374 protein-coding genes, 3 tRNA genes, 1 pseudogene and 1 riboswitch are annotated in these 376,233 nt (G+C 67.5%); of the genes and pseudogenes, 208 read left to right on the top strand and 170 right to left on the bottom strand.

Going from position 1 to position 376,233, the window contains the following annotated elements:
* Window positions 1–1,816, bottom strand: a 1,816-nt coding sequence (gene leuA, locus ABQE89_RS01890) for a 2-isopropylmalate synthase (protein WP_448413536.1), incomplete at its 3' end; no start/stop codon positions are given.
* A 199-nt stretch (window positions 1,817–2,015) separates the two neighbouring features.
* Between leuA and ABQE89_RS01885 the strand changes: the two genes are divergently transcribed.
* The 6 genes from ABQE89_RS01885 (at window position 2,016) to ABQE89_RS01860 (ending at window position 7,620) form a co-directional block, all read left to right on the top strand.
* On the top strand, window positions 2,016–2,459 hold the full coding sequence (locus ABQE89_RS01885; RefSeq protein ID WP_448413534.1) for a hypothetical protein: 444 nt from the start codon (window positions 2,016–2,018) through the stop codon (window positions 2,457–2,459).
* Between the two features lie 31 nt (window positions 2,460–2,490).
* On the top strand, window positions 2,491–3,474 hold the full coding sequence (locus tag ABQE89_RS01880; protein WP_448413532.1) for a bile salt hydrolase: 984 nt from the start codon (window positions 2,491–2,493) through the stop codon (window positions 3,472–3,474).
* A gap of 84 nt (window positions 3,475–3,558) precedes the next feature.
* On the top strand, window positions 3,559–4,824 hold the full coding sequence (locus ABQE89_RS01875) for an aspartate kinase (RefSeq protein ID WP_448413531.1): 1,266 nt from the start codon (window positions 3,559–3,561) through the stop codon (window positions 4,822–4,824).
* 2 nt (window positions 4,825–4,826) lie between these two features.
* Window positions 4,827–5,873: an aspartate-semialdehyde dehydrogenase gene (locus ABQE89_RS01870; RefSeq protein ID WP_448413529.1), complete on the top strand. Its 1,047-nt coding sequence runs from the start codon at window positions 4,827–4,829 to the stop codon at window positions 5,871–5,873.
* Between the two features lie 30 nt (window positions 5,874–5,903).
* Complete coding sequence (locus ABQE89_RS01865; RefSeq protein ID WP_448413579.1) at window positions 5,904–7,013, top strand: DUF4185 domain-containing protein; 1,110 nt, start codon at window positions 5,904–5,906, stop codon at window positions 7,011–7,013.
* Between the two features lie 229 nt (window positions 7,014–7,242).
* Entirely contained in the window at window positions 7,243–7,620 is a 378-nt protein-coding gene (locus tag ABQE89_RS01860) for a hypothetical protein (RefSeq protein ID WP_448413527.1), read from the top strand.
* Between the two features lie 66 nt (window positions 7,621–7,686).
* Here the strand turns inward: ABQE89_RS01860 and ABQE89_RS01855 are convergent, their stop codons facing one another.
* Complete coding sequence (locus tag ABQE89_RS01855; RefSeq protein WP_448413525.1) at window positions 7,687–8,904, bottom strand: oxygenase MpaB family protein; 1,218 nt, start codon at window positions 8,902–8,904, stop codon at window positions 7,687–7,689.
* A 135-nt stretch (window positions 8,905–9,039) separates the two neighbouring features.
* On the opposite strand from ABQE89_RS01855, the gene ABQE89_RS01850 reads away from it, so the two are divergent.
* The 9 genes from ABQE89_RS01850 to egtE all read left to right on the top strand — a co-directional run bounded on the left by ABQE89_RS01850 (window position 9,040) and on the right by egtE (window position 17,523).
* Window positions 9,040–9,336 carry a hypothetical protein gene (locus tag ABQE89_RS01850; protein ID WP_448413523.1) on the top strand — a complete coding sequence of 99 codons (297 nt, stop codon included), beginning with the start codon at window positions 9,040–9,042 and terminating at the stop codon, window positions 9,334–9,336.
* 88 nt (window positions 9,337–9,424) lie between these two features.
* Window positions 9,425–10,870, top strand: coding sequence for a catalase (locus tag ABQE89_RS01845; protein WP_448413521.1), 1,446 nt, complete (start codon window positions 9,425–9,427; stop codon window positions 10,868–10,870).
* 64 nt (window positions 10,871–10,934) lie between these two features.
* Window positions 10,935–11,363 carry an organic hydroperoxide resistance protein gene (locus ABQE89_RS01840; RefSeq protein WP_448413519.1) on the top strand — a complete coding sequence of 143 codons (429 nt, stop codon included), beginning with the start codon at window positions 10,935–10,937 and terminating at the stop codon, window positions 11,361–11,363.
* A 3-nt stretch (window positions 11,364–11,366) separates the two neighbouring features.
* Window positions 11,367–12,029, top strand: a complete 663-nt coding sequence (locus ABQE89_RS01835; protein ID WP_448413517.1) for a sensor domain-containing protein — start codon at window positions 11,367–11,369, stop codon at window positions 12,027–12,029.
* A gap of 122 nt (window positions 12,030–12,151) precedes the next feature.
* The gene (gene egtA, locus ABQE89_RS01830) at window positions 12,152–13,438 is read left to right on the top strand and encodes an ergothioneine biosynthesis glutamate--cysteine ligase EgtA (RefSeq protein ID WP_448413515.1); all 1,287 of its coding nucleotides are present in this window, start codon (window positions 12,152–12,154) and stop codon (window positions 13,436–13,438) included.
* On the top strand, window positions 13,435–14,733 hold the full coding sequence (gene egtB / locus ABQE89_RS01825) for an ergothioneine biosynthesis protein EgtB (RefSeq protein WP_448413513.1): 1,299 nt from the start codon (window positions 13,435–13,437) through the stop codon (window positions 14,731–14,733). Before egtA ends, egtB begins: the two co-directional genes overlap by 4 nt.
* Complete coding sequence (gene egtC / locus ABQE89_RS01820; protein ID WP_448413511.1) at window positions 14,733–15,437, top strand: ergothioneine biosynthesis protein EgtC; 705 nt, start codon at window positions 14,733–14,735, stop codon at window positions 15,435–15,437. The genes egtB and egtC overlap by 1 nt, the downstream gene beginning before the upstream one ends.
* Window positions 15,434–16,399, top strand: coding sequence for an L-histidine N(alpha)-methyltransferase (gene egtD, locus ABQE89_RS01815; protein WP_448413509.1), 966 nt, complete (start codon window positions 15,434–15,436; stop codon window positions 16,397–16,399). Before egtC ends, egtD begins: the two co-directional genes overlap by 4 nt.
* Window positions 16,396–17,523: an ergothioneine biosynthesis PLP-dependent enzyme EgtE gene (gene egtE, locus ABQE89_RS01810; protein WP_448413507.1), complete on the top strand. Its 1,128-nt coding sequence runs from the start codon at window positions 16,396–16,398 to the stop codon at window positions 17,521–17,523. The genes egtD and egtE overlap by 4 nt, the downstream gene beginning before the upstream one ends.
* Here egtE and ABQE89_RS01805 read toward each other — a convergent pair.
* Both ABQE89_RS01805 and ABQE89_RS01800 read right to left on the bottom strand, forming a co-directional pair.
* Window positions 17,520–18,200: a class I SAM-dependent methyltransferase gene (locus ABQE89_RS01805; RefSeq protein ID WP_448413504.1), complete on the bottom strand. Its 681-nt coding sequence runs from the start codon at window positions 18,198–18,200 to the stop codon at window positions 17,520–17,522. The genes egtE and ABQE89_RS01805 overlap by 4 nt on opposite strands.
* Before the next feature lie 5 nt (window positions 18,201–18,205).
* Window positions 18,206–19,696 carry a glutamate-cysteine ligase family protein gene (locus ABQE89_RS01800; protein WP_448413502.1) on the bottom strand — a complete coding sequence of 497 codons (1,491 nt, stop codon included), beginning with the start codon at window positions 19,694–19,696 and terminating at the stop codon, window positions 18,206–18,208.
* A gap of 122 nt (window positions 19,697–19,818) precedes the next feature.
* On the opposite strand from ABQE89_RS01800, the gene ABQE89_RS01795 reads away from it, so the two are divergent.
* Both ABQE89_RS01795 and ABQE89_RS01790 read left to right on the top strand, forming a co-directional pair.
* Complete coding sequence (locus ABQE89_RS01795) at window positions 19,819–19,980, top strand: hypothetical protein (RefSeq protein WP_448413501.1); 162 nt, start codon at window positions 19,819–19,821, stop codon at window positions 19,978–19,980.
* A gap of 10 nt (window positions 19,981–19,990) precedes the next feature.
* Window positions 19,991–21,157, top strand: coding sequence for an acyltransferase family protein (locus ABQE89_RS01790; RefSeq protein ID WP_448413499.1), 1,167 nt, complete (start codon window positions 19,991–19,993; stop codon window positions 21,155–21,157).
* Here the strand turns inward: ABQE89_RS01790 and ABQE89_RS01785 are convergent.
* Complete coding sequence (locus ABQE89_RS01785) at window positions 21,141–21,899, bottom strand: class I SAM-dependent methyltransferase (RefSeq protein WP_448413497.1); 759 nt, start codon at window positions 21,897–21,899, stop codon at window positions 21,141–21,143. The genes ABQE89_RS01790 and ABQE89_RS01785 overlap by 17 nt on opposite strands.
* A gap of 39 nt (window positions 21,900–21,938) precedes the next feature.
* Here ABQE89_RS01785 and glpK point away from each other — a divergent pair, with 39 nt between their 5' ends.
* A complete protein-coding gene (gene glpK / locus ABQE89_RS01780) occupies window positions 21,939–23,465 on the top strand; it encodes a glycerol kinase GlpK (RefSeq protein ID WP_448413577.1) in 1,527 nt (508 codons plus the stop codon).
* A 58-nt stretch (window positions 23,466–23,523) separates the two neighbouring features.
* On the opposite strand, the gene ABQE89_RS01775 is transcribed toward glpK, so the two are convergent.
* Window positions 23,524–23,904, bottom strand: a complete 381-nt coding sequence (locus tag ABQE89_RS01775) for a hypothetical protein (protein WP_448413495.1) — start codon at window positions 23,902–23,904, stop codon at window positions 23,524–23,526.
* 73 nt (window positions 23,905–23,977) lie between these two features.
* Window positions 23,978–24,532 (bottom strand): PadR family transcriptional regulator, encoded by a 555-nt coding sequence (locus ABQE89_RS01770; protein ID WP_448413492.1) that lies wholly within the window; start codon window positions 24,530–24,532, stop codon window positions 23,978–23,980.
* Between the two features lie 79 nt (window positions 24,533–24,611).
* Between ABQE89_RS01770 and ABQE89_RS01765 the strand changes: the two genes are divergently transcribed.
* Window positions 24,612–25,955 carry a carotenoid oxygenase family protein gene (locus ABQE89_RS01765; RefSeq protein ID WP_448413490.1) on the top strand — a complete coding sequence of 448 codons (1,344 nt, stop codon included), beginning with the start codon at window positions 24,612–24,614 and terminating at the stop codon, window positions 25,953–25,955.
* On the opposite strand, the gene ABQE89_RS01760 is transcribed toward ABQE89_RS01765, so the two are convergent.
* Window positions 25,952–26,797 (bottom strand): RDD family protein, encoded by an 846-nt coding sequence (locus ABQE89_RS01760; RefSeq protein ID WP_448413488.1) that lies wholly within the window; start codon window positions 26,795–26,797, stop codon window positions 25,952–25,954. The genes ABQE89_RS01765 and ABQE89_RS01760 overlap by 4 nt on opposite strands.
* Before the next feature lie 28 nt (window positions 26,798–26,825).
* Here ABQE89_RS01760 and ABQE89_RS01755 point away from each other — a divergent pair, with 28 nt between their 5' ends.
* The gene (locus tag ABQE89_RS01755) at window positions 26,826–27,818 is read left to right on the top strand and encodes a stage II sporulation protein M (protein WP_448413486.1); all 993 of its coding nucleotides are present in this window, start codon (window positions 26,826–26,828) and stop codon (window positions 27,816–27,818) included.
* Here ABQE89_RS01755 and ABQE89_RS01750 read toward each other — a convergent pair.
* Genes ABQE89_RS01750 through ABQE89_RS01730 form a run of 5 tightly spaced genes read right to left on the bottom strand, consistent with a single transcriptional unit; the run spans window position 27,815 to window position 32,993 of the window.
* Window positions 27,815–29,137: a DUF58 domain-containing protein gene (locus ABQE89_RS01750; RefSeq protein ID WP_448413484.1), complete on the bottom strand. Its 1,323-nt coding sequence runs from the start codon at window positions 29,135–29,137 to the stop codon at window positions 27,815–27,817. The genes ABQE89_RS01755 and ABQE89_RS01750 overlap by 4 nt on opposite strands.
* Window positions 29,137–30,108 carry an AAA family ATPase gene (locus ABQE89_RS01745; protein WP_448413482.1) on the bottom strand — a complete coding sequence of 324 codons (972 nt, stop codon included), beginning with the start codon at window positions 30,106–30,108 and terminating at the stop codon, window positions 29,137–29,139. The genes ABQE89_RS01750 and ABQE89_RS01745 overlap by 1 nt, the downstream gene beginning before the upstream one ends.
* Window positions 30,105–31,247: a DUF4350 domain-containing protein gene (locus ABQE89_RS01740; protein ID WP_448413480.1), complete on the bottom strand. Its 1,143-nt coding sequence runs from the start codon at window positions 31,245–31,247 to the stop codon at window positions 30,105–30,107. Before ABQE89_RS01740 ends, ABQE89_RS01745 begins: the two co-directional genes overlap by 4 nt.
* Complete coding sequence (locus ABQE89_RS01735; RefSeq protein WP_448413478.1) at window positions 31,244–31,897, bottom strand: DUF4129 domain-containing protein; 654 nt, start codon at window positions 31,895–31,897, stop codon at window positions 31,244–31,246. The genes ABQE89_RS01740 and ABQE89_RS01735 overlap by 4 nt, the downstream gene beginning before the upstream one ends.
* A gap of 1 nt (window position 31,898) precedes the next feature.
* Entirely contained in the window at window positions 31,899–32,993 is a 1,095-nt protein-coding gene (locus ABQE89_RS01730) for a DUF7847 domain-containing protein (RefSeq protein WP_448413476.1), read from the bottom strand.
* 81 nt (window positions 32,994–33,074) lie between these two features.
* On the opposite strand from ABQE89_RS01730, the gene ABQE89_RS01725 reads away from it, so the two are divergent.
* From ABQE89_RS01725 to ABQE89_RS01715, 3 genes are all read left to right on the top strand, one after another.
* A complete protein-coding gene (locus tag ABQE89_RS01725) occupies window positions 33,075–33,539 on the top strand; it encodes a GatB/YqeY domain-containing protein (protein WP_448413474.1) in 465 nt (154 codons plus the stop codon).
* A gap of 37 nt (window positions 33,540–33,576) precedes the next feature.
* The gene (locus ABQE89_RS01720) at window positions 33,577–34,563 is read left to right on the top strand and encodes an LLM class F420-dependent oxidoreductase (protein WP_448413472.1); all 987 of its coding nucleotides are present in this window, start codon (window positions 33,577–33,579) and stop codon (window positions 34,561–34,563) included.
* Window positions 34,564–34,646: 83 nt separating this feature from the next.
* The gene (locus tag ABQE89_RS01715; protein ID WP_448413470.1) at window positions 34,647–35,540 is read left to right on the top strand and encodes a manganese catalase family protein; all 894 of its coding nucleotides are present in this window, start codon (window positions 34,647–34,649) and stop codon (window positions 35,538–35,540) included.
* Between the two features lie 51 nt (window positions 35,541–35,591).
* Here the strand turns inward: ABQE89_RS01715 and ABQE89_RS01710 are convergent, their stop codons facing one another.
* Window positions 35,592–36,176: a hemerythrin domain-containing protein gene (locus ABQE89_RS01710; protein ID WP_448413468.1), complete on the bottom strand. Its 585-nt coding sequence runs from the start codon at window positions 36,174–36,176 to the stop codon at window positions 35,592–35,594.
* 99 nt (window positions 36,177–36,275) lie between these two features.
* Between ABQE89_RS01710 and ABQE89_RS01705 the strand changes: the two genes are divergently transcribed.
* On the top strand, window positions 36,276–36,428 hold the full coding sequence (locus ABQE89_RS01705; protein ID WP_448413466.1) for a hypothetical protein: 153 nt from the start codon (window positions 36,276–36,278) through the stop codon (window positions 36,426–36,428).
* On the opposite strand, the gene ABQE89_RS01700 is transcribed toward ABQE89_RS01705, so the two are convergent.
* Window positions 36,425–37,141 (bottom strand): phosphodiesterase, encoded by a 717-nt coding sequence (locus tag ABQE89_RS01700; RefSeq protein WP_448413463.1) that lies wholly within the window; start codon window positions 37,139–37,141, stop codon window positions 36,425–36,427. The two genes, ABQE89_RS01705 and ABQE89_RS01700, sit on opposite strands and share 4 nt — an antisense overlap.
* Window positions 37,142–37,237: 96 nt before the next feature.
* Between ABQE89_RS01700 and ABQE89_RS01695 the strand changes: the two genes are divergently transcribed.
* A complete protein-coding gene (locus ABQE89_RS01695) occupies window positions 37,238–37,942 on the top strand; it encodes a HemK2/MTQ2 family protein methyltransferase (protein WP_448413461.1) in 705 nt (234 codons plus the stop codon).
* Window positions 37,939–38,157, top strand: coding sequence for a CDGSH iron-sulfur domain-containing protein (locus tag ABQE89_RS01690; protein WP_448413459.1), 219 nt, complete (start codon window positions 37,939–37,941; stop codon window positions 38,155–38,157). The genes ABQE89_RS01695 and ABQE89_RS01690 overlap by 4 nt, the downstream gene beginning before the upstream one ends.
* On the opposite strand, the gene ABQE89_RS01685 is transcribed toward ABQE89_RS01690, so the two are convergent.
* Window positions 38,137–39,180 (bottom strand): iron-containing redox enzyme family protein, encoded by a 1,044-nt coding sequence (locus ABQE89_RS01685; protein ID WP_448413457.1) that lies wholly within the window; start codon window positions 39,178–39,180, stop codon window positions 38,137–38,139. The two genes, ABQE89_RS01690 and ABQE89_RS01685, sit on opposite strands and share 21 nt — an antisense overlap.
* Before the next feature lie 178 nt (window positions 39,181–39,358).
* Between ABQE89_RS01685 and ABQE89_RS01680 the strand changes: the two genes are divergently transcribed.
* Window positions 39,359–39,598 carry a hypothetical protein gene (locus tag ABQE89_RS01680; protein ID WP_448413455.1) on the top strand — a complete coding sequence of 80 codons (240 nt, stop codon included), beginning with the start codon at window positions 39,359–39,361 and terminating at the stop codon, window positions 39,596–39,598.
* 199 nt (window positions 39,599–39,797) lie between these two features.
* Here the strand turns inward: ABQE89_RS01680 and ABQE89_RS01675 are convergent, their stop codons facing one another.
* The 13 genes from ABQE89_RS01675 to ABQE89_RS01615 all read right to left on the bottom strand — a co-directional run bounded on the left by ABQE89_RS01675 (window position 39,798) and on the right by ABQE89_RS01615 (window position 47,326).
* Entirely contained in the window at window positions 39,798–40,106 is a 309-nt protein-coding gene (locus ABQE89_RS01675; RefSeq protein ID WP_448413453.1) for a GIY-YIG nuclease family protein, read from the bottom strand.
* Between the two features lie 81 nt (window positions 40,107–40,187).
* Window positions 40,188–40,892, bottom strand: a complete 705-nt coding sequence (locus tag ABQE89_RS01670; RefSeq protein ID WP_448413451.1) for an SPW repeat domain-containing protein — start codon at window positions 40,890–40,892, stop codon at window positions 40,188–40,190.
* 86 nt (window positions 40,893–40,978) lie between these two features.
* Window positions 40,979–41,263, bottom strand: coding sequence for a hypothetical protein (locus tag ABQE89_RS01665; RefSeq protein WP_448413449.1), 285 nt, complete (start codon window positions 41,261–41,263; stop codon window positions 40,979–40,981).
* Window positions 41,260–41,607 (bottom strand): P27 family phage terminase small subunit, encoded by a 348-nt coding sequence (locus ABQE89_RS01660; RefSeq protein WP_448413447.1) that lies wholly within the window; start codon window positions 41,605–41,607, stop codon window positions 41,260–41,262. Before ABQE89_RS01660 ends, ABQE89_RS01665 begins: the two co-directional genes overlap by 4 nt.
* Window positions 41,608–41,719: 112 nt before the next feature.
* Window positions 41,720–42,199, bottom strand: a complete 480-nt coding sequence (locus tag ABQE89_RS01655; RefSeq protein ID WP_448413445.1) for an HNH endonuclease — start codon at window positions 42,197–42,199, stop codon at window positions 41,720–41,722.
* A 201-nt stretch (window positions 42,200–42,400) separates the two neighbouring features.
* Entirely contained in the window at window positions 42,401–43,156 is a 756-nt protein-coding gene (locus tag ABQE89_RS01650; protein WP_448413443.1) for a hypothetical protein, read from the bottom strand.
* Between the two features lie 15 nt (window positions 43,157–43,171).
* Window positions 43,172–43,399, bottom strand: a complete 228-nt coding sequence (locus tag ABQE89_RS01645; RefSeq protein WP_448413441.1) for a hypothetical protein — start codon at window positions 43,397–43,399, stop codon at window positions 43,172–43,174.
* The gene (locus ABQE89_RS01640) at window positions 43,396–43,761 is read right to left on the bottom strand and encodes a helix-turn-helix domain-containing protein (protein WP_448413439.1); all 366 of its coding nucleotides are present in this window, start codon (window positions 43,759–43,761) and stop codon (window positions 43,396–43,398) included. The genes ABQE89_RS01645 and ABQE89_RS01640 overlap by 4 nt, the downstream gene beginning before the upstream one ends.
* Window positions 43,758–44,051 (bottom strand): NUMOD4 domain-containing protein, encoded by a 294-nt coding sequence (locus tag ABQE89_RS01635; RefSeq protein WP_448413437.1) that lies wholly within the window; start codon window positions 44,049–44,051, stop codon window positions 43,758–43,760. The genes ABQE89_RS01640 and ABQE89_RS01635 overlap by 4 nt, the downstream gene beginning before the upstream one ends.
* Window positions 44,051–44,392: a hypothetical protein gene (locus ABQE89_RS01630; protein WP_448413435.1), complete on the bottom strand. Its 342-nt coding sequence runs from the start codon at window positions 44,390–44,392 to the stop codon at window positions 44,051–44,053. The genes ABQE89_RS01635 and ABQE89_RS01630 overlap by 1 nt, the downstream gene beginning before the upstream one ends.
* Before the next feature lie 104 nt (window positions 44,393–44,496).
* Window positions 44,497–46,041, bottom strand: a complete 1,545-nt coding sequence (locus ABQE89_RS01625; protein ID WP_448413433.1) for a YfjI family protein — start codon at window positions 46,039–46,041, stop codon at window positions 44,497–44,499.
* The gene (locus ABQE89_RS01620; RefSeq protein ID WP_448413431.1) at window positions 46,038–47,030 is read right to left on the bottom strand and encodes a bifunctional DNA primase/polymerase; all 993 of its coding nucleotides are present in this window, start codon (window positions 47,028–47,030) and stop codon (window positions 46,038–46,040) included. Before ABQE89_RS01620 ends, ABQE89_RS01625 begins: the two co-directional genes overlap by 4 nt.
* Window positions 47,031–47,116: 86 nt before the next feature.
* The gene (locus ABQE89_RS01615; protein ID WP_448413428.1) at window positions 47,117–47,326 is read right to left on the bottom strand and encodes a helix-turn-helix transcriptional regulator; all 210 of its coding nucleotides are present in this window, start codon (window positions 47,324–47,326) and stop codon (window positions 47,117–47,119) included.
* A gap of 96 nt (window positions 47,327–47,422) precedes the next feature.
* Here ABQE89_RS01615 and ABQE89_RS01610 point away from each other — a divergent pair, with 96 nt between their 5' ends.
* Both ABQE89_RS01610 and ABQE89_RS01605 read left to right on the top strand, forming a co-directional pair.
* Window positions 47,423–48,034 carry a helix-turn-helix domain-containing protein gene (locus tag ABQE89_RS01610; protein ID WP_448413426.1) on the top strand — a complete coding sequence of 204 codons (612 nt, stop codon included), beginning with the start codon at window positions 47,423–47,425 and terminating at the stop codon, window positions 48,032–48,034.
* Window positions 48,012–49,244, top strand: coding sequence for a tyrosine-type recombinase/integrase (locus tag ABQE89_RS01605; RefSeq protein ID WP_448413424.1), 1,233 nt, complete (start codon window positions 48,012–48,014; stop codon window positions 49,242–49,244). Before ABQE89_RS01610 ends, ABQE89_RS01605 begins: the two co-directional genes overlap by 23 nt.
* A gap of 51 nt (window positions 49,245–49,295) precedes the next feature.
* Here ABQE89_RS01605 and ABQE89_RS01600 read toward each other — a convergent pair.
* From ABQE89_RS01600 to ponA2, 4 genes are all read right to left on the bottom strand, one after another.
* Window positions 49,296–49,369: transfer RNA gene (locus ABQE89_RS01600), tRNA-Pro, on the bottom strand.
* Window positions 49,370–49,600: 231 nt separating this feature from the next.
* Entirely contained in the window at window positions 49,601–50,707 is a 1,107-nt protein-coding gene (locus tag ABQE89_RS01595) for an L-cysteine desulfhydrase Cds1 (RefSeq protein ID WP_448413422.1), read from the bottom strand.
* Entirely contained in the window at window positions 50,704–51,663 is a 960-nt protein-coding gene (locus ABQE89_RS01590) for a metallophosphoesterase (RefSeq protein ID WP_448413420.1), read from the bottom strand. Before ABQE89_RS01590 ends, ABQE89_RS01595 begins: the two co-directional genes overlap by 4 nt.
* Window positions 51,664–51,737: 74 nt before the next feature.
* Window positions 51,738–54,248, bottom strand: a complete 2,511-nt coding sequence (gene ponA2 / locus ABQE89_RS01585; RefSeq protein ID WP_448413418.1) for a transglycosylase/D,D-transpeptidase PonA2 — start codon at window positions 54,246–54,248, stop codon at window positions 51,738–51,740.
* A gap of 306 nt (window positions 54,249–54,554) precedes the next feature.
* Here ponA2 and ABQE89_RS01580 point away from each other — a divergent pair, with 306 nt between their 5' ends.
* A complete protein-coding gene (locus tag ABQE89_RS01580) occupies window positions 54,555–54,908 on the top strand; it encodes a WhiB family transcriptional regulator (RefSeq protein ID WP_448413575.1) in 354 nt (117 codons plus the stop codon).
* A gap of 5 nt (window positions 54,909–54,913) precedes the next feature.
* Here ABQE89_RS01580 and ABQE89_RS01575 read toward each other — a convergent pair whose 3' ends face one another.
* Both ABQE89_RS01575 and ABQE89_RS01570 read right to left on the bottom strand, forming a co-directional pair.
* Window positions 54,914–56,044 (bottom strand): ATPase BagB, encoded by a 1,131-nt coding sequence (locus ABQE89_RS01575; protein ID WP_448413416.1) that lies wholly within the window; start codon window positions 56,042–56,044, stop codon window positions 54,914–54,916.
* Window positions 56,041–57,060 carry an ATPase BagA gene (locus ABQE89_RS01570; RefSeq protein WP_448413414.1) on the bottom strand — a complete coding sequence of 340 codons (1,020 nt, stop codon included), beginning with the start codon at window positions 57,058–57,060 and terminating at the stop codon, window positions 56,041–56,043. Before ABQE89_RS01570 ends, ABQE89_RS01575 begins: the two co-directional genes overlap by 4 nt.
* An 87-nt stretch (window positions 57,061–57,147) precedes the next feature.
* Between ABQE89_RS01570 and ABQE89_RS01565 the strand changes: the two genes are divergently transcribed.
* From ABQE89_RS01565 to ABQE89_RS01555, 3 genes are read left to right on the top strand one after another with little or no spacing between them, the layout of a single operon-like run.
* On the top strand, window positions 57,148–57,309 hold the full coding sequence (locus tag ABQE89_RS01565) for a Sp36 family protein (RefSeq protein ID WP_109747120.1): 162 nt from the start codon (window positions 57,148–57,150) through the stop codon (window positions 57,307–57,309).
* Window positions 57,306–57,761: a RidA family protein gene (locus ABQE89_RS01560; protein WP_448413412.1), complete on the top strand. Its 456-nt coding sequence runs from the start codon at window positions 57,306–57,308 to the stop codon at window positions 57,759–57,761. Before ABQE89_RS01565 ends, ABQE89_RS01560 begins: the two co-directional genes overlap by 4 nt.
* Window positions 57,758–58,534 carry an MBL fold metallo-hydrolase gene (locus ABQE89_RS01555; protein ID WP_448413410.1) on the top strand — a complete coding sequence of 259 codons (777 nt, stop codon included), beginning with the start codon at window positions 57,758–57,760 and terminating at the stop codon, window positions 58,532–58,534. The genes ABQE89_RS01560 and ABQE89_RS01555 overlap by 4 nt, the downstream gene beginning before the upstream one ends.
* A 48-nt stretch (window positions 58,535–58,582) precedes the next feature.
* Here the strand turns inward: ABQE89_RS01555 and crp are convergent, their stop codons facing one another.
* Window positions 58,583–59,257, bottom strand: a complete 675-nt coding sequence (gene crp / locus ABQE89_RS01550) for a cAMP-activated global transcriptional regulator CRP (protein WP_448413408.1) — start codon at window positions 59,255–59,257, stop codon at window positions 58,583–58,585.
* 101 nt (window positions 59,258–59,358) lie between these two features.
* Entirely contained in the window at window positions 59,359–59,652 is a 294-nt protein-coding gene (locus tag ABQE89_RS01545) for a hypothetical protein (RefSeq protein WP_448413573.1), read from the bottom strand.
* Between the two features lie 144 nt (window positions 59,653–59,796).
* On the opposite strand from ABQE89_RS01545, the gene nth reads away from it, so the two are divergent.
* Genes nth through marP form a run of 4 tightly spaced genes read left to right on the top strand, consistent with a single transcriptional unit; the run spans window position 59,797 to window position 63,208 of the window.
* Complete coding sequence (gene nth, locus ABQE89_RS01540) at window positions 59,797–60,588, top strand: endonuclease III (RefSeq protein WP_448413406.1); 792 nt, start codon at window positions 59,797–59,799, stop codon at window positions 60,586–60,588.
* Between the two features lie 15 nt (window positions 60,589–60,603).
* Window positions 60,604–61,251, top strand: a complete 648-nt coding sequence (locus ABQE89_RS01535; protein ID WP_448413404.1) for a TlpA family protein disulfide reductase — start codon at window positions 60,604–60,606, stop codon at window positions 61,249–61,251.
* A complete protein-coding gene (locus tag ABQE89_RS01530; protein ID WP_448413401.1) occupies window positions 61,248–62,024 on the top strand; it encodes an NUDIX hydrolase in 777 nt (258 codons plus the stop codon). Before ABQE89_RS01535 ends, ABQE89_RS01530 begins: the two co-directional genes overlap by 4 nt.
* Complete coding sequence (gene marP / locus ABQE89_RS01525; protein ID WP_448413399.1) at window positions 62,021–63,208, top strand: acid resistance serine protease MarP; 1,188 nt, start codon at window positions 62,021–62,023, stop codon at window positions 63,206–63,208. Before ABQE89_RS01530 ends, marP begins: the two co-directional genes overlap by 4 nt.
* Here the strand turns inward: marP and ABQE89_RS01520 are convergent, their stop codons facing one another.
* Both ABQE89_RS01520 and ABQE89_RS01515 read right to left on the bottom strand, forming a co-directional pair.
* The gene (locus ABQE89_RS01520; RefSeq protein ID WP_448413397.1) at window positions 63,209–64,162 is read right to left on the bottom strand and encodes an alpha/beta fold hydrolase; all 954 of its coding nucleotides are present in this window, start codon (window positions 64,160–64,162) and stop codon (window positions 63,209–63,211) included.
* A 28-nt stretch (window positions 64,163–64,190) separates the two neighbouring features.
* Window positions 64,191–64,709 (bottom strand): phage holin family protein, encoded by a 519-nt coding sequence (locus ABQE89_RS01515; protein WP_448413572.1) that lies wholly within the window; start codon window positions 64,707–64,709, stop codon window positions 64,191–64,193.
* 109 nt (window positions 64,710–64,818) lie between these two features.
* On the opposite strand from ABQE89_RS01515, the gene ABQE89_RS01510 reads away from it, so the two are divergent.
* The gene (locus ABQE89_RS01510; protein WP_448413395.1) at window positions 64,819–65,577 is read left to right on the top strand and encodes a chymotrypsin family serine protease; all 759 of its coding nucleotides are present in this window, start codon (window positions 64,819–64,821) and stop codon (window positions 65,575–65,577) included.
* On the opposite strand, the gene acs is transcribed toward ABQE89_RS01510, so the two are convergent.
* A complete protein-coding gene (acs, locus tag ABQE89_RS01505) occupies window positions 65,574–67,556 on the bottom strand; it encodes an acetate--CoA ligase (RefSeq protein ID WP_448413393.1) in 1,983 nt (660 codons plus the stop codon). The two genes, ABQE89_RS01510 and acs, sit on opposite strands and share 4 nt — an antisense overlap.
* Before the next feature lie 116 nt (window positions 67,557–67,672).
* Between acs and ABQE89_RS01500 the strand changes: the two genes are divergently transcribed.
* Window positions 67,673–68,425: a Fic family protein gene (locus ABQE89_RS01500; protein ID WP_448413570.1), complete on the top strand. Its 753-nt coding sequence runs from the start codon at window positions 67,673–67,675 to the stop codon at window positions 68,423–68,425.
* Between the two features lie 435 nt (window positions 68,426–68,860).
* On the opposite strand, the gene ABQE89_RS01495 is transcribed toward ABQE89_RS01500, so the two are convergent.
* Complete coding sequence (locus ABQE89_RS01495) at window positions 68,861–69,718, bottom strand: HAD-IB family hydrolase (protein WP_448413391.1); 858 nt, start codon at window positions 69,716–69,718, stop codon at window positions 68,861–68,863.
* 437 nt (window positions 69,719–70,155) lie between these two features.
* On the opposite strand from ABQE89_RS01495, the gene ssd reads away from it, so the two are divergent.
* From ssd to ABQE89_RS01460, 7 genes are read left to right on the top strand one after another with little or no spacing between them, the layout of a single operon-like run.
* Complete coding sequence (gene ssd, locus ABQE89_RS01490) at window positions 70,156–71,241, top strand: septum site-determining protein Ssd (RefSeq protein ID WP_448413389.1); 1,086 nt, start codon at window positions 70,156–70,158, stop codon at window positions 71,239–71,241.
* A complete protein-coding gene (locus ABQE89_RS01485; protein WP_448413387.1) occupies window positions 71,238–72,398 on the top strand; it encodes a TadA family conjugal transfer-associated ATPase in 1,161 nt (386 codons plus the stop codon). The genes ssd and ABQE89_RS01485 overlap by 4 nt, the downstream gene beginning before the upstream one ends.
* Window positions 72,398–73,177 (top strand): type II secretion system F family protein, encoded by a 780-nt coding sequence (locus ABQE89_RS01480; RefSeq protein ID WP_448413385.1) that lies wholly within the window; start codon window positions 72,398–72,400, stop codon window positions 73,175–73,177. Before ABQE89_RS01485 ends, ABQE89_RS01480 begins: the two co-directional genes overlap by 1 nt.
* Complete coding sequence (locus ABQE89_RS01475; RefSeq protein WP_448413383.1) at window positions 73,174–73,752, top strand: type II secretion system F family protein; 579 nt, start codon at window positions 73,174–73,176, stop codon at window positions 73,750–73,752. Before ABQE89_RS01480 ends, ABQE89_RS01475 begins: the two co-directional genes overlap by 4 nt.
* Before the next feature lie 32 nt (window positions 73,753–73,784).
* Window positions 73,785–73,976, top strand: a complete 192-nt coding sequence (locus ABQE89_RS01470) for a DUF4244 domain-containing protein (protein WP_448413381.1) — start codon at window positions 73,785–73,787, stop codon at window positions 73,974–73,976.
* Window positions 73,977–74,017: 41 nt separating this feature from the next.
* Window positions 74,018–74,299, top strand: a complete 282-nt coding sequence (locus tag ABQE89_RS01465) for a TadE family type IV pilus minor pilin (protein ID WP_448413568.1) — start codon at window positions 74,018–74,020, stop codon at window positions 74,297–74,299.
* On the top strand, window positions 74,202–74,639 hold the full coding sequence (locus ABQE89_RS01460; protein ID WP_448413566.1) for an Rv3654c family TadE-like protein: 438 nt from the start codon (window positions 74,202–74,204) through the stop codon (window positions 74,637–74,639). The genes ABQE89_RS01465 and ABQE89_RS01460 overlap by 98 nt, the downstream gene beginning before the upstream one ends.
* Here the strand turns inward: ABQE89_RS01460 and ABQE89_RS01455 are convergent.
* The gene (locus ABQE89_RS01455; RefSeq protein ID WP_448413379.1) at window positions 74,628–75,641 is read right to left on the bottom strand and encodes a PAS domain-containing protein; all 1,014 of its coding nucleotides are present in this window, start codon (window positions 75,639–75,641) and stop codon (window positions 74,628–74,630) included. The genes ABQE89_RS01460 and ABQE89_RS01455 overlap by 12 nt on opposite strands.
* Window positions 75,638–77,986 carry a DNA 3'-5' helicase SftH gene (locus tag ABQE89_RS01450; protein ID WP_448413377.1) on the bottom strand — a complete coding sequence of 783 codons (2,349 nt, stop codon included), beginning with the start codon at window positions 77,984–77,986 and terminating at the stop codon, window positions 75,638–75,640. Before ABQE89_RS01450 ends, ABQE89_RS01455 begins: the two co-directional genes overlap by 4 nt.
* 279 nt (window positions 77,987–78,265) lie before the next feature.
* On the opposite strand from ABQE89_RS01450, the gene ABQE89_RS01445 reads away from it, so the two are divergent.
* From ABQE89_RS01445 to topA, 3 genes are all read left to right on the top strand, one after another.
* Window positions 78,266–78,469, top strand: coding sequence for a cold-shock protein (locus tag ABQE89_RS01445; RefSeq protein ID WP_006243848.1), 204 nt, complete (start codon window positions 78,266–78,268; stop codon window positions 78,467–78,469).
* A 123-nt stretch (window positions 78,470–78,592) separates the two neighbouring features.
* Window positions 78,593–79,183 (top strand): hypothetical protein, encoded by a 591-nt coding sequence (locus ABQE89_RS01440; protein ID WP_448413375.1) that lies wholly within the window; start codon window positions 78,593–78,595, stop codon window positions 79,181–79,183.
* A 123-nt stretch (window positions 79,184–79,306) separates the two neighbouring features.
* Complete coding sequence (gene topA / locus ABQE89_RS01435; protein WP_448413373.1) at window positions 79,307–82,111, top strand: type I DNA topoisomerase; 2,805 nt, start codon at window positions 79,307–79,309, stop codon at window positions 82,109–82,111.
* On the opposite strand, the gene ABQE89_RS01430 is transcribed toward topA, so the two are convergent.
* Window positions 82,108–83,700 carry an adenylate/guanylate cyclase domain-containing protein gene (locus ABQE89_RS01430; protein ID WP_448413371.1) on the bottom strand — a complete coding sequence of 531 codons (1,593 nt, stop codon included), beginning with the start codon at window positions 83,698–83,700 and terminating at the stop codon, window positions 82,108–82,110. The genes topA and ABQE89_RS01430 overlap by 4 nt on opposite strands.
* An 82-nt stretch (window positions 83,701–83,782) precedes the next feature.
* Between ABQE89_RS01430 and ABQE89_RS01425 the strand changes: the two genes are divergently transcribed.
* A complete protein-coding gene (locus tag ABQE89_RS01425) occupies window positions 83,783–85,003 on the top strand; it encodes a DNA polymerase III subunit delta' (protein ID WP_448413368.1) in 1,221 nt (406 codons plus the stop codon).
* A 56-nt stretch (window positions 85,004–85,059) separates the two neighbouring features.
* Window positions 85,060–85,135: transfer RNA gene (locus tag ABQE89_RS01420), tRNA-Thr, on the top strand.
* An 11-nt stretch (window positions 85,136–85,146) separates the two neighbouring features.
* On the opposite strand, the gene ABQE89_RS01415 is transcribed toward ABQE89_RS01420, so the two are convergent.
* Together ABQE89_RS01415 and ABQE89_RS01410 are read right to left on the bottom strand one after the other, a co-directional pair.
* Window positions 85,147–87,375, bottom strand: a complete 2,229-nt coding sequence (locus ABQE89_RS01415) for a TPR repeat domain-containing protein (protein WP_448413366.1) — start codon at window positions 87,373–87,375, stop codon at window positions 85,147–85,149.
* A gap of 25 nt (window positions 87,376–87,400) precedes the next feature.
* Complete coding sequence (locus tag ABQE89_RS01410) at window positions 87,401–89,164, bottom strand: hypothetical protein (protein ID WP_448413364.1); 1,764 nt, start codon at window positions 89,162–89,164, stop codon at window positions 87,401–87,403.
* Between the two features lie 56 nt (window positions 89,165–89,220).
* On the opposite strand from ABQE89_RS01410, the gene ABQE89_RS01405 reads away from it, so the two are divergent.
* The 3 genes from ABQE89_RS01405 to ABQE89_RS01395 are packed head-to-tail and all read left to right on the top strand — an operon-like array spanning window position 89,221 to window position 92,590.
* A complete protein-coding gene (locus ABQE89_RS01405) occupies window positions 89,221–90,162 on the top strand; it encodes a GDP-mannose 4,6-dehydratase (RefSeq protein WP_448413362.1) in 942 nt (313 codons plus the stop codon).
* Window positions 90,163–90,207: 45 nt separating this feature from the next.
* Window positions 90,208–91,989: an N-acyl-D-amino-acid deacylase family protein gene (locus ABQE89_RS01400; RefSeq protein WP_448413360.1), complete on the top strand. Its 1,782-nt coding sequence runs from the start codon at window positions 90,208–90,210 to the stop codon at window positions 91,987–91,989.
* A 1-nt stretch (window position 91,990) separates the two neighbouring features.
* The gene (locus ABQE89_RS01395) at window positions 91,991–92,590 is read left to right on the top strand and encodes a TetR/AcrR family transcriptional regulator (protein ID WP_448413358.1); all 600 of its coding nucleotides are present in this window, start codon (window positions 91,991–91,993) and stop codon (window positions 92,588–92,590) included.
* A gap of 7 nt (window positions 92,591–92,597) precedes the next feature.
* Here the strand turns inward: ABQE89_RS01395 and ABQE89_RS01390 are convergent, their stop codons facing one another.
* Complete coding sequence (locus ABQE89_RS01390; protein WP_448413356.1) at window positions 92,598–93,839, bottom strand: hypothetical protein; 1,242 nt, start codon at window positions 93,837–93,839, stop codon at window positions 92,598–92,600.
* A gap of 264 nt (window positions 93,840–94,103) precedes the next feature.
* On the opposite strand from ABQE89_RS01390, the gene ABQE89_RS01385 reads away from it, so the two are divergent.
* Window positions 94,104–95,120: a TerC family protein gene (locus ABQE89_RS01385; RefSeq protein WP_448413564.1), complete on the top strand. Its 1,017-nt coding sequence runs from the start codon at window positions 94,104–94,106 to the stop codon at window positions 95,118–95,120.
* 18 nt (window positions 95,121–95,138) lie between these two features.
* Here ABQE89_RS01385 and ABQE89_RS01380 read toward each other — a convergent pair whose 3' ends face one another.
* Window positions 95,139–95,627 (bottom strand): inorganic diphosphatase, encoded by a 489-nt coding sequence (locus tag ABQE89_RS01380; RefSeq protein WP_448413354.1) that lies wholly within the window; start codon window positions 95,625–95,627, stop codon window positions 95,139–95,141.
* A gap of 100 nt (window positions 95,628–95,727) precedes the next feature.
* Here ABQE89_RS01380 and dacB point away from each other — a divergent pair, with 100 nt between their 5' ends.
* The 5 genes from dacB (at window position 95,728) to ABQE89_RS01355 (ending at window position 102,024) form a co-directional block, all read left to right on the top strand.
* Complete coding sequence (gene dacB, locus ABQE89_RS01375) at window positions 95,728–97,107, top strand: D-alanyl-D-alanine carboxypeptidase/D-alanyl-D-alanine endopeptidase (RefSeq protein ID WP_448413352.1); 1,380 nt, start codon at window positions 95,728–95,730, stop codon at window positions 97,105–97,107.
* On the top strand, window positions 97,104–98,171 hold the full coding sequence (locus ABQE89_RS01370; protein WP_448413349.1) for an Rv3626c family coenzyme F420 biosynthesis-associated protein: 1,068 nt from the start codon (window positions 97,104–97,106) through the stop codon (window positions 98,169–98,171). Before dacB ends, ABQE89_RS01370 begins: the two co-directional genes overlap by 4 nt.
* Window positions 98,150–99,112 (top strand): tRNA lysidine(34) synthetase TilS, encoded by a 963-nt coding sequence (gene tilS, locus ABQE89_RS01365; RefSeq protein ID WP_448413347.1) that lies wholly within the window; start codon window positions 98,150–98,152, stop codon window positions 99,110–99,112. The genes ABQE89_RS01370 and tilS overlap by 22 nt, the downstream gene beginning before the upstream one ends.
* Before the next feature lie 13 nt (window positions 99,113–99,125).
* Window positions 99,126–99,713: a hypoxanthine phosphoribosyltransferase gene (hpt, locus tag ABQE89_RS01360; RefSeq protein WP_448413345.1), complete on the top strand. Its 588-nt coding sequence runs from the start codon at window positions 99,126–99,128 to the stop codon at window positions 99,711–99,713.
* A 94-nt stretch (window positions 99,714–99,807) separates the two neighbouring features.
* Window positions 99,808–102,024, top strand: coding sequence for a molybdopterin-dependent oxidoreductase (locus ABQE89_RS01355; RefSeq protein ID WP_448413343.1), 2,217 nt, complete (start codon window positions 99,808–99,810; stop codon window positions 102,022–102,024).
* 10 nt (window positions 102,025–102,034) lie between these two features.
* On the opposite strand, the gene ABQE89_RS01350 is transcribed toward ABQE89_RS01355, so the two are convergent.
* Together ABQE89_RS01350 and ABQE89_RS01345 are read right to left on the bottom strand one after the other, a co-directional pair.
* Entirely contained in the window at window positions 102,035–102,778 is a 744-nt protein-coding gene (locus ABQE89_RS01350) for an SIMPL domain-containing protein (protein ID WP_448413340.1), read from the bottom strand.
* Between the two features lie 76 nt (window positions 102,779–102,854).
* Window positions 102,855–103,820, bottom strand: a complete 966-nt coding sequence (locus ABQE89_RS01345; protein WP_448413338.1) for an alpha/beta fold hydrolase — start codon at window positions 103,818–103,820, stop codon at window positions 102,855–102,857.
* A 125-nt stretch (window positions 103,821–103,945) separates the two neighbouring features.
* Here ABQE89_RS01345 and ftsH point away from each other — a divergent pair, with 125 nt between their 5' ends.
* From ftsH to ABQE89_RS01290, 11 genes are all read left to right on the top strand, one after another.
* The gene (gene ftsH, locus ABQE89_RS01340) at window positions 103,946–106,279 is read left to right on the top strand and encodes an ATP-dependent zinc metalloprotease FtsH (RefSeq protein WP_448413336.1); all 2,334 of its coding nucleotides are present in this window, start codon (window positions 103,946–103,948) and stop codon (window positions 106,277–106,279) included.
* A 45-nt stretch (window positions 106,280–106,324) separates the two neighbouring features.
* Window positions 106,325–106,906: a GTP cyclohydrolase I FolE gene (gene folE / locus ABQE89_RS01335; RefSeq protein ID WP_448413334.1), complete on the top strand. Its 582-nt coding sequence runs from the start codon at window positions 106,325–106,327 to the stop codon at window positions 106,904–106,906.
* A gap of 20 nt (window positions 106,907–106,926) precedes the next feature.
* The gene (gene folP, locus ABQE89_RS01330; protein WP_448413562.1) at window positions 106,927–107,724 is read left to right on the top strand and encodes a dihydropteroate synthase; all 798 of its coding nucleotides are present in this window, start codon (window positions 106,927–106,929) and stop codon (window positions 107,722–107,724) included.
* A complete protein-coding gene (folB, locus tag ABQE89_RS01325; protein ID WP_448413332.1) occupies window positions 107,717–108,097 on the top strand; it encodes a dihydroneopterin aldolase in 381 nt (126 codons plus the stop codon). Before folP ends, folB begins: the two co-directional genes overlap by 8 nt.
* Entirely contained in the window at window positions 108,094–108,606 is a 513-nt protein-coding gene (folK, locus tag ABQE89_RS01320; RefSeq protein ID WP_448413330.1) for a 2-amino-4-hydroxy-6-hydroxymethyldihydropteridine diphosphokinase, read from the top strand. The genes folB and folK overlap by 4 nt, the downstream gene beginning before the upstream one ends.
* Window positions 108,606–109,091, top strand: a complete 486-nt coding sequence (locus tag ABQE89_RS01315; protein WP_448413327.1) for a DUF3180 domain-containing protein — start codon at window positions 108,606–108,608, stop codon at window positions 109,089–109,091. The genes folK and ABQE89_RS01315 overlap by 1 nt, the downstream gene beginning before the upstream one ends.
* A 77-nt stretch (window positions 109,092–109,168) precedes the next feature.
* Window positions 109,169–110,302: a DUF6779 domain-containing protein gene (locus ABQE89_RS01310; RefSeq protein WP_448413325.1), complete on the top strand. Its 1,134-nt coding sequence runs from the start codon at window positions 109,169–109,171 to the stop codon at window positions 110,300–110,302.
* A gap of 79 nt (window positions 110,303–110,381) precedes the next feature.
* The gene (locus ABQE89_RS01305) at window positions 110,382–111,305 is read left to right on the top strand and encodes a Rossmann-like and DUF2520 domain-containing protein (protein ID WP_448413323.1); all 924 of its coding nucleotides are present in this window, start codon (window positions 110,382–110,384) and stop codon (window positions 111,303–111,305) included.
* Window positions 111,302–112,234 carry a pantoate--beta-alanine ligase gene (gene panC / locus ABQE89_RS01300; RefSeq protein ID WP_448413321.1) on the top strand — a complete coding sequence of 311 codons (933 nt, stop codon included), beginning with the start codon at window positions 111,302–111,304 and terminating at the stop codon, window positions 112,232–112,234. Before ABQE89_RS01305 ends, panC begins: the two co-directional genes overlap by 4 nt.
* Window positions 112,234–112,650, top strand: a complete 417-nt coding sequence (gene panD, locus ABQE89_RS01295) for an aspartate 1-decarboxylase (protein ID WP_448413319.1) — start codon at window positions 112,234–112,236, stop codon at window positions 112,648–112,650. The genes panC and panD overlap by 1 nt, the downstream gene beginning before the upstream one ends.
* Window positions 112,651–112,654: 4 nt before the next feature.
* Complete coding sequence (locus ABQE89_RS01290; protein WP_448413316.1) at window positions 112,655–113,452, top strand: type III pantothenate kinase; 798 nt, start codon at window positions 112,655–112,657, stop codon at window positions 113,450–113,452.
* Here ABQE89_RS01290 and ABQE89_RS01285 read toward each other — a convergent pair.
* Complete coding sequence (locus ABQE89_RS01285; protein WP_448413314.1) at window positions 113,449–114,687, bottom strand: alanine racemase; 1,239 nt, start codon at window positions 114,685–114,687, stop codon at window positions 113,449–113,451. The two genes, ABQE89_RS01290 and ABQE89_RS01285, sit on opposite strands and share 4 nt — an antisense overlap.
* Before the next feature lie 23 nt (window positions 114,688–114,710).
* Here ABQE89_RS01285 and lysS point away from each other — a divergent pair, with 23 nt between their 5' ends.
* From lysS to ABQE89_RS01255, 6 genes are all read left to right on the top strand, one after another.
* The gene (lysS, locus tag ABQE89_RS01280; protein ID WP_448413312.1) at window positions 114,711–116,234 is read left to right on the top strand and encodes a lysine--tRNA ligase; all 1,524 of its coding nucleotides are present in this window, start codon (window positions 114,711–114,713) and stop codon (window positions 116,232–116,234) included.
* 114 nt (window positions 116,235–116,348) lie between these two features.
* Window positions 116,349–116,690, top strand: coding sequence for a histone-like nucleoid-structuring protein Lsr2 (lsr2, locus tag ABQE89_RS01275; protein WP_448413310.1), 342 nt, complete (start codon window positions 116,349–116,351; stop codon window positions 116,688–116,690).
* Between the two features lie 249 nt (window positions 116,691–116,939).
* The gene (gene clpC1, locus ABQE89_RS01270; RefSeq protein WP_448413308.1) at window positions 116,940–119,489 is read left to right on the top strand and encodes an ATP-dependent protease ATP-binding subunit ClpC; all 2,550 of its coding nucleotides are present in this window, start codon (window positions 116,940–116,942) and stop codon (window positions 119,487–119,489) included.
* 102 nt (window positions 119,490–119,591) lie between these two features.
* Window positions 119,592–119,685, top strand: a riboswitch (cobalamin riboswitch).
* A gap of 12 nt (window positions 119,686–119,697) precedes the next feature.
* Complete coding sequence (locus ABQE89_RS01265; RefSeq protein WP_448413306.1) at window positions 119,698–119,913, top strand: CbtB domain-containing protein; 216 nt, start codon at window positions 119,698–119,700, stop codon at window positions 119,911–119,913.
* A 22-nt stretch (window positions 119,914–119,935) separates the two neighbouring features.
* Window positions 119,936–120,745, top strand: a complete 810-nt coding sequence (locus tag ABQE89_RS01260; protein ID WP_448413303.1) for a CbtA family protein — start codon at window positions 119,936–119,938, stop codon at window positions 120,743–120,745.
* Entirely contained in the window at window positions 120,742–121,293 is a 552-nt protein-coding gene (locus tag ABQE89_RS01255) for a histidine phosphatase family protein (RefSeq protein WP_448413301.1), read from the top strand. Before ABQE89_RS01260 ends, ABQE89_RS01255 begins: the two co-directional genes overlap by 4 nt.
* On the opposite strand, the gene ABQE89_RS01250 is transcribed toward ABQE89_RS01255, so the two are convergent.
* A complete protein-coding gene (locus ABQE89_RS01250) occupies window positions 121,294–122,670 on the bottom strand; it encodes a serine hydrolase (RefSeq protein ID WP_448413299.1) in 1,377 nt (458 codons plus the stop codon).
* Entirely contained in the window at window positions 122,651–122,974 is a 324-nt protein-coding gene (mhuD, locus tag ABQE89_RS01245; protein WP_448413297.1) for a mycobilin-forming heme oxygenase MhuD, read from the bottom strand. The genes ABQE89_RS01250 and mhuD overlap by 20 nt, the downstream gene beginning before the upstream one ends.
* Window positions 122,975–123,014: 40 nt before the next feature.
* On the opposite strand from mhuD, the gene ABQE89_RS01240 reads away from it, so the two are divergent.
* A complete protein-coding gene (locus tag ABQE89_RS01240) occupies window positions 123,015–123,776 on the top strand; it encodes an alpha/beta fold hydrolase (protein WP_448413295.1) in 762 nt (253 codons plus the stop codon).
* Here ABQE89_RS01240 and ABQE89_RS01235 read toward each other — a convergent pair.
* Window positions 123,750–123,974 (bottom strand): hypothetical protein, encoded by a 225-nt coding sequence (locus ABQE89_RS01235; protein WP_448413293.1) that lies wholly within the window; start codon window positions 123,972–123,974, stop codon window positions 123,750–123,752. The genes ABQE89_RS01240 and ABQE89_RS01235 overlap by 27 nt on opposite strands.
* Window positions 123,975–124,044: 70 nt before the next feature.
* Between ABQE89_RS01235 and ABQE89_RS01230 the strand changes: the two genes are divergently transcribed.
* Complete coding sequence (locus ABQE89_RS01230; protein WP_448413291.1) at window positions 124,045–125,028, top strand: helix-turn-helix domain-containing protein; 984 nt, start codon at window positions 124,045–124,047, stop codon at window positions 125,026–125,028.
* Here ABQE89_RS01230 and ABQE89_RS01225 read toward each other — a convergent pair whose 3' ends face one another.
* Window positions 125,029–125,901, bottom strand: coding sequence for an iron-sulfur binding domain-containing protein (locus ABQE89_RS01225; RefSeq protein WP_448413289.1), 873 nt, complete (start codon window positions 125,899–125,901; stop codon window positions 125,029–125,031).
* Here ABQE89_RS01225 and ABQE89_RS01220 point away from each other — a divergent pair.
* Window positions 125,900–126,520, top strand: a complete 621-nt coding sequence (locus ABQE89_RS01220) for a carbonic anhydrase (RefSeq protein WP_448413287.1) — start codon at window positions 125,900–125,902, stop codon at window positions 126,518–126,520. The genes ABQE89_RS01225 and ABQE89_RS01220 overlap by 2 nt on opposite strands.
* 57 nt (window positions 126,521–126,577) lie before the next feature.
* Entirely contained in the window at window positions 126,578–127,348 is a 771-nt protein-coding gene (locus ABQE89_RS01215) for a hypothetical protein (RefSeq protein WP_448413285.1), read from the top strand.
* Between the two features lie 4 nt (window positions 127,349–127,352).
* Here ABQE89_RS01215 and disA read toward each other — a convergent pair whose 3' ends face one another.
* The 3 genes from disA to ABQE89_RS01200 form a co-directional block, all read right to left on the bottom strand.
* On the bottom strand, window positions 127,353–128,471 hold the full coding sequence (gene disA / locus ABQE89_RS01210; protein WP_448413283.1) for a DNA integrity scanning diadenylate cyclase DisA: 1,119 nt from the start codon (window positions 128,469–128,471) through the stop codon (window positions 127,353–127,355).
* Between the two features lie 20 nt (window positions 128,472–128,491).
* Window positions 128,492–129,880, bottom strand: coding sequence for a DNA repair protein RadA (radA, locus tag ABQE89_RS01205; RefSeq protein ID WP_448413281.1), 1,389 nt, complete (start codon window positions 129,878–129,880; stop codon window positions 128,492–128,494).
* Window positions 129,881–129,948: 68 nt separating this feature from the next.
* Window positions 129,949–130,521, bottom strand: a complete 573-nt coding sequence (locus ABQE89_RS01200; RefSeq protein WP_448413279.1) for a copper chaperone PCu(A)C domain-containing protein — start codon at window positions 130,519–130,521, stop codon at window positions 129,949–129,951.
* 272 nt (window positions 130,522–130,793) lie between these two features.
* On the opposite strand from ABQE89_RS01200, the gene carD reads away from it, so the two are divergent.
* Genes carD through rlmB form a run of 4 tightly spaced genes read left to right on the top strand, consistent with a single transcriptional unit; the run spans window position 130,794 to window position 134,195 of the window.
* Complete coding sequence (carD, locus tag ABQE89_RS01195) at window positions 130,794–131,282, top strand: RNA polymerase-binding transcription factor CarD (protein WP_003888533.1); 489 nt, start codon at window positions 130,794–130,796, stop codon at window positions 131,280–131,282.
* A gap of 5 nt (window positions 131,283–131,287) precedes the next feature.
* On the top strand, window positions 131,288–131,788 hold the full coding sequence (ispF, locus tag ABQE89_RS01190; protein ID WP_448413277.1) for a 2-C-methyl-D-erythritol 2,4-cyclodiphosphate synthase: 501 nt from the start codon (window positions 131,288–131,290) through the stop codon (window positions 131,786–131,788).
* A gap of 11 nt (window positions 131,789–131,799) precedes the next feature.
* Window positions 131,800–133,248: a cysteine--tRNA ligase gene (cysS, locus tag ABQE89_RS01185; RefSeq protein ID WP_448413275.1), complete on the top strand. Its 1,449-nt coding sequence runs from the start codon at window positions 131,800–131,802 to the stop codon at window positions 133,246–133,248.
* 2 nt (window positions 133,249–133,250) lie between these two features.
* Window positions 133,251–134,195, top strand: a complete 945-nt coding sequence (rlmB, locus tag ABQE89_RS01180) for a 23S rRNA (guanosine(2251)-2'-O)-methyltransferase RlmB (RefSeq protein WP_448413273.1) — start codon at window positions 133,251–133,253, stop codon at window positions 134,193–134,195.
* Between the two features lie 20 nt (window positions 134,196–134,215).
* On the opposite strand, the gene ABQE89_RS01175 is transcribed toward rlmB, so the two are convergent.
* From ABQE89_RS01175 to bluB, 3 genes are read right to left on the bottom strand one after another with little or no spacing between them, the layout of a single operon-like run.
* Entirely contained in the window at window positions 134,216–135,136 is a 921-nt protein-coding gene (locus ABQE89_RS01175) for an MBL fold metallo-hydrolase (RefSeq protein WP_448413271.1), read from the bottom strand.
* Between the two features lie 27 nt (window positions 135,137–135,163).
* Window positions 135,164–135,919, bottom strand: coding sequence for a LamB/YcsF family protein (locus tag ABQE89_RS01170; RefSeq protein ID WP_448413560.1), 756 nt, complete (start codon window positions 135,917–135,919; stop codon window positions 135,164–135,166).
* The gene (bluB, locus tag ABQE89_RS01165) at window positions 135,916–136,590 is read right to left on the bottom strand and encodes a 5,6-dimethylbenzimidazole synthase (RefSeq protein ID WP_448413269.1); all 675 of its coding nucleotides are present in this window, start codon (window positions 136,588–136,590) and stop codon (window positions 135,916–135,918) included. Before bluB ends, ABQE89_RS01170 begins: the two co-directional genes overlap by 4 nt.
* A 30-nt stretch (window positions 136,591–136,620) precedes the next feature.
* Between bluB and ABQE89_RS01160 the strand changes: the two genes are divergently transcribed.
* A complete protein-coding gene (locus ABQE89_RS01160) occupies window positions 136,621–137,430 on the top strand; it encodes a sulfurtransferase (protein ID WP_448413267.1) in 810 nt (269 codons plus the stop codon).
* Window positions 137,431–137,434: 4 nt separating this feature from the next.
* Here the strand turns inward: ABQE89_RS01160 and ABQE89_RS01155 are convergent, their stop codons facing one another.
* Genes ABQE89_RS01155 through ABQE89_RS01145 form a run of 3 tightly spaced genes read right to left on the bottom strand, consistent with a single transcriptional unit; the run spans window position 137,435 to window position 140,030 of the window.
* Window positions 137,435–138,292, bottom strand: coding sequence for a metal ABC transporter permease (locus ABQE89_RS01155; protein ID WP_448413265.1), 858 nt, complete (start codon window positions 138,290–138,292; stop codon window positions 137,435–137,437).
* Complete coding sequence (locus ABQE89_RS01150; RefSeq protein ID WP_448413263.1) at window positions 138,285–139,109, bottom strand: metal ABC transporter ATP-binding protein; 825 nt, start codon at window positions 139,107–139,109, stop codon at window positions 138,285–138,287. Before ABQE89_RS01150 ends, ABQE89_RS01155 begins: the two co-directional genes overlap by 8 nt.
* A gap of 9 nt (window positions 139,110–139,118) precedes the next feature.
* The gene (locus tag ABQE89_RS01145) at window positions 139,119–140,030 is read right to left on the bottom strand and encodes a metal ABC transporter solute-binding protein, Zn/Mn family (RefSeq protein ID WP_448413261.1); all 912 of its coding nucleotides are present in this window, start codon (window positions 140,028–140,030) and stop codon (window positions 139,119–139,121) included.
* A 90-nt stretch (window positions 140,031–140,120) separates the two neighbouring features.
* On the opposite strand from ABQE89_RS01145, the gene ABQE89_RS01140 reads away from it, so the two are divergent.
* Entirely contained in the window at window positions 140,121–141,221 is a 1,101-nt protein-coding gene (locus ABQE89_RS01140) for an Rv3575c family transcriptional regulator (RefSeq protein WP_448413259.1), read from the top strand.
* On the opposite strand, the gene otsB is transcribed toward ABQE89_RS01140, so the two are convergent.
* Window positions 141,218–141,985, bottom strand: a complete 768-nt coding sequence (otsB, locus tag ABQE89_RS01135) for a trehalose-phosphatase (RefSeq protein ID WP_448413257.1) — start codon at window positions 141,983–141,985, stop codon at window positions 141,218–141,220. The genes ABQE89_RS01140 and otsB overlap by 4 nt on opposite strands.
* Before the next feature lie 3 nt (window positions 141,986–141,988).
* Window positions 141,989–142,600 carry a cholesterol catabolism transcriptional regulator KstR gene (kstR, locus tag ABQE89_RS01130; protein WP_448413558.1) on the bottom strand — a complete coding sequence of 204 codons (612 nt, stop codon included), beginning with the start codon at window positions 142,598–142,600 and terminating at the stop codon, window positions 141,989–141,991.
* 189 nt (window positions 142,601–142,789) lie between these two features.
* Between kstR and ABQE89_RS01125 the strand changes: the two genes are divergently transcribed.
* The gene (locus ABQE89_RS01125; protein ID WP_448413255.1) at window positions 142,790–144,913 is read left to right on the top strand and encodes an acyl-CoA dehydrogenase family protein; all 2,124 of its coding nucleotides are present in this window, start codon (window positions 142,790–142,792) and stop codon (window positions 144,911–144,913) included.
* Window positions 144,914–144,917: 4 nt separating this feature from the next.
* On the opposite strand, the gene ABQE89_RS01120 is transcribed toward ABQE89_RS01125, so the two are convergent.
* Both ABQE89_RS01120 and ABQE89_RS01115 read right to left on the bottom strand, forming a co-directional pair.
* Window positions 144,918–145,454, bottom strand: a complete 537-nt coding sequence (locus ABQE89_RS01120) for a hypothetical protein (protein WP_448413253.1) — start codon at window positions 145,452–145,454, stop codon at window positions 144,918–144,920.
* 38 nt (window positions 145,455–145,492) lie between these two features.
* The gene (locus tag ABQE89_RS01115; protein WP_448413251.1) at window positions 145,493–146,563 is read right to left on the bottom strand and encodes a 2Fe-2S iron-sulfur cluster-binding protein; all 1,071 of its coding nucleotides are present in this window, start codon (window positions 146,561–146,563) and stop codon (window positions 145,493–145,495) included.
* Window positions 146,564–146,742: 179 nt separating this feature from the next.
* Between ABQE89_RS01115 and hsaA the strand changes: the two genes are divergently transcribed.
* Genes hsaA through hsaB form a run of 4 tightly spaced genes read left to right on the top strand, consistent with a single transcriptional unit; the run spans window position 146,743 to window position 150,322 of the window.
* Window positions 146,743–147,927, top strand: coding sequence for a 3-hydroxy-9,10-secoandrosta-1,3,5(10)-triene-9,17-dione monooxygenase oxygenase subunit (hsaA, locus tag ABQE89_RS01110; RefSeq protein WP_448413249.1), 1,185 nt, complete (start codon window positions 146,743–146,745; stop codon window positions 147,925–147,927).
* A gap of 12 nt (window positions 147,928–147,939) precedes the next feature.
* Complete coding sequence (gene hsaD / locus ABQE89_RS01105; protein ID WP_448413247.1) at window positions 147,940–148,854, top strand: 4,5:9,10-diseco-3-hydroxy-5,9,17-trioxoandrosta-1(10),2-diene-4-oate hydrolase; 915 nt, start codon at window positions 147,940–147,942, stop codon at window positions 148,852–148,854.
* A complete protein-coding gene (gene hsaC / locus ABQE89_RS01100; protein ID WP_448413245.1) occupies window positions 148,851–149,756 on the top strand; it encodes an iron-dependent extradiol dioxygenase HsaC in 906 nt (301 codons plus the stop codon). The genes hsaD and hsaC overlap by 4 nt, the downstream gene beginning before the upstream one ends.
* Window positions 149,753–150,322, top strand: coding sequence for a 3-hydroxy-9,10-secoandrosta-1,3,5(10)-triene-9,17-dione monooxygenase reductase subunit (gene hsaB / locus ABQE89_RS01095; protein ID WP_448413243.1), 570 nt, complete (start codon window positions 149,753–149,755; stop codon window positions 150,320–150,322). Before hsaC ends, hsaB begins: the two co-directional genes overlap by 4 nt.
* On the opposite strand, the gene ABQE89_RS01090 is transcribed toward hsaB, so the two are convergent.
* Window positions 150,319–150,582: a fibronectin-binding protein gene (locus tag ABQE89_RS01090; RefSeq protein ID WP_448413241.1), complete on the bottom strand. Its 264-nt coding sequence runs from the start codon at window positions 150,580–150,582 to the stop codon at window positions 150,319–150,321. The two genes, hsaB and ABQE89_RS01090, sit on opposite strands and share 4 nt — an antisense overlap.
* A gap of 22 nt (window positions 150,583–150,604) precedes the next feature.
* Window positions 150,605–151,558: a LysR family transcriptional regulator gene (locus ABQE89_RS01085; protein WP_448413556.1), complete on the bottom strand. Its 954-nt coding sequence runs from the start codon at window positions 151,556–151,558 to the stop codon at window positions 150,605–150,607.
* 35 nt (window positions 151,559–151,593) lie between these two features.
* On the opposite strand from ABQE89_RS01085, the gene ABQE89_RS01080 reads away from it, so the two are divergent.
* The 3 genes from ABQE89_RS01080 to ABQE89_RS01070 are packed head-to-tail and all read left to right on the top strand — an operon-like array spanning window position 151,594 to window position 155,581.
* The gene (locus tag ABQE89_RS01080) at window positions 151,594–152,940 is read left to right on the top strand and encodes an MFS transporter (RefSeq protein ID WP_448413239.1); all 1,347 of its coding nucleotides are present in this window, start codon (window positions 151,594–151,596) and stop codon (window positions 152,938–152,940) included.
* On the top strand, window positions 152,937–153,683 hold the full coding sequence (locus ABQE89_RS01075) for a 3-hydroxybutyrate dehydrogenase (protein WP_448413237.1): 747 nt from the start codon (window positions 152,937–152,939) through the stop codon (window positions 153,681–153,683). The genes ABQE89_RS01080 and ABQE89_RS01075 overlap by 4 nt, the downstream gene beginning before the upstream one ends.
* Entirely contained in the window at window positions 153,680–155,581 is a 1,902-nt protein-coding gene (locus ABQE89_RS01070; protein WP_448413235.1) for an acetoacetate--CoA ligase, read from the top strand. The genes ABQE89_RS01075 and ABQE89_RS01070 overlap by 4 nt, the downstream gene beginning before the upstream one ends.
* Here the strand turns inward: ABQE89_RS01070 and ABQE89_RS01065 are convergent.
* From ABQE89_RS01065 to fadD3, 6 genes are read right to left on the bottom strand one after another with little or no spacing between them, the layout of a single operon-like run.
* On the bottom strand, window positions 155,562–156,842 hold the full coding sequence (locus ABQE89_RS01065; RefSeq protein WP_448413233.1) for an HNH endonuclease: 1,281 nt from the start codon (window positions 156,840–156,842) through the stop codon (window positions 155,562–155,564). The two genes, ABQE89_RS01070 and ABQE89_RS01065, sit on opposite strands and share 20 nt — an antisense overlap.
* Window positions 156,843–156,879: 37 nt before the next feature.
* On the bottom strand, window positions 156,880–158,037 hold the full coding sequence (locus tag ABQE89_RS01060; protein ID WP_448413231.1) for a pyridoxal phosphate-dependent aminotransferase: 1,158 nt from the start codon (window positions 158,035–158,037) through the stop codon (window positions 156,880–156,882).
* Between the two features lie 9 nt (window positions 158,038–158,046).
* The gene (gene ipdE2 / locus ABQE89_RS01055; RefSeq protein WP_448413229.1) at window positions 158,047–158,988 is read right to left on the bottom strand and encodes an acyl-CoA dehydrogenase IpdE2; all 942 of its coding nucleotides are present in this window, start codon (window positions 158,986–158,988) and stop codon (window positions 158,047–158,049) included.
* Window positions 158,985–159,941 carry an acyl-CoA dehydrogenase family protein gene (locus ABQE89_RS01050; RefSeq protein WP_448413227.1) on the bottom strand — a complete coding sequence of 319 codons (957 nt, stop codon included), beginning with the start codon at window positions 159,939–159,941 and terminating at the stop codon, window positions 158,985–158,987. Before ABQE89_RS01050 ends, ipdE2 begins: the two co-directional genes overlap by 4 nt.
* Window positions 159,938–161,071 carry an acyl-CoA dehydrogenase family protein gene (locus ABQE89_RS01045; RefSeq protein ID WP_448413225.1) on the bottom strand — a complete coding sequence of 378 codons (1,134 nt, stop codon included), beginning with the start codon at window positions 161,069–161,071 and terminating at the stop codon, window positions 159,938–159,940. The genes ABQE89_RS01050 and ABQE89_RS01045 overlap by 4 nt, the downstream gene beginning before the upstream one ends.
* Window positions 161,071–162,615, bottom strand: a complete 1,545-nt coding sequence (fadD3, locus tag ABQE89_RS01040; protein WP_448413223.1) for a 3-((3aS,4S,7aS)-7a-methyl-1,5-dioxo-octahydro-1H-inden-4-yl)propanoate--CoA ligase FadD3 — start codon at window positions 162,613–162,615, stop codon at window positions 161,071–161,073. Before fadD3 ends, ABQE89_RS01045 begins: the two co-directional genes overlap by 1 nt.
* A gap of 47 nt (window positions 162,616–162,662) precedes the next feature.
* Between fadD3 and ipdE1 the strand changes: the two genes are divergently transcribed.
* The 8 genes from ipdE1 to ABQE89_RS01000 all read left to right on the top strand — a co-directional run bounded on the left by ipdE1 (window position 162,663) and on the right by ABQE89_RS01000 (window position 170,819).
* Window positions 162,663–163,811 (top strand): acyl-CoA dehydrogenase IpdE1, encoded by a 1,149-nt coding sequence (gene ipdE1 / locus ABQE89_RS01035; RefSeq protein ID WP_448413221.1) that lies wholly within the window; start codon window positions 162,663–162,665, stop codon window positions 163,809–163,811.
* Window positions 163,808–164,602: a (5R,7aS)-5-hydroxy-7a-methyl-1-oxo-2,3,5,6,7,7a-hexahydro-1H-indene-carboxyl-CoA reductase gene (gene ipdF, locus ABQE89_RS01030; protein WP_448413219.1), complete on the top strand. Its 795-nt coding sequence runs from the start codon at window positions 163,808–163,810 to the stop codon at window positions 164,600–164,602. The genes ipdE1 and ipdF overlap by 4 nt, the downstream gene beginning before the upstream one ends.
* Window positions 164,599–165,192 (top strand): TetR family transcriptional regulator KstR2, encoded by a 594-nt coding sequence (gene kstR2 / locus ABQE89_RS01025; protein WP_448413217.1) that lies wholly within the window; start codon window positions 164,599–164,601, stop codon window positions 165,190–165,192. Before ipdF ends, kstR2 begins: the two co-directional genes overlap by 4 nt.
* 1 nt (window position 165,193) lies before the next feature.
* Window positions 165,194–166,372 (top strand): steroid 3-ketoacyl-CoA thiolase FadA6, encoded by a 1,179-nt coding sequence (gene fadA6 / locus ABQE89_RS01020; RefSeq protein ID WP_448413215.1) that lies wholly within the window; start codon window positions 165,194–165,196, stop codon window positions 166,370–166,372.
* Window positions 166,373–166,488: 116 nt separating this feature from the next.
* A complete protein-coding gene (locus ABQE89_RS01015; protein WP_448413213.1) occupies window positions 166,489–167,664 on the top strand; it encodes an NDMA-dependent alcohol dehydrogenase in 1,176 nt (391 codons plus the stop codon).
* Complete coding sequence (locus tag ABQE89_RS01010; RefSeq protein WP_448413211.1) at window positions 167,661–168,893, top strand: cytochrome P450; 1,233 nt, start codon at window positions 167,661–167,663, stop codon at window positions 168,891–168,893. The genes ABQE89_RS01015 and ABQE89_RS01010 overlap by 4 nt, the downstream gene beginning before the upstream one ends.
* A 9-nt stretch (window positions 168,894–168,902) precedes the next feature.
* The gene (locus ABQE89_RS01005) at window positions 168,903–170,357 is read left to right on the top strand and encodes an aldehyde dehydrogenase family protein (RefSeq protein WP_448413554.1); all 1,455 of its coding nucleotides are present in this window, start codon (window positions 168,903–168,905) and stop codon (window positions 170,355–170,357) included.
* Between the two features lie 12 nt (window positions 170,358–170,369).
* A complete protein-coding gene (locus ABQE89_RS01000) occupies window positions 170,370–170,819 on the top strand; it encodes a nuclear transport factor 2 family protein (RefSeq protein ID WP_448413208.1) in 450 nt (149 codons plus the stop codon).
* Here the strand turns inward: ABQE89_RS01000 and ABQE89_RS00995 are convergent.
* Both ABQE89_RS00995 and ABQE89_RS00990 read right to left on the bottom strand, forming a co-directional pair.
* Window positions 170,814–171,977, bottom strand: coding sequence for an Rv3169 family protein (locus ABQE89_RS00995; protein ID WP_448413206.1), 1,164 nt, complete (start codon window positions 171,975–171,977; stop codon window positions 170,814–170,816). The two genes, ABQE89_RS01000 and ABQE89_RS00995, sit on opposite strands and share 6 nt — an antisense overlap.
* A complete protein-coding gene (locus ABQE89_RS00990; protein ID WP_448413204.1) occupies window positions 171,974–173,056 on the bottom strand; it encodes a phosphotransferase family protein in 1,083 nt (360 codons plus the stop codon). Before ABQE89_RS00990 ends, ABQE89_RS00995 begins: the two co-directional genes overlap by 4 nt.
* A 107-nt stretch (window positions 173,057–173,163) precedes the next feature.
* Between ABQE89_RS00990 and ABQE89_RS00985 the strand changes: the two genes are divergently transcribed.
* A complete protein-coding gene (locus ABQE89_RS00985; RefSeq protein ID WP_448413202.1) occupies window positions 173,164–174,312 on the top strand; it encodes an epoxide hydrolase family protein in 1,149 nt (382 codons plus the stop codon).
* On the opposite strand, the gene ABQE89_RS00980 is transcribed toward ABQE89_RS00985, so the two are convergent.
* The 8 genes from ABQE89_RS00980 to echA20 form a co-directional block, all read right to left on the bottom strand.
* On the bottom strand, window positions 174,303–174,938 hold the full coding sequence (locus ABQE89_RS00980; protein WP_448413200.1) for a TetR/AcrR family transcriptional regulator: 636 nt from the start codon (window positions 174,936–174,938) through the stop codon (window positions 174,303–174,305). The two genes, ABQE89_RS00985 and ABQE89_RS00980, sit on opposite strands and share 10 nt — an antisense overlap.
* Before the next feature lie 73 nt (window positions 174,939–175,011).
* Window positions 175,012–176,127, bottom strand: a complete 1,116-nt coding sequence (locus tag ABQE89_RS00975) for an NDMA-dependent alcohol dehydrogenase (RefSeq protein ID WP_448413198.1) — start codon at window positions 176,125–176,127, stop codon at window positions 175,012–175,014.
* 57 nt (window positions 176,128–176,184) lie between these two features.
* Window positions 176,185–176,910, bottom strand: a complete 726-nt coding sequence (locus ABQE89_RS00970; protein ID WP_448413196.1) for a hypothetical protein — start codon at window positions 176,908–176,910, stop codon at window positions 176,185–176,187.
* The gene (locus ABQE89_RS00965) at window positions 176,907–177,560 is read right to left on the bottom strand and encodes a SatD family protein (RefSeq protein ID WP_448413194.1); all 654 of its coding nucleotides are present in this window, start codon (window positions 177,558–177,560) and stop codon (window positions 176,907–176,909) included. Before ABQE89_RS00965 ends, ABQE89_RS00970 begins: the two co-directional genes overlap by 4 nt.
* Window positions 177,561–177,603: 43 nt before the next feature.
* A complete protein-coding gene (gene ipdC, locus ABQE89_RS00960; protein ID WP_448413192.1) occupies window positions 177,604–178,674 on the bottom strand; it encodes a (3aS,4S,5R,7aS)-5-hydroxy-7a-methyl-1-oxo-octahydro-1H-indene-4-carboxyl-CoA dehydrogenase in 1,071 nt (356 codons plus the stop codon).
* A complete protein-coding gene (gene ipdB, locus ABQE89_RS00955; protein WP_448413190.1) occupies window positions 178,671–179,417 on the bottom strand; it encodes a cholesterol ring-cleaving hydrolase subunit IpdB in 747 nt (248 codons plus the stop codon). The genes ipdC and ipdB overlap by 4 nt, the downstream gene beginning before the upstream one ends.
* The gene (ipdA, locus tag ABQE89_RS00950) at window positions 179,414–180,304 is read right to left on the bottom strand and encodes a cholesterol ring-cleaving hydrolase subunit IpdA (RefSeq protein ID WP_448413188.1); all 891 of its coding nucleotides are present in this window, start codon (window positions 180,302–180,304) and stop codon (window positions 179,414–179,416) included. Before ipdA ends, ipdB begins: the two co-directional genes overlap by 4 nt.
* Window positions 180,301–181,056, bottom strand: coding sequence for a (7aS)-7a-methyl-1,5-dioxo-2,3,5,6,7,7a-hexahydro-1H-indene-carboxyl-CoA hydrolase (echA20, locus tag ABQE89_RS00945; protein WP_448413186.1), 756 nt, complete (start codon window positions 181,054–181,056; stop codon window positions 180,301–180,303). The genes ipdA and echA20 overlap by 4 nt, the downstream gene beginning before the upstream one ends.
* 53 nt (window positions 181,057–181,109) lie before the next feature.
* Between echA20 and ABQE89_RS00940 the strand changes: the two genes are divergently transcribed.
* Entirely contained in the window at window positions 181,110–181,886 is a 777-nt protein-coding gene (locus ABQE89_RS00940; protein WP_448413184.1) for an SDR family oxidoreductase, read from the top strand.
* A gap of 14 nt (window positions 181,887–181,900) precedes the next feature.
* Entirely contained in the window at window positions 181,901–182,806 is a 906-nt protein-coding gene (locus tag ABQE89_RS00935; RefSeq protein WP_448413182.1) for an SDR family oxidoreductase, read from the top strand.
* Between the two features lie 2 nt (window positions 182,807–182,808).
* On the opposite strand, the gene ABQE89_RS00930 is transcribed toward ABQE89_RS00935, so the two are convergent.
* The 7 genes from ABQE89_RS00930 to ABQE89_RS00900 form a co-directional block, all read right to left on the bottom strand.
* Entirely contained in the window at window positions 182,809–183,966 is a 1,158-nt protein-coding gene (locus ABQE89_RS00930) for a histidine phosphatase family protein (protein WP_448413180.1), read from the bottom strand.
* A gap of 91 nt (window positions 183,967–184,057) precedes the next feature.
* Window positions 184,058–184,501 carry a nitroreductase family deazaflavin-dependent oxidoreductase gene (locus ABQE89_RS00925; protein ID WP_448413178.1) on the bottom strand — a complete coding sequence of 148 codons (444 nt, stop codon included), beginning with the start codon at window positions 184,499–184,501 and terminating at the stop codon, window positions 184,058–184,060.
* A 64-nt stretch (window positions 184,502–184,565) separates the two neighbouring features.
* Window positions 184,566–185,024, bottom strand: a complete 459-nt coding sequence (locus ABQE89_RS00920) for a nitroreductase family deazaflavin-dependent oxidoreductase (protein WP_448413176.1) — start codon at window positions 185,022–185,024, stop codon at window positions 184,566–184,568.
* 16 nt (window positions 185,025–185,040) lie between these two features.
* On the bottom strand, window positions 185,041–185,628 hold the full coding sequence (locus tag ABQE89_RS00915) for a hypothetical protein (RefSeq protein ID WP_448413174.1): 588 nt from the start codon (window positions 185,626–185,628) through the stop codon (window positions 185,041–185,043).
* Between the two features lie 113 nt (window positions 185,629–185,741).
* A complete protein-coding gene (locus ABQE89_RS00910) occupies window positions 185,742–186,908 on the bottom strand; it encodes a hypothetical protein (protein ID WP_448413172.1) in 1,167 nt (388 codons plus the stop codon).
* Between the two features lie 110 nt (window positions 186,909–187,018).
* Window positions 187,019–188,200 (bottom strand): hypothetical protein, encoded by a 1,182-nt coding sequence (locus ABQE89_RS00905; RefSeq protein ID WP_448413170.1) that lies wholly within the window; start codon window positions 188,198–188,200, stop codon window positions 187,019–187,021.
* A gap of 93 nt (window positions 188,201–188,293) precedes the next feature.
* Window positions 188,294–189,472, bottom strand: coding sequence for a hypothetical protein (locus ABQE89_RS00900; protein ID WP_448413168.1), 1,179 nt, complete (start codon window positions 189,470–189,472; stop codon window positions 188,294–188,296).
* Window positions 189,473–190,683: 1,211 nt separating this feature from the next.
* Here ABQE89_RS00900 and ABQE89_RS00895 point away from each other — a divergent pair.
* Entirely contained in the window at window positions 190,684–191,085 is a 402-nt protein-coding gene (locus ABQE89_RS00895) for a DUF8021 domain-containing protein (RefSeq protein WP_448413166.1), read from the top strand.
* Window positions 191,086–191,112: 27 nt separating this feature from the next.
* Here ABQE89_RS00895 and ABQE89_RS00890 read toward each other — a convergent pair whose 3' ends face one another.
* Entirely contained in the window at window positions 191,113–192,276 is a 1,164-nt protein-coding gene (locus ABQE89_RS00890) for a steroid 3-ketoacyl-CoA thiolase (RefSeq protein WP_448413164.1), read from the bottom strand.
* Window positions 192,277–192,404: 128 nt separating this feature from the next.
* On the opposite strand from ABQE89_RS00890, the gene ABQE89_RS00885 reads away from it, so the two are divergent.
* From ABQE89_RS00885 to ABQE89_RS00860, 6 genes are read left to right on the top strand one after another with little or no spacing between them, the layout of a single operon-like run.
* Complete coding sequence (locus ABQE89_RS00885) at window positions 192,405–193,655, top strand: cytochrome P450 (RefSeq protein ID WP_448413162.1); 1,251 nt, start codon at window positions 192,405–192,407, stop codon at window positions 193,653–193,655.
* Window positions 193,656–193,678: 23 nt separating this feature from the next.
* The gene (locus ABQE89_RS00880; protein ID WP_448413160.1) at window positions 193,679–194,686 is read left to right on the top strand and encodes an acyl-CoA dehydrogenase family protein; all 1,008 of its coding nucleotides are present in this window, start codon (window positions 193,679–193,681) and stop codon (window positions 194,684–194,686) included.
* Window positions 194,677–195,840 (top strand): acyl-CoA dehydrogenase FadE29, encoded by a 1,164-nt coding sequence (fadE29, locus tag ABQE89_RS00875; protein WP_448413158.1) that lies wholly within the window; start codon window positions 194,677–194,679, stop codon window positions 195,838–195,840. The genes ABQE89_RS00880 and fadE29 overlap by 10 nt, the downstream gene beginning before the upstream one ends.
* Window positions 195,837–196,805 carry a bifunctional MaoC family dehydratase N-terminal/OB-fold nucleic acid binding domain-containing protein gene (locus ABQE89_RS00870; protein WP_448413156.1) on the top strand — a complete coding sequence of 323 codons (969 nt, stop codon included), beginning with the start codon at window positions 195,837–195,839 and terminating at the stop codon, window positions 196,803–196,805. Before fadE29 ends, ABQE89_RS00870 begins: the two co-directional genes overlap by 4 nt.
* Window positions 196,802–197,209: a MaoC family dehydratase gene (locus ABQE89_RS00865; RefSeq protein ID WP_448413154.1), complete on the top strand. Its 408-nt coding sequence runs from the start codon at window positions 196,802–196,804 to the stop codon at window positions 197,207–197,209. The genes ABQE89_RS00870 and ABQE89_RS00865 overlap by 4 nt, the downstream gene beginning before the upstream one ends.
* Window positions 197,209–198,375: a 17-hydroxy-3-oxo-4-pregnene-20-carboxyl-CoA lyase gene (locus ABQE89_RS00860; RefSeq protein ID WP_448413152.1), complete on the top strand. Its 1,167-nt coding sequence runs from the start codon at window positions 197,209–197,211 to the stop codon at window positions 198,373–198,375. Before ABQE89_RS00865 ends, ABQE89_RS00860 begins: the two co-directional genes overlap by 1 nt.
* 12 nt (window positions 198,376–198,387) lie before the next feature.
* Here ABQE89_RS00860 and ABQE89_RS00855 read toward each other — a convergent pair whose 3' ends face one another.
* The gene (locus tag ABQE89_RS00855; protein WP_448413150.1) at window positions 198,388–198,930 is read right to left on the bottom strand and encodes a hypothetical protein; all 543 of its coding nucleotides are present in this window, start codon (window positions 198,928–198,930) and stop codon (window positions 198,388–198,390) included.
* 529 nt (window positions 198,931–199,459) lie between these two features.
* Between ABQE89_RS00855 and ABQE89_RS00850 the strand changes: the two genes are divergently transcribed.
* Window positions 199,460–200,893, top strand: coding sequence for a hypothetical protein (locus tag ABQE89_RS00850; RefSeq protein ID WP_448413552.1), 1,434 nt, complete (start codon window positions 199,460–199,462; stop codon window positions 200,891–200,893).
* A gap of 307 nt (window positions 200,894–201,200) precedes the next feature.
* Window positions 201,201–201,782 carry a hypothetical protein gene (locus ABQE89_RS00845; protein WP_448413148.1) on the top strand — a complete coding sequence of 194 codons (582 nt, stop codon included), beginning with the start codon at window positions 201,201–201,203 and terminating at the stop codon, window positions 201,780–201,782.
* A gap of 27 nt (window positions 201,783–201,809) precedes the next feature.
* On the opposite strand, the gene ABQE89_RS00840 is transcribed toward ABQE89_RS00845, so the two are convergent.
* The 3 genes from ABQE89_RS00840 to kstD all read right to left on the bottom strand — a co-directional run bounded on the left by ABQE89_RS00840 (window position 201,810) and on the right by kstD (window position 205,333).
* Window positions 201,810–202,577, bottom strand: coding sequence for an MPT63 family protein (locus tag ABQE89_RS00840; RefSeq protein ID WP_448413146.1), 768 nt, complete (start codon window positions 202,575–202,577; stop codon window positions 201,810–201,812).
* Between the two features lie 211 nt (window positions 202,578–202,788).
* On the bottom strand, window positions 202,789–203,649 hold the full coding sequence (locus ABQE89_RS00835) for an enoyl-CoA hydratase ChsH3 (protein WP_448413144.1): 861 nt from the start codon (window positions 203,647–203,649) through the stop codon (window positions 202,789–202,791).
* Window position 203,650: 1 nt separating this feature from the next.
* The gene (gene kstD / locus ABQE89_RS00830) at window positions 203,651–205,333 is read right to left on the bottom strand and encodes a 3-oxosteroid 1-dehydrogenase (RefSeq protein ID WP_448413142.1); all 1,683 of its coding nucleotides are present in this window, start codon (window positions 205,331–205,333) and stop codon (window positions 203,651–203,653) included.
* A gap of 73 nt (window positions 205,334–205,406) precedes the next feature.
* On the opposite strand from kstD, the gene ABQE89_RS00825 reads away from it, so the two are divergent.
* The 6 genes from ABQE89_RS00825 to ABQE89_RS00800 all read left to right on the top strand — a co-directional run bounded on the left by ABQE89_RS00825 (window position 205,407) and on the right by ABQE89_RS00800 (window position 211,573).
* Window positions 205,407–206,192, top strand: coding sequence for a 2-keto-4-pentenoate hydratase (locus ABQE89_RS00825; protein WP_448413140.1), 786 nt, complete (start codon window positions 205,407–205,409; stop codon window positions 206,190–206,192).
* Window positions 206,193–206,206: 14 nt separating this feature from the next.
* Window positions 206,207–207,127, top strand: a complete 921-nt coding sequence (locus ABQE89_RS00820; RefSeq protein ID WP_448413138.1) for an acetaldehyde dehydrogenase (acetylating) — start codon at window positions 206,207–206,209, stop codon at window positions 207,125–207,127.
* Window positions 207,124–208,182 (top strand): 4-hydroxy-2-oxovalerate aldolase, encoded by a 1,059-nt coding sequence (dmpG, locus tag ABQE89_RS00815; RefSeq protein WP_448413136.1) that lies wholly within the window; start codon window positions 207,124–207,126, stop codon window positions 208,180–208,182. The genes ABQE89_RS00820 and dmpG overlap by 4 nt, the downstream gene beginning before the upstream one ends.
* Window positions 208,183–208,249: 67 nt before the next feature.
* Complete coding sequence (trhA, locus tag ABQE89_RS00810) at window positions 208,250–208,978, top strand: PAQR family membrane homeostasis protein TrhA (protein ID WP_448413133.1); 729 nt, start codon at window positions 208,250–208,252, stop codon at window positions 208,976–208,978.
* 15 nt (window positions 208,979–208,993) lie between these two features.
* Window positions 208,994–211,081 carry a RecQ family ATP-dependent DNA helicase gene (locus ABQE89_RS00805; protein WP_448413131.1) on the top strand — a complete coding sequence of 696 codons (2,088 nt, stop codon included), beginning with the start codon at window positions 208,994–208,996 and terminating at the stop codon, window positions 211,079–211,081.
* Between the two features lie 84 nt (window positions 211,082–211,165).
* Window positions 211,166–211,573 (top strand): hemophore-related protein, encoded by a 408-nt coding sequence (locus ABQE89_RS00800; RefSeq protein ID WP_448413129.1) that lies wholly within the window; start codon window positions 211,166–211,168, stop codon window positions 211,571–211,573.
* An 85-nt stretch (window positions 211,574–211,658) separates the two neighbouring features.
* Here ABQE89_RS00800 and ABQE89_RS00795 read toward each other — a convergent pair whose 3' ends face one another.
* Window positions 211,659–212,573 carry an IclR family transcriptional regulator gene (locus ABQE89_RS00795; RefSeq protein WP_448413127.1) on the bottom strand — a complete coding sequence of 305 codons (915 nt, stop codon included), beginning with the start codon at window positions 212,571–212,573 and terminating at the stop codon, window positions 211,659–211,661.
* Window positions 212,574–212,657: 84 nt separating this feature from the next.
* Between ABQE89_RS00795 and ABQE89_RS00790 the strand changes: the two genes are divergently transcribed.
* From ABQE89_RS00790 to ABQE89_RS00780, 3 genes are read left to right on the top strand one after another with little or no spacing between them, the layout of a single operon-like run.
* Window positions 212,658–213,785 carry a hypothetical protein gene (locus ABQE89_RS00790; protein WP_448413125.1) on the top strand — a complete coding sequence of 376 codons (1,128 nt, stop codon included), beginning with the start codon at window positions 212,658–212,660 and terminating at the stop codon, window positions 213,783–213,785.
* On the top strand, window positions 213,786–214,568 hold the full coding sequence (locus ABQE89_RS00785) for an SDR family oxidoreductase (RefSeq protein ID WP_448413123.1): 783 nt from the start codon (window positions 213,786–213,788) through the stop codon (window positions 214,566–214,568). It abuts the gene before it with no gap.
* Entirely contained in the window at window positions 214,565–215,707 is a 1,143-nt protein-coding gene (locus ABQE89_RS00780) for a sulfotransferase family protein (RefSeq protein WP_448413121.1), read from the top strand. Before ABQE89_RS00785 ends, ABQE89_RS00780 begins: the two co-directional genes overlap by 4 nt.
* A 10-nt stretch (window positions 215,708–215,717) precedes the next feature.
* Here ABQE89_RS00780 and ABQE89_RS00775 read toward each other — a convergent pair whose 3' ends face one another.
* The 9 genes from ABQE89_RS00775 to ABQE89_RS00735 form a co-directional block, all read right to left on the bottom strand.
* A complete protein-coding gene (locus tag ABQE89_RS00775; protein WP_448413119.1) occupies window positions 215,718–216,368 on the bottom strand; it encodes a sensor domain-containing protein in 651 nt (216 codons plus the stop codon).
* A 20-nt stretch (window positions 216,369–216,388) separates the two neighbouring features.
* Window positions 216,389–216,811, bottom strand: coding sequence for a hypothetical protein (locus ABQE89_RS00770; protein ID WP_448413550.1), 423 nt, complete (start codon window positions 216,809–216,811; stop codon window positions 216,389–216,391).
* A 44-nt stretch (window positions 216,812–216,855) separates the two neighbouring features.
* A complete protein-coding gene (locus tag ABQE89_RS00765) occupies window positions 216,856–218,010 on the bottom strand; it encodes a 3-ketosteroid-9-alpha-monooxygenase, oxygenase component (protein ID WP_448413117.1) in 1,155 nt (384 codons plus the stop codon).
* Between the two features lie 84 nt (window positions 218,011–218,094).
* Window positions 218,095–218,727, bottom strand: coding sequence for a hypothetical protein (locus tag ABQE89_RS00760; RefSeq protein ID WP_448413115.1), 633 nt, complete (start codon window positions 218,725–218,727; stop codon window positions 218,095–218,097).
* Window positions 218,728–218,746: 19 nt separating this feature from the next.
* Window positions 218,747–219,163 (bottom strand): nuclear transport factor 2 family protein, encoded by a 417-nt coding sequence (locus ABQE89_RS00755; RefSeq protein ID WP_448413113.1) that lies wholly within the window; start codon window positions 219,161–219,163, stop codon window positions 218,747–218,749.
* 3 nt (window positions 219,164–219,166) lie between these two features.
* The gene (locus ABQE89_RS00750) at window positions 219,167–220,021 is read right to left on the bottom strand and encodes a TIGR03619 family F420-dependent LLM class oxidoreductase (protein ID WP_448413548.1); all 855 of its coding nucleotides are present in this window, start codon (window positions 220,019–220,021) and stop codon (window positions 219,167–219,169) included.
* Between the two features lie 20 nt (window positions 220,022–220,041).
* Window positions 220,042–221,211 (bottom strand): thiolase family protein, encoded by a 1,170-nt coding sequence (locus ABQE89_RS00745; RefSeq protein ID WP_448413111.1) that lies wholly within the window; start codon window positions 221,209–221,211, stop codon window positions 220,042–220,044.
* A complete protein-coding gene (locus ABQE89_RS00740; RefSeq protein WP_448413109.1) occupies window positions 221,211–222,278 on the bottom strand; it encodes a thiolase family protein in 1,068 nt (355 codons plus the stop codon). The genes ABQE89_RS00745 and ABQE89_RS00740 overlap by 1 nt, the downstream gene beginning before the upstream one ends.
* Before the next feature lie 9 nt (window positions 222,279–222,287).
* The gene (locus ABQE89_RS00735) at window positions 222,288–223,292 is read right to left on the bottom strand and encodes a Zn-ribbon domain-containing OB-fold protein (protein ID WP_448413107.1); all 1,005 of its coding nucleotides are present in this window, start codon (window positions 223,290–223,292) and stop codon (window positions 222,288–222,290) included.
* A 49-nt stretch (window positions 223,293–223,341) separates the two neighbouring features.
* Between ABQE89_RS00735 and ABQE89_RS00730 the strand changes: the two genes are divergently transcribed.
* From ABQE89_RS00730 to ABQE89_RS00720, 3 genes are read left to right on the top strand one after another with little or no spacing between them, the layout of a single operon-like run.
* A complete protein-coding gene (locus tag ABQE89_RS00730) occupies window positions 223,342–224,373 on the top strand; it encodes an LLM class F420-dependent oxidoreductase (RefSeq protein WP_448413105.1) in 1,032 nt (343 codons plus the stop codon).
* 54 nt (window positions 224,374–224,427) lie between these two features.
* Window positions 224,428–225,159: an acetoacetate decarboxylase family protein gene (locus ABQE89_RS00725; RefSeq protein ID WP_448413103.1), complete on the top strand. Its 732-nt coding sequence runs from the start codon at window positions 224,428–224,430 to the stop codon at window positions 225,157–225,159.
* On the top strand, window positions 225,156–226,361 hold the full coding sequence (locus ABQE89_RS00720; RefSeq protein WP_448413101.1) for a cytochrome P450: 1,206 nt from the start codon (window positions 225,156–225,158) through the stop codon (window positions 226,359–226,361). Before ABQE89_RS00725 ends, ABQE89_RS00720 begins: the two co-directional genes overlap by 4 nt.
* A gap of 29 nt (window positions 226,362–226,390) precedes the next feature.
* Here the strand turns inward: ABQE89_RS00720 and ABQE89_RS00715 are convergent, their stop codons facing one another.
* On the bottom strand, window positions 226,391–227,191 hold the full coding sequence (locus tag ABQE89_RS00715) for a crotonase/enoyl-CoA hydratase family protein (RefSeq protein WP_448413099.1): 801 nt from the start codon (window positions 227,189–227,191) through the stop codon (window positions 226,391–226,393).
* A gap of 68 nt (window positions 227,192–227,259) precedes the next feature.
* Between ABQE89_RS00715 and ABQE89_RS00710 the strand changes: the two genes are divergently transcribed.
* Entirely contained in the window at window positions 227,260–228,912 is a 1,653-nt protein-coding gene (locus ABQE89_RS00710; RefSeq protein WP_448413097.1) for a medium/long-chain-fatty-acid--CoA/3-oxocholest-4-en-26-oate--CoA ligase, read from the top strand.
* Window positions 228,912–230,033, top strand: coding sequence for an NAD(P)H-dependent flavin oxidoreductase (locus ABQE89_RS00705; RefSeq protein WP_448413095.1), 1,122 nt, complete (start codon window positions 228,912–228,914; stop codon window positions 230,031–230,033). The genes ABQE89_RS00710 and ABQE89_RS00705 overlap by 1 nt, the downstream gene beginning before the upstream one ends.
* A 73-nt stretch (window positions 230,034–230,106) precedes the next feature.
* Here ABQE89_RS00705 and ABQE89_RS00700 read toward each other — a convergent pair whose 3' ends face one another.
* From ABQE89_RS00700 to ABQE89_RS00685, 4 genes are read right to left on the bottom strand one after another with little or no spacing between them, the layout of a single operon-like run.
* Window positions 230,107–230,805 (bottom strand): envelope biogenesis lipoprotein LpqN, encoded by a 699-nt coding sequence (locus tag ABQE89_RS00700; protein WP_448413093.1) that lies wholly within the window; start codon window positions 230,803–230,805, stop codon window positions 230,107–230,109.
* 33 nt (window positions 230,806–230,838) lie between these two features.
* The gene (fadD17, locus tag ABQE89_RS00695; RefSeq protein WP_448413091.1) at window positions 230,839–232,338 is read right to left on the bottom strand and encodes a long-chain-fatty-acid--CoA ligase FadD17; all 1,500 of its coding nucleotides are present in this window, start codon (window positions 232,336–232,338) and stop codon (window positions 230,839–230,841) included.
* 2 nt (window positions 232,339–232,340) lie between these two features.
* Complete coding sequence (locus ABQE89_RS00690) at window positions 232,341–233,438, bottom strand: acyl-CoA dehydrogenase family protein (RefSeq protein WP_448413089.1); 1,098 nt, start codon at window positions 233,436–233,438, stop codon at window positions 232,341–232,343.
* 17 nt (window positions 233,439–233,455) lie between these two features.
* Window positions 233,456–234,637, bottom strand: coding sequence for an acyl-CoA dehydrogenase family protein (locus ABQE89_RS00685; protein WP_448413087.1), 1,182 nt, complete (start codon window positions 234,635–234,637; stop codon window positions 233,456–233,458).
* Window positions 234,638–234,776: 139 nt separating this feature from the next.
* Here ABQE89_RS00685 and ABQE89_RS00680 point away from each other — a divergent pair, with 139 nt between their 5' ends.
* From ABQE89_RS00680 to ABQE89_RS00625, 12 genes are all read left to right on the top strand, one after another.
* Window positions 234,777–234,968, top strand: a complete 192-nt coding sequence (locus ABQE89_RS00680) for a ferredoxin (RefSeq protein WP_448413085.1) — start codon at window positions 234,777–234,779, stop codon at window positions 234,966–234,968.
* A 13-nt stretch (window positions 234,969–234,981) separates the two neighbouring features.
* Complete coding sequence (locus tag ABQE89_RS00675; protein WP_448413083.1) at window positions 234,982–235,893, top strand: 3-oxoacyl-ACP reductase; 912 nt, start codon at window positions 234,982–234,984, stop codon at window positions 235,891–235,893.
* A gap of 282 nt (window positions 235,894–236,175) precedes the next feature.
* Window positions 236,176–236,940: an MlaE family ABC transporter permease gene (locus tag ABQE89_RS00670; RefSeq protein ID WP_448413081.1), complete on the top strand. Its 765-nt coding sequence runs from the start codon at window positions 236,176–236,178 to the stop codon at window positions 236,938–236,940.
* Window positions 236,937–237,779 carry an MlaE family ABC transporter permease gene (locus ABQE89_RS00665; protein WP_448413079.1) on the top strand — a complete coding sequence of 281 codons (843 nt, stop codon included), beginning with the start codon at window positions 236,937–236,939 and terminating at the stop codon, window positions 237,777–237,779. The genes ABQE89_RS00670 and ABQE89_RS00665 overlap by 4 nt, the downstream gene beginning before the upstream one ends.
* A 10-nt stretch (window positions 237,780–237,789) precedes the next feature.
* Entirely contained in the window at window positions 237,790–238,989 is a 1,200-nt protein-coding gene (locus tag ABQE89_RS00660) for an MCE family protein (RefSeq protein WP_448413077.1), read from the top strand.
* 1 nt (window position 238,990) lies between these two features.
* Window positions 238,991–240,028 carry an MCE family protein gene (locus ABQE89_RS00655; protein WP_448413075.1) on the top strand — a complete coding sequence of 346 codons (1,038 nt, stop codon included), beginning with the start codon at window positions 238,991–238,993 and terminating at the stop codon, window positions 240,026–240,028.
* Complete coding sequence (locus ABQE89_RS00650; protein WP_448413073.1) at window positions 240,018–241,079, top strand: virulence factor Mce family protein; 1,062 nt, start codon at window positions 240,018–240,020, stop codon at window positions 241,077–241,079. Before ABQE89_RS00655 ends, ABQE89_RS00650 begins: the two co-directional genes overlap by 11 nt.
* Window positions 241,076–242,428, top strand: coding sequence for an MCE family protein (locus tag ABQE89_RS00645; RefSeq protein WP_448413071.1), 1,353 nt, complete (start codon window positions 241,076–241,078; stop codon window positions 242,426–242,428). Before ABQE89_RS00650 ends, ABQE89_RS00645 begins: the two co-directional genes overlap by 4 nt.
* Entirely contained in the window at window positions 242,425–243,585 is a 1,161-nt protein-coding gene (locus ABQE89_RS00640; protein WP_448413069.1) for an MCE family protein, read from the top strand. Before ABQE89_RS00645 ends, ABQE89_RS00640 begins: the two co-directional genes overlap by 4 nt.
* Window positions 243,586–245,301, top strand: coding sequence for a virulence factor Mce family protein (locus tag ABQE89_RS00635; RefSeq protein ID WP_448413067.1), 1,716 nt, complete (start codon window positions 243,586–243,588; stop codon window positions 245,299–245,301). It begins immediately after the preceding gene.
* The gene (locus ABQE89_RS00630) at window positions 245,302–245,994 is read left to right on the top strand and encodes an Rv1363c family protein (protein ID WP_448413065.1); all 693 of its coding nucleotides are present in this window, start codon (window positions 245,302–245,304) and stop codon (window positions 245,992–245,994) included. It abuts the gene before it with no gap.
* Complete coding sequence (locus tag ABQE89_RS00625) at window positions 245,994–246,488, top strand: Rv1363c family protein (protein ID WP_448413063.1); 495 nt, start codon at window positions 245,994–245,996, stop codon at window positions 246,486–246,488. The genes ABQE89_RS00630 and ABQE89_RS00625 overlap by 1 nt, the downstream gene beginning before the upstream one ends.
* Here the strand turns inward: ABQE89_RS00625 and ABQE89_RS00620 are convergent.
* The 4 genes from ABQE89_RS00620 to ABQE89_RS00605 form a co-directional block, all read right to left on the bottom strand.
* On the bottom strand, window positions 246,475–247,938 hold the full coding sequence (locus ABQE89_RS00620) for an alpha,alpha-trehalose-phosphate synthase (UDP-forming) (RefSeq protein ID WP_448413061.1): 1,464 nt from the start codon (window positions 247,936–247,938) through the stop codon (window positions 246,475–246,477). The genes ABQE89_RS00625 and ABQE89_RS00620 overlap by 14 nt on opposite strands.
* On the bottom strand, window positions 247,939–248,103 hold the full coding sequence (locus ABQE89_RS00615; RefSeq protein ID WP_448413060.1) for a hypothetical protein: 165 nt from the start codon (window positions 248,101–248,103) through the stop codon (window positions 247,939–247,941). It lies immediately after the preceding gene.
* Between the two features lie 49 nt (window positions 248,104–248,152).
* On the bottom strand, window positions 248,153–248,521 hold the full coding sequence (locus ABQE89_RS00610) for an intersectin-EH binding protein Ibp1 (RefSeq protein ID WP_448413058.1): 369 nt from the start codon (window positions 248,519–248,521) through the stop codon (window positions 248,153–248,155).
* A 107-nt stretch (window positions 248,522–248,628) separates the two neighbouring features.
* Window positions 248,629–248,979, bottom strand: coding sequence for an intersectin-EH binding protein Ibp1 (locus ABQE89_RS00605; protein WP_448413057.1), 351 nt, complete (start codon window positions 248,977–248,979; stop codon window positions 248,629–248,631).
* Window positions 248,980–249,092: 113 nt separating this feature from the next.
* Here ABQE89_RS00605 and ABQE89_RS00600 point away from each other — a divergent pair, with 113 nt between their 5' ends.
* Both ABQE89_RS00600 and ABQE89_RS00595 read left to right on the top strand, forming a co-directional pair.
* Complete coding sequence (locus ABQE89_RS00600) at window positions 249,093–249,983, top strand: enoyl-CoA hydratase (protein ID WP_448413055.1); 891 nt, start codon at window positions 249,093–249,095, stop codon at window positions 249,981–249,983.
* An 11-nt stretch (window positions 249,984–249,994) separates the two neighbouring features.
* A complete protein-coding gene (locus ABQE89_RS00595; protein ID WP_448413053.1) occupies window positions 249,995–250,828 on the top strand; it encodes an SDR family oxidoreductase in 834 nt (277 codons plus the stop codon).
* On the opposite strand, the gene ABQE89_RS00590 is transcribed toward ABQE89_RS00595, so the two are convergent.
* The 6 genes from ABQE89_RS00590 to ABQE89_RS00565 form a co-directional block, all read right to left on the bottom strand.
* Window positions 250,822–251,313 carry a DUF732 domain-containing protein gene (locus ABQE89_RS00590; RefSeq protein WP_448413051.1) on the bottom strand — a complete coding sequence of 164 codons (492 nt, stop codon included), beginning with the start codon at window positions 251,311–251,313 and terminating at the stop codon, window positions 250,822–250,824. The two genes, ABQE89_RS00595 and ABQE89_RS00590, sit on opposite strands and share 7 nt — an antisense overlap.
* Window positions 251,314–251,366: 53 nt before the next feature.
* A complete protein-coding gene (locus tag ABQE89_RS00585; protein WP_448413049.1) occupies window positions 251,367–251,837 on the bottom strand; it encodes a (2Fe-2S)-binding protein in 471 nt (156 codons plus the stop codon).
* A complete protein-coding gene (locus ABQE89_RS00580) occupies window positions 251,830–252,705 on the bottom strand; it encodes an FAD binding domain-containing protein (RefSeq protein ID WP_448413047.1) in 876 nt (291 codons plus the stop codon). Before ABQE89_RS00580 ends, ABQE89_RS00585 begins: the two co-directional genes overlap by 8 nt.
* On the bottom strand, window positions 252,702–253,409 hold the full coding sequence (locus ABQE89_RS00575; protein WP_448413045.1) for an SRPBCC family protein: 708 nt from the start codon (window positions 253,407–253,409) through the stop codon (window positions 252,702–252,704). Before ABQE89_RS00575 ends, ABQE89_RS00580 begins: the two co-directional genes overlap by 4 nt.
* Window positions 253,409–255,703: a xanthine dehydrogenase family protein molybdopterin-binding subunit gene (locus ABQE89_RS00570; protein ID WP_448413043.1), complete on the bottom strand. Its 2,295-nt coding sequence runs from the start codon at window positions 255,701–255,703 to the stop codon at window positions 253,409–253,411. Before ABQE89_RS00570 ends, ABQE89_RS00575 begins: the two co-directional genes overlap by 1 nt.
* 98 nt (window positions 255,704–255,801) lie before the next feature.
* Window positions 255,802–256,923 carry an XdhC family protein gene (locus ABQE89_RS00565; RefSeq protein ID WP_448413041.1) on the bottom strand — a complete coding sequence of 374 codons (1,122 nt, stop codon included), beginning with the start codon at window positions 256,921–256,923 and terminating at the stop codon, window positions 255,802–255,804.
* 117 nt (window positions 256,924–257,040) lie between these two features.
* On the opposite strand from ABQE89_RS00565, the gene ABQE89_RS00560 reads away from it, so the two are divergent.
* From ABQE89_RS00560 to ABQE89_RS00540, 5 genes are all read left to right on the top strand, one after another.
* Window positions 257,041–257,616 (top strand): M15 family metallopeptidase, encoded by a 576-nt coding sequence (locus ABQE89_RS00560; protein WP_448413546.1) that lies wholly within the window; start codon window positions 257,041–257,043, stop codon window positions 257,614–257,616.
* A 229-nt stretch (window positions 257,617–257,845) separates the two neighbouring features.
* Complete coding sequence (locus ABQE89_RS00555; RefSeq protein WP_448413039.1) at window positions 257,846–258,337, top strand: MarR family winged helix-turn-helix transcriptional regulator; 492 nt, start codon at window positions 257,846–257,848, stop codon at window positions 258,335–258,337.
* A gap of 391 nt (window positions 258,338–258,728) precedes the next feature.
* Window positions 258,729–259,958, top strand: a complete 1,230-nt coding sequence (locus ABQE89_RS00550; protein ID WP_448413037.1) for a hypothetical protein — start codon at window positions 258,729–258,731, stop codon at window positions 259,956–259,958.
* A gap of 75 nt (window positions 259,959–260,033) precedes the next feature.
* Window positions 260,034–261,062, top strand: coding sequence for an NADP-dependent oxidoreductase (locus tag ABQE89_RS00545; RefSeq protein WP_448413035.1), 1,029 nt, complete (start codon window positions 260,034–260,036; stop codon window positions 261,060–261,062).
* A gap of 32 nt (window positions 261,063–261,094) precedes the next feature.
* Window positions 261,095–261,796 (top strand): cutinase family protein, encoded by a 702-nt coding sequence (locus tag ABQE89_RS00540; protein WP_448413033.1) that lies wholly within the window; start codon window positions 261,095–261,097, stop codon window positions 261,794–261,796.
* On the opposite strand, the gene ABQE89_RS00535 is transcribed toward ABQE89_RS00540, so the two are convergent.
* From ABQE89_RS00535 to ABQE89_RS00525, 3 genes are all read right to left on the bottom strand, one after another.
* Window positions 261,775–262,668, bottom strand: a complete 894-nt coding sequence (locus ABQE89_RS00535; RefSeq protein WP_448413544.1) for a hypothetical protein — start codon at window positions 262,666–262,668, stop codon at window positions 261,775–261,777. The genes ABQE89_RS00540 and ABQE89_RS00535 overlap by 22 nt on opposite strands.
* Window positions 262,668–263,051, bottom strand: coding sequence for a cupin domain-containing protein (locus ABQE89_RS00530; protein ID WP_448413031.1), 384 nt, complete (start codon window positions 263,049–263,051; stop codon window positions 262,668–262,670). Before ABQE89_RS00530 ends, ABQE89_RS00535 begins: the two co-directional genes overlap by 1 nt.
* Before the next feature lie 76 nt (window positions 263,052–263,127).
* Window positions 263,128–264,687: a phytoene desaturase family protein gene (locus ABQE89_RS00525; protein ID WP_448413029.1), complete on the bottom strand. Its 1,560-nt coding sequence runs from the start codon at window positions 264,685–264,687 to the stop codon at window positions 263,128–263,130.
* An 82-nt stretch (window positions 264,688–264,769) separates the two neighbouring features.
* On the opposite strand from ABQE89_RS00525, the gene ABQE89_RS00520 reads away from it, so the two are divergent.
* Complete coding sequence (locus ABQE89_RS00520; protein WP_448413027.1) at window positions 264,770–265,369, top strand: TetR family transcriptional regulator; 600 nt, start codon at window positions 264,770–264,772, stop codon at window positions 265,367–265,369.
* Window position 265,370: 1 nt separating this feature from the next.
* On the opposite strand, the gene ABQE89_RS00515 is transcribed toward ABQE89_RS00520, so the two are convergent.
* Entirely contained in the window at window positions 265,371–266,156 is a 786-nt protein-coding gene (locus ABQE89_RS00515; protein WP_448413025.1) for an ANTAR domain-containing protein, read from the bottom strand.
* A 266-nt stretch (window positions 266,157–266,422) separates the two neighbouring features.
* Between ABQE89_RS00515 and ABQE89_RS00510 the strand changes: the two genes are divergently transcribed.
* Window positions 266,423–267,208 carry a SigB/SigF/SigG family RNA polymerase sigma factor gene (locus tag ABQE89_RS00510; protein ID WP_448413023.1) on the top strand — a complete coding sequence of 262 codons (786 nt, stop codon included), beginning with the start codon at window positions 266,423–266,425 and terminating at the stop codon, window positions 267,206–267,208.
* A gap of 1 nt (window position 267,209) precedes the next feature.
* Here the strand turns inward: ABQE89_RS00510 and ABQE89_RS00505 are convergent.
* The 13 genes from ABQE89_RS00505 to ABQE89_RS00445 all read right to left on the bottom strand — a co-directional run bounded on the left by ABQE89_RS00505 (window position 267,210) and on the right by ABQE89_RS00445 (window position 277,303).
* Window positions 267,210–267,284 (bottom strand) — tRNA-Thr (locus tag ABQE89_RS00505).
* A gap of 24 nt (window positions 267,285–267,308) precedes the next feature.
* Complete coding sequence (locus ABQE89_RS00500) at window positions 267,309–268,139, bottom strand: hypothetical protein (protein WP_448413021.1); 831 nt, start codon at window positions 268,137–268,139, stop codon at window positions 267,309–267,311.
* A 13-nt stretch (window positions 268,140–268,152) separates the two neighbouring features.
* Window positions 268,153–268,557, bottom strand: coding sequence for an HIT family protein (locus ABQE89_RS00495; RefSeq protein ID WP_448413019.1), 405 nt, complete (start codon window positions 268,555–268,557; stop codon window positions 268,153–268,155).
* 21 nt (window positions 268,558–268,578) lie between these two features.
* Window positions 268,579–270,015, bottom strand: a complete 1,437-nt coding sequence (locus ABQE89_RS00490; RefSeq protein WP_448413017.1) for an HNH endonuclease signature motif containing protein — start codon at window positions 270,013–270,015, stop codon at window positions 268,579–268,581.
* A gap of 32 nt (window positions 270,016–270,047) precedes the next feature.
* A complete protein-coding gene (locus tag ABQE89_RS00485) occupies window positions 270,048–270,920 on the bottom strand; it encodes an SDR family NAD(P)-dependent oxidoreductase (RefSeq protein ID WP_448413542.1) in 873 nt (290 codons plus the stop codon).
* Entirely contained in the window at window positions 270,916–271,350 is a 435-nt protein-coding gene (locus tag ABQE89_RS00480; RefSeq protein WP_448413015.1) for a nuclear transport factor 2 family protein, read from the bottom strand. The genes ABQE89_RS00485 and ABQE89_RS00480 overlap by 5 nt, the downstream gene beginning before the upstream one ends.
* Before the next feature lie 5 nt (window positions 271,351–271,355).
* Window positions 271,356–272,483 (bottom strand): NDMA-dependent alcohol dehydrogenase, encoded by a 1,128-nt coding sequence (locus tag ABQE89_RS00475; RefSeq protein WP_448413013.1) that lies wholly within the window; start codon window positions 272,481–272,483, stop codon window positions 271,356–271,358.
* Between the two features lie 89 nt (window positions 272,484–272,572).
* Entirely contained in the window at window positions 272,573–273,112 is a 540-nt protein-coding gene (locus tag ABQE89_RS00470; RefSeq protein ID WP_448413011.1) for a nuclear transport factor 2 family protein, read from the bottom strand.
* 13 nt (window positions 273,113–273,125) lie between these two features.
* Window positions 273,126–273,329, bottom strand: coding sequence for a ferredoxin Fdx (locus ABQE89_RS00465; RefSeq protein ID WP_448413010.1), 204 nt, complete (start codon window positions 273,327–273,329; stop codon window positions 273,126–273,128).
* Between the two features lie 10 nt (window positions 273,330–273,339).
* Window positions 273,340–274,689: a lanosterol 14-alpha demethylase gene (locus ABQE89_RS00460; RefSeq protein WP_448413008.1), complete on the bottom strand. Its 1,350-nt coding sequence runs from the start codon at window positions 274,687–274,689 to the stop codon at window positions 273,340–273,342.
* Entirely contained in the window at window positions 274,686–275,513 is an 828-nt protein-coding gene (locus ABQE89_RS00455; RefSeq protein ID WP_448413006.1) for an SDR family oxidoreductase, read from the bottom strand. The genes ABQE89_RS00460 and ABQE89_RS00455 overlap by 4 nt, the downstream gene beginning before the upstream one ends.
* Window positions 275,514–276,722, bottom strand: a complete 1,209-nt coding sequence (locus ABQE89_RS00450) for a cytochrome P450 (RefSeq protein WP_448413004.1) — start codon at window positions 276,720–276,722, stop codon at window positions 275,514–275,516.
* Window positions 276,719–277,303, bottom strand: coding sequence for a TetR family transcriptional regulator (locus ABQE89_RS00445; protein WP_448413002.1), 585 nt, complete (start codon window positions 277,301–277,303; stop codon window positions 276,719–276,721). The genes ABQE89_RS00450 and ABQE89_RS00445 overlap by 4 nt, the downstream gene beginning before the upstream one ends.
* Window positions 277,304–277,443: 140 nt before the next feature.
* Between ABQE89_RS00445 and ABQE89_RS00440 the strand changes: the two genes are divergently transcribed.
* From ABQE89_RS00440 to ABQE89_RS00420, 5 genes are read left to right on the top strand one after another with little or no spacing between them, the layout of a single operon-like run.
* Window positions 277,444–278,910: an aldehyde dehydrogenase gene (locus tag ABQE89_RS00440; RefSeq protein ID WP_448413000.1), complete on the top strand. Its 1,467-nt coding sequence runs from the start codon at window positions 277,444–277,446 to the stop codon at window positions 278,908–278,910.
* Window positions 278,911–278,942: 32 nt separating this feature from the next.
* A complete protein-coding gene (locus tag ABQE89_RS00435; protein ID WP_448412998.1) occupies window positions 278,943–279,695 on the top strand; it encodes an SDR family oxidoreductase in 753 nt (250 codons plus the stop codon).
* The gene (locus tag ABQE89_RS00430) at window positions 279,692–280,543 is read left to right on the top strand and encodes an NAD(P)-dependent oxidoreductase (RefSeq protein WP_448412996.1); all 852 of its coding nucleotides are present in this window, start codon (window positions 279,692–279,694) and stop codon (window positions 280,541–280,543) included. The genes ABQE89_RS00435 and ABQE89_RS00430 overlap by 4 nt, the downstream gene beginning before the upstream one ends.
* Window positions 280,544–280,548: 5 nt before the next feature.
* The gene (locus ABQE89_RS00425) at window positions 280,549–280,992 is read left to right on the top strand and encodes a carboxymuconolactone decarboxylase family protein (RefSeq protein WP_448412994.1); all 444 of its coding nucleotides are present in this window, start codon (window positions 280,549–280,551) and stop codon (window positions 280,990–280,992) included.
* Window positions 280,982–282,208: a hypothetical protein gene (locus ABQE89_RS00420; protein WP_448412992.1), complete on the top strand. Its 1,227-nt coding sequence runs from the start codon at window positions 280,982–280,984 to the stop codon at window positions 282,206–282,208. The genes ABQE89_RS00425 and ABQE89_RS00420 overlap by 11 nt, the downstream gene beginning before the upstream one ends.
* Here the strand turns inward: ABQE89_RS00420 and ABQE89_RS00415 are convergent.
* Together ABQE89_RS00415 and ABQE89_RS00410 are read right to left on the bottom strand one after the other, a co-directional pair.
* Window positions 282,147–282,803: a TetR/AcrR family transcriptional regulator gene (locus ABQE89_RS00415; protein ID WP_448412990.1), complete on the bottom strand. Its 657-nt coding sequence runs from the start codon at window positions 282,801–282,803 to the stop codon at window positions 282,147–282,149. The two genes, ABQE89_RS00420 and ABQE89_RS00415, sit on opposite strands and share 62 nt — an antisense overlap.
* Window positions 282,803–284,032 (bottom strand): cytochrome P450, encoded by a 1,230-nt coding sequence (locus tag ABQE89_RS00410; RefSeq protein WP_448412988.1) that lies wholly within the window; start codon window positions 284,030–284,032, stop codon window positions 282,803–282,805. Before ABQE89_RS00410 ends, ABQE89_RS00415 begins: the two co-directional genes overlap by 1 nt.
* 63 nt (window positions 284,033–284,095) lie before the next feature.
* Between ABQE89_RS00410 and purD the strand changes: the two genes are divergently transcribed.
* A complete protein-coding gene (purD, locus tag ABQE89_RS00405) occupies window positions 284,096–285,364 on the top strand; it encodes a phosphoribosylamine--glycine ligase (protein WP_448412986.1) in 1,269 nt (422 codons plus the stop codon).
* A 5-nt stretch (window positions 285,365–285,369) separates the two neighbouring features.
* Here purD and ABQE89_RS00400 read toward each other — a convergent pair whose 3' ends face one another.
* Window positions 285,370–286,194, bottom strand: coding sequence for an alpha/beta hydrolase (locus tag ABQE89_RS00400; protein ID WP_448412984.1), 825 nt, complete (start codon window positions 286,192–286,194; stop codon window positions 285,370–285,372).
* Window positions 286,195–286,251: 57 nt separating this feature from the next.
* Here ABQE89_RS00400 and ABQE89_RS00395 point away from each other — a divergent pair, with 57 nt between their 5' ends.
* Window positions 286,252–286,881: a TetR/AcrR family transcriptional regulator gene (locus ABQE89_RS00395; RefSeq protein WP_448412982.1), complete on the top strand. Its 630-nt coding sequence runs from the start codon at window positions 286,252–286,254 to the stop codon at window positions 286,879–286,881.
* A gap of 12 nt (window positions 286,882–286,893) precedes the next feature.
* Window positions 286,894–288,318, top strand: coding sequence for an APC family permease (locus tag ABQE89_RS00390; protein WP_448412980.1), 1,425 nt, complete (start codon window positions 286,894–286,896; stop codon window positions 288,316–288,318).
* On the opposite strand, the gene ABQE89_RS00385 is transcribed toward ABQE89_RS00390, so the two are convergent.
* Window positions 288,315–289,049 (bottom strand): DUF429 domain-containing protein, encoded by a 735-nt coding sequence (locus ABQE89_RS00385; protein ID WP_448412978.1) that lies wholly within the window; start codon window positions 289,047–289,049, stop codon window positions 288,315–288,317. The genes ABQE89_RS00390 and ABQE89_RS00385 overlap by 4 nt on opposite strands.
* A 40-nt stretch (window positions 289,050–289,089) precedes the next feature.
* On the opposite strand from ABQE89_RS00385, the gene purB reads away from it, so the two are divergent.
* From purB to ABQE89_RS00365, 4 genes are read left to right on the top strand one after another with little or no spacing between them, the layout of a single operon-like run.
* A complete protein-coding gene (purB, locus tag ABQE89_RS00380; RefSeq protein WP_448412976.1) occupies window positions 289,090–290,508 on the top strand; it encodes an adenylosuccinate lyase in 1,419 nt (472 codons plus the stop codon).
* A complete protein-coding gene (locus ABQE89_RS00375; RefSeq protein ID WP_448412974.1) occupies window positions 290,505–291,731 on the top strand; it encodes a cytochrome P450 in 1,227 nt (408 codons plus the stop codon). The genes purB and ABQE89_RS00375 overlap by 4 nt, the downstream gene beginning before the upstream one ends.
* Window positions 291,732–291,754: 23 nt before the next feature.
* A complete protein-coding gene (locus ABQE89_RS00370) occupies window positions 291,755–292,678 on the top strand; it encodes a tellurite resistance/C4-dicarboxylate transporter family protein (RefSeq protein WP_448413540.1) in 924 nt (307 codons plus the stop codon).
* The gene (locus ABQE89_RS00365) at window positions 292,665–293,225 is read left to right on the top strand and encodes a DUF1707 SHOCT-like domain-containing protein (RefSeq protein ID WP_448412972.1); all 561 of its coding nucleotides are present in this window, start codon (window positions 292,665–292,667) and stop codon (window positions 293,223–293,225) included. The genes ABQE89_RS00370 and ABQE89_RS00365 overlap by 14 nt, the downstream gene beginning before the upstream one ends.
* Here ABQE89_RS00365 and ABQE89_RS00360 read toward each other — a convergent pair.
* Both ABQE89_RS00360 and ABQE89_RS00355 read right to left on the bottom strand, forming a co-directional pair.
* Window positions 293,209–294,039, bottom strand: a pseudogene (locus tag ABQE89_RS00360) (type IV toxin-antitoxin system AbiEi family antitoxin domain-containing protein); the annotation flags it as partial. The gene ABQE89_RS00365 and the pseudogene ABQE89_RS00360 sit on opposite strands and share 17 nt — an antisense overlap.
* 81 nt (window positions 294,040–294,120) lie before the next feature.
* Window positions 294,121–294,747 (bottom strand): hypothetical protein, encoded by a 627-nt coding sequence (locus ABQE89_RS00355; protein ID WP_448412970.1) that lies wholly within the window; start codon window positions 294,745–294,747, stop codon window positions 294,121–294,123.
* A 29-nt stretch (window positions 294,748–294,776) separates the two neighbouring features.
* Here ABQE89_RS00355 and ABQE89_RS00350 point away from each other — a divergent pair, with 29 nt between their 5' ends.
* Together ABQE89_RS00350 and ABQE89_RS00345 are read left to right on the top strand one after the other, a co-directional pair.
* Window positions 294,777–295,673 (top strand): phosphoribosylaminoimidazolesuccinocarboxamide synthase, encoded by an 897-nt coding sequence (locus tag ABQE89_RS00350; RefSeq protein WP_448412968.1) that lies wholly within the window; start codon window positions 294,777–294,779, stop codon window positions 295,671–295,673.
* Window positions 295,670–297,784 (top strand): S9 family peptidase, encoded by a 2,115-nt coding sequence (locus ABQE89_RS00345; RefSeq protein ID WP_448412966.1) that lies wholly within the window; start codon window positions 295,670–295,672, stop codon window positions 297,782–297,784. Before ABQE89_RS00350 ends, ABQE89_RS00345 begins: the two co-directional genes overlap by 4 nt.
* On the opposite strand, the gene ABQE89_RS00340 is transcribed toward ABQE89_RS00345, so the two are convergent.
* Window positions 297,734–298,192: a DoxX family protein gene (locus tag ABQE89_RS00340; protein ID WP_448412964.1), complete on the bottom strand. Its 459-nt coding sequence runs from the start codon at window positions 298,190–298,192 to the stop codon at window positions 297,734–297,736. The two genes, ABQE89_RS00345 and ABQE89_RS00340, sit on opposite strands and share 51 nt — an antisense overlap.
* Window positions 298,193–298,276: 84 nt before the next feature.
* On the opposite strand from ABQE89_RS00340, the gene ABQE89_RS00335 reads away from it, so the two are divergent.
* From ABQE89_RS00335 to ABQE89_RS00325, 3 genes are read left to right on the top strand one after another with little or no spacing between them, the layout of a single operon-like run.
* Window positions 298,277–298,834: a TetR/AcrR family transcriptional regulator gene (locus ABQE89_RS00335; RefSeq protein ID WP_448412962.1), complete on the top strand. Its 558-nt coding sequence runs from the start codon at window positions 298,277–298,279 to the stop codon at window positions 298,832–298,834.
* 10 nt (window positions 298,835–298,844) lie between these two features.
* Window positions 298,845–299,342 (top strand): glutathione peroxidase, encoded by a 498-nt coding sequence (locus tag ABQE89_RS00330; RefSeq protein WP_448412960.1) that lies wholly within the window; start codon window positions 298,845–298,847, stop codon window positions 299,340–299,342.
* 33 nt (window positions 299,343–299,375) lie between these two features.
* The gene (locus ABQE89_RS00325; protein ID WP_448412958.1) at window positions 299,376–301,016 is read left to right on the top strand and encodes an FAD-binding dehydrogenase; all 1,641 of its coding nucleotides are present in this window, start codon (window positions 299,376–299,378) and stop codon (window positions 301,014–301,016) included.
* Here the strand turns inward: ABQE89_RS00325 and ABQE89_RS00320 are convergent.
* Window positions 301,009–301,665, bottom strand: coding sequence for an MBL fold metallo-hydrolase (locus tag ABQE89_RS00320; protein WP_448412956.1), 657 nt, complete (start codon window positions 301,663–301,665; stop codon window positions 301,009–301,011). The genes ABQE89_RS00325 and ABQE89_RS00320 overlap by 8 nt on opposite strands.
* Before the next feature lie 44 nt (window positions 301,666–301,709).
* Here ABQE89_RS00320 and ABQE89_RS00315 point away from each other — a divergent pair, with 44 nt between their 5' ends.
* Genes ABQE89_RS00315 through purQ form a run of 3 tightly spaced genes read left to right on the top strand, consistent with a single transcriptional unit; the run spans window position 301,710 to window position 303,321 of the window.
* Entirely contained in the window at window positions 301,710–302,375 is a 666-nt protein-coding gene (locus ABQE89_RS00315) for an ATPase (RefSeq protein ID WP_448412954.1), read from the top strand.
* A 35-nt stretch (window positions 302,376–302,410) separates the two neighbouring features.
* A complete protein-coding gene (gene purS / locus ABQE89_RS00310; RefSeq protein ID WP_448412952.1) occupies window positions 302,411–302,650 on the top strand; it encodes a phosphoribosylformylglycinamidine synthase subunit PurS in 240 nt (79 codons plus the stop codon).
* Window positions 302,647–303,321 carry a phosphoribosylformylglycinamidine synthase subunit PurQ gene (gene purQ / locus ABQE89_RS00305; RefSeq protein WP_448412950.1) on the top strand — a complete coding sequence of 225 codons (675 nt, stop codon included), beginning with the start codon at window positions 302,647–302,649 and terminating at the stop codon, window positions 303,319–303,321. The genes purS and purQ overlap by 4 nt, the downstream gene beginning before the upstream one ends.
* On the opposite strand, the gene ABQE89_RS00300 is transcribed toward purQ, so the two are convergent.
* Window positions 303,322–304,122 carry a family 1 encapsulin nanocompartment shell protein gene (locus ABQE89_RS00300; RefSeq protein ID WP_448412948.1) on the bottom strand — a complete coding sequence of 267 codons (801 nt, stop codon included), beginning with the start codon at window positions 304,120–304,122 and terminating at the stop codon, window positions 303,322–303,324.
* Window positions 304,122–305,111, bottom strand: coding sequence for a Dyp-type peroxidase (locus tag ABQE89_RS00295; protein WP_448412946.1), 990 nt, complete (start codon window positions 305,109–305,111; stop codon window positions 304,122–304,124). Before ABQE89_RS00295 ends, ABQE89_RS00300 begins: the two co-directional genes overlap by 1 nt.
* Before the next feature lie 42 nt (window positions 305,112–305,153).
* Between ABQE89_RS00295 and ABQE89_RS00290 the strand changes: the two genes are divergently transcribed.
* On the top strand, window positions 305,154–306,428 hold the full coding sequence (locus ABQE89_RS00290) for a M18 family aminopeptidase (protein ID WP_448412944.1): 1,275 nt from the start codon (window positions 305,154–305,156) through the stop codon (window positions 306,426–306,428).
* Here ABQE89_RS00290 and ABQE89_RS00285 read toward each other — a convergent pair.
* A complete protein-coding gene (locus tag ABQE89_RS00285; protein ID WP_448412942.1) occupies window positions 306,413–306,808 on the bottom strand; it encodes a nuclear transport factor 2 family protein in 396 nt (131 codons plus the stop codon). The two genes, ABQE89_RS00290 and ABQE89_RS00285, sit on opposite strands and share 16 nt — an antisense overlap.
* Before the next feature lie 68 nt (window positions 306,809–306,876).
* Here ABQE89_RS00285 and ABQE89_RS00280 point away from each other — a divergent pair, with 68 nt between their 5' ends.
* The 4 genes from ABQE89_RS00280 to ABQE89_RS00265 are packed head-to-tail and all read left to right on the top strand — an operon-like array spanning window position 306,877 to window position 311,888.
* Window positions 306,877–307,221: a VOC family protein gene (locus ABQE89_RS00280; protein ID WP_448412940.1), complete on the top strand. Its 345-nt coding sequence runs from the start codon at window positions 306,877–306,879 to the stop codon at window positions 307,219–307,221.
* A 22-nt stretch (window positions 307,222–307,243) separates the two neighbouring features.
* On the top strand, window positions 307,244–309,541 hold the full coding sequence (gene purL, locus ABQE89_RS00275) for a phosphoribosylformylglycinamidine synthase subunit PurL (RefSeq protein ID WP_448412938.1): 2,298 nt from the start codon (window positions 307,244–307,246) through the stop codon (window positions 309,539–309,541).
* A complete protein-coding gene (locus ABQE89_RS00270; RefSeq protein WP_448412936.1) occupies window positions 309,538–311,262 on the top strand; it encodes an alpha/beta hydrolase in 1,725 nt (574 codons plus the stop codon). Before purL ends, ABQE89_RS00270 begins: the two co-directional genes overlap by 4 nt.
* The gene (locus tag ABQE89_RS00265; protein WP_448412933.1) at window positions 311,262–311,888 is read left to right on the top strand and encodes an Rv0804 family intramembrane glutamic endopeptidase; all 627 of its coding nucleotides are present in this window, start codon (window positions 311,262–311,264) and stop codon (window positions 311,886–311,888) included. Before ABQE89_RS00270 ends, ABQE89_RS00265 begins: the two co-directional genes overlap by 1 nt.
* Here the strand turns inward: ABQE89_RS00265 and ABQE89_RS00260 are convergent.
* Window positions 311,878–313,083 carry an MCE family protein gene (locus ABQE89_RS00260; RefSeq protein ID WP_448412932.1) on the bottom strand — a complete coding sequence of 402 codons (1,206 nt, stop codon included), beginning with the start codon at window positions 313,081–313,083 and terminating at the stop codon, window positions 311,878–311,880. The two genes, ABQE89_RS00265 and ABQE89_RS00260, sit on opposite strands and share 11 nt — an antisense overlap.
* A gap of 18 nt (window positions 313,084–313,101) precedes the next feature.
* Between ABQE89_RS00260 and ABQE89_RS00255 the strand changes: the two genes are divergently transcribed.
* Complete coding sequence (locus tag ABQE89_RS00255) at window positions 313,102–313,491, top strand: sterol carrier family protein (protein WP_448412929.1); 390 nt, start codon at window positions 313,102–313,104, stop codon at window positions 313,489–313,491.
* Here ABQE89_RS00255 and ABQE89_RS00250 read toward each other — a convergent pair.
* From ABQE89_RS00250 to ABQE89_RS00215, 8 genes are all read right to left on the bottom strand, one after another.
* The gene (locus tag ABQE89_RS00250) at window positions 313,488–315,278 is read right to left on the bottom strand and encodes an ABC transporter ATP-binding protein (RefSeq protein WP_448412927.1); all 1,791 of its coding nucleotides are present in this window, start codon (window positions 315,276–315,278) and stop codon (window positions 313,488–313,490) included. The two genes, ABQE89_RS00255 and ABQE89_RS00250, sit on opposite strands and share 4 nt — an antisense overlap.
* A 165-nt stretch (window positions 315,279–315,443) precedes the next feature.
* Entirely contained in the window at window positions 315,444–316,343 is a 900-nt protein-coding gene (locus ABQE89_RS00245) for a TlpA family protein disulfide reductase (protein ID WP_448412925.1), read from the bottom strand.
* Between the two features lie 13 nt (window positions 316,344–316,356).
* Window positions 316,357–316,647 carry a hypothetical protein gene (locus ABQE89_RS00240; protein ID WP_448412923.1) on the bottom strand — a complete coding sequence of 97 codons (291 nt, stop codon included), beginning with the start codon at window positions 316,645–316,647 and terminating at the stop codon, window positions 316,357–316,359.
* A 189-nt stretch (window positions 316,648–316,836) separates the two neighbouring features.
* Window positions 316,837–317,538, bottom strand: coding sequence for a Crp/Fnr family transcriptional regulator (locus tag ABQE89_RS00235; RefSeq protein ID WP_448412921.1), 702 nt, complete (start codon window positions 317,536–317,538; stop codon window positions 316,837–316,839).
* Window positions 317,539–317,597: 59 nt separating this feature from the next.
* Window positions 317,598–318,476, bottom strand: a complete 879-nt coding sequence (locus tag ABQE89_RS00230; protein ID WP_448412919.1) for a S8 family serine peptidase — start codon at window positions 318,474–318,476, stop codon at window positions 317,598–317,600.
* Window positions 318,470–319,354, bottom strand: a complete 885-nt coding sequence (locus ABQE89_RS00225; protein WP_448412917.1) for a GAF domain-containing protein — start codon at window positions 319,352–319,354, stop codon at window positions 318,470–318,472. Before ABQE89_RS00225 ends, ABQE89_RS00230 begins: the two co-directional genes overlap by 7 nt.
* Window positions 319,355–319,445: 91 nt before the next feature.
* Entirely contained in the window at window positions 319,446–319,574 is a 129-nt protein-coding gene (locus tag ABQE89_RS00220; RefSeq protein WP_448412915.1) for a hypothetical protein, read from the bottom strand.
* Between the two features lie 415 nt (window positions 319,575–319,989).
* Complete coding sequence (locus tag ABQE89_RS00215) at window positions 319,990–324,198, bottom strand: nSTAND1 domain-containing NTPase (RefSeq protein ID WP_448412913.1); 4,209 nt, start codon at window positions 324,196–324,198, stop codon at window positions 319,990–319,992.
* Window positions 324,199–324,370: 172 nt separating this feature from the next.
* On the opposite strand from ABQE89_RS00215, the gene ABQE89_RS00210 reads away from it, so the two are divergent.
* Window positions 324,371–326,779: a RyR domain-containing protein gene (locus ABQE89_RS00210; RefSeq protein ID WP_448412911.1), complete on the top strand. Its 2,409-nt coding sequence runs from the start codon at window positions 324,371–324,373 to the stop codon at window positions 326,777–326,779.
* Window positions 326,766–329,840 carry a type 2 lanthipeptide synthetase LanM family protein gene (locus ABQE89_RS00205; protein WP_448412909.1) on the top strand — a complete coding sequence of 1,025 codons (3,075 nt, stop codon included), beginning with the start codon at window positions 326,766–326,768 and terminating at the stop codon, window positions 329,838–329,840. The genes ABQE89_RS00210 and ABQE89_RS00205 overlap by 14 nt, the downstream gene beginning before the upstream one ends.
* Here the strand turns inward: ABQE89_RS00205 and ABQE89_RS00200 are convergent.
* Entirely contained in the window at window positions 329,827–331,557 is a 1,731-nt protein-coding gene (locus ABQE89_RS00200) for an ABC transporter ATP-binding protein (protein ID WP_448412907.1), read from the bottom strand. The genes ABQE89_RS00205 and ABQE89_RS00200 overlap by 14 nt on opposite strands.
* Window positions 331,558–331,758: 201 nt before the next feature.
* Between ABQE89_RS00200 and ABQE89_RS00195 the strand changes: the two genes are divergently transcribed.
* From ABQE89_RS00195 to purF, 3 genes are all read left to right on the top strand, one after another.
* A complete protein-coding gene (locus ABQE89_RS00195; protein ID WP_448412905.1) occupies window positions 331,759–333,294 on the top strand; it encodes a sensor domain-containing protein in 1,536 nt (511 codons plus the stop codon).
* Between the two features lie 47 nt (window positions 333,295–333,341).
* On the top strand, window positions 333,342–334,760 hold the full coding sequence (locus ABQE89_RS00190; protein WP_448412903.1) for a sensor domain-containing protein: 1,419 nt from the start codon (window positions 333,342–333,344) through the stop codon (window positions 334,758–334,760).
* 106 nt (window positions 334,761–334,866) lie between these two features.
* Entirely contained in the window at window positions 334,867–336,399 is a 1,533-nt protein-coding gene (gene purF, locus ABQE89_RS00185) for an amidophosphoribosyltransferase (protein WP_448412901.1), read from the top strand.
* Here the strand turns inward: purF and ABQE89_RS00180 are convergent, their stop codons facing one another.
* Both ABQE89_RS00180 and ABQE89_RS00175 read right to left on the bottom strand, forming a co-directional pair.
* Window positions 336,400–337,359 (bottom strand): NAD(P)H-binding protein, encoded by a 960-nt coding sequence (locus ABQE89_RS00180; protein ID WP_448412899.1) that lies wholly within the window; start codon window positions 337,357–337,359, stop codon window positions 336,400–336,402.
* Window positions 337,360–337,384: 25 nt separating this feature from the next.
* Window positions 337,385–337,816: a cupin domain-containing protein gene (locus tag ABQE89_RS00175; RefSeq protein ID WP_448412897.1), complete on the bottom strand. Its 432-nt coding sequence runs from the start codon at window positions 337,814–337,816 to the stop codon at window positions 337,385–337,387.
* A gap of 45 nt (window positions 337,817–337,861) precedes the next feature.
* Here ABQE89_RS00175 and ABQE89_RS00170 point away from each other — a divergent pair, with 45 nt between their 5' ends.
* Both ABQE89_RS00170 and purM read left to right on the top strand, forming a co-directional pair.
* Window positions 337,862–339,340 (top strand): class I adenylate-forming enzyme family protein, encoded by a 1,479-nt coding sequence (locus tag ABQE89_RS00170; protein ID WP_448412895.1) that lies wholly within the window; start codon window positions 337,862–337,864, stop codon window positions 339,338–339,340.
* A 35-nt stretch (window positions 339,341–339,375) separates the two neighbouring features.
* Complete coding sequence (gene purM / locus ABQE89_RS00165) at window positions 339,376–340,449, top strand: phosphoribosylformylglycinamidine cyclo-ligase (RefSeq protein ID WP_448412893.1); 1,074 nt, start codon at window positions 339,376–339,378, stop codon at window positions 340,447–340,449.
* Window positions 340,450–340,476: 27 nt separating this feature from the next.
* Here the strand turns inward: purM and ABQE89_RS00160 are convergent, their stop codons facing one another.
* Both ABQE89_RS00160 and ygfZ read right to left on the bottom strand, forming a co-directional pair.
* Window positions 340,477–340,641, bottom strand: coding sequence for a DUF3073 domain-containing protein (locus ABQE89_RS00160; protein WP_448412891.1), 165 nt, complete (start codon window positions 340,639–340,641; stop codon window positions 340,477–340,479).
* Between the two features lie 118 nt (window positions 340,642–340,759).
* The gene (gene ygfZ / locus ABQE89_RS00155) at window positions 340,760–341,833 is read right to left on the bottom strand and encodes a CAF17-like 4Fe-4S cluster assembly/insertion protein YgfZ (protein ID WP_448412889.1); all 1,074 of its coding nucleotides are present in this window, start codon (window positions 341,831–341,833) and stop codon (window positions 340,760–340,762) included.
* Between the two features lie 51 nt (window positions 341,834–341,884).
* Here ygfZ and ABQE89_RS00150 point away from each other — a divergent pair, with 51 nt between their 5' ends.
* The 12 genes from ABQE89_RS00150 to ABQE89_RS00095 all read left to right on the top strand — a co-directional run bounded on the left by ABQE89_RS00150 (window position 341,885) and on the right by ABQE89_RS00095 (window position 356,295).
* Window positions 341,885–342,754, top strand: a complete 870-nt coding sequence (locus ABQE89_RS00150; protein ID WP_448412887.1) for an aminodeoxychorismate lyase — start codon at window positions 341,885–341,887, stop codon at window positions 342,752–342,754.
* 292 nt (window positions 342,755–343,046) lie between these two features.
* Complete coding sequence (locus tag ABQE89_RS00145) at window positions 343,047–343,895, top strand: ABC transporter substrate-binding protein (protein WP_448412885.1); 849 nt, start codon at window positions 343,047–343,049, stop codon at window positions 343,893–343,895.
* Between the two features lie 1,521 nt (window positions 343,896–345,416).
* The gene (locus ABQE89_RS00140; protein WP_448412883.1) at window positions 345,417–346,262 is read left to right on the top strand and encodes an MlaE family ABC transporter permease; all 846 of its coding nucleotides are present in this window, start codon (window positions 345,417–345,419) and stop codon (window positions 346,260–346,262) included.
* Window positions 346,259–347,119, top strand: coding sequence for an ABC transporter permease (locus tag ABQE89_RS00135; RefSeq protein WP_448412881.1), 861 nt, complete (start codon window positions 346,259–346,261; stop codon window positions 347,117–347,119). The genes ABQE89_RS00140 and ABQE89_RS00135 overlap by 4 nt, the downstream gene beginning before the upstream one ends.
* 118 nt (window positions 347,120–347,237) lie before the next feature.
* The gene (locus tag ABQE89_RS00130; RefSeq protein ID WP_448412879.1) at window positions 347,238–348,683 is read left to right on the top strand and encodes an MCE family protein; all 1,446 of its coding nucleotides are present in this window, start codon (window positions 347,238–347,240) and stop codon (window positions 348,681–348,683) included.
* A gap of 38 nt (window positions 348,684–348,721) precedes the next feature.
* Window positions 348,722–349,750 carry an MCE family protein gene (locus tag ABQE89_RS00125; RefSeq protein WP_448412877.1) on the top strand — a complete coding sequence of 343 codons (1,029 nt, stop codon included), beginning with the start codon at window positions 348,722–348,724 and terminating at the stop codon, window positions 349,748–349,750.
* Window positions 349,747–351,075, top strand: coding sequence for an MCE family protein (locus ABQE89_RS00120; RefSeq protein ID WP_448412875.1), 1,329 nt, complete (start codon window positions 349,747–349,749; stop codon window positions 351,073–351,075). Before ABQE89_RS00125 ends, ABQE89_RS00120 begins: the two co-directional genes overlap by 4 nt.
* Window positions 351,072–352,382, top strand: coding sequence for an MCE family protein (locus ABQE89_RS00115; protein WP_448412873.1), 1,311 nt, complete (start codon window positions 351,072–351,074; stop codon window positions 352,380–352,382). The genes ABQE89_RS00120 and ABQE89_RS00115 overlap by 4 nt, the downstream gene beginning before the upstream one ends.
* Window positions 352,379–353,509 carry an MCE family protein gene (locus ABQE89_RS00110; RefSeq protein ID WP_448412871.1) on the top strand — a complete coding sequence of 377 codons (1,131 nt, stop codon included), beginning with the start codon at window positions 352,379–352,381 and terminating at the stop codon, window positions 353,507–353,509. Before ABQE89_RS00115 ends, ABQE89_RS00110 begins: the two co-directional genes overlap by 4 nt.
* A gap of 1 nt (window position 353,510) precedes the next feature.
* Complete coding sequence (locus ABQE89_RS00105; protein ID WP_448412869.1) at window positions 353,511–354,962, top strand: MCE family protein; 1,452 nt, start codon at window positions 353,511–353,513, stop codon at window positions 354,960–354,962.
* Entirely contained in the window at window positions 354,926–355,555 is a 630-nt protein-coding gene (locus ABQE89_RS00100; protein ID WP_448412867.1) for an Rv1363c family protein, read from the top strand. The genes ABQE89_RS00105 and ABQE89_RS00100 overlap by 37 nt, the downstream gene beginning before the upstream one ends.
* 62 nt (window positions 355,556–355,617) lie before the next feature.
* Complete coding sequence (locus tag ABQE89_RS00095) at window positions 355,618–356,295, top strand: Rv1363c family protein (protein ID WP_448412865.1); 678 nt, start codon at window positions 355,618–355,620, stop codon at window positions 356,293–356,295.
* A 91-nt stretch (window positions 356,296–356,386) separates the two neighbouring features.
* On the opposite strand, the gene ABQE89_RS00090 is transcribed toward ABQE89_RS00095, so the two are convergent.
* Both ABQE89_RS00090 and ABQE89_RS00085 read right to left on the bottom strand, forming a co-directional pair.
* Complete coding sequence (locus ABQE89_RS00090) at window positions 356,387–357,169, bottom strand: enoyl-CoA hydratase-related protein (protein WP_448412863.1); 783 nt, start codon at window positions 357,167–357,169, stop codon at window positions 356,387–356,389.
* 105 nt (window positions 357,170–357,274) lie between these two features.
* Window positions 357,275–357,457: a ferredoxin gene (locus tag ABQE89_RS00085; protein WP_448412861.1), complete on the bottom strand. Its 183-nt coding sequence runs from the start codon at window positions 357,455–357,457 to the stop codon at window positions 357,275–357,277.
* A gap of 833 nt (window positions 357,458–358,290) precedes the next feature.
* On the opposite strand from ABQE89_RS00085, the gene ABQE89_RS00080 reads away from it, so the two are divergent.
* The 4 genes from ABQE89_RS00080 to ABQE89_RS00065 all read left to right on the top strand — a co-directional run bounded on the left by ABQE89_RS00080 (window position 358,291) and on the right by ABQE89_RS00065 (window position 362,311).
* Entirely contained in the window at window positions 358,291–359,244 is a 954-nt protein-coding gene (locus ABQE89_RS00080) for a metal-dependent hydrolase (RefSeq protein ID WP_448412859.1), read from the top strand.
* 98 nt (window positions 359,245–359,342) lie between these two features.
* Window positions 359,343–360,437, top strand: coding sequence for a spirocyclase AveC family protein (locus tag ABQE89_RS00075; protein WP_448412857.1), 1,095 nt, complete (start codon window positions 359,343–359,345; stop codon window positions 360,435–360,437).
* A gap of 62 nt (window positions 360,438–360,499) precedes the next feature.
* Window positions 360,500–361,585, top strand: coding sequence for a zinc-binding dehydrogenase (locus ABQE89_RS00070; RefSeq protein WP_448412855.1), 1,086 nt, complete (start codon window positions 360,500–360,502; stop codon window positions 361,583–361,585).
* A 168-nt stretch (window positions 361,586–361,753) separates the two neighbouring features.
* A complete protein-coding gene (locus ABQE89_RS00065; protein WP_448413538.1) occupies window positions 361,754–362,311 on the top strand; it encodes an enoyl-CoA hydratase-related protein in 558 nt (185 codons plus the stop codon).
* A gap of 231 nt (window positions 362,312–362,542) precedes the next feature.
* On the opposite strand, the gene ABQE89_RS00060 is transcribed toward ABQE89_RS00065, so the two are convergent.
* Window positions 362,543–362,914, bottom strand: a complete 372-nt coding sequence (locus ABQE89_RS00060) for an acyl-CoA dehydrogenase family protein (RefSeq protein WP_448412853.1) — start codon at window positions 362,912–362,914, stop codon at window positions 362,543–362,545.
* Window positions 362,915–363,029: 115 nt separating this feature from the next.
* On the opposite strand from ABQE89_RS00060, the gene istA reads away from it, so the two are divergent.
* The 4 genes from istA to ABQE89_RS00040 all read left to right on the top strand — a co-directional run bounded on the left by istA (window position 363,030) and on the right by ABQE89_RS00040 (window position 366,535).
* On the top strand, window positions 363,030–364,580 hold the full coding sequence (gene istA / locus ABQE89_RS00055; RefSeq protein ID WP_448412851.1) for an IS21 family transposase: 1,551 nt from the start codon (window positions 363,030–363,032) through the stop codon (window positions 364,578–364,580).
* Entirely contained in the window at window positions 364,577–365,161 is a 585-nt protein-coding gene (locus ABQE89_RS00050; protein ID WP_448412849.1) for an ATP-binding protein, read from the top strand. The genes istA and ABQE89_RS00050 overlap by 4 nt, the downstream gene beginning before the upstream one ends.
* On the top strand, window positions 365,085–365,390 hold the full coding sequence (locus tag ABQE89_RS00045; RefSeq protein WP_448412847.1) for an ATP-binding protein: 306 nt from the start codon (window positions 365,085–365,087) through the stop codon (window positions 365,388–365,390). The genes ABQE89_RS00050 and ABQE89_RS00045 overlap by 77 nt, the downstream gene beginning before the upstream one ends.
* A gap of 683 nt (window positions 365,391–366,073) precedes the next feature.
* Entirely contained in the window at window positions 366,074–366,535 is a 462-nt protein-coding gene (locus ABQE89_RS00040; RefSeq protein ID WP_448412845.1) for a MarR family winged helix-turn-helix transcriptional regulator, read from the top strand.
* A 47-nt stretch (window positions 366,536–366,582) separates the two neighbouring features.
* On the opposite strand, the gene ABQE89_RS00035 is transcribed toward ABQE89_RS00040, so the two are convergent.
* On the bottom strand, window positions 366,583–368,208 hold the full coding sequence (locus ABQE89_RS00035; protein ID WP_448412843.1) for an AMP-binding protein: 1,626 nt from the start codon (window positions 368,206–368,208) through the stop codon (window positions 366,583–366,585).
* A 429-nt stretch (window positions 368,209–368,637) separates the two neighbouring features.
* On the opposite strand from ABQE89_RS00035, the gene ABQE89_RS00030 reads away from it, so the two are divergent.
* The 5 genes from ABQE89_RS00030 (at window position 368,638) to ABQE89_RS00010 (ending at window position 373,931) form a co-directional block, all read left to right on the top strand.
* Window positions 368,638–369,252, top strand: coding sequence for a TetR/AcrR family transcriptional regulator (locus ABQE89_RS00030; protein ID WP_448412841.1), 615 nt, complete (start codon window positions 368,638–368,640; stop codon window positions 369,250–369,252).
* A gap of 289 nt (window positions 369,253–369,541) precedes the next feature.
* A complete protein-coding gene (locus tag ABQE89_RS00025) occupies window positions 369,542–370,753 on the top strand; it encodes an acyl-CoA dehydrogenase family protein (protein ID WP_448412839.1) in 1,212 nt (403 codons plus the stop codon).
* Between the two features lie 242 nt (window positions 370,754–370,995).
* Window positions 370,996–372,171 carry an acetyl-CoA C-acyltransferase gene (locus tag ABQE89_RS00020; RefSeq protein ID WP_448412837.1) on the top strand — a complete coding sequence of 392 codons (1,176 nt, stop codon included), beginning with the start codon at window positions 370,996–370,998 and terminating at the stop codon, window positions 372,169–372,171.
* 225 nt (window positions 372,172–372,396) lie between these two features.
* Window positions 372,397–373,167 (top strand): SDR family NAD(P)-dependent oxidoreductase, encoded by a 771-nt coding sequence (locus ABQE89_RS00015; protein ID WP_448412835.1) that lies wholly within the window; start codon window positions 372,397–372,399, stop codon window positions 373,165–373,167.
* Window positions 373,164–373,931 carry an enoyl-CoA hydratase-related protein gene (locus tag ABQE89_RS00010; protein ID WP_448412833.1) on the top strand — a complete coding sequence of 256 codons (768 nt, stop codon included), beginning with the start codon at window positions 373,164–373,166 and terminating at the stop codon, window positions 373,929–373,931. The genes ABQE89_RS00015 and ABQE89_RS00010 overlap by 4 nt, the downstream gene beginning before the upstream one ends.
* A 320-nt stretch (window positions 373,932–374,251) precedes the next feature.
* Here the strand turns inward: ABQE89_RS00010 and ABQE89_RS00005 are convergent, their stop codons facing one another.
* Window positions 374,252–375,364: a CaiB/BaiF CoA transferase family protein gene (locus ABQE89_RS00005; protein ID WP_448412831.1), complete on the bottom strand. Its 1,113-nt coding sequence runs from the start codon at window positions 375,362–375,364 to the stop codon at window positions 374,252–374,254.
* Window positions 375,365–376,233 lie beyond the last annotated feature (869 nt).

Here is a 376,233-nt window from a genome sequence, read left to right as displayed (position 1 = left end):
TGAGTGACGCGCGGTTGACCGCCGACACCACGGCGCGCAGCGAGGCGGTGGTGATCGACGTCGCGATGCCGACACCCCATACGGTCTTGCCGTTGATCGACGCCTCGACGTACGCGGCGGCCTTGGCCTCCTCGCCCGCCGACATCGCGTGCTCGGAGTAGTCCAGCACCGATACGTCGATACCGATCGCACCCAGCGCGTCGACGAACGCTGCCAACGGACCGTTGCCCGCGCCGACGATCTCGTGTTCGACGCCGTCGAGCAGCACGACCGCCTCGATGGTGTCGGTGCCGCCGTCGACCTCTGCGGCCGTCACCTTCTGCCGGATCCGTTCCAGCGGACGTACCGGCGCGAGGTACTCCTCGAAGAAGACGTCCCACATCTCCTTCGGCGATACCTCGCCGCCCTCGCCGTCGGTGATCTTCTGGATCGCCTGGGAGAACTCGATCTGCAGGCGCCGCGGCAACGCCAGGCCGTGGTCGGCCTTCATGATGTAGGCCACCCCGCCCTTGCCGGACTGCGAGTTCACCCGGATGACGGCCTCGTAGGTGCGGCCGACGTCGCGCGGATCGATCGGCAGGTAGGGCACCTGCCACAGGATGTCGTCGACGTCCTCGCCGGCGGCGTCGGCGTCGAACTTCATCGCGTCCAGGCCCTTGTTGATCGCGTCCTGGTGGCTGCCGGAGAACGCGGTGTAGACCAGATCGCCGCCGTACGGATGGCGTTCGGGCACCGGCAACTGATTGCAGTACTCGACGGTGCGGCGGATCTCGTCGATGTTGGAGAAGTCGATCTGCGGGTCGACGCCGCGGGAGAACAGGTTGAGCCCCAGCGTCACCAGGCACACGTTTCCGGTGCGCTCGCCGTTGCCGAACAGGCAGCCCTCGATGCGGTCGGCGCCGGCCTGATAGCCCAATTCGGCTGCGGCGACGGCAGTTCCGCGATCGTTGTGCGGGTGCAGGCTCAAGATGATGCTGTCCCGACGGTTCAGGTTGCGGTTCATCCACTCGATGGAGTCGGCGTAGACGTTGGGGGTGGCCATCTCCACCGTGGCGGGCAGGTTGACGATCAGCGGCCAGTCCGGTGTCGGTTGGATGACCTCGGCGACGGCGTCGCAGACGTCCTTGGCGTATTCGAGTTCGGTGCCGGTGTAGGACTCCGGCGAGTACTCGTACCGCCACTGCGTCTGCGGAAACTTGACGGCTTCCTGCAGACACAGGCGGGCGGCCTCGGTGGCGATGGCCTTGACGGCCTCGCGGTCGGCCTTGAACACCACGCGGCGCTGCAGGATCGACGTCGAGTTGTAGAAGTGCACGATCGCCCGGGGTGCGCCCGCGCACGCCTCGAACGTCTTCTCGATCAGTTCCGGCCGGCACTGGGTGAGCACCTGGATGGTGACGTCGTCGGGGATCGCGCCGTCGGTGATGATCTCGCGCACGAAGTCGTAGTCGGTCTGGCTGGCCGACGGGAAACCGACCTCGATCTCCTTGTAGCCCATGCGCACCAACAGGTCGAACATGCGGCGCTTGCGGGCCGGGCTCATCGGGTCGATCAACGCCTGGTTGCCGTCGCGCAGGTCGACCGCGCACCACATCGGTGCACGCTCGATGACCTTGTCGGGCCAGGTGCGGTCGGGCAGGGTGACCGCCTCCACCTCGTCGGCGAAGGGGCGGTAGCGCCGCACCGGCATGGCCGAACCCCGCTGGGTGTTCCAGCCGGGCTGGCCGGGGCTGGGTGGGCCGGATGGCTTGGTGATGGTTCGTACAGACGCGAACGCGTCAGGCGCGTCCGAGGAGGGTGTGGAATAAGTGGTCACGGTGTTGCTCCGGGAGTTGGACGGGACTCGACCGGCGCAACGCGAACACCCGCGACGGGAAGCCGGTCTGGATCAGACCCCGTCGCGGCGTCCGAGAAGGAGCACCCGCTGCACCGGACCACTGTACCAAGCGGGCCGGGTCGGCCGAAACCCGCGCCGACATGCGGCGAGGGTGGAGGCGGACCGTAGAGTTCCTGCGATGAGGCTCGATCGGCGGTGGTGGCTGGCCATCGGCGTGGCCGTCGTGGCAGTGGTGGCGCTCGGCTACAGCATTCTGCGTCAACCACCCGAGGAGTGCGGCCCGGTTCAAGACCTCCTGGACTTCAACCGCTCGCAGGGCGAACTCATCGGGTCCAAGGGCGGCGACGGGCTGGTGAGCGAGGCCGAGGAGACCGCCTACCGCGAGTGGGCCGACGGTCTGGCCGAGCGCGCCCACCAGGTCGACAACCCCGATCTGGCCGGCACCAGCGCGCAGGTCGCCGACCTCGCCGATCAGTTCGTTGACAAGCTGCACCGATTGCGTGCCGAGACGCAGGCGCGTGCGCCCGGCGCGCCGGCGCCGCCGGTGCTCTACGAGATGTCGGCGCTCAACGACCAGATTTCGCACAAGCTCGCGGAGCTCGCCGACGCCTGCTCGGGCTGATCGGACGTGAGCAGCGCCTAAGGTTGCTGTCGTGTGTACGCGAGTGGTGTATCTGGGCACCGGTGAACGCATCGTCACCGGGCGGTCCATGGATTGGAAATACGAGATCGAAACGAACCTGTGGGCGCTGCCGCGCGGGGTGGCTCGCAGCGGCCAGGCCGGGCCGGACTCGGTCGAGTGGACGTCGAAGTATGGCAGCGTGGTGGCGACCGGCTACGACATCTGCACCACCGACGGGGTGAACGAGGCCGGTCTCGCAGCCAATGTGCTGTGGCTGGCCGAATCGCAGTATCCGGCCGAAACCGCAGGCGGCCCAGCGCTTTCCCTGGCGCTGTGGGGTCAATACGTGTTGGACAACTTCGCGTCGGTGGCCGAGGCCGTCGCCGCCATGCGCGCGACACCGCTGCGGATCGCCACCACCCAGGTGCCCGGACAGGACCGGTTGGCCACGCTGCACCTGGCGATGTCGGATGCCAGTGGCGACAGCGCGATCGTCGAGTACATCGACGGCGAGCAGGTCATCCACCACGACAAGCAGTACCAGGTGATGACCAACTCGCCGATCTTCTCCAAGCAACTCGCGATCGCCGAGTACTGGAAGGAGATCGGCGGGACGGTGATGCTGCCCGGCACCAACCGCGCCGCCGACCGCTTCGTGCGCGCGTCGTTCTACATCGACGCCGTGCCCAAGACCGACGATCCGCTGTTGGCCGCCGCGGCGGTGTTCAGCGTGGTGCGCAACGCGTCGGTGCCGTGGGGCATCTCCACCTCCGACGAGCCCAACATCTCCACTACGCGCTGGCGCACCGTCATCGACCACACGGCCCGCCGCTATTTCTTCGAGTCGGCGCTGTCGCCGAACACGTTCTGGGTGGAGCTACACAACCTGGACTTCTCCGAGGGCGCGCCCACCCTGCGCCTGCCGCTGGGCGAGGGCGAGAAGACGATCTACGCCGGCGATGCCAGCGGGTCGTTCGAGAAGGCCGAACCGTTCCCGTTCCTCGGGGTTACGTAGGTCGCCGACCGGCGGATCAAATGACGTGCACCGAACCCTTATCCTGGGTGAGGTCCCCCATCCAGCAGTCGAAAGGCTTGGTCAGTGGCGCTCGTCGTGCAGAAGTACGGCGGATCCTCGGTGTCGGACGCCGAGCGGATCCGTCGCGTCGCCGAGCGCATCGTCGACACCAGGAAGCAGGGCCACGACGTCGTCGTGGTGGTGTCGGCCATGGGCGACACCACCGATGACCTGCTCGATCTCGCCCGGCAGGTGTGCCCCGCACCGCCTGCGCGCGAGATGGACATGCTGCTGACCGCGGGCGAGCGGATATCGAACGCGCTGGTCGCGATGGCCATCGACTCGCTGGGCGCGCAGGCGCGGTCGTTTACCGGATCGCAGGCCGGGGTGATCACCACCGGCACCCACGGCAACGCCAAGATCATCGACGTCACGCCGGGCCGGGTGCGCGACGCGCTCGACCAGGGTCTGATCGTGCTGGTCGCCGGGTTCCAGGGCGTCAGCCAGGACAGCAAGGACGTCACCACGCTGGGCCGCGGCGGGTCCGACACCACCGCGGTGGCATTGGCCGCCGCGCTGGGCGCCGACGTCTGCGAGATCTACAGCGACGTCGACGGCATCTTCACCGCCGACCCGCGCATCGTGCCCAACGCCCGGCATTTGGACAACGTCACGTTCGAGGAGATGCTGGAGATGGCGGCGGCAGGCGCCAAGGTGCTGATGCTGCGCTGTGTTGAGTACGCCCGCCGTTACGACGTGCCCATCCACGTGCGCTCGTCGTACTCGGACAAACCCGGCACGATGGTGACCGGATCGATAGAGGACATTCCCATGGAAGACGCCATCCTGACCGGAGTCGCCCACGACCGCAGCGAGGCGCGGGTGACCATCGTCGGCATCCCCGACATCCCCGGCTACGCCGCCAAGGTGTTCCGCGCGATCGCCGATGCCGACGTCAACATCGACATGGTGTTGCAGAACGCGTCCAAGGTGGAGGACGGCAAGACCGACATCACGTTCACCTGCCCGCGCGAGCGCGGGCCCGCCGCGGTGGAGAAGCTCACCGCGGTGCAGAATGAGATCGGGTTCACCCGGGTGCTCTACGACGACCTCATCGGCAAGGTGTCGCTGATCGGCGCGGGCATGCGCAGCCATCCCGGCGTGACCGCGAAGTTCTGCGAGGCGCTGGCCGAGGTCGGCGTGAACATCGACCTGATCTCCACCTCCGAGATCCGGATTTCGGTGCTGATCAAGGACACCGAGGTGGACAAGGCGGTGGCCGCGTTGCACGAGGCGTTCGAACTCGGCGGCGACGAAGACGCCGTGGTCTACGCGGGGACGGGACGGTAACCATGGTTTCGCTCGGTGTGGTCGGCGCGACCGGCCAGGTCGGTCAGGTGATGCGCACGTTGCTGGAGCAGAGGAATTTTCCCGCCACCAGCGTGCGGTTCTTCGCGTCGGCGCGTTCGCAGGGCCGCAAGCTGCCGTTCCGCGGCCAGGAGATCGAGGTGGAGGACGCGGCGACCGCCGACCCGGCCGGGTTGGACATCGCGCTGTTCTCGGCGGGTGGGGCGATGTCGCGGGTGCAGGCGCCGCGGTTCGCCGCCGCCGGCGCGGTGGTGATCGACAACTCGTCGGCCTGGCGCAAGGACCCCGAGGTTCCGCTGGTGGTCAGCGAGGTCAACTTCGAGAGAGATGTCGCCAACCGCGCTCAAGCCCTTCCGAAGGGCATCATCGCCAACCCGAACTGCACGACGATGGCCGCGATGCCGGTGCTCAAGCCGCTGCACGACGAGGCGGGCCTGGTGCGGATGATCGCGTCCACGTATCAGGCGGTGTCCGGCAGCGGGCTGGCCGGTGTGGAGGAGCTCTACACCCAGACCGACGCGGTGGTCGGCGACAGCAGGCAGTTGGTGGCCGACGGCGGTGCGGTGGACTTCCCGGCGCCAAGCACCTACGTCGCCCCGATCGCGTTCAACGTGGTGCCACTGGCGGGTGCGCTCGTCGACGACGGATCCGGCGAGACCGACGAGGACCAGAAGCTGCGCCACGAGACCCGCAAGATCCTCGGCATCCCGGACCTCGCGGTCAGCGGGACGTGTGTGCGGGTGCCGGTGTACACGGGACACTCGTTGTCGATCAACGTCGAATTTGCCCAGCCGCTCACGGCGGACCGGGCCCGTGAGCTGTTGGCGTCCGCGCCGGGGGTGAAGGTCGCTGATGTGCCGACGCCGCTGGCCGCCGCCGGGGCCGACGAATCGTTGGTCGGCCGCATCCGTCAGGACCCCGGGGTGCCGGAGAACAAGGGCCTAGCGTTATTCGTGGCTGGGGACAACCTGCGAAAAGGCGCGGCGCTGAACACAATTCAGATCGCCGAACTGCTGGTCGCCCAACTGTAGACCTTGCGTCGAAACGGTATTCCAGCAGGCATTCTGTCGATCTTTCTCTGCTGGAATGCCGTTTCGGCGGGGCTCGCCTTCGCCGACCCGCCCGCGCCGAGACCCAGCCCTGTGCTGCCGCCGCTGGCGCCCGGTCAGGTGTTGCGCATCGGGCCGACCGCCGGAACCGGCACGCCCACCCGTGATTACGGCATCGGCGCGACGGACCTCTGTGAGTTCATGGAGTTCCCCAGTGGCGTGCTGCAGGTCTGCGGGGACAGCTTCGCCGGCCAGGGCGTGGGATACGGGGGCTGGTATTCGCCGATCGCGCTGCACGTCGACATCGATTCGGTCAACGACGGCGGGGGTGTGCGCTACGCCGGCGTCATGGGGGTCGACGAGCCGCTGCTGGCCGAACCCACCCCGCCGGGCGCGTCGCAGTTGCCCGCGGGCGTCGTGCAGATCAACCGGACGAACTATCTGATGGTCACCACGGTCCGCGACCTGGACCCGCAAACCTCGCGGTTGGTGAAAGCCGATCCCGCACAAGGTAACTGGCCGACGATCCCGGGCTCGCAGCGTGACGCGTCCTACGAAGAGTTCCGCCAGTCGCAGATCAGCGGCTACTACGATCCGATCCCGAAGCCGGATTCCGAGACCGGCTGGGTGTACATCGTGGCCAACAACTTCGACCGCAGCGGCCCGGTGGTGCTCTACCGCGTCACACGCGAGGACTTCACCGACCGCGGCGCCTGGCAGGGGTGGTCGTCGACACTGGGGTGGGGGCACCCGCCGACACCCTTGTGGCCGGACCGAGTCGGGGAGATGAGCATCCGCCTGATCGACGGCAAGGCGGTGCTGTCGTACTTCAACGCCACCACCGGCAACATGGAGGTGCGCGTCGCCGACGAGCCGACCGCGCTGGGCTCCGCGCCGGTGACGACGGTCGTCGTCGCGACCGACTGGCCGGAGCCCGCCGAACAGCTCGGCCCGCCGGAGAACAACCGGCTGGCCCAACCGTACGGCGGCTACATCTCACCGGGTTCCACGCTCGACGAGGTGCGGGTGTTCGTCAGCCAGTGGAACACCACGCCGCGCGGCGGCACGCCGTACCGGGTGATCCAGTTCGCGGTCAACCCGCTGCGAAGCAACCACAGTTAATTGTTAACTGATTTGCTGACGGAGGCCCGGCGTCGGCGGTGCACGCCGCTAGTTTTGCGTGAATCCGCTCAACCTGTAGTTGACATACGCCTGCGCTCAGTCGTCGAGAATACTTGCAGGCACAACTAGCTGCGGCCGCCGTAATGGTAGCTGTACTGTACAGATCACCCGATCTCGGGTTATAGTTCGCCGTCCGTACGGGTCGGGGTGTGAAGGAAGATGCTGGAACATGACTGAGCATTCAGTAGCGCGCTACCGGCGGGCACGGATGGCCGTGATTGCGGCATTGGCGGCCGGAGGGCTGTTGCTGGCGGGTCCTGCAGCGACTGCGATTGCCGAGGACGACAGTGGCAGCGCCACCGAAAGCGGCACGTCCTCGGGGCCCAAGTTGAACCTGGGTCCGGGTCCGAAGCTGAATCTCGGCCCAGGTCCGAAGCTGAACCTCGGCCCAGGTCCGAAGCTGAACCTCGGCCCAGGTCCGAAGCTGAATTTGGGTCCGGGTCCGAAGCTGAACCTCGGGCCTGCGCCCAAGTTCGATCTGGGCCCGGCGCCCAAGCTGAACCTCGGCAAGCTGCCGACGTTCTGCTTCTTCGACTGCAACGGCTGAATCCGCGGGCGAACACGCTGAGGTACCAGCAGGACGGACCGACGTCAGCGACGGTCCGTCCTGGCCTCAGGCCACGCTGACGTGCTCGGCGGATTCGCCGATGGTGGCGCCGTCGTCGCCGATGATCGTGCGCATCAACGCCTGTTGCTCGCGGTCGCCGCGCGACGCCGCCCGGGCGATCCCGCCGGGGAGCGCCACCGCCGCCACGCTGCGCGCCAGGTTCACCGGCAGGCGCAGCAGCGGATACCACGGCGGAACGTAGGCGGGCAGACCCAGGGCGCGCATGGTGCGTGGCCCCAGGAAACCGCTGGCGACCGACAGATGCTGGGCGCGCGCGATGCGACGGCGCAGCCTCGCCATCCGGTCGTAGTGCCAGATCAGCGGGTCGTCGGCCATCGGCATCGCCAACTGCTTGGACGACTCGTCGGGTTCGGCGAGCGCGCCGAGGGTGTGGTAGAGCACCCGGATGCTGTCGCGGAAGTCGCGCGGCAGCCATTCGTCCTCGACGCCCATCAGCCAACCGACGTAGCGGGTCAGGTGCGCGACGGCGGCATAGTCCTTGGGCCGCAGCAGAACTCCCATGCCGGCCACGCCCACCGACGGGGCGACGAGCGCGCCGACGAGTGTCGCGGCCATATCCGTCTGGTTGACCGGCACCCCCCATTCGTCGGCCCTCCAGTCCGGCAGCGCGCCGACATGCCTGCGCACCAGCGAGTGGATGAACCGAACCCGAAGCGTGGCCTGATATCCGGCGCCGAGCATTTCCAGGCCGTCTTCGCAGATGACGTCCATCGCCCACTGCATAGTCTCGGCGAACCGCTTGTTGGAGCCCTTCTCCAGCGCGCCGGTACGCAGCAGGGTCTTGTTGAACCCCGAGAACTGATAGCCGCCGAGCAGCGAGACGTCGCGTGCCACATACATCCCGTCGGCGCCGCCGCGCCGCAGCGCGCGCTGGCCTCTGCGCAGCGTCGTCGGATCGACCCACTCGGGAAGGGCCTCGACTCGGTCGAAGAAGTCCCGCAACGGCTGCGGCGCATCGGGCACCGAGGCGATGCCCTCGGCGAGTGCCCGGTCGAACAGCGGTCGGGTCTGCTTGAGTCCCACCCCGGACATCCACTCCACGAGTCGGTCCATCGGTTCGTCGCCCACGGTCAACCGCTCGCCCAGCCGTCGCCACTGCTGGGGCGTGGGCGCGCCGATGCCCAGCGCGAGCGCCATCGCGCGGATCGCGGCGGGGACCGGGCGAGCCCGCTGCGGATGGCGCGTCGGGATGGCCGTGTCCATGGGCCTCTGTCCTCCAACCAATTCTGACAACGCGTGTAGTCAGAAGTTAGGCCGCAGCAGCGCCGTTGTCAATGCACAGCGGATTCACAGGAAGATCATCACCGGCAATCTGTTATCGCACGCAAGATGGTCACCATGAGCGAATCAACACCCGAGCCACAGCCCTCACCTGCCGAACCCGCGCGGCGGTCGCGGCTGTCCACCGTCGCCGCCTGGGTCGGAATCGTCGCGGGCATCGTCTTCATCGTGGCGGTCATCTTCTTCGGCGGCTTCGTCCTCGGCTCCCACTCCAGCGACCATCACCGCGGTGGTCACCACGGCGACCGGGAGTTCGGGCACTTCCACCGCGGCGGCCCGCCGCCGATGTTCCCGATGGGCCCGCGCGGCGAGTTCGAGCGCCCCGGCGCGACGACGGCGCCGGCCCGCCCCTGAGCGACACGTTTGGAACCACGCTCGATCGGGGGACTCACCGGACAGGCGGCGGAACCCCTAATCCCTGCCCGAGGAGAGATGAACCCAGATGACCGAGAACTACACGACCAACGACGCCGGCAACCCTGTGCCCAGTCTCGAGAACTCGCTCACGGTCGGCCCGGACGGTCCGATCCTGCTGCAGGACCACTACCTGATCGAGCAGATGGCCAACTTCAACCGGGAACGCATACCGGAACGCCAGCCGCACGCGAAGGGCGGTGGCGCGTTCGGTCAATTCGAGGTGACCCACGACCTCAGCCAGTACACCGACGCGGCGTTCCTGCAACCCGGAACCAAGACCGAGATGATCGCGCGGTTCTCCACGGTGGCCGGCGAGCGCGGCAGCCCGGACACCTGGCGGGATCCGCGCGGCTTCGCGTTGAAGTTCTACACCGATGACGGCATCTTCGACCTCGTCTGCAACAACACCCCGGTGTTCTTCATGCGGGACCCGATGAAGTTTCAGCACTTCATCCGCAGCCAGAAGCGCCTGCAGGCCAACAATTTGCGGGATCACCACATGCAGTGGGACTTCTGGTCGCTGTCACCCGAAAGCGCCCACCAGGTCACCTGGTTGATGGGTGACCGCGGCATCCCGAAGACCTGGCGGCACATGAACGGCTACTCCAGCCACACCTACAGCTGGCTCAACGCCGCCGGTGAGTTGTTCTGGGTGAAGTACCACTTCAAGACCGACCAGGGCATCGAGTTCCTCACCCAGGAGGACGCCGACCGCCTCGCCGGGGAAGACAGCGACTACCACCAGCGCGACCTGTACACCTCGATCCAGGGCGGCGACTTCCCGAGTTGGACGCTGTTCGTGCAGATCATGCCGTTCGAGGAGGCCAAGACCTACCGGTTCAACCCGTTCGATCTGACCAAGGTGTGGCCGCACGGCGACTACCCGCTGCACCAGGTCGGCACGATGACGCTGAACCGCAACGTCGTCGATTACCACACCGAGATGGAGCAAGTGGCGTTCGAGCCGAACAACCTCGTGCCCGGCACCGGTCTCAGCCCGGACAAGATGCTGCTCGCCCGCGGGTTCTCCTACGCCGACGCGCACCGCGCGCGGCTCGGGGTCAACTACAAGCAGATCCCGGTCAACGAGCCCAGAAACGACGTGCGCGCGTACTCCAAGGACGGTGCGATGCGCATCCACAACGTCACCGACCCGGTGTACGCGCCGAACTCGATGGGCGGCCCGGCGGCCGATGCCAAGCGGGCCGCCGAGGTGCGCTGGGCATCCGACGGCGAGATGGTGCGCACGGCTTACACCCTGCGGCCCGACGATGACGACTGGGGGCAGGCCGGCACGCTGGTGCGTGAGGTGCTCGACGACGACGCGCGGGAACGCCTGGCACACAACATCATCGGGCATGTGTCCGACGGTGTGCGTGAACCGGTGCTGTCGCGGGTCTTCGAGTATTGGAGCCGCATCGACCCCGATCTGGGCAAGCGAGTCGAGGAGGGGGTGCGGTCCAAGCCGTAAAGCGCCGGAGGCTAGCACCCAGAGGCGGTCTTGTCGGAAAAAACGCGAGTGGCATGATCGGACCATGAGCATCGAAGTCGTTTTCACCCAGGAATCAACTGCTACCGGTGGCGGCCGCGAAGGCCACGTCAAGTCCTCGACCGGCAAGATCGACTTGGCCACCAACCATCCGGAGGAAATGGGCGGCAGCGGTAAGGGCACCAACCCCGAGGAACTGTTCTCGGCTGCCTACGCCGCCTGTTTCCTGGGTGCGCTGCGCCTCGTGGCCAAGAACAACGACATCAACCTCGACGACGCGACCGAAATCACCGCGCAGGTCGGCTTCGGCAAGGACCCGGCCGGCGGCTTCGGCATCAACGCCCACCTGACCGGCTACATCCCCGGCCTCGAGCAGAGCGCCGCCGAGGACCTGATGAACAAGGCCCACGAGGTGTGCCCGTACTCCAAGGCCACCCGCGGCAACATCGACGTCAAGCTGTCGGCGAAGGTCTAGCGGGTGCGGATCGCCGCCCTTGCCGGCGTCGGTCTGACCGCGGGTCTGTCGTTCGGTCTCACCCTGGCGGCGCCCGCAGGCCAAGCAGTGGCCCGGCCGTCTGATCCGGGCGTGGTGAACTACGCCGTGCTGCCCAAGGGGTCGGTGGGCAACATCGTCGGCGCCCCAATGAGATTCGAGTGGACGTTCACCGCGCCGCTGCAATCGTTCTACGTCGACAACCCGGCGTGCAACAACTGGGCGGACATCGGCCTGCCCGATGTCTACGCCGATCCCGATCTGGCCTCGTTCAACGGGGCGGTGGCGCAGACGTCGCCGTCGGACACGACGCATTTCGTCAAGCAGGCGGCCGGCGTCTACGCCACCGTCGACGCCGCGGACCGGGCCTTCCGCCGCGTGGTGGACCGCACGGCCGGATGCAACGGCCAGACCACCGCGATGCATCTGGACACCCTCACCACCCAGGTGTGGACCTTCACCGGCGGACCCGCGACCGCGACCGATGCCGACTGGGTCAAACAGGAGGCGGGCAGCGACCGACGCTGCTTCAACACCACCCGCAAGCGGGAAAATGTTTTGCTTCAGGCGAAAGTCTGTCAATCCGGCAACGGTGGTCCCGCGGTGAACGTGCTGGCCGGAGCCATGCAGAACACCCTCGGCCAATAACTCCGCGTCATCTTTCGTGCGGCGTCATCAACGCGTCACGAAAAAGACACGGAATTTGTCGGTGTGCTCACCGAAGATGGGGAACGGCGCCGCTCGTCGAATACCCGGAAGAGGTGGCTGAGATGGCTTTCACCATCACGCCGGAGGTGGATGACGCACGTTCGGCCGCTCCCGCGTCGGCCGAACTGGCCAGCGCTCACGACGCGGCCGAGCACATCCACGGCAGCTGCCTGAGCGACGGGCCCGTCGGCCGGGTGGGGCTGGAGATCGAGGCGCACTGCTTCGACCCCGCCGATCCGATGCGCCGCCCTGACTGGTCGGAGCTCTCGGACATCATCGCGGGGCTGACCGCCCTGCCGGGCGGCAGCGCGGTCACCGTCGAACCCGGCGGCGCGGTCGAACTGTCCGGGCCGCCGCTGGCGGGACCGCTGCCGGCGATCGCCGCGATGACCGCCGACCGGGCGGTGCTGTGCCGGGCTTTCGCCGACGCGGGCCTGGGCCTGGTGCTGCTGGGCGCCGATCCGCTGCGGCCGGCCAGACGGGTCAACCCCGGCGCCCGGTACCGGGCGATGGAGACGTTCTTCACGGCAAGTCGCACCGGCACCGCGGGTGCGGCGATGATGACGGCGACGGCGTCGGTGCAGATCAACCTGGATGCCGGGCCGCGGCGGGGCTGGGCGGACCGGGTGCGGCTGGCGCACGCGCTCGGGCCGACGATGGTCGCGGTGTCGGCGAACTCGCCGCTGCTGGCCGGGAAGTTCGCCGGCTGGCGTTCGGCGCGGCAGCGGGTGTGGAGCCGGCTGGACTCGGCGCGCTGCGGCCCGGTGCTCGGCGTCAGCGGCGACGATCCGGCCAGCGACTGGTCCCGGTATGCGCTCAAGGCGCCGGTCATGCTCGTCAACACGCCCGACCCGCTGCCGGTGACAAGTTGGGTGCCGTTCGCCGACTGGGCCGAGGGGCGGGTGCTGCTCGGCGACCGCAGGCCCACCGCCGCCGACCTGGATTACCACCTGACCACCTTGTTTCCGCCGGTGCGGCCGCGACGCTGGCTGGAGATCCGCTACCTCGACAGCACGCCCGACGCGGTGTGGCCCGCGGTGGTGTTCATGCTCACCACACTGCTCGACGATCCGAGGGCCGCCGAGATCGCCGCCGAAGCCACCGAACCGGTGGCCACCGCGTGGGACCGCGCAGCGCAGGTCGGCCTCGGTGACCGCAGGCTGCACACGGCCGCCCTCCGGTGTGTGCACGCCGCCGCCGACCGGGCGCCCGTCGAACTGACGGAATCGATGCAGCGGTTGGTGCGTTCGATCGAGCGGGGAAGGTGTCCGGCCGACGATTTCGCCGACCGGGCCGTCGATCACGGGATCGCATCCGCGGTCACCGAACTGGCGCAAGGGCAGACGTGAGGGCAGGCGAACATCTCGCGCGTGAATTGTGCAGGGCCCGCGACCGCACGCTTGCGCTGGTCGACTTCGACGACGTCGAACTCACGCGGCAGTACGACCCGCTGATGAGCCCGCTGGTGTGGGATCTCGCCCACATCGGTCAGCAGGAGGAGCTGTGGCTGCTCCGCGGCGGTGATCCGCAGCGGCCCGGCATGCTGGCGCCCGACGTCGAACGGCTCTACGACGCGTTCGAAAACTCCCGCGCCAGCCGGGCCAGCCTGCCGCTGCTGCCGCCCACCGACGCCCGCGCCTACTGCCGCACCGTGCGCGACAAGGTCTTCGACGCGCTGGACTCGCTGCCCGCCGACGACGACGGGTTCACCTACGGTCTGGTGATCAGCCACGAGAATCAGCACGACGAAACCATGCTGCAGGCGCTGAATCTGCGCACCGGTCCGCCGCTGCTCGACCGCGGAACCCCGCTTCCGGCGGGGCGGTGTGGCGTCGCGGGCACCTCGGTGCTCGTCGAGGCGGGCGAGTTCGTGCTCGGCGTGGACGCGGCCACCGAACCGCACTCGCTGGACAACGAGCGGCCCGCCCACATCGTCGACGTGCCGGCGTTCCGCATCGGCCGCGTCCCGGTCACCAACGGCGAGTGGCGCCAGTTCGTCGACGACGGCGGCTACGATCAGCCGCGCTGGTGGTCCGAACGCGGCTGGGCGCATCGGCAGCAGGCGGCGCTGCGGGCGCCGCAGTTCTGGAATTCCGCCGCGCTGGAAGGCACCCGCACCAGGTTCGGCCACGTCGAAGACATCCCGGCCGACGAGCCCGTTCAGCACGTCACGTTCTTCGAGGCCGAGGCGTACGCGGCCTGGGCGGGCGCCCGGCTGCCGACGGAGGTGGAATGGGAGAAGGCCTGCGCGTGGGATCCCGCGGTCGGTGCGCGGCGCCGGTATCCGTGGGGGAACTCGCAACCCACCGCGCACCTGGCCAATCTCGGCGGCGACGCGCTGCGCCCCGCGCCGGTCGGCGCCTACCCGGCGGGCGCGTCGGCCTACGGTGCCGAACAGATGCTCGGCGACGTGTGGGAGTGGACCACCTCGCCGCTTCGGCCGTGGCCGGGCTTCACCCCGATGATCTACCAGCGGTATTCGCAGCCGTTCTTCGAAGGTGTCGGGGCCGGCGACTACAAGGTGCTGCGCGGCGGGTCGTGGGCAGTCGCGCCGAGCATCCTGCGGCCCAGCTTCCGCAACTGGGATCACCCGATCCGGCGCCAGATCTTCGCCGGTGTGCGGCTGGCATGGGATGCCGACTGATGTGCAGGCACCTGGGCTGGCTCGGCGCACCCGTCTCGGTGGCCTCGCTGATGCTGGATCCGCCGAACGGGCTTCTGGTGCAGTCGTATTCACCTCGACGACAAAAACACGGGTTGATGAACGCCGACGGCTGGGGCGTCGGCTTCTTCGACGGGAGCGTCGCCCGCCGGTGGCGCAGCGCCGCCCCGCTGTGGGGTGACGGATCGTTCGCGTCGGTGGCGCCCGCGTTGCGTAGTGGGTGCGTGGTGGCGGCGGTGCGCTCGGCCAGCGTCGGCATGCCGATCGAGGCGACGGCGTCGGCTCCGTTCACCGACGGTCGGTGGCTGCTGTCGCACAACGGCCTCGTCGACCGGGCGGCGTTACCGTTGTCCACGTCGGCGTTTCGGCGTGCGGAATCGACCAACGACAGCGCACTGCTGGCGGCGCTGATCTTCGAGCGCGGGTTGGACAGGCTCGGGCAGACGGTTCTCGAGGTCGCCGCCACCGACCCCGAGGCGCGATTGAACATCCTGGCCGCCAACGGGTCTGCCCTGCTGGCCACCACGTGGGGAGACACCCTGTCGGTGCTGTCACGCCCCGACGGTGTGGTGCTGGCCAGCGAACCCTACGACGACGACCCGCACTGGCAGGAGATCCCGGATCGGCACCTGGTCGAGGTCGAGGGTTCTCGTGTCCGCAAGACTCCCCTGAAAGGGCCCACATGACGATCTCGCTGGCGAACTATCTGCCCGCCGACTTCGCCGCCGACGCGCTGCGCCGCGATGTCCGCGACGGTCTGCAGTCTTCCCCGAAGTCGTTGCCACCCAAGTGGTTCTACGATTCGGTGGGCAGCGATCTGTTCGATCAGATCACCCGGCTGCCCGAGTACTATCCCACCCGCACCGAGGCGCGCATCCTGCGGGCGCGCTCGGCCGAGATCGCCGCGGCCTCGGGCGCGGACACGCTGGTCGAGCTCGGCAGCGGCACCTCCGAGAAGACCCGCATGCTGCTCGACGCGTTGCGCGACGCCGGGGCGCTTCGCCGCTTCATCCCGTTCGACGTGGACGACAGCGTGCTGCGCAGCGCTGCCTCGGCCATCGGCACGGAGTACCCGGACATCGAGATCGAGGCGGTGTGCGGTGATTTCGAGGAACACCTCGGCAAGATCCCGCGCACCGGGCGGCGGTTGATCGCGTTTCTCGGCTCCACGATCGGCAACCTGACCCCCGGACCGCGCGCCGAGTTCCTGGCCGAGCTGTCGTCGACCATGCAGGCCGGCGACACGCTGCTGCTGGGCACCGACCTGGTCAAGGACACCGACAGGTTGGTGCGCGCCTACGACGACAGCGCCGGGGTCACCGCTCGGTTCAACCGCAACGTACTGGCCGTCGTCAACCGCGAACTCGACGCCGACTTCGACCTCGACGCGTTCGAGCACGTCGCCAGGTGGAACGCCGACGAGGAGCGCATCGAGATGTGGCTGCGCGCGAAATCGCCGCAGCGGGTGTACATCACCGTCCTCGACATGACCGTCGAGTTCGGTGCCGGCGAGGAACTGCTGACCGAGGTGTCGTGCAAGTTCCGGCGCGCCGGGGTGGCCGCCGAACTGGCCGCCGCGGGCCTGCACTGCACGCACTGGTGGACCGACGACGCCGGCGACTTCGGCCTGTCCTTGTCGACGAAATGAGTCTCGCCGAGCGGTGGCGCGCGGCCAGGCCCAAGGTCGCCGGCCTGCATCTGGACAGCGCGGCGTGTTCGCGGCAGAGCTTCGCGGTCATCGACGCCGCCGCCCGCCACGCCCACCACGAGGCCGAAGTCGGCGGATATGTGGCCGCCGAGGCCGCATCGGCGGTGCTGGACGCGGGCCGGGCCGCAGTCGGCGCGCTGACCGGGCTGTCGGACGGCGACGTGGTGTTCACCACCGGTGCCAACCATGCGCTCGACACGCTGCTTTCGGCCTGGGCCGGTGAGCGCACCGTGGCATGCCTGCCCGGCGAATTCGGGCCGAATCTGGCCATCATGGCCGCCAACGGTTTCGACGTGCGGGTGCTGCCGGTGGACGGTGACGGCCGCCTCGCCGTGGACGCCGCCGCCGCGCAACTGGCGGCCGACCGGCCGGCGCTGGTGCATTTCACCGCGCTCGCCAGCCACCGCGGGGTGGCCCAGCCGACGGTCGCGCTGTCGGGTGTGTGCCGAAATCTGGAGCTGCCGCTGGTGATCGACGCCGCCCAGGCACTTGGGCACCTCGACTGTGCGGTCGCGCCCGACGCGATCTACAGCACGTCGCGCAAGTGGATCGCCGGCCCGCGCGGGGTCGGCTTCCTCGCCCTGCGCGCGGAGTTCGCCGAGCGGTTACGCCCGCGGATACCGCCGCCGGAGTGGAACCTGCCGTTGTCGGTGCCGCAGCGCCTCGAGCACGGCGAAGCGAATATCGCTGCGCGCGTGGGCTATTCGATCGCACTGGGCGAGTATCTGGCCGTCGGGCCGCAGCCGGTGCGTACCCGGCTTGCCGAGGTGGGCCTGCTGTCGCGGCGGGTGCTTGCCGAACAAGCCCGCTGGCGGGTGGTCGAAGCCCCGGAGGAGCCGACGGCGATCACCACGCTGGAACCACTCGACGACACCGACCCGCAGCGGGTGCGGGCGTGGCTGATCAGCGAGCGCGGCATCGTCACCACCTGCGCCGAAACGCAGCGCGCCCCGTTCGAACTGACCAGACCGGTGCTGCGGATCTCACCGCACGTCGACACCACCGCCGAGGATCTCGCGCAGTTCGCCGAGGCGCTGGCGGAGGCCACCGATGTCGTCGGCTAACCGGGTTTGTGCGCGCTGAGCAGAAACGCCGGGAACTTCATCCGGCCCTTCGGGTCGGTGTCGTGTGCGGGCGCCTCGAACGGGGCGTCGGGGATCTGCATGGGGTTGGCGTGGATGAACGCCGGCCGGATCTCGTCGACCTGCCAGTGCGCGGACACCGCGTCGCGCAACTCGTCCTCGTCGAGTTCGTGGGGCTTGACCTCCAGCTCGGCGGGGAAGGCGCCCTTGGCGAACACCAACATGTAGAAGACGGCGCCGGGCGCGGCTGCGCGGTGCACCGCCCGCAGGTAGGGCTCGCGGCTCTCGATCGGCAGCGAATGGAACAGCGTGGAATCCACGACGGTGTTGAACCTGCCGTCGTATCCGGTGAAGGAGGTGATGTCGTCGACGACGAAGGTGGCGCCGGTCAGCCCGCGCTCGCGCGCGGCGTCGGAGGCGGCCGCCACGGCCGTGGCGGCCACGTCGATGCCCACCACGGTGTAGCCGTCGGCGGCCAGCGCCAGGGACAGCTCGGCGTGCCCGCAACCGGCGTCGAGCACGTCGCTGCGGAATTTGCCTGCCCGGTGCAGTGCGGCCAGTTCGGGCTGCGGCTCGCCGATGTTCCACGGCGGCGGGCCGGAGAACGGGCCGGCGCCGCTGTAGGTGTCCTCCCAGTCGGGCAACCCCTCAGATGTCATGGCAATCAACCTAGTCCGTCCCAGGTATGCACGGGCTCGTTGCTGTGCATCCGCTCGCAGTACAGCCGCAGCATCTCGGCCAGCGCCTCCGGTCGCGCCATTCCGCGCTTCTGCAGCGCGTGCACGGTGTCGACCTGCCAGGTGGCGCCGGTGCGGCCGGTCTTCGCGCGGCCCTCGATCACGCCGAGGTAGCGGTCACGCACCTCGGCCGCCACCTCCCAGCGGCGCAGGCCCTCGTCGGCCATCGGCAGCAACTGCCGCAGCAACAACTCGTCGGGCGTCACCGACCCCAGGCCGGGCCAGTACAGCCGGGCGTCCATCCCGGCGCGGGCTGCTTCGACGAAATTATGTTGTGCCGCAGCGAAACTCATCTTCGTCCACAGCGGCCGGTCATCCTCGGACATGGTACGCAGCACGCCGTAGTAGAAGGCGGCGTTGGCCATCATGTCCAGCACGGTGGGCCCGGCGGGCAGCACCCGGTTCTCCACCCGCAGGTGCGGTCTGGCGACCCCGTCCTGCTCCACCACGTCGTACACCGGGCGGTTCCACCGGTAGATGGTGCCGTTGTGCAACCGCAACTCCGAGAGCCGCGGTGTGCGGCCCGCGGCCAGTTCGGCGGCCGGATCCTCGTCGGACAACTCCGGCAACAGGGACGGGAAGTAGCGGACGTTCTCCTCGAACAGGTCGAAGATCGAGGTGATCCAGCGTTCCCCGAACCACACCCGCGGCCGCACCCCCTGCGACTTGAGCTCCTCGGGGCGGGTGTCGGTGGCCTGCGCGAACAACTCGATGCGGGTTTCTGCCCACAGTTGGTGACCGAAGAAGTACGGCGAGTTGGCGCCGACGGCCAGTTGCGGACCGGCCAGCACCTGCGCGGCGTTCCAGTTGTCGGCGAAGTCGGCGGGGGAGACCTGCAGGTGCAACTGCATGCTGGTGCACGCCGACTCCGGCGCGATCGTCTCGGTCTGCAGGCTCAGCCGCTCCGGCCCGGTGATGTCGATCAGGATGTCCTCGCCGCGCGCGGTGAAGATGGAATCGTTGAGCGCCTGATAGCGGGCCGACTCGCTCATCCACCGACCGGTGAGGTGTTCGGGCATCAGCGTGGGCAGGATCCCGATCATCACGATGTGAGCATCGCGCTGGTTGGCCTTGGCCTCGGCGGCGTTGAGGCTGGCGCGCACCTCGTTCTCCAGTTCCAGGGCGGCACGGCCGGGCAGCCGCCGCGGCGGCACGTTGAATTCGATGTTGTAGGCGCCCAGTTCGGTTTGATAGGCGGGGTCGGCGATGGCCTGCAGCACCTGCTGGTTGCTCATCGCGGGCTGATAGGCGGAGTCGACGAGGTTGCACTCGATCTCCATGCCGGTCAGCGGCCGCTCGAACTCGAAACTGGACTGGTTGAGCATGGTTTCGAAGACGTCGAGGCACTGCTGCACCTTGCGCCGGTACTGGCGGCGGTGCGCATGGGACGCTTCGGTGCGCTTCAGCTCTTCGCCCACACCGCCGATGCAACATCGTCGGTGCCACTTGCGCAAGATAATCGCCGACTTGGTTCCAGCCGAACGGGTGATGACCGGGGGCGCACCGGTTTGGGTCGGTGCGCCCCGGGTATGTCGATCTTGTGACCCGCCTGAGCCAAGCCTTCGTCGCGGTGCTCGTCGAGCACCCCAGGGTGTACGACGTGCTGGACGCGCTGATCGGTCTCGCGATGGACCGGGCACCGGTGTCGGGCGCGCAGGCCGGCGGTCTCGATATCGAACGCGGAGTGACCGCGACCGGTTGATACTGACCCGGTGGCCGACGGGTGGTGGAGAGCGTCACCGGAGGACGTGGACACCGGCGGTCTCGAGCAGGTCGCGACCACGGACCGGGTGCCCTCGCTCACCGGGGTGCGGGCGGTGGCCGCGCTGCTGGTCATGGCCACCCACGCCGCCTACGGCACCGGCGCCTACAACCGCGGCTACCTCGGTCTGATGTTCGCGCGCATGGAGATCGGCGTCGCGATCTTCTTCGTGCTCTCCGGGTTCTTGTTGTTCGACGCGTGGGTCAGGGCCGCCGCCTGGCGGGCCGCCCCGCCCAGCCTGCGTCGGTATGCCCGGAGCCGGGTTCGTCGCATCATGCCCGCCTATCTCGTCACGGTGCTGCTGGCCTATGTCGTCTACGAATTTCGTGACATCACACCCAATCCCGGCCACACCTGGGGTGGTCTGATCCGCAATCTCACGCTGACGCAGATCTACGGGGCGAACTACATCACCGCCCAAGTGCACCAGGGGCTGACCCAGATGTGGAGTCTGGCCGTCGAAGTGGCGTTCTACGCCGCGCTGCCGGTGCTCGCGTACCTGCTGCTGGTGGTGCTGTGTCGGCGCAGATGGCGGCCCCGCCTGTTGCTGGCGGGCCTGGCCGCGCTGGGCGCGGTCAGTCCGGTGTGGGTGGTGCTGTTGCACTCCACCGACTGGTTGCCCACCGGTGCCGGGCTGTGGCTTCCGCACTATCTGGTCTGGTTCGTCGGCGGCATGATTCTTGCGGTGTTGTCCGCCACCGGGTTTCGGTGTTATGCCGCCGCCACGCTGCCGGTGGCCGTCGGCGGCTATCTCGTGGTGTCCACCCCGATCGCCGGAACGGTGGACACCCCGGCGCTGTCCATGGCCGAAGGGGTGGCCAAGGTGCTGTTCTACGGGGCGGTCGCCACCTTGGTGGTCGCCCCGCTGGCCGGCGCCGACACCGGCTGGTACTCGCGGCTGCTGGGCAGCAGGCCGATGGTGTGGTTGGGCGAGATCTCCTACGAGATCTTCCTGGTGCACGTGATCGTGATGGAGATCGCGATGGCCTCGGTGCTGCGCTGGCCCGTCTACACGGGCTCGGTGGCGGGCCTGTTCGTGGTGACCTTGATGCTGACGATCCCGGTGGCGTGGCTGCTGCACCGGTTGACCCGCCCGCGAATCACCGTGCGGCGATGACCACCTGCGGGCTCAACAGTCCGCCGCGCAGTTCCACCTCGATCGCCGGGTCGGCGTGCGCGGCCAACGCGCGCAACGCCGACGGGCTGTAGGTGCGCAGCGAGCTGATGACGCCGTCGTGCAGGAACGGGACGAGCGGCGCCAACGGCAGCATCGTCGCGAGACGCACCAGATGCAACGGCGACGGTGGCCGCGGCAGGTCAATGATGACCAGCTTGTCGGCGACCCTGGTGCCCTCGGCGATCGCACGCGCCGCGTTCGCCGGGGACAAGTGGTGAAACGACAGCGCGAACACCGCGAGGTCGAATTGGCCGTCGGACGCGTCGATCGCGGTGGCGTCGATATGCCGGACACGCGCGCGCGGATGCTCGCCGAGATCGCCGCCGGCCATCGATTCGACCGAGGCGATCTCCACGTCGCTGACCGTCAGTTCGGCGGTGGGATGCCAGTCGAGCAACCTGCGCGACAGTCCGCCGTGTCCCGCCCCGAGTTCGAGGATTCTCGGGTCGGCGACGTCGGCGACCTCGGCGAGCACGATCTCGGCGAACCTGTCGGTGTTGCCGAACCGTTCGCCGGTCCACTCCAGCGCGCGCAGCACGCTGCGCTTGACGTGGTTGTCGACGTCATCGCGGTCCAGGTATTCGAGCCGGTCGGTCTGCAACAGCCGGTCCAGGCACGATGCGTCCGGGCCGCCGCGCGGCATGCGGTCGATGTCGACGATCGGGCGGGTCATGTAGACCATGATGGACGACAGACCGCCGTGGAGGAGGGGAGTGACAGGTTGGCCGACAACCGCGAATTCGTCGCCGCGATCGATCAGGGCACGACGAGCACCCGCTGCATGATCTTCGACCACGACGGCGTCGAGGTGGGCCGTCACCAACTCGAGCACGAGCAGATCCTGCCCAGCGCCGGGTGGGTCGAACACAATCCCGTGGAGATCTGGGAACGCACCGCGGCGGTCATCATGTCGGCGCTGAACAACACGAACCTGTCTGCCACCGACCTGGCCGCGCTGGGCATCACCAACCAGCGCGAGACGACGCTGGTGTGGAACCGCAAGACGGGCCGGCCGTATTACAACGCGATCGTGTGGCAGGACACCCGCACCGACCGCATCGCCTCGGCCCTGGACCGTGACGGCCGCGGCGACGTCATCCGGCGCAAGGCGGGCCTACCCCCGGCGACCTACTTCTCCGGCGGCAAGCTGCAGTGGATCCTGGAGAACGTCGACGGTGTGCGCCGCGACGCCGAGAACGGCGACGCCATCTTCGGCACACCGGACGTCTGGGTGCTGTGGAACCTCACCGGCGGCGCGCGTGGCGGGGTGCACGACATCGACGTCACCAACGCCAGCCGCACCATGCTGATGAACCTCGAGACGCTGGACTGGGACGACGAACTGTTGTCGTTCTTCGACATTCCGCGCCAGATGCTGCCGCAGATCAAGCCGTCGTCGCATGCGGAGTCGTTCGGCATCACCCGCGACGACGGCCCGGTCGCCGGGCAGGTGCCGATCACCGGCATCCTCGGTGACCAGCAGGCGGCAATGGTGGGGCAGGTGTGCCTGGCCGCCGGTGAGGCCAAGAACACCTACGGCACAGGCAATTTCCTGCTCCTCAACACCGGCGAGAAGATCGTCCGCTCGCAGAACGGTTTGCTGACCACCGTCTGCTATCAGTTCGATGACTCCAAACCCGTTTACGCCCTTGAGGGTTCGATCGCCGTCACCGGTTCGGCCGTGCAGTGGCTGCGCGACCAGTTGGGCATCATCAGCGGCGCCGCCCAAAGTGAGGCGCTGGCCCGACAGGTCCCCGACAACGGCGGGGTGTACTTCGTGCCCGCCTTCTCCGGGCTGTTCGCGCCGTACTGGCGTTCCGACGCGCGCGGCGCGATCGTCGGGCTGTCGCGGTACAACACCAACGCGCATCTGGCCCGCGCCACACTCGAGGCGATCTGCTATCAGAGCCGCGACGTCGTCGACGCTATGGAAGCCGACTCCGGTGTGCACATGGAGGTGCTCAAGGTCGACGGGGGGATCACCGCCAACGACCTGTGCATGCAGATCCAGGCCGACGTGCTCGGCGTCGAGGTGGTCAAGCCCGTCGTCGCCGAGACCACGGCGCTGGGCGCCGCCTACGCCGCGGGCTTGGCCGTCGGGTTCTGGGATGGTCCCGACGACCTGCGGGCCAACTGGCAGGAGGACAAGCGCTGGACGCCGGCGTGGAGTGAGGACCAGCGCCAGGCCGGGTACGCCGGCTGGCAGAAGGCCGTGCAGCGCACGCTGGACTGGGTCGACGTCGAGTGATTTGCGTGCGTTTTGTCGCGCTGCGTGCGCGCTCCTAAACGCACACAAATCGCCGAACTCAGTAGACGGGGTTGAAGAAGTCGACACCGCCGACGGGGCACTCGACCTTCGCCTTCCACGTCGTTCCGGTCTGGATGCCCGGGAACCACAGCCGGTGACTCTGGTTGGCCTGCAGGTAGAACGGAACCTTGTACACCGGCAGCGGTTTGACGCTCGTCCATCCGAACCACGGTTCGGCACTGTAGAAGCACAGGCCCTGGCTGCCGGTCGACTGGATCTCGACCGTGACACCCACCGCGTCACTGGCGGTGTTGATGGTGGTCGCGGCCTGCGCGGCGCCCGTGCCGAGAATCAGCACGGCGGGCGCGGCCACCGCGGCGGCGGCCGCTGACAGCGCGGCGGCGATCGACTTCTTGCGGATATCGGTGGTGGTGCTCATGACTTGCTCCTTTTGCTCGTTGCGGCTCGGGTGAGTCGCTTTCACAGGTAGGAGCGGTCGAGGTCGGGAGCTGTCACACTTTTTCGCGAGAATTCTTGGCGGTGCGGCCCTGTGCTGCGCGCGCGTCGATCTCGTCGACCACCCATCGCGCCCACTCGGCGGTCATCGCGTTGGTCCGCAGCCCGTACTCGAGGGCCGCGCGCCCGTACGACAGCGACTCGTCCCACTCGATGGAGTCACGCAACTCCTCCAGTCGCGCGTGTTCGGCCTCGGCGCGCTCGGCCATCGTCACCATGTGCGCGCGCGCGTGTTCGTGGGGCAGCTGGCCGAGCAGAAACACCCGCAGCAGGCTGGCGCTTCGAAACGGTTGATCGTCCTGAGGTTCGGCGACCCACCGCCGCAGTTCCTCGCGACCCGCCCCGGTGATGCGGTACTCCTTGCGGCCGCGCGGTCCGATGTCGGACACCTCGATCAGGCCGGCATCGGCAAGCCGGTTCAGCTCGCCGTACAGCTGGCTCTGGGTCGCGGGCCAGACGTTGCCCAGCGACCTCTCGAACTCCTTGAGGAGGTCATAACCGCTGCCGGGTTGCCGGGCCAGCAGGCCCAACGCCGCAATTCGCAAGCTCACGGCACGCATTCTATATCCCACCATTGACATGTCATATCTGACATGTCAGGGTAGGCACCTCAGACGTGAGGAGGGTCAGATGTCCCAGGATTCGCAGACCTCGGCGCTGTTCGGCGCCGGAGAGTTCTTTCGCACCGGCAATTACGCACCCGTCGCGGACGAACTGACCGAGTCCGACCTACCGGTCGAGGGCGCGATACCGGCCGAACTCGACGGCTGGTATCTGCGCAACGGGCCCAATCCCCGTCAGCCGCAGGCTCACTGGTTCACCGGCGACGGCATGATCCACGGGGTGCGGCTGGAAGGCGGACGGGCGAAGTGGTATCGCAATCGCTGGGTGCGCACCGACAGCTTCGAGTCGGATCTTCCGCTCTACAACGCCGACGGCACCCGAAACCTTCGGTCCAGTGTGGCAAACACCAACGTCGTCAACCACGCCGGTAAGACGCTGGCGCTGGTCGAGTCGTCGCTGCCCTACGAGATCACCAACGATCTGCAGACGGTGGGCGCCCACGACTTCGACGGCAAGTTGGTGAATTCGATGACGGCGCACCCGAAGATCTGCCCGACGACCGGCGAACTCCACTTCTTCGGCTACGGCAGCATCTTCGCGCCGCACGTCACCTACCACCGTGCCGACGCGAACGGAGAACTGACGGTCAACCGGCCGCTGGATGTGCCGGCGTTGACGATGATGCACGACTTCGCGGTGACCGCCGACCACGTGGTGTTTCTGGACCTGCCGATCGTGTTCGACCTCGACATCGCGATCAAGGGCGACGGTGACATGCCCTACCGGTGGGATGACGACTACGGTGCGCGGCTGGGCGTTCTGCGTCGCGACGACCCGTTCGGCGAGGTGCGCTGGTTCGACATCGACCCCTGCTATGTGTTCCATGTGGTCAACGCATACGACAGCGCGGACTCCATCGTGTTGCAGGCCGTGCGCTACTCCGAGCTGTGGCGTGACACAGGCGGTTTCGAAGCCGACGGGGCGCTGTGGAGTTGGTCGATCGACCTGCGGCGTGGCACGGTGACCGAACGTCAAATGGACGACCGGGCGGTGGAGTTCCCGCGCATCGACGACCGGCTGGCCACATTGCCCGCGCGCTACGCCGTCACGGTCGGCGAGGGTGCGTTGTTGCGCTACGACCTCGGCACCGGCGACGCGGTGCGCCACGGCTTCGGTTCGGCCGAATCGCCGGGCGGCCCGGGCGAGGCGGTGTTCGCCCCGTCGACGTCGGACCCCGCCGGCGAGAGCAGCGGCTGGTATCTCGCGTACGTCTACGACCCGGTGCGCGACGGCAGCGACCTGGTGATCATCGACGCCTCAGACTTCGCGGGCCCGCCGGTGGCCAGAATCGGTTTGCCCCAACGGGTTCCGTACGGCTTCCACGGAAACTGGTTGCCCAGCGCGGGCTAACCCGGCGGGGTGAACCCGCCGGTGTGCGGCGTCGACGGTTGGTGCGCGGGCGCAGCAGGCCACGACGTCGGGGGTGGTGGCGGCGCGACCGGCGGCTGCAGTTTGGCCAGTTCCCTGCGGTGGCGCTCGGCCAGCACGGCGGCCAACACCAGCTGTGGCGGTGCGCCGGGCGGCGGAGGCGGTGCGATCTGTGCGACGACGTCGCCGGTGATCCGGTAGGCCATCTGATCACGCAGCACAGGATCCAGTTGCGGTGCGCGGGCGAGAAACTGGCGCGCGAGCTCGGCCTGCTCGGAACGCAGCCCGGACAGCTGCAGCGACGAGGCCCACCAGGCCAGCTGTGGGGGCATCGGCGGCGGCGGTGACATCCGCGGGGCCCGCTCGCTGATCACCACGGTGCCGGCGAACACGTCGCCGATGCGTTTTCCCTTGGCGGACAACAGGCTGCAGATCACTGCGGGGCCACCGGTGAAGATGTAGATCTCGATGACCGCGGCCATCGCCCGGAACAGGGCCTGCCGGAACCGCTCCGGACCGCCGTCGTCGGAGACCACCCGCAGCCCCATCGCCATCTTGCCCAGGGTCCGGCCGCGCGTCGCCGTCTCGAATACGACGGGATAGCCCACCAACGTCAGCACGGTGAAGATGATCAGCACCGCCGCGGAGAACGACGCGTCGAGTTGGAGCAGCGTGGCCGCCCACAGCAGCACTCCGACGACGTAGGCGATGAGCACCACGGAGATGTCGATGATCGCCGAGACCGCCCGCACCGGTAACTGGGCGATCTGCACGTCGAGGACCACCGCATCCCCGGTCACAACGGGTTCTTGCTGGCGGACCATGATTGTCACGCTACTAGAATCCGCAGGTGTGGATGTCGACGCGTTCGTGCTCGCGCACCGCCCCACGTGGGACCGACTCGAGCAGTTGGTCAAGCGGCGTCGGCAGTTGACCGGTGCGGAGGTCGACGAACTGGTCGACCTCTATCAGCGGGTGTCCACGCATCTGTCGATCCTGCGGTCGGCCTCCACCGATCCGGTGCTGACCGGTCGGCTCTCGGGCTTGGTGGCGCGGGCCAGATCGGCGGTCACCGGCGCACACGCCCCACTGTGGCGTGAGTTCGTCCGGTTCGTGACGGTGTCGTTTCCGGTGGTCGCCTACCGGTCCTGGCGGTGGTGGCTGGGCACCGCGATCGCGTTCTTCTTGGTCACCGCGTTGATCGCCGGTTGGGTGGCGGGCAACCCCGAGGTGCAGGCCACGATCAAGACGCCGAGCGAGATCGAACAACTGGTCAACCATGACTTCGCCTCGTACTACAGCGAGAACCCGGCGGGCTCGTTCGCGCTGCAGGTCTGGGTGAACAACTTCTGGGTGGCGTTTCAGTGCATCGGGTTTGCGATCCTGCTCGGCATCCCGATCCCGTGGGTGTTGTTCCAGAACGCCGCGAACCTCGGCGTGATCGCGGGGCTGATGTTCGACGCAGGCAAGGGCGACATCTTCCTCGGGCTGCTCACCCCGCACGGCTTGTTGGAACTGACCGCGGTGTTTCTGGCCGCCGCGGTGGGGATGCGGCTGGGTTGGACGGTGATCTCGCCCGGCGACCGGCCGCGGCTGCAGGTGCTGGCAGAGCAGGGCCGGGCGGTGGTCGCGGTGGCCGTCGGCCTGGTGGCGGTGCTGCTGGTGTGCGGGCTGATCGAGGCGCTGGTGACGCCCTCGCCGCTACCGACGGCGGTGCGCGTCGCGATCGGGTTGGCGGCCGAAATCGGTTTTCTCGGCTACGTTCTGCACTTCGGCCGCCGGGCGGCGCGGGCGGGTGAGACCGGCGACGTCGCCGACGCGCCGGACGTGGTGCCGACCCGTTAGAGCCTGCCGCCGGCCTTCATCGCCAGATAATGGTCGGCCAACGCCGGAGCCAGCTCGTCGGGCGGGGCGTCCACGACATCGACACCACCGGTGCGCAACCGCGCCGCGATCGAGCGCCGCTCGTTGCGCGCACGTTCGGCCGCGGCGGCGTCGTAGACCTGCGCCGGGTCGGCGCGCCCGGCCGCGAGCCGGTCCACCCGCGGATCGGCGACCGCAGCCAGCAACACCTGATGCTTGCCCGACAGTTGCGGCAGCACGGGCAGCAGCCCCTCGTCGAGCGCCGACGCGTTGAGATCGGTGAGCAGCACCACCAGCGCGCGGCGCCGGACACGGCGCTGCACGGCCGCGACCATCGCCGTGGCGTCAGATTCGATCAGCGCGGGTTCCAGCGGCGCCATCACGTCGACCAGTTGGGCCAGCAACTCGGTGCGCGAGGCGTTGAACACCGCGGCCCGGGTGACCCGGTCGTGGGCGAGGAAGTCGACGTGGTCGCCGGCCCGCGATGCCAGCGCGGCCAGCAGCAGCGCGGCGTCCATCGACCAGTCCAGCCGGGGCCAGCCGTTGGGGTCGGTGGCGGTGGGGTCGACGCCGATGCGGCCCGCCGACGTCCGGCCGGTGTCGAGCACGATCACCACCCGACGGTCCCGCTCCGGGCGCCACGTCCGCACCACCACATCGGCGCGGCGGGCCGTCGCGCGCCAGTCGATCGACCTGACGTCGTCGCCTACGACGTACTCGCGCAGCGAGTCGAACTCCGTGCCCGCACCGCGCACGAGCACCGGCGTATTGCCCTCGAGCTCGCGGAGTTTGGCCAGCCGCGACGGTAAGTGCTTGCGGGACAGGAACGGCGGAAGGATGCGGACTTCCCACGGCACCTGATGAGAGTTCTGCCGGCCCGCCAATCCCAACGGTCCGAGCGAGCGCGCGGTGACCATCGCCGAGCGCTGATCGCCACGGCGCACCGGACGCAACTGCGTGACGATCTTGGTTTGCCGCCCCGCGCCGAGGTCGACTCTGTGCGTGCGCGGTTCGGCTCGCGCGCTTGGCGCCCAGGCGTCTCGCACCACACCCCGGAACCGGCGAGCGCCCGCGTTCTCGACCACCAGCACGGCGTCGACGGGCTGTCCCAACCTCGCCGCAACGTCACCGGAACGGTCGAATCGCAACCGCCGCGTACTCGCGGCCAGAACCGCATCTGCGGTGATCGCCACCGCCAGTGCCGCCAGCCAGACGGTGAACGCGGTTGCCGGCCAGGGTGATACCGCGATCGGTAACACACCGATCAGGGCGAGCAGGCCGACACGACCGGTGAGGACCACTAGCGGGGCACCGGCACCGCGGCCAGGATGCCATCGAGGATGGCATCGGGGCTGGCGCCCTCGAGTTCGGCCTCGGGCCGAAGCATCACCCGGTGTCGCAGCGTGGGGCGCGCCATCGCCTTGACGTCGTCGGGGGTGACGTAATTGCGCCCCGACAGCCACGCCCAGGACCGCGACGTGGCGAGCAACGCGGTGGCTCCGCGCGGGGACACACCCAGCTGTAGTGACGGGGAACGCCTTGTGGCGCCGACGATGTCGACGATGTAGCCGAGGACCTCCTCGGCGACCAGCACCTTCTGCACCGCTTCGCGTCCGGCTGTCAGCTCGCCGGCGCCGGCCACCGGCCGCACCTCGGACAGGTCGCGCGGGTCGAACCCGCGGGCGTGGCGACTCAGGATCGCGATCTCCTGGTCGCGCGGCGGCAGTGGGACATTGAGCTTGAGCAGGAACCGGTCCAGTTGCGCCTCGGGCAGCTGATAGGTGCCCTCGTACTCGATCGGGTTCTGCGTGGCGGCGACGATGAACGGGTCGGGCAGCATCCGCGCCTCGCCTTCGACGCTCACCTGTCGTTCCTCCATGGCTTCCAACAACGCGGCCTGCGTCTTGGGCGGGGTGCGGTTGATCTCGTCGGCGAGCAACAGGTTGGTGAACACCGGACCGGCGCGGAACTCGAATTCCGCTGTGCGGGCGTCGTAGATCAGCGAACCCGTGACATCCCCGGGCATCAGGTCCGGGGTGAACTGCAGACGCTTGAAGTCGAGTTGCAGGGCGGCGGCCAGGGTGCGCACCAGCAGGGTCTTGGCGACCCCCGGCACGCCCTCGAGTAGGACGTGGCCGCGGCAGAGCAGTGCGATCACCAGACCGCTCACCACCGCGTCCTGTCCGACCACGGCCTTGGCGATCTCGGTGCGCACTGCCTGCAGCGCCGCGCGCGCCTGCTCGGGAGTGGGCGCTGAGGTGGGCTCAGTCACGACTGTGCGACCTGCCTTTCGATGTTGTCGAGTTCATGTGCGAGGTTGACCAAGTCGTCGTCGGTGGACGGCGGCGGTCCGAACAATGTGTGCGCCACCGCCTGGGTGGGCGCGGTGCAGTGCGTGGCGACCGCGCCTACCACGGTGGCCGGGGTGGCGTCGGGGCCCAGGCCCAGCCGCGGCCGCATCCGTTGCAGCGCTGCGGTGCGCAGCGCCTCGGCGGCGCGGTCACGCGACCGATGCGACCGGTACAGCCGGCCCCGGCCCTCCACAGTCTCGGACGCCCGGACCACGACCGGAAGCCGTTCGGCGACCAGCGGACCGATGCGCCTGCCCTTCCACAGCGCCAACAGCATCACCGTCACGACGAGTTGCAACACGATCCAGGACACCCGGTCGGGGATGAGTTCGTCGATGGAGGCCGCGCCGTCGGATGCGGCTTCGGTGAATTGCGGTGCGTACCAGATCATCCGCGGATGAGTGCCGGTGAGGTTCATGGCAAGGGCGGCGTTGCCCTCGTCGAGAAGCGCACCGTTGGTCATGAACTCGGCGGTCCCGACCACCGTCATCTCGCGGCCGTCGTCGAGGTAGCGGACCAACGCTCCGCCGTAACATCGGGTGACCGGTGTGTCGCCGGCCGCCTCGAAGGCCTGGGTCAACCCGAGTTGGACCGATCCCGCGCGGTTGGCCTCCCGCAGGTCGCAGTCGGGTTCGGCGTCGCTGAACATCGCCGACTCCGCGACACGTAGTGCCGGGGCGAGTTTTTCCCGTGTCCGCGACGTCGGCTCGACCAGCAGCCGATCGCCCGGGAGGTCGGCGAGGCGTTGAAGTATCGCCTCGTCGAACAGGTGGTAGGTCTGCACGACCACCGTCAACGTGTCGGGCCGCGCGGCACGTTCGACCGCGGCGATGTCGGTGGCCTCGACGACTTCCACGCCGTGCTCTCGCAGCAGGGTCACCAGGGCGTGCGCCCCGTCGGCGGAGGTAGCCGTCGGGTCCATCCGTGCGCCGGGCCGCGGCGCGGTCAGATAGGTGATCACCGCGGCCATCGCGACGACGACCGCGATCGCCAGCACCACGTATCGCGAACCGCGAAGTCGCTGACCGACGGTCGGTTCCACGGCCGAATCGACGCTCACCTCAACTCCGCCCAGCCGTCGGTCGCCGGAGCGGATGGGGAGGCGGCCATGGCGGCCGCGGGGTGTGCCCGGACGTGGTCGTCGAGATCGGCGATCATCCGGTAAGAACCCTCGGTGCCGGGGCGTTGTCCGTACGTCACGTCATTGAAAGCGACTGCGGCCGTAGTGAACTCCTCGGCGACGGTAGGCAGTTTCCGGCCCGCTTCGCGGGCCAGTTCGGTGGCCGTGCGGCCCGGAACCGGATCGAGCACCGCGGTTTCCTCGAGTTCGCGCGCCACCGCTCGCAGCCGGTGGCGAATCGCCGCCGCCCAGTCACCGGAGGCGGCGAACTGTTCGGCGGTGGCCCGGTGCTCGGCGGCGCTGAGCGCACGCGTGTCGAAAAGTGCGTAGCGGCCGTCCCGGCTGGTGCGCATGGTGTTGCGCGCGATCCGGGCGGCCACCACGATCGCGGCCGCGAGCAGGAGCAGCAGAACGGTGATGGTGAACCAGCCACCAGGGACCGAGGCGCCCTCCCTGGCGAGCCGATAAAGCAGCTTGTCGATCAGTTCGACAAGGTAGTCGGTCCAGGAACCCTTGGGATAGATGGGCTTTGCGAGTTCGGCCTGCGCGGCATCACGTGCGGCGTCGCGGCCGATGTCGATCGTGGTCATGTCATGCCGGGCGGGTCAGCCAGAGGTGGTCGGTGGAATCCGGCGGTGCGCCGTGACCGAATGCGACGCCGGTCTGCAGCACCAGGTCGAACGCCTCGGTGCGGATGCGCATGTCGGTGTACTGCAGCACGACGACGCCCGCGGTGAACGGCGCCGTGATGATCTGGCCGATCGCGCTCCCGACGGCCAGCATCACCAGCGACAGCAGCGTGATGACCGCCGACGACCCCGCCACCAGCAGGATCTGTCCGCCGACGCTGAACGGGATCGCCACCGCGGTGGCGATCACCTGGGCGACGATGAACGCGAGCAGTCGGATGCCGAACACTCGCCAGAAGTCTCGTCTGACCAGCTTGAACGATCGTTGGATGGCCGTCAGGACGCCGACGCGTTCCAGCACGATGGCCGCCGGCGCGAAGGTCAACATGGTGGCGAGGTAGACCAGCAGCGCGATCAGGACGAACACCAGTGGAATGCCGAGCACCGCGGCGGCGGCACCGCCCGCCGCGACCGCGATCCAGACCACCAGACCCACGCCCGCGGCGAACAGCAGGACACCGCCGACCGCTTCGAGCAGCGAGAACCCGATCAGCGCCCACAGCCGGCCCCGAAGGCGTTGCCACGCATCGCTGATCGTGATCGGGGCGCCGAACACCGCCCTGCCGACCACGACGGTGAGCAGGCCGCTGAGGATGATCGACGACAGGGCCGTGGCGAAGGCGCCGGCCAGGCTCGATGCCGTCGACCCGAGCACCAGGCCGGGCGGCAGTTCGTCGCCGGTCAACGACGGTTCCAACTGTCCGGCCACCGCGAGCGGGCCGACCGAAAGGACCAGCGCCAGCAGTTGTGCGCACACCACGACGATCGTGGTGAGGCCAAGGGTGGCCTTCGGATTGGCCCGGATGTAGCCGACGGCGCCGTTGAAGATGTCGGTCAGGCTCAGCGGACGAAGCGGGATGACGCCGGGTTTGAGCGCCGCGATGGGCCCAGGTCCGTACCCCGGCGGGGGTCCGTACCAGGGCGGCGGGCCGTAGGCCGGCGGGTAGTACGACGACGGCGGGCCCGCGGGTACCGGCCCGCCGACGTCGTTGCTCATGGCCACCATCCTGTCGATGACCGCCGAAATTGACAACGTTGCGCCCAGCGTCGCAGATCACGGCGGGCGTAGGTTTACGTCATGTCCGAACTCAAAGACCGGCTGCGCGCTGACCTGACCGCCGCGATGAAATCGCAGGACAAACTGCGCACCGCGACGCTGCGGATGCTGCTCGCGGCGATCAGCACCGAGGAGGTGTCGGGCAAACAGTCCCGCGAGTTGTCCGACGCCGAAGTTCTCAAGGTGCTCACCAGAGAGGCCAGGAAGCGCGCGGAATCCGCGGAGATCTACACCCAGCACGGCCGCGGGGAACTGGCGGCCACCGAGCACGCCGAGGCGCGGGTCATCGACGAGTATCTGCCCACCCCGCTCACCGAGGCCGAAGTCGCCGACGTGGTCGACACCGCGATCGCTCAGGTGGCCGAACAGATCGGCGAGCGACCAGGCATCAAGCAGATGGGCCAGGTGATGAAGGCTGCGACCGCGATCGCGGCTGGCAAGGCCGACGGCGCGCGCCTCTCGGCGGCGGTCAAGGCCCGGCTGTAGTCGTTTTCGCCGGTGAGCACCCGGGTATGCAGAAGCCATGACGCGCTTCGGCTACACCCTGATGACCGAGCAGAGTGGACCTAAAGACCTTGTCCGCTACGCCGTTTCGGCAGAGCAGGCGGGGTTCGACTTCGAGGTGTCGTCCGACCACTACTTTCCGTGGCTGTCCGCGCAGGGCCACGCACCCTATGCGTGGTCGGTGCTGGGTGCGGTCGCCCACGCCACCGAACGGGTGGAGTTGTTCACCTACGTCACCTGCCCGACCATGCGCTACCACCCCGCAGTCGTCGCGCAGAAGGCCGCCACCATGCAGATCCTCGCCGACGGCCGGTTCACGCTGGGCCTGGGCAGCGGCGAAAACCTCAACGAGCACGTGGTCGGCAAGCGCTGGCCGACCGTGGCACGACGCCAGGAGATGCTGCGTGAGGCGATCCAGATCATCCGCGAGTTGTTCACCGGTGAGATCGTCGACTGGAAAGGTGAGCACTTCGAGGTGGACTCCGCGCGACTGTGGGACCTGCCCGACATCCCGGTGGCCATCGCGGCGGCGGTCTCCGGCGAGCGGTCCGTCGAGATGTTCGCGCCGCTGGCCGATCACCTGATCGCCGTGGAGCCGAACAGCGACCTCGTCGACGCGTGGCATCAGGCCAGGCGCGCCACCGGACTGCCGGGCGAGGTGCGGGTGGTCGGACAGATCCCGATCTGCTGGGATCCCGACCGCGATGCGGCGGTACGGCGCGCCCACGATCAGTTCCGTTGGTTCGCGGGTGGCTGGGCGGTCAACTCGGATCTGCCGACCACCGCTGGATTCGACGGCGCCACCCAATACGTGCGACCAGAGGATGTGGCCGAAACCATCGCGTGCGGGCCGGATTTGGACGCCATCGTGGATGCGGTCGGCAAGTACTGGGAGGCCGGGTTCACCGATATCGCGATGGTGCAGATCGGTGACGAGAACCAGGAGCTGTTCCTCAACGAGGCGGCGGGTCCGCTGCTGGAGAAGTTGCGGTCGGTATCAGCCTGATCAGTGTTGATCGGTGCGTTTGGCGGGTACGGCCCCGGGTATGCCGCCCTGACCACCCACACAATCAGCCCTGGGAGGCAATAGTGTTCATTCACAACAAGGACCTTCAATTCGAGGTACGCGTCGAGAAGCCAGACCCCCGGTTCGCCACGCTGCTGCAGGAGCAGTTCGGCGGCGCCAACGGCGAACTCAAGGCCGCCATGCAGTACTTCACGCAGGCTTTCGTGCTGCGCCAGAAGAATCCGAAGATGTACGACCTGTTCATGGACATCGCGACCGAGGAGTTCAGCCACCTCGAAATGGTCGGGTCGATGATCACGATGTTGCTCGACGGCCTCAACGACGATCTCAAGATGGCCAACGAACGCTGCGACTGGATGCCCGCCATCGCCAGCCGCGACGGGCGTGAGGACATCATCCACAGCGTCGCGGTCAATCCGCTGTTCTTCGCGCTCAGCGGGGGCGGGCCCGACGTGAAGGACTCCGCGGGAACACCGTGGCAGGGCACCTTCGTCAACGCCAACGGCGACCCCACCGTGGATCTGCGCAGCAACCTGGCCGCCGAATCACGGGCGAAGATCGTCTACGAGTACCTCAAGCAGTTCACCGACGATCCCGGTGTGCAGGACACGCTGACGTTCCTGATGACCCGGGAGGTCGCGCACTTCCAGCAGTTCACCGCCGCACTCAACGAGTTGCCGGTGAACTTCCCGCCCGGGCAGTTGCCCGGCGACGACCGCTTCCAGAACGTGGCGTTCAACATGTCCAACGGCGCGGGATCGGTACGCGGACCGTGGAACGAGGGTCAGGGCCCGTGGCCCGAAGGCATGAAGTGGGATTACGTCGAGAAGCCCGAACAGCAGTGGCTCGGCACCAAGAAGCGGGAGAACAAGGGCGCCCAGCGGTCCCCGGACGGCCAGCCGGCCGTTAAGGGCGAAAAGCCGTTCACCCACGAGCAGCACACCGCCACAACGTGATCCGAAACCCGGAGGCCGGCGCCTTCTCCGGACGTCGGCCCTTCGGGGTGGCTATGTCATCTGGGGGTCGGGCGGGTTGTCGGCCTCGCGGCCGCTGATCACGTCGCGGACGTGGTCGAGCAGTGCGGCACCGGCCCCCATCGTCTTCTGCACCAGGGAGTGCGACGGGGTGTCCGGGTGCGGGCGCGTCGGGGCCACCTTCTTGGCCGCCTCGAGCTTGTCGCCGAGCTTCTCGGAATCCTCCCGGCTGATCGCGGCCTCGAATTTGGGCCAGACGACATTCTGCTCGTAATGGATGTGCTCGCGGCTCACCTTGACGAACTCTGCGAGCGCGTCGTGATAGTCCGGTTCGCCGGGTGAGCCGTCCTCGAGCCGTTGCAGCAGTTCCTTGCTGGCCTGTTCCTGGGCGATCGCCTCGTCGGCCAGCGCGTCGCCGTCTTCGAGGGCGTCTCGTACCGCGGGCCAGAAGAACTGCTCCTCGATCGCCTCGTGCTGGGACTCGGCGATCACCAGGTTTGTCACCATGGTGGCCAGGCCGCTGCTGTGGGCGCCACGTCCGGTGGGAGCGCCGTCGAGCACTTCGAGCATGCCCAGCACGCTCTTGTGGTCCTCACGCAGAAACGTCAACGCGTCCATCGCCCGTGCCCTTTCAGTCGTCGTCTTCTTTTCGGCAGTCCGCTGCGCATACCCCGGGCCGGCCGGTTGAAACGGTGCGCCCGCGGGTAGATCGTTGGGATGCCACGAGGAAAAGCGATCTACGACAACGAAGGTGAGTCCGACGCCGACAAGCCGCGCCCCGGCCCGACCGATCAGGGCCGCGACGGCGGGATGGCGACCAGGGAGAACGCCCCCGACGTCGCCGAGCCCACCGAGGAGCCGACGGCCTAGTCGGCCTCGTCGCCGGCGCGGCCCTGGCGGCTGCGCAAATAGGCGGCCCGCCGAAACTCGCGCAGCCACCGCGGCGCCAACTCGACGTCGTCGTGGCTGTGCAACACCGGATCGAACGCGATGTCCTGACGGCTGGGGTCGACGAAGCGCAGCGTCAGTCGCGCCAGCGGCAGAAACTCCCCGGAGCCCGCGGCCTGCTCGACGTCGAAGACGACGCCTCGGGATGCGATCTGTTCGGCGATGCCCTCGACGGACAACCCGGCGGCGTCGACCTCCGATACCAGCCGGGCGCGCACCCACCATGAGGTGCCGCGATAGCGCAACGGCATGAGGCTGGACAGGCTCAGATCGGACCACGAGGCCACCGGCGCCAGCAGGAAGCGGTTGTCGGCGATCGTCGACGCCAACAGGACATCCCACGGCCCACACGAGCTCAGATCCTGTGGCGGCGGAATGCGCCACGCCAGACCCGCCACATCGGGGACCGCGCCCGGTAGGCCCACGCCCTTGGAGACCCGCGCGATGACATCGCAGGAGGTCATCGGCAAACCCTCGTCGGGGGGCGCCACCCGGTCGAGGACACCCTCCGCGAGCACACCCGCGGGATGGAACAGGCGACGATGCCGAACGGCGGCGCCGAAACGGACGGGCAGAGCCGCGATGTCGGAGATGTCGGAGACGTGCACGCCCACGGAATGCCCACCGGACTGCATCGCAAAACGACAACAGGCGGTTTCGGGGCGCCGAATTGGGGGCATTAATTCACGGCAGTGCTGCGACGGCGCAGCCAAACCTGTCGAAAGGCCGACGTGACAAGCGCATATACCGCCGACCCGAATCCCGTCATCTCCGAACAGGGCGTCTATACCCCACAGGAAGACTCGCAGTTCCTCATCGAGGTGCTGGAGAAAACCGGCCTGGCGCATGGGCGCCGGGTCGCCGATCTGTGCACCGGCAGCGGTGTGGTGGCGATGGCCGCCTGCGCGCAGGACGCCGCCGAGGTCACCGCGTTCGACATCTGCCCGCGGGCGGTGCGGTGTGCGCGCCGCAACGCCGTCGCCGGCGGGTTCGACGCGACGGTGCATCTGGGCTCGTGGGCGCGCGCGGTGGAGTTCGGCCCCTACGACCTGGTGTTGTGCAATCCGCCCTATGTGCCACACGATCCCACCGCCCCCAACGGGGGAGCCTCGCCGCTGCCGTCGACGATCGGCCCGGCGCGTGCTTGGGACGCCGGTTACGACGGGCGGATGGTGCTGGACCCGCTGTGCGAGGCGGTGTCGGATCTGCTGGCGCCCGGCGGCACCCTGTTGCTCGTGCAGTCGGAGTTCGCCGTCCCGCGACAGACCCTGGCCGCGTTGGCCAGCGCCGGTCTGGACGCTGAAGTCGTTGCCTACCAATGGATCCCGTTCGGACCGGTGATGTCGGCGCGCGCGGAGTGGCTGGAGGAGACCGGACGTCTGGAACCGGGCCGCCGCGAGGAGGAACTGCTGGTGATCCGGGCGGACAAGCCATGAACGACAACGACGCGCGGGTGGTCCGGGTGGTTCCGTCCGGTCCGGTGATGGTGCAGGGCCCTGTCCGCATCGAGATGCCCGACGGCAGCGTGGTGGAATCCGACCGGTTCATGGTCGCGATCTGCGCGTGCCGGCGCTCCAAGAACTATCCGTTGTGCGACACCAGCCACCGTTGCAAGCGGCGCGGCGAGCCGTCAGTCAAGCGGCCTGCGTAGCGACGAGACACCTTCTGTCCAGCACTTCATCAGGTGGTCGGCGAGGCGGTTCTCGACGACGTCGCGCGCCCTGATCCCGAACACCACGTCTGGGTCCAGGTGCGGTTCCCGCGTGAGCAGATCACCGACGACGTCGACGCGCACCACCTGTTCGTGCACCGCGTCGGCCTCGACGTGCTCGCGGTAGAACGCCGCGCACGGTTCGGGCGCGCCCATCCGCTCGAGCGCCTCGACGAGGCGGCGCGATCCCGGCGAGGACGTGATCTCGGTCGAGGCGAAGTGCCCGATCGTGGCGCCGCGCAGTTCCCGGTGCAGTCCGAACAGCGACATCAGGTTGACCGAGGCCAACGCTTCGGCGGGCACGTCGTCGAGGTAACGCAGATAGGTGGCGTCCAAGCCGGCGGCCTGCATCAGATCGGCGAACAGCTGCTGGTGAACGTGTTCGCCCCGGCCACCGCCGAATTCGTCGAACTCCACGGCGACGAACGCCGCCTTGGCGTGCCCGGTCAGCCGGGGGATCGCCCAGGCGTGCGGATCGCCCTCCTTGAGGTGATAGAGCGAGCGCTGCACGAAGTACTCGCGCATCTGCTCCCAGTCGCCCTTGTCGCGCAGGTAGTACGACGGGCCTTCGCCGTCGACGGGTTCGACCGAGATCGCGGCCATCTCGGCGGCGGCGGTGTCGTTCGGACCGATGTAGGCGACGTCGCGACGGACTGCGTCGAGAAAGACCTCTTCGAGGCGGCCGCGAAGGTGCAGCAGCGACGGGTTCCACTCCCAGCGGGGGCTGACCCCGGCGAAGCCACGGTAGTGCAGTTCGTAGCAGACGTAGAGGGCGAGCTGCAGGTCGAGGCCGTACGGATCGGCCTCACACAGCGAGACGTCGATGCGCCGCACGTGCATGGCGGGGCGGCCGCGCTGCAGGGTGTCCAGGACCGTCACGCTCAGCGGGCCGACGGGGCGGGGCAGCGCGGGATCCACCCAAGGCGACGAAGCGGGGGACGGCAGTGAAGAAGACAGTGTCACGGGCAGATAGTTCCCCGCCGGGATGCGGGTCAAACCGCCAGGCTGTGCCGGGTAGGCCTTGAAACTTACGACACCGAAAATTATATTCTCCATATCCGCCTGCGTTCGGCGGCGGTGGTTTAGATTTACGCTTCATGGGCAAGTCGGCTTACAGCGCGGTAGGTCGAGGGGGGTTTACATGGTGTACGAACTGGTAGTGATCTATCTGGGCGGGTGGTTCATCGTCACGATCGGGCTGTGTGCGGTGGGCAGGCATCTGGCCGACCGTCGTGCGCCCACCGCGCATCCTTTCGGGCTGAGCTTCTTCGCCGCCGCGCTGTGGCCGGTGCTGCTGCTCGGGATGATGGAGCTGACGTCGGCCGCCGTCTACGCGAGGACCCGGTCTCGGCCCGAACCCAGCGCCGAGGTGCTCGTCTAAAAGTTTTAGGGGGAAGAATCAGCCGGCTGAAACGCCGGCTGATTTCTTTTTCACTGTCGGGGTGGCGGGATTCGAACCCACGACCTCTTCGTCCCGAACTCTACGTCCTGGGCGTTTACAGATACCGACGTTGTTGGCGTTGTTGAAATATGCAGGTCAACGGTGTTGGGGCCGTTGGTGGTGCTGATGGTTGTAGACGCTACTGCGGACGAACTGCGGACGGCACAAATCTGGGCGTCAAGTTGTAGCCGACCGAGGGATCGTTCGCCCGGTGCTCCAAGATCAGCTTGACCTCCATCGCGCGCACCTCGGCGTCGGTGGCCGTGTCCGACTCCCAGAGGATTTCCTTGCGCGCGGTCAGGTCGAGGCGATGCTCAGCGAGGTCGGCGGCGATGCGCTCCTTGGCGCTTGGGCTCCCGAAGTAGGTAATCGATCCGGTGAGGTCCATGCCGACATAGATCTTCCCGTTCGGGTACGTGATCTTGTAGACCTGCTTAGGCCGCGGCATGCTGCAAAAGCGTAGCGACCGGCACCAACGCCGCCGACAACTTCTTAGATGCAGAGAAGTAGGACGTTTTCCAGAGCAGCGTCAGCGGTATCGTCTGCGGTACCGCTCAGCCGAATCGTCGCGGACGGCGGTTGCGAAGTCTAGGCGCTCATCTTGCAGGTAGCCCACCACGCCAAGCGCGGTGGCGAGGGCACCAGCCACCCAGGCCGTCCATGCGAGGTTGTCCCCGGTGAACCCAGCCACCCAGGGCGACAAGAACAGTGCGAATCCCGTGATGGCGAGTGTCAGGAAGTTGTGGGTGGGCTCCGAGGCGAGCAACGACCAAACGGCGACCACGGCGATCATCCCACCCAGACCGATGGTGACTGCGGTTCCTGCTGCCGTCGAGTGGAACGCGATACCCAGAACTACGCTGGCGAGACCGATGATCAGCGCCAGCCGCCCAATCCAGTAACTCCAAGGGTGTCGCAGCCGTTGGCTGTCTCCCAACTCGGTGATGCCGTACTCGGTCGGCATCCGGTCATGCAACCAGGCGAAGCCACCGAGAATTATCGCGAGGCCGCCAGCCACCCAGCACGTCCAGGAGGCCCCCCGGTCGTAGTTGTAGGCGTTGCCCACGAACGGAACAGTGAACATCGCCAGGCCGACGACGACCAAGCCCCAATGATCGGGGGTCCGATTGTGAGCGAGGACGGACAGCGCCCCGAAGAAGGCGATGAATGCGCCGAAGCCGAAGGCGAATCCCTCCCCGACCTGAGTCGAACTGAACGCGAGCGCCGACACCACGGCGCAGACGCCGATGGCAACTGCGGCCCAGCCGATCCAGGTCTTCGAATTCACAAATAATACTTAACACCGTTGTCATCAGAACTCTAGGGCCTTACGGGGGTACCTCTCGCCGTGCTCGCGGTCGGCACGTCGCCGACGGCATCGAACGGCTCATCGGGTGTGTTGAACGCTTCCTCGATCGGCGGCAGTTCGTACTGCTCGAACCAGACACGCCGCGCAGCAAGGTGCCGTTGATACGCGGCCGGCGCGTCGTCGTGGGCGTCCTCACCGGGCTCAAGCCACATGCCGAGATCGAAGATTTGCAGGTGCTCGGGCATGTCGGCGACCGGCTTACTCGGGGCCGGCGGCGGGGCCTTGCGCCAGCTCACGAGTTCACCGCATACACGCCACGAACACCCGCACGGCGCTGATCCGGCCGCCCTGTGTCCTCGCTGGGCAGCCGCAGCGCAGCGGCCAGGCGGGCGACCGCGAGGCGGCCTTGCCTCAGCTCAGCCACGGCGGGATTGAGTTTCGTGCCACCGGATGAGCTCGGGATCATCACACCATCAGCCTTGACCGCGGCGGCCAGGGCGTCGACGAGGTCAATCTGGCGGCACAACTCGACCAGCACCTGAACCTCGGCCGGATCAAAGCCGAACTGGTCGACTATCTCGCGCCACAGCTTGCGGCCACCAGAACCGAGCCCGCCGGGCATACGGGGCTTATCAGCCACCAGGAACCTCCTTGGTTTCCGTCGTTTCAGCTCTCAAGGGAAAGACGTGTCGCAATGCCGTCGAGGGCGATGCGGCGGGGGTCGAGTCCCCTCCCCAGGGTGTTTGGGCTGGTCATGGGGTCCATTTGCGGCGGGTGATGAACGCGGCGCGGCTGCCGGGCGGGAAGTGTGTGCCGTTGCAGCGTTTGCAGGGGCCGAGTGTGCAGCCTTCGGGCAGCTTGAACGGATCGGTGTTGGCTGATGGTCGGCGGGGCTGGACTGGTGTCGTCGTGGTCCTGGTCCTCGTCGACGGCTGGCGGGCGTTGAATGGGTTAGCGCCGGCATCAATGGCGTCTTGGTCGATGTTGTTGGATCGGGCGCGGTTGCAGCGCCTATGGCTACTACGCGCATTCTCTAACGTCTTGCGGCCGCCGTGACTGATTGGCAACACGTGGTCGACCTCGAAACTGTCGGGGTGACCGGCGGGCAACGTGTAGTCGATGGGCTGACCGCAGAAGCAGTCCTCGGCGCGGCGCTTGAGTATGTTCCTGATCTGCCTGTCGGCGTGTTGGTATTGGCGTCGGCCGTGCCGGTCGTATCGGGCTTTCGTCACTGCGCTGCTGTCCTGTCGGTGAGGTGTACTTCAACTGCAGAAGTTCTGGTTCTCCCACTGCAGAAGGTGGTGCCTGCGCCGCCGGGCTCGATCACCGGAGAGTGAGGTCGAGCCCGGCGGGCGGCGCGACAGGCAGGCTCCCCGATCGGGAGAAAGGAGTTAAAACCGGCCGGTCCTGCCGGCCTGCCGCTGCTCATTGGGTTAGACCGCAACGAACCCCATGCCGTGCTCGCGTTCACGTTTCTGCTGGGCCTTGCGCTCGTGCTCGGCGACGAGCGGGGCCAGGGCTTCGAGCTGCTCGTCGATGTTGGGGAACCACAGCCGGCCGCCGCGCTTGAGGCCGTCCAACAGCACCTCGGTGGGTGTGGTGCCGTGACCATGGGCGACTGCCTGCGGGTTGCGCCACCGGGACACGTCGAGGCCGTACGGGCGAACGTCGACACCTTCTGGTGTCAGCGCCAAGTCCCTGATCTGGTACAGCTCTGAGAGTGTCTGCCCGGTGATGCTGGCGTCGGCCAGGAGCCGGGCGTCGTCGGTGCGGCCCTCCCTGATGAGGGTGTCGAGCGGTGCGCCGTCGAGCGCGTTGATCTGTTCGAGGCGGTCGATGCAGTCGTGGGCGTGCCCGGCGAGTTGGGCGTGAATGTTGTCGCGGTCGTCGAGGATCGCCCGCAGCACCTGCACGGCGGCGGCGAGCCGGGCTTGCTCGAACGCGGTGCGGATGCGGTGGGAGCCGAGGTCGTCGAGGACCAGGGCATCGAGCTGCTCGCGCGTTGCGCCGGCCACGATCGCGTCGCGCAGTGCCTGCGGGTGTGGCTCGGGCGGTTTCTCGGCCTCGATGCGGTCGAGGTTGTTGACGGCGTCAAGCACCTGGGCGTCGAGCTGCACGTCGAACCCGTCGAGGTCGGCGAGTAGCTTGCGGGCGCGGAATGGTGCACCGTCGAGGCGGTTCCATGCCATTAGTGTTGTCTCCGTTCAGTTCTGGCGTGAGCCGTTGCCGTACTGCCTGAGCGCGGCCGCAGCGGATTCCTTGGTGGCCTTGCCCTTTCGGTCAGCACCTCGGGCGCGCCGCAATGCCCTGGCGGCGCGTTCCTTCGGGTCCGTGGACTCTGGCGGCGGCCTGAGTCGGGCGAGCAGCACGTCCACGTCTTGTTCGGACATGTCCGCGATCGCCTGCTCAGCGGCCGGGTCGAGCTGTGTCATGCATCAATCTCCTTGTGGGGTTTCATGTCTCGAATCGTGCGAACCGGGAACCACCAGCGTCCGTTGATCTGACGGCCGTCGAGGCTGCGTCGGCGACGCCACACAGCGCGCGGGCTGATCCCGAGAAGCTCTGCGGCCTGTCCGCTTCCGATCCATGCTTCTGATTCTCCCGAAAGGTCTACGCGCGACTGGCATGTAGATTCCTCGACACCTGTTGTGTGGTGGATGGTTTCGAGGCGGCGTAGCAGCGCGAGGATCAAGGCCGGGACGGGGCGGCCGGCGGCTGCGTGTCCACGCCGGTAGGCGTCGACGGCGTGCAGCGCGGCGCGTACCTCGTCACGGTTCAGCTCGACGGCGGTCACGATGCTGCCTCGGCGGCTTGCTGCTCGGGCGTCGCGCGGGCCGGGCTGATTGTCCTGCTGTCGATGTAGAAGGTTGCGCGGCGTTCTCCATCGGCGAGGGTGACTTGGCGGCGCGGGGTGCGGCGGCGGCCGCGCTCAGTGTGGGTGACGGGGCGCAGGATGCGGCCGCCGCGCCAGCCGTTGGCGTACCGGCGCACTGACCGGACACGGCCCCGGCCGTCGACCTGATACAGGCCCTCCCAGCCGGGAATGTCGGCCCATCCGTCGCTGTTCTCGGTCTCCGTGTTCATCACGATGCCCTCATTGGGTGCACCAGCGTCGGCCACGAGCGCCGATATAAGCCGCCACGTACGTCGACCCTCGTCCTGACACCACTGGCGGCAGCGCCGGCCACAGACGAAAGCATCGCCTGCTCTTGCGGTGTCGGTGGCCTCGTGAAGGTCGGGACGCCGATCCAGTGGGCGCGGTCGCGGTCTCGGCGTTCCTGTAGGCGTTCGATGCGGCTGCGGGGGTCGAGCAGTCCTGCGATGCCGACGCGGGCGAGGTGCGCGGCGCGGGACAACGGCGGCGGGGCGTCGTGGTCCCGGTCCTCGACGACGCCGAGCGAGGAGGAGAACTGAGTGTCAGTCATGCGTGGGGTGTTCCTTCGGTTGAGTGGCTGACAGAACTGACAGAACTGACAGAACCTCGAGGACGGCATTGAGTTCTGTCAGTTCTGTCAGTTCTGTCATGGCGTCATGCGGTCGTGTCGATGACGCGGTAACGAGGTGACGGTGGCCGACCACCGGCGGCCCGGTCCTGCTCCTGATCCAGCGGGATGAGGTAGCCGTGCTCGACGAGCCGGTCGACGGCCGCTAGAACGTCCTGCTTCGTCTTGAGGCGCTGCGCGGCGCGCTGCATGTCACGCAACGACACCTCGGCCGCCCCGATCGCCTGCACGCGGTCGAGTAGATAGCGGGCGTCGCGGGTCACCGGATCGGCGCCCATTTCGGCGAACGTGTTGATCGCGCTCGCCTTGAAGTAGTCGCCGATGCGGGCGGCCGCCAACACGGTCTCGGCCGTGACGGCCTTGCGGTAGCCATGCTCGGGGCCGTGCTCGGCCAGGTGCAGAATCCCGGCGATGCGGGCGACAGCGCCCACGTATTTGGCTCCCCAATCGGCCAGGGCGGCGAGTTCCCCGTTACCGGCGAGGGTGGGCTCCACGGCGGTCTCGATCGCCTGCACGGCCACTTGAGCCTTGTCGGTGAGGGTGAGCACTGCGGGGTCACCGGACCAGCCGACCAGCCCGCGCGCCAGTGCCTCGACGACGTTGCCGTAGGCGTTCTTCGTGTCGTCGCTGACGGGTGGCGGCGCGATCTGGCGGTGTCCGACCATCGACACCGGCGCGGAGTACAGGAACCGGGCGAGTAGGCCCCGGCCGCGAAACTCCGCGTTGCTGGCGATCGCCGTCAACACTTGCGGCTGAATCATCAGGCCAAGCGTCAACGCCGGCCGCGGAACGTACTCGGGCGGGCGGCCTTTACGGTCCACCTTCATCGGGTCGCCGGCGTGACCCTTGAGCCACAAGTCCATGTTGATCGTCTTGCTGTACCGCCCGGCGATCATGTCGAAGATGCCGCCCTCGGCGCTGACGATCGCAAGGCGGCCGCCGTGGTCGGCGAGCAGCGAACCGGCGGCCTCGGGTGTCACGTCGTCGGCGACGAGCCGGGGAATCGGTGGGACGGTGATGGATTCGGCCAACTGCGCGGCGCTGATCGCGTCGGCGATCGCCTTGTCTTTGTCGTCGGCGATCGACGCCTGCGCGCGGGCCCGCTCGGCGTCCTTCACGGCGATTTGCTTGCGGGTGTCAGCTTCGAGCAGCGCGCCGGCCCCGGCCTCGGCCAACGCGGCCTCGACGTTGAGGATTGGCCGCAGCATCGAAAGTTGAACGGATGACTTGCGTTCGCCGGGCCCGGCGATCGTCGCGGTGTACAGGTTCAGCGGTTCGCGCCAGCCGGGCCGCACCTCGATCTCGGCGTGGCCGCCGGTGCACGCTGACAGCGCCGACAGTGCGCTCGTGCCGGCCATCGCGGGATCGGTTTGGGTTGCCTCGGCGACAGCGCGCACCATGTCGGCGATCGGCGCGGGCATCGAGTCGATCGGGAACGGTGGCAGCTCGACCACGCGCGCCAACGGAATCGGGCCGTCGTCGGTGCCGGGCTGGTGCCCGTTGACGCCGTGGTGCTCGGCCTCGTCGAGGGCCGGCGCTGGCGAGATTTCGTTGAACTGCGGAATCGTCATGGTGTGGTGCTTGCCTTTCCGGCGAGTTGGCGGGCTGCGGTGCTCATGTCGCCGTGATGGTTGAGAATTGCATAAGCGTGAAACTTGCTGTGCCCGTGTCGGTCTCCCGTTTCGGTCACATCGAACGGGGTATTCGGCGAGTAGACGTAGAGCCGGCCGCCTCGGACGGACGCCGATGTGGCGCTGGTCGCGGTCGGATGTAGCCAACGCGAGTTGTCGCTGTCACCGTCGCCGCCGACGAGCCGCCAACCGTGCGGTTCGAGAACCTCAGGCCATGTGGTGTTCGCGTTGAACTTCTCGACGATCGACGAGCCAGTGTTAAAGAATCCGCGCGGCCTCGTGGTCCTGGTCCTCGACGACGGGACCGGCTGCGGTGGCTGAGGTGTCAGTGCTCGCGTGAGCCAGCCGGGCATCGGGCGGATGCGGCCCTTGACGATCGTGTACGGCTTGCCGCTGACGGGGTGAATCGACGGTGGCAGCACGACATAGCCGGTCTCGTGGGTCTTTACGTCGATGCCGGCGAGCAGCTTGCTCGACAGCTTCACGCCGGGCGGCTTGGCGAACCAGTAGTGGCGGCCGCCGTCGCCGCGTCCACTGACCGAGCCGAACACCTCCGGCAACGGGCCGTGACGGCGCTCAAGCTCGGCGAGGGCCTTGTCGCCGCCGTGACGCGGGTCAATGTCGACGACGACTACGTTCTCGGGTACGCGGCCGCCGATGTTCAAACCGCGGAACCGTCCCGACCACCACGAGACCACCGTGGCTAGGTCTGTGGTGGCGTCGAGGAATCCATGCCGCAGTACGGGACTCTTGTCGGGCTTGACCGGCATCACCGGGACGCCGCGCAGCGCCCACAGGACTGCCCAAGTGCCTATGTCGGTGGCGTCGACCACGTGGGCGTTGAGCATTTTGATCGAAGTGGCCTCGGCGATGAGCAGCGCGGCGTGTTCGAAAGCGCCGCCGTCGGGGGCGGGCGCTAGGCTGGGCATTCTGGTTTCTCCTGTTCTCGTTCAACAGGCGGGGCGGGGTTGATATGCGAAGCGCCGGGATGCTGGTCCCGGCGCTTCCGCGTTCTCTAACTGGCCTGCTGGTGAGCGGCACCGCCTCGTCCGGTGGCCTGCTCCTGGGCAGTGATCCAGCGTTCGACTTCATCCCGGCGGTACACGACGCGGCGGCCAAGCGTGAAGCTGGCCGGGCCGGTGTCGGCGTGTCTCCAATAGCGCAGGGTCGCGGCTGGAATGCCTGTCTGTTCGGAAACAGCCCTGGTGTCTAGGTACTCGCACATGGCGCAACAACCTCCCGTTGTTGATTGGTTACAACAAAAAAGAGTACAACATGAACGTGTTGTCGAGACACAACGCAGCGTTGTAGCGTTGGCGGTATGGAGGATGAGGTCGAGTTCGACAAGCTCGTGGGCTCAAACGTGCAGAAGTACCGGAGAGCGAAAGGTATGTCTCAGTCCGAGCTAGCTGCGGAGATGAGCGAGGGCGGCGAGCACGTACATCAGCAGACGATTCAGAAGATCGAGAAGGGCACTCGGCCGCTCAAGTATTCAGAAGCGGTGCGGATATGTCGCGCGTTGTGGATCGGCATTGCGCAGTTGTCGGACGGGGCGGGACGCGCGGCGGCCAATGCTCGTTACCTCGAACGGTTCGCAGTTCTTAACCAGATGTCGGCCGAGCTGGGCGATTTTGCGCGTCGTCTAGTTCCGGTATTGGTCGACCTCGCCGAGCTGGTCGCGTTGGAGAGTGGCGACAGCGAGGCGACGGGTCATGTCCGCAATTCAGCCGAGACGTGGCTTCGGGAGAACTGGGGGAAGAATCTCAACAACCAGATACTTGAGGAACTACGGGTACACCCCGATTTGGCTGAGCTTCCAGAGGAACTTAATGCCTCTACGTATGGCGAAGTCCTGAAACGCTTTTCGGCGGTCACGTGGGAGCGGGAACGCCCCGCAGATGTTGGAGCTGATGACGATGCCTCAGAGGCGTAACCGCCGGGCCGGCGTCGAGGACCGCTGGACAAAAACCGTTCGAGATGCCGAAGGCAACGCACAGACGGTACCCAGCGCCACCCACGGCAAGGGCAAGCGTTGGCGCGCAAGGTATGTCGACAGCGACGGCCGCGAGGTCTGCAAGGGTTTCGCCCGCAAGGTCGACGCTCAGAAGTGGCTGGACAACGTCACGTCAACCATCGTCACCGGCACTTATGTAGCGCCCGGCGCGGGCGCGGCGACGGTCGGCGCGATGCACAAGCAATGGCTCGGCACCTTCGGCCACTTGAAGGCGACGACGGTCGCGGCCCGCCGGTCGGCCTGGTCGACCCACGTACGCGATGCCTGGGAATCGGTTCCGGTCGGCGAAGTTCAGACATCCGCCGTGAGGGCATGGGTGGCCGACCTGGCGTCCGACGGTGCCGCCGCTCCAACGATCGAGACTGCGCTCGGTGTGCTCCGCATGGTCCTGGGCCTCGCGGTGGAGGACCGGCGCATACCGCGAAACCCGTGCGACGGTGTGAAAGCACCACCACGCCAGCACAACCAACGGGCCTACCTGACCCACCAGCAGGTCGACGAGCTCGTCTCGGCAATGGCGCGCGACGGGCTCGTGGTCCGGTTCCTTGCCTACACCGGTTTGCGATACGGGGAAATGGCGGCCCTAACCGTCGCAGACTTCGACATGCTGCGGCGGCGGTTGAACGTGCGCCGGTCGGTGAGCGAGGTAGAGGGCAAGTTGGTGTGGGGGACGCCGAAAACCCACGAGCGCCGATCGGTGCCGTTCCCGCGGTTCCTGGCCGACGATCTTGCTCAGCGGATGGAGGGGAAGCGGCGAGACGATCTGGTGTTCACCGCACCGGGCGGCGGGGTGCTCAGAATCAACACATTCCGAACCCGAGTGTTCGACGTTGCCGTGAACAAGCTGCGCGCACTCGACGACGACGGGAATCCCACAACGGAATGGCCGCGACCAACACTCAACGACCTACGGCACACCGCGGCCTCGCTCGGAATCAGCGCCGGGGCCAATGTGAAGGCGGTGCAGACGATGCTCGGGCACAAGTCCGCGGCGCTCACGCTGGACACGTACGCCGATCTGTTTCCTGACGATCTCGAAGCGGTTGCGGACGCCCTCGACGCTGCCGTGCGGAAGCTGCGCGAATCTGCTGCGGACGCACTGCGGACGGATGCCGTTTCGGACTCCTGACGTGACAAGGCCCTGACCGCGTATCTGCTAGTCAGGGCCTTGTTTTCGCAGTCGGGGTGGCGGGATTCGAACCCACGACCTCTTCGTCCCGAACGAAGCGCGCTACCAAGCTGCGCCACACCCCGCATGAAGCCACGACAGCGTATCGCACCGGCGGGTGGCGAAGCCAAACGCCGTGACACGGCGCGGGATGGTCTGAGGTGTCGGTGGCGTTATGCACACTGACGGCAGTAACCGCAACAGTGAGGCATCAAAATGACTGGGCTCGGAGCGTCCATCTACCTCGGCTTCTTCGCCTTGGCTGTGCTCTGGCTGTTCCTGACCTCTGACGGGCCGCTGACCGGTGAGCACGACGATCAGGGCCAGCGCCCCGACCGCTCGAACTCGGCCAGGGTGCCGGTGAATTCCGAGGGGTCGAGTTCCTGGCTGGTCAGCCACTCGTCGCAGAAGTAGGTGTCGGTGTAGCGGTCGCCGCTGTCGGCGATCAGGGTCACCACCGACCCGCTGCGACGCTGCGCGATCATCTCGGCCAGTAGGCCGAACGCGCCCCACAGATTCGTTCCGGTGGACGGTCCGACCCGGCGTCCCAGCACCTCGCTGGCATGCCAGGCGGCCGCCACCGACGCGCTGTCGGGCACCATCACCATCCGGTCGACGACGTCGGGCAGAAACGACGGCTCCACCCGCGGACGCCCGATGCCCTCGATGCGCGACGACACGTCGGTGACGATGTCGCTGCGGCGCTGCGCGTAGGCCGGAAAGAACGCCGAGTTCTCCGGGTCCACGACACACAACCGGGTCGCGTGCCGGCGGTAGCGGATGAACCGGCCGATGGTGGCGCTGGTGCCGCCGGTGCCCGCACCGACCACGATCCACTCGGGCACGGGGTGGGTCTCGTCGCGCATCTGCTCGAAGATCGACTCGGCGATGTTGTTGTTACCGCGCCAGTCGGTGGCGCACTCGGCGTTGGTGAACTGGTCGAGATAATGACCGCCCGTCTCGGCGGCCAGCCGCTCGGCCTCCGCGTACACCTCGGCGGATTCGTCCACGAAATGACAACGGCCGCCTTGGGATTCGATCAGTGCGATCTTCGATGGACTTGTCGACGACGGCATCACCGCGATGAACGGCAACCCCAGCATCGCCGCGAAGTACGCCTCGGACACCGCCGTCGACCCGGACGACGCCTCGATGACGGTGGTGTTTTCCTCGATCCGGCCGTTGCACAGCCCGTAGAGGAACAGCGACCGCGCCAGCCGGTGCTTGAGGCTGCCGGTGATGTGGGTGGTCTCGTCCTTGAGGTACAGCTGCACGTCGACCCCGTGCGACCAGCCGCCGGGCAGCGGGTAGCGCAGCAGGTGAGTGTCAGCGCTGCGGCGGGCGTCGGCCTCGATCAGCCGGACCGCGTTGTCCACCCACGAGCGTGGCTGGCTACGCGTGACGGTGGAGGCCTTCTCGGTCACCGCACGGAGACGCTCGGGTGGGACTGGCCCTCCCGGATGCCGGCGTCGTGGCCGCCGATCGGCGCCGCCACCAGCGTCAGCAACGTGGCCTCGGGGCGGCAGCAGAATCGCACCGGCGCATACGGCGAGGTGCCGATGCCGGCCGAGACGTGCAACTGCATCCGCGCGCCCCACCGCGACGGGCCCTTGACCCGGGAGCGGTCGATTTCGCAGTTGGTGACCAGCGCGCCGTAGAAGGGCAGGCACAGCTGGCCCCCGTGGGTATGGCCGGCCATCACCAGCTGATAGCCGTCGGCGGCGAACCGGTCGAGGACGCGCGGCTCCGGCGAGTGCGTCAGACCCAGGCTCAGATCGGCTGCGGCGGTGGGCGGTCCGGAGATGGTGTCGTAGCGGTTCCGCGACAGGTGTGGGTCGTCCACACCGGCCACGGCCAGGCGCAGCCCGCCGACCTCGAGTTCGCGGCGGGTGTGGGTCATGTCCAGCCAGCCACGTTCGGTGAAGGCCGCCCGCAGGTCCTGCCAGGGCAGCGGTTCACCGTGGATCCGGTGTCCGGGCTTGGTCAGGTAGTTCAGCGGGTTCTTGGGCCGCGGAGCGAAGTAGTCGTTGCTGCCGAACACGAAGACACCGGGCAGCGCCAGCAGGTCGCCGAGCGCCTGCACCACCGCGGGCACGGCCTTCGGATGCGACAGGTTGTCGCCGGTGTTGACCACCAGGTCGGGTTCCCAGCGGGCCAGTTCGCGCAGCCAGTTCTGCTTACGGCGCTGCGTGGGCCGCATGTGGATGTCGCTGATGTGCAGCACCTTCAACGGGGAGGAGCCCGGCGAGAGCACCGGCATCGTCAGTTCGCGCACCACGAACGCGTTGCGTTCGATCAGCGACGCATAACCGACCCCGGCCGCGAGCGAGCCGGCGGCGATGGCCGCGGAGTGCTTGAGGACCGACGAACGCGCAGACATAGAGCAAAGCCTACTGCCAGTCAACTCGATCCCGCGATCTCACCGCGGTCACCGTGGGCAACCGCACACCGGCATCACGGCGGCGGGGGCGGCGGCGGTGCGGGAGGTGGCGGCGCGCCGGGGGGCGGCGCGGGTGGCGGCGGTGGGCCCAGCACCGGCACGGTGATCGGCGGTAGGCCGGGAATCTGCACGACGGTCTCGCCGACGGGCACGGGCAGTCCCGGGATGGGCGAGCCGGCCGGCGGCGGTGGTGGGGCCGGTGGAATGCCGTTGGAGACCTGGATCGTGATGATCGACCCCGGGACGGTCTGGCCCGTAGGGGAGGTGCCGACGACCGCGCCGGAGGGCGCCGAACTGTTCACCGGGGTGGTCTCGTTGGCCACCTCGAACCCGGCGTCACGCAGTCGCTGCCGTGCCGTGTCCACCTTCAGGCCCGACACGCTGGGCACCTTGGAGCCCGGCGCACCGTCGACGTAGCGCGGATCGGTGGGTGGCAGCGTGACGTCGCCGAAGTTGGTGGCGATCGGCTTCATCGCGGTGAACCAGGTCCGGGCCGGCTCGTTGCCGCCGAACAGGTTGCCCTCACTGCCGCACTGGCGCAGCGGATACGAGCACAGTGAGCCCGGCGCGGTGGAGTCGTCGTAGATGTAGTTGGCGGCCGCGTACTGGTTGGTGAAGCCCACGAAGCTCGCCGACCGGCTGGCCTCGGTCGTCCCGGTCTTACCGGACATCGGCAGGTCGCCCCAGCCCGCCGCACCCGCGGCCCCGGCCGCGGTGCCCGCGCCGGTGTCGTCCTTGCTCATCGCGTTGGCCAGCGTGTTGGCCAATCCCTCGGGCACGGCCTGCTCGCAGGTCTCGGTGGTCACCGAGACGGGCTCGCCGTCGCGGTCGATGACCTCGGCGATCGGGTTGGGCGGGCACCACACGCCACCCGAGGCCAGCGTGGCCGCGACGTTGGACAGCTCCAGTGCGTTGACCTCGATCGGGCCCAGCGTGAACGAGCCGAGATTCTGGCGTTTGACGAAGTCCGCGAGGCTTTCGTTGCTCTCCGGGTCGTAGTCGCGCGCGGTGCCGGGCAGGGCGTAGGACCGCAGTCCCAGCCGGACCGCCATGTCGACGGTGCGCTGCACGCCGACCTGCGAGATCAGCTTGGCGAAGGCGGTGTTGGGCGAGGTGGCCAGCGCGTCGGTGACGTTCATGCTGCCGCGGTAGTTGCCCGAGTTCTGCACACACCAGGTGGCCGGCGGGCAGCCACGCGCGCCGCCGCTGCCCAGCCCCTTGGCCTGGAAGCGGGCCGGGGCGTCCAGTTGGGCGTTGATGCCCATGCCCATGTCCATCGCGGCGGCCACGGTGAAGATCTTGAACACCGAGCCGGCGCCGTCGCCGACCAGGGAGAACGGCTGCGGCTGCATGGTCTCGCCGGCCTCGGTGTTCAACCCGTAGGTCCGGTTGCTGGCCATCGCGAGCACCGGATGGGACTCCTTGCCCGGTTTGATCACGCTCATCACGCTGGCCACCCCGTCGAGATCGGCGTCGGCGAACTGGTTGATCGCGTTCTTCACCGGAATCTGCACATCGGGGTCGAGCGTGGTGCGGATCAGGTAGCCGCCCCTGGCTACCTGCTCCTTGCTGATACCCGCCCGGGCCAGGTACTCCAGCGCGTAGTCGCAGAAGAACGCGCGGTCTCCGGCGGCGATGCATCCGCGCGGCAGTTCCTTGGGTTGCGGCAGGATGCCCAGCGGCTTCTCCTTGGCCGCGCGCAGCGCCTCGGCTTCGTCGGGGATGTTCTCGATCATGGTGTCCAGCACGAGGTTGCGTCGTGCCAGGGCGCCCTCGGGGTTGGTGTAGGGGTTCAGCGTGCTGGTGGACTGGACCATGCCGGCCAGCAGCGCGGCCTGCTCCCAGTTCAACTCCGAGGCATCGACGCCGAAGTACGTCTGGGCGGCATCCTGCACGCCGAACGCGCCGTTGCCGAACGACACCAGGTTCAGATATCGGGTGAGGATCTCGGGTTTGGTGAACGTCTTGTCGAGGGTGAGCGCCATCCGGATTTCGCGCAGTTTGCGCGCCGGCGTGGTTTCGATCGCGGCGCGCCGTTCGGCGTCGGTCTGCGCGACCACCAGCAATTGGTAGTTCTTCACGTACTGCTGCTCGAGGGTCGACCCGCCGCGGGTGTCGAGGTTGCCCGACAGGTAACCCGACAGGCCGGTCAGCGTGCCCTGCCAGTCCACCCCGTTGTGCTCGGCGAAGCGCTTGTCCTCGATCGAGACGATCGCCAGCTTCATCGTGTTGGCGATCTTGTCGCTGGGCACCTCGAACCGGCGCTGCGAGTACAGCCAGGCGATGACGTTGCCCTTGGCGTCGACCATCGTCGACACCTGCGGCACCTCGCCCTCCACCAACTGCGCCGAACCGTTGGCGACCACGTCGGAAGCCCGGTTGGAGATCAGGCCGAAGCCGCCCACCACCGGAAACAGCAGCGCCGCGACGAGCACGGCGGCCAGCAGGCAGCACCAGGCAAGCTTGATGACCGTGACCGTCGGCGGAGGTGCAGGCGGAGGTCGGTCAGGCGGGCGCTCCGTCATGCGTACAGAGTAACGAGCGAACTCCCGGCGCAAACTGGCAGTTCCAGACGCTCGGTTGCCAGGCCCGGGGGCGAGGCTTCGACCTGCGCCGGACCTGCACCGCCGTCAATTTCTGGGTCTGACGGCACGGTCGTCCCAAAAAAGGCCGTTCGCACGTATTGCGCAAACACGTCGTGACCACCTAAGTTATCCACACGGTGCGATACAGATCACACTGACCCCCCGCACTGTGGCGTATATCGCATGCGCGGTTTACGCCGGAGGAGTACGCCGCGGTTGGTGCGGCTGGGAACGAAGGGATCGCTGGTGTCAGGTACGAGACCCGCTTCGCGCAGGACATTGACCTCTTCTGCTCACGGTGTTGTTCATGGTGCGGAGGCGGAAGCCCGCATCGCCTGGGTGTCCCAGGCCCGCTGCCGTCAGGCCGATCCCGACGAACTGTTCGTACGCGGCGCCGCGCAGCGCAAGGCCGCGGTGATCTGCCGGCATTGCCCGGTGATTCTGGAATGCGGTGCCGACGCACTCGACAACCGCGTCGAGTTCGGCGTGTGGGGCGGCATGACCGAACGTCAGCGCCGTGCGCTGCTCAAGCAGCACCCCGAGGTGGTTTCCTGGGCCGACTTCTTCGCCGCCCAGCGCAAACACCGCAACGCGGTCTGATCCGGTTATACCGAGGAGGTCTCGCCGGTGATCTGATCTGCGATGGCGCGCAGCGCCTCCAGGTCGGAGACGTCGAAGGGCAGCGACGGCACCCCCACGATCGACACGTGCGGATTGGCGCCGGTGAACCGTGACAACAACCTGACCTCGCGCTTGGCCGTCATCGCCCGGTCGGCGTGAATCCGCAGCACCGCCGCGGTCAACGAACCCGGCGCGGTCGCCTCGATCTCGTCGGCCGCCTCGGCGGCCTTGTCGGCATGCAGGTCACACAGCGTGGGGTGGGTGCGGTTGAGGATCAGGCCCGCCAGCGGCATGCGCTCCTCGGACAGTCGATCGACGAAGAACGACGCCTCCCGCAGCGCGTCGGGTTCGGCGGCCGACACCACCACGAACTGGGTGCCGCGGCGCTTGAGCAATTCGTAGGTGCGGTCCGCCTTCTCCCGGAACCCACCGAAGGTCGCATCGAGTGATTGCACGAAACTGGCTGCGTCACCGAGCATCTGGGAACCGAGCACGGTCGACAGCGCCTTCATCGCCAGACCGACCGCCCCGGTCACCAAGCGCCCGAAGCCGCGGCTGGGCGCCAGCAGCAGCCGCCACAGCCGGCTGTCCATGAAGCTGCCGAGCCGTTTGGGCGCGTCGAGGAAGTCCAGCGCGTTGCGTGACGGAGGAGTGTCGACCACGACGAGGTCCCATTTGTCTTGCGCCAGAAGCTGTCCCAGCTTCTCCATCGCCATGTATTCCTGTGTGCCCGCGAGCGAGGTGGCGACGGTCTGATAGAACTGGTTGTCCAGAATCGCGTCCGCCCGACCGGGACCGGAGTACTGGATCACCATCTCGTCGAAGGTGCGGCGCATGTCGAGCATCATCGCGTGCAGCTCACCGCGAACCTCCGGGGCCAGCGGCACCCGTTGCGGTGTGTTGCCGAGGTCGCTGATGCCGAGGGCCTGAGCCAGTCGCTTGGCCGGGTCGATCGTCAGGACCACGACGGTGCGCCCGTATTCGGCCGCGCGCAACGCCATCGCGGCCGCGGTGGTGGTCTTGCCGACACCGCCTGCGCCGCAGCACACCACCACTCGGTTGGAGGTGTCGGCCAGTACGGCGCCCATGTCGAGGGCCGGTGGTGTGGTGCTCATCGGACCCCCTGGCGTTCCAGTTCTTCGGCAAGTTCGTACAGGCTGCCCAGATCCACCCCGTCGGCGATCTGGGGCAACTCCAGCCGTGCCACGTCCAGCTCGTCCAACTGCTCGGCGCTCTCGGTGCGGGCACGAATCCGGGTGGCGTGTTGGATGGTCTCGGTGAGCAGACCGGCGAAATCACTGTCGGACAACGTGATTCCGACCTCGGCAAGACCGGCCCGTACCGCGTCGGCGTCGATGTCGCCCTCGGCGGCCTTGGCCAGATCCTCCGGCGACAGGTATGCGGGGATGTTGCGGTTGACGATGACGCTGCCGATCGGCAGGTCCAGTTCGCGCAACTCGTCGATAGCCTCCAACGTCTCCTGGACCGGCAGCGCCTCGAGCAGGGTGACCAGATGGATGGTGGTCAGGTCCGAGTGCAACACCTTGACCACGCTTTCGGCCTGGGAGTGCACCGGGCCGCCCTTGGCCAACTCCGAGACCGCCTTGGTCACGTCGAGGAACCGGGCGATCCGCCCGGTCGGCGGTGAGTCGACGACGATCGCGTCGTAGACCGGTTGCTTGCCCTTCTCCGCGCGGGTGACGATTTCGCGGATCTTGCCGGTGAGCAGCACGTCGCGCAGGCCCGGCGCGATGGTGGTGGCGAACTCGACGGCGCCGATCCGGCGCATCGCACGGCCCGCGAGGCCCAGGTTGTAGAACATGTCGAGGTATTCGAGGAAGGCCGCCTCGGTGTCGATGGCCAGCGCGTTGACCTGTCCACCACCGTCGGCGGTCGCGATCTTGACCTCTTCATAGGGCAGCGGCGGCACGTCGAAGAGTTGGGCGATGCCTTGGCGCCCTTCGACTTCCACCAACAGCACTTTGCGGCCACCAGCAGCCAGGGCCAGCGCCAACGAAGCGGCGACGGTGGACTTTCCGGTGCCGCCTTTGCCGGTGACGAAGTGCAGGCGTGCCTTCGTCAGGCGCGACGGCCAGCCGAGCGTGATTCGGCCGCTAGGGGTGGTAGCCACCAGAGCATGCTAACCAAGCCCGGTTGCGCGCCTTGCGTCCGCAAGCGCGCACCGCTGCCCGGGGGCCCGCCGGATAAGCTCGGCCCCATGACCGAACCGACCCGCTGGGAGTACTCCACCGTTCCGTTGTTGACGCACGCGACCAAACAGATCCTCGACCAGTGGGGCGAGGACGGCTGGGAACTGGTGTCCGTGCTGCCGGGGCCGACGGGGGAGCAGCACGTCGCCTATCTGAAACGGCCGAAGTGAGCACTTCGGCCAGACTCGCCGAACTGGGCATCGAGCTGCCGGAGCTGGTGCCGCCGCTGGCCGCCTATGTGCCCGCGGTACGCACCGGGAACCTGGTGTTCACGGCGGGTCAGCTGCCGATGGCGGCGGGCAGCCTGGCGCGGACCGGCAAGATCGGCGCCGACGTCACGCCCGAGGACGGCAAGGCGCTGGCCCGGTTGTGTGCGCTCAACGCGCTGGCCGCCGTGCACGCGCTGGTCGGCATCGACACGGTGACCCGGGTGGTCAAGGTGGTCGGCTTCGTCGCCTCCGCGCCCGGGTTCAACGGGCAACCCGGCATCGTCAACGGTGCCTCGGAGCTGCTCGGCGAGGTGTTCGGCGAGGCCGGTGCGCACGCCCGCTCGGCGGTCGGGGTGTCCGAGTTGCCGCTGGACGCACCGGTGGAGGTGGAGCTGGTGGTGGAGATCGCGTGACGCTCGAGCACCCGGCGTATGGGCAGTTGCGCCCGGTGACCGACACCGCGTCGGTGCTGCTCTGCGACAACCCCGGCCCGCTGACGCTGGAGGGGACCAACACCTGGGTGCTGAGCGGACCCGGCAGCGACGAGATGGTGATCGTCGACCCGGGACCCGACGACGACGAACACATCGCGAAGATCGCCGAACTCGGCAAGATCCCGCTGGTGCTGATCAGCCACAAACACGAAGACCACACCGACGCCATCGACAAGGTCGTCGAGCGCACCGGCGCGGTGGTGCGCTCGGTGGGCAGCGGCTTTCTGCGCGGTCTCGGCGGCCCGCTGACCGACGGTGAGGTGATCGACGCCGCCGGGCTGCGCATCACGGTGATGGCGACGCCGGGCCACACCGCCGATTCGGTGTCCTTCCTGCTCGACGACGCGGTGCTGACCGCCGACACCGTGCTGGGCCGCGGCACCACCGTCATCGACAAGGAAGACGGCAGCCTGCGCGACTATCTCGATTCACTACAGCGGCTGCGTGCTCTCGGCGGCCGAATGGTGCTCCCGGGCCACGGCCCGCACCTCGCGGACCTGGCGGCCGTCAGCGATATGTACCTGGCGCACCGCCAGCAGCGACTCGATCAGGTCCGCGACGCCGTGCAATCGCTCGGCGAGGACGCGACCGCGCGCCAGATCGTCGAGCACGTCTACACCGACGTCGACGAAAAGCTATGGGACGCAGCCGAATGGAGCGTGCAGGCCCAGCTGGACTACCTAAGCAGCTAGCGATTTCGGCGTGGCTGGTTGCGCCCGGCGCGACCCAGCACGCCGAAATCACCGGGCGCGGCGGGCCAGGCGCTCGGAGTCGGAGATCAGAACGCTCTTGCCCTCCAGCCGGATCCAGCCGCGATGGGCGAAATCGGCGAGCGCCTTGTTGACGGTCTCGCGCGACGCGCCGACCAGCTGAGCGATCTCCTCCTGCGTCAGGTCGTGCGTCACGCGCAGCGCGCCGCCCTCCTGCGTGCCGAACCGCTGAGCGAGCTGCAGCAGCTGCTTGGCCACCCGGCCGGGCACGTCGGTGAAGATCAGGTCGGCCAGGTTGTTGTTGGTCCGACGCAACCGGCGGGCCAGTACCCGCAGCAGTTGCTCGGCGATCTCGGGCCGGTCGGATATCCAGGCCCGCAGCGCGTCGCGGTCCATCGACACCGCACGCACGTCGGTGATCGTCGTCGCGCTCGACGTGCGGGGGCCCGGGTCGAAGATCGACAACTCACCGAACATGTCCGAGGGCCCCATGATGGTCAGCAGGTTCTCCCGGCCGTCCGGAGAGCGCCTGCCGATCTTCACCTTGCCGGCCACGATGATGTACAGCCGGTCGCCGGGTTCACCTTCGGCGAAAATGGTGTGCCCGCGCGGAAAATCGACAGGCTGCAATTGCTTGGTCAGCGCGGTGACGGCGCTGGGTTCGACCCCCTGGAAGATTCCGGCCCTCGCCAGGATCTCGTCCACGTTGCCCCTCTTAAGCTCTTGGGTGATATGACATGCGCAAGCTGACCTCTTACTGGTAAGCGAGATCAGTCTAGAGGTATCTCAGACGCGACCAGCCCACGCTACACACGATTCGCGTGGCGAGTCGGCCGAAACTCAGTATTCGTCTGATGCCGGACGCTCAGGCGTGCTGGCAAACCCGTGCTAGATCGGTCGGTGCTGACCGTGCGCGAACTCTTGTGCCGCTCGGCCAAGCGTTGCTGAAGGCCGTCCAGGGCGGGGCTCATCCCGTCGCGCGCCAGCTTGGAGACGTCGGCGGCCTCCGCCTGGTTCAGGAAGCCGGCGACGTCGGTGACCGACACCGTGTCGCGGCTGAGGCTGGCTTCGAGTCGCTGCAACCCGAAGGCCGCCAACATCAGCAACCCCGGAATGAGCGCGACGAGCAACCACGACACAAGGCTGAAGTAAACACGGCGAAGGTCTCAGCGAGATCACGAATCGCCACCGGTCCGCAGCCGCCGTGCCCACCGGCGTCACAGACCGTGGCTACGCTGAGTGCCGTGACCGTGGGTGACACCTCGGCGGAGCAGCCCGCCCCAGCCAAACCGGCCAAGCGCGCCCGCAAATGGGACAACGAGACGCGCCTGGGTCTCGTCCGCCGCGCGCGCCGGATGAACCGCACCCTGGCGCAAGCTTTTCCGCACGTCTATTGCGAGCTGGACTTCACCAACCCGCTGGAGTTGACGGTCGCGACCATCCTGTCGGCGCAAAGCACCGACAAGCGGGTGAACCTGACGACGCCTGCGCTGTTCAAGAAATACCGCACCGCGCGCGACTACGCGCAGGCCGACCGCGCCGAACTCGAGGAACTCATCCGCCCGACCGGCTTCTACCGCAACAAGACGACTGCGCTGATCCGGCTCGGGCAGGAACTCGTCGAGCGGTTCGACGGCGAGGTGCCCGCGACGATGGAGGAGCTCGTCACGCTGCCCGGGGTCGGCCGCAAGACCGCCAACGTCATCCTCGGAAACGCGTTCGGCGTGCCGGGCATCACCGTCGACACCCACTTCGGCAGGTTGGTCAGGCGTTGGCGCTGGACCGCCGAGGAGGATCCGGTCAAGGTCGAGCACGCGGTCGGCGAGCTCATCGAGCGCCGCGAGTGGACCGACCTGAGCCACCGGGTGATCTTCCACGGCCGGCGGGTCTGCCACGCCCGCAAACCCGCCTGCGGTGTCTGCGTGCTCGCCAACGACTGCCCGTCGTTCGGCCTCGGACCCACCGATCCGTTGCTGGCCGCGCCGCTGGTCAAGGGTCCCGAACGGGAGCACCTGCTGGCGCTGGCCGGTCTGTAAGGGTCGCCCGCACCCATGAGCGTCTCGACCCGGTGGACCGTCGCGGTGCTGGTCGTACTCACCGCGCTCGGGGTGGCGTTGTGGCTGGAGCTCGGCGATGACGGGTCGGCGCCCGGATCCGCCGAGCAGACCTCCGCACGGGATCGCCGCGACGCCGACACCGCCGAGGCGCTGGCCGGGCCGCGGGCGCGCGCGGAACTCCAGCCCTGCCCACCGGCCGGGGCCGGAGCGGGTCCCGAGGCCCTGCGGGGCATCGTGCTGGAATGCGCGGGCGACGGGTCGCGGGTCGACGTCGCCGAGGCGCTGGCGGGCCGGACGGTGGTGCTCAACCTGTGGGCCTACTGGTGTGGTCCGTGCACCCAGGAACTGCCCGCCATGGCCGAATACCAGCGACGGGTCGGCCACGACGTGACCGTGCTGACAGTGCATCAGGACGAGAACGAGACCGCGGCGCTGCTGCGGCTTTCCGAGCTGGGGGTGCACCTGCCGACGTTGCAGGACGGGCGCAGGCAGATCGCGGCCGCATTGCAGGTGCCCAACGTGATGCCCGCGACGGTGGTCCTGCGCGCGGACGGTAGCGTTGCCGAAATCCTGCCGAGGTCGTTCACCACCGCTGAGGAGATCGCCGCAGCGGTGGAGCCACAGTTAGGAGAGCCGGGGTGAGCTGGGCCAGCCAGGGCAGCCATCGGCTGGCCCCCGACGTGGCCCCGCCCTGGCTCAAACCCCTCGTCGACAACGTCGATCACGTGCCGCAGGTGTATCGGCGACGGGTGCCTCCCGAGATGCTGGCTCTGATGGCGGCGGCCGGGGATTCGACAAAACCCCGGCGCGATGCCGCGGTGCTGGTGTTGTTCTCCGGCCCGCCCGACGCGCCACCGGGGGCGCTGCCCGACGACGCCGACCTGTTGGTCACCGTCCGGGCCTCCACGCTGCGCCACCACGCAGGTCAGGCCGCCTTCCCCGGCGGCGCGGCCGACCCCGACGACCAGGGGCCGGTGCACACCGCGTTGCGCGAGGCCACCGAGGAGACCGGTATCGAGACGACCCGGCTGCATCCGCTCAGCACGCTTGAGCAGATGTTCATCCCGCCGTCCGGTTTTCACGTGGTGCCGGTGCTGGCGTACGCCGCCGACCCTGGCCCCGTCGCCGTCGTCGACCCCTCCGAGACCGCACACGTCACCCGTGTCCCGGTGCGGGCGTTCACCAATCCGGAGAACCGGATCATGGTGTACCGCAAGGACAATGGCCGACGCTACGCGGGGCCGGCGTTCCTGCTCAACGAGATGCTGGTGTGGGGTTTCACCGGCCAGGTGATCGCGGCGATGCTCGGCGTCGCCGGGTGGGCGGTGCCGTGGGACACCGACGACATCCGCGAACTCGAGGACGCAATGGCGCTCGTCGGCGGGGCTTCCGACTACGGTGAAACCCAATCATGACTTCGTCGCAGTGGCTCGACCTCGCCGTCATCGCGGTCGCCTTCGTGGCTGCCATCTCGGGGTGGCGCTCGGGTGCGCTGGGTTCGCTGCTGTCGTTCGTCGGCGTGGTGCTCGGCGCGGTGGCCGGGGTGCTGCTGGCCCCGCACGTGGTGGTGCACATCGACGGGCCCCGCACCAAGCTGTTCGTCACGCTGTTTCTGATCCTCGCGCTGGTGGTCGTCGGCGAGATCGCCGGCGTGGTGCTGGGCCGCGCGGTGCGCGGCGCGATCCGCAACCCCGCCATGCGGGCCTTCGACTCGACGGTCGGGGTGGCGCTGCAGATCGTCGCCGTGCTGGTGGCCGCCTGGATGCTGACCTATCCGCTGCAATCGTCCGACCAGCCGGACCTGGCCGCGGCGGTGCGCGGTTCCAAGGTGCTCAAAGAGGTCAACGACGCCGCGCCGAGCTGGTTGCGGTCGGTGCCCGCGCGGCTTTCGGCGCTGCTCGACACCTCCGGCCTGCCCGACGTGCTCCAGCCGTTCGGCCGTACGCCGATCGTGGCCGTCGACGTCCCCAACGCAGCGTTGGCCGCCGACCCCGTGGTGGCCGCGACGCGCCCCAGCGTGGTCAAGATCCGCGGTGTCGCGCCGGGCTGCCACAAGGTGCTCGAGGGCAGCGGTTTCGTCGTGGCTCCCAACCGGGTGATGTCGAACGCCCACGTGGTGGCCGGTGCGGAGAGTGCGACCGTGGAGGTCGACGGGCAGAGCTACGACGCGATCGTGGTGTCCTACGACCCCCAGGCCGACATCTCGATCCTCGACGTGCCGAACCTGCCTTCGGCGCCGCTGACCTTCACCGACGCGCCCGCCGAGACCGGCACCGACGCCGTGGTCATGGGCTATCCCGGTGGTGGGGATTTCGTGGCCACCCCGGCGCGGATCCGCGAGATCATCGAGCTCAACGGGCCGGACATCTATCGGACCTCCACCGTGACACGTGAGGTCTACACGATCAGAGGCAGTGTGCGCCAAGGAAATTCGGGTGGTCCGATGATTGACCCGAGTGGCCGGGTGCTGGGCGTGGTCTTCGGCGCGGCGGTCGACGACGCCGACACCGGGTTCGTGCTGACCGCCGACGAGGTCCGCCGCCAGCTGATGCAGGTGGGCAACTCCGAGCGCGTGCCGACCGGAGCCTGCGTCACCTGATCAGCGGCCGTAGACCTCCGCAAGGAACCGGGTCAGCTGCTCGTTGACCACGCCGGGTGCCTCCTCGTGGCCGAAATGCCCTGCGCCATCGATGGATACGAAGCGGCCGTGCGGGGCATAGCGCTGGGTGCGATCGACCGGGTCGGCCAGCACGTACGGATCGGCGTCGCCGCGCAGATGCAGGACGGGCACGTTGAACGGCCGATTCATCGATTGCATGAACCGGCGGCCCTCGCCGCGGAACTGGCTGCGCACCGCCCAGCGCTGATACTCCAGCGCCGAATGGGCCGCCGAGGGAATCTGGATGGCTCGTCGCAGGTGTCCGATGGTCTCGGAGAAGTCTTCGGAGCCAACCCATTTGCGGCCGGCCCGGCTGCGCACCAGGCGTTCCAGTTCGGCGGCGTTGCGACGGGTCAACACGCGTTCGGGCCACATCGGCAGCTGATAGCGCAACAGCCACGGCAGCAGCGCCAGCCCCTGATCGCGCCGGGTCAGCGCCGAGGCGCGCAGCGCGGCCGGATGCGGGGAGCTGACCACGGCGATGGCTCGGACCGCGCGTCGATGCAACACCGCGGTGGCCCAGCACACCAGCCCGCCGTCGGCGTGGCCGACCAGTGTCGCGGTCTGGTGGCCCAGCGCGCGCACCAGGCCGGCGGTGTCACCGGCCAGGGTCCAGCCGTCGTATCCGCGCGGGGGTTTGTCGCTGCCGCCGTAGCCCCGCAGGTCCACGGCCACCACCCGGGCGCCGGTCAGGCCACGCAGTTGGTGGCGCCACGACCACCAGAACGAGCCGAACCCGTGCAGCAAGATGACCAAGGGCAGCTCGGCCACCGCGGCGTCCGCGCCGGTCCGGTTCGCTTCCACGACATGGAAGCGAATCCCGTTGGCGTGCACCTCCAGATGGCGCCACGGGCCGTCGATGCGCACCACCGATGGACTGGGCGGCAAAGTCATGTCATCGCCGGCGCGGCCCCGCGCGCCACTACCAGCCCGACGGGTCCGAGGTCGGCGCCGGCTTACCGTCGGTCGGCACCAGCGCCTTCTCGGGCTTGTCATGACCCGGCGTCAACGCCTCCCGGGTCTCCTTGACCGACTCGATGGTCTGCTGCGGGCCTCGGATGCGGCGCACCTTGAGGTAGCCGAGCAGGGCGAACACCGCGGTGACCACGACCATGATGCCGAACACGATCAAAAACGCCGCCCACCGCCAGATCCAGGTGTCGAGTAGTTCGGCGAGAAAGAAGAAAAAGAAGAACGTCGAGTAGAACAGCACCACCAACGCCAGGACGAAGAAGACGCTGCCGGTGAGCCCCTTCTTCACGTCGCGGGTGATCTCCGCCTTGGCCAACTCGACCTCGGCGCGCACCAGAGTCGACACCTGTGCGGTGGCGTCCTTGACGAGGTCACCCAGGGACGGATCGGGCTTCGGCGCGTGCGGATCGACCAGCGGAATCGAGGTCACGGTGGTCGGCACGCCATTCCTGCGATCGCTCACGGACAGTTCCTCCACGCTCGTCGATGTCGCTCGTCAATGTCGTTTCAATGTCGTTGCGGTTCATGTTGCCATGTGGCGTGCGCCTAAACGATCCCCGGCCGACGATAGACTGAGCATGTTCTTTGACCGCGGGTCGGGCACGTCGACGGGAGTTGTTCAGTTGAGAACCATCGCCCGATGCCTGCAGGTTCTCGCAGCAGTCGCCGGGGCGGCCGTCTTGTCGTTGCCCACCGCCGCGCCGGCGCCGGCGGCCGACCCGGTGGTGCTCGGCGGTGGGTCGGGGCTGATCGTCAACGGCGAGACGATGTGCACGCTGACCGCGATCGGTAACGACAACCGCGGCAACCTGATCGGCTTCACCTCCGCACACTGCGGTGGTCCGGGCGCACAGGTCGCCGCGGAGGGGGCCGAGGCCGCGGGGGTGGTCGGCACGATGGTCGCTGGCAACGACGCCCTGGACTACGCGGTGATCCAGTTCGATCCGCAGAAGGTCCGGCCGACCAACAACGTCAACGGATTTCAGATCGACGGCCTCGGGGCCGACCCCAGCGTCGGCGACATCGCGTGCAAGCTGGGCCGCACCACCGGATATTCGTGCGGTGTGACATGGGGCCGCGGCGAGGAACCGGGCACCATCGTCAACCAGGTGTGCGGGCAGCCTGGCGACTCCGGGGCACCCGTCACCGTCAACAACCGGCTGATCGGGATGATCCACGGTGCGTTCTCGGAGACCCTGCCGACGTGCATCATCAAGTACATCCCGCTGCACACGCCGGCCGTGACCGTCTCGATCAACGCCGTGCTCGCCGACATCACCGCCAAGAACCGTCCGGGCTCGGGCTTCGTCCCGGTCGGCGCGGGGCCGACCGCTTAGGCCTCGGGGGGCCCGGAGGTGGCTGCCCTGCTGGCGCGGATGGCCTCGAACACGTTGGGGTCCACCAACGTCGACGTGTCGCCGAGCTCGCGTCCTTCGGCGACGTCGCGCAGCAGGCGGCGCATGATCTTTCCGCTGCGGGTCTTGGGCAGTTCGGGCACCACGTGGATGTCGCGGGGTTTGGCGATCGGGGAGATCTCGCGGGAGACCTCGGCGCGCAGTTCGTCGACCATGTCGTCGCTCTGCTTGTTCGCCGCGGCCGCCTCCAGGATCACGAAGGCGCAGATCGCCTGACCGGTCTGCGCATCGCTGGCGCCGACCACTGCGGCCTCGGCGACATGCGCGTGGCCGACGAGGGCCGATTCCACCTCGGCGGTCGAAATGCGGTGCCCGGACACGTTCATCACGTCATCGATGCGGCCCAGCACCCAGATGTCGCCGTCGGCGTCGTAGCGGGCGCCGTCACCGGCGAAGTACCACCCCTGGGATTCGAACCGCTTCCAGTAGGTGTCCTTGTAGCGTTCCGGGTCCTTCCAGATGCCGCGCAGCATCGCCGGCCAGGGCTGGTCGAGGACCAGATAGCCGGTGACCGGGTCGCCGTCGGGCGGGCTGGGCGGAATGCGGTCGCCGTCGTCGTCTACGATCTGGGCCGAGATCCCCGGCAGCGGAGTCATCGCCGCGCCCGGCTTGGCCGCGGTCACCCCGGGCAGCGGGGAGATCATGATGGCCCCGGTCTCGGTCTGCCACCAGGTGTCCACCACCGGTGTCCGGTCGCCGCCGATCACCTTGCGATACCAGCGCCAAGCCTCCGGGTTGATCGGCTCGCCGACCGATCCGAGCAGGCGCAGGCTGGACAGATCGTGGGCGTCGGGAATCTGGCGACCCCACTTCATGAACGTGCGGATCAACGTCGGGGCCGTGTAATAGACCGTCACGCCGTACTTTTCGATGATCTCGAAGTGCCGATGCTCGTTGGGTGAGTTCGGGGTGCCCTCGTAGACCACCTGGGTGGCGCCGTTGGCCAATGGGCCGAACACGATGTAACTGTGGCCGGTGACCCACCCGATGTCGGCGGTGCACCAGTAGACGTCGGTCTCCGGTTTGGAGTCGAAGACGTAGTAGTGGGTGTAGGCCGCCTGGGTCAGAAAGCCGCCGGTGGTGTGGATGATGCCCTTGGGCTTGCCGGTGGTACCCGACGTGTAGAGCAGAAACAGCGGGTGCTCGGAGTCGAAGGCCTCGGGCGTGTGCTCGCTCGACGCGCGGTCGACGATGTCGTGCCACCACAGGTCGCGGCCCTCGGTCCAGGGCACATCGATACCGGTGCGCTCCACCACCACGACGTGCTGCACCGACGGCTGGCCCTGCACCGCCTGATCGGCGCCCTCCTTCAACGAGACCGCCTTACCGCGGCGGTACTGCCCGTCGGTGGTGATGACCAACTTGGCCTCGGCGTCGCCGATGCGGGCGGCCAGCGCCGACGCCGAGAAGCCGGCGAAGACCACCGAATGCAGCACGCCCAGTCGCGCGCAGGCCAGCATCGCGATGATCGCCTCGGGGACCATCGGCATGTAGATGGCGACGCGGTCGCCGGCGGTCAATCCCAGTTCGGTGAACGCGTTGGCGGCCTTACAGACCTCGTCCTTGAGCTGCGCGTAGGTCAGCGCGTGCGAGTCGTCGACGGGTTCGCCCTCCCAGTACAGCGCGACCCGGTCGCCGTTTCCGGCCTCGACGTGGCGGTCCACGCAGTTGTAGGCCACGTTGAGCTTGCCGCCGACAAACCACTTGGCGAACGGCGCGTCCGACCAGTCCAGCACCTCGGTGAACGGGGTCTGCCAAGACAGTCGGTTGGCCTGTTCGCCCCAGAACGCCAGGCGATCCTGCTCTGCCTCGCGATACATCTCCTCGGTCGCGTTGGAGCTCGCCGCGAACTCCTCGGACGGGGGGTAGACGGACGGAACTTCGGTGTGGGTCTCGGACATACCTGTGAGCCTAATCACCGGCCGGTGTCCGTGACCGCGGGATGCCGCCCCGGCGTTGTGGGGCGCGTGCGTGCCGAGATCGGATGCCGGGCTAGCCTGCAGCCGTGACCGGTGGTGTGGAAAGCGGTGTCGATCCGCTGTCTCCGTTGGCGCGCCTGCCCGGGGTCGCGGAAGCCAGTGAGGAGGCCCGCGAAGCGCTCGGCCGCGCGCACCGACACCGGGCGAACCTGCGGGGCTGGCCGACGACGGCCGCGGAGGCCGCGGTCCGGGCGGCGCGTGCGTCGTCGGTGCTCGACGGCGGCGCGTTGCAGCTGGCCGACGACGGCACGCCGGACCCGGTGCTGGCCGGCGCGTTGCGGGTCGCCGACGCGATGGAGGGCGGAACGACGTCGTTGATTGGGGTGTGGCGGCGGGCTCCGCTGCAGGCCATCGCCCGATTGCACGCGCTGGCGGCCGCCGACATCGCCGAGGACGACGGGCTCGGGCGGCCGCGCGCGGATGCCGACGTGGGGCGGCGGCTTGCGCTGCTGGCCGACATCGTCACCGGCGGCACGGGCGTGCCCGCGCCGGTGCTGGCCGCGGTGGTGCACGGTGAACTGCTCACGCTGGCGCCGTTCGGCACGGCCGACGGCGTGGTGGCGCGGGCGGCATCACGGTTGGTGACGATCACCAGCGGGCTCGACCCGCACGGGCTCGGGGTGCCGGAGGTGTACTGGATGCGTCGCTCGGGTGACTATCAGGCCGCGGCGCGGGGGTTCGCCTCGGGCACCGCCGAAGGGCTGACGGCCTGGCTGCTGCTGCAGTGCCGCGGACTGCACGAGGGCGCCCGGGAGGCGCTGTCGATCGCGCAGGGGTTCCTCGACCAGTAGGCCGGTAACACTCGGTTACACAAATGAAGCGGGCGACGTTCCGAATGGATCGGCTCGTCGCCCGCTAGCACGGACTCCGGTTACCAGGCGTGCTCCGGTGGGCTGCGTGGGTTGGCCTCGGCGTCTTGTCGATGCGCTACGACTGCAACCCCACCCAAAGGGTTGTCGGTGGGACAGACTCCCGTCGTCCGCTTCTCGCAATTACGCAGGCCCGCAACACTTCTGCCTATATGGCGGCTTGTGCTCCGCGTGGGTACCGGGACCCGTGCTGGGAGACCTGGTTCGGGAGTCCGAGCCTTCTCTTCCGACTCGGCCTTGGCCTCGCCTTGTCTCCGTGACTCCTTTGTACCCCGTGACCGCGGTCACATCAAGGCCCAACTTCGCCGCGTTGACGGATCGTTACCGCCGGTGGTGGCGACCGCCCGAAGACCGGGCTCAGAAAGCGAAGCGGCGCAGCAGTGAGTAGGTCAACGCACCGGCGGCCAACGCGCTCACCCCGACCGCTGCGGTGGTGGCGACCGCGGCCCCCGACGGCGCCGGAATCCGGTCGCGCAGTGAGACCGGTTTGGTGAAGGTGAGCACCGGCCACCCCCGCGCCGCGGCCTCCTTGCGCAGGGCGCGGTCCGGGTTCACCACCGTCGGATGACCGACGATTTCGAGCATCGGCAGGTCGGTGATCGAGTCGGAGTACGCGTAGCAGTGCTCGAGCGCATAGCCCTCGCGCGCGGCGAGTTGGCGGATCGCCTCGACCTTGCCCTCGCCGTAGCAGTAGAACGCGATCTCTCCGGTGTACTTACCGTCCTCGACGACCATGCGGGTGGCCATCGCATGGGTGGCGCCCACCGCTCGCGCGATCGGGGCCACGATCTCCTCGCCGGATGCCGAGACCACCACCACGTCGCGGCCGCACAGTTTGTGGTCGGCGATCAACTCCGCGGCCTCGGCGAACACCAATGGGTCGACGATGTCGTGCAGGGTCTCGCCGACGATGGACTTGATCTGTTCGACGTCCCATCCGGCGCACATGTTGGTGATGTAGGACCGCATGCGGTCCATCTGGTCGTGATCGGCGCCGGACATCAGAAAAAGGAACTGGGCGTAAGACGACTTCAAAACGGTCCGTCTGCTGATCAACCCCTGATCAAAAAAGGGTTTGCTGAAAGCGAGGGTGCTCGACTTTGCGATGACGGTCTTGTCGAGGTCGAAGAACGCGGCGGTACGAGGGGGTCCACCGGCCGGCGTGCCCGTGTCCGGTGCGCTCGACCCCGCCGCCCACTGGTCCGATGCGGTCACAACGCCAGCATAGGGGCCTCGGAGTGACATTTCGCGAGAGAGTGTACAAAATGGCAGTTCAAGACAGGTGCCGGTGGCCGCACCTTTGCGCCGACCAGCTGCTTTTCTTGGCAAGCAGGACTTGCCCGCGCCCCAACTGGCGTGTGTATAGTGGGCATCACTCGGCTTAGGCCGAGTGTGGATCAGCCCGACCCCCCGGGGCTGATACACGACGACCTCCGCCTCCTCCCCCCCTGGCGGGGGTCGTCTCTTTTTCGTCGCCATTTCGCATACCGGATACGGCAGTTGCGCTGTCAAAAGTTGCGGAACGTGATTCTCTTTTTTCGGTTATCTGCCGTTTTCGTAGCCTGTTTTGCGGCTGTCCCCAGCGCCGAATTCATCCACAGACTTGCCAACGGTCGTGGTCAGGTGTCGGGCTCTGACCGCAAGGTGGGCTGATGACCACCCCGCCCGAGACCACGAGCGCGGTCCTTGCGCTCGTCGCCGACCCGGTGCTGCGCGCCGACGTCGATCGGATCTGCGCCGCCGCGCGACTGCCCGTCGTCCATGCCACCGAACCGTCGGGTCCGCGGGCGTGGACGGGTGCCGTCGCGGTGATTCTCGACGGCCCCGCCGCGCGCCGCAGCGCCGGTCGCGCGCTGCCGCGGCGCGCCTGGGTGGTCCTGGTGGGTCACGCCGAACCCGACGACACCGACTGGCAGTCCGCGATCGCGGTCGGAGCGCAGCGGGTGCTGGTCCTGCCCGGACAGGACGGCGAGTTGATGTCGGAACTGTCCGGCGCCGCGGAGGCGGCCGTCGAGCGGGGCAGGCGCGGCGCAGTGGTGGCCGTCGTTGGTGGCCGTGGTGGTGCGGGCGCCTCGGTGTTCGCGACGGCGTTGGCGCGCATCGCATCCGAGGTCGGTGACACGGTCCTGGTGGACGCGGACCCATGGGGTGGCGGCATCGATCTGGTGCTGGGCAGCGAGGCCGACTCGGGGCTGCGCTGGCCCGATCTGCAGCTACGGGGCGGGCGGTTGACCTATCCGGCGCTGCGCGACGCGCTTCCGCGCTACCGCGGAATCAGCGTGCTCTCGGGCAGCCGAGACGGCGGCGACATCGACGCGGCGCCTCTGGGCGCGGTGGTCGACGCCGGTAGTCGCGGCGGCGCGACGGTGGTGTGTGACCTGCCGCGGCGGTCCACGCCGGCGGCCGTGACCGCGATAGAGACGGCGGATCTCGTCGTCGTCATCGCGCCCGCGGATGTGCGGTCCTGCGCGGCGGCGGCCGCGGCGGCGCGGTGGGTGGCGGCGGTGAACCCGAACACCGGCCTGGTCGTGCGGGGCCCGGCGCCGGGTGGGCTGCGCTGCGGTGAGGTCGCCGGCACCGTCGGTCTACCGTTGCTCGCGGCGATGCGGCCGCAACCGGGCGTGGCGGAGGCTCTGGAGCGCGGCGGTCTTCGGATGCGGCGCAGGTCGCCGCTGGCCGTCGCGGCGCGTGAGGTGCTGGCGGTGCTGCGTCGGCATCAGGCGGTGGTCCCGACGTGAGCGCCTCGCTGATCGATCGGGTCCGCGAACGGCTGGCGGCCGAGCCGGTGCCGCTGCGGCCCGATGTGGTGGCCGAGGCGATCCGGGCCGAATCGGGTGGATTGCTCGGGGACACCGAAGTGCTCAGCAGCATGCGGGTGTTGCAGACCGAACTGACCGGAGCCGGGGTCCTCGAACCTCTGCTGCGCGCGCCGGACACCACCGACGTGCTGGTCACCGCGCCGGACGCGGTGTGGGTCGATGACGGAAACGGGCTGCGGCGCAGCAGGATTCGGTTTGCGGACGAGGCCGCGGTGCGAAGGCTGGCACAACGGTTGGCGCTTTCGGCCGGCCGCCGCCTCGATGAGGCGCAACCCTGGGTGGACGGCCAGCTCACCGGGCTGGGCACAGGCCAGTTCACCGTCCGTCTGCACGCGGTGCTGCCACCGGTCGCCCGGGACGGCACTTGTCTGTCGCTGCGGGTGTTACGGCCGGCCGGCCAGGACCTCGCCGCGCTCATCCGTGCCGGCACCATCGCCGCGCCCGCGGCGGCGATGCTCGACAAGGTGATCGGCGCGCGGCTGGCCTTCCTGGTCTCCGGTGGTACAGGCGCGGGCAAGACCACACTGCTGGCCGCTGCGCTGGGCGCCGTGGACCCGGGTGAGCGCATCGTATGCGTGGAGGATGCGGCTGAACTGGAACCTGCCCACCCGCATCTGGTGAAGCTCGTCGCGCGGTGTGCCAACGTCGAGGGGGTCGGCGAGGTGACGGTGCGTGACCTGGTCAAGCAGGCGCTGCGGATGAGGCCGGACCGGATCGTCGTCGGTGAGGTGCGCGGGCCGGAGGTCGTCGATTTGCTCGCCGCGCTGAACACCGGCCACGACGGCGGCGCGGGCACCGTGCACGCCAACAGCCCGGCCGACGTGCCCGCGCGACTGGAGGCGCTCGCCGCCGCCGGCGGGTTGAACCGCGCCGCGCTGCACAGCCAACTCGCTGCCGCGGTGCAGGTGCTGCTGCACGTCGGCCGCGGCAGCGACGGCCGGCGCAGGCTGAGCGAGGTCGCCGTGCTCGAACCCGACGACGGGCGCGTGCGCGCGACCTCGGCCTGGCATGCCGACCGCGGATTCGGTTGTGGTGCCGAGTTGTTGGACAAGCTCGTGAGAGCCCGGACGCAGTGATGGCCGCCGTGGCGCTGCTGCTGGCGCTGGCGTTGGTGATCGCGCCCGGTCCGTCGCTGCACAGGGTTCACACGCGCAGGCACACCCGTGGCCGCCGTGCACTGATGCCGTTGATCCTCGTCGCTGCCGCGGTGGGGGCGGGGGTGCTCGCGGCGCCGGGCGTCGGTGCGGCGACCGTGATCGTCGGCGTGACGCTTCACGTGCGGAGACGACGGCGACAGCACCGGCGCGACCGCACGGCCGAAGCCGACGCCCTGCAGGGCGCGCTGGATGTGCTCGTCGGCGAACTGCGCGTCGGCGCGCACCCGGTGGCCGCGTTCGGCGCCGCGGCGGGCGAGGTCGACGGCGCGGTGGGCGCATCGCTGCGAACCGTCGCGGCGCGGGCACGGATGGGGGCCGACGTCGCGGCCGGTATGCGCAGCATCGCGGCCTCCTCGACGCGGCCCGAGCACTGGGAGCGCCTTGCGGTGTGTTGGCATCTCGCGCAGGCGCACGGCCTGGCGATCGCGACGCTGATGCAGACCGCGCAGCGCGATATCGCCGAGCGCGAACGGTTCAGTGCCCGGGTGGACGCGGGTATGGCGGGGGCGCGCACCACCGCTGCCGTGCTCGCGGGTCTGCCCGTGGTCGGGATCGGGCTGGGACAGGCGATCGGAGCGGATCCCGTCGGATTTCTGCTCGCCGGCGGTGTGGGCGGCGTGCTGTTGGTCGTCGGAGTCCTGCTTGCGTGCGCGGGCCTGCTGTGGTCGGACCGCATCACCGCCGGAGCGCTCAAATGAGCCTCGCGGCAGTGTTTCTGGCCGTCGCGCTGGTGCTTGGCGCCGATCCGCGGCGAAAAAGGGCCCGCCTTGGTCTGCGGGTGACCGAACCGCGGCGGCCGCGGCCCACCGGCCCCGACGATCCGCTCGCCGCCGCATCCACGTTCGACGCGCTGGCCGCGTGTCTGCGCTCGGGCATGGCGGTGTCCGCCGCGGCCGCCGCGACCGCGCTGTCAGCGCCGCCTCACCTGGCCCGGCTGCTGACGCGCGCGGCCGATCTGCTCGCGCTGGGCGCCGAACCCGCCACGGCGTGGTCGGGTCCGGAACGAAGCCTGGATCCGCACACCGAAGCGCTGCTGCGGTTGGCCCGCCGCTCGGCGGCCTCGGGCGCCGCGCTGGCCGAGGGCGTCGCCGATCTGGCCGTCGGTTGCCGCGACGACGCGGCGGATGCGGCCCGCGCCGCCGCGGAGCGGGCCTCGGTGTTGATCGCCGGGCCGCTCGGGCTGTGCTATCTGCCCGCGTTCTTGTGCCTGGGCATCGTTCCGGTGGTTGCGGGGCTGGCGGGTGACGTGCTGACGTCGGGGATGTTGGGGTAGTCCGAGGAGGAGGAAAACCATTGGGGGGAAATATGATTCGCAGACTACAGGCGCGGCTCACGCTGCTGGTGGTGGACGAGGACGGCATGTCAACGGTCGAGTACGCGATCGGCACGATAGCGGCCGCCGCGTTCGGCGCCATCTTGTACACGGTGGTGACCGGGGACTCGATTGTCAGCGCACTGACCAACATCATCAGCCGCGCGCTGAACACCAATGTGTAAGTGACGAGCGCGGATTCGCCACCGTCGAGGCGGCGTTCGGGATCGCCGCGCTGGTGGTGGTGTTGCTGTGGTGTCTGGCCGGGCTCACCGCGGTGTCGACGCAAGTGCGTTGCATCGATGCGGCGCGGGAGGCCGCGCGCCTGGCCGCGCGCGGGAAGGAGGGGGCGGCGGCGGTACGGGCCATTGCGCCCGAGGGCGCCGCGGTGCAGGTGCGCCGCGACGGCGATTTCGTGGTGGTTATCGTCACCGCGGACGCGCCGCTGCTGCCATGGGTCAGCCTGGCCGCCCGGTCGGCGGCAATGGTGGAGGTCGGCGTGCCGTGAGCAGGGGTCGGCGGCGCTGGTGGCCGTCGCGATGATCGCGGTGCTGATCACGCTCACCGTCGCCGGTCTCTACGTCGGTTCGGCGGCGATCGCCCGGCATCGTGCCCAGGCCGCGGCCGACCTGGCTGCGGTGGCGGCGGCGGCTCGCCTCGCGCACGGTGCCGCCGCGGCGTGCGCACATGCCGCCGCGGTGGCACAAAAGACCCAGACATCGGCCACCGGTTGCGCGGTGGACGAACTCGACGTCGTCGTCACCGTCGAAGCGGCGGTCACCCTCGGCAGGTTCGCGCTCGGGCCCGCACGTGCCATCGCCAGGGCGGGACCGGTCTCAGTCCCCTAGGTCGGCCATCTCCTCGGCGGTGGGCCGGCGGATGGTCGCCAGGCCGGCGAACACGTCGTCGGAGATCTCGACCCTGCTGACGGTCACGTGCGCGGGCGCCCATTCGCCGCCCTGGGTCACCATGCGCAGCACGCCCACGGCCGTCCCGGACGCGAATTCGGTTGCCATCCTGGCCAACTGGACACGGTCGGCGGGATGAACCAGGCGTTCACCGGCCAGGCTGACGCGCCAGTCGAAGAACGGTACCGGGTCGTCGAGCCACTTCAGCAGCGTCCAGTTGGCCGGGTCGACGAGTGCCCGGTGCACGCCGGGCTGCGCCAGCCCGTCGAGGATCCGCTGCGCGAGGTGATCGCCCGGTTCGACGCTGTCCTCGCGGTCGCTGCGCCAGTTCATCGCGCGGCACAACAGGCGTTCGCTCCCGTCGTCCTCGCCTTCGGCCAGCGTCCGCGTCACAAAGCCGATGGTGATCGGCTCCCCGCGGTAGTCGGTGACATCCCATGTGCTGCACAGTGTTTCACCGGGCTGGCGTCGAAGTACCATGGCCAGCACCCTGGCTTCGCGCGAATTGAGCTCGCGTCTGGGCAGGTCGTCGGCCAACGTGCGGCCGGGGGGCGGCGTCTTTTCCGGATCCCATCCGCTGTTGGCCAGCGACTCGTCGGTGCCGTGCGCGGTGCCGTTGGTCAGGTCCCAGATGAGCGGACCGGGCACCGGACGCGCGGGTGGCTCCATGTCGGGCGGCCCGATCCACAGATGCACGCCGTGGATGCGGCCGTCGGTCATCTGGACGACCTCGGTGCTGATCACGCGGTCGTTCTTCGGGGTGATGCTGCTCAGGCCCTGGCCTGCCCGCACGGTCTCGCCGATGGCCGTCTGCACCGCCATCAGGTGCGGGTGGCGGCGCAGATACACGCTGATCGGGATCAGGTTCTCGGTCTGAGTACCTTGGGCGACCACGGCGGGCTCGCTGCCGAGAGTTTCCACGAGCAGCCAGTCGTGGCTCATGGTGGCATCTTAACGGTGGCCGGGGATGCTGCGAGTGCCTCCAGCACCAGGCGCAGCACCCGCACCGCACCCGGTTTGTCCAGCGGATCGTTGCCGTTGCCGCACTTCGGTGACTGCACACACGACGGACATCCCATCGGGCATTCACACGCCTCGATCGCCGCAGCCGTCGCCGCCCACCAGGTCTGCATGGCCCGGAAGCCGCGGTCGGCGAAACCCGCGCCGCCGGGGTAGCCGTCGTAGACGAAGATCGTCGGCAGACCGTGCACCGGGCCGACGGCCGTGGAAACCCCGCCGATGTCGCCGCGATCGCAACTGGCCACCAACGGCAGCAAGCCGATCGCGGCGTGTTCGGCGGCATGCAACGCGCCGGGTACCCGCAGCGGGTCGATACCGTTGCGCTCCAACTCCTCCGGAGTGATCGTGCACATCACCGCCATGGTCTCCAGCGTGCGCGGTGGCATGTCCAGTTCGACGAAGTCGATCACCTCACCGCTGACCTGGCGGCGCAGATAACCGATCACCGTGTTGGTCACCGACACCGGCACCAGCCCGGTCGTCACCGGGCCGTGGCTGTTTCGCTCGCCCTGGCCGGTCACCGTGATGTCGGTCAGTTCGCGGGCGAACGTCGTGTAGCCGGGATCCTCGGCGTGCACGAACGCCACCCCGTCCTCGAAGTCGAGCGAGTCGACGACGTAGCTCTCGCCCTGGTGCAGGTAGACCGCACCGGGATGCACCGACGCGGGCGCCTGACCGACGCCGGTGTTGCCCAGCATCCGGCCGGTGCCGGCTTCCAGGATCGCGATCTGGCCACCGGAGGCGCCCCGGATGTCCACCGCCGGATGCGGATCCACACCGGGGGCCGGGTAGAAGCCGTTGGCCCGCCGACGCAGCAACCCGTCGTCGACCAGCGACTCCGCGGCCTGTTCGGCATTCCACATCCGCACCTCGGCCTCGGTCAGCGGAAGTTCGGTGGCCGCGCAGAGCAGTTGCGGCGCAAGCACATGCGGATTGGACGGGTCGATGACCACCCGCTCGATCGGCTTGTCCAGCAGTGCCCGGGGATGGTGCACCAGATAGGTGTCCAGCGGATCGTCGCGGGCGATCAACACGATCAGCGCGCCCTGGCCCCGTCGACCCGACCGGCCCGCCTGCTGCCAGAACGACGCCACGGTACCGGGGAAGCCCGCCAGCACCACGGCGTCCAGCCCTGCGATGTCCACCCCCAACTCCAACGCGTTGGTGGTGGCCAGTCCGCGTAGTTCACCCTCTGCCAGTGCGCGTTCCAACGCGCGACGGTCCTCGGCCAGATAGCCGGCGCGGTAGGACGCCACCTTGTCGGCGAGTTCGGGGGCGATCTCGCCCAGTCGGTCCCGCGCGCCGAGCGCGGTCAGTTCCGCGCCGCGCCGGGACCGCACGAACGTCAGTGTGCGGGCGCCCTCGGCGATCAGGTTGCCCATCACCTTGGCGGCCTCGGCCCCGGCCGAACGTCGTACCGGAGCGCCGTTTTCGCCCACCAGGTCGTCTCGCAGCGCCGGCTCCCACAACGCCACCGTGCGCGCGCCCTGCGGAGAGCCGTCCTCGGTGACCTCGACGACGGTCTGCCCGATCAACTCCGATGCCGTCGCCGCCGGCGACGCCGTGGTGGCGCTGGCGAAGATGACCGTCGGCATCGACCGGGTCGCCGAATAGCGCGCGCACAGCCGCATCAGCCGGCGCAGCACCATCGCCACGTTGGACCCGAAGATGCCGCGGTAGTAATGGCATTCGTCGACAACGAGGTAGCGCAGGTTGCGCAGGAACACCGCCCAGCGGGCGTGGTTGCGCAACAGCGACAGGTGGATCATGTCGGGATTGGAGAAGATCCAGCGCGAGCGCTCACGGGCGAAGCGGCGCACGTCGGCGTGGCTGTCGCCGTCGTAGGCACTCGGCGCGACATCGCGCAGCGCAGGCACGGCCGCGGTCAACGCCGTCACGGCGCGCAGTTGGTCATGGCCCAGCGCCTTGGTCGGCGACAGATACAGCGCCCTGGCCCGGGGATCGTCGTTCAGTGTCGTCAAAATCGGAAGTTGGTACGCCAGCGACTTGCCGGAGGCCGTTCCGGTGGCGAGCACGACGTGGCGGCCGTGGTGTGCGAGGTCGGCCGCGACGACCTGATGCGACCACGGCGCCTCGATGCCGTGATCACGGAACGCCCGCACCACATCTGGGTCGGCCCACGCCGGCCAGGGCAGTGGCCGCCCGGTGCGGGCAGGCAGATCCGCGACGTGGCGCAGCGGGTCGGCCCCGGCCGGGCCGACGCCGTCGACCACGCAGGCCAGCAGTTCGCGGCCGAAATCCGCCATTTCCTGCCCTCCTGACACCACTCGTTAGCTGGATTGTTGCCCACTTGCTCGCGACTCCACTGTCGCCGCGGCCCCGAACATGATCTACTTAGCCCGGTCGCAGCTTCTGTGTTCGTGTATTAGCACTCGCAGGATCGACGTTGCGATCGCGGTTCCTGCGAGGGTTGTAGGTCGGGTCGAGTTCCGGCGACACCGCGAAGGTATGGCGGTCGGAACGGGCCCGGTGTACCGAAACACGGTGGACCGCACCCGGTGAATAAGAGAAGGAAACAACAGGAAATGCCACAGGGAACTGTGAAGTGGTTCAACGCGGAGAAGGGCTTCGGATTCATTGCCCCGGAGGACGGCTCCGCTGATGTCTTCGTCCACTACACGGAAATTCAGGGGTCGGGCTTCCGCACCCTGGAGGAGAACCAGAAGGTCGAGTTTGAGGTTGGCCAGAGCCCGAAGGGGCCGCAGGCCACGGGTGTTCGGGCGGTCTGACCTACCGAATTCGAAAACGACCCCGCGCACTACCCGACAGAGGGTGGCGCGGGGTGTTTCGTTTCGGGCGCCCCGCGGGGCGGCACCCCTTCAGTCGCGCGACGCTGCCCTACTGTCGTTTGCGTGAGCCAGCTGTCGTTCTTCTCGGCAGAATCGGTGCCGCCCGCGGTTGCCGACCTGACCGGGATCCTGGCCGCGCCGGGGCAGGTGGTGCTCGTCGGCAGCGGCGGCGACAAGGCCGCGCGACTGTCGGTGGTCGTGGACCGGCCCTGGCGGGCCCAGGCGCTCGCCGAGATGATCTCCGAGGCCGGCCTGGAGCCCGAGATCGCCCGCACCGACGAGGACACGCCGCTGGTGCGTACCGCGCTGGACTCACGTCTGGTCGGCATCGCCACCGAATGGACGCGCGGCGCGGTCAAGACCGTCCCGCCGAACTGGCTACCCGGCCCGCGCGAGCTGCGGGCGTGGACGATAGCGGCGGGCACCCCCGAGGACGGCCGGTACCTGCTGGGCCTGGACCCGCACGCCCCGGACACCCATTCGCCGCTGGCGTCGGCGATGATGCGCGTCGGGATCGCCCCGACGTTGATCGGCACCCGCGGGGCCCGTCCCGCGCTGCGGGTGAGCGGGCGACGACGGCTATCGCGCCTGGTAGAGAACGTGGGGGAACCCCCGGGAGACGTCGAGGCGTTCGAACAATGGCCACGCGTATGACCCGCCGCGCGAGGGGGGCCAGTTTGCGTCGGCCCGCGCGGGGTGCCAAATTGTCAGTTGCCGACAGGTCGGCGTGTCATATCCGGCGCTGCAGGCAACAGTAGAAGTGGAGCGAATACACAGGTGGCAGATGCGGACCGCAACGGCGGTCGAAACGGGGGCGTGCGCCGACTCGTCATAGTCGAGTCGCCCACCAAAGCGCGCAAAATCGCCGGCTACCTGGGCCCGGATTACATCGTCGAGTCGTCCCGGGGGCACATCCGTGATCTGCCGCGCAACGCCGCCGACGTGCCGGCCAAGTACAAATCCGAGCCGTGGGCGCGCCTCGGGGTCAACGTCGAGCAGAACTTCGAACCGCTTTACATCATCAGCCCGGAGAAGAAGAGCACGGTCGCCGAGCTGAAGGAGAAGCTCAAGGACGTCGACGAGCTGTATCTGGCCACCGACGGTGACCGCGAGGGCGAGGCCATCGCCTGGCACCTGCTCGAAACGCTCAAGCCCCGCGTGCCGGTCAAGCGGATGGTGTTCCACGAGATCACCGAGCCGGCCATCCGGGCCGCCGCCGAGGACCCCCGCGACCTGGACACCGACCTCGTCGACGCCCAGGAGACCCGGCGCATCCTGGACCGGCTGTACGGCTACGAGGTCAGTCCGGTGCTGTGGAAGAAGGTCGCGCCCAAGCTGTCGGCCGGCCGGGTGCAGTCGGTCGCGACCCGCATCATCGTGCAGCGCGAACGCGAGCGGATGGCGTTCCGCAGCGCCAGCTACTGGGACGTCACCGCCGAACTCGACGCCAGTGTGTCCGACCCGCAGGCGAGCCCACCCACGTTCGCGGCGAAGCTGAACTCCGTCGACGGGCGCCGGGTGGCCACCGGCCGGGACTTCGACTCGCTGGGCGGGCTGCGCAAGCCCGACGAGGTGCTGGTGCTCGACGAGGCCGCCGCGGGCGCGTTGGCGGCGGGGCTGCGCGGTGCGCAGCTGACCGTGTCGTCGGTGGAACACAAGCCCTACACCCGCAGGCCCTACGCGCCGTTCATGACCTCGACCCTGCAGCAGGAGGCCGGCCGCAAGCTGCGGTTCTCCTCGGAGCGCACGATGAGCATCGCCCAGCGGCTCTACGAGAACGGCTACATCACCTATATGCGCACCGACTCGACCACGCTGTCGCAGTCGGCCATCACCGCCGCGCGCAACCAGGCCCGCCAGCTCTACGGCGAGGAATACCTGCACCCGCAGCCGCGCCAGTACACCCGCAAGGTCAAGAACGCCCAGGAGGCCCACGAGGCGATCCGGCCCGCCGGCGACGTGTTCTCCACGCCGGGCCAGCTGCACAGCCAGCTCGACACCGACGAGTTCCGGCTCTACGAGCTGATCTGGCAGCGCACGGTGGCCTCGCAGATGGCCGACGCCCGCGGCACGACGCTCTCGCTGCGGATCTCCGGGCAGGCCCGCGACGGACAGCAGGTGGTGTTCAGCGCCAGTGGACGCACGCTGACGTTCCCGGGCTTTTTGAAGGCCTACGTCGAGAGCATCGACGACCAGGCCGGTGGCGAGGCCGACGACGCCGAACGTCGGCTGCCCCAGCTCGAGCAGGGCCAGCGCGTCGACGCCAAGGAGCTGACGGCCGACGGCCACGCCACCACCCCGCCCGCCCGCTACACCGAGGCGTCGTTGATCAAGGCGCTCGAGGAGCTCGGCATCGGGCGACCGTCGACGTACTCGTCGATCATCAAGACCATTCAGGACCGCGGCTACGTCGTGAAGCGCGGCAGCGCGCTGGTGCCCTCGTGGGTGGCGTTCGCCGTGACCGGGTTGCTCGAACAACATTTCAGCCGCCTGGTCGACTACGGGTTCACCGCGGCGATGGAGGACGAACTCGACGAGATCGCCGCAGGCACCGAACAGCGGACCAACTGGCTCAAGAACTTCTACTTCGGCGGCGAGCACGGGGTCGAGGACTCGATCGCTCGTTCGGGCGGCCTGAAGAAGCTGGTCGGGGTCAACCTCGAGGAGATCGACGCTCGACAGATCAACTCCATCAAGCTCTTCGACGACGAGCAGGGCCGGCCGATCTATGTGCGCGTCGGCAAGAACGGGCCGTATCTGGAGCGGATGGTCGCCGACGAAGACAGCGAGCCGGGTGCGCTGAAGCCGCAGCGAGCCAACCTCAAAGAGGGAATGACCCCCGACGAGTTGACACTCGAATTGGCCGAAAAGCTGTTCGCCACACCGCAAGAGGGTCGATCGCTGGGTATCGACCCGGCGACCGGGCACGAAATCGTCGCCAAGGACGGGCGGTACGGCCCGTACGTCACCGAGATCCTGCCCGAACCTCCGGACGAGGGCGAGGCGGGCACGCCGGCGAAGAAGGGCAAGAAGCCGACGGGTCCCAAACCGCGGACCGGTTCGCTGCTGCGGTCGATGGACCTCGAGACGGTCACCCTCGACGACGCGTTGAAGCTGCTGTCTCTGCCGCGGGTCGTCGGCGTCGACCCGAACACCGGTGAGGAGATAACCGCGCAGAACGGCCGCTACGGGCCATATCTCAAGCGCGGCACGGATTCTCGGTCGTTGGCCACCGAAGAGCAGATGTTCGACATCACGCTCGAGGAGGCGTTGAAGATCTATGCCGAGCCCAAACGGCGCGGCGGGCAGCGCGCGGCCGCGCCGCCGCTGCGGGAACTGGGACAGGACCCCGCGACCGGTAAGCCGATGGTGATCAAGGACGGCCGGTTCGGCCCGTACGTCACCGACGGTGAGACCAACGCCAGCCTGCGCAAGGGCGACGACGTGATGTCGCTGACCGACGAACGCGCCGCCGAACTGCTCGCTGACCGGCGGGCGCGTGGCCCGGTGAAGCGCACCAAGAAGGCGGCGGCGAAGAAGACCGCGAAGAAGGCCGCCAAGAAGGCCGCCAAGAAGGCTTAGCTCTTTGCGCCTCTGCCCGCCATGTCGCGGTCCGGCGCCCGGTTGACCGGGCGGGCCAACTGCGTCGGCGAGGTGCGCCCGCGCAGTTCCACGGTCTCGCCGACATCCCAGCACAGCGCCTCGGCGTCCAGCGCGCCGCTGACCGCGGCCGCTGAGGCCAGCACGTGGCCCTCCTCGAGTTTGGCCAGTTCGGTCAGCCGCGCCGCTTCGTTGACCGGGTCGCCGATGACGGTGTACTCGAAGCGGGCCTGGGCGCCGATGTGTCCGGCGATGGCCCGCCCGGCCGACACGCCGATGCCGAACTCCGGCCGGCCGAGCACGCCGATGAGCTCGTCGTGCAGTTCGCGCGCCGCCGCCAGCGCCCCGCCGCACGCGTCGGGATGTTCGATCGGCGCCCCGAAGATGGCCAGCGCCGCGTCGCCCTGGAACTTGTTGACGAATCCGCCGTGCCGGTTGACCGTGTCGACCACGACGCGGAAGAACTCGTTGAGCAGGTCGACGACCTCGGCGGCCGGGGTGGTGGCGGCCAGCCGGGTCGAGCCGACGAGGTCGACGAACAGCACCGCGACGTCGCGTTCCTGGCCGCCGAGTTCGGTGCCGCGCTCCAGTGCCCGGCGGGCCACGTCCTCCCCGACGTAGCGGCCGAACAGGTCGCGCAGCCGCTGCCGCTCGGCGAGATCGCGGACCATGTCGTTGAAGCCGGCCTGCAGCAGCCCCAGCTCGCTGGCGTCGTAGATCTGCATGTGGGCGTTGTAGTTGCCGCGCTGCACCTCACCCAGCGCCCACCGCAACTGGCGCAGCGGGTCGGCGATCGACATCGCCACCAGCACGGTGCTGGCCAGCCCGATCAGCAGCGCCACGATCGCCAGCAGCAGGATCGGCGTCATCAGCCGGTCGGCGGGCGCGGACAGCACCTCCAGCTTGGAGGCCACCAGGGCCAACACGATCGTCAGGATCGGCACCCCGGTCGCCAGCACCCAGGTCAGCACCTGGCGCAGGATCACGCCGGGAGCGCGGAAGTTCTCCGGCACCCCGCCGCGCAGCGCGGCCACCGCCACCGGTCGCAGCACGCGCTCGGCCTGCAGGTAGCCGATGATCGCGGTCGCGGTGGCGCCCAGCGCACTGGCGACGGCGACCACCGGCGCTGACTTACTGGCCACAGGCCAGCTGGCGACGATGAACACCACCGAGCCGAGCAGCCAGTTGGTGGCGCTGATGGCGGTGCGGTAATACGGCATCCGCAACGCACGGGCCCGGGCGAGCTCGGTGATGGCCGGATCGCCGTCGGCCAGCAGGGTGTCGCGACGCTGCCACCGGATCACGGGGATGAGCAGCCGCAGGCTCAGGTAGGCGCCGACCGTGAACGAGATGAACAGGTAACCCAGGAATATCGCCAGGTTGAACACCGGCAGATCCTGGAGCTGGATGCGGTCCTCCGGGGGCAGCCCGAACCGGAGAAACCCCAGCACGAGCAGGGCCCCGATGATGTCGGACTGCAGCATGCCCAGCGCGAACACCGGCCATGGCGTGCGTGCGACCCAGCGGACGAATCCGCTGATTCGCCGGATCGGAATGGCTTCGGTGGACACGCGTCAACCGTATCGGGCTTCGGGGGGTCAAAAGGGGCGGGTGAGAAGGACGTGTCGGTTCGCAGCACTACTGTTATCAGCGATGACGGGTGTTTTTTCGCGCCTGGTGGGCCAGGACGCTGTGGAATCCGAACTGGTGGCCGCCGCGCTGGCCGCGCGCGGTGATTCCGCTCACAACACGGGTTTGGCCGCCGCCACGCCACCCGGGATGACCCACGCCTGGCTGATCACCGGGCCGCCCGGGTCCGGTCGGTCGGTGGCCGCGCTGTGCTTCGCGGCCGCGCTGCAGTGCACCTCCGACGGCACGCCGGGGTGCGGGCAGTGCCGGGCCTGTACGACGACGATGGCGGGCACCCACGGCGACGTGCGGCGGATCATCCCCGAGGGGTTGTCGATCGGCGTCGGCGAGATGCGCGACATCGTGCAGATCGCGTCGCGGCGGCCGAGCACCGGGCGGTGGCAGATCGTGCTGGTCGAGGACGCCGACCGGCTGACCGAGGGCGCGGCCAACGCGCTGCTCAAGGTCGTCGAGGAACCGCCGCCGTCCACGGTGTTTCTGCTGTGCGCGCCGTCGGTGGACCCCGAGGACATCGCGATCACGCTGCGCTCCCGGTGCCGGCACGTCGCGCTGGTGACGCCGTCGGTGGACGCGATCGCGAGCGTGCTCATCGAGGCCGACGGGCTACCCGAACAGCAGGCCCGCTGGGCGGCGTCGGTGTGTGGTGGCCACGTCGGACGGGCCCGGCGGTTGGCCACCGACGAGCAGGCGCGCACCCGCAGGAAGCGGGCGCTGGAACTGGCCGCCGACGCGGCCACCCCGTCGCGGGCCTACACCGCCGTCGAGGAACTGGTGGCCGAGGCCGAGGCCGAGGCGGTGGCGTTGACGGTCGACCGCGACGAGGTCGAGGTGGAGGAGTTGCGCACCGCGCTGGGCGCGGGCGGCACCGGCAAGGGCACCGCCGGCGCGCTGCGCGGCGCGACCGGCGCGATCAAAGACCTTGAGCGACGGCAGAAGTCGCGGCACACGCGGGCATCGCGCGACGCGCTGGACCGGGCGCTGATCGACTTGGCGACCTACTTCCGGGACGCGCTGCTGGTGTCCTCCGGCGCGACGGATGTGGCGGCCCAACATCCCGACATGGCGGGCCGGGCCGCCGCGATGGCCGAGTACGCGTCGCCGGAGAAGTTGCTGCGCTGCATCGAGGCGGTGCTGGACTGTCGCGAGGCGCTGGCGGTCAACGTCAAGCCGAAGTTCGCCGTCGATGCGATGGTGGCCACCGTGGGGATGGCGCTGCGCGACTGACTTGGGCCGTCGGCCGCGCCTGCCGTAGACTCGTGCCGCCCAACGTATCGGGGCACGCCACCTTAGCTCAGTCGGTAGAGCGGCTCACTCGTAATGAGCAGGTCAGGAGTTCGATTCTCCTAGGTGGCTCCACGTGGCGTCGGTTACCGGCGGGTGCCCGCGCCCTCGTCGTATTCGTTACCGAACGAACTCAGCGTGGTCCCCCAGCCGCCGGTGGCGGCGTAATCGGTGAGCGCCTGGTAGTAGTCCTGGATGGCGCCGGGGTTGTTCTGCAGGACGTACTGCGGGCTCATCAGTGTCCCGTCCGGCAGCACGAACTGCTGCACCTGCGGGATGACCGGCACGTCGCGGCCGAACAGTTCCGAGGCCACCGCCCAGGTCTGCATGTTCTGCACCTCGGTGAAGCTGTGCGTGTCGACCTGGTGACCGGGGGTGTTGCCGAGCAGCGCGTCGAGCAGATAGTCCTGCCCCAGCGAGCCGATCACCGGGAGCTTGCCGGTGAGCTGGCCCATCGCGGCGCCGAGCGCGTCGCGGCGCAGGTCGAAACCGGGGTCCATCTCGGCCATGGTGGCGGCGGAGTTGAGCACCCCGAGCATGCGTCCGGCGTGGCCCATCGCCGTGCCGTCGGCGGGTGCGCCGCTGGCCGCGGCGTCGGCCGTCTCCTGCTGGTACTCCAGGATCGATTCGTAGGCGTGCCGGTTGAAGTTCTCGGCCGCCTCCGCGTCGGTGTCGATGACCGCGAACACGTTGCGGGCGTGGCTGAAGTCGCCTCGCTCCTGCCCGTCGAGCAGTCCGAAACCCGGTGTCGGATCCCGGTGGTCGCCGATCATCGCTTCCTGATAGGGCGCCAGCGCCTCGGCGTATCCGCGGACCAGGTCGGGGTTGCGGGCGCCGAGCCCGGAGTCGTTGAGACCGGACTTCATGTCGAGCAGGTCGTCGCCGTTGTCGCCCAGGTAGTCGGCCACCGCGTAGGCGGTCTCCCCGGCCATCCGGTCCAGCTGCGGGTTCGTGCCGTTGGCCGCGTCGTCGATCCAGTCGGTCAGCGTGCGCGCGGCCGCGCCGTTGTCCTCCCACGCGTGGGTGGACATGTCCTTGAGGAACTCCTGGCCCTCCTTGACGCCGGTGACCAGGTCGTGCTCACCGGCCCGGCCGGTGATGAGCTCGTGCGCGACGAACTCGTCGCGGCCCGCGGACCGGAAGATGTCCTGCACCACGGCGTCGCCCTCGTTGCTGTGGCGGCCGGATTCCTGCAGGATCTCCGCGCCGCGGCTCATCAGGCCGCCGTCGAGATGGCTGCCCTGCTGGAACCGCTCGTCGCCGTCGGCCACGAAGCCGGCGATGGTCTGCAGCTCGTCTCTGGTCGGCAGGTCGTAGAGGGGGTAACCCTCCGGGTTGGGCAGTGCGACGGAGGCCTCGCGGCCGAGCGTGTCCTGGATGCTCTGCGGCAGTTGTTCCATGCCGCCCGACACGGTCTCGGGGGTGATCTCGGGGAACAGGTCGGTCGGCGTGCCGCCCTTGGGGAACTTGACGTCGGGATCGCTCATCAACTGCCACGAGTTGGCCAGGATGCCCTTGCGGTCCCCGAGCCTGTCGCGGACCTCGGACAGTTCGTCCAGCGACATCTTGTGTGTCTGGGCCTGCATCTGGCTGAGCACCTGCGCCTGCTGCGCGTCCAGCGGTTCGGTGCCGGCGATCTGGGCATCGGAGATGGAGTCGAGGACCTCGTCGACCCTGGCGGCCGCCTTCGGGTCACCGTCGAGGGCCGCTTCGACGGTTTCGGTGGCCCACTGCTTGGTCTCCCGGTCGTGCTGGTCCTCTTCGCCTTCTTCGCCCTCGCCGGTCGCGAACATCGGGCCGTCCTGCCCGCCCTCCGCGAACTTCTGGTTGGTCAGTGCCTGAAACTCGTTCTGCAGGGCGCGGATCCGCCCGCCGATCTCGTTGGAGTCGGAATTCGACGCCGTGACGATCTGCGCGAGCTGCGCCAGCCCCTTCTGTGCGATCGCCAACTTCGCGCGCTCGCCCGCCTGGCCGGGGGGCACGCTGGCGGCGGCGTCGACCACCCACTGACGGATCGCGTCCAGGTTGCGTCGTCCGGTGTCGACCACCTGCGCGGAATTGGACACCTCGGTGGCCAGTCGTTGGTCCAGTCCGGCGAGTTGGCCCAGCACCCGGCGGTGTTCGGTGTTGGCGGTGCCGTAGGCCGCCGACGCGGTGCCCGTCCAGCGCGACCCCGGGGCGGCCGATTCCAGGTTGGACTCCAGGCTGCGCAGGGTCGCACTGTTGTCGTACTGGTCCCCGGTCTGTGGACTGCCCTCGCCGTATGTCGAGCGAGCATTCGACCACGTCGACAGGAAGGCGTTGATCGCGCTCACCGAACCAGTATCCCAGCCCTGGCGGCTACCTCGGTGCAACAAATCCCAGCGGGCCCGAGGCGATGCACACCGACAACGCGGCGGTGTTCGCGCGCACGTCGATCGCGTCGCCCGCGCCGGGCAGCCGCACGAACACGCGGTTGAGACCGGGCCGCACCGGCACCTTCACCTCGGCCCCCTCGGTCAGCGACATGCTCAGTGAACCGTCGCTGTTGGCCAGGTAGTTGATCTCCGCGGTCCAGTCGGCGGGCAGCAGCGGACCGTCCAGCGGCATGCGCACTCCGAAGTCCGGTTGAACGAGGTAGCCGCAGTCCGGGTCCGGGCCCACGACGATGCTGCGCACCCAGGTGACCTTCGCCTCCACCAGGTGACCCGTACTGTCGAGCATCCGCAAATCCGTTGTGGCGGTGTCGAATTCGGGCCGCTCACGGAGCAGCGCGAACATCTGGCTGGCCCTGTTCTCCGGTCCGACCACCCGCTGCAGCACCATCGGGTCGACCTCCTGGTCGAGCATCGGCGCGCCGGACGTCCGCGCCGCCGCCGCCAGGCCGGCCTGCGCGTTTTGTAGATAGGACTTGGTCGGGTTGTCCTGCCAGCTGGTGAAGAACGTCGCCGTGGAGTAGGCGCTGCTCACCGCGAATGCGGCCACCGCGGTGGCGGTCACGACCGACCGCGTGCGCGACGCGTCCAGCCACCCCGAGCCCTGCCGGTTCGGTGCGCACAGGCCCACGGCCGCCAGCAGCGCGAGCACCACGACGAGATCGGGCAGATACCGCAACGTCTGCGCCAACTCCAGCGCGGTGAACTGTGACGAGCGCATCAAATAGATCGGCACCTGACAGGCCACCGCGTAGCCCGCCGCGACCAGCCACACCGCGCCGATGCGCTTCTTGCGCAACACCGATACCGCCAACACCGCCGCCAGCGCCGCCCATCCCAGCACCATCACCGCCACCGGCGGGGTGCCCCACGGCGAGGCGGGCGCCCAGCGCTGCCAGTCCCACGGCCCGCCGACCAGTCCGGGCACGATGCCGTGAGTCACCGAGCGGCTCAGCAGATCCCACGTCATCGAGAGGTCACCGCTCCACCGCTTCTGGTCAACCACCACCAGATACAGGGCAATCCACGCCGCGGTCACGGCAATCGCGGGCGCCCACAGCCGAATCCCGCGGCGCCACACCGTGGCCGGCGTGCCGGTCGCGGTGACATGGGCCAGCAGCGCCGTGACGGCGAACGCGACGAACGGGATCACCGCGGCCTTCTCGAAGAACAGCAGCCCGCCGACGTAGACGGCCAGGCCGGTGCGCGCATAACGGCGGGCGCCGGTGCGCACCAACAGAACTGCGTCACCGCAGACCCACGCCAACGCCGCCAGCATCGGCAGTGAGTTCAGCGCCGCGGCCCACCAGGCGAAGCCCGGCACCGCCAGCGGGGTGAACAAGGCAAACGTCAACGGCAGCAACAGCACCGGGCGCCAACCCAGGATCACGTGCAACGCCCGCAGCAGCGCCAGCGACGCCAACCCCGTCAAGACGATCAAGCTGACCGCGGGCCACACCCAATCCAGCGGTGCGAGCCTGCTCATCGCGCCGGCGACCAGAAACGCCGCGGGCATGACGTGGCCGTCGTGGTCGTCGAACAGATATTCCGCCGAGAGCAGGTGGTGCGTGCCCGCCCGGCCGACCAGGATCAGGTCGTCCCAGTAGAAGTAGCCGCCGAACGCCAGCACGGCCCGGACCGCCAGCTGCGCCACGATCAGCGCGACGGCGGTGCGGGCGACCCAGTTCATCGGGGTCGAGGGTACGGTCCGGGTTCGCGCGCTACCGCCGTCGGTATTGTGACCCGGTGCGGACACTCGTGACGGGCGCGGCGGGCTTCATCGGGTCGACGCTGGTAGATCGCCTACTCGCCGACGGCCATTCCGTCGTCGGCCTCGATGACCTCAGCTCGGGGCGCAGCGAGAACCTGGGCCCAGCGCAACGCCACCGGAACTTCGAGTTCGTCAAGGCCGACATCGTCGACGCGGACCTCATCGGGCTGGTCGCCGACACCAGACCGGAGGTGATCTTCCACCTCGCCGCGCAGATCTCCGTGCGCCACTCGGTCGACGATCCGCCGTTCGACGCCGAGGTCAACGTGGTGGGCACCGTGCGCCTGGCCGAGGCCGCCCGCCGCGCCGGCGTGCGCAAGGTGGTGCACACGTCCTCGGGCGGGTCGATCTACGGGGTGCCGCCGTCGTACCCCACCGACGAGGACGCGCCCACCGATCCGACGTCGCCGTACGCGGCGGGCAAGATCGCCGGCGAGATCTACCTCAACACGTTCCGCAACCTGTACGGCCTGGACTGCTCGCACATCGCGCCCGCGAACGTCTACGGCCCGCGCCAGGACCCGCACGGCGAGGCCGGGGTGGTGGCGATCTTCGCGCAGGCGTTGTTGGCGGGCCGACCCACCAAGATCTTCGGCGACGGCACCGACACCCGGGACTACGTCTACGTCGACGATCTGGTCGACGCGTTCGTCAAGGCGTCCGGTGACGTCGGGGGCGGCCAGCGCTTCAACGTCGGCACCGGCGTGGAAATCTCGGTGCGCGAACTGCATTCGGCGATCGCCGAGGCGGTCGGGGCGCCTGATGAACCGGAGTTCCATCCGCCCCGGCTCGGCGACCTGCGCCGGTCCTGCCTGGACAACACCCGGGCGCAGACGCTGCTGGGCTGGCGGCCGACGGTGTCGTTCGACGACGGCGTGGCCCGCACAGTCGAGTTCTTCCGCACGCAACAGCCCTGAACATAAAGATTGTGAGTACTCACTTTCTGTTGTAGCGTGACGCCCATGACCTACGACGTGATCGTCCGCGACGGCCTCTGGTTCGACGGGCTGGGTTCGCCCCCGCAGGTGCGCAGCCTGGGTGTTCGGGACGGCACCGTCGTCGCGGTATCGGCCGAACCGTTGGACGAGGCCGGCTGCCCCGAGGTGATCGACGCGGCGGGCAAGTGGGTGGTTCCGGGGTTCATCGACGTGCACACCCACTACGACGCCGAGGTGCTGCTCGACCCCGGTCTGCGCGAGTCGGTCCGGCACGGGGTCACCACCGTGCTGCTGGGCAACTGCTCGCTGTCGACGGTGTACGCCGACAGCGAGGACGCCGCCGATCTGTTCAGCCGCGTGGAGGCCGTCCCCCGCAAATTCGTACTCGGCGCGCTCGAAGCCAAGAAGACCTGGTCTGACCCCGCCGGCTATGTGCGCGCGCTCGACGATCTGCCGCTGGGCCCGAATGTGGGCTCCATGCTCGGACATTCGGATCTGCGTGCCAGTGTGCTCGGTCTGGACCGGGCCACCACCGACGGGGTGCGGCCCACCGACGCCGAACTGGACCGGATGGCCCAGATGCTCGAAAAGGCGCTCGACGCCGGGCTTCTCGGGCTGTCGGGGATGGACGCCCCGATCGACAAACTCGACGGCGACCGGTACCGCTCACGGGCGCTGCCGTCCACCTTCGCGACCTGGCGTGAGCGCCGCAGGCTGATCTCGGTGCTGCGCAAGCGCGGCCGCATCCTGCAGAGCGCGCCCAACACCAAGAACCCGCTCGAGGCGCTGATGTTCTTCGTCACCAGCAGCAGGATCTTCGGGCGTCGTCCCGGTGTCCGGATGAGCCTGCTGGTATCGGCCGACGCCAAGTCCGCGACCGGCGCGGTACACGTGTTCGGGCCCGGCGCAAGGCTTCTCAACAAGATCTTCGACTCGCTGATCCGCTTCCAGCATCTGCCCGTGCCGTTCGAGTTGTACTCCGACGGAATCGACCTGCCCGTCTTCGAGGAGTTCGGGGCCGGCACCGCCGCACTGCATCTGCGCGATCAGATCGAGCGCAACGAACTGCTCGCCGACACCGAATACCGACGCCGCTTCCGTCGCTCGTTCGACCGAAAAAAGTTCGGACCGTCGTTGTGGCACCGCGACTTCCACGACGCGACGATCGTCGAGTGCCCCGACGCGACGCTGGTGGGCAAGACGTTCGGTCAGATCGCCGACGAACGAGGGCTACACCCGTTGGACGCATTCTTGGACGTGCTGGTCGACAACGGTGAACGCAACGTGCGCTGGACGACGATCGTGGCCAACCATCGGCCCAAATATCTCGACCGACTGGCCGCCGAACCCTCCATTCACATGGGTTTCTCCGACGCCGGGGCCCATCTGCGCAACATGGCGTTCTACAACTACGCGCTGCGGTTGCTGCGGCGCGTCGTCGACGCCGACCGGGCAGACCGACCCTTCCTCACCGTCGAACGCGCGGTGTACCGGCTCACCGCCGAGGTGGCCCAGTGGTTCGGGCTGGATGCGGGCACCCTGCGCGAGGGCGATCGTGCCGACTTCGTGGTGATCGACCCCGAGGGGCTCGACGAGTCGGTGGACGGCTACCACGAGGAGGCGGTGCCGTTCTACGGCGGGCTGCGCAGGATGGTCAACCGCAACGACGACGCCGTGGTCGCCACGGCGGTCAACGGGACGGTGGTGTTCGGCGACGGGCGGTTCCGTGACGGCTACGGAACCACGGTGAAGTCCGGCCGGTTCTTGCCCGCCGGTGTCGGGTCCGCCGCGAAAGCGCCTGCCTGACATGGCCAGAACTCAGCAGCAGCGCCGTGAGGAGACGATCGCCCGGCTGCTCGACGCCAGCATCGAGACCATCGTGGAGGTGGGCTACGCCAAGGCGTCGGCCGCGGTGATCGCCAGGCGGGCGAAGGTTTCCGACGGCGCGCTGTTTCGGCACTTCCCGACCATGAGCGACTTCATGGCCGCCACCGCCCACGAGGTGATGCGCAGGCAGCTGAACCTGTTCTCCAAGCGGGTGGCCGACATACCGCCCGACCGGCCCGCCCTCGAGGCGGCGCTGACGATCCTGCGCGACGTCACCGGCAACGACACCAACACCGTGATGTACGAACTGTTGATCGCCGCGCGCACCGACGAGAAACTGCGGGCCACACTGCGCGACGTACTCACCGAATACGCCGCGAACATCTTCCGCACCGCCCGGTCGCTGCCGGGCGCCGAGCAGTTCCCCGAGGAGACCATCGCCGCGCTCGCGGCGATTCTGACCAACACCTTCGACGGCGCCGCCATCGTGCGCGCGGTGCTGCCGCAACCCGGCCTCGAGGACAAGCGCATCGAGTTGTTGACGGCGCTGCTGCAAGGCGCTCTGGCGCCGCAGGTCTGAGCGCCGGTCAACGTCCGGACCGGGCCAGCGCACCCATGTGCACCGCGATCCCCACCAGCGGTCCGCACAGCAGCGCGATCACGGTGCGCGTCTGCAGGCTCAGCGGAAGCAGCAGCAACAGCGTCGAGGCGACCGTGGCCGACACCCACCCCAACGAGTACGCGCGGTGCAGTGCGGTGGCCACGGTGGCCGCCCCGGTCAGCGTCAGCAGCGCGATGGCGATCGCCGCCGCGGTCAGCCAGGCCAGCAGCGCCCCGTCGGCGAGGTACTCGGCCCCGAACGCGCTGCGCAGCAGCCACGGTCCCAGCACGCCGGCGGCCAGTACGCCGAGCATCCCGACACCGGTGACCGCCGCCGCGGGCGCCAGCAGCGCCCTCAACCGGGCGGCACGTTGGTCGACGAAGTGGGCGATCAGGTTGCCCTGCATGGCCGTCAACGGCACCAGCAGCGGTGCGCGGGTCAGCGTCACCGCGAGAATCACCACGCCGCCCGTCGCGCCCAGATCCCCCGACGTCGCCTTGAGCAGCACCGGAAACCCCATCACCAGAATCGCGCTGGCACCCGCCGCGGCGATCGAATGCGACGCGCCCCGCAGAAACGACGCCGTGCCGCCGGGGGTCAGCAGTCGGGCCGCGTGCCGCGTCGTCGGCGAGGTGGCCAGCATGATCAGCCAGGCGATCGCCCCGGCCACCGTCGCCCACAGGTAGCCGGCCAGCCCCCACCCCACGACGAACGTCGCGGCGGCGACGACCACCCGCAGTCCGGCATCGGTGACCATCAGCGTGCCGTACGCCGTCCAGCGGTTCAGGCCGGCGAGCATGCCCAGCAGCGTGGTGTGCAGGCAGAACCCGGCCAGACCGATCGACAGCAACGCGACAGACAGCCAGCGCGATTCCACGAACACCTGCGGCGACCACAACGGCGCGCTGATCGCGATCGCGGCCGCGGCCACGAAGCCGACCATCGCGGCCACCCGCATGGGATGTGTTCGGGGAGCGACGATCTCCTCGGTGTAGACCGTGGAGCGCACCTCCCTGGTGGCCTCCTGCAACAATCCGAACGCCGCCCCGGTGACCAGTCCGAAGGCGCCCCAGAACACCGCGAACACCGAGAACCCCTCCGGTTCCAGGTCGCGGGCGGCCAGGTAGAGCACGGCGTATCCGCACAGTGCCGAAAGCGCGGTGGCCGCGCCGACTCTGGCCACGCTGCCGCGGGTGACCGGTCCGCTCGCCGTGCCCGCGTCGGTCACGACGGCACAGGCATTTCCGTGGCCGCCACGGCTACAAACTACTAAGCCGGTGGCAGATGAGCGCTCGGCCCCGACCGGTGCGGGTTTGGGCCGCCCGATTTCGGCTAGCCTCTGTTACCTGGCAGAATCGGCGCCGGAGGGGAGTACTCCTTCGCCGCGGTGTCGTCATCACGTCGGCCGTCGTCGGACGACCGGTGCTGCGGGCCGACACGATCGCTCGTGGCGGCGGAAGAGACCTCCGGCGTGGTGGCGACCGGAGGACCTGTGAACGTAACCCAACTCGAGTGGATCATCACGCTGGGCGTGACGACCGCGGTGCTGCTGTTCGACGTGTTCGTGATCGGCCGGCGGCCGCACGAGCCGTCGCGACGCGAGACGGGCACGGCGCTGACGATCTACATCGGCCTGGCGGTGGCGTTCGGCGTGTGGACCTGGTTCTTCCACGGCAGCCAGTACGGACTGGAGTTCTTCGCCGGCTGGCTCACCGAGTACAGCCTGTCGGTCGACAACCTGTTCATCTTCCTGATCATCATGGCCAGCTTCAACGTGCCGAAGAAGTACCAGCAGCAGGCGCTGATGGTGGGCATCATCCTGGCGCTGATCTTCCGCGGCATCTTCATCGCCCTCGGGGCGGTCGCTATCCAGCAGTTCTCCTGGGTGTTCTACATCTTCGGCGCCTTTTTGCTCTACACCGCGATCAGCCTGGTGCGTGACAGCGACCAGGACGACGACGCCGACAACTTCGTGATCCGGTTCGCCCGCAACCACCTGAGCTTCACCGACACCTGGGACGGCCTCAAGCTGTGGGTGAAGGAGAACGGCAAGCGGCTGATGACGCCGATGTTCATGGTCATCGTGGCGCTGGGCACCACCGACCTGATCTTCGCGCTCGACTCGATTCCGGCGATCTACGGCCTCACCCGCGAGCCCTACCTGGTGTTCACCGCCAACGTGTTTGCGCTGATGGGGCTGCGCCAGCTGTACTTCCTGCTCGGCGACCTGCTCAAGCGCCTGGTCTACCTGTCGCACGGGCTGGCGTTCATCCTGGCGTTCATCGGAGTCAAGCTGCTGCTGCACGCGCTGCACGAGAACGAACTACCGTTCATCAACGGCGGACGAAACGTCCCGGTGCCGGAGATCCCGACCCTGCTGAGCCTCGGGGTGATCGTCGGGACCCTGATCCTGACCACCGCGGCCAGCCTGTACAAGACCCGCGTCCACGATGTGCGCAACGACAAGAAGGCCGCGGTGGAAACCGACGAGTCGGGCGACCCGCGCTGACTCAATCCCGACGCGGGCTCAGTGCGCCGAGTCCTTGAACCGCTGCACCGACGCCGTCAGTTCGGCCTCGGCCTTGTCGCGGCCGACCCAGTCGGCGGCCTTGACGTACTTGCCCGGCTCCAGATCCTTGTAGTGCACGAAGAAGTGCTTGATCGCCTCGAGTTCGTGGGCGGGAACGTCGTCGAGGTCCTGGATGTGGTTCCAGCGTTCGTCGTCGGCGGGCACGCACAGCACCTTGTCGTCGCCGCCCGCCTCGTCGGTCATCTGGAACATCGCCACCGGGCGCACCTCGACGATGCAACCGGGGAACACCGATTCCGGCAGCAACACCAGGGCGTCGAGCGGATCGCCGTCCTCGCCGAGGGTGTCCTCGAAAAACCCGTAGTCGGTCGGATACCCCATCGAGGTATACAGGTAGCGGTCCAGTTTGAGCCGTCCGGTGTCGTGGTCGATCTCGTACTTGTTGCGAGAACCCTTCTGGATCTCGATCACTACGTCGAACTGCACCGCGGTGGCTCCTGCCCTGTGCTCAAACGTCTGGGGACGGGCAACACACTAATGGAGCGTTACCCTGCAGTACGGGGGCGGTCCAGGAAGCAGGAGAGCTATGCGGCCCACGACATGGGGGCGATCCACCCATGCGGTGATCGGGGTGGCGGTGTTGCTGTTGGTGGCGGCCGTCGTCGCGGCGGCGGCCGTGCTCACCACCCGGGACTCGACAGGAGCCGCTGCCGTCAAGCCCGCGCCACCCTCGGCCACCGCGAATCCCGGCGTGGTGCCGGTCGCCGACACCGCGCCCAAGCCGACCAGCCGCGGGCTGGCGGCCGCGCTGGCCCCGGCGCTGGCCGACCCCAACCTCGGCGACCTCACCGGCCGCATCAGCGACGCGCTGACCGGCCAACAACTGTGGGAGCAGCGCGCCGACGTGCCCATGCAGCCCGCCTCGACCAACAAGACCCTGACCGCCGCCGCCGCGCTGCTGGCACTCGACCGCGACGCGCGGCTGACCACCCGGGTGGTGCGCGGCACCGGGCCGGGCGTCGTAGTGCTGGTGGGCGGGGGCGACCCGACGCTGTCGGCCGCGCCGCCGGGCACCGAAACCTGGTACCGCGACGCCGCCCGCATCAGCGACCTCGCCGAGCAGGTGCGCGGCACCGGTATCGAGGTGCGGGAGGTCCAGGTCGACGTCAGCGCCTACAGCGGGCCCACGATCGCGCACGGATGGGACCCCGCCGACATCGACGGCGGCGACATCGCACCGATCGAGGCGGTGATGCTCGACGGCGGTCGTACCCAGCCCGTCAGCGTCGAGTCGAGGCGCTCGCGCACCCCCGCGCTGGACGCCGGCCGCGCGCTGGCGGCGGCGTTGAAGGCGGATCCGGACAGGGTCACCGTGCTGCCCAGGCGCTCGGGCGGTGGCGAGGAGATCGCCTCGGTGCAGTCCCCGCCGTTGATCGAGCGGCTGCGCGACATGATGAACGCCTCCGACAACGTGATGGCCGAGGCGATCGGGCGTGAGGTCGCCGCCGAAGTCGGCCAGCCGCAGAGCTTCGACGGCGCGGTGCGCGCGGTGCTGAGCCGGCTCGAGGCCGCCGGCGTCGACACCGCGGGTGCGCAACTGTTCGACTCCAGCGGGCTGTCGGTCGACGACCGGCTCACCGCTCGGACCCTCGACGAGGTGGTCAGCACCGCGGCCGGCGACACCCAACCGGACCTGCGCCCGCTCGTCGACCTGCTGCCGATCGCGGCGGGCAGCGGCACGCTGTCCTACCGCTACCTCGACACCGACGCCGGCCGGTCCGCGGCCGGTTTCCTGCGCGCCAAGACCGGCTCGCTGACAGGCACCAACACGTTGTCCGGGATCATCACCGACGCCAGCGACCGGGTGCTGACGTTCACGTTCATCTCCAACAACGCCGGGCCCACCGGCCGCGTCGCGCTCGACAACCTCGCAGCCACCTTGCGGGCCTGCGGGTGCGACGGATGACGTCGGAGACGACTGCTGCGCGGTCGCCGGTGTCGGTGGGCCGCGCCGTGGACTGGACCTTCGCCGCCACCGTCGGCGCCAAACTGGCCCGGCCCGGTCCGCCCGCCACCGACTACACCCGTCGCCAGGTCATCGAGCAACTCGCCGAATCGTCACGCAGCGCGGAGTTGCCGGTGCGCGAGGTGACCGAGCTCAACGAGGGCGACGAGATCCCCGAGGCGCGCATCGTCGACCGTCCGCAGTGGATACGTGCTGCCACCGAGTCGATGAGGGTGATGACCGGTGGCTCCGACAAACCCGCCAGCCGGGTGGGCGGCCGCATCGCCGGCGCCCAGACCGGCGCGGTGCTGGCGTTCGTCTCGCAGGGCATCCTGGGCCAGTACGATCCGTTCGGCCTCGACGGTGGCGAGCTGCTTCTGGTCTATCCCAACGTGATCGCCGTGGAGCGTCAGCTTCGGGTCGAGCCGGCCGACTTCCGGCTGTGGGTGTGCCTGCACGAAGTCACCCACCGGGTGCAGTTCCGGGCCAATCCCTGGCTGGCCGAACACATGTCGGCTGCCCTCGGGGTGCTCACCGAGGAGACCGGTGGTGACGTCGCCGAGATGATCGGCAGGCTGGCCGGTTTCGTCCGCAGTCGCCGAGACGGGCAATCCGGTGTGGCCGAACCGAACTCGTCGGGCATGATCGGGCTGTTGCGGGCGGTGCAGTCCGAACCGCAGCGCCGCGCGCTCGACCAGTTGTTGGTGCTCGGGACGCTGCTGGAGGGCCACGCCGAGCATGTGATGGACGCGGTAGGGCCGGCGGTGGTGCCGTCGGTGGGCACGATCCGGCGGCGTTTCGACGAGCGCCGCAGGCTCCGGCAGCCGCCGTTGCAACGGCTAATAAGGGCGCTGCTGGGCATCGACGCCAAGATGAGCCAGTACACCAGGGGCAAGGCGTTCGTCGACGAGGTGGTGTCGCGGGTCGGGATGGCGCGGTTCAACAGCATCTGGTCCGGGCCACAAACTCTGCCGCTGCCAACAGAAATCGACGAGCCGCAGCAATGGATCGACAGGGTGCTGTAGGCCGGCTGCGGGCGGCGGTGTCGGGATTCGCCCGAGACCACACGTCCGCCGCGGACCGCTGGTGTGTCGCGTTGTCCGGCGGCGCCGACTCGCTGGCGCTGACCGCCGTGGCGGCCCAGCTCAAGCCGACGACGGCGCTGATCGTCGACCATCAGCTGCAGCCGGGCTCCGCTGACGTCGCCGCCACCGCCCGTGAACAGGCGATGTCGTTGGGATGTGTTGAGGCACAAATCCTCCGGGTCGACGTCGGCACGCACGGAGGCCCGGAGGCCGCGGCGCGCATCGCCCGCTACGGCGCGCTGGACGCGGCGCGCGCCGACATGCCGGTGCTGCTCGCGCACACGCTCGACGACCAGGCCGAGACCGTGCTGCTCGGGCTGGGCCGCGGCTCGGGCGCCCGCTCGATCGCGGGCATGCGCGCGCACGACCCACCGTGGTGTCGGCCGCTGCTGGGGGCCCGGCGCGCCGACACCGTCGCCGCGTGCGCCGACCTCGGCCTGACACCGTGGCAGGACCCGCACAACGTCGATCGCCGGTTCACTCGGGTGCGGCTGAGGGTCGAGGTGCTCCCGCTGATGGAGGAGGTGCTGGGCGGCGGCGTCGCCGAGGCGCTGGCACGCACCGCGACCGCCCTGCGGGAGGATTCCGACGCACTCGACGCGACGGCCGCCGATGCGCTGGCCGACGTGTCGACCGAGGCCGGCCTGGACACCGCGCGGTTGTCGGGGTTGCCGGGTGCCATCCGTCGCCGGGTGATCCGCGGCTGGCTGCTGGCCAACGGCGCCACCGACCTGACCGACAAGCAGATCCGCGGGGTGGACCGGTTGGTGACGTCCTGGCGCGGGCAGGGCGGCGTCGCGGTGGCGTCCGGGCTGCGCAGCAGGCGGCTGGTCGCGGGGCGCCGCGACGGCATGCTGACCCTGCACACCGAGCCCGTTTGAGGCATGGCACGCTGTGGGCGTGGCCGAGCGAACCACCGACTTGTATCCGGGTGACATCAAATCGGTGCTGCTCTCCGCGGAGCAGATTCAGACCCGCATCGCCGAACTGGGGGCCCAGGTCGGCGAGGATTACCGCGATGTGGTCGACACCGACCGCGATCTGCTGTTGGTGACCGTGCTCAAGGGCGCGGTGTTCTATGTCACCGACCTCGCCAGGGCGATTCCGCTGCCCACCCAACTCGAGTTCATGGCCGTCAGCTCCTACGGGTCCTCGACGTCGTCGTCGGGCGTGGTGCGCATCCTCAAGGACCTGGATCGCGACATCAACGACCGCGACGTGTTGATCGTGGAGGACATCGTCGACTCCGGGCTGACGCTGTCGTGGCTGCTGCGCAACCTCGCGACGCGACGGCCGAGGTCGCTGCGGGTGTGTGCACTGCTGCGCAAGCCCGACGCGGTGCGCGCCGATGTCGACATCTCGTATGTGGGGTTCGACATCCCCGACGAGTTCGTCGTCGGCTACGGCCTGGACTACGCCGAGCGCTACCGCGACCTGCCCTACATCGGCACGCTGGACCCCAAGGTCTACGAACAAAGCTGACCCCAGGCCGCCCCCGTAACGCCCAAACGGACACACGGGCGCCAAAGTGCGAGAAGAATCCTGCAAAACGTCGATTTCGGCGGAGGATGGCGTGATGACCCAAACAGCGCTGCGAATCTGTCCGCTGTGTGAGGCCACCTGCGGGCTGACCCTGACGATCGCCGACGGGCGGGTCACCGGCGCGCGCGGTGACCGCGAGGACGTCTTCAGCAAGGGCTTCATCTGCCCGAAGGGGGCGAGCTTCGCCGAACTGGACAACGACCCGGACCGGCTGACGCGGCCCCTGGTGCGCCGCGACGGTGAACTGGTCGAGACCGACTGGGCCGAGGCGTTCGCCGCGGTCGCCGACGGTCTCGGCGCGGTGATCGGCAGCCACGGCGGGGCGTCGGTCGGGGTGTACCTGGGCAACCCGAACGCCCATACCGTCGCGGGCGCGCTGTACCCGCCGGTGCTCATCCGCGCGCTGGGCACCCGCCAGGTGTACAGCGCGAGCACACTCGACCAGATGCCCAAGCACGTCGCGCTGGGCCTGATGTTCGGCAGCCCGGTCGCGTTCACCGTGCCCGACCTGGACCGCACCGACTATCTCGTCGTCATCGGCGCGAATCCGCTGGTGTCCAACGGCAGCCTGGCCACCGCCCCCGACTTCCCGGGCAAACTGCGCGCGCTGCGCAAACGAGGCGGCAAGCTCGTCGTCATCGACCCGGCCCGGACCCGGACGGCCGAACTGGCCGACCGACACCTCGCGCCGCGCCCCGGCACCGACGCCGCGCTGCTGCTGGCGGTCGTGCACGTGCTGTTCGACGAGAATCTGGTCGACGCCGACGCGCTGGCCGACGTCAACGGTGTCGACGAGATGCGCGCGGCTGCCATGGATTTCACGCCGGAGGCGGTCACGGGCCATTGCGGGCTGGCCGTCGAGGACATCCGTGGGTTGGCGCGCGAGATCGCGGCTGCCTCGTCGGCGGCGGTATACGGCCGAATCGGCACGTGCACAGTCGAATTCGGCACGCTCAGCAGCTGGCTGGTCGACGTCGTCAACGTCTTGACGGGAAATCTGGACCGGCCGGGTGGGGCGATGTTCCCGCTCGGCGCCACCGCACCCGCCCCGCGGCCCCCCAAGCCCGGCAGGGGCTTTCGCACCGGCCGCTGGCACAGTCGGGTGTCGGGCCATCCCGAGGTGCTCTCGGAATTTCCGGCCACCGCGCTCGCCGAGGAGATCGACACCCCCGGCGACGGGCAGATCAAGGCGATGATCACCCTCGCCGGAAACCCGGTGCTGTCCGCACCCGACGGCGAACGCCTCGAAAAGGCGCTTGCCGGTGTCGACTTCATGGCCAGCGTCGATCCTTATCTCAACGAGACCACCCGGCACGCCGACGTGATCCTGCCGCCCCCGCCGCCGTCGCGGTCGGCCCACTTCGATTTCGCGCTGAACAACCTCGCGGTACGCAACAACGTCCGATACTCCCCGCCGGTGCTGGCGGTGGCTGACCGGCCCGACGAGACCGAGATCCTGGCTCGTCTCGCGCTCATCGTGTTCGGTGTCGGGCCCGACGGTGATCCGGCGTTGGTCGACGAGCAGGTCATCGCCACGACGCTGGCCAAGGAGACCGCCGACGCCGACTCACCCGTCGCCGGGCGTGCTGTCGACGAACTGACCGCGATGCTGATCGCGGGCCCCGGCTACGAGCGGCGCATCGACATGATGCTGCGCCTCGGTCCGTACGGCGACGCGTTCGGTGCCGTCTCCGACGGGCTGACGCCGGAGCGGCTCAAGTCGGCGCCGCACGGCATCGACCTCGGAGGGTTGCAGCCCCGGCTGGCCGAAGTGCTCCGGACACCCTCGGGGCGAATCGAACTCGCGCCGCAGCCGCTGATCGCCGACGTGGCGCGGTTGCGTGAATCGCTCGCGGTCAGGGCCGACGGCTTCGTGCTGATCGGTCGGCGGCATCTGCGTTCGAACAACAGCTGGATGCACAATCTGCCCGCGTTGGCGGGCGGCACCAACCGGTGCACGCTGCGCATCCACCCCGACGACGCCGCCGAACTCGGCCTCACCGACATCGCGGTGATCAAGGGCCCCGGCGGTGAACTGATCGCCCCCGTGGAGGAGGCGCCGGGCATGCGGCGCGGTGTGGTCTCGCTGCCGCACGGGTGGGGTCACGACCGTGACGGCACCGGGCAGCGCCTCGCGGCCGATGCACCAGGCGCCAACGTCAACCAACTCAACGACGGCAATCGCCTCGACCCGCTGTCGGGCACCGCGGTGCTCAACGGCATCCCGGTCGACATCGCCCCGGCGGGTTGACCCTGTCGTCCTAGGTGAGCTCCCAGACCACCGTCACGGTGAACCCGACGGTCTGCTGACCGGGTTCGAGCGGTACCGACGCCATCTCGGCGCCGCGCATCGGCAGCGGTGTCGGCGGTGTGGACCCGGTGGCCTCCGAGATCGAAATGACCTTGCCGAGGGTCAACCCGGACAACTGCGCGTACTGCTCGGCGCGCTCCTTGGCGTCCTCGAAGGCACGAGCGCGGGCGTCACGCACGAGCGCAGAATCGTCGTCGATCGAATAGCTGACGTTGTTGATCCGGGTGGCGTCACCGCCGGTGCTGACGATCAGCGCGAGCGCCTGCGACGCCGCGTCGGTCTGGCGGATCTTGATTTCGATCGAATTGCTGGCCCGGTAGCCGACGATGCTCTGCGGGTTGTCGCCGCCGCCCGCGAACTGCGGTTGCAGGCTGACCTGGGCGGTGTTGATGTCCTTGCGATCCACGCCCGCGTCCACCAACGCCGTGATCACCTGCTGCTGGCGCTCACTGGTCTGGTTCATCGCGCCGGTGACGTCGGCAGCGGTGAACTCGATCGAGGCCGTGATGTTCAGGGTGTCCGGTTCGCCCTGAACCTCGCCGGCCCCCACCACGGTCACCTGGCGCACGTCGGTGTCGCCGCCGGGCGTCGGGCCCGCCGTCGCGTCGCAGCCGGACAACGCGGCCGTCACCGCTGCTGCGCCGGCCAGGACCAGAAACCTGGTGGACCACTTTCCTCTGACTGCGATCGGCATGAGGGCACCCTACCGTCAGAAGGCGCGGCGGTTCGTGCCGGACCGTATTGCGGTGCCGGAGTTGATGATTGAGCAGCTACAGCGCCAGACCGGTCAGGAAGCGCCGCAGCTCGTCGTTGACCTCGTCGGGGCGTTCCTGCTGAATCCAGTGCCCGGCGCCCTCGATCATCACCTCGCGGTAGTCCCCGGCGACGACCTCACCCACGCGGTGGCGCGGGGTGTAGGCGAGCGTGGGATCGGCCGATCCGCCGATGAACAGCGACGGCACCGTGATGGTGGCGGCGGGCGTGGTCGCCGTCAGTTTCCAGTTCAGGTCGAAGCAGCGGTACCAGTTCAGCGGCGCGGTGAACCCGTTGCGGGTGAATTCCTCGACGTAGTGGGCGATTTCGTGTTCGCTGATCCAGTCCGGCAGGGCGTTGGGGTCCGGGAGGCGGTCGATGAAGCCCTGCGGGCCGGGTTGCAGCATGCGCAGGGCCTCGGCCTCGTCGGCGGAGGTGGTCAGCGAGCCGAGAAGTTTGCGCATGGTGGTGGCCGGGTCCCGGTTCAGTTCGGCGTCGGCGGGCCCCGGTTCCTGGAAGTACAGGATGTAGAAGAAGTTGTCGCCGAATTTCCGCCGGAACGCCTGGGTGGTCGGCACCCGCGAGCGCGGCACCGGCGGCACGCTCAGCCCGGCGACCGCGGCGAACCGGTCGGGATGAAGCAGTGGAGCCGTCCAGGCGACGACGCCGCCGAAGTCGTGGCCGACGATGACAGCGCGCTCGGCGCCGACGTCGTCGAGCAGGCCAACCACGTCGGCGCACAGGTCGACGACGTTGTACGCCTCGACGTCGGCCGGTTTCGACGAGCCGCCGTAGCCGCGCTGATCGGGCGCCAGCACGTGAAAGCCCGCCGCCGCGAGCGCCGGTAGCTGGTGCCGCCACGAGTAGGCCAGTTCGGGGAAGCCGTGGGTCAGCACCACCACCGGTGCGCCGCGGTCGCCCGCCTCGGTGACCTGCAGGCGAACGCCGTTGGTCTCGACGAACCGTTCGCGCACCGTGACCACGGCCACAACCCTAGCCAGGGTCGGAGGAAACCCGTGGCGACCGCGGTTCGTTGGGGGAGCGGTAGCCTGAACTATCCCAGCTGCGCGTGTACTTGGAAGGACCTGACCGAGAGCGGTCGATGCTGATGAACCGGAAGAATGTGATCCGAACGCTCACCGTGATCGCGGTGGTCCTGTTGCTGGGTTGGTCGTTTTATTATTTCAGCGACGACACCCGCGGGTACAAGCCGGTCGACACCTCGGTGGCGATGGCCCAGATCAGCGGCGACAACGTCAAGAGCGCGCAGATCGACGACCGTGAGCAGCAGCTGAGGCTCGAACTCAAGGACGGCAACGCCGCCACCGAGGACAGCGACAAGATCCTCACCAAGTTCCCCACCGGCTACGGCGCCACCATCTTCGACGACCTGCAGGCCAAGGGCGCGACGGTCAACACGGTGGTCAACCAGGGCAGCATGCTCGGCTCGATGCTGATCTACATGCTGCCGCTGCTGCTGCTGGTCGGCCTGTTCGTGATGTTCTCGCGCATGCAGTCCGGTGGCCGGATGGGCTTCGGCTTCGGCAAGTCGAAGGCCAAGCAGCTGTCCAAGGACATGCCCAAGACCACCTTCGGCGACGTCGCGGGCGTCGACGAGGCGGTCGAGGAGCTCTACGAGATCAAGGATTTCCTGCAGAACCCGTCGCGATATCAGGCGCTGGGCGCCAAGATCCCCAAGGGCGTGCTGCTCTACGGCCCGCCCGGCACGGGCAAGACGCTGCTGGCGCGCGCGGTCGCCGGTGAGGCCGGCGTGCCGTTCTTCACGATCTCCGGCTCGGACTTCGTCGAGATGTTCGTCGGCGTCGGCGCCTCCCGGGTGCGCGACCTGTTCGAACAGGCCAAGCAGAACTCACCGTGCATCATCTTCGTCGACGAGATCGACGCGGTGGGCCGCCAGCGCGGCGCGGGCCTCGGCGGCGGGCACGACGAACGCGAACAGACGCTGAACCAGTTGCTGGTCGAGATGGACGGTTTCGGCGACCGGCAGGGCGTGATCCTGATCGCCGCCACCAACCGGCCCGACATCCTGGACCCGGCGCTGCTGCGGCCGGGCCGTTTCGACCGCCAGATCCCGGTCAGCAGCCCCGACCTCGCGGGCCGCCGGGCGGTGCTGCGGGTGCATTCACAAGGTAAGCCGATGGCGCCCGACGCCGATCTCGACGGGCTGGCCAAGCGCACCGTCGGCATGTCCGGCGCCGACCTGGCCAACGTGATCAACGAGGCCGCGCTGCTGACCGCCCGCGAGAACGGCACGGTGATCACGGGTGCGGCGCTGGAAGAGGCCGTCGACCGCGTGGTCGGTGGGCCGCGCCGCAAGAGCCGCCTGATCAGCGAGCACGAGAAGAAGATCACCGCCTATCACGAGGGCGGCCACACGCTGGCGGCCTGGGCGATGCCCGACATCGAGCCGATCTACAAGGTGACGATCCTGGCGCGCGGGCGCACCGGTGGCCACGCCGTCGCGGTGCCCGAGGACGACAAGGGGTTGATGACCCGCTCGGAGATGATCGCGCGCCTGGTGTTCGCGATGGGCGGACGCGCCGCCGAGGAACTCGTGTTCCGCGAGCCCACCACCGGCGCGGTGTCCGACATCGAACAGGCCACCAAGATCGCCCGCGCGATGGTCACCGAGTACGGCATGAGCTCCAAGCTGGGCGCGGTGCGCTACGGCACCGAGCACGGCGACCCGTTCCTGGGCCGGACCATGGGCACTCAGGCCGACTACAGCCACGAGGTGGCCCGCGACATCGACGACGAGATCCGCAAGCTCATCGAGGCCGCCCACACCGAGGCGTGGGAGATCCTCACCGAGTACCGCGACGTGCTCGACACGCTGGCCGGTCAACTGCTGGAGAAGGAGACGCTGCACCGCGCCGACCTGCAGGCCATCTTCGCCGACGTGAAGAAGCGGCCCCGGCTGACGATGTTCGACGACTTCGGCGGGCGCATCCCGTCGGACAAGCCGCCCATCAAGACGCCCGGCGAGCTGGCGATGGAACGCGGTGAACCGTGGCCCAAACCGGTCCCCGAGCCCGCGTTCAAGGCCGCGATCGCCCAGGCCACCCAGGCGGCCGAGGCGAACAAGGCCGCACAGGCACCGCCGCACGGCCCCAACGGGTCAGGCGCCAACGGGGCCCCGACACAGCCGGACTACGGTGCGCCCGCCGGCTGGCACGCACCCGGGTGGCCCCCGCGACAGCAGCCGCAGCAACAACAGCAGCCGGTCCAGCACCCGCAGGGCTACTGGTACCCGCCGCACTGGCAACAGCCACACCAGCCTGCGCCGCCCTACCAGCCCTATCCGTACCCGCAGTATCCGAAGCATCCGGAGCAGGGCCAACCCGCGCCACACGGCGGGACGCCGAACCCGAACGATGACCAGGGCCAGGACAGTCGGCCCAATCCGCCAGCGCAGGGCTGACCGCTAGAGAGGCTCAAATTGACCCGGTCTCACAACAATTCGGCGATGGTGTCGCCGGCGACCTTCGACCAACCGCGCGCCGAGGCGGCCGTTCGCGAGTTGTTGATCGCGGTAGGGGAGGATCCCGACCGTCAGGGTCTGCAAGACACCCCGTCACGGGTGGCGCGCGCGCTCAAGGAGCTGTTCGCCGGCCTGTACACCAACCCGGACACGGTGCTCAACACCACGTTCGACGAGCAGCACGACGAACTCGTACTGGTCAAGCAGATCCCGATGTACTCGACGTGTGAGCACCATCTGGTCTCGTTTCACGGCGTCGCCCACGTCGGCTACATCCCCGGGGAGGACGGTCGGGTGACCGGCCTGTCGAAGATCGCGCGCCTGGTGGATCTGTACGCCAAGCGGCCGCAGGTGCAGGAGCGGTTGACCGCCCAGATCGCCGATGCCCTGATGCGCAAGCTCGACCCGCGCGGGGTCATCGTGGTGGTGGAGGCCGAGCACCTGTGCATGGCGATGCGCGGGGTGCGCAAACCCGGCGCCGTCACCACCACCTCGGCGGTGCGCGGACAGTTCAAGACCGATACGGCTTCGAGGGCCGAGGCGCTGGAACTGATCTTGCGAACGTGAGCGCGACACGCACGCGGGTGATGGGGGTCGTCAACGTCACCGACGACTCCTTCTCCGACGGAGGGCTCTTCCTCGACGCTGATCGCGCCATCGCGCACGGGGTCGCACTGGCCGCCGACGGCGCCGCGATCATCGACGTCGGCGGCGAGTCCACCCGGCCGGGCGCGACGCGCATCGACCCGAAGGTGGAGACGTCGCGGGTGTTGCCGGTGATCAAACAACTTGCCGCACAAGGTCTCACGGTCAGCATCGACACCATGCACGCCTCGGTGGCGCAGGCCGCCCTGGAGAACGGCGCCGCCATCGTCAACGACGTCTCGGGCGGCCGGGCCGATCCGAACATGGCGCCGCTGCTGGCCGACGCGAAAGTCCCGTGGGTGCTGATGCATTGGCGTTCGGTGGGCACGTCGCGGCCGCACGACGTGCCCGGTTATCGAGACGTCGTGGCCGAGGTGCGCGACGAACTGCTGGCCGGCGTCGACAGCGCCGTGGCCGCGGGCGTCGACCCGGCCCGGCTGATCATCGACCCCGGCCTGGGATTCGCCAAGACCGCCGAGCACAACTGGGCGCTGCTGCACGCGCTGCCCGAATTCGTCGCCACCGGGGTCCCGGTGCTGGTGGGCGCCTCGCGCAAGCGCTTCCTGGGTTCGCTGCTCGCCGACGCCCACGGCCAGATAAGGCCACCGGACGGCAGGGAGACGGCCACCGCGGTGATCTCCGCGCTCGCCGGTCTGCACGGCGCGTGGGGAGTGCGGGTCCACGACGTGCGCGCCTCGGTCGACGCCCTCAAGGTGCTCGAGGCGTGGACGCATGGCTGACCGGATAGAGTTGCGCGGCTTGACGGTTCGCGGTCACCACGGCGTCTTCGAGCATGAGCGCCGCGACGGCCAGGACTTCGTCGTCGACATCACCGTATGGATGGATCTGGCCGTGGCGGCGGCCAGTGACGATCTCGCCGACACCGTCGACTACGGCGCACTGGCCAAGGCCGCGGCCGACATCGTGGCCGGACCGCCACGCGACCTGATCGAGACGGTGACCGCCGAGATCGCCGAGGCCGTGATGGCCGACGCGCGCATCCAGGCCACCGAGGTGGTGGTGCACAAACCCGATGCGCCGATTCCGCTGAACTTCTCCGATGTCGCGGTGGTGGCGCGGCGCTCCCGGCGCGGTGGTGAGACCCGGTCATGACAACGGTCGTGCTGTCGGTCGGGTCGAATCTCGGCGACCGGTTGGCCATGCTGCGGTCGGTGGTCGACGGCCTGTCCGACGCGGTGCGCGCGGTGTCGCCGGTCTACGAGACCGACCCGTGGGGCGGGGTCGAGCAGGGCGCGTTCCTCAACGCGGTGGTGATCGCGGCGGATCCCGGCCGCGACGGGCCCGGATGGTTGCGCCGGGCGCAGGAGTTCGAACGCGCCGCCGAGCGGCTGCGGACCCAACGGTGGGGCCCACGCACGCTGGACGTCGACCTGGTCAGCTGCCGGGACGGTGACCGCGAGGTCCTGTGGCGCGACGACGACCTGACGCTGCCGCACCCGCTGGCGCATGCCCGCGCGTTCGTGCTGGTTCCGTGGCTGGCCGTCGACCCCGACGCCACGTTGACCGTCGACGGCAGGCGCCGTCGGGTGGCGGAGTTGCTGGCCGCGCTCGATCCCGCCGAGCGCGACGGGGTACGCCCGACCGATCTGACGCTGACCTGATGGGCCCCACCCGCAAGCGTGACCTGACGGCCGCGGTGCTGATCGCCGCGGCGGTCGGCTATCTGCTGGTGATGCTCTTGTATCGGTGGTTCCCGCCGATCACCCTGCTGTCCGGGGTGTCGCTGCTTGCGGTGGCGATCGTGGAGGCGGGGTGGGCCTTCTACGTGCGGGCCAAGATCAACGACGGCCGCATCGGCCCCGGTTCCCTGTCCGCCGGGTGGCTGCACCCGCTGGCGGTGGCCCGCTCGGTGGTGATCGCGAAGGCCTCGGCGTGGGTGGGGGCGCTGGTGCTCGGATGGTGGCTGGGCGTGCTGGTCTACCTGTTGCCCCGGCGCGACACTTTGCGCGTGGCGAGCGAGGACACCGCAGGCGTGCTCGTCGCCGCCGGATCGGCACTGGCATTGGTGATCGCCGCACTGTGGCTGCAACATTGCTGCAAGTCCCCGCAGGACCCGCACGAGAACGCAGACAGCGCAACGGAGTAGCTCGCCGCGCAGGTCGCCGGGCCGAATCGCCGCAGCGGTCGACACGCGACGTGACCAGTGACAGGTACAGTCGGCCCATGACCGATCTGTCCCGCGGCGCCCGGCCCCGGCGCAGCGGTCGCAGGCCGGGTTGGTCGCTGTTGACCGTGTTGCTGGTGTTGGCCATCGGCGCCAGCGCAGCGCTGGTGTTCACCAACCGCGTCGAGTTGCTCAAGCTGGCGGTCATCCTGGCGCTGTGGGCGGCGGTGGCGGCCGCGTTCGTGTCCGTGATCTACCGCAGGCAGAGCGACGCCGACCAGGCCAAGGTGCGCGACCTCAAACTCGTCTACGACCTGCAACTGGACCGCGAGATCGCGGCGCGCAGGGAGTACGAGCTGTCCGTCGAGACCCAGTTGCGCCGCGAGCTGGTCGCCGAACTGCGGTCGCAGGCGGCCGACGAGGTGGCCGGGTTGCGCGCGGAACTGGCCGCGTTGCGGGCCAACCTCGAGGTGCTGTTCGACGCCGACCTGTCCGACCGGCCCGCCATCGAAAGCGACTGGTCGTCGCGCCGGACCGAAAGTGCGGGCCGGGTCACCGCCAGCCGCATCGACACCGAGGTCCACGACGACAGCGACTTTCACACCGACGAGAGCCCGATCATCGACGTGCCCGAGGAACCTCATCCGGCCGAATTCGACTGGGCTCCGCCGCCACCGGCGCGACCGACGCCGCCACCTGCTCCGCAGCCGCCCCCGTCCGAAGCCGAGTATCCGTGGCTGCCGCCGTCGCGACCGTCGCCCCCGCCGCCCGAGCCCGCCCCGGCGCCCCCACCGCCCCAGCCGCCACCGACGTGGCGACCGGCTCCCGCCGAGGGCCAATGGATTCCACCGGGCACACCGGGCAGCAACTGGCGGTCGCAGCCCGAACCCGCGCCGACGCCGTCCACCCCGTCCCACCCGGTCACGGATCCAACCGACGGTGCCACCGAATACGTCGGCAGGCGCCGCGCACCCGAGCCCGACCTGCCGACCGCGACTCCCGCGCCGGCCGCCGAACCTCCCCGTGGCCGCCATGCGGCGCCGGCAGACCCGCCGACGCCGCCCGACGAGCCGCCGACCGCCGGCCGGCGGCGTCGCAGCGAGGACACCGGCGGGCAGTCGGTGGCCGAACTCATGGCGCGGCTGCGGACCACCCCTACGGGGGGCGGCCGTCGTCGCCGCCGCGAAGAGTGAGTAAACTTTCACCGACCGTCCGGTACCCGCACCGCGGGACTGGAACGAACCTTTTCTGACACTCAGCGAGGTCGTCTGCATGGGGACCCCCGACGGACTCCGTCCGGCGCGGCTCACGATCGGCATCATTTCCGCTGGTCGCGTGGGCACGGCGCTCGGCGTCGCCTTCGAGCGCGCCGGGCACGTGGTGATCGCGTGCAGCGCCGTGTCGCACGCGTCGGTGCAGCGCGCGCGGCGCCGGCTGCCCGATACCGTGATCCTGCCGGTCGACGAGGTCGCGCGGCGCGCCGAGCTGCTGCTGTTCGCGGTGCCCGACACCGAGCTCGGCGGGCTGATCTCCGGTCTGGCTGCCACCGCAGCGGTGCGCCAGGGCACGATCGTCGCGCACACCTCGGGGGCCAACGGCATCGGGGTGTTGAGCCCGCTGACCGAGCAGGGCTGCATCCCGCTGGCGATCCATCCCGCGATGACGTTCACCGGTTCGGACGAGGACATCGATCGGCTGCCCGGCACCTGCTTCGGCGTCACCGCCGCCGACGAGGTGGGCTACGCGATCGCGCAGTCGCTGGTGCTCGAGATCGGCGGCGAGCCGTTCGGGGTCCGCGAGGAGGCCCGCACGCTCTACCACGCCGCGTTGGCCCATGCCAGCAACCACGTCGTCACCGTGCTGCTCGACGCGGTCCAGGCGCTGCGCTCGGCGCTGGCGGGCCAGGAACTGCTCGGCCAAGAGCTCGTCGAACAGACGCCGGGTGGCATCGCCGAGCGGGTGATCGGCCCGCTCGCTCGCGCCTCGGTGGACAATGCTCTGCAGCGTGGCCAGGCCGCACTGACCGGTCCGGTCGCCCGCGGTGACGCCGACGCCGTGGCCCGACATCTGCGGGCATTGGATGAATCGGATTCCCTTCTTGCGCAAGCGTATCGGTCCAATTCGCTGCGCACCGCCCAGCGCGCCCACGCGCCCAAAGACGTGTTCGATGCGCTGGCGAAGTCGGGAACGTCATGACCGCGCGCAGTCCGCAGTTCAATGCCGATGAGTTGAACGTCTACTCGGCACCGCGCGACGTGTCGGCGGTGACCAGGGCGCTGCGCGGTACCGGGCGGCGGGTGATGCTGGTGCCGACGATGGGCGCCCTGCACGACGGGCACATGGCGCTGATCCGCGCGGCCCGGCGGGTGCCGGGCGCGGTCGTGGTGGTGTCGATCTTCGTCAATCCGTTGCAGTTCGCCGTGGGTGAGGACCTCGACACCTATCCGCGCACCCTCGACGACGACCTGGCCGCACTGCGGGCAGAAGGCGTCCAGATCGCGTTCACCCCGACCGCGGCCGACATGTACCCCGACGGCCAACGTACCTGCGTACACCCGGGCCCCATGGGCGCCGAACTCGAGGGCGTCTCGCGGCCAACGCATTTCGTGGGGGTACTGACGGTCGTCCTCAAGCTGCTGCAGATCGTCCGGCCGGACAAGGCCTTCTTCGGCGAGAAGGACTATCAGCAGCTCACGCTGATCCGGCAGATGGTCGTCGACCTCAACGTCGACGTCGAGATCGTCGGTGTGCCCATCGTGCGCGAGGCCGACGGTTTGGCGATGTCCTCGCGCAATCGCTACCTCGATCCCGTGGAACGCGAGCAAGCCGGCGCCCTGTCGGCCGCACTGCTGGCCGGCATGTACGCCGCGGGGGAGGGCACCGCGGCGGCCCTGGACGCGGCGCGCGCGGTGCTCGATTCGGTGCCCGCCATCGAGTTGGAGTACCTGGAGATCCGCGACCCCATGCTGGGCAGCCCACCCGCAGAAGGGATGGCCCGCATGTTGATCGCGGCCCGGCTCGGCCGCACCAGGCTGCTGGACAACATCGCCATCGATGTCGGCAGACCATCTGGGCCCGGCCCGGACGTGGAGTACGACGAACACGAATTGCCCTGGAGGAACTGATGTTACGGACCATGCTGAAGTCGAAGATCCACCGGGCGACGGTGACACAGGCCGATCTGCACTACGTGGGTTCGGTCACGATCGACGCCGATCTGATGGACGCGGCCGACCTCCTCGAGGGTGAGCAGGTCACCATCGTCGACATCGACAACGGGGCACGGCTGGTCACCTATGCGATCACCGGCGAGCGTGGTAGCGGGGTCATCGGAATCAATGGAGCTGCAGCGCATCTGGTACATCCCGGCGATCTCGTGATCCTCATCGCCTACGGCACGATGGAGGATGCGGAGGCTCGTGTGTACAAGCCGCGGGTGGTGTTCGTCGACGCCGACAACAAGCAGATCGACCTCGGCGTGCACTCGTCGGACCCCGCCTACGTGCCCGCCGATGCCGCTGAACTGATGTCGTCGCGGTAACCACGTGCTGCTCGCGATCGACGTCCGCAACACCCACACCGTCGTCGGGCTGGTGTCGGGGTCCGGCGACCACGCAAAAGTGGCGAGCCAGTGGCGGATCCGCACCGAATCCGCCGTCACCGCCGACGAGTTGGCGCTGACCATCGACGGTTTGATCGGTGACGAATCGGACCGCCTGACGGGTGCGGCCGGTTTGTCCACCGTTCCCTCGGTGATGCACGAACTGCGCGAGATGTTGCAGCAGTACTGGTCGTCGGTCCCGCATGTGCTGATCGAACCGGGTGTCCGCACCGGAATTCCGCTGCTCGTGGACAACCCGAAGGAAATCGGCGCTGATCGAATCGTCAACTGCCTGGCGGCGTTTCACAAGTTCGGCGGCGCGGCGATCGTCGTCGACTTCGGCTCGTCGATCTGCGTGGACGTGGTGTCGGCCAAGGGTGAGTTCCTCGGCGGCGCGATAGCCCCCGGCGTCGAGGTGTCGTCGGATGCCGCGGCGGCCAGGTCGGCGGCGCTGCGCCGGGTCGAGTTGACCCGGCCGCGGTCGGTGATCGGCAAGAACACCGTCGAGTGCATGCAGGCAGGCGCGGTGTTCGGGTTCGCGGGCCTGGTCGACGGTCTCGTACAACGCATCCGCGACGACATCGACGGGTTCGCCGGCAACGACGTCACCGTGGTCGCCACCGGGCACATCGCGCCGCGTCTGCTACCCGAAATGCGCACCGTCGGCCACTACGATCAGCACCTCACCCTGGACGGTTTGCGGCTGGTGTTCGAGCGCAATCGGGACCGCGACCGCCGTTAAAAGAAGGTGCGGATCAGTTCGCGCACCCGGCCGGCGGAGTCCAGCAGCGGAATCATCGCCCACTTGTCGAAGACCGTGCAGGGGTGGCTGATGCCGAACTGCACCCAGTCGCCGACCTCGACGCGGTCGCCGGACCCGAGCCGCAGATAGGCGTGTTGGTCGTTGAGTTTGGTCACCTCGCTGCCCGGCAGCCCGTAGGGCACCGGCAGGTCCTGGTCGAACGACACGTCGCGGCGGCCCATCGTCAGCACCGCAAGCGACGGCTCCGGCCGGGAAACGACCTGGGCCCACACCGTGAGCGCGGGGCGCAGCGCCCCGCGCAGCGGCGACGTCCGCCGATACAGCCCGTCGTCGTGGGTGAGATAACAGCCGCTGCGCACGATCGTGCGCACCGGCAGCGCGCCGGGCCAGTCACCGAGCACCTCGGCGACGGTGTCGAAGTAGGTGCTGCCGCCCGCGGTCGCGATGACGCGGTCGGTTTCGAACACCGGCGCCAGCCGCAGCACCGCCGCACGGATCTGCGCCAGGTACGCCGCGACGTCGGCCACCGCCTGCGGCCCGAGGTCGTGGCCCAGCGCGGCTTCGTAGCCCGCCACGCCGACCAGTCGCAGCCGCGGGGACTCGGTGGCGGCGCGGGCCACCTCGTCGACACAGTCGGCGGTGCGACAGCCGGTGCGCCCGCCCGCCATGCCCACCTCGACGCACACATCCACCGGCCGCCGCGCCCCGGCGGCCGCCAGCGCGGCCGTCATCAGCTCCACCCCACGCACCGAGTCCACCCAGCAGGTCAGCGAGAAGTCGGGATCGGCGTCGAGCTCGGCGCCCAGCCAGCGCAGCCCCGCGTCGTCGACGAGCTCGTTGGCCAGCACCACCGTCTGCACCCCGAATGCGCGGAACACCCGGACCTGACCGATCGTGGCGGCGGTCACCGCGCAGGCCCCCGCCTGCAGTTGGCGGGCCAGCAGTTGCGGGGCCATGTGCGTCTTACCGTGCGGGGCCAGTTCCACCGCGTGTTCCCGGCACCACCGCGCCATCGTCGCGAGGTTGTGGTCGAGCGCGTCGGCGTCCAGTACGCACACCGGGCCCACCGCGCCGCTGTCGAACAGGTTCGGCGCCTGCGCGCAGATTTCGGCCGGGGTGCGGCCCCACCACGTCGCGGGCAACCCCTTGAACCGCCAGTCCACCGGTTCATCGGCCAGAGCCGTCACGGTCAGCGCGTTTAAACCCACCGGCATTGGTTCATTTAAGCTGGCACTCCGTGACCCCACCCGAGGATGGCGATACGCCCGAAACCAGCGCGGAGATCCCGGAGCAGTACCGGATCCGCCAGGCCAAGCGGCAGCGGCTGCTGGCCGAGGGGCACGAGCCGTACCCGGTGGCCGTCGACCGGACCCACTCGCTGGCCGAGATCCGGCAGGCCTTCCCGGATCTGCCCGCGGGCGCCGAAACCGGTCAACTCGTCGGCGTGAGCGGCCGGGTGATGTTCGCCCGGAACTCCGGCAAGCTGTGTTTCGCCACACTGCAGGAGGGTGACGGCACCCAGTTGCAGGCGATGATCAGCTTCGACCGGGTGGGCGCCGAATCGCTCGAATCGTGGAAGACCGATGTGGACCTCGGCGACATCGTCTTCGTCCACGGTGAGGTGATCAGTTCCCGCCGCGGAGAACTGTCGGTACTTGCCGACTCCTGGCGGATGGCGGCCAAGGCACTGCGTCCGCTGCCCGTCGCGCACAAGGAAATGAGCGAAGAGGCGCGGGTGCGTCAGCGGTATGTCGACCTGATCGTGCGGCCGGAGGCCCGTCAGGTCGCGCGCCAACGCATCGCGGTGGTCCGTGCCGTGCGTAACGCACTGGAACGGCGCGGCTTCCTGGAAGTCGAGACGCCGATGCTGCAGACGCTGGCCGGCGGGGCGGCGGCGCGACCGTTCGTCACGCACTCCAATGCGCTCGACATGGATCTCTACCTTCGGATCGCCCCGGAACTGTTCCTCAAGCGTTGCTTGGTGGGCGGATTCGAGAAGGTTTTCGAGTTGAATAGGGTGTTCCGAAACGAGGGCACCGATTCCACGCATTCTCCGGAATTCTCGATGCTCGAGACATATCAGGCCTACGGCACATACGACGATTCTGCGGTCGTCACCCGTGAACTTATTCAGGAAGTCGCCGATGAGGCGATCGGCACCAGACAAGTGCCATTGCCTGATGGCACCGTCTACGATCTGGACGGCGAATGGCAGACCGTGGAAATGTACCCCTCGCTGTCCGAAGCGCTCGGCGAAGAGATCACCCCGCAAACGCCCGCCGAAAAGCTGTGGGGCATCGCCGACCGACTCGAACTCGATATTCCCCGAGACCGCGGATACGGGCACGGGAAATTGGTCGAGGAACTCTGGGAGCACCTCGTCGGCGACAAGCTGTGGGCACCGACATTCGTCCGCGACTTTCCGGTGGAGACCACCCCGTTGACCCGCCCGCACCGCAGCATCGAGGGCGTCACCGAGAAGTGGGACCTCTACGTCCGCCGTGTCGAACTGGCTACCGGCTACTCCGAACTCATCGATCCCGTCATCCAGCGGGAAAGGTTCGAGGCGCAGGTCCGCGCCGCAGCGGCCGGTGACGACGAGGCAATGGCCCTCGACGAAGATTTTCTGGCCGCTTTGGAGTATGCGATGCCGCCGTCGACGGGAACGGGAATGGGCGTCGACAGGTTGTTGATGACATTGACGGGTCTGTCGATTCGGGAAACGGTTTTGTTTCCCATTGTTCGTCCGCACGGCAACTGATCTGCCAGCCCGAACACCGTGTTGAGCGGTGTGCATTTATATGGCACATTGGTGCCCCGGGGGAACCGGGCTAAACGTAGTATCTATGCTCAAGCAGAAGGGCAGTCAGGGCTAATGGCGAAGAAAGTGACCATCACGCTGATCGACGATTTGGATGGTGAAGGCGTAGCCGCTGAGACCGTCGAATTCGCGTTGGACGGGGTGAGCTACGAGATCGATCTTTCTTCGAAGAATGCCGCAAAGCTGCGCAACGACTTGAAGCAATGGATCGATGCGGGCCGCCGGGTCGGCGGCAGGCGCCGCGGGCGCTCGGCGGGCTCCGGCCGCGGCCGCGCGGCCATCGACCGCGAGCAGAGCGCCGCGATCCGGGAGTGGGCACGTCGCAACGGTCACAACGTGTCCACCCGCGGGCGCATCCCGGCCGACGTCATCGACGCCTTCCACGCAGCCACCTAGCTGTTCGCTGACGGCTGACCCGGCACGGCGCGAGCCGGGAAACGAATAGGGCAGCCGATGCGTTGGTCCGATAGCGATCGGATAACCAGCCGATGGCGTGTCGGGTGCCATTCCTGTCCGCTACGAGCAGACCGGCAGGCGAGGCGCTGACGAGTGTCGCCCACTACAGTGGACGACAGATGCGGTGCGGTACTCGAGACCGGGGGAACGCATGGCATCGACCTATTGAGGGAGAGCAGGTAACCACCGATGTTTGAGAGATTCACCGACCGTGCCCGCAGGGTCGTCGTCCTGGCTCAAGAAGAGGCCCGGATGCTCAACCACAATTACATCGGCACCGAGCACATCCTGTTGGGACTTATTCACGAGGGTGAGGGCGTAGCGGCCAAGTCGTTGGAGTCGCTGGGCATCTCGCTGGAGGGCGTGCGCAGCCAGGTCGAGGAGATCATCGGCCAGGGTCAGCAGGCGCCGTCCGGGCACATTCCGTTCACCCCGCGCGCCAAGAAGGTTCTCGAGCTGAGCCTTCGTGAGGCGCTGCAGTTGGGTCACAACTACATCGGCACCGAGCACATCCTGCTGGGCCTCATCCGCGAGGGTGAGGGCGTGGCGGCGCAGGTGCTGGTCAAGCTGGGCGCCGAACTGACCCGGGTGCGTCAGCAGGTCATCCAGCTGCTGAGCGGTTATCAGGGCAAGGAGACCGCGGAAGCGGGCACCGGCGGCCGCGGCGGGGAGGCCGGCTCTCCGTCCACCTCACTGGTCCTCGACCAGTTCGGCCGCAACCTGACCGCCGCCGCGATGGAGGGCAAGCTGGACCCGGTCATCGGCCGCGAGAAGGAAATCGAGCGGGTGATGCAGGTGCTGAGCCGACGCACCAAGAACAACCCGGTGCTGATCGGCGAGCCCGGCGTCGGCAAGACCGCCGTCGTGGAGGGCCTGGCGCAGGCGATCGTGCACGGCGAGGTCCCCGAGACGCTCAAGGACAAGCAGCTCTACACGCTGGACCTGGGTTCGTTGGTGGCCGGCAGCCGCTACCGCGGTGATTTCGAGGAGCGCCTGAAGAAGGTGCTCAAGGAGATCAACACCCGCGGCGACATCATCCTGTTCATCGACGAGCTGCACACGCTGGTCGGGGCGGGCGCTGCCGAGGGCGCGATCGACGCCGCCAGCATCCTCAAGCCGAAGCTGGCTCGCGGCGAGCTGCAGACCATCGGCGCCACCACGCTCGACGAGTACCGCAAGTACATCGAAAAGGACGCCGCGCTGGAGCGCCGGTTCCAGCCGGTGCAGGTCGGTGAGCCGACGGTTGAGCACACCATCGAGATCCTCAAGGGGCTGCGCGACCGCTACGAGGCCCACCACCGGGTCTCCATCACCGACGGCGCCGTGGTGGCGGCGGCCACCCTGGCCGACCGCTACATCAACGACCGCTTCCTGCCCGACAAGGCGATCGACCTGATCGACGAGGCGGGCGCCCGGATGCGGATCCGCCGGATGACGGCGCCGCCGGACCTGCGCGAGTTCGACGAGAAGATCGCCGACGCGCGTCGGGAGAAGGAATCCGCGATCGACGCGCAGGACTTCGAGAAGGCCGCCTCGCTGCGTGACAAGGAGAAGCAACTCGTCGCCCAGCGAGCCGAGCGGGAGAAGCAGTGGCGTTCAGGTGATCTCGACGTCGTTGCCGAGGTCGACGATGAGCAGATCGCCGAGGTGCTGGGCAATTGGACCGGCATCCCGGTGTTCAAGCTGACCGAGGAGGAGACCACCCGGCTGCTGCGCATGGAGGAAGAGCTGCACAAGCGGATCATCGGGCAGCGCGAGGCCGTCAAGGCCGTCTCCAAGGCGATCCGGCGCACCCGTGCCGGGCTGAAGGACCCCAAGCGTCCGTCGGGTTCGTTCATCTTCGCCGGCCCGTCCGGTGTCGGCAAGACCGAGCTGTCCAAGGCGCTGGCCGAGTTCCTGTTCGGTGACGACGACGCGCTCATCCAGATCGACATGGGTGAGTTCCACGACCGCTTCACCGCCTCGCGGCTGTTCGGCGCCCCTCCGGGCTACGTCGGCTACGAGGAGGGCGGCCAGCTCACCGAGAAGGTGCGGCGCAAGCCGTTCTCGGTGGTGTTGTTCGACGAGATCGAGAAGGCGCACCAGGAGATCTACAACAGCCTGTTGCAGGTCCTCGAGGACGGTCGCCTGACCGACGGTCAGGGTCGCACGGTGGACTTCAAGAACACCGTGCTGATCTTCACCTCGAACCTCGGTACGTCCGACATCAGCAAGGCCGTCGGGCTGGGCTTCACCCAGGGCGGCGGTGAGAACAACTACGAGCGGATGAAGCAGAAGGTCAACGACGAGCTCAAGAAGCACTTCCGTCCGGAGTTCCTCAACCGCATCGACGACATCATCGTGTTCCACCAGCTGACGCCGGAGGAGATCGTCGAGATGGTCGACCTGATGGTCAACCGGGTCTCGGCGCAGCTGAAGGCCAAGGACATGGAGATGGAGCTGACCGACAAGGCCAAGGCACTGCTGGCCAAGCGTGGGTTCGATCCGGTGCTGGGTGCCCGGCCGCTGCGGCGGACCATCCAGCGCGAGATCGAGGACCAGCTCTCCGAGAAGATCCTCTTCGAGGAGATCGGGCCCGGCCAGCTGGTCACCGTCGACGTCGACAACTGGGACGGCGAGGGTGCCGGCGAGGACGCCGTGTTCACCTTCACCGGCACCAAGAAGCCGGCGCGGGTGGCCGAGCCGGACCTGGCTCAGGCCGGGGCGGCAGGCGCCGCCAGCGCGACCGCCGCGGAGTAACCACGACCGACGCGAAGACCCCCGAATCACCGTGATTCGGGGGTCTTTGCCGTTGATCGCTGGACCGACTGCTTAAGATGCTGGTGTAATCGGCGGGCGAAGGAATCTGGTGAGAGTCCAGAACGGTCGCGCCACTGTGAAGTCAGACCCGACGTTCGCCGTCGCCTTGTGAAGCTGGGACGCGCAATCCCGGAAAGGAACTATCCACATGACCTCTCCAGAGGCCCGCAGGTCGATCGCGCCGGCGCTGGATTTCTCCGCCGCCAAGGCCGCGGTCTGGCTGACGCTCACCGCGTTCTTCGCTCTCTTGGTTCTCTACTTCGTCGGCCTGGATCAGGGTGCGACGTCGGTGTTCGGTAGCAACACCCTCATCCACGAGTTCGTCCACGACGCCAGGCACCTGCTCGGCTTCCCCTGCCACTGATATTCGGGAAACGCCGAACACAGTGGAAAAACAGATCATCGGGCGCGGCCTGCTGGCCGGCGCCCTCGCTGGAGTACTCGCGTTCGTCTTCGCCCGCATCTTCGTCGAGCCGGTGATCGAACGGGCCATCGGCTACGAGGAGGGTGTGGGCGCCGCCCATGAGGCCCTCGAAGAGGCCGCACACCACCATGGTGGGCATCACCACGGCGACGGGATCGAGGGCTTCACCCGCGGCGTGCAGATGAACGTCGGGATGGGCTTCGGTGTGCTGCTGTTCAGCCTCGCGATGGCCGCGTTGTTCGCGGTCGTCTTCGCGCTGGCGTACGGGCGCGTCGGCAACGTCTCGGCGCGGTTGATGTCGCTGTACGTGGCGGGCGGGATGCTGCTCAGCCTGTACGTGGTGCCGTCGCTGAAGTATCCGGCGAACCCGCCTGCGGTGAGCCTCGACGAGACGCTTCGCCAGCGCACGCTGCTGTACCTGCTGATGGTGGTGCTGTCCGCGGCGCTGCTGGTGGGTGCGGTCTACCTCGGCCGGCGGCTGGTGGACTGGTTGGGGGTCTGGAACGCGACGCTGGTGGCCGCGGGCGGCTACCTGGTCGCCGTCGCGGTGGTGATGGTGATCCTGCCGACGATCAGCGAGACCCCCGGGCCGCTGCGCGACGACGCGGGCACCATCGTCTACGAGAATTTCCCGGCCGACGATCTCTACGAGTTCCGGCTGTTCTCGCTGGGCACGCAGATCGTCATGTGGGCGACCATCGCGTTGGTGTTCGGTGCGCTGGTGTCCCGGCTCCTCGAAGGGAAGCGGCAGGAGCCCGCCATCCCGGCATGAGCGAGGTCGTTCGGCTGACCCTCGTGTCGCACGCCATGACCGACGCGATGGCGGCCGGACGGTTTCCCACCGACGAGCCACTGAACGCGGTGGGCCACCGGCAGGTCGACGCCTCGATCGACCTCGGCGTGGTCGAACACGCCTGCTGCGGCCCGGAGAAGCGGACCCGCCAGACCGCGGACCTGCTGGGTCTGAGGGCCGAGGTGGACACCCGGTTGGCCGACCTGGACTGCGGCCGGTGGCGCGGCGATGTGCTGGGCCGGGTCGAGTCGGCCGACCTGGCGATCTGGCTGACCGACCCCACCCGCGCCCCGCACGGCGGCGAGTCCGTCGTCGAATTGTTCGACCGGGTCCGTGGCTGGATGGACTCGCTGACCGCGGAGCGGACCCGGGTGGTGGCCGTCACCCATCCCGCCGTGATCCGCGCCGCGGTCCTGACCGCACTGGACGCCCCGCCGAAGTCGTTCTGGCGCATCGATGTTGCGCCGGCCAGTCGGACGGTGATGCATTTCCGCGGCCACGCGTGGACACTGCGCTCGACGCGATAGTCAGCCGACGGGCACCAGATCGAAGGTCTGGTGCACGATCGAGAGCAGCCAGCCCGCCGCGGTCGGGCTGCGGTACTGCGGCCAATTCAACTGGAAGCTGACCACCCACGGCTGACCGGTGTGGTCGACGGCGTACCAGCTGAATGTCAAGTCCCCCGGTAGGTTTCCGCCCTTGGCGCCGACATACGGCCACTTCGCCCTGTCCAACTCGACGCCGGGGATGGCGGACAGGATCTGCTTCACCGGCGCCGCCTTGCCGACGGCGGCAGCTTGCAGCGCGATGTGCACCCGGCAGATGTCGGCCGCGCTGCCGTACCATTCGGCGCCGAATTCCGATGCCGGCGTGTGGGTGCGGTGCGGATCGGGTTGGTAGGGACGCGAATTCGTCTGCTTGAGCAGCTGCGCCCGGCCCTCCGGTGAGGCCTGCTTCCACTGTTCACGCAGATCCGGTTCTCCCCAGCCGACGGAGAACATCTCGTGCATGGTGGGAAACGGCGTCATGCTGGCGGGGTCGTGATGGCCTGCGAGCACCAGCGCCCGCTCGACGGCACCGGGCCCCAGGCGCGCGAGCAACAGATCGGTCGCCATGTTGTCGCTCGCCGAGATCATCTGCTGAGCAGCCCTTCGCACCGAGACCTGGGCGCCGGGCGCGAGTTCCTCCAGGCCCGCCGAGCCGACCGCCTTGGCCTCCTTGGTGATCGTTAGCTGGTCGGTCCATTCGAGGGTGCCGGCCTTCACGGCCTCGGCGACCGCAAGCAGCACATAGAGTTTGAAGATCGACGCCAGCGGCAGTGACTGTTCGGTGTTGGCGCCCGCCAGCACGTCGCAGTGGGCGGCCTCACCGTCTCCGACCACCCGCGACACCTGATAGGAGTACCGCGCCCCTGACGCGGTGATCTCGGCGTCGATGTCGGCCCAGTTCTCGATCGCGGGCGGGGCAAGCGAGATGTCGAGGCGCTCGACCAGACCGGCGTCGTCGGTGCGGACCGCGATCTGTTGCCGGACCCCGTAGGAGGTCTGCACATCCAGCGTGGCCTGCCCGGCGCCGATGTCGACGCCGTCGACGGTGAACGGGCGGTCCCACCAGATCGCGTCCAGTTTGGCGACGAACTCGTCGACCTTGTCCGGGGCGGCCAGCGTGCGCACCCCGACCGGGCCGATCGGCCAGTCGGAGTTGAGCATGTCCATGACCTGCTTGGCGCGCAGGCCCTGGGGGGTGTTCACCTCGATCGGCGACCCGTACGCCGCTTCGGTCGGCGCGGGTACGGAGGTGGTGCAACCGCCGAGCAGGGCCACGACGAGCGTGACCGCGATCGAGAGCCCGGCGGCGCGGGGGCGCAGCCACCGACGCCTCGGCTTATTTACCGGCGCCCGCAACGTCCAGGACGACCTCGAACTCCAGCAGCGACGCCCCGGTGGCCACCGGGTTGGCCTGTTGGCCCTGGTGCGCCTCGATGGCGGGGCCGGTGGCCCACGCCTGGAACGCCTCGTCGGATTCCCAGTGCGTCACCACGAAGTAGCGGTTCTCCCCCTTGACCGGGCGCAGCAGCTGAAAGCCGAGGAACCCGGGTTGGTTGTCGACGGCGTGGGCGCGGTGGGCGAACCGCTTCTCCAGTTCGGGGCCGGCGTTCGGCGGGACCTCGATTGCATTGATCTTCACCACGGGATTTTGGCTGGGCATGCGAATCAGGCTACCGAACCGCCGCAGGCATGATGTCGGCATGCAATTGACGGCGCGCGGCGGTCTGGGCCGACCGCTGGTCCTGGTGCACGGGCTGATGGGGCGGGGCAGCACCTGGACTCGTCAATTGCCGTGGCTGACGCGGTTCGGCGAGGTGTACACCTACGACGCGCCGTGGCACCGCGGACGCGACGTCGACGACGCGCACCCGATCGGCACCGAGCGCTTTGTCGCCGATCTTGGCGAGGCGGTGGCGCGACTGGACGGTCCCGCGGTGATGATCGGCCACTCGATGGGCGCGCTGCATTCATGGTGTCTGGCCGCCAGCCGACCCGAGTTGGTCGAGGCGCTGGTGGTCGAGGACATGGCACCGGACTTTCGCGGCCGCACCACCGGGCCGTGGGAGCCGTGGGTGCACGCCCTGCCCGTCGAGTTCGACTCGGCACAAAAGGTTTACGACGAGTTCGGTGACGTCGCGGGCCGGTACTTCCTCGAGGCCTTCGACCGGACGGAGACCGGTTGGCGGCTGCACGGCCACCCCAGCCGGTGGATCGAGATCGCCGCCGAATGGGGCAGGCGGGACTACTGGAAACAGTGGTCACAGGTGCGGGTGCCCACGCTGTTGATGGAGGCGGGCAACTCCGTCACTCCGCCGGGGCAGATGCGCCGGATGGCAGAAATCGGTTACCGGACAACCTATCTGCATGTACCCGACGCGGGTCACCTGATCCACGACGATACGCCGCAGATCTACCGCGAGGCTGTGGAGGCGTTCCTAACGACGCTCACCCGACGCGCCTGAGCTCGGCCAGGCCGGCCGGTCCTCGAATCGCGAGCGGATCGGGTCGCGGTCGTCGTCGAATCGCCCGGCCATCGGTGCGGCCATCCGGAACTGGTCCAGGTGCAGGCGCAGCGTGCCGCCGCGACTTGCGGCCCAACTCAGTGCCGCCACCACCCCGAACGGGGCGAGCAGGATCAGGAACGTCATCGCAGTGGTCATGGCAGTAATGCTGCACCGGGAAAGATGCCGCCAACAGTGGCAGAAAGGACACATCAGATAATATGCTGCCATGGCGATCAAGAGCGTATCCACTCTGGTGCTCGACGGCCTGGCGATGTTCGAGTTCGGGGTGATCTGCGAGGTCTTCGGCATCGACCGCTCGTCGGACGGAGTGCCGAACTTCGACTTCAAGGTCTGTGGACCCGAGCCGGGCAAGCCGCTGAGCACGTCGGTCGGTGCCACGCTCATCCCCGATCACGGCCTGGACGCTCTCGTGGGCGCCGACCTGGTGGCGATCCCGGCGATCGGTGGTTCGGACTACCTGCCGGAGGCGCTGGCGGCGGTCAGGTCCGCGGCCGATTCCGGGGCGATCGTCCTGACGGTGTGCTCGGGGGCCTTCGTCGCGGGCGCCGCCGGACTCCTGGACGGCAGGCCGTGTACCACGCACTGGATGCACGCCGACGAATTGGCGAGAAAGTATCCGACGGCCAAGGTCGACCGCAACGTGCTCTTCGTCGACGACGGCAATCTGATCACCAGCGCGGGCACCGCCGCGGGCATCGACGCCTGCCTGCACCTGGTGCGTCGCGAACTCGGCAGCGAGGTCACCAACAAGATCGCACGCCGGATGGTGGTGCCGCCCCAACGCGACGGCGGTCAGCGCCAGTTCATCGATCAGCCGATTCCCGTTCGGTGTTCGGAACGCTTTGCCCCGCACCTGGATTGGATCCTGGCTAACCTCGACAAGCCGCACACCGTTGCGACGCTCGCGGGCCGTGCGCACATGTCGGCGCGCACGTTCGCGCGCCGGTTCGTCGAGGAGACCGGCCGCACGCCCATGCAGTGGGTGACCGATCAGCGGGTGCTCTACGCGCGCACACTGCTCGAGGAGACCGATCTCGACGTCGACCGGATCGCCGAACGCAGTGGCTTCGGTACCGCGACGTTGCTGCGCCACCACTTCCGCCGCATCATCGGCGTCACCCCCTCGGACTACCGCCGCCGGTTCGCGTGTGGCGGCATGCCGTGTGACCGGGCGGCCGAGAGCGCCTGATTAAGGGCCGCCTTCGCCCGCCAGCGCGAAGCGGCCGTCGGCGGTCTGTTCCACCAAACCGTCGACCAGCAACGAGTCCAGCGCCCGGTCGCGTTGCGCGGTGTCGGTCAGCCATACGGTGTCCAATTGCGCCTTGCTGACCGGAGAGTTGTTGGCCCGCAATACCTCCAGCAGTAGCCCGCGGACCTGACGGTCGGTACCCGCATACCGCTGGACTCGCCGAACGGGACCATCGAGCGTGGGGTATCCCGCTGTGCGCCAGGCGCACTCGCGTAGCGGACACCGGTCACAGCGTGGCGCCCGGGCCGTGCACACCGTCGCCCCGAACTCCATCAGGGCTACCGAAAAGCGCGGTGCCGCCGCGTCATCGGGCAACAGCGCCGCCACGTCCTGTAGATCGCGGGTTGAGGCGGGCGCATCGCTGCGGCCGTGAATCACCCGGGTCACCACGCGACGCACGTTCGTGTCGACGACCGGCACCCGTTTCTGGTACGCGAAGCACGCGATGGCCCGTGCGGTGTACGCACCGATTCCCGGCAGCTCCAACAGTGTTTCGACGTCCGACGGCACGGCGTCGTCGTGATCGGTGGCGATGATCGTCGCGCACTCGTGTAGTCGTTTGGCGCGACGCGGATAGCCCAGCTTGCCCCAGGCGCGCAGCACGTCGGCGGCGCTTGCGGCCGCGGTCGCCGACGGTGTCGGCCAGCGCGCCACCCAGTCGGTCCACACCGGTACCACCCTGCTCACCGGGGTCTGTTGCAGCATGAACTCGCTGACCAGTACCTGCCATGGCGTCACACCGGGCCGCCGCCACGGCAAGTCTCGGCATGCGCTGTCGTACCAATCGAGCAGTTGCGGCACAATATCTGTCATGCCCAGCACCAGCCCGGTAACCGCTTGGAAAGCACTCAAAGAAGGTAACGAGCGGTTTGTCGCCGGCAAGCCGTTGCATCCGAGTCAGGGCATCGAGCACCGAACCAGCCTCGCCGAGACACAGACGCCGACCGCGGTGGTGTTCGGCTGCGGGGACAGCCGAGTGGCCGCCGAACTGATCTTCGACCAGGGCCTCGGCGACATGTTCGTGGTGCGCACCGCCGGCCACGTCATCGACGCGGCGGTGCTCGGCTCGGTCGAGTACGCGGTCGCGGTGCTCGACGTGCCGCTGATCGTGGTGCTCGGCCACGACAGCTGCGGTGCGGTGAAGGCCACGCTGTCCGCCCTCGACGACGGCGTGGTGCCCGGCGGGTACGTGCGCGACATCGTGGAACGGGTGATGCCGTCGATTCTGTTGGGCCGTCGCGACGGGCTGACCAGGGTCGATGAGTTCGAGGCCCGGCACGTCATCGAGACCGGTGTGCAGCTGATGGCCCGCTCGACGACCATCTCCGAACGGATCGCCGCGGGCGATCTGGCGATCGTCGGCGCCACCTACCACCTGGCCGACGGCCGGGTCGGGTTGCGGGACCACCTGGGCGACATCGGCGAAGCCTGACGCGACACGCCGAGTCACCTCGGGCAATCGGGCGTGACCTGGGCTTACCGTGGGCTTGTGCTGGATCTCGAACCGCAGGGCCCGCTGCCCCCGCAGATTTACTGGCGGCGCAGGGCGCTTGCCGTGGGCCTTGCGGCACTGGTCATCGGGGTGGTGGTGGCCATCGTGGTGGCGATCGTGATGAACACCGGCGGTTCCGACGATCAGGCCGCCGACGAGACCGCGGCCACCGAGGCCGCCGCGCCGACCCCACTGCCGGGGGAGAACCCCGAGGTCAAGACGCCCGTGGTGCCGCCGGCGCAGGACGCGCCGCCACCGACCGCGACGCCCACCGCCGCGGTGGTGCCGCCGCCGGTGCTCGCCGAGGGCGACGACTGCCCGGATTCGACGCTGGCGGTCAAGGGCATCACCAACCAACCGCAGTACGTGGTCGGCGATCAGCCCAAGTTCACGATGGTCGTCACCAACATCGGCCTGGTCGCCTGCCAACGTGACGTCGGCGCGGCCGTGCTGGCGGCCTACGTCTACACGCTGGACAACAACCGGCTGTGGTCGAACCTGGACTGCGCGCCGTCCAACGAGACCCTGGTCAAGACGTTCCAGCCCGGTGAGCAGGTGACCACCGAGGTGACGTGGACGGGCATGGGTTCGGCGCCCGGGTGCCCGTTGCCTCGCCAACCCATCGGGCCCGGCACCTACAACCTCGTCGTCCAGTTGGGCAATCTGCGGTCCGCGACGGTGCCGTTCATCCTCGCCGAGCCGGCGCATCTGCCTCCCGGCGAAGGCCCTGCGCCCGCGCCCGGCCCGGTGCCCGCACCGGTCGGCTGACCCGCTAAGCCAGTCGGTCGGCGATCGTCGACTCGGCCAACTGCGAAAGGCCCTCGCGGATGTGGCGGGCCCACATCGACCCGATGCCCTCCACGCTCTGCAGGTCGCCTGCGCTGGCGGCCAGCAGCCCCTGCAACGAACCGAACGAATGCACCAGCAGATCGACGTGGGCGAACTGCAGTCGGGGGATGCCCGCCATCGCGCGGTAGCCGCGTGAGCTCATCGCGGAGTCCTGTGCCTCCGGTGTCGATGGATAGCCGAAAACCCTTGCCAGCGTGGTGAAGTCGAGCAGCTCGTTGTCCGAGAGGGCGTCCAGCTCGTCCAACGTGGCGCTGACCTGAGCGGCGGTGGGTGGATCCGGGTTGGCGTGGTAGTCCCGCACGATCAGTTCACGAGCGGTGTCGTTGTCGCCGACGAGTTCGTCGAGCTGGAGTTTGAGCTGGCGTCCGTCGGTGCCGAGTTCCACGACGTAGGAGTCGATCTCGAGGCTGATGCGCCGCACCATCTCGAGCCGCTGGACGACGGTCATCACGTCGCGCAGCGTGACGAAGTCCTCGATCTCGGCCGCCGAGAGCTGCCTGCTGACCTCGTCGAGGCGGGTCTTGTAGCGCTCCAGCGTGTCGATGGTCTGGTTGGCCCGCGACAGGATGGTCGCCGAGTCCGGGATGACGTGGCGCTCGCCGGCCACGTAGACGGTCACGATGCTCATCGAATGACTGACCGAGATCACCGGATAGCCGGTCTGGATGGCGGCGCGTTCGGCCGAGCGGTGCCGTGTGCCGGACTCCTCGGTGGCGATCGACGGATCGGGCACCAACTGGACGTTGGCCCGAAGGATGCGGCTGCCGTCGCTGGAAAGCACAACGGCGCCATCCATTTTCGACAACTCACGCAACCGCGTCGGCGCGTAGCGGACGTCCAGGGAGAACCCGCCGTCGCAGATGGCCTCGACGCTCTCGTCGTAGCCGATGACGATCAGCGCGCCGGTGCGGCCACGCAGTATGCGTTCCAGCCCGTCGCGCAGCGCGGTGCCCGGGGCGAGCCGGGCGATCGTCTCGCGCAAGGTGGGCCGCGCCAACCGCACCACGGTACGGCGGGACCGGCCACCCGCCTTTACGGCCATCCACCCCTCCCCTCGGCCGGCTATCCGGCAGGTTCTGCGCCATTTTCGCTGATGCTGCGCAATACCCGCAGCGCTTCGCCGATGTTGTCCGCCGACATCGCGCGCAGGCCGGCGGGCACGTTCGTCACTCCGGAGGGCACGACGGCGCAGGTGAAGCCCAGGCGCGCCGCCTCGCTCAGTCGGCGATCCATGCCGGTGACCCGCCGCAGGTCGCCGGCCAGGCCGACCTCGCCGATCGCGACCGCGGTCGCGGGCATCGGCAGGTTCAGACACGACGACGCGATCGCGAGCGCCACCGCCAGGTCCGCGGACGGGTCGGTCAGCCGCATGCCGCCGACGGTGGACAGGTAGATGTCGTTGACGCCGACAGGCAGTGACGCGCGCTTCTCGAGCACCGCGGTGATCATCGCCGCGCGGGCCGAGTCGATGCCGCTGACGGCGCGCCGGGGGCTGCCGCTGGCCGGTGAACCGATGAGCGCCTGCACTTCTCCGATCAGTGGACGTTTACCGTCGAGGGTGACGGTGACCGCGGTGCCGGGCACCGGCTTGGGACGCTGGTCGCGAAACAGCGCCGACGGATCGGCGACACACTCGATTCCGTTGTCGTGCAACAGGAAACAGCCGACCTCGTCGGCTGCGCCGAACCGGTTCTTCACTCCGCGAACCATGCGAAGCGCTGAGGTCCGGTCCCCCTCGAAGTGCAGTACGACGTCGACGAGATGCTCCAGTGAGCGCGGCCCGGCGATGGCGCCGTCCTTGGTGACGTGGCCGACCAGGATCATCGCGACACCGGATGCCTTGGCCGCCATGGTCAGTGCGGTGGTCACCGCGCGCACCTGGGTGACGCCACCGGTGACGCCGTCGGCCTCGGTGGTGGACATCGTCTGCACCGAGTCGATCACCACCAGGCTGGGCTGCACCTCGTCGATGTGGCCGAGGGCGACCTGCAGATCCGACTCGGCGGCCAGGTAGACCTCGTGGTGGGTGCAACCGGTGCGTTCGGCGCGCATCCGGATCTGGCCGGCCGACTCCTCACCCGACAGGTACAGCGCACGCCTGCCCGCCTCCGCCCAGCGGTGCACGGCCTCCAACAGCAGCGTCGACTTGCCGACTCCCGGATCGCCCGCCAGCAGCGTGACCGAACCGGGGACCAGGCCACCGCCGAGCACCCGGTCCAACTCGCTGATGCCGGTGCGAAAGTGCCGGGTGTTACCGGGGTCGATGGAACTGATCGGGACCGCGGAGGTGCTCGGGGTGATCGCGCGCCCCGCGACGGCACCCTTCACCGCGGCGAGCACCGCGATCTCGTCGACGGTGCCCCAGGTGCCGCAGTCCGGGCAGCGGCCTACCCATTTCGCGGTGACGTGGTGGCATTCCGAGCAGCGGTACTGCGAACGCGCTTTGGCCACGCCGTGACGTTAGCCCTCGGCACCGACAGAAGCCGCGGTGCGGACGGCCGTGTCGCCGACTCGGTCGGTCAGTGACCGCCGGAGTGGCCGCCGGCCTGGCCGGAGTCCTGCACCGGATCGCGCTTGGGCGACTCACCGGCCGAGATCGGCACCGACATGGTGCCCTCGCCGGCCTTCTCGAACTTGAACGTGAAGTCGTAGGTCAGCCCGTTGGTGATCGGTTTGGTCAGCGTCACCGTGGCCTCCGCGGCCTGCGCGTCCTCCACGGTCTCCAGCGCGGTGACCTGGCCGTCCGGCGCGCCCACCACCAGCATGCCGTTGGCGGGCAGCGACGTGTCACCGGTCAGGGTCACCGTGCCGACGTCGGAGGTGATCGAGACCAGCTTGTCGTCCGTGTCGGGCGAGTCGTTGGAGGCGGTGAACAGCAACTCGACGTCGGTGCCCGGTTCGATGTAGGCGCTGGTCTGGACCGCCCGCAGATGGATGTTGCGCACCGCGATCAGGCCGACGTTGAGGTTCGTCCCGTTCACGGCGGGCTCCTGGGTCGCCATCTGCGAGACCTGACCGGAGCTGCAACCGCTGAGCGCGGTCGCGGCGACGATGGCGACCGCTCCGAAGGCGGCCAGTTTGAAGCGGTCCACGCGTGCCTCCTGCTCGAACCCTCGACGCGACCGAACACCGGTCGCGGAAATTCAACTATGCACAGTAGTAGGTGCGGGGTTGGGGCGGTAGCTCAGGTGCCGCCGCGACCCCGCACCGCGCCACCCGTCGCCGTCCGGGCATTCGGGTAGATCATGGATTACCGGCCGTGTCAACCCCCGCTCCCCAGCCATGGTGCCCCTGACCTGCATCGTTGTTAAGCACCCCAGGACGGGCCGTGTTAACATTGATGTGTGAAAGGGGCTCGAAACTGATGATTTTTAAGGTTGGAGACACCGTTGTTTACCCCCACCACGGTGCCGCGTTGATCGAGGCGATTGAAACCCGGACCATCAAGGGCGAACAAAAAGAATATCTCGTCTTGAAGGTTGCCCAGGGGGACCTCACGGTCCGAGTTCCCGCCGAGAACGCGGAGTATGTCGGGGTACGCGACGTGGTCGGCCAAGAGGGCCTCGACAAGGTATTCCAGGTTCTCCGCGCACCGCACACCGAAGAGCCGACCAACTGGTCGCGCCGGTACAAGGCGAATCTCGAGAAGCTGGCCTCCGGCGACGTCAACAAGGTCGCCGAGGTGGTCCGCGACCTGTGGCGCCGCGATCAGGAGCGCGGGCTGTCCGCGGGCGAGAAGCGGATGCTGGCCAAGGCGCGGCAGATCCTCGTCGGTGAATTGGCGCTTGCCGAGAACACCGACGACGAGAAGGCCGCGACCATCCTCGACGAGGCACTGGCCGCCGCCTCCTGACGGCAATGACGGGCCTGCCACGGATCGGGCTCGGCACCGACGTACATCCCATTCAGGCGGGGCGACCGTGTTGGTTGCTGTGCCTGTTGTTCGACGACGCCCTCGGTTGCGCGGGCCATTCCGACGGCGACGTGGCGGCCCACGCCCTGTGCGACGCACTGCTGTCAGCGGCCGGTCTCGGGGACCTCGGCGAGGTCTTCGGCACCGGCCGCCCGCAGTGGCGCGACGCCTCAGGTGCGGACATGCTGCGGCACGTCCGTGAACTGCTCACCACGGCCGGATTCCGCATCGGCAACGCCGCCGTGCAGGTGATCGGCAACCAGCCCAAGATCGGCCCGCGCCGGGCCGAGGCCCAAGACCTGCTCTCCGGGCTCCTCGATGCGCCGGTCTCGGTGTCGGCGACCACCACCGACGGCCTGGGTCTGACCGGCCGCGGCGAGGGATTGGCCGCCATTGCGACCGCCCTTGTCCTCTCCGATGGGGAATCCGCCGATATAGGCCGGTAAGCTGGCTCGTCGTGACCGCACGCGGAGGAGCCGAGCCGACAGGGCTGCGGCTGTACGACACCATGGCCGGGGCCGTGCGTGACTTCGTGCCGGTGAAGCCCGGTCACGTCTCCATCTATCTGTGCGGCGCCACCGTCCAGGGACTGCCCCACATCGGTCACGTCCGCAGCGGTGTCGCCTTCGACGTGTTGCGGCGCTGGCTGATGGCCAAGGGCTACGACGTCGCGTTCATCCGCAACGTCACCGACATCGACGACAAGATCCTGGTCAAGGCCGCCGACGCGGGCCGGCCGTGGTGGGAGTGGGCCGCCACCTACGAGCGGGCGTTCTCGGCCGCCTACGACGCGCTGGGGGTCCTTCCGCCGTCCGCCGAACCCCGGGCCACCGGCCACATCACCCAGATGGTCGAGTTGATCGAGGCGCTGCTCGAGCGTGGCCACGCGTACACCGGCGACGGCGACGTGTACTTCGACGTGCTGAGCCTGCCCGACTACGGCAAGCTGTCCGGGCACAAGATCGGCGACGTCCACCAGGGCGAGGGGGTGGCCGCGGGCAAGCGCGACGAGCGCGACTTCACGCTGTGGAAGGGCGAGAAGCCCGGTGAGCCGTCCTGGCCGACCCCGTGGGGCCGTGGCCGGCCCGGCTGGCACACCGAGTGCGTGGCCATGTGCAAGACCTACCTCGGCGGCGAGTTCGACATCCACGCCGGCGGAATGGATCTCGTGTTCCCGCACCACGAGAACGAGATCGCCCAGGCCGAGGCCGCCGGTGACCCGTTCGCGCGGTTCTGGCTGCACAACGGCTGGGTGACGATGGGCGGCGAGAAGATGAGCAAGTCGCTGGGCAATGTGCTCGCCATTCCCGCTGTGCTGCAACGTGTTCGGGCCGCCGAGTTGCGCTACTACCTGGGTAGCGCCCACTACCGGTCGATGCTGGAATTCTCGGAGACCGCACTACACGACGCCGCGCGCGCCTACGCGGGCATCGAGGACTTCCTGCACCGGGTGCGCGTGCGTGTCGGCGAGGTGGCTCCGGGCGAGTGGACGCTGCGGTTCGCCGCGGCCCTCGATGACGACCTCGCCGTGCCGGCGGCACTGGCCGAGGTGCACAGCGCACGCGCGGAAGGCAACCGCGCACTAGACGCGGGCGACCACGAAACGGCGCTGGCGCAGGCGATGTCGATCCGCGCGATGATGGGCATCCTGGGCGCCGATCCGCTCGACGAGCGCTGGGACTCCAAGGACGAGACCTCGGCCGCGCTGGCCGCGCTGGACGTGCTGGTGCAGGCCGAGGTGCAGCGTCGCGAGGAGGCCAGGGCGCGCAGGGACTGGGCGGAGGCCGACGCGATCCGCGACCGGCTCAAGCGGGCCGGCATCGAGGTCACCGACACCGCCGACGGGCCGCAGTGGACGCTGCTCGACGGCGAGGCCAGACCGGCCCGCGCGGGCAAGGGGAGCTAGCCGTGGCCGGAAACTCCCGGCGCAGGGGCGCGGTGCGCAAACCCGGCACCAAGAAGGGGCCCACCGTCGGCTCCGGCGGGGTGCGCCGACGCGGCCTCGAGGGCCGTGGCGCCACCCCACCCGCGCACATGCGGCCCAACCATCCGGCGGCCAAGCACGCGGCCAAGGCCCAGCAGCGCAGGCAGGGCAAGCCCTCGACCCGCAAGACCGACGACACCGAGATCGTGCTGGGTCGAAATCCGGTGGTGGAGTGCCTGCGCGCCGGCGTGCCCGCCACCGCCCTGTACGTCGCGCTGGGCGCCGAGGCCGACGAGCGGCTCACCGAATCCGTTCGGATGGCGGCCGATTCGGGCATCGCGATTCTGGAGGTCCCCCGCCACGACCTGGATCGCATCGCGGCCAACGGCCTGCACCAGGGCCTGGCGCTGCAGGTGCCGCCGTATGCCTACGCCCATCCCGACGACCTGCTCGCCCAGGCCACCGCTGACGCCGCCCCGGCGTTGCTCGTCGCGCTGGACAACATCTCCGACCCGCGAAACCTCGGCGCGATCGTGCGTTCGGTGGCGGCGTTCGGCGGCCACGGCGTGCTGATCCCGCAGCGCCGGTCGGCCTCGGTGACCGCGGTGGCGTGGCGCACCAGTGCGGGCGCGGCGGCCCGGGTGCCGGTGGCCCGTGCCACCAATCTCAATCGCACGCTCAAGAGTTGGGCCGACGCCGGACTGCACGTGATCGGCCTCGACGCGGGCGGCGACACCGCGATCGACGACCTCGATGCCACCGGGCCGACGGTGGTGGTGGTCGGCTCGGAGGGCAAGGGACTGTCGCGGCTGGTGCGGGAGAACTGCGACGCCGTGGTGTCGATCCCGATGGCCGGGCCCACGGAGTCGCTGAACGCGTCGGTGGCCGCAGGGGTGGTGCTGGCCGAGATCGCCCGGCAACGCCGCTGAACCGAGCCCTCGCGGAAGTTCTACAGCCAGGGGTCGGCGCGCTGCCACAGCGTGGGCAGATGCAGTGCGACACCGTCTTCGGCGGCCAGCCGGCGCAACACCCGTATCGACTCGTCCAGGTCGTCCACCGCGTACGGCAGTGCCCGCAGCGGTTTGTGCAGGGCGCGGAAGAAGTCGTCCCAGTGGATGAACACCACCCGGCGGGCGCCGACGGTGCGCACCGTCTCGGTCCAGTAGTCGACGAGGTAGCGCTCGGGCAAGACCCCCAATTGCGCGACGCCCAGGTACACCACGTCGGCGCGCTGACCCGCCAACGCGCCGGGCACGAAGCCCGCACTGCCCACGATCAGCAGCCGCCGGTCCGACGAGCGGTGGTGCACCAGCGTCGACCAGGCTTCACCGCACCGGTACGCCGACACCCTGACCGGCGGCACCACGGGTTCGTTGATGACCCCGGGAAAGCGGTCCGGCGGTGAGTGCCGGGCTTCGATCAGCGTCACGTCGTATGCCCCGAGGCTGACCGGTTCGCCGGAGCCGACCGCGACGAGGCGGTCGTCAGGCAGCCCGTGGCCGCGGCCCACCTGGACCGCCGAAGCGCCGCCCACCACTTTGGCGCCGGTGCGTTCGGCGACCGCCGCACTGTCCATCGCGTGGTCGTAATGGGTGTGCACCGGCAGCACCGCATCCAGCCGGTGCACGCCCAGCCGGGCCAGGCAGCCGTCGATGCGCGGCGCCGACGGGGACAGCCTGCGCAGGCCGACCTCGGCGAGGCCGGGTCGGGAGAAGAACCCGTCGGTCATCAGCGCCGAGCTGCCGTCGTCGATCAACAGCGTCGCGACACCGGCCCACGTCACGCTCAGCGGCGAGCGCTGCTCGGTCGGCGGCACGTCGAAGAAACCCGCGTAGTCGGCGAGGTCGGGCCTGCCGAGCTTGAGTCGCATGACACCACCCTAGGAGCCGCCCCGGGGCTAGGTGAACGAACGCAATTCGACGCCCTCGGCCAGCAGCCGCTTGCGCACGGCGTTGGCGATCTGCACCGCGTTGGGCGAGTCTCCGTGCACGCAAACGGATTGCACGGCGATGGGGATCGTCGAGCCGTCGACGGCGGCGACGCGGCCGGCCTTGACCATCGAGGACACCCGATCGGCGATCTCGGAAAGATCGTGCAGCACCGCGTCGGGCTGACGCCGCGTCACCAGTTGCCCGTCGGCGCGGTACGCCCGGTCGGCGAACGCCTCGGCCACGGTGCGCAGGCCGAGGTCGTGGGCCTCGGCGAAGAACGCCGAACCGGCGATCCCCAGCACCGGCAGGGCGGGATCGACGGTGCGCACCGCCTCGGCGACCGCGCGGGCCTGGCCGCGGTTGGTGACGATCGAGTTGTACAGCGCACCATGGGGTTTGACATAGCTGACCGTGGTCCCCGCGGCGTGCGCGATCGCCTGGAGCGCGCCGATCTGGTAGATGACCTCGGCCGTGAGCTCCTCGGGTTCCACGTCGACGAAGCGCCGGCCGAACCCGGTCAGGTCGCGGTAGCTGACCTGTGCGCCGATCCGCACCCCGCGCTCGGCGGCGGCCCGGCAGGTGCGCCGCAGCAGGGCCGGATCGCCTGCGTGGAAGCCGCAGGCGACGTTGGCGCTGGTGACCACGTCGAGCATGGCGTCGTCGTCACCGAGTTGCCACACTCCGAAGCTCTCGCCGAGATCGGCGTTGAGATCGACGATCACACCGACCAGCCTACGTTCGGCTCCGGCGACGCCCACCGGTTCTCCGCGACGAACTGCGACAGCGGGCGACCGAACGTCCACCGGTCGATCTCCAGTGCTGGCCGGTCGGGGAACTCCGGGACCGGCCCCAGGCACAGGACCGCCACCGGCTCGGCATCGGTGGGCATGCCCAGTAATTCGCCGAGCGCGGCCGGGTCGAAGATCGACACCCAGCCCATCCCGAGCCCTTCTGCCCTGGCCGCCAACCACATGTTCTGGATCGCGCACGACACCGACGCCAGATCCATCTGCGGCATGGTGCGACGCCCGAACACGTGGCGTCGTCTGTCCTCGCCGAGCGCGACGACCAGCACTTCGGCGCATTCCAGAATGCCCTCGACCTTCAAGGCCAAGAACTCCTCGCCGCGACCTGGAAGCGCCTCGGCGGTGCGCAGCCGTTCCTCGTCGACCAGATCGTGGATTTGTCGGCGTAGGTGGCCGTCGGTGATGCGGATGAACCGCCACGGCTGCATCAGCCCGACGCTCGGGGCGGCGTGGGCCGCGGTGAGCAAGCGCGCCAGCACGTCGTCGTCGACCGTGGCGCCGGGCACGAACCGGCGCATGTCACGGCGTTCGGCGATCACCCGGTAGATCGCCCGGCGCTCGGCGGGGCTGAACGCGTGCTCGGTCACGGCGGCGAGCTTAGCTGGCACCATCGAGGGGTGAGCCGCGACGAGGTGCTGATCACCGCCGACGAGCTGGCCGAACGTCTGGACGCGGGGCAGCGGCCGACGATCATCGACGTGCGTTGGCGGCTGGACGAGCCCGACGGCCGCGCCGCCTATGAACGCGCGCACCTGCCGGGGGCGGTGTACGTGTCACTCGAGGACGAGTTGTCCGACCACTCGGTCAGCGGGCGCGGGCGTCATCCGCTGCCCGCCGGACGTGACGTCGAGGCGGCCGCGCGGCGTTGGGGTGTCCGCGAGGGGGTGCCCGTGGTGGTCTACGACGACTGGAACCGGGCCGGGTCGGCACGCGCATGGTGGGTGCTGACCGCGGCGGGCGTCGCCAACGTGCGCATCCTCGACGGCGGCCTGGCGGCGTGGCGTGGGAATCTGGAATCCGGCTGGGCGGCAGCGCAGCCCGGCGATGTGTCGGTGCGTCACGACGACCTGTACGCGGGCGCACTGACGACGCTGGGGACCGAACAGGTGGCGGGGGTGTCGCTGGTGGACGCGCGGGCCCCGCAGCGGTTTCGCGGTGAGGCCGAACCGGTCGACCCCGTCGCCGGCCACATCCCCGGTGCGCGAAACCTGCCGTCCACTGCGCTGCTCGACGACGACGGGTGCTTCCTGCCGGCGGCGGAGCTGCTGCGGCGCTTCGGTGGCGCCCAGGGCGCCTACTGCGGGTCGGGTGTCACCGCATCGGTGGTGGTGGCGGCGCTGGCGGCGGCGGGCGTGGACGTCGCGCTATATCCGGGGTCGTGGTCGGAATGGTGTTCGGATCCGGCGCGCCCGGTCGAACGCGGATGACGACCTAGCCCACTGCGCGGCGGCGGCCCACCAGCCAGCACACCACATAGATCACGAACGAGATCGTGGTGACGAACACCGACACCGGCACCCCCGGCGCCAGGGACAGCAATATCCCGCCGACAGCGGCGATCTCGGCGAACACCACGGAGGCCGCGATGGCGGCGGTGGGCGCGGCGAAGACGCGTACCGCGGCCGCCGCGGGGGTGATCAGCAGCGCCATCACCAGCAGCGCGCCGACGATCTGCACGCCCTGCGCGGCCACCACCCCGACCAGCGCCGCGAACACGATCCCCAACGCGCGCACCGGAACTCCTCGACCGGCGGCCACCTCGGGGTCCACGGTGGCGAACAGCAGTGGCCGATACGACACCATCAGCACCGCCACGACCAGCACCGACACCACCGCCAGCAGGGTCAACCCGGAGTATCCGACGCCGACGATCTGGCCGGTCAACAGCGCGAAGCTGGTCCCGCTGCGGCCGGGGTAGAGGTGAATGAACAGCACGGCGAGACCCAGACCGAAGGCGAGCACCACCCCGGTCGCGGAATCACGTTCGCGGGTGCGCTGGCCGAGGAAGCCGAACAACACCGCGGCCAACGCGCAGCCCACCAGCGCGCCCGCGCCCACGTTGAAGCCGGCCAGCAGCGCGAATGCCGCACCGGTGAGCGACAGTTCGGCCGATCCGTGCACCGCGAACGACATCTGCCGCATCACGATGAAGGGCCCGATCAACCCGGACACCAACGCCAGCAGCACCGCGGCCAGCAGCGCCTGCTGGACGAAATCGCGGCGCAGCAGATCGATCGTGATGTCGAACGAGAGCAGGTTCGACACCAGTTCGGTGAGGCGGTCACTCATGGTGATGCCCGCCCGCCGGTCCGAAGTGGTCGTGGTGGTAATCGCTGTGTTCGCCGACGACGACGTAGCGGCCGCCGATCTTCACCACCTCGATGTCGGCGCGGTACAGCTCAGACAGCGTCGCCGAGGTCATCACGTCCTCGACCGCACCGATGCGGAAGCGGCCGTCGACCAGATACAGCACCCGATCTACGTACGGCAGAACAGGATTGACCTCGTGGGTGACGAACAGAACCGCCGTGTCGGACTGCCGGCGGCGCGCGTCGATGAGCGCCGACACCAATTGGGCGCTGGCCGGGTCGAGGTTGAGCAGCGGTTCGTCGCACAACAACAGCGCGGGGTCGGTCGCCAACGCCTGCGCGATGCGCACCCGCTGCAACTCGCCGCCGGACATCACCCCCAGCGGTGTATCGGCCAGTCTCGCGCCGTCGACCTGACGCAGCGCCGCCGCCACCGCGGTGCGTTTGGCCGCACGGTGGCGCAGCGTCGTCATACCCCACCGGTGGCCGTCGACACCGAGGCCGACCAGGTCCTGCCCGCGCAGCGACAGCCCGAGATCGGGGGAACGGTGTTGGGGCACATAGCCGATGCGCTGACTGCCCTTCCGGACTGGCTGCCCGCAGACCTTCGCGGTGCCCGCGGTCAGCGCCAGCTGACCGAGCAGCACCTTGAGCAGTGTCGTCTTGCCGGTGCCGTTGGGGCCCAGCACGGCGAGGAACTCGCCTGCGCGCACGGTGAGGTCGAGTCCGTGCCACAGCACCCGGTCGCCGAACGCCAGTCGCGCGCCGGTCAGTTCGGCGACGACGTCAGTGGTCACGGGCGGTGCTCATCGGTCGGGCCGCGGTGACTTGTCCAATGCGCCTGCCAGCCGCTCGACGGTCTGCCGCTGCCAGGTCAGGTAGTCGGTGTCCTCGGGCAGGCCCTCGGTGACGACGACGACGGGCACGCCCGCCTGGGTGGCGGCCTCGTGCACCTTCTTGGTGACCGGGGTCTGGGTCTGCGGGTTGTACAGCAGCGCCGACACCTCACCGCCGGTGATCAGATCGAGCACCTTCGCCAAGTCGGCGGGCGAGGGGTCGGTGTCCTCCTCGATCGCGCCGGCGAAGCCCTCCGGTGTCCGGTCGGTCAGGCCGGCGTTGCGCACCAGGTAGTAGGCGACGGGTTCGGTGGCCACCACCGCCGCGCCGGAATGGTGCTGCCCGATCGCGCGCTCGGCGGTGAGGATCTCCTCGACCTTCTCGCCGAAGCGCGCGGCGTTGGCCCGGAACTCCTGAGCATGGTCGGTGTCGATCGCGGCCAACCGCTCGGCAACCTGTGTGGCGACCGCCTTGGCGGTGGGCAGGTCGTAGAAGACATGTTCGTTGGTGGCGCCACCGATGGCGGGCAGCAGCGAATAGGCATCGACCGCGGGGACATTCGGGGTGGTGGCCAGCACCTCGTCGACCCAGCGGTCGTAGCCGCCACCGTTGTAGACCACCAGCGTCGCGTCGGCGATCTCGGCGGCGGCGGCCGGTGAGGCCTCGAACGAATGCGGATCGTTGACGGCGCTGATGAGGATCGACTCGACGGTGGCGTGGTCGCCGACGACGGCCTCGGCGACGCTGCCCCAGACGTCGGTGGAGGCGACGACGGTCGCGGTCTCGTGGCCGTGCCCGTCGGCACTTCGCTGTTCGGTACAGCCGGCCGTCAGACCGATCAACGTGGCCACCGCCACCACCGCCGTCAACCTCAAACCCATGCGCAGCCCCTAATACAAATGAAAACCGTTTCCAATAACTCTAACGCAGGTGCCCGTCGGAGCGGAAACCATCGGCTAACGTCAACGGGTATGCCGAGGAGTCCCGCGCCGAGACGGCGTGCGACCCTGGCCTCACTGGCCGCCGAGCTCAAGGTGTCGCGGACCACGATCTCCAATGCCTACAACCGGCCCGACCAATTGTCGGCGGATCTTCGCGAACGGGTGCTGGCCACCGCCAAGCGGATGGGCTACCCGGGCCCCGACCCGGTCGCGCGTTCGCTGCGCACCCGAAGGGCGGGCGCGGTCGGGCTGATGATCACCGAACCGCTGAACTACTCGTTCTCCGATCCGGCCGCGCTCGACTTCGTCGCCGGGCTCGCGGAGTCATGTGAGGACGCGGGACAGGGGCTGCTGCTGGTGGCGATCGGCCCCAACCGCACCGTCAAGGACGGGTCGGCGGCCGTACTCGCGGCCGGGGTGGACGGGTTCGTGGTGTACTCGGCGTCCGACGACGATCCCTATCTGCCTGTCGTGCAACAACGTCAGCTGCCGGTGGTGGTCGTTGATCAGCCCAAGGATGTGCCGGGTACCTCGCGGGTGTGCATCGATGATCGCGGCGCCATGCGGACGCTCGCGGAATACGTTGTGGGGCTGGGTCATCGGGAGGTCGGTCTGCTGACGATGCGACTGGGCCGGGACTGGCCGCCCGGTGGACCCGGCGCCGCACTGGCGGCCGCCGAGCGGGTGCAGACACCGCACTTCCACGTGCAGCGCGAACGGATCCAGGGTGTCTTCGACGCGATGACCGCGGCCGGTCTGGACCCGGAGTCGCTGACCGTCGTGGAGAGCTACGAGCATCTTCCGACTTCGGGCGGTGCGGCCGCGGCGGTGGCACTGGACGCCAATCCGCGCCTGACCGCGCTGATGTGTACCGCCGACGTGCTGGCGCTGTCGGCGATGGATTACCTGCGCGCCCGCGGTATCTACGTGCCGGGCCAGATGACGGTGACTGGATTCGACGGGGTCCGGGAAGCTCTGCGGCGGGGCCTGACGACGGTCACCCAGCCCAGCATCGAGAAGGGCAGGCGGGCCGGGCGATTGCTGCACCACCCGCCGCGCTCGGGACTGCCGACGATCGACGTGCTGGACACCACGGTGGTGCGGGGCCGCACATCCGGCCCGCCCGGCTAAAGCGCGTCAGCGCAGTGCCGTCTGCGCGCGTCGAGCAGATATTCCAGGGCCTCGGCGACGGCCTCGGGCGTGGCGATGCGGTATCGGGCCAGCGTGTCGCCGGGGCCGACCTTGACGCCCACGTCGGCCCCGCGCAACCGGCGGAAGGCCTTCTCGTCGGTGACGTCATCGCCGAAAAACACCAGGGCCGAGGCGTTTTCCTGGGCGCGCAGAAGGTCGAGGGCCGCGCCCTTGTCGGTCTGGATCACGGCGAACTCCAGTACCGCCTTGCCCTCGGTGATCTGCGCGTCCCACGCCTGGGCGGCCTCGCGGGCCTGGGCCAGCGCGGCGCGCCCGTCCTCGGGTGCGGCGTTGCGGACGTGCAGCGCGACACTGGCGGGTTTGGTCTCCACCGCGACACCGGGTTTGTCGGCCGCGATCGCGGTGAGTTCGGCGGTGATCCGGTCCAACAGATTCCGGTCGATGTCGTGGCCGAAGCCCGAGGCGAATTCGGCGCCGTGGCTGCCGACGAGGTGCACCGTCGCGGGCATCGCCGACAGCGCGCGGAGTACCTCGAGGGCGCGCCCGGAGATCAACGCGGCCGAGGTGTCGGGCAGTTCGGCCAGTTCGACGAGCGCGGCGGCCGCCGCAGGCAGCGCGCGGGCGTCGGCCGGATTGTCGACAATCGGGCTGAGCGTGCCGTCGAAATCGGAGGTGACCAGCAGGCGAGGAACCCCGGCGACCTCGGCGAGCGCATGCTGCAGATCGGGCGGAAGGGCACTCACCGCTCAGATCTTAGGGTGCTCCCCGTCGCCGATGAGCAGGCGCACCGCCAGGTCCAGTCGCTTGGCGACGTCGGTCGCCGAGGCCCTTCTGGTCAGCCATGCCAACAGGTTCGACAGCCACACATCCGAGATCACCCGCGCGATGTGGTACTGGTCCTCGGTGGGTTCCCCGTCGCTCATCGCGCGGGCGAACATCGAGTCCATCAGCTTGCCGACATGGTCGACCTCGCCGGCCGCGGACGCGTCGGCGAACACGAACGCCCGGGTCATGGCCTCGGTCAGCAGCGGATTGCGCTGCATCGCACGGTTGAGCTTGCCGACCATCAGGTTCAGCCGCTGATACGGGGTGCCGCCGGTCAGCGTGGCGCGGTCGGTCTTGGCGTCGATGCGCTCGAACTCCCGGCCCAGTGCCGAGACCAGCAGATGCACCTTGGACGGGAAGTAGCGATACAACGTGCCGACCGCGACGTCGGCCCGTTCGGCGACCGCACGCATCTGGACGGCTTCGTAGCCGCCCTTGGAGGCGATGGCCAAGGTGGCGTCGAGGATGCGTTTGCGGCGTTCCCGCTGCGCTTCGGAGCCGAGCTCCGACTCGGCCAGAACCGCCACGTTCATCACCTGGCGTGGCCGTGATTCCGGCCCCGAACCAGGGTCGGTTTGTGCTGTCTCTGGCAGGCCGGACATCTGGTCGGCGGCTCCTTCATGGTGCGGAGATCACGGTCGACTTGACGATCGAACGCTGGCACTATTAGAACACGTTCTAGTGGGAAGCATGGATTTCCCACCCAAAAGCTAGGAGTCACGGTGGCGGTTTCTCCCGCGGAGACCAGCGCATCCGAACAGTTTGCCGCGCGCGAACTCGTCAGAAGCTGGGCGGCGAGTTCGGGCGCCGTGGCGGCCGCGCGGGAGGTGGAGCAGGGCACGGCCGACGCCTGGCGGCGACCCTACGACGGGTTGGCGCAGCTGGGGCTCTTCGGCGTGGCGCTGCCCGAGGCGCACGGCGGGGCCGACGGCACCGCCGAGGATCTGTGCGCGATGGTCGACGAGGCCGCGGCCGCCATGGTGCCCGGGCCCGTGGCCACCACCGCCCTGGCCACCCTGCTCATCGGGGATGCCCACGCCGACTTGCTCGAGGCGCTGGCCACCGGACAACGCACCGCCGGCGTGTCACTGTCGGCCGACGTGCGCGTTTCCGACGGCAAGGCGTCGGGCACCGCGGAGTACGTGCTGGGCGCCGACGACGCGGGCGTACTGGTGCTGCCCGCCGGCGACGCCGTGCTGCTGATCGACGCCACCGCCGACGGGGTGCGGGTCGAGCCGTTGAAGGCCAGCGACTTCTCCCGCCCGCTGGCGCGGGTGGTGCTGGACGCGGCGCCCGCCGACACGCTGCCGGTGTCGGCGCAGCGCCTGGCCGATCTGGCCGCGGCGATCTCGGCGGCCGAGGCCGCCGGTCTGGCCCGCTGGACCCTGCAGACCGCCACCGAATACGCGAAGGTGCGCGAGCAGTTCGGCAAGCCGATCGGCAGTTTCCAGGCGGTCAAGCACATGTGCGCCGAGATGTTACTGCGTTCCGAGCAGGCCGCGGTGGCCGCGGCCGACGTGGCCAGGGCCGTCGTGCACGGCGACGAGCGGCAACTGTCCATCGCCGCGGCGGTGGCGGCCGCGGCATGCATCGACGCGGCCGCGGCCAACGCCAAGGACTGCATCCAGGTGCTCGGCGGCATCGGCATCACCTGGGAACACGACGCGCATCTGTACCTGCGCCGTGCGTACGGCATCGCGCATTTCCTCGGCGGCGCCTCACACTGGCTGCGCCGCGTCGCCACGCTGACCCAGCAGGGTGTGCGCCGGGAACTGACCATCGACCTGGATTCGGTGGCATATCTGCGACCCGAGATCTCTTCCACGGTGGCCGAAATCGCCGCACTGCCCGCTGACAAGCGCCAGGCGGCGCTGGCCGAGACCGGTCTGCTCGCACCGCACTGGCCGCGGCCGTACGGTCGGGAGGCCGGCCCCGCCGAGCAGTTGTTGATCGACCAGGAACTGGCCGCGGCCGAGGTCGTACGTCCCGACCTGGTGATCGGATGGTGGGCGGTGCCAACGATTCTCGCGCACGGCAGCCCCGAGCAGATCGAGCGGTTCGTGCCCGACACGCTGCGCGGGGACATCTTCTGGTGCCAGCTGTTCAGTGAACCGGGCGCCGGGTCCGACCTGGCCGCGCTGCGGATGAAGGCCGTCCGGGCCGACGGCGGTTGGCGGCTGACCGGGCAGAAGGTGTGGACGTCGGCGGCGCAGAGGGCGCAGTGGGGGGTGTGCCTGGCGCGCACGGATCCCGACGCACCGAAACACAAAGGCATCACCTACTTCTTGGTCGACATGAAGTCGGCGGGCATCGTCATCCGCCCGCTTCGGGAGATCACCGGTGACGAACTCTTCAACGAGGTGTTCTTCGACGACGTCTTCGTGCCCGACGAGATGGTCGTCGGCCAGGTGAACGACGGCTGGCGGTTGGCGCGCACCACCCTGGCCAACGAGCGGGTCGCGATGTCACACGGCACCGCACTGGGCAATCCGATGGAGGAGTTGCTGCGCACGGTGGTCGACCTCGACCTCGACGCGGCGGGCCAGGACCAACTCGGCGCGATGATCGTGTCGGCGCAAGTCGGTGCGCTGCTCGACCAGAAGATCGCCGAACTCGCTGTCGGCGGCGAGGATCCGGGCCCGCAGGCCAGTGCGCGCAAGTTGATCGGCGTGCGCTACCGCCAGGCGCTCTCCGAGTTGCGGATGGAACTGTCCTCAGGTGGCGGCGTCGTGCAGAACCAGCAGGTGCACGACTTCCTCAACACCCGCTGCCTGACCATCGCGGGCGGTACCGAGCAGATCCTGCTCACCATGGCGGGTGAGCGACTGCTGGGGTTGCCGCGCTAGGGAGTCAGCTGAACGCGGCCTGTGCGCACGCGTCCGGCGAGGTGAGGTTCACGCCGCCGTAGACCACCTGGATGTGCGAGCACACGATCAGCGGAACATCGGTGCGCGGCCCGCCGGTGCGCGAATCGACCGGCCAACTGTTGCCACGGAAGGTGAACTTCTCCGGCGGCCCGCCGCCGAAGTAGATCGTGGTGAACTCGACGTCGGTCAGCGACTTGAACGAACGCGTGTTGGGCGCATCGAAATTGAAGTGCAGATAGACGCTGCGGTCCATGGTGCGCAGCGTGGTGGTCTGGCGCGCCCACAGATCGCCGGGGAACCCGACCGGCCCCTGCGGGGTGCGCAGGTAGGCGGCGGTGTCGAACAGGCAATTCGCCTCGGCAGCAATGCAATTGGCGGTCACTCTCATCTCGAGGGCGGTCGCCGCGTCGACGGGCACGGACGCGTTGGCGGTGTCGATCGCCGCGGACGCGGGTGCGGCCGACCCCACCGCCAGTGGTATCGCCGCGATCGTGCAAAGAATGCCTGCCAACCGCTTCACAATTGCCTCCTGTTGTGCGGCGAATGGTAGCCCGGGCGTTATTCGTCGTAGGTGACTTCGACTGAATCCGACCGTGGCCGGGCCTGACAGCCCAAAATCAGCCCCTCGTCGAGGTCGGACTGTTCGAGCACGTCGTTGACCTCCATCTCGACCTCGCCACTCGTCTTGAGTACCGCGCAGGCGCCGCAATGGCCCTCCCGACAGGAGAACGGCGCGTCGAGGCCCTTGTCGAGCAGCACGTCGAGCAGTTTCGCGCTGCGGGGCCACACCACTTCGTGGCGTTCCCCGTCGAGCGTGACGACCGCGGTGGCCGGGCCCTCGTCGCTGTCGGCGTCTTCGGTGTAGTCGATCGTCACCGCGGCGAACGGATCGGATTCCAGCGATTTGAACACCTCGATGTGCACGCGCTCGGCGCCGAGTGCGGCCAGCGCCTCCTCGGCCGCGGCCATGAACGGTCCCGGTCCGCAGATGTAGGCGTCGTGGCCCGCGTAGGGGGCGGCCAGCGTCGTCAGGGCCGCCGTGGAAGGCAGACCCTGCACGCTTTCGAGCCAGTGCACGACGGTCAACCGGTCGGGGTACTTGGCCGCCAGTTCGCGCAGCGCCGCCGAGAAGATCACCGAGTTCTCGTCGCGGTTGGCGTAGATCAGCACCACCTTGCCGCTGCCCTCGGCCAGCGCCGACTTGCAGATCGACATCATCGGGGTGATCCCCGATCCCGCCGCCAGCAGCAGGAAATCGGTGTCCAGCGTCTTGGGCACGAACGTGCCCGACGGGGCCAGCACGTGGATCTTCATGCCGGGGTGGGCGTGGTCGCACAGCCAGTTGGACGCGTACCCGCCGTCGGTGCGTTTGACGGTCACCGTCATCGGGTCGCCGGTGAACGGTGAACTGCACAGCGAATAGCAGCGCGCCACCGACCCGGTGCGATCGCTTGGCACCCGCAGGGTCAGAAACTGCCCCGGCGCGTACCGCAACCGCTCGGCGGGGATGGCCGGCGCGTCGGGACCTTCGGGCGCGCTGAAGACCAGCGAGCGCGCATCGGCGGTCTCCTCGACGACCTCCGCGAGCACCAGCTCGAGCACATGGCTGCCGAGCGGCTCATCCGTCACAGCTGTCCACCCTCCTGGTGTGAATATTAGAACAGGTTACAGAAATGCATGTGTGCAGCTCAAGCCACTGCAAGCCCGTCCTACTCGACATGAATCGTAACGTGTTCTAATCTCTGTTTGTGTGATCGGCTCTTCACGAAAGCGCTCATCGCAGTCCCTACTGTCCGGGAGGCAAACCAGTGACGTCCATTGAACAGCGTGACGTGGAGGCGGTCCTAGCCGGCGTCGACGACCTGTTGCCGTTGATCGCCAAGCGCGCCCAGACTACCGAGGACCTGCGGCGCCTTCCCGACGAGACGGTCAACGAACTCGACGAGGTCGGCTTCTTCAAGCTGTTGCAGCCTCAGCAATGGGGCGGCATGCAGTGCGACCCGACGCTGTTCTACGAGGCCGTGCGCCGTCTGGCGACCGCGTGTGGATCCACCGGTTGGGTCGCCTCGATCGTTGGCGTGCACAACTGGCACCTGGCGTTGTTCGACCAGAAGGCCCAGGAAGAGGTCTGGGGCGACGACCCGACCGTGCGGGTGTCGTCGTCCTACGCCCCGATGGGGGCCGGCCAAGTCGTCGACGGCGGCTACCTGGTCAACGGATCGTGGAACTGGTCGTCGGGTTGCGACCACGCGTCGTGGACCTTCGTGGGTGGTCCGGTGATCAAGGACGGCCGCCCTGTCGACTTCGGCAGTTTCCTGATCCCGCGCACCGAGTACAAGATCGACGACGTCTGGCACGTGGTCGGCCTGCGCGGAACCGGCAGCAACACGCTGGTGGTCAAGGACGTGTTCGTGCCGTCGCACCGCTTCCTGTCCTACAAGGCGATGAACGACGGCACCGCGGGCGGCCTGCAGGCCAACACCGCGCCGGTGTACAAGATGCCTTGGGGCACCGTGCATCCGACCACCATCTCGGCGCCGATCGTCGGAATGGCCTACGGCGCCTACGACGCGCACGTCGAGCACCAGGGCAAGCGGGTGCGTGCCGCGTTCGCCGGCGAGAAGGCCAAGGACGACCCGTTCGCCAAGGTCCGCATCGCCGAGGCGGCAAGCGACATCGACGCCGCGTGGCGCCAGTTGATCGGCAACGTCGGCGACGAGTACGCGCTGCTCAAAGGCGGCAAAGAGATTCCGTTCGAGCTTCGTGCCCGGGCCCGTCGCGACCAGGTTCGCGCCACCGGTCGGGCCATCGCGTCCATCGACCGGCTCTTCGAGGCCTCCGGCGCCACCGCACTGAACAATGACGCTCCGGTGCAACGGTTCTGGCGGGACGCCCACGCCGGGCGTGTGCACGCCGCCAACGATCCCGAACGCGCGTACCTGATCTTCGGCAACCACGAGTTCGGTCTGCCGCCTCAGGACACGATGGTCTGATCAGGCTGTTCGATGACATCCTTCGCCGCCGAAGCCGCACAGCAGCAAGAGATCACATTCGAGTCGACATCGCGCTACGCGCAGGTCCGCGCGGGCGAGAAAGACATGCGCCTGCACTACCACGAGGCGGGCGTCGGCAACGGTAAGACCGTCGTGCTGCTGCACGGTGGCGGGCCCGGCGCGTCGAGTTGGTCGAACTTCGGCCGCAACATCGCCGTGCTGGCACAGCATTTCCACGTGCTGGCCGTCGACCAACCCGGGTACGGACACTCCGACAAGCACACCGAACACGAGCAGTACAACCGCTACAGTGCGACCGCGTTGCGCAGCCTGTTCGACCATCTCGGACTGGACCGCGCCGACCTGATCGGCAACTCGCTGGGCGGCGGCACCGCGGTGCGGTTTGCACTGGACAACCCCAAGCGGGCGGGCAGGCTGGTGCTGATGGGCCCCGGCGGGCTGTCGGTGAACCTGTTCGCGCCCGACCCCACCGAGGGCGTCAAGCTGCTCGGCAGGTTCACCGCGGACCCCACCCGCGAGAACATGGAGAAGTTCCTGCGCATCATGGTCTACGACCAGAGCCTGATCACCGAGGAACTGATCGACGAGCGGTTCGAGATCGCGAGCCAACCGGAGTCGCTGGCCGCGGCCCGCGCGATGGGAAAGTCGTTCGCAGGCGCGGACTTCGAACTCGGCATGATGTGGCGCGAGGTGTACAAACTGCGTCAGCGGGTGCTGCTGATCTGGGGTCGTGAAGACCGGGTGAATCCGCTGGACGGGGCGCTGGTCGCGCTCAAGCAGATCGCCCGCGTGCAGCTGCACGTCTTCGGGCAGTGTGGCCACTGGGCCCAACTGGAGAAGTTCGACGAGTTCAACAAGCTGACCATCGACTTCCTCAACGATGGTGCCGGGGAGGCGAAATCATGAGCATCCGGTCGCTGGGATACCTGCGGATCGAGGCCACCGACGTCGGTGCATGGCGCGAGTACGGCCTCAAGGTACTGGGCATGGTCGAGGGCAAGGGCGCGGTCGACGGCGCGCTGTATCTGCGCATGGACGACTTCCCGGCCCGTCTGGTGATCGTGCCCGGCGAAAGCGACCGCCTGCTGGAATCCGGCTGGGAGACGGCCAATGCCGCGGGCCTGCAGGAGATCCGCAATCGGCTCGACCTGGAGGGCACTCCGTACAAGGAGGCCACCGCGGCCGAACTGGCCGACCGCCGCGTCGACGAGATGATCCGGTTCCAGGACCCGTCGGGCAACTGTCTGGAGGTGTTCCACGGGGCCGCTCTCGAACACCGCCGCGTCGTGAGCCCGTACGGGCACCGGTTCGTCACCGAGGAGCAGGGCTTGGGTCACGTGGTGCTGACCACCCGCGACGACGCCGAATCGCTGCACTTCTATCGCGACGTGCTGGGCTTTGCGCTGCGCGACTCGATGCGGCTGCCGCCGCAGTTGGTGGGCAGGCCCGCCGACGGAGCGCCTGCGTGGCTGCGGTTCTTCGGGGTCAACCCGCGCCACCACAGCCTGGCCTTCATGCCGGGTGAGACACCGAGCGGCATCGTGCATCTGATGGTGGAGGTGGAGAACTCCGACGACGTCGGCCTGTGCCTGGACCGGGCGCTACGGCGCAAGGTACCCATGTCGGCGACGCTGGGTAGGCATGTGAACGACAAGATGCTGTCCTTCTACATGAAGACTCCCGGCGGCTTCGACGTCGAATTCGGTTGCGAGGGGCTGCAGGTCGAAGACGACAGCTGGGTCGCACGGGAGAGCACCGCGGTCAGCCTGTGGGGGCACGACTTCAGCATCGGCTTCAAGGGACAGTGACAGCCCGCAAGGACATCGACGCCCGCACGTTCCGAAATGTGCTGGGCCAGTTCTGCACCGGTATCACGGTGATCACCACCGTGCACGAGGACATGCCCGTCGGTTTTGCCTGCCAGTCGTTCGCGGCGCTGTCGCTCGACCCGCCGCTGGTGCTGTTCTGCCCGACGAAGGTGTCCCGGTCCTGGCAGGCCATCGAGGCCAGCGGACGCTTCTGCGTCAATGTGCTGCACGAGGATCAGCAGCACGTGTCGGCCCGGTTCGGATCCAAGGAGCCCGACAAGTTCGGCGGAATCGACTGGCACCGGTCCGAACTCGGCTCACCGGTCATCGAGGGCACGTTGGCCCACATCGACTGCACCGTGCATTCCGTGCACGACGGCGGTGACCATCTGGTGGTGTTCGGCGCGGTGCACTCGCTGTCGGATGCGCCGCACCGCAAAGCCCGGCCCCTGCTGTTCTACCGTGGGCAGTACACCGGCATCGAACCGGACAAGAACACCCCGGCGCAGTGGCGCGACGACCTGGAGGCGTTTCTCACCGCCACCACCGACGACACCTGGCTCTAGATACACCCCGCCGCACACGGATCGGCCGGCGGCAGCGACTCGGGTAGCGGTGCGTTGGGATCGACGGGTGCCTGCTCGGTGAGATCGATGTCGTGGTCGAGTCCGGGCGCCATCGGGATGATGTTGCACAGGAAGCTCAGCGCGAACTCGCATGGGGGAGGACCCGGTGGTTGCGCGCCTGCGGTCGGTGCGGACAGCACGGTCGCCGTCAACGCGGCGGCCAACGGAACGGTCGCGGTGATCAGGGCTCTGCGCAACATCGGATCACCATAACGTCCGCTGCTAGGGCCTCCCAAGCAGCACGTCGCGTTGATCGGCCATCCGGGCGCGGATCGCGCTCAGCACCGCGGCGACCTCGGGTCTGCGCATCGTCTCGGCCCGCGCGACCAGCCAGTACGACAACCGGACGGCCACCGCGTCGGGCAGCACGCGCACGAGGTCGGCGTGGCGGTCGGCCATGAAGCACGGCAGCAGGCCCAGTCCGGCGGCCGCTCGCGTCGCCTCCACGTGGACGAAGACGTTGGTCGAGGTGACCGATTCGCGCATGGCGGGAGCGAAGCTCGTCGCCACGTCGAGGTCGTCGACCTGCAACATCGATTCGATGAAGTAGACGAGTGGGAAGCGTTCGAGGTCCGCGATGTTCGCGGGCGGCCCGTGCTCGGCGAGGTAGTCGCGGGAGCCGTACATGCCCAGGCAGTAGTCGCCGAGCCGGATGGCCTTGGCCCGGTGCACCTTCGGCTCGCCGACGACCACCTCGACGTCCAGCCCGGAGCGCTGCTGGGTGGCGCGTTGGGTGGCCGCGACGATCTCCACGGCCACGCCCGGATGCTTACGCTGCACCTGGGCCGCCGCGGGTGCGGCGATGTAGGCCGAGAAGCCGTCGGTGGCCGAGATCCGGACCACCCCTTCGAGGATCCGCTCGCCGCCGGTGTCCACCGCGAGCGACCGGACGGCGGATTCCACCGCCTCAGCGGCCGACAGCGCCTCGCGCCCCAGGTCGGTCAGTTCCCAGGCCCCGGCGACCCGAGTCAGCACCCGGCCGCCGATCGCCCGCTCGAGCGCGGCGATCCGGCGCGAGACCGTGGTGTGGTTGAGCCCGAGCTCGTCGGCCGCGGTGCGGTAGCGCCCGGAGCGGCCGACAGCCAGCAGTACGAGGAGGTCGTCGGCGCTCGGCCGGCGCCCGGACGGCGACGCCATGTGTGCATTTTTGCAGATCACTCCTGCAGCTTTGGCCATTGCGGGGGTGACGACGTGCATGAATACTCACTCAAATGAGCGAATCCGGCCCGGTACCCACCGGCCTGAAGCGGGTGGTCGTCGCGTCGATGGCGGGCACCGTCGTCGAGTGGTACGAGTTCTTCCTCTACGCCACCGCGGCCACCTTGGTGTTCAACAAGGTCTTCTTCGCCCAGGGCACCGACGAGGCCAACGCGATCATCGCCGCCTTGTTGACCTATGCGGTGGGCTTCGTGGCGCGCCCTCTCGGCGGCGTGGTCTTCGGACACTTCGGCGACAAGTACGGCCGTAAGAAGCTGCTCCAGTTCGCGATCCTGCTCGTCGGCGCGGTCACCTTCCTGATGGGTTGTCTGCCGACATACGGCCAGATCGGGGTCTGGGCACCGGTGCTGCTGGTGGTGCTGCGCTTCCTGCAGGGCTTCGCCGTCGGGGGCGAATGGGGTGGCGCGGTGTTATTGGTCGCCGAGCACAGCCCCGACCGCGAGCGCGGCTTCTGGGCGAGTTGGCCCCAGGCGGCGGTGCCGGTCGGCAACATGCTGGCCACCGTGGTCCTGCTGGTGCTGACAGCGACGATGTCGGATGCCGCGTTCTTGTCGTGGGGATGGCGCATCGCGTTCTGGCTGTCGGCGGTGGTGGTGCTGATCGGGTACTACATCCGCACCAAGGTCTCCGACGCGCCGATCTTCGTGGAGGCCGCGCAGGAGGTCGAACGGGCCAAGGCCGTGTCCTACGGCGTCGTCGAGGTGCTGAGGCGTTATCCGCGTGGCGTTTTCACCGCGATGGGACTGCGCTTCGCGGAGAACATCATGTACTACCTCGTCGTGACGTTCTCCATCGTCTACCTCAAGACCCATGTCGGCACCGACACCAGCGACATCCTGTGGTACCTGCTGGCCGCGCACGCCGTGCATTTCGTGGTGATCCCGCAGGTGGGCAGGCTCTCCGACCGGTTCGGGCGCCGACCGGTGTACATCGTCGGCGCGGTCGCCGCGGGCACCTGGGGCTTTTACGCCTTCCCGATGATGAACACCGCGAACTATCTGGTCATCACGGCCGCGATCATCCTCGGCCTGGTCATCCACTCGCTGATGTATGCACCCCAGCCGGCGATCATGGCCGAGATGTTCCCCACCCGCATGCGCTATTCCGGTGTGTCGCTTGGCTATCAGGTGACCGCGATCTTCGCGGGGTCGCTGGCGCCTGCCATCGCCACCTGGCTGCTCGACAGGTTCAGCTCATCAGTGCCCATCGCGTTGTACCTCGCCGGCGCTGCAGTGATCACGCTGGCCGCGGCGTGGGTGACCCGGGAGACCAACGGAATCGACCTCAAGACCATCGACGACGCCGACCGCGAGCAGCTCGCGAAGGCCGGAGCCGGATGACCGATCTGACGGGCCGTACGGCGCTGGTCACCGGCGGTGCGAGCGGGATCGGCGCGGCCTGCGCACGTGAACTCGCGTCATGCGGGGCAGGAGTGACCGTGGCCGATCTCGACGAGGCGGGCGCACACGCCGTCGCCGACGACATAGGTGGGAAGGCCTGGGTGGTCGACCTTTCCGACGTCAACGCCCTGGAGGATGTGCGGCTGGAGACCGACATCCTGGTCAACAATGCAGGCGTGCAGCACGTCAGCCCCATCGCCGAGTTTCCGCCCGATCGCTTCCGGCTGATGATGGCGCTGATGGTGGAAGCTCCGTTTCTGCTCATCCGCGCCGCGCTGCCGCACATGTACGACCGCAGCTTCGGCCGGATCGTCAACATCTCTTCGGTGCACGGCATCAGGGCGTCCGAGTACAAGGTCGCCTACGTCACCGCCAAGCACGGCATGGAAGGCTTGTCGAAGGTGACCGCGCTGGAGGGCGCCACCCACAACGTGACGAGCAATTGCGTCAACCCGGGGTACGTGCGAACGCCGTTGGTCACCAAGCAGATCGCCGATCAGGCCAAGGTGCACGACATTCCGGAGGATCAGGTGGTGACGGACATTCTTCTCAAGGAGAGCGCGATCAAGCGATTGGTTGAACCCGAAGAGGTGGCTTCTGTGGTCAGTTGGCTCGTGTCGCCGACGGCAGGCATGGTGACCGGCGCGACGTACACGATGGACGGCGGGTGGAGCGCGCGATGACGAACGCCGAGGCGCAGTGGGAGCCGACGCCCGAGGACGTGGCCGGTGCCCGGGTGACCGATTTCGCGCGGTTCGTCGGCGAACGCCACGGGGTGACCGTCGACGACTACCGGTCGCTGTGGCAGTGGTCGATCGACGACCTCGAGGGGTTCTGGGCGGCGCTGTGGGACTACTTCGACCTCGGGAACCGGCCGGATACGGTTCTGGTCGGCGAGGAAATGCCCGGCGCGCAGTGGTTCCCGGGTACCCGGCTCAACTACGTCAATCAGATCATTCGCAACGCCCGCACCGACCGGCCGGCCATCCTCGATATCGCCGAAGGCGGCGCCGTGACCGAGATCTCGTGGGCCGAACTGCTGGGCCGCACATCGGCGTTCGCCGCCCGGTTGCGGGCGCACGGGGTGGGGCCGGGCGATCGGGTCGTCGGCTATCTGCCGAACATCCCCGAGGCCGTGATCGCCTTCCTGGCGACCGCGAGCGTCGGAGCGATCTGGAGTGCCTGCGGCCAGGACTACTCCGCCAAGGCCGCGCTGGATCGGCTGGGTCAACTCGAACCGGTCGTGCTGGTGACCGCGGAGGGCTACCGCTTCGGCGGCAAGTCCCATGACAAGCGCGACGACGTCGAGGCGCTGCGGGCGGGGTTGCCGACGCTGCGCGCCACGGTGCTGGCCTCGGAGCTGACCGAAACCTCCGACGCGCGGCTGGACACCGTGCCCGTTGACTTCGGCCACCCGCTGTGGATCCTGTACTCGTCGGGAACCACGGGCAAGCCCAAGGGCATCGTGCACGGACACGGCGGTGTCGTGCTCGAGCATCTCAAAGCCGTTGCCCTGCAATGTGACATCGGTGCTGACGACACCTTCTTCTGGTACACCAGCCCGAGCTGGATGATGTGGAACTTCCAGATCGCCGGGCTGCTGGTGGGGGCGACGATTGTGTGCTACTCGGGCAGCCCGAACCACCCCCAGCCGGACACGCTGTGGCACCTCGCCGCCCAAATCCAGGCGACGGTGCTGGGCACCAGTCCCGCGTACGTGCTCGGGTGCGCCAAGGCGGGTGCGGTGCCGCGGCGGGATCACGACCTGTCGGCGTTGCGCACCGTCGGCATCACCGGGTCGTCGTTGCCGCCGTCGACGTCGCTGTGGCTGCGCGACAACGTCGGTGAGCGGGTCCAGGTGTCGTCGATCAGCGGCGGCACCGACGTGGTCTCGGCCTTCATCGGCGGGGTGCCCACCGTGCCGGTATGGCCCGGAGAACTGTCGGCGCCCTACCTCGGTGTCGCATTGGACGCCTGGGATGAGGCGGGCAACCCGGTCCGCGACGAAGTCGGGGAACTCGTCATCACCAAACCCATGCCGTCCATGCCGGTCAGGTTCTGGAACGATGCGGACGGATCCCGCTACCGCAGCGCCTATTTCGAGACCTACCCCGGTGTGTGGCGGCACGGGGACTGGATCACGATCACCGACCACGGCAGCGTCATCGTGCACGGGCGGTCGGACTCGACGCTGAACCGGCACGGCATCCGGATGGGCAGCGCCGACATCTACCAGGCGGTGGAACGCTTGCCCGAGATCGCCGAGTCCATGGTGATCGGCGTCGATCAACCCGACGGCGGCTACTGGATGCCGTTGTTCGTGGTGCTGGCCGAAGGGGCAGAACTCACCGACGAACTCCGCGACCGCATCAACAAGACCATCCGGGACGAGGTGTCGCCGCGGCACGTTCCCGACGAGATCATCGTCGCCCCCGGCGTTCCGCACACCCGCACGGGCAAGAAGCTCGAGGTGCCCGTGAAGAAGCTGCTCCAGGGCGGCGACGCCGCGAAAGTCGTCGAGCGCAGCGCCGTCGACGATCCCGACCTGCTCGACTGGTACGTCAAGCAGCGTCGAACCTGACCAGCTCGATGCTGAGCCCGCCCTCGATCAGGCTCGTGGTTCGCACGGGCGGGCCGGGCAGCGGCGGGGCCAGCGATCGGTAGGTGGCGTTGGTGGGCGTCGTGAACTCGGCAATGTGCTCGCCGTCGCATTCCTTGGTCGCCACCGACCAGCCGGGTGCCTCCTTGGCGTAGTTGCAGGCCTCGCACTCGCCCAGGCCATTCGATGCGCTCGTCGGACCGCCGCGGTGCCTAGGCACAGCGTGGTCGCGGTGACGTATCTCCGCGTTGCAGTAGGGCGTGCGACACGTCTGGTCGCGGACTCCGATGAAGGCGGCCAACCCTTTCGGGAAGGCGCGCGCTTTGGACTCCATCGCCACGAGTTGTCCGCTGCGCGGGTGACGGTACAGCCGGCGCAGCACCGCCTTTGCGTCCGCATCGGCGACCGCGTCCCCGGTCAGCCCTCTCGCGATCGCGCTCGGTAGGGGTCCGTAACCGTCGAGCCATGCGGGCGCATCGTCGTCGCCCATCAGAGTGGTGTCGGCCATCACCAGGTTCACGTTGACGTCCACCGGTTGTTCGGCCGGGCGTCCGGTGACCCGCTCCACCAACGTGTCGGCCATGATCTGGTCGCGCGAGCGGTCGTCGAAAGTGGTGTCGGCGGCGCATTTCAGCGCGGCATAGACGCTCACTCCCTGCCCGACGGGCAGCAGCGCGCTCACCCACACCATCGAGTCAGGCGCCGGGCGGACGCCCACCCGTCGGTCCGCGGGGGCCTTGGCGCTGCGATCCACCACCGCGCCGACGTCGAGGTCGCAGGCGATTCGTTTGGCTTCGGCGGCGATCCGCTTGTCACCCCACCCGTCGAGCTTGGTCACGTCGGCGCACATGCGCTCGTCGAGGCGGCGGCGGTCCTCGACACACAAGCACGCCGACTCGCGCACGATCAGGGTGGCCCGCCATTCCGACAGCGCTGCACACTCCAACGCCGCGAGCGTGTGAGGCATCTCGTCCACCAGCGCGCTGGCGAAGCCGAGGTGCCGACCGCCCTGTACCGGGGCATCGCGACGGGCCAGTGCGACCTCGGTCGCGAGCCCACGTCCACGCTTGCGCGCCGGCACGCCCGCAGCTTCTTCGGCCGCATACCGTTTGGCCTTCCACGCCGCCGTCGCGCGGGCCTGTGCTGCGGCCGCGGCGGCCTTGAGGTTCTCCAGGCGTTCGACCTGCTCCCGCAGGCAAGCCTCGCCCGCCTCGGGGTCGACGTCGAACAACCTTTCGAACATAGTCCCGACGCTACAGGGACCCTCCGACAAGTCCCTCTCAGGACAGCCAGGCGCCGATCCGCCGCAGCGCCTCGGTGATATCGCTCGTCGGCCCGGCGAACGACAGCCGCACAAACGACCCGCCCCGCACGGTGTCGAAGTCGATACCGGGCGCGATCGCGACGCCGGTGTCCGCCAACAGCTTCGAGCAGAACGACAGCGAGTCGGTGGTCAGATGCGACACGTCGGCGTAGACGTAGAACGCGCCGTCGGTGGGGGCCACCCGGTCGATGCCGATGTCCCGCAGCCCGTCGAGCAGCAGCCGGCGGTTGGCCGCGTAGTGGTGCAGCAGGGCGTCCGACTCGGCGACGGCGTCCGGGGTGAACGCGGCCACCGCGGCGTACTGGGCCAGCACCGGCGGGCATATCGTGAAGTTGCCGGTCAAACAGTCCACCGCGCGTAGCAGTTCCTTGGGCACCAGCAGCCAGCCCAGCCGCCACCCCGTCATCGCGAAATATTTCGAGAAGCTGTTGACCACCACCGCATCCCGCGACGTCTGCCACGCGCAGCTGGTTTCCGGGGCGCCCGGGTAGACCAGCCCGTGGTAGACCTCGTCGCTGATCAGCCGCACCCCGGTGTCCGCGCACCACGACGCGATCGACGCGAGCTCTTCGGGCGGTATCACGGTCCCGGTCGGGTTGGCCGGGCTCGCGACGATCACGCCTTGCACGGGCGGATCGAGCTCGGCCAGCATCTGCGCGGTCGGCTGGAAGCGGGTCTCCGGGCCGCAGGCGATCTCGACGACCTCGCAGTCCAGCGCCGAGAGGATGTTGCGGTAACACGGATATCCGGGGCTGGCGATCGCCACCCGGTCGCCGACGTCGAAGCAGGCCAGAAACGTCAACAGGAAACCGCCGCTGGAGCCGGTGGTCAGCACCACCTCGTCGGCGTCGACCGCGATGCCGTACCGGTCGGCGTAGGACTCGGCGATCGCGCCGCGGAGTTCGGGGATGCCCAGTGCCACCGAGTAGCCGAGCTGGTTGCGCTGCAGCGCGTCGACCGCCGCGTCGCGCACCGGCGTGGGCGCCCCGGCGCTGGGCTGACCCGCCGAGAGGTTCACCAGATCACCGTGACTGCGCTGACGCTCGGCGGCGGCCAGCCACACATCCATCACGTAGAACGGCGGAATGCCCGCGCGCAGGGATATCCGGCTCATCCGGCCAGGCTAGAGCACCTCGGACTCGAGCCGACGCAGATGCTCACGCGGTGGCCCGAGCAGCTGTGCGCTGCCGTGTGCGCGCTTGAAGTACAGCTGAATGTCGCTTTCCCAGGTGATCGCGATGCCGCCGTGCAACTGGATCGCCTCCGCGGCCACCTTGGACAGCGCCTCGCTGGCCGACACCCTCGCCAGTGCGGCCGAGGTCGCCGAGGGCTGCGCGACCGCCTCGTCGACGACGGCCCGCGCGGACTGCACCGAAACGTACAGATCGGCCATCCGGTGCTTGAGCGCCTGGAAGCTGCCGATCGACCTGCCGAACTGCACCCGGTCCTTGGTGTAGGCCACCGTCAACTCGAGGCAGCGGGTCGCAGCGCCGACCTGCTCGGCGGCCAGTAGCAGCGCCGCCGTGTCGGCCAGTCCCGGATCGGCGCCGATGTCGGTGGCCTGCCCCGGTGTCACCCGCGCCAGTCGCCGCGTCGGGTCCATGCCGTCGAGGCGCTGCGCGCTGAACTCGGTCCACCGGCTGATCCGATCACCGTCGACGGCAACTACCACGTCGGCGACATCGCCGTTGACGACGTAGTCGGCGTCGAACACCACGGCGCCGATCGATACGCCCTCCGCGAGCGCCTCGAGAGCGCCGGTGTCCGGCTCGTCGGCGGCCAGCAGCGCGGCCACGGCCAACGTGGTGCCCAGCAGCGGGGTGGGCACCAGCGCCTTGCCGAGTTCCTCGAGCACGACGGCGGCGTCGGCGAGTCCCCCGCCCGCACCGCCCATCTCCTCGGGCACCAGCAGGGCTGCCGCACCGACCTGCTCGCACAACAGCTTCCACAGCGACTCGTCGTAGCCGCGCTCCGAAGCCATCGCCGCGCGCACCGCCTCCGGCGAGGCGTGCTTTTCGACCAGCGACGCGACGGTCTGGCGCAGCAGGTTGCGCTCTTCGGTCACGACAGCGCCTCCAATACCCGTCGCCGGTGTGCCGTCGAATCGCCCCACGCCGACCGAAGCGCCTGCACCCGCAGCAGCCACAGCGACAGGTCGTGCTCCTGGGTGAAGCCGATGGCGCCGTGGGTCTGCAGCGACGAGCGCGCCGCCAGCAGCGCGGCCTCGCCCGCGGCGACCTTGGCGGCGCTGACGTCACGCGCGATCTCGGGCGCACCGTCGGCCACCGACAGCGCCGCGCCGTAGACCAGCGGCCGGGCCAACTCGATCGCGATGTGCACGTCGGCGAGCTTGTGCTTGATCGCCTGATACGTGCCGATCGCGCGGCCGAACTGGTGTCGCTGCTTGGCGTATTCGACCGACATGTCCAGCATCGCCTGCCCGGCGCCCACCAACTGCGCGGCCGTGGCCAGCACGCCCATCTCGTATGCGCGCGCGACATCCGCCGCCGCCCGGTCGCCGGATGCGGTGACGTCGAACAGCTTTCGGCTCGGGTCCACGGAGTCGTGCCGCTCACCCGCCGCGCCTTCGGTCACTCCGTCCGGATCGGCCAGCAGGACCAGGCCGGCGGTGTCGGCGTCCACGGCCCGGGGCACCTGCGGGGGCATCGCGACCGTGGCGATCAGCTCGCCGGACGCCAGCGCGCCTGCCCGCTCGTCGCCGGCGAGCAGAATCGGTGCCACCGCAATGGACTCGGTGACCGGGCCGGGCACACACCAGCGGCCGAGCCGCTCCATTGCCACCACCACGTCGACGGGATGGGCGTCGATGCCGTCGAACCGCTCGGGAACGGCCAGGGCCGTGACGCCGAGTTCGGCCAGCTGGGCCCACACCTTGCGGCCCGGTGTGGTGTCACCCTGCGACCAGGCCCGCACCGCGGCGGGCAGATCGGCGGAGCCAAGCGCGGCATCGATGCTGGCCGCGAAATCGCGCTGCTGCTCGTCGATCTCGAATCTCACTTGGCCTTCTCCCTAGGCAGGCCCAGCAGCCGCTCGGCGATGATATTGCGCTGAATCTCGTTGGTACCCGCATAGATCGGACCGCCCAGGGCGAACAGCAGCCCGTCGGTCCAGTCGTTGTGCAGCTCCGCGTCGGGGCCGAGCAGGTCCAGCGCAGTCTGGTGCAGTGCGACGTCGAGATCCGACCAGAACACCTTGGTCACCGACGACTCGGCGCCCAGCTCACCGCCCGCGGCCACCCGGGTCACGGTGCCGAACGTGTGCAGGCGGTAGGCCTGCGCCTTGATCCACGCGTCGGCAACACGGTCGGCATAGGCGGGATCCGGGTTCTGTTTCCATTGCGCGACAAGTCGTTCCGCCGGCGCCAGGAAGCGTGCCGGGCTGCGCAGCGACATACCGCGTTCGTTGCTCGACGTGCTCATCGCCGCGCGCCACCCGTCGTGCACCTCGCCGATGACGTCGTGGTCGGGGACGAACACGTCGTCGAGGAAGATCTCGCCGAAGCCGGTGTCACCGCCGAGTTGGGCGATGGGCCGCACGGTGATTCCGTCGGCCTTCAGGTCGAACATGAAGTAGGTCAGCCCACGGTGGCGTTCGGCGGCCGGATCGGAGCGAAACAGCCCGAAAGCCCGCTCGCCGAACGGCGCGCGGGAACTCCAGATCTTCTGGCCGTTGAGCAGCCAGCCACCCTCGGTCCTGGTGGCGGTGGACCGCAACGACGCCAGATCGCTGCCGGACTCCGGCTCCGACCACGCCTGCGCCCAGATCTCCTCGCCGGTGGCCATCTTCGGCAGGACGCGGTCCAGCTGTTCTTCGGTGCCGTGCGCGAACAACGTCGGCGCCAACATCGACGTGCCGTTGGCGCTGGCCCGGCCCGGTGCGCCGGCGCGGAAGTACTCCTCCTCGTACACCACCCATTGCAGCAGCGACGCGTCTCGCCCGCCGTACTTGCGCGGCCAGGTGATCACCGACAGCCCGGCGTCATAGAGGATCCGGTCCCAGCGCCGGTGCTGCTCGAACCCCTCGGCGGTGTCATAGGACTTCGTCGGGAACGAATTCCGGTTCGCGGCGAGGAATTCGCGCACCTCGGCCTGAAATTCCAAGGTGGTGTCGTCGAAATTGAGATCCATCAAACTCTTTCTCTCAGAAGCGGCTTGACCACCTTGCCACCCGCGTTGCGGGGCAGCACGTCGAGAAACTCTACCGACCGTGGCACCTTGAAGTTCGCCAGATGCTCACGGGTGTAGGCGATCACGGTCTGCTCGTCCAGAGTGGCACCGGGCCTGGCCACCACGAACGCCTTGCCGACCTCGCCGAGTCGCTCGTCGGGGACGCCGATCACCGCGGATTCGGCGACCCCGTCCAGTCGGGCCAGCACCTGCTCGACCTCTGCGGGATAGACGTTGAACCCGCCGCAGATGTACATGTCCTTGAGCCGGTCGGTGATCTGCAGATTGCCGTTCTCGTCGACCTTCCCGATGTCGCCGGTGTGCAGCCAGCCGTCGGCGTCGACGGTCGCGGCGGTGGCCTCGGGGTCGTCGAGATAGCCGAGCATGACGGTGGGCCCGCGCAGCAGCACTTCGCCGGTGCCGTCGTCGGAAGGGTCGTCGATACGCAGTTCGAAGTCGGCGATCGGGCGTCCGGAGGTGGTGGCGATGGTCACCGCGTCGTCGTCGGCGCGACACATCGTGCCGAAGCCGTTGGCCTCGGTGAGACCGTATGCGGTGAGCACGATGTCGATGTCCAGTTCGGACCGCATGCGTTCGATCAGCACGACCGGGATGGTCGCGGCGCCGGTGACCGCGAACCGCAGCGAGCTCAGGTCGTAGTCGGCCCGGCGGGGGTGATCCAGCAGCACCTGATAGATCGTCGGGGGCCCGGGCAGCACGGTGATGCGGTGCTCCTGCACGGCCCGCATGGCCTGCTCGGCGTCGAAGGTCAACTGGGGAATCAACGTCGCGCCGGTCTGCAGGCAGGCCAGGATGCCGGCCTTGTAGCCGAAGTTGTGGAAGAACGGGTTGATGCACAGGTAGCGGTCGGCGCTGGTGAGCTGGCCACACTCGGCCCACGCTGCGGATCCCGCCAGCGACTGCCGGTGCGCGCACAGCACGCCCTTGCTGCGGCCGGTGGTGCCGGAGGTGAACAGGATGTCGGAGACGTCGTCGGGTGTGACGGCCGCGGCCCGCGCCTGGGCCGCGGCGGTGTCGCGGCCGCGGGCCATGAACGAATCCCACGAACCGTCGCCGGTCTCGGCGCGATCGACCGGCACCCGCACGATGTGGCGCAACCGCGGCAGCGCGTCACGGTCGAGGTCGGCGGTCTTGTCGGTGCCGAGGAACTCGCCCGCGGCCACCAGCAGGGGCGCGTTCGTGCGCTCGATGACGTCGGCCGCCTCGCGGACCGTGTAGCGGGTGTTGAGCGGCACCACGACCCCACCCGCGTAGTGGGTGGCCAGGCAGGCCACCACCCAGTGCCACGTGTTGGGTGACCAGATCGCGACCCGGTCGCCGGCGTCGACGCCCAGCTCGATCATCGCCGCGGCGGCGACGCGCACCTCGTCGCGCAATTGGGTGAACGTGAACGTCCGATCGTCGGTGACCAGCGCCGGATGTCCTGCGAATCGGTCGGCGCTGTGGTCCAAGACCTGGGGAATGGTCCTTGGATCCGTACTCATCGACGCTCCCTCAACAAAGCAAGTGCTTGGTAGGTTAGCCTACAAGGGTGATTGAGGTCGAGGAGTTCCGGGCCGAGGTCCGCGACTGGCTGGCCGCCAACCTGGTCGGCGAGTACGCCGCACTCAAGGGCCTCGGCGGGCCGGGCCACGACAACGTCGCGTTCGAGGAACGTCTGGCGTGGAACCGGCATCTGGCCGCCGCGGGGTACACGTGCCTGGGGTGGCCCCAGGAGCACGGCGGCCGAGGCCTGTCGGTCGCGCATCGGGTGGCGTTCTACGAGGAGTACGCGCTGGCGAACGCGCCCGCGAAGGTCAACCACTTCGGCGAGGAACTGCTCGGGCCGACGCTGATCGCCTACGGCACGCCCGAGCAGCAGAAGCGGTTCCTTCCCAAGATCCGCGATGTCACCGAGCTGTGGTGCCAGGGCTATTCGGAGCCGGGCGCGGGCAGCGACCTCGCCAACGTGTCGACGTCCGCCGAACTCGACGGGGATCAGTGGGTGATCAACGGACAGAAGGTCTGGACGTCGCTGGCACACTGGGCGCAGTGGTGCTTCGTGGTCGCGCGCACCGAGAAGGGCTCCAAACGCCATGCGGGCCTGTCCTATCTGCTGGTGCCGCTGGACCAGCCCGGTGTCGAGGTGCGGCCCATCGTCCAGCTGACCGGTGACTCGGAATTCAACGAGGTGTTCTTCGACGACGCCCGCACCGAGGCCTCGCTGGTGGTCGGCGAACCCGGTGACGGCTGGCGGGTGGCCATGGGCACCTTGACATTCGAGCGTGGGGTGTCGACGCTGGGTCAGCAGATCGAGTACGCCCGCGAGCTGTCCGGCGTGGCGGAGTTGGCCAAACGCACTGGTGCGGCTGACGATCCGCTGATCCGGGAACGGCTGACCCGGTCATGGGTGGGGCTGCGGACGATGCGGTCCTACGCGCTGGCCACCATGGGTGAAGAACAGCCCGGTCAAGACAACGTGTCGAAGTTGTTGTGGGCCAACTGGCATCGCGAGCTCGGCGAGATCGCAATGGATGTGCTCGGCTCCGAAGGTCTGACGCTGACCGACGGCGACTTCGACGAATGGCAGCGGCTGTACCTGTTCTCGCGGGCCGACACCATCTACGGCGGATCCAACGAAATTCAGCGCAACATCATCGCCGAGCGGGTGCTCGGCCTACCGAGGGAACCAAAAGGGTGACGAAAAATCTTTCTGTAGCCCCGAAAGAGATTGACGGACACGGTCTTCTGGCCGGCAAGGTCGTCGTCGTGACGGCCGCCGCGGGCACCGGCATCGGGTCTGCGGTGGCGCGGCGCGCACTGATGGAGGGCGCCGACGTCGTCGTCTCTGACCACCACGAGCGGCGTCTGGGCGAAACCCGCGACCAACTCACAGAACTCGGCCTGGGCCGGGTGGAAAGCGTGGTCTGCGACGTGACATCCACCGCGCAGGTAGACGCCCTGATCGCATCGACCACCGCCCGGATGGGGCGTTTGGATGTGTTGGTGAACAACGCCGGTCTCGGCGGCCAGACCCCCGTGATCGACATGACCGACGAGGAATGGGACCGCGTGCTGAACGTGACCCTGACGTCGGTGATGCGTGCCACCCGCGCGGCGCTGCGCTATTTCCGCGAGGCCGGCCATGGCGGGGTGATCGTCAACAACGCCAGCGTGTTGGGGTGGCGCGCACAGCATTCGCAATCGCACTACGCGGCCGCCAAGGCCGGGGTGATGGCGTTGACCCGGTGCAGCGCGATCGAGGCCGTCGAGCACGGTGTGCGGATCAACGCGGTGTCGCCCAGCATCGCCCGTCACAAGTTCCTCGAGAAGACCAGCAGCGCGGATCTGCTGGACCGGCTCTCGGAAGGCGAGGCATTCGGCCGGGCGGCCGAACCGTGGGAGGTGGCCGCCACGATCGCGTTCCTTGCCAGTGACTACTCCAGTTACCTGACTGGAGAAGTGATATCGGTGTCGAGTCAGCACCCATGACCGAGCAGCCCGTGAGTAGGAGGGACGAGCTTCTCGAGCTCGCCGCGGTGATGTTCGCCGAGCGTGGCCTGCGCGCCACCACGGTGCGCGACATCGCCGACTCCGCGGGCATCCTGTCGGGCAGCCTGTATCACCACTTCTCCTCCAAGGAGGAGATGGTCGACGAACTGCTGCGCGGGTTTCTGGACTGGTTGTTCACCCGCTACCAGGAGATCGTGAACACCGAGGCCAATCCGCTGGAGCGGCTCGAGGGATTGTTCATGACGTCGTTCGAGGCGATCGAGCACCGCCACGCCCAGGTCGTGATCTACCAGGACGAGGCCAAGCGATTGGCGGGGCAGCAGCGGTTCTCCTATGTGGAGCAACGCAACAAAGAGCAGCGCAAGATGTGGTTGGACCTGCTCAACCAGGGCATCGAGGAGGGTTACTTCCGGCCCGACATCGACGTCGACCTGGTCTACCGGTTCATCCGTGACACCACCTGGGTGTCGGTGCGCTGGTATCAACCCGGTGGTCCGCTCACCGCCGAACAGGTCGGCAGACAATATCTTTCAATAGTTCTCGGTGGAATCACAAGAGAGAAGGACTGAAATGGCTGGAACCAACGGACTTTCGCAGGCGTACGTCATCGAGGCGGTGCGCAGCGCGGTCGGCAAGCGCAACGGGTCGCTGGCCGGCGTGCACCCCGTCGACCTCGGTGCGGCCGCATGGCGCGCGCTGTTCGACCGGGTCGACGTCGACCCGGGTGCCGTCGACGACGTGATCGCGGGCTGTCTGGACACCATCGGGCCGCAGGCCGGCAACATCGCGAGGAACTCCTGGCTGGCGGCGGGCTTTCCGGAGGAGGTCCCCGGGGTCACCGTGGACCGCCAGTGCGGATCCAGTCAGCAGGCGATTTCGTTCGGCGCACAGGCCGTGATGTCCGGCACCGCGGATCTGATCGTCGCGGGCGGCATGCAGAACATGAGCCAGATCCCGATCTCGTCGGCGATGCTCGTCGCCGAGCAGTTCGGATTCACCTCGCCCACCAACGAATCGAAGGATTGGCTGCACCGCTACGGCGACCAGGAGATCTCCCAGTTCCGCGGCGCGGAGTTGATCGCCGAGAAGTGGGGTATCTCGCGCGAGGAGATGGAGGAGTTCTCGCTCACCAGCCACCAGCGGGCGCAGGAGGCGATCCGCGCCGGCTACTTCGAGAACGAGATCTTCGGTATCGAGGTGGAGGGCGCCACGTTCGTCACCGACGAGGGCCCGCGCGACACCTCGCTGGAGAAGATGGCCGGGCTCAAGACCCTGACCGAGGGCGGCCGGTTGACCGCGGCGATGGCCAGCCAGATCTCCGACGGCGCCAGCGCGGTGCTGCTGGCCTCCGAGAAGGCGGTCTCCGAGCACGGCCTCAAGCCGCGCGCGCGCATTCACCACATCAGTGCCCGCGGCGCGGACCCGGTGTTCATGTTGACCGGGCCCATCCCCGCGACGCGCTATGCGCTGGAGAAGACGGGGCTGTCGATCGACGACATCGACACCGTGGAGATCAACGAAGCCTTCGCCCCGGTGGTGATGGCGTGGCTGAAGGAGATCAAGGCCGATCCCGCGAAGGTCAACCCGAGCGGCGGCGCGATCGCACTCGGTCATCCGCTCGGCGCGACGGGCGCGAAGCTGTTCGCCACGATGCTGAACACGTTGGAGCGCACCGGCGGTCGCTACGGTCTTCAGACGATGTGCGAGGGCGGCGGCACCGCCAACGTCACGATCATCGAACGCCTCTAGCCGGGATAGAGTCGCCAATCTCTTGATTTGGTGTGAGTGTCACATACATACTGTGTAAGTGACACATACAACGCTGCTCGTCTGAGGCGGCGTCGCACCAGGAGATTGGGGACCGGATGCGGACACGAGGCGCCATCCTGCACGGAGTCGGCAAACCGTGGTCGGTGGAGGAATTCGAACTGGATCCCCCGCGGGCCGGCGAGGTGCTGATCAAGAACGTCGCGGCCGGCATGTGCCATACCGACGACCACATCCTCCAGGGCGATCTGTCCGCGCCCAACGACGTGATGCGGGACTTGGGCCTGCCGGAGATGTTCCCGCTCATCGGCGGTCACGAGGGCTCGGCCGTCGTGCAGGAGGTCGGGGAGGGCGTCACCGATTTCGCACCGGGTGACCACGTGGTGATGTCGTTCGTCGCGACCTGCGGCAAATGCCGGTGGTGTTCGTCGGGTGCGCAGTACCTGTGCGACTCGGGGTCGATGACGATGGTCCCCGGTATGCCGACCGATGGCACGTTCCGCCACCACACCCTGTCCGGTCAGGGGCTCGGACACCTGTCCAAGGTGGGCGCCTTCGCCGAGCACACCGTGGTCGCCGAGACCTCGCTGGTGAAGATCGACCCCGACATCCCGCTGGCCACCGCGGCCCTGGTGTCCTGCGCGGTGCCCACCGGCTTCGGGTCGATGGCCAACCGAGCCAACGTCCGCGGCGGGGACACCGCGGTGGTGATCGGCTGCGGCGGTATCGGCACGAGCGCGCTGCAGGCGGCCCGGATCCAGGGCGCCCGACACATAGTCGCCGTCGACCCCAGCGAGTTCAAGCGCACCTGCGCGCTGAAGTTCGGTGCCACCCACACCGCCGCGTCCGCCGACGAGGCCATCGAGTTGGTCCGTGACCTCACCCGCGGCGTGATGGCCGACGCCGTTGTGGTCTCGCCGTCGCTGGTGTATCAGGAGACTCCGGCCGCGGGGCTGGCGATGACCCGCAAGGGCGGCACCTGTGTCATCACCGGGATGTCACCGCAGACCTTGACGTCGATCGACTTCAACATGCAGGACTTCACGCTGATGAACAAGACCCTGTGCGGAACGATCCTCGGATCGATGAACCCGCGCTCGGATGTGCCGATGCTGCTGGACCTGTATCGGTCGGGCCAACTCAAACTCGACGAGATGATCACCAAGACCTACACCCTCGACCAGATCAACGAGGGTTACGAGGATCTGCGCAGCGACCGAAACGTGCGCGGAGTCATCGTCTTCGACGGCACCGATCAGGAGGTAGGGGCGTGACCACGGCAACGGTAGACCTGTCCGATCCGGCGTTCTGGGCCAACGGATTCCCGCACGAGTTGTTCACCCGGCTACGTGCCGAGTCGCCGGTCTTTCACCACGCGTTCACTCCCCGCGTGGAAGAACAGGTGCAGCGGGAATTCTGGGTCACCACCAAACACCGGCACTGCGTGCGTCTGCACCGCGACACCGACAGCTTCACCGCGTCGGAGGGGCCGCTGATCCAACCGCTGGACACCTTCTCGTCATACCCGAGCATCATCAACATGGACCCGCCGGATGTGAACAAGCGGCGCAAGATCCTCAGCGGCGCGTTCACGCCGCGGGCCGTCGCCAAACTCGAAGAGGGCATCCGCAGGCGGGCCAAGAAGATGGTCGACGAACTCCACGCGGCGGGCGGAGGTGACTGGGTCACCCAGGTCGCCGGCCACCTGCCGATGACCGTGATCGGTGACATCGTGGGGATTCCGGACGCCGACCGGCCCCGGGTCTTCAACCTCGTGGACAAGATCCTGATGACCAAGGCGCCCAATTCGGGTGTGAAACCCGAAGACGAGCCCGCGATCTACATGGAGATCTTCGAATACGCCACGGCACTGACCGCCGAGAAGCGGCGCAATCCCGTCGACGACATCTGGAGCACTCTGGCCACCGCGGTGGCCACCGACGACGCCGGCCGGCAATATGCGTTGGAGCAGATGGAACTCGAGGTCTTCTTCTTCATCCTGAGCCTGGCCGGGGCCGACACCACGAAGAATGCGCTGACCGCCTGCCTGAAGGCGTTTCTGGAGAACCCCGACCAACTCGATCTGTACCGCCGCGACGAGTCGACGCGCGCCTCGGCGGTCGAGGAGGTGCTGCGCTGGACCTCGCCGGTGGCCTTCTGGGTGCGGGGCACCAAGGTCGACATCGAGATGGACGGTGAGCACATTCCGGCGGGCAAACGGGTCATGTCGGTGCTGGCATCGGGCAACCGCGACGAAGAGGTGTTCCCCGACCCGTTCAAGTTCGACATCACCCGTGCCGACAACCCGCACGTGACCTTCGGCGGCGGCGGCCCGCACTACTGTCTTGGGGCGATGTTGGCGCGCGCCGAGATCCGCGCGGCACTCGACGAACTGCTCACCCGGCCAGTCGATTTCACTATCGGAGAGCTGACGGTCACCAACCCGAACCTGACGCTGAACATGAACGTCTACGAGCACCTTCCCATCGAGTTCAAGGGGTAGACGGTGACGATGAAAAGCCCGCCGGTCGACATCTTTCCGGAGCCGGGCCTACTGATCGGTGACCAGCGGTTGGCGACTTCGACCGGCGGCACGCGCGAGCACCGCTATGCCGCGACCGGCCAACTCACCCGGCAGTTCCCGGTCGCGGGCGCAGCCGAGATCGACCGCGCGGTGAGTGCCGCGCGCGCCGCAGTGCCGCACTGGACCGCGATGCCGCGCGACGAGCGACGCCGATTGCTGCTGCGGGTGGCCCAACTGGTGCGCGACAACGCCGAAGAGCTCAGCCTGATGAGCGTGGTGGAGAACGGAATGCCGATCGCGCTGGCCGCGCACAGCCCCGCGGTGACGGCCGACCTGTTCGAGTACAACGCGGGCTGGGCCGACAAGATCGGCGGCACCGTCGAGCCCACCTGGCCGATGCCGTCGCTCGACTACACCGTGGAAGAACCGTACGGCGTTGTGGGCGTGATTATTCCGTGGAACGGCCCACTGGCCTCGATCGGCATGGTGGTGGCGCCCGCGCTGGCCGCCGGCAACTGCGTGGTGCTCAAGCCGCCCGAACTGACGCCGTGGACCAGCCTGCGGTTCGGAGAACTGTTGACGCAGGCGGGCATTCCGGCCGGAGTGGTCAGCGTGGTGCCCGGCGGACCGGAGGCCGGCGAGGCGTTGACCCGTCACCCCGGGATCGACAAGCTGCACTTCACCGGCAGCGGGGCCACCGCGCGGCACGTGTTGGCGGGCGCACAACAACACCTCACCCCGGTGTCGCTCGAACTCGGCGGCAAGAGCGCGAACCTCATCTTCGCCGACGCCGACCTGCCCGCCGCAGTGCAGCAAGCGGTCGGCGGACTGGTCCAACTCTCGGGCCAGACCTGCCTGTGCGGCACCCGGGTGATCGTCGAGGACTCCGTGTACGACGACGTGGTGGAGATGGCGGCGAACTTCCTCGGCCACGTCACCGTGGGCGATCCGCTTGATCCCGCCACCGCGATGGGCCCGGTGGTCAGTGCCGCGGCCGCGGACCGGATCATGGGGATGATCGAGCAGGCCCGCGAGGACTGCCGGCTGGTCACCGGTGGCACCCGGCTCGCCGGTGACCTGTCTGACGGCTACTTCATCGCCCCGACGGTGTTCGCCGACGTCGACAACGCCTCCTACCTGGCGCAGAACGAGGTGTTCGGCCCGGTGCTGTCGATTCTTTCGTTCAGCGACACCGACGACGCCGTTCGGCTCGCGAACGACACCCCTTACGGGCTGGCCGCCTATATCTGGAGCTCAGACCTGCAGCGCACCCACCGGATTGCCGCCCAGCTGACCGTCGGAAACGTCTGGGTGAACGGCTTTTTCGGAATACCTCCGTCGGCGCCGTTCGGTGGGGTGAAGCAGAGCGGCCACGGCCGAATCGGCGGCCGGGACGGTATCCGGGAGTTCACCCGGCCGAAGAACGTCTGGATCGCCCTCTAGGAAAGGTTGCCAATGCAAGACGAGCTCGCGGTTCGCCGAGTCATCGAGGCCTACGCGGACGCGGTCACCCGCCGTGACGCGGCGGCATACGGAGCGATGTACGCGCCGGAGGCGGTGTGGATCGTGGGCCCACCCGTGGACCGGCGCGTCGAGGGTAGGGACGCGATCGTCGCCGAGTTGAGCTCAGAGATCGCGCGACTGGACTTCTTCGTGTTCACCGCGGCCAACATCGTCGTTTCGGTGACCGGCGACACCGCGTCGAGCCGGTCCACGGTACACGAGGTGGGCCGGGCCATGGAGGGCGCCGGACCGGGACTGCCCGCGATGGAGGTCCGTGCGCTCTACGAGGACGAGCTTCGCCGCGACGGCGACGGCTGGGTGTTCACCAAGCGGCGCTACTCGATCCTGTATTTGGACACCACAGTTCCTGCGGGGCAGGCATTCCCGCTCACGGCATCATAGGAACGACGACTCGGCGTCCATGCCGAGACCCGCGGGTGCACCGATCACCATCGTCTGGGCGTTGCCGCATCCGCGGGCTCCGGTGCTGTGGTCGACGACTTCAACCACCGCGTCGCGCAATTGATGGATGCGCCGCGCCACCTGCGGGTCGTCGCAGTTCGCGATGTGCTCTCCGGTGACGTGCAGCGGCCCGTGCCACACCCCGTGGATATCACCCTCGAAACCGAAGTACAGCCCGGTGCCGAGGTGAAAGCCGGTGTCCGACATCGGCTTCACGGAGATCTCCCGGGTCTGTCCACTGGCCAGCGTCAGCGCGATCGTGCCGCCGACGAGGCGACGATTGTCCGGCCGGTACTTCAGGTCGGGGACGGCGGCGACGACGGCGTCTCGCCGACCGTCGGGGTGCTCGATACCGCCCTGGACCTGAAGCGACGAGCCCACCGCCTCCGACGTGCTGGCCTGATAGTAGAGATGAAGACCGTAGGGCGAACCGTCGCTGTTGCGCATCACCGCGGGCATCCAGATCATGTGATTGGACGCATCGCCGGGCTGCGGAGCCGGGGGGATGTCGGTGGGTGGATGGCCGACGAAGTAGCGCACCCCCCATGAGTGGTCGCGCGTCGAAACCCATGTCGAGTCGTCGAATTCGGTTCGCTCACCGTCCACCTCCACCCAGCCGCGGGCCGTGCCGATCTGGTGATAGCGCACCAGGTCGGCGTCCAGTCGGGTGCCGCCCAGCGAGCGATGCTGCTCCCGGTTCTCCATCACCGGCGGCACGATCTTGGTGAAGGTCCACTCGAAGCTGATCGGCACGATGTCGTTCTCGTCGAGCGCGAACCGCACCTGATTCATCGGCTCGATGATCTCGTAGTGCAGCGGTCCCACCGATGCGGCGTCGATGACCGGCGTCAGTTCCCGGCTGGCGCGTACCGTCCACTGGTCGGTGCCGCGGCTGACCCCGCCGAACGCGTCGATCACACCGCGGTTGGTGTACTTGCCCAGGCCGAAGAACATGTGCAGCGCGCCGTCGGTGCCGTACGCCGAGGCGGCCACCTTCTCGGTCCACGCACGATCGGTCTGGGAGACCGTCGCGAAGGTGTCCGCGATCTGATGGTTGAGATGATCGTCTGCGGGCACCAACGGGCCGGTGTAGGTCATGGAGCACCTTTCATCAGGTCGTAGATCCAGTCCTGCAGCGGCGGGATGGTGTGCACGATGTGGTCGGTGACGCCGCGCTGGTGCAGAAGCCGTGACAGCGATTTGAGGACCGCGCCCATCCGCAGCATCGCGAAGACCTCGTACCAGTCCAGTGACTGGACGGGCCGGCCGATCCGCGCGGCGTACCGGTCGAGGGTCTGCGCGCGGTCACAGAAGCCGGGCAGCTCGGCGTCCAGTGGTAGCCCGTTACCCAGTTGGATCGAGCGGCGGATCGCGAACGACCAACCGAGGTCGACCTCGGCAGGGCCGACGCTGGCCATCTCCCAGTCCAAGACCGCCCGCATGCCGAATGAGTCGTCGACGATCATGTTGCCGAAGCGGGCGTCGCCCCAGATCAGCGCGGGGGGTGGCTCGGGATCGGGCAGATGGTCGGCAAGCCAGGTGGCCACGTCGGTCATCTCCGCCGGCGGCGAATTGTCGGTGGCCCAGGCAAGGTAGTCGGTCCACCATGCGAGCTCACCGGCCAACCCCGCGCCCTTCGGTCGGTACAGGAACGACAGTTCGCCGTCGCGGTCGGTGATGGCACCGATGTCGGCGAGAGTGTCGTGGAAGTTGACGTAGAACTCGCGCTGCCGGTCCGGTGCCGCCTCGTAGAGCCAGCCCGCCACGCAGTACTGGGGGGCCTCGTCGGCCGGGATGCGGCCGGGCACCAGATCCATGGCGATGAAAGTGCTTCCGACATAGTCGGGATCGTCTTCGACCGCGACGACTTCCGGCGCGGGCACCCCGTGATTGCGCGCGAGTTCCATGGTGCGGGCCTGCCGGATGAGATCGTATTCCGGGAACACGCCCTCGCCGGCGGGCGGTAGCCGCAGCACCAGTCCGCGCGAGGTGGGCCCGTCCGGAGCACGCCAGGACACGTCGAGCAGCGCGCTTTCACTGGAGAACCCGTTCGTGCGCACCGCTTCGGCCATGCTCACCGAGATCGACTCGGCATCGGGCCAGTGTTGGGTGAGCCACCGGCGAAAGCCGCTCAATACGGCGTCCCAGTCGCGATCGGCGCTACTGACGGTTGACATTTCGGCCTGCCTTCGCTCGTCGCGTCGACCTGGATGGTAGGCACCCGGGAGGTTCGAATGCAATAGAACTCTTGATTTAGTGTCAGTGCCACTCACATAATGAGTAAGTGTCACTCACCGGTACCGATGACGTCCGTCCGTTCTCGATCTCGGTACCCGAGGCCGACCTCGAGGATCTGCGCGCCCGGCTGCGCAACACCCGCTGGCCCGACCCCGAATGTGTCGACGACTGGAGCCAGGGGCTGCCCCTGAGTTATGCCTCAGAACTCGCCGCCTACTGGGCCGACGGGTACGACTGGGGCGAGCGCGAGGCGAGGCTGAATCGGCTGCCCCAGTTCGTCACCGAGATCGACGGCATCGACATCCATTTCATTCACCACCGGTCGGCGCACGACGACGCGATTCCGCTGCTCATCACACACGGGTGGCCCGGGTCGGTGTTCGAGTTCGCCAAGGTGATCGAACCGCTGGTGGATCCGACGGCGCACGGCGGTAAGCCCGAGGACGCCTTCCACGTGGTGTGCCCGTCGCTGCCCGGCTACGGCTTCTCCGGGAAGCCGACCGCCACGGGATGGGGTATCGACAGGATCGCCGAGGCCTGGGACGCGCTGATGGTGCGGCTCGGTTACCGGCGTTATGTCGCCCAGGGCGGCGACTGGGGTGCGATGGTGACCACGCAGATCGGCCGTAATCGGGGCCACTGCGTGGCCATCCACACCAACATGCCGATCGCGGGGCCGCCCGACGGTGGTCTCGGCGAACTGTCGGCCACCGAGCAGCAGGCGCTCGCACGACTCGGCTACTACGACAAGTGGGAGTCCGGGTATGCCAAGCAGCAGTCCACCCGGCCGCAGACGCTGGGCTACGGGCTCACCGATTCACCCGCCGGGCAGATGGCTTGGATCGTGGAGAAGTTCGCGGCGTGGACGGACTGCGGCGGGCATCCGGAGAACGCCGTGAGCCGCGACGAGCTTCTGGACAACGTGACGCTGTACTGGATCACCGGCTCCGCGACGTCTTCGGCCCGGTTGTACTGGGAGAGCTTCGCGGGCGCGGACGGGGCCGGACGCGTCGAGCTGCCGACCGGCGTGGCGGTCTTTCCCGCCGAGATCATCCAGTCGCCGCGGTCGTGGTGTGAGGCCGCCTACAACGTCACCCACTGGACCGAGATGCCCCGCGGTGGCCACTTCGGCGCGCTGGAACAGCCGCAGCTCTTCGTCGACGACGTCCGGACGTTCTTCTCGGCTCACCGATGACCATCGGCGTCGCGGTGGGTGGTGCCGTCGATGATGAGCCGGATCAACTCCCGAATCATCCTGTCACGGCCGGGAATACGCCGCTGAGACGGGTAGACCCAGTCCTCTAGTACCACCGATCCGATGATCATCGCGGCCACCGCGCCGATGGTGGCGGGCTTGTCGTCGGCGGGCAGACCGTACTTGTTGGCCACGTCGAACGACGCGTCATGGACCGCGCGCAGACCCTTGCGAAGCTCCGCGCTGACCGCGACCGCGGCCGGATACAGGTCGCTGCGCGGATCGGAGCGTGCCGAGATCAGTTCCTGAAAGATCCGGTGGTCTTGCCGGATCAACGTGTACAGGCCCTCGACAAGCTGGGTGGCCATCTGCTCGAGTGTGGCGCCGCTGGAGAAGTCGACCCACGATTGGCTCCATTGCGTGATGTAGCGCTTGAGCGGGGTCAGCACGCTGGCCTCGAAGATCTCGACCTTGGATCCGAAGTGCCGGAACAGCGTGAGCTCGGCGACCTGAGCCCTGGCGGCGATCTCCTTGGTGGTCGTCGCGCGGTAGCCGAGGTCGGTGAACAACTCGTGCGCCGATTTGAGCAATCGCTCCCTGACGCCCTCGCGCTCCGGCGCATCCATGGCGGACAGTTTACTGAACGCGGCCGGTTCGGTTCGGCGAAATGTCAGTGGCTTGTTAGTGGCACTGACGTGGTCAGTGGTCGTGGATGACGACCCCGCGGATGTTGCGCCCGGAGAGCATGTCGTCGTAACCCTCGTTGATGTCGCTGAGCTTGTACTCGGCGGTGACGGTCTCGTCGAGCAGCAGCTTGCCCTCGCGGTAGAGGCTCAGCAACCGGGGAATGTCCGCGCGCGGGTTCGCCTCGCCGTACAAACTGCCCAGCAGCCGCTTCTGGTACAGCGTGACGAACGCCATCGGCAGCACCGCGGTGGTCTCGGCCATCGAGGCAAGCGCGGTCATCACCACCGCGCCGCCCTTGCGGACGATATTGAGCGCATCGTTGATCATCGCGCCCTCGAGCACGCCGACGGTCAACAGCGCGGAGTCGGCCATCACACCGCGCGTCAGGTCGGTGACGAGCTCCGTGGCTTCGGCCAGCGAGGTCAAAAAATGTGTGGCGCCGAACTCTAAAGCCTTGTCGCGCTTGGCCTCGACGAGATCGACGGCGACGATGTGCTCGGCACCCGCCAGCCGGGCGCCCTGGATGGCGCCGCTGCCGATGCCGCCGCAGCCGATCACCACCACCGTGTCGCCCGGGCTGACGTCGGCGGTGTTGACGGCCGACCCCCACCCGGTCATCACCCCACAGCCCAGCAGGCAGGCCCGCGACAGCGGCAGGTCGTCGTCGACCTTGATGACCGATGCCTCCGACAGGGTGCCGTACTGGGAGAAGCTGCCGACGCCGGCCATGATGCCGACGTCCTTGCCGTTGACGCGGCGCCGGTAGGAGCCGTCGGCCTGCACCCCCAGCAGGATCAGCGCGCCGAGGTCGCACAGGTTCTGATGGCCGCTGGCACACCACCGGCAGCGCCCGCAGGCCGGTAGGAACGAGGTGACGACGTGGTCGCCCGGTTTGAGATCGCGCACGCCGGGCCCGACCTCCTGCACGGTGCCCGCGCCTTCGTGCCCGCCGATCATCGGCAGCGTCACCCCGGCCAGGTCGCCGGTGCGGACATGGTGGTCGGAGTGGCACAACCCGGTCGCCTCGAAGGAGATCAGCACCTCGCCGTCCTTGGGCCCGTCGAGGTCGACCTCCTCGATGGTCCACGGCTCGTTGAGCCCCCACAGCACAGCGGCGTTGGTTTTCATGGGCAGCACCCTAGGCCGATGTCGGCCGGCTCGGATCGGATTCGCCGGGTTGGGGGCTCAGAGCGTCAACGCCAGGCCGCCGAGCGCCACGATCCAGCTCGCGAAGCTGCCGACGAGGAAGTATTCGGTGATCGCGTCGATTCCGAAGTTCCCGTTCTCCCGGGCCTTCTGGGCGTTGATCTCCGGGAACCGGATGATGCTCTTGGCCGCGACGACGGCGGTGGCCGCCGCCAGTTGGCCGGCCAGGCCCAGACCGAGGATCAGCAGCCGTTCCATCGGGCCGAGCAGACGGCCGCCCTTGAGTTTGTCCGACGGCTGCGGTTGGCCCTCGGGTTTGATCGCCCCGACGGACCCGAGCACCAACCGCACCAACTGGTTGCCGGTGACCACCTGTAGCAGCGCCACCCCCGCGACCATCAGCAGCCGGTCTGGATCCACCGCGATATCCACCCACGACGGCCACCGCTGCACCAGCCCGCCGACGTCAGAACCCAGTCCCGACAACACGATCAGCATGGCCACCGCCGTCCCGAACACCGTCAGCGGCCCGAGTTGGCCCGCGCCCGTCCGCTCGGTGCGGGCGTAGAGTACGACCCAGGCCACGCCGCCCGCCGTCGCCCCCGCCAGCAGCACGATGTCGCCCGCGTGCCACAACCCCGCGAGGGCCGCGCAGCCGACGACCACCGTCGGAACGATCGTGACGGGCACCCACAGCCGCCGGGTCAGCCGGCCGCCTAGGTCGGCGATCCCCACCGCGATCAGCATGACCGCCAGTGCACTCACGGAACGTTCCTGAGATATCGCGAGGCCACCACGATCAGGTCCAGGCCGTCGCGGCCGGCGCGCTGGGAGACCGCCGAGGCGCTGATGTCCTCGGCGGCGGCGATGTCCTTCTTGGTCTGGTCGGTCAACAGGCCCTTCACAATGCGTAACGATCGACTGTCCAGAGATCCAAGCAGATGATCCCGACAGATCAGTGCCGCGTTGACCGCGTCGACATCACCGCGGTCAACGCTGCCGGACCGAAACGACGTGCGCACCAGCGCCAGCCCCGATTGCCGCTGGGCCGACGCGGTCCATTCGATCGCCTCGCGGGCGGCCCACCAACCCGGCCCGTCCTGGATGCCCGTGTCCGCGTCGAGGACGGTCACCGCCCCCCAGCCGATCCCGAACCGGACGTCGAGGCCGGGGGCGACCGCGAGCCGCACCGCGAGCGCCGCGTCGATCGCCGTGCCGACGCTCGGGTAACTGCCCTGGAACTCGTCGCCGACGGTGAACGCCGGTGGGTTCAGTGCATCGGCGGCGACCGTGCGCAGCGCCCGGTTCAGCGCGCGGTGGGCAGCGCTGCGGTCGGCGGCCATGCGCGAGCCGACCACGTCGCCGATCAGCGTCGCGCACACCCTGGATGAAGGTCTACCCTTCATCGCCATCATATGAAGATTATAGCTTCACTATAGCAGAATTAAGCAATACCCTTTATTGGATGAAGGCGGCGGCGGCTTTCAGCTGATCGACCGCGTCGTCGACGATTCCCGCGATCAGCTCCGCGCAGCTGGGCAGGTCGTCGAGAATGCCCGCCACCTGGCCGGACGCCAGCACACCCGCGTCGGTGTTGCCCTCCACCAGCCCGGCCTTCAGCAGCATCGGGGTGTTGGCCGCCATCACCACCTGCGACCAGGTCAGGTCCTTGCCCTGGCGCATCGCCAGGCCGTCGCGGACCATCGACGGCCATGTCATGCCGGTCATCTTCTTGAACTTCCCGGCATTGCGCACCGCCGCAGAGAAGCCGCGCAGCCGTGAGCCGCTCTCCAGCTTCTCGACCAGCCCGGTGCGCAGCACGCGGTGCGGCATGCCGTCGACGCGGGTGGACACCACGGTGCCGTCCAGCGCGGACTCCAGGTAGCGCCGCTTGACCGCGTCGGGAACGGTGGAATCCGACGTCAACAGGAACCGGGTGCCCATCGCGACTCCGGCGGCCCCGTAGGACAGCGCGGCGGCCAGCCCGCGCCCGTCGAAGAATCCGCCGGCGGCCACCACCGGCACGCCGGTGCCTTTCAGCGCGTCGAGCACCGACGGCAGCAGCAGCGTGGTGGCGATCGGCCCGGTGTGGCCGCCGCCCTCCCCGCCCTGCACGATCACCGCATCGGCGCCCCACCCGGCGACCTTCTTGGCGTGCTTGGCCAGGCCGACCGACGGAATGACCACCACGCCTGCGTCTTTGAGCTTGGCGATCAGGTCGGGTTTGGGGGCCAGCGCGAAGGACGCGACCCGCACGCCCTCGCGGATCAGCAGATCCACCCGGTCCCCGGCGTCTCCTGCGTCGGCGCGGATGTTGATGCCGAAGGGTTTGTCGGTGGCGGCCTTGACCTTGGTGACCGCGGTCTGAAGTTCGTCCAGCGTCATGGTGGCCGACGCCAAGATGCCCAGCCCGCCGGCGTTGGCTGTCGCCGACACCAGGCGCGCACCCGCCACCCAGCCCATCCCGGTCTGCACCACCGGATGTTCGATCCCGACCAGCTCGGTCAGCGGGGTTCGTAGCCTGCTCATCGTATTTCCCTGTCCCGCAGGGACTTCGGGTCGATGACATCGCGGATCAGTTTCAACTCGTCCTCGGTGGGCAACCGCGTCGTGTCGACGGTGCCCAGACCGTGCACCTCGAACGAGGTGTTCTCGGCGACCTGCTCGGCGGTCACGCCCGGGTGCAGGGATACCGCGCGCATCTGCCGGTCGGGTCCGTTGAAGTCGAACACGCCGAGGTTGGTGACCACCCGGTGCACGTCGACGAACCGGAATGCGGGGTTGGCCGGGTCGACCTTGTCCCAGCCGATGCCGGACACCACGTCGACGGACTCGCCGAAGACCCGGGTGGAATGGTTGCCGACCCAGTAGCTGGTCGCGTGGTTGATGGTGTTGCCCGGCGCGCCGCGCACTCCGAACATCTGTCGCTTGGGGTGCTGCAGCGGTCCGAACGCGGACAGGTTCTGGTTTCCGTAACGGTCGATCTGGTTGGCGCCCATGACCACATGGCGCCGTCCCCACGCCAGCGTCTCGAAGACGCGCCCGAACGGCATCCAGCCCTCGATCGCCGCGGCGGCGCCGATCGCGGGGGTGTCCGCGATCAGCCGGGCCTCTCCGTCGGTGAGCAGGATGTCGGGGGAGTAGGTCAGCCGAGCCAACCGGGCGCCGATCGAGGCCATCGTGGTCATCGGGCTGACCATGATCTCGCCGGCGTCGCGGAACAACTCCGCGCATGCGAGGGCGCACACCTCGGCACGGGTCACCGACGTCATTTCGCTGCCTCCTGGTCTGCCTCACCGAATTTGCGCACCGCCGCCTGGTAGTCGGCCTCGGTTCCGCTCAGATACGTGTCGACGAACTGCTGCCAGGCCTCTTCGGAGCTCGCCGACTCGGCATAATGCCGCTGGAACTTCTCGTCGCGGCGGTAATCCGGTTCGGCCGTGGTGAAGTGCGCGCCGCCGGGCGCCTCGACCACGGTGTCGACCATCATCCGGTTGATCAGTAGCGCCTGCGGCGGTGCCGCTTTCACCAGTTCCTCGGTGGACACCACCCGCTCGACGGACAGGAAGCGCCGCTCGGCGGACATCAGATACAGGTCGTCGAAGTACGGGTCGATCCCGGTGTAGGCGGCATTGCCCTGTGCGTCACCGAGATTCATGTGCACAAATGCCGCATCGAGCGTCAGCGCGGGCATGGCGATGAGCTCCTCGTAACCGTCGCCGGTGGGATAGGGCGAGCGCACGGTCCTGAGCTCGTCACCCCAGAACGCACGCACATCGCTGCCCAGGCCCGCGCGGGTGGGCAGGAACGGCAGGCGCTGCGCGGCCGCCTGCAGGCCGCAGCGCAGCATGCCCTCGTCCATCTCGCGCGCCTCGATCGACCCACTGGTGCGCGCCTTGGCGAACCACGGGTCGTAGAACGGCGGGGAGTCCAGCGACACGAATCCGTAGTAGGCCCGCTTGACCTTGCCCGCCGAACACAGCAGGCCGAGGTCCGGTCCGCCGTAGGTGACCACGGTCAGGTCGGTGACGTCGGTGCGCAGCAGCGCCCGCACGAACGCCATCGGTTTGCGGCGCGAGCCCCAGCCGCCGATGCCGATGGTCATCCCGCTGCGGATGGTGGAGACGGCGTCATCCAAAGTTGTTCTCTTGTCGCTCACTTCGATCCTTTGTTGGTGCCTGCGAACGCGTCGCGGTGCTCGTCTGACACGCCTGCGAGGTTCAGCTCGAAGGTGAACCCCTGTTCCATGCGATAACTGGAGTTGACCTTCTGCACGTCGATGAGGTTCAACGCCTCCTTGGCGGCCCGGATCACCCGGGTGTCCTTGGCGGCGATATCGCGCGCGACGCGCAGCGCGGCCTCGTCGAGTTCATCGCGCGAGACGACCTCGTGCACCGAGCCGAAGTGGTGCAGGGTGGCGGCATCGACGGTGGCCGCGGTGAAGAACAGCCGCCGCATCATGTGCTGCGGCACCAACCGGGACAGGTGTGTCGCGGCGCCGAGCGCGCCGCGCTCGACCTCGGGCAGGCCGAAGGTGGCGTCATCGGAGGCGACGATGACGTCGGCATTGCCGACCAGGCCGATCCCGCCGCCGACGCAGAACCCGTTGACGGCCGCGACCACGGGCACCGCGCACTCGTAGACCGCCTTGAATGCGGCGTAACAACCGCGGTTGGCGTCGATCAGCGCGGTATAGCCCTCGGTGCGCTGCATCTCCTTGATGTCCACGCCCGCGTTGAACCCGCGTCCGGCGGCACGCAGGATCACCACATGGGTGGCGGGGTCGTCACCGGCCTCGGTGATGGCGTCGGCGAGTTCGAACCAGCCGCGCGACGGGATCGCGTTGACGGGTGGGTAGTCGACGGTGACCGAGACGATGCCGGGTTCGGTGACGGCGGAGGTAATGGTCATGGCACTTCCTGGGGGCTGTAGGAAAGCAAGCACTTGCTTGGTACGCTAGCACAGTGACTGACACCGCAGAGATAAACCTCGGACTCAAGGACAAGGTCGTGCTGGTGACCGGCGGGGTGCGTGGAGTCGGCGCGGGCATCAGCGCGGTGTTCGCCGACCAGGGGGCGACCGTGGTGACGTGTGCGCGCAGGCCGGTGGACGGGTCGCCCTACGAGTTTCACAGCTGCGATGTGCGCGACGACGACTCGGTGGCCGCGTTGATCGAGGCCGTGGTCTCCGGTCACGGTCGGTTGGACGTGGTGGTCAACAACGCGGGGGGATCGCCCTACTCGCTGGCCGCAGACTCGTCGGCGAAGTTCAACACCAAGATCATCCAGCTCAATTTGCTTGGGCCGCTTTCTGTCTCGATTCACGCTAATGCGGTGATGCAGGCACAGCCGCAGGGCGGCTCGATCATCAACATCGCCAGTGTCAGCGGCCGCAGGCCGACCCCGGGCACCGCCCCGTACGGCGCGGCCAAGGCGGGCATGGAGAGCATCACCAGCACCCTGGCCGTCGAATGGGCGCCGAAGGTCAGGGTGAACTCGGTGGTCGTCGGCATGGTGGAGACCGAACAGTCCGAATTGTTTTACGGCGACGCGGACTCGATCGCGGCCATTTCGCGCAACGTGCCGCTCGGCCGGCTGGCCAAACCCGACGACGTCGGATGGGCCGCGGCGTTTCTGGCCTCCGACGCCGCGAGCTACATCAGCGGCGCCTCGCTGGAGGTGCACGGCGGCGGGGAGCCGCCGCACTACCTGGCCACCACCACTGCAGACATCAAACAGTAGAGGAGACAACGGATATGGGACTGCTCGACGGTCGTGTGGTCATTGTGACGGGTGCCGGCGGTGGTATCGGCCGGGCGCACGCACTGGCGTTCGCCGCTGAGGGAGCCCGAGTGGTCGTCAACGACATCGGTGTGGGCCTGGACGGTTCACCCGCGGGCGGTGGCAGCGCCGCGCAGGGCGTCGTCGACGAAATCATTTCCGCCGGAGGCGAAGCCGTCACCAGTGGTGCGAACGTGGCCGACTGGCAACAGGCCGAGGGGCTGATCCAGACCGCGGTGGACGCGTTCGGCGGACTCGACGTACTGGTCAACAACGCGGGCATCGTCCGCGACCGGATGTTCGCCAACACCACCGAAGAGGAGTTCGACGCCGTCGTCGCCGTCCACCTCAAGGGACATTTCGCCACCATGCGCCACGCGGGCGCCTACTGGCGCGCAGAGTCCAAGGCGGGCCGCGCCGTCGACGCCCGCATCGTCAACACCAGTTCCGCCGCGGGCCTGCAGGGCAGTGTGGGACAGGCGAACTACAGCGCCGCCAAGGCGGGCATCGCGGCGATGACTTTGGTGGGTGCCGCGGAGATGGGTCGCTACGGAGTCACGGTGAACGCCATCGCACCCTCGGCGCGCACCCGGATGACCGAGACGGTGTTCGCCGAGATGATGTCGACCCAGGACAAGGACTTCGACGCGATGGCGCCCGAAAACGTCTCGCCGCTGGTGGTCTGGCTCGGCAGCGTCGAGTCCAAGGACGTCACCGGCCAGATGTTCGAGGTCGAGGGCGGGATCATCCGGGTGGCCGAGGGGTGGGCCCACGGCCCGCAGGTCGACAAGGCGGCGCGGTGGGATCCGGCTGAACTGGGGCCCGTGGTCGCCGATCTGCTCGCGAAGGCGCGAAAGCCGGTACCCGTGTACGGGGCTTGATCTCAGGCCGCCGCCTGAGAAGGGGCGCTGTCGGTTTCGGTCGTCCCGGTCTCAGCTTCAGCCTCGGTCGTCTCGTCTCCGTTGGTGTCTGTACTGGAATCGGTGCCGAGGCTGTCGGTGTCGTCCTCGGCGGTTTCCTCTGCCGAATCGGACGGGTCCTTCACCGCCGAGTTCTGTGCGCCGGGCACTGTCTTGTTGCCGTTGGTCAGATCCGTTGCGCCGTTGCGTTTCACCCGTTGTGAGAGGGTGACCGCATTGTCGAGCGCCGCACTCTCATCCTCAGCCTCGTCCTCGTCGGAGCCCGTGACCTCGGGGGCGAAGTCGGCGGTCATCTCCGGTTCGGCGTCGGTCGGGGTGAGTGCGCGCCCGATGTCGTGCAGGAACGTCTGCGGCGCCACCACCAGGTCGCGGACCGTGACGAACAGCCTCGTGACAAGCGATGGTTGCGCGTCGACGGGCACGCCGGCCCAGTTCACCAGGGTCCAGCCGTCCTCGTGGCTGCCTTCGACGACGACCGTGTCGGTGTTGGCGAGTTGATGGCTCAGCAGCAGTCCGAGGTCGGGGTTGTCCACGTTCATCATCACCCAGAACATGATCGTCGCGCCGTGGGAGAACGCCACCGCGTTCTCGTCGCCGTTGGCCTGGATCTGCCGGATCGCGTTGTCCACCCGGGCGTCGAACGCGTTACCGTCCTCTCCGCCGAGGACCGGCACGAACCGCAGCCCCAGCGTCCACGCCACCGGCGCCAGCGCGTAGCCGAGGCGGCCCAAACCGTCGCGCTCCGACGAACCCTCGAAGATGCCGGCCGAGATCTCCCGAAGCCCGGGCAGCACCTGAAACGCGGTGCCCTCGGGAAGCAGGTCGAGCAGCGGTTCGGCGGTCTGCTGGGTGCGAAGCATCGACGACACGTAGATGCCGTCGTAGTCGTTCCCGGCGAGCACGGCGGCCACCTGGGCTGCCTGCTGTTGCCCCAGCGCCGTGATGCCGGGGCCGGGAACCGACGTGTCGATGACGCCGTCGGCGTTGGCCGCAGACTCCGCGTGGCGGACGAAGGTCAACGTCATCGCCCATGCCGGGACCGCCGATACGAACAGCACCACCGCCGCCGCGAGCGCGGTGATGGTGGTCAGGACATGTCGCCGGGTGGAAGATCTGCGCATCACAACTCCGCCTGTCGCACCGGAACGTGTCCGCAAACCGTACGTCAGCTCAGCGCAGGGCACAGACGATTCCGGCAAATGACGCCGGCCGTCACGGCTCGCACACCACCAGCGGAATGACCCGCCCGGCAGCCTTCCGGTAGCCGCGATACGGCGGATAGATCCTGACCAGCTTGGGCCAGTACCGTTTTCGCTCGTTCCCGGTGGCGTCGCGGGCCACCAGGTCGACGTGTTCGGCGCCGATCTGGATGTGCACCTTCGGGTTGGCCTTCAGGTTGCGATACCACCCGGGGTTGTCGTCGCGGCCGCCGAACGAGGCGGGCAGCACGACCCGGTCGCCGTCGCGCAAATACAACGTGGGGGTGGTCCGGGGTCTGCCGCTCTTGCGGCCCGTCGTGGTCACCAGCGCGGCGGGAAACCACAGCAGGCGCGAACCCAGCCGGCCGTCGGTGTGTCGATAGAGCCAGATGTGGCCGCGGGCGAAATACTTCATCGCCATCGCGAGCGGTCGTGAGTTACGGATCGTGCCGGCCATGCCTGTGTCTAGCCGTGACCAGGCATCCGCAAACCCTATGTGTCGGGGTCGACGCCGAAGCCGATCAGCTGGGCTCGCACACCACCAACGGGATCACGCGCTCAGTCCAGGACTGGTAGTCCTCGTAGGTCGGGTACATCGCGACCAACTGCGGCCAATAGCGGGCTCGCTCTTCGTCATTCGCGTCACGGGCGGTCAGCGCGAGGATTTCGTCCTTGATCTGAACCTGCACCTTCGGGTCGGCCTTGAGGTTGCCGTACCACATCGGATTGCGGTCGCTGCCGCCGCGCGAGGCGGCGACGACGACCTTCTCACCGTCGCGCAGGAAATACAGCGGGCTCACCCGGGGTTGGCCGGTCTTGCGGCCGGTGGTGGTCAGCAACGCAACGGGGATGTTCTGAAAGGTTCCGCCGAGACCGTCGCCGTTGTTGCGCCGATACATCCAGGTGTTGAGCTTGGACATCCATTTGATGACGGCGTCGCCGCCCTTGGTGTCCATGAAGCGTGGACGCGATTTGGGCATGAGTGCTGCAGTAGACCTAGGTGGTCAGGCAGACGGGGGTGGAGCCGTCACATGACGGAAGTGCGTCTGCTGCCGGCGGCGCGCCCACGCCGCCGGCGTTGGCGGTGCCGCCCGCGTCGCCTGCGGCACCCGAGCCGCCGGCTCCGCTGCCGCCGGTCGCTGATCCTCCGTAGCCGCTACCGCCGACCGAACTTCCTCCAGCGCCGCCTGCCCCGCCGCCGCCGGTGACGCCACCCACGCCGCCGCCGGAGATGCCGCCGTTACCGCCCGTGGAGCCGCCGCCCGGGCCCCCACCACCGGTGACTCCGCCGCCACCACCCGGACCGCCGGTGCCGGCGCCGCCGTTGGCCGAGCCTCCATTGCCAGCGCCGCCCGTGGTGTTGCCGCTGCTGGCTGATCCGCCTGCGCCGCCGCTGGCGTTTCCGCCATTGGCCGACGCGCTGCCGCCGTTCTGCAGCGGCAACTCACCCCACAGCCCCACACCGCCGGGGGCCGCCGTCAAATGGCTCGACGCGTCGTCGGGCACGGCGAGGAATCCCGCGAACGAGACAGCCAGGGCGCCCGCGAACGCGGTCGCGACTGCGCGCCTGTTGAGATTTTGCACTTGACCGACTCCGTACTTTGTCGAGCGAATACGACTACTGTCCGACGCCGTTGCCGGGCCGTCGATTGGTCGACGACCCGGCAACGAATGCGTCAGCTCACAGCTGCCTTACTTCAGAAGGGCAAGAAGCTGGTGAGCAACCCGAGCAGGCCGCCACCGCCGCCTCCGCCGGAACCGCTGGTAGCCGAGCTACCACCGCCGAAGAGGTCAAACAGCGCCGTAAGCGAGGTGGAGATGCCCGACAGGAAGCTGAACGACCCGCCGTTGCCACCGTTGCCGGTGCCGCCGGCGCCGCCGCCTTCGCCGCTGCCGCCCAGACCCGAGCCACCTTCGCCGCCGCCGCCGGTGCCGGAGCCACCTTGTGAGGTGCCGCCGCCGCCGCCATCGCCGCCCGCGCCGGTCTCGCCACCGGCGCCGCCGGCGGACGCGCCGCCGTTGCCGCCGGTCGAACCGCCGCCTGCGCCACCGTCACCGGTTTCGCCGCCAGCGCCTCCTGCACCACCGGAGCCTGCGCCGCCGTTGGCCGAGCCGGCGTTGCCCACGCCGCCGGTGATGTCACCGGACGAGGCTGCGGCGCCGTCGCCGCCGTTGGCCGAGCCCGCGTTGGCCGTGGCGTCGCCGCCGTCGCCTGCATCGCCGGTGTCACCGCCCGCGCCGCCGTCGCCGCCCGGGCTCTCGCCGGCACCGCCTGCGCCGCCGGCGCCACCTGCGCCGCCCGCACCGGAACCACCACCGGCGCCCGCGGTTGCGGTCCCGCCTGTCGAGGCACTGCCCGCGCCTCCTGAGCCGCCGGTGGTGGCGCCGCCAGAGGCTGTGCCACCGGTGCCTGCGCCGCCTGTGCCGCCTGCACCGCCGGTGCCCGCACCACCAGCGCCGCCGTCGGCATCACCGCTGCTGCCGCCTGTGCCGCCGTTACCGGCAGGACCGCCGCTGGCTCCGTCACCGTCGCCGCCGTTGGCCGACCCGCTGCTGCCGCCTGCGCCGCCGCTGGTCTCCCCGGAGCCACCGCCGGTGCCGCTTCCGCCGGTGCCCGCGGCGCCGGTACCGGCGCCGCCGGTACCGCCTGCTCCGCCGGTGCCGCCGGTGTTGTCACCGTTGCTGTCGCCGCCTGCGCCACCGCTTTGCAGCGGTAGATCGCCCCACGCACCGCCGATGCCGGCCGGTGCGGCCAGCAGCTGGCTCGAGGCGTCGTCGGGCACCGCCAGGAACCCGGCGAAGGAGAGCGCGAGTGCGCCCGCAAACGCGGTCGCGGCGTGTTTCTTGAGCTTGTGATCGTGCATTTGACCCACCCCTGCTTGTCGTGTTGATGGAGGACTGATGTGACGCCGTTGCCGGGCCGCCGATGGGCCGACGACCCGGCAACGATGCGTCAGTTCACAGCTGTCTTGGCTCAGAAGGGCAAGAAGCTGGTGAGCAATCCGAGCAGGCCGCCTCCGCCGCCTCCGCCGGATCCGCTGACGGCCTCGCTGCTGCCGCCGAAGAGGCTGAACAGCGCCGAGAGCGAGGTGGAGATGCCCGACAGGAAGTCGAACGACCCGCCGTTGCCGCCGTTGCCGGTGCCGCTGGCGCCGCCGCCTGCGCCGCTGCCGCCGACACCCGAGCCGCCGGATCCGCCGCCGCCGATGCCGTCGCCACCCTGCGAGGTGCCGCCGCCGCCGCCTGCGCCGCCTGCGCCGGTCTCGCCGCCCGCGCCGCCGGTGGACAGGCCACCGTTGCCGCCGGTCGAGCCGCCGCCCGCGCCGCCTGCGCCCGTCGCGCCGCCGCTGCCGCCTGCACCACCGGTGCCGGCGCCGCCGTTGGCCGAGCCGGCGTTGCCCGTGCCGGCGGTGATGTCACCGGACGTGGCCGCGCCGCCGTCGCCGCCGTTGGCGTCGCCGGCGTTGGCATTGGCGTCGCCGCCGTCGCCCGCGTCGCCGGTGTCACCGCCCGCGCCGCCGTCGCCGCCGCCGCTGCCGTCAGCACCGCCGGCGCCGCCGGCACCGCCCGTACCGCCCGCACCGGACGAACCACCGAAGCCTGCGGTGGCGCCGCCGCCGGTTGAGCCACCGGCCGGGCCGCCCAAGCCGCCGGTGGTCGATCCGCCGGCCGCTGTGCCGCCGGTGCCGTCGCCGCCGGTGCCGCCGATGCCACCGGTGCCGGCACCGCCGACAGCGCCGTCCGCGCTGCCGCTGTCGCCGCCGTCGCCGCCGTCGCCTGCGGCACCGCCATTGGCGGGACCGCTGCTGCCGCCGTCGGCGCCGCCGCTGTCCCCGCCGCTACCGCCGTTGGCAGGTCCAGAGCCACCGCCGGTGCCGCTTCCGCCCGTGCCCGCGGCGCCGGTACCCGCGCCGCCGGTACCGCCGGCTCCGCCGGTACCGCCGGTGCCGTCACCGTTACTGGTGCCGCCGGAACCACCGTTCTGCAGCGGCAGGCTGCCCCACGCGCCACTGACGCCGGCCGGTGCGGCCAGCAGTTGACTTGACGCGTCGTCGGGCACGGCCACGAAACCCGCGAACGACAGCGCAAGTGCGCCGGCGAACGCCGCAGCGGCGGACCGCTTGGCAGCCGGGGAGTACTTCTTTTGATCTCGCATTTGAGTTTCCTTACTGGAGATGGAGTTTGGGTTCCGGTGCCGGGACGCCGACGGATGTCGACGGCCCGGTCACCGGTGCATCGGCTGGGTTACCTAGAACGGCAGGAAGCTGGTGAGCAGGCCGAGAAGGCCACCTCCTCCGCCGCCGCCTCCGCCGATGGAGCTGCTGCTGCCTCCGAAGAGGTTGAACAGCGCCGAGAACGATGTGGCGATGTCCGACAGGAAGCCGAACGAGCCGCCTCCGCCGCCATTGGCTGTGCCGCCGGCGTTGCCGCCTGCGCCGCTGCCGCCGACGCCGCTGCCACCGGTGCCACCGCCGCCGGTGCCGTCACCGCCGACCGAGGTGCCGCCGTCGCCGCCGCCACCGCCGTCACCGGTCGTGCCGCCGGCTCCGCCGACGCTCGCGCCGCCGTTGCCGCCGGTCGAGCCGCCGCCGGCGCCGCCCGGTCCGGTGTTACCACCGTCGCCGCCTGCGCCGCCGCTGCCGGTTCCGCCGTTGGCCGATCCGCCGTTGCCGTCACCGCCGGTGATGTCACCGGATGTGGCCGCGCCACCTGCGCCGCCGCTGGCATCGCCGCCGTTGGCGTTGGCCGTGCCACCGGCGCCACCGGCGCCGCCTGCGCCGCCTGCGCCGCCTGCGCCACCCGGGCTATTGGTCGCGCCGCCGTCGCCGCCGCCGCCGCCGTCGCCGCCGGGGCCGCCGGTGCCACCTGCACCCGCGGTGGCCGTGCCGCCGGTCGAAGTGCCACCGGCACCGCCCGAACCGCCGGTTGTCGTGCCGCCGGTGGCAGCACCGCCGGTGCCTGCGCCACCTGTGCCGCCTGCGCCGCCGGTGCCATCGCCGCCCGGACCACCGCCAGCGTCACCGCTGTCGCCACCGTCGCCGCCGTCACCGGCGCTCCCACCGTTGGCGGGACCGCTGCTGCCGCCGTCGGCAGAGCCGCTGGAGCCGCCGTCGCCGCCGTTGGCCGGTCCGGAGCCACCGCCCGCACCGTCGCCGCCGTTGCCGGCTGCACCGGTGCCTGCGCCGCCCGTGCCGCCGGCACCGCCGGTGCCGCCGGTGTCGCTGCCATTGCTGGTGCCGCCGCTACCGCCGGACTGCAGCGGCAGGCTGCCCCATGCGCTGCTGACGTTGGCCGGAGCGGCCAACAGTTGGCTTGACGCATCGTCGGGCACCGCGAGGAAGCCCGCGAAGGAAAGCGCCAACGCGCCCGCAAACGCGGCCGCCGCGGACCGCTTGGCCGCTGGCGAGTACTTCTTCTGATCCTGCATCTCTGTGTCTTCCTTACTTGTGTCGTGGGCGCCTCACCGCACCCTCAGTAATTACTGATGTCATTGCTTACGACTGAATTCGAATGCCCCTCGCTCGAATCGCTATGTCACGGACATCGCCTGCTTATTGCAGCCCGCGTCGAAATGGGCGGCCCCCGCGATATCTCGGCGAGGTTGAGCAGCCACTTCGAACGCTTTGGGCAGGTGTATGCCATCGCGGCAGGACCTCTGCGAGGCCGTCCGCCCCAGGTTCGCTGGCTTGACACAATCGGTAACGCCTCCCCCCACTACCTGAAGCAAAGCTGAGTGCTTGCTGAGCAGTGGCGACTAACTCTATGGCTTTGCTGAGTTGCGCGTCAAGCATTTGGGCATGTCGGCTGGGGCGAATGAAGCCGCGAGGTTTCCTTCGTCGCCGGCGCGCTTCGCGGACCGGCTTGCGGCGCCTCTGCAGCGCAGCCGCCGTAGATGCCCGTTACAAGATCGTTATGCGTCTGAACTGGAGCTTTTTTGGGTCAGGGCAACAGTTGAGCTCGCTCTGATCAGTATCGATCCGAGATCTGCGGGTGGATCGCCGAGACGTGGTCGTGACCGCTCGGCAACGTCACCGGGCCGAGACCGTTCGACGGTATCCGGGATAGCAGACATCGATGTGGTGCGAACGAGAGCAACGCCGAGGGGGAGCGCCGCCCAGGGCCAAGGATAGTTTGCGGAGCCGCAAAGATTGCGCGCTCTAGGGCGGAGCTCGGCTACGAGTGAAATCAACCTTAGAGTCAACTGAGCGTTTTTCGGGCCGTTTTGGCTTTTTGCTATCGAAAAAAGTTGGTGTTGGTGCCATGAGATTGGCCACAGCCATCTGGCCGGCGGACCGCCGCGGTCGACTCCGAATGTGTGCCACGAATGCCATATATGTCCCAGTTATGGGATAGGTATCGCGAACGTGGGTTATCGCGGTTTGCTGAAACTTGCTCAGGAAAGCTTCTTTTGGCTATGTCTGCGTTGATATTGATCGCCGTGACGGGACCATTGATCAACGGCAATTTACGAAAGCGTTATATGACGAAATGCCCTCATAGGCTCGGGTGAGTTAACAGATCTCTACTCGATTGTTCCGACTCAGCCAATTGACGTGATGTCCAACAATGCGCGAGATGTCGAGTTTGGCAAACTCGAGGCGCGCGCCGGGACACACCGCCGAGTGCGTCCTGCGCGAAATGTCCATCTATGCTCTGCCCGTGCCTGAAGTCTCGGATACGGACCGCATCGCGGCCGCCGACTCCTATATCGACGCCCTGGCCTCGCACCGCGCCGACGACGTTCCGTTCGCGCCGGACTGCGTCCGCATCGAGCAGGGCATCAAGACCGGGTTCTCGGGAAGCCATCTGCGCCGCAGCCTGAACCGTGGGCTGCAGTATCGGATCATCGAAGCCACCACCGACCGCTCGTTCACCGTCGACGGTGACCACGTGCACGCCACGTTCACCGTCGTCACCAAGGCGAAGTTCGCAGGCCGTCGCGTCGTCGCTCCGGTCCGCGAGACCTTCCTGATCCCGGCCACCGACGGCAAGATCCACCACATCCGGGCACGGTTCAGCCCGACAATCCGGCGCGGCTGACACATGCGCCGGCGCGTCGCCTGACCCCTAGATGCGCTCGATGATGGTGCCGGTGGACAACGCGCCGCCTGCACACATGGTGATCAGCGCGGTGCTCTGATCGGTGCGTTCGAGCTCGTGCAGGGCGGTGGTGATCAGCCGGCTGCCGGTGCTGCCCACCGGGTGGCCCAACGCGATCGCCCCGCCGTTCACGTTCACCTTGTCCATATCGGCGTTGTGCACACGGGCCCACGACAGTACGACCGACGCGAAGGCCTCGTTGATCTCGGTGATGTCGATGTCACCCATCTTCATCCCGGCTTTCTCCAGCACCTTGGCGGTCGACTGCACCGGACCGTCGAGGTGGTAGTACGGTTCGGCGCCGACCAGAGCCTGGCTGACGATCCGCGCCCGCGGCCGCAATCCCAGAGCCTTGGCCTTGGCCTCGTCCATCCACAGCACCGCGGCCGCGCCGTCGGAGATCTGCGACGACGTGCCCGCGGTGTGGATTCCGCCCTCGATCACCGGCTTGAGGCCCGCCAGGCCCTCCAGCGTGGTGTCGCGCAGCCCCTGATCGCGGGTGACGACGTGACGCTCGCTGGTCGGCTGCTTCTGCTCGTCGAGCACCGGCGCCTCGATACCACTGATCTCGCGGTCGAACCGGCCTTCGGCCCAGGCCTGCTTGGCCTTGGCCTGCGACTGGAAGCCCAACTCGTCGATGTCCTCGCGAGTGATGCCGCGGCGCTTGGCGATCCGCTCGGCGGCGGTGAACTGATCGGGCAGGTCGATGTCCCACGACGACGGACGCAGGATGCTGCGGTCGGGTCCGGCGTTGGCGCCCAGCCCCACCCGGCTCATCGCCTCGATGCCGCAGGCGATGCCGATGTCGATGGCGCCCGCCGCGATCAGGCCCGCGATCAGGCCGTTGGCCTGCTGACCGCTACCACACTGGCAGTCCACCGTCATGGCGCCGACGTGCTCAGGCAGCCCTGCCACCAGCCAACTCACCCGGGTGATGTTGTTGGACTGCTCGCCGAACTGCGTGACGCAGCCGCCGATGACCTGCTCGACGTCGCTGGCGTCGATCCCGGCCTTGTCGACCAGAGCCTTCTGAGTGGCACCCAACAACTCCGTGGCATGCAGGCCGGACAACCAGCCGTTCCGCTTACCGATCGGGCTGCGAGTGGCTTCAACGATGACAGGGTTACCCATTCCGTCAGGCTAGAACACGTTTCATTACTCTGACAAGCGACGATGCCGACCTGCCTTTTATCTGCGAAGAAGGCATGTTTTACTGGCACTAGAACACGTTGCAGAAGTGTTGCAAAGGAGCCCACCGCATGCCTTGCCCGAACCTGCCGAAGGGTTTCGACCCCCTCGATGCAGAGCTGAACCTCAAGGGTCTGCCCGTCGCCGAACTCGCCGAACTGCGCAAGTCCGAGCCCATCCACTGGGTCGATGTGCCCGGCGGAACCGGCGGATTCGGCGACAAAGGTTACTGGATCCTCACCAAACACGCCGACGTCAAGGAGGTGTCGCGGCGCAGCGACGTGTTCGGCAGCTCGCCCAACGGCGCGATACCGGTCTGGCCGCAGGACATGACCCGCGAGGCCATTGACCTGCAGCGCAATGTGCTGCTCAACATGGACGCCCCGCAGCACACCCGGCTGCGCAAGATCATCTCCCGCGGGTTCACTCCGCGGGCGGTGGGCCGTCTCGAAGACGAACTGCGGGCACGCGCGCAGAAGATCGCCGAGACCGCCGCGGCCCAAGAGTCCGGAGACTTCGTCGAGCAGGTCTCCTGCGAACTGCCGCTGCAGGCCATCGCCGAATTGCTCGGCGTACCGCAGGACGACCGCGACAAGATCTTCCGCTGGTCCAATGAGATGACCGCGGGTGAGGACCCCGAGTACGCCGATGTCGACCCGGCGATGTCGTCGGTCGAGTTGATCCAGTACGCGATGAAGATGGCCGAGGAGCGCGCCGAGAATCCGACCGAGGACATCGTCACCAAACTGATCGAAGCCGACATCGACGGCGAGAAGCTCACCGACGACGAGTTCGGCTTCTTCGTGGTGATGCTGGCCGTCGCGGGTAACGAGACCACCCGCAACTCGATCACCCACGGCATGATCGCGTTCATGCAGAACCCCGACCAGTGGGAGCTGTACAAGAAGGAGCGGCCGGAGACCGCCGCCGACGAGATCGTCCGCTGGGCCACCCCGGTTTCGGCGTTCCAGCGCACCGCGCTCGAGGACGTCGAATTGGGCGGGGTCACCATCAAGAAGGGCGAGCGGGTGGTGATGTCTTACCGGTCGGCCAACTTCGACGAAGAAGTGTTCGACGATCCGCACACCTTCAACATCTTGCGCGACCCGAACCCGCACGTGGGTTTCGGTGGCACCGGCGCGCACTACTGCATCGGCGCGAACCTGGCCCGGATGACGATCAACCTCATCTTCAACGCGGTCGCCGACCGCATGCCGGACCTCAAGCCGATCGGCGAGCCCGAGCGGTTGAAGTCGGGGTGGCTCAACGGCATCAAACACTGGCAGGTTGACTACACCGGAAAGTGCCCGGTCAAGCACTAGACAGCTCGCAAGGAGGAAATTCGGTGGACTTCAGTCCAGACGAAGGGCAGCGGGCTGTCGCCGATGTGGTGACCTCGGTGCTCGAACGTGAAAACGGCTGGGATGCACTGGTGGCGGGTGGGGTCACCGCACTTGCGGTGCCCGAGCGCCTCGGCGGTGACGGCGTCGGTCTTGCCGAGGTCGGCACGGCGTTGACGGAGATCGGCAGGCACGGCACCGTCAGCCCCGCCCTGGCCACGCTCGGCTTCGGACTCGTGCCCCTGCTCCATCTGGCTTCCGAGGCGCACCAGGACCGCTACCTCGCCGGTGTGGCAAAGGGCTCCGTGTTGACCGCGGCGCTCAACGAACCGGGCGCACCGCTGCCCGAACGGCCCGCGGTCACCTTCAAGAGCGGCAAACTCAACGGCACGAAGATCGCCGTACCGTATGCCGCACAAGCGGATTGGATGCTTGTCACGGCCGACAACGCGGTCGCGGTCATCGCCCCGACGGCGGCCGGGGTTCAGCTGACCAAGACGCCGACCTCCGGTAAGGGCGAGGAGTGCTCGATCACCTTCGCCGACGCCGACGTCGACGGGGTCCTCGACGGCGCGGACGCGCGACGGGTCAACCAGTTGGCGCTGGCGGCGATCGGGGCGTACGGATCCGGCCTGGTCGCCGGTGCGCTCCGGCTCACCGCGGACTATGTGGCCAACCGTCATCAGTTCGGCAAACCGCTCTCGACGTTTCAGACGGTGGCGGCGCAACTGGCCGAGGTCTACATCGCCTCGCGCACGTTGACATTGGCGGCCACCTCGGTCCTCTGGCGGTTGACCGAGGACCGGGACGCCGACGAGGATCTCGCCGTCCTCGGTTACTGGCTGGCGTCTCAGGCGCCTCCGGTGATGCAGCTCTGCCATCACCTGCACGGCGGCATGGGCATGGACATCACCTACCCGATGGACCGCTATTACTCGTCGATCAAGGACCTCGCCCGCCTGGTGGGCGGTCCTTCGCACCGTCTGGACCTGGTGGGAGCGCAATGTTCATAGATCTGACGCCCGAACAGAAACAACTGCAAGCCGAACTGCGAGAGTACTTCTCGAAACTCATCTCCCCCGAAGAGGCCAAGGAGATGGAGAAGGACCGCCATGGCAAGGCCTACCGTGCGGTGATCAAGCGGATGGGCTCGGACGGCAAGCTCGGGGTGGGCTGGCCCAAGGAGTTCGGCGGGCTGGGCTACGGCCCCATCGAGCAGTCGATCTTCGTCAACGAGGCGCAGCGCGCCGACGTTCCGCTGCCGGCGGTCACGCTGCAGACCGTCGGACCCACGTTGCAGGTGTACGGCAGCGAGGCGCAGAAGAAGAAGTTCCTACCGGCAATCCTCGCGGGTGAAGTGCATTTCGCGATCGGCTACACCGAACCTGAGGCCGGCACCGACCTCGCGTCGTTGCGCACCACCGCGGTCCGCCAGGGTGACGAATACATCGTCAACGGGCAGAAGGTGTTCACCACCGGTGGGCACGACGCGGACTACGTCTGGCTGGCCTGTCGCACCGATCCCGACGCGGTCAAGCACAAGGGCATCTCGATCCTCATCGTCGACACCAAGGATCCCGGCTACTCGTGGACGCCGATGATCCTGTCCGACGGCGCGCATCACACCAACGCCACCTACTACAACGACGTCCGCGTCCCGGCCGACATGCTGGTCGGCGAGGAGAACGGCGGTTGGCGGCTGATCACCACCCAGCTCAACAACGAACGGGTGATGCTCGGGCCCGCAGGCCGGTTCGCGGCCCTGTACGACCGGGTTCATGGGTGGGCGGCCAAACCGGGCAGCAACGGCGTGGCCGCAATCGAGCACGACGACGTCAAGCGCTCGCTGGGTGAACTCAAGGCCATGTGGCGTATCAACGAACTGCTCAACTGGCAGGTCGCGGCGTCCGGTGAGACCATCGACGTTGCCGACGCCGCGGCCACGAAAGTGTTTGGCACCGAGCGTATTCAGTACGCGGGTCGACTCGCCGAGGAGATCGTCGGCAAGTACGGCGATCCGGCCGACGCGCACACCGCAGAACTGCTCGAGTGGCTTGACAGCCAGACGAAACGAAATCTGGTGATCACGTTCGGCGGAGGTGTCAACGAGGTGATGCGAGAGATGATCGCTGCTTCAGGGTTGAAGGTTCCGAGGGTTCCGCGGTGAGCGCCGTCGAAGACATCCAGAAGGCGGCCGAACGGGTCAAAGCCGAAGGCAGGAGCAAGCCGCGGTTGGCCCGGCATCCGGTCAACCAGCCGATGATCGACCACTGGCTCGACGCGATGGGCGACAAGAACCCGATCTACGTCGACGAGTCCGCGGCCACGGCGGCAGGGCATCCGGGCACCGTGGCCCCGCCCGCGATGATCCAGGTGTGGACGATGATGGGCCTGGGCGGTACCCGGCCCGACGACGATCCGCTCGGCAAGATCATCGAGTTGTTCGACGAGGCCGGCTACATCGGTGTCGTGGCCACCAACTGCGAGCAGACCTACCATCGCTACCTGCGGCCAGGTGAGCAGGTCAGCGTCACCGCCGAGTTGACCGACGTGATCGGACCCAAGAACACCGCATTGGGTGAGGGCTTCTTCATCACGCAGAAGATCACCTGGCAGGTCGGCGATGAGGATGTCGCCGAGATGCTTTGGCGCATCATGAAGTTCCGGCCCGCCGACGAGGACGCCACTGGCGCGGGCGCCTCGGTTCCAGACGATCTGGACGCGAGCTCGATGATGCGACCGGCCACCTCGCGCGATACGAAATTCTTCTGGGACGGCGTCGACGCCCACGAACTGCGCATCCAAAAGCGCCCGGACGGCACGCTGCAGCACCCGCCGGTGCCCGCGCTGTGGCAGGACAAGACCCAGCCGACCGACTACGTGGTGGCCTCCGGTAACGGCACGGTGTTTTCCTTCGTCGTGCACCACGCGCCGAAGGTGCCCGGCCGCACCCTGCCGTTCGTGATCGCGCTGGTCGAACTCGAGGAGGGTGTGCGAATGCTCGGCGAACTGCGCAATGTCGACCCCGCCACCGTGGAGATCGGGATGCCGGTGCGGGCAACGTTCATCGACTTTCCGTCCAGCGACACGGGCCCGGCCTGGACGCTCTACGCGTGGGAGCCGAGCCGATGAGCGCTCCCACGGTGCAGGTGGGCACCAAGCTGCCCGAACTGTCGCTGTACGGCGACCCGACGTTCATCGTGTCGACGGCGATCGCGACCCGCGACTATCAGGACGTCCACCACGACCGCGACAAGGCGCAGGCCAAGGGTTCCAAGGACATCTTCGTCAACATCCTCACCGACACCGGCCTGGTGCAGCGCTACATCACCGACTGGGCTGGTCGCACCGCGGTGATCAAGTCGATCGCGCTGCGACTGGGGGTGCCGTGGTACGCCTACGACACGGTGACGTTTCGGGGTGAGGTGACCGACGTCGCCGACGACGGCGTGATCACGCTCAAGATCGTCGGCTCCAACAGCCTTGGCGATCACATTATTTCGACGGCGACACTGACAATCGGAGGGAACGCCTGATGCCGGGTGAACTGTCGGGCAGAGCGGCGATCGTCGGGATCGGCGCCACCGACTTCTCCAAGGACTCGGGGCGCAGTGAGCTGCGGCTGGCATCCGAAGCCGTACTCGACGCGCTCGACGACGCCGGACTGACCCCCGCCGACGTCGACGGCATGGTCACGTTCACGATGGATTCCAACACCGAGGTCGCGATCGCGCGCGCGATCGGCGTCGGGGATCTCAAGTTCTTCTCCAAGATCCACCACGGTGGCGGTGCGGCGTGCGCGACCATCCAGCAGGCGGCACTCGCCGTGGCGACCGGTGTCGCCGATTGTGTTGTGGCCTACCGGGCTTTCAACGAGCGATCGGGCGTGCGGTTCGGCCAGGTGCAGACGCGGCTGGTGGAGAATGCGGACTCGACGGGAGTGGACAACTCCTTCTCGTTCCCGCACGGGCTGTCCACACCGGCCGCACAGGTGGCCATGATCGCCAGGCGCTACATGCATCAATCCGGGGCCACCAGCAGGGATTTCGGGGTGGTGTCGGTGGCCGACCGCAAGCATGCCGCCAAGAATCCCAAGGCCTACTTCTACGAGAAGCCGATCACCATCGAGGACCACCAGAATTCACGCTGGATCGCCGAACCGCTGCGGCTGCTGGACTGCTGTCAGGAGACCGATGGCGGAGTGGCGCTGGTGGTGACGTCCGTCGAGCGGGCCAAGGACCTCAAGCACCGGCCCGCGGTCATCGAGGCGGCATCACAAGGCTCGAGTCCCGACCAATATTCGATGGTCAGCTACTACCGCCCAGAGCTCGGCCTGCCCGAGATGGGGCTGGTGGGCAGGCAGCTGTGGGAGCAGTCGGGGTTGACACCGACCGACATCCAGACCGCGATTCTCTACGACCACTTCACCCCGTTCACCCTGATCCAACTGGAGGAGCTGGGTTTCTGCGACCGGGGTGACGCCAAGGACTTCATCGCCGACGGCGCCATCGAGGTCGGCGGGAGGTTGCCCATCAACACCCACGGCGGCCAACTGGGGGAGGCCTACATCCACGGTATGAACGGCATCGCCGAGGGCGTCCGCCAATTGCGCGGAACCTCGGTCAACCCGGTCCCCGACGTCGAGCATGTGCTCGTCACGGCGGGAACCGGCGTGCCGACCTCGGGGCTGATCCTGGGCTGAGGCGTCGGGCAGTCAGGCGCACATCTTGGCGATCTGGTCGCTCGCCGCGGTGGCGCCCTGCAATTTGGCGGCCAGGTTGGGATCGGTGTTGGACACGTCGGCGAGTTGATTCATGCCGATGTCCTGGAGCGTCTCGGCGAACGAGCGTACGGCGTCCGCCAGGTCCGTGGGAGTGCCCGGATCCAGGCGGGTCAGCAGATACTCGCCTCCGCCCAGCGTCGCCAACCTGGCGTTGCCCGCCACCGCGGACTGGGCAACCGGGTCGACGCCCAGGTTGGTGTTGGTCTGGATGGCGACAGCCTTGCGGACCAGCTCGAAGGCGCTGCACACGCGCTTCTTGGCGTCCTCGGGCGCCCTGGCGTGGTCGGCGGTCGACTGCGTGGCGTTGCCGGCGGGCTCAGCTTGTGACTGCACGAGCGCCCAACCGGCGATGACGACGGCGATCACCGCGATAACCAGGGAAACCGGAGCCACCCATCGCGTCGGCGATGCCTTTGCTGGCTCGGACGGCGTCCCGTTGTCGCTGGTCTCCGCGTTCACTTCATGCGTACCCATGAAGCGATGGTAACCGCGGCGTCCGGCGCAGGGTCGACGGCCCATCGGCGTTCTGTGCCCTGCATGCGCGATGGCGAACGGTCGGCAGTGCTTGGCACCTGAGATAGCTAACTTCCAGAAAATCAACTCAAATGAAAATTATGTTGCTGGAACAGTGCTGTCACCCCCGATTTGCACTCAGTGACATCCGAATTAACTGGCTTGACACCTGTTCACGCCCCGGGGGCGTGCGTCCGCACGATGACTGCAAATTTACTAGGAACGGACCTTGGCATCCTTGACACCCTATTGAGCAAACATTTAACGTGAGACACATCTTTCCTCGAGGAAAGTATTTCGACGTCGCTGGTAGATGCGACTCACGTAAAGGGGGTGGACCACCGTGTCCCACTACTGCGAGGCCAATTCACCGAAGGCCCCGGTTCTTCCGTATTTCACGACAGGCTTCGCCGGAGCGGCGATGATCGGGGTTGGAATTTTGCTGGCGGCGCCCCCGGGCGCGCCTGCTCAGCCTGTCGACAGCTTGACGGTGCAACTGGTCAACGACGAGTCCGATGAGCTCTGGTGGATCGGCTCGGGCGGCGACCTAGCCGGGTTGAACGCGTTCACCCCGAATTCGCTGTTCGCCGCGTCGGGCTCATGCGGAATCGTCTGCAATGGCGCCGACGGCACCGCCGAGAATCCGGCCGGCCAGAACGGTGGCCTGCTGTTCGGCAACGGGGGCAGTGCATTCGCAGGCAGTGGTCTCGATGGCGGTAACGGCGGACTGTTCGGCGGCAACGGCGGTAATGGCGCCGATGCCACCGCCGCGGGTACTGCGGGCGGCAATGGTGGTAGCGCTGGAGCGTTTGCGTTGTTCGGCAACGGTGGCAACGGAGGCAACGGAGCGGCCGGTGACGCCAGCAACGACGGCGGCAGCGGCGGCAACGGCGGAAGCGCGGGCCTCTTGTTCGGCAACGGCGGCAGTGGGGGCAATGGCGGCGCAGGCTGGAACGCGCCGGACGCGGTCAACCCGACCTGGAACGGCACCACGGCGCCGACAGGGGACCCACACTTTCCACCGCCGGGCGGCCAACCACCCGTCGTGGGCGACGGCAACCAAACAGGTCAAAACGGCGGACCGGGATTCGACGGCGGACCAGGCGAAGCCGGCGGCGCCGGAGGTAACGGCCAGGGCGCAGGCTCCCTGAATCCCGTGCCGCCCGACAACAGCCCCGACGCCACCGGCGGCGCGGGTGGTCCCGGTGGGTCCGGCAACGCCGGGGGCCCGGGCGGGTCCGGGGGTGAGGGCGGATTCGCCGCATCCGGCCAGGGTTCTGCCTCGGGCGGACCCGGCGGTGCCGGCGGCACTGGCGGCACGGGCGCCGACGGCGGCACCGGTGGCGCAGGTGGCGGCGCGTTGAGCCCGATCTACAGCTTCGGTGGCGAAGGCGGCACCGGTGGCGACGGTGGGACCGGCGCGGCGGGAGCCAGTGGCACGAACGGCGGCAGCGGCGGTGCCGGTGGCCGCGGCGGCATGCTGTCGGGCACCGGTGGCGACGGCGGAGAAGGCGGTCTCGGAGGTGACGGCGGCGACGGTGCCGCCGGCGGCAACGGTGGCGATGGTGGCGCCGGCGGCCCCGCAGCCGGAAGTGAGTTCGGTAGCACTCCCGGAGGCGGTGGTTCTGGCGGAACCGGCGGTTCCGGCGGCGCAGGCGGCGATTCGGGCACGGGTGGTTCCGGCGGACCTGCCGGCGCGGGAGGAATCTTCTTCGGCGACAGCGGAAGCGACGGGGCAGGCGGCGAGGACGGTACCCCCGGCACCGGCGGGGTCGGGGGCTCTGGCGGAACCGGCGGCGAGTCCGGCGCGGGGACCGCGGGCGGCGGTGGCACCAGCGGTGAGTCGGGCGCCACGGGCTCGGGTACCACAGGCGGAGCCGGTGGTGCCGGCGGAACGGGCGGAACCGGCGGAAACGACGACTAAAGGCACCGGGGTGCCTCGGGGCGAAAGTCGATTGATTGGAGTGAATTTCAGCGACGCGTAGTGCGTCTCTGGCTGGCCTCACGCTGTGGACACATACTCGCCTACTACCCTCAGTAGCGCCGACGAGATCATGGGGGTTGGGCAAGTGTCAGACAGGCGCACGGAGCCGGCGGAACCCGATGACGAGGACACCGGGCCACTGCGTGTCCCAACGCCGCCGGCTCCCCCCGGACCGTGGGCGGGCCGGTTCGACACGCCACTGACCGTGACGCCGCGCCCGGTGCGCAAACCGCGAACGACAAACGCTGTGCTGGTTGCCATTGCGGGCATCCTCGCGGTGCTCGTCGTCGGTGGCCTGGTCTTCTGGCTGATTCGCTCCCCGTCGGAAGACGGCGCAGAACCGCCGAGCGCGGCACCCGCGGAGCCGACCACCGCTGCGCCCTCGCGGGAGGCTTCGCCCGCCGCCCAGCACGAGGCGCAACTGCAGCGGCTGTTACCGCCGGGCTATCCGGCCGACGCTTGTCATCCGGCGCCTGCACCGAAAGACGCGCTGGCGCAGGTCAACTGCGAGCGCAACGTCGATCCCGGCGGACCGCTGGCCGCAACGTTCACGCTGTTCGCCGAGAAGGCGGCGCTGGATGCCGCGTTCAACGAAGCGATCGCCACCGCGCAGCAGGTCAACTGCCCGGGCAACATTCAGTCACCGGGCCCGTGGCGGCGCAACGCCACCCCGGACCGGGTGAGTGGCACGCTCTACTGCGGAACGCAGGAAGGTCGGCCCACCGTGGCCTGGAGCGACGACACCAAGCTGGTTCTCAGTGCCGTGCGGTCCGGACCGCAGGGACCGACCTTTCCCGAGTTGTATGCGTGGTGGTCGTCCCACTCGTGACTCGCCGGTGCGACGAGCCCGACTCGATCAGGGAGTCGGCAGGTAGGTGCTGGGGGTCTGCGACTCGTCGCCGGCCGGAGCCGGGGTGCCCTCTGCCGTCGCGGCGGGCGTGCCCTCCGTCGCGCCCTCGGCAATCGGGGTGCCCTGGCTGCCTTCAGGAAGCGGGGTGCCCTGGCTGCCCTCGGGCAGTTCGGTGCTCACCGCTGCAGGAGCCGCGGGCGTCTCCTCAGCCGGGGTGGCGGCCGGTGCGGCCTCGGGGGCCTCGGACACATAGCTCCCGGTGCTCGACGGGGCCGCGCTGCGCGCCGACGGCGCCGGCTGTGTCCAGACCAGCAGGTCCTGGCCGCCGGCGTTGTACACGACGCTGGTCGGGGCGGCGCCGGTGACGTCGAAGTAGATCTTGCCGGTGGTCTCCTGCCCCTCGGCGAGCGTCGACGGGTTCACGCCCTGCTCGGTGGCGGCGCCGAACAGCGCCCGGTAGTTCGTGCCGTCCTCGGCGCGGGCGTTGAAGTTCGACACGATCGGGGTCGCGGCGCCCTGGATTGCTTGGTCGGTGGCGGTGGCCTCCCACAGCGTCCCGGTCACCGGGTAGGAGATGACGTCGGAGCTCTGCTTGAGGTCGCTGATGGTCCAGCCCTGGATGACGGCGCCGTCGACCAGTTCGGCCTGGCTTCCGAGCGGTTGGCTGACGACTGCGGGTTCCTGCGTCGCGGCGTCGGCGGAAACGATCGGCGCGCAAATGAGAGCTGCGGCCGCGGTTGATGCAATGACACCGGTAACGGTCGTGATCTTCACGGTATTGCTCCTGACTCGTCCGATTGCTGGGATGGTCACTAAAGCGAAAGTATCAGGTCATTGTACGTATGGGGCGTTCGGATGAGTTGCGGCACTGGCCAATAGCGCCACCGGCGGTATGTCTGGGCAAACCGCACCACGGGTGGCGCTTGACGGCTCAGCCGCGAGTTTCGTCGAAAGCTCGCACTGTCGGGCAAACCATCGAGACCCGTCAGGCGGGTATCAGTTCCACTCCGGCGAGCGCCACCGCGTCGTCACGTTCGGGCGCGGTGACCACGGCGGTGAAGGCGTCGCCGTCTTTCCAGATGCTGGCCCGCAGCGTCTCACCGGGGAACACCACACCGGCGAATCGCGCGCCGTAACTGGACACCCGGGCGGTGTCACCGTCGAGCAGCGTGTCCACCATCGCCTTGCAGGTCATGCCGTACGTGCACAAACCGTGCAGGATCGGCCGCGGAAAGCCTGCGGCGGCGGCGAATTCGGGATCCGAGTGCAGCGGATTGCGATCCCCGCACATCCGGTACAGCAGTGCCTGCTGCGGGGACACCGGAATGGCGATCTCGTAGTCCGGTGCGCGAGAAGGCGGTTCGGTCGACGTTGACGGGCCGCGCTCACCGCCGAAGCCACCCTCGCCGCGGGCGAAGATCGACCGCTTCTGCGTCCACAACAGCGTGCCGTCGGGCGAGGTGACCGTTGTCTGTGACCAGATGACCGCCGCCTTGCCCTTGTCCCAGATGTCGGTGAACCGGGTCACCGCGATGCCGGTGCCCGACGGCGGAATCGGACCGGGGGCGATGACCGCCTCGCTGGCGTGCAGCACCTTGGACAGTTCGATGTCGATGCCGGGGAACTGCACGGTCGGTGGCTTGGTCATGTGGAAACTCTGTGCCACGTTGGCGAAGGTGGGGAGCACCTGCGGGGTGTCGTCGGTCAGATAGCGCAGCTCACGCGGGTCCATCGGATCGGAGCCCGCGCCGAGCCCCAGGTGGTACAGCTGGATATCACTACTGGTCCAAAAGAACTCGGCGGCAGGCAACTCCGCGCCGAGCGCCTTGTCGAGATCGATGGGCATGCTAACTCTTTCCTGCGAGGTGAAGCGCGGCAAGGTAGCCGAATGTCATGGCCGGGCCGATGGTTCCGCCCGGTCCCGGGTAAGTATGTCCCATCACCGGCGCGCTGACGTTGCCCGCCGCGTAAAGCCCGTCGATCACCGCGCCGTCGTCGCGTAATGCGCGGCCGTGTACGTCGGTGCGGATACCGCCCTTGGTGCCGAGATCGCCGGGCACCATCTTGGCGGCGTAGTACGGCGGATGGCTGATCTCGCCGAGGTTCGGGTTGGGCTTGTTGGTGGGGTCGCCGTAATAGCGGTCGTAAGCGCTCTCGCCGCGATGGAAGTCCTGGTCGACACCGTCGCGCGCGAAGCCGTTGAACCGCTCCACCGTCGCCTCGAACGCATCGGCCGGCAACCCGGCCTTGGTGGCCAACTCCCCGAGGGTGTCGGCGGTGACGATGACGCCGGACTCCAGCCACTTCTTCGGGATGCGCTGTCCGGGTTGAAGACCCGCGAAGATGTAGCGGTCGCGGTACTGCTGGTCGAACACCAGCCAGGCGGGAATGTTCTCACCAGGGCCGGGGCCCTGGCCGTGGACACCGCCGTACATGTGATGGCAGGCCTCGACGTAGGGCATGGATTCGTTCATGAACCGCTTACCCGCCATGTTGACGATGATCGAGCCCGGCGAGTTGCGTTCGGACAGTGCGAACCACGGCGCGTCGACCAGGGGGACCGTCGGACCCCACCATGCGTCCTCCATGATGTCCAATGCCGCACCGAGCTTTTCGGCCGCCAGGATGCCGTCACCGGTGTTGGCCTTGGCGCCCACCGTCCACTCGGTGCTGATCGGGGCGCGCTGATACTTCACCCGCATCTGTTCGTTGTGCTCGAATCCGCCCGACGCGAGAATCACTCCGCGCCGTGCCCGGATCAGTTCGGGCGCAGTGCTTTCCGGCGCGTTCGCATCCCGGACATAGATGCCGCGGACGACGCCGTCCTCGATGTGGAGGTCGGTCAGCGCGGTGTTGAGTCGGACCGGCACGCCTGCCTCGCGCAGCCCGATGCGCAGCGGAGCGATCAGGGCGCGGCCCATACCGACGAGGTTCTTGCCGGTGACCTTGCCCCATGTGGCGCGGATGCCGACCTTGAGGCTGCGCAGCAGCCCGCGGGGATGACGCTTGAGCTGGTTGAGCCGGACATAGTCCTGCTGCATGACCACCATGTTCATCGGAACCTTGCCGTATGGCGGCTCCAACTGGTCCATGTCGGGACCGAGCTTTCTGGCATCGAACGGTTTGGGCTCGATCGAGCGCCCGCCCGGCCGACCGCCGGGGCTCTCTGGGTAGTAGTCGGAGTAGCCGGGCACCCAGCACATCCTCAGCGGCGTGTGCTTGAGGACGAACGACAGCATCTCGGGCCCGCGGTCGAGGTAGGTGTCGATGCGCTCGGGTGCGACGACGTCACCGATGATGCCGTGCAGGTAGGTGCGGGCGTCCTCCGCCGTATCGGTGACTCCGGCGCGCTGGAGTACCTCGTTGTTGGGAATCCACACCCCGCCGCCGGACCGGGCAGTGGAACCGCCATAGTGCGGTGCCTTCTCGACGACTATCGTCGAGAGTCCCTGGTGAGCGGCGGTGAGGGCGGCGACCATGCCAGCGGCGCCGCTGCCCACCACGACGACGTCATACTCCTGTCCGGTCATGTAGAACACGTTATAGAATTGCCCGGCCGACCTACAACTGCGCCGGTCGACGAAACGAGGGGACTTCACCCAGATGCTCAGTTCCGAGGTTCGTGAACAGCTGGCGGCCGATCTGGCTCAGGCCGAGCGCAGCCGGGTGCCGATCTCGCCGCTGACCGACGGCCATCCAGACATCGACGTCGTCGATGCCTACGAGATCCAGCTGATCAACATTCGGCAGAAGGTCGCCGAGGGCGCCAAGGTGATCGGTCACAAGGTGGGGCTGTCGTCGAAGGCGATGCAGCAGATGATGGGTGTCGACGAACCCGACTACGGGCATCTGCTCGACGAGATGGCGGTGTTCGAGGACAAGCCGGTGAAGTCGGCGAATTATCTGTATCCGCGGGTCGAGGTCGAGGTGGGTTTCATCCTGGCCGAGGACCTGCCGGGCGCGGAGTGCACCGAGGCTGACGTGCTCGCGGCGACGGAGGCGTTCGCGCCCGCGATCGAGTTGATCGACACCCGCATCACCGACTGGAAGATCAAACTGTGCGACACCATCGCCGACAACGCGTCCTCGGCGGGTTGGGTACTCGGGAAGAACCGGGTCTCGCCGGCGGACATCGACATCACCGCGATCGATGCGGTGTTGACCCGCAACGGTGAGGTGGTGGCCAAGGGCCGCAGCGACGCGGTGCTGGGCAACCCGGTGACGGCGGTGGCGTGGTTGGCTCGCAAGGTGGAGAGCTTCGGGGTGCGCCTCAAGGCGGGTGACATCGTGTTGCCCGGGTCGTGTACCAAGGCGTTCGACGCCACTCCCGGCGCCGAATACGTCGCCGATTTCGCCGGGCTGGGCTCGGTGGGTTTGAATTTCGAATAGTCGAGGAGCTAGTTATGCCGAACAAGGTTTCGGTCGCGATCGTCGGATCGGGCAACATCAGCACCGACCTGCTCTACAAGTTGTTGCGCTCGGAGTGGCTGGAGCCGCGCTGGATGATCGGCATCGACCCCGACAGCGAAGGCCTGGCCCGTGCCCGCAAGCTCGGGCTGGAAACGTCGCACGAAGGCGTGGACTGGCTGCTGGCCCATCCCGAGAAGCCCGACATGGTCTTCGAGGCCACCAGCGCCTACGTGCACCGCGACGCGGCGCCGCGCTACGCCGAGGCCGGTATCCGCGCGATCGACCTCACCCCGGCGGCGATCGGACCCGGGGTGATCCCGCCGGCCAACCTGCGCGCGCACCTGGATGCGCCCAACGTCAACATGGTCACCTGCGGCGGGCAGGCCACCATCCCGATGGTCTACGCGGTGAGCCGGGTGGTCGAGGTGCCCTACGCGGAGATCGTCGCGTCGGTGTCGTCTGCCTCGGCCGGTCCGGGGACCCGGGCCAACATCGACGAGTTCACCAAGACCACCAGCGCCGGGGTGCAGAACATCGGCGGGGCCCAGCGCGGCAAGGCGATCATCATCCTGAACCCGGCTGAGCCGCCGATGATCATGCGCGACACCATCTTCTGCGCGATTCCCGAGGATGCCGACCACGCCGCGATCACCCAGTCGATCAAGGACGTGGTGGCTGAGGTGGCCACCTACGTGCCGGGTTACCGGTTGCTCAACGAGCCGCAGTTCGACGAGCCGTCGGTGGTCAACGGCGGCAACCACGTGGTGACGGTGTTCGTCGAGGTGGAGGGTGCGGGCGACTATCTGCCGCCGTACGCTGGAAACCTGGACATCATGACCGCGGCAGCGACGAAGGTCGGCGAAGAAATCGCGAAGGAATCTCTCGCCACTACCGCTCGAGGAGCACAGGCATGAGCACCGAGCAGATCTACTTCAACCCGATCTGGGACGTCCGGATGACCGACACGTCGCTACGTGACGGCAGCCACCACAAGCGCCACCAGTTCACCACCGACGAAGTGCACGCGATCGTCTCCGCGCTCGACGCCGCCGGGGTGCCGGTCATCGAGGTCACCCACGGCGACGGGCTGGGTGGATCCAGCTTCAACTACGGCTTCTCCAAGACCCCCGAGCAGGAACTGATCAAGCTGGCCGCCGAGACGGCCAAGGAGTCCAAGATCGCGTTTCTGATGTTGCCCGGCGTGGGCACCAAGGAGGACATCAAGGAAGCGCAGAACAACGGAGGGTCGATCTGCCGTATCGCGACCCACTGCACCGAGGCCGACGTGTCGATCCAGCACTTCGGGCTGGCCCGCGAACTCGGGTTGGAGACCGTCGGCTTCCTCATGATGAGCCACACGATCCCCCCGGAGAAGCTGGCCGCCCAGGCCCGGATCATGGCCGACGCGGGCTGTCAGTGCGTCTACGTCGTGGACTCCGCCGGTGCGCTGGTGCTCGAGGGCGTGCGCGACCGGGTCGCGGCGTTGGTCGCCGAACTCGGTGACGACGCCCAGGTCGGTTTTCACGGCCACGAGAACCTCGGCCTGGGTGTGGCCAACTCGATCGAGGCCGTGCGCGCCGGCGCCAAGCAGATCGACGGCTCGTGTCGCCGGTTCGGCGCCGGGGCGGGCAATGCGCCCGTCGAGGCGCTGATCGGGGTGTTCGACAAGATCGGCGTCAAGACCGGTATCGACTTCTTCGACATCGCTGATGCCGCCGAAGAAGTCGTCGCCCCCGCGATGCCCGCCGAATGCCTGCTCGACCGCAACGCGCTGATCATGGGCTACTCCGGGGTGTACTCCAGCTTCCTCAAACACGCCATCCGCCAATCCGAGCGCTACGGCGTACCCGCCCACCAACTGCTGCACCGCGCCGGTCAACGCAAACTCATCGGCGGCCAGGAAGACCAACTCATCGACATCGCCCTGGAAATCAAACGCGAGCAGGAGGAGGCGGCGTCGACGTCCTGACCCGCCGCGTAGCCGGCTCGCTGCTCCTCGACCCGTACGCTGATCGGATGTCGGCGCGGTCCCGGCGATGACGCGACCGCTGCTTGCCGGCCCCCGCGACATCGGAGACGCCCTGACAGACCAGATCGCGACACGTACCGCGGTCGTTTCCGTCGCCGATCCCAGGCCACGCGCACGCGGGATGATTCATCTCGGTGCGGCCGCGATAGCCGCGGTGGCCGGGACGGTGCTGGTCCCGGTCGCGTGGATCGCCGGGTCGTCGCGGGCCGGCTGGGCGACGCTCGTATACGTCGTCGCGATGGTCGGCATGTTCTGCGTCAGCGCGACGTACCACCGCGTCAGCTGGGTCTCCGCCACCACGGAGAAGTGGATGATGCGCGTCGACCACTCGGCCGTGTTCGTGTTCATCGCCGCCACCTACACGCCCGTTGCGCTGATGGCCGTGCCACCTCACGTCGGTGCCGACATGCTCACCATTGTGTGGACGGGAGCGGCGGCAGGCGTCACGCTCAAGATGCTGTGGCCGTCCACGCCCCGGTGGGTGGGCCTGCCGCTGTACCTGCTGCTCGGGTACGTGGCGATCTGGTTCGCCGAAGTGCTGCTGCACGGCGCGGGGTTCGCCGCAATGGTGCTGCTGGTCGTGGGCGCCGTGCTCTACAACGTCGGCGCCCTTTTCTACGGCGCGCGGTGGCCGAACCCCTGGCCTCACACATTCGGTCATCATGAGCTTTTCCATTCATTCACCGCGGTCGCGGCGGCCTGTCACTTCGCCGCGATCTGGCTTGTCGTCGCGTAGTTGCACGATGGAGCAATGACCAACCGCGACCAGGCGCAGGCCCTGCTCGAAAAACTGGCGGGGCCGCAGGCCACGTTGCGCGACGACCAATGGACGGCCATCGAGGCGCTGGTGGTGCACCGGCGCCGCGCCCTGGTCGTACAGCGCACCGGCTGGGGCAAATCCGCGGTGTACTTCATCGCCGCCAAGCTGCTGCGCGCCGAGGGGCACGGCGCGACGGTGATCGTGTCGCCGCTGCTGGCGCTGATGCGCAACCAGGTGGCCGCGGCCGAACGGGCGGGCGTAGTTGCGGCGACGATCAACTCGAGCAACGTCGCCGACTGGGATGACATCCACCAGCGGGTTCGCGGCGGTGACCTCGACGTGCTGCTGGTCAGCCCGGAGCGGTTGAACAACCCCGACTTTCGTGACGCCGTGCTGCCCGCGCTGGCCCGCGACGCCGGGCTGGTGGTGGTCGACGAGGCGCACTGCGTATCGGACTGGGGCCACGATTTCCGCCCCGACTACCGCCGGATCCGCACGCTGATCGCCGAACTCGGCGCCGACATCCCGGTGCTGGCCACCACCGCCACCGCCAACGACCGGGTCGTCGACGACGTCGCGGCGCAACTGGGCGTCGGTGGCGGCGAGACGCTGGTGTTGCGCGGCGGACTCGACCGGCAGTCGTTGCGGCTGTCGGTGGTCAAAGCGGGTAACCCCGCTCAGCGGGCGGCATGGCTTGGCGCACATCTGGATTCGTTGCCGGGCTCGGGCATCGTGTACACCCTGACCGTCGCCCAAGCCCACGACATCGCCGCGCTGCTGCGCGAGCAGGGGCACCCGGTTGCGGCCTACACCGGTTCGACCGAGGCCGCTGAACGTGAACAACTGGAGGCGGACCTGCTGCACAACCGGGTCAAGGCGTTGATCGCGACGTCGGCGCTCGGCATGGGATTCGACAAACCCGACCTCGGGTTCGTCGTACACCTCGGCGCCCCGTCCTCACCGATCGCCTACTACCAGCAGGTCGGCCGCGCCGGCAGGTCGACCGACAGCGCGGAGGTGATCCTGCTGCCGGGCCGCGAGGATCAGGACGTGTGGCGGTACTTCTCGTCGGTGGCGTTCCCGTCGGAAGCCATGGTGCGCAAGGTGATCGGAGAGCTGGACACCGATCGCCCGCAGTCGACGGCCGCACTGGAGCCGCTCGTCGACCTCAACCGGACCCGGCTGGAGATGGTGCTCAAGGTGCTCGACGTCGACGGCGCGGTGCGGCGCGTCAAGGGCGGCTGGATCGGCACCGGCCAACAGTGGGCCTACGACGAGCCGCGGTACCGAAAGCTCGACGAGGCGCGCAAACGTGAACAGCAGGCCATGCTCGACTACCAGAGCACCGACGGCTGCCGGATGACGTTTCTGCGTGCGCAACTCGACGACCCGGAACTCGACGGGGAACAGCGGTGCGGCCGCTGTGACAACTGCACCGGCTCGCGGTACGACGCCGTCGTCGACGCGAATGCCGAACAGGACACCCGGCAGCGGCTCATGCGGCCCGGCGTCGAACTCCCCGCGCGCAGACAATGGCCGTCGGGGCTGGACAAGGTCGGGGTGGCGCTGCGCGGGCGGATCACCGACGGCCCCGCGCCCGGCCGGACCGTCGGCAGGCTGACGGACCTCGGGTGGGGCGCCCGGCTTCGAAAGCTGCTCGACGGACCCGACGGACAGGTGCCCGATGATCTTGTGCGCGCCGCGGTGGCGGTCCTGGCGTCCTGGGACTGGGAGGTGCGCCCGACCGCGGTGATGGCGCTGGATTCGCACACGCATCCGCTGTTGGTCACCTCGCTCGCCCGGGAACTCGCCCGCCTCGGCCGACTCACCGACCTGGGGGTTCTGCGGTACGCGCCGGGCAGAGGGCCGGTGACCGCCGCGAACTCCGCCTACCGCGTCGCCGCACTGCAGGCAGCGTGGGAGCCGCCCGATCCCGCGCTGATCGGCGAGGCGGGCGGTCCGGTGCTGCTGGTCGACGACGTGACCGACACCGGGTGGACGTTGACGATGGCCTCGCGGGTGGTGAGAGCCGCGGGCGCGCCGGCCGTACTGCCGTTCGCGCTGGCCGCCGTGAGCTGAACTGGGCTTTGTTTAGCCCGCCCCCCACACCGGTTACGCCTCCGGGAGCGACCATCGAGTCGCAGACCGAAGGAGTGAAAATTCATGAAGATGTCCGCAACGACCGTTCGACGCGGTCTGTACGGAATGTTCGCCGGGGGTCTGCTTGCTTTCGGGTCCGCCGCGATCGTCGTCCCGGTGGCCAGCGCGCAGCCGGCACCCAGCGATGACGCGAACACCTGCAGTGTCAGCGCCATCGCCGACACCTCCAGCACGGTGTCGGCCTCGACCAGCAGCTACCTGCAGTCGAACCCCGATGCCAACGAGGCGCTGACGCGGATCACCACGCAGTCGCCTGCCGACACGACGGATGCGTTCCGCGCGTACTTCGCGCAGAACCCGCAGGTGGAGTCGGCGTTGAAGACGATCAACGAGCCGGCCATCGAACTGGCCACCCACTGTGGCGTCGAGGTGTCGCCGACCCCGCTGACGGAGGCGCTGAGCGACCTCTGAGGAGACCCAACTGAATAGCGCGGGCAGCATGGGCGGTGCCGCCGTCCACCGCTCCTGCCCGCAAGCTCATCGCGCTGACCTCGCGTCAGCGCGATGAGTCTGTTTCGGGCTTCACCCCACCGAGCTGGGTGGTCACCGCGTCGGCCGTGACCACTAGTGCGCGTGCGCGCTCGGTGATCTCGGTATCGGTCAACGCCGCGCCGATGTGCATCGAGGCGACCATGACCTGCCGCTGGTAGTGGTCGTAGACCGGGGCGGAGATCACGCTGATGTCATGTCGCTTGCGGGCACCGGAGTTCTCGGCGCGCAGATACACCCGCTCGCCGATGTCGGACACCAATTCGCCCAGCAGCGCCCGCAATTCGTCGGGCAGGTCGGTCGACATGCCCGCCATCAACGAGTACAGCCGTCGGCCGCCGGGGGTGAGGCGTTCGACGAGATAGCCCTGGGCGCGGCATTCGGCGACCACCCGGTCGAGCCGGCCGGAGTCGGTGCGCAGCGCCACGGTGGGCTCCTTGGCCAGCCAGTTGCGCTCGGCCTCGTCGTCCCACAGCACGAACATCAACCCGACCGGCGGCGCGAACGGATAGCTCTGACCGATCTCCACGCCGGGATCGGCGCCCGTCGGCGCGACCAGGTCCAGCACCGTGATGCGCTCGTCGATCACACCCGACAGCGCCGCGGTGACGCCGAAGCGCGCCGAAAGCCGGCGCAGCTGCTCCCTGGCCGCGGGGCTGACCCGCAGCGCCTCCTGCGCGCGGTGCCCCAGTGTGATCAGCGACGGGCCCAGCCGATAGGTCTTGTCGGCGTCGCGCACCAGGTAGCCGGCCTCGGACAAGGCGGTGACGATGCCCAGGCAGGTCGGCTTGCTCACCGCCAACCGTCGCGCCAGTTCCGAGACGCCGTACCGCTCACCCGGGTGGGCGGCCAGGAAGTCGAGCACGCGCACGACCCGCTCGGTCGGCGGCGACCCACGGCTGGAGGGAGGGGTGGCAGCCACGGGACGAGGATACTCTCGATCCAAATATGGAACAATGCGGTCGATATATTGACTACTGGTAGAACGCGTTCTAGTTTCGTGGGCGTGCACTCCCAGCCATTGATCGACGCGATCGCCGAAGCCGAGCATCTCGTCGCCCACGCACCGTTCATCGAATCCGAGGCCGATCTGCTCGAGGGCCTGCAGTACCTGGCCGGCTGCATCTCGGCATGCGTGCATCTGGCCTTCGACTACGACCGCGACCATCCGTTCTTCCAGTCCGGCACCGGGCCGTTCACCAAGATGGGCCTCGACAACCCGGACACCCTCTACTTCGGTACCCGCGTGCAACCCGGTCACGAATACGTCGTCACCGGAAAGCGCGGCACCACCACCGACCTGAGCTTTCAGCTGCTCGGCGGTGAGTACACCGACGACAACGTGCCCGCCAGCCAGGCGGCGTTCGACGATCGCGAACTCGACATCGCCGACGACGGCACCTTCGAGTGGCGGGTGACCCCGAACAGCCCGTCGCAGTTGTTGGTTCGCGAGGTCTACAACGACTGGTCCGCCCAGCGCGGGCACATCAGCATCGCGCGGGTCGACACCGCTGGCACCGCGCCGCCACCGCTGACCCGCGAGACGATCGAAAAGCGTTATGCCGTCGCGGGGAAGCAGTTGGTGCAGCGGGTCAAGACGTGGCTGCAGTTCCCGCAGTGGTTCTACAACAACCTTCCGGTCAACACGATGGTGGCGCCGAGGCTGACACCGGGCGGGCTGGCCACCCAGTACTCGTCGGCCGGTCACTTCGACCTGGCGCCCGATCAGGCGATGATCGTCACCCTGCCCGTCACCGACGCGCCGTACCTCGGTTTCCAGCTGGGCAGCCTGTGGTACATCTCGCTGGATTACATCAACCACCAAACCTCGCTGAACGGCACTCAGGCGCAGGTGGATCCGGACGACAAGATCCGGATCGTGGTGTCAGACGCCAACCCCGGCGTGACGAACTGGTGTGAGACGCTCGGGCACCGCAAGGGCTACCTGCAGTTCCGCTGGCAGCGGCTGTCGCGTGAGCTGACCGAGGCCGACGGCCCGACGGTCGAGGTGGTCGATGTCGATGAGGTAGCCGACCGACTGCCCCACTACGAGAGCAACAAGATCTCCGACGAGGACTGGCGGGCCCGGATCGCGCTGCGCCAGAAGCAGATCGCCGACAGGATGGTGGGCTAGATGGTGGAACTGCTCAAAGACCGGGTCGTGGTCATCAGCGGCGTCGGTCCGGCGCTGGGGACCACGCTGGCGCGGCGGTGCGCCGAGGCGGGCGCCGACCTGGTGCTGGCGGCCCGCACGGTCGAGCGCCTGGACGATGTCGCCAAGCAGGTCACCGGTCTCGGCAGGCGGGCGGTGACGGTGGGCACCGACATCACCGACGCTGCGCAGGTCGACAACCTCGTCGCACGGACGATGGAGGCCTATGGCCGGGTCGACGTGTTGATCAACAACGCGTTCCGGGTGCCGTCGATGAAGCCGTTGGCCGACACCACCTTCGAGCACATGCGCGAAGCGATCGAGTTGACGGTGTTCGGCGCGCTGCGGCTGATTCAGGGTTTCACCCCCGCGCTGGCCGAGGCCAACGGATCTGTCGTCAACGTGAACTCGATGGTGGTGCGGCATTCGCAGGCCAAGTACGGCGCGTACAAGATGGCCAAGTCGGCGCTGCTGGCGATGTCGCAGTCGCTGGCCACCGAACTCGGCGAACAGGGCATCCGGGTGAACTCGATTCTGCCCGGCTATATCTGGGGTGGCACGCTGGAGAGTTACTTCACCCATCAGGCGGGCAAGTACGGCACCACGGTGGACGAGATCTACCAGGCCACCGCCGCCGCGTCGGATCTCAAGCGGCTGCCCACCGAGGACGAGGTGGCGTCGGCCATCCTGTTCATGGCCAGCGACCTGTCCAGCGGCATCACCGGACAGGCACTCGACGTCAACTGTGGGGAGTACAAGGCGTGACGCGCACCGACGTCGGCACCGTCGACGACCTGCACGCCTCGGCGACCAAGGCGTGCGGGCTGGATGACTTCGGCCCCGATGACGACAACTACCGCGAGGCGCTCGGTGTCCTGCTGGAGTCGTTCCGGCGCGACGCGGACCTGACCGAGTTCGGCAGCAAGATGAACCGGTTCTTCGTGCGCAACGCGCTGGTGGCCCGGCTGGTGTCGCAGGCGGCGTGGAAGCAGTATCCACAGCACGCCGACGTGGCCATCGAGAAGCCGATCTTCGTCACCGGACTGCCGCGCACCGGGACCACCGCCATGCACCGCTTGCTGGCCGCCGATCCGCGCCATCAGGGCCTCGAACTGTGGCTGGCGGAGTTCCCGCAGCCCCGGCCGCCCCGCGAAACCTGGCCGGACAACCCGGTTTTCGCCGAACTCGACGCCCGCTTCAAGAAGGCCCACGAGGAGAACCCGGATTACACCGGCCTGCACTACATGACCGCCGACGAGGTGGAGGAGTGCTGGCAGTTGCTGCGGCAGTCGCTGCACTCGGTGTCCTACGAGACGCTGGCCCATGTGCCCACCTACTCGCAGTGGCTGGCCAACCAGGACTGGTCCAGACCGTACCGCCGGCACCGCAAGAATCTGCAGTTGATCGGGTTGAACGAACCCGAGAAGCGCTGGGTGTTGAAGAACCCCAGCCACCTGTTCGCGCTCGACGCCCTGCTGGCGACCTATCCTGACGCGTTGGTGATCCAGTGCCACCGGCCGGCCGAGACGATCATGGCCTCGATGTGCTCGCTGGCCCAGCACACCACCGCGGGTTGGTCGAACACCTTCACCGGTGAGGTCATCGGCCGCGACGCACTGGAGACCTGGTCGCGAGGGCTGGAACGATTCAACACCGTTCGCGCGCAACACGATCCGGCCCAGTTCTACGATTTGGACTACTTCGAGTTCGTCAAGAATCCGATCGGCGCCGTCGAGCAGGTCTACCGCCATTTCGGCATCGAGTTCACCGACGACGCCCGAGCGGCGATGGAGCGTAGTCACCGGGAGAGCCAGCAGGGCCCGCGCGCTCCCAAGCACACCTACTCGCTGGCCGACTACGGGTTGACCGACGAACAGGTCAGGGAGCGCTTCAAGGGCCTGTGACCTCGCGGGCTCAGGCGGTCAGGTTGGCCAGTTTCTCGATGCGCTCCAGCGCATCACGGGCCAGGGTGGCGACGTCGTAGCCGTTGACGTAGCCACACGTCGAGATCTCCACGGCTGCGTTGTGCGCGGCGACGTACGCGCTGTCACACGCCCAGTCGTCGGCCCTAAACGACCACAGCAGGATGTTCGGTGACCCGGAGTCGACCGCGGGCAGCAACTCGAATACGTATTCGCGGCCGCGCATGCTGACGACGGTGAACGGCTCGCCGCGGCAGGACTCGATGGTGCGGTTCGCCTCGGCCAGCGCACTTCTCGGATCGAAGTCGGCGGCGAACACCCCGACCATCTCCTCGATGTAGACCTCCGGATTTCCGTCGGCGACCCAGTGGCCACCGTCGGTGGCCGCCGGGTCGTGATCGAAGATGAACGGCGGATCCACCTCCTTCGCCACGCCGGTGCACTCCTGCGGGTCGACCGTCACGAACAGGTTGCCGTCCTTGTCCTGGATGTCCGGGCTCAACAGGTCGGCGACCTGACCTTCGACGATCGGCGCCACCGGCGGTGCGGGCCGCGGGGCCGGTGCGTCGACCACGCGGGTGCAGCCCGCGACGGCGAGCAGACACCCGAGCACCGCGATCCGCCATGTTCGAGGAGATTTCACGTCTGCGCGCCGCCGAACGCCTAGCCGTCGCCGGGGGCGGGCGCCGAGGAGGACTCTTCCAGACACCCCTCGGCGACCGCGTGCTTGATGCTGTCGGCCAACCTCGGGCATGCGGGGGAGCGGGCGGGGTCGCCGCCCGATTCACGAATCTCGGTGAAATAGGCGCAGCGGCGGGAGGCCGCGGTATTCCACTGCACCGCGGTGTGGGCCGGCCCGAGCTTCTTCACGTTCACCGACACGTGGCAGAACCGGCAGTCGACCGAGACCAGGCCCGACGTCAGGTACCGCTCGCGGTCGCGGCGGGTGGCCTCGCGCAGCGCTGCGGCCCGGTCGTCGGCGAATGCTGGCGCCTTCGACCAGGTGCCGCCGCCGGTGGTATCGCCGCGGCGGTGGTCATGGTCGTGATCGTCGTGGTCGTCATGGCCGCCGTGCAGCAACACCATCGCCCGGGCCAACCGGTCGATGTCGGGTGCGTTGCGCTCGTCGGTCACGACTTCTGGTCGGCGCTTTCTTTCTCTTCGGCTCGACGCTTGAGGTTCTCCTCGACCTCCACGTGCCATTTCTCGTTGGCCGCGGTGGTGTCCACCTCGATCTCGAAACGGTCGGTCATCTCCGGTGTCACGTCGGCGACGTCGACGTAGAACTGCTGATACCAGCGGCGCATCTGGTAGACCGCACCGTCCTCCTCGACCAGCAGCGGGTTGTCGATGCGCGTCTTGTGCTTCCAGATCTCGACGTCCTGCAGGAAGCCCTTGCTGACCCCGTCGGTGAACGCGGACGCCAGCTTGTCGGTGGTCTCGTCGTCGAGGCCCTTGGGCTTCTCGACGATGACGCCCCACTGCAGCACGAACGAGTCCTGCGTGACCGGGTAGTGGCAGTTGATCAGGATGGACTCGGCCTTGTAGTCGCCGTAGGTGTTATGCAGCCAGTTGATCATGAACGACGGCCCGAAGTAGGACGCCTCCGAATCCAGGTGTGCCTCACCGTAAGTCGTGCCCATGTCGGAGACGTCCGGGCGTCCGACATTGTGCAGGTACTGCGAGGCGATGTGACCCTCGAACACGTTCTTGAAGTACGTCGGAAGGCCGAAGTGGATGTAGAAGAAATGCGCCATATCGGTGACGTTGTCGATGATCTCGCGGCAGTTGGCGCCCTCGATGAGGATCTTGTTCCACCGCCATTCGGTCCACTCCGGGTTGGCGGCCTCGGGGATCTCCGGAATGCGCACCTCGGGCTGGGGCGGGTTGCCCTCGTGGTCGTGCCAGACGAACAGCAGGCCGCCGCGCACGTCGGTGTGCCATGCGCGGGTGCGGGCCAGCCGCGGCGTGCGCTTGGCGTAGGGCACCAGCTTGCACTTGCCGTCGCCGCCCCACCGCCAGTCGTGGAAGGGGCAGGCCACCTCGTCGCCCTTGATGGTGCCCTGGGCCAGGTTGCCGCCCATGTGCCTGCAGTACCCGTCGAGGACCTTGACGTCGCCCTTCGAGTCGGCGAACACCACCAGCATGGTGCCGAAGATCTCGACGCCGTGCGGCTTACCGTCGAGGTAGTCCTGCACCGGCCCTAGGCAATGCCAGCCTCGCGCGTACCGGTCAGGTAGGGCGCCGGTGTCGATCTCACGAATTCCTGCGGCTTCGCTAGTCACGGTGGCCTCCGGGTTCTGGGTCTCTAACTAGAACACGTTACAGTTTTACCCCTACCAGGCGCAATCCAAACGGTCGCGTGGCCGCTATCGCAGGCCGGTACGGAGGGCGATCTCCTGCATCTTGCCGATCTTGATGACGAACTGGTCGGTGGTGGCGTCACCGAGGGCGCTCTGAAATTCCAGGCGCACCAGGGCCGGACCGTGCGTGAACAACAGCAGGGTGGCTGCCTTGGTGCCGTCCAGCGACGTGCCGACGGCCATGGTGCCGTCGGTGCCGACCGGGACGGGCCGCGGTGTGGCGTCGGCGACCACCGTGTTGATCCTGGGTAGGGAGTCGCGCAGCGTCTTGGTCGCCGTCTCGGCGTCCGGATAGATCACGATCGTGTCCGCGATCGCGCGGGTGTCGTCCTGATTGACGAACAGGGCGCTGGCCCCGGGCAGCCCGTCCGGGCCGGGGTTCTTCGAGCTCACGGTGAAGGTGTCGGTGTCATCGCTGAGATCGGACGCCGCAAGCAGCAGGTGACCGTAGTCCTCGGTGGTGTCGCTCTCGTCGGTCGGGCCGGTGGTGGGGGCGGCCTGCGCCGACGAGGTCGTCGGCGACGGTGTTGGAGTGCCCGTTCCCGGATCGGGGCCGAGGGTCTCACAGCCGAGCGCTGCGGCACAGATCAGCGCCGTCGCGGAGACGGCGGTCAACGACTTCAAGGCGGTGAATCGCATGCACCACCCAACGTACTGGCTAGATCTTGCGTGCGCTGGCCCCTACGCGGTCCAGTTCCCAGTACGCGCGCAGGGCGACGAGCTTGCCCTCGTCGTTGACGCGGTAGGTGAACACACCCTCGGCGGTGACCTCGTAACCGGCGGAGCGGATCACGATGTTGCCGACGTTGCCTTCCTCGTTACCGCACTGGTAGGTCTTCTCGAAGTTGAACGTCAGCTCGCTGGGTGCGATCGCCTTGTCGTAGAACGCCGCGATCGCCTCCTTACCCCGGTGGCCCTTGCCCTCGGGGTCGAAGTGGGACGGCCCGATGGGGTCCTCGACGACGGCGTCGTCGGCGAAGTTGTCCAGCCAGGCCTGCTTGTCGTGGGCCATGGCCGCTTCGCGGGATCGTTTGCCCGCCAGGTGGACCGGGGCGTCGGGGTTGGTCACGGTCATGTGTCAGTCCTGCCAGCCGGAGTGAATGTAGGTGTCGGCGTAACGCTTCATCGAGTCCCGTTTCGCCTCCAGTGGCGCGTCGAAGCCGAGGCCCTCGAAGATCCACGGCATGACGATGTTGTCGGTGACGCCGGCGTCGGCGAGCTCACGGTGGCCGTTCACGTCGAACTTGTCGATGCACACCACCTGGAATTCGAACGGTGTCTCGGCCCGACCGTATTCGGCGCGCAGCGCGTTGAGTTTGCCGATGGTCTCGGCGATCTGCTCGGCGGTCATCATCGCGCTGCTCCAGCCGTCGCCGACGCGAGCGGCGCGGCGCAACGCGACGTCGGTGTGGCCACCGACGTAGAACGGCACCGATTCGGTGGGGGCCGGGCTCATCTGCAGCGTGTCGAAGTCGTAGAACTCCCCGTGGTACTCCACCATCCCGCCGCCGAGAACGAGCTTGATCACCTCGATCATCTCGTCGACACGCTTGCCACGCCTGGCGTAGGGCTGCCCACACCACTCGAACTCCTCGGGTGCCCAACCGATCCCGACGCCGAAACCGAACCGGTTGTTGGTCAGGTTGGCCACCGATCCAACCTGGCGTGCCAACAGCAGCGGGTGGCGCGAGCCCAACTTCATCACGTTGGTGTAGAACCGCAGCTTCGAGGTCACCGCGCCCATCGCGGCCGCAGCGATCAGCGGGTCGACCCACGGGGTGTTCTCGTCCCACATCCGCGAGCCGTCGGCGGTGTAGGGGTAGTCGGCCGACTGCTTCTCCATGTAGAAGATCGAGTCCGGCAGCGCGATCGACGCGAATCCCACTTCCTCTGCGGTTCTTGCCAGTTCGATCAGCTGGTCGATCGGGCACATCGGGACCGCGCAGGTGTATTTCACGACTTGTCAGCTCCGACGACCCACATCGAGTAGTACTGCGACCCGCCGCCGTAGGCGTGGCCCAGCGCCTTGCGGGCGCCTTGGACCTGGTGCTCGCCGGCCTTGCCCATCACCTGGATCGCGGCCTCGGCGAACCGGATCATGCCCGAAGCGCCGATCGGGTTGGACGACAGCACGCCGCCGGAGGGGTTGAACGGGATGCGCCCGCCGATCGCGGTCTCACCCGCCTCGGTGAGCTTCCAACCCTCGCCCTCGGGCGCGAACCCCAGATTCTCCAGCCACATCGGCTCGAACCACGAGAACGGCACGTAGACCTCGGCGACGTCGATCTCGTCGATCGGGCTCTTGATGCCCGCGGCCTTCCACAGCGCGGCGGCGGCGTCGCGTCCGGCCTGCGGGTTGACCTGGTCGCGGCCCGCGTAGGCCAGCGGTTCGGTGCGCAGCGCGGTGGCGTGGATCCAGGCGACCGGATGGCCGTCGGCCACCCGCGCGTCGGCGGACGCCTCGTCACCGATGACGATCGCGCACGCCCCGTCAGACGACGGGCACGTCTCGTCGAACCGGATCGGATCCCACAGCATCTGCGAGGCCATCACCTTCTCCAGCGTGATGTCGGGCTGGTGCAGGTGGGCCAGTGGGTTCTTCGCCCCGTTGAGCCGGTCCTTGACCGCGACCATCGCGCCGATGTGGGTGGGGGCACCCGACCGGCGGATGTAGGCCCGCACGTGCGGTGCGAAGTAGCCACCCGCACCCGCACCGACCGGCTTGGTGAACGGCACCGGAATGCTCAACGCCCACATGGCGTTCGACTCCGACTGCTTCTCCCACGCCATCGCCAGTACCCGGCGGTACTTACCGGACTTCACCAGGCTGGCCGCCACGATGGCGGTCGATCCGCCGACCGAACCCGCGGTGTGCACCCGGATCAGCGGTTTGTTCGTGGCACCCATGGCGTCGGCCATGAACAACTCGGGCATCATCACGCCCTCGAAGAAGTCCGGCGCCTTGCCGACCACCACCGCGTCGATGTCGGCCATCGTCGCGCCCGAATCCGCCAGGGCCTTGTCGATCGCCTCGCGGACAAGGCCGCTCATCGACACGTCGTGGCGTTTGGAGACGTACTTGGTCTGCCCGGTGCCCAGCACCGCCGCCCGATTGCCCGCCATCAGTCGCGTCCTTCCAAGACCGCCACCAGGTTCTGCTGCAGCGCGGGACCGCTGGTGGCATGGGCCAGCACCCGCTGGGCCGATTTGTTCCAGATGTGTCGGGCGGCGAAACCGATGCGTTCCAGGCCCGCGGAGAACATCGGGTTGGCCGCCAGCGCGCCGCCGGACGGGTTCACCTTCGTCGACGACGGCAGCCCGATCGCCTCGGTCAGCAGCAGGTGCTGATGGCTGAACGGGGCGTGGATCTCGGCCACCTCGATCGAGGCGGTGTCACCGCCGGTGGCCGCCCGGGCCGACGTCGCCGTCGACGGCGAGGTGGTCAGGTCCCGCGCACCCAGCACCGGGGTGTCGATGCGGTGTTCGAAACCGGTGATCCACGCGGGGTTTTCACGAAGCGTCCTGGCCCGGTCGCCCGCTGCCAGCACGATCGCCGACGCACCGTCGGTGATGGGCGCGATGTCGTGACGGCGCAACGGATCGGCGAAGTAGGGTCGGGCCAGCAGTTCATCGACGCTTTTCGCCGGCTTCTCGGAGTCGACGCGGTCGGCCGCCGCGAACGAGTCCAGCGCCACCTGCGCCATCTGCTCGGCGGTCCACTTGCCCGAATCCAGGCCCAGCCGTGCCTGCAGGCCGGCGATCGACACCGCATCGGGCCACAGCGGCGCCACGGTGTAGGGGTCGGTCTGCAGCGCCAGGATTCGGCGCAGCACACCGGCCGACGATTTGCCGAAGCCGTACACCAGCGCGGTGTCGACCTCGCCGGTCAAAATCTTGATGTAGGCCTCGTAGAGCGCCCATGCCGCGTCCATCTCGACGTGCGACTCGTTGATCGGCGGGACGGCGCCGATGGAGTCGATCGCCGAGATGAACGAGAACGCCCGGCCGGCAAGGTAGTCCGACGACCCCGAGCACCAGAACCCGATGTCGGTCTGCTTGATGCCGAGTTCTTCGTAGATGGTGGCGAAGCACGGCATCAGCATCTCGACGCCGTTGGTGGTGCCCTCGGTGCGGCGCACATGTGGTGCATGAGCGAAGCCGACAACCGCTACTTCAGTCGAGCCAGTCATGGGAGCCCTTCACAGGTGGTGCTTGTAGGAGTCGTATTCGGCGTCGGGTTCGCCGGTGGGCCGGAAGTAGTCGATGTTGTCGATCCCCAGACCCCACTGGTCGCGCGGTTTCCAGACCGCCTGTACCCGCATGCCCATCCGGACCTCGGCCGCGTCGATCTCGGTGACCAGATGCAGAAACGGGATGTCGGCTCCGTCGAGCAACACGTAGGCGGCGACATACGGCGGCTTGATCCGCTGCCCGGCGAACGGGATGTTGATCACCGCGAACGTGGTCACCGTGCCCTTGTCCGGCAGCTCGACGAACTCGTCGAGTGCCATCCCGGTGGCCGGATCGGCCTCCCTTGGCGGGAAATACACCTTTCCGGGCTTGCCGTCGGGGCCGCGGCGGCTGCGCGCACCGAGCAGCTTGCCCTCCTCGAGCGCACGCAGAAACGTGCTCTCCGGAAGCGAGGCGGTGTGCTGGATCTCGATCGACGACGGCGAGACCTGCACCGTCACCGGGTCGCGGTCGTCGGACTTGCCCTCGGGTTCGGCGTCCTCACCGGGCACGAAGTAGGCGATGTCGGTGATCGCCCCGACCGGTTCGTCGACCCAGTGGGCGTGCACCCTGGTCCCCGCGCTGACCGCGTCCGGTGAGCCGGCATCGACGGCGTGCAACATCGCGGTGTCGGCGCCGTCGAGTTTGATCAGCGCCCACGCGAACGGCCGGTCCAGCGGCTGCCCCTCCAGCGGGGCGGGCTGCCAGGTCCACGACAGCACAGTCCCGACGGCGGCCACCGGTACGATCTCGGTCAATCGTTCGTAGGTCACGGGGTCGAACTCGGCGGGCGGAACGTGCACCCGACCGTCGGAGCCACGCACGCCGAGGATGCGGCGCTCGCGCAGGGCGGTGAAGAACTCGCTAAGGAGTGGTCCTACTGAACGGGTGTAGTCGAATGAGAGCCTCAGCGGTGCCGACAGAGGCGGTTCATGCGGATCGATCTGCACCGGGCTGCCTTGGCTGGTGGTCACGGCATCGAGTAGAACAGGTTCTAACTATGGTTTCAAGAAGGGCGATCGGATGAAGCTCGGACTTCAGTTGGGGTATTGGGGTGCCCAACCGCCGGACAACCACGCTGAACTGGTCGCCGCGGCCGAAGAGGCCGGCTTCGACACCGTGTTCACCGCCGAAGCCTGGGGCTCGGACGCCTACACCACGCTGGCCTGGTGGGGGCGCGAAACCAAGCGGATGCGGCTGGGCACGTCGGTGGTGCAGTTGTCGGCGCGGACCCCGACCGCATGTGCGATGGCGGCGCTGACGCTGGATCACCTGTCCGGCGGCCGCCACATCCTCGGCCTCGGGGTGTCCGGGCCGCAGGTCGTGGAGGGTTGGTACGGGCAGCGGTTCCCCAAGCCGTTGGCGCGCACCCGCGAGTACGTCGACATCCTGCGTCAGGTGTGGGCTCGCGAGGCGCCGGTGCGCAGCGACGGCCCGCACTATCCGCTGCCGCTGACCGGTGAGGGCACCACCGGCCTGGGCAAGAACCTCAAGCCGATCACGCATCCGCTGCGCGCGGACATTCCGGTGATGCTGGGCGCCGAGGGACCCAAGAACGTCGCGCTCGCGGCGGAGATCTGCGACGGCTGGCTGCCGATCTTCTACTCGCCGCGCATCGCGGGCATGTACAACGAGTGGCTGGACGAGGGCTTCGCCCGCCCAGGTGCCCGCCGCAGCCGCGAGGACTTCGAGATCTGCGCGACGGCGCAGGTGGTGGTCACCGACGACCGCGCGGAGATGATGGAGCTGATGAAGCCGCACCTGGCGCTCTACATCGGCGGAATGGGCGCCGAGGACACCAACTTCCACGCCGACGTGTACCGCCGGATGGGTTACTCCGAGGTCGTCGACGACGTCACCCGGCTGTTCCGCAACGACCGCAAGGACGAGGCCGCCAAGGCCGTTCCCGACGAGCTGGTCGACGACTCCGCGATCGTCGGCAACCTCGACTACGTGCGCGAGCAGATCAAGGCATGGGAGGCCGCCGGCGTGACGATGATGGTGGTCGGGGCCCGCTCGGTCGAGCAGATCCGCGACCTCGCCGCCCTGGTCTGACTGCGAGTAGACACTTCCTTGCCAGGTGTCTACTCGGCGTCTTAGATTGACGCGATGACCCAGCACACCATCGCAGGCACCGTTCTGACGATGCCGGTGAAGATCCGCAAGGCGCACCAGCACATGGCGATGTTCTCGGTGGACGCCGACGCGGCCCAGCGGCTGATCGACTACAGCGGCCTGACGGTCTGCCGTTATCTGCCGGGCCGCGCCATCGTGGTGCTGATGCTGATGCGATACGAGGACGGCGACCTCGGCCAGTACTACGAGTACGGCACCAACATCATGGTGAACCCGCCGGAGGACACCCGCGCGCCGGGCAGCTGGAGCCCGCGCGCGCTGCAGTCGGCGGGCGCCTTCGTCCACCACCTCCCCGTCGACCAGGCGTTCACCCTGGAGGCGGGGACCAAGATATGGGGTTATCCGAAAGTCATGGCGGACTTCACCATCCGTGACGAACGTACGTACTCGTTCGACGTGACCATCGACGGCCGGTTCGCCGTCGGCATGGACTTCCGGCGCGGGTTGGCCGTGCCGTCGCGGTTCACGTCCAAGCCGCAGGCTCATCCCACGTACTCCTACCGCGACGGGGTGGTGCGCCGCACGCTCGGCGAGATGACGCTTTCCGACGTGCGTTACCGGCTTGGCGGCGCCCGGGTGCGCCTCGGCGACCATCCGTACGCCAAAGATCTCGCGTCCCTGGGCTTTCCGAAACGCGCGCTCCTTTCGAGTTCGGCAGGCAACGTGGAGATGACGTTCGCAGACGCGCAGGAGGTTCACCCATGACCGCGATCACGCAACAGACCAAACCCGACGTCGACCTCACCGACGGCAACTTCTACGCCGGGGACTCGCGATCGGTTTACAAGTGGATGCGCGAGAACGAGCCGGTCTTCCGCGACCGCAACGGATTGGCCGCTGCCGCAACCTATGCCGCGGTGATCGAGGCGGAACGCAACCCGGAGTTGTTCTCCAACGCCGGCGGGATCCGCCCCGACCAGCCCGGCGTCGAGATGATGATCGAAATGGACGACCCGCAGCACCTGCTGCGCCGCAAGCTCGTCAACGCCGGCTTCACTCGCAAGCGCGTCAAGGACCTCGAGAGCTCGATCGAGAACCTGTGCGACATGTTGATCGACAAGGTGTGTGAGCGTGGCGAATGCGATTTCGTCTGGGACATCGCGGCCCCGCTGCCGATGGCCGTCATCGGCGACATGCTCGGCGTTCGGCCCGAGGAACGGGAGATGTTCCTGAAATGGTCCGACGATCTGGTCAGCTTCCTGAGCAGCACCGCAGACCCGGAAAAGTTCCAGCTGACGATGGACGCCTTCGCCGCTTACAGCGAGTACATGATGGGCATGATCGCGGCCCGTAAGGAAACGCCGACCGACGATCTGGTGAGTGTGCTGGTGCACGCCGAGGTCGAGGGCAGCAAGCTCGAGGACCATCAGATCGTCACCGAGGTGCTGTTGCTGTTGATCGGTGGCGACGAGACCACCCGTCACACCCTCTCCGGCGGCACCCGCCAACTCATCCTGCACCCCGATCAGCACGAGCGGCTGCGCAACGACCTGTCGTTGCTGCCCAACGCGATCGAGGAGATGCTGCGCTGGACCGCGCCGGTGAAGAACATGGCGCGCACCGTCACCGCCGACACCGAATTCCACGGCACCGCGCTGGCGGAGGGCGAGAAGATGATCCTGCTGTTCGAGTCGGCCAACTTCGACGAGAAGGTGTTCGGAAATCCCGACGTCTTCGACATCGAGCGCTATCCCAACAACCACCTGTCGTTCGGATTCGGTACACACTTCTGTCTGGGCAACCAATTGGCCCGACTGGAACTGTCGATCATGCAGACCAAGCTGTTGCAGCGGCTGCCCGATCTGCGACTGACCTCCGACGACGAACTACCTTTGCGCCCCGCCAATTTCGTGTCCGGGCTGGAGCGGATGCCCGTGGTGTTCACACCGTCGAAGCCGGTGAGCTAGTCCCAGTGCACGTGGCTGGTACCGAGCCGTCAGCGCATCTTGAAATTCGGCGCGCGCTTCTCCTTGAACGCCAGCGGGCCTTCCTTGGCGTCCTCCGACAGGAACACCCCGATACCGATCTTGGTGTCGATCTTGAACGCGTCGTTCTCGTGCAGCCCCTCGGTCTCGCGGATCGTCTTGAGGATCGCCTGCACCGCCAGTGGGCCGTTGTTGTTGATCACCTCGGCGATCTCCAGAGCCTTGTCCAGCGCTGTGCCGTCGGGCACGACGTAGCCGATCAAGCCCATGTCGCGGGCTTCGGCGGCGGTGATGTGACGGCCGGTCAGCAGCAGATCGCAGGCCACGGTGTAGGGGATCTGGCGCACCAGTCGCACGGCCGATCCGCCCATCGGGTACAGGCTCCATTTGGCTTCCGAGATCCCGAATTTGGCGCTCTCGCCCGCGATCCGGATATCGGTGCCCTGCAGTATCTCGGTGCCGCCGGCGATCGCGGGCCCCTCGACCGCGGCGATCAGCGGTTTGGTCAGGCGCCTGCCCTTGAGCAGCGAGTCGATCCGCGACGGGTCGAAGCTGCCGTCGGCGAACGAGTCGCCCGGCGGTTTGGCCGTCGCGGCCTTGAGGTCCATACCCGCGCAGAAGTAGCCGCCGGCGCCCGTCAAGATGGCCGTGCGGATCTCCGGATCGTTGTCGACGCGGTCCCAGGCCTCGACCATGATCGAGAGCATCTCGGTGGAAAGCGCGTTACGTGCCTCGGGCCGGTTCAGGGTCAGGATCAAAGTGTGTCCGCGCTGCTCAATGAGGGCGTCGGGACCTTTTTCAGGGGCACTCACGGGTGTCCGCCTTCCTGCACGATTGCCACAGACTTGTCTGAAAATGTAACACGTTCTAATTTAGAGTCGTGGCCCTGAACATCGCTGATCTTGCCGAGCACGCCATCGATGCCGTGCCTGACCGCGTCGCCCTGATCTGCGGCGACGAACAGCTCACCTACGCCCAGTTGGAGGACAAGGCCAACCGCCTGGCCCACTACCTGCGCGATCAGGGCGTCAAGAAGGACGACAAGGTCGGGCTGTACTGCCGCAACCGCAACGAGATCGTCATCGCGATGCTCGGCATCGTCAAGGCCGGCGCCATCCTGGTCAACGTCAACTACCGCTACGTCGAGGGCGAACTGAAGTACCTGTTCGAAAACTCGGACATGGTCGCGTTGGTGCACGAGCGTCAGTACGCCGACCGGGTCGCCAACGTGCTGCCCGAGACCCCGGCGGTCAAGACCGTGCTGGTGGTCGAAGACGGCTCAAGCGAGGACTTCAGGCGCTATGGCGGGGTGGAGTTCAACGAAGCGCTGCAGCAGAGCTCACCGGAGCGCGATTTCGGCGAGCGCAGCCCCGACGACATCTACCTGCTCTACACCGGCGGCACCACCGGCTTCCCCAAGGGCGTGATGTGGCGCCACGAGGACATCTACCGAGTGCTGTTCGGCGGCACCGACTTCGCCACCGGTGAGTTCGTCAAGGACGAGTACGACCTGGCCAAGGCCGCCGCCCAGAACCCGCCGATGGTCCGCTACCCGATCCCGCCGATGATCCACGGCGCCACCCAGTCGGCCACCTGGATGTCGCTGTTCTCCGGTCAAACCACGGTTCTGGCACCGGAATTCGAGCCCGAGCAGGTGTGGGCGACGGTGGAGAAGCACAAGGTCAACCTGCTGTTCTTCACCGGCGACGCGATGGCGCGGCCGCTGCTGGACGCGTTGCTGGCCGACCAGGCCAAGGGCAGAGACTACGACCTGTCGTCGTTGTTCTTGCTGGCCAGTACCGCCGCGCTGTTCTCCACCAGCCTCAAGGAGAAGTTCCTCGAACTGCTGCCCAACCGAGTGATCACCGACTCGATCGGCTCCTCGGAGACCGGCTTCGGTGGCACCAGCATCGTGGCCAAGGGCCAGTCGCACACCGGCGGTCCGCGCGTGACGATCGATCACCGCACCGTCGTGCTCGACGAGGACGGCAACGAGGTCAAACCGGGATCCGGGGTGCGCGGGCTGATCGCGAAGAAGGGCAACATCCCGGTCGGCTACTACAAGGACGAGAAAAAGACCGCCGAAACCTTCAAGACGTTCAACGGAATCCGCTACGCGATCCCCGGGGACTATGCGACGGTCGAGGCCGACGGCACGGTGACCATGCTCGGCCGCGGATCGCAGTCCATCAACAGCGGTGGCGAGAAGATCTACCCCGAAGAGGTCGAGGCCGCCCTCAAGGGACACCCCGATGTGTTCGACGCGTTGGTGGTCGGTGTGCCCGACGAGCGTTACGGCCAGTGCGTGGCGGCCGTGGTGCACCGTCGGCCCAACACCAACCCCTCGATGGCCGAACTGGATTCGTTCGTGCGCAAGGAGATCGCGGGATACAAGGTGCCGCGCAAGCTGTGGTGGGTCGAGGAGATCCACCGCACCCCGGCGGGTAAGCCCGACTACCGCTGGGCCAAGTCGGTCACCGAGCAGCGCTCCGCCGACGAGGTGCACGCCAACCACGCGGGAAGCCGCAACTGATGCGAACCGAGCTGTGTGACCGCTTCGGCATCGACTACCCGATCTTCGTCTTCACCCCGTCGGAGAAGGTGGCCGCCGCGGTCAGCAAGGCCGGCGGACTCGGGGTGCTGGGTTGCGTGCGCTTCAACGACGCCGACGATCTCGAGAACGTCCTGTGCTGGATGGACGAGAACACCGACGGCAAGCCCTACGGCGTCGACGTCGTCATGCCCGCGAAGGTGCCGCAGGAGGGCACGGCCGTCGACATCGACAAGCTCATTCCCCAGGAGCACCGTGACTTCGTCGCCAAAACCCTTCTCGACCTTGGCGTTCCGCCGCTGTCCGACGACGGTCGGCGAAACGAGGGCGTGCTGGGCTGGCTGCATTCGGTGGCGCGCAGCCACGTCGAGGTGGCGCTGCGCCACCCGATCAAGCTGATCGCCAACGCGCTGGGTTCGCCGCCCAAGGACGTCATCGACCAGGCCCACGAGCACGGTGTTCCGGTGGCCGCACTGGCGGGCAGCGCGAAACACGCTCAACGCCACGTCGAGAACGGTGTCGACATCGTCGTCGCGCAGGGCCACGAGGCCGGCGGGCACACCGGTGAGATCGGCTCGGTGGTGCTGTGGCCCGAGATCGTCGACGCCGTGGGGGCGCAGGCCCCGGTGCTGGCCGCCGGCGGTATCGGCACCGGCAGGCAGGTGGCCGCCGCGCTGGCGCTCGGCGCGTCGGGTGTGTGGATGGGCTCGGCGTTTCTGACCTCCGCCGAATACGACCTCGGCCACCGCAAGCCCAGCGGCGTGTCGACGATCCAGGAGGCGCTGCTGCGCGCGGAGTCCAGCGACACCGTGCGCCGCCGCATCTACACTGGTAAGCCGGCCCGGTTGCTGAAGTCGAAGTGGACCGACGCGTGGGATGCGCCGGAGGCGCCGGACCCGTTGCCGATGCCGCTGCAGAACATCCTGGTCAGCGAGGCTCACCAGCGGATGAACGACTCCGAAAACCCCGACACCGTCGCGATGCCGGTCGGTCAGATCGTCGGCCGGATGAACGAGATCCGCCCGGTCGCCGACATCATCGCCGAACTCGTCGCGGGCTTCGAGGAGGCCACCCGCCGCCTCGACGACATCCGCGACCGCTAATCGAACGCCGAGTGTCGGGTTGCTGCACGCGAATTCGAACCTCGCGTAACACAAGCCAACACTCGAGCGCCGATCAGAACCCGATCGTGGTCTGCTCGTCGATGATGTTGGTCGCGGCCCCGACGATCTCGGCCTGCTCCTCCAGCCCGTCGGCGTTGAGCTGCAGCACGAAGAGGCCGTCGGGGCCGGGGATCACCACCGTCTTCTGCGCCACGATCCTGGTCTGATCGTTCTCCGACCAGGTACCGCCGAGCTGGTAGGCCGGGTAATCACCCAGCGTGCTGGCCTCGCCGTCGTTCATCGCGCTCCAGCCCGGCAGGTTGCGCAGTTCGCCGGGCGCCAGATCGATGATCGTCTGCGGGTCGACGTCGCCGGTCAGCTTCGAGACCAGCGCGACGATGCTCGGCGTGTACTCGGCGGCCTCCGGACCGGTGTAGACGATGGCGCCGTACGCCCACTCCGGAGTGTCCTCGCCGGCCGGCTTCCAGCCCTCGGGCACCGGCAGGTCGATGACGGGCGAACCGGGGTCGCCCTGTCGCACCTGGGTCTCCTGGACGTTGTTCTCGGCGATGTAGCTCGCGATCGTCGGGTTCGGGCCGGTTGCGTCCTCGTCGCGCGGCGCGACCTTCGCCGTCGACGTGGCCGCCTCGGCGCTCGTCGTGGCGGGCTCGGTGGTGGCGGTTCCGGACTTGGTGTCCGAACCGCAGCTCGTCAGTATCAGGGCCAGAGCGGCAGCCACCGCCGCGGTCCCGGTGATGGCCGTCGCTCTCATGGATACGGAGAATAATCGACGAACTCGCCGCCGTTACCGGATCGGATACACCGGGTCGGCGGTGTCCAGGCCGTCGCCCGCCAACCGGCGTTTGATCACCTTGAAGGTCTCGGTGCGTGGTAGCGACGCGCTCACCCGTACGTAGGACGGCCACTGCTTGGGGCCGAGGTCGGATTGCCGCGCGAGAAACCCTCGGAACGCCTCCGCGTCGAAGGTGGCGCCCTCGGCCAGCACCAGCGCCGCCATCACCTGGTCGCCGACGTCGGGGGCGGGGATGCCGTACACCGCCACCTCGACGATGTCGGGATGACGCAGCAGCACCCGTTCGATCGGCGCCGAGCCCAGGTTCTCCCCGTCCACCCGCATCCAGTCGCCGAGTCGGCCCGCGAAGTAGGCGTACCCGTTCTCGTCCCGGTAGGCCAGGTCGCCGCTGTGATAGACGCCGCCGCGCATGCGCTCGGCATCGGCTTCGGGGTCGTTGTAGTAGCCCTCGAACCGGCCGGCGTCCGAGACGTTCACCAGTTCGCCGGTCACCCCGGGTGGGCAGGGTTGCCCGGTGTCGACGTCGACGATCTCGGTGCCCGGCGGCAGCGGGCCCAGCGCGCCCGGCGGGGTGTCCGGTGTGCGGGCGATCGCGATCCCGCCCTCGGTCGAGCCGAAACCGTCCATCACCACACAGTCGAAGCGCTGCGCGAATCGCTCGACGTCGGCGGGCGCGCCCTCGTTGCCGTACACCGCGCGCAGCGGGTTGTCGTGATCGTCGGGGCACTCCGGGGTGCCCAGCACATAGGACAGCGGCTTGCCCACGTAGTTGGCGTACGTCGCGCCGAAGCGCCGGACGTCGGGCAGAAATTGCGATGCGGAGAACTTGCGCCGCAATGCCAATGAGCCCCGGCAGGCCAGCGCCACCGACCAGCCCACCAACACCGCGTTGGAGTGGAACAGCGGCATCGAGACGTAGCACACGTCGTCGCCGCCCAGCCCGAACCGTTCGGTCATCGTCACGCCGGCGATCGCCACCTTGCCGTGGCTGCACTTGACCGCTTTGGGGTCGCCGCTGGTGCCCGAGGTGTAGATCAGCATGAACAGGTCGCCGGGATCGGCCCGACGGGGCAGCACCGGTTCGTCGGCGTGCGCGACGACCTCGTCGGCCCACTGTGCGGAGTCAACGTTGATGTGTTCGACGTCGCCCAGTGTCTCCGCCGACGCCGAATCCGCCAGCACCAGTTGGCAATCGGCGTGTGTGACGTCGCGTTGCAGCGCCGCACCGCGACGCACCGGGTTCAGCCCCACCGGCACGACGCCGGTCAGTCCGGCCGCAACCAGCACCGCCGAGAAGAACGGCGTGTTCTGCAGCAGCACGCCGACATGGGGCGGCCGGGCGGGGTCGAGTCGCGCACGCAATGCCGCGGCCACCGCCGCGCCGTGCTGCAGGTGATCGCGCCACGAGGTGAACTCGTCCTCGAAGTGCACCCCGCGATCATCGACCTCGATCAGTGGCGTCAGCAGATCCGCGACGGTGGGAAGACCCACAGCTAGGCCGGGGTGTCGGCCAACTCGCGGCCGATGCGCAGCAGTTGCCCGGTGGCGCCGCCGACGGCGAACTCGGTCTGCTTGGCGGCCAGGAAGTATCGGTGCACCGGATGGTCGGTGTCGATGCCGACGCCGCCGTGAACGTGCACGGTGGTGTGGGCGACGCGGTGGCCGGCCTCGGCGGCCCAGAACGCCGCGGTGTTGACGTCGACGTCGGCGGGCAGGCCCTCCGAGAGCCGCCACGCTGCCTGGGTCACGGTCAGCCGCAGCGCCTTGACGTCGATGTAGCCGTCGGCCAGCCGCGAGGACACCGCCTGGAAACTGCCGATCGGCCGGTCGAACTGTTCGCGCTCGCGGGCGTACTCCGCGGTCAGCTCCAGCGCGCGCTCCAGCACGCCGAGCTGAAAAGCGCTGCGGCCCAACGTGGCATGGGTGGTCAGCCAGGACACCGCATCGTCGCCGTCCACGACGCGCTCGGCGTCTGCCGCGACGTTCTGCAGTTCCAGATGCCCGATGCTGCCCCGGCCGGTGGTGCTCAGTGGACTCACCGTCACCCCGGGGTCGGCGGTGGTGACGACGAACAGCTTTGTGCCCGAGTCGGTCTCGGCGGGCACCAGAAACGCGTCGGCGACCGGACCGAACGCGACCTGGGTACGGGTTCCGGTCAGCCGGTGACCACCACCGTCGGCGACGGCCCGCACGGGCCCCTCGCCCATGTCCGGTTCCAGCGCCGTGGTCAGGATCTTCTCGCCCTTGACCGCTGGCACCGCCCACTGCTGCTGCAGGTCCTGTGACCCGAACTGTGCCATTGCGCCCGCGGCGAGTACCGCCGACTCCAGATACGGCACCGCGGCCATCTGCCGGCCCAGAGCCACCAGCACCGCGGTCTGTTCGAGCACACCGAACCCACCGCCGCCCAACGCCTCCGGGGCGGCTGCCGACAGAATGTCGGCGTCGATCAGCTTGCTCCACAGGTCACCGTCGAACCGCTGGTCCAGCCCGTCGAGCTTGCGCTGATGCTCGGGGGTGCACACCGACTCGGTGATCGTGCGGACCAGCCCGCCGAGGTCTTCGGCGGCTTCGGTCGTCTTGAAATCCATGGCTGAGTTCTCCGTCTCTACCGGTTGACCCGGGGCAGGCCGAGGGCGACCATTCCGATGATGTCGCGCTGGATCTCGTTGGTGCCGCCGCCGAACGTGAGGATCAGACACGAGCGGTGCATCCGTTCGATGCGGCCCCGCAGCAGCGCACCCGGCGAGTCGGTGCGCAGGGTGGCCGCGGTGCCGAGCACCTCCATCAGCAGGCGGTAGGCCTCGGTGGCCAACTCGGTGCCGTACACCTTGGCCGCCGACGCGTCCGCGGGCGACGGCGCGGCCTCTTCAGACGAGGCCAGTTCCCAGTTGATCAGCTTGAGCACCTCGGCCTTGGCGTGCACCCGCGCGAGGTTGAGCTGCACCCATTCCGAGTCGATCAGGCGTTTACCGTGCACGTCCTTGGTGTTCTGGGCCCACTCGCGAACCCCGTTGAGCGCCAGGAAGATCGGCTGCGCGGACACCAGCGCGACGCGCTCGTGGTTGAGCTGGTTGGTGACCAGCTTCCAGCCGGCGTTCTCCTCGCCGACGAGGTTGGTCGCCGGTACCCGCACGTCGGTGTAGTAGGTGGCGCTGGTGTCGACGCCGGCCATGGTGTGCACCGGAGTCCAGGAAAACCCCTCCGCGGTGGTCGGCACGATCAGCATCGAGATCCCGCGGTGCTTCTTGGCCTCCGGGTTGGTGCGCGCGGCCAGCCAGACGTAGTCGGCGTAGGCGATCAGGCTGGTCCACATCTTCTGGCCGTTGATGACGTAGTCGTCGCCGTCGCGCACCGCGGTGGTGCGCAGGGCCGCGAGGTCGGTGCCCGCGCCCGGTTCGGAGTAGCCGATCGAGAAGTGCAGTTCGCCGGCGGCGATCTTGGGCAGATAGAACTTCTTCTGCTCCTCGCTGCCGAAGTGCATGATCGTCGGCGCCACGCTGTTGATCGTGAGGAACGGCACCGGGACGTTGGCGATGGCGGCCTCGTCGTTGAAGATCAGCCCGTCCATCGGCGGGCGGGCCTGCCCGCCGAACTCCTTGGGCCAGCTCAGCGTCAGCCAGCCGTCCTTGCCCATCTGCGCGACGGTCTCGCGGTACACGTTGCCGCGGCCCATCTCCCCATCGTTGGACGCCAGCGCCTCGGCGCGTTCCGGGGTCATCAGCTTGGTGAAATAGGACCGCAGTTCGCGGCGCAACTCCTCTTGCTCTGGGGTGTAGCCGATCCGCATCGCCGTGTCCTAACTTTCTCGCCTGAAGGGACTCGTCCGCTGACCCTCATTCACACCTGGTTGTAACACGTTCTAGTCTTGGGGTCTAGGCCGGTGCCTGCCACACTGGTCCGACGGACCGACCCGCAAGGAGGTTGTGATGCGAGTGGAAGTGGACCGCGACCGTTGCGAAGGTAACGCGGTATGTGTGGGAATCGCCCCGGACCTGTTCGAGCTCGACGACGAGGACTACGCGGTCCTCAAGGCCGACCCGGTGCCCGCCGACCAGGAGGATCTGGCCGAGCAGGCCATCGCCGAATGCCCCCGGGCCGCCCTGAACCGCAGAGACTAGAGGTATTCATAAAGTGACGAACAATCCCGTGGATCTGACCGGCCGGGTGGCGGTGGTGACCGGCGCGGCCGCCGGGCTCGGCCGCGCGGAGGCGGTCGGCCTGGCCAAGGCCGGCGCCACGATCGTGGTCAACGACATCGCCGCCGCGCTGGATCAGTCCGACGTCATCGATGAGATCGTCGCCGCGGGAGCCAAGGCCGTCGCCGTCGCCGGTGACGTCTCCGAACGGTCGACGGCCGACGAGTTGATCGAGACCGCCGAGGGCCTCGGTGGGCTGGGCATCCTGGTCAACAACGCGGGCATCACCCGCGACCGGATGCTGTTCAACATGAGCGACGAGGACTGGGACGCCGTCATCGCCGTGCACCTGAGGGGCCACTTTCTGCTCACCCGCAACGCGGCCACCTACTGGCGCGGTAAGGCCAAGGCCGGCGAGCAGATCTACGGGCGCATCATCAACACCTCGTCGGAGGCGGGCCTGGCGGGGCCGGTCGGGCAGGCCAACTACGGCGCCGCCAAGGCGGGCATCACCGCGTTGACGCTCTCGGCGGCGCGGGCGCTGGAGCGCTACGGGGTGCGGGCCAACGCCATCGCGCCCAGGGCACGCACCGCGATGACGGCCGACGTGTTCGGTGACGCGCCGGAATTGGCCGAGGGCCAGATCGATCCGCTGTCCCCCGACCATGTGGTCAACCTGGTGACCTTCCTGGCCTCACCGGCGTCCGACGCCGTCAACGGTCAGTTGTTCATCGTCTACGGGCGGACCGTAACGCTGGTCGCGGCGCCGGTCGCCGAGGCGCGGTTCACCGCCCAGGCGCAGGCTTGGGAGCCGTCCGCGCTGGCGAACACGTTGCAGGATTACTTTGCTGACCGTGATCGGGAACGCGGTTTTTCGGCGACGGAGCTGATGGCCGGACAAGACTGACGGTCTCGCAAAGACCGCCGGAACACGGCTAGAACACGTTACAGAAATGACCTCGGTCACACCGGGCTTGACCAGCGAAAAATTACAATTTCGGCTACTTTTGCGGTTCTTTGACACTGCGAACGTGTTCTAGTTAGTATGATCCGGCTCACTGAGAGCAACGTTTAACCCAGGGGTGAGAAGCACGCCGCGGCAAAGGTTTTCGAAGGGTTTCCAGACCTTCGACACCTTCGCCACCAGTCGGCGGTGCCGAACACCCCGTTCCCGAGAACGGAGCCGAGGTTGATCGAACAGCTCGCGGCACCGGCTCGGGCCGTGGGTGGGTTCGTCGAGATGTCCTTCGACACGTTCGCCAAGATGTTTCGACGCCCGTTTCAGTTTCGGGAGTTCCTCGACCAGACCTGGATGATCGCGCGGGTCTCGCTGGTCCCGACGTTGTTGGTGGCCATCCCGTTCACCGTGCTGGTCGCGTTCACCCTCAACATCCTGCTGCGTGAGATCGGGGCCGCGGACCTGTCCGGCGCGGGCACCGCGTTCGGCACCATCACCCAGCTCGGGCCGGTGGTGACCGTGCTGGTGGTCGCGGGCGCGGGCGCCACCGCGATCTGCGCGGACCTGGGCGCGCGCACCATTCGCGAGGAGATCGACGCGATGCGCGTCCTGGGCATCGACCCGATCCAGCGGCTGGTGGTGCCCCGGGTGCTCGCGTCGACGTTCGTCGCGCTGCTGCTCAACGGCCTGGTCTGCCTGATCGGTCTGTCCGGCGGCTATGCGTTCTCGGTCTTTCTGCAGGGCGTCAACCCGGGCGCGTTCATCAACGGGCTGACCGTGCTGACCGGTCTGGGCGAGCTGGTGATGGCCGAGATCAAGGCCCTGTTGTTCGGCGTGGTCGCCGGCCTGGTGGGCTGCTACCGCGGCCTGACCGTGCAGGGCGGCCCGAAGGGTGTGGGGACCGCGGTCAACGAGACCGTCGTCTACGCCTTCATCTGTCTGTTCGTGATCAACGTGATCATGACGGCGGTGGGCGTGAGGGTGTTGGAGCGATGAGCTACGACGTCACGGTACGGCTGCGCCGCGCACTGCGCGGGGTGCCCAAGGTCGTCGACAACATCGGCGAACAGGCGCTGTTCTACGGCGAGACGGTCCGCTACATCCCCAACGCGGTCACCCGCTATCGCCGGGAGACCATCCGCAACATCGCCGAGATGACGATGGGCACCGGCGCGCTGGTGATGATCGGCGGCACGGTCGGCGTCGCGGCGTTTCTCACCCTGGCCTCCGGCGGTGTGATCGCGGTGCAGGGCTACTCGTCGCTGGGAAACATCGGCATCGAGGCGCTCACCGGGTTCCTCTCGGCGTTCCTCAACGTGCGCATCGTGGCCCCGGTGATCGCGGGTATCGCGCTGGCGGCCACCATCGGCGCCGGCACCACGGCGCAATTGGGCGCCATGCGGGTCTCCGAGGAGATCGACGCGGTGGAATCGATGGCGGTGCACTCGGTTTCGTATCTGGTGTCGACGCGGTTGATGGCCGGAATGATCGCGATCATCCCGCTGTACTCGTTGTCGGTGCTGGCCGCGTTCTTCGCCGCCCGGTTCACGACGGTATTCATCAACGACCAGTCGGCGGGCCTCTACGACCACTACTTCAACACGTTTTTGGTGCCCACCGACCTCCTGTGGTCGTTTCTGCAGGCCATCGTGATGGCCATCGCCGTGATGCTGGTGCACACCTATTACGGCTACAACGCGTCCGGCGGACCGGTCGGCGTCGGAATCGCGGTCGGTCAGGCCGTGCGCACGTCGCTGATCGTGGTCGTCACCATCACCCTGTTCATCTCACTCGCCGTGTACGGCGCGTCCGGTAACTTCAACCTCTCCGGGTAGGCGGGAGACCATGTCAGACGTTGAGGCCAAACGCAGCCACGTGAGGATCGCCGCGGCGATCCTCATCGGGCTTCTGCTGGCTGCCACCGTCTTCACCTACCTGGCCTACACCGCCGCCTTCACCTCCACCGACACCGTCACGGTGACCTCGCCACGCGCAGGCCTGGTGATGGAGCGCGAGGCCAAGGTCAAGTACCGCGGCGTGCAGGTCGGCGAGGTGACCTCGATCGACTACGCGGGCGACCAGGCCAAGCTGACGTTGGCGATCAACAGCAACGAGATGCGCTACATCCCGTCCAACACGCTGGTCCGTATCGGCAGCACAACGGTTTTCGGCGCCAAGGCGGTGGAGTTCATCCCGCCCGACGAGCCGCAGGGGCAGTTGAGGCCGGGCGCCACCGTGGCCGCCAAGGACGTGCAGCTCGAGGTCAACACGCTGTTCCAGACGCTGACCGACCTGTTGCACAAGATCGACCCGATCAACTTGAACGCGACGCTGAGCGCGCTCGGCGAGGGATTACGCGGCAACGGTGACGACCTGGGCGCCACCCTGTCGGGGCTGAATTACTATCTGCAACAGTTCAATCCGAAGCTGCCTACACTGCAGGACGATCTCCAGAAGACGGCGGTGGTGGCCAACATCTACGGCGACGCCGGCCCCGATCTGGCCCGGATTTTGGAGAACGCGCCGACGATCAGCGACACGATCGTCGACGAGCAAGACAACCTGAACGCGACGCTGCTGGCGGCGACCGGGCTGGCCAACAACGGCACCCAGACTCTGGAGCCCGGGGAGGACGACTACATCGCCGCGATCCAGCGGTTGCGGGCGCCGCTGCAGGTGGCAGGCGAGTACTCGCCGGAGTTCGGCTGCGTCCTGGAGGGCACCGCGCTGGCGGTGGAGCGCTTCGCCCCGGTGATCGGCGGTATCCGACCCGGCCTGTTCGTCGCGTCGAACTTCCTGCCCGGCTCGCCGGCCTACACCTATCCGGAGAGCCTGCCGATCGTCAACGCCAGCGGTGGACCGAATTGCCGTGGCCTGCCCAATATTCCGAGTAAGCAGTTCGGCGGGTCCTGGTACCGCTCGCCGTTCCTCGTCACCGACAACGCCTACGTCCCCTACCAGCCGAACACCGAGCTGCAGTTCGATGCGCCGTCGACGCTGCAGTGGCTGTTCAACGGGGCCTTCGCGGAAAGGGACGACTTCTAACGTGGAAAAGGATCGGACCTTACTCAACGTCAGCATCTTCACCATCGCCATGCTGATGGTGGCGGTGATGCTGGTGGTGGTGTTCGGCGAGTTCCGGTTCGCGTCGGAAAAGGGTTATCACGCAACGTTCATGGACGCCTCCAGGCTCAAGGCCGGCCAGGACGTGCGGATCGCCGGCGTGCCGGTCGGGACCGTCAACGCGGTCAAGCTCAATTCGGACAACACCGTCGACGTCTCGTTCGACGTGAACTCGCGCTACCAGATGTACACCTCCACGCGTGCGGTGGTGCGCTACGAGAACCTGGTCGGCGACCGCTATCTGGAGATCACCTCGGGGCCGGGTGAGCTGCGCAAGCTGCCGCCGGGCGCCACCATCCCCAAAGAGAACACCCAGCCCGCGCTCGACCTCGACGCGCTGCTCGGTGGTCTGCGGCCGGTGCTCAAGGGCCTGGACGGGCAGAAGGTCAACGAGGTCAGCAACGCGGTCATCGAACTGCTGCAGGGCCAGGGCGGCGCACTGACCAACCTGTTGTCCACCACCAGCGCGTTCACCCAGAACCTCGCCGCACGCGACCAACTCATCGGCGACGTCATCACCAACCTCAACACCGTGCTGGCCACCGTGGACGAAAAGGGCGAGCAGTTCGACGCCAGCGTCGACCGCCTGCAGAAGCTGCTCACCGGTCTGGCGGAGGGGCGCGACCCCATCGCCGGGGCGATTGGGCCCCTGGCGTCGGCTGAGAACAACCTGACCGACATGCTGGCGCAGTCGCGCCGGCCGATCCAGGGTGTTTTGGAGAACGTCCGTCCGATGGCTCAGCGCCTCGACGAGCGCAAGGCCGACGTGAACAAGGTGATCGAACCGCTGGCGGAGAACTACCTGCGGCTCAACGCCCTCGGCGCCTACGGGTCGTTCTTCAACATCTTCTACTGTTCGACCCGGTTGAAGATCAACGGTCCCGCCGGCAGCGACATCCTGATTCCGGTCGGTGGCCCGCCGGATCCGTCGAAGGGGAGGTGTGCACCGAATGTCGAGTAGGCCCGATGAATCAAACCCGTTGCGTACCGGCATCTTCGGCATCTTCCTGGTGGTCTGTCTGGTGCTGGTGTCGTTCGGCTACACCAGCCTGCCGTTCTGGCCGCAGGGCAAGCCCTACGAGGCGTACTTCTCCGATGCCGGCGGCATCTCGCCGGGTAACGACGTCAACGTGTCGGGGATCGCGGTGGGCAAGGTCACCGGCGTCGAACTGGCCGGGGACACCGCGAAGGTGACCTTCACCGTCGACCGTGACGTCAGGGTCGGCGACCAGACGATGGTGGCGATCAAGACCGACACCGTGCTCGGTGAGAAGTCGCTGGCGGTGACCCCGCAGGGCACCGGCTCGTCACAGGTGATCCCGTTGCGGCGCACCACGACTCCCTACACACTGAACACCGCGCTGCAGGATCTCGGGCGCAACTCCAGCGAACTGGACAAGCCGCGCTTCGAGCAGGCGTTGCAGACCCTGACCGACTCGTTGCACGACGCCACCCCGCAGCTGCGCGGCGCTCTGGACGGCGTCGCCAACCTGTCGCGTGCCCTCAACAACCGCGACGAGGCGCTCGAAGGCCTTCTCGCGCACGCCAAGAGGGTCTCCGACACCCTCGCACAGCGCGCCGGACAGGTGAACCAGCTGATCGTCGACGGCAACCTGCTGTTCGCCGCGCTCGACGAGCGACGCCAGGCGCTGTCCAACCTGATCGCCGGTATCGACGAGGTGTCCGAACAGCTTTCGGGATTCGTCGCCGACAACCGGCGCGAGTTCAAGCCTGCGATGGAGAAGCTGAGCCTGGTGTTGGACAACCTGCTGGAGCGTCGTGAGCACATCAGCGAGGCGCTCAAGCGGTTGCCGCCGTATGCGACCGCGCTCGGCGAGGTGGTGGGCTCCGGGCCCGGCTTCCAGATCAACCTGTACGGTCTGCCGCCCGCCCCGATCGCCGAGGTGCTGCTCGACTTCTACTTCCAGCCCGGCAAGCTGCCCGACAGCCTCGCGGACATGCTGCGCGGCTACATCTCCGAGCGTCTGATCATTAGGCCGAAGTCACCATGACCCACCCGAAACCTTCTGCTGACCGCACCCGCTGGCTGCGCATCGCGCTGGCGGCGGTGCTGGTGGTCGCGCTGGCCGCCGGCGTGTACCTGGTTTGGCCGTCGCGGGCGGGCACGAAGCTGACCGCGTACTTCACCTCGGCGGTCGGCCTGTATCCGGGCGACGACGTGCGCATCGTCGGGGTGCCGATCGGCAAGATCGACTCGATCCAGCCGCGGGCCGAAGACGTCAAGGTCACCATGACGGTGCAGAACGGCGTCAAGGTGCCCGCCGACGCCAAGGCGCTGGTGATCGCCCCGAACATCGTCGCCGCGCGGTTCGTGCAGCTCACCCCGGCCTATACCGGTGGGGCCGAGCTGGCCGACGGCGACGAGATCGGGCTGGACCGCACCGCGGTGCCGGTGGAGTGGGACGAGGTCAAAGAGCAGCTGACCCAGTTGAGTGCGCAACTCGGGCCGCACGAGGGGTCGGTGCAGGGCCCGCTGACCGCCTTCGTGAACCAGGCCGCGGACACCTTCGACGGCAACGGCGACACGTTCCGCCGCGCCCTGCGGGAACTGTCGCAGACCGCGGGCCGGCTCGGCGATTCGCGCACCGACCTGTTCGGCACCATCCGCAATCTGCAGGTGCTGGTCGATGCGCTGTCGAACAGCAACGAGCAGATCGTGCAGTTCTCCGATCACGTCGCCTCGGTGTCGCAGGTGTTGGCCGACAGCTCGGCCGGCCTGGACAACACGCTGGGCACGCTCAACCAGGCGCTGTCCGACGTGCGCGGTTTCCTCAACGAGAGCAACGGCGCGCTGATCGACCAGATCACCAAGCTGACCGACTTCACCAGTCTGCTGACCGAGCGCAGCGACGACATCGAGCAGATCCTGCACATCACACCCAACGGCCTGTCGAACTTCTACAACATCTACAACCCCGCCCAGGGCACGGTGGGCGGGCTGCTGACGCTGCCGAACTTCGCCAACCCGGTCCAGTTCATCTGCGGCGGCACGTTCGAGGCCGCGGCCTCCCCGGACAACTACAAGCGGTCGGAAATCTGCAGGCAGCGAATGGGTCCGGTGTTCAAGCGCATCGCGATGAACTTCCCGCCGCTGCTGTTCCACCCGATCAACAGCATCACCGCCTACAAGGGGCAGATCATCTACGACACCCCCGAGACACAGGCCAAGGCCGAGACGCCGGTGCCGTATCTGCAGTGGCAGCAGGCGCCCGGCACGAACCCGCCGCCGATGTCGGGCCAGACGGATCTGAGTTCGTTGTTCGTTCCGCCGGCCCCCGACGCGTCGTCGACGTCGCACGCGGGCGGACCCGCGTCCGGGCCCCAGGCAGGTGGATCGTGATCCGGCGGGTGGTGGCGCTCTCGTCGCTGGCCGCGCTGCTGGCGGGCTGTCAGTTCGGCGGGCTCAACTCGCTGAACATGCCCGGCACCGCGGGCCACGGTCCCGGGTCCTACAAGATCACCGTGGAACTGCCCGACGTGGCCACCCTGCCGCAGAACTCACCGGTGATGGTGGACGACGTCACCGTCGGCAGCGTGTCCGGCATCGACGCCGTGCAACGGGCCGACGGCACGTTCTACGCCGCGGTCCAACTGTCCCTCGACAGTGAGGTCAAGCTGCCCGCCAACGCCACCGCCAAGGTGGCCCAGACCTCGCTGCTGGGCTCCCAGCACATCGAACTGGCCGAACCCGTCGGTGAGCGCGCCGTCGGCAAACTGGAGAACGGGGCGCATATTCCGGTGGACCGCACCGGCCGCTACCCGACGACAGAAGAGGTGCTGTCCGCCCTCGGTGTGGTGGTCAACAAGGGCAATCTCGGTGCCCTACAAGACATCACCGAGGAGACCTACAACGCAGTGGCGGGACGGCAGGGCACCTTCGCCGATCTGATCCCGCGCCTCGCCGAGCTGACCAGCTCCCTGGATCAGCAGACCAACGACATCATCGCGGCGGCCGAGGGGCTGAACCGGTTCGCGGGCATCCTGGCGCGCAGCAAGGACAGCCTCGGCCGCACGTTGGACACGCTGCCCGAGGCGCTGGAGGTGCTCAACAACAACCGCGCCAACATCGTCGACGCGTTCGGGGCGTTGCGCAGCTTCGCCACCGTCGCCTCGCGGATCCTGGAGCAGACCAAGGACGATTTCGCCGCGGACTTCAAAGACCTCTACCCGGTGGTCAAGTCGCTCAACGACAACGTCGACTTCCTGATCAAGGACCTCGAACTGCTGCCGACGTTCCCTTTCCACTACAAGTACCTGAAAAACGCGGTGCGTGGCGACTACCTGAACGTCTACACCACGTTCGACCTCACGCTGCGGCGCGTCGGCGAATCGGTGTTCACCACGTCGTGGGGCCTTGACCCGAACATGAAGCGCATGCACGAGGTCATCACCCCGCCGGACTTCCTGACCGGAGCGCTGGCGAACCTGTCCGGCCAGGCCGCCGACCCGTTCGAGATCCCGCCGGGCACGGCGACCCAGCACGGGGAGGGGCCGTAGATGCTTGACCGGCTGACCCGAATCCAGTTGTCGATCTTCGCGGTCGTCACGGTGCTGACCGTCGGGGCGATCTCGATCTTCTATCTGCAGCTGCCCGCGGCGGTGGGCATCGGTGCCTACCAGGTGACCGCCGAATTCTCCGCGGCGGGCGGCCTGTACAACAACGCCAACGTGACCTACCGCGGCGTGACGATCGGCCGGGTGGAGTCGGTCGCGCTGTCGGACACGGGCGTGGTCGCCCACATGCGACTGGACAGCGGCACCCCGGTGCCCGACAACGTCTCCGCGACCGTCAAGAGCGTGTCGGCGGTCGGCGAGCAGTACGTCGACCTGGTGCCGCCGGCCGATCCTTCGCAGTCCAAACTGCGCAACGGGTCCAACATCGACGTGGACCGCACCGCGATCAGCCAGGACATCGCGGGGCTGCTGGACCAGGCCGAGAGCCTGGTCACCAGCGTCAGCAACAGCAGGTTGCAGGACCTGTTGCGGGAAACGTTCAACGCATTCAACGGATCCGGACCCGAATTGGCTCGGCTGATCCAGTCGGCGCGGCTGTTGGTCGACGAGGCCAACTCCAACTACGGCCAGATCACGCAGCTGATCGATCAGGCAGGGCCGTTCCTGGACGCGCAGATCCGCGCCGGCGACGACATCACGTCGCTGGCCGACGGATTGGCGCGGTTCACCACGGAGTTGGCCGGTGCCGATCCGCAGTTGCGCTCGACGCTTCAGACGGTGCCCGGCGCGACCGAGGAGGCCAACGAGTTGTTCGACGGCATCCGGCCGTCGTTCCCGGTGTTGGCGGCCAACCTCGCCAACTTCGGCCGCATCGGGGTCATCTACCGCGACTCGATCGAGCATGCGCTGGTGGTGTTCCCGGCGTTGATGGCCGCGCTGAACACCGTCGCCGGCGGGGTGCCCGCCGACGAGGGCGGCAAGCTGGACTTCAAGATCCACCTGCAGGATCCGCCGCCGTGCCTGACCGGCTTCGTCCCCGCCAGCGAGATGCGCTCGCCGGCCGACGAGACGCTGCGCGAACTGCCCAAGGATCTGTACTGCAAGGTGCCGCACAACGATCCGAGCGTGGTGCGTGGCGCGCGCAACTACCCGTGCCAGGAGTTCCCCGGTAAGCGAGCGCCGACGATCCAGCTGTGCCGCGACCCCAAGGGCTACGTCCCGATCGGCAACAACCCGTGGCGCGGCCCGCCGGTGCCGTTGGGCACGCCGATGGACACGATGGAGGACGACACCACGGAGATCGGCCGGAACATCCTGCCGCCCAACAAGTTCCCCTACATCCCGCCGCAGGTGGACCCGGATCCGGGCCCGCCGGTGGTCCAGTTGCCGCCCGGCATCCCGCCGGGTCCGGGCCCGGCGCCGCACGCACCGTACCCGCTGCCGGTGCCGCCCAACGAGGTTCGCCCCGAGCTGCCGCCTGCGTGGCCGTTCTTCAGCCCGCCCGACCACGTCGTGCCGCCGTACGGCAGGCCGGCACCGCCACCACCGGCACCGCCGCCCGGCCAGCCCGCACCGCCGCCGAGCGGTCCGCTGCCCGCCGAGGTGCCGATGGCCTCCGGTACGGACTTCGCCACCTACGACCAGAACGGCAAGTTCGTCGACCCGGCAGGCGGAACTGGCGTACTCGCCACCGCTACTGACAAACTGGCGCCTGCAGAGAACTGGGTTGATCTGATGTTGGCTCCAAGGCAGGCGTAGATGGCGGAAGACACGGCTTCTTCGACGCAGACGACGAGGCCGAGGGGGCGCCGGCGTGCGTCCCGAGCGGCAGGACCGGCGGCCGGTGACCCGGGCGCCACCGCGGTGCGGGTGCAGGCGCCCACGCCGGTGACGGTGCGGGTACCGCGGCCGGTGGAACCCCCGCCGCGGCGCCAACCACACCGTGGCCTGGTCGCGGCCATCGCGGCGAGCACGCTGGCGGTGGCCATCCTGGCGCTCAGTGGACTCGGCGTGTGGATGCACGTGCAGGGGCGGCACGCCGACGAGGCGTTGGCCCGCGAGCAACGGTTCGTCGACACCGCTTCGCAGTTGGTGGTCAACATGTTCAGCTACACGCAGGACACCATCGATCAGAGCGTCGACCGGTTCGTCGACAGCACCAGTGGGCCACTGCGCGCGATGATGACCGAGGGCAACAACGCCGAGAACCTCAAGCTGCTGTTCCGCGACACCAACGCCAGCGCCGAAGCGGTGATCAACGGTGCGGCTCTGGAGAAGATCGACGAGACCGCCGACAACGCCGCGGTGTTGGTGTCGGCGCGCGTCACGGTGACCGATCTCGACGGCAACAACCAGCCCTCGCAGCCCTACCGGCTGCGGGTGATCGTGCACGAGGACGGCAACGGCCACATGACCGGTTACGACCTCAAATATCCCGACGGGGGGAACTGATGCGCACGCTCACCACCAGGCTGGTGGGTACGGCGGTGGTCGCGCTGGCAGTGGTCTTCGTCGCCGCCGCCGCGGTGGGTGGCGCGATGTACTGGGACCGGGTGCAGCGCACCGGCGCCGAGGCCGCCCGTGCCGAATTGCCGTCGCTGGCCGAGCAGCAGATACCCAAGGTGTTCGGCTATGACTACCAGACCGTCGAGCGTTCGCTCAACGAGATCTATCCGCTGCTGACCCCCACCTACCGCCAGGAGTTCCAGGACCGCGCGGCCAGCGACATCATCCCGCAGGCCCGGGAACGCCAACTGGTCAGCCAGGCCAACGTGGTCGGCGTGGGAGTGATGACGGCACAACGTAGTTCAGCGTCGGTGATGGTCTACATGAACCGCACGGTCACCGACTCCTCAAAGGAGCCGATCTACGACGGCAGCCGGTTGCGCGTCGACTACCAGAAGATCGACGGCAAGTGGCTGATCGGGCACATCACGCCGATTTAGCGTCCTGTCGAGTCGACGCAAGCGCGTCGAGAAACGACCGCGCCCACAGGTCGACGTCGTGGGCGAGCACCTGGCGGCGCAACGCCCGCATCCGTCGCCGCCCCTCCTCCGGCGTCTGGTTCAGCGCCGCCTCGATCGCGTCCTTCACGCCCTCGAGGTTGTGCGGATTGGTCAGATAGGCCTGGCGGAGTTCGGCTGCGGCACCGGTGAATTCGCTGAGCACCAGCGCGCCGCCGAGGTCGCTGCGACAGGCCACGTACTCCTTGGCCACCAGGTTCATGCCGTCGCGCAGCGGGGTCACCAGCATGACGTCGGCCGCCACGAAGAACGCGATCAGGTCCTCCCGGGGTATCGGCCGGTGCAGGTAGTGCACGATCGAGTGACCCACCTCGGCGTACTCGCCGTTGATGTGGCCGACCTGGCGTTCGATGTCCTCGCGCATCGCGATGTAGCTCTCCACGCGTTCGCGGCTCGGCGTGGCGAGTTGCACCAGCACGGTGTCGTCACGGCCGGCCCGGTCCTCGGCGAGCAACTCCGAGAACGCCTTGAGCCGGACGTCGATGCCCTTGGTGTAGTCCAGCCGGTCGACACCCAGCAGGACCTTCCTCGGGTTACCCAGCTCGTGGCGGATCTCCTGGGCGCGTTGGCGGATCGCGCGGGAACGCGACTTGCGGTCCAGGTCCGCGGAGTCGATGGAGATCGGAAAGGCGCCGACCTTGACGGTGCGCGAGCCGAATCTCACCTCGCCGAAGCGCGACCGCACACCGACGTTGGCCCGCGACGTCTCGGCGCCCGCCAGGCGGCGGGACAAGATCAGAAAGTTCTGCGCACCGCCGGGCAGGTGAAAGCCGACCAGGTCGGCGCCCAGCAGACCCTCGACGATCTCGGTGCGCCAGGGCAGCTGCATGAAAAGTTCGACCGGCGGAAACGGGATGTGCAGGAAGAAGCCGATGGTCAGGTCCGGCCGCAGCGTCCGCAGCATCTTCGGCACCAGCTGCAGCTGGTAGTCCTGTACCCATACCGTCGCGCCCTGGGCGGCCGATTTCGCGGTCGCCTCGGCGAAGCGCCGGTTCACGTCGACGTAGGCGTCCCACCACTCGCGGTGATAGATCGGCTTGACGATGACGTCGTGGTACAGCGGCCACAGCGTGGCGTTCGAGAACCCCTCGTAGTACTCGGCGACGTCCTGGGCGGACAGGTCGACCGGGTGCAGGCGCATGTCCTCCTGCTCGATCGGCTCGGAACCGGCGTCGGGGACACCCGGCCAGCCGATCCAGGCGCCGCGCTGGCGGCGCAGCAGCGGCTCCAGCGCCGTGACCAGGCCGCCGGGGCTGCGCTTCCAGGTCGTCGTGCCATCGGGCAGACGTTCCATGTCAATGGGCAGCCGGTTGGCCACCACGACGAAGTCAGACTCCCCCGAGACGGCCTTATCACCGCCTCGCGGACTCATCTACGCCTCGTGCTTCGAGGGCCCAATGCCGAGCATCGAGAGGAAGACCCGGCATTCGTCCGCGTCGGTTGCATAGGCCGCGACCACTCGACGGGCCTGGCGCGCGGTGCTGTCGGCCAGCGGCTCGACGTCGCCGATTTCGGCAGAATCAGATTTTGCAGGCATATGACAACTCTAGCCGCGGCGCCATCGCCGCAGTTCAGCAGCCTTACCGCTATCCGGTGACGGTCGGGCTGTGGTCGATGTGCGATGAGGGCGGCGTGCCGGGCGCCATCGCCTGGGCCTCCTCGGCCAGGCCGATGCACTGACCCGAGTTGTGCCCGATGCAGGGCACTCCCAGCACCGTCGGAACGTCGGGGTTTCCGGGCAGGGTGGTGAACGGGGAGCCGGCGTTGGGCACCGTGTGCGGGACACAGACACCGGTGAAGGTGTCGGTTTCCTCGCCGGACGGGCAGGACTGGGCCAGCGGTGTCCGGTCGTCGTCCAGCGTCGCGACGACGGCGAGCGCCGGGGCGGCCGCCATGGCGACAGCGAAGCCACCGGCCAGGATCAGTCGTCGAGCTGAGAGCTGCAAGGTCGCCATCGTCACGCTTTCTGTAGTTGTGCTGTCGTTATCGACCGTCTCGTCGGCATGGATTCTATGGAAGCCGTCGGGTTTCCGCACAGCTTCTACGTGTTAGCCGACCCCGGTCAGGGGCTGGAACTGATGGTCGAACGGGGGATTGCCGCCGGTCCCGCGGCTTCGGCGTTCTCCGCCAACCCGATGCACGCGCCGGCGTTGTGGCCGATGCACGGGATGCCCTGGATCTCGGGCACGTCGGGGTTGGCCGCGGTCGCCGAGAAGATCGGCGGCGAGTTGGGCACCAGCATCGGTGTGCACGTGGTGGTGAAGACGTCGGATTCCTCGCCCTGGTGGCACTGGGCCAGCGGGGCCTGTGGAGCAGGCGTGGAGTACGCGGAGACCGCGGGCACGGCCATGGCCGCCACGGCGAAACCACCGACCACCAGGAACCGTCGAATCGCGAACGAGCAAGTCGCCATGTCGCGAGTGTAGTGATCTTGCCGTCGATCCGCTGTCACACCACCGCAACGCGCTTCCGTGGCGGCACCGTAATCTGCTAGCTGACCAAACAACGTGAGCGAGGTGGTCCGCTGTGGCGCGGCAGGTGACGTACGAGACGCTGGACGACGGGCGGATCGCCCGCATCTGGCTGGACCGCCCCGAGGCGCAGAACGCGCAGTCGCGCACGCTGCTGGTGGAACTCGACGAGGCGTTCACCCGCGCGGAGGCCGACGACGAGGTGCGGGTGGTGATTCTGGCCGGCCGCGGCAAGAACTTCTCCGCCGGCCACGACCTCGGATCCGAGGAGGCGCTGCTGGAGCGCCAACCGGGTCCCGATCAGCACCCGAGTTTCCGGTCGCGCGGCGCCACCAGGACGGGCGTGGCGGAGAGAACGTATCTGCAGGAATGGCACTACTACTACGAGAACACCCAGCGGTGGCGCGATCTGCGCAAGATCACCATCGCCCAGGTGCAGGGCAACGCGATCTCCGCCGGCCTCATGCTGATCTGGGCGTGCGACCTGATAGTCGCCGCCGACGACGCCAAGTTCAGTGACGTCGTCGCGGTCCGGATGGGTATGCCCGGCGTCGAATACTACGCGCACCCTTGGGAGTTCGGCCCTCGCAAGGCCAAAGAGCTTCTGCTGACCGGGGATTCGATCGACGCCGAGGACGCCTACCGGCTGGGTATGGTGTCGAAGATCTTCCCGCGTGACGAACTCGAGGACAAGACACTGGAATTCGCGCGGCGCATCGCCGAGCGTCCGACGATGGCGGCGCTGCTGGTGAAGGATTCGGTCAACGCCGCAGCCGACGCGATGGGCTTCACCGAGGCGCTGCGGCACGCGTTTCACATCCACGAACTCGGCCACGCCCACTGGGCCTCGGCCAACGAGAACCGATTCCCGGTCGGCCTGCCACCGGATGTGCCTGACTGGCGCACCCTCGGCGCGCCGAAACCGGCCCGTCGCGACGAACCGTAGAGGAGCATCAGGTGCAGCTGTCCTTGGAGGGGCGAACGGTACTGGTCACCGGAGGTGGCAGCGGGATCGGCAAAGGGGTGGCCAGCGGTGTGGTCGCCGCGGGCGGCAATGCGATGCTGGTGGGCCGCAACGCCGACCGACTGGCCACCGCGGCAGACGAGATCACCGCGCAGTCCGGGCCGGGCGAGGTGCGTTACGAACCCGCCGACGTCACCGACGAAGACGAGGTCGCCCGTGTGGTGGCCGCCGCGGCGGCATGGACCGGCCGGCTGCACGGCGTGGTGCACTGCGCGGGCGGCAGCGAGACCATCGGACCCGTGACGCAGATCGACTCCGACGCGTGGCGGCGCACAGTGGACCTCAACGTCAACGGCAGCATGTACGTGCTCAAGCACGCGGCGCGGGAGATGGTGCGCGGCGGCGGCGGATCGTTCGTCGGGATCTCGTCGATCGCGTCGAGCAACACCCACCGATGGTTCGGCGCGTACGGGGTGAGCAAGTCGGCGGTCGATCACCTGATGATGCTCGCGGCCGACGAATTGGGGCCGTCGTGGGTGCGGGTGAACGCCATCCGGCCCGGGTTGATCCGCACGGATCTCGTCGCTCCCATCATGGCGTCACCCGAGATCAGCGCCGACTACGCGGCGTGCACGCCGCTGCCGCGCGTCGGCGAGGTGGAAGACATCGCGAACGCGGCGGTGTTCCTGCTCAGCGATGCCGCGGGCTGGATCACCGGCCAGGTGATCAACGTCGACGGCGGGCACATGTTGCGGCGCGGCCCGGACATGTCCGCGATGCTGGAACCGGTGTTCGGCGCCGACGCTTTACGCGGCGTGGTTCACTGACCACACATGGGGTCGGCCAGGTTGCACCGCGGCGGCCGTGGCGGTCCGTACGGGTGGTGCTGCGGCGGCGGAAGCGGCAGCGGTTCGAACTGCACGGGAATCTTCGGCACGTTCGTCCGCGGCGGCGACTTCGGGGTCTGCTGCGATTGTGATTGCTGTTGCGGCGCGGTGGCCTGAGCGATCCGGTCCTTGCAGTAGGCGACGACGGCCAGGCTGCCGAAGTTTGCCGCCTGGTCGGTGGACCAGCTGGTCGCCTTCGCGATATGGCTCAGCCCGTCCTGCGCGGAGCCGCCGTCAGCCAGGATCGCGCAGGTCTGGTGGGCGAGCGCCAGGGCGTCCGCGTCGGACTGGATCGGCACACCCTTATCCCGCACGGCATCCAAAAACATGGCATCGACGCTGCTCTGGGCGCCGACGGGCGCGGCGAAGACCGTGGCGGCGCCGACAGCCACCGCGACGGATGCCAAGAATCGCGTTGTCCTCATCTGTCTCCCTGGTAACTGCCCGACCATCACGCAGGGTACGCCCTCGACACGCCCTATGTCGCCTCGGCTGCACGATGCACCGCGTTGACGATGCCCTGATAACCGGTGCACCGGCAGAAGTTGCCGGACAGCCCCTCGCGAATCTCCTCGTCGGTGGGCTTCGGGTTGTCGCGCAGCATCGCGGTGATCGACATGACGAAACCCGGCGTGCAGAACCCGCACTGCAGCCCGTGGCAGTCCCGCATCGCGGCCTGCACCGGCGACAGTTCGCCATCCTCGCCGGCGATGCCCTCGACGGTGGTGACCTCCATGCCGTCGGCCTGCACGGCAAACAACAGGCAGGCGCGCACCGCCTGGCCGTCGAGCAGCACCGTGCAGGCCCCGCACGCACCGTGCTCGCAGCCCAGGTGCGTGCCGGTCAGGCCGCAGTGCTCCCGCAGATAGTCCGCCAGCGTCAGCCTCGGTTCGACGCTCGCCTCGGTGGGCGCTCCGTTGACGGTCACCCGGACCCGCCACTCACTCATTGCTCGCCTCCGCGATCGCAGACTGCCAGGCGCGGGCCACCATGGCGGCGCCGACCCTGGCCCGATAACTGGCCGACCCCTGCAGGTCGGCGGGAATGTCTTTCAGGCCGCCGATCGCCGCCGCGCCGACATCCTCGGCGGTGACGTCGCCGACGGGCCGGCCGCGGACCGCAGCTTCGGCGGCGGTGGCGCGCAGCGGTGTCGACCCCAGGCCCAGCAGGCCGATACCGCACCGGGCGATCCGGTCGTCGCCGTCCAACTCGACCGCGACGGCCGCACCGGCGATCGCGAAGTCCCCGTGACGGCGGGCGAACTCCTCGATCGCGAACCCGCAGCGTCCGCTCCACACCGGGAACCGCACCGCCGTCAGCACCTCACCAGGCCGCAGCGAGGTCTCCCACAGTCCGGTGAAGAACTCGCCTGCCGGGATCTGCCGGGTGCCCGTCGACGACACCGCCTCGATCTGCGCGTCGATCGCCAGCGCGACCGCGGCGTACTCGGCGGCCGGGTCGGCGTGCGCGATGGCGCCGCCGAGCGTGCCCCGGTTGCGGATCTGGAAGTGCCCGACGTGAGGGGTCGCGAGCGTCAGCAGCGGCACCGAGTCGGCCACCTCGTCGTCCATCCCGACGAACGCGTGCGGGGTGCCCGCACCGATGCGGACCTCGTCGCCGTTGCGGTCGATGCTCTTGAGTTCGTCGATGCGGGAGATGTCGACGAGGTTGTCGAAGTGGGTGAGCCTCATCGCGAGCATCGGCACCAGGCTCTGGCCGCCGGCCAAGATCTTGGCGTCCTCGCCGAACTCGTCGAGCAGCGCGACGGCTTCCTTGACCGAGTCGGGTCGGTGGTAGGCGAATGCGGCGGCTTTCATGACAGCAGTCGTGCCAGGGCCGCCTGCACTTCGTCGGCCACCGCCGCCGCCGGGCTCTTGGCCTTGCGTCGCCGGCCCAGCAGGAATCCGACCGCAAGGCCCGCGGCGACGCCGGCCGCCACGGGAGCGAAGCGCTTGGCCATCGGCACCGCCACCACCTTGAGCAGATCCACCGAATCGTCGCCGCCCGCCGACTCGACCGCGCTGAGTTTCGGTGCGGCCGCGTCGGTCTGGGCGCGCGGTGCCGCGCCACCGAGCACATCGGCCTCGAGTCGTTTGGCGAATTCGCCGATCAGGTTTCCGGCCACGTCGGCCAGCACCCCGCGGCCGAACTGGGCGGCCTTACCGGAGATCGTCAGATCGGTGGTGATGACCACGCCAGTGGCAGGCTGGGTGGCCGAGCCCTCGTCCTTGAGTTGGGCGGTGACCAGCGCGGTCGCGGTGCCACTGCCGCGGGTCTCCTTGCCGTTGGCCTTGATGACCACCCGTTGCGCGGCCTGGTCCTTCTCCTGGAAACTCGCTTCGCCCTTGTAGGACACCGTGATCGGGCCGACCTTGACCTTCACCGCGCCGGTGAAGTCGTCGCCGTCGACGCTCAACAACTGCGCGCCGGGGATGCACGGGGCGACGCGCTCGACGTCGGTGAGCACCTTCCATGCCGTGTCGGCCGATACCGGCACCCGAAACTCGTTGACTAACTCCATTACTGGGACTCCTCGATCAAGGCAAGGATGGCTTCTGGACTGGCGGGCAGGCGGGTGAGGGTGGCACCGAGAGGTGCCAGCGCGTCGTTGATGGCGTTGATGACCGCGGCGGTGGATCCGATGGCGCCGCCTTCACCGCAGCCCTTGTAGCCGCCGACGCCCGGCCCCGGAATCTCGATGTGGCCGTACTCGATCGGCGGCACCTCGGTCGCCGTCGGCAACAGGTAGTCGACGAACGTCGACGACAGCGGGTTGCCGTCGTCGTCGTAGACCATGTGCTCGAGCAGTGCGCCGCCGATGCCCTGCACGGTGCCACCGGCGATCTGGCCTTCCACCACGTTCGGGTTGATCATCGGGCCGACGTCCTCGCTGACGATGTAGCGGGTCAGCGTGACGTGGCCGGTCTGCACGTCGACTTCACAGGTGCATGCGTGAGTGGCGTTGGCCCAGTGGATCATCGCCTCCGAGTTGAAGCGCGCGGTGGCCTCCAGCGTGGGCGACGTGCCCGCCAGTTGCTGCGGCTCGTAATACGACCGGTAGGCGATGTCGGCGAAGCTGACGCTCTTCGACGAGTCGTCGCGCAGCGATGCCCGCGATCGGCTCAACTCGATGTCGTCGCCGTCGGCGCCGAGCATCTGCGCCGCGATCGCCACGATCTGCCTGCGCAGGATGGCGCCGGCCTCGTGCACCGCTCCCGCCGTCATGGGCGCGCTGCGGCTGCCCTGGGTGCCCGCGCCGTACGGGGTGACCGCGGTGTCGCCCTGAATGGTGGACACGTCGTCGATGTCGGCGCCCAACGCGTCGGCGGTCAACTGGACGACGGTGGTCTCGATGCTGTTGCCGGTCGAACCGCCGTTGACGTAGACGTTGATCTTCCCGGTGGGCTCCATCCGGATCGTGGCGCCCTCGGTGGCCAGGTGGCCGGTCGCCGCGCCGGTCGGCTCGATGTAGGCCGAGAAGCCCAGCCCGAGGTAGCGGCCCTCGGCCAGCGCATCAGCCTGCTCCTTGCGGAAGCCTTCGTGGTCAAGGATTTTCACGGCCTGTTCGAAGGTTTCCACGGGGGCGACGTGGTCATACGGCATGCCGTTGGCGTTGAAGTACGGCATCTCGTCGCGGCGCAGCAGGTTCTTGCGCCGCAGATCGACCGGATCCACACCCATCTTGCGGGCGGCGATGTCGAGCACGATCTCGCGGGCCAGCGTCTCGAACTGCCACGGCCCGCGGTAGGCGGCCAGCCCCGCGGTGTTGGAGAACACCGTCTTGTAGTTGAAGCTGGCCTTGGGCACCCGGTAGGGCCCCGGGAAGAACATGCCGACGGCCGCGGTGGTCAGCACCGGGTACGGCGTGGGGTAGGCGCCGATGTCGTAGGTGAAGTCGATGTCGGCGGCCAGCAGTTTGCCGTCGTCGTCGAATGCCATGCGGGCCTTGCCGTCCACGTGGCGGGCCTGCCCGGCCGAGATGAGGTTCTCCCGCCGGTCTTCGATCCACTTGAGCGCGGCGGGAACCTTGCGCGCGGCCAGCATGATGCACATGTCCTCGCGCATCGGGACGACCTTCTGACCGAACCCGCCGCCGGTGTCGCGCATGATGACGCGGACGCGCTGAGCCGGAATGCCAAGCAGCCGTGCGCAGAACGCGCGCAGCTCGTGTGGGGTCTGGGTGGACGCCCACAGGGTCAGTTCTCCGCTGGACGCGGTGTATTCGACCACCAGACCGCGGGTCTCGATCGGCACCGGCGAGTGGATCTGCTGATAGATCTCCGCGTCGGCGACGTGCGCCGCCGACGAGAAGGTCTCCTCGTCGGGGGGTGCGCCGCCCATACCGCCCGCGACGTTGTCCGGGTAGGCGTCGTGAACGACGACGTCTGACCCGATTGCCGTTCGGAAGTCGGCGACCGCGGGCAGCGGTTCGTAGTCGACGTCGACCAGTTCGACGGCGTCCTCGGCCAGATAGCGACTCTCGGCGACGACGAGCGCGACGGGGTCGCCGACGAACTTCGCCTCGCCCTCGGCCAGTGGCGGGCGTGGCGTGTCGGGCACGTCCTTGCCCGCGACCGCGTGCCAGGCCTCCTTGACATCGGGGTTGAGGTCGGCGGCGGTGAACACCGCGCGCACCCCCGGCAACCGCAGCGCCGCCGACGCGTCGATCCCGTTGATGCGCGCCCGCGCGAACGGACTGCGCACGAAGCACGCATGCAGCATGCCGGGACGCATGATGTCGTCGACGAACGTGCCGTGACCGGTGAGCAGGCGGGTGTCCTCGACGCGGGCGACTCGGGTGCCTGCGTAAGCCACGTCTATCGCTCCAATCGGAAGGCTTTGAAGAGTCTCGTTATCCTACTTCGGTAAAGACCCTGCCGGAAGGCGAGAGTGACATTACCGCAGGGTATGCGTCACGAATCGTGGTGTATCCGCCCGTCGGTCTCGGTCAGCGGTCGTCCGCCGCCGCCCCACCGGCGGGCGATGATCTCCGCGGCGATCGACACCGCGGTCTCCTCCGGGGTGCGTGCGCCGAGGTCCAGCCCGATGGGGCTGGCCAGCCCGGCCAGTTCGGCGTCGGTCAGTCCGGCCTCGCGCAGCCGGCTCATCCGGTCGTCGTGGGTGCGGCGTGAGCCCATCACCCCGATGTAGCCGACCTGAGGCAGCCGCAACGCCACCTGCAGCACCGGAACGTCGAATTTCGGATCGTGGGTGAGCACGCAGATCGCGGTGCGCGCGTCGATAGCCCCTTGTTCGACCTGCTCGGTGAGGTAACGGTCGGGCCAACTGACCACCACGTCCTCGGCGGCCGGGAAGCGCGCGGGGGTAGCAAACACCGGCCGGGCGTCGCACACGGTCACCCGGTAACCGAGGAAGGCGCCTTGGCGCGCGAGCGCCGCGGCGAAGTCGATCGCGCCGAAGATCAGCATCCGCGGCGGCGGGGCATGGCTGGCCACGAACACGTCCATGCCGCTCTCCTGGCGCTGCCCGTCGGGCCCGTAGGACAGCACGCCGGTCTTGCCTGCTGCCAGCAGACCGCGCGCGTCGTCGGTGATCGCGGCGTCGGCGCGCGGCGAGCCGATCGACCCGTCGACGGCGTCCTCGTCGACGACGAGCCTGCGCCCGACGCACCGCGGGTCGGGGTGGGCGATGACCGTGGCCACCGCTGTCGGCCGGTGGGCGGCGATGTTCTCGGCGACGGCCTGCAACTGCGGAAAGGTGTTGCGCGACATCGGTTCGACGAAGATGTCGATGATCCCGCCACACGTCAGGCCGACGGCGAACGCGTCGTCGTCGCTGACCCCGTAGCGCTGCAGTTCGGGCCTGCCGGAGGCGACGACCTCGTTGGCCAATTCGTAGACGGCCGATTCCACACAGCCGCCCGACACCGATCCCGCCACGGTGCCGTCCGGGGCGACGAACATCGCGGCGCCCGGTGGGCGCGGCGCGGATCGAATGGTGCGCACGACGGTGGCGACACCGGCGGTGCCACCGGCGCGCCACACCGTAAGCAACTCCTCGAGCACGTCGCGCACGCTCGCAGTGTATGCCGAGACGCGGCGATGCTGTGCAGGTGCTCAGCGTGCGCGTCGGAGTCGGCTAGCGTGGAACGGGTGCGACGGGTGCTCGCGGTTCTCGCCGCGCTGCTGGCCATGTGCGGCGCGGGCGGCGTCGCGCGCGCCGCGGGTCTGGTCGATGTGCGGACCGCCGTGCCCGACGCGATCGTGGACATGCGATACGCGACGGCGGACAACTTCGTCGGCGAGCAGCTGTATCCCGCCGACGCGCGGTGCTTCGTCGAGGCGTCGATGGCCGAGCGGTTGGCCGTCGCGGCCGAGACGTTGCGCTCGAGCGGATACACGCTGGTGTTCTGGGACTGTTACCGGCCCCACGAGGTGCAGGTGCGGATGTATGAGGCCGTCTCCGAACCGGGGTGGGTGTCGCGGCCCGGGCGCTATGCCCGCAGCCACGAGGCGGGCCTGTCGGTGGATGTGACGCTGGCGCGCGACGGGGAACTCGTCGACATGGGTACCGGTTTCGACGAGTTCGTCCCGGAAGCCAACGCCTACGCCACCGACGGGGTCAGCGCCGCCGCGCAGGCCAACCGCGCACGGTTACGGGAAGCGATGGCGGGGTCCGGCTTGACGGTCTACCGCGGCGAGTGGTGGCACTTCGACGCGCCGGGGGCCTACGACGACCACCCCATCCTGGATCTGCCGGTGAATTAATGCCTCAAGCGGCGGTTCGCAGTACGCGCACAACGCGGGCCCCAGCGTCGGATAGCCACATCCCCCGCATTCGTAGAGGACGGTTGTCGCGTCGACGTCTGGCATACCGCACCGTGTACCCGGAAAACGCGGCTTCAACCGTGCCGTTCGCGCGACTGTCCTAGGCTCGGATCAACCCGACAAGTAGATCGTTCGAGGAAATGCGATTTGAGGTAGGTCGGCGATTGCAGTGGTGACGGCGAATGCGTCCCAGCTCTCGTTGCCGGGACTCGATGATTTCGAGCAGCATTGCTGGCAGCTCTACGCCGAGGCCGCGACGCATCTGTACGCCGCATTGAACCGGCTACTCGTCGACGCGCATGGCCTCAGCCTCCTGGACGTCAAACTCCTTCGTACACTTGCCAACTCGCCTAGGGGCTGTGCACGGATGGGCGAACTCGCCGATGCGCTCGCCGTCATCCCCAGCACGGTCAGCCAGCAGGTGAGCCGTTTGGAATCACAGGGATTCCTGTGGCGCAGCAGGGCCTCCTATGACCGTCGCGTCGTGATCGCCACCATCACGCGTAGGGGGCGGGCAAGATTGGAGCCGGCTCTTCGGGCGTACGCCGACGGCGTTCGCGAGCTCTACCTCGATCCCCTGACGCGCCGACAGATGACCGCACTGGGCGACAGTTGTCGACGGATCGATTCCGCGCTGCAGACGGGCGACGATCCCCGCTGATGAGCGGGTAAGACCAAAGCCGCGCATGCGCGGGAATCAGCAATCCCTCGGCGTTCTGTCCAAAGACGCCAGGCAACGCCTGGCATCCGGGTTTCCCCCCGCAGGCGCCGAAGGCCGCAGCGATAGCAAAATTTGCGCCGCAAACCGCCGATATTTGCATATTGAAATAGTCACCTTCTGCCGACTGGTCGCTGGCTGACGCCAGCGTTGATTCTGGCCTGGATCTTTGCGCAAGCAAATACTTTGCCCGCTGCGCTAACTTACTGACGAGTTCATCAATGGGCTCTCACCTGCGGCGATGCTCAGAGATTTCTCAGGTAGGTTTCGACGTACCCGTCAGAAATCACAATCGAAGGGAGCTGTGATGCACGCCGCAGTGCGGTCCCCGCTAATGACCGGTGTGGCCTTGGTTGGCGCAAGCGCCATCGCGATGTCGCCCATCATGGTGGCGCCAGAGAAAGCCGAGTTACCGTCGCTACCCACCTCGGTGTCGATGCCGGTTTCGCTGTCCGCCAGCACCGATCCGATCGGCGACGTCGTGGCGATTGCCGCCGCGCTCTTCAACATCGGTGCCGAGACCGTGGCCGGCTTGCCGGACGCGCTCGCCGCAGCGCTCGACCAGGCGGTGAACCTGGACTTCCAGCTCGCGTTCCAAACCCTGGTTCAGGCTCTGCTCACCCCGGCGGCCTTGCCGCTGCTGGTGGAAGTCATTCCCCGGGTCCAGGATCTCATCGCGCTGGTGACGGGTGATGAGTTGGCAGAGGCCCTGGTGAACTCGATCGCCGCACCATTGTTGGTTCCCGTCCTCCTCGGGGCCGAGTTGGTCAACACCGCGATCGGCCTGGTCCAGGACACCGCCGGCGCTGTGCTGACCGGGGATATCAACGCCGTCCTTGGCACGGTTTCGCAGGGCTTCAGCGACCTCGTCGACCAGGGGTCGAACCTGTTCATCACCGGCCTCAACGCCGTCCTTGCGGCGCCCGGCACCATCCTCGGCGCCGCGCTGCCCGATGCGCTCGGCATCACGCAGATCGTCACTGCCATCACCGACACGATCGGGGATTTCGCGGGCGCAGGCGTGCAGGTGGTCAGGGACATCCTGGACTCCGTGCTGGGTTCGATCCCGACGGCTCCGCTGGCGCTGGCAAGCCAAACGACAGAGGCCTTTGCCGCGACCGGGCCGGCTGATTTCAGTGCGGCGGCAGGTACTTTCGTCGCGGTCAGCACGAACGGCAGCGGCGGCGAAGGCGTCGGCGCAATCGTGGATAGTGACTCGGCGGACGGCGAGCAAGGCCTCGACGACGACATCGACACCGGCACCGATAGCGGCGAAACCGATCTCGGTTCCGGCGACGACACCGACCTCGGCTCCGAGGACGATGTCGACCTCGGCTCCGAGACCGACCTCGACATCGACCTCAGCACCGACGAGGGCGAAACCGACCTCGGTTCCGGCGAGGACTCCGAGGCCAGCGGTGACACCGGCAACACCGGCAACACCGGCGCCGTCGGCGACACCGACAACACCGGTACCGCCGGAGACACCGGCGATGACGGCTCCGGCTCGGGCAGCGAGTCCGGCACCGGCGGTGATTCCGGCTCGGGCGGCGGCGACAACTAGTCACCCATCCCGTCTGAAAATTCGTGGGCTCCCTTCGACGCAAGGGGGCCCACGTTTTTGGGTAGTTTCGCGATCGTGGCCCAATTGAGGAACCGCCAGATCGTCCTACGTCGCCGTCCCACCGGTCTGGTGGCGCCCGAGGACACCGAACTGGTCAGCACCCCGGCACCCGAACCCGCCGAGGGCGAGGCGCTGGTCCGCACGACCTATGTCGGTATCGATGCCGCCGCACGCACCTGGCTCAACGACCAGCCCGGCTATCTGCCGCCGGTGCAGATCGGCGAGGTCATCCGCGCCGCCGGCATCGGTGAGGTGGTGGCGTCGCGCTGCGACGCCTACGCCGTCGGGGACGTCGTCACCACCCTCACCGGCTTCCAGGAGTACGTGATCAGCCGCGACGACGTGTTCACCACGCCGGTGCCCGGGCCACCCGAGGACGTCAACCAGCTTGCGGTGATGTCGGTGTACGGGCCGACCGGTGCCACCGCCTATTTCGGGATGGTCGGCATCGGCAAGCCTCAACCGGGGGAGACGGTGGTGGTGTCGGCCGCGGCCGGCGCCACCGGATCGGTGGCGGGGCAGATCGCCAAGATCGCCGGCGCCCGGGTGGTGGGCATCGCGGGCGGGCCGCACAAATGCCGGGCGGTGGTGGAGGACTTCGGCTTCGACGCCTGCATCGACTACCGCGAGGACGATCTGAAGGCCGCGCTCAAACAACACTGTCCGCGCGGTGTGGACGTCTACTTCGACAACGTCGGCGGCCCGGTGCTGGACGCGGTGCTGGGCCGACTGGCCCCCAGAGCGCGGGTGGTGCTGTGCGGCGTCATCTCCAGCTACCTGACGGGTGAGCATCCGGGCCCGGCCAACTATGTGAACCTGCTGTCGAAGACGGCACTGATGCAGGGCTTCAACGCGCTCGACGAGTGGGGTCGCTTCGAGGAGGCGTTCGGTCCGTTGCGCAGGTGGGAGCAGGAGGGCAGACTCGTGCACCGGCAGACCATCTACAAGGGCCTCGAGTCGTGCGTCGACGCATTGAACGGCCTGTTCACCGGGGCCAACATCGGCAAGATGTTGGTCGAGGTCAGCCAACCCACACACACGTGAATACCGACAGATCTTTGGGGGTACAGAGGAGCATGATCAATCTCGCTCGCTTGATTGCCACTGTCGTGATGACCTTCGCGGCGCTGATCGTCGCACCGATTCCGATCGCTGCCGCCCAGGGCTGCGCCGACGTCGAAGTGGTGTTCGCGCGGGGCACCAACGAACCGCCCGGAGTCGGGGGAGTGGGGCAGTCGTTCGTCGACGCGGTGCGCGCGCAGGCCGCCCCGAAATCGGTGAACGTCTATCCGGTCAACTACGCGGCGAGCGCCGATTTCGGTGACCGCATCGCCTTCGCGAGGACGGTCGTCGACGGGATCCGGGACGCGGGCCTGCACATCGAACAGACGGCCGCGGACTGCCCGGACACCAGGATCGTGCTCGGTGGGTTCTCGCAGGGCGCGGCGCTGGCGGGCTACGTCACGTCGGCGGAGATCCCCGACGAGGTGCCCGCCGAGTACCGGGAGTTCATCCCCAACCCGATGCCGGCCGAGATCGCCGACCACGTTGCGGCCGTCGTGCTGATCGGGATGCCGTCGGCGACGTTCATCAGTGACATCGGCGCGCCGCCGATCGTCATCGGTCCGTCGTACGCGGACAAGACGCTGAAGCTGTGCGCGCCCGGAGACACCATCTGCGACGGATCGCCGGCGGGTGGACCGAGCTTCGCGCACGCGATGTACGGGGCGAACGGGATGGCGGCCGAGGCGGCGGCTTACGCGGTGGGCCGGCTGTAACGGACCTCCGGGACGGTCACCCGGCCGTTGGGCTGCGGGTGCAACCAGGACGCGATGTTGCGGACGTAGTCCTTGAAGGTGATCAGCCGCGCAGGATCGGTCTCGATCTGGGTACCGGGCCGCTCCGTGACGAAACTGGGTGCACCGCAGCGGATGTCCCAGTTGTAGTCGGCGAAGTGGTGAAACGTCGAGGCGGCGAGCGCGCGGCCCATCGGGCGGCCGTCCGGCCCGGTTTCACCTTCGAGTACGACGGCGAGGTCGAACCGACATCCCGAGACCTTGCTGCGGCCGTGCGCCAGCGTGGTGGCGAACGGCACGCACGCCGATACGGCGCCCTCGTGCGGGTGCGCGGGGAACCACTCGATGCGGCCGCTCGCCGTGCGCGTGGTGTGCAACAACTCGTGGGCCGCTTCGGTGGCGAACACGGGTTGGTAGTCCCCGTTGGCCCCGGAGTGGTAGTTCGGCCACGAGATGGTGGGGGTGTCGCGGTCGTCGCACGTGGCGTTCGGATCCGGGTTGCGGTGGTGAAATTTGTTGATGTCGCCCAGCGACCCGAGGCCGACGAGGCAGCTCCCGAGATCCTGGTGGTCGCGCGCGGTGAGCACGCCGCCGCCGATGTTCCGGAATGCGACGATGGCGTCAATCTCGTTGTCGGTGAGGCCGTCTCCGATGTCGACGGCCATCAGCCAGAGCTGATCGACGTCGAGTTCGTCGAGCCGGCTCAGGACGGGGTCGTCGCCGCGGCCGGCGCGGTTGCGGGCGATGACCCGGTGGCCCGCAGCGCGCAGTTCGCCGGCGAGCAGTGAGAAACGGCTGACGTTCCAGTCGTCGGGGCTGTCGGTGATCGTCGTCTGCAGCAGAATCTTCGACATCATTTGGCGCGACGGTCCTTGCGTGCGATCAGCTCGTCCTCGTCGACGAGGGTAAGCATCGGCTGGCCCGGATCGCAGAGCATCGTGACCAGGAAGCGGACGTTGACGTCGTCGCGGTTGTTGCCGTCCTGGTAGTGGATGACGTCACCGCCGGGCTCCCAGAAGGTTTCGCCGGCCTTGACCACGCGGGGCGGCTCACCCTCGAGTTCGAACAACATCTCGCCTTCCAGCACATATCCGAAGGCCGGACCGGCATGGCGATGAGGTGGGGCGCCGGGATCGCCGGGCGGATACTCGACGACGAGCGTCATCGCATGCGCGCCGGCGGGGAGGTAAGGCGGCGTCACCTCCTGCAGGACCGTGAGCGCGCTCATTGTGGCCATCGCGGCTCCTTCTATCCGTCGTTACACAGCTATGACCGGATAGGACCGGTGTGTGTGACAGGGGCCGCTTCGCGTTCTAACAGTCCTCGAGGGCTTGGTAGCCGGCGTTGTATCCGGGGATGAACGTGATTCCCGGACCGCCGTGACACCCTGCACCACCCAGGTACAGCCCGTCGATCGGGGTCGGCAGGTCGACAAACCCCTTGGGGCCCGGCCGGTTCGGTCCCATCAGGTCGGGATGGAGCAGTCCGTGACAGAAGTCGCCCGCGGGGGCGGCGAACATCGAGTCCATGTGATAGGGCGCGAAGGTGATGTGGCGGATCTGGATGTCGCGGAAGTTCGGTGCGTAGCGGGTGATCTTGTCGACGACCTTCTGTGCCATCTCCTTCTTGAGTCGGCCGTGCTGGTCGCGGTTCGTCTCGACCGGAAACGCGTAGGCGAACGCGCTCGCCGCATGCTTGCCCGGCGGTGCCATCCCGGGGTCGTGCACCGACGGGATCTGTATCCCCATCGACGGATTGTCGGGAACGACGCCGCGCCTGCACTCCTCCCATTGACGTTGTTGTTCTTCAGGCGAGTTGAAGATGCCGATGGAACCCTGCATACCGGGGTCGTTGAGAAACTCGTAGGGCGGCGCGAACTGCGGTAGGCCGTCGAGCGCGAAGTGAATCTGCACGAACGAGGCGCGATGGTCGCGGCCTTCAAGCCTGGTGACCAGGTCGGCCGGCAGGTGTTCGGCGCCGACCAGGTCGATCAGGGTGTGATCCGGCGAGAGGTTCGAGATCACGATCGGCGCGCGCACCTCGGACCCGTCGCGCAGGCGGACACCGGTGACACGTCGGTCGTCGACAAGGATCCTGTCCGCCTTGGCGCGGTAGCGGACCTCGCCGCCGTGCGACACGAAAAGGTCGTGCAGGTGCTCACAGAGTGCGCCGATTCCGCCCCGCAGTTTGGTCATCATGGCGGTGGTGTCGTCGGGTACAGCCAGCGCGAACGCCAAACACGTTGCGCTACCGGGCGTGTAGGGGCCGCGGTAGGTGGAGTTGATGGCCAGGAAGGCGAGCATTCCCCGCAGCACGGCGTGCTTTTGTCTGTCGGGCAGGAAGCGGTCGATGGCGTCCATTGCGGTGCCGAACAGCACGTCGTGGATGGCCCGGCGCTCGGCTTCGTCGGTGGCGCACGCGTACATCTCGTCGAGGGTCTTCGGCGGCGTGCGAACATCGAAGCGCCCGAGCGCCTTTGCCGGCCCGTGACTCCAGCCGATCATTTGGGCCATGCCGGTGACGGCCTCGACGCCGTGCTTCTCGGCGAGGTGGGTCATCAACTGCATCGGGTCCCGGTAGAAGACCATCGCCTCCTCGCCGTGGTCGCCGAGGTTGACCGACATCACCTCGGCGTCGACGGTGGGCGAGGTGTACAGGCCCAGTTCCTTGGCGATCTGGGGCGGCATGGGGAACTGCACCGAACCTGCGATCTCGAAGCGGAATCCGTCGATGAGTTCGACGGTCGCCGCCATTCCGCCGGCATATGTGTTGGCCTCCAGACACACCGTGCGCAGCCCGGCCTGCGCCAGGACGGCGGCGGCCGTCAGCCCGTTGTGGCCGGCTCCCACGATGATGGCGTCGTAGTCTGTCATGGTCGTGGAGAATAGGTCAGTACTGACGTAATCGTGTCAGTACTGACAAAATTGGTCGTTGGTGGGATACCATCGCCCGGCCATGACCCCGACGACCAACCGCCACGAGCAGCGCCGACGGTCGACCCGCGAAGCGCTGCGCCGGGCCGCGCTGACAAGCTTCGCCACCAGGGGTTTTTCCCACGTCACGGTCAGTGAACTGGCCCGGGAAGCCGGCGTCACCGAGCGCACGTTCTTTCGGCACTTCCCGACCAAGGAAGCGGTCCTTTTTGCGGACTACGAAACCCAGGTCGAGTGGCTCGCCGAGGCGTTGGCCCAGCGGCCCACCTCCGAGTCCGTCTTCGACGCGGTGCTGGCCGGCATCGCAAGCTTCCCGCACGACCTCGAGGTAGTCCGCCAGGCGGCGACCGCCCGCACGGAGTTGATCAGTGCCGAGCGCATCGCGGGCCATCTGCGCGTCGTGCAGGCCTCGTTCGCTGCGGTGATCGCCGATTTCGTCAAGAAGCGCCATCCCGCTGTGCCGGACATCGACCTGGTAGCCGAGGTCGCCGGTGCCACGTTGGCGGCGGCTCTGGTTGCTGCCGTGGAGAATTGGGGCCGCAGCGGTTGCACAAAAGATCTCGGACAGATCACTGCGACCTGCCTGAATCTGGTGCGCTCCGGGTTGGCGCCGCTGTCCTGAATCAGCCAAAGATGTCAGGTTGGGCGGCAACCACTTTGGCAATGTCGCACAGTTTGATGTTGAGGTTCTGCGACGACGTCCGCAAGATGTTGAATGCCTCTTCGGCCGAGATGTTTCGCCGGCCCATCAGGATGCCCTTTGCCTGGCCGATGACGTCACGGCTGTCGATCGCCTGATGTAGTTGTGCCTCATGCAGTTTGGCGGCCGTGACGGCTTCCGTGGTGGCCAGCGCCAGCGATGCGTGGGTCGCCAGTAGGAGGATCGCGTCCTTGTCGATCTCGTCGAGGGCGTCTGAGGCGTGGCAGTACAGGTTCAACGCTCCCGACAGCCGAGGCGCGATCGCCGCAGGCAGCAGAGACAGCGACAGCACCGCTTCCACCCCGAGTTGGCGCGCCGCCTCCGAGAAGCGCGGCCACGGTGACGCGGTACGCGGCTGGTCGGGCCATGCCGAGAAGCCTGGCCCCGGCCGCTGGGCCGCTGTCACGCAGGGGCCTTCGCCCAGTTCGTACTGGCACTCGTCGAGCTGCTGCGCGACCGGATGGGTCGCGAGCGGAGTGTGGAACTCCCCGTCGGGGCTGCGCAGGGTCACGCTCACGACGTCGGCCTGCGGAGCGACGTGCGCCGTCGCGTCCACCACCTGCTCGAGCACGTCTTGGACGGTCCGCGCATCGAGCAACGCTGCGGTCAGTTTGGCGAACTCGCGGCTCAGCGGCCCCTGTAGGCCCTGATCGGCGTCGTCGACAAAGCGTTGTCTGTCGCGAAGCCATCTGTCTTCGGAGTATTCCACGGCACACTTCTTCCCGTTGCTTGCAAGGGATTTGAACGCCGCTGCTGCTGTACGACGAGGGGGTTGATGCGAACCCAACTCACGGTCGCACTACGTGCAGTCTTCGCCATGTGGCCACTGCGGTCAGCCTACGCCAGTCGGCAGGCAATAGATACCGAAGCGGCAAAGGTTTCGGCTCGTCGCGCTATGGGTATACAGCGCCGAACAAGTGAACTGGTTCAGATCCGAGCCGCACGACTACTTTCAGCGGAACGGACGGAAAACCCGTGACCACATCGACTTCAGGCTATGCCGAAGTGATCGACATGTTTCGACACCTCAAAACCCTCGACGAGAACTCGAGGGCGTACCGACAACAGCGCGCGGAGATCTGTGAACACTGTCTGCCGCTTGCCGATCACATCGCCCGGCGCTACCGCAATCGCGGTGAAAACCACGATGATCTGGTCCAGGCCGCTCGTGTCGGTCTGGTCAATGCGCTCAATCGGTTCGACGTCGACAAGGGCGCGGACTTTCTGTCCTTCGCCGTGCCCACGATGATGGGTGAAGTCCGGCGCCACTTCCGGGACTACTCCTGGGCGGTCAAAGTCCCTCGCAACATCAAGGATCTGCAGCTGCAAGTCAATCGGATCAGCGCGGAGCTGTCGCAACGACTGGGTCACGCTCCGACCGCAAGCGAGATCGCCGAATATCTCGGTGTCCCACGCGAACAGGTGGTGCAAGCGGTGATCGCCGGTGCCAACTATTCGACGCTGTCAACGGGCATGCCGGCCAGAAGGGACGACGAGTCCGCTTCCGTCGGTGACGCCGTGGGTGAAGACGATGCGGGCTTCGACAAGGTGCTCGATATCGAGACCGTGCGCCCGTTGATCGCCGCCATGCCCGAACGCCAGCGGACCATCATCACGTTGAGGTTCTTCGAGGACATGACGCAGAGCCAGATCGCCGAGCGTGTCGGCTGCTCTCAGATGCACGTGTCGCGCCTGCTCGCGCAGGCGCTGGCAACGCTGCGCGGACAGGTTCGTGAATCAGCGTTCGCTGCCGCGGGCTGACTGGAGCCCCCTGTCAGGATTGAACTGACGACCGCTCGCTTACAAGGCGAGTGCTCTACCACTGAGCTAAGGAGGCCTGCGGGCTTTCGATTTTATCGGGTCACTCCTCGGCCTCGATGACCCGCTGCGACGTCACCGTCTGCGTGGTCGAACGCGACCTGGCCCTGGGGCGTCGCCCGGGCAGCGGAATCCGATCGGCGATGTTGCTCAGCGGGTTGACCACCTGCGCCAGCGTGACCACGGCCTCGTGCAGCGCATCGATCGTCGGCGCCAACGCCTCCAAGCCGGGTGCCAGCCTGTTCAACGTGTCGGCCACATCGGCCAGCTTGAGCAGCGGTCCGTCCGGATCGGTCAGGGTGTCCAGTAGGCCACCCTCGGCCAGCAGGCGGTCAGCCACCCCGTCCTCACGTAGCACCCGCTCGATCAAACCGTCGTTGGCCAGCAGCTGATCGGCCAGCCCGCCCGGCGCGATCACCCGCGACAGCGCGCCGTCGTCGGTGGTCAACCGGTCGAGCAGCCCGCCCTCGGCGGTCACCTGGTCCACCAGCCCGTCCGGCGCCAACGCCCGCGACATCGGACCGTTCTCGGCGGTCATCCGGTCCAGCAGCCCGCCCTCGGCGGTCAGCTGATCGACCAGCCCACCCGGTCGCAACAGCCGGTCGACGGGGCCGTTGGCGGCCAGCGCCCGCCCCAGCGGCGCATCATCGTCGAGCAGCCTGGCCAGCCGGTTCGCTCGTTCGACGGCGTCGTCGAGGCCGAGCATGTGTGCCACCGACGCCGAACTGTTGATCGTGCGCGAGTTGGCTTCGCCCAGGGTGCGCTGGGCCATCCCGAGCGCGCCGCTGGCCATCGATATCCCTGCGTCGGCCATTGCCAGGCCCACCCGTACCGGAGCCGTGGCCAGGTCCGTCACGGCTTTGCCGAGGTTCATCGCCTCAGTCTATTCAGCTCAATTCGGCCAGCGCCGCCTTGATCTTGGCCTGCGCCTCGTCCAGCGATTCCGGCGACGGGTTCTGGTCGGCATTCGCGAAGCCGAAATCCGCCAGGTCGCTGGTGGGGAAGACGTGCACATGCAGGTGCGGCACCTCGAGCCCGGCAATGATCACGCCCGCGCGTTCGGCGGGAAATGCCCGCACCACCGCCTTGCCGATCAACTGCGACACCTCCATGACTCGGCCCAACGCCGCCGGGTCGATGTCCTGCCAGTGGTCGATCTCGGCGCGCGGAACCACCAGCGTGTGGCCCTGGGTGATGGGCGCAATCGTCAGGAACGCGACGACCTCGTCGTCTTCGTAGACGAACCGGCCCGGTAGTTCCCGGTTGATGATCTTGGTGAAGACGGTCGCCATGGTCACCAAGCATAGTGAGCCTCAGCTCGGTGGCGGCTTGTCGCGTTCGCCCACGCAGCCGTCGTTGAGTGCGCGCTCGGCCATGATTCGCCGCAAGAAGTACTCGGCGCGGGTCTGACGTCGACGCGGCATCATCGCGGTCCTGTTGGGTGCCTGCGGGGGTGGCGGTACCGCAGGCAGCTCGGCGGTGGCGGTGTTCCACTCGGGAAAGTAGAGCCGGCTACTCGGACGTGTCACATAGGTTCTGCCGCTGGGCGCCGTCCAGATCACAGTGCCGTCGGGTCGCTGCTCGTCAAGCCAGCCCCAGAAAGTTTTCAGAAGATGATGAAGTCGGCATAGACATTTGGTGTTGGACGGGTGCGTGGGGCCCGCCGGATATGGCGTGGTGTGGTCGACATCGCAGACCTCCGCCGGTCGGTCGCAGCCGGGGAACCTGCATGTCATATCGCGCATGCGGATGAACCGCGCGAGTCTTCGCGACGGCCGGTAGCGGGGTTCCGTAGCGGCGCTGCGCTTCTCGACCATCTTCACGGTGGCGCCGTTCTTGATCAGCTCGGCAAGCAGCGGTGTCGGAACCACCCCGCCGCCGAGGATCAATGCCGCAGGGGCCTTCTTGGCCTCCTTGGGCTTCGCCGGCTCTTTCGTGGCGGTTTGCACCGTCGCCTCGTCGGCGATGATGTTGACGACAACCTTGCCCGCCCGCGGATCCTCGCCGGCCGAGGGACATTCGGCCGCACCGCATTTGCACGCAAGGTGATCACCGCCGGCGGCGATCACCCCGGCCGCATCGGAGCGCCGCTCGCCCTCGGTCCTGGGGTCGTCGTCGCAGACTTCGTCCGCCATCCGCGCGATCCGACGCTGCAGCAGCTTTGCGTCGGTGGACAGCAGACTGCCCCACATAGACGTCGTACCGGTCTCGTCATCGGGCTTGCCGAACTGGACATCGCGGTTGCGGACCGCCTCCCGGAACCGACGCTTCGCCCCCGGGTCGTAGGTCTCGATCAGCGCGTCGATGGCCCTGTCGAGCTGGGCCAGTGACAATTTGCCCCACTTCTCGGCACGCTCGGCGATGGCTGCGTCGATCTGGCGTTGCGGTTCGCCGTCCACGACAAGCTGGGTCCGCCAGGTGATCGTCGAGACCAATTGCGCGCTGAGGCGGCCCGCGGCGAAAAGCTCCGCGACCTTGGGCAGGCTCTCCTGCAGGGCCATCCCGATACGCATCTCACGCGAAGCGGCCCTGCGACCGATCCCCATCGCCGCGGCCACCTCGGCCGCCGCGCAGGCCCAACCGTCGACGACCCAGTTCTCGTGCTCCCCGTCGGGCTCGGTGCGGCGCACGGTGAGCTCCGTGATCGCCGCCAAGCGCCGCGCCGCCACCGCCGCTTCGGCTCGGGCGCACTCCTCGATCGCGGCGACGACGGTGGCGTCGTCGGCGGAGGAGAATTCGGCGGTGAACATACGTTCGATTGTGGCATGGTGTACCGACGGATTCAGCTGCGTTCTGCGCGCCTGTGGATAAAGCCGTCGAGCTCGGTGATCGACCACGGCGGGCTGTTCTGGTGGTCCCGGTAGGCGATCACGCTGGGGGCCGGACGGTCGAAGCGGCCGACGAAGCCCCCGGCGGCGATGAGGATCTGACCGGTCACGTCCCTGGCCAGATCGCCGGCCAGGTAGGCATAGGTCGACGCGGCGTACTCGGGCGGCGGCGCATCGAGTGCGGCCTGTGTGCTCACGTCGTCGAGCAGCCCGCGCCGATGCAACTGCATGATGTGCGCTTCGTACTCGGCGCCGCTCGACAGCCGCGTCTTCGCGCCGGGGCACACCACGTTGGCCCGCACCCCGTGCTCGCGCAGTTCGGCGGCGATTGCCAGCGTCAACCCGTTGACCCCGCCCTTGCCCGCCGGATACCCGGTGCCGCCGTAGTCGCCGAGGAACGCGAACGAACTGGTGTTGACGATCGCGCCGCCACCCTGGGCCACCATCTTCGGCGCCGCCGCCCGGCAGGTCTCGAACGTCGTGAGCAGGTGCGAGTCGAGCAGGTCGTGAAACAGCTCGCTGGTGACCTCGAGGATCGACTCGCTGGCCAGACCCGGCTTGCCCGCGCAGTTGATCAGGATGTCGATGCGGCCGAATTCGCTTGTGCACCTGTCGATCAGGGCATCGGCGACGCCGGGGTTGCTCGGGGATCCGGGGTGGGCGACCGCGCCGTCGATCCGCTCGGCGGCCTGTGTCGCGGCCTCGGCGTCGCGCCCGTTGATCACCACGGCGGCACCCTGTGCGGCGAGCAGTTCGGCGACCGCCAACCCGATGCCACGCGACCCGCCGACGACGACCGCGGCCTTACCGGTCAGCGGCAGGCTAATTCTTCTGCTCCACCTGCCCGAACTCCATCATGTCCAGGTTCCAGTAGCCGCGCAGGTTGGTGAGCAACCCGGCGTCGTCGACCTTGTAGGTGAACACCCCGCGCACCGTGCTCGTCATCCCGTTCTCGAACTTCGAACGCAGCACCAGGATGTGGGCGATCTCGCGGGGTGAACTGGACGGAAACGTCTCCTCGCAGGTGATGCGCAGGTCGTTCGGCGCGATGTTGGCGTCGTAGAACGCCGCGACGGCCTCCTTACCCCGCAGGCCGTCGCCGTCGGGGTTGGTGACGGACTGACCGATCGGATCCTCGATGACGACGTCGTCGGCCATCAGGGCGAGCCAACCGTCCTTGTCGTGGGCGTGCACACAGCGCCAGGAGTTGTGCGACGCCGCCAGCGCCGGCGTCTTCTCCGTGGTCTCTGCCGACATCGTGGCTACCGGTCCTCGTCGGTGTAGCGGATGACACCGCGGATGTTGCGGCCCTCGAGCATGTCCTTGTAGCCCTCGTTGATCTGCTCCAGCTTGTACTGGCGCGTGATCATGTCGTCGAGGTTGAGCTTGCCCGCCTTGTACATCGACAGCAGCTGCGGAATGTCGTAGTGCGGGTTGCCGCCGCCGAAGATGGTGCCCTGCAGGTTCTTCTGCAGCAGGGTCAGCATCGCCAGGTTGAGGTTCACCTCGGTGTCGAGCAGGCTGCCGATGGCGGTCAGCACGCAGGTGCCGCCCTTGGCGGTGAGGCTGAGGTAGTTCTCGACGTCCTTGCCGTGCAGTTCGCCGACGGTGACGATCACCTTGTGGGCCATCAGCCCCCAGGTGACCTCGGCGATGCCTGCCATCGCCGACTCCCAGTCCGGATAGGCATGCGTGGCACCGAATTTCAGCGCCTGGTCGCGCTTCCACTCCACCGGGTCGATGGCGAAGATCCGACGCGCACCCGCGGTGACCGCGCCCTGCAGCGCGCCCATGCCGACTCCGCCGATGCCGACGATCGCGACGTCCTCACCGGGCCGGACGTCGCCGCTGCGCACCGCCGAGCCGTATCCGGTGGTGACACCGCAGCCGACCAGGCAGGCCACCTCGAACGGGATGTCCTTGTCGATCTTCACCACCGAGCTCTTGTGCACGACCATGTAGGGGCTGAACGTGCCCAGCAGGGTCATCGGGAAGACGGGCTGGCCCTTGGCGTGGATGCGGTGTGTGCCGTCGGAGACCGCGGTGCCGCCGAGCAGGCCGGCGCCGAGGTCACACAGGTTGCGCATCCCGGCCTGACACGACGGACACCGCCCGCACGACGGGATGAACGAGAGCACCACGTGGTCGCCCGGCTCGAGGTCCTCGACCCCGGGGCCGACCTCGGTGACGACGCCCGCGCCCTCGTGCCCGCCGAGCACCGGGAAGCCGCCCATCGGGATGCCGCCGGTGACCAGGTGGTGGTCGGAGTGGCACATCCCCGACGCTTCCATCTGGATCTTGACCTCGTCTTGGACCGGGTCGCCGATCTCGATCTCCTCGATCGTCCACGGCTTGTTGAACTCCCAGATGAGCGCGCCTTTTGTCTTCATGTCAGGTGCCTTCCGCTAGAGCTTCTGACCCCACACTAGAGGCATTAGTTACGTGCGTCACAGCCGCCCCCAATCAACTGCTTGGCCGACTACCAGAGCGGTGCCGGGGCCTGGCCCAGCGGGTAGTAGCCGGGCAGCTTCTCTCCGGCCAGCGACCGCTCGATGCGCTTCTGCATGCCCGGGGACAGGTCGCCGGACTCGATGAGCTTCGCGTACCCCTTGGCGACGTGGCCGAAGTCGAAGAAGTCGCGCTGCCACTCGATGAGCAGGTTGTCGTCGAGCCGGAACCAGCTGCCGCCGATGCCGTAGATCTCGTCGGTGGTGCCGTCGGACTTGTTGACGATCTGCTTCCAGAACCCGACGATCTCGTTCTGCTTCTCGTCGACGAGCACCTTCTGGTACTCGTAGACCCAGTTCTCCAGGCCCTCCATCTCCAGGCCGAGTGCGACGTCGCGGATCTCGGCCTTGCCGACGCACATGACGTCCTCCTTGGGGCCGATGTTCCAGCCGTAGGTCGCGTCGTCGGTGTAGAACTCGGCCAACGGCTTCCAGTCGCCGGCCTTCTCGCATTCCCGGTTGGTCTCGAGCCACCGGTCGACCCACTGGTCCAGTTGTTCGCGTGACGCCATTGTCTTGCCTCTCCTAATCGGTCTCTTTGATGGATAACGCTCGGGTGGGACACATCTCGACGGCGCGTTCGATCTCATCGCGGGCGTCGTCGGGCGGTTCGGGGTCGAGGATCTCGACCTTTCCGCGCTTGGGCACCGAGAAGTAGTCCGGTGCCTCCAGTTCGCACATGGCGTGGCCCTGGCACAGGTCCAGATCGACTTTTACTCGATAGCCCATCGGCTGCCCCCTAGACCCGCTTGCGGTAGCGCGCCTTGGCCGGACGTGCCAGCTGCACCACCATCTTCGAATGATCGTTGCGGTAGGTCTCGGGTGGCTGCGCCATCTCGAACTCGTACTCCCGCAACAGGACCGAGAAGATCGCCTTGATCTGCATGGTCGCGAACGCCGCACCCACGCACCGATGCCTGCCCGCTCCGAACGGAATCCAGGTCCACCGGTTGATGATGTCGGCCTGTTCGGGCTTGTTGTAGCGGTCCGGGTTGAACACGTCGGGCTCGGGGAAGTCCTCGGCGATCCGGTTGGAGATCGCCGGTGAGGCGGCGACGAAGTCGCCCTTGTGGATGGGAAAGCCGGCCACCTCGAACTCGCCCTGGGCCACCCGCATCAGGATGATCAGCGGCGGGTGCAGCCGCAGCGTCTCCTTGAGCACGTTCTCCAGTTTCGGAATCTGGCGCAGCGCATGGAAACTGACCTCTTGGCCGTCGGCGTAGAGCTCGTCGAGTTCGGCCTGCACCTCGGCGTAGATCTGCGGATGGCGCAGCAGCTCGATCAGCGTCCACGCCGACGTGCCCGAACTGGTGTGGTGGCCCGCGAACATCAGCGAGATGAACATGCCGGTGATCTCGTCGGCCGAGAACCGCAGGTCGCCGTTCTCGTCGCGGATCGAGACCAGCACGTCGAGCATGTCGCGATCGCTCTTGTCCTTCGGCGGGTTGGCGATCCGCTCGTCCATGATCTCCTGCACCAGCGCAACGAGTTTCACCCGCGCCTCGTCGCGGCGGCGGAAGCTCTCGATCGGCAGGTACGGGTCGACGTAGCACAGCGGGTCGGTGCCGCGCTCGAGGTCGTGGTAGTACTCGGCGAACCGGTGGTCGAGTTGGTCGCGGAACTTCAGCCCGATCAGACAGGCCGTGGAGGTGTAGATGGTCAACTCGGCGAAGAAGTCGAGCAGGTCGATCTCGCCCTCGGTTCCCCAGTCGGCGATCATCTTCTTGACTTCGCCCTCGATGGTGACCGCATGACCCTTCATCTGCTCGCCGCGCAGCGCCGAGTTGTGCAGCATCTCCTTGCGCCGCTCCGGGCTGGCGTCGAACACCACGCCCTCGCCGAAGATCGGGGTCATGAACGGGTAGGCCTCGGCCTGGTCGAGATCCTCGTCGGCGGACCGGAAGAAGAACTCGTTGGCCTCGGCGCCCGACAGCAGGATCACGTGCTTGTCGACGAGTTGAAACCAGCCGACGTCACCGCACTCGTCGCGGACCCGCTGCATCAGCCCGATGGGATCGGTGCGGAACTCCTCGAGGTGTCCGTGTTCCTCTTCGCCGCCGGAAACGCGGGGCACTGTTGCGGTAGTCACGATCCTGGCATCCCTTCCTCACCCAGGGCGAGCTTCTGACGGTCCTTGGTGTCGGCCAACGGCGCCTCGGGCTGCAGTTCCATGTTGGCGATGAACCCGCCGCGCGGCGTCTCGGCTACGAACGCGATGGCGCGGGCGAGGTCCGCGGCGCGCAGGAAGTAATCGTGGCGGGCCTGGCCCCACTTGGCCCAATCCTCAAGGGCGGGACCGATCTTCTCTGCGGGCAGACTCCAGCCCATCCCGGTCTTGGTCGGACCCGGATGCACGATGGAAGCGCGCACACCGGTGCCCTCGAGTTCCATCTGCAGGTTGGTCACCATGGCCACCAGCCCGGCCTTGGCGGCGCCGTAGGCGCCCATGTGCGGGCGCTGACGCAATGCGACGTCGGAGCCGACGAAGATCAGATCGCCGCGCCGGCGTTCGATCATGCCCGGCAGCACCGCGGTGGCCAGGCGGTTGGCGCCGATCAGGTGGATCTGCAGCTGTGACTCGAAATCGTCGGTGCTGATCTCGGCGAGCTTGCCGAAGTAGGTGTCGCCGGCGCCCGCGACCAGTACCTCGATCTCCCCGAGCGCGTCGACAGACTGTGCGACAAACGATTTCACCGAATCGGGGTCGATCACGTCGAGGTGGAAGCCCACCGCCTCGCCACCGTCGGCGCGGATCTTGCCGACGGTCTCGTCGAGCTTGTCCACCCGGCGCGCCCCCAGCGCCACCGGGAAACCGTTCGCGGCCAACCGGATTGCGGTGGCCTGTCCAATGCCCGACGAGGCGCCTGCGACGATCGCGGGTCTGCGCTCGGGCAGTGGTTCGAAGCGTGCCATCTATGCGACCTCCACCATGATCGGTAGGTGAGCGAATCCGCGGACATTGCTCGAGTGGACGCGGACGGCGCTGGCCTCGTCGACCTGGTATCCGCGGATTCGCTTGAACAGCTCCGTCAACGCCACCCGGGCCTCCATCCGGGCCAGGTGAGCGCCGAGACAGAAGTGCGCGCCACTGCCGAAGCTCATCAGCTTCGAGCCGATGTCACGGCCGATCAGATAGGTGTCGGGATCGTCGAACACCCGCTCGTCGCGATGCGCCGACCCCGGCAGCAACAGGAGCACGTCGCCCTCGGGAATCGTGGTGTTATACAGCGTCAGTTCCCCGGACACCGTGCGGGCCAGGATCTGGCTGGAGGTGTCATAGCGCAGCGTCTCCTCGACCCACAGCGGGATCCGGTCCAGATCCTGGTACAGCGGGGCGATCTGGTCGGGGTTCTTGAACCCCCAATACGCGGCGTTGGCAAGCAGTTTCGTGGTGGTCTCGTTGCCCGCGATCACCATCAGGAACATGAAGCCCAGGATCTCGTCGTCGGTGAGGCGGTCACCGTCGATCTCGGCCTGCAACAGCGCCGACGTCAGGTCGTCGGTGAGCTTCTTGCGACGCTCGGCCACCATCTCCTGGTAGTAGACGATCAGGTTGAGCGAGGCCTCGATGGCGGACTCGGGCACGTCGGTCACGCCGTCCTCGCGGTGCATGACACCGTCGGCGAGCGCGCGGATGCGGTCGCGGTCGGCTTGCGGGACGCCCATCAACTCGCTGATGACGTCCATCGGCAGTTTGCCCGCGAAGTCGGCGACGAAGTCGACGGTGTCGGGGGCCTTCTCGAGCATCACGTCGAGGTGCCGCACGGCCAGTTCGGTGACGCGCGGCTCCAACTCGCGGATGCGGCGCGGGGTGAAGCCCTTGGACACCAGGGTGCGCAGCCGTAGATGCTCGGGGTCGTCCATCGCCAGAAACGACATCGTCTTGCTGGCGTGTGGGCCGCGGGACACCGGGTCCAGCGAGACGCCGTCGCGGTTGGACAGCGTGGTGCTGTTGCGGAAGCCCTGCAGCACGTCCTGGTGCCGTGACAGCGCCCAGAAGCCGAGGCGCGCATTGTGATACAGCGGCGCCTCGTCACGCAGGCGCTTGTAGTACGGGTACGGGTCCTCGTGGAAGTCGTAGTCGTAGGGATCCAGTACGACGTCACTGGCCGAGACGGTCATGGGCCTTCTCCGACTATCAGGCCGACCACATAGGTGAGGCGGTCGGCGATCTGGTGGTAGGTGAATGCGCCACTGCCCGCGTTGACCAGGGCGCCGAAGAACGTCATCTCCAGGGCCGACAGCGTGCGCGGGTCGGCGTCCGGGCCGAGCGCCGAGCGGATGCGGCGGTGGATCTCCGCGCCGATGCGGTCGCGCACCGAGCGCACCGCTTCGTCGTTGCCGCCCAGCAGTGCCGTCGTGCACGCGGCGGCGACCTCGGGTTCGTCGGCGACCGTCAGGGCCATCGCGCGCAACGTCTTCTCGACGCGTGACACCCTGCTCTCGTTGACGTCGGTGAAGTAGGGAACCTTGCGAATCAGGTCCAGATACACCTCGGCGATGAGATGGTTCTTCGAGGAGAAGTAGGTATAGGCGGTCGCGGGGGCGACCTTGGCCCGCGCGGCCACCGCGCGCACGGTCAGGTCCGCGTAGGAGGACTCGCGCAGCATCTCGACCCCGGCGGCGAGCACCTTGTTGAAGGTCTCTTCCTGCCGGCGATTGCGTGGCTGCTGTGCGACGCCAACCACGGGATCACTGGACACATGTCCAACCTATCCGACGGCCGCTGCTGGCGGCAAGTGCACAGGTGAAAAGGCCCCCTTGCCTGCCGCCACCGTCTGGGGCTAAGGTTCGTGGGTAACGCAGTCGGACAGTTGTCCAGTAGCCTCGACACAGGAGTCGTATGGGAATCGCGGCGGATCGCGAGAGTCAACTGCTCATCGACGGCAAGCTCGTCGGGGGCGGGGCCGGCACGTTTCACACCGTCAACCCCGCCACCGAGGAAGTGCTCGGGGTCGCCGCCGACGCGACCGCCGACGACATGGACCGTGCGATCGAGGCCGCCCGGCGCGCGTTCGACAACACCGACTGGTCGACGAACACCGAGTTGCGGGTGCGCTGCATCCGCCAACTGCAGGCCGCGATGCGTGAGCACGTCGAGACGCTGCGTGACCTCACGATCGCCGAGGTGGGCGCCCCGCGGATGCTGACCGCCGCGGCGCAACTCGAAGGCCCCGTCGAGGACCTGAGTTTCTGCGCCGAGACCGCCGAGTCCTACCAGTGGAGTACCGATCTGGGCGTGGCCGAGCCGATGGGCATCAAGACGCGCCGCACCATCGCTCGCGAGGCGGTCGGGGTGGTCGGGGCGATCACGCCGTGGAACTTCCCGCACCAGATCAACCTCGCGAAGCTGGGTCCCGCGCTGGCCGCGGGCAACACCGTCGTCCTCAAGCCGGCGCCGGACACCCCTTGGTGCGCGGCGATTCTCGGTGAGCTGATCGCCGAGCACACCGACTTTCCGCCCGGCGTGGTCAACATCGTGACCTCCGGCGACCACGGGGTCGGCGCGCTGTTGTCCAAAGATCCGCGGGTGGACATGGTGTCGTTCACCGGGTCGACGGCCACCGGTCGCGCGGTGATGGCCGACGGCGCGCCCACGCTGAAGAAGGTGTTCCTCGAACTCGGCGGCAAGTCGGCGTTTCTGGTGCTCGACGACGCGGATCTGGCAGCGGCCTGCGCGATGTCGGCGTTCACCGCGTCGATGCACGCCGGTCAGGGTTGCGCGATCACGACCAGGCTGGTGGTGCCCCGGGAGCGCTACGACGAGGCGGTCGAGGCGGCCGCGGGCACGATGGCCGGCATCAGGCCGGGCGACCCCGACGATGCCGGTACGGTCTGCGGGCCGGTGATCTCGGCGCGCCAGCGCGACCGGGTGCAGGGCTATCTGGACTCCGCCGTCGCCGAGGGTGGCACCTTCGCCTGCGGTGGCGGCCGCCCCGCCGACCGTGCCACCGGGTTCTTCATCGAGCCCACCGTGATCGCGGGCCTGGACAACAGCGCGAAGGTGGCCCGCGAAGAGATCTTCGGCCCGGTGCTGACGGTGATCGCCCACGACGGCGACGACGACGCGGTGCGGATCGCCAACGATTCGCCCTACGGGCTGTCCGGCACGGTGTTCTCCGCCGACGCCGAACGCGCCGCGGGCATCGCGGCGCGGATGCGGGTGGGCACGGTAAACGTCAACGGCGGTGTCTGGTATTCGGCCGACGTGCCGTTCGGCGGCTACAAGCAGTCCGGTATCGGCCGCGAGATGGGTCTGGCCGGATTCGAGGAATACCTGGAGATCAAGGCGATCGCGACAGCGGTCTGACCGCTGGGTGGCCGTTCGGCAGAGAGGAAGAGATGGGGCAGTTCGACGAGAAGGTCGCGATCGTCACCGGTTCCGGTGGCGGCATCGGCCAGGCCTACGCGGAGGCGCTGGCCCGTGAGGGCGCCGCCGTGGTGGTGGCCGACATCAACGCCGAGGCGGCCGATGCCGTGGCCAAGCAGATCAGCGCCGACGGGGGCACGGCGCTGGCCGTGCCCGTCGATGTCTCCGACATCGACTCGGCCAAGGCCATGGCCGACCGCACGCTCGCGGAGTTCGGCGGCATCGACTACCTGGTGAACAACGCCGCCATCTTCGGTGGGATGAAGCTGGACCTGCTGCTCACCGTCGACTGGGACTACTACAAGAAATTCATGAGCGTGAACATGGACGGCGCGCTGGTGTGCACCAGGGCGGTGTACAAGAAGATGGCCAAGCGCGGCGGCGGCGCCATCGTCAACCAGTCCTCCACCGCGGCGTGGCTCTATGCGAACTTCTACGGTCTGGCCAAGGTCGGCGTCAACGGCCTGACCCAACAACTGTCGCGTGAACTGGGCGGGATGAACATCCGGATCAACGCGATCGCCCCCGGCCCCATCGACACCGAGGCCAACCGCACCACCACCCCGCAGGAGATGGTGGCCGACATCGTCAAGGGAATTCCGTTGTCGCGCATGGGGCAGACCGACGACCTGGTCGGCATGTGCCTGTTTCTGCTCTCGGACCAGGCCAAGTGGATCACCGGTCAGATCTTCAACGTCGACGGCGGACAGATAATCCGGTCATGAGCGAACAACCGAAACTCGGCTACATCGGACTGGGCAACCAAGGGGCGCCGATGGCCAAGCGCCTGGTCGAGTGGCCCGGCGGGTTGATCGTCTTCGACGTGCGCACCGAGGCAATGACCCCGCTGGCCGAACTCGGTGCGACGCTGGCCGACGGCGTCGCCGACGTCGCGGCGGCCGATGTCATCAGCGTCACCGTGCTCAACGACGAGCAGGTGCGTGACGTGGTCGGCCTACTCGCCGAACAGGCCAAGCCGGGCACCGTCATCGCGATCCACTCGACTATCGAGCCTGACACCGCACCGGAGCTGGCGGACCAGTTGCGGCCGAAGGGCATTCACATCGTGGATGCGCCTGTCAGTGGGGGCGCCGGCGCGGCCGACAAGGGTGAGCTGGTCGTCATGGTCGGCGCCGACGACGAGGCGTACACAGCGGTCAAACCGGTCTTCAAACAGTGGGCGTCGCTGGTGGTGCGCGCGGGCGAGCCGGGCGCGGGCACCCGGATGAAGCTGGCCCGCAACATGTTGACGTTCATCGGGTTCGCCGCCGCCTGTGAGGCGCAGGCGCTCGCCGAGGCGGCGGGGATCGATCTGCAGAAGCTGGGTCGGGTAGTGCGGCACAGCGACGCGCAGAGCGGCGGGCCCGGCGCGATCATGTACCGCGACGACACCAAACCGCTGACGTCGGACCACTTTCTGCACGACCCGTTCGTGCACACCCGCGGGCTCGGAGAGAAGGACCTGAAGCTGGCGCTGGCGCTTGGTGAGGCGACCGGCGTCGACCTGCCGCTGGCCGAGGTGGCTCTGAAGAATCTGGCCGCCGGTCTCGGTGTGCCGCACACGAAGGAGTGAGTCAGATGGACGAGCTGCGCCGCAAGGGCCTCGAGAAGATGAACGAGGTCTACGGCTGGGAGATGCCCAACGTCGAAGGTGACGAGTTCTTCGCGCTGACCGCCGACCATCTGTTCGGCAACATCTGGACGCGGCCGGGGCTGTCGATGCGCGACAAGCGGATGATGACCTTGACCGTGGTGACCGCGTTGGGCAACCAGGACCTCGCCGAGATCCAGATCAACGCCGCGCTGCACAACGAAGAGCTCACCGTGGAAGAGTTGCAGGAGATGGCGATCTTCCTCACCCACTACCTCGGCTTCCCGTTGGGCTCCAAGCTCGACGGCGCGGTCAAGAAGGTGGCCAAGCAACGTAAGAAGGCCGCCGCCAAGGGTGAGGGCGAGGACAAGAAGGCCAATGTGAACGCGGCCATCAAGATGCACTCGGGCGGGAAACTCGGTGACAAGTAGGTACGCCGAGCTGTCGCGGGACCAGCTGGCGATGCTGGTCCCCGAATTGCTGCTCATCGGGCAGCTGATCGACCGGTCCGGAATGGCTTGGTGCATTCAGGAATTCGGCCGCGAGGAGATGTTGCAGATCGCGATCGAGGAGTGGATGGGCGCCAGCCCCATCTACACCAACCGCATGCAGAAGGCGCTGCGGTACGAGGGCGACGACGTCATCACGATCTTCAAGGGTCTGCAGCTCGACATCGGCGCCCCGCCGCAGTTCATGGACTTTCGTTACACCGTGCACGACCGTTGGCACGGCGAGTTCCACCTCGACCACTGCGGTGCGCTGCTCGACGTCGAACCGATGGGCGAGGACTACGTGCGCGGCATGTGTCACGACATCGAGGACCCGACGTTCGACGCCACCGCGGTGGCCACCAACCGCCGGGCGCAGATCCGTCCGATCCACCGCCCGCCCCGGGTGCCCGCCGACCGTCATCCGCACTGCGCGTGGACGGTGATCATCGACGAGTCCCATCCGCAGGTCGACGACCACCCCGCCATGGACGTCATCCGTCGAACACACGCCGCCAGAACCGAACTCGACCCGATCGAGACGTCCGACGAGGGCCGCGCCGACTACACCGGCCCGCTGCTGTCCGACCTGGACTTCGCGGCGTTCTCGCGTTCGGCCCTGATCCGGATCGCCGACGAGGTCTGCCTGCAGATGCACCTGCTGAACCTGTCGTATGTGCTGGCCGTCGAAAAGCGCTGCGGCACCAACGTCGAGCTGGCCAAGGTCATCTGCACCAAGCAGCTGATCGGCCTGGCCGGGGTGGCCGCCGACCGCATCCATCGCGCGCTTTCACTGCCCGGCGGCATCGACGGTGCGGTCGAGGTGCTGCGGTGGCATCCGCTGCTGAACCCGGCCGCCTACGTCGACGCCGAACTCGGGCCCGACACCGTGACCGTGCGCCGCTCGCCTGCACACGAGGACGGGGCGTGGGTGTCGTTGGTGACGCCGGCGGAGTCGCGTCCGCTGCAGGCGATCGTCCGGGCCGTGGACCCCCATCTGGACGTGGAGGTCAGCGGCCGCGACGAGAACTGGACCGCGCGGGTGGTGCGCACCGACACCGCGGCCGAGGAGTTCTCCGAGGTGTCGGTGGCCAAGGTCAGCGGCGGGGCGTCCTGGGTGTTCGAGGACCGAAAGTCGCTGCCGCTGACGGTGCTCTGACCGGCGCGGTGATCGCCGTGCCGACCCACCGCCGCAGGTAGTCGCGAAGCTCCTCACCCTGCCGCGGCGGGCGGCCGGGATCGATGACGAACGACTGGATGATGCGCAGCAGGTGCTCGGAGAGTTCGTCGAGCTCGGCCTCGCCGAAGCCCACTGCGGCCCAGTCCACGTCGAACCGCCGCAGCATCGCGTTGGCGAACTGCATCGCGATGTCCGACGTCACGGTCTGGCTGAAATCATTGGCCCGGCCGGGCATCAGCAGCAGCCCGATGTGCTTGTCCTTGGGTATCCACTCCAGCGCGGTCGCGATGCCCTCCGCGACCGCCTCCCGGGGATCGTGCAGGCCCTGCAGATGGGTGGCCAGGCGGTCCAGGAAGTCGGTCGCCGCGAGTTGCGCCGAGGCCTGCAGAAGTGCGTCGGTGCTCGGGAAGTACCGGTACACCGTCTGGCGGGTGACCCCCAGCGTGCGCGCGACATCGCTGATCGAGAAGTCGCCGCCGCGCGCGTCGATGGCCTTGCCCGCCGCGTCGAGGATCCGCGCGATGGCCTCCTCGTCGCTCGCCGGTGTGGAACCGGACCAGCCGTGGGTTCGCATCAGCCGGCGTAGGAGACCTGTAGATCCTTGACGCCGTTGATCCAGCCAGAGCGAAGCCGTTGCGGCTCACCGAGTTTGGTGATGTCAGGAATCTGCTCGGCGATCTCGTTGAAGATCAGCTTGATCTCCATGCGGGCCAGATTGGCGCCGATGCAGTAGTGCGCGCCGTGGCCGCCGAAACCCAGATGAGGGTTCGGATCGCGCCTGATGTCGAACCGGAACGGATCGTCGAAGACCGCGTCGTCGTAGTTGGCCGAACTGTAGAACAGACCGGCGCGCTGGCCCTCGCGGATGGTGACCCCGCCGATCTCGACGTCGGTCAGCGCCGTTCGCTGGAAACAGTGCACCGGAGTGGCCCAGCGGACGATCTCGTCGGCCGCGCTCTCGGGGCGCTCACGCTTGTAGATCTCCCACTGATCGGGGTTGTCGAAAAACGCGTTCATGCCGTGGGTCATGGCATTTCGCGTCGTCTCGTTACCCGCGACGGCGAGCAGGATGACGAAGAACGCGAACTCGACGTCCTCGAGCGACTCGCCGTCCATGTCGGCGTGCACCAGCTTGGTGACGATGTCATCGGCCGGGCACCGGCGGCGCTGTTCGGCCATGCCGTAGGCGTAGCCCATCAACTCGGCGTTGGCAGCGGCGTAATCGGTCTCGAAGTCCGGGTCGTCGGTGTTCATGATGGAGTTGGTCCAGCCGAACAGCTTCTCGCGGTCGGCTTCCGGCACGCCGATGAGGTCGGCGATCGCGAGCAGCGGTAGGCCCATCGCAATGTCGTCGACGAAGTTTCCGCTGCCCTTCTCCTTTGCCGCGCTGACGATTTCGCGTGCGGCCGCGGCCAGTTTGTCCTCCAGCGTGGCGACCGAACGCGGGGTGAACAACCGCGAGATCAGCTTGCGCAGCCGGGTGTGCTCGGGGGCGTCGTGGTTGATCAGCAACGCCTTGGTCAGTTCGAGTTGGTCGGCGGTGGTGCCTTCCGGTAGCCGCATCACCGCGCCCTTGCGGTTGGTCGACCACAGGTGCCCGTCACGCGAGATCGACTTGATGTCCTCGTGCCGGCTGATCACCCAGTAGCCGCCGTCGTCGAAGATCGACTCGGGTTGCTCGTTCCACCAGACCGGCGCGGTTTTGCGCAGTTCGGCGAACTCCCTGACCGGTATGCCCTGCAGAAGTAGGTCGGGGTCGGTGAAGTCGAACCCGGCGCCGAACGGGCATGTGCTCTGGCTCATACCTCGACCATACACCTCACTGCGGGGTGTATGGCCGGGGCGGAGGCGATAGGGTTGGCGGTTGTGCGCGTCCTGGTTGTCGGGTCCGGAGCCCGTGAACATGCGTTGCTGCTGGCGCTTCGCCGCGATCCCGAGGTCGAGGGACTGGCCGTCGCGCCGGGCAACGCGGGCACCGCAGCGATCGCCGATCAGTACGACCTCGACATCACCTCCGGTGCGGCGGTCGCGTCGCTGGCCCAGCGCATCGGCGCCGACCTGGTGGTCATCGGACCCGAGGTGCCCCTGGTGCTCGGCGTCGCCGACGCCGTGCGCGCCGCGGGTATCGCCTGCTTCGGCCCCTCGAAGGACGCGGCGCGCATCGAGGGCGCGAAATCGTTCGGCAAGGACGTAATGGTCGCCGCGGGGGTGCGGACCGCGTCCAGCGAGATCGTCGACAACCCGGCCAACCTCGACGCGGCGCTCGACCGGTTCGGTCCGCCGGCGGGTGATCCGGCCTGGGTGGTCAAGGACGACGGCCTGGCCGCCGGTAAGGGTGTGGTGGTCACCGCCGACCGCGACGTCGCCCGCGCACACGCCGCAAGCCTGCTCGACGCGGGCCATCCCGTGCTGCTCGAGTCGTTTCTGGACGGCCCCGAGGTGTCGTTGTTCGCCGTCGTCGACGGCGAGACCGTGGTGCCGATGCTGGCCGCCCAGGACTTCAAGCGCGTCGGCGACGACGACAGCGGGCCCAACACCGGTGGTATGGGCGCCTATGCGCCGCTACCGTGGCTGCCCGACGAGGTGGTCACCACGATCGTCGACGACGTCATCAAACCCGTCGCCGCCGAGCTGGTGAAGCGCGGCAGCCCGTTCTGCGGCCTGCTCTACGCCGGCCTCGCGATCACCTCGCGTGGTCCCGCGGTGATCGAATTCAACTGTCGCTTCGGGGATCCGGAGACCCAATCGGTGCTCGCGCTGCTGGACAGCCCGCTGGGCCAGGTGCTGCACGCCGCCGCCACCGGACGGTTGGCCGAGATGCCTCCGCTGCGGTGGCGTGAAGGCGCCGCGGTGACGGTGGTGCTGGCCGCCGAGAACTACCCCGGCAAGCCCCGGGTGGGTGATGTGATCGTCGGCTGCGAAACCGACGGCGTACTGCACGCGGGCACCGCGCGCCGCGACGACGGAGCCGTCGTGTCGTCGGGCGGCCGGGTGCTCTCGGTGGTCGGCACCGGGCCGGATCTGACCACCGCACGCGAGGCGGCGTACGCGTTGATCAAGTCGATCAAGTTGCCGGGCAGTCACTTTCGCAGCGACATCGGCCTGGCCGCGGCCGAGGGACGGATCTCGGTCTAGGCCGCCTAGGTCGTCAGCAGCGGCGCCATCCAGGTCACTTCGGCGGGCAGTTGTGAGCTCCAGAAGGCGGCGTCATGGCCGCCGGGGGAGAACCCGCCCGCCGGCGGTTCGGCCAGTTGCGCGATGAACTGCTTGGTCGCCGAATAGAACGGATCGCCGGTGCCGCAATCGATCCGGATCGGAATCGCATCCAGCTCCGGCAATCCCCACACGCTGTTGGCCGCGTAGTCGTCGGCCCCGTCGAACGCGCCGGGCGCCGCCGCCCCCGCGGATGTCCACAGGGCGGGGCTGACCGCGCAGATCGCCGCGGTGCGGGGCGCACCGAGGCGCGCGCCCAGCAGCAGTGCGCCGTAGCCGCCCATCGACCAGCCCAGAAACCCCACCCGTGAGGTGTCCAGATCGTGCGAGGCCAGCACCGGGATGAGCTCGTCGAGCACCATGGCGCCGGAATTCTCACCGGAGGCCCGCTTGTGCCAATATCCGCCGCCACCGTCCACGGCCACCACGGCGACCGGCGGCAACCCCAACTCGACCGCCTGCGCCAGCCCCTGCTCGACCCCGCCTGCCATCACGGTCGCGGCGTCGCTGCCCTTGCCGTGCAACGCGATGATCGGGCGCAACGGGGCACTCTGACCCGGCGGGCGCGCGATCGCCCAGTTGGTCGTGGCGCCGCCGCGGGCCGCCGAGACGAACGAGCCGGCGACGTAGGTCGGTGCCGCCGGCGACGTCGAGGCCCTCGGCGAGGTCCCGAGCGCGACCGCCCCAGCCAGCGCACCCACGCCCAGGCGCAGAACCGCGCGGCGGGTCAGTTCGGGCATGCCCGCCATCATGCCGTACCTGCTGATGATTGGCCGAAAGCCCGATGCCACACCCACTGACCTGGCAGCATGCTTAACGTGACGGCAGCGGTCACCCCGAAGGGGGAACGTCGACGGCATGCGCTGGTCAGCGCCGCCGCCGATCTGCTGTGCGAGGGCGGGTTCGACGCGGTGCGGCACCGGGCCGTCGCCCGCCGGGCAGGGCTGCCGCTGGCGTCGACGACGTACTACTTCTCCTCTCTCGACGATCTGATCGCCAACGCGGTCGAACACGCCGGAATCCGCGAGGCCGAACAGATGCGGGCCAAGGTGGCGGCGTTGTCGCGCCGTCGCCGCGGACCCGAGTCGATCGCCGATGTGCTCGTCGATCTGTTGGTCGGCGAGGCGACCGGCCTGCGGGTCACCGAACAGTTGATCTCGCGCTACGAGCGCTACATCGCATGCGCGCGCCATCCGCGGTTGCGCGACATCGAGAACCGCATCCTGCGACAGCGCACCGATGCGGTGATGCAGGTCGTCGAACGCTCGGGCCGCCGCGCACACGCCGACCTGGTCACCGCGCTGGTGTGCGCGGTCGACGGCGCCGTGGTGGCGGCGCTGGTGGGCGCGGGAGACGGGCCGCGCGTCACGGCGCGCGCGACGCTGATCGACGTCATCGACGTGCTGGCGCCGATCGACGAACACGTGGCGCAGGTGTAGCCCAAGCAGCTGATGCCCACGCCCGACGCCGCAGACAACCAGCCCGAACTGCGGCGCGTCCTGGGCCCCGGGCTGCTGCTGCTGTTCGTCGTCGGCGACATCCTGGGCACCGGCGTCTACGCGCTCACCGGCGACGTCGCGGGCGAGGTGGGCGGTGCGGCGTGGTTGCCGTTTCTCATCGCGTTCCTGATCGCCACCATCACCGCCTTCAGCTATCTGGAGCTGGTGACCAAGTATCCGCAGGCGGCGGGCGCAGCGCTGTACGCGCACAAGGCATTCGGCATCCAGTTCGTGACGTTTCTGGTGGCGTTCGTGGTGATGTGCTCGGGCATCACCTCGGCGGCCACGGCATCGCGAGCGTTCGCCGCGAACTTCGATGTCGGCTTCGGCTTGAAGTGGGGGACGGCCGGGGTGGTGGTCGTCGCGCTGTTGTTCATGGCGCTGCTGGCCGTGGTGAACCTGCGCGGGGTCAGTGAGAGCGTCAAACTCAACGTGGTCTTGACCATCGTCGAGATCACCGGACTGGCCCTGGTGATCCTGGTCGGGCTGTGGGCCTTCACCGGCAGCGCCGATGTGGACTTCTCGCGGGTCGTGGCCTTCGAGACCGGGGAGGACAAGAGCACGTTTCTGGCGGTGTCGACGGCGACCTCGCTGGCGTTCTTCGCGATGGTCGGCTTCGAGGACTCGGTGAACATGGCCGAGGAAACCAAGGATCCGGTCAGGACGTTCCCGCGGATCCTGTTGAGCGGCTTGACCATCGCCGGCATCGTCTACGTCCTGGTGTCGATCGTGTCGGTGGCACTGGTGCCGGTCGGTGTGCTCGAGGGAAGTGACACCCCGCTGGTGGAAGTCGTCAAGGCGGGCGCTCCGGGCCTGCCGATCGACACCCTGCTGCCGTTCATCACGATGTTCGCGGTGTCCAACACGGCGCTGATCAACATGCTGATGGCCAGCAGGCTGATCTACGGTATGGCGCGTCAGTACGTGCTGCCGCCGGTGCTGGGCCGAGTGCACCCGCGCACCCGCACCCCGTGGGTGGCGATCATCTTCACCACGCTCATCGCGTTCGGGCTGATCTTCTACGTCACGGCGTTCGCCAACGAGGACGCCATCAAGGTGCTCGGCGGCACCACCTCGCTGCTGCTGCTGGCGGTGTTCGCGGTCGTCAACATCTCGGTGTTGGTGTTGCGGCGTGACGTGGTGGCGGAGGGAAGGCACTTCAAGACCCCGACCGCGCTGCCCGTGATCGGCTTCCTCACCTCGCTGTACCTGGTCACGCCGCTGTCGGGTCGGCCCGAGCAGCAGTACATCCTGGCGGCGGCGCTCATCGGTGTCGGCGTCGTGCTGTTCTTCCTCACGATGGCGATCAACCGGCAACTGGGCATCCCGGTCGCGGGTATCAGCGACCCCACGCATCTGGCCGACACTCCGGACTAGCGAAGGCTTCCGGGCAGCGTGGGCACCACGATGTAGCCGGTCGAAAAATCGCCGTAAATCGTGACATCAGCGGGACGGCGGTGGGCATACATCGCGACGTAGGCGCATAACACCGCGTCGACGGGGTCCTCGCACCTGCTCAGTTCGAACAGCCGGGTGGCGCCTGCGAGCTCGGCGCGAAGCCGCTTCCAGTCGGGGGCGTCGGTGATCTGCAGCGCGGGCCGCGCGTTGCCCAAACCCTCGATGAGATCGGCCAGTTCGGTCAGCGCCGATTTGCGGGTCACCGGATCGCGGTTGCGGCGCTTGTACTTCAGCGTTCGGCGCAGCCCGAACAACGAGATCGTCGCGGGGTGTGGATACACCTCGATCGCCCGCCGCGGCGCCGACGAGTTCGGGTCCATGTCGAGTCCGAGCCGGTCGGCCAGCACCGCGCCGCGCGGTGGGTCGAACAGCGGGTTACCGGTGTTGGTCGGATGCGCACCGGCGTGAAACGGGGCGAAGTCGCGGTTGAGCTGTCCCTCGGCAGGACGCTGACCGGTGGGATTGACGACGATCAGCGGACCGTCGATGGCGACCAGGCAGCGGTCGCGAATGTAGGGTTCGATCGCCTCGACGATGTCGTCGTCGGTCAGCGCCGTGGCGATCCGCCGCAGGCGGCCGTCGTCGTCGAGCACCGCGACACCCGTCCGATTGCGCGCGCCCCACGCAAGATCGATCCCAACGAAGTACACGGGCCCAGCCTGCCGCACCCGGACCGTAAGCTATCTGGTTGTGACGATCCCGAATGTGCTGGCCAGCCGGTACGCCAGCGAGGAGATGGCGGCCATCTGGTCACCGGAGGCCAAGGTCGTCGCCGAGCGTCGGCTGTGGCTGGCGGTGCTGGCCGCCCAGGCCGAGTTGGGCGTCGACGTTCCCGACGGCGTCGTCGAGGACTACGAGCGGGTGCTCGACCAGGTCGACCTCGCCTCGATCGCGGCCCGTGAGCGCGTGCTGCGCCACGACGTCAAGGCCCGCATCGAGGAGTTCAACGCGCTGGCCGGCCACGAGCATGTGCACAAGGGCATGACCAGCCGCGACCTCACCGAGAACGTCGAACAGCTGCAGATCCGCCAGGCTCTGCAGTTGGTGCACGCCCACGGCGTGGCAGTGGTCGCGCGGCTGGCCGAACGCGCGATCAGCTACCGCGGCCTGGTGATGGCGGGCCGCAGCCACAACGTCGCCGCGCAGGCCACCACGCTGGGCAAGCGATTCGCCTCGGCCGCCGAGGAGATGCTGATCTCGCTGGGACGGCTGCGCTCGCTGATCGACCGCTACCCGCTGCGCGGCATCAAGGGACCGATGGGCACCGCGCAGGACATGCTCGACCTGTTCGACGGCGACGCGTCGCGGCTGGCCGAGCTGGAGCGGCGGGTCGCCGAATTCCTGGGCTTCACAGAGATTTTCACCAGCGTCGGCCAGGTCTATCCGCGGTCGCTGGACCACGACGTCGTCTCCGCGCTGGTGCAGGTCGGCGCCGGGCCGTCGTCGCTGGCGCACACCATCCGGCTGATGGCGGGCCACGAACTGGTGACCGAGGGGTTCGCGCCCGGCCAGGTGGGCTCGTCGGCGATGCCACACAAGATGAACACCCGCTCCTGCGAGCGGGTCAACGGCCTGCAGGTGGTGCTGCGCGGATACGGCTCGATGACCGCCGAACTGGCCGGCGCTCAGTGGAACGAGGGCGACGTGTTCTGCTCGGTGGTGCGCCGGGTCGCGCTGCCCGACGCGTTCTTCGCGATCGACGGTCAGATCGAGACGTTTCTGACCGTGCTCGACGAGTTCGGCGCCTACCCGGCGGTGATCCAGCGCGAACTCGACCGCTACCTGCCGTTCTTGGCGACGACCCGGATCCTGATCGCCGCGGTGCGCGCCGGGATGGGCCGCGAAGCCGCCCACGAGGTGATCAAGGAACACGCGGTCGCGGTGGCGCTGGCGATGCGCGAGAAGGGTTCGGAGCCCGACCTGTTGGATCGGCTGGCCGCCGATGCGCGACTGCCGCTGGACCGGCCCGCGCTGGACGCGGCGTTGGCCGACAAGCAGGCGTTCAGCGGTGCGGCGGCCGACCAGGTGGACCGCGTCGTCGACGCCGTCGACGAGTTGGTCAGCCGCTATCCGGAAGCGGCCAAGTACACCTCGGGCGCGATCTTGTGACCACGTTGTCGCTGTCGGCGATCGATTTCACCGACCTGGACAACTTCGCCGACGGGTTTCCGCATCACCTGTTCGACGTGCACCGCCGCGACGCCCCGGTGTACTGGCACGAGCCGACCGACAACACCCCCGACGGCGAGGGCTTCTGGTCGGTGGCGACCTATCCGGAAACCCTTGCGGTGCTGAAGGACCCGGTGACCTTCTCGTCGGTGACGGGTGGATCGCGCGCCTACGGGGGCACCCTGCTGCAGGACCTGTCCATCGCGGGCCAGGTGCTCAACATGATGGACGACCCGAAGCACTCGCAGATCCGGCGGCTGGTCAGCTCGGGTCTGACGCCGCGGATGATCGCCCGCGTCGAGGACGATCTGCGCACCCGGGCCCGCAGGTTACTCGACGGGGTGCAGCCAGGGGAGGCGTTCGACTTCGTCGCCGAGGTGGCCGCCGAACTGCCCATGCAGATGATCTGCATCCTGTTGGGAGTGCCGGAGTCCGAACGGCATTGGCTGTTCGAGGCCATCGAGCCGAGCTTCGACTTCGGTGGCTCACGCAAGGCGTCGATCAGCCGGTTGTCGGTCGAGGAAGCCGGGTCCCGGATGTACGCCTACGGCCAGGAACTCATCGCCGCCAAGCGCGCCGAACCGACCGACGACATGCTCTCGGTCGTCGCGAACGCCGAACTGGACGAACCGGTCAGCGACATCGAGGTGTATCTGTTCTTCAACCTGCTGTTCAGCGCCGGCGCGGAGACCACTCGAAACGCGGTCGCCGGGGGACTGCTCGCGCTGGCGCAGCATCCCGAGCAGTTCCGGGCGCTGCGCGACGATCCCGGCCTGTTGCCGACGGCGATCGAGGAGATGGTTCGCTGGACGTCGCCGTCACCGTCCAAGCGGCGCACCGCGACCGCCGCGACGACGCTGGGCGGGTACCGGATCGAGGCCGGGCAGAAGGTCTTGGTGTGGGAGGGTTCGGCCAACCGCGACGAATCGGTGTTCACCGCTGCGGATTCGTTCGACATCGCGCGTAAGCCCAACCCGCACTTGGGGTTCGGTCAGGGCGTGCACTACTGCCTGGGCGCCAATCTGGCCCGGCTGGAACTTCGGGTGCTCTACGAGGAGCTGATGGCCCGGTTCGGCGCGGTGCGGGTGGTCGAACCCGTCGAGTGGACCCGCAGCAACCGTCACACCGGCATCCGCCACCTGGTGGTCGAGCTGCGCGTGTGAAACCGGACGTCTTCGCGGTGGTCATGGCGACCGGCATCGTGTCGATCGCCGCCGCGGACCATGGCTACGTCGTGCTCAGCGACGCACTGGCGGTACTCGCCGCGGCCGGGCTGCCGCTTCTTCTGGTCGCGGCGCTGATCTGGTGGGCCCGGCGGCCGCCGGACCTGACCGATCCCGACGTCACGATCCGGCTGTTCACGTTCGTCGCGGCGTGCGCGGTGCTCGACAGCAGGCTGACCTCGAACGAGGTTGTGGTGTGGACGCTGTCGCTGCTGGCATCGGCGGCGTGGCTGGTGCTCGTGGTGCTGACCAGCCGAAACCTCGTCGCCCGGTCGTGGCGCGATCTGCAGCAGCGGGCCGGCGGCGCATGGGAACTGGCCAGCGTCGGCACCTCGGGGCTGGCGATCGTTGCGGCCGCGTTGGCCCGACACACCGGCGCCGATGGCCTGCTGATCGCCGCGGTGGTGGTCTGGGTGTTCGCCATCGCGGTGTATGCGCTGATGACGACGTTGATCCTGGCGCGTGCGTTCGAGGCGCGACTGGACCCGCACGGATTCCAGCCCGACGCGTGGATCCTGATGGGCGCGTTGGCGATCGCGACGCTGGCGGGCGACCACATCCACCGCGGCGGAATCGCGGCGGTGCGTGGTCCGACGACCGTGACGTGGGCGTTGGCGACGCTGTGGATCGTGCCGTTGCTGTACTTCGGCGTTCGCCATCTGCAGCGTCCCGAGTCGCGGCGCTTTGCGGGCGTGTGGTGGGCGATGGTCTTCCCGCTGGGCATGTACTCGTCGGCAACCTTTGCCATGGCACGCGAAACGGATTGGCAAGTGCTGGTGACGGTTTCGCTGGTGTTTTTCTGGGTGGCGTTCGCGACTTGGTTGGCGGTGACGATCGCGGGAGTGTGGATGCTGGGCCATCTACCCTCGAAGCATGGACAGAAGTGATGCGAACCTGCGGGTCTCCGACGCCGACCGCACGCACGTCAGCCAACAACTCGAGCGTGCGGTGGGGCAGGGCATGCTGACGCTCGACGAGTTCAGCGAGCGCATCGACGCCGTCCTGGCCGCACGCACCCGCGGTGACCTGCGCGCCGTCCTGGCCGACCTGCCCGTGCCGCCGCAAGCCGACGGCGAACTGTTGCGCGGCCGGATGACCTCGATCTCGCGGCGCGGGGAGTGGACGGTGCCGTCGCGGCTGCGGCTGAACACCCGGATGTGTGACAACACATTGGATTTCACCAACGCCACCCTGCGCAGCGACACCGTCGTCGTCGACATCGACGACTACTTCAGCACCACCGACCTGATCCTGCCCGACGGCGCCACCGCCGACCTCACCGGCGTCGAGACCGTGGCGGGCAGCGTCACGCTCAAGGTGCCGCACGGTCCGCGGTCGCAGCGATTACACCTCGTCGTGCGTGGCCGGGTGCGATTCGGTTCGGTGACCGCCCGGTACGCGTTCGGCCGGGCGTTGCGGCGCATGCTCGGCTAGGCGTATTGCCCGGTGGCAGCCAGGTGAACCGCAACACCACCCAGCCGAGCAGGGTGATGGCGTTCTGACGCCGGCGGTCGATCTGGAAAGCGTCCGCGCCACTGTGGAACGCGAAGCCGTCGACCTCGATGGCCACCTTCTCCTTGGCGAACCCCACATCTACCCGATAGCCGCCCACCCGGTAGTTCGTCTCCCATGCGGTGAAGCCGGCCTCGCGCAGCAGCTTGACCAGCAGCCGCTCGGCCTCAGAGCGCGCGCCATCGGATGCCGCCTGCAACAGGCGCCGCGCGGCGGGTGAGCCGGTGCGGCCCTTGTTGCGCAGATGTGCCTGCCACAGCTGGTGCAGTTCGACGTGTCGTTGCAGCGCACCGTCCATCAGCTTGGCTCCGCCACCGCGACGGACGGCGGCCTCGATGACGGTCAGTGGCAAAGCGGTCACACGCAAGCCGTTTCGCCGGGCGATGTCAGCCTGCGCGAGGTCGCGTCGTCTCAGCTTGGTGCCCCGTCGACGCCGGCCGTTGCTGACCCGCGGCACGGTCACCTCGACAAACTGCGGGGCATACTTCGTCAGCCGGTGCCACCACGCCGCCGCCAGACCGCTGCCCACGGCATGCGGGCCGTAGCTCCACACCGCCGCGCGGATACGCGCCGCATCAGTGAAGAGTCGATCCTCGACGAAGTAGACCCCGGGACCGCAGCGTCGCCACCGGCCCGACTTGGCTCGCCGCAGCACCGCATGCTCGCTGAGGCCGGCGCTGCGCGCCTGCCCGAGTGTGATCACCCCGTCATGGGCACGCAAGAGTTCTTCCAGCATGGTTGGTAGGACGCACGCGCTTGGCAATCGGCTCCCGCTGCTTGCGATTTGGGTGTGAAAGCCTGCGCTGAGCGCAGGAAATCACGCCGAATTCGCATAGCGGGCGACGCCTGCTGCGCTCAACTCGAGGGCCGCGAGCCCGCGGATGGCCTCGGCGTCGTAGGCGCGCCAGGCGCCCACCGGATCGTCGGAAATGGCCGCGAGCTTGACCAGCGGCCGGTTGGCGAGCGCGCGCAGCGCGAGCAACTGCTCGCCGGCGGGCGTGCGGGCCAGCGTCATCGCGGTCCACTTGCGCCGGAAGAACCGCACCCGCAGGAACAGCCACGGCATCGCGACGAACAGGATCGGCGGCGCGGCCACCGCCAGCGCCAGCACCCACGCCAGCCACGACGCCGTGGTGTCGAGGGTCTGCCCCGCGCCCGCGATGTCCAGTGCGGCCTCGCTGGCCGCCCGCAACGGCTTGGCCAGGGCATCGCCGACCAGCGGAAAGCTGTCGGTGCGGTCGCCTGCCGTGTCGAGGTTGTCGGCGACGCCGGTGGCGCCGGTCTCGACGCGGCGGCCCACCTCGGCGATGGTCGCCACGGCCGCGTGTACGGCCATGCCCACCAGCACCCACAAGGTGGTCCAGGCGAGCACGACGGCGTCGCTGATCAGCTGGGCCAGGAGGCGCGACGGCGTGGTGGCATAGGGGAGAAACCGCGAATTCATGCGTTGATGCTGCCCGATAGGCTGGCCCAATGCGCCCAGCTCTGTCCGACTACCAACATCTGGCCAGCGGTAAGGTCCGCGAGCTGTACCGCATCGACGACGAGACGCTGCTGTTCGTGGCCACCGACCGCATCTCGGCCTACGACTACATTCTCGACTCCGAGATACCCGACAAGGGCCGCATCCTGACCGCGATGAGCGTGTTCTTCTTCGAGTACCTCAGCGACACCGCCAACCATCTGGCCGGCCCGCCCGACGACCCGCGCATCCCCGAGCAGGTGCTCGGCCGCGCGCTGGTGGTGCAGGAGCTCGAGATGCTGCCGGTGGAGGCGGTGGCCCGCGGCTACCTGACGGGCTCGGGCCTGATCGACTACCAGCAGACCGGCCAGGTGTGCGGTATCGCGTTACTGCCCGGCCTGCGCGAGGCAAGCAAGTTCGCCGAACCGCTGTTCACCCCGGCGACCAAGGCCGAGATCGGCTCGCACGACGTGAACATCTCGTTCGCCCAGGTCGTCGAGTTGATCGGCGAAAAGCGCGCCGACCAGTTGCGTGAGCAGACATTGCAGACCTATACCCGCGGCGCCGAGCACGCCCTGACGAAGGGCATCATCGTCGCCGACACGAAATTCGAATTCGGGGTGGACAAGGACGGCCGCCTGCGGCTGGCCGACGAGGTCTTCACCCCCGACTCGTCGCGGTACTGGCGTGCCGACGACTGGAAAGAAGGTGTGGTGCAGGAGAGTTTCGACAAGCAGTTCGTCCGCAACTGGCTCACCAGCCCGGAGTCCGGCTGGGACCGCCACAGCGACAACCCTCCGCCACCGCTGCCGTCCGCTATCGTCGACGCGACCAGGGCCCGCTACGTCGAAGCCTACGAACGCATCTCGGGCCGCAAGTTCGCCGACTGGATCGGGCCCGCTGCGTGAACCCGCCAGAAGCCAAACGCGTCGATCACCGTCGCGAGCACCACGGAGACGTCTTCATCGACCCGTACGAGTGGCTGCGCGACAAGTCCAACCCCGAGGTGATCGAGTACCTGGAGGCCGAGAACGCCTACACCGACCACGTCACCGAACATCTCGCGCCGCTGCGCCAACGCATCTTCGACGAGATCAAGGCCCGCACCAAGGAGACCGACCTCTCGGTGCCGACCCGCCGCGGCGACTGGTGGTACTACGGCCGTAGCTTCGAGGGCAAACAGTACGGTGTCCAATGCCGTTGTCCGGTCAGCGATCCCGACGACTGGTTGCCGCCGGTGTTCGACGAACACACCGAGATCCCCGGTGAGCAGGTGCTTCTCGACGAGAACATCCTGGCCGAGGGGCACGATTTCTTCGCGCTGGGTGCGGCATCGGTGAGCCTGGACGGCAACACGCTGGCCTACTCGACCGACGTCACCGGTGACGAGCGGTACACGCTGCGGTTCAAGGACTTGCACACCGGTTCGGTCTACGACGACGAGATCGTCGGCATCGGCGCCGGTGTCACGTGGGCGGCCGACAACCGCACCGTGTACTACACGACCGTCGACGAGGCGTGGCGCCCCGACACGGTCTGGCGGCACCGCATCGGCTCCGGACTGCCCGCCGAGAAGGTCTACCACGAGCCGGACGAGAAGTTCTGGCTCGCCGTCGGGCGCACCCGCAGCGACAAGTACATCCTGGTCGCGGCGGGCAGCGCGGTCACCTCCGAGGTGCGCTACGGCGAGGCCGCCGATGCGGCCACCGAGTTCACCACCGTGTGGCCGCGGCGCGAACGCGTCGAGTACTCCGTCGAGCACGCGATCGTCGGCGGTGAGGACCGGTTCCTGATCCTGCACAACGACGGTGCGGAGAACTTCACGCTGGTCGAGACCCCCGTCCGGGACACGTCGGCGGTGCGCACCCTGATCGAGCACCGCGACGACGTGCGACTGGACTCCGTCGACGCGTTCGACCGGCACCTGGTGGTCAGCTACCGCAGGGAGGCGCTGCCGCGGATCCAGTTGTGGCCCATCGACGAAAGCGGCCAGTACGGCCGCGCGCAGGACATCACGTTCGAATCCGAACTGATGTCGTCGGGCCTGAGCGCGAACCCGAACTGGAGTTCGCCGAAGTTGCGGATCGGCGCCATGTCGTTCGTCACGCCGGTGCGCATCTATGACCTCGACCTCGCGACGGGCGAGCGAACCCTGCTGCGGGAACAGCCGGTGCTCGGCGATTACCGACCCGAGGATTACGTCGAACGCCGCGACTGGGCCGTCGCGTCCGACGGTGCCCGTGTTCCGATCTCGATCGTTCACCGCGTCGGACTGCAGTACCCCGCACCCGCGGTGCTCTACGGCTACGGCGCCTACGAGGCGTGTGAGGATCCGAGGTTCTCGATCGCCCGGCTCTCGCTGCTCGACCGCGGCATGATCTTCGCCGTCGCCCACGTCCGCGGGGGCGGCGAACTGGGCCGGTCATGGTACGAGCGCGGCAAGATGCTGGAGAAGACCAACACCTTCACCGACTTCGTCGCGGTCGCCCGCCATCTCGTCGACACCGGCGTCACCCGGCCCGAGCGGTTGGTGGCCTACGGGGGCAGCGCGGGCGGGCTGCTGGTGGGGGCGGTGGCCAACATCGCACCCGAGCTGTTCGCGGGGATCCTCGCCGTCGTCCCGTTCGTCGACCCGTTGACGACCATCCTCGACCCGTCGCTTCCGCTCACCGTGACCGAGTGGGACGAGTGGGGTAATCCGTTGGAGGACAAAGAAGTCTACGAGTACATGAAGTCGTACTCACCCTACGAGAATGTGGCGGCCAAGGACTATCCGCGGATCCTGGCGGTGACCTCGCTCAACGACACCAGGGTGCTCTACGTCGAACCCGCCAAATGGGTCGCAGCGCTGAGGCACACCAAGACCGACGATCATCCGATCCTGCTCAAGACCGAGATGAAGGCCGGACACGGTGGCATCAGCGGCCGCTACGAGCGCTGGAAAGAGACCGCGTTCCAATACGCGTGGTTACTGGATGCCGCTCAGGCTGCCGACACCGACCAGGCCGGCGGCGGATAGGAACACCGCCTGTTCGGCGGTGCGCAGATCCAGGCGCGTGGTCATCGACTTCGGCGGATTGGGCATCCTGGCGGCGTAGACGTTGGCCGGGAACATCACCAGCAGCAGCGCGAACAGGCAGACCGCGGCCGCCACTCGAGTGGGCGGATACAGCAGGCCCGCGGCGCCGACGAGTTCGAGCACACCGGTCAGGGTGACGAGCAGTGCGGGCCTGGGCAGTCGGGGCGGCACGATTGCGATCATGTCGCGGCGCAACGGGTCGACGAAGTGTGCGACCCCGGTCATCACGAACATCACCGCCAGGCCGACGGCGATCGCGGCGGGCCAACTGTTCGTGTAGTCGAGGCCGAGCCAACCGGCCGTGCGGGCACCGAGGGTGCCGACGATAAGGGCGACGAAGACAGCCATGACAACTCCAATCTAGACAATGACTAGATCACGTTAACGCCCGGATCTAGGCACTGTCAAGATGCCCGGGCTAGGATGGTCGACATGACCAAGGCGTCCTATCACCACGGCGATCTGAAGGCCGTCATCCTGGCCCGGGCCGCCGACCTGGTGGCCGAGCGCGGCGCCGACGGCATCTCCCTGCGAGAGCTGGCGCGGACGGCCGGTGTCTCGCACGCCGCGCCGGCGCACCACTTCACCGACCGGCGCGGTCTGTTCACCGCGCTGGCCGCCGAAGGCTGGCGCCTGCTGGCGGCCGCGCTCACCGACGCCCGGCCCGAATTCATCGACGCCGCGCTGGCCTACGTGCGGTTCGCGCTCGACCACCCGGGCCACTACGCGGTGATGTTCGACCGCGCGCTGATCAATCCCGACGACCCGGACTTCGTCGCGGCCGTCGCCGCGGCCGGCACCGAACTCAACCGGGGCGTCGGCACCCTCGACGATGCGCGCGCCAAGGACGACCCGCAGGCCGCAGCGCTGGCGGCATGGTCTCTGGTGCACGGGTTTTCGCTGCTCTGGCTGAACAAGACGATCGACGACGGCAGCGATCCGATCGCGATGGTGCACCGCGTCGCGGGCATGTTGTTCAAGAGCGGGTAGCGTGCCGAACATGACCGACACATCGCTCACCGATATCCCGCTGACCACGCTCGACGGCAATCCCACCACGCTGGCCGAACTCGCCGATGGCGCGGTGCTGGTGGTCAACGTGGCCTCCAAGTGTGGCCTCACCCCGCAGTACACCGCGCTGGAGCAATTGGCCAAGGACTACCGCGACCGCGGCCTGACCGTGGTCGGGGTGCCGTGCAACCAGTTCATGGGCCAGGAACCCGGCACCGCCGAGGAGATCCAGACGTTCTGCTCGACCACCTACGGGGTGACTTTCCCGCTGCTGGCCAAGACCGACGTCAACGGGCCCGAGCGGCATCCCCTCTACGCCGAGTTGACCAAGACGCCCGACGCCGGCGGTGAGGCCGGCGACGTGCAGTGGAACTTCGAGAAGTTTCTCATCGCCCCGGGTGGCAAGGTGGCCAAGCGGTTTCGGCCGCGCACGGAACCCGACGCGCCCGAGGTGGTCGAGGCCATCGAAGAAATCCTGCCGCGGTAACCCGGCGGCCACTTAACCGCTAACGTGGCGCCCATGGATACCGACGCCGTGGTCGTGGGTGCGGGTCTGGCTGGTCTGGTGGCCGCCGCTGAACTCGTCGAACGTGGACGCCGGGTGCTGATCGTCGACCAGGAGAACGCCGCCAACCTCGGTGGCCAGGCGTTCTGGTCGTTCGGCGGGCTGTTCTTCGTCGACAGTCCCGAACAGCGCCGGCTCGGCATCCGGGACAGCCACGAGCTGGCATTGCAGGATTGGCTGGGTTCGGCGGGATTCGACCGCCCGGAGGATCACTGGCCGCGGCAGTGGGCGCACGCCTATGTCGACTTCGCCGCCGGCGAGAAGCGCAGCTGGCTGCGTGCGCGGGGGCTGCAGACGTTCGCGGTGGTCGGATGGGCCGAGCGCGGCGGATATGACGCGCGCGGTCACGGGAACTCGGTGCCCCGCTTCCACATCACCTGGGGGACCGGGCCTGCGATCGTCGATATCTTCGCCCGGCGGCTGGTCGGAAACGACCTGGTGCGGTTCGCGCATCGGCACCGCGTCGACGAGCTGATCGTCGAGGACGGTGCGGTGGTCGGTGTGCGCGGCGCTGTCCTGGAACCGTCAGATGCGCCGCGCGGGGCGCCATCGTCGCGAAACGCCGTCGGCGAGTTCGGATTTCGCGCCCAGGCGGTGATCGTGGCCAGCGGCGGCATCGGTGGCAACCACGACCTGGTGCGGCAGAACTGGCCGAAGCGGATGGGCCGGGTGCCCGAGCAGTTGCTGTCCGGTGTGCCCGCGCACGTCGACGGGCGGATGATCGGCATCAGCGAGGCGGCCGGAGCGCGGGTGATCAACGCCGACCGGATGTGGCACTACACCGAAGGCATCACCAACTACGACCCGATCTGGCCGATGCACGGCATCCGCATCCTGCCCGGGCCGTCGTCGCTGTGGCTGGACGCCACGGGTAGCCGATTGCCCGCGCCGCTGTATCCGGGCTTCGACACCCTCGGCACGCTCGAGCACATTGCGTTGACCGGCCAGGATTACACGTGGTTCGTGCTCAACGCCCGCATCATCGCCAAGGAGTTCGCGCTGTCGGGCCAGGAGCAGAACCCCGACCTCACCAACCGCAGTGTGCGTGAGCTGCTTTCGCGGGTGCGCGGCGGTGCGCCCAAACCGGTGCAGGCGTTCGTGGACCGCGGCGTCGACTTCGTCACCGCGAACACGCTGCGCGACTTGGTGTCCGCGATGAACGCGCTGCCCGATGTGGTGCCGCTGGACTACGCCACGGTGGAGGCCGAAGTCACCGCCCGCGACCGCGAGGTCGCCAACAGGTTCACCAAGGACATGCAGGTGACGGCCATTCGCGCCGCGCGCAACTATCTCGGCGATCGGGTCAGCCGGGTGGTGGCGCCGCACCGCCTCACCGATCCGAAGGCCGGCCCGCTGATCGCCGTCAAGTTGCACATTCTCACCAGAAAGTCGTTGGGCGGGTTGGAAACCGATCTGGACTCCCGGGTGCTCAAGCCCGACGGAAGCCCGTTCGACGGGTTGTATGCCGCCGGCGAGGCTGCCGGCTTCGGCGGCGGCGGTGTACACGGTTACCGCTCGTTGGAGGGCACCTTCCTGGGCGGCTGTGTGTTCTCCGGCCGGGCAGCGGGCCGGGCGGCCGCGCGCGCCGTCACCTGAAATCGGTGCCGATCTCGGGTTCGAGGACCTGGAAGTCGGTGTCGGTCATCTCCGAGAGCCTGCCGTAGTAGATACCGCGGGCGTCGGGATCGATGATGCCCTGGTGGATGGGCACCGCGCGCTCGGGCGCGACCGCACGCAGATAGTCCACCGCCTCGGAGATCTTCATCCACGGCGCGGCGGCCGGTGTCGCCAGCACGTCGACCGGCTCACCCGGCGAGAACAACGCGTCTCCGGGGTGCATGAGCCGAGCCGCGTGTGAGCCATCTCCGACGAGATACGAAATATTGTCGATCACAGGGATTTCCGGGTGGATCACCGCGTGCTTGCCGCCGACGCCACGGACGTTGAGATGCCCGATGGAAAACTCGTCGCCGACATGTACCGCGCGCCACGGCGCGCCCAGTTGCTGGGCGGTCTGCGGGTCGGCGTAGAGAGCCGCCTGCGGGTTGGCGTCGAGCAGGGCGGGCAACCGCGACGTGTCGGCGTGGTCGGGGTGCTGATGGGTGACCAGGATCGCCGACAGACCGGTGATCCCCTCGAAACCGTGCGAGAACGTCCCGGGATCGAACAAAACCGTGGTGTCTGAGCCCGAATCGGTCGGAAAACTTGCGAGAAGGCACGAATGGCCGAAATGCGTCAGCTGCATGCCTATATTGTGCGGCTCGGGACGATCAGGGGGTACCGGGACAGTTGCGATCGAAGCTGGCGCTGGCCCTGGTGATGTGTCTGCTGGCCGGTGCGCCGACTCCGCCGGCCCACGCGGTGCCCGGAATCTGCCCTCCGATCTGCGATGCCATCCCCGACGCGGCATGGATCGCGCCGACCGCCATCCCGCTCGACGACCTGTATCACTGGCCCGACCCGGCCGGTGTGGCCGTCACCGCGCGGGCGCCGCGGTTCGCGTTCGAGGAGGCCTGTGCGAGTCCGCCCCTGCCCGCCGACGTGCGCGACTACGCGGTGGCCGCCCGTGCCGACGTGACCAACCCGGACGGTCAGTGGCAGTTGCGCACGCAGATCCTGCATTGGCGCGGGCCGACGGCGCAGGGCGGGCCGACGGCCTCGGCGGCGCTTGAGACGGCCAGGGCGCGGCTGCGTGACTGCCAGCTGACCGCCCCGGCGGCCTCGCCGTCGTTCACCGTCAACGAGGCCCAGCGCATCGCGACCGTGATCAGCGTGGCGGGCAGCCGCCAGATGCGCCAGTACCTGCTGGCCGACCCCGCGAACAGCACCGTCGTCTCGCTGTCCATGTGGTCGGCACTGCCGCTGCAGGTGCGCTGGCCCACCGTTTCCGACGTCCGGACTCTGGATGCGATGGCCGCCCCGCTGTGCGACGCCTACATCGGATCGTGCCGATGAGGCGGGCCGAGCAGGCCCGCCGGTACAGTTGACGCGTGGCAAAGGTGGTGGTGCACGTGATGCCCAAGGCCGAGATCCTCGACCCGCAGGGGCAGGCGATCGTCGGCGCACTGGGTCGTCTCGGCTTCGATGGTGTCTCAGATGTGCGGCAGGGCAAGCGGTTTGAACTCGAAGTCGATGACAGCGTCGATGACGACACCCTCGCCGAGATCGCCGAATCGCTGTTGGCGAACACCGTCATCGAGGATTGGTCGATAAGCAGGGAGCAGTCGTGACTGTTCGTGTGGGCGTGATCACATTTCCCGGCACGCTCGACGACGTCGACGCGGCCAGGGCGGTCCGGTTGGCCGGTGGCGACGCGGTGAGCCTCTGGCACGCCGACGCCGACCTCAAAGGCGTCGACGCCGTGGTGGTTCCCGGGGGGTTCTCCTACGGCGACTATCTGCGGGCGGGTGCGATCGCCAAGTTCGCGCCGGTGATGGGCGAGGTGGTGCGCGCCGCCGGTCAGGGCATGCCGGTGCTGGGCATCTGCAACGGCTTTCAGGTGCTCTGCGAGGCGGGCCTGCTGCCGGGTGCGCTGACCCGCAACGCCGGGTTGCATTTCGTCTGCCGCGACGTGTGGCTGCAGGTCGTCTCGAACTCCACGGCGTGGACGTCGCGGTACGAGGCGGGCGCCGACATCCTGGTGCCGCTGAAGTCCGGCGAGGGCCGCTACGTGGCCAGCGAGAAAGTGCTCGACGAACTCGAGGATGCTGGCCGGGTCGTGTTCCGCTACCGGGACAACCCGAACGGTTCACAGCGCGACATCGCGGGCATCAGCTCCGCCGACGGCCGGATCGTCGGCCTGATGCCCCATCCCGAACACGCCACCGAGCCGTTGACCGGACCGTCCGACGACGGGTTGGGCCTGTTCTATTCGGCGCTCGACCTGGTGCTGGCCGCGTAGCTAGCAGGGCGTCAGCGCCACCGAGGCTTCGGCGGTGTAGCACATGAACGTCAGGGTCTCCTCGAGATACAAGTCGACGGTTCCCGCATCGTGGGACAGGTAGCCGATCGACACGTCGGTACCCAGCTGCAGATCGAAATCACCACCGCGGGTGGACAGTACGAACGCACCGTCGATGGCGGGCGCCCAGATGATCTCGCCGTCCACCAGCCGGTTGAGGTGCTCGCGGATCGGATAGCCGTGCGCGGTGGTCTCGCTGACCTGGGTGTAGACATCGGCCGAGAGCAGCACCGAATACGGCCCGTCCACACCGGAGAGCCGCAGCTCCGACAGCGCCTGCGAGATGACGTCGGGGATCTCGCGCGCATCGTCGGGCAGGTTCAGTGCCGGGTTGGAACTGCACGCCCGGATGCCCTCGATCGACGCCGCGCCATAGCCCTCGAAGATCGCCCGGTCCTCGGCGAACGCCAGTTTCTGCGCGGCCTCCTTGACCGGATCCCAGTCGGAGTCCTGCGAGCCACGTTCGACGTCGTCGATGGCGGCGCGAGTCACCGTGAACGGCGCCCGAAGCCGGACCAGCGGCTTGCTCTCCCGCACGTGTGCCACCACGCCTTCGCCGGGCGGGGCGATGTCGCGCAGATGCCCCGTGCTGATCGCCGCCGTCACCGGACCGCCCGGCTCGCTGACGTCGACCACGCGCCGCCCGGCGATGTGCCGCTTGAACGTGCGGGTGGCCTCCAACTCGATCTCCGCCCACGCGGCATCGGTGACCGGGGCCAGTTCGCGGTAAAGGTTGTTCATCAGGATCCTTTCAGGCTGCCGATGCCGAGTGATCGCTCGGTCGGCGCCGCAGCCGAATTGGGCAGTGGCGGTGGGTCGTCGAGGAAGTCGACGGTCGGGGTGAAGAACATCGACCCGGTGATCGCGGTGGAGAAGTCCAGAATGCGGTCGGTGTTTCCGGGCGGGTCGCCGATGAACATGTTGGTCAGCATCTGCTCGGTGACCGTCGGGGTGCGCGAGTAGCCGATGAAATACGTGCCGAACTCGCCCTTGCCGATCTCGCCGAACGGCATGTTGTGCCGGACGATCTTGAGTTCGGTGCCGTCGTCGTCCTCGATGACGTTGAGCGCCACGTGCGAGTTGGCCGGTTTGACGTCGTCGTCGAGTTCGATGTCGTCGAGTTTGGTGCGCCCGATCACCCGCTGCTGCTCGTCGACCGACAATGCGTTCCACGCGGCCATGTCGTGCAGATACTTCTGCACGTGCACATAGCAGCCGCCCGCGAAATCCGGGTCCTCGTCGCCGATCTGGGTGGCGCTGCGCGCCAGCGGCCCGTCGGGGTTCTCGGTGCCGTCGACGAAGCCCAGCAGGTCACGGTTGTCGAAGAACCGGAAGCCGTGCACCTCGTCGACGATCGTCACCGATCCCAGCGCCTCGACCAACCGGGTGGCCAACTCGAAGCAGACGTCCATCTTCTCGGCGCGGATGTGGAACAGCAGGTCGCCCGGGGTCGACGGGGCGTGGTGGCGCGGTCCGTCGAGCGCGACGAACGGGTGCAACTCGGCGGGCCGGGGGCCGGCGAACAGCCGGTCCCAGGCCTCGGAGCCGATCGAGGTGACCGCCGACAGGCGTTTGGTCGGATCGCGAAAACCGATCGCGCGCACCAGCCCTGAGATGTCGGGCAGGGCCTCGTGCACCGCCGCCTCCCCGCCCCGGTCGATCGTCGCGACGAGAAAGATCGTCGCGGGCGTCAACGGCTCCAACACCGGCTGCGGAAGGGGATCGGGCACAGCTCGAATCTAGATCACTTTCATCGGCCATGATGGACAACCATGTCTGCGAGTGCGCACGGGTTGTGCGAGTTCATCGACGCGTCGCCGTCGCCGTACCACGTCTGTCTGACCGCCGCGCAGCGGTTGAGCGCCGCCGGATTCACCGAGCTGTCCGAACGTGACCCCTGGCCCGCCACCGGGCGCTTCTTCACCGTGCGGGCCGGCTCGCTGGTGGCCTGGCACGCCACCGACCAGCATCTGCCGTTCCGCATCGTCGGCGCGCACACCGACAGCCCCAACCTGCGGGTCAAACAGCACCCGGACCGGTTCGTGTCCGGCTGGCAGGTGCTGGCGCTGCAGCCCTACGGCGGTGTCTGGCTGAACTCGTGGCTGGACCGCGATCTGGGCATCAGCGGGCGGCTGTCGGTGCGCGACGGCGATCGCGTGGTGCATCGGCTGGTGCGCATCGACGAGCCGATCCTGCGCGTGCCCCAGTTGGCCATCCACCTGGCCGACGACCGCAAGGCCCTGACCCTGGACCCGCAGCGCCACGTCAACGCGGTGTGGGGGGTCGGCAGCGCGGCGCGGTCGTTTCTGGACTACGTCGCGGCGCGGGCCGACGTCGAGGCCGCCGATGTGCTGGGCGCCGACCTGATGACCCACGACCTGACACCGTCGCGGCGCATCGGCGCCGACGGCGAGTTGCTCAGCGCACCGCGGCTGGACAACCAGGCCTCCTGCTACGCGGGCCTGGAGGCGTTTCTGGCCGTGTCCACTGCGGAGGCCACCGCAGAGTCCCGGCAGTATCTGCCGGTGCTGGTGTTGTTCGATCACGAGGAGGTCGGCTCGCAGTCCGACCACGGCGCCCAGTCGGACCTGTTGCTGACGGTGTTGGAGCGGATCACCCTGGCCGCCGGCGGCGGGCGTGAGGATTTCCTGCGGCGGCTGCCCGGGTCGATGGTCGCCTCCGGCGACATGGCGCACGCCACCCATCCCAACTACCCCGACCGCCACGAGCCGGGGCATCTCATCGAGGTCAACGCCGGGCCGGTGCTCAAGGTGCAACCGAACCTGCGCTACGCCACCGACGGCCGCACCGCGGCCGCGTTCGCGCTGGCGTGCGCGCAGGCCGGCGTGGGGCTGCAACGCTACGAGCACCGGGCGGATCTGCCGTGCGGCTCCACGATCGGGCCGATGACCTCGGCGCGCACCGGCATTCCGACCGTGGACGTCGGCGCGGCCCAGTTGGCCATGCACTCGGCGCGGGAGGTGATGGGCGCGGCCGACGTCGCGGCCTACTCCGCGGCGCTGCGCGCGTTCTACGCGCCCGCCTGATCGACGGTGTCGTAGCGGATCACGTTCTCCACGACGATCCCGTCGCGGGTACGCACCCGATCCAGCCCGCGGATCGCCACCGGCCCGTCCGGGCCGGATCCACCGCCGGTGTAGTGCAGAAACACCAGCTGCTCACCGGGGACGGCGCCGGCCACGGTGGCGCTGTCGACGAGGCGTAGCCGCAGGTCGGGCATGGCGGCGACCAATTCGGCGATCTTGCCGACGTACGCGCCGCGGCCGTGCACCGGGGTCGGGTCGCCCTGCCAGTAGCCGACGATGTCGTCGGCGAGGATGTCGGCGATGCGGGACGGATCGGGGGCGGTCCAGAACGCCGCCCACATCTCGGCGCTGAACTGAGGTCGGGTGTGTGTCTCGGTCATGGTTGCCAGCCTGCGCGGCCGACGACGCACCTTCAATTACGCGGGAGGTAACCGTAGAGTTTGCGCGCATGGGACTGGCCGTGGAGATGATCACGTTCGACTGCACCGACCCCGACGCGCTGGCCCGGTGGTGGGCCGGGGCCGTGGCCGGAACCGTAACCGACGTGATGCCAGGTGAATTCGTGTTGGTCAGCCAGGACAACGGCCCCAATCTGGGCTTTCAGCGGGTGAGCGACCCCACGCCGGGCAAGAATCGCGTGCACCTCGACCTGTCCGCCGAGGGCGAGATGGAGGCCCAGGTGGCCCGGTTGGTGGGACTGGGCGCCACCGAAATCGGCAGGCACAGCTTCGGCGACGACTTCCGTTGGGTCGTGCTCGCCGATCCGGCCGGCAACGCATTCTGCGTGGGCTGATCGACCAAACTAGACTGGCGTCGTGACGCCGGAGTTAAACCACCCCCTCGACACTGTTGAGCACGCCGCCGCCACCCCGGATCAGCCGCAGCCGTTTCGTGAACTCGGTCTCAAGGACGACGAGTACCAGCGCATCCGGGAGATCCTCGGCCGCAGACCCACCGACGCCGAGCTGGCGATGTACTCGGTGATGTGGAGCGAGCACTGCTCCTACAAGTCCTCGAAGGTGCATCTGCGCTACTTCGGCGAGACCACCAGCGACGAGATGCGCGCGGCGATGCTGGCCGGCATCGGGGAGAACGCCGGGGTCGTCGACATCGGCGACGGCTGGGCGGTCACGTTCAAGGTCGAATCGCACAACCATCCGTCCTACGTCGAGCCCTACCAGGGCGCGGCCACCGGAGTCGGTGGCATCGTCCGCGACATCATGGCGATGGGCGCGCGTCCGGTGGCGGTGATGGACCAACTGCGGTTCGGTCCCGCCGACGCCCCCGACACCCGCCGAGTCCTCGACGGGGTGGTCCGCGGTATCGGCGGATACGGAAACTCCCTGGGACTGCCCAACATCGGTGGCGAAACCGTCTTCGACGCCTCCTATGCGGGCAACCCGCTGGTGAACGCGCTGTGCGTCGGCGTGCTGCGCAAGGAAGACCTGCACCTGGCGTTCGCGTCGGGTACCGGCAACAAGATCATCCTGTTCGGCGCCCGCACCGGCCTCGACGGCATCGGCGGGGTGTCGGTGCTGGCGTCGGAGACGTTCGGCGGCGACGAGGGCTCCGGCCCCGGCCGCAAGAAGCTGCCCAGCGTCCAGGTCGGCGACCCGTTCATGGAGAAGGTACTCATCGAGTGCTGTCTCGAGCTGTACGCCAACAAGCTGGTGGTCGGCATCCAGGACCTCGGCGGAGCCGGATTGTCTTGTGCCACCTCCGAGCTCGCCTCGGCGGGGGACGGCGGGATGCGCATCGAACTGGATGCCGTTCCGTTGCGGGCGGCCAACATGACCCCCGCCGAAGTGCTTTCCAGTGAATCGCAGGAGCGGATGTGCGCGGTCGTCGCACCCGAGAACGTGGACGCGTTTCTGGCGGTCTGCCGCAAGTGGGATGTGCTGGCTGCGGTCATCGGTGAGGTGACCGACGGCGACCGCCTCGAGATCACCTGGCACGGCGAGACCGTCGTCGACGTCCCGCCGCGCACCGTGGCCCACGAGGGCCCGGTCTACGAGCGTCCGGTGGGCCGCCCCGACCATCAGGACGCGCTGAACGCCGACACGTCTGTAAAGCTGCCGCGACCGCAGACCGGCGAGGAGCTGAAGTCGACTCTGCTTGCGCTGCTGGGCAGTCCGCACCTGTGCAGCCGGGCGTTCATCACCGAGCAGTACGACCGCTACGTGCGTGGTAACACCGTGCTGGCCGAGAACGCCGACGGTGGCGTGCTGCGCGTCGACGAACAGACCGGGCGCGGCATCGCGATCTCCACCGACGCCTCCGGCCGCTACACCGTGCTCGACCCCTACGTCGGCGCCCAGCTCGCGCTGGCCGAGGCCCACCGCAACGTCGCGGTCACCGGCGCGACGCCGATCGCGGTGACCAACTGCCTCAACTTCGGCTCACCCGAGGATCCCGGGGTCATGTGGCAGTTCAGCCAGGCCGTCCGCGGTCTCGCCGACGGCTGTGCGGCCCTGGGTATCCCGGTCACCGGCGGCAACGTCAGCTTCTACAACCAGACCGGAAGCACCCCGATCCTGCCGACCCCGGTGGTCGGCGTGCTCGGCGTGATCGACGACGTCAAGCGGCGCATCCCGACCGGCTTCGGCGCCGAACCGGGGGAGACACTGTTGTTGCTCGGCGACACTCGCGACGAGTTCGACGGCTCGATCTGGGCCCAGGTGACCGCCGACCACCTCGGCGGGCTGCCGCCCAAGGTCGATCTGGCCCGTGAGAAGCTGCTGGCCGAGGTGCTGACCGCCGCCTCGCGTGACGGCTTGTTGTCGGCCGCGCACGACCTGTCCGAGGGCGGACTGATCCAGGCCGTGGTGGAGTCCGCACTCGCGGGCGAAACCGGTTGCCGCATCATCATTCCCGAAGACGCAGATCCTTTTGTCTTCCTGTTCTCCGAGTCAGCCGGCCGGGTCCTGGTGGCGGTGCCGCGCACCGAGGAGAGCCGGTTTCGGGCCATGTGTGAGGCCCGCGGACTGCCCGCCACCCGGGTCGGGGTCGTCGACCAGGGCAGCGGGGCCGTGGAGGTGCAGGGCCAGTTCACCGTCAGCCTGGAGGACCTGCGCAGCACGTCGGAGGGCGTGCTTCCCGGGTTGTTCGGGTGAGTGCGCAGGCCACCGAGCGACATCCGCTGTACGTCTGGGCGTGGAGCCTGGTACGACTCGACTTCGTCGGGGTGGCCTTCGGAGCGCTGTTCTTCTGCCTGTCGCTGACGCCTTCGCTGGTGCCGCGCGACTGGCTCTTCCAGGGCCTCATCGGCGGACTGAACGCCGCGATCGGCTACGGCATCGGCGTGTTCGCCGCAAGACTCTTGCGGCGCTTCGTATTACGGCGACGACGGTGGTGGCCGCCGCCCAGGCGGGTGTCCTACGCGATGAAGACCGTCATCGTCGTCGGATCGGTCGCGGCCTGCGTGCTGATGCTCATCCCCGCGGCGGCCTGGCAGCGCCAGCTGTCGGAGGTGATGGGTATCGACGGGCCGGAGACGCCAGCCTACCTGCGTACCCTGACGGTGGCGATCCTGGTCGCCGCGGTGTGCGTGGCGGTCTCGCGCGTGCTGCTCGACGTCATCAAGACCATGGCCCGGTTCTTCATCCGGCGCTGGCGCCTCAACGACGAGGTGGCGCTGTTCATCGGCACCGCGATCGTCGTCATACTGGTGATCTTGTTGGTCAACGGCGTGCTCATCCGCGGCTTCCTGGCTGGCGCCAACCGGGTGTTCCAGCCGCAGAACACCACCACCAGAGACGGTGTCACGCAGCCGCTCGAATACCAGAGATCCGGCAGCCCAGACTCTTTCGCGCCCTGGGACACCCTGGGGTATCAGGGCAGGAACTTCGTGGGCACCGGTCCGGATGTCGACGAACTGACGCGGCTCAACGGCGCTCCCGCGAAGGTGCCTGTCCGGGTCTACGTCGGCCTGCAGACCGCCGACACCGACGAGCAGCGGATGGCGGTGCTGCTCAGCGAACTCGAGCGCACCGGGGCGTTCGACCGCAAGGTGCTGGTGATCATTCCCACCACCGGCACCGGCTGGGTCAACCCGATCGCCGCGCGCAGTGTGGAGATGATGTACAACGGCGACACCGCGTTGGTCGCGTCACAGTATTCGTTTCTGCCGAGCTGGATTTCGTTCCTCGGCGATCAGCAGAAGTCGATGGTGGCCGGGCGGATGATGATCGACGCCGTGCAGAAGAGGTGGCAGAGCCTGCCGCCGGACCGCCGCCCCAAGCTGATGCTGTACGGGGAGAGCCTCGGTTCGATGGCCGGCCAGGGTGCCTTCGGCTGGCTGCCCGACATCGCGAGGATGGGATTCTCGTCGGTGCTGTGGGTGGGCCCACCCAACGCCAGCCCGCTGTGGAAGGGCCTGACGGTGCGGCGCGACCCCGGCACCCCCGAAGTGCAACCGCGTTACGACAACGGCCGCACCGTGCGGTTCTCCCAGGCCACCGACACCGCCCAGATCGCGGACGTCACCTCGAAGCCCTGGGAGGGCACCCGGGTGCTGTTCCTGCAGCATCCCTCCGATCCGATCGTGTGGTGGTCCGAAGACCTGCTGTTCACCCGCCCGGACTGGCTCAAGGAACCGCCGGGCATCGACCGCACCGCCTCCATGCGCTGGTATCCCATCGTCACGTTCTGGCAGGTGGCCGCCGACATGACCAACGCAAGTTCGGTACCCGACGGGCACGGTCACAACTACGGCGAGTACATCCTCGACGGCTGGGTGGCCGTCGCGCCGCCGGCGGGTTGGACGGCCGACGACACCGAGCGCATCCGCGTCGCGCTGCAGAAGGCCATCGCGGCGGAGTCCGCCGACAAGTGATGCGGGACAGACGTATCCGCGCCATCGGTCTGGCCGCGGCATTGGTCGGCTGGAGCCTGATGGCGCCGCGGCTGCCCGCACGGTGGAATCCCGCGCCGCACGCCGGGGTCGCCACCGCGCTGGTGGTGTTCAGCCGCGCCACGCTCGGGCTGCGGCCGCCGGCGTTGCGCGCGGGTGCGCGGCTGGGCACGGCCGCGGCCGTGCCGGTGGCGCTCGGGGTGGCCGCGAGCACCGCACTGCCCAGGACGCGCAGGGAACTGTCCGACCGCGACCTGCCGGCAGAAGTGCTGCGCTGGCTGTTGCTCGGTATCCCGCTGGGCACAGTCTGGTCGGAGGAGGCCGCCTACCGGGGCGTGCTGGGTCCCCTGGCCGCCGACGCGTTCGGCCCGACGGGCGGCAGGCTGCTGCAGGCGGCCGCGTTCGGCCTGTCCCACATTGTCGACGCACGCAGCACCGGCGTGCCGGTCGTGCCCACGGTGCTGGCCACGGGGGCGGCGGGCTGGCTGTTCGGCCTGCTCTACGAGCGCGCCGGCAGTCTCGTCGCGCCGATGCTGGCGCACCTGGCCGTCAACGAGGCGGGCGCGGTGGCGGCGTTGGTGGCTCAGCGCCGGGGCCTCACGGGTTGATCGTGTACTCGCCGACCTGCCGGCCCCACACGTAGTCGACGAGCAGCGGCTGGCCCAGTTCGAGGTGGTTGTACGGCGCGATGCTGGCGCCCGTGTCCATCACCAGGTACGGCGCCGGGAACAGTTCGCGGGTGATGTCCTGCCAGCAGCCGGGCCGCCCTTCGGGGCCGCCCCTGGCGTTCACCCGCGGCAGGTTGTCGGGATAGATGTAGGGGTTGCCCGCGCCGGCCAGGATGCCACCCCCACCGGTGAGCGAATATCCGTTGCCGCCCAACGTCCTTGCCACCCGCGGCTGCACCTTGTTGAACTTGCGGATCGAGCAGAAGATCACGCCCTGATACTCGTCGAGCAACTCTGCCGTCGGCACCAGGTCGGCCGCGCCGCGCACCAGGTACGGTCCGGCACGTTCGAAGGTGTCGGCCCCGGTGTCGGCGAAACCCAACGCCGCGATCAGCGCCGCGTCGATGTCCGAACGGTGCGCATTGAACGTGCCCGCCGACGTCGTCGCGTTCTGCAGTCCCGCCAACAGGTCGGGCGCAGCGTCGGCGTAGACCTCGCCGAGATCGGCCAGCAGGCGGATGTCGTCGCGGATTCGCGGCATCCGGGCGTTGAGGTCGGCGGTGATGTGGTTGCCGTCGATCAGCGACTGGCCGAACCGGTCGCCGAGCCCGGTCAGGGCCTCGGCCGCGGCGGTCAGCGTCTGGTTCACCTTGATCGGGTCCACCTTCTCGGAGATGGCGGTGACGGTCTCGAACAGCGAGTTGAACTCGGTGGTCACCGCGGACGCATCGATCACGTCGCGGCTCGAGACCCGTTGCGCCGAAGGGTGTTCCGGTGAGCTCAACGATATGTACTTGTTTCCGAAAACCGTGGTGGCGCGGATCTCGGCGGCCACGTTGGCCGGGATGAACCGCAGGTAGGCCGGGTCGACATCGAGTGACAGCCGGGCCTTCGCAACACCGTCGACGTCGGCGGTCGAGATTCGGGCGACCCGGCCGATCTCCACTCCGTTGTAGGTCACCTTCGAGCCGGGTTCGACGACGAGGCCCGCGCGCGACGACAGCAGCGTCAACTCGGTGCTGGGCCGGAAGTCACCGCGAAACTGCAGGTAGAGTAGCCACGCCAGCGCGAGTGCGACGACCGAGAACAGCGCGCCGTAGACCTTGTACGGCGGTGCGTGGCGGTCGGCAAACACTTTGAGAGACCCTAAGGTATGGCCGCCCGTCGTAGTGTTGATCCGGAGAAGACGCGCGCCGCGGTGACGGCGATCGCCGACTGGCTGCGCGACGCGACGGTGCCGCCACCGGAGCGCGCCCGCCTCGGTGACGCGGTGCGCCTGGCGGCGCGCACCCTGGCCGCCGTCGCACCGGGCGCCAGTGTCGAGGTCCGCGTGCCGCCGTTCGTCGCGGTGCAGTGCATCGCGGGCCCGCCGCACCGGCGCGGCACGCCGCCCAACGTGGTCGAGACCGATCCGCGGACCTGGCTGCTATTGGTCACCGGACTGCTGCAGATGTCCGATGCCGCGGCCGACGGCGCCGTGCAGTTGTCGGGCGCTCGGGCCGCAGAAGTCGCCGGCCACCTGCCGCTGGTCGAACTTGGCTAGGCGCTAGGTGCGTTCTGCGCCTCGTAGAGGCTCTTGTACAAACCGGCATTGGCCAACAGTTCGTGATGAGTGCCCTGCTCGGCGACTTTTCCGCGGTCCAAGACGATGGTGCGGTCCGCGACGGCGGCGATGAAGTCCATGTCGTGGCTGACCACGATGCATGTCCGATCCTGGGCGTACTCCCGGATGACCTGGGTCAGCCTCGAGCGCTGATCGGCATCGAGGTTCTCCGTCGGCTCGTCGAGAAGAAGGACCTCCGGTTTGCGCAGTAGGCAGCGCGCCATCGCGATCAGACGCTTCTGTCCTCCCGAGGGGACCTGCACGTCCACCGTCGTGTCGTAGCCGTGCTCGATCTTGGTGGGGTCGACGATCACGGCGTGGACGTGCGCGAGCTTGCATGCCTCCTCGACCTCGTCGTCGCCCGCGTCCTGTCGGGCCAGGCGCACATTCTCGCGAATGGAATCCTTCAGGAAGAACGGAAACTGGGAGAGCTTGGATACCTGCTCGCGCAACGTGTTCAGCGACAGCGTCTTGATGTCGTGGCCATCGAGTTCGATGGTGCCTTGCTGCGGATCGAGGAAACGAAGCAGAAGGTTGAAGATCGTCGACTTGCCCGAACCGATCTGGCCGACCAGCGCGACCGTCTCGCCTTCGTTGATCGAGAACGAGATCCCGTCGAGAATCCGCTGTCGGTCGTTGTATCCGAAGACAACGTCGGTGAAGACGATGTTGCCGTGCACCTCGTCGAGGTGCTTTGCGTCCGGAAGCTCCTCGATGGACGGTTTCGTGTCGAGCAGTTCGTAGGTCAACGCGACGTTGGGGATGGTCGACGCGTATGTCGTGTACGCGTCGACGATCCGCTGTGCAGGCGCGAACATGGTCGGGACGAAACCGATGAAGACGATCAAGCTGTTCAGCGTGAGTTCGAAGGGCGTACTGAACGCGACACCGACCATCAGCACCAGTGCCGTGCTGAGCGCGATGAATATCTGGGTGCTGCGACTGGTCATCTGGACCCACACCAGCATCATCGCCGAACCCTTCGCCGCTTCGTCCGATGCGGAGTGGAAGCGTTCACTGCGCCGATCCTGTGCGTTGAAGATCTGGATGTCGGTGATGCCGCTGATCGTCTCTTCGAGTTCGCCGCCCAGGTGTCGGTTGCTCATCATCATTCGTTGGGCGGTGCTCTGCAGTTGCTTTCCGGCGTACCGGAGCAGCATCAGCGCGAACGGGGACAGGATCAGCGACGCGATCGTCATCTGCCAGGACAGCGACACCATGTAGACAAGCGCACAGACCAGCACGAGAACGTCGATCAGCGGCGGGATCAGGCAGTCGGTCAACAACTTCTGCACCGACGGCGCCTCGGCCTGCACCCGCTGCATCAGCGCACCGCTTCGCGATCCCGTGAAGAAGTCCAACGACAGAGACTGCAAATGGTCATGGACTCGCTGACGGATGCTGGCCATCAGCCTCCAGTCGACCTGCGCCTCGGCCCAAGCCCGCAGAAATCCCAGAACGTGTGACAGCACCAGTGCCGCCGCCCAGATGATCAACCAGCCCGTGAACGACAACGTGGGGCCGGACGAACTGCCGTCCTGACGAGTGACCAACGCGCTGTCGAGACCCCACACCGACGCGAGATCTCCGGCCCCGGTGGGGCCCGCGGCCTTGGCCATGATCGCCACGATCGGGCCCCAGACGGCGGGCACGACGAAGGGAAGGGCGGTGACGATCAGGCCCAGGACGAGTGAGATCGCCAGGAATCCGCGCAGGGGGCGGAGCATCGGAAGGCTCCGTTTGACATATCCCCAGGCATCTTTCGCGGGCACCGGTCCGCGCGCGGCCGGGCGTCCGGGCACACCGCCGGGCCGAACCGCGCCCGCAGGTACCGCAGCTCCCATCGCGGGGCCGCCGGGTAGGCCGGGTTGCATCGTGTTGGTTGACATCCGTCATCGCTCCCTGAGTTGGGCTTGCGGTACGGGCTCATCGAGCAAACCGTCGATGAGCCGATCCATCTTTGTCTTGTCGGGGATCGACGAGGCCAGTCGCACCCTGCCCGCACGGTCGACGATGGCGAACGTGGGAAGTCCGTTCGCGCCGTAACAACGTTGCAGCCGGTCATCGGGGGCAATACCCACGGTGACGGCCAGCCCCCCGTCGGCCGCCGCCTTCGCGACGAGGTCACGCTCGCGGCTGCGTGCAGAGCGCGTCGCAGCGTTCTCGCCGTAGCGGGTCAGCGCGAGAACCGTCAGCCCGCGGTGTTGGTAGCGACGGTGAAAATCGGTCAACGCAGGCATCATTGCCGTGCAGGCACGACATGAGCGACCCCAGAACTCGAGCAGCAACACGTTGCCGTCTCTGCCCGGTTCAGTTGCCGGCGGCCCGGGAAGCCAGTCCGCCACCTGGATCTCCGGTGCCTGGCGACCGAGCAGATTCACCTGCGTTTCACGGTCGCGCAGTTGGCGGGCGGCCAGCTCCGCGGAGCGGGTTTGGTCCGGTGTGCCGTTGCGCCTGCTGAATTCCAGTGCAGCGTCGGCAAATGCCGCTTCGGCGGCGAGCAACCGCCGCGCGGTGTCGATCTGGTCGGTGGCCAGGTGTAGGTCGGCGAGCGCGATGACCAACAGAACCCGTTCTCGCAAGGAGGCTTCCGCGGGTGCTGCATGCGCACTGGCCAGGGCTGCGCCGATCACTTGCTTGGCGTCACCCGTTCGGCCGTCACGGCGCAGCCGCGCCGCGCTCGTGAGCGCAGGCGGGATGCTCGGGCGCTGAGCGGGTGTCACCATCGAATCCCTTTCGGCGTTGGGCAGCTCGAAGTGCGGAGCGCACAAACCCAGTGCGCCCCGCACCATCGGACGCGAATGGTCAGCACGGGCCTTCGACGTAGACCCAGTTCCCCCACTCGTCCCAGAGGTAGATCCAGCACCAGTCGGTGAACCCCTCGACATCACCGCCACCCGCGCGGGACCCGATGGGAATGGCGCCCTGCGCATTCTCCTTGGTCAGCTCGGTCGCGCCGTCCAACAGCCGCTGCTTGTCCTCTTCGGACAACGTGTCGAAGTGCTTGGCCTTCAGCTTGTACTTCGAGAGTTCTTCGTCGGGAACGTCGTAGAACGCACCCTCGCCGGTCTCGTCAACGCCTCTTACTATCGCCATGTCCTTGCTCCTGTGTATCGAGTGACTCGACCCGATCGGGCCGGGCCGTTTCTGACAGCTGATCTGATCACCTTGCGATCGCCGGCCACAATCAACTCCGGTACAACGACGTGTTCTATCCTTTGCCCTCGACCGTCAACTCCGATACTGTGGCTTGTTTAATCCTTTACAGCACCAATAGTTTTCGGACTAGCGAAGCTTCTCCAGACCTGCGAGGTCGGATATCACCACGCAGTGGTCGTTGTGGTTCTCCGCAATGCCGCGGCGACGTAACTCGGTGAGCGCGTGGTTAACCCGGACGCGGGAGGCGCCGACCAATCGAGCCAAGTCTGCTTGGGTGAGCCGAAGCGGTATGCGCACGCAGTTGTCGTCCCCGTCCTCTGTCGGCTGGCCGTACTCGCGGGCGAGGAGAAGAAGGTGCCGTACGACGCGGCTGCGCACGTCCATACCCGCCAGCGCCTCGATCCGTTCATTGGCAATACGGACTCGACGCGCCAACACATTCGACAGGTTGGCGCTCATCGCCGGCATGGTCTGCAGGCACTGCTCGAAGGTCTCCCGGTCGAGCCAGAACAGAGACGTCTCGTCCAGGGCCACGACGGAGCGGGCACTGCCGAGACAGTCTCCGATCGTGAGTGATCCGACGACATCGCCGCGACCAAGCATCGCCAGCATCAACTCGCTGCCGTCGGCTTGGCCCACAACCAGTTTCACCACACCCGTATGGATCACGTAGATGGTGTCGTCGAGATGGTCGGACAGCACGAACCGTGCGCCGGCAGGCAGCAGTTGCCGCCGCATTCTGCCGTTGAGAAAGGCCAGATGAGACAGCGACATATCTCGGAAGAGGTCGACCCTTCGAAGGTAGGTCGGATCGTTGATGGCTGGCATGCGGGTTACGCTCGCTTTCACAAGACGTTGATCACAACGTCGAGGTCATACAGGCAGGATCAGTCAGAGCGGTCCTCCTTTCGCTGACGCGATGCGCCGAGCAAGCGAGGCGGAGCGGTGACCTCGGTGCGGCTGACATTCGTCGCTAGTTCGCACAGGATGGTCTCGGTCTGGAACACAGTCAGGTTCGGGTGCGCGCCAAGAATTTTCGTGATTAAACCCGAGATGTGCGGTGCGGCGAAACTGTTTCCGGTCGCAGTGATGTACTTGCCGCCGCGCCAGGGTAGTCGCACGTCGATGCCGTGGGCTCCGAATTCGACAGGCGGCTCAGGGTTGTAATAGAAGACGTAGGGGTCTGGGATCGCGTGTGAGGCCACCGAAATAACCGATGAGTACAGCGACGGATAACTCGGGATCGGACTGTTGTTGGCCGCGGTGACGAGGATGACGTTCTTGAAATAAGCTTGATCCGCCAACTCGTGAAAAGACAGGCAATACTCTCGCTTCTTGCTGCCGAGGCTCAGATTGCAGACGCGGATGCCGTTGTCGATCGCCCATCGCAGACCGGCCTGGAAGATCCTTCCGGTGCCAGTCAGCCCAGCCCCAAGCACCTTCACGCTGTACAGCTCGCATTCGGGTGCGAGCCTGCGGATCACACCCGCACAGGCAGTGCCGTGACCGAAGGAATCGTCGTGCGGCGCTGGGTCGTAGACAAGTTCGCCGTCCTGGTCTTCGGTGATCGAGACATAGCCGTCGACGGGGCCGACGTCGGGATGTGTGTCGACACCGCTGTCGATGACCGCGACCTTTACGCCCCTACCTGTTCCGTCGCCCCAAGCCCATTCGGTGGTGATGCCATCGCGTGGATCCAGCGCGGGGACTTTGGTTATTCGGGAGTCATGGAAGGGTGCGGAATAGGCTGGCCGCACGCTCACCATCGAGCGCCACCAACCGCACTGTCGTGTCCGGAATGTGAACGTAGGAAATCGGCGAAGCTGCCGAGAAGACCCTTACAGGTCTCCGCCGCGGCGTCGCCGTGCTGCACGATCTCTTGAATGAGCTGCGCCAATTCCATTGCGCCCAGAAAGCCGGTCTGCTGACCCAGTTCGGTGGTGAATGCCCGCGCCTTTTCCGTGAGGCCGAAGCGATCGAAATCCGATATGCCGTCGATGTTTTCGATCAATCCGCTCACCAGCACGCTCAGTCTGTGCTGGGTACGGGATTGTTCGATGGCCACCGCGGCCAGATGTGAAAAAAGGGCCACGTCCTCCATGTCGTCGACGCTGAACGTCGCCTCGTCCTTCTTGTCGAGAAACTGCAGGACACCGATCACCTGGTCGCGAAACGACAGGGGTATGCAGAGGATGTTTTTCGGGTTGAACCCGACGGCGTGGCCGAGGTCCTCGGAGTCGAGGTCGTCTTCCGGTGTGTCCGAGACGGCGATGGGCTGTCCTGTCAGCGCGACCAGGCCCGCGACCCCGTGTCCGAGCGGCATCCGAAATCGCTCCGTTTCCGTCACCTGATCACCGACCGCGGTGGTGAATATGAGGTTCTGTTGCTCGGCGTCGATGAGAAAAAGGGAGCCCGCTCGGGCCTTGACGATGTCTGTGGCCGTCGCGGTGATCATGTCGAGCAACCGATCATGACTGACCGGTGCGCCCACCAGGCTGGCGGCAGAGGCGGTTGTCATGGCGTCGCGCAGATCCTGCGCAAAGCGGTCCTGCGCTATGAGTCGGCGCAGTCTTCCGATCTCGGCCTCCTGTCGAGCGACCGTCGAGACAAGGTCTGCGGCGGCTTGCGTATCAGTCGCTTCCATGTCGGAATGCTCCTCGAGGGGCCGAGTCGAGGATGTCGACGGTGCCGCGTCGAGGGGCCCCCAAGTCCTCGACGGGCACCGATTGGGGCTGCTAGTTGCAGCACCTACTAGACGAGCGGGTCTGGTACGTATAGGAAAGCGCGACCTCCTCCGCAGCGGCTTCCAACTCGTCGTCGGAAACGCTGCGACGGAGGATGTCTTCTTCGAGTGCAGCTGTCATTCTGGGTCCCTCCTCATCGGTTGGTGCCGCCGCGGCCGTTCCCGCCGCCGCCTCCACCTTGGTTTCCCTGGTCGTGGGATTGCGATCCGCTGCCGCCGCTCGACGGGCCGCCCGGACTACTGCCGGTGCAACCCGGCGGTGGCGGATAACCGCCGCACGGCGGCCCCGCCCCCGCGGAAGGGGCGCTGATCAGGGCGAATGCCACGGCGGCCGCGCCCAGCGCTGACGTATACCTGCGTGCCTTGACGTCCATCATGTGCCTCGGCTCATTTTCGTTTTCCGAACAAGAGTGCCATCGGTCCCACGCCCCGACTTCGGGCAAATATATCGACTGGCGCACGCAAAGGAATCAGGGTTTTCCCTATATTTTCGCCTGCGACAAAACTGATTGCGCGTGCAAACAACTCGCTTTCAACTACGGGACCGGCAGGCCCGGGCACTCCTTGATATAGGGGATCATCGAGGAGACGGTCTCATCCCACTGCTTTGCACTCATGTTGCTGTTGAGCTTTTCGCAAATGAACGTCTCGAGTTTCTGCGGTGCCGGCCACAAGTGCAGGTTGCCGTCGGCACTGCCCGAAAGGATCAGCTTGTCGTCAGGGCTGAACACGGCTCGAACCCAGTTCTGGTGTCCGACGATCGGCGTTCCGATGGGTTCTTGATCGGCGGTGTTCCACAGCCGCACCTTGCCGTCGGCGGCGCCGGCGACGATCCATGGGTCGTGCCGAGCGAAGTCGACGCTCATCACGGCGTTCTGGTCGCCAGTCATCGCGGGGCCGACCTGTTGCCGAGTTTCGACGTCCCACAGCCTGGTGGTGCCGTCGCTACTGCCTGAGGCCAGCTGTTTACCGTCCGGGCTGAAGGCGACGCTGTAGATGTTGGACACCGATGACGATTTCATCGGGTCGCCGTCCCTGGTGAGCGGTTCGACGTCCCACAGCTGGATGAGATTGGTTTCGGCATACGCGGAATCGAATCCCGAGCCGGATGCGATCTGGCGCCCGTCGGGGCTGAACGCCACACTCCACAGCTGATATCCGGTCGATTGCGCCTCGCTGATCAAGCCGAGAGTGTGTCCGTCCCACAGCCGCAGTGAGCCGTCGAAGCCGCCCGTCGCGATCAATTCACCCCCGGGCCGGCCGGAACCCGCCGGGCTGAATGCCACACTCATGATCCGTGCACCGGTGGGCACGTCGACGTCCGGTTTGCCTCTGACCCCGCCCGGGGGAGCGGGCTTGGTCAGATCCCATAACTGCAGCGAACCGTCGAAAGCTCCGGTCACCAGCCGGCCGCCGTCCGGGCTGAACGCCACGCTGTCGATCTGCCGATCTGAGTCCGACGGCAGGCCGAGCTGACCGGTCGCGACGGCGGCGCCCGGGTCCCACAGCTTGACGGTGCCGTCGGCGCCGCCCGACGCCATCAACTTTCCGTCGGGCCGGAACGCCACCGCACGCACCTCTGCGCCCTGGTTCGCCGGTATGGGCAGCCCGGTGACGGCATCCCACACCCGCACCGAGCCGTCCTCGCCGCCCGAGACGATCCGGGTGGTATCCGAATTGAAGGTCACCGACAACACCGCGCCATGGTGGCCCAACAGGGCGCCACCGATCGGACGGCCGATCCAATCGCTGACGGTCGGCTTGAACGGCGAACTCCACACCCGCACCGTGTTGTCGGAGCCTCCCGAGACGATTCTGCTGCCGCCGGGACTGAAGGCGACGCTGTTCACGCTGTCGGGGTGCGCGACGAACGGAGCGCGGACGGACTCCAGACTGGCCCCGTCGAGAACCTCGATCCTGCCGTTGATCAGGCCGACGGCCACCCGATCTCCGCTGTCGGTCTCCCAATTCTCCGGAGGGCTGAAAGCCACACTCATCACCGGGACTTGATCACCCATCATCCGGGGCCGACCGATCGACTCCCCGGTGCGCGGATTCCACAACCGCACGGTGCCGTCGTCAGCGCCGGAGACCAGTCGATCTCCTGTCTTCACGCTGAAGGCCACGCTACGGACCCCCTGGACGTCGCTGGCCTTTCGCGGGGCGATGAGCGGTCTTCCGTTGGCGGTCTCCCAGATCCGGACGAAGCCGTCGCCGCTGCCGGCCGCGATCATCTCGCCGTCGGGACTGAACGCCACACTGCTCACCACACCGCCGGCGGCAATCCGAGCGCCGACCGGGTTTCCGCTCTCGGCGTCCCACACCTGAAGGATCCCGTCGCTGCTGCCGGTGACGATCAGGTTGCCGCCCGGCTGATCCGGCCCCTCGGGGTTGAACGCCACGCTGACGGCGCGGCCCTGATCGCCGATGTCGAGCGTGTGCACGAGCGCCCCGGATTCCATGTCCCACACTCGCACCGAGTGGTCGTCGCTGGCCGAGGCGATCCGGTCACCCTTCGGGCTCAGCGCGACACCACGCACCGGTGTGACGGCTTCGGACCCACCGCGGACCGGGTTCTCCATGATGCTGACCAGGTCACGTCTGGCATTGGCGACGGCTTCGGCGGTCGGCGCACCGAGGCTTTCGGCGGCGAGCAGTTGTTGCAGCGCGAGAACGTCCCCTCCGGACCGACCGCCCTCCAGCATCTGCTCGGCTTCCACCACCAGACGCAGGCCCTGGTTGTGCCGAAACGTCTCCCACACCTGCCAGCCCGCAAAGGCGGCCACCAGCGCGATGACGACGGCGGCGGCCGCGACCGCACGCAGCATCCTCGACCGGCGCCGCGCGGCCTGCCGGTCACCGACGCGCTGATCCTCACGGACCCTGGAGTTCTGGACGAACTCGCGAGCGACGGCAACGTGATCCTGCAATCGCGACGTCATCAGCGCTTCGGCGTCGGCCAGTCGCTGGCCCTCGAGCAGCCAGGCGTCGTTGTGGTCGCTTCTCTCCCACGCGAGCGCATCGCGCTTGAGCACCTCGGCTTGTTTGAGGCTCTCGCGTTCCTCCTCCAGCCAGGCCTTCAGTTCGTCCCAATGCTGTAGGAGGCTTTCCAAGGCGACCTCGACGACGTTGCCGCCGGCGCCGGTGACCAGCAGACGTTTGGCCACGAACTGATCGAGCAGCGGCTTCGCAGCGGGTGGTAGGTCGTCCCACCTGGTGACTCTGCGCACCGGCAGGTCGTTGTCGGGGTTGATCGTCGCCAACGCCGGAATGAAGGCCTCCCGCAACAGTTTCAGTTGGTCCCGGCGGGTCGCTTCGTCGGGCGAGAGCAAGGCGTTGACCTCGGTCTGCACGACGTTGCGCATCTCTCCCATCCGCAAGTACTCGTCGAGTTTCAGATCTCCGTCGTCGCCGAACTCGGTGTAGAGGCGAGACAGCGTGAGCGACAGCAACGGCAGTGTGTCGGCGCCCATGGTGCAATCGGCCAACAGTCGTTGCACGAGTGCCGGTTCGACGTGCAGAGGTCGCCCGCCTTCGGTCGAGCGACGGGCCGGCCCTTCGACGACCTCCTTGAATTCCGCTTGCGGCATGGGTTTGAGGTCACCGAACAGCTCGGTCTTGACGTCCCGCAACTGCTCAGCCGTCTGCAACAACTCGTGGTGGTCGGTGCGGATGGTCATCGCGACGATGAGCGGCACCCGGCCAGCGACGTCGGTACGGGCGTGTTGTCCGATCATCTCCAGGAACCGGGGTGCCTCCTTGCCCGCGTCCACGCCGAAGAGTTCCTCGGCCTGATCCACCGGCAGCACCAAGGTGGGAGGGGAGGCGCCCTCCGGCAGATCCACCAGCTGCGCGACGGCCAACTGTTGCAGCTCGTACAACAGTTCGCCGACCCGATTGACGTCGTTTCGGCAGGCGTCCTTTATCTCGGCAAGGGGGCGGCGCGCACCCAGTCTGGCGAACGTGGCGCGGATGGACTGCGCGAGGCCCTCGTTCCCGGTAAGCACGTTGCGCCCAGGACGGACGATCTCGAGGACGACGAAGCTGCGGTCGTCGCGGCGCAGCCGCGGCATCAGCCCGGCCCGCAGGAAAGAGGACTTCCCCGCGCCGGACGGCCCCAGGATCGCGAAGAGGCTGGCCCCCGACTGACGCATGCCACGCAGTGCGTCAAGGCCACGGACGAGTTGCGCGTCGCGCCCGAAGAAGACGGCGGCGTCGACCTCCTGCAGCGGCTCCCAGCCGCGGTACGGCGCCCGCTCCGGATCGCTGGGAGGCGGCCACACGAAGGTGTCGGCACCGATGCCGTGTCCGATGATCTCGTCGCGCAGGCGGCGCAGGCCCTTCGTCGAGAAGCGGACGACTTCGGTGTTGTCCTCGTAGGTGAATTCGATATCGGTCTGCGGTCCGTCGTCGTCGAACAAGTCGACCCACTGCCAGTCCCGGGTGAGTCCCAGGCCGGTCGAGGGCTCCAGACGGGCGCAGAAGATGCGCTTGTTCAGGTTCTCCGCGGTGCGGAACTCGGTGTTGCATTCCGTGGACGCCTCCCACGCGGAAGACAGCAGGCACACCACCGCTTCACAGCGCGCGTTCGCCTGCTGAAGGGCGTCCTTCCACTTCATGCCCGGCCGAATCCCGACCTTCGGGTCGACGTCGAGGAAGATGTCGTTGTCCAGCGGTGGGTTCTGCGCGACCAGCCATTTTTTCAACGCGATCGCCTGATGCGTGTCGGCGCTGGAATGACTCATGAAGATACGAGACATCGACGCACGCCCCCCTCCTGCAACCTTCGGCGGCGAGTGTAAACCTCTCGGCCAGCCGATTTGGACGAACGGGCAAAGGCGATGCGGCGCGCACGGCTGACATTTTTCTGCACCGGTTCGGCGCAGGGAACGACCCGTCCGGTGTGATGATTCAGTGGTGAGCACGCGGGGGCGGTTGGCCGGGCCGGGACGTGGCTGGCTCACACATGTGCTTGCCCTGTTGGACATCTGCTACGTGGCCGCGTTGCTGTACCTCTGCGTGGTGGCCGTCAACCCGGCGGTGACGAAGAGGGTGCCGGAACCACTTCGATGGTTCGGTGCGCCGATCCCGCGAGGGGAGACCGCGTGGGCGGCCACCGCGACGATCGCGGTGGTGTTGGCCTTTCCGATAGTTCACGTCGCCCTGCGGCGACTGTCCGGGCGGACCGCCTTCTCAGGACAACCGTTGGTCGTGATCGCGGCGATGGCGGCCTCGGCGTTGGTGCTCGGGATGAGCGCCTACCTACCGTGTCACGACGGCGAATCGCCGATCTTCGCGCCGCTGGCGTGGACGCTCGCGCTCTTCTTGGGAAACGTGCAGACCTTCGCGGACGGCGCATGCGCGAACATGCCGATCGCCCTGGAAGTCGCCCGCCTTCTCGCGTTGGCCACAACCCTCACCGCGGCACTGGCCGCCGGGCTGGCACTGTTCCGCTCCCAACTCGACCGGGTGGCGATCTGGAGGGCGAACTCGCTGACCGTTGTCGTCGGCGTCGACGACGACACGGTGTCGATGGTCCGCGCGATTCTGCGCACCCAGAATCCCGCGGGTGCCGTGGTGATCTTGACCGACGACATCGACGGCGAGGCCGGCCGCAGGGCCAGGGCGCTGGGCGCCAAGCTACGCGCGGTGGATCTCGCCGAGGATGACGCGTTGTCGCGCTTGACGCTGTGGAACCGGTCGGAGCGCCTGTATCTGCTGTCTGGCGATCCGGTGGACAACATCAAGCACTTCAAGACCATCGACGCGGCGGTCGCTCAGCGCGGAAGCGGCCCTGTGCGGATGCCCCTGACGGTCCGGATAGACGACCCGTGGCAGGCGGAGGTGTGGCGGCGCAGCTTTCTGGCCAGCACCGAACGTCGATGGGTGGCCGACGCGGTCGGCAAGTACGAGGTCACCGCGGCCAAACTGGTGCGGCACATGACAACTCGGCCGGAGCGCGGCGCCGTTGCCCGCGAGCTGCCGAATACGGTCGTGCTCTGCGGGCTGTACCCGTTGACCTACGCGATGGCCTCCGAACTGGCCCAGTTGCAGCGCGAACAAGGAATGTATGAGAAGCCGGACGTGGTTCGGCCCTCGAATGTGGTGATCTTCGCCGAGGGAGCGAAGAGTTTCGTCGAGGACCACGAGATCCGACAGGGCCGGATGGCGCCCGACGGCACGATGTTGCCCGTCGTGGATCACAACTCGAACCCCACCGTGGAGGCGATCGCCGAATATCTCCGCGACAAGGACCCGGCGATGCACTCCTTCGTGCTGGGTGATCCGGAGTTGGAGACACACGGGACACGGCTGGCGTCCCGATTCCCGAACCTGCGCATCTACCTCGCCGCGACCGCGGCGACATCACTCATCGACGTGTCCATTGTCGGTGAGCTGTTCACCTTCCCCATCGACATGGAATTCGAAACCGATGCGCCACAGGATGTCTGGGAACGGGCGGCCGAATTGATCCATGAGCACTACAGCGCGGGTACCGCGCGTGACAAACCGAGTACCAAACCGTGGAAGGACCTGGACCCGTTCATCAGGCACTCCAATCGGCGACAGGTGCTCAACGCGTTGTGGATGGTCGAGACGTTCGGTGATCACACCTGGAACAGCCTCGAGCAAAGTGGCCCGACGGCACCGCTGCCGGTGACGTTCGCCGATCTCACCACCACAGAACAACTGCAGATTCTCGGCTTCGACGGCGACACCGTGGAGGCGATGATCAAGGCCGAGCACGAGGATTGGCGGAAGTACTACGAGGACGCGGGATGGAAGTACGACGATCGGCGTGAGGACAGTCGCCGCCGCCACGATCGGCTCCTGCCGTTCGACGAGCTGGTTGCGCGCCATCCCGAGTACGCCGAGGATTCGCGCAGGAGCCTGCTGAGCACGCTACTGAACCTGCGCAACCTCGGATACCGATCCGTCCCGAAATGGCGGCGATATCGCCGCCGCGGCGAGATCACCGCGCAACGGCGGGACCACCCATGGGAGTGGACGACACCGGCGGGGGACGTGATGCGGGCGCAACCCGGCGACTGGACGGTGGTCGACGAAGGAGGGAATGAAAGGTCGGTTGCCGCAGCGGTGTTCGAAGCGACCCATGAAGAGGTGGGTCCGCGACGGTATCGGCGGTGCGGAACGGTGTCGGCCCGGCGCTCGACATGGCGCGAGGTGATCCACACGCTGGAGGGCGATGCGGTGGCCAACGCGGGCGACTGGATCGTCAGGGGACCGCAGGGGGAGATGTGGCCGGTGGCCGACGAGCAGTTCCGCTCGAGTTATGAGGGCCCACTCGACGATGAAGAAGGTTGACCGCGATACGTGGTTCACGCGCGCCGCCACCTTCGAGGAGCTGTTGTCGGAGCGCTTCGAAGACGCTGCCGGCCGACAAGGTGATGCCGAAGTTGCCGCCGAACGTCTTGCCGCGTGGGCGAAGTCATGCGCCAGCGGTGACTGGGCGCTGTTCGACCGCAGGCTGACAAGAGACGGGTACTCGATGGATCGAGCGCGCGCGCGGTTCACCGCGGCGCGCCGGCGGGCCACCACCGGGCCCGAACCCTGGATCGAGGACGCGTCCTGGATTCGATCGGCGCTGTGCGATTCGGCGTCCGTCGCCGACCTGGGCTCCGGTCACCTGCCTTTCGAGCATCTCTTCGCGGGTCTGGCAGGTCAGGCCCGGGCGCGTCTGTGGGAGTCGGTCGGCCCAGGCGCCCGTGACCTGCTGACCCCGACCGGCTGCGAGGAGCTCAACCACCTCTTGGTCGATCGGCTGTGCGAACTGTGTGCGGCCCCGCTCTACGAACGTTTCGTTGCCGGCGGCCGGCGCTACGCCACGTTCGTCGGCGACATGACATCGGGCGGGTTCGAGCGGCTCTTCGACGACAAGCCGATCCTGCTGCGGTTGATCGCCGTGCTCACCCGACAGTGGTTGACCACGGCCCGTGAGTTCGTCGAGCGCCTCCAGACAGACGTCGTGGCCGTCCGTGGCGAACTGCTCGGCCGCGGCGTCGCCGCCCAGGTGAGCGCGGTGCACGGCGGGCTCTCCGACCCGCACCGTGGCGGCCGATCGGTGCTGCGCATTGAGTTCGCCGACGGGCGCCGGGTGATGTACAAGCCCAAAGATCTTCGGGTGGACGCGGTTTGGCACGCACTGGTGCAGCGGTTGAACACACGGGCTCCCGTCGAACTTCGGGCGCCGCGTACGTTCGCGCGCGAACACTACGGCTGGGCGGAGTGCATCGAGCACGCGCCATGCCCGGGCGCCGAGGAGTGCGCCGAGTTCTTCCGGCGTGCCGGAGCCTGGCTCGCGCTGTTTCACTGCTTCGCCGGAAGCGATGTCCACCAGGAGAACCTGATCGCCGCCGGCGACCACCCGGTGCCGGTGGACCTGGAAACCCTCCTGCAACCCGGCGCGGCCGAAGCGATGAATGGCCCACCGCACGCTGCGGCGCATGCTGCGGCGACGGAGCTGATCGCGGATTCGGTGGCGGCCGTGGGGCTGTTGCCGGCCTACGGGCGAACCGCCGACAGAAGCGTGTACCCGGTGGGCGGGATGGCGTCGGACTCGACGGCACGAACCGACGTGGTGTGGGCCGACGTCAACTCGGATGCGATGCGGCCCGTGACGGTCCCGCAGCAGACCAGACCGGCGACGAACCTGCCGCTGGTGGCCGGACGCGAGGTCGGCCTCGACGAGCACCTCGACGATCTGATCGACGGGTTCGAAGAATATGCCACGTTCTTGCGATCAGAGGTGGCGGGCTTCGGGGTGCAATCACTTCTCGACGGCTTCGCCGGACTGCGAATCCGGAAGGTGATCCGGCCTACCCAGTTCTACACCATGCTGCTCGGACGTCTCACCGACGACCGGACGATGGACGACGGCGTCATCTGGTCAGTGCAGGCGGACTTCGTTGCACGGCTCGCCGATTGGGACGACGACGCAGACCCGGGCTGGGCGTTGCGGCGGGCCGAACGGGCGGCGCTTCTGCAGCTCGACGTGCCGTATTTCCAGGTTGGCAGTGACCACTGCGACATCCTCGGCGCGGACGGGGTCGAGGTCAGGGTAGCGGCGGCGCCGGGACTGCAGCGTGCCCGCGAACGCCTACAGCATCTCGACGAAGACGAGATCGCCTGGCAGACCACCGTGGTCCGGCAGACCGCGTCGTTTGTGGCGGAGGCGAATTCGGCGCACAGCGCGGGACAGCGGCTGAAAGGCGACCCGGTCGCCGACCCGAGCGCGGCGGCAATGGCCGAAGCGAACGCCGTCGCGGCGGAGATCGCGCGGTACGCGACGCGACGCGGCACCGGTGCGGCGTGGATCGGCCTGAGCTGGCTGCCCGACTCCGACGTGTCGCAGCTGGCGGTGGTCGGCGATGACCTCTACAACGGCACATCGGGAATCGCGTTGTTCCTTGCGGCGCACGCGAAGACGGCACAGCAGCCGGAATCGGCCGACCTCGCGATGGCCGCGATCGCCCATCTTCGCGCCCAGCTTCGAAGCAGCCAGGCCGCACGCATGGCGCGGCTGCTCGGCATCGGCGGCACCAGCGGTCTGGGGTCGGTGATCTATGCCCTGCTCACCATGTCGAGATTGCTCGGCGACGACGATCTCGCCGCCGACGCACATCTGGCGGCCGGCTTGATCAGTGACGACTTGATCGCCGGAGACCGGCATCTCGACATCGTCGGTGGCAGCGCGGGCGCGATATTGTCGCTGCTGCGGTTGTACGAGGAGAGCGCAGAGCAGTCCGTGCTGAATCGGGCCGTGAAATGTGGTGAGCATCTGCTGTCGCGGCGGCCGTCGGGGGCGCCCCTCGTCGGCATGTCGCACGGCGCAGCAGGTTTCGCCTACGCGATGCGCTCACTCGCATACGTCACCGGGCGACAGGAATTCCTCGAGGCGGCGCGCGGTTGGGTGGCTGTCGAGCACGCCGACTGGACGGACTCGGAGGCCGGCGAGCCGAACCCGCGCTCCCAGTGGTGCCATGGCGCGGTCGGTATCGGACTGTCCCGCCTCGGCATGGCGCGCCGTGGTGGGCCCGACGACGATTCGGCAGCCGAGATCGACATGGCGATACAGGCGGCGGCGCGGGCTTGGCCGGGGCACGTGGACACGCTGTGTTGCGGATCGTTGGGCGGTGTGGAACTGCTCCGCGAAGCCGGTGCCGTGCTGAACCGCCGCGAGTTGACGCAGATGGCGTCGAATCGGCTCTCCGCGATCCTCGCCAACAAGCTGACGACGGGGGACTACCGCTGGAGCGGTGGGGCCCGGCGGTTCAACGTCGGACTGTTCCGCGGTCTGGCCGGGGTGGGCTACACGTGTCTGCGTGAGATCGACGGATCGCTGCCGAATGTTCTCATCTGGACGTAGCGTCGATGCCCTGTGAGAGCGCGATTTCGGCGTAGGTCGGGCAGTCGATCAACAAGGACCGGTGAGACCCTTCGCCGACCACCATGCCGTCATCGATGACGACTATCTGGTCGGCGTCGATCACGGTGGGTACGCGCTGGGAGACCAGGATGACGGTGGACTCGGCCGCCGCACGGCGCAGTGCGGAGCGCACTTGGTTCTCGGTGTGCACGTCGAGGGCCGAGAAGGCGTCGTCGACAAGGTAGATCGCCGGCCGGCGTATCACCGCCCGAGCGATGGCTAACCGTTGTCTCTGGCCACCGGAGAAGTTGGCGCCACCCTGTGACACGACGGTCTGCAACCCCCCGCGGTTGCGGACGAATTCGTCGACCGCGGCGACCTCCAACGCGTCCCACATCTCTTCTTCGGTGGCGTCGGTCTTGCCGTATCGCAGGTTGTCGGCGACTGTGCCGGAGAACAGGTAGCCCCGCTGGGGCACCAGACCCACGGCGCCCCACAACCGCTCGATGTCGTAGTGCCTGACGTCGACTCCGTCGATTCGAACCGAACCGGCGGTGACGTCGAAGAGCCGGCAGATCAACGACACCAGGGTGGATTTTCCCGATCCGGTGCCCCCGACGACGGCCGTGGTGGTACCCGGCCGTGCGGTGAGCGTCACCGCCTGCAACACCGAACGCTGCGCGCCGGGGTACCTGAACTCCACATCGACGAGTTCGACCACGCCTGTGACGCTTTCGGGCCGCACAGCGCCGGGCGGACTGGCGATGCTCGGCGGCGTCGACAGCACGTCGGCGATGCGTTCAGCGCAGATCGCCGCCCTCGGCAACATCGCCAAGAACGTGGTGGCCATCGACACCGCCATCAGGATCTGCATGAAATAGGACAGGAACGCGATCAACGAGCCGACCTGCATCTGCCCGGCGTCGATGCGCAGACCGCCGAACCAGATGAGCGCCACGCTGGAGACGTTGATCACCAGCGTGCTCGCCGGCGGAAGGAGGGCCTGCCAGCGCGCAGCAGCCAGGGTGGCATCGGCCAGCGCTTCGTTCACCCCGTCGAAGCGCCTGCGCTCGAAGAGTTCTCGTCCGAACGCGCGGATCACCTTGAGACCGGACAGCTGTTCGCGCAGCACCCGATTGAGAACGTCGATGAGGTCCTGCATGTAGCGGAAGACGGGCAGGAGGTGAGAGACGATCCAGTAGTTGGCGAGCCCGAGAATCGGCACGCTCACCAGAAGCAGCCACGACAGCCCGACGTCCTGACGGATCGCCATCAGGGTGCCGCCGATACCCATGATCGGTGCGGTGACCAGGACCGTGAATGTCATCTCGACCAGGACCTCGATATGCCATACGTCGTTGGTGGAGCGGGTCAACAGCGACGGCGCTCCGAAGCGCGTTGTCTCCGCGGCCGAGAAGCCGGTGATGTGGCGGAAGACCGCCGCCCTCAGATCGCGTCCGAGACCCATGCCCGACCGCGAACCGAAATACACCGCGCCGATCGCGCACAACACCTGCAGGCCGGTGATCGCCAACATCACCGCCCCCAACTGCAGGATCACGGCGGTCTCGCCCTTGGTGACTCCGTCGTCGATGATCGAGGCGTTGATCGTGGGCAGGTACAGCGCGGCCATACTGCTGATGACCTGCAGAAATATGACGGCTACGACCAGCCACCGAAACGGTGCGAGATATCGCCACATGAGCGCCCGCAGCATCTGGCAACCCTTCCACACCGCCGCGCGTCGTGTGACGTGCTTGCGGCCGCGCCAGCGGTTGATTTGCGTTGTCAAGTATCGCCGGATGCCCTTCGTCCAACGCGCCACGGCGGCGTTGCCGTGCTGCCATACTCGCCGGTGAACGCTGAGTGGGGGGCACGGTGACGACATCCCGTGCGACGTCAGTTGGGGAGGTCCGTGGTGGCTGTTTTCATTAGTTATTCGAGTCGGGATCGTGCGGCGATCGACGGGGTGTTGGCGGCGTTGCGTCGGGCTCATGAGCAGGTGTGGTTCGACGAGGAGCTTGGTGGGGGTGAGTCGTGGTGGCGCACGATTCTTGAGCAGGTTCGCGGTTGTGAGGTGTTCATAGTCGCGTTGTCGAAGAACATGTTGGAGTCCAAGGCTTGTCAGGCCGAGTTGCGGTATGCCCAGGAGTTGGGTAAGCCGGTTCTGCCGGTGTTGGTGGGTCCGATGGACAATTTGCGGATCAATCCGTTGGCGCAGATGCAGACCATTGATTATCGGAATCCCAGTATTGAGGCCGGTATTGAGTTGGTGTCGAGTGTGCATGCGCGGCGGGCGCAGGGTGTGCCGTTGCCGGATCCGTTGCCCGAGGAGCCGCCGATTCCGTTTGCGTATCTGATGCGGTTGGCGTCGACGATTTCGGATCCGTCGCCGTTGAGTGCTCAGCAGCAGATGACGTTGGTGGCGGAGTTGAAGGCGGGGTTGGAGGAGGACGGTAACGACGCGTCGGCTTGTCGTGATATCCGGCAGTTGTTGTGTATGTTGCGTGATCGTTCCGATGTCACCTGGCGTACCCGTACCGAGGTCGAGTCGGTGTTGGCCGCACTGGAATCCAGCCAAACCCCGCCACCGGTCGCGGCGTCGGCCTCGGTGATCACCGCACCGCACCCGGTGCAGCAGGCCCACTATGCGGCGCAGTACCAACAGCAGCAGATGCCGCCACCGCCGCCGGGTCCACCGGGTGCGCCGGGTTCACCGAGCTTCGGCGGGTCTCGGCCCGCCAAGTCCTCCACCAAGTGGATCCTGGTGGGCGGCGGTGTCGCCGCCGCGGTCATCGCCGTGATAGCGGTGGTCGCCGTGATCGCCTTCACCGGCAAAGACCCCGCCCCCACCCCAGAAGCGCAGCCCACTCCTGATCCGACGGTGGCGCCGGCCGCCTTGAACTCGGTCCTGCTCACCGCCGACGAGATCGACGCCGTCATGGGCAGCAACGACATCGAGGCGAGCACCGTCTACACCCGGATGGCGACCGAGGGGCCGAATCTCTCGATGCCACAGTGCCTTGGCGCGTTCAGCACCGCGAACGATGCGGTGTATCAAGGCACCGGTTACAGCACGGTCGCAGATCAGGTCTTCACCACCGAGACGCCCATTTTCGTCTTCGCCAATCAAACCGCCGTGCTCTTCCCGGCGGCCCAGCAGGCCAAGCAGTTCCTCGATACCTCTGCCGCCCAGTGGAAGGGCTGCGCGGGCGAAACCGTGGCCAACAACCGAGAAGACGGAACGCAGGCCAACTGGACGTTCGGCGACGTGACCGAGCAGGACTCACAGGTCAGCATTCTGAAGACGCAGGAGGCCAGCGACGGCCACGCATGTCAGCATGTGCTGCGCGCGGTGTCGAACGTGATCATCGAGGTGATGGCCTGTCATGACCACATCACCGACGAGGCCGACCGGATCGCGGACGAAATGTCGGACAGGGCAAACGCATAGAGCTCACCGGCGAGGTGTCCGGCCCGACATTGCGGGGGAGGTCCGTGGTGGCTGTTTTCATCAGTTATTCGAGTCGGGATCGTGCGGCGATCGACGGGGTGTTGGCGGCGTTGCGTCGGGCTCATGAGCAGGTGTGGTTCGACGAGGAGCTTGGTGGGGGTGAGTCGTGGTGGCGCACGATTCTTGAGCAGGTTCGCGGTTGTGAGGTGTTCATAGTCGCGTTGTCGAAGAACATGTTGGAGTCCAAGGCTTGTCAGGCCGAGTTGCGGTATGCCCAGGAGTTGGGTAAGCCGGTTCTGCCGGTGTTGGTGGGTCCGATGGACAATTTGCGGATCAATCCGTTGGCGCAGATGCAGACCATTGATTATCGGAATCCCAGTATTGAGGCCGGTATTGAGTTGGTGTCGAGTGTGCATGCGCGGCGGGCGCAGGGTGTGCCGTTGCCGGATCCGTTGCCCGAGGAGCCGCCGATTCCGTTTGCGTATCTGATGCGGTTGGCGTCGACGATTTCGGATCCGTCGCCGTTGAGTGCTCAGCAGCAGATGACGTTGGTGGCGGAGTTGAAGGCGGGGTTGGAGGAGGACGGTAACGACGCGTCGGCTTGTCGTGATATCCGGCAGTTGTTGTGTATGTTGCGTGATCGTTCCGATGTCACCTGGCGTACCCGTACCGAGGTCGAGTCGGTGTTGGCCGCACTGGAAACCAGCCAAACCCCGCCACCTTCTCCTGTGCTGCCTCTGGCCGCGCCGACTGCCGCGCCCAAGGCCAACAAGTCCGCCACGAAATGGATCCTGGCGGGCGGTGGCGTCGCCGCCGCAGTCATCGCCGTGGTGGCGGTGGTCGCCGTCCTGGCCGTCACCGGCAACGGCCCGACCGTCACGCCGGAGGAACCGGTCCCGACGGTGGACCGCGCCGCCTTCGACGGCATCCTGCTCGCCGCGGCCGAGATCCACGACATCGTCGGCACCTCGACGTTGACCGCCACCGACGTGATCGACCGCATGGACGACTTCGACTCGACCATGTCCGACCCCACCTGCGTCGGGCTGATGGGTACCGCGCTGAACTCGGTGTACGCCGGCAGCGGGTATTCCGCGGTCAGGGACCAGGGCTTCTCGGCGGAGAACCCGGGCGTCTGGGTCGGGCAGACCGCGGTGTTGTTCCCGGCGGCCGACCGGGCCCAGACCTTGTTCGACGGCTCGGCGGACAAGTGGGGCCGCTGCAGCGGCGCCACGGTGACGCTGTCGAGCGACGACGGCGACCAACGCTGGAGCTTCGGCGAGCTCGCCGAATCGGACTCGCACATCGCCATGACCTCGACATTGGAGGCGGGCGGGGGCACGGCGTGCGGCCATGCGATGCGGGTGTCCTCGAACCTGATCATCGAGTCCTTCGCATGCCACGACCACGTCACAGACGCGGCCGAGCGCATCGTCGAACGGATAGCCGCCAAGGTTTCGCCGTAGTCACGCGGGCGATTGAGGCGACATGGCGGCCACGATTCCGCGTTCTGCCGACGATGTCCGTAAAGTGGACGGCGTCTACCCACCCCGCCATGGGAGCAGCCATATCGTGACCGGCCCGCAAACCGAGCAAGAACCCCGCGAAGAGTGTGGCGTATTCGGCGTCTGGGCGCCGGGTGAAGAAGTCGCCAAGCTGACCTACTACGGCCTGTACGCGCTGCAGCACCGCGGACAGGAAGCGGCCGGCATCGCCGTCGCCGACGGCTCCCAGGTGCTGGTGTTCAAGGATCTCGGGCTGGTCAGCCAGGTCTTCGACGAACCGACACTGGCCGCGATGGAGGGCCACGTCGCGGTCGGCCACTGCCGCTACTCCACCAGCGGGTCGACCACCTGGGAAAATGCCCAGCCGGTGTTCCGCAACACCGCGGCGGGCACCGGCGTGGCGCTGGGACACAACGGCAACATCGTCAACGGCGCCGAACTCGCGGGCCGGGCTCGCGAGGCCGGCCTGCTCGGCACCCGCGGTGCGCCCGCGGCCACCACCGACTCCGACATCCTGGGTGCGCTGCTGGCCCACGGCGCCGCCGACGCCACCCTCGAGCAGGCCGCCCTGGAACTGCTGCCGACCGTTCGCGGCGCCTTCTGCCTGACCTTCATGGACGAGAACACGCTGTATGCCGCCCGCGATCCGTACGGTGTGCGGCCGCTGGTGTTGGGCCGGCTCGACCGCGGCTGGGTAGTCGCATCCGAGACCGCCGCGCTCGACATCGTCGGCGCCTCGTTCGTCCGCGAGATCGAGCCCGGCGAACTGCTGGCCATCGACGCCGACGGGGTGCGCTCGACGCGGTTCGCCAACCCCGAACCGAAGGCGTGCGTGTTCGAATACGTCTATCTGGCCCGGCCGGACAGCATGTTGGCCGGACGCTCGGTGCACAAGACGCGCCTGGACATCGGCCGCGCGCTGGCCCGCGAGAAACCCGTCGAGGCGGATCTGGTGATCGGTGTCCCGGAGTCGGGCACCCCGGCCGCCGTCGGATACGCCCAGGAATCCGGCATCCCGTACGGCCAGGGCCTGATGAAGAACGCCTACGTCGGGCGCACCTTCATCCAGCCCTCGCAGACCATCCGCCAACTCGGCATCCGGCTCAAGCTCAACCCGCTGCGCGAGATCATCCGCGGTAAGCGGTTGATCGTCGTCGACGACTCGATCGTGCGGGGCAACACTCAGCGGTCGCTGGTACGGATGCTGCGTGAGGCGGGCGCCGTCGAGGTGCATGTGCGCATCGCCTCGCCGCCGGTGAAATGGCCGTGCTTCTACGGCATCGACTTCGCCACCCCGGCGGAGTTGATCGCCAACGCGCCGAGCAATCAGGCCGACGAGGCCGAGGTGCTCGAGGCGGTGCGCCACGCCATCGGCGCCGACACGCTGGGCTACATCAGCCAGGAGGGCATGGTCGCGGCCACCGAGCAGCCCGCGTCGCGGTTGTGCACCGCCTGCTTCGACGGCAATTACCCGATCGAACTGCCGGGCGAAACGGCGTTGGGCAAGAACGTCATCGAGCACATGCTGGCCACCGCCGCGCGCACCGGGGTGCCCGTCCAGGTGGACAACGACAACGTCTCCGCGCTGCGCCGTCCCTAGTCACCGGCCGACGTGCGCCCACCGCGGGTCGCTGGGCAACGGCCCGATCCGCAAGGCCGCGGCGACCGCCTCCCGGTAACCGGTCAAACCGCCCTCGGGCGGCGCGATGACGGTGTCGACGTCGTGGTCGCCCGCCACCGCATCGCATTCCAGCGACGCCACCAGCGGGCGGGCCAGACCGGACGGCATCGGGGTCACCAGGCCCACCCACCAGCTGGCGATCGCCGCCGACAGCAGCGGCACCCCGACGATCAGTCGCCGCCGCAACCCCGCGACCTGCGCGTAGATCTGCATCGCCTCGCCGTACTCGAGCACGTCGGGCCCGCCGATGTCCCAACCGCGTGAGGTGGGCACGTCGGCCGTCGCGGCGGCGGCCAGATAGTGCAGGGCGTCGTCGACGGCGATCGGCTGGATCTTGTTGTGCACCCACCTCGGCGCGGTCATCACCGGAAGCCGGTTGGTGAGGTGACGGATCATCTCGAAGGACGCCGACCCCGCCCCGACCACGATCCCGGCCTGCAGCACCACCGTCTGGATGCCCGAGTCGATGAGGATGTCGCCGACCGTGGCGCGCGACTGCAGATGCGGCGACAACTCCGTGTCGGCGGGGTGCAGCCCGCCCAGATACACCAACCGCTTCACCCCGGCGTCGGTGGCCGCGGCAACGACGTTGCGCGCCGCGGCGGCCTCCTCGGCGACGAAGTCGTGGGTGCTGCCCATCGAGTGCACCAGGTAGTAGACGACGTCGACGCCGTCGAACGCCGACCGCAGCGACGCCACGTCGCCGAGGTCACCGCGGGCGACCTCGGCCCGGCCGCGCCAGGCGACGTCGGCGAGCTTGTCCGGATCGCGGGCCAGCGCGCGCACGGGGTGGCCGCGGTCGAGCAGCAGCGGCGCCAACCGACCACCGATGTAGCCGGTGGCCCCGGTGACCAGGCAGCGGGTCTGTTCAGGTGACATCCCCGCTCTATCGCCGTTTTGCGGCTCAGGCAAACCCGCAGCCGGGGTCGGGGGCCGCCACGGACAGCGGCGCGCCCGTCGGCTGGATGTAGTCGATCCACAGCACCACCGGTTCCGGGCCCAGGTTGCGTCCGACATGGACATGGCCTCGCCCGCTGTCCTCGACGACCGGCGCGCCGGCCTCCGAGACCACGTCGGTGCAGTCCGCCATGGTCCGGGTCAACGTGCCCGCCCGGACCACGCCGAACACCCGACCGTCGTGGTAGTGCCATCCGGTGCTGCCGCCGGGGGCGATGGTGATCTCCCTGGCGATGTAGTCGATCCCGTCGACCGTCGCCTGCGAGATCGTGACGGCCTCGGTGCCGACCGGGGCGGTGGCGGTCGCGGGCGCGGGCGCTACCACCGACGCCCACACGACGGCGGCCGCGACGAGCGCCAGAGCGCGAACCGGTTTCATGAATTGTCACGCTGTCACACTCGCCGCGGCGCGACAATGGAACGCGTGGTCGGGCTTTCTCGGTTGGCGTCGCCGGACACCGGTCACGAGACCGCCACCGCGCTGATCCACGCCGGCCGCACCTGGTCCTACGCGCAGTTGCGGGCGGCCGCCGACACGTTGGCCGCGGCGATGCTCGCCGACGGGCTGACCGGGGCGCCGGTGGCGCTCATGCTTCCCAATGGGCCCGACCTGGTGCTCAGCTACCTGGCGTGCTTCGCCTCGGGGGCGGTGGCGGCGCCGCTGAACGCCCGCTACGCCGCCCCGGAGGTCGAGCAGGCCCTTCGGCGGGCGCGTCCGCGCTGGCTGATCGCCCACGCCGACCGGCGCGGAATCCTCGACCGGGTGGACCCCGCAGTGCTGGCCGGCACCCGCGTCCTCGTCGCCGGCGGGCCCGACCCGCTGGCCGACGACGACAGCGGCGCGCCCGCGGCCGCTTTCCCCGCAGTCGCGCCCGCAGCCGATGCGCCCGCCGTCGTGTTCTTCACCTCGGGGTCGACCGGACAACCTAAGGGCGTCGTGCACAGCCACGCCTCCACACTGGCCATGCTGACCAGCACCTCCGAGGCGCTCGGCGACATCGGCGCGGACGACATCGTGCTGGTGTGCGAACCGCAGGTGCATGTCAGCGGATTCATCGCGACCTTCGCGGCGCTGCACGCCGGCGCCACCGTGGTGCTCTACGACGGCTTCGACCCGGCCACCTACGCCCGCGCGCTGACCACCCACCGGCCGACGGTGATCTGCACACACGTCGACGTGCTGGCCCAGTTGCTGCGCCAGCCGGGGGTCGGCCGGGACTGGTTCCGTTCGCTGCGCGGGGTGTACACCGGCGGCGACACCGTCCCGGCCGCGGTGCAGCGGGAGTTCGGCCGGGTGAGCGGGCTGCCGATCGGCGTCGGATACGGCATGACCGAGGCAATCTGGCTGACCGTGCAACGCGACGCCCGCACCGACCGCGACGGCTGTATCGGACGACCGCTGACCGGTGTGTCGCTGCGCGTCGACGACGCGACCGGCGAGTTGCTGGTGGCCGGCCCGATGGTGATGCAGCGGTACTTCGACGACGACGCGCTCACCCGCGCCACTGTGGTCGACGGCTGGCTCCGCACCGGCGATCTGGCGCGCTGCGACCCCGACGGGGTGTGGTGGTTCACCGGCCGCATCAAGGATGTCATCGTGCGGCGCACCTCGAAGATCACCCCGGGGGAGGTCGAGGCCGCACTCGACCGCCATCCCGACGTCGAGATCGCCGCCGTCATCGGCGCACCGGACCCCGAAGAAGGGGAAGTGCCAGTCGCTTTCGTGGTGCCGCGGGCCGGAGCGCGGCCGTCGCCCGAGGACCTGGTCGCCTTCCTGCGCGAGTACATCGCCGCGTACAAGATCCCGGCCCGCATTCACCTGCGCGCATCGCTGCCCCTGACCGCCAGCGGCAAGGTCTCCCGTCACGACCTGCGAGAAGACGGGCGGCCCGCCAAGTGGTGACCGCGCCGTGAGCCCTCGCGGTAGCCTTGTCGGCGATGACCGAACGCGCCGACCCTCCCGGCATTTCCTATGCGTCGGCCGGGGTCGACATCGAAGCCGGTGACCGAGCCGTCGAACTTCTCAAACCGCTGGCCAAAAAGGCCACCCGGCCCGAGGTGCGCGGCGGCCTCGGCGGATTCGCCGGGCTGTTCGCCCTGCGCGGCGACTACCGCGAGCCACTGCTCGCCTCGTCGACCGACGGGGTGGGCACCAAGCTGGCCGTCGCCCAGGCGATGGACAAGCACGACACGGTGGGCATCGATTTGGTCGCGATGGTCGTCGACGACCTCGTGGTGTGCGGCGCCGAACCCCTGTTCCTGCAGGACTACATCGCCGTCGGCCGCACCGTGCCGGAGCGGATCAGCGAGTTGGTCTCCGGCATCGCCAACGGATGCGTGATGGCCGGCGCGGCGCTGCTGGGCGGGGAGACCGCCGAACATCCGGGCCTGATGGCGCCGGACCACTACGACATCTCGGCCACCGGCGTCGGTGTGGTGGAGGCCGACGACGTGCTGGGCCCGGAGCGGGTCAAGCCCGGAGACGTCATCATCGCGATGGCCTCCACCGGGCTGCACTCCAACGGGTATTCGCTGGCCCGCCACGTCCTGCTGGAGATCGACCACATGAACCTGGCCGGCCACGTCGAGGAGTTCGGCCGCACGCTCGGTGAGGAGCTGCTCGAGCCGACCCGCATCTACGCCAAGGACTGCCTGGCGCTGGCCGCCGAGACGCAGGTGCGCACCTTTTGCCACATCACCGGCGGCGGGTTGGCCGGCAACCTCGAACGCGTCATCCCGCAGGGGTTGATGGCCGAACTCGACCGTGGCACGTGGACGCCCGCCCCGGTGTTCGGCATGATCGCGCAGCGTGGCCGCGTCGAACGCGCCGAGATGGAGCGGACGTTCAACATGGGGGTCGGCATGGCCGCCATCGTCGCGCCGGAGGACACCGACCGCGCGCTGGCGGTGCTGACCGCGCGGCACCTCGAATGCTGGACCCTGGGCACCGTGAAGAAGGGTGTCAAGGACGGGCCCCGAGCGGAGCTCGTCGGTCAACACCCACGGTTCTAGTGGGTCGACTGGGGGCCGGTCTGCGGGCTAGGGCCGCCACTCCTCCTCGTCGGCCCAGTCGTCGACGTTCACCTCATCACTGGGCGCACCCGACAGCTCACGTTGGAGCCGCTCGAAGTCGGTCTGTGGAGAGCTGTACTTGAGCTCACGAGCAACCTTGGTCTGCTTTGCCTTAGCCCGGCCGCGGCCCATGGGGGAACCCCCTTGCGCAATAACGGAGCGGCCCATTTAACAGGCGGCTCCGATCTGAGTGTCTTATTTGTCCTGCCAACAGGATACCGTGCCGGGCCGCGCGGCGCTGACAGGGCCGTCACGCCCCACCGCGACGCAGCTGTTCCACGGCGCGTCTCCCGGCACCCGCGACGTCGGGCGGCGGCATCGAATCGGGATCGATGGCCGCGGTCACCCGCGACTCACCGCCGGTGGTCAATTCGACGTCCGCCGGCAGGCTCCGCTTGAGCAGTGCCAGCGCGATCGGGCCCTCGTCGACGTGGTCGACGACGGTGCCGAGCCGGCCGACGGTGCGCTCACCGGCCAGCACCGGATCACCGGTCGCCGGGCGGTCCGGTCCGCCGTCGAGCTGCAGCAACACCAGCATCCGGGGCGGCTTGCCCAGGTTGTGCACGCGCGCCACGGTTTCCTGCCCGCGGTAGCAGCCCTTGTCCAGATGCACCGCCGAGCCGATCCAGCCCACCTCGTGCGGGATCGTGCGCTCATCGGTGTCCACCCCGAGTCGTGGGCGCCGCGCGGCGACCCGGTGGGCCTCGTAGGCCCACACGCCCGCGGGCCGCACGCCGGCGTCGGTGAGCCGCCGGCTCCACTGTGCGGCCTGGTCGCGGGGTACGAGCACGTCGACCTCGCGCCCGGGGGCGCACAGCCGGCGCACGAAGCCCCCGCCGGGCAGCGCGGCCGCGGTGTCCTCGGCCGGTAGCGCGTCCACCCCGAGCGCGTCGAGCACCGCGGCGTCGCCGACCCGCGGCCCCAGCATCGACAGCACGGCCAGCTCGCCGGGGTCGACCACGACGTCGGCCCAGAACACCATCTTGCGCAGGTAGGTCAGCAGCGGTTCGCCGCGCCACGGCTCGGTGTCCAGATAGGTGACGTCGCCGACCTCGCTTTGGATCCAGTGATCCTCGACACGGCCCTGCCCGTCGAGGCTGAGGTTCTGGGTGACCGCGCCGTCGGGCTGATCGCTGACGTGCTGGCTGGACAGCTCGTGCAGCCACGTCTTGCGGTCGGCGCCGGTGAGCGTGAGCACGGCGCGGTGCGACCGGTCCACCAGTACGGCATCGTCGGCGGCTGCGCGCTGTTCGCCCAGCGGGTCGCCGTGATGCCACACCGCACCGGCGTCGGGTCCTGTCTGTGGAGCTGGCACTGCTGACATAGGTCAACTCTACGTTCGGCGCGGTTCGCCACGCGGCTACGCTGATGGCCCATGGCAAGCCAACCAGCGGTCGTGATCACCCTCGACGGTGAAACCCACGACCCGGCGGCCCCGCTGTTGCACGCCGACGACCTGGCCGCCGTCCGCGGCGACGGTGTCTTCGAGACCCTGCTGGTGCGAGGTGGCCGGCCCTGCCTGCTGGAGGCGCACCTGTCCCGGCTCGCCCAGTCGGCGCGGATGACCGACCTGCCCGCCCCCGACCTGCCGCGCTGGCGGGCCGCCGTCGACACCGGCCTCTCGCAGTGGGCCGGAGGCGAGGGCGTGCTGCGAATGGTCTACAGCCGCGGGCGCGAAAGCGGTTCGCCGCCCACCGCGTTCGTCACCATCGGCGAACTTCCGGCCCGGGTGCACGTCGCGCGCCGCGACGGTGTGGCGGCGATGACGCTGAACCGCGGGGTCTCGGCCGACGGCGCCGGGGAGATGCCGTGGCTGCTGGCCGGCGCCAAGACGCTGTCGTACGCGGTGAACATGGCCGCGCTGCGGCACGCCGAACGACACGGCGCGGGCGACGTCATCTTCGTCGGCACCGACGGTCACATCCTGGAGGGCCCGCGCTCGACTGTCGTCATCGCCACCGAGTACGGCGGCCGCCCGGTGTTGCTCACCCCGCCGCCGTGGTTTCCGATCCTGCGCGGGACCACCCAGCAGGCGCTGTTCGAAGTCGCCCGGAACAAGGGCTACGACTGCGACTATCGCGCCCTTCGGCCCGCGGATCTGATTGCTGCGCAAGGGGTCTGGTTGGTCTCCAGCATCACGCTCGCGGCCCGGGTGCGCACCCTCGACGGGGAGCCGCTGCGGGCGGCCCCGCTGGCCGAGGACTTCGCCGGGCTGGTCGACGCCGCGATCGTCAGCGACCGCTGAAACTCCCTTGTCGCCGCCCGCCCCGCGCAGGTACGGTCGCTCGTACACAGGGAAGGAGGTGGTCCGAGAAATTGAATGGCTTATGGACTTGTGAGGTGACTGCGAGCTAGCAGCGCCAGGGGTTGACGCCTGCGCGCGCTGGCGAATTCCCCGCAGTCACCCGGCCCCCGAGCCCCTCGGTGTTGTCCAACGGAGGAACCATTGGCTCGGGGGCCGACCCATGTCCGGATCGGTAGCAAACCGTTGCCGACGGGTGCTGGTGTGCCGAACGCCGCTGGGCGATGATGCGGCCATGCGCAACGCCAAAAGGGTCGTGTTGTTGCTGGCCGCGATCACGTTGTTCGCCGTGACGGCGTGCGCGCCGATCTCCCGCGACCCGGCGCCGCGCGCAGACGTCTGCCGCAAGGACCACCTGAGCACCCTGTACCAGGGGGTGTTCACGTTCGGGACTGACCAGCCCGCCTATCCGCCGTGGTACATGGGTGACGACCCCACCAACGGCGAGGGCTTCGAAAGCGCGCTGGCCTACGCCATCGCCGAACAGTTCGGCTACGCCCGTGACGAGGTGCGGTGGGTGCGGATCCCGTTCAACGGAGCGCTGGAGCCAGGCCCGAAGACGTTCGACGCCAACCTTTCTCAGTTCTCGATCACCAATCAGCGCAAGGCCGCGGTGGACTTCTCGTCACCGTATTTCGACGTCACCCAGGTCGTCGTCACGACCAAACGATCCCCGGCCGCGCGGGTGCGCGCCATCGCCGATCTGAAGAAGGTGCAACTGGGCGTGCAGGTGGGAACCACTAGCCACAACGCCGCGCTCGACGTCGAGGCCGATCGGCCGGTCGAGGTCTACAACACCACCTCCGACGCGAAGGTGGCGTTGACCAACGGGGGCATCGACGCGTTGGTCGCGGACCTGCCGACGGCGTTTGCGGTGGCGGGCGAGATCCGCGACGGGCTCATCGTCGGCCAGTTGCCCGTCCACAGCGGTCAGGTCGAGCAGTTCGGCGTCGTGCTGGACAAGAACAGTCCGCTGACCCGATGCGTGTCCTCGGTGGTCGAGGCGCTGGGCGCCGACGGCACCCTGACCCGCCTCGAGCACCGCTGGCTCGACGAGGCGGGTAAGGCCCCGGTGTTGACCTGAGCTACGGCCGGTCGGCGGGGCCGGGCGCCAGCGACGAGCACTCCTGCAGCCCAGGTCGACTGCGTGGTCGCGGCACCGTCGAAGTTGATCCGCCCAGGCGGGGATGGGTCAAGAACGATGCTCGCGATGCTGCGCATCTGACCCGGCTGCTGCGGCTGGGCGAAATCACCGCGGTCACCGTTTCCGCGGCCGAGGAGGAGGCGGTGCGCGATCTGGCGCGGGCGCGCGAAGACGCCCCGGGTGGATGTGATGCGGGTACGGCACCGGCCGTTGAACTACTGCCGCGCCAAGGTCGGGTGCACTCCGGCGGGCGGGTCTGGAACAGGGTCCACGAGACGTGGCTGCGACGCCAATGATTCGATGATCCCCACACCGGCGCGCCCTTCGATCACCACTTCGATGCGGTGCTCAGCGCAACTGCGGCCAGGGACCGTCTCGACGAGCAGATCGTCACGATCGCTGCCTCACCGCGGTGGGCCGACGCGGTCAACCGGCTGGGGTGCCTGCGCGGCATCTCGGCGTGATGAGTGAGCCTACGTCCGGCTCTGCCGCAGCGACGAGCGCTGCAACGAATTCGCCAAGTCAGATCAGTACATCTAGCCCGCGCAGTACGCGCTGCAAAACCGGGCCATCAACCAGGGATTGAAGCTTCACGTCGTTCAGACGAGCAAGGTAGCGAACCCCGGGTGGCGATGGCTCCCCGTCAAGCCATCCGATATCGAACGTGTGAGCCGCTCGAAGACGTAACCGCGCGGCGACAAGTCTCGATGGGAACGGGCGTGCGGCACGTGTTCCAACCGTGCCACAGGGTAAGGAACGCCGAGATTGTACAGAGTTTTCAACCGTACGACCGACAATCGATAGAGACGCGTCAGGGTTGGCTTGCGGGCGTGAAGCGCAATCATCCACAGTACCGACGTGGGGCGGAGTTCATCGTGCTGCGTTTGCTCGACGCTGCCGTGGTACACGGTGAAGACAACGCAAATCCCAGTCGGCTGCGGCGTCGGGTCCAGTGGCGGCCTGCACCGAGTGTGCCCCGAAATAAGCTGCATACCAGCGCGATTAGCAGCCCAGACACTACGCAAGAGCCAGAATGTTGATGAACAACCCGCGTCACAGATATATGTGCGTTCGCCGCCGGAGAACCTTCGAGCAGCATAGAAGTAGTTGGCTTACAGGTCGAGCGACACCGGCCCTTGCCGCTTCGTGGCTAATTCTTGCAAGCTCTCGACAGTTCCTTGACACCTCATGCGACGAACGTTATCGTCTCTCAAGTCCATACGGATGGTCGATAGATTGAATAGGCGCCGATACGCCGACCAAGCTCGGCCGTCCGCTCTCACAACACCACACCCGCACTCAGACGAAAGGCCACGCGATGTGCCAAAGCCAGCATGGCGCCCCGCGGTGTGGCGAGACCGTGCTCGACAGAGAAGGTCACCACGGGACCCTCAGCTTCGCGGTTGCGCTGATGGGCATCCCGCTGTCGACGGGCGGGTACCGAGGTCGGAATTGTCGAAAATGACAAGCGAAGTCGCGCTGCAGGAGCGCAAGCAGCGGTGGCGTTGGGTTCCGGTGACGTCGATTCAGAAGGTCATCGAGGGCTCGCCAGTGGATCCGGTGATTCGAGGCGTTGGCGAGTTCTTCGCCATGGCATTGGACACGGTGGTCCTAATGTGCAGGCCACCGTTCGCCTTTCGCGAGCTGATACTGCAGATCTGGTTTGTCGCACGCGTATCCATCGTGCCAACGATCGCGCTGTCAATCCCTTTCACGGTGATGGTCGTATTCACCTTCAACATCCTTCTCCTTGACATCGGTGCGGCCGATGCCTCAGGGACGACGGCGGCCTTTGGCACCGTCGCCCAGGTGGGTCCGGTAGTGACCGTTCTGGTGGTTGCCGGCGCCGGCGCAACGGCGATGTGCGCAGATCTCGGCGCTAGAACGATCCGCGAAGAACTGGATGCATTGCGAGTTCTGGGGATCAACCCCATTCAGGGCTTGGTCGTACCGCGAGTTCTCGCGGCTACACTAGTCGCCTTCCTCCTTGCTCCGTTCGTGACCATTGTTGGGCTAACCGGCGGATTCTTATTCGCCGTCTTCGTCCAGGATGTCAGCCCGGGTGCGTACGCTGCCGGACTAACACTCTTGGTGGGAATTGGCGATGTAATCGTCTGTTTGGCGAAGGCAACGTTATTCGGTTTCGCCGCGGGCCTCATCGCCTGCTACAAAGGCATGTCCGTGCGCAGAGGTGCCGCGGCGGTCGGCACCGCCGTCAACGAAACGGTAATTTTCGCCTTCGTTGCATTGTTTGCAATCAACGTCATCATGACTGCTGTCGGTGTCAACACCGGGGCGACGAAATGACGACATCGGCGCCTACTCGCTACACTCGTTTTCCTCGCGTCACGCGAACGTTCCATGGTTGGAACGATCAATGGAATCTGTTGGGGGTTCAGACGCGGTTCTATGCGCAGACCCTCGCCGAGACCGGCGAAGCTGTTTTACGTAACAACAAGGAAATAGTGCGCTTGATCGCTGAGATGGGATTCGGCATCGGCGCGTTGGCGCTCGTTGGCGGCACAGTAGCCATCGTCGGATTTCTCACGATGTCTGTCGGCGTCTTGGTCGCCGTGCAGGGCTATCATACTTTGGCTGGTGTAGGGGTAGAAGCTCTCACAGGATTTGCTAGCGCTTTCTTAAATGTGCGGATCATTGCACCGTTGATTTCCGGGTTCGCGCTCGCTGCAACGATCGGCGCTGGCGCGACGGCTCAGCTCGGCGCAATGCGCATTAATGAAGAGATCGATGCGCTAGAAAGCATGGGTATAAAGTCGATTGCCTACCTGGCATCCACACGCGTCGTCGCGGGTATCATTGTGGTAATCCCGCTGTACACCGTAGCAATAATCATGTCATTTCTTGCCGCGCGCGTGGGAACCACGGCGATATATGGTCAGGCAACCGGTGTTTACGACCATTATTTCAACACTTTCTTGCACCCTACCGATATTTCGTGGTCGTTTTTACAGGCGATATGTTCGAGCCTGGTAATAATGCTCATCCACACGTATTACGGATATCATGCCAGCGGTGGGCCAGCCGGCGTCGGAGAGGCGGTCGGCCGTGCGGTTCGCCTATCGCTGATCGGCACGGTCTTCGTATCCATGATCATTTCGCTCTGTGTTTATGGGCAATCCGGCAACTTCCACCTTTCGAGCTAATGATGACATCCCCAACTGCAAATAGGTGCCGACGTCGGGTGGATCATCATCCACGTCGCTCTGACCCACCTCGTGTCGAGTGCGCCCATTGGCGCCGAGCTGCCGATAGGGCGACGTCATGACTCGAGTGCGCCGACGAAAAGAAATACATCCTCGATGGTGGGCCTTTGTGCTGCCACTGGTCATCACCGCGCTTGTCTTGATGACCACCATGATTTACACGGGCGCGTATAAATCCACCGTGAAAGTCGTTCTCAAATCCGACCGTTCGGGATTGGGCTTGGGAGGCGGCGAGAAGGTCAAGATGCGGGGAGTGCAGGTCGGCTCTGTCGGAGACATTCGTGGCGGGCGCAGCCCGGTGTCGGTAACACTGGACATCGACCTCGATCAGGCGAAGTTCATCCCTGAAAATGTCGGCGCGGAGATCCGAGCAACCACTGCGTTCGGAGCTAAGTACGTCGACCTCACGTTTCCCGTCGAGCCCTCTGAACAGCGTTTGTCGGATGGCCAAGTGATTGTGTCCCGCAACGTATCAACCGAGGTGAACACTGTCTTTCAGAACCTCGTGAACGTGTTGGATCGAGTCGATGCCATCAAGCTCAACAGTGTGCTCTCCGCGATCGCCGAAGCCCTGCGCGGGCAAGGCGAACGCATCGGCGACGCGACCACAGCAGCCACCGAAGTCCTCGAGGCGATCAACCCACGCGCGGAGCTTATCCGCGAAGACTGGCAATCTTTGAAGCGGTTTTCGGATACCTACGGTGCAGCGGCCCACGACCTCGTCGCAATCCTCGACGCTGCCAGCACGACGAGTACCACCGTCTCAACCAATGCCCAACAGATCGACCTAGTGCTTCTGAGCTTGATCGGATTCGGCGACCGCGGAAGTGAACTTCTGGGTGCCAGCAAGACAAATCTGGTCACCGCGGTCAACGCTCTGCAGCCCACAACGAGCCTGCTGATGAAGTACGATCCTGCGTTGACGTGCACACTTGTCGGTGGCAAATGGTTTCTGGACAACGGCGGCTATGACTTCACCGGCGGTCACGACGGCAGGACGTTGATCGTCGACGTCGGCTTGTTACTCGGCGATGATCCCTATAGGTATCCCGAGCATCTGCCGATCATCGGCGCCAAAGGCGGACCTGGCGGCAAACCCAGCTGTGGCTCGCTACCCATTGTCGATCGAAATCTGCCGGTTCGGGCGCTCGTCACAAACACGGGCTTTGGCACGGGACTTGACTTGCGCCCTAACCCTGGCATTGGACATCCGTTCTACGCCAACTACTTTCCAGGCACGCGTGCCGTCCCGGAGCCGCCTTCGATTAGAGGTCAACGACCCGGCCCCGCTATCGGCCCAGTGCCCTATCCCGGCGCGCCCCCATACGGCGCCCGACTCTACGCGCCCGACGGTACGCCTCTCTACCCCGGACTACCTCCAGGCATCCCCTCGGACTCTCCGCCGCCAGACCCTGCGCAACCACCGCCGGGCGCGGAGCCATTCACCCCGGCCCATCCAGCGCGGATTCACCCGACCCCATTACCCGTTGGGCCGCCGCCGTGACGACCAAGATCACACCGCAGCAAGAAGGGCTCTAAAGCGTGAAACAGAACCTGCCGGGCGCACTAGTCCGTGTCATCGTTTTCACCGTGGTATGCCTGTTGTTCACGTTCGCTTTCTTTGCCATCTTCGCGGACCTGCGATTCGGGAACTACGCAACATACAGAGCCCTGTTCACCGACGTGACCGGTCTTGAAACAGGCCAGTTTGTCCGCATCGCCGGTGTCGAGGTCGGCCAGGTGAAAAAGATTACAGTGCAGCCTGATTCAACAGTGTTGGTCGACTTCACCACAGAGGACTCCGTCGTCTTGACCGAAGGCAGCCGGGCCGTTATCCGCTATGCCGACCTGATCGGAGGCCGATATTTGGCGCTTGAGGAGGGAGCGGGCAGCGCCAAACGGCTGGTCCCGGGCCAGACCATCTCCATTTCACGCACAGCGCCGGCGCTCGACCTCGACGCGCTCATCGGAGGTTTCCGACCGTTGTTCAACGCACTGAGCCCAATGGAAATCAACAAATTGACCGGTCAGCTTATCCGCGCACTCCAAGGCCAAGGAGACACAATCGGCTCGTTCCTCAAACAGGTCACCAGCTTGACCAACACGCTCGCCGACCGCGACAAGCTCATCGAGGACGTCATCACCAACTTGAACACGGTTCTGGGCAGCCTCGGCGAGAAGGCCAAAGAATTGGACAAGGCGGTCGACGCGCTCTCTGAGCTTGTCCATGGTCTAACGGTCCGCGGACCTGAAATCAGCACATCCGTCGCCTACGCCAACTCGGCGGCCAATGGCATCGCAGACCTTTTGTCGCGCGCACGCCCCCCGCTGAAGAAGACTGTCGACGAACTCGACCGCGTCGCCGACTTGGCATCAGCTGATCAAGACTATCTGGACAACCTGATCAACACCTTGCCAGATAAATATCGAGCGCTGAATCGTCAGGCTCTCTACGGCGACTTTTTCAGCTTCTACCTTTGCGATGCCGTACTCAAACTCAACGGCAAAGGCGGCCAGCCGGTATACGTCAAGGTGGCGGGCCAGTCCTCGGGGAGGTGTGCGCCGAAGTGAAGTCGTTTAGCGAGCGCAGCCCCTACCTCATCGGGGCAATCGGAATCGTGTTGACCGCGGCGCTAGTTCTGGGTGCCCTGAACTACGGCACGCTGCCGCTTCTTAGCGGAAAAAGGACCTACACGGCATACTTCGCCGAGGCTGGCGGTCTCCTTCCAGGCGCGCCGGTCCAAGTGTCGGGCCATGCCGTCGGCACGGTGCGCAGCGTTGGTCTCGAAGGTGCGCAAGTCGTCGTCCACTTCGACGTCGATAGCGGTATTCGCCTAGGAGACCGCACCGAAGCCGCTATCAAGACCAAATCGCTGCTAGGTTCGAAAATTCTCGGCATCACCCCCCGCGGCGACAATCCACTCACCGAGTCAATTCCCCAGGCCCGCACACGATCTCCCTACCAGCTGCCCGACGCATTAGGTGATCTCTCGACTGCCATCAGCGGGCTGAATACCGATCAATTGTCGGACTCTCTGGCCACGCTGGCCCAGACGTTTGCCGACACCCCGCCCGACATCAAGACCGCAGTTCAAGGAGTCACCCGATTCTCTGAGGTATTGAATAATCGAGACGCCCAGTTGCGCAGCCTGCTCGACAACGCCAGGAAGGCCACCTCGGTGCTCTCTGAGAGGTCCGACCAGGTCGTGCGTCTCATCGCCGACACCAATTCGCTACTGCTGCAACTGCAATCACAAAGTGATGCTCTTGATCAGATATCGATGAATATCGTCGCAGTGTCTGACCAGATCAAAGCGGCAATTGCGGAGAACCGGGAAACGCTGAAGCCAGCCCTCGACAAGTTGAACTCTGTGCTCTCGATCCTCGAGAATCGAAAGGCGCGCGTCCAGGACTCAATCAAACAACTCTCGTACTACGCCATGTCCTTCGGGGAAGCGGTGTCATCGGGACCGTTCTTCAAGGCATATGTGTCCAATCTGTTGCCGGGTCAATTCGTTCAACCGTTCGTTGATGCCGCATTCTCTGATCTGGGGTTAGACCCCAATGTGCTGCTGCCCTCGCAACTCACCGATCCGCAAACAGGACAGCCGGGCACGCCCGCCTTGCCGGTGCCGTTTCCGCGTACGGGTCAAGGCGGAGTGCCGCACCTGACTCTGCCCGACGCTATCACCGGAAATCTAGGAGATCCGGGCTGCGGTCCGGGCGGGCTGCAACTGCCCGGTCCCACCGGGTGCTATCCGTACCGCCACCCGTTACCCGCACCACCACCAGGCGGCCCGCCCCCTGGGCCACCCGCACCAAACACAGAGGCTCCTGCCCTCACCGCGGTACCTGCACCAGTACCGCCTACCCCTCCCGCGCAGGAGGCCCCATGACCCGGTCGAGAAAACTCGTGGCCACCCTGCTGGTCGTCCTGCTGGTCGTCGGTGTCGGCGGCGTCGTGGCGACCTCGGACCACCATCACGACCGAACCTACGTGACGGCCTACTTCGACAACACTAACGGCATGTATGTCGGCGATGATGTGCGCGTCCTCGGCGTCCGTATCGGTTCGGTAGCCACGATCGAACCCCAACCTCAGCGCGCCAAAGTCACGTTCTGGTTCGACAACCAATACAAGGTGCCCAGCGACGTCAAGGCGGTGATCCTGTCACCAGCACTGGTCACAGGACGCGCTATTCAGCTCACACCCGCCTACACTTCGGGGCCAGTACTGTCCGGCGACGCAGTGATTCCCCAGGATCGCACCGCGGTGCCCGTCGAATTCGACGACCTCCGCGCTCAACTCGAACGATTGACAACCACACTGCAGCCGACCCAACCCGGAGGGGTGAGCACACTAGGTGCCGCCATCAACACCGCCGCAGACAATCTGCGCGGCAACGGCGCAGATATTCGGGATAGCATTCTCGCTCTGTCACAGGCAATCTCGGCACTCGGAGATCACAGTCCCGACCTTTTCGGCACGCTGAAGAACCTCTCGATACTGGTCTCCGCACTGCAGGACAGCACCGGTTTGATGGGCGAGCTCAACCAGAACCTGGCATCAGTCACCGGCCTGCTCAGTAACGGACCCGACGAAGTCGCCCAAGCAATACAAGCTATCAACGGCGTCGTCGGCGATGTTCAATCCTTCGTTGCCGACAATAAGGACACCCTGAGTACAACAGTCCAGAAGCTCGCCAACGTCGGGACCACACTGAACGAAAGCCTCGACGACATCAAGCAGGTACTCCACATCGCGCCGAACGCCTTTCAAGACTTCGTCAACATCTACCAGCCCGCCCAAGGCGCACTCACCGGCGCGCTGGTCGTCAACAACTTCGCCAATCCCGTCTCCTTCATATGCGGCGCCATTCAGGCAGCGTCGCGATTGAACGCAGAACAGTCAGCAAAGTTGTGCGTACAATACCTCGCGCCGATCATCAAGAACCGGCAATACAACTTCCCCCCGATTGGCGAAAACCTGTTCGTCGGCGCGTCTGCGCGGCCCAACGAGGTCACCTACAGCGAAGACTGGCTACGCCCCGACTATGTCCCCCCGGCTCCGCCGGTCAACCAGCCAAACCCGACCCCCGGCGGCGCCTCATCCGCGACGCCACCGTTGCCGGCCGAAGCTCAGGCGACCAACCCCGCCGACGGTCTTCACGGGATCATGATCCCGCAAGGAGTTGGACAATGAATGTATGCATCAAGGTCTCCGCTACGTTGCTGGCATTGGCGGCCACGACACTGAGCGCATGCGATTGGCGCGGCGTGAACTCGCTCCCGCTTCCTGGCACCGTTGGCAGCGGGCCCGGATCAATAAGTGTGCAAGCACAACTTCCGGACGTCGACCATATCGAGCGCAACTCACGTGTACGGGTCGGTGACGTTACCGTCGGCAATGTCACCAGGATCGAACGCCAGGGCTGGCACGCTCTGGTCTCGATGCGGATCGACGGCGATGTGGATCTTCCCGCCAATGCCACCGCCAAGGTCGGCCAAACCAGTCTGCTGGGTTCATTACACATAGAACTCGCCGCCCCAGTCGACGAAATGCCCCAGGGTCGCCTACACGATGGTTCGCTCATTCCATTGGCATCCGGTGGCGCCTATCCCTCCACCGAGCGGACGCTGGCAGCGCTATCGTTGATCCTCAACGGTGGCGGGATCGGTCACCTCCAAGAGATCACCCAGTCGCTAAGCACAGCTTTCGACGGACGCGCCGATGACCTGCGCAACCTGATCCAGCAGATTGACACCTTTATCGGCAATGCCGATGATCAGACCGACGACATCATCGCCGCCACAACAAGTCTGAACAACCTGGTGCAGCAATTCGCCGATCAGAAACCCGTCCTCGATAAGGCTATTCAGACGATTCCCGACGCGTTGGTCGTGCTGAAGAATCAACGCGAGAATATGGCCAATGCCCTCGTCGCGCTCGGTAGATTCAGTGCGCTGACCGCAGATTCGACCAATCAAGTCAAAGACGCATTGGTCCAGGAATTGAAGGACGTAGGGTCGGTCTTGCAGTCTTTGGCAGACGCAGGACCCGCGATGACGCGTGCGCTGAGCTTTTTCGGTATGTTCCCTTGGCCAAATGAGACTTTCGAAAACTGGGTGCGCGGCGACTACGCGAATCTTACTGCGATAATCGATTTGACGCTGAGCCGTCTAGATTCCTCGTTATTCGTTGGCACGCGTTGGGAAGGCGACTTAACCGAACTCGAAATGCAATGGGGGCGAACGATCGGCCAGATGCCGAGTCCCTACACCGCTCGCAACCCTTTGGTCCTGCCCTACCACTTCAACCAGGGACCCTGACATGCATCTGACCCGCAGAATCTGGTTCAAACTCGGTCTCTTCGCTGTTGTCACCCTGGTCGCCGGTTCGGTTATGGCTTTTGGTTACATGGGCCTGCCGAATCAACTTTTCGGTATCGGTCACTACAACGTCACTTTGCAGCTGAACCAGGCCGGCGGGCTCTACAACAGCGGTAACGTGACCTATCGCGGCAGTGAAGTCGGGCGCGTCACCGATGTCCGGCTTACCGACCATGGGGTCGAAGCGACGCTAAACCTGAAGTCCGGCATCGAGATTCCATCGGATCTCGATGCTCAAGTGCACAGTGTCTCGGCGGTTGGTGAGCAGTACGTCGCCCTGCTCCCCCGAAACAGTAGCTCGGTGCCGCTGAAGGATGGTGACCTCATCACGGTGGACCGCTCATCGATACCACCAGATATCGGTACCCTGTTGGACGCAACGAACCGCGGGCTCGAGGCTATCCCGCAAAGCAACCTCCAAACGGTGATCGACGAATCTGATGCCGCTGTAGGGGGATTGGGCCCCGAGCTTTCCCGCATCGTTCAAGGGTCGACGCAACTTGCTCTCGACGCACGCCAGAGTCTCGGCGAGTTGACCAATCTCATTGACAACGTGAGGCCTATCCTGGACAGCCAAACCGATAGTTCTGATTCGATTCACGCTTGGGCGTCGCATCTCGCCGATATCACCGGCCAGCTGAAGGAAAAGGATGTCGCCTTGCAAGGGGTCCTTCAGAAAACACCGGGCGCGCTCGACGAGGCAAGCTCGCTGTTCGAGAGGCTCAACCCCACATTGCCGGTGCTAATGGCGAGCGTGGCCACTATCGCGCCGGTGTTGGTGACGTACCAGCCCAACCTTGAACAGATCCTGGTCTTGCTGCCGCAGGGTACGGCACAGATGCAAGCGATCTTAGCCGCCAACCGCAACACTAAGCAGGCCTACAAGGGCGGGTACCTAAGCTTCAACCTCAATTTGAACTTGCCCCCGCCCTGCACGACTGGATTCTTACCAGCCCAGCAGATGCGCCCTCCGAACTTCGAGGATTACCCGAATCGACCCGACGGCAATATCTACTGCCGCATCCCACAGGATTCAATGTTCAACGTCCGGGGCGCCCGCAATACGCCGTGCGTCACACGGCCCGGGAAGCGGGCCCCGACGGTGAAGATGTGCGAGAGCGACGAGCAATACGTGCCATTGAACGAGGGCTACAACTGGAAGGGCGACCCCAACGCTACCCTGTCAGGGCAGGGCATCCCTCAGCTGCCGAACGTAAACCCATCGCAGCCATCCGTTAACCCGACCGTGCCGCCGGTGGCCGTAGCCGAGTACGACCCGATCACTGGTACGTACATCGGCCCAGATGGGCAGGTCTACAAGCAGTCGAATTTGACACGTACTGATCAGGAGCAAACATGGCAGTCGATGTTGATGCCGACCGGCGGGGAGTGACGACGATCGATGACACCAAACATATCGCCCCGCCGCAGACGAGCGAGGACGCCGACCAGACAATTTCCGACAACGATGACGCCATCGACGCAGCGGCAGCGGCTCGGCGGCGAGCTCCAACTAAGCGCGCCTTCGGCTTCGGGTCTGTCCTGATCCTCGCACTGACATGCCTTGTCGGGTGGCAAGGTATTCAGTTCCACCAGACGAGCCGACATCAAGCACAGCGCAACCTGTTTCTGGAGTCGGCGCGCCAGACTGCTGTGAACCTCACGACCATCGACTGGCGACAGGCCGACACAGATGTTCAGCGCATCACCGACGGCGCCACTGGCACGTTCTACGACGACTTCAGCGAGCGGTCACAACCATTCATCCAAGTTGTCAAACAGGCTCAATCCCAATCGAAGGGCACCGTCACTGAGGCTGGAATCGAATCAGACAACGGCGACCAGGCAAATGTGTTGGTGGCGGTCACCGTCAAGACCACGACGCCAGCATCACCGGATGACCCCCCGCGCGCCTGGCGCATGCGCCTATCGGTACAAAGAGTCGGTGATTCGATGAAGGTGTCGAACGTGGAGTTCGTCCCGTGAGGTTCGGGCGCCTTTCCTGGGGAACAAAGAGCACCAAGTCAAAGAGTGTGGACGCTGAGCAGTTGGATACCCCCGAGCCTGAGGCGTCTAAGTCCCCCGCGATCGCCAACGGCGACAATGAATCGACACCGGCGGTCCCTGACAGGGCTCGCATCTCCGAAGACAGTGCTGATGAAGGCGCTGACGAAACGTCAGCCGTCGACTTCGACACCAGCTCAACCCTGCCAGCCGATCCGGTCGCACAGCCCGATCAGCGGTGCCGTGCGAGCCGACTCATCGTGTTCGCTGTCATGCCCGCGATAGCGATCGCGCTTGCCGCAGGGGCTGGCACGCTGAAATGGATGAATTGGACTGCACAGCAACAGCTTCATTCGCAATCCGACTCGATAGAGGCTGCGCAGAGCGCTACGATTTCACTACTGTCCTACGCACCGGACACAATCGAAGAACAGCTGCACTATGCCCAAAGCCTTCTTACGGGCAGCTTTCGAGACTCCTACACGTCTCTCACCAACGACGTTGTGATTCCTGGGGCCAAGCAAAAACAAATATCAACGGTGGCGACCGTTCCGGCCGCCGCGTCAATCTCGGCGAACGACAGGCGCGCCGTGGTCCTGCTATTCGTCAACCAGCAGGTCACCATCAACGGCAGCCCGCCGACCGCGACACAATCGACCATCAAGGTCACGCTCGACAAAATCGGTGACCGCTGGCTGGTCTCGGCGTTCGACCCGGTCTAGCCCAGGTCGATACTTCACAACCTCACGCATCCAAGCCGGATCCCCGAGGCGACATTGTCGGGGATTGCGAGGCGGCGCTGTCGTAAGCTCTTTAGCGCCAGCGCCACCGTGGCGAACGCTTTTCGAGGAACGCTGACCTGGCTTCGGTGCTGTCTTCGAAAGTGAGCAGCCGATTCGTGTAATCCTGTTCGGTGCGATATGCATCCTTGAGCGCCATGAACTCGACGCGGTTCATCGCTTCTTTTGCCAGCCGCAGCGCGATCGGACTCTTCGCCGCTAGTTGATGTGCCAGATCCATTGCGGCGGGCATCAGTTCGTCCTCAGGCACTACGGCACGGATAGCGCCGAGTCGATAGAGCTCAGCGGCGGGAACCTTTTCGCCAAGGAAGTACATCTCGCGAGCTTTGTGTCTGCCGACCATCAGAGACAGCTGGGAACTGGCCCCCAACAGACCGACGTTGATCTCCAAGGCCCCAAAGACGGCCCCTTCGGCGGCCACGATCATGTCGCAGCATGCGGCAAAGGCCACTCCGGCGCCCACCGCGGCACCGTTAATGGCGCCGATGACCGGTACCGGGCAATCGGTTACCGACCAGAGTGCTTCACGGGCAACGGTGCCAGGATCAATAATCTCCCCAGCCGGCAAGGTGTTGTCAACGACATTCATTGCGTTGAGGTCCGCACCGCCCATGAAGGCACGCGTTCCTGCGGCGGTGAATATCACTACCCGCACGTCTTGCCGATCGGTTAGGGACCTGAACGCATCTCTGATTTCGATGAGCGTGGATCGGTCGACCGCGTTAACGGGTGGACGATCCAACGTTATCGTCGCAGCGAAGTCATGCACCTCGACGGAGACCGCGCGTTCAGACATGGGTTTCCCTTCCGTGACTCTCGAAATGACAAGTAGCCCAACGACTGCTCACCGGCGGTCCGGAAATTCCATGACACCACCGCGCCGGCGGCCGGTCACGGGGATTTACTGCTCGATCGACAATGCCGCCGTCGGACACGAGTCGACTGCGTCGCGCACTGCGTCGGTCATCGCCGAAATATCGGCGATGTGTAACTTGCCGTCGTCATCGACCTGAAAGACGTCAGGAGCTGTCATCTCGCAGAGGCCGATCGCAGAACATTTGGTTCGATCGACGGTGATCTTCACGATCCGCGCCCTTCTCATCGGCTGACTCGGCGCTCACCGCCATCTCACGCCGGTCGCTTGCTGTCCGTGTCAGCCGTTCGTTTGAATACTATTGCGAATCTAGCGTTCGTGAGTTGCCCTGTCAAACCTCCCCCTCGAAATTCGGATTTCGCGCGTCGCGGTCGGATTCAAAAAGGTGTGACGTCCACCCCGACAGCGCCTGTCCGCGCATCGGTTAGGTGCCCAGTGTCATCGAGATCGCCGCGAACGGCCAGCATACCGCCGGTTCGGCTACGTACACGCTTGGCGATTCCAGCGGTGCAGCATACTGGCCGATCGGCGATCGATTGTGTGACGAAACCACGCCGGGACGGCCTGTCGTAGATGGCCGCCGTAGCTCTCCAGTCCACACCTGAGTCCGCGTTGGTGTTTGTGGAAAGTCTGACGTGGCCACTGATCTCAAACGATCAGATGATCTTTCACTAACAGCGTAGCTCGGTACGCTTACCGTGCGCAGCAGCGACGGCGGTGTGTGGCAATGCGTCGCTGTGACGGTGCACCCGATCTGACTCGGCCTTTAGCCTCGCGGGCGGTCGCTTCGACGTGCCGGTGTCGTCGATGGCGCACGACCGTGACGACGGGGTGGCGCCGAATCGCCACCTGGTCACAGTGGTGCAGCGCTGTTCGCTCGCGCAGATGGAGGGAGTGCGGGCAAGTCGCATTTCAGTGCGCGTTGCCAGCCCCGACCCGCGCGTAGGTCGGGATCGCATGCCGGCAGCCGCGTTCAGCGGGTAGGCAAGCTCAAGCAGAGATCGCTCTTTCATTCAGTCGATCGGTTGAGGTAAAGTGCCAAGATGACAGAGCCAGAGAGACGTATGGTGCACTGGAATTCAACCAAAGCGCCAGATGCGCGAAGAGGCGTGACAGCAGATCGCGGAGGGACGACGATGTTAGTCCGAAAAGTTGAGCTCGACTTCAGTGACGCTAAGATCGTGTGGGCCGACGACCAACCCGAGTTCTGTCACATTCTCAACGGCATCTCGAGTTTCTTGCACCATCTTGAACCCTTCTTGATCAGAACAGTTCGGCGATCACGCAAAGCTCTCGACGTCGAGATTCACCCAGCGTTGGCCCAAGACGTGTCGACCTTCTGTGCGCAGGAAGGATGGCACTCCAAACTTCACACCACTTTCAACGACAAACTTGCTGATTCGTATGGCCCATGGATCCGCCAGGTCACCGACAAGATGCGCGACGACTTCGAGCGCTTCACAAGCACCAAGAGCCCGAGGTGGTGTATGGCCTATGCAGAAGGTTTCGAAACCTTCGGGCCGATTGTCTCGCAGTTTTTCTTCGAGGAAGCCGGTGACGTTCTCTATGACTGGGACGAACCGACTGTTTATCTGTGGTTGTGGCACTTCGCCGAAGAGTACGAGCATCGAAGTGTGTGCAACCACATCTTCAAGGCGGTCTATGACGACAATTATTTCGCCCGCATATATGGGATGTGGTACGCCACGGTCCACCTGTTCTCCCACGCGGTGATGATCGCCAACCGGATGATCAACGACGACCTTGCTGCTGGCCGAATCAAAGGCTCTAAACTCAGAAGTAAGCTGCGTTTCGCCAACGCGCTACGCCGGTTCTTCGCCTACATCTTGCCCAAAGTGATATTTCGCTGCATGCGGCCGAGTTACGACCCCGCTACTATCCCCGCACCGACCAACTGTCTGGAGTTCCTCGCCAACGCGGAGCAGCGCTACGACGTGAAAAGGCCGCCGGGCATCACTGGTTCGACCTCTGCCTGAGTCGGTCGCAGTGCGCGCGCTCGCCGAAGCCGCGCTGTCATGTCATTTTGGCGATTGGAAGCGTTGCCCCCCCAACTATCTGAGGCCAAGGAGTCCAGGTGAGCACTGATACACAGACCACGAGCAAGCCGACGAACGGTGTGGCGCCAGGCGTAGCGCGCGGTGCTGCGACGTGGCCGGTCAAGGTCTGGGCCGCGATCGGTGGAACGGCCCTGGTCCTGCAATCGATTATCTGGATTCGCTACCTCGCATCCAGCCCGCACAGCCTCACCAGGTTTCGGGACACCGATTCCTCAGCCTACTTGTCCGCCAAAGCGTTTGAGATCGCATTGATGGTGCTCTTGGTATGCACAGTGGGACTGACCATCCGTGGCGCACTCAAGCGCCGGAGGATGACGACGAGCGCGATGCTTCTCATCGCGTTCGTCACCATGCTGTGGATCGACCCGATGCTCAACTACCTACGGCCGGGCTTCTACTTCAGCCAGAACCTGCTCAACGTCGAGTCGTGGGTCCAGTTCATCCCGGGCCAACTTGCACCCCACGCGAACCTCACTCCGGTGCCCTACGTGTGGGTGACCGGAGCATACGTCGGCTTCTTCCTACCCGTGATCCTGGCCAACGTCGCCATTCTCCGGAAAATACGGCGCCGATGGCCCACGGTGAACGTCCTCGTCCTGTTCACGGTGACGATGCTCATCTCGATGCCAGTCGATATCGCGTTGGAAACGGTTGCTATCCGCAGCGGCGTGATGGCCTATCCCGCCGCCAGCCACACCTGGTCGCTCTGGGGCGGCACCATGCATCAACTACCGATCATCGAAATCCTTGCCGCAGGAGCCTTCTGGGCAGTGTTGTCCACACTCGTCTTCCTCAGCGACGAGCGAGGTTGGACCCCCGCCGAGCGCGGGGCAGAAGTATTTCGCAACCGACGCGTACAGACGCTGATGCGTCAAATGGCACTGATCGGTGTGTGCAATGTCCTGTTCCTCACGCTGCCGCTAGGCATCGTGCAGATGAGCGTTGCCTATACCGATAAGTTCCCGACCGGCTACCCCCAGCACCTGACTGGCGAATGGTGCGGGGATCAAGGGCAGCCCTACGGCCCGTGCCCAGGACCCGGCGTTTCCTGGAAGGTACGCGTCCCCGGCCAGATCGACCCCTCACCGGCGGGTCTGCAGCAGCCACGATGACTGCACCACACCCGTCGACCTGGTCCTGAACACCCAACCCAACCGCGACAGGAGACAAACCCGTGCGTGCTGCCGTGCTGTGGAATACCGGAGACGACGAAGTCGACGTCACCAGTGATGTCACGCTGACATCGCTGGGACCCAACGATGTCCGCGTCCGACTGGCCGCATCAGGCCTGTGTCAAACCGACATCAGCGCAATGAGCGGAGCGATGCCCACGACTACTCCCGCCATACTCGGCCACGAAGGCGCTGGAGAAATCGTCGCGGTCGGCGATCGGGTCGAGCATCTGTCACCGCGCGATCATGTCATCCTCAGCTTCGTACCAGCATGCGGACGGTGCCGTTTTTGCTTAGGGCAACAAGCCAATCTGTGTGTTGAGGTCATCGACCCGTTCGCGATAGCGCCCCGCTTCGACATCCATGGCACGCCCGGCACCGGTTTCTCGGGTCTGGGTACCTGGGCAGAAGAGATCGTCGTTCCCCATCAAGCTGCGATACCGATTCCTGATGACATACCACTGGACATCGCGGCTTTGCTCGGATGCGCAGTCATGACCGGTGTCGGAGCTGCGATCAAAACCGCCGCCGTGCGACCGGGGTCGCTAGTCGTGGTTGTGGGCTGTGGGGGAATCGGGCTCAGCGTCATCCAGGGGGCGCGCGCGGCCGGCGCGGCGCACATCATCGGCGTAGACCCATCCGGTGAAAGACGAGAAGCGGCCAAGGCATTGGGTGCGCACACAGCGGTGGCTCCCGAAGAACTGTCACCAGCATTGGCCGGCATTCACGATGGAGTGGGGGCCGACTATGCGTTTGAAGCCGTCGGGCGGGCCGAGACCATCCGTTCGGCCTTCGACATCACCCGCAAGGGCGGCACCACGATCGTCGTTGGCGCCGGAAAACTCGATGAGCAAGTCGTGTTCTCAGCGTTCGAGCTGTTCTACTTCGAAAAGACACTCAAAGGTAGCTTGTACGGCTCAGCCGACGCGCGCACCGATTTTGGCCGATTACTTGAGATGTGGAGGGGACACCAGCTCGACCTCGAGGCGCTGGTATCGCACCGCATCAAACTCGACGACATCAACGCCGGTATTGATCGGATGAGACGCGCGGAAGGGCTTCGACAATTACTCGTGTACGGCACTTGAGTGGCCAGACCTTACGGAGTCAGCACCGTGATCAGCGACTTTCGTCAACCGTCGACGTAGAGAACGGCCAACAGTTTGAAGGATAAACAACGCGACTGATGGACGACTTGTCTGAATTGCTGACCGCACGGGACGGACACACCCTGCGGCTGACACTGAACAGGCACAATCCGTGAATGCCGTACGCACAGAGATGCTGCAAGCGGCGACAACGCATTAGACGCCGCAGTAAGCGATGCTGACATCCGGGCGATCGTCATTGCCGGGCGCCGGGCGCCGGGCGCCGGGCGCGCTTCCTGCGCAGGCGCCGACCTTGGCGCCCAAGACGACGGCAACGCCCTGCTTGCCGCCGCCAACCAGCTTGCGCTGACCATTCGCACGGTCGATAAACCGATCACCGCCGTCGTCAAGGGTCAGGCGGAAGGAATGGACGCCTCCCTGGCGCTGGAGTGCGACGTGACAATGGCGGCTAAATCGGCGTACTTCCTGCTCGCGTTCACCGGGATCGGACTCATGCCGGACGGTGGCGCCACGCACGTACGCTCACACGCTCACGGGTCTCTGGGTCGAACTTCCTCGGCGCAGCAACAACCGCATCCTCCTGGTGCGATCACCGTCTCCACCAGACCCAGTACGGTTCATCCTCGAGTGCGGCCGTCAACCCCTAAGCGCTCGTGCTGTCACCCGAATGCGGACCCGTTTCAAAGCCTTTCATTATCCGGCTGAACCCACTGCCGGGGTCCCCGACCAGGATCGCTGTGCAGGGCACCCGGTAGTTCGTTGAAACTGAGTTTGCAGGATTCCACGCCCTTATTGCCTGAGTTCGGCAAGCCACACGACACTGCTCAGGCCCGTTCTCAACCAGAACGATCGATATACCCTTGCGGCGAACGTCCGTGGGGGCCGCCTCGCACAGCCCGATGACCTGTGAATGTCTGGCGTTGCTGATCTACGTCTTCATCTGTTGATCACCAGCGCACGGCTCTGAGCTGTCGAGACGGTCACCACTTGCGGCAGGTTCTTTTGCTTTTGGGCCTCGGTGCTGAACGGGGGCATCAACTCGGCGACCAAGGTGTGACCGGACATCGCGTCAGCCAGACTCGTCCATGCCCGAGACAGCTCCTCAGTGACCTCGGCGTAACACAGCGCGCACACCGGTGAGTCACCACAAGCTTCGGGAATCGCCCCGAAGATTCCGATCTGCTTTATCTGCTCAATCCGCGCGCTGGATACTCTTTGGCGTGCTCGACTTTGCGGACCGGTGGCTTCGCCATGCTGTCGTTTGCCAGGAGAAAGGGACCAGTTTGGAGCCGGTTTTGCCATGAGCATGGGACCACCTGTTTGCCACTGATGGGACCACCTGGCTAGTTGTTTTGCCAGTTATGGGACCACCCCCTCGGCGTGGCTTCGGGGCTTCCGGTTGCTCGGCCGCTGTATTGGCCGAATGAGCTACCGGGAGGTGTCGGTGATCGAGATCAGGGAGATGTTGCGACTGTGGTTGGAGGGTCGCGGGTTGCGGGAGGTGGCCCGGTTGTCGGGCACGGACCGCAAGACGGTGCGCCGCTATGTGGACAGGGCCCGCGCGTGCGGCCTGGACCGTGACGGCGATGCTTGTCAGTTGACTGATGAGCTGTTGGCGGCGGTGATTGCTGGGGTGCGCCCGAGCCGGCCCAACGGCAAGAGCGAGCCGTGGGAAATCATCGCCGCCCAGCACGGCCAGATCAAGGAGTGGCTGGATGCGGACCTGACGCTGACCAAGGTGCACACACTGCTGGGGCGCCGAGGTGTGATGGTGTCGTATCGGACGTTGCATCGGTATGCCGTAACGGAATTGGACTTTGGTCGGCGGAAGACCACGGTGCGAGTGGCCGATTGTGACCCCGGTGCGGAGGTGCAGGTCGACTTCGGCCGGCTCGGGATGCTCACCGATGCTGCCGATGGTCGGCGTCGTGTGGTGCAGGGGTTGATTTTCACCGCGGTGTATTCGCGGCACATGTTCGTCTGGCCGACGTATCGGCAGACGCTCAATGATGTGATCGCGGGGTTCGAAGCCGCGTGGGCGTTCTTTGGAGGGGTGTTCGCCGCGGTGATTCCCGACAATCTGAAGGCCATCGTCAACCGCGCGGACGCGACCGATCCGAAGCTCAATGACGCCTTCCGCGAGTATGCCCAGGCCCGGGGATTCGCGATAGACCCGACCCGTATCCGCAGCCCAAAAGACAAACCCAGGGTGGAGCGGATGGTGCAGTACGTGCGCGGCAATTTCTTTGCCGGAGAAGACTTTCGGGATCTCGCCGACTGCCGCGCTCGCGCCGAGCACTGGTGCGCGCAGGTGGCGGGCATGCGGGTGCACGGCACCACGCGCATGCGTCCCGCCGAGGTGTTCGTCGCCGAGGAGGCGCCCGAACTCAAGCCGGTGCCCGATGAGGTGTTCGACATTCCGACCTGGACTCACCCGAAGGTGGCCCCGGATCGGCACGTACAGGTCGCCAAGGCGCTCTACAGCGTTCCCGGTGAGTTGGTCGGGCGGCGGCTGGATGCCCGCGCCGATACCCGCACGGTGAAGCTGTATTGGCGCGGTGAGCTGATCAAAGTCCACCCGGTCATGGCACCCGGGCGCCGTCACACTGACCCCGCTGATATGCCGGCCGAGGTGTCGGTCTATGCGACGCGGGATCTGAATACGTTGCAGCGCAAGGCATCAGCATGTGGTGAGCATGTTGGTGTTTACGCGGCGGCGGTGTTGGAGCATCCGTTGCCGTGGACCAAGATGCGCCAGGTGTACCGGCTGCTGGGTTTGGTGCGCCGCCACGGCGCCGACGCGGTCGATGACGCCTGTCGCCGCGCTCTGGATGCCGAGGTCATCGACGTCGGGCTGATCGAGCGGATGCTGACCCGCGGCGCGGGCGAACAATTGCCGCTGCTGCCAGCCCCGCCGACAGCGTCGCGGTTCGTGCGTGAGGCGACTGATTTCGCGGTGCGGAGGCCCTCATGAGCGGCGCCCGACGTCCCGACGCCAGCCCGGCGGTCAAGCCGATCGAGGTCTCGGCGGACCTCAAAGCGCTGATGCGCCGCCTCAAGCTCGGCCAGCTGCTCGACACCCTGCCCGAGCGGTTAGCGCTGGCCCGATCCAATCGGCTACCGCATCACGACTTTCTGGAGATGCTGCTGGCCGACGAGGTCACCCGGCGTGACCGAAAATCCGCACAACTGCGCGCCAAGGCCGCCCATCTGGATCCGCAGATGCAGCTACAGGCCTGGGACGACACCGCCGCAGTCACCTACGACCAGCAGCTGTGGGCCGAGCTGACCTCGCTGCGGTTCCTCGCCGACGCCTACAACGTGCTCATCATGGGACCCGTCGGTGTCGGAAAAACATTCCTGGCCAACGCATTAGGGCACATCGCTGTTCGCCGTCACCACAGCGTGCACCGAACGCGCCGACAAACTGTTCAAACGCCTGCGCGGAGCGCGGCTGGACAGCAGCTACGAAGACGAGATGCGCAAACTGCACCGCGTCGAGTTACTCATCATCGACGACCTCGCGCTGCACCGGCTGGAGGCCACCGAGACTAGCGACTTCTACGAGTTGATCGTCGAACGCCACCGCACCGCGTCCACCATCATCACCAGCAACCGAGAACCCCCCGAGATCCTGACCATGATGGCCGATCCACTGCTGGCCCAATCCGCGATGGACCGACTGCAATCTGCCGCCTACGAACTCGTCATCGAAGGCGAGTCCTACCGGCAGCGCCAGAAACCCCGACCCGGCAAGCCGGCCCATCCGACTCCGTCGGATTGACCGGCAGGCCCCTCATCGGCCACCATCACATCACGGCCCGCGACCGGAGAAACCCGGTCCCATACTCATGGCAAAACGGTGGTCCCATCACCCTGGCAGGCGACAACCATGCGATTGATGAGGGATCGCGATGCCGCGGCAAGCATGGCTTCCTCGTCGGAAATCGCAGCCGGCGATGCGCCGCAGCCGTCGAAAGCGTCAGTCGATCGGGTGGCTGCATTCACGTAACAGAGGTCTCGCGGCCGGCGCAGTTGTGTGATGAAATCAAGGACATCAAGTAGGGCAGGAACGCCTACCGTGGTAATGAGCCTGATGAGCTGACCTAAACAAGCTGCGGACCAACTTCTAATGGTCGGTTGAAGTACCAGTCGAGCGGTTCACCGCAGTCGGGCGTCCAGCCTTATGGGGTGGGCAGGTGTGTCGAAGCTGTAATCCCGGGACACTGGCGGCTCGTCGGACGGGGCGCGTCGCATGTTGTGCGCTGCCATACAATGTGAAGCATTACTAGTGCCTATTCAGCAGGCGCGCTGTTCGCACTGCGCTGCACAACGGAATCTGAAGACGAATGACGAGAGGTGCCAGAGGCCGCATCTACCCGAGGCGGTGTCAGCGCCAGCGAGCCTGCGCCAGCGCCCCACCGGGGCAGGCGAGCCGCGTGGCTTCCGCGAGAGGAGGACGAGGCGATGACGGGGTTCAGCCACGAGCTGGACACACCGCCGTGGCGGCGGGTCGACGGAACGATCATGTCGACGGCCAGGGCAGTGCGCAAGGTCTACGACCGCGCGTTGAGTGATCTTGGTCTGACTCTGCCCGAGGCCAGCCTGCTCGCCTATATCGCCGAGAGCGAACCGTCCACGCAGACCCAGCTCGCGGAGCGGCTAGGTGGCGGTAAAGCTGCGCTTGGCAGCCGCGTCGATCGGCTGGAACGGATGGGCGCCATCCAGCGGCGGGCCCACGACACCGATCGTCGAGTGTGGCTGATTCACTTGACGGATAAGGGTCAGGAGTATGTGGATGCGATCACTAAGATCGACCGACGCCTACGAGAACGGCTTCGCCATGGGATCGGTCGTGAAGATCGCCAACAATTGGCCCAGACCTTGACGCGGTTGCAGGCCAATCTCGAATCGATGCTGGCCACCTAAGGCGCACCCTTCATTGCTCGCCAGCACTTTGACTGTCAGCAGCGTTGTCACCGACGCCGTTCGGTCGTGTCGATGCTGAGACCGAGCAGCTCGAAATCCCACGCCGCCGAGTTGTCCTTGGTGCGCAGAACGTGTTTCTGGACCCGTCCTGTCGGACTCATCGGGAGTGCCTCAACGAATTCGACGTAGCGCGGCACTGCGAAATACGGCAGCGTGGAACGGAAAAACTGATGAAGCTCGGCTGGCTCGAACGCGGCCCCAGATTCACACACAATGACCGCCTTCACATCGTCTTCTCCCAGTGGTGAGGGGACGGCATGCACGGCAATCGCAGCGATCTTAGGGTGACGCACCAGCGCGGCTTCGACCTCTGCCGAGGAAATGTTCTCGCCGCGACGGCGCATTGCGTCTTTTTTCCGATCAACGAAGTACAGATACCCATCCTCATCAGCACGAGCAAGATCGCCCGTGTGATGCCACAGATCTCGGGATGCATCAACGGTGGCTTGGGGGTTGTTCCAGTATCCCTGAAACATTACATCGCGCTCACGAGGTCGAATGACGATCTCCCCAACGTCACCCACCGGTACTTCTCTGCCATTGTCATCGTGCAGCTGAACGTCGAGCACCCCGACGGGTTTGCCTATGCTCCCCAGCTTCGCCGGTGTCCGGGACATGGGTGAACCGGTGATCGGTTGGCATTCGGTTTGCCCATACATCTCGCTGATGACTTCGACTCCAAACCTCGCGGCCATCCGATGCTGGGCTTCGATCGCCATCGGCACGAATACAGCCAGGCGCAGTGAGTGATTTCGGTCCGCATCAGACTCAGGCGTCGCCAACAAAGCCGTGCCCATCGGCCCGACCCCAAACGCCACTGAGGCGCGGGTTCGCCGCGCGGCCTGAAGGAACCCACTGGCGCTGTAGCGCTCAAGGTAGGCAATCGAATTGCCGGCCATTAACACAGGCATCAAAGCAATGCCTTGACCACCGAGGTGAAAAAGGGGCATGGCGCTCAGCGTGCGATCACCTTCGCGTAACCAGTCGTTCTCGTACCACGGCCACAGCATCGCGGTGTAGTACCCGTGACTAAGGCAGCATCCCTTCGGCATCCCCGTCGTTCCCGAGGTGTACATGACTGCCAACAGATCAGACTGATCGATCGAAGCCGTCGGCGCGCGATGGCCGCCAGCCAGAAGCTCCCTAAAGGCCGGGGCTGTCGAAGTTGTGGCGGGATCGTCATCGACGGAGATAATGACGCGGAGATCCGGCAGCCGGTCAAGGATCGCCTCAGTGTGCATCATCGCCGGCGTGTCGCCGATAAGCGCTTTAGCCCCGGAATCTGCGAGTTGGTGAAGGAGAAAATCACCCTTGAGGTAGGGATTGATAGGCACCTGAATCGCACCCAGTTTCGCCAACGCAAAGAACGTCAGCAGGTACTCGATGCGGTTGGGAAGGACGATCGCGACCCGATCTCCCTTGGCGATGCCCAGTTCGGCCAGCGCCCCGGCCAGCGCATCGGACTGCACGTGGACATCGGCGTAGGTGAGCCAACTGGAGTCGTCGACGTCCTGGGCGCATTGCAGGAAAGGCCGTTGGGGGTCCTTCTCCGCCCAGAACTCAAGTCGTGACGCGACGGTCCGCCATGCTTTCCACTCCTCGTGAAGTGCCACTCGTCCCCTCATCAACCGATCGTTCTAATAGCGAGGGGACTGTAGATAACCGACTGGGCATCCGTCAAGCCCAAGGCCGTCGCAATACGCCACGACAGCGACGCCACCCAGGTCAAATGCACCCACCGTGTACCGGTCGCAATTGTGTATCTTGCCGCGGCAATAAGCGCGCCCGGCGACTGGATGACGGGTGCGCACCGCATCAAATTCCGGGTAGTGGGGTCATCTCTGGAAGCCTCACAGCAGCAGGTCACTGACGAATCAGCCGCACGTATGGACTTCCCGTCACGGAGCCGCCAGAATGGCAGCACCATCTCGTACAATGCTAGGGACGGTGGCGAGGGATCAGTTGGGTGATCGCCGTGCCGACGGCTAGAGGGTTAGGGCTTGTGCGCAACACTGCGCGACGTAGGCGACGGGAGACGGTTCGTGCCATCTGTGTCGAGAGAGGTGCGGGCCAGCAGTGGTAAACGACGCCCGTCCCTGGTGCTAGAGATCGCGCGCCTTTTCCGGCGCCGAGGTTTTCACGGATCGGCGATGAGCGACATCGGTGACCACGTCGGTCTCAATAAGGGCACTCTGTACTACTACTTTCCGTCCAAGTCGGACATGCTCTACGCCATCTACCAGGAAGCCTACGGTCGACTCGACGACAATATTGCCGAGGTTCCAGAAGGATTGCCCCCTGAGGAAGAACTTGTCGCCACTCTCAAGGCGATCATGCGGACGGTGGGCGCGATTCCCGACGTCATCGCAGTTTATTTCCAGGAGCACCCTTGGCTTGAGACCGCGCTCACCGAGGAGCAGGCGCGGGTCATCAGGGCCAAGGAGGCCGCATTCACCGATCGACTGCGCTCTATCATCAATCGCGGTGTTAGGGCCGGATCTTTTCGCCGGGTCAACGACCAACTCCTCACGGTTCAACTGTTATCTATGATGTCCTCGCTGCACCGCTGGCGTCTGGCCGAGAACGAGGCTTCCGCTGAGTTGGTTACCGACACCATCGTCAGCTATCTCTATGAGGGCATCCGTCCGAACCGCTAGAGTTGGATCGCAGCGCTGCTCGCGCGATCGCACGCGCCCGTCGTGGCGCATCAGTGTCCCAATGTGTTCCGTGGTCAACTGCGCCCACCGGTTCTAGTGCAATTCGCTGGGCCCCAGCTGTCTTGTTGCTCATTGCGAATCGCCTGCAGACTTTGCTCTACCCAATATGGTACGGCACTATATGATCAAGTAGCATACTGTATGACTCTTGTCGGATCCGCGCGCAGCGTGTTTCATCGTCATCACTGATCAAGGGATAACGCCGCGGTCAGAATGCTGAGGAGGCCCGATGTTGCAATGGACAGAAGAGCAGATGATGTACCGGCAAGCAGTTCGCCGCTTCGTCGACACCGTGATAGTGCCCCAACGCGAGGCGCTGGAGTTCGAAAACCATCCGCCCTATGAGATTCTGAGGCAGTTCTACAAAGAGTTCGGTGTCGGGCAAGCGGCGCTGGAACGCTTCGAAGCGGCGATGGCGGGGGGTCCGCGCCCACCGCGGCATGCCGCCGAAAAACTTGTTCCGCTCGTGGAATTCGCGCGGTGCAGCCCCGGTCTTTCGGTAGCGCTAGGAACGAGTATCGACCTGACAGCCGGTGCCATCTTGCGCGGCGGCTCGGCAGAGCAAAAGCGTCGATGGGTGCCCGACCTCCTCACCCTGGAGAAGATCGGCGCCTGGGCGATCACCGAGCCCGATTCAGGCTCAGACGCATTCGGTGGCATGCGCTCGACCGCGAGGCCGGTCGACGGTGGGTGGCTACTCAACGGCAGTAAGACCTTCATCAGCAACGGCCCGTACGCAGATACATTGGTCTTCATCTGCAAACTGGACGATGGGTCGGGCATTCCCCACAGGCAGCGCCCGATCTTGACCTTCGTGCTCGAGAGCGGCACCCCCGGTCTGATCCAAAGCAAGCCATTACGCAAAATGGGCCAGCATTCGTCGCCCACCGGGGAGCTTCAGCTTGAAGATGTCTTTGCCGAGCCCGACCGCCTCCTGGCCGGCCGCAGGGAAAGCCCCAAGAAGGAGGCTGGGCGAGAGCGTAACTCCGGTGCCAACGCAACCTTTGCCATGGAGCGCGCGAGCGTCGCAGCGATGGCATTGGGAATCATCGAACGGTGCCTTGAGCTGTCGACAGACTACGCGCGAACACGTGTCCAGTTCGGTCGCACCATCGGTGAATATCAATTGATCCAGCTCAAGTTGGCGAAGATGGAAGTCGCTCGTCTGAACGTGGAAAACTTGCTGCTGCAATACATGGCCATGGCCGATGCTGGAGTGAAACCCTCACTGGCCGAAGCCTCGGCAGTCAAACTCTATGCGGCACAGGCGGCTATGGAGGTCAGCCTGGAGGCCGTCCAGGTGTTCGGGGGCAACGGCTACATGTCTGAATACCACGTCGAGCAGCTTTGTCGTGATGCGAAGGTCCTTCAGATCTACGGTGGTACCGACGAAATTCAGGTTCGAGCCATCGCTAGGGATCTAATCTCCCGCGGTGTGTAACCGATGCCGCCAACGCTGTTGTGCCGCAAGCGAGAACTGCAAATAGGTGCAGGTCAGGCGGGCATTGTCGTAGGGCGTCGACATCGATATCAGGAATTGTGCTGTGCAGTCGACGCTTCTTCTAGGCCAATCAAGTTTCGACGGTATCGGCGGCGCCCGCCTTGGCCGCTTGCTCAACATGCCCGCGCCAGATAGTATGGATACGTATAGTATGTAGACATCAAGTAGTTGGGTGAACAGTCGTGAAAGTCGTAATAGCGGAAGCGGTGCGCAGTCCGTTCGGCAAGCGCAACGGTGGGCTGGCCGGTGTCCATGCGATTGATCTACTCGGTGCAGTCCAACGCGCCGTGATCGATCGCGCGGAAATCGATCCCGGGTTCGTGGATCAAGTCATCACCGGGTGCGTGGCCCAGGTCGGTATGCAGGCACTTAACGTCGGCAGGAACAGCTGGCTTGCGGCGGGTCTGCCGTCGCACGTGCCAGCCATTACGCTGGATGCACAGTGCGGCTCGTCGCAGCAGGCAGCCACGCTCGGATACGCCGCCATCGCATCCGGGACCGCCGACGTGGTGCTTGCGTGCGGTGTGGAGGTGATGAGCCAGGTCAAGATGGGCTCCACCGTGCCGAAAGATCCTGATTGCGGCAAGCCCATCAATCGAAGCTACTGGGCGCACCATGAATACACCTCCCAGTTCGAGGCTGCCGAAAGGATGGCCGAAAAGTGGGGCATCACTAGGGAAGTGGCCGATAAGTTCGGTAAACTGTCCCAAGATCGCGCCGCCGCTGCGCAGCAGTCCGGCGCGTTTGACTCCCAAATCGTCGGAGTTACAGCGCCCGTGCTGGGCGACGACGGCCAACCCACCGGCCAGACGGTCACGATCACTCAAGACGAAGGCATTCGCGAAACCAAGTTGGAGACCCTGGCGACTCTGAAGCCGACCGGCCGAAAGGATGGCGTCCACACCGCGGCAACTTCGTCGCAAATCTCCGACGGAGCGTCGGCGGTGCTGATGATGTCTGAACAGCGCGCCGCTGAGCTGGGAGTGCAGCCAGTCGCTGAGCTCGTGGATGCATTGCTGGTGGGCACTGACCCGGTCCTTATGCTCACCGGCCCTATCGACGCCACGCGCCGTATCTTGGACCGCAACCACATCGCGATGAGCAACATCGACCTCGTCGAGGTCAACGAGGCTTTCGCATCGGTGGTTTTGGCCTGGGAGCGCGAAACCAAAGCCGACATGGCACTGGTCAACCCCCACGGCGGAGCAATCGCTCTGGGACATCCGCTGGGCGCCACAGGAACTGCCCTCATCGCAAAGGCTGTTCACGGTCTACGCAATACCGACGGCGAACAGGCGCTCATTACCATGTGCTGTGGCGGCGGTCTGGGAACCGCCACGCTGGTCAAGCGTCGATGAGTTCGTTCGTGTTGGAGGTGTATCTCCCATCCCGATCGCGCCTGCCGTCCCGGTCCCAGCTGTTGCAGTGCATCCACGGTCTGTGGCGCGGCGGTGCGGCGGACCCAAGGTCGTTCGTTACCACCTCTGTAAAACCGCAAAGGCAAGAATGAGCGGTGGTCACTGGTCAGCACGGCGGCCGTGCCACTTGAAACGTGCACCTGCACAATTGAACTCGGAGGATTTATGCTAGATCTGAGATCGGCCTCGACCATCGTCACCGGTGGCGCTTCTGGCCTCGGCGAGGCAACTGCGCGCGAGCTCGCCGCACTCGGTGCACACGTGGTTATCCTCGACCGCAATGAGGAGGCTGGCACGGAGTTGGCCAAGGAACTCGCTGGTTCCTTCGTAGCCGCAGATGTCGCCGACACCGAGGCGGTTCAATCTGCGGTCGCCGTTGCCGCCCAGGCCGCGCCCCTGCGCGGCCTGGTCAACTGCGCGGGTCTGAGCAGAGCCATGCGGACCGTTGACCGCAACGGTGAGCCGTTCGACTTCAAGCGATTCGAATTCGTGATCCGAGTTAACCTGCTAGGCACCTTCAACTGCATCCGCCTGGCCGCTGCCGAGATGGCCAAGCAGGAGCCGCTCGAAGACGGCGAGCGGGGGGCCATCGTGAATACCGCATCCGTGGCTGCCTTCGACGGCCAAGTGGGACAGGCTGCGTATTCGGCGTCCAAAGGCGGAATTGTCGGAATGACACTGCCCGTGGCCAGAGATCTGGCAGCACTCGGGATTCGGGTAAACACCATCGCCCCTGGACTCTTCGACACCCCCATCTATGGCAAGGGCGAGCAGGCCGACGCGATGAAGAAAGGTCTGAGCAAGGACGTCATCTTTCCAAGACGGCTCGGCCACCCTGCCGAGTTCGCCTCACTTGCCAAGGAGCTTCTCTCCAATAGCTACATCAACGGTGAAACGATCAGAATCGACGCCGCGACCCGCCTCGGGCCACGATGAGCGACACTCAAGATCCTGAGGCTCTCGTTGAGCGCCGAGATCGAACACTGGTAATACAGCTCAACAGACCGGGCGCCCGCAACGCCATCAACAGCGCGATGACATCAATTCTCATCGACTCTATCCATGAACTCGATGAAGATCCCGGCCTATCAGTCGGTGTTATCACCGGCTCCGGCAAGGGGTTCTCCTCGGGGATGGACCTTAAGGAGTTTGCTACGCAGGGCACGCCGAAGGGCCTGTACTCACTACTTCGAGAGGGCAGCCGTAAACCGCTGATCGCTGCCGTCGACGGCTTCTGCCTGGCCGGCGGCCTCGAACTAGCGCTCATCTGCGACATCATCCTGGCATCCGAGCGGTCGCGGTTCGGCATTCCCGAGACCCAGGTGGGTTTGTTTGCCGCGGGCGGGGCAGTTATTCGGTTGCCTCGCCGCATGCCCTACGGCGCCGCGGCGCAATTGGCTTTCACCGCGCAACCTATCACCGCTGAAGAGGCCTTCCGGCTGGGGTTGATCACTCACCTCGTCTCCGACGACGAGGTCCTCGACGAGGCATTGCGGCTGGCAAATCAGATCGCTGGTAATGCACCCCTGGCGCTGGCGGCATCCAAGACCATCTTGCAGGCCGCCGCCGGGGGGCGCATCGAGGAAGAGTTGTGGGCCATGCAAGTCCCACTGATCAAGCAGGTTTTCAAATCAGAGGACGCGAAGGAAGGCCCGCGCTCCTTCGCGCAGAAGCGCTCACCGGTCTGGCAGGGCAGCTGACAGCACCGCGGAGGGACCCCCACACCCCCTAGCACTTCTGTCTAAGAACCGACCCGTTACCGGGGCATCGACGCCAAATCATCCTGCAAGCTAACTGTTTCCACCGGTTACGCAGCACTGTGCGCGGCTTCGGCTCCTCGGTTCAGCTTCGACGGCGAACCGGTTCTCGCTTGGTATCCGCGCGTAGCAGCAACCGTCGCAGCCCGTTCTATAGAGATTCAAGCCCACGCTTTGGCGTTGGCGACCGCCGCGACCCTTCGGCGCGCCCATCCGCACTGTGTGCGGCAGCCGCGCACGTGGGTCCGTTGATCTTCAAGGCATCACGTCGTGGGCGTGCTGCGCAGCCAATCTCGCACCACGGCGTCGGTGTCGGACCCGACTTCGCGAGGGGGACGGACTGGATCAGGCGAGCTACGCGAAAAGCGCGGTGCGGGTGCGGGATACCAGGCGTTGTTGATGCTGATGAGTGTGCCGCGTTCGGCTATGTGCTGGTCGGTGGGCGCTTCGGCGAAGGACAGCACCGGTGTCACGCACGCATCGCTGCCGGCGAACACATCGGCCCAATGGTCCCGATCGTGTGCAGCGAAAGTGGCCCCAATCCGTGCCCGCAGCTCGGGCCATGTAGAGCGGTCGGTTTGAGCGGGCAGCTCGTCGGCGGTGAGTCCAAGGCCTTCAACCAGTGCGGCGAAGAATTGCGGTTCGATTGCCCCGACCGCGACGTATCGTCCGTCAGCACATTCGTAGGTGTCGTAGAAGGGAGCGCCGGTATCAAGCAGATTCGTGCCGCGCTCATCTGACCACAGCTCGTTGGCCCGCATCGACCACATCATCTGGGCCAACAGAGTGGAACCGTCGACCATCGCCGCGTCCACCGTCTGACCCTTACCTGATGTGCGGCGCTCCCAAAGCGCCGTCAGGATGCCAATCAGGAGCAGCATGGAGCCGCCCCCGAAGTCGCCAACCAGATTCAACGGCGGTAGGGGACGTCCTCCCGCACGGCCGATCGCATGCAGCACGCCATTGAGTGAAATGTAATTAATATCGTGCCCGGCTTGCTGCGCCCGCGGCCCGGTCTGACCCCACCCGGTCATCCTCGCATAGATCAATCCGGGGTTTACATCGCCACAGTCGCTAGGGCCTAAGCCGAGTCGCTCAGTGACTCCAGGGCGGAAACCCTCAATCAAGACGTCGGCCTTCGCGATGAGCTTAAGGACCAGCGTGCGGCCCTCATCAGATTTCAAGTCGGCACATATCGACCGTCGGTTGCGCAACGTGGCGTCAATGCGCCGGGCGCGCCCATTTTTACTCGTGGCCGGCGGGCGATCGACGCGCACGACATCTGCCCCGAGATCGCCAAGAATCATCGCGGCGTGCGGTCCCGGGCCAATGCTCGCGAGCTCGACGACGCGAAGTCCATTCAACGGTCCGGCCATGGCAACACCTCACTGTCAGCGTGGACATACACAGCCGCCACGGAAGGTCGATAGAGCCCTGTGTAGGCGGCACCTAGCAATCCCGACTCCTAACCCAGCCGGTTCAGCCACACCACCTGGCATAACCTGCGGCGGTGCACCAGCGATTTGATCAGACTTCATTCGATCGGTCAAATTGCATCCCCTGTCTCTGATTGTGATCCGTCTGCCATGCATTTGCACAGGCGCTCAACATGCTGCTTACCTGGGATTATGCTCGCCTCATAGAAATGATCATCGAACCAGCCGATCGTTTGATAGCAAGCAATGGACCTTATCCGCGCGTCCGCGCCGCCGTCCAACGTGACGATGGGCGCCCGGGGCCGTCTCCTGGCGTGCTCAGTGCTCTCGCGTGGCGGTGAGGGCGTGAATTGCGGGCTAAGGAGGACAACTACGGATCTGGGGTGCTGGTCGTTGGTGGTAGGCGATTCTCGGCGAGGAGCTCCTACCTCACAGCAGCTGTCGGTGGTGCGTCCACCAAGGTGGTGTACGAGTCGGGACCTGATTAGCGGTGCCGGCGTGTCGTAGCCGAATGAATGAAGGTCATCGCGCGATTCTTCGGTTCGACCTCGTGCATACGCTTCGGGCTATACAGGGGCAGCATTGCTTTCCGCATGACGGTGTTGTCGGGTTAGTCCAACTCAAGGGGCTACAACCGCCTTGGGATGAGTTTGTATGGCGTTGGGAAAGCCCGAGAACGTCGCCGGGTCGCGGAGGGCCGGGCCGTACAGACCAGCTCATAGCCGGTTAATAACCAAATCCGCCACGCGGGACTGTAGAGCACCGGGCCCTTCGACCGTAGTTCTCATACCGCCGCCTGGAAGGAATCG

The sequence above is a fragment of the Mycolicibacterium sp. XJ1819 genome (assembly GCF_053483675.1).
The sequence above is the reverse complement of the archived record's forward strand: the minus strand, read 5'-3'. Positions and strand labels throughout refer to the sequence as shown.

Coding starts and splice junctions, on each gene's coding strand:
- ABQE89_RS00530 (WP_448413031.1), bottom strand. CDS start 263,051: ATGGCCACAATGAGCGCGCTCACGGTCCTGCAGGAGGTGACGCCGCCT.
- tilS (WP_448413347.1), top strand. CDS start 98,150: ATGGATCGACAGGGTGCTGTAGGCCGGCTGCGGGCGGCGGTGTCGGGA.
- ABQE89_RS01090 (WP_448413241.1), bottom strand. CDS start 150,582: ATGTTGCGCAGAGCCCTGATCACCGCGACCGTTCCGTTGGCCGCCGCG.
- ABQE89_RS00560 (WP_448413546.1), top strand. CDS start 257,041: ATGTGCGGCGCGGGCGGCGTCGCGCGCGCCGCGGGTCTGGTCGATGTG.
- ABQE89_RS00580 (WP_448413047.1), bottom strand. CDS start 252,705: ATGAAAGCCGCCGCATTCGCCTACCACCGACCCGACTCGGTCAAGGAA.
- folP (WP_448413562.1), top strand. CDS start 106,927: ATGGGGGTCGTCAACGTCACCGACGACTCCTTCTCCGACGGAGGGCTC.
- echA20 (WP_448413186.1), bottom strand. CDS start 181,056: ATGACCATTACCTCCGCCGTCACCGAACCCGGCATCGTCTCGGTCACC.
- ABQE89_RS01805 (WP_448413504.1), bottom strand. CDS start 18,200: ATGACATCTGAGGGGTTGCCCGACTGGGAGGACACCTACAGCGGCGCC.
- dmpG (WP_448413136.1), top strand. CDS start 207,124: ATGAGCACCGAGCAGATCTACTTCAACCCGATCTGGGACGTCCGGATG.
- kstR2 (WP_448413217.1), top strand. CDS start 164,599: ATGACCGAGCAGCCCGTGAGTAGGAGGGACGAGCTTCTCGAGCTCGCC.
- ABQE89_RS00575 (WP_448413045.1), bottom strand. CDS start 253,409: ATGGAGTTAGTCAACGAGTTTCGGGTGCCGGTATCGGCCGACACGGCA.
- ABQE89_RS00720 (WP_448413101.1), top strand. CDS start 225,156: ATGACCGCGATCACGCAACAGACCAAACCCGACGTCGACCTCACCGAC.
- ABQE89_RS01005 (WP_448413554.1), top strand. CDS start 168,903: ATGAAAAGCCCGCCGGTCGACATCTTTCCGGAGCCGGGCCTACTGATC.
- ABQE89_RS00930 (WP_448413180.1), bottom strand. CDS start 183,966: ATGCGCAGATCTTCCACCCGGCGACATGTCCTGACCACCATCACCGCG.
- ABQE89_RS01700 (WP_448413463.1), bottom strand. CDS start 37,141: ATGCAGTCCGGTGGGCATTCCGTGGGCGTGCACGTCTCCGACATCTCC.
- ABQE89_RS00590 (WP_448413051.1), bottom strand. CDS start 251,313: ATGAGGACAACGCGATTCTTGGCATCCGTCGCGGTGGCTGTCGGCGCC.
- ABQE89_RS00040 (WP_448412845.1), top strand. CDS start 366,074: ATGACGGGGTTCAGCCACGAGCTGGACACACCGCCGTGGCGGCGGGTC.
- trhA (WP_448413133.1), top strand. CDS start 208,250: ATGACGCGACCGCTGCTTGCCGGCCCCCGCGACATCGGAGACGCCCTG.
- ABQE89_RS01885 (WP_448413534.1), top strand. CDS start 2,016: ATGAGGCTCGATCGGCGGTGGTGGCTGGCCATCGGCGTGGCCGTCGTG.
- ABQE89_RS00935 (WP_448413182.1), top strand. CDS start 181,901: ATGGGACTGCTCGACGGTCGTGTGGTCATTGTGACGGGTGCCGGCGGT.
- ABQE89_RS01065 (WP_448413233.1), bottom strand. CDS start 156,842: ATGTTCGAAAGGTTGTTCGACGTCGACCCCGAGGCGGGCGAGGCTTGC.
- ABQE89_RS01575 (WP_448413416.1), bottom strand. CDS start 56,044: ATGAGCACCACACCACCGGCCCTCGACATGGGCGCCGTACTGGCCGAC.
- ABQE89_RS00340 (WP_448412964.1), bottom strand. CDS start 298,192: ATGGCTGTCTTCGTCGCCCTTATCGTCGGCACCCTCGGTGCCCGCACG.
- ABQE89_RS00610 (WP_448413058.1), bottom strand. CDS start 248,521: ATGGCGACCTTGCAGCTCTCAGCTCGACGACTGATCCTGGCCGGTGGC.
- ABQE89_RS00245 (WP_448412925.1), bottom strand. CDS start 316,343: ATGGTGCGGGGCGCACTGGGTTTGTGCGCTCCGCACTTCGAGCTGCCC.
- ABQE89_RS01355 (WP_448413343.1), top strand. CDS start 99,808: ATGACCCAAACAGCGCTGCGAATCTGTCCGCTGTGTGAGGCCACCTGC.
- ABQE89_RS00965 (WP_448413194.1), bottom strand. CDS start 177,560: ATGATGGCGATGAAGGGTAGACCTTCATCCAGGGTGTGCGCGACGCTG.
- ABQE89_RS01705 (WP_448413466.1), top strand. CDS start 36,276: ATGCCACGAGGAAAAGCGATCTACGACAACGAAGGTGAGTCCGACGCC.
- ABQE89_RS00175 (WP_448412897.1), bottom strand. CDS start 337,816: ATGAAACCGGTTCGCGCTCTGGCGCTCGTCGCGGCCGCCGTCGTGTGG.
- ABQE89_RS01650 (WP_448413443.1), bottom strand. CDS start 43,156: ATGGCATGGAACCGCCTCGACGGTGCACCATTCCGCGCCCGCAAGCTA.
- ABQE89_RS00725 (WP_448413103.1), top strand. CDS start 224,428: ATGACCCAGCACACCATCGCAGGCACCGTTCTGACGATGCCGGTGAAG.
- ABQE89_RS01455 (WP_448413379.1), bottom strand. CDS start 75,641: ATGAGCCACGACTGGCTGCTCGTGGAAACTCTCGGCAGCGAGCCCGCC.
- egtA (WP_448413515.1), top strand. CDS start 12,152: ATGGCTTTCACCATCACGCCGGAGGTGGATGACGCACGTTCGGCCGCT.
- ABQE89_RS00645 (WP_448413071.1), top strand. CDS start 241,076: ATGACCCACCCGAAACCTTCTGCTGACCGCACCCGCTGGCTGCGCATC.
- clpC1 (WP_448413308.1), top strand. CDS start 116,940: ATGTTTGAGAGATTCACCGACCGTGCCCGCAGGGTCGTCGTCCTGGCT.
- ABQE89_RS01085 (WP_448413556.1), bottom strand. CDS start 151,558: ATGGCCAAAGCTGCAGGAGTGATCTGCAAAAATGCACACATGGCGTCG.
- ABQE89_RS00685 (WP_448413087.1), bottom strand. CDS start 234,637: ATGCGGATCGGCTACACCCCAGAGCAAGAGGAGTTGCGCCGCGAACTG.
- ponA2 (WP_448413418.1), bottom strand. CDS start 54,248: ATGACGGAGCGCCCGCCTGACCGACCTCCGCCTGCACCTCCGCCGACG.
- ABQE89_RS00620 (WP_448413061.1), bottom strand. CDS start 247,938: ATGAGTCCGCGAGGCGGTGATAAGGCCGTCTCGGGGGAGTCTGACTTC.
- ABQE89_RS00585 (WP_448413049.1), bottom strand. CDS start 251,837: ATGAGTGAGTGGCGGGTCCGGGTGACCGTCAACGGAGCGCCCACCGAG.
- ABQE89_RS01840 (WP_448413519.1), top strand. CDS start 10,935: ATGAGCATCGAAGTCGTTTTCACCCAGGAATCAACTGCTACCGGTGGC.
- ABQE89_RS01140 (WP_448413259.1), top strand. CDS start 140,121: ATGCCGAGGAGTCCCGCGCCGAGACGGCGTGCGACCCTGGCCTCACTG.
- ispF (WP_448413277.1), top strand. CDS start 131,288: ATGACGGGCCTGCCACGGATCGGGCTCGGCACCGACGTACATCCCATT.
- ABQE89_RS00330 (WP_448412960.1), top strand. CDS start 298,845: ATGACCGACACATCGCTCACCGATATCCCGCTGACCACGCTCGACGGC.
- ftsH (WP_448413336.1), top strand. CDS start 103,946: ATGAACCGGAAGAATGTGATCCGAACGCTCACCGTGATCGCGGTGGTC.
- ABQE89_RS00255 (WP_448412929.1), top strand. CDS start 313,102: ATGGCCGCCCGTCGTAGTGTTGATCCGGAGAAGACGCGCGCCGCGGTG.
- ABQE89_RS01475 (WP_448413383.1), top strand. CDS start 73,174: ATGAGCCTCGCGGCAGTGTTTCTGGCCGTCGCGCTGGTGCTTGGCGCC.
- ABQE89_RS00705 (WP_448413095.1), top strand. CDS start 228,912: ATGCGAACCGAGCTGTGTGACCGCTTCGGCATCGACTACCCGATCTTC.
- ABQE89_RS00750 (WP_448413548.1), bottom strand. CDS start 220,021: ATGTGCCCGATCGACCAGCTGATCGAACTGGCAAGAACCGCAGAGGAA.
- ABQE89_RS00615 (WP_448413060.1), bottom strand. CDS start 248,103: ATGCCTGCAAAATCTGATTCTGCCGAAATCGGCGACGTCGAGCCGCTG.
- ABQE89_RS01175 (WP_448413271.1), bottom strand. CDS start 135,136: ATGCGACTCAAGCTCGGCAGGCCCGACCTCGCCGACTACGCGGGTTTC.
- ABQE89_RS00455 (WP_448413006.1), bottom strand. CDS start 275,513: ATGGCACGCTTCGAACCACTGCCCGAGCGCAGACCCGCGATCGTCGCA.
- ABQE89_RS00050 (WP_448412849.1), top strand. CDS start 364,577: ATGAGCGGCGCCCGACGTCCCGACGCCAGCCCGGCGGTCAAGCCGATC.
- ABQE89_RS00370 (WP_448413540.1), top strand. CDS start 291,755: ATGGCGACCGGCATCGTGTCGATCGCCGCCGCGGACCATGGCTACGTC.
- mhuD (WP_448413297.1), bottom strand. CDS start 122,974: ATGCCCAGCCAAAATCCCGTGGTGAAGATCAATGCAATCGAGGTCCCG.
- ABQE89_RS00395 (WP_448412982.1), top strand. CDS start 286,252: ATGCTTAACGTGACGGCAGCGGTCACCCCGAAGGGGGAACGTCGACGG.
- ABQE89_RS00480 (WP_448413015.1), bottom strand. CDS start 271,350: ATGTCGGCAGAGACCACGGAGAAGACGCCGGCGCTGGCGGCGTCGCAC.
- ABQE89_RS00760 (WP_448413115.1), bottom strand. CDS start 218,727: ATGCGATTCACCGCCTTGAAGTCGTTGACCGCCGTCTCCGCGACGGCG.
- ABQE89_RS01870 (WP_448413529.1), top strand. CDS start 4,827: ATGGTTTCGCTCGGTGTGGTCGGCGCGACCGGCCAGGTCGGTCAGGTG.
- ABQE89_RS00045 (WP_448412847.1), top strand. CDS start 365,085: ATGCGCAAACTGCACCGCGTCGAGTTACTCATCATCGACGACCTCGCG.
- ABQE89_RS00905 (WP_448413170.1), bottom strand. CDS start 188,200: ATGCGAGATCAAAAGAAGTACTCCCCGGCTGCCAAGCGGTCCGCCGCT.
- ABQE89_RS01710 (WP_448413468.1), bottom strand. CDS start 36,176: ATGGACGCGTTGACGTTTCTGCGTGAGGACCACAAGAGCGTGCTGGGC.
- ABQE89_RS00440 (WP_448413000.1), top strand. CDS start 277,444: ATGGGAATCGCGGCGGATCGCGAGAGTCAACTGCTCATCGACGGCAAG.
- ABQE89_RS00400 (WP_448412984.1), bottom strand. CDS start 286,194: ATGATGGCGGGCATGCCCGAACTGACCCGCCGCGCGGTTCTGCGCCTG.
- ABQE89_RS01080 (WP_448413239.1), top strand. CDS start 151,594: ATGAGCGAATCCGGCCCGGTACCCACCGGCCTGAAGCGGGTGGTCGTC.
- ABQE89_RS01565 (WP_109747120.1), top strand. CDS start 57,148: ATGACCGAACCGACCCGCTGGGAGTACTCCACCGTTCCGTTGTTGACG.
- ABQE89_RS00630 (WP_448413065.1), top strand. CDS start 245,302: ATGGCGGAAGACACGGCTTCTTCGACGCAGACGACGAGGCCGAGGGGG.
- ABQE89_RS01400 (WP_448413360.1), top strand. CDS start 90,208: ATGACCTACGACGTGATCGTCCGCGACGGCCTCTGGTTCGACGGGCTG.
- ABQE89_RS01610 (WP_448413426.1), top strand. CDS start 47,423: ATGGAGGATGAGGTCGAGTTCGACAAGCTCGTGGGCTCAAACGTGCAG.
- ABQE89_RS01535 (WP_448413404.1), top strand. CDS start 60,604: ATGAGCGTCTCGACCCGGTGGACCGTCGCGGTGCTGGTCGTACTCACC.
- ABQE89_RS00860 (WP_448413152.1), top strand. CDS start 197,209: ATGCCGGGTGAACTGTCGGGCAGAGCGGCGATCGTCGGGATCGGCGCC.
- ABQE89_RS00265 (WP_448412933.1), top strand. CDS start 311,262: ATGCGGGACAGACGTATCCGCGCCATCGGTCTGGCCGCGGCATTGGTC.
- ABQE89_RS00150 (WP_448412887.1), top strand. CDS start 341,885: ATGGCAAGCCAACCAGCGGTCGTGATCACCCTCGACGGTGAAACCCAC.
- egtC (WP_448413511.1), top strand. CDS start 14,733: ATGTGCAGGCACCTGGGCTGGCTCGGCGCACCCGTCTCGGTGGCCTCG.
- dacB (WP_448413352.1), top strand. CDS start 95,728: ATGCGGCCCACGACATGGGGGCGATCCACCCATGCGGTGATCGGGGTG.
- ABQE89_RS00975 (WP_448413198.1), bottom strand. CDS start 176,127: ATGAAAACCAACGCCGCTGTGCTGTGGGGGCTCAACGAGCCGTGGACC.
- ABQE89_RS00895 (WP_448413166.1), top strand. CDS start 190,684: ATGTCCATCTATGCTCTGCCCGTGCCTGAAGTCTCGGATACGGACCGC.
- ipdB (WP_448413190.1), bottom strand. CDS start 179,417: ATGACGTCGGTGACCCGTGCCGAGGTGTGCGCCCTCGCATGCGCGGAG.
- ABQE89_RS01645 (WP_448413441.1), bottom strand. CDS start 43,399: ATGACACAGCTCGACCCGGCCGCTGAGCAGGCGATCGCGGACATGTCC.
- ABQE89_RS00200 (WP_448412907.1), bottom strand. CDS start 331,557: ATGCTGCGGGCGCTCATGTGGCGATATCTCGCACCGTTTCGGTGGCTG.
- folE (WP_448413334.1), top strand. CDS start 106,325: ATGGTGTCGCCGGCGACCTTCGACCAACCGCGCGCCGAGGCGGCCGTT.
- ABQE89_RS00415 (WP_448412990.1), bottom strand. CDS start 282,803: ATGCGAACCCACGGCTGGTCCGGTTCCACACCGGCGAGCGACGAGGAG.
- ABQE89_RS00105 (WP_448412869.1), top strand. CDS start 353,511: ATGCATCTGACCCGCAGAATCTGGTTCAAACTCGGTCTCTTCGCTGTT.
- ABQE89_RS01060 (WP_448413231.1), bottom strand. CDS start 158,037: ATGAGCCGGATATCCCTGCGCGCGGGCATTCCGCCGTTCTACGTGATG.
- ABQE89_RS00785 (WP_448413123.1), top strand. CDS start 213,786: ATGGTGGAACTGCTCAAAGACCGGGTCGTGGTCATCAGCGGCGTCGGT.
- ABQE89_RS00135 (WP_448412881.1), top strand. CDS start 346,259: ATGACGACATCGGCGCCTACTCGCTACACTCGTTTTCCTCGCGTCACG.
- ABQE89_RS01845 (WP_448413521.1), top strand. CDS start 9,425: ATGACCGAGAACTACACGACCAACGACGCCGGCAACCCTGTGCCCAGT.
- ABQE89_RS00740 (WP_448413109.1), bottom strand. CDS start 222,278: ATGACTGGCTCGACTGAAGTAGCGGTTGTCGGCTTCGCTCATGCACCA.
- ABQE89_RS00835 (WP_448413144.1), bottom strand. CDS start 203,649: ATGCCCATCGATCTCGACAAGGCGCTCGGCGCGGAGTTGCCTGCCGCC.
- ipdC (WP_448413192.1), bottom strand. CDS start 178,674: ATGAGCAGGCTACGAACCCCGCTGACCGAGCTGGTCGGGATCGAACAT.
- ABQE89_RS00825 (WP_448413140.1), top strand. CDS start 205,407: ATGCTCAGTTCCGAGGTTCGTGAACAGCTGGCGGCCGATCTGGCTCAG.
- ABQE89_RS01590 (WP_448413420.1), bottom strand. CDS start 51,663: ATGTCTGCGCGTTCGTCGGTCCTCAAGCACTCCGCGGCCATCGCCGCC.
- ABQE89_RS01350 (WP_448413340.1), bottom strand. CDS start 102,778: ATGCCGATCGCAGTCAGAGGAAAGTGGTCCACCAGGTTTCTGGTCCTG.
- ABQE89_RS01630 (WP_448413435.1), bottom strand. CDS start 44,392: ATGACTGACACTCAGTTCTCCTCCTCGCTCGGCGTCGTCGAGGACCGG.
- ABQE89_RS01545 (WP_448413573.1), bottom strand. CDS start 59,652: ATGTTGGCGGCCTTCGGGTTGCAGCGACTCGAAGCCAGCCTCAGCCGC.
- ABQE89_RS00290 (WP_448412944.1), top strand. CDS start 305,154: ATGTCTGCGAGTGCGCACGGGTTGTGCGAGTTCATCGACGCGTCGCCG.
- ABQE89_RS00650 (WP_448413073.1), top strand. CDS start 240,018: ATGTCGAGTAGGCCCGATGAATCAAACCCGTTGCGTACCGGCATCTTC.
- ABQE89_RS00680 (WP_448413085.1), top strand. CDS start 234,777: ATGCGAGTGGAAGTGGACCGCGACCGTTGCGAAGGTAACGCGGTATGT.
- ABQE89_RS01315 (WP_448413327.1), top strand. CDS start 108,606: ATGGGCCCCACCCGCAAGCGTGACCTGACGGCCGCGGTGCTGATCGCC.
- ABQE89_RS00690 (WP_448413089.1), bottom strand. CDS start 233,438: ATGGATTTCAAGACGACCGAAGCCGCCGAAGACCTCGGCGGGCTGGTC.
- ABQE89_RS01370 (WP_448413349.1), top strand. CDS start 97,104: ATGACGTCGGAGACGACTGCTGCGCGGTCGCCGGTGTCGGTGGGCCGC.
- fadE29 (WP_448413158.1), top strand. CDS start 194,677: ATGTTCATAGATCTGACGCCCGAACAGAAACAACTGCAAGCCGAACTG.
- ABQE89_RS00730 (WP_448413105.1), top strand. CDS start 223,342: ATGAAGCTCGGACTTCAGTTGGGGTATTGGGGTGCCCAACCGCCGGAC.
- ABQE89_RS01510 (WP_448413395.1), top strand. CDS start 64,819: ATGTTCTTTGACCGCGGGTCGGGCACGTCGACGGGAGTTGTTCAGTTG.
- ABQE89_RS00180 (WP_448412899.1), bottom strand. CDS start 337,359: ATGTCACCTGAACAGACCCGCTGCCTGGTCACCGGGGCCACCGGCTAC.
- ABQE89_RS01045 (WP_448413225.1), bottom strand. CDS start 161,071: ATGGATCTCAATTTCGACGACACCACCTTGGAATTTCAGGCCGAGGTG.
- folB (WP_448413332.1), top strand. CDS start 107,717: ATGGCTGACCGGATAGAGTTGCGCGGCTTGACGGTTCGCGGTCACCAC.
- ABQE89_RS01445 (WP_006243848.1), top strand. CDS start 78,266: ATGCCACAGGGAACTGTGAAGTGGTTCAACGCGGAGAAGGGCTTCGGA.
- hsaC (WP_448413245.1), top strand. CDS start 148,851: ATGAGCATCCGGTCGCTGGGATACCTGCGGATCGAGGCCACCGACGTC.
- ABQE89_RS00280 (WP_448412940.1), top strand. CDS start 306,877: ATGGGACTGGCCGTGGAGATGATCACGTTCGACTGCACCGACCCCGAC.
- ABQE89_RS00805 (WP_448413131.1), top strand. CDS start 208,994: ATGACCAACCGCGACCAGGCGCAGGCCCTGCTCGAAAAACTGGCGGGG.
- ABQE89_RS00475 (WP_448413013.1), bottom strand. CDS start 272,483: ATGAAGACAAAAGGCGCGCTCATCTGGGAGTTCAACAAGCCGTGGACG.
- panC (WP_448413321.1), top strand. CDS start 111,302: ATGACCGCGCGCAGTCCGCAGTTCAATGCCGATGAGTTGAACGTCTAC.
- ABQE89_RS00005 (WP_448412831.1), bottom strand. CDS start 375,364: ATGGCCGGACCGTTGAATGGACTTCGCGTCGTCGAGCTCGCGAGCATT.
- ABQE89_RS01725 (WP_448413474.1), top strand. CDS start 33,075: ATGTCCGAACTCAAAGACCGGCTGCGCGCTGACCTGACCGCCGCGATG.
- ABQE89_RS00220 (WP_448412915.1), bottom strand. CDS start 319,574: ATGACAGCTGCACTCGAAGAAGACATCCTCCGTCGCAGCGTTTCCGAC.
- ABQE89_RS00285 (WP_448412942.1), bottom strand. CDS start 306,808: ATGACCGAGACACACACCCGACCTCAGTTCAGCGCCGAGATGTGGGCG.
- ABQE89_RS00090 (WP_448412863.1), bottom strand. CDS start 357,169: ATGTCTGAACGCGCGGTCTCCGTCGAGGTGCATGACTTCGCTGCGACG.
- kstD (WP_448413142.1), bottom strand. CDS start 205,333: ATGACCGGACAGGAGTATGACGTCGTCGTGGTGGGCAGCGGCGCCGCT.
- ABQE89_RS01680 (WP_448413455.1), top strand. CDS start 39,359: ATGGTGTACGAACTGGTAGTGATCTATCTGGGCGGGTGGTTCATCGTC.
- ABQE89_RS01410 (WP_448413364.1), bottom strand. CDS start 89,164: ATGAACTGGGTCGCCCGCACCGCCGTCGCGCTGATCGTGGCGCAGCTG.
- hsaD (WP_448413247.1), top strand. CDS start 147,940: ATGACATCCTTCGCCGCCGAAGCCGCACAGCAGCAAGAGATCACATTC.
- ABQE89_RS00700 (WP_448413093.1), bottom strand. CDS start 230,805: ATGAGAGCGACGGCCATCACCGGGACCGCGGCGGTGGCTGCCGCTCTG.
- ABQE89_RS00215 (WP_448412913.1), bottom strand. CDS start 324,198: ATGAGTCATTCCAGCGCCGACACGCATCAGGCGATCGCGTTGAAAAAA.
- ABQE89_RS00920 (WP_448413176.1), bottom strand. CDS start 185,024: ATGCCCAAATCGCGTCCACGCTTCATGGACACCAAGGGCGGCGACGCC.
- ABQE89_RS01155 (WP_448413265.1), bottom strand. CDS start 138,292: ATGAGTGACCGCCTCACCGAACTGGTGTCGAACCTGCTCTCGTTCGAC.
- panD (WP_448413319.1), top strand. CDS start 112,234: ATGTTACGGACCATGCTGAAGTCGAAGATCCACCGGGCGACGGTGACA.
- ABQE89_RS01775 (WP_448413495.1), bottom strand. CDS start 23,904: ATGAGCACCACCACCGATATCCGCAAGAAGTCGATCGCCGCCGCGCTG.
- ABQE89_RS01615 (WP_448413428.1), bottom strand. CDS start 47,326: ATGTGCGAGTACCTAGACACCAGGGCTGTTTCCGAACAGACAGGCATT.
- lsr2 (WP_448413310.1), top strand. CDS start 116,349: ATGGCGAAGAAAGTGACCATCACGCTGATCGACGATTTGGATGGTGAA.
- ABQE89_RS01220 (WP_448413287.1), top strand. CDS start 125,900: ATGCCCAGCACCAGCCCGGTAACCGCTTGGAAAGCACTCAAAGAAGGT.
- ABQE89_RS01625 (WP_448413433.1), bottom strand. CDS start 46,041: ATGACGATTCCGCAGTTCAACGAAATCTCGCCAGCGCCGGCCCTCGAC.
- ABQE89_RS00015 (WP_448412835.1), top strand. CDS start 372,397: ATGCTAGATCTGAGATCGGCCTCGACCATCGTCACCGGTGGCGCTTCT.
- ABQE89_RS01480 (WP_448413385.1), top strand. CDS start 72,398: ATGGCCGCCGTGGCGCTGCTGCTGGCGCTGGCGTTGGTGATCGCGCCC.
- ABQE89_RS00365 (WP_448412972.1), top strand. CDS start 292,665: ATGGACAGAAGTGATGCGAACCTGCGGGTCTCCGACGCCGACCGCACG.
- ABQE89_RS00855 (WP_448413150.1), bottom strand. CDS start 198,930: ATGGGTACGCATGAAGTGAACGCGGAGACCAGCGACAACGGGACGCCG.
- ABQE89_RS01000 (WP_448413208.1), top strand. CDS start 170,370: ATGCAAGACGAGCTCGCGGTTCGCCGAGTCATCGAGGCCTACGCGGAC.
- ABQE89_RS00470 (WP_448413011.1), bottom strand. CDS start 273,112: ATGGCGTCACGCGAACAACTGGACCAGTGGGTCGACCGGTGGCTCGAG.
- ABQE89_RS00025 (WP_448412839.1), top strand. CDS start 369,542: ATGTTGCAATGGACAGAAGAGCAGATGATGTACCGGCAAGCAGTTCGC.
- ABQE89_RS00900 (WP_448413168.1), bottom strand. CDS start 189,472: ATGCAGGATCAGAAGAAGTACTCGCCAGCGGCCAAGCGGTCCGCGGCG.
- ABQE89_RS00320 (WP_448412956.1), bottom strand. CDS start 301,665: ATGCAGCTGACGCATTTCGGCCATTCGTGCCTTCTCGCAAGTTTTCCG.
- ABQE89_RS00160 (WP_448412891.1), bottom strand. CDS start 340,641: ATGGGCCGCGGCCGGGCTAAGGCAAAGCAGACCAAGGTTGCTCGTGAG.
- ABQE89_RS00995 (WP_448413206.1), bottom strand. CDS start 171,977: ATGACCTACACCGGCCCGTTGGTGCCCGCAGACGATCATCTCAACCAT.
- ABQE89_RS00535 (WP_448413544.1), bottom strand. CDS start 262,668: ATGTCGAAGATTCTGCTGCAGACGACGATCACCGACAGCCCCGACGAC.
- ABQE89_RS00820 (WP_448413138.1), top strand. CDS start 206,207: ATGCCGAACAAGGTTTCGGTCGCGATCGTCGGATCGGGCAACATCAGC.
- ABQE89_RS00925 (WP_448413178.1), bottom strand. CDS start 184,501: ATGGCCGGCACGATCCGTAACTCACGACCGCTCGCGATGGCGATGAAG.
- ABQE89_RS00225 (WP_448412917.1), bottom strand. CDS start 319,354: ATGGAAGCGACTGATACGCAAGCCGCCGCAGACCTTGTCTCGACGGTC.
- ABQE89_RS00540 (WP_448413033.1), top strand. CDS start 261,095: ATGATCAATCTCGCTCGCTTGATTGCCACTGTCGTGATGACCTTCGCG.
- ABQE89_RS01850 (WP_448413523.1), top strand. CDS start 9,040: ATGAGCGAATCAACACCCGAGCCACAGCCCTCACCTGCCGAACCCGCG.
- ABQE89_RS01230 (WP_448413291.1), top strand. CDS start 124,045: ATGGCGATCAAGAGCGTATCCACTCTGGTGCTCGACGGCCTGGCGATG.
- ABQE89_RS01785 (WP_448413497.1), bottom strand. CDS start 21,899: ATGGTCTACATGACCCGCCCGATCGTCGACATCGACCGCATGCCGCGC.
- ABQE89_RS00865 (WP_448413154.1), top strand. CDS start 196,802: ATGAGCGCTCCCACGGTGCAGGTGGGCACCAAGCTGCCCGAACTGTCG.
- purM (WP_448412893.1), top strand. CDS start 339,376: ATGACCGAACGCGCCGACCCTCCCGGCATTTCCTATGCGTCGGCCGGG.
- ABQE89_RS00205 (WP_448412909.1), top strand. CDS start 326,766: ATGAAGAAGGTTGACCGCGATACGTGGTTCACGCGCGCCGCCACCTTC.
- ABQE89_RS00745 (WP_448413111.1), bottom strand. CDS start 221,211: ATGGCGGGCAATCGGGCGGCGGTGCTGGGCACCGGGCAGACCAAGTAC.
- kstR (WP_448413558.1), bottom strand. CDS start 142,600: ATGAACGTGGCGGTTCTGGCCGAGTCGGAGCTCGGCTCCGAAGCGCAG.
- ABQE89_RS01265 (WP_448413306.1), top strand. CDS start 119,698: ATGACCTCTCCAGAGGCCCGCAGGTCGATCGCGCCGGCGCTGGATTTC.
- istA (WP_448412851.1), top strand. CDS start 363,030: ATGAGCTACCGGGAGGTGTCGGTGATCGAGATCAGGGAGATGTTGCGA.
- ABQE89_RS00335 (WP_448412962.1), top strand. CDS start 298,277: ATGACCAAGGCGTCCTATCACCACGGCGATCTGAAGGCCGTCATCCTG.
- ABQE89_RS00145 (WP_448412885.1), top strand. CDS start 343,047: ATGCGCAACGCCAAAAGGGTCGTGTTGTTGCTGGCCGCGATCACGTTG.
- ABQE89_RS01015 (WP_448413213.1), top strand. CDS start 166,489: ATGCGGACACGAGGCGCCATCCTGCACGGAGTCGGCAAACCGTGGTCG.
- ABQE89_RS00425 (WP_448412994.1), top strand. CDS start 280,549: ATGGACGAGCTGCGCCGCAAGGGCCTCGAGAAGATGAACGAGGTCTAC.
- ABQE89_RS01620 (WP_448413431.1), bottom strand. CDS start 47,030: ATGCCCAGCCTAGCGCCCGCCCCCGACGGCGGCGCTTTCGAACACGCC.
- ABQE89_RS01450 (WP_448413377.1), bottom strand. CDS start 77,986: ATGGCGGATTTCGGCCGCGAACTGCTGGCCTGCGTGGTCGACGGCGTC.
- ABQE89_RS00885 (WP_448413162.1), top strand. CDS start 192,405: ATGCCTTGCCCGAACCTGCCGAAGGGTTTCGACCCCCTCGATGCAGAG.
- ABQE89_RS00605 (WP_448413057.1), bottom strand. CDS start 248,979: ATGGCGACTTGCTCGTTCGCGATTCGACGGTTCCTGGTGGTCGGTGGT.
- ABQE89_RS01690 (WP_448413459.1), top strand. CDS start 37,939: ATGAACGACAACGACGCGCGGGTGGTCCGGGTGGTTCCGTCCGGTCCG.
- ABQE89_RS00890 (WP_448413164.1), bottom strand. CDS start 192,276: ATGGGTAACCCTGTCATCGTTGAAGCCACTCGCAGCCCGATCGGTAAG.
- ABQE89_RS00450 (WP_448413004.1), bottom strand. CDS start 276,722: ATGACCGTCTCGGCCAGTGACGTCGTACTGGATCCCTACGACTACGAC.
- ABQE89_RS01605 (WP_448413424.1), top strand. CDS start 48,012: ATGACGATGCCTCAGAGGCGTAACCGCCGGGCCGGCGTCGAGGACCGC.
- ABQE89_RS01255 (WP_448413301.1), top strand. CDS start 120,742: ATGAGCGAGGTCGTTCGGCTGACCCTCGTGTCGCACGCCATGACCGAC.
- ABQE89_RS01855 (WP_448413525.1), bottom strand. CDS start 8,904: ATGGACACGGCCATCCCGACGCGCCATCCGCAGCGGGCTCGCCCGGTC.
- ABQE89_RS01520 (WP_448413397.1), bottom strand. CDS start 64,162: ATGACTTTGCCGCCCAGTCCATCGGTGGTGCGCATCGACGGCCCGTGG.
- ABQE89_RS01470 (WP_448413381.1), top strand. CDS start 73,785: ATGATTCGCAGACTACAGGCGCGGCTCACGCTGCTGGTGGTGGACGAG.
- ABQE89_RS00355 (WP_448412970.1), bottom strand. CDS start 294,747: ATGAATTCGCGGTTTCTCCCCTATGCCACCACGCCGTCGCGCCTCCTG.
- ABQE89_RS00130 (WP_448412879.1), top strand. CDS start 347,238: ATGACTCGAGTGCGCCGACGAAAAGAAATACATCCTCGATGGTGGGCC.
- ABQE89_RS01285 (WP_448413314.1), bottom strand. CDS start 114,687: ATGCCGGTGGGTTTAAACGCGCTGACCGTGACGGCTCTGGCCGATGAA.
- ABQE89_RS00435 (WP_448412998.1), top strand. CDS start 278,943: ATGGGGCAGTTCGACGAGAAGGTCGCGATCGTCACCGGTTCCGGTGGC.
- ABQE89_RS00110 (WP_448412871.1), top strand. CDS start 352,379: ATGAATGTATGCATCAAGGTCTCCGCTACGTTGCTGGCATTGGCGGCC.
- ABQE89_RS00665 (WP_448413079.1), top strand. CDS start 236,937: ATGAGCTACGACGTCACGGTACGGCTGCGCCGCGCACTGCGCGGGGTG.
- ABQE89_RS00080 (WP_448412859.1), top strand. CDS start 358,291: ATGACAGAGCCAGAGAGACGTATGGTGCACTGGAATTCAACCAAAGCG.
- ABQE89_RS01305 (WP_448413323.1), top strand. CDS start 110,382: ATGGGGACCCCCGACGGACTCCGTCCGGCGCGGCTCACGATCGGCATC.
- ABQE89_RS01225 (WP_448413289.1), bottom strand. CDS start 125,901: ATGACAGATATTGTGCCGCAACTGCTCGATTGGTACGACAGCGCATGC.
- ABQE89_RS00800 (WP_448413129.1), top strand. CDS start 211,166: ATGAAGATGTCCGCAACGACCGTTCGACGCGGTCTGTACGGAATGTTC.
- ABQE89_RS01240 (WP_448413295.1), top strand. CDS start 123,015: ATGCAATTGACGGCGCGCGGCGGTCTGGGCCGACCGCTGGTCCTGGTG.
- ABQE89_RS01760 (WP_448413488.1), bottom strand. CDS start 26,797: ATGGTCCGCCAGCAAGAACCCGTTGTGACCGGGGATGCGGTGGTCCTC.
- ABQE89_RS00755 (WP_448413113.1), bottom strand. CDS start 219,163: ATGACCGTGACCAACCCCGACGCCCCGGTCCACCTGGCGGGCAAACGA.
- disA (WP_448413283.1), bottom strand. CDS start 128,471: ATGGCCGTAAAGGCGGGTGGCCGGTCCCGCCGTACCGTGGTGCGGTTG.
- acs (WP_448413393.1), bottom strand. CDS start 67,556: ATGTCCGAGACCCACACCGAAGTTCCGTCCGTCTACCCCCCGTCCGAG.
- ABQE89_RS01635 (WP_448413437.1), bottom strand. CDS start 44,051: ATGAACACGGAGACCGAGAACAGCGACGGATGGGCCGACATTCCCGGC.
- ABQE89_RS00235 (WP_448412921.1), bottom strand. CDS start 317,538: ATGCCAGCCATCAACGATCCGACCTACCTTCGAAGGGTCGACCTCTTC.
- ABQE89_RS00250 (WP_448412927.1), bottom strand. CDS start 315,278: ATGCTCCGCCCCCTGCGCGGATTCCTGGCGATCTCACTCGTCCTGGGC.
- ABQE89_RS00660 (WP_448413077.1), top strand. CDS start 237,790: ATGTCAGACGTTGAGGCCAAACGCAGCCACGTGAGGATCGCCGCGGCG.
- ABQE89_RS01720 (WP_448413472.1), top strand. CDS start 33,577: ATGACGCGCTTCGGCTACACCCTGATGACCGAGCAGAGTGGACCTAAA.
- ABQE89_RS01735 (WP_448413478.1), bottom strand. CDS start 31,897: ATGACCACGATCGACATCGGCCGCGACGCCGCACGTGATGCCGCGCAG.
- fadD3 (WP_448413223.1), bottom strand. CDS start 162,615: ATGAGTACGGATCCAAGGACCATTCCCCAGGTCTTGGACCACAGCGCC.
- ABQE89_RS01145 (WP_448413261.1), bottom strand. CDS start 140,030: ATGGGTTTGAGGTTGACGGCGGTGGTGGCGGTGGCCACGTTGATCGGT.
- ABQE89_RS00500 (WP_448413021.1), bottom strand. CDS start 268,139: ATGAACCTCGGCAAAGCCGTGACGGACCTGGCCACGGCTCCGGTACGG.
- ABQE89_RS00115 (WP_448412873.1), top strand. CDS start 351,072: ATGACCCGGTCGAGAAAACTCGTGGCCACCCTGCTGGTCGTCCTGCTG.
- ABQE89_RS00490 (WP_448413017.1), bottom strand. CDS start 270,015: ATGTTCACCGCCGAATTCTCCTCCGCCGACGACGCCACCGTCGTCGCC.
- ABQE89_RS00390 (WP_448412980.1), top strand. CDS start 286,894: ATGCCCACGCCCGACGCCGCAGACAACCAGCCCGAACTGCGGCGCGTC.
- ABQE89_RS00980 (WP_448413200.1), bottom strand. CDS start 174,938: ATGGATGCGCCGGAGCGCGAGGGCGTCAGGGAGCGATTGCTCAAATCG.
- ABQE89_RS00350 (WP_448412968.1), top strand. CDS start 294,777: ATGCGCCCAGCTCTGTCCGACTACCAACATCTGGCCAGCGGTAAGGTC.
- egtE (WP_448413507.1), top strand. CDS start 16,396: ATGAGTCTCGCCGAGCGGTGGCGCGCGGCCAGGCCCAAGGTCGCCGGC.
- ABQE89_RS00010 (WP_448412833.1), top strand. CDS start 373,164: ATGAGCGACACTCAAGATCCTGAGGCTCTCGTTGAGCGCCGAGATCGA.
- ABQE89_RS00060 (WP_448412853.1), bottom strand. CDS start 362,914: ATGCTCATGGCAAAACCGGCTCCAAACTGGTCCCTTTCTCCTGGCAAA.
- ABQE89_RS00100 (WP_448412867.1), top strand. CDS start 354,926: ATGGCAGTCGATGTTGATGCCGACCGGCGGGGAGTGACGACGATCGAT.
- ABQE89_RS01075 (WP_448413237.1), top strand. CDS start 152,937: ATGACCGATCTGACGGGCCGTACGGCGCTGGTCACCGGCGGTGCGAGC.
- ABQE89_RS00525 (WP_448413029.1), bottom strand. CDS start 264,687: ATGACAGACTACGACGCCATCATCGTGGGAGCCGGCCACAACGGGCTG.
- ABQE89_RS01425 (WP_448413368.1), top strand. CDS start 83,783: ATGACGGGTGTTTTTTCGCGCCTGGTGGGCCAGGACGCTGTGGAATCC.
- ABQE89_RS01235 (WP_448413293.1), bottom strand. CDS start 123,974: ATGACCACTGCGATGACGTTCCTGATCCTGCTCGCCCCGTTCGGGGTG.
- ABQE89_RS00140 (WP_448412883.1), top strand. CDS start 345,417: ATGACAAGCGAAGTCGCGCTGCAGGAGCGCAAGCAGCGGTGGCGTTGG.
- ABQE89_RS00625 (WP_448413063.1), top strand. CDS start 245,994: ATGCGCACGCTCACCACCAGGCTGGTGGGTACGGCGGTGGTCGCGCTG.
- ssd (WP_448413389.1), top strand. CDS start 70,156: ATGACCACCCCGCCCGAGACCACGAGCGCGGTCCTTGCGCTCGTCGCC.
- ABQE89_RS01730 (WP_448413476.1), bottom strand. CDS start 32,993: ATGAGCAACGACGTCGGCGGGCCGGTACCCGCGGGCCCGCCGTCGTCG.
- ABQE89_RS00325 (WP_448412958.1), top strand. CDS start 299,376: ATGGATACCGACGCCGTGGTCGTGGGTGCGGGTCTGGCTGGTCTGGTG.
- ABQE89_RS00550 (WP_448413037.1), top strand. CDS start 258,729: ATGACCGGTGTGGCCTTGGTTGGCGCAAGCGCCATCGCGATGTCGCCC.
- ABQE89_RS01395 (WP_448413358.1), top strand. CDS start 91,991: ATGGCCAGAACTCAGCAGCAGCGCCGTGAGGAGACGATCGCCCGGCTG.
- ABQE89_RS00240 (WP_448412923.1), bottom strand. CDS start 316,647: ATGGCGATAGTAAGAGGCGTTGACGAGACCGGCGAGGGTGCGTTCTAC.
- ABQE89_RS00495 (WP_448413019.1), bottom strand. CDS start 268,557: ATGGCGACCGTCTTCACCAAGATCATCAACCGGGAACTACCGGGCCGG.
- egtD (WP_448413509.1), top strand. CDS start 15,434: ATGACGATCTCGCTGGCGAACTATCTGCCCGCCGACTTCGCCGCCGAC.
- ABQE89_RS00465 (WP_448413010.1), bottom strand. CDS start 273,329: ATGGGCTATCGAGTAAAAGTCGATCTGGACCTGTGCCAGGGCCACGCC.
- folK (WP_448413330.1), top strand. CDS start 108,094: ATGACAACGGTCGTGCTGTCGGTCGGGTCGAATCTCGGCGACCGGTTG.
- ABQE89_RS00635 (WP_448413067.1), top strand. CDS start 243,586: ATGCTTGACCGGCTGACCCGAATCCAGTTGTCGATCTTCGCGGTCGTC.
- ABQE89_RS00910 (WP_448413172.1), bottom strand. CDS start 186,908: ATGCACGATCACAAGCTCAAGAAACACGCCGCGACCGCGTTTGCGGGC.
- ABQE89_RS00300 (WP_448412948.1), bottom strand. CDS start 304,122: ATGAACAACCTTTACCGCGAACTGGCCCCGGTCACCGATGCCGCGTGG.
- ABQE89_RS01310 (WP_448413325.1), top strand. CDS start 109,169: ATGACCGATCTGTCCCGCGGCGCCCGGCCCCGGCGCAGCGGTCGCAGG.
- ABQE89_RS00990 (WP_448413204.1), bottom strand. CDS start 173,056: ATGTCAACCGTCAGTAGCGCCGATCGCGACTGGGACGCCGTATTGAGC.
- ABQE89_RS01675 (WP_448413453.1), bottom strand. CDS start 40,106: ATGCCGCGGCCTAAGCAGGTCTACAAGATCACGTACCCGAACGGGAAG.
- ABQE89_RS00770 (WP_448413550.1), bottom strand. CDS start 216,811: ATGGTGTTGCTGCACGGCGGCCATGACGACCACGACGATCACGACCAT.
- ABQE89_RS01070 (WP_448413235.1), top strand. CDS start 153,680: ATGACGAACGCCGAGGCGCAGTGGGAGCCGACGCCCGAGGACGTGGCC.
- ABQE89_RS00410 (WP_448412988.1), bottom strand. CDS start 284,032: ATGAGCCAGAGCACATGCCCGTTCGGCGCCGGGTTCGACTTCACCGAC.
- carD (WP_003888533.1), top strand. CDS start 130,794: ATGATTTTTAAGGTTGGAGACACCGTTGTTTACCCCCACCACGGTGCC.
- marP (WP_448413399.1), top strand. CDS start 62,021: ATGACTTCGTCGCAGTGGCTCGACCTCGCCGTCATCGCGGTCGCCTTC.
- ABQE89_RS01765 (WP_448413490.1), top strand. CDS start 24,612: ATGTCCCAGGATTCGCAGACCTCGGCGCTGTTCGGCGCCGGAGAGTTC.
- ABQE89_RS00520 (WP_448413027.1), top strand. CDS start 264,770: ATGACCCCGACGACCAACCGCCACGAGCAGCGCCGACGGTCGACCCGC.
- fadA6 (WP_448413215.1), top strand. CDS start 165,194: ATGGCTGGAACCAACGGACTTTCGCAGGCGTACGTCATCGAGGCGGTG.
- ABQE89_RS00430 (WP_448412996.1), top strand. CDS start 279,692: ATGAGCGAACAACCGAAACTCGGCTACATCGGACTGGGCAACCAAGGG.
- ygfZ (WP_448412889.1), bottom strand. CDS start 341,833: ATGTCAGCAGTGCCAGCTCCACAGACAGGACCCGACGCCGGTGCGGTG.
- ABQE89_RS01860 (WP_448413527.1), top strand. CDS start 7,243: ATGACTGAGCATTCAGTAGCGCGCTACCGGCGGGCACGGATGGCCGTG.
- ABQE89_RS00230 (WP_448412919.1), bottom strand. CDS start 318,476: ATGGTGAGCGTGCGGCCAGCCTATTCCGCACCCTTCCATGACTCCCGA.